This is a genomic window from Phycisphaeraceae bacterium (genome assembly GCA_020851465.1).
Classification (GTDB): Bacteria; Planctomycetota; Phycisphaerae; order Phycisphaerales; family Phycisphaeraceae; genus JADZCR01.
In genome coordinates this window covers 1-349909 of the sequence record JADZCR010000005.1, presented here as the reverse complement: position 1 = coordinate 349909, position 349909 = coordinate 1, and the positions used below count along the sequence as shown (strand labels likewise).

Sequence of the window (349909 nt, the reverse complement as noted above, 5' to 3'; positions counted from 1 at the left end):
TGCCAGTGCGAAGAGCTGAGCATAATCCTGCAGCATACCGAGTCCGTAATGGGCCAACTCGCCAAACACGAGCTTGCCGCCGTTCTTCAGGTTTAGAGAGATGGCATATAGGTAGGGGATGGGGGCATCGGAAGGACCGGCCTCGGTCCCGGAATCGTCCATGTCAGGGTCAAGCGATCCTGACATCCGCAAGTCACAATCACGTCAAGTCTTAGCCGATTTTGCAGCCTGAAAACCCTGACAAAACTGCCATAAATTCCGCCATATCATGGCCTTCATATGCTGTCGGGGTCATTGATTACGCTCGTATTGTTCGGGACTGCTTCATACCACTTCCCTTCCTTCGGCAAATCACGAGCATTGCCGATTTCATCCGCTGATGTTCGTCGATCCGTGCCGATCCGTTTCGGTACTTGCTATGCCGGTTTCTGCATTGCGCCGCATGTCCGTCCGCGAAGGGTGAACCAGTGACGACGTGTGAATTGTCATATCGAAATGCCTTACCAAACAGAAATTGGATGTATGATGTTCGTCGCGACTGGCCTGCCGATCCGCAGGACGTTTTCGGCGAGACGATTGCAAACTTACACACTCCTCAGGAGCGAACCGATGACCGCAACTACTTCTCCTTCCAAGTCGTCAAACACTTTGGCGATCGACGGCGGCCCGAAAGCTGTCACCGGCTTTGAAGCCAAACCGGAGCCCAAGATCGGCGTGGAGGAATTTCTGGCGATCGCCAAACGATTCGGTTTTACGCCGGAAGCTCTCAAACGACTGGCGGCGACGGTCAGTGATGCCGACCTGCTGGGGCAAGGGCCGAACTTCGGCAAATACATCACGTCGTTCCCCTCGCCTTCATCAGGTTCGCAGTACGAAGCGGCGGCGAAGGAATTGTTTGGCTCACCCTTCGCGCTGGGTTTGAGTTCCGGTACGGGCGCTCTGCACGCGGCGATGGTCGCGGCAGGTGCTACTCGCGGCAAAGAAGTCATCGTGCCGGCTCTGGGATTCATGGCCACGGCCGCAGCAGCGGCGATCACCGGTGCGACTCCCGTGTTTTGCGATGTCGATGAATCGCTCCAGATGGATCCGAAGAAAATCGAAGAGTGCATCACCCCCAATACCGTCGCCGTCGCTCCCACCCACCACTGGAGCATGGTTGCTGATCTTGATCCGATCATGGACATCGCACGCCGAAAAGGACTCAAGGTAGTCGAAGATTGTGCGCAGTCCCCCGGAGCGAAATACAAGGGGAAATACGTGGGAACCATCGGTGACCTGGGATGCTTCAGCATCTCGGCTTACAAGATCATCGGCGGCGGCGAAGGCGGCCTGGTGCTGGCCAAGGATTCCAAACTCTTCGATCGCGTTAACCAGCTCGCTGAGTGCGGCGGGCTTTGGAGACCCGACCGTTTCGCTCCGCCTGTCTATGAAGGCGAACTGTTTGTCGGCACCAACTACCGCATGTCCGAGTTCGAAGCGACGGTGGACATCGTGCAACTGCATAAGCTCGGCGGCATCGTCAACCGATTCCGCACGAATTACGAGCGCATCACCAAACAACTGATATCCTGCACCGACATCACACCTCAATTGATTAACGACCGTGCGGGCCTCATCGGATATCGACTCCGATTCTACCCGCAGACGCATGAACTGCGCAAGCGCGTGACTTCGGCACTTCAGGCCGAAGGCGTGCCCGCCTATTCGTTGGGGCCCACGTCAAAGCCGGATTGGCACCTGTCGAGCGAGATGTTCCCGCTGGCCGCATCGCTCGCGCCGCACAGCCGACACGATCGCTGCCCGGTGGGTATGGACCTCTACCGCCGCGAGGTGGCGGTCAACATCGACCAGTGGTGGACGCAGCGGGACTGTGACATGATCGCTACGGCTATGAATAAGGTGTTCACCGCCTGCGCCACGCCGGGACGAGCGTCGCGGTCTTGGTGATCGAATCAACCGGAGTATCAACCGTGACCAACTGGAATTTTTTTGACGCGCGATGCAAAGTCGGGCTGCATTGCAAGCAAACCACCGACGATCTGAGTCCGTACAGCGTCGATCATCTGCTGGCGGACATGGATCATCACGGAGTCGCTGAGGCATTGGTGCTCGACTGCCTCAGCGTTGAAGCGACGCCGAAGGACGGCAATCCGCGCATCCTTGAGGTAGCAGCGCGGAGCCCCCGTCTGCATCCGGCGTGGGTTGCTTTACCGCCGGGCACTAACGAGATGCCCGCGCCGGATGAAATGATCCGCCAGATGCGTCAGCACCGAGTCGCGGCGGTGTACCTGTTACCCAATCAGTACTACCACCCGCTCACCGACTGGTGTGTCGATGACCTGCTGGGACCATTGGCGGAAGCCGGTGTTCCGCTGTTTATCTCGCCTGATGAGATCGGTCCCGGCTGGCTGGCGGCAGATCACTCGGACTGGCCTGCGGTGGTCGCCCTGTGCAAGCGATGGCCGACACTGCCGGTCATCGTCAGTGAGTTCCGCATTCGCCGCACTCAGCGCACGCTCTACCGTGCGATGGAAGCCTGCCCAAATCTGCATCTGGAACTGAGCTGCTACTGGCTGCATCACGGCATCGAGTACCTGACGAAACGCTTTGGCAGCGAACGGTTGCTGTTTGGGTCCAACTGGCCTCATCTGGGCCAGCCTGCCACACTCGCAACCGTAGCCTGCGCGGAGATCGACGACCAGGCCAAGCGTCAGATCGCCGGCGACAATCTCCGTCGTCTGATCCGCTGGTGCAAGCCTGAACATCCGAAAGTTGAGCCTAAGCCGCCTGTTGACGAGTTGGTCGCGTGGGGGCGCACAGGACACCGGCCCGAAAGCATCCATATCCACGATAACCACGGGCATCTGGGTGACAGCTCTGCGCACTATCACGTACCTGATGGACACGTTGATGACATGGTCCGCGAGATGGATCGGCTGGGCGTGGAGCAAGTTTGCGTCTTCAGTTTGTCGGGTGTTTTCTCTGACGAGATTTACGGCAACAATCAGGTGATCGCGGCCATCCGCCGCCACCCGACTCGTTTTGTCGGCTTCACCATGCTTAATCCGCATCGTGGTCCTGAAGCGATGCGCCGTGAATTGGAACGCTGCGCCGAACTGGGTATGCGCGGCGTCAAGCTGATTCCCTCCTACCAGGGCTACCCGGAAGAAGGGCCTAACATCGATGTCGCCTGCCAGTGGGCACACGAGCAGCGGCAAATCATCCTCAACCATTACTGGGGCGGCGCAGCACAGATGGAGCGACTCGTGCGCACCTATCCTGACGCCTGCTTTTTTACCGGTCACACAACGACGGCCTATGCCCAGGTCATGAAGAAATATGACAACCTCTATGTCTGCACCTGTCCGGTGCATCCGCCGCGATGTGTGGAAGAGGTTGTCGCGGCAATCGGTGCGGATCGATTCATGTTCGGCTCCGACTTGACGGACCTGCCCATTGCCTGGGGGCTGGGACCGATACTCTTTGCTCGCATCAGTGAAAAGGAAAAACGTCTGATCCTCGGCGGAAATCTCCGACGTGTGCTGGAACGCTACAGTCTCAATCCGAGCGGAGCCACAGCATGAGGATGATCGCGGGGCTGACCGCGAAGCATTGGGATCACCCCGCGGCTGAAGGGGCTGGCGAGCCAATCCTGCGTCTGGAGATTCCCGGATCGACAGAGTTCGCTCCTGACTGGGTGCTGCTGCAACCCGGCTCAAACTCAGATACCTGGGCGGTATTTCTCCACGGTCACGGATCGGGCGGAGATCAACTCTACACCCGTGAGGATATTCGCAGGCAATGGCTGCCGGCATTGCGACAAGCCGGTGTGGGTATTCTCTCGCCGAATCTGGGCGGCAACGCTTGGATGGGACCGTCGGCTGCCACCCAATTACATCAACTACTGAACTTTCTGCGACAGACCCACGGTGCGAGCAAGATCGTGCTCGTGGGCGGCTCAATGGGCGGCACCAGCGCGCTGATTTTTGCCTGTCTTTTTCCGCAAGAGGTTGCGGGAGTGCTGACCCTCTGCCCCGCAACGGATTTATCCAGCTATTGGCACTGGTGCCAGGCTCATGCCGACAAACTTCCCGTTTTAGAACAAATCCATCAAGCTATTACCGCTGCGTATGGCGGCACACCGGTAACCCATCCAGCCGTGTACCACGCGCACAGTGCTCTGGAAAATGCTGATCGCCTGACGATGCCCATTGCCATCTCGCATGGTGACGCCGATCAGATTATTCCCGTCGAGCAATCCCGCCGTCTGATCGGTCGCCTGCAGGCCCATCCCGCGCTGAGGTATCAGGAAATTCCGGGTGGCGGCCACGACGATCCGTTGATAACTTTCCCTGTCGCTCTCCAGTGGTTATTGCAATCGCTCCGCTGAATATTGGAATCAAGCAATGAAAATCAACCAGTCCTTTTGTTATCCCCTCTTCAAGACCGCGGAAATGAGTCTGGATGAGCTTTGCCGTCAAGGTGCTCGGATCGGATTTGCCGGCATCGAGTTGTGGTTTCGAGATGCCGATTTCGATGAACTTTGTGCCGCTGCCTCCGCCCACGGCCTGGCCGTGGCAAGCATGTGCGGTCACCAATCGCTCAAAGACGGACTCAACCGGCGCGATCAACATGACCGCATTGAAGCGGAACTGCGAGAATCAATTGCGGCGGCGGTAAGTCGAAAAATTCCCAACCTGATTTGTTTCAGCGGTAATCGCAACCCCGGTCAGTCTGAGGAAGAGGCACTTGAAACCTGTGCGGCTGGTCTGCGACGTGTTGCGCCGGAGGCGGAGCGGTGCGGCATCAATCTCAATGTCGAACTGCTCAACTCCAAGGTGGACCACAAGGGCTACCAATGCGATCACACCGCCTGGGGTGTGGAGATGTGCAATCGTGTGAAGAGTCCGCGAGTCAAACTTCTCTACGACATCTATCACATGCAGATCATGGAGGGCGACGTGATCCGCACGATCCGTCAGCACGCAGCCCACATCGGCCACTATCACACCGCAGGCAATCCGGGCCGCAATGACCTCGATCAGGATCAGGAGTTGAACTATCCCGCCATCTGCCGCGCGATCGCAGCCAGCGGATATACCGGGTTCGTCGCCCATGAGTTTACTCCCAAGGGTGATCGAATGGCTGCGCTTGCCGAAGCATTCAAGATCTGCTCGGTCACTGCATAAACCCTCGCCCGTGACTATTTAGCACAGCGGCTTGTCGCGGTGTGTTTCTCACCGTCGCGTCAGCGCTCGGTATTTAATTCGGTGCGGCTGATCAGCCTCCACCCCCATGCGACGTTTGCGGTCGGCCTCATAGGCGGTGAAATTGCCCTCAAACCATTTCACCTGCGAATCTCCCTCGAACGCCAGAATGTGTGTCGCCAATCGATCGAGAAACCAACGATCGTGCGAGATGATCACCGCGCAGCCGGCGAAGTTTTCCAGAGCATCTTCGAGAGCTCGCATGGTGTTGACATCCAGATCGTTTGTCGGCTCATCGAGCAAAAGCACATTCGCGCCTGCTTTGAGCATCCGCGCCAGGTGAACCCTGCCGCGCTGTCCACCTGAGAGCGTGCCGACGGTCTGCTGTTGATCCGAGCCGGTAAAGGAAAATCTCGCAGCATAAGCACGCGCGTTCATATCAATTTTGCCGAGCTTAAAAACCTCCTGTCCATCCGAGATCGCCGACCACACGGGCAGATCATCGCGCAGCACCTGACGCGATTGATCGACGTAAGCCAGCTTCACGGTCTCTGAGATGCGGATAGAGCCGGAGTCCGGCGTCTCACTGCCTGTGAGCATTCGGAAAAGTGTTGTCTTTCCCGCGCCGTTGGGGCCGATGATGCCGACGATGCCGTTGGGGGGAAGTGAAAACGTGAGATTTTCAAACAGCAGGCGATCGCCGAACGATTTGCTGACGCCCTGGGCGTCGATCACGAGTCGTCCCAGCGGCGGTCCGGGAGGAATGTAGATTTCCACTTCCGCAGCGCGGGACTCCTGCTGGTCCGCCACCATTTTTTCGTAGGAATCGAGCCGGGCCTTACTCTTGCTCTGGCGTGCCTGCGGGCTGCGGCGAACCCATTCCAGTTCGCGCTTGAGCGCTTTCTGGCGATTCGATTCCTGTTTCTCCTCGACAGCCAGCCTTGCGCTTTTCTGCTCCAGCCAGGAGGTGTAATTCCCTTTCCACGGAATGCCCTGACCGCGATCAAGCTCCAGAATCCAGCCCGCTACATTGTCGAGGAAATACCGATCGTGGGTGACCGCGATCACCGTGCCCGCGTATCGCTGGAGATGCTGCTCCAGCCATGCGACCGACTCTGCATCGAGGTGATTGGTAGGCTCATCGAGCAGGAGGATGTCGGGCTTTTCAATCAGCAGGCGACACAGTGCCACTCGGCGTCGTTCACCGCCTGACAGCGTTTTGATCTTCGTCTCACCTGACGGACAACGCAGCGCATCCATGGCATGCTCAAGCTGCGAGTCGAGCGTCCATGCGTCGATCTGGTCTATTTTTTCCTGCAACTCTCCCTGGCGATGGAGGAGCTTGTTCATTTTCTCGTCGGTCATCGACTCGCCAAGCTGGTCGGATACCTTGTTAAACTCCTCAATCAGGTCGAGTGTTTTCTGCGCACCTTGACGGACGACTTCCATCACGGTTGCGTCATCGTCGAGTTTCGGTTCCTGCGGCAGAAAACCAACCGTGAATCCCGGCGAAATCTGCACCTGCCCCTCGAAGTTTTTATCGAGGCCGGCGAGGATGCGCAACAACGAAGACTTCCCCGCGCCGTTCAGTCCCAGCACGCCGATCTTCGCGCCGTAGAAATAGGAAAGGTAGATGTCCTTGAGGACTTCTTTTTTTTCGTAACGCTTGGACACGCCGATCATCGAATAGATGATCCGTGTGGAGGTTTCGGGAGTATTGGCCATGGTCAATCAGCAGCTTTCGAGATAAGGCGAAAGCTGGATTATGCCCGATCAGTTCGGGATTTTCCCGCTGCCCTGCAACCGTCGCAGTGTTTCCTCGAGCAACTCGCCGCCGCCCGGAGCCAGCGGTGCGGGCCAGTGATATTCATAAAAGCTATCGAACTCATATCCGCCCTCCTTACTCATGCGCGAGACGGTCAGATAGAGTTGCGTACCGTTCGTGTAACCCAAGGGGAATGTGATTCCTCGATCATAAACCTTGAGAGTGATCAGTCCCAACTCGGCGACGGCTTCGCCTTCAAGTCCGATCAGCCGAACACCTTTGGCGATCTGTACGGCGTGCAGACCGACCGGCACCGATTGGGGCAGTTTTCCAAAGCGATCCAGCCGCGCAATCATCTCCGTCGCCCATGCGGTAGCGATTGGGGTCTTATATTTGCCGTTACCAGTCTGCTCGACCAACAAGTCTTCACGTGACGGCAATGGTGCCATCGGCCAATGCATCTCCTCGTAATGCCAGCGGATTTCCGGTTCCTGTCTGGTTAATCCGCCACGCGCCAACGCGATGATTTCATCGGCGATTTCTTTTCCAGCGGCTTCGACATCTTCCCACTTGCCGTGACGCCAACGTGTTTCACCGTCAGCGACCTGGCGCGGTTTGGTATCGCCGGCGGCACCCTGGAGGAAGATTGCGCCTTGAGTATTGAAATGTTCGTTGAGCAATCGCTGCGCGACGCCGGGGAAATCAGCGGAGTATTCCGGCTCATACCAAATCGACGGATGGCAGGAGACGGAAAACATCACGCTGACGACGGACCCGTTGCGCTCCTTCAATATCGTTACGGGCAACGCATCGCAGATCCGACCCGCAAAGTAAGGGCGCCACTGGATTTCGCCCTTTGCATCCAGGTGACGCCGACTGACAGGCACCTTCGTATGCGTCATGCCGGAGTGGATTTCCACCTCGCGCAAGTTACCGGCTGCATTCGTCGCGGCGTCAATCAACGCCCGCTCAACCTGTTCGATATACAGCGGGTCGGCTGGGCCGCCGTAAGCCCAGCGGGTAAGGCGCGGCCCCGCGTGGTTATGCGAAACATTCAGCATAATCTGCGACGGTGCCAATGAAAGCCGTCGGCCGATCGCTCCCTTGAACCGATCGATATCACTCCGCTCAAAGAACAACAGATCACAACCGATGATCAAAACATCTTTGCCCTCGTGTGTCAGATACAGCGCACGGACGTAAAGGTCGTCGTGCACGCTGACCGCTGGGATTTTGAGGCTTAGACCTTCTAACATGCCGCCCAGCGGCGGATTGACACAGACACGAGCAAATCCAGCTTTCATATGGTTTCCTTGGTTTATGGTTAATCCGGAAAATTAAAATTGACCTGTTTGGATGGGAAATACTCTCCCGACAAGATCAGACACGGTTTGGCAAAGTCGCTTCCTTCACACTCACTTGATCAAGCCCCAGACGCGGTAAAGGCGGCGAGCCGTAGGCGTTGTCATACACTCGTGTGTTGCCTTCTGTCATGACGACAATCCAATCCAGAGGCGACTCCAGATTGACGGTTTTGAGCGGCTGGCCGCATGCACCGGAAGCATCAACCGTCAATGCTTTTTCATGACGGAACCAGTTGTGGTGAACTTCCGCTGTCTTCTGCGGTACTCCGCGCACGCAGAGTGCCATCGAATGATGCTGAAACGTGTTGTGATGCACAAACACTTTTTCGCCGGCAATGTCCGTGCCGTCTTGTCGATCACTCCCTCCGTGGACATCGAACTGATGGTCCTGACGATAAGGCTTGCCGTCGAGTACGTTAGGCTCGCTGTCGGGAAGCACGACATTGTGGCAGGCTTCGTAGCCGGAGCCGGGTCTTCCGGCGGACGCGATATGGTGTTTGTTGTCGCGGAAGACATTGCGCTGAATTAATGCCTGGCCGTTTTGGATGGTAATTCCATAGCCAAGCCCCATCCGCCGGTTGTGGTGAATATAGTTGTGGTGGAAATGGTGGCCGACTCCACCCTGAGGCATGATGCCAGCACAACTCGCACCGCTGATATCACAATTGTCCACTTCAAGGTTGTCATGCTTCGAGGAAATGATGACGGAGTTCGGCAGCTTGTAATAGATTTGGTCACGAGTTTCGGTTTTGTTTGCATCGAGAGGTGCGACGAAAGCGCGATAGTGAAACGCCAGTCGTCGATGGGGGTCGGGACCACGGAGCCGCAAGCCGGTGATGCGAACATCGGGGCCGAGGGCTTCGATCATCGGTTTGGTTTGCAAGGCATCACTGTAAATCAATCCGCCGTTTGACCGCTGGTGGCCACGACTACTCGCCAGCGTCACTCCCGCAGGTACATGAATCGCAAACGATGGATCGAGATAGACGTACTCGGTGATGTCGAGTGCTGCATCACGATCGACGAATACCACATCACCCGATTTTGCCAGAGCGAGAGCTGCGACCAGTTCATCTACGGTCTTGACTGTGACGTTTCCGGAACTGATCGTGCGTTTGTAGCCACTGCCGCCACCGAGCGGGCCTGTCTCGTCCGGCTTGGCTCCATAAATCTCGCCATCCGCTTCGATCCACGTAGAACCGATCTGACAAGGAACCGCGCGACCGGGTCCGGCAAGACTGGCTGCACTACGCTCGGAGGCTAGCGGCTGGAGGGTGTCGATAAAATCCGCCACGTCAAACACAAGTCCGAATTCGACTGACACCCGCCAGAGACCGATCTCTTTGCACAACTCACGGCGGGCGGTTTCTTTGTTTTCGACTGCTGTCACTGCTTGGCGCAGGGCTGAACAGATGTACCCGCGTCGATTCATCTCCAGCATGCCGCCTTGTGACATGAGCAGGCACCAGTCAATGTTAAACCCTGCGTAAATCAGATGATTGACCCCTGCTTCCCGGCAGAGTGCATCGAGCTGATCACTGGTCGCAGCGATGCCTTCCTGGCCGACAGGCTGAGCCTCCGTCAAAAATCGCGAGTGAGGAGAAGCACGGTTGATGTCAGCTATATTGTGTTTGCCCGGAAAGGAGCGATCTCGCCGAAATGCGGCGATCGCATCTGCTGTCGCATCGCGCGATATACGACGTGTCCAGTTTTCGATCCAGCCTGTCAATGCCACCGCACGCTGGTAACCGGGAAGATGTTGATAGTAGTTACCCCCATCAACGACATGAATGAGAGGCAACCCAGCGCTGCGCACCGCAGTGAAAAGATCGGGCATCACCTGACGACAAACTTTGTATGTGCGAGGGATCTCTTCACAGGCGCGAAACCAGCCGGCATTCTCTGCTTGGGTTCCGCAATCGGTCGCGTGCATGAGAACCAGCGCGGTGTGTGCCGGCGATATCTCGACTTGATCTGACTTCCACCCGCCATAGGCTTCGGCAGGGATATCGCGCGTGTGGTCAGCGTCGAACTGTTCGTAGTAATGAGCCCGGATTTTCATGGAACGTCGTTTTCTGGTGTCATCTCAGGTGCGTGAGTTTTACCAGCACCTGAAGCCGGACATTTATACCGTAATTATGTTCATTTGTGGCGGAATGCGATCTCGATGAGCAAAAACTATTTTGGAACAGGAGAATGGACAAGAAGAGTAAGAATCGACAACCGCTGCTTAGGCACTGGCTGTGACGGCAAGATTTACATGCTGCCAGAAACGGCTGAGACTTTACAAAATCTCCAGTAACCCCTTGCTTGGAACGCACCTCAGTTTTTACGTTTTATCGCTTCCATATCACGACCACCTTGACTTTGATTTCAATAAAACATCTATGGTTTTATCTAGATTCACAAGATTGCCTTTATTACCAGCCATCATCCGAACCTGCATTAACAACACAAAATAATTTTTCATCTTCACATAATAAACCGGCATAGTGGAGTAAAAATATCCTCAATTTTGTATTTGATCGTAAAATTTACATATGTATCTATTATCAAAATTTTTGCGTCTGTTTTAAATAGGCCTATTCGGGGTGCTTATTAAATAAAATCGCACAAAATCCAGTTTTTAAATCTCTCGACTGCATAACTTGCTGCATCACGATTCGTGGGCTATATCTTTCGCCGGGAGAGAAGGCATCTGCCGCTCGGCAGATCTCATCCTTTCGGTATTTCTGACTTTTTCAGAATTGGAGAAAGAAAATGGGTTCCTGGAAACTGGGGGTTGCAATCGTTTTGTCGAGTCTGGGTCTGGGAAGCGTTGCCCAGGCGGTGCCGCTGAATCTGACCCAAGGCACACCGGACATCACATCCAGCTTTATCACCACAACCTACATCGCTGGCGGCGGATCTGGGAACTTTACCAGCTCAGGTTTTACCGCAGCGATCGACTTTGACGGCATCGCCCCGCCGGATGTGTCGTTTATCGGCGGCAGCTGGGACATCGTCGCGACGATCGACGCAGCGGGCAATGCCTCAGGCGGCACGCTCAATGTCACAGGTGATGACGGCTCCGGTATGCAGACCCTGTTGACCGGAACGCTTTCAGCGTTTGGATTCGGCAGCTCGACCGATCCGCTCGAATTTATTTTCGATGTCACCGGCGGGACACAGGCTGCCAACTTCGGCGCTCAGGCGGGTGTCATCCTCACGGCTGGCGCCAGCAGCAACTACGCTGGAGCTTTCGGCCAGAGCTTTTCAAACACGGGTATGGACGGAAGCAGTGATACCTTCGGCATCCCCGGTAACCCCGTTCCTGAACCGCTGACCGCCACCATGGGTGCGATCGCTTTGGCAGGTGCTGGTTTGGCGGCAGTTCGTCGTCGTTCTTGCTGAGAGATGGTTTGAACATATCGATCGGCTGTGGTCCACGAATGACTCAGCCGTTCAATCGGAATCCAAAATGACCTGAGGCCTTCTGACGGAGGCCTCAGGTCTTTGCCGAGATTGCTCGTTCATCGGCAGTAGTTGCCTCATGTCGTAACTGCCGCGGACAACAGCCGGGTCTGAATAACGGGACAACCGGCACAACCGGGTATTGGAAATGAATTTCGTGAGTGTTATGGAGTCACAACCTTGCCGTCCTCAGGAGACGGTGTATTTCAAGTGAACGATCAGGCATGGGTGCCCCTGTCGCACCCTTATCGGCCTAGTGATTTTTTATAGGCCCAAGGAGATAACATGAAAAGCCGCAGCTTCCGCAGTCTTTTATCCGCAGTCCCGTCTTTCTACGGCATGACCAAGCTCGCTCCGCGTGTCTCGCCAGGCTCGCTGTTCGAAGCCCTTGAAGAACGAAAGATGCTCACACTGCTGGGACTGGTTCCTGCACAACCGCTGATCTCATACAACTCCACGGGTGTGACAACCTATACGGCGGGATCGGATTCTTTCGATGTCACCGCCACCCCGTTGCTTTTTCTGAATGGTGCCCCTCCTAAGACGGTGGACCCCGTTCGTGACTTCCAACTTCACTTCACGGTGGACAATGCTGGTAACTTCGCTGGCGGGGTCGCAGGTGACGACTTCATCCTCGAAGGCAACATTAACACGGACGGCGTGCCCGGCTACGAATACACCGGTACTCTCCTTACCGCGGAAGTGACCGCATTCGGCTGGGTCAACGGCGGCACAAGCGACAGCTACGACGTACGTCTCCAAGTCACTGGCGGCGCACTGGCCCCTCTCTATGCCGGCAGCGACCTGGGTATCACGATCCTGAGCGAACACTCCAATTTCAACGGTGATTTCACTGTCGATTTCACTGGCGGTGCTAAAGGCAACATCGGCGCAGTCCCGACCGTCTTCGATCCCAGACCCGCCATCAACGTCATCAAATACACCAATGGCACCAATAACGATAATCCGACCACGCCGGGCGTACCCAATGGCCCGATCGTACCCGTCGGCAGCGTCGTTACCTGGGATTACACCGTAACCAATCCGGGCAACGAACCGATCGCAATCGACAAGCTCACCGGTCTGTCTGATGACAACGGCACGCCGGGTAACACCAGTGATGATTTCTATGCCACCTACGTCAGCGGTGATATCAACAACAACGGTGAACTTGACCTCACAGAGTCATGGTCATTCACCGCCAGCGGCATCGCAGTTGCCGGTCAATATGAGAACTACGGAACCGTAACCGGTACCAGCACTATTTCCAACACGCCGCTGACCGCCAGCAACGTGGATCACTACTTTGCTGTCGATCCGAAGATCAACATCGTCAAGCTCACCAACGGCACTGACAACGACAGCCCCACCGGGCCTTACGTGCAGGTCGGCTCGGTCGTCACCTGGACCTACAACGTCACCAACCCCGGCGACGAGGCCATCAAGAATGTCGTCGTCACCGACAACATCCCCGGCGTCACCCCGACTTATGTGAGCGGTGACACCAACCTGGATAACCAACTTGATCTGACCGAGACCTGGGTTTACACCGCCAGCGGTGTTGCCGTCGCCGGTCAGTACGCCAACATCGGCACCGTCAATGGTAACGGTGCTGTCAGCAATATCGCTGTCACCGATGACAACCCCGACCATTACTTCGGCGTCACTCCTGGTATTGACCTTGAGAAGTTCACGAACGGCGTGGACGCGACCTCGCACGCCAATGCACCGCTGATTGCACCCGGCGCAACCGTCACCTGGACCTATCAGGTCACCAACACGGGCGGGCTGGCCTTCACACAGTCGCAAGTGGTCATCGTGGATGATGCGGGCACCCCTGGGAACACCAGCGACGACTTCAGCACCACCTCCGGCGATATCACTCTCATCACCGCGACCGACGTGGGCAGTGACGGCATCCTCTCGGCCGGCGAAGTGTGGACATACACTGCCAGCGGTGTAGCACAGAACCTCGGCGGCCCTGTTGGTTCAACGATCACCATCGACATGAGCGGCAGCAGTTCGCTCGACGGCACGGATGGAAACATCCGCACCTTCAGCGCCGGCGGCGTGTCGGTCAAAGCCAGTGCATGGTCGCGTGAAAAGGGTTCGGGCGATAACTGGTCCGCGGCTTACCTCGGTTCATACGGCGGCGGTTTGGGCGTCACCGACAGCGGTGAGGGCAGCGGCGGCAGCAACTCTCACACCGTTGACAATGTCGGCCGTGATAACTACGTGCTCTTTGAGTTTGATCAGTCAGTCGTTGTGGACAGTGCCTTCCTCGGCTATGTGGTGGGTGACAGCGACCTCCGCGTCTGGATCGGCAACGCGACCGACCCTTACAACAATCACCTTTCACTTAACGATGCTACGCTGGCTGGTCTTGGATTCACCGAACTCAACTTGGCGTCCAACGGCAACACCCGGACGGCTGACTTCAACTCAGGCAATCTGGCGGGTAACGTGCTGGTGATCGCTGCGTCGCCTGATGACACCACGCCGGACGACTACTTCAAGATCGATCAACTCGACCTGCGGAAGACCGACCAGGTCTGCTACGAAAACTACGCGGTCGTCACCGTGCCGGGGGCGACGGATAACGACAACAGCTTCTACTGCAACCCTGATGTTCCGCCGCCCCAGACGGGCAAGATCACCGGCTACAAATATCAGGACACCACCGGTAACGGTCTATCTTCCGACGACACAGGGCTTGGCGGCGTCAAGATCAAGCTCTACAACGATGTGAACAACGACGGCAAGCTTACCTCGGCGGACGGCGCGGCGATCGCTTCTACCTACACCGCCAACGGCACGGGCTACTATGAGTTCACCGGCTTGGCTGACGGCAACTACCTCGTAGAGGAAGTGGTGCCTGATGGCTGGGTCCGTACCGGACCGGCACTGGTTGACTATGTTGCGGCCCAGGTGGTCAACGGCAGCATCGATAACACTGACAATAACTTCGCCAACTACGACACCAACGACTGCACCTGCAACCTGAGCTGTGTTTACTACGTCATCAACGGCTGCAGGACGGTTTACGACCTCACGGGAAATGTCACCGAGGGTGACACGGTCACCGTGTACTTCAACCTCGATTCCACCGAAACACTCTCGCTGGTCAGCTACACAGCCCCCAGCCCGAACTTCGTCGCCAGCGAGGCCAGCCAGCAGGTCGTGTTCGACTTTGATACGAAGACCTTTGGCCCCGGCAAGCACTCGCTTACGGTTGAAGTCCCCTGCTCTTACTTCCAGATTGACTTCGTCTGCGGCCCGGTGATTGATAAGTTCGGCCCAGCGGGCAGCAACATCTTCTACACGCCTCAAGGCCGCCTCATCGACGCGGACAACGGCGGGTCACTCGCAGGTTGTGGGTTCGGCAGCATCGCAGGCAGTGTCTATTACGACAAGGACAACGACGGCGTCAAGGAGTCAGGCGAAACGGGTATCGGCGGGGTCAAGGTTGTCCTCACAGGCACCAACGACCAGGGCCAGTCCGTCAACCTCATCCGTTACACCAACAGCAACGGCGACTATAAGTTCACCGGTCTCCGTGCAGGCAACTACAAGCTCACCGAAACCCAGCCCGATGATTACCTCGACGGCAAGGAAAAGGCCGGCAGCAAGGGCGGCAACATCAGTGTCAACGATATGATTTCCAGCATCGTGCTGGCTTCTGGAAACAACGCCACGGGTTACAACTTCGGCGAGATCAAGGCTTCGAGCCTCTGCGGATACGTTTACAACGACAAAGACAACGATGGCGTCAAAGATTGCAATGAAGACGGTATCTCCGGCGTCAAGATCACGCTCACCGGCACCGACGACAGGGGTCAGAGCGTCTCGGTGACGACCTATACCGACTCCTGCGGCAAGTACAGCTTCGCCAATCTCCGCCCCGGCACTTACAAGCTCACCGAAACCCAGCCCTCCGGCTGGAACGACGGTAAAGACCGTAAAGGCAACCTCGGCGGTAGCGTGTACAACGACTACATCTCGTCCATCAAACTGGGTATCGACAAGGACGGCTACAACTACAACTTCGGAGAACGCAGCAAGTACCGCTCCTGGTGCTAAACAACCAACCCCATCCTCCTCGCCCCCTGCGAGGAGACACCATCAAAGCCGTGCGCGAAAGCGCACGGCTTTTTTTCTCCCTTGAGATAGTCGGCGCAGCAACTGCTGCTTTCGATGGAAATGGGAAATACCGCTTGATCTGATAGGTAAACTTAGCCAGGCTCCGTCGGCCTTCGTTACTATGCTTGTTCCCTCACCCCTGAGAAATTTTTATGTTACCGGTCTATTTCGACGCCTTTACCCGTTTCGGTCCTCAACCTCGGCAGCACTCTGCTATCCGCTGGACGCTTGAGCACCTTGTGGAAGAACTGAAGTTCTGTTCGATCTCCGGTGCGTTAGTCACTCATTGTGCGCAATGGCATTACGATGCAATGTTGGAAAATCGACGGCTACTCGACCGCATTCGAGGGCATGATTTTCTTTTTCCAATCTGGTGTGCCTTTCCGCACTGGACGGGTGAAATGCCTGAACCGGCGGACCTGCTCAAAGAGATGTCTGACCGCAACGTCCGCGCGGTGATGCTGAACACGGGCACAAATGGTTGGAGCATCATCAGCCGAACCAGCCGGCCGTTGCTTGATGCGCTTGAAAAACATCGCGTCATGACGATCCTTGACGCCAACGAATCAGATCTGGACAAACTCGAGCAGGTCTGTATTGAACATCCGGAGCTTCCCGTTGTATTACGACACGCCAAGTGGGCGCAGTGTCATTCGGTGGTGCCGCTCCTGCTTAACTACAAAAATTTCCATATCACGCTCGACCACTTCCAGGTGAATCTTGCCCCCGAATGGCTGGTTGCACGCGGTTGCGAGAACCAGTTGCTCTACGCCAGCAACGCGACGTATATGTCGGCTGGCGCACATCGGCTGTACGTGGATTACGCTGATATTTCACCGGCGGCCAAAGCAAAAATTGCCGGCGGTAACCTGACGCGCCTGCTTAAAGGTCTCAAGCCGCCACGCGAGGTCATCAATCACAATGAGGATGAAATCATGGCCGAGGCTCGACAGGGCAAGCCTCTGTCAACGCTCGTGATTGATATGCACGCTCATATGCTTGATGAAGGTCTGCAAGGCGCGGGTGCCGCTTACACGATGTGGGATGGCGGTCCCCGCGGAGTTCGTAATCTGGCGCGACGGATGGGGATCAATCGCATGGGCATCATGAGCTGGAACGGCACCGTCGGCGCCCAGGCTCAGGAGGGAAATCAGTGCGTCACCACAGCGCTTGATGCTTATCCTGATTTCTACTGGGGCTTGGGAACATTCGATGTGATGCACCTGTCTGCTCAACAGATGAGAGCGCAGATGGAGACACTTTATGCGGATAACCGCTATCTGGGGCTGAAGCCCTACCCAAGCTACGGCATCCCGTACAACGATCCACGCTATGACGTGTGGTGGCAGTTTGGAAATGAGCGTCATCTTTACGCCGGATTACACCCCGTGAACTGGTACAGCCCGGGCGAATTTGACGGTATCTGTCCCAAGTGGCCTAACCTTACCGTCGTCGCATTCCACAGCGGTGGAGACTACAGCATCGCTGATACCACAATCGAGCTTGCCAGGAAATATCAGAACTTCATGCTGGAGATCACGCTGACGCCTTCGTGGGGCGGGATCATCGAATACCTCGCCGCAGGTGCCGGTGTGGACCGGGTGATGTATGGTTCCGATCTCCCCATGCGCGATCCGCGCCAGCAGTTGGGATGGGTGGTTTATTCCAGGCTTAATCTTGAGGACAAAAAGAAAGTCCTCGGCGGAAACGCCCAGCGTTTATTGGAGAAAGTGCAGAGCCACCAAGCATAGAATGGTTCGTAGCCTTTCTTGTGCTGTTCTACTGTTCGCAAAATCGGGGAAATCAAAATGCGAAACGCCATCGTTATCAGCGTCCTGTCCTTACTTTTGCTGGGATGTAATCGGGGCCTTCAATACAAGCCTGAGGCGCCTATCCCGCAAGCGCGAATATCGGCTGACTACTCACTGCTCAAGGATCAAGTCCAGGTGCAGGTGGATACCGACGGCTACCACCTCCAGAGCGCGGAAATAATCACGCCCGAGGGCACCGCTATTCGGCCTGTGAATATCTACCACCCGCCCGTCAAAGGCGGAAAAAGTACTGGGATCGGCGTCGGTGTCGGCAGCGGCGGACTCGGTACCGGAGTCAGTGTTGGTGCCAGCACGGGATCATCTCATGTTGAAGGATTGAGTACCGCGACCTTTGATTCCAAGGAGATCGGCAGTCCGCCGTGGCACTTGCGTGTCAAACTCGTCAGTTTGCCCGCGGTGGACATCACCTTACCGGCTCGGTAATCAATACTGTAGATCAACTGTCATCTTCGTACTCCGCTCATTGTTGAATTGCATGAAATTGAGTTGATCTCTGCCTGCACCCCTGCTGGTCTGCTCGGTTGATAGCTGACTTTGGGCTGATCTTTCGTTAAATCGTAAGATTGCCGTGGAAACTATCACGAGTTGCAAGCGTCTTTTCCCGATGACAAGCAATAGGACAAACGTCCCGCTGCAGGGGAGAATGCTATCCCAGTGCTTCCAATTCAACATGGAGACTTTATGACCCGTGCCTCCTCTGAAACTGCTCACTCTGATGATGCGGCACAGGCACAGCGACTAGTCGCCGCGTACGAAAAAATTTCGACGGAGCTGAGCAAGGTCATTGTCGGACAAAAAGAGGTCATTGAGCAGGTCATGATTGCCATACTCGCCCGAGGACACTGCCTTCTTGAAGGAGTGCCGGGCCTTGCCAAGACTCTGCTGGTTCGCTCGCTAGCGGAGGGAATGGCTCTCTCCTTCCACCGAGTTCAATTTACACCCGACCTGATGCCAGCCGACATCACTGGAACGGAGATCATCCAGGAAGACTCTGCGACCGGGAAGCGCCAGCTTATTTTTCAACAAGGTCCGATCTTCGCTCAGATGATTCTTGCAGACGAGATCAATCGCACACCGCCTAAAACACAGGCTGCTCTGCTCGAAGCCATGCAGGAGCACTCAGTGACCATCGGCGGAAAGACGCACGCACTGCCCGAACCATTCTTTGTGCTTGCAACGCAAAACCCCATCGAGCAGGAAGGAACCTACCCGCTTCCCGAAGCGCAGCGGGATCGGTTCATTCTCCACATCAAAGTGGACTATCCCGATCGTGCAGCAGAGCGGGAGATCATCCAACGGACCACGGGTGCCCAGCAATCAATGATTTCACAGGCTTTGACCAGTGAAGATATTCTGGCCTGCCAGCAGATCGTTCGACGGGTGCCCGTTCCTGAGCACGTGATGGATTTTGTGCTCGATGTGGTGCGCAAAAGCCGTCCCAAAGAAGAGGAAGCCCTGCCGTTTGTCAAAACACTGGTGGATTGGGGGCCAGGTCCGCGAGCATCGCAACAACTGATACTGGCGGGCAAGGTACGTGCGCTTCTGCGAGGACGGTTCCATGTCAGTATCGAGGACGTGGAAGCCATGGCTCATCCCGTACTCCGACATCGCATCATTCCGAACTTCAACGCTGAGGCGGAAGGGCTGACCGTTGATTCGCTGATCGACCGCATCCTCGAAGCCATCCCTCGCGGCACCCCCGCCAGAGTGATGTAAGTTCTGGATCATCGAACAATCCACGACAATCATCACTAAGGATGACAGCGGATGGCGGCTGACGCCCGCGGTACTTCGATACAACCGAACTCAATTTTTTGTAACGATTATGGCTCAGATCACCGACTACCTCCGGCCGCGCGATCTTCAAAAGATCGCCAATCTCTCCGTGCTGGCTAAGCAGGTGGTTGAGGGTTTTTTTTCAGGTCTCCATCGCTCGCCGCATAAAGGTTTCAGCGTCGAGTTTCGCCAACATCGTCCTTATGTGGCAGGCGACGAGATTCGTCATCTGGATTGGAAAGTTTTCGGCAAAACCGACCGCTTTTTTATCCGCGAATATGAGGAAGAAACCAACCTTCGAGCGACGATCGTCCTTGATGCCAGCGCGTCAATGGGATTTCGAAACGTCGCTGGATATTCCAAATATCACTATGCCGTGCGACTCGCGGCATCGCTGGCGTATCTCCTCTTTCAGCAGCAGGACGCGGTCGGCCTCGTGACTTTCGATGCAAAAGTAAGGCGGTACATACCACCTCGCGCCCGTCCGGCCCACCTGCGGACCCTTCTCGACGAATTAGAAAAAAGTCAGCCGGCAGGTGAAACCGAACTTAGTAAGGTGCTGACCAGCCTTGCACCCAATCTGCATCGACGAAGTTTGCTCATCCTGATCTCCGATTGCTTCACTTCTACCGCAGAATTGCTTCGCGCGTTGGCTCGCTTTCGTCACGGCAGGCACGATGTGATCGTTTTTCAACTCTGGGACCGTGCGGAGATTGAGTTTGATTATTCGGGGTGGACGAAATTTGAGTCGATTGAACGACCCGGCGAACAGCAACTGCTTGATCCAGCTTTGGTGCGCGATACCTACATCAAAAACCTGACGCAATTCCGTGAAGAACTACGTCAAGGATGTGCGCGGGAGAAAATTGATCTCGTGCCGTTAATTACAGACCAGCCGTACGCTGATGCACTGGCGAAATATCTGTCTTTGCGGGCGAGGCGGGCATGACCTTTCTTAACCTTGCCCTGTTGGTAGGTATTGCGGCAGCAGCGCTGCCGTTGTTGATCCATCTGTTCAGCAAGAGCCGACCCAAGGTCATCGCATGGGCGGCGATGCACCTGCTCATTCCCGCAGCTCAGGCCAGCCGACGACGACTTCGATTTGAGAACCTGCTGCTCCTGCTGGTCCGAGTGCTGATTCCCGTTCTTCTGGCTCTCGCGTTGGCGCGTCCCGTCCTCACTGGCGCACACGCGCCATCGGGTGATACGCCCACTGCGATGGTGATTCTTTTCGACAACAGCTATTCCATGCAGGCCATCGATTCCGGTGTGACGCGACAGCAGCGAGCCACGCAGGCTGTGGCAGCTATTCTCAGCCGCCTCCCGGCTGGATCAGAGGCTTCCGTCGTACTCATGAGCGGCGGAGTACGCACCCTTGGAAGTGAGGGTCGTCTGGACTTCCTGAAGCTAAATCAGCAACTCGATTCCGTGCCTTGTGACGGCAGCGGAACGGACACGAGTCGAGCGTTGGGATTAGCAGCAACGATATTGAAAAAAACGTCGCTGGCACAACGCTCACTCGTGATCGTGAGTGATTTCCAGCCTGGAAACTGGAGCGACTCTGATGCTCCTGCCCGCGAGACAGCGTGGGAACAGATCGCTGCACTTCCAGTGAAACCCATCATCACCTGGGTCAACGTAGGCGCAACAGAAGCCGACAATGTATCAGTTGATGCTGTTACGGTATCACCCGCGCGAAACGTGGTTAACCGGCCTGTCGTCATTCGTGTCGCCGCCAGTAATGTCGGGGGGACTTCGCATTCCGACCTGCATGTGTATCTCCGTGTGGATGGACGCGAGCGTGGACAGGCTCGCCTTTCATTGCCAGCCGGTCAGAGCGGTCAAGCGATATTCACGCACACGTTTGAACAGCCCGGCCCGCACCTGATCGAAGCTTCCACTGATGACGACGCACTCGCGGTTGACAATACCGCTTTCTATTCAACAGAAGTCATCGATCAGATTCCGGTTCTGTTGGTCAATGGTGAGCCAAGTCGGGAGCCGCTGCGAGGTGAAACTGATTTTCTCTCACTGGCTCTGCGACCCTTGGCAAACAGCGACTCCATGTTTCAACCGCGCGTCGTTGAGACACCCGGCCTGACGCCTCGCGCTCTCGACGGCATCAAGACCGTCGTTCTCGCTAACGTACGACAACTCAGCGACACACAGATCGAAATGCTGGGTCGATTCGTTCGTGCGGGAGGCGGGCTTATTATCTTTCCGGGCAACCGCATACAGGCATCGTGGTACAACGATCGCTTGTTTGAGAATGGTCAAGGTCTGCTGCCTGCCAGATTGGGCCGCCTCACTGCAAACAGCCAGCGAGCTACACGAATCGCAGCACAGAGGTTCGATCATCCAGCACTGACGCTGTTCAACGATCCGCGAAACGGCAACCTTACGGATGCGGATATTCGTAGTTGGTTTGCGCTGGAAATATCACCGCCTGAAAGCGAGCAGGTTGCTGCAAAAGTCATTGCTCGTTTGGAGAATGGAGATCCGTTTCTGGTCGAACGCCATTTTGGTCGTGGACAGGTAATTCTGGCTGCTACCGCATGTGATGCTGACTGGAGTTCTTTGCCGCTCAATTCAAGTTACGTCATGCTGATGCGCGAGATCATTGCATCAATAAGCATCGCACAACCGCAACGAAACGTCGCTACAGGTACACCGCTTATTCTTCATTTGGATTCAATGACAGCAGATTCAAAGATAGTCGTGTCCGATCCGACGGGACAAAAACATGAAATCATCGCCGATCAGTCCGACGGCCTGATCTCAGCTAAATACGCAGATACTTCCAGACCCGGAATCTACACCTTCATCGTTGGTTCAAACTCCATTCCCTATGTCGTTTCAGCCAATAGGAACGAATCCCGTCTCGCGGCAATGGAGTCATCAAAACTCGCGTCATTAGCAAAGTCCGCAGGCGCGACAGTGATCTCGTCAGGCGATGAGTATTCAACACTCGATCAGACGCGCCGGTTTGGCCGCGAAATCTGGCGACCCATTTTTATTGCTGTCGTAGCGATGCTCTTTGTCGAGCTGTTTCTCCAACAATGGATCACCAGGAAACGCCCGGCATGAGTCTGCAATTCCAAGGGGAACTTGGCTTTTCCACGGGGCTACTGCTGGCTTTGCTGCTGGGCATGCTGGCTGCTGCCATTTATTTTCGCGAGGTACGCGGACGACGAGACCGCGTTAGTCGGCTGCTGCCCATTCTCCGCGGTCTGGCGGTTACCTGGCTGCTATTAGCGCTCATTGGTCCGGTCCTGCGCTCAGAGGAGACCATTCCGCTATCGAGTCGAATTCTCGTTTTCGTTGATGCCTCACAGAGCATGAAAACTCTTGATCCGCAGATCAATCCAGATCGCAAAAAGGCGATTGCAAGTGTCCTGGGACTGATACGAACAGACGATCTTGATGAAATGTCACGTTGGCGACGAGGCGAGATCGCGCTGACTCGACGTGACAATGGCCTGCTCGCGCAACTGCTGCGGGATAAAAAAGACGAGATCGACGTTTTCGCGCTCCACAATGAAGATTCTCCCCGTGTCTGGTCGAGCCAGCCAACTCCCAGCTTCGATCGTCCGTTTTCCGCGGAGCCGAATGCTCCATCAACCGATCTTGTTACACCCATTGAAAAAGCCTTGGGGCAACCAGGATCCGGCGAGCCGCCGATTGCTGCGATTCTGTTTTCAGACGGCCAGCACAACCATGGCCCAGGACCGACAACACTGGTGCAATTACTGACACGACGAAAATTACCGCTATTTACTGTTGCTATGGGGGACACATCACCGCCACCCGATCTGGCGGTCGTTTCAACCGATGCGCCGGAAATAGTCTTTATCGGCGACCGGTTGATCGGCCATATCGTCCTGAAAGATCAAATGTCCGCCGGTACACCATTCACACTAAGCCTTTCCATCCCGTCCCAAGCAGGCGGCACGCCTTTTCTCGTGTGGCAAAAAAAATTGATTACCGAGGGCAGCGGTGAGAGGAAGATCGACTTTGATTTTCCCATCCGTGCGGCGGGACAACATGAAATCGATCGTCTGTCATCGCAGGGCATTGAAGTCGGCAATCTTCCACTGCAACTTGAAGCTGTTACCAGCAGCCTGCCGGGCGAACGCACCGCGGTTAATAACCGGGCGAGTCTGCGTGTCCGCATCATTAAAAACAAACGCAAGGTCCTCATTCTTGACGGCCGCCCGCGTTGGGAAACACGATTTCTCCGGGATCTTTTTGAACGCGATCAACAATGGGAGGTCAATCTGTGCATGCTCGGCACGCCGTTGCTGCCTACCGGGCCATTGCCGCGAGGTTCGACTCCGGGCACGTTTCCCAAAGATCGTGATACGCTGCTTACCTATGACCTCGTCGTACTTGGTGAGATACCTGCCAACGCATTCCAGGCACATGATCTTGAATCATTGCGGGATTTTGTCGGAGATCGAGGCGGCGGCCTGATTATCATTGACGGTCCACGTGGCCATCTCGCTCCATATATCAATTCGCCGCTGAGTGTCGTGTTTCCCATCAAGCGAGTCAGCAAGACCAACGGTATGTTGCGAGAACTGCGGCTTACCTCGCTGGGTGAAAACCAATCCGCATTTCACCTGCTGCCCGACAAGAGTGACAACGCGCAACTCTGGTCGAACCTATCTCCGCCGCATTGGGCCGCCGGAGTAACCGCGCAACCGGGAAGCGAAACGCTGCTTGAGGGGATGGTTGGGAACAACGTGGTGCCGTTGATCGTGACATGGCGTTTCGGTGCGGGTCGTGTCTGGTATCACGCATTCGAAGAGACCTGGCGGTGGCGTTATAACGTCGCGGATCTCTATCACCAACGATTTTGGAATCAGGTGGCAGCACACGTCATGGACCAACCATTCGCCATGCGAGATCGATTCGTCTCGCTCGATGTCGGCGGATTGGTGTATGAACAAGGTGACTCAGCCCGGATACGTGCGAAGATCGTTGATTCACAAGGACATTCCGTCGCGCAGCCTGAAGCTCTGGCTGTGATCTATCGAAATGGCCAGCGTATCGGAACTACCCCACTGAGTGCCGACGATAAGACTGGCATACTTTCGGGTGTTACCCCACCTCTGGATGCAGGCTCCTATGAAGTAGGCGTCGAAGTCAAGGGGTTGCCTGCTTCGGAAATGAAGGTTCGTGTGGGCTTTTCCGTACACGGAGGCATGCCCTCTGTGGAAATGTCGAACCTCGCATGCAATGAAGTTCTGCTGAGGCAGCTCGCAGAAAGCACGAATGGCCAACTCGTCCATGAGGAGGATTTGAGCAAATTACCGCCAATGATCGGGAACCTCGCCCGCACTCGCGTGGTCGAACACCATATGGCTTTATGGCGTGGTTGGAGCTGGTTTGTGCCGTTTCTGGTGTTATTGTCAATTGAGTGGATGCTGAGGAAAAAGCTGGGAATGATCTAACCTAATTCAACCCTGCTATACCAGCAGAAGCCCTCCGCGATTCCGGGCGCATGTGACCGATTACATACATAATGCCTACTGCCGATCTCCATCCTGTAACCGATCAGCTTCTTACTGCTTTTGCACGGCGGTGGCGGTTGCTGATTGTGTTCCGAGCGGTAATGAAAACAGTCGCAGTTGTGCTCACAGGAATGTTGGGGGTGGCATTACTTGATCGACTGATCGTGATGCCGGACTGGGTTCGTATCGGATTATCGGTTGTCATTTATGCTGCGGGAATCCTTATCCTGGTTCACGGCTTATCTCCGCTTGTGCGCTATCGCGGGCTGAAAGGAATATCGCGTCTGTTCGCATCAGCTCAACCGTGGTTGGGGGATGATGTCATTTCCGTTGTGAACCTCTCCAGCAGCAATGGTGATTCACAATGGGACTCACCAATATTTCGTGAGTTAACGCAAGATCGTGTTGCGAAAAAACTCGCTCATATAAAAGTCGCCGCATTGCTGCCCTCAAAATTTGTACGCAGCTCCTTTCTTGTTGCATTAGTTCTGGCTGTCCTTGCCGCCGCGCTCTGCCTTGTTCCAGGCTTTTTCTTCCGTATCTCGTTGGCGCGGGCTTTTCTTCCTCTAACCAATCTTGAACGTGTCACGAGCAACTCCATCGCACTTCTCCTGCCGAGCAATCCTGGCGCACCGATTCCGCAGAATGATCCGGTTGAAGTCGAAGTTCACATCAGTGGTCCTAAAGTGGATGACGTCGAGCTTTTGTACAAGGCAGGAAAATCGGCCAGCAGCAAGATGGCAATGCAGCAAGATGCCGTGACAGGGAATTATCGTGCGAGCTTGCCCGTTGGTCGCGACTCGGTGACGTTTCGTGTCAGTGCAGGCGATGCGGTTTCCCGTGAGTTCAAACTCAATGCCCAGCCTCGCCCGGAGATTGTCAGATTTGATAAGACCTACGAGTTTCCCAGCTATACCCGTCAACCCGCGCTTCAAATCAGTCAGGAACATGGCGACGTGTCTGCGATCGAAGGCACAATCGTCTTGCTAAAGATGACTGCCGACCAACCTGTATCGCAAGCCATTGCACATATCTACCGGGATGATCGAACTGAGGACGTACCGCTGGTAACGGATACGAAAGATCCCCGCCAGCTGGAAGGCAGGATTCAGGTATTAGCGAATGGTCGTTATGACGTGCAACTCACATCACGCGATACTGGATTCGAAAATAAGTTTCGTGCCCAATACGAAATCATTGCGCAACCCGACCTGCGTCCCACTGTTCAAATTAATGAGCCTGTGGGCATGGTGAGTGTCGCATCTGATGCGATTGTTTCGATCCAAGGTCTCGCTCAGGATGATGTGGGGCTAGCCAGCATTTCGCTTACCCGCGTAGATCAGCAAAGTTCGGACGCCGTATCGCTTCTATGGAAGGATCAGGGTGGCCCACCAACCAAACAGCATGCCATTGCCACCCGTGTCAACATTGCTGAGTTGAAACTCAAACCAGGTGATGAGATATCACTGCGACTCGATGCCACCGACCTCAAGGGAAGTGTCGGCCAGTCTGAGCCGCTGGTTATTCACGTCGTTGATTCGGCAATGGCGGACCTTGAGAATGAAACAACCCCGCTCAGTGAATCATTAAGTGAACTCGCCGCAGCAGTAAGTCAGCAAGAAACGAGCATTCGAGAACTGGCAAAGATCGCGGAAAACGAGCAATTATTTTCCAAGGATGCCGTTGAGATCAATTCGAACCAGACCAATCTCGATCAGAAAATCGAGTCTGTTCTAAATGAGCTACGCAATGAGGCGGATAACCACGACTTGCTGACAGCCGATGGGCGTGCAGCCGCCAGAGATGCTGATGACATACGAGCGATGATCGGACAACCTGCGGAGCAAGCACGTGATGCAGTCCAGAAAGGAACTGCCGCCAAAGAGCCAAGCGACAGACAGGCAAAGCTAAACGAAGCGGCAATTCAGCAGAGTCAGCTTGCGGAAGCACTGCGAAAAGCAGCCGAACATTATCGACAGGCCGCGGAGGGTAACCCTGATTTGACCCGCCCCTTATTGCGTGCTGCTGAACAGCCTCTGGGAGTCAAGGCGCCGCTGGATTCCATGTATGGCCAGGTCGAAAAGCTGGCAGCAATGTCACAGATGCCTGCCGATGAACTCCAACAAGCACTCGAAGCGGAACTCGGCACAAATACTGTCATGCGGGATGAGTTAACCAAGCTCACAAGCGACGCAGCATCGGAAGCACAGCGAAAGCTGGAGCAGTCCACAGCCGAGGAAAAAGCGTTAGGTGAAGCGTTGGGAAGCAGTACGCCGCCCGCTTCAACCGATGCGCAAAACAGGCAGCAGGCGATAAACGAAACCGCTCAAAGCGCAGGAGAGGATCTCGCCCGCGCTGCAGCCAACGCTGAAAAACTGGCTGCGAAAGATCCCGCGATGAAAGAAGCCGCATCAGCACTCAAAGCCGCAGCTTCTAATTCCGACACCATTGGCAATAACGAATTGGCAGCGGCAATAAAAGCTGTGCAGCATCAGTCAGGCTCACAAGCCCTGCCGAGCGTGACAAAAGCGGAGGCGGCATTGCGCGCTCAAGCCGATCTTGCTGGTAATGCTGCCGCAACAGCCAAAGCAGCCGCTTCTAAATCCAATCAAAGCCTCTCAAAGAATGTCGGTGCGGAAGGGAAGTCACCCATCAGTGCTGCGGCACAACCGGCCAGTGATGCGTCAAAATGGATGGCGGCTGCGCTCGATCAAGCAAACCGCCCTGGCGTGCCTTCCGAGAGCACAGCGGCATCAACGAGTGATTCCGCGCAGCCCGGCTCATCCAATGGCGCATCATCGGAATCATCTTCCTCGCCGTCTCCCCAATCTGTAGCTGGCAACTCGCCATCAAGTGTCGCTTCCGCCACCAGTGGGACCATGAGCGGAGCCGCGGGAACGCCGGACCAGCCCAGCGCAGCGGCGGCTATGCAGGCCGCCTTCGAAGCACAGGCCCAGGCGATGCGCGACGACCGGATGGTCACATCTTTCGGAACCGGCGTTGCCAATAAAAGTGCTTCCTCCAACGGCAACCGAGGCGGCAACTCAAGCTCCGGTGATCTGCTGAATAACAGTGATGGCCTGCCCGATGCTGCCAGATCGACGCACAACACGTGGGGCAAGCTCACGCAAAAGCAAGCACGCGATTTGGCTGCGACACAACGTGATCAGGTTTCGCCGGAGTACCGCGCGGAGGTGGACGCCTACTTCCGAGCCATCGCGGAACGGGCCAACTCAGGGGGCCCTCAATGAAGCATCGGCCCACTCTCTTTGTTTTGGCTGCTCTCGCATGGGCATCGCTCGCGGGATTGAGCGTTTCCGGCGCGGAGCAGGTTCCGTTACCGACCTCACAGACTCAAGCAAACGTCGCAATTACTCGCGGCATCAACTATCTCCTCTCCATTCAATTACCCAACGGTGCCATTACTGACTCGCCTAAAAATAATTCCACGGCTTTTACATCGCTTTCGATTATGGCCATGCTCTCGGTGGGCCACCTGCCGACGGACCAGACGCGCGAGGGTGAAGCTTTACGCAAGGCATTAGCGCTGGTTCTTGATCCTAGTCGTCAAGACAAGTCGGGTTACTTTGGCAAGGCTGACAAATCTGGAATGGAGGGCCACGGCATTACCACGCTCATGCTCACGGAAGTGCTGGGCATGGGTGTCAACGATGATCAAGACGAACTCATCCGTACCCGCTGTCAAAAGGCGATCGATCTGATCCTGCGGTCACAACAACATCCCAAGAAAGATCCGAGTTTTCGCGGAGGTTGGCGGAACACGCCGACTGCCAAGGATGCTGACCTTTCCATCACGATCTGGCAGGTCATGGCTCTGCGCTCGGCGAAAAATGCCGGTTTTGATGTTCCCAAAGAAGCGATTGACGATGCCGTAGCGTACATCAAGCGGTCGTTTGTACGCCGCAGCCGCGGTAATAAAGAGGCGGCATGTTTCACTTATCAACCAAAGGTGGAGCGAGGGGCTTTCGCAATGACCGCCGCGGGAATCGTCGCACTGTCGCTCTGCGGGGAGCAGGACAGTATCGAAGTCCGTGACGCGACGAAGTGGCTCACCACGGCCCCGGTTGACCCCACCGCGTGGTACTACCACGGCACGTACTACTTTGCCCAAGCGATGACTCAGCGCGATGGCAACATGGAGGCACAAGGTCGGCAGCGCGTCGAAGACTTACTGCTGACCAGGCAATCGCCTGATGGTTTCTGGGATCACACGTCCACGGATAATGAGTACGCCACCGTCGGCATCGGCGGCCGCGTCCATTGCACGTCACTGGCAGTCATGAGCTTGGGTGTGCGCTATCACTTTTTACCTGTCTATCAGCGATAACGTTGCTCTCAGCAAGCTTGCCCTGCGCGGGATTGGGACCTGATGTTGATGGAAAAAGACCAGGCATGGCCATGCCTGGTCTTTGGAGTTTTCTCTACTGGCGCAATAACGAGTACGAATCGCTCACTTCGCGTCCAGAGCCACGGTCACCGTCTTGATCTCGGTATAGTTGTCCAGGGCTTTCTCTCCCAGTTCTCGACCCATGCCGGACATCTTAAACCCGCCGAACGGTGCCGCCGCGTCAAACACGTCATAACAATTCACCCATACCGTCCCCGCCCGAACCTTGTTGGCGATCGCATGAGCCTTACTGATATCGCGCGTCCATACCGCTGCTGCCAAGCCGTAGAATGTCGCATTGGCTCGCTTAACGACCTCATTGACGTCCCTGAATTTCAGCACACTCAACACCGGGCCGAATATTTCGTCGGTGCTGATCTTCATATCATCTTTCACATCACCGAAGACCGTGGGTTGGATAAAGAATCCCTTCTCACCGACACGTTGTCCGCCACTGAGAAGCTTAGCTCCGCCCTTCTGTCCTTCGCTGATGTAGCTCATGATCTTGTCGAATTGGGCTTTGTCCACTTGCGGCCCCTGATCGGTCTTGGGGTCAAAGGGATCACCGACTTTGCGACTCTTGGTCTTAGCAATCAGTTTGTCCACGAACGTATCGTGAACGCTTTCCTCTACAAAGAGTCGTGAGCCCGCACAGCAGCATTGGCCTTGATTGAAAAACAGTCCGAAGTACGCGCCCTCAACCGCAGCGTCGAGATCGGCATCGGCAAAGACGACGTTTGGACTCTTACCACCCAGCTCGAAGGTGCAGCGCTTCATAGTCTCAGCTGCATTGCGCATGATGATCTGCGCCGTGCGGTGCTCGCCGGTGAAGGCGATCTTGTCCACGCCGCCATGCTTTACCAGTGCTTCTCCCGCCGATTGCGGACCAAACCCGGGTACTACGTTAATGACACCCGCGGGAAATCCCGCCTCCATCGCCAGCTCTCCGAGGCGCAGGGCAGTCAGCGGCGTCTGCTCAGCAGGTTTGAGGACTATCGTGCAACCAGCCGCGAGAGCAGGCCCCCATTTCCACGCGACCATGAGCATCGGGAAATTCCAGGGAATGATCTGGCCCGCGACACCGACAGGCTCCTTGCGCGTATAGCAGAAATAGTTACCTCGGATCGGAATGGTCTGCCCGTGCATCTTGTCCGCCCAGCCAGCGTAGTAACGGAAGCAATCGATCACGAGAGGCAAATCGGCAGCGCGGGAATCTTTCAGTGGTTTGCCGTTATCGAGAGATTCGAGGGCGGCTAGCTCGTCGAAATTCTGCTCACAGAGGTCCGCAAGCTTGTTAAGGAGTTTGCCGCGATCACGGGCATCCATCCGTGACCATGGACCGTCCTCGAAGGCTTTGCGGGCAGCCCTAACCGCCAGGTCGATGTCTTTTTCACCACCCAATGCAACGTCAGCGATTTTTTCTTCCGTTGCAGGATTGATCGTCTCGAATGTCTCACCACTGACGCTATCGCGCCATTTGCCATCGATGAGCATCCTGGTCTGACGAACCTGAACCGGATGACGAGAAGCCACGCGCGGGGTTGATACAGCAGTCATTTTGGGCCTCCTCTTGAGAAAGTGTGTTGACACAGGTGCAGGTTCCGGCTATCGCCCCGGAAGGAAGCACCTTGGATTCTAGCGATAAAGGCAGCACGACTGAAAGAGCTTTTCAAATTGAATAATCAATTATTCATCCCGCAGGCTCATCAACTAAATGCCTTAACACTTCGTGGAATGAAGCCCTAAGTTCCTACTACCGTCAATTTGACGAGATGCGCAATCCCACTACAGGCAGATGACCGGTAATCCCCTGCTATAAAGCCCTTGAGCCATGAGGATCAAGAGGTTAAGACAGATCCGAGGGAGACCATCATTACTCGTGGTTTCGTTCCAAATAAGCTCGATAAAGCAAAATATGCCTGTCTTTTACGATTTTTACTTGTACGAATCCTTCAAGGTCACCGCTTGTAATGGGGAACAGATCAATTCGGCTTGAGGATGGATTCCTAGACCCGTCTCGCAGGCCAATCAGGGTGAGAACGACGTGGCAGACGATTTTGATCAAATTGAAGAGCAACTCCGCCGGATCGATGAATCCGCCTCAGACAGCCCGCAATCGGGTGACGATGCTGCGGGTGGCAACATTGTGAATGATGTATCTCTGTCCCGCTTGGCTGATGCGCTTTGCCGTGCAACCGCATCGGGAACACACCTCACGCCGGAACAACTTCTGGCCGAAGTTCGTGATCGGCAACAGGCGTTGGATCAGGGCACCCAGTGGCAGCCCTCTGAACACCTTGCTGCCTGCCTGCTTTGTTTTGATGCTTTTGAGGCTCTCATCGGTGAGAAATCGGAAGTCACACCAGCGACTATCGATCGTTATTCCGCACTTCTCAAGCCGGTTGACGACCTTCAGGACATCATCGCACTGATCCGACCCCCACAACCAGCCAGTCACGCTTCGCGCTTCCGTCGCTGGGGGTTGGGTGTCGGTATCGCTGCGCTGCTCATCATGGGTGTTATGCTCGGCTTGCGGATGTATCACGCGCCGACTTCGGCCTACCTGCACACCGGCCAGATGGTGTTTAAGGATGGCACTACCGTCCCGGATACCGAACCGATTCCAGCTCGCCGAGTCGTGATAGCCCGCGAGCCTGTCGCAACTTTTTTTAGTGATGGCTCACGTCTTCAGGTTGAAAAAGATGCGCAGTTTTCCATATCCGAGTCCTTCTCCGGCGACACTTCCATCCAACTTGAACGTGGCGTCGTCGAAGCACACGTAGCCAAGCAGGAACCCGGTCACCGTTTCTCCGTCATCACTCCGTTGGGCGAAGTAATCGTGGTCGGGACACGATTCAGCGTTGAGTCCAGAAGCGAACAGGTCGTTACCTATCAAACCGGCGATGGTCTGCCTACTGAGCGGCCCGTCAGTCGTGAGGAAAAAGTAACAGCGGTGACGGTAAAAGTCTTCGAAGGCGTAGTGAAGGTGCGCAACCGTCATAAGCAGGAGGTCCGTCTGCCTGCGGGCGGGACCGCGGTGATCCGCGAGGGCCAGGCCATCATTGATGTCACGGGAGCCGTAGCTCCATGATCTCAAAATGCTCGAGTGCCCACAGATTTTCGATATGGGTGGGTGCTGCGATATTTCTGTGGCTTAGTTTAGGTTTGTCGGCTGAGGTTCACGCTGCGGATCCTGAAGAGTCGCAGTACAACGTAGCGGCTGCCTTGGTCAACGCCGGTCAGTGGCAGGCTGCTATTAAGAAAATCGAAGAGCGTGAAAAGCTCGATCTCTCCGACACCATGAGAGCAAAATATCTCTACGCCAAAGCTCAAGCGTATGAAGTAGGAGAAAAGGCAACCGAGTCACGCGGCACATATGAACAACTGCTCGAAAAATATCCCTCCTCCGCTGAGGCTGCACCAACACGCATCGCCCTGATTTATCTGGATTACGCGGCAGGTCGGATTGACGCAGTGATCGAGAGATACGGCAAAGTTACCACAGCTCAACTCTCCGCAGATGACAAGAAAAATCTTCCGCTGATGTACGCCGAGTGTCTGTACGCAAAAAAGCCGGACAAGGCCGCTCTTGATGCGTACCACGCCGCCATCGCAGCGGGGGCCGACGCATCAACTCTCACCGCTAAACTCTTTGATCTCTACGTCCGTCTCGGCATGCACAGCGAACTTCTGGCTATCTCCGCCAAACCCATCGCCAGTATCAAAGATGATCTCCTCCTGTTGGTGCGAAGTGAATCATTGCTTGCATTGAACCGCTATGGGGAAGCGGAAACTGAAGCAGCGAAAGTTCCCGCCAACAGCGTCTACGCGCCGCGAGCATCATTCGTCATTGCCCAGGCGCGTATCAAGCAAAATAAATTGAAGGAAGCAGTTGATCCGCTCCAGGCCGCCATATCCGGAATGAAAAATCCGTCCGCACCGCCAGCCGCGTATCTGGCTCTCGCGGAATGTCTGCTGGAAAGCGGTCGGGGTAATGAGGTCAAAAAGGTGCTCGACGCTGCAGCCAAAGCAGTAGCTGACGCCCCGGAAGATCAACAGGTAAAACTACGTGGACAGATTGACATCCTGCTCATTCGCGCTGCCTCGACTGACGCCAGCGGGGTAAAAAATCGCAAAGCGCTCATCGATGCCATCACTGCCGCACGCCAGACCGCTCCCAAGGATCAGCTTTCCAAGCTGCTCTACATGAGACTCTTCGCCCTGTCAGAGGAAGGTGATCACAAGGCTGTGCTGGCAACGATGAAGGATGATTACCCCATCCTGGAGTCCGGAGAGGAATACGGACCCGCAACGCTTATCTATGTCGCATCGCTCCGCAAAATCGGCCGAGGAAAAGAAGCTACTAAACTTCTCGAAGACTTCATTATCCAAAAGCCCGATAGTTCCGAAGCATTGCGCATCAAACTCGAATTAGCCAACGATATTCTCGAACAGGGTGATAACGTAAAAGCCAAGGCCGAATTTGATGCCATCTCAGCTGCCGCAGGAGCACAGGACAAACTCGGTAAATCAGCATTCGATGAATTGCAGTTCAACCGCGGAGTGCTAGCGCAGAAACTGAACGAGCACGCAACTGCGGTCACTCTATTCACCACACTGCTTGCCGGTGCGCCTAATGAAGACATCACTCGAGCGACGCTGCCTTTACTGGGGCAGTCCTACGCACTCCAAAAGGATTACACCAATGCCGCTGCAACGTGGAAGAGATCACTATCGCTTCCGAATCTTAAAACAGGTGATGAAGCTGATCTGCGCGATCGGTTAGCGCGAGTTTTATTTGCGATGAATCAATATGCAGAGGCATCTTCGGAGTTTGCCGCTGAAGCCAAACTCCTCAATGGAGAAACGAAGTTAACCAGAGAAAGTCTCGAACTCTGGGCGCGATCGCTATATAGCCAACAGAAATATGCGGAGGCAGCCTCGATGTATGCCGAGCTTGCCGACAATTACCGCGATACTCCTGGCTATGCCTACGAAGCAGCGGTGGCTTACGAACGTGATAAAAAGTTTTCTGACGCCGAAAAGTGGTTCACTCGTGCTGCAACACAGAAGAGCAAGTTGCCCGAACCCTACGCGTCCCAGGTGGATGCACAACTCGCAGCACTGCGACTTTCCAGCGGTACCGGCGACATGGGTTTGGCTGACTGGCTCAGCCGCATTGGATCTGCCAAAGATGATGCAGATTTTGAGGCTGCAGCAGGTTCTCTGAGAAAAATCGCCGCTGCGGGAAAGATCGATGCTGCTGGCCGTGATCGTTTAACGAAACTCCTGGAGTCAGTACCTGCGGACAAGGCTTCTCGCTACACACTGGGTGCTCTTGTTCTCCAATCACTACACGAAGCCGGCCAGCTTCGTGATGCGAGTCAGCTTGCAACCAAACTTGCTGATGATTTCGCAGCTAACGAAAAAAAGCTCGATCCCAAAGCCTCAGGTGCTGCACTCGCTCCAGCAGTGATCTATTTCGTAAAAGCTGAATGCGCCCGCGCCTCGGGAGACTACGCCGACGCACTGGCTGACTATGAAACCGTACTCGCTGCTTATCCCTACAACGAATGGCCCGATGCGGCGGCGTGTGGTGCGGCTGAGTGTTACGCGACACTAGGTGACACCGCAACCGCGTTAGCCAAGTTCAAAGAGGTCGCTGGAGCACCGGCAACAAATCCGCCCTCACCGGCCAGTGAGAAGTGGCGAGCTATCGCTAAACGTCGCATTGAAGAAATCGAAAAGAAATAGCGTCAGTCACCGACGCAGCCATGATCGAGAACTCCTGACGAGTTGAAAGGAAAGCCGTGGATCACATCAAATTTCTCGTTGACATGTTTCAAAAAGGCGGTCTATTCATGTGGCCGCTTCTGGTGGTCGCCATCGTCTCTGTCATTCTGATTATTGAGCGATTCATCTTCCTGCGTGAAAACAAGGTTGATTGGGATCGATTCCAATTCGAGTTGCGATCCGCGCTCAAGGAAGACAGCCTGGAAAAAGCGGTAGTCCTCGCCGCGAAGACCAAGGGTGTCATTGGCCGGGTGATGCAGGAGTGTCTGCTCCGTGTGCAGGCGGGACAAACGGATATTGAAGATGCGACGGAGAAGGAAATCCTCAACGAAATGACCTCCATGGAGCGATCTCGCGGCTGGATCGCCACCATGATCCAGATTGCTCCGCTGCTGGGTCTCATCGGTACGGTGCAGGGCATGATCGTGTGCTTCATGACCATCGAGCAAACAGCCGATACCAGCCCGAAACTTCTGGCGAACGGCATCTACACTGCGCTAATTACGACATTCGCCGGCCTGTTTATCGCAATACCCGTCAGCGTCGCGCAGGAACACATCCGTAAGGAGACCAACAAGGTTCTGCATTTTCTCGACCTCTACCTTGTCGAGGTTCGGGAATGGATCGACAAGAAGAAGTCTTCCGGACAGCCTGTCCTGCCGACGATGACACACACGCCGTCGCGCGGTGCTATCCCCGCTGTGTCGAACCCCGTGGAACCTCTTGTCGGAGCTGCGCGATGAGATCGCTCCGACATAAACGACATGAACTGGTGGATAATCGATCAATCGACATGACGCCGATGATCGATGTCGTATTCCAGCTCATTCTTTTTTTCATGCTCACGTCAGCTCTGGTGAAACCTAACCAGATTGAGCTGAACCTCCCGGAATCCACGAGCGGAGTGAAATCACAGGAACAGCCGCAGCCGCTGGTGGTGAGCTACTTCATGAAGGACGGCAAGCCCGAATTGCGCCTGAACGAGAACTTAGTACCGTCGCTCGATCGACTCGGTGCATCCATGCTTGAAATCGCCGACCCGAAGAACGCCCCACAGGTATCGCTGAGGATCGAAAAGACGCTGCCTGTCCAGGATTTCGCCGCCGTCGTGGATGCGGTACGGGATGCAGGGTTCGTGCGTTTCGGCTGGGATGTTGTCGCCAAAAACTCCGCGCCCTTGAAGTAGTTCTCTGTTTCAGGAATCGCATCCTCGTGTGAACTGGCTAAGCCCTCATGTTTCGCAATAAGAAACGAACTTCGCTCCCGTTTCCCGCCGCTCCGCAAGTCGATCCACTTGCCGCGGTCTCTGATCACCATCAGAAGGTCAAACTTGTGGGCAAGGTTGCAGGCGTTCAGTCCTGTGAACTGCTCACCGAGGGCACTGAAATCATTGTTGGGTCGGCGATCACCTGTGATCTTGTCGTGCTTGATCCACTCGCACCGCGGAAAGCCTTCCGACTGATCCATACCAAGGACCATGCAGGTGGATATGAGAAATGTGACGAGAGTTGGATCATTGAGCCTGCGGCAGGATCACGTGTCTATCTCAATCACACGCTCGCTCGACGCGAACCTATTCGCTTCGGCGATACCATTTCGCTGGGTTGCCATCATTTTGTATTTTCTACAGCAGAGGCTGGCGCACGCGACTGCAAGGGCAATGTACGTGTTGACGACCTGTGCAGAGATTTGATTCGTGGGGGCACCATCCCCACCGGTTATCTCAACGCCAGCCCAAACTGGCGCGACCGCATCCGCACCAGACGTGCTGGAGTGTTCGGTGCTGTTATCGCGGCGCTCCTCCTGGCGTGCTTTTTCCTGTTTCGTAATTCGAACGATATTTTTGAGTCCATCCAGCCGCCGCTTGAAGTCACCATCAATAATCAAGTCTTGATCCCAGCCGGAGAATCAATGACTTCGCTGGCGAAGGTACAGAGAAAAAGTTTTAACACTCCAGAAAACCCTCAGCCCAGCGATCTTCAACCCACCGAAACTCCAAAAATCGAAGAATTGACTGCTGACACAATCCGAAATGCTTCAACACCCGCGCTGCCGCCTCCGCCATCCGAGCTTGACCGAACCGTGGAAGATGCGGGACCGATGTTGCGCGCGGTGGCGAACATCGAAATAAATGACACCCCTGTGGTTCTCAAGCAGGAGCGTCAAAAGCTCGGACAAACATCGCCGATCCAAAGAAAATACACACGGGAGCAGGCTGAACAGATCAAGCAAGTCGCAGACATGGGTGTCGTCCGGGCGAGTGTCACACGCGCCGACATGGCCAGTACCGCATCGACGAAATACGCCAATCAACTCTCACGCCAACCGCATGAAAAACCCACTCTCGATCTATCCGCGCAGCGGGCTGATGTTCTCGCTGCGCTCCAGCCAACCAAGACCGAATTTACGGACTACAAGGGACAGCGAATTCCCATAGCCCGCATTCCTTCAAAACTTGAGACTCTGGCTGTCACCGGCAGCGAGCCTAAGCGAGGCATTGAAGTCGATGGCAGTGTCACCACCGAGGAATCTGCGATCAGTTTCAAGACCGGCCGTTTCCGTATCCACGGACCGGGCACTCCGCCTGAAGCCAACCCTGCGACATATTGCTACGTAAGCAAAACGCAGGTGAGTGGCAAAGACTACCTTTACGTCGCCTTCGTTAACTCCGATCCAAACCTTGCGCAGCTCATCACCACCCGTGTAACAGGCTCCGCCCAGCTGTGTAACGATGACTCCATCGAAATTTTTATCGATATTGACGGCAACCGAACGGACTACCACCAACTCATCGTCAACGCGAAGGGGGAGTACTTCGCTACCGCCTGTCCCAACGGAGATCTGGGAATTAACGGCGAAGGTTCGCCATGGAATGCCAGCCCCATCATCAAAACCACTATCAATCGTGATGCAGCACAGTGGGTTTGCGAAGTACTCATTCCGTACGATGCCTTCCCAAGCGTACCTGCTAAAGGCACCAAAATTCCTGTCAACTTCTGTCGTAACTTCCGTGGGCAGGCATCGAATAATCCCAATTACCTTCAGAACTGGTTTTCCGTGTGGGAAGGTACTTCCCAGAACTACCACCATCCACGACTATTCGGGCTGCTCGAGTGGCCGTAAGAAATCCACGAGATAGGGTTACCACTTCACCCGCACAGACTCACTTTGATCGCGCTCCCTCGCAGAGAACTTTCACCAAACCTTCGATATCAGACTGCCCGGCTTCCAGCGAAACTTGCAGTCCTGATTGACGAATGGTTTCGCTTGTTACAGGTCCGATTGACACAAGGCGAACTTTTTCGAGTAGTGCTCGCTCAGAGCCAAGTATCTCAATCAAATTCCTGACTGAAGAAGAACTGGTAAACGTAATCCAATTCACTTCTGCTCTTCTCAGTGCTTCCAGCACTTTCACCGGCAAACCATCTGCACACTTCGTGTGATAGACAGCCAGATCCGTGACCTTCGCACCTTTGTTTTCCAATAATCTTGGCAATTCCGACCGCGCAATGTCCGCCCGCAGGAGCAGACATTTTTTCCCCTGCACATTTTCTCTCGTCAGCATCTCATCAACGAGAGATTCGGCAACATAGCGTGCCGGTGTCAGATCGGCACGGATGCCGAGCCTCGTCCGCAGATCATCAGCCGTTGCGCTGCCTATTGCCGCAATCTTCACACCAGCGAGGTGACGTGCATCCAATTTCAATTCCGTCAACCGGTCTCCCAGCGCAGCAACGCCATTGACACTCGTAAGGATCAACCAGTCATAATCACGAACACCTCGAATAACCTCATTGATGATTTCTGAATCTTTTTGGCTCACCTCTACGATTTCGATGGTCGGTGCTTCAAGCACCAACGCCCCCTGCTCGATTAACATTTTCTTCAGTACGGAAGCACGCTGCCGCGTACGAGTTATCAAAATGCGCTGACCAAACAACGGCCGACGAATGAAGGAATCCAGACCAGGAGCTTCAAGTCCTGCGACCGCCCCGACAACAACAATCGCCGGAGCACCAAGTCCAGACTCTTCGACTAATCGAGCGGCATTGATAAGTGTCGTGCGCAGACTGCGCTGCTGTGGTGTGGTACCCCATTGCACTACAGCAACTGGCGTTTCCTCGGCCAGCCCACAACTTTTCAACTCATTCACAATGTCCGCCAAACGTCCGATCCCCATGTAAAAACATGCTGTACCTCCGGATCGGATCAGAGAGACCACTGCTGCGTAATCAATCGACGAAACACCCTTGGCAGGATCTTCATGACCAGCAATCAATGTCACAGTGCTTGCCTGTCCGCGATACGTCACAGGGATACCAGCCGTCATCGGTGCAGCAATTCCAGAGGTAACACCGGGTACAACCTCAGCACCGATCCCGTGCCGCGCCAGGTACATCATTTCTTCCGCGCCACGTCCAAATAAGTAGGGATCCCCCCCTTTCAACCGGATGACCAGTTTCCCCTCTTTGGCCTTCTGAACAAGCAACTCGTTGATCTGATCCTGGGTGAGCTTGCAATCGCCTGCCCGTTTACCGGCATCGATCAATTCGGCGTGATTTGGTGCTTCGTCCAATAAAACCGGGTTCGCCAGAGCATCAAACACGACTACATCGGCCAGGCGAAGCAATTCCATGCCGCGCACGGTGATGTAGCCGGGATCCCCCGGTCCCGCCCCCACTAAAGCGACGCGGCCGCGTGACGATCCGGAGGCCGGTTTAAGTGGCGAATGCGATCTGTTGGATGTAGGTAATTCGGGCAAGCTGGTTAATCCGTGTTCCTTTCTCGCCGATGTCGGATGAGTGAGGGAAAAGTCAGGAGCCAAACATGGCCGCTGCAATTTTAAAACTCGTTGACACTTCCGCCCCGCCGTCAAAACCTCGCGATACCTATCGCTTCGAGCAGCGTCGTGCCCAGCGATATTCGGTAACAGGCCGAGCCACTGCGGTCAGCCAAGCGGACCCTGCGGACGGCACACTCCAGCGAATCCGCTCCCTGCAATTGGTCAACATGTCTGACTGCGGAATCGGTGCCGTATGTCAGGATGCGCTGCCACTGGACTCTACCATTGTCGTCTTTGTCCCGCCTCACGGCCCGGAACGCGGCATGGATTATTACGGTCGCGTTGCACGCTGCACGAAGAAAGACTACGGCCACGAGATCGGCATTCACTTTGAACCAAAGTCTGCTGCGTAAATCTGATCCATTGTTTCGTACTTCAGCAATAGACGACTGCCGCCTGATACAGCAGCAACTGCTGTTGCGAAACTTCGTAGTTATCGCCTCTCTATTTTGATATCTGCTTTGATATCTGCTGAATCTCCTTCGCCAGATGCTCATAGCTTTGATCCAAGGCCTGAGGAATCACGCGAATCTGGCCAACCGTCTCCATGAAGTTCACATCACCTGCCCAGCGAGGCACTACGTGGACATGCAGGTGACCGGGAACACCCGCACCGGCGGCACGGCCGATGTTGATGCCGACATTGATACCCTGCGGATTGATGGTTGATCTTAGAAGCTCCTCCGCCAGTGCCACCAGCTCAAAAAGGCTATTGCGCTGCACGGAATCAAGATCGGCCAGGTCCCCGATGTGATCTATCGGCGCTATCAGAAGATGGCCATTGGTGTAAGGATAGCGATTGAGGATGATCACACCTCGCGCGTCACGCAGCAGAACGAGTCGATTTTTCGCTTCAGGCGATCCAGCTTCCGCGACCGCAGCGTCGCAGAGAAAACAACGTGGCGGATCGATGGCTGTTGGTGGCTTAACTGCCGGGTCAAGCGAACGGAGATAATCAAGACGCCACGGTGCCCAGAGGTTCTGGTGAGACATGTTTAGATTGTCGAATGTTCCAGGACGATTGTCGATGTGGTATCACTGAGTAATCCTTCCGTTGCCATACGGGACACATATGAAAACCGTTCTGCTATTATGCTCGCTTTCCAAAAAAGGACGGAGTTTATGGCTCGCAAGGCTCTCATTGTTTGGGGCGGCTGGGATGGGCATACGCCGAAAGAATCGGCAGATGTTTTTGTACCGCTATTACGGGAAAAGGGATTCGAGGTCGAGGTCTCCAATACGCTTGATAGCTACGCTGACAAAACCTTGATGGAGTCACTAAGCCTCATTGTTCCGATCTGGACCATGGGTCAGATCAAACCCGAACAAGAGCAAGGCCTCAGTGCGGCTGTTGCTAACGGAGTGGGACTTGCGGGATTTCACGGCGGCATGTGCGACTCATTCCGCATGAATACCGGTTACCAATGGATGACCGGTGGGCAATGGGTTGCTCACCCGGGAAACCTCTATCCGCGCTACACAGTTAAACTCACTGATAAGAGCCACGAAATCACGCGAGGTCTCAAAGACTTCGATCTTACCAATACTGAGCGCTACTACCTCCACGTCGATCCAGCAAACAACGTACTGGGCACCATCACCTTCGAGGAAAGCGGTGTGGTCATGCCTTATATCTGGACCAAAACATGGGGTAAAGGAAACGTGTTCTACGCAGCATGGGGACATACGTACAAGGACTTCGATGTCCCCGAAGCACGAGACATTGTGCTGCGAGGAATGTTGTGGGCGGCAAAGAAGTGAGAAAGATACTTACGCGAGTCGAGCTGAATTGATTTCATTGCTCTGATGCTCGTGTATAACCACGGCCTTCAGCATCCACGCTTTCTTCCACTCAAATAACCGTACCGATATCCCTCGGCTCAACTGGTGTCACGCTATCGCGAGCTGTGCACTTGCCCATCTCGGCAGCGACTTCTTCTCTGCTCGTCTCATCCTGCAGCTCGATCTGGAAATGCAACAATGCGTCCCAATCGAGAGTGCGGGGCTATGGGTACCCACGATCGTGAACCCGCTCAACGCCCGGGACATTCTCAATTTGGGAATCAACCGCGCGGTCGTCACCTTTGTACCGTTGTGAGGCCGACTCGCAGATCAGTTAACGGTCCACCTGTCCCATCACAATGTCGATTGATCCAATGATTGCAGGCACGTCAGCGAGCAGGACATTCCGAGCGACTTCGCCTGTGACCGCAAGGTTACAGAATGTCGCAGCACGAGCCTTACAGCGATACGGCACGGGTCCACCCTGACTCTCAAGGAAAAAGCCCAGTACGCCGCGGGGATTTTCGGTCTCGACATACACCTCACCCAAAGGCGGCTTGAACGCACGGGGCATCTTGACACGATATCGCCCATCGCCCGTGTCACTCGCAGGTGGAATCATTTTGATCGCCTGCCTGATGATCTTCGCACTCTCATACATTTCCTTCATGCGGACCATGTAGCGATCCCAGCAATCGCCTAGAGTGCCTAGCTCACCGTCACCGACGATGACCTTGAAATCGATCTCTGGGTAAAGCGAATATGGATTATCTCGACGAAGATCGTAAGGAATACCGCTGCCGCGAATGACGGGGCCGGTCAGTGCATATTTGACGCAGAGTTCTTTACTGATGACGCCGACGTTGGCGGTTCGTTTGATAAAAATTTTGTTCCATGTGAGCAGATCGTTGTATTCCTTGATCTTGGGTTCAAAGTAGTCAAGGAATTCAGAAACCTTTTCCAGGTATCCAGCGGGCAGGTCGTGGATTGAACCGCCAATCGTGAGGAAGTTATAGGTCAAGCGTGCGCCGCAGACCTGTTCAAAAAGATCGAGGATGTATTCGCGTTCGCGGAAAGCATAGAGAAACGGAGTAAACGCCCCGATATCTAGCCCGTAAGTGCCGAACGATACAAGGTGAGACGCGATACGGTTAAGCTCGCAGATGATGATGCGGATACATTCGGCGCGGCGTGGTAACTCAACTCCTGCGATTTTTTCCGCGGCGCGACAGAACGCCCAGTTTTCGTTCATCGCCGCCAGGTAGTCCATACGGTCGGTGTACGGAATGTACTGGTAGTAGGCGACGTTTTCGCCGATCTTCTCCGCACTACGGTGCAGATAACCGACGTGTGGGATTGCTTCGAGAACCATCTCACCGTCAGTACGGAGCACAACGCGCAACACACCGTGAGTAGAAGGGTGCTGCGGCCCCATGTTGACGAGCATTTCCTCAGTCTGAACGTCTTCCTGCTCAACATCAGAGACCGTCGTCGTCCTGCCATTGCCGGGGACACCTGCTGGTGACTCTGGCTTCTGTAAAACAAAGGACTGGGTGAAGGTCTGATCGCGTGTATCGGTTGCGGCCATAGGTTGGGTATTGTAGGAAAGGTAATCAAAGAGGGAAAACCGGCTGTACCGTTAAGGAATTACCGCGCTCTTTCCAAGCTGCTTATGCAAATGTTCCCTTGATTTACGATCACAGTACCCTGCCGACAACGGGACAAATTCCAGGGTTCAACCTTAACCTACTTCGATCTCCAGCACCTCAAGTGCTGCTTCTACATGGTTACGATCACCGTCGAGATTCAGAATCGCTGGTGTCGTCATTGCTGTCAGTGCACGTCGCACCGACGCCAGTCGCGGCCAATCGGGATCAACACGTAATCCCAATCTCTTTCGTTCGTGGGCGATCTGGCTACAAAGTTTGCGACCGCCTAAACGGTGTCTCCGTGCCCAGAAGAGATGTTCGAAATAGATCGCGTCCTCGATCCAATGTCCGATATGGGTGATCGCAAAATCCAGCAGTACGGCTGGTCCACCCGGTGCTGGATGCCGCGTCATCGCATTAGCCAAGTGTAAATCACCATGGCACCAGTGATCGATTGGACGATCGTTCCAGATTTTGATCCATTCTTTGAGCTTACGATGTGTCTTTTTGAGAGCGGTCTTCCATCGCTGTTCGTGGGCGACATCATGTTCCTTGATGATGTTCTCTCTCGCTTCGTGGAAAATCTTTTCCCAATCGCGTTGCGGTAAATCCCCTGAGAGAGGAACTTCTCCGGCTGCGACATAGAACCGGCCCGCAGCTTCGATAAGCAGATCAAATTCCTTACCACCCCATGCCGGCCCCAAGGGACCATGCGGCAGACGTTCCATCACAACCCATGCCATGTCATAGCCGTTGAGGGCCTCTCCGTGCGCGTATAGCTTGGGTACGAGGTTGTCAGCAGACTGAAGTCGCTCAAGCCACTGTCGCTCACCCGGTGGGACCGGCAGTTTCACCACGGCTGGCTGGGCGGAATTATCTTCATCAAGATACGAGGCGTAACCCGTCAGAGCCCCGCCACGTTGCCAATCGGTACGAAACCAGGAAACGCTTGAAAGCCGTCCGCCGCAGGCTCGTCGTAAAACAGGTTCCAGGCTGGCACCGAAGGGCGAATCTGCCGATGTGTCTGCTCCGGGCATCGCAGCAGGCTGTCTGCGTCCCGGACGCGCGTTTTCGTCCGATGCTTCGGTTGTCTCCAATCCCGCCAAGCGGTGCCCTTTCCGCCGTGTCTCCTCCGGATTCAACGCTATCCTCGCGATGTAACGGAGGCAAGATATTTTTGTTTTTTGTGGCCGGTTACCTATTTTCCTGCGATACGACGCGATACAAACGTACTTTTTTCAATGGATTCGGGGGATTCCTGGAATACTCAGGTGATATCGACCTGATGCCCCTCCTACCTACTTGATTTCAGGGCACCATAACTGGAACACTCTCTTTTTTGCCATTAGCTCGATTCATTCAAGCGGCGCCTTGGCAGCGGAATTCTTTCTCAGGTAAAACTCGTGTTTTATCAGAGGAGTCCTCATGCGCGATCAACGCCTCAACAAACTGGCCCAGGTTCTCGTTGAATACTCCACCGGAGTGAAGGCAGGACAAATCGTCCGTATCAGCGGCGACCCTGTCGGTCTGCCTCTTATGGAGGCTATTTATGAACGATGCCTGGAGGTGGGGGCACATCCTTTTCTGAAGGTTTCTCCAGAATCCATCAGTGAGTTTTTCTTCGAGCACGCCACCGAAGATCAACTCAAGTATGTCAGTCCCCTCGCACTCCATGAAGTGGAGACCATCGATGTGTCGATCGGTCTATGGGCTGAGACAAATACCAAAGGGTTATCGCGTGTCGATCCTAAACGTCAAGGAATCAATTCTGCGGCACGCAAGCCTATCTTCAAGATCTTCATGGACCGGGCAGCAAAAAAGGCGGACGAACCCGGCAAACTCTATTGGTGCGGCACACTATATCCCACCCTCGCCAGTGCGCAGGATGCTGAGATGAGCCTGAGACAATACGAGGACTTTGTCTTCAACGCGGGACATCTCGACAAGCCTGACCCCGTCGGTGAGTGGAAAAAAATCCATGCTTCACAGGAAAAACTCCGTGAGTTTCTCCAGGGGAAAAAAGTCATCCGTTTCCAAACAGCACGTGGTACCGATCTAACAGTCAACGTTGAAGGATCGACTTGGATCAACTGTGCTGGCCATGAAAACTTCCCTGATGGTGAAGTCTTCACCGGCCCCAATCTCCATGCGGCGGATGGAGGAGTCAACGGCATCGTGTGTTACAGCTTTCCCGCTGTACACCACGGCCGCGAAGTGCATGACATCGAGTTGACCTTTGAACGCGGTCGGGTCGTTAACGCCAAGGCCAGTAAAAACGAAGATTTTCTGATCCAGATGCTCGATCAAGATGCCGGTGCTCGAAATCTTGGTGAAATTGCCATTGGCACCAATTACAACATCACCGAGTACTCAAAGAACACACTCTTCGATGAAAAGATCGGTGGGACCTTTCATGCAGCGGTGGGTGCAGGTTATCCCGAGAGCGGCAACACCAATGAAAGTGGTCTGCACTGGGACATGGTGTGTGATCTGCGCTCCCCTGCTGGCGGCGGGACCATTACGGTGGATGGGCAGGTAATCTCTCGAGATGGGAAGTTTCTGTTTCCAGGCTGGCCTGGAAACCTATAAAAGCTGCACTCGTCTGCAAAACGAAAACGGGTGCCCTGTTCAAAGGCACCCGCTTCCGTGCGTGAGTTGATTGTTGGTAATCCAGCTGGGATCAGTGCGTTTCGTAACCTTCGCTGCCGTGCGAGCGATCCTGCTCAAGCATCTTGCGAAGATACGAGTTTTCGCGACGAGTCGCCTCGAGATCGAATACCAGGTATTTAATCGATAGCCGGAGATAGTCCAGACTTTCCTGAAGGTCGTTCACGGTCTTGCGAAGCTTCTCATGACGGGCCTGAGTCGTTTCAGCCAATGCGGTAAGCTTTTCGCGCTCCGCCTTCGGCAGGGTCGAAATCTCACCCATCAGTTCCGCCAACTTGTTCTGGAAAGTCGTCTCATCCATGGTTCTGAAGCTCCCCCTTCAACAACGAAGGTACGAGTCTATCACAACCTCCCTGCCAGACCGCCAACTGGATGAACGCTATTTTTTAAGATTCTGTAATCAGCGTCTATAACTACACTTATCGCGGGGAAAGTCGGTGAATTGGCATCATGCCGATTCTGCAAGGACAGGCTGGATGTAGATTTTCCGCAACATGCCTGTTAATTCCACGACACGCGATTAAATCTTAAGTGTCTTATTTTTATATGGTTATGGATTGTTCTCTTGCGACGACAGCGCCAGCGCATCCCAGGACATGTCGATGGAGCGAAACCTCGTCGATGAGGTGTTGAACTATCCAAATAGAGAAAATGGAGAAGATGCAATACGTGAACTTCGACCTGCTGGCGACTTAGAAAATATGGAGCCGCACTCTGGCTGCTCTTTTCGAGGAATCGTCTTCTTAGGGCAGCGGTTTCAGCCAGCGAGCCGCTGTTCCGTGGTCCCGGTGCTGACCACGCAGTTCCGTCCCGCACGTTTGGCGAGTTCGACACGGGCCGTAGCAAGCTCAAAGAGGCTCTTGCCACCCGATCCATCCTCTGGGCACATCGCGACACCGATGCTGGCGGTGATCGGAAATGTCGATCCATCCGGCAGGGACACACCACAGGTGGCTACGACTTGCCGTAATCGCTCAGCCATTGACCCCACTTGCTCTCGGCCAGTATCGCGCACGAGCACTGCGAATGTCGGCCCATTGAGCCTGGTGACGAGACAGTCACGCCGCGTGCTTTGAAGGAGTTTGGTCGCGATGGTAGCCAGCAACGCATCGGCTGCTGCATGCTCAATCATCGTGTTGATCTTGCGGAAGTGGTCGAGGTTGAAAATCGCCAATGCCCATGCGCTGCCTGGACGATTGATGAGTTTGCGCATTTCCAACTCAAGAAATCTGCCTGTGGGCAAACCGGTGACCACATCACTCATCTCAACCGCTCGCATCTGCTCACGGACATGAGCTATTTCGAGGCGGGCGGCTACGACGGGGCCGAGTGCTTCGAGGAGATAGATGTGGTGTTTTTCCAGACGCTCGCCACCACGTCGCGCGATCCAGAGCACGCCCTGCGCATCAGTACTCGCTCGGAGAGGTCCACCAGCCAAGCACGTCAGGCCAGCTTGGGCGAAAACCTTACCCCATGCTGCGCCCCGCGGGAACTCCGGCCAAAATGAAACATCCTGGTTTGACAAAATCTGCGGCATGAGCTGCCGCTCAACAGCCTGCACCAGCGCGCGATTGGGCTCGAGTAGATAAGCTCCTGATCCTCGATGGAGTATCTGAAGACTTCGTGACTCTGAGTCCTGATGCCGTAACGCCAATCCGAGGGCTTCAACGCCGAAAATTTCGAAAAGCTGCGATGCTGCCCTCTCCAAAAGTGTCTTGGGATCCGACACGTCGCTGAGCTGTGGCCCAAGTTTTTTGAGAGCTTGTAATTGGCTGGATTGCTGCTCCAGCAACCGCTGGCTCTGTTCCTGCGAGGTGATTTCCTGGACCACCCAGAGGCGGCCGATTCCTTTGCCCGATGCGTCATGCACCGGCACGCCCTGGAATAAAAAGGTACCCACACGTGCCTCGAATCGTTCCTGTGCGGGACGATTGTCATCTGCATCTATCTGACGCAAGCGATTGACAAAAAGGTCTTGTTTTACAATTCCTAACTCCCGCCAGAAGTTTTCCGGGTCATACGGCCGACCGATCAATTCGCTTGACTGCCGCTTGAGCAGAACTGCCAGTTGCTGGTTATGAGCTGCGATCCTTCCCTCCTCGTTGACCAGAAGGATGGCGGCAGAAATATGGTCGATCACCAGATTCAACAGGTGGCTCTTATCCGCAAGCTGTCTCTGGAGTTTCTTGGATTCACTCACGTCTAGAAAAGAGAGGTGCACCGACTGGAGTACGCCATCCGCATTCCGCACACCGGCACACTCGACAAGAACGTCAATCGTTCTGGCTCCCACGACGATGCGCAGATCACATCGGGCAGCTTGATCGAGTTCAAGTCGATCAATGGTCTGACGCAACAGGCCGCGGTCATCCGCACGGAGAAAGTCAAGAATGCCTCGACCGATCAGTTCGCGTTCCGTGGCGGTCTGAAAGAGCGAAGCTGCGCGGTAATTTGCTTCGAGTATTTTCCCGTTTCCATCCAGACTGACCATCGCAGCTGGGGCAAACTGGTAGAGATTTTGAAATGCCTGTTCGCGATTGCGGAGTTGCTCCGCGGTGTTATCGATCCGCGTCAGCATGCCGCCGATCGACTCCGCTAAACGAGAAAACTCGTCGCGCCGACCACTGGCGAGCCGGTAAAACGGCTCGGCTCCCGCGCTGCTGCTGACCAGTTGCATCACCTTTGACAATGGTTCGGTCACCAACCGCCTCAGAAAGAGCAACCCCAGCAGCAGAGTGACCGAGAGCAGCAGTGCCTGACTCCACATTTTGGTCATGACGTTTGAGCGAACATTTGCCCGTTCGGATGGGCCGTCCACAAGCAACTCCAGCGTGACGACACCCCCACCCGCCTTGAATGGCGCGGAGACACGAGTCAAACGATTAAGGTCGATCTCGTTCCCCCGTGCCACGCCATGAGCCGGAAAGATCCAGACTGCGGCATTGTTCTTGAGCAGGTCCGGCCAGTTACCCACCTCAACAGCCGTCATCTGCGGTCCGGTCAGCCGGATTGCACGAACAGCACGATCGTTGGTAAACACATCCAGCGCGTCTTTAATCTCTTCATTGCTTTTGAGCTCACCCAGAAGATCTTTGAAGATGCTCTGGATATTGCGCACACTCATTCCGACACGTTGAGTCACGTCCATCTGGAGCATGGCCTCGGCATTGCGCAATTCGAGCAGGCACAGGCCGACAGAGATAGCCACGCCGCCTAGCACCAGCCCAAAGACGAGCCGAAATACCACAGATCGCATCAGATTATGCGGGGACATGCCTCCTCCACCGGCGAGTCGAGCGAAACGCCGTTGAAGTATTCATCGTCGGTTTATAGCGGTCGGTTAAGAAGGGGTAACCCACATACACCGATTTCTCGGACGGCCGAAAACCCAATCACGCTTACGCGAGCTTGCGATAGACCCAAGCAATTTCCGAACTTCTCCGCCATCACAAGCGAGAAGATGAATCTTGAGCATGATTAATCACCGGCGTGAAGGTTGAGCCGCAAATCACGCCCACACCACCATTCCACTCCCCCTGACTACCTTTCCAATGACATGCACCGTCTCGCCGAGCTTTTCAAATTGTTCTTTTACCGATTCAGCAAATGCCGGCCTGACGATCACCACGTAACCGATACCCATATTGAATACGTCCCACATTTCCTTCTCTTCCACGTTGCCATGTTTCTGAAGGAATCGGAACACGGGCGGCACCTGCCAGGTTGAACGGTCGATTTTTGCATTGATTTTCGGATTAAGTGTGCGCGGGACGTTACCTGGAATGCCGCTGCCAGTGATATTCGCCATGGAGGTGACAACCTGCTTCACCTTGTACCGACGGAGCACGTTAACCACTGCGTGTGCGTAAATCCGAGTCGGAGTCAGCAACACACGACCAAGGGTCTGATGCGGGTCGAGGTCTGGATAAACCTGATCTAAATCAAGGTCCGCCTCCTTCACGATTGCACGCACTAGGCTGTAGCCATTGGAGTGAACTCCGCTGGATTTGAGACCAAGTATCACATCTCCGGGTGATGCCTCGGATCCATCAATGATGCGGTTGAGTTCACCAACACCCACAGCAAAGCCAGCCATGTCAAACTCACCCGGAGCGTACACGTCAGGCATTTCAGCGGTTTCTCCACCCAATAACGCACAACCAGCCAGCACGCAGCCGTCCGCGACACCCCGCACCATTTGCGCAGCCAGCTCAGGTTCTTTTTTGTTCAGCGCGATGTAGTCGAGAAAAAAGAGTGGTTCCGCACCTTGCACGATCAAGTCATTGACACTCATCGCCACGAGGTCTTGGCCGACGGTATCGTAAATCTTCATTTGCGAGGCGAGCTTGACTTTCGTGCCTACGCCATCGGTACAGGCAACGAGGACGGGATCCTTGAAGTTTCGTTTGAAGAGTTTTTCGTTGTAGTCCAGTCGAAAGAGGCCGGCAAAGCCGCCAAACGCACCGACAACACGCGGACCGAATGTCCGTCGAATGTGGTGTTCCATCAACTCCACAGCGCGATCCGCAGCCTGCAGGTCCACGCCGCTGCCAGCATATGTCATCGGGGTCTTGGCCATGGCGAGGAGTTTAGCGGAAGAAAAAGATCTAGGGGAAACGCAGAGATTGAAGGGGGCAAGATCCGAGGTCCATATCGTTAACGGACCCGGTAATCACAACGGATTTCGCTGTTATTCACTACAAATAACCACATTTCCTGTCTATACTTTGACGATTAATCGCTTGGCAATCGGTCTCGATCACTAAGTCGGGCGGATGCTTGAAGTTGTTTTTTGCTCGGATGAACTGCCATGACCACTCACGTGACAACAGATCAGATCCAGCAATTATTTTCCCGCCACCGTTTACGGTGTACGCGGCAGCGGCGAGCACTGTACGAAGCACTGATCTCCACTCGATCACATCCGACGGCTGACCAGCTATTTCAGAAAGTCGCCCATAGTGAGCAGGACATCAGCCTTGCCACCGTTTACAACACTCTTGAGGCGTTTTGTCGTGCGGGTTTGGCGCAAAAACTTCTCGGTCGTGGTGGCTCAACACGATACGATGCCGCCACGCATAACCACCTCCACTTGCGCGACGCTCAATCTGACACCGTCACTGATGTTCCCGATTCAATCGGTGAACGCATTCTGAAAAATATCCCCCAGCACATACTGACCGATCTCGAAAAAGAGCTGGGCTTCAGAATCACGCAGCTTCAGATCGAGCTGGTTGGACAATTCGCAGACACAAAAGATGCCGCGAATCTCGCCGTGAATCGAACTATGGAAGCATCGTCAAGCTGAGCCTACATTCCCGTCAAGACCACCGTCAGTTGCGATCGAGAATTCCTGATCAATCACGAAATTCACTGAGCGTATTCACTACGACAATTCCGCCAATCTATTCACACGTGCATCCTTCTCGTGTAAACAATCCACTCCACCACCAGCACTGCCAGTGCTGCCCAGACGAACCACGGCCAGACTTCACGACGCGCCATCGTTGAGGCAGCTTCACCCTGAACCGTCTTACCTCCGATATCGAGTTTATCCACGGTGCGGATGTCACTTTCTGCTGCGTCAGTGAGGTTTACCGGGAGTTTGTCCCACGGCTTTTCTATTGGGTTTTCAGCTGTGTAAAGCCCCACTCGTTCAAAAATTGGTAATACAGCACGGCTATCACTAACCGATGCACGCAGCTTGAGCGGACCCGAATAAACCACAGATCGTTGGCCACCTGGCACCGGCACAATCGCGACCTCGCCGACCTGGTAGCTCAAACCAGTTTCAATCTGTCCCCCGAGCCCCAGCCAAGGCACCACATTGCTGATAAATACCGGGAAGCTCACCTGCATCGGCCAGTTCGTATGGATCAAATTAAAGGCGGTAACAACGTGGTGTACGCCATCGGCGTTAATTTCAGCCATAACCGGGCCACTCTGAACCATTGCAAGAACTTCCGCGGTATCAGGCAAGGAAAGTCGACCGGCGTCAGCAAGCACCAGATCATCCAAGGCAACGTATCGCAGCAGCGGATGATCCTTTTCCCAGCTCAAGATGTGTTGTGTCGGCGGGTCGCTATCACGGGGCGGCAGCAGCTTAAGACCCGGAATTGGAGGCACACTACCCAGATAGAGGCTGTCCACCTTGGGTACTTCCTTGGGAGCGTAGTGGTCGAATACCAAGGCATCGAAGCCTTCTACCTCCGTTGAACCTTCCCAGCTTCCACGCCGCAGGGCAGATGGGTTTTGAGCTTCGAAGTCGGCTGGTCGCATCATCCGCAGTGACTTGACTCCCTGCACGCGAATCGCTCGCTCTAGAAATCGGTTTCCCTCCGACACCATCAGGACACGCAACCGTTTCGGCGGCGCGACCGTTAACCTCGCGACATTATCTGCAAGCAGTTGATCACTATGGTCGTGTGAAATCTCAACCAGTGCCGAACCGGCAAGATCAAAATCAAACTGCATGGATTGACTGCCGGGTTCACCCGCAGCTACTTTGCTGTCGCCACCTGCTGTCAGTGCGGGAACGCTGGTATTACTGACTCGCACAACCTTGTCATCAACGCGCAGCGTCACCTGAATCGGAACGTTACTTGTTGTGTAATTTGCAAACCGGGCAAAGACATGAACCAGTTCGGGTCGTTTGAGATCGCGTCGTGCGGCAAGAGAAACAATGCCGAGATTGTTCACGCCATGCACAGCCTCAGCCGTACCGCCGATCGGTGTGTACCGAATATCCGCTCCAGCAAGTTTGAGCTTGTCGAGGTCAGACAGCCGGCCATCGCTGAGAATGTACACAGCCAGTGGTTGCTCGCTGGCTGCGACACTCTCAGCAGCGTCGCGTCGAATCAATTGCAAAGCAGGCTCTATATGACTGGATTCATCAGATGGCTGAAGCGCGTTGATTGCATTACGCAGCAGAGATGGATCGTTGGTGAAGGGTTGTACAATCTGCGCCCGCCGGCCAAAGGCAATCACCATTGCCCCACCATTTTCTGAAGAACCCGATGAGGCCATACCATCCACAAGCTCAAGCGCAAGGCGCTTCGCCTCCGCGAAACGTGTGGGAGAGATATCAGTCGCATTCATCGAAGCAGAACGATCAATCAGGATTACCATTCGCTGGCCGGGCTTGGCAGACTGATCAAAAGTCGGTCGCGCAAAAGCAACGAGTAACGCAAGAAGAATGAGTAATTGCAGCAGCAGGAGCAAGCTTTTCCTGAGCCGTTGAAACGGCGCATTGACCTGCATGTCCTGGATGGCTTTTTTCCAAAGTAAAGTCGAGCTTACAGCTACGCGCTTCCTCCTGAGCTTGAGGAAATACAACGCCACCAGCAGCGGAATGAATATCGCAGCAGCAAACAGTGCAGCGGGTAGGGAAAGAAAACCCATTTCATCGTCCAGGAAGTCTGGGTGAAGAACATCGTAACGGAGCCTAACGCCACACGCGCAAAGCGGTCTCCTCTTCTACGAAAATCGTTTACATGTTGTTTTGATAACGTGTTGTACGCCGTATCCTGGGAATAAGCTGGGCGCACCATTCTTCAACGGGATAAAAATCATGACAACAACCGCTACTAATCTCATCTTTCGTCCAAGCAAGACCCGCAGACTTGTTTCCGCGTGGATGGTCAAGGAACACGCGGAGGGGGCGATCCAGACCGTCAGTGAATATCACGATATCTTTGATCAGGTCATTTTCATGTGCGGCGGTGTTGCGGGTGATGGCTCGCTACCGCGTGACTGGTCAACCGACCAGCGACGCGAGCTGGCAAAAAAACTTCACGGCATGGGTGTATCCACACTCAATGACTACGGCGGTTCCTGGAAAAACTGCGGTGACCGCCTGCTTAAAGACATGACCATTGCTGATCGCTGGATCGATCGCATGGTCGAAGAATGCGATGCTGTCGGAACTGATGGCGTGGATATCGACTTTGAACACTGGCCGGGTGAGGGAAGGTACGTTTTTAACGAGTTTATTCGCCGGCTCTCTGTGGCTCTGCATGCGCGAAATAAAATGCTGAGCATCTGCCTCTACGCACTTTCACCGGAAGCACGTCGCGAGACTGGAATCGGATTCTGGGATGCGGCCACACTTGCTCAACATGCCGACCATCTGAGGCCCATGGCATACGACATGTATTGCCCGCCGTCACCATACATTGGGCCTACATCTACCGCACCGTGGGCACGCGACTGCATGACCCATATGGTGACTCATGTACCCAGACACAAGCTCATCATGGGCCTGCCGACCTATTCCGTAGATTGGGACATGACTGATCCGAGTCAGTCTCGCCAGGTGTACGATGCCCCATGGATCGCGGAGCGAGAAAAGGAAAGCATCATCGGCCGAGGATGGTGTTACTACTGGGATGTCAACTTAATTCGTTACACGGACAAAAACGGCCACCCGCATGTAATGTGGGTGAGTGACGCCAAGAGTACCAAGAGCCACCTGGTAACAGTTGACTCCATGGATCTGGGAGGCGTCTGTTTCTGGTGTCTGATTAACGAAGATAAGGAAATCTGGAAGTGCGTCCGCGAGCACTTTAAGCGGTGGTGAAATCGGTTGGATACGTCACGCTGCTGTTAGTGAGTGATTACATCATTTACTCAAACACCACCATGACATGCCCGCGGTCATGGGTCACCTTTACCGAAACACGACCAGCTTCATAGGTAAACGCCATCTCCTTGCCTTCGGGTGCCAGATACACGCGCTGCGGCATTTGGGGCAGCTTCAGCGATATCGGCACGCCGATGATTGGCGTGGGATCCTCAACAATATCCCGATTTTGTGTCCTTCTCTGTGGTGCAAAGCTCAGCAGGTGAACAATGTGGCGTGAGCCTTGTCTGAGCACTGAAGCCTCCAGAAAACTCGGCCCGCCGACACGTAATAACGGATCCGGCAGTAACCGATCTATCGCCTGTGCAATAAGGTGACGGTACGGGAGGTTTCCATGAGATGCGTAAGCGGTAAAAATCGGATAGGCGATTGTGATGACTCGGTCCTTTTGCACCGCAATCGAGTAACGCGACATCTTGTCGTATGGGGTCTGCGCGTGTGAGCTGAAATGACGCCAATTTCGCTCAAAGTATGGCTCGACGACACGACCAAGCGACTCCGATCCACGAAGAGGAGTAAGCCGCAGACCTTGCTCATACATGACATGATCCGCCTCGGCAATTCCTTTCTGGATCGCTCGATCGAATCTTAAATATGTGGTTGTGTACGGTGACACACCGGAACATGCCACACCCAACTCCGACATGATCGGCTTACCGGCTTCATCGAGTGCAGCATGACCAGTGACGAGTAATGATCCACCTGCCTTGAGATGTGCCTTTAACTTCTTCGTCAGAGCTGCATCCACCTTCACTGATTCGGGCACAATAATCAGGTCGTATCCCGTCAGTGATCCGGTTGGAGGTAGAAAATCAAATTGATGCTTCAACTGTTGCAATGCACGAACGACACCTTCAATTCCACCACCAGGACGCACCTGAAAACCATCTTCCGGCACAAAGATGACGCCGATATCCGCACACGGTTTGGCATCACTGCACCAAGGCTCACATGCTTCGACATGCGAGTACACACGTCCGATCAGTTCATACGCTGCCTTGTCAAGGATGCCTCGCGGATGCAGTTGATCACCCACGCTGCACTGCGAGCCTTGGCTGAGCATCTGCGTGCACTCGTACAGGAGTGCTGCGTCGGTCTTCAGCCCGCCGAAGTCCGCCCATCCTTTGTGGAACCTCGCGGTCATACCGAGCGTCGGCAGACCGAAATTTCGTGCGAAGCGCACATTGATCGGAAAATACATGTAACCCCATCCGCCGCTGGGTAGCGCTTCAATTTCCACATGGCGCAGATATTTCGCTTCCTCAACGAGATTTGAGAGCGACCGGCTGTTAAAAACTACAGGGATTTTCTTCCCCTTGTGTTGATCTTCAATCAACTTCTTATATCTGGCCATATAGCCCAGCGCAACGTGGTGGGCATATTTTTTGCGGTCAACCGCTTCATCGGGATTCAGTCCCAGCTTGAGCATGCCATCCGTCGCATAACGCGAGACGCTTTCCTGATCCCAGCACATATCGAGGAACATTCCATCCACCGGCTTGAACTTTTTGCAGACCTCGACAATCTGATCCGCCAGGTAATCAGCATATGGACTCGACATATCGAGAATATGCCATCCTCCGAATGAGTTGGATTGAGTCGGCCCCCCGCCGACGAGCCGACCGTCGGCTGCGACAGCACGCCAGCCGGGTTGAGTATTCGCGGCATATTCATCGCACTGAACACTGATGTATATCGGCGCACGAATCCCCACGGAGTGCAGCGCTTCGATCTGCTCACCCAGCAGATCAAGCCCGTGTCTGAGTCCGGGATGTCGAGCGGGGCTTTTTGTGTCGTAATAAAGGTGGCCATGATGACACTTGGCAAACAGCGTCATGCTATTCACGTGTGCCTCTTTGGCGCATTGTGCAAACTCCGTCGCATCAAAATCACAACCAACATCAGGGATCGCTGGGCCGGTATGAAAGTCGAGATGAATCTGACGAAATCGTATGGACATCTTGGATTCCTGAATATGTCTGATTCTGTGCAAGTGCCAATATTAAAATCAGCAAGCTATGGAGGGCATTTGAATGATCGGCTGGTTATCTGCTTTCGACACTGCTGGATATTTCATACTTGAGGGTATTCACTAAAGCAGTGTATTGATCTTTTCTAAAAGCCACCGAGCAAATTCGTCCTTGCTCATTCTTCCACCTGCATCACGGCTGCCGTCACAGGCGAGCCAGACGGGTGAGATGGAATGGGCATTCATGGTCTCAAGCGGATTGGCGACGATTGCATCTACACCTTTGCGTTTCATTTTTTCAATCGCACGGGCTTCAAGATTCGCAGGTTCTTCAAGTGCAAACGAAATCACGCGCTGATGAACTCGCTTTGATGCGGCCATCAGTGCCACGATATCAGGTGTTGGCTGGAGTTCGATCGTCAACGTGCCGGCCGTCGTGCGAGGAAGTTTGCCTTCATGAACGATTAACGGTCGATAGTCGGCGACGGCAGCAGCCATTACGAGCACATCATGATCACGCCAGTGCGCTTCAAGCAGTTGCTTTAATTCTGCAGACGTTTCAAAGCGGTGAACTTTCACTTGCGGACCAAGCGCCGGAGTCGCAGGACCAGGCCCCAATAACAACATCACCTCGTGACCTGCCTCGCTCGCAGATTTGGTGAGCGAAATACCAACACGCCCACTCGATCGGTTCGAAATGAACCGTACCGCATCGATGGGTTCGCGGGTTGGTCCGGCTGTAATCAGCAACCGCATACAAGGCCCCATGATGATCAGGTGCACGACAGCTGGAAAATCAAATATCCCTGATCAAGGCGAAAACGTAGAACGTAGATCAGATCCCAATTTTGACCACAGATTACGACTTCCGTTCACAACCTAACTTCCATTCGAGAGCACTTGGACCAATTGTGACAAGCGTCATCGGCGGCGGTGGGTTTTCCAGAACGAACTTGTTGACGTCCGCCAATTTCACTGCATCCACACGCTTTGATAATTCATCCAGTGACCGTGGCCGGCCAAAAAGGTACTGATCAAACGCAATCGCATGCGCGCGGGAATGGGTCGATTCTCCCTGCATGACCAAACGGGATTTCATGCCGACGATGGCACGGGTGAATTCGTCTTCCTTGATGCCGTCCGCCAATCTGCGTATCTCGCCCGTCAGGACATCGAGTGTTTCCTGTGCCCGCGGCGCAGTGGTTCCCGCATAGCTGAACACGGAACCGCGCGTCTTCCCAGCCGTATAGGACGCATAGACCGAGTAACAGAGTCCCCTCTTCTCACGCACCTCGGTGAATAGACGACCACTCATACCGCCGCTGAGAACCGCTATTGCGGCACGCTGATAAATACTGTTCTCTGCGGTTTCCGGCAGTGCGTCATACGCCAAGCCGATATGTACTTGCGTGGTATCTGCGGTCTGATGGGTGTAACCGCGTGCTCCGCGTGATGGAGTATCGTATGGTTCGATGCTGCCCTTCCAGCCAGCGGTAAGATCTCCAACCTGATCCTTTAATTCATTCCAGTCAAACTTACCGGCAAAGCCGAGAATGGATCCGCTCGGCACAAAGGCTGTCTTTGCGTATGAACACACATCACCAATGGATACTTTTTCAATATCCTCTCGTTTTCCAAGAGGTGAACGACCGAAAGGTTCGCCGTAGTGGCGATGCCGCAGTTCAATGAATACTTTTTGTTGTGGTTCATCATCAAGCGCATCGAGTGACTGCAACGCCAGATCTCGACTGGGTTCGAGTGCCGACTCGGCAAGCATCGGACGAAGGACCATATCAAAGAGCAGCGGTAATGCTCGACTAGCCTGAGAGCCAATCATCGTGGCGGAGATGTTGAGGTGATGCGTCTCAACGCTGGTGCCTCGATTGATACCCAGATAGTCAAGGGCATCGTTGTGGGCGCGGGCATCAAGGTCACCTGCGCCGCGGTTAATCATCTCCGCCAGCAAAGGCGCGACGCCTTGTCGCTCCTGAGGCTCGCGGGATAACCCCGCTGGAGTCAACAGTGACATCGCCAGCGACTGCGCACCCGGTACCGGCTCAGCGAGGAGCCATAGCCCATTATCGAAGCGATGCATAAATATCGAAGTCATGGCGGGATTGTAGCGGCACACCGGTTGGATCAAAGCACACAGCTCGCTCCGTGTCCTTCTCCTTACAAACCCGTAAAATCATAATGTGACAACAACCGGATCTGCATTCATCAACCGAACTCAGTATCTCGCTGCGCGGGAGGCTTGCCGTACACAGGCAGCGGACTTGTTTTTTGCAACACACTTTCTGCCCTCCAAAGACCGTGCAGCAATCATGGTTATCCGTGCGGTTTTGCGGCAACTCGTAGAAATTGTGGATCCGCATGCCAAAGAGCACGGGAAGCCTTGTACAAATGAGGAACCCGACAACCACTGCACAAAACGACTGGCGATGGGTGAGACGGCAACAGGAGGATGCGAGAGCTGTGGCGGAGAATCCCCCGAACGCCGGAGAGCCGTCTGCGCAGCGGTCCTAGATTTTCTCTATTCGGGTCAGGTGAGCGGCAAACCGGAACTGGACGGATTTAGCACCATCGCTGCGGAATACGATCTGCCTCGTGAATACTTTGATCGCATTGTCAATGGTCTCTCATCCTTTCTCGAGACGCGCCGCTTTGCAACATGGAATCGACTACGACTGTCCATTACTCCGTTTGCGGAGTCTGAAGCTGCGCTGGCATTTTTGGTTCTTCGCGCTAAACCCGAACCTCTGACGGGTACGGAAGCAGCGCAACTGTCAGCGTGGGCGACGGCATTGCACTTTGCTGCGAGGTTGCCTTATACGTCAACCTATTGGAAGCAAGGCCGACTTATTCTTCCTCTCGAAGATCTGATTCGACACAATCTCACGGAGTCGGATCTCGATGCTCTCTTCACGCCGCAGGAACAGTCAAACCTCTCGAAGGTGCAGCTTGATAACGGACAGCTCGCGCAGTGCTGGTCCTCACTGATGAAGCAACAATGCGAACGAATCCGAACCCTTTACCACGGCGGTACGGGCTGGCTCAAGTCGCTCCCGCCTTCGGGCAACAGGGCAGCGGCGATCTTCGGCGACAGCATCTTCGCACAACTCGAACGATTTGAATTATCAAACTTTGATCCAACAGTAACCTTGTGTACATCACACCGCGTGTCGCTTTGGTCGAGACTGGCGCGGATTCCAACCGCAATGAGGCTCAAGCGCCGTAACAGCAAAAAGTAACCCGATTGACGCTCGATCATCAGAGACTATCGGTTCAAGTTAAATCGGCCCAATTCGGAAGCATTGGCGATCAGGTATTTTTCTATATTAAATAGCCCATAATCACGGGGGTAAACGCCGGATGTGTTAACCTCGTGAATTACCAAGAGCCTTCCTGCATGGAACCATCCTCTACCTCTCCATCGAAGACGCGAACCAGCGACCGACATCTCTGGCAAATCCGCTGGGTACGTGATCTCCTGATTATCGCAGTCGTCTTCTTGGTGCTTGATGTGGGCTATCACGCACGAGCGATTACGGTGCCAGCTCTCATGGGGCTTGCCCTTGCGTATGCTTTCAATCCGCTCATCACCTGGGTCCATCGTCGGGCCCGCATTCCACGACCAATTACCGCAGGGATCATTCTCATCATCTTGTTGGGAGCAATCACCGCACTGTTGGCCTATCTGGGCCCGCTGCTGGTGGATCAGATTGCAAGACTTTTCAGCAAGTTCGACATCTACGTTGCCAGTGCGAGTCAACACATCGGACATTGGATTGAAGAATTACAGCGACGGGCACAGGAAATGACCGGCGGGGTAGCACATACGCAGCCCGCTTCCACCCTGTCCGATGCTTTCGAGGTTGCGGCAACTCAAGCAACGCAGCCCGCACCGCAGCCCACGGTTACAACGATGCCAGCAGCTCTCCCCTTCCAGTGGCCACAGATTATGGGAGTGCTTTCCAAATCACTGAACCTCGGTATCAGCCTCATCATTTCGACGTTTGGTCTGATGACATACCTTCTGATCGCGGTAGTGCTTGTATTGTTTTCGTTTTTTATGTTCAGTTGGCAGTTCGAAGGTATCGTGCAGTGGTTCAAACAATTCATCCCCGCTTCTAATCGTGAGCGTACTCTCGATATTCTCACCAAGATGGATAAGTCTGTGTCAGGATTTATTCGTGGAAGGCTTCTCCAATCGCTCATACTCGGAACCGTGCTTACCATCGGTTGGGCGATCGCCGGCGTGCCGTTCTGGCTTTTGCTGGGCATTATCGCCATGGTCCTGAATCTGATTCCATACGCAGCTGCAGTGACCTGGCCGACCGCGATCTTACTGACGTGGGTGGACCGTATCAGCGGCGGCCAACCATTCAGCATCTGGCTAGTGGTGATCTGGCCGACTGTCGTTTATGTCGCTGCGCAATCTCTAGACGGCTGGGTCATCGAACCCATGGTACAGGGCAAGGCAACGAACCTGCATCCGCTCTCAATCCTGTTAGCGGTTTTGATTGGCGGTACTCTCGGCGGAATTTTCGGCATGATGCTGGCAATTCCGACTGCTGCATGCATCAAAATACTGATGCAGGAAATCGTGGTTCCAAGCATTAAATCGTGGGCGGCTGCTCATTAATCCGCGACAGAACTGCGACGACAGATCCGCGAATTCACAAAACGTCAAATTTCTTGAAGTCGTGGACCACGCTGCCGACAATATCGTTGGATTGTCAGCAATATCAGTTTGGAAAGTCACTCATGCCTCCTCGTATATCACGATTGGCCGCTGTGATCTGGCTGCTTGTGTCAGGGGGGTACGTGCAATCGATTTTTGCGGAAACCCCTCCTCCGACCACACAGCCAGCGGAAGAGATCCGCGGTGTGCGTAGCGGTCCATCGGATCAGCGACCCATTGTGCGACGACTCGCTGACCGCATCGATCAAGTAAAAATCGAAGCGCCCGCAAAAGAAGCTTTCATCTGGTGGTCACACACGACAGGAATACCGCTTGTCGTTAACTGGAATGGACTAGAGGAGCAAGGCATCGATACCAATGCTCTGATCAACCTCGATCTTCACAACGTACCTGCTGGACAAGTTCTCGGCTTGCTCATGACGCAGACATCCTCTGACCTTCCGCTGATCTTCGAGGCCAGTTCGTCCTATATCGAAATCATGACACGAGACGATGCAAACAAACAGCTTGTGATGCGATCCTACGACATCAGAGATCTGCTGCACGCGCCTGGAGAAATCAGCGCCCCTGATTTCAATATCAGCAAAGCATTTGAGAGTGGTTCCTCACGCGACCGTAGCGGTGGAAGCGACAACGATCGCAGCCTATTCGATGACAACAGCGGTACCTCCTCATCCGCGCAACGCTTGATCGACAAGACTCCTGAGCAACGAGGCGACGAGATCGCTCAGATCATTCGCGATACGATCGAGCCTGATGTATGGAGGGACAACGGCGGTTCGGCTTCCATCCGATATTTTCAGGGAAAATTGCTGATAAATGCTCCGCTCTACGTACATTCCCAAATCGGATTGAGTGCTGACAACGATCAGGCCATTGGCGTCAATCCGCGCCGCTACCTCCGCGATACTGATACCGCCGCCACCCGACCTACCGGGGCGTCACGCGGGATTTCATCCGTCGATAATAGCAAAGCCTCAGCAATTTCCGGACAGGAAAGCAGGTAAACCGCACAACGATTATCGCTTTCTCATTCGTAACCGCGCTGCCAGCACGATGTGCCGGAGTTTTTCGAGCGGAAGAGAATCAAGATACTCATCGGTAAAGTCCACACGCAGTTCTTCCAGACTGCGCAGTTCTGCTTTACACCTCTCACGATCGAGTGATGAGATGCGAGTCACAAGATGGTCAAGTGATGTATCGATACCCATGTTAGCGCACGAAGTGATTCAAAACGAGTTGCTGTTACACGTACAGATCAACCATGCGACCAATCTGCTCAGATATCGGTGGAAGCGGCTGAATGCGATAAATCGTCTCGACCGGATAGGGCGGCGGAGATTCCTCGCGAAGTTGCGGTAATCCGACGGGCAGCTGCGTGTCGTAAGGAAATGGTGCGGGACACCAATCTCGGAAATGGCCGCTATTTTCACACGCGAATAACGGTGAGGGAACGATACCACAGCGGTGTGCTGCCGAGATATGGGAAGACGCGGCAGAGGTCCCGCGCGGCGATCCAACAAATCTCAGCCTGCCGAATTCGTTGCGGCGGATCAGTGTAATCGTGAGATTGGCGTGCGGGTCAACGCGCATCACTCGGATTGATGCTATTTGCGGGCCACAATCACCCCTCCTTGATTGGAATTGCTATCCTCTTAATATTTCTGAGTTTAGCAGTCACGCGATGAGGACCGATGACTTCCGTAGGCGCGGGATGGTGACGCCACGCGACAGTGACGTAGCCGATATTCGACCCCGCCATTACGATCACACGGCCATGCGTGTGGATGATTTAGATTATGAGCTTCCTCCCGGACGGATCGCAACTGAGCCGGCGGAACCGCGCGATGCTGCGAGGTTGATGGTTGTCGATCGCAAGCGTCAGCGGATTGAGCACCACTACGTGCGTGACTTGCTTGGGGTGCCCGGCAGTCCACAGCCTGGTGATTTGATGGTGTTTAATCAGACGCGCGTACTGCCCGCATACTTCACAGCTATACGAGCCGCAACGGGGGGCAAGGTTTCGGGGCTATACCTTGCTGAGAGTGACGGCCTATGGCGCATCATGCTCGAATCTAGAGGTACTTTACAGCCAGGCGAACTGATCACGCTCGATGATGAAACCTCGCTGGAACTTGTTAATCGCGTGGACGGCGGCGAATGGCGCGCACGACTGCGCAGCCCACAAGACACCGTTGCAACCTTGCAGCGCGTAGGTGTCACACCTTTGCCTCCCTACATTCGACAGGAACGTCGCGCCAAAGGGGAGAAGGAAATACGTCCCGACGATGCGACGCGATATAACACGGTTTTCGCACGTGATGCAGGGTCGGTTGCAGCTCCAACAGCCGGCCTGCATTTCACCCCATCGCTGCTCAAAGCGATCGATGCTGCTGGTGTGCGTCGCGCCAGCATTACACTTCACGTCGGCCTGGGTACTTTTTCTCCGGTTCGTACGGAAAACCTTGAAGACCATGCGATCCACCGTGAATGGATCGATATATCAAGTGAGACAATCGCACTACTCCAGGAAACCCGCGCAGCCGGGGGGCGGATTATTCCCGTTGGTACGACAACGGTGCGCGCTCTGGAAAGTTTGCCCTCAAACTGGGAATCACTTAAAGGCTATACAGCGGAAACCGACCTGTTCATCACCCCCGGCCTTAGCGAGAGTGGCCCTGGAGCTTTCGCCTTCCGCTTCACAGATGCTCTGATGACAAATTTCCACCTGCCGCGATCTACGTTACTTGCACTGGTCGCAGCATTGCCGAATGTGGGTGTGGACCGTCTAAAGCTCTGGTACCACACCGCAGTTGCGGAGGGTTATCGCTTCTATTCCTATGGCGATGCCATGCTCATCATTTGATCGGAGTCGGTGCAGGTAATAGCTCGTCTTGCCGAATCGGTAGCTCCAACCGCTTCTGATTAACCGCCTGACTCAGATCGTATGGACCGACCGATAGCCGGCGCAGCGACGCAAGGTGTCCACCAGTACCTAGTGCTCTGCCGATGTCACGAGCTAGACTGCGAATGTAGGTTCCCTTCCCGCAAGTCACACGGATGCGAGCAGTCGGCCAAGCGTAGTCAAGCAGATCAATCGCCGCGATGTTCACCATACGCGGAGTTAATGCCACCGATTCACCCCGGCGGGCCAGTTTGTATGCGCGTTGTCCGTTGATATGTACCGCACTGAATGCCGGCGGTGTCTGCGCTATCTGCCCTACGAACTTAACCAGGACTTTGCACAGGTCTTCCCGGCTCGGTGTAATTACTACCGTAACCTCCTCGCGCTCACCTTCCCGATCATCGGTGGCAGTAAAAGCGGAAAGATCCACATCAGCTTCGTAAACCTTGGTCATGCCCATGAGTGACTCGACGCAGCGGGTGGCTTTACCGATGCAGACAATGACCACCCCGGTCGCCAACGGGTCGAGTGTGCCTGCGTGGCCGACCCGTTTCATCGACACCGCTCGACGTACGTGACGAATCACGTCCATCGAACTCCAACCCAGAGGCTTATCGACAACGAGCAAGCCGTTGAGCGGCTCGGCGGGTTTGTGGGAATCAGTCAAAATCGCGTTCCTTTACTTCGCCAGACGGATCAATAGGATAGTCCATCCGTTTCTTTCACCTGGAGAGGTGTCCGAGCGGCTGAAGGAACACGACTGGAAATCGTGTAACGGGGCAACCTGTTCGAGGGTTCGAATCCCTCCCTCTCCGTTGTGAAAAAACCCCGGTAATTACCGGGGTTTTTCTTTGGTCAATCCCACCACAGTCAGCCTGCTGTAAAGCCTACCCTCCTGATCGCAACAGGTTAATGCGGAATCCAACAGGAAGACTCCCCTTCCTGGAGCATGAGGCATTTATCGCTGTCTGCGGCGGTTCAAAGCAAGCGTGCCGATCATCAAAAGCGTGAAACTCGTCGGCTCGGGCAGTGGGAGCAACACCAATCCGCGGAAATCGGTGTACGAATAGAGAGTGCCATCAACGATCTGTGGCTCCACGGGGGTAGAAATAAAATAGCTGGCACCAAAGGGGCTGCTGATCGGAGCGTTGTAACCGCCAGTGTCGATGAGTCGGAAGATGCCCCGATCGGTTGAGGCGAAAAGCGTCACGACGCCATCGACAACACTCGCATCGAGAGCGTTGATTTCATCATTGCTCAGCGACAAGCTGCTTACGACGCGCCAGTCCTCGCGATGGTCGTCAGGGTAGGTATTGCTCGTGGGATTCACCAGTGCCCATTTCTGATAGTCCTTTTTTCCACCCGTTGTGTATGCGGTATCAAAGCCGGGCACGGATGGATCCAGATCGAGGAGGAGGATATCACTCTTGGGGTAGAGCTTTCCGGAGGAACCGCCGGAGGTCAGGTTGCCTCCAAAATCGGTGTTGGAGCCTTCTTTGTTAATTAGCTCCGGGACAAGCGGGATCGGGGTATCAGCACCCGGCGTGGGTAATGGGACCGACGTGGCGTAGGCTCCCCGGTTACCAAATGAATGCTGTGATGCAGTGATCGCGTACAGTTGGCCATCCACGATGCGCGTGTTGCGCAAGCTATCCGGCTCCAAAGCTCCGCCAATTGTTTGTGTCTGGCTGATGTTGATCGAATCATTCGACCCCAGAGTCGGTACGTAGCGCAGGCCGCCTGTAGTCGTTGCGATTTCAGTCAGGCCATCGAGATAATCACCTGAACCTGCCGTCCAAAACCGCGTGCCGTCATCCGAGGCAACAGCGGTAATATTCGTGTGGTCATAGGCATCGTTGAGCGCGGTCGTCGTGTCCACATTCCATAAAGAATCAACGCGACCAATCACGCGGCTGACGGACGCAGCAGACTCGAGTGCTGGATCGTTAGTGCCGCTATTAATTGAGTCCGGGGTGTAGGTTGCACCATCGATCGATCGGTAACCGCCAAACAGGATGTACTGACCATTCGAGGAAAGATTAAGGTGACCGTCGTGGGCATCGTTACGCCCGCCGAGAGTCAGTGCCCCCGCGCCGGTGCTGGGGATCGCATGGGATGCAACCAACGCACCCGTCGATGCGTTGTATTCATCCAGAAAGAGCGGTTCCGAACCGAGCGTCAGTGCGCTGGCACCATCTCCAACACGGAGTACGACGAGGTTTCCAGGCGCAAATGCGCCGTTCGCCGCCCCACTGGTAACCGCGATACCTGCCGCGAGCGTCATCATTCTCCACTTAGTCTTTCGCATGTGCGTTGACCTCCAAAAAATCATCCTTGACGGCAGGGATGAGTCAAACCCGATCTGAAGCCGTCATTCAGATCGATGGCGCACCGGGATTCCACACCAGGCGGCCGGGTTGGTTGTAATCCGACGGTGCATTGGGAGCGCCGAGGATTTCGCTGCGTTGGAAAAAGTTGACGTGGTTGTCGAGAAACAGCAGGAAGCCGCCGCCTTCGTGTCGAGTAGTGAACTCCTTCCAGCTCACCTGCGCCTGCCCCACATCGGAGTTGAAGTATGGTTTATATTCGTCAGGCCTCATCAGTTTTTCGATCAGCACTACCGTGGCGGTCGGCTGCGGAAACATCGTGATCGGCATGAGCACGCGATCATTAATGTGACGATCCTCGACGCCTTGATCGAGCTGCGTGTTGTATCCGTATGACCAGAATGTCTTGCGTCGAACGGGAATCGTCCCCGTGACATCGCAGCCCCAGAGCATGAAGTAGCCGTCTGTCACAAGGTCGCCTGTCCCCGATACGCCACCGGGAGGATCGGAGCAGGGACAGACAAAAAGTCCTGAGTTGCGCCAGTTAGGCAGGCGGGTCGTGCCAGCAATGTCGGCAAGCTGCTGCTCGTTATAGCTGAGCTGGCCCGCGTAAGTCGGGGCGACGTTGAACCACTGCATCGAGTCTTCCCAAGGCCCAACGTGACGGATCGGTCGATCGCCTTCCGCATAGCAGTCCCACGGCAGGATTCCTTTCGAATCGTTTGTGTAAATCTGGAAACTGGTACCCATCGTCCGCATGTTGTTCATACACGGGATGCGCTTGGCAATTCGGCGTGCCTTTCCGACAACCGGCAGGAGAATCGAGATCAAAAGCACCACGATCGAAATGACGACCAGCAACTCAATGAGCGTAAACCCACGCCGAGTTCGTCGCACACCGTTTGAGATGCACAACTCTTTGGCTCGACAAGCGAAGCCACCACCCTGCGACACAATCGCAAGGTTCGGTAGATGACTCTGATAATTGAAAGTGATAATCACTCTCATGAGATTCGGGCCCGAAGCGTTCGGTCGTCGGAATTACGGTCTCCCGACAACAACATCCTTTTTAAAGTCACCCATTCCCCAAGCGTTTATAACGGTTCAATACGGGCGGGAATAACAAGAACCCACTGCGAACGATCTATGATTTAGACTATTCACATTGCAAACTCAACGCAAATCCGTGCACTTCCAACCCTTCTCGGCGTGTACCCCTGCTGGATGGCAGGTTTCAGCATCGACCCAAGCCGGTCCGCTTGCTTCGCGGACTTCGCAGTTCAATGCGACGCTAAAGGAATTCCCGGAACAGGAACCGCGGGGTGCCTACCTCGTGCCAGTCGCACTGACCTTCCAGCTGCAGGTGGTTGACCGTAACCAAAGGCAGTGCTGCGGTCGAGACAGCACCGGGTAAAACTCCTTGAAACTCACGAGGCTCCCGCATGGAACAGACATGGAATTCAGCCATCGTGTCACGATCAGGCTGCTTGCACCGCCTAAGTGGGTCATCGATTCAGGGTGACGTGGTGCGGATCGGCTGCTTTCCGCGATTTCGCTGCGATGCTATCCTCATCTCCACATGAGCGCAACCATTGCCCTGCGCCGACTCACCAAGAACTACGGCAAGACCGTCGCCGTCGATCAAATCGACCTCGACATACCGGCCGGCTCGCTCTTTTTTCTCCTCGGCCCCAGCGGCTGCGGTAAGACCACCTTGCTCCGCATGCTTGCGGGATTCATCGAGCCGACAGCCGGCTCAATCACTTTCGACGGTAAAGATGTCACCCATCTGCCTGCCAATAAGCGCCAATGCGGCATGGTGTTTCAAAGCTATGCACTTTGGCCGCACATGACGGTGAAACAGAACGTCGCTTTCGGATTGACGGTGCGCAAAGTCCCTGCTGCCGAGGCGGAACGACGAATTGAAGCTGCGCTTAAAAACGTGCAGATGGAGAGCTACGCGCAGCGTAAACCCAATGAGCTTTCGGGAGGACAGCAACAGCGCGTCGCACTGGCGCGGGCGATGGTAATCGAGCCGGCACTGCTGCTGCTCGATGAACCGCTGTCCAATCTTGACGCCAAGCTACGTATCGAGATGCGCTCAACGATCCGAAATATCTGCAAGGCTGCGAATATCACAGGCGTTTACGTGACACACGATCAGAAAGAAGCCTTGTCGATGGCTGACCGCATGGCGGTGCTCCGCGCGGGAAAGGTCATCCAGGTCGGCGAACCACGAACGCTTTATGACAGGCCGGCTAATCGTTTCGTGGCTGACTTCCTTGGTGAGACCAATTTCCTCAGCGCGGTAATTCTTGGACGCGAAGGCGATGAGGTGCTGCTCGAATCTCCGGCTGGAAAATTGCGATCCCGCGCCTATCCGAAAGACCTTCCGCAGGGCGGCGGAGTGACCGTGTCTATTCGGCCTGAGGCTCTTCGCATCTGCAATGGAACTGGCAGCACGACAGGAAGCAGCAACGTCCTCGTCACCAAGCGGGTTGAATCCACCTATCTTGGCGAGGTGGCACAACATCAACTCGCCATAGGCGACCAGACACGGCTCAAGGTATTCGAGCTCAACCCTCGCGCAGCAAGTGATACCGACAGAACGATCCGTGTCGAAGTATCCCCAGAGGATGTTGTGATACTTCAGGATTGATCAATAAGCAGGAAACCAAGTAGTTACCCGTTAGGTAGGGGCTTTCTCTTCCGGTTACTGCTCGATTTGCAGCGTCCCAAAATCATCACACGCAAGAAATTCGTAGCGGCGGCTGGATTTGACCCAATGATCCAGACCGATAAACTCTTCATTTTGCAACCGTAAAGCGAGATTACACAGCAGGATTTTGACGTTCCGCATTCTCGTCAATGTGGTAGTTCGATTATTTTGCCCGCTACCACTTCCTTTTCGAGATTTCGGTGATAGGTTTATCCACCGGTTCACGTGAGAACCGATGCTGCTCGTGATGGTGCAGCCGTGCTTCGCAGAGATCAGATGGGGAGAAATCAAGTGCAACGTAACGGTTTTCGAGCGCAATGTTGCGCCCGGCGGGGATTCACCCTCGTCGAGTTGCTGGTGGTTGTATCAATCATTGCCAGCCTTGTGGCACTCCTGCTGCCCGCGCTGGCAAGCGGTCGTGCAGTGGCTCGACGCACCAAGTGTGCTGTCAATGAACGCTCAATCGGTCAAGCGACTTTCGCGTATGCCAGCGAGCGGGGTTACATGAACCCCCTCACTAAAGGTACGGATGGCTTGCCGATGGCTTCCACTCCGATTCTCTGGTGGGGACAGGCTGCTGCGGTGACCTATCCGGGATTCAGCTATTTTCATTACGGCACACTAATCGGTTCGAACTTCATTAATGCTACGTCGTTCATCTGCCCCGACAGCAGCATGTGGACAACAAGCCCAAACAACATGGGCGGAGTTATCTACAGCTATGATCCGAAAAACGCTGGTCTCACCAATCACGTATTCATCGGAACGTATATTCCGCGAGCTATCGGGGCACAGGCACCGGTGCGTCTGGATGAAGTCGGCTCCAATTTATTAGGCGACATCACCACCCGAAAAGCCCTGCTCATCGACATCAACCAGCCGAATTCGTCCGCTCAGAATCATCGTGCAGGCGTGAACGTGCTTTACCAGGATAGTTCCGTGAAGTTCGTCGCCAATCCGCGACCAACGTATGGGATCACTCCCTCGTCCGGTTCACAATGGTCGGAATTGGATCGCGGACTGCTTCAATAAACGGCACTTTCACTACACTCGTCGTTGAAATTAAAAGACCCGCGAGCCTGAGCTCACGGGTCTTTTTCATTGATGAATCAAATAACCCTGCCTACCACCCGCAGTGTCATTCCTTCGTCTCTTCGACCGCGGTCGGATCGACCTCGCCGAGGAGTTGCGCCACGAGACGGCTTTCGCCGACGGTGGTCTTGATCTGATCCGGCGTTTCGGCACCGGCGGCCTCCGCCAATGCTGCTGCATCCTGCAGGTCTTCCTCACGCGACGGAGCTTCCTGCGCTACCGGCTCAGCCAGCTTGACGACCTTGAGGTTGGTGTAGGGTTTGAAGCCAGTACCGACCGGAATGAGGTGCCCAAGCAGCACGTTTTCTTTGAGGCCAACCAGGTTATCTGTCCGTGCTGCCAGCGCAGCTTCGGTGAGAACCTTGGTTGTTTCCTGGAAGCTCGCACCGGATAGGAACGACTCGCTCTGGAGCGAAGCCTTGGTAATACCCAGGAGCAATGTCTTGGCTGTCGCGGGTCGTGCTTTGGTGGCCTTGGCCCCCTGCTTGTCGTCGGCCTCGGCCTTGGCGTTTGCCTCGCGGACCTCCTGTTTGGTCACCAGCGAGCCGACAGCCAAACCCGTGTCGCCGGAGTCCTTGATCCGCACCATCTCGCCAACCTGTTCGTTAGCTTCGCGGAAACGGAACTTGTCCACGACTTCGTTGGGCAGGAGCTTTGAGTCACCCGGATTTTCCAGACGCACCTTACGAAGCATCTGGGCCAGGATAATCTCGATATGCTTGTCGTTGATCGGCACACCCTGAGCGCGATACACGTTCTGCACCTCATCAAGCAGGTAGCTGAACAATGCTTCCTCACCCTTGATGCGCAGAATATCGTGCGGCACGAGCGGACCATCGATCAACGGATCACCAGCCGTCACAAAATCACCTGTGTGAACGAGCAGGTGACGATCCTGCGGAACGTGGTGCTCCTTCTCAAGCCCGCCTTCACCTTCGGCGGCAGAGCGTACGATGATCGTCATCTTTCCGCGACGACGATCGCTGCGCAGCTCGACGGTGCCGGAGATCTCCGCCATCACAGCTGCATCCTTGGGCTTACGAGCTTCGAAAATCTCGGTGACGCGAGGCAGACCACCGACGATATCGCTCGATCCCTTGGCTTCACGAGGCTGTCGAGCAAGCATATGTCCTGCCTCGATGATCTGGCCCTCGGTCACTTCGATACGAGCCTTGGCAGGCAGGTAGTGGAAGTCGAGGATCTTGCCGTCGGCACCCTCAATCACGATTCGAGGATGCATCTCGCCTTTATGTTCGATGACAACCAGTGACTCTTTCGGCCCGCTCGTGGCCTTCTTGCCCTTGCCGCCGGCCGCTTCCTTCTCAGGGCGTACCGTCTCACCTAGTTTGATGTCCTCAAACTTCACCGTACCGCCCTTTTCGGCGAGGATCGGAGTTCGGTGCGGGTCCCACTTCACCATGACCTGATTTTTCTTCACTTCCTGACCAGGCTTGACGGTGATGTAGGCACCGTACTGGAGTTTGTATTTCTCCAGTTCGCGGCCTTTGGGATCATGAATGGAAATTTCACCGTTGCGCTTCAGGGCGACGAGCACGTCGTTGCCGTCTTCATCCTTGACCGGCACTTCGTTGGCGTCGCGGATCTGCACCGTACCGCCATGCGTCGCTCGGTATTCGGTTTCGACCAGGGTTCGTTGTCCGATACCGCCCGTGTGGAAGGTACGCATCGTCAACTGCGTGCCCGGCTCACCGATCGACTGGGCACCGATGATGCCAACCGCCAAGCCCTCTTCGACGAGCTTGCCGGTGGACATATCCTGACCATAGCAGGTCGCACAGATACCACGGCGGGATTCACAGGTCAGCGGTGAACGGACCATCACCGAGTCGATACCCAGAGCCTCGATCTTCGCAGCGGAAATATCGTCGATGAGTGCGTTTTCTTCGACGATAAGCTCATCGGTGATCGGGTTACGGATGGTCTCACGAGCTGACCGTCCAACGATCGAATCGCGGAGCGGAACGTCGATCTCTTCACCCTTATAAATCGCTCGCTTGGTGATGCCGTTCTTGGTCTCGCAATCCACTTCGTAGATGAAGACGTTCTGAGCGACATCAGCGAGCTTACGCGTGAGATAGCCAGAGTCGGCAGTCTTGAGAGCCGTATCAGCCAGACCCTTGCGGGCACCGTGTGTCGAGCTGAAATATTCGAGCACGTTCATGCCTTCGCGGGCGTTGGCACGGATCGGCGTCTCGATGATTTCACCGCTGGGCTTGCTCATGAGGCCACGCATACCGGCAAGCTGCTGAATCTGGCTGACGTTACCTCGAGCACCCGAGTCGCTCATCAGCCACACGGGGTTCATGTAGAACTGGCCCTGCTTGGAATCCACTGGCACCGGCAGGCCGTTGTGGTCACGACGGTCGGTCTTAAGCTCGCGGAGCAGTTCCTTGGTCACTTCTTCACGGCAGTGAGTCCAGAGGTCGAGCAACTGGTTGTACCGCTCACGTTCAGTAAGCGCACCGGCGTGGAATGCGTTCTCCACGCGATTTACCTTCTTCTGCGTGTCGTCGATGATTTCCTGTTTACGCGCGGGGATTCGCAGGTCGGTGATGCCGAAGGACAGACCAGCGACGGTGGATCGCTTGAAGCCGATTTCCTTCAGGTTATCGAGCAGTTCAATCGTCGCGGGTCGTCCTGCTCGCTCGTACGTGTCGTCGATCACGCGGGCGCAACCCTTCTTACCGAGCACGCAGTTATAGTAAGGCAGGCCGTGGACAACCATCTCGTTGAACATCAGCCGACCGATCGTCGTGACGATGCGGCGTGAGGCGGGCATCGGCTTGGGATCACCCTTAGGCTCGCTGACGATGTCGATGTACTGGCCTTCAGGCAATCGCACGACGATCGAGTCGTGAATGCCGACTGTCTTGAGATCGTAAGCCAGCAGTGCTTCGGTCGGATCCTTGAACTCCTTGATCTTTCGCAGAGCTTTCCTCTGGTCGGCAGAAAGTGTTTTAGGCGGATTGGTCAACAGCCCAAGCGTCTCCTCGGGCAGCGGTTCAGGCAGCGAGGTGATGTAATAGACACCCAGCACGATGTCCTGTGAAGGCGAAATAATCGGATTGCCGTTCGCAGGACTGAAGATGTTGTTGGGGCTGAGGATCAAAATATGCGCTTCCGCCTGCGCCTCTACGGACAAGGGCAGGTGAACCGCCATCTGGTCACCGTCGAAGTCCGCGTTGAAGCCCGTACACACCAGCGGGTGAATCTTGATCGCGTTGCCTTCCACCAGCACCGGCTCGAACGCCTGGATACCCATACGGTGCAGAGTCGGTGCGCGGTTGAGCATGACCGGATGCTGATAGATCACTTCTTCCAGGATGTCCCACACTTCAGGGTCACGCCGCTCGAGCATCTTCTTGGCGGACTTGATTGTGTCCACCAGGCCATGCTCTTTGAGCTTGCGGATAATGAACGGCTGGAAGAGTTCCAGTGCGATCTTCTTAGGCAGGCCGCACTGATTGAGTTTCAACTCAGGTCCGACGACGATGACCGAACGCGCTGAATAATCGACGCGCTTACCCAGCAGGTTTTCGCGGAAGCGGCCCTGCTTGCCTTTGATCATGTCCGTCAGCGACTTGAGCGGACGGTTCGAAGAACCCAGTACCGGACGACGGCATCGACCGTTATCAAACAGAGCATCAACCGACTGCTGAAGCATTCGCTTTTCGTTACGAATGATGACCTCGGGCGCATTGAGGTCCATCAGCTTCTTGAGCCGGTTGTTGCGGTTGATGATCCGGCGGTAAAGATCGTTGAGATCGCTGGTCGCAAAATTTCCCGACTCCAGCAGAACCAGCGGCCGCAGATCGGGCGGGATCACCGGCACCACATCCATGACCATCCACTCCGGCTTGTTTTCCGAGTGGCGAATCTGCTCAACGATCTTAAGCCGCTTGGAGAGATCCTTGATCTTCTGTTTGGACCGTGTGTTTCGGAGATCTTCGCGGAGCTGTTCGTTGAGCTTGTCGAGGTCGAGGCGCAGCAGCAGATCCTTTGCCGCATCCGCACCCATGCTGGCGCGGAACGAGGAGCCGTGCTTTTCCACTGCCTGACGATGCTCTTCTTCGGTCAATACCTGCTTCTCAGTCAGCGGGGTGTCACCCGGATCGATGACGACGTAATCCTGAAAGTAGATCACCTTTTCAAGGTCGCTGGTCTTCATGCCCAGAAGATTTCCCATATGGCTGGGAATGGCTTTGAAGAACCAGATATGAACCACTGGCGCAGCGAGATTGATGTGTCCCATCCGTTTACGACGGACACGGCTGTGCGTAACCTTCACGCCGCAGCGATCACAGATGATGCCCTTGAACTTCGTACCTTTGTACTTGCCGCAGGCGCACTCATAGTCGCGCTCCGGGCCGAAGATGCGCTCGCAGAAAAGGCCGTCCTTTTCCGGGCGATAGGTGCGGTAGTTGATCGTCTCGGGTTTCTTGACCTCGCCGAACGACCACGAACGAATGTCGTTGGGACTGGCCAGAGTGATTTTCACCGAGCCGTAATCATTGACGCGATCGTAAACTTGCTCTGCCATCTTTTGACCTCTCACGCAGTGGTGGAGAATTATTTCTTTACCGTAAACGTCAGATCGAAGAAGCCATCTCTTTGCCTGCCGAAAACCTCGGAAATCCAAGCTTGATTCAGCGGAATCACACGGCTTGAGACGCGCGATGATTAAAGGCTGGCGTGTCCAAACTCACTAGATCCGTACGCAGCAACCCAAATCACCGTTGCCTGTCTATCCGCGATACTTCGCGCATCCTCAAAGGATGTTGCTGCCCTCCAATGGTGCTTTTTCCAGGGTAATGTTCAGTCCCAAGCCCTTGATCTCGTTGCAAAGCACATCGAAAGCGACCGGCATACCCGCTTCCAGCGTGTTGGTGCCTTTGACCATCGACTCGTAAATCTTGGTCCGGCCTTCCACGTCATCGCTCTTGACCGTCAGCAGTTCTTGAAGCACGTACGCGGCACCGTACGCTTCAAGACCCCACACCTCCATCTCACCAAACCGCTGACCGCCTGTGCGAGCCTTACCACCCAGCGGCTGCTGAGTGATCAGTGAGTATGGACCCGTCGCGCGGGCGTGAATCTTGTCATCCACCAGATGGTGGAGTTTCAGAAGGTACATGTAACCAACCGTTGTCTTCTGATCGAACGGTTCACCTGTGCGGCCATCGTAAAGCTGAATCTTGCCGCCCGGCGGCATCTTCGCCAGAATTTCGTGCGGCTCAGGAGACTTGTTCTGCTCCGCCAATTCAACGGTACGTTTGTCCACATAATCATTAGCCTCGGCAATGGCGGCATGAATCTCAGCCTCCGTCGCACCGTCGAATACCGGAGTGATCGCCTGGAAGCCCAGCACGCCGCACGCCCAACCCAGATGCGTTTCAAGGATCTGGCCGACGTTCATACGTGAAGGCACGCCCAGCGGATTGAGCAGAACATCCACGGCTGTACCGTCCTCAAGGAACGGCATTTCTTCCTCCGGCACGATACGGGCAATAACACCCTTGTTGCCGTGACGACCGGCCATCTTGTCACCGACCGACAAATGTCGCTTGGTGGCCAGATAGACCTTGACCATTTCAAGCACGCCTGATGGCAGTTCGTCGCCGCGCTTCATGTGTGACAGACGACGCTCGCGTTCCTTCTTGACCGCATCGATGCGAGGCCAGAACTGACCGTAAATCTGCTCGGCCTGCTGACGTGCGGCCTTGGATCCCTTGACCCAGTCAAGGCTGAAGCCGTCCACCTGCTCCACCACGACTTCCGTGATGTCGCTGGCACCGACTTTCTGCTTGGTGCCGGGGTCAACCATCGGTGTGCCGGTAACCTCGTTGATCTGATCCACCATCTGGCGGAAGAGGTCCGCGCGGCGTTTGTCCATCTCGGCCTCATAGTCACGCATCTCGCGCTTGAGAGCCTTCTTCTGGTCCTCGTTAAGGTGCATGCGACGGCTGAACCGCTTGGCCGCGATCACGATGCCTTCCGTACCCGCGGGTACTTCGAGCGAGTCGTTCTTCACGTCTTCGCCAGCTCTGCCGAAGATCGCGTGCAGCAGTTTCTCTTCGGGTGACAGTTCGCTCTTGGATTTGGGGCTTACCTTACCCACGAGGATGTCGCCGGGCTTGACGAACGCACCGATGCGAATCACGCCCATGTCATCCAACATGCTCAGCGTCTTTTCGCTGACGTTGGGGATATCACGGGTGAATTCCTCGCGACCAAGTTTCGTCTCACGGATCTCCACATCGAACTCTTCGATGTGGATCGAGGTGAATACGTCACCCTTCACAAGACGCTCGTTGATGACAATCGCGTCTTCGAAGTTGTAGCCATCAAACGTATTGAACGCGACGAGCACGTTCTTACCCAGTGCCAGTTCACCCTGATAAGTTGCGGCACCGTCGGCGATGATCTGGTTGCGCTTGACCTTCTGGCCGAGCTTTACGATTGGCTTTTGATTGAGGCATGTACGCTCGTTAAGGCCGACAAATTTCCGCAGTTCGTATTCGTCGGCGTTGTCAACAATGATCCGTGTCGCATCGACGAAGGTCACGGTCCCCGCATTTCGTGCGCGAACCAGCATGCCTGAGTACTTGGGGATTTCCTTTTCGAGACCGGTACCCACACACGGAGGTTCCGTCTTCACCAGGGGAACAGCCTGCCGCTGCATGTTCGATCCCATCAGTGCACGGTTTGCGTCGTCGTGCTCGAGGAACGGAATCAGGGCTGCTGACACACCCACGATCTGCTTGGGGCTGATATCGATGTACTGGATCGTCGTGCTGTCCACCTGCGCCAGATCGCCGTCCACGCGAGCCAGCACGTTGCCCTTCTTGAGCTTGCCGTCAGGCTCGATCGCATCGGTCGGGCCAAGAGTGATCTTCATCTCCTCGTCGGCACGAAGGTAGGCGACATCGCTGGTGCTGGTTTTATGATTTTTAACAATGCGGTACGGCGTCAAAAGGAAGCCGTACTCATCAATCTTCGAGTAAATCCCCAGCGAAGCGATAAGGCCGATATTCGTGCCTTCAGGCGTTTCGATCGGGCAGATACGGCCATAGTGCGAGATGTGTACGTCGCGCACCTCAAACCCGGCACGCTTGCGGTTGAGCCCGCCGGGACCTAATGCCGAGAGCCGCCGCTCATGCGTCAACTGCGACAGCGGATTCGTCTGATCGACGACCTGAGACAGTTCACCGCGACCGAAGAAGTGATCGACCGATGAGCTGATGCTCTTGGAGTTGATCAGGTCTGCAATCTTCGCCAACTCGTCAGGGTCTTTGACGCTCATCCGCTCCTGAACGGTGCGGCGGAGCTTGAGGAAACCCTTACGCATCTCCTCTACCGCAAGCTCGTCGAGCGTACGGAGACGGCGATTCCCCAGATGGTCAATGTCATCAACGTGGGCTTTGTTTCGGTTGGAACGCAGATCGAGGATGTAGCGAATGACCTGGAGGAAATCCTCAGCGGTCAAAGCCATCTTGTCCTCAGGCGTGCGGAGGTCAAACTTCCGGTTGATACGGAAGCGGCCGACCTTACCCAGCCGGTAACGGTTCACGTCAAAGAACTTCTCAGCGAAAAGCTGTCGCGCTTTTTCGACTTGCGGCGGATTTCCCGGGCGCAGACGTGCATAGAGGTGCAGAAGCGCAGCTTCGTGCTCGCTGACCTTCACATTCAACTCGTGGGCGCGTTCATCAGCGATCGTGTTGAGGATCAGTTCGTCGGTCACATCGACGATGACTTCAACAGTTTTGAGATTCGATGCGAGAATCTTCTCGATTGCCTCGCCGATGACAGCACCTGATCGGACAAGCTCCTCACCCGTCTCCTTGTCGATGATCGCGCTGGCCGCGAAGTGCTCAGGCTTGAGCTTAGCCACTTCGATCTTCTGCACGTCGTAGAACGCGCGGATGATTTTTTCCGTGGTCGAGTAGTTCTCGTCAATAGCGCGGAGGAACGTCGTCGAAGGGATTTTGGTGGACTGATCGATGCGCATCTGGAGGACATCCTTCTTGGATACCTCCAGTTCAATCCATGAACCGCGTTCGGGAATGATGCGAGCCGAATGCAACGGCCGGTCGGCCTCAGCGGACGCGATTGAAAAGTCCACACCAGGCGAGCGGTGCAGCTGATTGACGATGACGCGCTCAGCACCATTGATGATGAACTCGCCGCCACCCATCAGGATGGGGATTTCACCCAGATAGATCTCCTCCTGGGGAACCTCAGCTACGTCCTTGCGCTCGAGCTTGACGCCGATGCGGAACGGCCGGCCAAAGGTCAGCCGCAGTTGTCGGCACTCGTCGGGCGTATAACGCGGCTCGTCAAGTTTGTAGTAGAGATACTCAAGCTTCATATTCCCGTCGTAGGAAACAATCGGGAATACTTCACGCAGAAGGGATTCGAGTCCCATCTGCGTATCTCGCTTGTCGTGTTCGGAATCCAGCTGGAGAAACCGCTCATAGGCGGCCTGCTGAACTTCCACAAGGTTAGGTACTGATAGCGCGTCGCCGCGCTTCGAGTAGTCGCGCACCGTCTTCAACAGCATCGATCACCTCGATCTGGTAGGCGTAAAGTGTGTAATTCCAACGCGTTGTATGATCACCTGCCCGGCTGCCCACGTCGCAAGTCGTGTAGTATAGTCAAATAACACTCAAACCACAAGTCACATTTTCAAGAATTTTAAAGTTTTCCACATCAACCCTCTCCTCTGTGGATTTCACATAACCAAGGGAGTTGCTCGACCCTCCAGCTGACTCATCTGCATTACCACGGCACGAGGTTCAGGGATCAGATATGCCAAGGCCCGCATCCACGGGTGGCAAGATCAGGTCGTATTCTGAAAACTCCCCTCTGGCGAAAAGCATTGGCTGTTCGCACTACGCTCCCAGCGAGTAGGTCTCGCCTGAGCTGAATAGTGCTTCCAGGTCGCCCAGCCCCTTGGCCTTGACCGCATCTTCGACCTGCTTGGCCAGCAAGTCCTCATAGCATGCGTGGCTGTTGCTGTAAAAGACCCCCATCGGCTCCGGGAACTCAGGGTGGCTCATCCGGGAAAGCATGAATGCCAGACTCTCGTCCGTCTCGTCGTGGAAAAGAAGGTCATCTTCCTTGACGCCGTTTTCGCCCAGCTTCACGATTTCCGGTTTGTGGTCGTGAACACGGATACCCTTGTCACGAGCTTTACCGAAGATCAGAGGCTTGCCGTGTTCCAGCCGGATAGTGTGTTCTTCCTTGGTGTCTTTGTCGGTGGCGTACTCAAAAGCTTTGTGGTTAAAAATATTGCAGTCCTGATAAATCTCAATGAATGCAGCACCTTTGTGCTTGGCGGCTCGCTCGAGGACAGTGCCAAGATCCTTGTCCACGTCGATCGCCCGCGCAACGAAACTCGCTTCTGCCGCCAACGCCATCGACATGGGAGAGATCGGCATTTCGATCGAACCCATCGGGCTCGACTTGGTCTTCTTGCCCTCTTCGCTGGTCGGGGAGTACTGACCTTTGGTCAGGCCATAGATGCGGTTGTTAAAAAGCAGAATCTTGCAATTGATGTTGCGTCGAAGAAAGTGGAGCAGGTGGTTACCGCCGATGGATAGTCCGTCGCCGTCACCTGTGACGATCCAGACATCAAGCTCCGGGTTAGCGATTTTGACACCGCTGGCGATAGCCGGTGCTCTGCCGTGGATCGAGTGGAAACCGTAGGTGTTCATGTAATACGGAAACCGGCTGGAGCAGCCGATACCCGAGACAAACACCGTGTTCTCCCTGGTATTACCCGATTTGGCCATCACCTTTCGGACCTGGTTGAGAATCGCATAGTCACCGCAACCGGGACACCAGCGCACATCCTGGTCAGAGGCGAAATCTTTTGCTGTCAAAACGGGAAGTTCTGTTGACTTAGCCATGGTATTTCTCGGTTTTGAGGGTTCGTCGCACCGCTTCCTTCACAGGAATTTCAGACCCCCGACTTTTACCCTGCCGCTTCTTCTGCAGCACTGATCTGATGACGACGAGGCGACTGAAATTCAGCGTCACCCCACCGGCCATCAAGCATTTGTGTGATCGCTTGTTCAATCTCCTCCACGAGGAACGGCTTGCCTTGCACTTTGTTGAGGCCGCGGGCATCCACGAGATATTTGCCTCGGATAAGCAGTCGAAGCTGGCCGGTGTTCAATTCGGGAATAAGCACTTTCTTAAACCGACGCAGCACCTCGCCGAGGTTTTTGGGCATCGGATTCAGCCATCGCAGATGAGCAGCCGAAACACTCATGCCTTTTTTCCGGCAGGCTTCGACCGCAGTGACAATTGATCCGTAGGTACCGCCCCAGCCGAGGACGAGCAGTTCACCGGTGTGGTCGCCATGCGGCTCGATCGTCGGAATGTGGTCAGCAACTTTTTCTACTTTTTCACGACGAAGATCGGTCATCCGCTGGTGGTTGGATGCGTCGTAGCTCACGTTGCCTGTGATGTCCTGCTTTTCAAGCCCACCGATACGGTGTTCGAGCCCCTTCATCCCGGGCACCGCCCACGGACGTGCGAGGTTTTCGTCACGGGAATACGCCTGGAATTTCGCAGGGTCACTCGGATGGCGCACCTCGATCTGTTCAAAGCTGTGCGCATCAGGTATGCGCCATGGCTCGGCACCGTTGGCGATGTAGCCATCGCTGAGGATGATGACGGGAACCATATGCCGTATCGCCACGCGAACGGCTTCGATAGTGGTATCAAAGCAATCGGCTGGCGATTGCGGCGCGACGACCACCAGAGGCGAATCGCCGTTTCGACCAAAGATCGCCTGGAGAAGGTCGGACTGTTCGGTTTTAGTAGGCAGGCCGGTCGAGGGACCGCCGCGTTGGACGTTGACTATGATCAGCGGCAACTCAGTCATGATCGCCAGGTTGATCGCTTCGCTCTTAAGAGCCAATCCAGGGCCGGAGGTTCCGGTCACACCCAGTTGACCGCCGAAAGAGACGCCAATCGCGGCACAGACCGCAGCAATTTCGTCCTCAGCCTGCATCGTCTTGACACCGAAGTTCCGCATCGACGCGAGGCTGTGCAGAATGTCACTGGCGGGTGTGATCGGGTAGCTGCAATAAATAAGGTCTTTTTTCGCGAGTTTGCTGGCGGTGACCAGTCCCATCGCAATCGCTTCGTTGCCCGTGATCTTGCGGTATCTACCCGGAGTGATCGGGGCTTTGGCTACGGTGTAGCGTACCGGGAAGATTTCCGCCGTTTCGCCGAAGTAATAGCCCGCCCGTAGCGCGGTGACGTTTGCTGAAGCAACCTGCGGCAGCTTCTTTTTCTTACCAAAGTAGTCTTCGAGATAGCCGATCGTGGTGTCGAGCGGCCGATCATAGAGCCAGTAAACCAGTCCCAGTGCGAACATATTCTTGCAGCGTTCGACGTCTTTCGCCCCCATACCCGTCGAGGCCAATGCCTCGGCGTTGAGCCTGGTGATCGGCACACGATAAAGCTTGTAGCCGTGGATGAACTTCTCGTCATCCAGCGGGTTGTAGCCTTCCGGATAGCCAGCTTTTTTCAGATTGACCTTGTCGAACTCCGTGTCGTTGACCACGACGATTCCACCCACCTCAACGTCGTCGATATGGGCCTTGAATGCAGCGGGGTTCATCGCGATCAATGCGTGAACCGTGTCGCCGGGTGTATGAATCTGGGTTGCGGCGAAGTTGATCTGGAATCCTGAAACACCAGCAACCGTACCTGCTGGAGCACGGATTTCCGCGGGGAAGTCGGGTAACGTCGCGATGTCGTTTCCGAGGATCGCAGACGTATCGGTAAATTGTGTCCCCGCCAACTGCATGCCGTCGCCTGAGTCACCGGCGAAACGGACCACAGCCGAATTGACGCCCTTAATTTGCTTCTTTTCACGCGGTTGTTGTGTGCCGGCAGTCATACCGCTTTCTGCTCCTGGTCAAAAAACCAAAGGTAGGAAGGTGTGTGGGGCCGAGTATTCTAGACGAAACCGGCGGGATTGCCAGTCGTCGTCCCCATCCCCTGCATATCGGCGAAAATTCGCCCCAAAATCTACCGCCTCCCTTCCTAATCACGTCTGCAAACGCGGATATCGTAGTTTTCTCGATCTTGCTCGATCTTTATCTAGGATTTCCTGGATGACTTTGCAGGTTTGATAGAATTAAGTTGCGTTTTAGGCCGTATTTCATGGTGTTTTCGGGATCGTACCCCCATGGAAGAGCCACCCAATGGGTGAAGCACGCAAGGAAGCGTTAAAGCTCAGTTTTGACGGCTCAGTCCGGCTGCTGTTCCACGGCGCGACGGTCGGCAGCGACGGCGGCCTGCTGGCCTACCGGAACCTCGATGACGCCTTGGCGTTGACCGCGCTGGCCGGTACGGCGCTGAACGACTGGCGCAGGGGCACCAACATCCGCCACTCGATGACGGCACTGCTGCGGCAGTCGATCTACAGTCGTCTGGCGGGTTACGACGACCTCAACGACGCCGACCGCCTTTGCGTCGATCCGGTGATGCGGCAGGTAGTCGGGGGCCGGGCAGGCCTAAGAAGCGGAGAACCAGGGATGCCCGTCCCCAATATCAGTTATGTCCCGTTTGTCTGCCCCCATACTGCAATACAAAAGGCCATATCGTCATGCTCGAAAAATTCATCATCAGCCGTGACGACAGCATCTATGAAGCTTGGCCCGATGTGGCCCTGACAAAGTCCAGCAGGCTTGTCTGCGTGTTTGCTGAGTGCACGCACCATGGCAACCGCGACTACACACGCATCATGGTGGCTGACTCATCCGACCGTGGCCGCACATGGAGCCCGAAGCGCGCCATCACCGAGCCGCTTCGCTGGACCGAGGATAAGCAGGTGTGGTGGAACTGCCCACGGATCACCACCCTGCCCGATGGCCGCCAAGTCGTGGTTATCGATCGGTTGCAAGGTGCCAGCGAAGCGCGTGGCGAACAAAGTAACTGGCTCTACTTCAGCGAAGATGAGGGCCAGACATGGTGTGAGCCTGTCGCCACACCGGTCGTGGGCATCGTGCCCGACCAACTGATCGTCCTCAAGCATGGCGCTCACAAAAACCGCTGGCTGCTGGCGGCTCATCATAGACGTCAGGCCGATGGGCAGGATCGCTGGGAAGAACGTGTCTGGTCCAGCGATGACCAGGGCAAGACCTGGCAGGGGCCGCACTTGGTCGCCCACGACCCGGCGTTGAAACTCTGCGAAGGAAGCATCGCCGAACTGCCTGGTGGCGAACTGGTGTGCTTCCTTCGCGAAAACAGCATGGCCGGCCTCGACGCATTCAAAACCATCAGTCGCGACGGCGGTCAAACATGGGGCCCTCTCTGCCACTTTCCCCTGCCCGGATGCCACCGCCCTGTTGCGCAGGTGCTGCAATCAGGCAACGTGCTAATCACTTTCCGTCTGTGCCAGGGCGGTAAAGGTTGGACCGGCTGGTGGACGCAGAACTTCATGGCTGCTTTGACGGACGTCAACTCCTGCCTGGCTGAAGAACGTAACCAGACCCACACACGCATCATGCCGATAGACTTCGACCGCAGCCCCGCTTCCGACACCGGATACTCAGGCTTCGTGCAGTTTGAGGATGGCGAGATTTATGTGGTGAATTACATCGTGGACGACGCACCCAACGGCCACATCCGGGGGTATAGCTTTAGGGAATGCGATATGAGACTGCGTTCATCCCAGATTTCCTGAATGACCTTGCAGGTTTGATGGAACCAAGTTGCGATTGAGGCCGTATTTCATGGTGTTTTTCGCATCGCAACCCAAATAAGCGCCGTTCGTGCTACAAACGAACTACGGACGCTCTAAAGCTTGGTTTTGACGGCTCAGTCCGGCTGGAGTTCCACGGCGCGACGGTCGGCAGCGACGGCGGCCTACTGGTCTACCGGAACCTCGATGACGTCTTGGCACTGACGTCGCTGGCTGGCGCAATGCTGAGCGACTGGCGCAGGGGTACCAACATCCGCCACTCGATGACGGCGCTGCTGCGGCAGTCGATCTACAGTCGTCTGGCGGGTTACGACGACCTCAACGACACCGACCACCTTTGCGTCGATCCGGTGATGCGGCAGGTAGTCGGGGGGCTGGGCCTGAGGCAGATCGATCTGTGCCTTGACGAACCGGATCTGAGCATCGCAACGTGCCGACCAGCTCTCCATTAACCGCACGACAAACATTTGAAGCCATCGGGGCATAGCCATCGCAGCCTCACTTTCCGAGGCTGCAACCCGAGCATTGGCATCAAATCCTCAGTCATGTGCAGGTCGGCATTCTTCCGTGTTTTTTGGCTTTCCGGGTGGCCTTGCCAGCGCAGACTCCGCGACGGCATCCTACAATTCCGCCTCTCCCGCCGTTCCTGAGGCTAAACCTTGATTCGTTACGCTTTTTTACTATCCCTGACCGCTCTTTCCGCCTTCGTAACCGGCTGTGAAGACGACAATATCCGCGTGGAAGTCGTGCCCAAGTCACCGACGACCACGCAAGCCCCGGATACAGCCAATACAGCCGCTAACTCCAGCGAGCCACGCATCGAATGGCAAGTTCCAACCGGATGGACAGCCCAGCCTGCCAGTGGGATGCGCTATGCGGCCTTCACCATTCCCGGAACCACGCCCAACACCCCGGCCGAGCTGACCGTTTTTCAATTTCCTACCAGTTCCGCCTCCGATTCGGGAAGGGATGCGGCGAACATCCTGGCTAACGTCAACCGCTGGCGGGGGCAACTTCACCTGAGCCCGACGACGGATGCTGACCTTGAACGTGAAGGGGTGATGTTCCAATCCGTGAATGCCGTCGGCCTGTCCATCGATCTCCAGGGGCGGATGGGTGAGTCTGAAACATCTGCCACTCCTCCTTCCCATCGCATGCTAGGCGCGATCATTCCGCGTCCTGGCCGCGTATGGTTTTTCAAGCTCACCGGCCCACTCGACGTGATTACCAGCCAGAAAGAAAGTTTTGACGCATTTCTCCGCTCGATCAAAATCATTGAGCCTGGAGAGACTGCGTCAACCGCTCCGCCGCCCGCGGTGCCCAGTTCTATACCGACATGGACCACACCGACTGGCTGGGTCCGTGAAGATTCCTCTACACCGCCCCGGATTGCCACATTTCACACTGGTGATGGTGACGATCGCGTGGAAATAGCCGTTACTGCCTTCCCCGGCGGAGTCGGTAAGCCTCTCGATAACTTCAACCGCTGGCGGCAGCAAGTCGGTCTCGATCCCGTCACTCAAATCCCTGAAGGCGTCGTTCAATCCTTCTTCGTTGGTGAAAACGCGGGCCTGCTCATTTACATCGTCGGTGCGGAGGATCAACCTGCCACCATGCAGGCGATGGGGGTCAGCCTGGTAGCGCACGACAATGTGACCTGGGTATTCAAAATGACCGGCAGTCGTACCGCATTACAACGAGAAAAATCCAGATTTGAAGCCTTGGTGCAATCAACGAAGTTTTAAGCTGACCATGAACTACAAAACGGAATCGTGACAGGTACCGCCACCAGAATGAAATCCGACCTACGTTCCATCGCATCGCTTCGCCTCACCGTGCCGCTCCTGTCGGCCGCGATGCTACTGGTCTATTTCGGCACCATCGCACAAAGCGGGCAGGATATCCTTGCCGTTCAACGCGACTATTTCCGCTGCTTCGTCATCTGGTCCAGCGGGATGACGCTCTTTCCCGGATACCGGATCAACTTTCCGGTGAAAATCCCCGTACCGGGAGGTTATGTCATCGGCGGGTTGATGCTGATCAATCTTCTTGCAGCCCATGCGGTGCGATTCAAGCTTTCGTGGAAGCGAGTCGGCATCATCGCCATACATCTGGGCATCATTCTCATCCTGCTGGGCGAACTCTTTACCGGAATGTTCGCCGTTGAAATGCAGATGGCTATTCAAGAAGGGCAAACCAACAGTGTGGCTCAAGATGTCCGCCATCCTGAACTGATCGTCATTGATACCTCTAATCCGCTTCACGACACGCTTATCGCCGTGCCGCAATCCCGGCTGCTGCCTGGCAAAGTAATCACAGACAGTCGGCTGCCCTTTGAAATTCGCGTTGAACGCTACTATCGAAATTCCCGACTCGTGGGTCCGATGGAGAAAGTTCCACCCACGGTGGTTCACGCGACGGCCGGCCAGCACGCAAACCGGCTTATTGCGGAACTCCCCGATGAGCTAAGCCTCGAAAAAGTGAACTTCCCCTCCGCTTACCTGCGCCTGAGCCGTGGTGATCAGGATCTAGGGCTCTGGCTCGTGTCGATTCACCTCACGGAGCAGACGATCAAAGTTGGTGATAAGACCTACCGGATTGGTCTGGACTTCCGACGATATCAAAAACCCTACTCGCTGACTCTCGTGGATTTCGAGCACGACAAATATCCCGGCAGCAATATCGCCCGACAATACGCCAGCAGGGTCATACTCCGTGATCCTCAGCGAAACGAACGTCGTGAAGCGGAAATCTACATGAATCATCCGCTGCGATATCGAGGTGAGACGTTCTATCAGGCTGGCGCGCCAATGGCGGATACAACGGTGCTTCAGATCGTGGATAACCCCGCGGCCATTCTGCCTTACATCGCGTGCATCCTGGTCGGCGGCGGAATGATCCTGCACTTTGTACCGAATCTTGTGACGTTTTTACGGAGGAGACAGGCGTAGCCTATTTTTTACCTCATGAAACGCCTCATACCCATCCTCGCCGCAGTTTCAGCGTTGATTTTTATCATCGTTGTATCGCGGCCCCGCGCCGAAAAGTCGCTTTACGATCTGGGAGCATTTGGTCGGATTCCCGTATTGCATAACGGCCGGGTCAAGCCGATCGAAACGGTTGCGCGGACGACGCTCCACCGCATCAGTTCGAACCAAAGTACTGCCGTCAACAAAAAGCCGATGTCCGCGACGCGGTGGTTACTCGATACGATCACTCGCCCGGAAATTGCCGACGACTATCCGGTCATCCGCATCGATCATCCTGAGCTAAAGACGCTCATCGGTACGCAAGACGATGAGGAAAAATATTTTTCGATCCACACGGTGACGAAGGGTGGCGAGAAACTCCAGCATCAATACGAACGAGCGCGATCCGTTGAATCCTCACGCCGCAGCCAATATCAGAATCTGGTGATGACTCTGAGCCAGAAGATACTCACGTACCGCTCGCTGTCAGAGCTTACCGCCTTTGTGCCTGTGTACTCGAAGGTGGAAGCTGAGCGTATCGGCGAGGCTGGGCCTAAGGCCATGTCGATGGAAGCGCAGCAGAATGACGAGGCGGTCCGGTCATTCTTCACGATTTTGCGGGCCTATCACGATCAGAAACCCAGTGAGTTCAACGCCGCCGTCGCCGCTCACCTGGCGCAAGTTGAAAAGCAGTCACCACAACTGGCTTCACTCGCCGCCCTCGAATCCTATTTCCGTCTGGCGCAGCCGTTCCTATACACAATTGTTCTTTATGTCGTGGTGTTCCTGCTCGCAGCATTTTCCTGGCTGTTCCCGGCAAACAACGCGGACGGCCAACATCAAGCCCGAAACTCAAAAGGAGACGCACTACGTCGCGCTGCGATGGCGGTGCTCGGTGTCGCATTCCTTGCCCACACCGGGGCCATGGGACTGCGGGTTTACCTGCACGGTCATCCGCCGATCACCAATCTCTATGCGTCATCCCTCTTTGTCGGGTTTGGTGCCGTCCTCCTGGCGATCGTTCTCGAATGGATCTACCGCAACGGCGTCGGCAGCGCGACGGCGGGACTCGTCGGCATGGTCACGTTAATCATCGCTCATAACCTGTCCGACGGTGATGATCTCGAAGCAGTCATCGCTGTCCTCGACACCAATCTCTGGCTGTCAACGCATGTGGTGGTCGTCAGCCTCGGCTACGCATCCAGTTTTCTCGCGGGAGCATTGGGCATCGTCTATCTCATCGGCGGAGTCTTCACCTCGGCATTGACCAAAGAGAACAGCAAATCTCTGTCTCGAATGATCTATGGCATCGTCTGCTTCGCCATGCTCGCCAGTTTCGTCGGGACGGTCCTGGGCGGCATCTGGGCGGACCAGTCATGGGGACGATTCTGGGGTTGGGATCCCAAGGAAAACGGCGCGCTGCTGGTCGTCCTGATGAATGCGCTGATCCTCCATGCCCGATGGGGAGGCATGGTTCGACAACGCGGCATCGCAGCACTGGCGGTCATCGGCAATATCGTCACCGCGTGGAGCTGGTTCGGAGTCAATATGCTCGGCGTCGGCCTGCATTCCTATGGTTTTATGGAAAGGGCTTTGCCGTGGCTCGTGACGTTTGTGGTCAGTCAGCTAGTCATCGCAAGCCTGGGATTGCTCCCATTGCGGTATTGGAGGAGCACCATCGCAAGCGTTACGAGTGAGGCACATCCAGCCAAACCCTCACGAAGCGTTATCGCTTCGCCGGTATAGTCCGCAATTAGCAGTTGTCTGACTCCTCGTTGAAAGAATCACACGCTCGATCATTCTTCGTTATTTGTCACACCATGAGCCGTCTGTCTCGTTCCTTTTTTCGCCGTGATCCTGTCAGCGTCGCCAGATCCCTGCTCGGCCAACGGCTCGTGCGGATCGATCACGGTCGGCGGCTGGCGGGCCTCATCGTCGAGACGGAGGCGTATCTGGGTATTCCCGATCGTGCGGCGCACACCTTTGGCGGTCGCCGCACAGCACGAGTAGCCTCGATGTGGAAGGATGGCGGGACTGCGTACGTTTACTTCACCTACGGCATGCACTACTGCATGAATGTCGTCGCGGGCAATGTTGGAGAACCAGTAGCAGTGCTGCTGCGAGCTCTTGAACCTGTGGACGGCCTGGACATCATGAGCATCAACCGCGGCGGGCCGGATCGTACTGCTACGCTTTGCTCAGGCCCTGCCAGACTCTGCTCAGCTCTCAACATCACACGCGAGCAAGACGGTCTGGACCTTGCCACCAGTCACGCGCTTTTCATCGAGCGCGTGCGGCGCAGTGAATACCCTCCTGAGCAAATCGTCACGACCGCGAGGGTCGGAGTAAGCTACGCTCAGGAATGGGCTCATAAACCATTGCGGTTTTACCTGAAAAATAATCCATACGTGAGCCGTAAATAGTCAGCCGTCATCTCAAATATTCGGCGGCTGGGCATTAAAGCGGATCGATACGACATGAACGCAATTCCCTGGTCGCAACATCCCTTCAGCCCACTTTCATTCAAGGTGGGGCTGTGTGCGTGGCGGATTACGATGCTGCCCGCCTGTGCCAACTACATCAACGTACGTCCTAGTCTGATTGTGGCAACGCCCGAAGATGATGATGAGACACTTCGCGCAGCTGCGCCATTTCTCAAGAGCCTGCCCATCATGGTCGGATTCCACGAGCCTCCGTTTTCACGCAGCGTCCGCGGCCTTGTGGAGAAAAAGCTCGCTGCGCTGGGACGGCAGCGCATCGACGTGCTGACCATGTGGATTGATCTTACGGTTGATCTCAAAGGTGGCGGGATGCTGCAAGCCATGAGAGCGCTGCGCGATGAAGGTCTGATCGGCGAGATCGGTCTGGCGCACGGCGATGCCCGTGAGATCGAATGGATCGCTCAACGTACCGGCGCGCGACTGCTTGTTCTGCCCTACTCATTGGGCGATCAGACAGCGCGGTTTCGTGCAATCGATACTGCTCATGAATACGGAATGGCGTGTCTCGCAGTCGGTTCAATCAATGAGGTGACGAAACCAATTCCTCACGACACTGCTTCATTGCGCTTCGCGCTGGCAGAACATTCACGAGCTTTGCCTCTATTGAGTGAGCCGCTGCCGGACGATATCACCGCTTTGAATGCTGAGCAGGTCGAAGACGCATGGCGATCTTATCGAGAAACACATGCAGAGCCTGCACCGCTGGCTCGCAGCACCCCGCCGGAAACTGCCGGTTAAATCCAGAACCCATGTGTTTATTCAAACGACGTGATTCGACTTTTGCGGCCATGCGTGCAAACCCGCACTTTCGCCACTCCCGCTGCGCGGGTAAGCTTGTGGCGGTGGTTTAGCTTCTCTTTTTCGGACCAGTCATGAGTCAGACCGACCCGACCCGCAAGGACGTTCATGCGTCTCAGATCGATGCCGAAGTCGAGCGCGAGCTCGCCGAGGCCCTGGGTGGCAAGAGCGTCGAACAACTGATGGATGAATCCTCCAAACCCGCACTCTCCGAAAGCTCTGATGCTTTGGATCGTGAGGGTGGACATGCCGGCGACGGCGCTACGCCCAAAGGCGATGCGCAGCGTTTTGAGATGGAGATCAAACGCGGCAGAATCACGTCGATCAGCGGTGATGACGTATTCATCGAGTTGGCGGGGATCGACGGGAAAAATCAGGGGGTTGTATCCCTTCAACAGTTCGAGCGGCCGCCGCGCCTCGGCTCAATCATGGACTTTGTCGTTCAACGCTACGACGAAGCCGAGGGTCTCGTCCACCTGTCCCGTGAAGGCGCGGTAACCCGCGCGACCTGGGACACCCTGCACAAGGGTGCTGTCGTCGAGGCACGTGTAGTCTCGACCAACAAGGGTGGTCTGGAACTGGAGATGGTCGGCAGTATTCGTGCGTTTATGCCTGCCAGCCAGGTCGATTTGCATCACACCAACGATCTCGAACAGTACGTCGGCCAGAAGGTCCATGCTGTCGTCCAGGAGATTGACCGCAAGGGCAAGAAAGTTGTCCTCAGTCGGCGCACCCATCTGGAACAGGATCGCGCACAAAAGCGAAAAAAACTCTGGCAGGAACTCGAGACGGGACAGACACGCGAAGGAACCGTGACCAGTCTCATGGATTACGGAGTTTTTGTGGATATCGGCGGAGTGGACGGACTCGTCCACATCAGCGATATGTCCTACAAACATGTCGCCAAACCCACCGACTTGGTGAAAGTCGGCGACAAGGTCAGCGTCAAAGTCCTGAAGCTCGACCGCGAGAAAGAACGCATCAGCCTCGGCCTCAAGCAAGTTGCGCCTGATCCGTGGGATGGCATCAGCGAACGTATCAAGACCGGGGAACACGTCAGCGGACGTGTGATGCGCACAGCAGACTTCGGCGCGTTCATCGAAATCGAGCCGGGCGTCGAAGGCCTGCTGCCCGCCAGTGAGACGTCATGGAAGCGCAACGCCAAACCGTCCGACATGGTTAAGGAAGGTGACGTGCTCCGCCTCGTGGTACTCCAGGTCGATCCAGCAAAGCGCCGAATTTCCCTGAGCCTCAAACAATCCCAAGGCGATCCGTGGGTCGGTGCGGAGCGGAAATTCGCCAAGCACGCACTCGTTGACGCAACAGTACTTAGCACGACCGACTTCGGTGCGTTCGTAGAACTTGAGCCAGGCGTCGAGGGTCTCGTACATATTTCGGAATTGACAGACAAACGGGTCGGCGCGGTGACGGATATCCTGCAAAAAGGCCAGAAGCATCAATTCCGCGTGCTGGATGTGGATGAGGAGAATCGCCGCATTCGTCTCTCGCTCAAGGCAGTGAAGGAACCGCCGCCTGCCGAGACGAATTCAGCCGCGCCTGCTGCAAAACCAAACGCAGCAACGGGCAAACCGTCCAAGAAGCAGATCGATAGGCCAGGTAAGGGAGGTCTCGGCAGTTCCGGTGCGCTGGGACAGGGATTGGGTAGTTTGAGGTTGTAGCGGCTCGGATCGGGCTCTCGACGCTGTTCCTCGCGTGTGTGTGTATCGCGTTTCATGCTTCGTATCTCACTAAAATTTCCCCGTGCCTGAAACGCTTGACATCGCCATTGTTGGTGCCGGTGCAGCCGGACTCATGGCTGCGGCCTTTGCGGGACGACAGCAGCACCAGTCAAAATCATCTCTCCGTATCGCGGCATTTGATGGGGCGAGAAAGGTCGGCGCGAAAATTCTGGTCTCGGGCGGAGGTCGTTGCAATATCACACACGACGTAGTGCTTCCCGAAGATTTCGCTGGCGGTAATCGCAACCAGATTGCAAAAGTGCTCCGCACCTTCACCGTTGATGAAGTCATTGCTTTTTTCGATCGTTATGGCGTTACGCTCAAGCGAGAGGAAACCGGCAAGCTCTTTCCCACCACTGACAGTGCGCAGACGGTTCTCGATGCGTTGCTCTCAGCGGTGGCCGATGCTGGCGCGGAGATTCGGACAGAAACTCGTGTCGAAGCTATCGGCAAAGTGAACGATTTATTTGCGCTTCACACTGCGAAGGGTGACGTTACCGCGAGGAGCGTCATCCTCGCCACCGGTGGAAAGAGCCTGCCGAACACCGGCAGCGATGGCCATGGCTACCAACTGGCGCGTTCACTGGGGCATCGGATCACCCGCACCACTCCCGCTCTGGTTCCACTCGTCCTGCCCGACCGTCACTGGCTCACCGGGCTCAGCGGCATCAGTGTCACGGTTGAGCTTATTTTGCAAAGTGCCACCGGAAAAATCCTGCACCGACAGCAAGGTGACATGCTCTTGACTCATTTCGGATTGAGTGGGCCGGCCATCATGGACATCAGCCGCCACTGGATCGCAGCCCACGAAAGTGATCCACAATCGCGACTCAGTGCCAATCTGCTGCCCGGTCAATCTTTCGAGGAAGTTGAACAGAAATTTATAGCCGCTGCCGCTGCCGCTGCACGAGCTAAGACCAACACCGCGGCGTTTCTCCGCCAATGGTTCCCCGAACGGCTTGCCGATGCATTGTGCGTCGCAGTCGGCACTAAATCGTCCACCGAGCTTGGTCAGCTCCCGCGCGAACAGCGTCGCGCCCTCATTCATCAACTCACCGCCCTGCCATTGCCGGTGGTGCGAGATCGGGGCTATCTGTTTGCCGAGGTTACCGCTGGCGGAGTGCCGCTGGCGGAAGTCAACGTGAACACGATGGCTTCCCGTGTATGTCCGAGTCTTTTTCTTTGTGGTGAGATTTTGGATGTAGATGGTCGGATCGGCGGTTACAACTTCCAATGGGCGTGGAATACAGGCCGACTGGCGGGAATACATGCTGCACTGAGCCTGAATCACGAATGATTCGATTTGCCTGACTACGAATGTGTTGCGCCAATCAGAAGCTCCAACCAACCCGCGAGAAGCGACCATCTATTTCTGTTTTAGTCATTGAATCGCCGCAAGGTTGAACTTGCTCTTTCATCCCCGCCGCTCGAAACTCTCACTTGCGTGTACCGACAGCTTCCAAACCAGCTCACGGTGCTTCGGCTTCTTCTGGCCGGCGTCTTTTTCGTCGTGCTGAATCTCTATCGCTACCGCGATACCAATGACCGAAGCTGGGTTCTGATCTTCTGTTTCTGTCTCTTCCTCGTGGCGGTCATGACCGATGTGCTCGATGGCTACCTCGCACGCAGGTGGAAGGTCGAGAGTACTTTCGGCAGGATAATGGACCCCTTCGTGGACAAGGTGCTCATCATCGGAGCCTTCATCTACCTCGCCGGTCCGCGCTTCGTGGATACACATGCGGGCAACATAAAAGGTGTCTTCAGTGTCGTACCCGACAACATGATTACCGGCGTTTATCCCTGGATGGTCGCACTCATCCTCGCGCGTGAACTGCTGGTCACCAGTGTGCGAGGTGAACTCGAAAGCATGGGAGTGCAGTTTGCCGCCAATGTTTTCGGCAAACTAAAAATGTTCCTCCAATCGGCCACCATTGCAACGATCCTCATGATCATCTGGCTCGATCCCTGGCAGGATGGCCACGGCTGGATGCTCTGGCTGCGCGATATTGTGGTTTACACAACGGTGATTGCTACCGTACTCAGTGGCGTGCCGTATATCACCGGTGCGGCAAAGGCGTTGAAAGTAAAAAGGTCTTAACCCATGCCGAAACCAGGCTACATTGCCTTTGATCTGGGAGCTGAATCCGGCCGTGCGATGCTCGCGGTTTTATCCAATGACCGCCTCGAACTTACCGAGGCGCATCGCTTTCTCAATACCCCGCAACGGCTGCCCTCCGGTCTGCACTGGAACCTCACCGAGCTTTGGGCCAATCTCGTCGAAGGTCTCCGTAAATGCGGCAAGCTTGCGAAAGAGAAAAAAATCAAACTCGTTTCACTGGGTGTGGATACGTGGGGGGTGGACTATGGCTTGATCGGAGCCAGTGGCGAATTGCTCGGCATTCCGTTCGCCTATCGAGACACACGCAACGGGCCCGCGATGGCGGCAACGGTGAAAAAACTGAGTGAGAAATCGATCTATCAAGCGACCGGCATCCAGTTCATGCCCTTTAACACACTTTTCCAGCTCGTAGCTGCAAAAAAGAGCGAACCGGGTCTGCTGGAGCTGGCCAATCAGGGCGGCCGTCTGCTTTTTATGCCCGACCTGCTGCATTATTTTTTCAGCGGCAAACCGCACGTTGAAGCCACCATCGCATCCACCTCGCAGATGATCGACCCGCGCAGCGGACGATGGGCGACGGGTCTGCTTAAAAGTCTCGGTCTGCCGACTCGCGCACTGGGAAAGATCGTGCCAGCCGGTACACGGATTGGAAAACTCCGCGCAGAGATCGCAGCCAACGCAGAAGTCGGCCTGCTCGACGTGATCGTGCCCGGTTCACACGACACCGCCAGCGCGGTAGCCGCGGTACCCGTCGATGAATCGCAAAGCAAAAACTGGGCGTATCTTTCCAGCGGCACCTGGTCGCTTATGGGTGTTGAAATTGATCGGCCTAAGCTCAATGAAGCAGCGCGTCAGGCTGGCTTCACCCATGAGCGTGGCGTGGGCGGGAAGATCCGCTTTCTCAAAAATATCGCGGGACTGTGGCTTGTGCAGGAATGTCGGCGTGACTTCGCGCGGCGAGGGCAGGAGTTTTCCTATCAACAGCTCACTGATCTGGCTGCCAAGGCTGAACCCTTCCGCACTCTGGTCGATCCGGGCTACGCGCCATTTGCCTCGCCGGGCGATATGCCTGCAAAGATCGCACAATTTGCAAAACAGACCGGCCAAAAACTGCCGACAACACCCGGCCAATACGTCCGCGCCTGTCTGGAAAGTCTCGCGCTGACTTATCGACGCACACTCGATCGGATCGAAAGTGTGATTGAAAAAAAGATTGACGTGTTGCATATCGTTGGTGGCGGCGGACAAAACACACTGCTGAATCAAATGACTGCCGATGCAATCAACCGGCGAGTTATTGTCGGCCCCTACGAGGCAACGGCAGTCGGAAACGCCCTGACACAGGCAATCGGAGCAGGCCAAGTCCGTAACCTGGTTCACCTTCGTGCGATTGTTCGCAAGTCATTTAAGCCGGTCACTTATGAACCGCGCAACAGCACTGCGTTTAATCAGGCGGGGGAACGATTTGCCGCATACATTCGGTGATTGGCTCGACGGCATAACTGAACCGGCAGCATGACTACGCCAGTTTTTTTCTCGCGGTGGTGCCTGCTTTCGAGTTCATCACTTCGTAGCCGTCCGCCTGTAATTCCTTACGCAGGCGATCCGCGGTTGCAAAATCCTTTGCTGCGCGAGCCGCATCGATCGCAGCACACTTTGCCGCAGCACCGCCATCGTCGCCGGTTACCGTGGACGGATTGAGGACATTTAATACGCTGTCAAGTTTCCGTAACGCAGCCAGTGACTCAGCAGGTTGTGAATGACTTTCGCTCAGCCATTTGAACACTGCTCCCAGCGCACCGCTCATATTCAAGTCATCGGCCAGATACTCCTTGAATTGCGTCACGATGGGTTGTTCCTCGACCGACAGGTCCACGCTCCCGGATGACCCAGCGGAAGCTGCTCGTTCAAAATTGGCAGCCGCATCACGAAGTCGCCGCACCGCGCTGGCGGAATCTTCCAGACCCTTGGTCGTAAAGTTCATGTTGGATCGGTAGTGAGCTTTGAGCAGTTCAAAGCGAATGACTGCGGGATCGACGCCTTTGGATAGAAGGTCGCGCACGGTGAAAAAGTTGCCCTTGCTCTTGGACATCTTTTCGCCTTCGACCAGCAGAAACCGTGTGTGCATCCAGTAGTTCGCAAACCGCGGGCGTCCAGTCGCGCCGCAGCTCTGCGCGATTTCGCATTCGTGGTGAGGGAAAATATTGTCCTCACCACCCGTATGAATATCGATTGTTTCCCGCTCCAACAGTGTCATCGCCATCGCGGAACACTCAATGTGCCAGCCGGGATATCCAACACCCCAGGGACTCTCCCATTTCATGATGTGGGTGGAGTCTGTCTTCCAGAGAAGGAAATCCGCTGGATGGCGCTTTTGAGCCTGATGTTCTGCCTGGACTCGTCCACCCGCACCGCCGCGCAGCCGGTCGAGTGTGTTGCCGCTGAGCCGACCGTACTCAGGAAAACTTTCGACGCTGTAATAAACTGCTCCGTCGGCTGAGACATACGCATAGCCGTTCTCAACCAGTTGCAGGATCAGTTTCATCATTCGGCCGACATACTCGGTTGCTCGCGGCATGTTTTTCGGAATGCCACGTTCATCACGCGGATCATCCACGATTTTCAGACCGAGCTTTTTGGCGTCGTCAAGAAAAGCATCGATGTAAAACCGTGCGACTTCGTACGGATCATCGGGATTGACGATGTTTGCTGCGTGTGCCACGCCTTGCTTTTTTGCTGCTTTGAGCCGATTCGCAGCAAGCTGCATCTTGTCTTCACCGCCTCCGTCAGCAAGCTGATCGTCGGTCATATGGCCGACATCGGTGAGATTCATCACCTGACGGACATCAAACCCTGAAAGCTCCAGGAACCGTCGTAAAACATCGGCAAAAACAAACGCGCGAAAGTTACCAATGTGAGCGAAGTCGTAAACCGTCGGTCCGCAGTTGTACATCGTGACTAGCGGCGGCTCGCTCGGCGTGAACTCCTCCATCTGGTGCGTGAGCGTGTTGTAAAAACGGATCGGCATGAGGGGGGAAGTTTAGCAGAGGCTGCGCTATGCGGTCATGCGTCAATCAATTATCAGATAACTGGAAATCACAACGCCGAACCCACGCCCGGAGCCGTCAATGATCCGCGGCCTATGACTCCTGCGTTGCCTCCAGGGATTCATCCGGTGTCTTTTCCGGTTCCAGTTTCTCCACACGAACCCGTTCAATCCGCGTGCGCTTGGCATCGGTAACCGTGAAGCGGAGGTTGGCGTGGTTGAAAGTCTCACCCACCGCTGGGATGTGGCCTAGTGTTGAAAAAACGAACCCCCCTACCGTGTCGTAGTCAGCACCATCGGGTACAGCAAGATCCAACGCACTGCTCAGGTCGTCAATATGGACCCGACCATCCACCTCGGCGGTGCGTTCATCGATCCATTGGATTTTCGGCTCACTCGGAGCGGTGTGCTCATGCTCGTCCTGAATCTCCCCGACAATTTCCTCAATGATGTCTTCAATGGTCACGAGGCCGGCCGTTCCGCCGTATTCATCTAGAACAATGGCCATGTGGAGCTTGCGTGACTTGAACTCCGCCAGCAGTTCACGAACGGATTTTGTTGCCGGAACAAGCAGCGGTGTCCGAACAATTTTGCGAAGGTTAAATGCCTGCGGGTTGGTCACGTACTGAATCACATCCTTGGCGAAAAGGATGCCGATGATGTTATCGATGGTTTTTTCATAAACAGGTATGCGGCTGTGGCCGTCGCGCAAAATCGCCTCACTGACATCGGCAAGTGTGGCATTGATCGGAATAGCCTGCACCTCCGTGCGCGGCGTCATGATCTCATCCGCGGTAGTCACCGGCAGATCAAACGCAGCGGTAATGATCTGCTTCTGCACCGAATCGACTTCACCTTCTTCGGAGTGTTCCTCGACAACTGACATCACTTCAGCACTGACTGCATTTTCTTCCGGTGGGTTTGCATCGGCGCGCGACACTTTGCGCACCAATGGGTCCACAATCTCCAGCAGGCGGACAAACGGGGTAAATATCCGCAGGCCTACCTCCAGCGGACGAGCCGAGCGAGATAACAGCTTTTCCGGCAGGTGCAGGGACATGCTCGTCGGCACCGCGACTCCCAACAGCGAGATCACCAGCGTCGTGATGACAAAAGCTGCGAGGTATTTGATCCAATCGTCCCAGAAAAATTCCTGATCGATCAGGTGGAGCACCGCCAGCAGAGTGATGATGTTGAAGACCGTACGGAGCGTGCCGGTCATGAGCAGAAGCTTGTCGGTTTTTTCGGTAAGCAGGTCGAAATGTGACGACTGGCCGCGGGATTCCAATTCCTCGGTTAGTCGAATACGACTGAAACTACGAAGCGCGAGATGGAGGGCTGAGACGTAACCGCTCAGCAGAGCTGCCAACACCGCGATCCAAAGGGATGGGTCGCTCACGAAGTATCTCGTCCCCGGGCCGCTCTAGTGATCAGGCCCGCCAGCCGGGGCTGACAAGCTGTCAAAACCGGCAAATGATAGCCGATATAGCGCGGAGGGGTTCAGAAAGACTTGGAATGTTTTTTGGATACACCAACACCAGTTTTCCTGCGTTTTTGAAAATCATCCGTAAATAACGATCCTATCCCAGCTTGTGTTAACAAAAAATCCTCTTGTTGATGCATTGCTCGATAACCCGACGGCGTGTGGTCGTCGTATCCAATCAGATGCAGGAGGCCATGCAAGGCATAAAGAAGGACTTCCAATCGCACAGCTCTGCGACGGACCTTGGCTTCCCGGGCCGCGACATCAAGACAGACAACAACATCACCCTCGATATGACTTCTTGGAAATTGAGTACTGGGTCTGGCCGGTCCTTTTCCAAAACCTCCGCGCAGATCAAAGGTAAGCACATCCGTCGTACCCGGAACATTGGAATATCGAAGATGTAGTTCCGCCATCCTGGCATCATTAACCACCACGACGGTCAAAGACCCTGATTTCACCCCTGCGAGAAGCGCAAGCTTTCTAAGTTGAGCAGGAAGCCAACGAGTCAGCGGTGGATGCGGGCCAGGAGTGTCTTGTTGGAGTTGGATGCGCAACTTCGGGTTGGCACGTTTTGGGGGCAAGTATCGCTCTACTCAAGCAATTTCGTACAGCAACGTGTGAGGAAAATTAAATGGCAAGGTATCGCGTAAAGCTGTCGGCACTGAACTAGTCCGTTCACACAAGTTGAATCATTGATCAAGCGTGCGGCAATTTGCAGTTCCGCTTTTTGACCAGCGTCACACAATTGCCCTTGGAATTAAACGAGACGTCGGTCATATACGCCCGCATGAGCATGACACCTCGGCCGTGCGGTCGTTCGAGATTCTCATCGAGAGTTGGGTCGGGCACAGCAGCGGGGTTAAATCCGGGGCCGTCATCAGCGACTGAAACCACTACCTCGTCGTCAGACACCGAGTATTCGACATGGACTTTTTTTGACGAATCGCCTTTGTTGCCGTGATTAACCGCATTACTCAATGCTTCGTCCAATGCCAGACGAATGGCGAAGCGCGCATGGTCACTAAAGCCTTGCGCCGCCGCATCGGCGATGATCTGTTGCTGTACCTTCAGCACGTCGGTCAACGTACTGGGTACGGATAATTTCTTTGTCTTCGGCTTCGCCATCAAGCCAGCCTCCCGCTAGTCGCTCGACGGCGTTATTTGAAACTCTTGGCGGCCTTATCCGCGGTGTCGTGGATCTGAAAAAGTTTATTCAGCTTGGTAATCACAAACACCTCGTATATCTGCGGATCGATGTCGGACAGTCTCAACTGGCCGCCCTTCTGACGGATCTTGTTATTGACGGTGATCAGCGTACCCAACGCAGCCGAGGAAAGATGTTCAACATTGGCGAAGCTGATAAGAATCCTCGGATTAGAGGTCTGGTCAATGATCTGGGCAATTTCCTCGCCGATCTGCTGAATATACGCCTCCTCGAGGATGTTTCGGTCGAGGAATCCAATGCGAATCATCTCTTGCTCTCGGATGATTGAGAGCCGTGAATCTTTTGCCATCGCGCGGTCTCCGGGGAGTCTGCCCCGGTATGAAAAGACCGGGAGAGCTCCGAGTGTCGGCAGGGCCTCGTGTCGCGTTGAACTGTAAATTTCTACACGGAGAGTGTCAAGAAACGGAACTCCAAAAATCGTGGCAACCAACTACTCGGAACACCTCCGTCATGCCCCCATTAAGACGCGAAAACCCCCTGATTTTCAGGGCTAATTAGCTCAACAAAGATCCCCGAATCGCCAAGTCATCTCCTCAATGTCTCAATGATGCCAGTGTATTTTTCGTGAAATTCAGGTATAATATTTGTCCGCTTGTTCGCGGATCAATCACGTTTTTCTAAACCCAAGGCGCAACCTTCGGGGGAGCAAACTATGCAGATGTCCATTCACAAAGCCGCAAAGACAGGAAATATGGACCAAGTCAAGGCCCACATCAATGCCGGCCGTGATGTGAACGAGCGGAATATCTACGGCAAAACCCCGCTGGGTGTTGCACTGCAATTCAGCCAGAAAGAGATCGCTAAGTTTTTGAAGGAACACGGCGGCAAGGAATAGCAGGTTCGCCTATTCCCATCCTTTACCGTTCTTCTTCGTTCCGCACAACGCCACCTTCAGGCCCAGCGCATTGGCCAGAGCTGCTTTAGCGAGCAGAGCTTTATCGGCATCCTCTGCAGAGTTCGCGTATGCCACCTGAATGTGGTTGCTCTTGTGCCGTGCCATCATCTGATCGCGGGTTACGCCATAAGTCACCGCATGCATGATCGGCCACTGCGGAGTCGTCGCGTCCCAGCGGCGCTGCGTCTCCTCCGCGGGAAGGCTCACTACCCCGGCGCGTCCCAGGTCCATCCGCAACTCGCCCTTCTCGACATACACTCGGCTCCAGACAATCTCGCCGGGCTTTGAGATTCCCTTGAGTGTGCCGCCTCCGAGTCTGAAATACATATTCGGCTGCCGCTCGCTGCTGGCACCCTTCCAGCCTCCTTCGAAATGGGCGGGAGGTGCGCTGCCGGAGATCAGAAACACCCAGACGTAATCGCTCACCGTCTTGCTCTGGTCCCAGTCGCCCCACCGGAGATCATGCAGGGTGTTTTCGACGGGTTGGTTCATGGCTTTGTGGACACGATAGGTCAGCAGACCATCAAGCCCTGCACACTCATCCACTTCGTTGAAATGAGGCAGCGGTTCATTTTCATAAAGCACACGTCGGCCGTCGCGACTGCGAACAGGCGGCCGCTCTGAATTGTTGAGTGTCCCTTCGACCAGATCACTTGCAGGTAACAGATCCTTAAGCCCCTGCTGATATTGAATACCAATCGTGTGGCAACCAAAGTCGTCCGCGATGCGCAGAGCGGCCACATACATTTTGCACTGCTGGAGAATCTGCGCGTCGGTTAAATCGTTGTTTTCATTCGGCCCTGTGATGAACTTCATCCCGCGTTGTTCCATCCATTGCCGTACCCCTCTGGCCTGGTCATCCGAGACTTGAAGCGTTTCGGCATAGAGTGCGCTTTGCGAAAGACGTTCTTTGAACACGCCGGTTAAATGCAGCAACTCGTCGGGAATGATCGCGTTGAACATCCCCATGCAGCCTTCGTCGAAAACACCCATGATGGCCTTGTCACGGCGGAGTTGTACCGCCAATGCCTCAGCAAGACGTCGCTCTGAACTGCCGACCTTCACATGCTTGAACGAGGTCACATGGCTGGTGTCATGCTTGACCTTGCCGTTGCGCAACCAGTGAAGCAGCTTGTCGCGAAAGCTGATCTCGCTGAAGTCTTCACTCCAGAGTGTGGAGTATTTCACACCCGCTTTTGTGAGTGAACCATTGAGGTTCAGCATGCCGACAAGTCCCGGCCAAGTACCTGACCAGTTAGCGACAGTAAGGATCGGCCCTTTATGCGTCGTCAGCCCATGCAGGACGTGGTGCGAATATTGCCACACAGCCTCAGCCACGATGAGAGGCGCATGAGGATCAATGGAGCGGAAAACTTCCATGCCTTCTTTTTGTGAACCAATGAAGCCATGCTTCTGGTCCTCTTTGTAGGGATGCGCCCGCACGAGGAAGTAACCCGATGCTTCGACGGCTTGAGTCAGAGCCTCCTCCATTGCTTTCTGAGCCGGCCAGCATTTCTGATTGGCGGAGAGGCGTAGATCTCCGTTAGCGATGAGTTGAACCCGCTTCTTGCCAAGCTTGTTGGTCTGAGGTGAGGGGGGTAGGTGATATGCGGACATATAGAAAACTCCCTGTTAGAGGTTGAGCATGATACCGCAGGAAACACCCACAATCGGATTATTTAATTCCCAACAATCGGATCCGTAGTAGTGTCCTTCGATCTCATCAAATGCCACGCGCTATAATCCACCCGCATGGAGCGCGGCGAACGGCTCAAATCTCTCCTCGACAAGGCTCGGAAACTTCCCAAAGTCCCTGGTGTTTACCTGATGAAGGACGACCGCGGTAGGGTCGTTTACGTTGGTAAGGCTGGCTGTCTTCCCGATCGTGTATCGAGCTATTTCGTGCCTTCCGCTGAGCTGGGTGGAAAAAAACAAAGTCTGCTCGACTTTGTCCATGACTTCGATCACATCGAATGCGAAGGTGAGTGGGAAGCCCTCCTCATGGAGAATCGGCTCATCAAAGACATCCACCCGCGTTTCAACGCACAACTCGTGGATGACAAAACCTATCCGTACCTGATCATCACGATCAAGGATGACTTCCCCGGAGTTTTTATCTCGCGCCAACCGAATGCGCCGGAGTTCAAGGGTGCCAAGGTACTTGGGCCGTTCACAAGCGTGTACGCGCTGAAAGAGTCGATCGCGCTGCTTCAGCGCGTTTTCAAATTTCGCACCTGCCATCTGGAAATCCGCGCAGATGACGACAAGCGACGCTTTTTTCGCCCCTGCCTGCTATATCCGATCAAGCAATGCACCGCTCCCTGCGGGGCACGAATCAGCCAATCGGAGTACGCTCGTGATATCGCACGCTTTGTGCGGTTTCTCGAATCAAAACGATCGGTCATGCAAAGGGAAATGCAGGACGAGATGGAGTCTGCCGCAAAAGCCCTGGATTTCGAACGTGCTGCGGTCTTGCGCGATCAACTCAAGGCTCTGGAAAAACTCGATCACCGCGGATCACAGAAAGATCGGTGGCAGCCTGAAGCTGAAGCATTCCGAATCGAACCGCGCAAGGGGTTGGAATCTCTGCGCAAAGCACTGGGAATGACTGAACCGATCCGCCTGATTGAGTGCATCGACATCGCTCATCTTCAAGGAGGTGAGACGGTGGGATCAAAGGTGACGTTTATCGACGGCAGGCCGTTCAAAAACGAGTACCGCCGATACCGCATCCAGAGTGTTCCAGGCGGAAATGATGATTACATGGCCATCCGCGAAGTCGTAAGCCGACGCTACCGTGAAGCCGGCGAAGGCGGCGAGCTTTACCCGGACCTCATCATCATTGACGGCGGACTGGGGCAACTCCACGCGGCCCTCGAAGCGTTCGATCAGCTCAACGTAAAACCGCCGATGGTCATCTCACTGGCCAAGAAGGAAGAAATCATCTACACGCAGGCACGAAGTGAACCAATTCGCCTGAGTCGAACGCATCTCGGTTTGCGGATCTGTCAGGCGATCCGTGACGAGTCCCATCGATTTGCACAGCATTACCACCACATCCTGCGACGAAAAAAAACTCTGGGTCAGGAACCCCGCCCCGCTGGAAAGAAGAAACGAGTTCATCCACCAACGATGCTCGAACCTCCACACGGCCAAGATGACAGAGGATGAAATAGAGTCGCACCTCTTGTCGGCGAGTCTGCGACCGCATCACAAAAAGTCGAACATGGATGCGAGATCTCTTGACAGCACCTCGGCGATTACCCCTCAGAGAGCGTCATGATCTTCGGGGGCACCCATACCCATTTGCCGCCTTCTATGACTAAGCGAATTCGCTCGCGTTTGCCATCGAGCCCCAGAACCATATAAGCAGCGTCGGTGCTCTGGGCTTCGATTTTCATAGTCGGCTTTTTGCCGTGAAACGCTAATTCCCACAGCCTCGCAAAATATTCCTTAGGCGATATCTCGGTGAGCTTTCCGATCTTCGCACCGCCGAGCTGATTGATAACGATACGTTGCTGTTCCTCGGTAGCACCTCGCATGGCTTCGAGGTCCTGCCTGATCTGTCGCTGTGTCGCAGAGTCGAGCATGTCGTAGAGGTCAGCGATGCGGTTTTCATTTATCGCCGCATACCAACGGGACTGAAACTGATCCAACGATTCGTTGCCACCCTTGCCGCATGCGAATAGTGCTGCTCCCATCAGCACAATCGTGATGAGTTGTACGGTGAACCGTATGATTTTTTTCCGGTCTCTCGGCATGACGTCAGGAGGCTCCGCTTTAACCTGCGGGGGATTCTTCCTTGATTCGTCTATATTACTCACCGCATGCACGCGACCGACAGCCTGCTTAAGGCCAGCCGTGTCTTGCTCATCCGCCCTTCTGCTCTGGGTGATGTGAGCCGAACCGTCCCCGCGCTCGCCGCATTGCGCAAGGCACTGCCTTCCGCTTCCATCGACTGGCTCATCCAGGATTCTTTACTCGACGCAGTGCGTCATCATCCTGCACTTACGGATACCGTTGCGTTCCCACGCGACCGTTTTCGAGAAACCCGGAAGAATCCTCGCATCGCAACCGAGGCTATGAAATGGTCGATCGGGCTGGCGCACAAACACTATGACGTGGCGATCGACCTGCAAGGGTTGTTCCGCTCCGGCTTGTTCACCATGTTTACCTTCGCGTCTCAGCGCATCGGGTACGCCAACGCTCGAGAACTCGGCTGGCTCGGCTACAACCGTCGGCATCAAGTGGATCCCAAGCTCCATGCGGTGGATCGTATGCTCGCGCTGCTGGCGGCGGAGGGTATCGATGTTTCCACCCCGGACATGCGACTGTATCTCGGTTCAGGTGACGAAGAATGGCTCGAAAACCTGCGCGAGCAACACAACATCACCGGCCGTTACTTCACGATTGCCCCCACTGCAAGGTGGCACAGCAAATGCTGGCCGATCGAACGCTATATCGAGATAACCAGACGCCTGCTCAAGTCAGGACGTGCCGGCGATCGTGGTTTGGTCCTGGCTTCGCCGCGAGAACGGCAGTTAGTGCAACCTCTGCTTGATACGTTTGGCGGGGAAAAGGGGCCGCTATTTCTACCGCCAACGACCGTCGGTCAAATGATGGCGGTCCTCAGCCAGACTAGCCTGCTGGTATGCAATGATTCCGCACCTCTGCATATCGCGGTCGGTTTCGATCGACCGATCGCAACTGTTTTCGGGCCTACCGATCCCGCGCAAGTCGGACCCTATCGGCGGATGGAGTGCGTGGTCAGGCCGGAAAGTGTTGAACAAGCGGGAATCCCCGCAGCGTTCCAACGTAACCGCGAGGATCAATCCCTGATCGCGCAGGTATCACCCGATGCAGTGTGGAATATCGTCGAGTCACAACTAACGTAGGGTAGGTGCCAACCCCTCAGTATCGGATTTCATAAGTGGCCGAATTCACATCCAGCCACCCTTCGCGTGTATCCTGTCCGGTGATGTTTGCATATGGACGATCCGTATGCAGTCATTCCGAACCATTTCTGAAAGCTAATACCACATCACAGGAAACATCATGAACACAGCATCCAGCGCACCCACGCATAAGTCATGGACTCGCTTCCTTCCACACGCAGCTCGGATTTTGATGGGGCTTGGATTTATCGTCTTTGGGCTCAATGGGTTTCTGAACTTTCTCCCACCCCCGCCGAATCTTCCGGAACCTGTCGCCAACTTCATGAAAGCGATGATAGAGACGCGCTATATGTTCCCCTTGATTGCGGGAACACAATTGGTGGTTGGAATTTTGCTGGTAATAAATCTGTTTGTTCCGCTTGCGTTGGTGCTGATCGCACCGGTGATAGTCAACATCATCGCTTTCCATCTTTTTCTTGACCCCGCCGGCATCGTTCCGGGGTTAATTGTTCTCCTACTGGAGATCTTCCTTGTCTGGGCATATCGAGACTATTTCCGATCGCTGTTTACGCTGCGCACAAAACCGTGAGCAACATCGAGGACGTTTAGTGCGGAATTGAGTTCATCGCCATGATGGGCAGCACGATGATGCTGAGTAGTTATTTTCCCAACCGGATGGCTCTGCCTCTGGACTGATTTGCGGCCAAAGCGGTAGATCACGAGTACCTCGGGGACGTGACACGAATTGACCGCACAGCCCGATAATTTCTGGACAAGGCCATTTGGCATCGTCGGTTCATGACGGTTAAACTCCCCGACTTCAAGCCCTACCGGAGCCGGCGGTTGATTGACATGCCCTCTTTGCTTTCGAGCCATCCGGCTGTGCCGGCCTACCGCCGCTCGATCACTGGTTATGTCCTGTTCACCTTATGGGTGATGGTACTGGTGACATTTGCGCCAAGCGTGATGGCACAAGGCGTTGATGTCCGCGACCGACCGGTGGACGACATCCGCATCGAAGGCCTCAAACAGGTTCCTGAAACGCTGGTACGCAATCAGATCCGCGTCGCCAAAGGCGATCCCTATGACCCCGATGTGGTTAACGAGGACATCATCCGCATTACCAGCCTTGGACGATTCAACAGCGTCCAGGCCCGTGTCGAGGCGCAGCCTGATGGCACCGTGATCCTGACCTATGTCCTGGGTGAGCAAGCTCTGCTGAGCGACGTACAAGTTGTCGGCAATAAAAAGAAAAAAGACGGAGAACTGCTGGCGCTGGTGCTACTCCGAGCAGGCGATCCCATCGACCCGTTTCTCATTGATCGTGGTGCTACGGAAATCAGACGAGCTTACGAAAAATCCGGCTACTTTGTCACCGATGTCACGGTCGATCAGGAAGCACTAAACGAGTCGGGGATTCTCCTCTACCGCATCCGTGAGGGTCCCAAACCCAAAATCCGTGGCATTCGATTTGAGAACAACACGGCCTTCAGTGACGGCCAACTCCAAAGCAAGATCAAGTCGAATACCTACGTGTTCATCTTTCGCAAAGGTGAACTGAGCCGTGAGCAGCTCGATTCGGACGCGGCCAGGGTTCGTGACTTTTATCACGAACGTGGTTACCTGGACGCCCAGGTCGGCAGACGAATCGACCTCGCCCCGGACCAGCGCAGCGCGGTGGTTGTCTTTTTCGTTCAGGAAGGGCAGCGATACACGGTCTCTTCCATCAAGGTTGCTGGCAACAATATCTTCACCTCTGAGCAGATCCTTGAAACGATGGCTCTCAAGCAGGGCGACATCTTTTCCGCGGATCTGTTAACCAAAACCGAAGAAAGCCTCGGCGAGCTTTACGGGAAACTGGGCTTCATTGAGGCCCGCGTCGAAGTCAAACGACTCTTCCACGAAACCGAACCCAAGGTGGATGTCATCGTCAACCTTGATGAAGGCGTCCCTTACACCGTGGGCAAGATGTCCGTCAGCGGCAACGATCTGACCAAGGACAAAGTAATCCTGCGTCAGGTGCGTGGAATGAAGCCCGGCAGACGGTTTGACGGAACCGGTATCAAAATTACCGAGCAACGCCTCACCGAGTCTTCGCTTTTCTCCAAGGGAACAGTAACGGTTCTCGGCCAACCAGTCCGAACACCCAAAGCCACGACTTCGCCCGAAGAAACCTCGAAGATCCTGACCGATGAAGCAATGATCAATCGCATCGGTCAACCCGTCGGTTCGCCGGAACGTGATGTATTGGTGACTGTCGAGGAAAAGAATACGGGCAGCCTCAGCTTCGGTGCGGGGATCAGCTCCGACTCAGGCGTGCTGGGAGCGATTGACCTCGTGCAGAGGAATTTTGATATTGCAGACTTCCCTGATTCACCGGGCGAGTTTTTCTCCGGCAAAGCATTTCGCGGTGCTGGTCAATACTTTGGAATCTCCCTCCAGCCGGGTAATGAAACCAGCCGGTATTCAGTCAACTTCCGTGAACCCTACCTGCTTGATTCGAGTCTGTTCCTTGATACGAGCCTTTTCTTTTTCACTCGCAGTCGATCTCAGTACGATGAGGAGCGGTTTGGCGGGGCTGTCGGACTAGGCCAGCGGTTTGGTGACGTGTGGTCCGCTTCCATTCGAGCACGCGGGGAGCATGTAAACATCGAAAATATTGAAACCGACGCGCCGGTTGATGTTTTTGCTGTCGAGGGCAAAAACCTCATTACCTCACTGGGTTTCTACGTTGCCCGTAACACCACCGACAACGCGATATTCCCCACACGCGGAAGTAAATGGGAAGCGGGTATCAGCCGAACTGGCGCATTGGGTGGTGACTTCGACTTTACGGGAATTACGACGGAATTTCGTAAGTTCTGGACGGTGGATGAAGACTTTTTTGGTCGCCGCACTGTCTTTAGCTCGCGTACTGAAATCGGATACATTCTTGAAGACGCCGACGAGGTGCCGGTGTTTGAGCGATTCTATGCCGGCGGCCATCGCAGCCTTCGAGGCTTCGATTTCCGCGGCGTCAGCCCTAGAGGTATCCGCAACGATACGCTGACCCTGGGTGATGATCCCATCGGCGGCGAGTTCCTTTTCATCCAGAGCTTTGAATACAACTTTCCTGTTTACGAAGACGTCATCCGTGCAGTATTCTTTACTGATACCGGCACTGTGGATACCGACTTCAACTTCAGTAAATACCGCGTATCCATCGGTACCGGTATTCGAATCAAAATCCCGTTCCTTGGCCAGGCACCTTTCGCGCTGGACGTAGCGTATCCGCTCATAAAAGAGAAGGAAGACGATATTCAGTACTTCAGCTTCGATCTGGCGGTGCCGTTCTGAGATCACATAGATTTGGGAGGCATCTGGTCACACGTAGCAAACGAGTAAACTCAAAAAACTGTGTCAGCATAAGTGATTTGTGTTACCTGCCTTTGCTCGACTGCCCTCGTCGTGTTAAAACGGACTCGTATCAACCGCATCAAACTCTCCGGAGATTAACCATGACTAAGCATCGCATCTGGGTTTTCGCGTCGGCGTTCGGTGTGCTCGCGGCAGGAGCATTTGTGGGTTCGCAAGCCGCTGAAGCATTGAAAGCACGTCCGACGGCTGTGGCTGTCGTGGACATGGAGAAGATTTTGTCTGACCTCACCGAAAAGGTTCAGATCGAGGCCGACCTCAAGACACGCCAGCAGAAGTATCAGCAGGAGCGGATGGATAAACAAAAAAAACTCGAACAACTCAAAGGAGACCTTGAGGTACTCGGCCAGAACACCGCGAAATACAAAGAGGCTCAGGAATCTCTCGAACGGGAAGCCTTTGAGTTTCAGGCTTGGGACCAGTGGCAAAATGCCGCGCTGGCTCGCGAATATCGCCTGCAAGGCCAGGCGTTACAAAACAAAGTTGCGGCGGCGGTAGGCAAGCTGGCCGAGACTGACAACTACGACGTTGTGCTTCCAAAGCAGCAGAATGTTCGCATACCTGCTGGAAACGGCCAAGTCTATGATCAGGGGATTCGGGTGGCCTTGTGGTCGAAAGCTGACCTTGATATCACCGCCCGTGTCATCACGATCATGAACAACGAATACGTCAACAAGAAGTGATTAGTACCGCGGCATTGTTGTCCCTAGTCCAACGCAATCATCCGATACGCCCATGTCACTGACGGCCAAAGAGATCGCGGCTCATGTCGGCGGTGAGCTTATCGGCCGGCCTGATGTGGAAATCACCGGCGTGGAGAGGCTTGATGCTGCCACTCCCAGTCAGATCACCTTTATCCGTGATGCGAAGCATGCGCCAGCGTGGCCAACAAGCCGTGCGGGAGCTGCGCTGATCGGCCAGGATGTGCAGATTGATGCAGGGCAGCGTGCAGCTATCCGCGTAACCGATGCTGACCTGGCTATTGCGATTGTTCTGGAGCTTTTCGCACCGGAAATTATTCGTCCGGTAGGTATTCACCCCAGTGCGGTCATTGAACCTTCAGCGATCATTGAGGCTGACGTCGCCATCGGACCGCACTGTTACGTGGGTGAACATGTAAAAATCGGCGCGAAAACGGTCTTACATCCCAACGTCACGGTTCTTGCCCATGCTGTGATCGGCACCGCTAGTGAACTCTACCCCGGTGTAGTCATCGGTCAGCGATGCACAATTGGCGATCGCGTCATCTTTCACCCAAATGTTGTGATTGGTGCGGACGGATTCGGCTACCGTCCTGCTCTTGACAAGCGCAGCATCGTCAAGATTCCTCAGATCGGGACCGTGGTCATCGGTAACGATGTGGAAATCGGGGCGGCGACCTGCGTGGACCGTGCGAAATTTTCTCAAACTGTGATCGGTGACGGATCGAAAATCGACAATCTATGTCAAATTGCTCACAACTGCGTCATCGGTCGCATGGTCATCATCGCTGGCAATACCAGCCTGGCGGGCAGTGTCGTTGTAGGCGATGGCGTGGTGATCGGCGGATGCGTGGTCGTCCGTGAGCATGTCAAAATCGGAGCTGGGGCAAAAATCGCCGGTGCAGCCGCTGTCATGGAAGACGTTGCCCAAGGCCAGACCGTTGCAGGCTATCCAGCACGGGAGCATCGTGAAGCGTTGCGGGAATATGCCGCCATGCGGAAGCTGCCGGAATTGATTAAGTTAATGCGGCAGAAATAGGTCTCAGACTCCAGAACACGCATCAAGAATGCTTCTGTCTGGACCCTGTGTATCTGCGCTCAGCCCCCTATGGAACTCCAGAACACCATCGCCAAGTCAACTTCTCTCTCAGGGCGCGGCCTCTTTACCGGCACGCCCGCGACGGTCACCTTCCGCCCAGCGCCGGTGAATCATGGCGTCATTTTCATCCGTACCGATCTGGGTAATACGCCCGTGCCGGCATTGGTGAATTACGTGCTCAAACGCGCTCGCCGCACCACCCTCCGTAACGCGGCCGCCTCCATAGAAACCTGCGAACACTGCCTCAGTGCTGTTGCAGGTCTGGGGATCGACAACCTCATCATCGAAATCAGCGGCCCTGAACTACCGGGAATGGATGGATCATCCCTTCCCTACTTCAACGCATTGAAAGAAGCCGGCCTTGTCATCAGTGATGTGCCACGGAAGTATTTTGTCGTCACCGAGCCAATTATTGTTCAACATGACGACGCGATGGTTGCCGCCGTGCCGTCTGACCAGCCACGTATGCAAGCTATGTACGACCTGAATTACGGCGACCATCCCGTGATCGGACGGCAACTGGCTGTTTTTGACTTTAATAAAGGCAATTACGAGAAAGACATCGCCCCTGCACGAACCTTCGTACTCGAATCCGAAGCAACGGCACTGCGCGAGGCAGGACTCGGCACGCACCTGACCGCAATGGACGTGCTAGTCATCGATAGCCACGGGCCTATCGGCGGCAATTCGTTTCGTTTCTCCAACGAGCCTGCTCGCCACAAGGTGCTCGACCTGATCGGCGATCTCTCGCTTCTGGGAGCACCTATCCAGGGAAGGATCATCGCCCATAAATCAGGACACTGGCTCAATCAGGCTTTAGTCCGCCGGATGATTCGGCAATATCGCGGTCGTGATCGACATGAGCTGGCTCTGCATCGTGAGGTGCTTGATGTTCGCAAACTGATCAAGATTTTGCCCCACCGCTACCCAATGCTGCTGGTAGATCGCGTGGTGGAGATTGATGATGATCGCCGCGTGCTGGGAATCAAGAACGTAACGATTAACGAGCCATTCTTTCAGGGCCATTACCCCGGCACGCCGATCATGCCGGGAGTGCTTATCGTAGAAGCGATGGCACAACTCTCGGGTGTGTTGATGGCGCGGCATGCAGACTATGCGGGCAAGCTTGCCGTGCTGCTCTCGCTCGATCGTGTGAAGCTGCGCCGTCCGGTGACACCAGGCGATCAACTTATGCTTGAGGCCGAGGCCGTGAGAATTCGCAGCCGGACGGCTCATATGCGTTGTCGTGCCTATGTGGCCGAAGAATTAGCCGCGGAAGCAGAAGTGAAATTTATTGTGGTGGACCAGGAAGAGACATGAAAGGGGTAGCCGACCACCCATGATTGATAACGATGGTGACTCAATAGCATCACAATCAAAACCCATCGATCATCGACAAACGGCCACCGACCATCGCGAATGCCCACGATCCATCCATCATCTGTCATCGAAGCTGGCGCAAAGCTCGCCGCCGATGTTGTCGTCGGCCCGCTTTGCTACGTCGGAGCCAATGTCTGTATCGGCGAAGGTACTCGGCTGGTGAGCCATGTTTCGGTACTTGGTTGTACGACCATTGGTGCGGGGAACGTCATCTGGCCACAAGCTGTACTTGGTGCAGATCCTCAGGATCTCAAATTTCGCGGAGAGGATGCGCAGCTCATCATCGGTGACCGCAACCAGATTCGTGAACTGGTCACGATGCACCTTGGCACACAAAACGGCGGCGGTGTTACGCGAGTCGGTAGTCAAAACCTCATCATGGCTGGTGCCCACATCGCTCATGACTGTGAAATCGGAAGCCATGTGCTGATCGCCAATAACGTGGGGCTATCCGGTCACGTCCGTGTCGAAGACCACGCCAACATCGCAGGCGTCACCGGGGTACACCATTTCGTGACGGTCGGGCAATACTCCTACACCGGAGGTATGTCACGGGTCGTGCATGATGTGCCGCCATTCATGCTTGTCGAAGGTGATCCAGCGGCGGTACGCCAACCCAATTTCATAGGCATGGAGCGTCATGGATTCACACCGCAATCCATCGACGCAATCAGGGACTGCTTCCGACGGGTTTACCGGCAGAATCGCCGCCTGGGTGAAGGTGAAAGCGATTCCCGCGGGAGCATTGAGGAAAGACTTGCTGCTCTACGCAGACAATACGGAAGTTATGAATGCGTCAACATTTTCGTCGATGCTGTTGAACGCAGTACGGCAGGCGTTTTTGGCAGGTATCTCGAGGGCAAGCGTCGCGATGATCGACGCAAAGGCGCATCCAGCACACGATAGGATCTAGTATCACCATTATTGCGACCCGTGACGTTATGTGGATCACCAGCGATGATGTATTTGAACACCGCTTTGGAGTGGTGTGATTTTTTTCGTGGTACTTGGATTCTCTCGTTATTAATAGTGTTGCGGAGAGTCAACGACTGGGAGATTTCGCCGCATGATTGACGTCATGATTATCACCTACAACGAGGCGATTAATCTGCCGCATTGTCTCTCCGCATTGCAGGGATGGACAAATAAAATATTTGTTGTTGACAGTGATTCGACGGACGGAACTCAGGACATTGCCCGTTCATATGGTGCAGAAGTCATTCATCACAATTGGCCCGGTTATGCCAAGCAAAAAAACTGGGGTTTAGCCAATCTACCGCTTACCTCTCCGTGGACCTTCATCATCGATGCGGATGAAGTCATCACGAATCGCTTACGCACGCAGATCACCCAGATCACATCCAAGCCTGTTGACTCCGTAGTGGAAAATGGATTTTTCATCAACAGACTAACGTACTTTCTTAACAAGCCAATCCATCACTGCGGCTACTTTCCCAGTTGGAATCTTCGGCTTTTCAAGCGAGGGCTTGGTGTTTATGAAGATCGTGAGGTACATGAACATATTATCATTGATAATCCGTTGGGATATATCTCTGAGCCTATGTTGCATAACGATCGCCGTGGATTAGAACACTTTATTGCAAAGCATAATCGCTATTCCACACTGGAAGCGAGGTCGATTTATCGCGACATTGTGACTCATTCAGATATTTCCCTGACGCCGAATATCTCTGCACAAACAAGACGTAATCGATGGATGAAACGCCATCTGATCCCTCATATTCCGGGGACCCCGCTATGGCGTTTTTTTTATATGTACGTGCTTCGAATGGGAATACTTGACGGCCGAGCCGGCTATGAGTTCTGTAAGTTCATCAGTATGTATGATTATATGGTGTCGGTGAAGCTCAAGGCTCTCAAGCGAGGTGTAACCTCTCCCTCTGCTCAAGTCCCAACGCACTCATCATTAGCTCAACCGGAAGGAAGCCCTCCGCGCACAGAACCCCTGCAGGCTCCTCAGCCTTTACCTCAAATCAAGCAGACTCCATCGCCGGAGTCGGTTTCGGTTGACTCGGATCCGAGTCGCCCCATGCCTCGTGATTCACGTGCCGATGCGATGGTCCATCTGACGCAGCCTGATCGCCCGCCTGTCGGCCAGTGGCCTTCGCGGGGCAGCGTTCCGGTATCTGTTCTCATCCCGGTAAAAAACGAAGAACGCAACATTGTCGAATGTCTGCGACACGTCATGTGGGCCAGCGAGATTGTTGTGGTGGATAGTCACTCCACCGATCTGACGGTACCGCTGGCACAGTCCATGGGGGCTGACGTGTACTGCTTCACCTATAGTTCCAATGGTTGGCCGAAGAAAAAGAACTGGGCTCTGGATACGGTACGCTGGAAAAATGAATGGGTACTGATCCTCGACGCTGACGAAATCATGATGCCAAAGCTGGCGGAAGAGATACGTCGCGTGGTCGTCAATCAGCCCTCTGAAAACAGACGCAAGGATGGATGTGGGGACGGCTATTGGCTGAATCGACGGTTCATGTTCATGGGAACCTGGATCAAAGGATGTGGATACTATCCCAGCTATAACATACGTTTATTCCGGCACCGCGTTGGACGATATGAGCGGATTGGTGCGCTTGGTGATACTAGTTCAGGAGATAACGAAGTACACGAACATATTGTCCTGACAACAGGCCAAGCTGGATATCTTGAAGGAGATTTCCTTCATTACGCCTATCCTAATCTGGCTACCTGGATTGATAAACACAATCGGTATTCCAATTGGGAAGCCTATGTTATGGGTGAGGATCGTCTGGGTTCCGTACAGGCTTCGATTTTAGGCGGCCCCATCGAGCGACGACGATGGATCAAAAAGGTCGTGCGACACCTTCCATTCCGACCAACCCTTCGTTTTCTTTACAGTTATATTCTCAAACGTGGATTTCTGGATGGATATTCCGGCTATGTAATGTCTCGACTGATGGGATGGTATGAGTTCATTTCCATTGCGAAATATCACGAAATGAAAAAATGCGATTCGCGAACTCCTAATCTACCTTCCACCCAAATGAGCGTAACAACCTCTGTAAAACCCGATGCAGGAAAGTAAATTAAACCTGAGAGGACTTTTCTCTGAATTTCTTGATCACTGAAAGATTTAGAACGCAATCGCTAATCACAAGACGTCGAAGGCGTCTGCCTGATTGCGCCAGCCTCCCAACCATTTTTTATCAATCAACGAACCGCCACTCTTTTAAGCGTTAACTCCAAACAGACTCCCTGTTGGATAGCATCGTCAGCATGTCATTAAGGAAGGTGTTCGTGTAAAAAATATCTTTCCCGAGCAATCAGCCTGTTATCCTATTGACTCAGTTCATTGCCCTTTTGGGATCCGGGGCTTTCCATCCATGTCAAATGAAACCGCAAATCAATCAGGTGTACGTGTGCCAGAGTTCGGCCACAGACGCAATTTCCGTTCACACACTGTTTCTTACCTGCAGCAACCTATTGATAAGTTTCTGCCCGCAGCTACTCCTGGCCTTCGGGTTTTGGACATCGGTTGCGGCAATGGATTCTGGGCGGGAGAAATGGTGTCAAGAGGATTTAGCGTCGTTGGCATCGATCCTTCCAATGAAGGGATCACTATTGCCCGCGAGGCGTACCCCTCAGCTCGATTCGAGGTGATGGAAGCGTCGTCTGACCCACTGCCTCAGTTAGGAGAATCTCCGTTTGACGTCGTGATGAGTATGGAAGTCATCGAGCATGTTTATCTGCCTCGAATTTGGGCGTCTGCGTGTTACCAGGCACTGAAACCAGGCGGCCGATTGATTTGCTCAACGCCTTACCACGGCTACCTGAAAAATCTCGTTCTGAGTCTGGGGAACCTGTGGGACCGCCACGCATCGCCTCTCTGGGATGGAGGTCACATCAAACTCTGGAGCCGGCAAACACTCGGTTATCTGCTCAAGGAAGCCGGTTTTGTCAATCTTCAGTTTGCCGGTGCCGGTCGCTATCCGTATCTATGGAAATCAATGGTGTTCGCGGCTGACCGTCCGCGCTGACTTGCCTTAGTGTCATGAGCGTAACCGTATTGTCCAGATCACTAGCGAATGTTAAATAGTTGTAATATTTGTTTTACTAATGATTTACACGTCTCTTCCTCCGATCCGCCAGAGAAATGATCGCTTGGTTTAGATGGGTTGTGCCTACAAGCACGGCTGCAGAGAAATCGCATTGGGACGCTTTGCCATAATTCTCGGCAGTTGTTACGATATGTGGCTCAAAATCAATGACGGACGAACGATCAAGCGTTTCTCGCAGGTCTACACGATTTGCGAGATCAGGAAAGAATTGAGCAATGACGATTTCCGCAGAAAAGAAGCAAAGCATCATTCACAACTACCGCCGTGGCGAGACCGATTCGGGATCGCCTGAAGTTCAGGTCGCCCTCCTGACAGAGCGGATCACCAGTCTCACCGAGCACCTGCGTGACCACAAGCACGACTACGCATCGCGACGCGGGTTGTTGATCATGGTGAGCAAGCGCAACCGCCTGCTCCAGTACCTCGCTGAGGCCGACCGCCCGAAGTATCAGGAACTGATCGGCCGTCTGGGCCTGCGTAAGTAATCGTCAGGCCGCCTCTGGCCCCATATGGGGAAGAAGCGGATGGCAGTGGGCTCGGCGCACCGGCGACACGTAAGGTGCGTTAAGCCTTCTGTCTTCTGCTTCCAATGTTGAGGCGGCCATGCGGGGTAAACCCGCGTCTTTCACATGGAGCGCACCGCTCCTGTTCTTCTCCCACCGCACACATAAAGGAAATGCAGAATGGCAGTCACACGCGTAGAGATGGAGCTGGGCGGACGCACGCTGAGCATCGAGACGGGCAAACTGGCAAAACAGGCTGACGGTGCAGTCGTCGTTCAATACGGCGAAACGGTTGTACTTGGCACGGTCGTTCGTGCTGCTCCACGAGAGGGCATCGACTTCTTCCCGCTCACAGTCGATTACCGTGAGCGGCTCAGCGCAGCAGGAAAGTTCCCCGGTGGATTCCGCAAACGTGAAGGGTCTCCAAACCAGAAGGAGACTTTGACCATGCGGAACATCGACCGACCGATTCGGCCGCTGTTCCCCAAGGGATTCTTCGACGAAGTGCAAATCCAATGCTGGGTGCTGGCTGCGGATGGTCAGAATGAGCCTGATGTCCTCGCCGGTATCGCAGCGTCCGCCGCACTGGCGGTGAGCACTCTGCCCTTTGAGGGGCCGGTTGGCAATGTCCGTGTCGGTCGCGTGGATGGCAAGTTCGTCATCATGCCTACCGCCGCACAGAATGAATATTCCGATCTCGACATGCTGCTCTGCGGCCACAAAGATGGCCTCAACATGATCGAAGTCGGTGCGCATGAATTAGCTGAAGATATTGTCGCCTCCGCTATTGAGTTCGGTTATGGCTACATCAAGCAAATCGTCGGGAAAATTGATGAACTCGCTGCCAAGGCGGGTAAGGCTAAAGTCTGTGATCTTCAGCTTCCTGCTGCTGACGTTGTCTCAATCGTCAACGCGAAACTGACCGGACCGCTCAAAGCCGCCAAAACATCCGGCGGTCTCAAGCTCGAACGCTACGAAGCCGTTGACAAAGCCAAAAAGGTATTCCTCGAAACTGAGTTTCCCAAGCCCGGTGACTCTGCCAGTGTCGCGGAGATCAAGCGTTACGAGCAGCGAGTCAAGGACGCCAAGCTCGCGATCGCTGATCTCGAAGAAAAAATTACCCGCGAGGTCATTCTCTCCGGCACGCGCACTGATGGCCGTAAATTCGACGAGCTACGTAAAATTACCTGCGAAGTCGGCGTCCTGCCGCGAGTCCATGGCTCGGCACTCTTTACTCGCGGCGAAACACAGGCACTGGTCACGCTCACACTCGGTACGAAGAAAGACGAACAGATCGTGGACGGCCTGGGTGATGAATATGCGGAGAAGTTTTATCTCCACTACAACTTCCCGCCATTCTCTGTGGGTGAAGCCAAGCGTATTACAGGACCAGGTCGGCGAGAGATTGGCCATGGCATGCTCGCCCAGCGAGCACTGCAACCGATCCTCCCTCCCGTCGATGTATTCCCCTATACCGTACGGCTTGTTAGCGACATCCTTGAATCCAACGGTTCATCATCGATGGCATCGGCGTGCGGCGGAACACTCGCCCTGATGGATGCTGGCGTCCCCATTGGTGCCGCCGTTGCCGGCATCTCCATCGGGTTAATCAGTGAGGGCGGTCGCGAAGTTTTTCTCACCGACATTCAAGGCGAAGAAGATCACTTCGGCGATATGGACTTCAAAGTCACAGGCACGCGAGACGGTATCACTGCCATCCAGCTCGACCTGAAAATTAGAGGTCTGAGCATCGATCAGATCCGAAAAACATTCGAACTCGCCAGAACAAACCGCCTTCAGATCATCGACATGATTGAGGATGCCATCCCTCAACCGCGCGAGACCATCAGCAAGTACGCTCCGCGCATTCTCAGCACACATATTCATCCCGAAAAAATCGGAAAACTCATCGGCCCAGGCGGCAAGACCATCCGCGCCATTCAGGAAGCGACTGGTGCCATCATCGAGGTTGAAGAAGACGGCACAGTCTTTATCTCCGGTGTCGGCGAAGGTAAAGCTGAGCGTGCGCTTGAAGAGGTGGAAAAACTTTGTGCCGAGGTAAAAGTCGGCCAGATTTATTCCGGTCGCGTAAGCTCTATCAAAGATTTCGGTGCCTTCGTGGAAGTGATCCCCGGACAGGATGGCCTATGCCATATTTCTGAGCTGGCAGACGGATTTGTCGAACGAGTTGGCGACGTCGTGAAGCTCGGTGATGTGATCCGCGTAAAAGTGATCCTCATCGACGACCAGGGCCGCGTAAAGCTATCTCGCAAATCGGCAATCAAAGAAGAAGGCGAGAAAAAGCAGTAATCGTCCGACAGCCTAGTTCCGCCGCCAACTACTCTGGGTATAAAATTTCCGAGGTCGCAGGGCTTGTTTTCCCTTGACGATCCAAAGTGCAAAACGCAACTGTCAATCTTTATTGACAGCAGATGTACTTCACGAACATCTCGCTGGTACCCCAATGAATCCCCGCCCCAGGGATTATGGTGTAAGTGTCTTACCCGACAACTCATCACGCCCCCTCCCTCAGAGCTATCCAACGACTCGATTCAAAGTGTTATCACTTCTTCTTTTTAGAAACACGGTTTGATACATAATTTGTCCAAATATGGAATTCTGACTACTGCCTGATTTACTCTCACTCAGCCTGCGACTGATCTACCAACCAAGCTGCGGTGAAGACCTCAATGGTTGGCAACGACGCAAACATTTTGGGATTGAAATCAAGATATCAATATCTATTTAATAGGTTGGATCAAACCATTCATTCTCGCTTAATTTGCGAAGAAATGCCGTTTTATTGTTGATGTGATAGTTGCGGTGGAAGCTGGGTAAGTTTAGAATTAATATAACGCTCCCAAGCATTTCGAGGAGCGTTAGGGGAATTTTGTTTTTTCACGGAATCCGCTTTGTCGGCTGCATGCTGGCTTGCGGTGACAAGTAGGTTTCATCCGACCCATTCGGATTCGATTGCTGTGAATGACAAAAGCAATCCGAAAGGGATAGGTGTCGTGAATCCGGGAGATCGGGGCTGTCTATTCATCTCTTACAGTTTACAGGAGCACGTCCATGGCGACGCGCGGAAATGTGAAATGGTTTGACCCCAAAAAGGGGTTCGGATTTATCGTAGGGCCGGAGGGACAGGATGTTTTCGTCCACTACAGCCAGATCATGGGGGACGGCTTCAGGTCACTCAAGGACGGCGAACCTGTCGAATATGAGCTGATTCAAGGTGAAAAAGGTTGGCAGGCTCGCACGGTTACTCGGCTGGAATCGAATCCACAATACAAACCGGCGAGCGATCCTTCTCATCCGAACTGATTTCCGGCTGGTGGAATAAATCGGATTTTATTTCTGCCCCAACGTACTCCGTACCGCAAGTCTTGCAGACGACTTTCGCACTCGTCTTCTCGCAGTGTTATCAATTGAAAACGGGGGAAAGCAGCTTTATTTTCCATCCCCCTTCGAAAATCCGCCAGGACTCTTGAAACATAATCCTGACAGAACGTGAAAACTTACATCATGTTGCCTTTGGGTGTAATGCGTTTCTTTTTCTTATGTAAGGTAAGACTGTAAGCACGTCCGCATCACGCATCCGTGATGTCCGGTTATCCTTTTGTCGTATGTACTTCTGGTTTGGCTTAGGAATCGGAGTTTTAATTGCCGTGCCGCTGGTCGCCTGGGCATCGAGGCGTACCGAGCAGCGTGTGCGTCGGTTGGAGCGTCGTGCGCAGGCGGCGGAGCGTCTGGCAGAACTAGGCACGCTCACGGGTGGTCTGGCGCACGAGATTAAAAACCCTTTATCAACCGTCAATCTGAATGTTCAGCTTCTCAAGGAAGATCTCCGAGATGCAGCAGCCGAATTGCCGGCGGGCAGCGTAGGAAGCGAACGACTCGATCGCGCACAACGCAGGATCGAATCACTCACCCGTGAAACACAACGGCTGCGTGTCATTCTTGAAGACTTTCTCCGCTTTGCCGGCCAAGTCAAGCTCGATCTCCATCCAACCAACATCAATGTTCTGGTTGAAGAGCTGGTTGATTTCTTTGCTCCGCAAGCTCAGGCAGCCAAGATACAGCTTCGGACCCAACTGGCTGCCAATCCGCCCATCGCTCCTGCTGATGCCGGCCTGCTCAAGCAGGCAATGCTCAATCTCATCATTAATGCTACACAGGCAATGGACGAGGCCAGAAATAAGAATATCGCACATGGCGGGTGCAACGAGCTGATCATTCGTACCGATCGCAAAAAAACGGGCGGGCAGGATGAATTACAAATCCATGTAACTGACTGTGGTCCAGGAATTCCCGCGGAAAGGCTGGAGAAAATATTTCAGCCCTACTATTCAAGCAAGAAGACTGGTACCGGTCTCGGCCTGCCAACGACACGGCGAATTATCGAAGAACATGGCGGCACGGTGAGCGTACACTCAGAAGTGGGTAAGGGAACAGACTTTTTTATCACGCTGCCGGCAAAATGAGAAAAATTCAGTCCTTAAACGGGTGTCAAAATCGTTAGGCTCACGGTGCGTTCCTGTTGTGCCTGAGTATTTGGATCAGCCATCCCTCCCGATTTAGGCTCAAACTCACTGAGATCCATCGCCAGTAGTTGTTCCGCTCGTCGTGTAGCAGATTCCATTTTCGGATATCGAACTTCACGGAAGCCAGTCACCGGCTCAGGTACGCTCAATACCGCTAACCACTGCTGATATTGCCGCGGATCCTGAAGACCGACATCACTACCTGCGGTCATTCTGGCTATCAGACCTTCATACCAATCACGGAATGCTTTCTCCTTCGCGTGCCACTTGGGTAGAAGCGTGCGAAGGAATCGCATGTTACTGATCATTCGAAGCTGCCAGTCACGGCTCTTCCATTCGAAGCGAATCTTCGTACCGAAGATTTCAAACTCCGGCCGATTGTGATGCTTGTAGATGATCTTGTCCCCGTTGGCGGGGTTGACGTTATACCGGCGGCGATCACGCTTGTATTTTTCAGGATTAGTCAGCAGCGCACCGACGTACACCTCATCCTTGATAAGCATGACTTTTGCAAGATTCCAAACTACAGCTCGAGTGATTCGGTAGTTGTGCTTCTCATCATCGCAGCGGAACACTTTTACAAGTTGCTCGCAATACCGTCTCGCATAATCCATTCCACCCCAGATCAGACAGTCGTAGGCACGGATAATGACATCGCGCACAAGTGAATCATCAAGATGCAGACCGCGCGTTGCACGGAAGGTCTGTTTCATGAGAATTCGCCATTGCTTGGCGATCCGCTTGCCGCGCCTGCCCGTGCCGAATGTCACACGGAGGCTGTTACCTTTGCGACGGAAAGCCTTACGCGCTGATTCGATCTCGTGTGTGGGTTCGACGACAAACAGATCCGGCCGAACGACAATCTTTCGCCCAATATTGAATGCCCGCAGGTTACGATCGGATTCACTGCGAACCACAGCACGAATCGCCGATTCAATCGCATCGAGCCTCAGCGGTAGAAAACCCTTCTGATAAGCGATGCCGAGCATCATGATGTTGGCATAAAGCTTTGAATCGAGTACGCGCTCACAGAGATCGCCAACATTGAACCCGAAATAATGGGTCGCGTTTGTGTGGTCTTTGATTATTTTTTCCAGTGACTCAACGGTGAAATCGCTCTTGCCCATCAATGTGGTGATGGTTGGCGTCTTGGCAGTGTTCACAACCGCAGCGGTACGGTCACGTGAAGCGACACGATACGGGTGTTTCGGATCGATGCCACGAGTCGCCTCGAGCATATCAACGCCAAGGATGAGATCTGCCTTACCGTATGGGATGATCGGTGTAGTCAGGGTCTCCGCGCGGTCGCCGCCACTCTGCGGCGCACGTGAGTACACGAGTTGCGAGAATACGCCACCGTTTCGGATTGCCAGTCCCTTTTTGTCTAGGAACTGGACGTGGTACCCCATTTCGTGACCGGCAGTCACCAGCAAAGCGGTGCAAAGTCCAATCCCCATCCCGCCGACACCCGCAAGGTAACAGCGCCATGTATCCTGATCGGCGTGGATCGGTCGTGGAGGGTCAGGAATATCCGTCAAATCAACGTGTTCATCTGGATTTCGAGGTGACTGCTTGCGCAGGATCGTTACTTCCTCAAAGCTCGGACACGCATTGATCCTCTGGCATGCGCCATCATTCACACACCATGAAAAATCCGTCTGAATCTTCGGGCCATAGTCCGTATCACTGATTTTTAATCCCGGACAGCCGGTCTGCGTCGTACATTCCAGACAGAACTCGCAAACTTCCGTCGAAACGTTCATGTGCGACTTTTTTGACAGGTAGCCGCGCTCACGCAATTCCTTGCGCTCTTCGGATCGAACTCGACGGTGGAACGTAATACCGCATTCCTTGTCAGCAATGACAACCTTCACGCCGTCGGCGAGGATGGTCTGCTCCAGCAGCTTGCGATAGCGATTCCGATCGGCTGGGTCTATGCGTACAACGCGTACATCCTTCGTAAGCTCCTTCGGGATCATCGCGCTGACAATGCGTTCAATGTCCTGAGCAAACGTCGTCCGACCCATCAGATCGAGATCCATACCCGCGTTACCCTGATGGCCGGTCATCGCGGTCGTCTTGTTGTCCAGAATGATGTATGTAATATCCTGCCCGGACTTGATGGAGTGACTGATCGCCACCTGGCCGGAGTGGAAGAACGTACCGTCACCCATGAAAACGATCTGCTTGTTGTCGATGAACGGATCAACACCACTGCCAGTCGCTCCCCCTAGCCCCATGCCCGAATAGTTATGCATGAGCGGCTTATTAGGCTCGAACATCAGCATCGTGTAGCAGCCGGTGTCGCCATGCGCCACCATGTCCACCGGTCTTCGCTTGTGTCGCTCCATCATGTACTGCGGATCGAGCAGATCGCGGCGAAGCTCGAGCAGTACGTTGGTGGAATCACGATGTGGGCAGCCCGGGCAAAACGTCGGAGAACGGTCAGGGATATTGAGCTCAAATCCTCCGGTTGATTGCAGCCGATCCATTTCCGAGGTCAGTCGGCCATTGGTTAATTCGATCGGCAGAGATGGATGATTGCGCACAAGCGGTACTAGCCGTTCTATCAGCAGCGATGGATTAAGCCCGCGGGTCGAAGGTATGCCCTTGAGCGGCCTGGGGAACTGCTTGCCGTAAACTTCGGTATTCAGTTCCCCCGACTGTTTGAGCGGGTTAAGAATTTCGATGACCTGTCGCTCTACGAAGCTCCTGCGCTCCTCAATTACAAAGACTTGCCGACATTGTCGTGCAAACTCAGTAACGATAACTTCATCGACGGGATAGCTCATCCCCAGCTTAAGAATCGGTATCCGGCCTGCCAGCCCGATCTCTGCCAATGCATGTGCGAGATAGGCGTAAGCACACCCGTAGGCGATGAAGCCGATGGGTACAACTTCGTCTTTCACGGGGCGGTGGAGGATGCGGTTGATTCCAAGCTGTCGTGCGGCAACCTTTACGGCATTCAACCGCTCGTCAAGCACGAGTTCACGCTGCCAGCTCCGCGGCGGCAACAAGACGGTGCGTTCGAGATTCGGTTCGATGTCTTTTGTGTAGCTAAGGGTTCGTTTCTGCTTTTCGTTGATGATTGGATAGTGGTTTGGTCGGCACTCGACCGTTCCGCCACCATCGGCCGTCGTAACAAGCATCGAATAACCGATAAAAATCTTCCCCGCTTTTCCAAGCTTGAACGCCAGGTCAACCCAGTCCTTGACCTCTTGCGGCGAGCAAGGCTCGATCATCGGCATGCGGACATGTTCAGCAAGGAAACGCGAATCAGCCGGCACCTGAGTCGAGTCAGACCACGGATCGTCGCCACAGATGATCAGACCCCCAGAATCATCAGTACTGCCGGCAAGCACACCCAACGCCAGCGCATCACTGGCGACATGCAGACCAACGGATTTGAAAGCGGTAATCGCTCTGCATCCGGCCATCTGCGCGCCGTTGACCATGGCGACAGAGATCGCTTCGTTGTTCGCCAGCTTGGCGACTATGCCGTGTTCATCAAGGAGAGGAGCAATTGCTTCGAGCGCATCAAAGACGCCGGCTACAGGCGAACCCGGATAACCGGTAAAAAGGTGAACCCCACCTTCCACCTCGAGGGCACCCTTCACGAGCAATTCATTCCCCGTGAAGATTTCGAGCCCTGCCTCTTTCACGAAGCGCGGGTCATACTTCATGTAAATAACTGTCCTAAAGGAAGTAAGCCTCGCCCGAAGCCCTGAACGCAACGAAGGAATGCAACAACCGCATTCGCCAAAACTCCAAAGCTGACCGTGCCTCTAACAAAATACACAGCGGCTTCGAAGTCTTTGAATCAGGTCCGTTTACTGTTTCCCTGATCCATCACGCCTGATTATAGAAGTAACGCGGAGGTGATGCCAAACTTATTTTGGGTTAAATACCGGTACACAAAACCATGGCTCATGTTGTGATCACAAGGTGCTTACCTTGACTTTTAGCGTCAAAGAACAGCTCGTATCACTCAGTTCGTACACTCATATATCTCACGGGTACAGCAATCGCTGCCCGACGATAAACCACCGATAGTAGTCGTGGCCGCCAATGAACCCAACAGCACCTGTGAGATTGTCCCACACGACAGCACCATCAAGGAGCAGGTAATTCGCCCCTTCCGCCCAAAGCGGCGAGCCTACGGAACCCTTAGGATGATTGCTCTGGCTATCAAAGCCGGGGTAATCGTAGTAAACGCCAGGATTGGTGGGTGTCCAGCTTCGGTCGAAGGCTAATACAGTCTTACTGCTGCGACGAAACTTATCGATGTTTGGAATTGGGGAACGATTTTGAAAGCTCGGCGTGAAGTTCCAGTAGGTGATGGTCCAGCCGTAGTAGCTGTAAGCAGGTGAGCCCCAGTCGATCGGCCAAATCGGCGGGGAGCTATGAGGGCGGTCTCCTCTTCCAAAAAAGTGGTAGTAATCGGTCGCAAACCAGCCGCCATTCTGGTAGGCACGGCCATACCAGGCGTTGCGCGGATGCTTGCGTGAAGCGCATTGCGTAAGCTCCCACGCAAAACCATAGGATGGCATCCATTTCCAGTTCTGTTCAGGCACTCCGCTAAAGTCCACGCGATCGGTAAACAGATCGTTACAACCCCATGCTGTAACCCCCGGGAAATCGCCTACATTGTCTGATGCGTAAGTACGTATGGCCAAGTACCACTGATGAAGCTGCGCCCCACACCGGATGCGATATCCCGATTCTTTCGCACGTTCGAGTACGGGCAACAGCAGAGCGAGCAACAAGGCAATGATTGAAATGACAACTAACAGCTCTATAAGCGTAAATGCTCGCAATTGACGAGACGTTTGGGTTCGGTTTATTACGTAACGCATAAACCTTTCCACAAAATTTTGCCTACAGAGCAAAACTTAACGAGAGGCAATACAAATACTTTATTACCAGCATATCCTCCAACTATCCGAAATAAAAGAGTTTCTTGAAATTAACCCTTCACCGCATCCTCAAACAAGTGTTCCATTTCCGCGGCAGCTCTGATGCGCTGTTGACGCAAAATAAACTCCGCCTCTGCATCTTTAATATCCTGCTCATGAAGTTGCTTGAGTTTATTCACCATATTGCGAACCTGCATTGATTCCAAAGCATAAGGCTCAAGTGACTCAATTCTGGTCGAGCGATCGGTTGTCGGAGCCGTGACAATGGCCCAGCGGGCTTCAGCAATGTCTCGAGTAACAATCAAAGATTTGGCTTCAGGCAAATGAGACGCGCCGTCGAACTGAGTGATTTTTTCATCAATGCCCTGACAGATCTTGAGAAAGGAAATACGTGCGTCCCTTTGTGCAAGTTGGGCTTGCGTCAGTGTTGTATCGGTGGTCTTTACCAGTTCGATCAGTTCAGCACTGACAGCTTTGTTCCGATCTATCGCTTGATTTCGTAGATCTGCCAGTTGCTGAGCTTCCGCCTCGCGCTGGTCGGCCTGCGCAGCCTCACGCTCCAGTTGTGCCACACGAACTTGCGTCTCTTCGATTTCTTTCCGAATGGCAGCAGAGTCACGCAAGGTTGGATTCGCCGAAGAGTCCGCAAGCCCTGATGCTGTCAGGGCAATATGACTAATCACAGCGATTGCGACCCAAGTCAGATATTTTTTCATTGGATACCTCTTCAAAGAAAGGAACGCTCAGGATTTTACGCTGACTCATGCCTGCCTGCATTGCCAAGCTCCGCATGAGCGGAGCGGTTTCATACAATTTACAACCCGACTCAGGACTAAAGCAATTTCTTCCTCATCGCGCATCATTATCGCAGGATTCGGCCTGCTCACGCCTCTAGGTAACTCTGCGTGGGAAACCTTCGCTGCACTGTTGGCGGGCCGGACAATCGCCGACCGCTGTGCCCGGTTGCCTCTGGATACCGCCCCGGTTGATCTCGTGCGTGCTGTTGGTTGCATTGGTATCGGCCAGCACGTGGCTGGGGACCCTGCCATCGATCTGGCGGAACGGGCAGCACGCGAGGCACTTTTTATGGCTGGTCGAACAACCGGTGGCCGTGCCGATAAACCAATCAATACCATTATCGGTGCGAGCAAAGGAGCGGTTGCTGCGATGTCTGCCGCTGCGAGGAAAACCGCCTCACAGCAGTCGGATCCCTTGAGATGGCGGTATGGCTCGATACCTCAGGATGTGGTCAAAGCCGTTACTCTCGGACCACATGGATACCTCGCGGAACACCTCCGTCATCGACTCGGATTAGGCAATGTCCTCTGTACCGTAGCAGCGTGCGCGTCGAGCCTGACAGCCTTGCATCAGGCTCGACGAATGCTGCAACGTGATCTTGACGGCCCGCGTGAAATGCTGGTGGTCACCAGCGAAGCAGCACTTCTGCCCACCTTTATTCACAGCTATAACCGATTAGGCGTGTTGCCACCACTGAATGCTGAACAGTTTCGAGGTTCTCCACTCGATAAAAGCCGTGGTGGATTCATGCTTGCGGAATTGGCAGCTGCTGTTGTTCTCCGACGAGCCGATAGTACTGAATATGCAGATTACGAATCGTTGTCAGGTGAAATTGAACTCACAGACACCGCGATCGCTGCGGAAGCCTTTGATCTGATCCGTACCGATCCGCGGATGCCGGCTCTGGAGCATGTAACCCGATCACTTTTCTCAAGAGGCCTACCGGATCTCATCCATCCGCACGCTACTGGGACATTTGAACACGATCCTGCTGAATTGGGGGTTTATGTCCGTGCAGGGGCGACCAACGCTGATATCTATGCAGCCAAAGGAGCAATCGGCCACGGCTTAGGTGCAGCAGGGCTTGTATCTTTGGTCATCGCGTGTCTTTGTGCAAAGACTAATCAGCGACCGCCTATGCCTTGGCTCACCAGACCAATGGAGTCGCCAATCAAACTAAGCGTTGAATCGACTAACGCAGGTTCGATCCAGCGACAAGCGATTTTTGCTGCAGGATTTGGTGGACATGTCGCCGGAGCAGTCGTGGAAAAGATTCATCACACAACATCAACTGTACGCAAGCCACAGCTATAACTCGCCTCGCTTCAAAAACACATCGTGCATTAACCAGTCTTCCGCATCATGATCGTCGCATCGTGTCCAGCTCGGAAATAATCTTGGCGAAACGCAACAGCCCAGGTCTTCAGCATCGCCCAATCAAGTAACTGAATCGTATTAAGCCGACGGGCGTAGTCGTCCTGGAGTGGAGCTTCCTTGCCGCAGCAATCAGAGAGGAAATTAAACAACAGTGTCTCCCCTGCCGCAGCCCATGCAGTTTCGAGCAGGTCAAAAACCTGCGGGTCAGACATGGTGTTAAGAGTTCCAGAAATACATATCACGTCGGCCTTGACTGCACCAAGCAACTCTGGATGTGTGATGAAGTCGCCGCACTTGAACTCGCAGTTGGGAAATCCTCTCCCAGCAGCGAAAGCCACTACTTCGCAAAGCGCATCGATGCCGATGTATCGCTTAAACGAAATATTCCGTTCTATCAGGAACGCTGCAAAGTCGCCTCTGCTGCATCCCGCGTCCAGAATGCGCTTACCCGCAAGAAAACTCATCTGTGTAAAAACATCGAATCGCAGGCGCTGACTTTCAGGGCTGGCCCAAAGTGTTACTCCAAATGTCGAGCCAATCCGACTAGCTGAGCGTCGATAAGGCTCAAGATAACTATCGTGGGATGAGTCTGGACAAGACATAGATTCATTATGCGGAAAGATCCCCGGATGGACGAATTCCACCTTGATCTCAGACACCTGCCTATGAACATTGAAATTCATCTGTTGACGTCCGTCAGTATCTGGTGTGTCAAAATGACAAGAACACGACCACAACCATCATCAGATGAGTTTTATCATTTCCTGTTGCCCGTTATCCTTCCGACATGACGACGACCGTCCCGCCCTGGCTCTCACGTCTCCGTAAACGATTCATTGTCTTTGATGGACCTGACGGCAGCGGTAAAAGCACGCAGTTCCAGCGATTTTCCAAGTTTGTCCAAAATGCGGGTATTGAAGTCTGTGAGGTACGTGAACCCGGCGGCACACACATCGGTGAGCAAATCCGCCGCGTACTCCTGGACCCAGCCAACAAAGAAGAAGTGGACCTCCGCTGCGAAATGCTGCTCTTTATGGCAAGCCGGGCTCAACTTGTCGCCCAACGTATCCGCCCGGCTCGTAATGCTGGACAGATGGTGCTGGCTGATCGGTTTATCAGTTCAACACTAGCCTATCAAGGCAGCGCAGGCGGTTTGCCTATTTCTGACATCCTGGAGACCGGCCGAATCGCGCTGGGTGACTGCTGGCCGGATCTAACCGTCGTGTTCGACGTAGATGAAGAAACGGCACTGGCTCGCATGAACCCTCTTCTCCGCCAACGTGAATTCGATACCGCCCATGATCGCATGGAACTTAAAGGCGCAGACTTTCACCGCACCGTCCGACAAGGCTATCTCGACCAAGCGAAAAATGATTCTTCTCGATATCTGGTTGTGGACGCCCGAGGTGATGCGGACTCGGTCTATGCGCTACTGCTCAAGGGAATCGAATCCAAAATGAAATGAGCATTGGATCATTACCCACGGCAAACTGATAGGGTGCTAGTTGTCGATTCAACCGTATTATCCAGTGACGAGTCGAAATATCTGATCCAAACATTTGGAATCAATTTAAGACTTACCTTCGATCACCGTGTTACGCTCTCTGTAAATCAAAAACCTTCACCACAAAGGCTGTCCTTATAGAAAGGACCGTTTCATGCACACACTGCGAACCGTCGTTGCCGCGGTACTTATTTTCGGGATCCAAAGTTTTGCAGGCGCGGTAACCGTAGGCGATCGACCGCAATATCAGTTCAAGTCCACTACCGGCCAAACCATCACGGATGAAAACATGCGTGGCCGCATGGTACTCATTGACTTCTGGGCAACGTGGTGCGGTCCCTGCATGAACGAGGCCGAGCACATGGTTCAGATTCATAGAAAATATGGACCGTTGGGTTTGCAGATTATTGGAGTAAGTCTCGACACCAATGCTGGCAAGATGAGTAGCGTTGTTAAAGAAAAAGGGTTCACTTGGCCTCAGATATATGAAGGAAAAGCGTGGGATAATCCGCTCCTTCCATCGTGGGGTATCAAGGGAATCCCAGCAACCTTTCTCATCTCACCCGATGGTGAACTCATTTGGAGCGGGCATCCTGCAAATATCGATGTCCCTCTCGCCGAAGCACTCAAAAAGTACGGCTCCAAACTCAAGAAACGCAATGCAGGTGACAGCCTGCGCGAAACTATTGGCGAGGCACTCACTGCTGTCACTAAACGAAACGACTATGCGGAGGCGTTATCGCTTATACAGGACTTCCCCGATGCCGCGATAAAAAACCGAGAAGCAGCAGAAGATGCAGCAGCTCTGGTGGCGGCCTACCGCTTTCCACGCGATGAAGAAGCAAAGCTCGCTGCGACCGAGGCCCTTTCCACTAACGAAGCGGGTGCCAAAGTCATCGCAGGTTTCGAGGCAACCATCCTGGCCAATAATGCCTTCGGCCCCACGACACAACCCGCAACGGTAAAGCCGGCAACCACATCACCGGATGACTTAGTATCTAAAGATAAAACAGACACCGACACAGAAGCTGCTTCCATCCCCGTCGAATCCACCAATACCAGCCGAAATGCTGCTGCTATTTCGCGCGCCATGTTTAACAGTGCTGATAGACGAAAAACTGCGGGGGATCATGTTGCCGCCTATCGTCAATTTAAGGCTACTGCTGCACAGTTTCCTGCGACACCTTCAGGTAGAAAAGCCGTGCTTCGAGTCAATGCTTACGAACGAGACAAGCGATTCATTGATGCCTACCGAGCAGCAGCAGGAGAGAAAGAAGCGATCGAGATCATGAACACTGCCGCCAGTTATGAGAAGGCTGGCAAGCACGAACAGGCGATACCTCTCTACCAGGAAATTATCGAGAAGTACCCCGAAACTGCGACGGCTTTAAAAGCTCGTAAAGCTCTTGAGAAAAAATAAGGTCTATCTGTACAGCACCTCTCCCTCACACTTCGGTCGAAGGATGTCTGCGGATTTACGGATTTCAACTTGATCAAGTGGTTACAGGCACATTCACGCGGATGGCACTTTATCACTACCGATTTACTGCAAAGACGCGGTTATTCACGTTATCCAATCGTATCGAGCGCGAGTAGTGATTCACCGAAATCTCTTCGGACAGTGACGTAGGAACATTAACGATCAGCTCAGCCCAGTCTCGCGCATTATGTGCGATAAAGGCATGTCGCAAATAACCAATCGGATTATCACCCCAGTTACGACCATCCGATGGTGACTCCAGCCACAGGATCGGTCCCGTATCCGTCTGATAGAAGTGATCCACTTCGCTGAAATTGGCAACTTTAATTGGATACTCCAGCGTCACGTGACTGCTATCAGAAGCACTGTACTCCGTCGTACTCACAAGCGTTTCGCCTCCTAGACCCGCGGAAACAATCTCATCAGGAGTGATGAGTTCACGTGCGCCAATTGTGTGTATGTGAATCTTCATGCTGTCGAACGCATCCTGATTTCGTCCAACCTGTCGCTCCGGCTGATCACCAAGTGTCGGCGGATAGAGCTTCACGCCCTTGTTGTTACGGTCCCAGCTTTTTACAACCATGAAGTGTTCGTCCGATACGATCATGCACATATCCGCATTGGGATTGTGCCAGATACTACTTTTCACATTGACCTGTTCGGACTTACATGATGAACCAAGTAGATATTCGACCGTCCTGCCCGTGGCAGCAAACCTGATTCGGCATCTGGCTTCCACCGGCATGCGGGCGTTATTAACGGAAAACGGCGGAATTTGTGAGACGGTAATGGGCTGTTTCTTACGTATATCCACACGAAATATGAAATAGGAACGGGAAAAATCACATACGAGAGTTGGCATATAAAGTCCTTACTCTTCAGTCTGGATAATAAAGTTTCGTCGAATCACACTGAAAGCCTCTGATACAAGGTGATTGCCCTCCTCACCTGACCTCCAGCATCTGAACTTAAAAGACTAGAACTTCATTCATTTCATTCGAGCACAAACTTCCGCCGTAAAAACAGATCCTCAAGCCGAACACGTAATCCCGGAGCTTTTGCCGGATCATCAAGTCTCTCTGCAATTGCCACCAGGAGGTGAACGAGGCCGTGGTAATCCGCGAGGCTGATACTTTCTGCATCAATTCTGCCCGTCACCTCGTTCATGTTGTGATAATTTCCCAAAGCCAGACAAATGCACGACGCGGTGTAGCCATATGTCTGGTAAACCGATGCCTCGCATGTGCCACCCGGCATGAGTTTGCGTTGCCACTTAAAGGTGGGTTCCTGAGTCGCCAGATCCATCGCAATCTTGCCGATGCGGTAAGTCAAGTCAGGATCAAAAGTACTCGTGTAATCACCGACACGAACAATTGGCCCAGCACCGATGGGTGAATCCGGGTAGCTTCTGGAGTTTTCCAAGGCAACGACTCTTGCCCCTTTCGGAATTGTTTTGGACTTACATGCTGCGATCGCACCTATAAATCCAATCTCCTCTGCTCGTGTCAACAGGACGCGGACATCGGGCTGTTTGTTGATGCCTTTCCCTTTTGCGCCAGCAATAGGTTTCTTTGCAAGGATTGCGTCAAATGCGCTCAGCGCAGCCGCAACACCCGCCAAATCATCACACGCGGGAACAAATATTCGATCGCCCTCCTGCCGTATCTTCACATCCCAGGTAACGACATCTCCTGGGCGTGTGGTGACATCCTGCTTAAACACAATGCGCAGTCGCTTGGCCCCTTCACTCGCAGCCTTGCTGTGTGCGGTCTGATTCTCAAATGCTTCAACCTTTCCGTGCTGAGGGTGAAGATTGGGGGGGTGCAGAGATACTGAAGAACCAACGAAATAGTTGTCATTAACACCACCACGAAAATCCGCCAGCACTCGACGTGCGTCCAGTACTTTGACAACTACAAAGGCTGGATGATCCATATGGGCCGTAAAAAAAATCGGACGCGATGATCTGGCACCGACCCGCGTCAGGACGATATTTCCATGACGATCCGCTTTGATTTGGACATTCCGTCTTGCCTGCGCCCATCGCTGAACCCACTCGATCACGCGGTCTTCCCGGCCGGATGCAGTCGGCAGAGTAGTTAATTCAAATAACCACTCTCGATGAACCTGATCAATAACCAGCGGCAAGTCCGCATGGCTGATGGTGGGATCGCTCATCGGTTGTCCTTGCTGGAATGAGAGGAGTTACCGGAAAATCGCATTGACAGTCAACTTATCCTACGCAATCCACTGATCTGCCTCGTTTCATTCACCTTGGCTCTGAATGATCACATTCTGCCGTGTATCGTATCTCACATGACGGATCGATCACCCGCGGTTGAAATCGATGACCTTCATGTTGTGCGAGGCGATACGCCTATCCTGCGCGGTATTACCTGCCGAATTCCCGCCGGCACCTGCACAGCCATCCTTGGACCTAACGGCTGCGGTAAGACCACTCTCATGCGCACGCTCACCGGGCAGATGTTCATCACCTCCGGAACCGTGCGCGTTCTGGGCGAAACGATCGGTCAAACCGATGTCCGCGCACTTCGTAAACGTATTGGTGTAGTAAACCCTTCGGCAGGGAACAGCCATATCGCCAATAGTGGGGCTGTTCTGGATGCTGATCTCACCGCACATGATGTCGTCCTCACTGGATTTTTTGGAACAATTGGACTTTACGACCAGCCGTCTCCTGAGCAGAACCACCAAGCAGATCAACGGCTAAACCAAGTTGGACTGTCGCATCGACGAAACCTGAAATTCGCCCTGCTCTCCACCGGGGAGCAGCGGCGCTGCATGATCGCTCGGGCGTTAGCGCATATGCCGGAACTGCTCATCCTCGATGAGCCGACTGCAGGAATGGACCTTGCTGGTCGCGAACAGGTGCTAGCCGCCATTGAGATGATTCTTGCACAGCCGAACGCACCTGCGGTACTCATGATTACCCACCATGTCGAGGAACTTTCTCCTCGTACGCAGCAGGTGCTGCTCATGCGCAGCGGTCAAGTGCTCATGTCAGGCAAACCAACGGATGTCATCACTCCTGAATCACTGACCGCAACCTTCGGATGCAAGGTGTTTGTAAAAAAGATTCATGGTCGATATTGGCTGGAGGTTCTGCCTGAGGCCTGGCTGGATCTAGTTCGTTCACACTCTTGTTCTAGCGTGTAACCAAAGAAGCCGGCAGCACGGGCGGTGATGGTGTTGAGCATCCCCTGCATCCAGCTCCAGAGCGTCCCAAGTTACGCGGCTCCAGGCTCCGCAGCCTCTACTTGATCTTGCTGAACGCACCATCGAAGGCGGCCTCGTTTACCACATGCTCAATCGCGCCAACGGCCGAGCCGCTCTCTTCCACAAGCCCGCTGACATCGCCATCCCCTTTTCTTCCTCCAAAATGTGCGGGCAGTGCGAAGCGGTCAGTTCCCCGACTTGCGCCGATTGCAGTCCTTGCAGAGCATCTGGCAGTTCTTCGCATCGGTCTTGCCGCCCTCGTGCCAGGGCTTGATGTGGTCGCCTTCCATGTCGTCAATATCAAACTTCTTGCCGCATTTCTTGCACTTGCCCTTCTGCTTCTCGTACGCCTCGCGCTTCATGTTGGGCGAGAACGCGCGGATGTTCAGGTGCCTTTCATCGCCATCGAGAACGTAGGGATAGATGCCGGATTTCTTTTCCACGTCCTCATCCATCATCAACTTAGCGATCCGCTTCTCCAGTTTGTCCGTATCAAACTCCTCGTCCTTGAACTGGTTATAGAGCGGCCCCCAGCCCACCCCCTTCATCTCCTTGCGATATTCGGGGAACGTCGCCTTCACCCACGCGATCACCCGCTGAAAGTACTGCCACAGCGGCGTGGCATTCTTGTCGTGCTGATGCTTCGACATGTACTCTTCAATGGTCTTCCCCCCCGTACCCGCGTGCCACTCGATCGCCGTCTCCAGATATTCCTGCCGGATCGGGCTGCCCCGGACGTAATCGCTCGCCAAGCCGTACGCGGCACAACCCGTCTTGCTGAAATACCGCTTGGCATCGGCGGTCCACGGCCCGGCGTACACCGCGTTGCGCAGTTCCTGGTCGGTGTGCTCCTCGCCTGCGATGTTGATGGTGCGGAACCAGTCCAGTTTCTCGCTGTCGCTGCCGGAGCAGAAATACACCATGCACTCGTAATCGAGAATCTGGTTCTGCTGATCGTCCTGGAGATTGTGGAACGCCAAGCCGTCGATGGAATAATCGCCGTTGACGTACTGGCAGATGGAGAGCGTGCGCTGCTGGCCGTCGATGACTTCGTAGCGGCCGTCATCGAGCACCGCCCAGTACATGACGTTGAGGGGAAAGTCCTTGCGCACGGAGTCGATGACGGCGTTGCGCTGCTTGTCCTTGTAGATGAACTCGCGCTGATACGGCGGACGGATATCGAGTTTGCCGCCGTAGGCGACGACGCCCTGTTCGGCGTTGTCGGCGAAGCCGTCGGTTAGTTCCCTTACCGTGATTTCTTTGAGTACGATCTTCATCAGTTCTTCCGCCTGACAATAATTCTTGAATACGGGCAACGTGATTTGCCGTTTTCGGTTATTGCAATGTCCGTTCGACCACGATGGTTCTTCGTGACGCCTATTTCTTTGCCTAGATCGCCAAACGGTATGCCTATCAGTTCAAATTGGTCGGGGTTGTAATTGTCTAGGAGCCCATCGGGAACACCCATTAAGCCATCATAATCGGAAGGTATTTGACTGGTCTTGCTGACATCGATTGCATCGAGATTGTCGTAGCGGGGGTATTTGGCAGCGCTGTATTTCTCATACAGCGTTATCTCCTCATGCCGCTTGTCGATGTCGAGATTCGTGTACCAAAATGTTCTCGCCGTCTCAAAAATGGAGCCGTCTGGTTTACTGAAAAATCTCGTGCAGTTGTAACCAAGCCATAACCGATTCTCCTTAATCAGCTTAAAAATCTCGCTGTAGTGACGAGCGTTTACACTTCCGATGATTACAAACTTCTTCTTGTACTTCACCAACTGCTCGACGTACTCGCGGAACAGTGAGAACGGCGGGTTGGTGACGACGATGTCGGCCTGCTTGAGCAGGGCGATGCACTCATCGCTGCGGAAGTCGCCGTCACCTTTGAGCCTGGTGATACCGATTTCGTCTGCGCCGGGGATACGGTCGCCGTTCTTATCACCTTCGTATTCGAGATAGATTCCCCGCTCGCCGGTGTTTTGGCTGAACAGATCGGCGTCGCAGTTCTTGTAGCAGGTCGTGATCAGCTTTTTCAGCTTCAGCTTCTCGAAGTTGTGCGAGAAGTAGTGGAAGAAATTGCTGACCTTGGGATCATCGCAGTTGCACAGGACGGTTTTGCCCTTGAAGTGCTTCGTGTAGTGCTTGAGTTCTTTTTCGATGTCGGAGAGTTGGGTGTAGAACTCGTCCTGCCTGGCGGTCTTGGCGGCGTGGAGCGAGCGGTTGAGGGGCTTGCGCGGGTTTCCGTCGGATTTCAACGCATCCCACCCGGAATCCACGACATCCCCGGAAGCCTCGGTATCTGCGGAAGCCCCGTTAGCTTGGGCTTTTTTCGCCATGTCGCGGAGCGTAAACCATGGCACTGAGACTGGCAACCGGCTCCGCCTCGGCAATGGGCGGCTGAGGCTGCGGCTTTGCGGCGAAGATAAGGGGGCCGGAGTCATTATTTCATCATGCTGACATCGCGCTAGCCTGCTGCTCATGCCCCGCAGCGCCTGCGTCAATGGCATCGAGAGCTTCTGGGGCTACGCCAAGCGGAGGCTCATCAAGTTCCACGGCGTGCCTCCCATACGTTCTACCTGCACCTGAAGGAATGCGAGTTCCGATTCAACCACCGCCGTGATAACCTCTGCCGGGTGCTCCTCAAACTTCTCCGAATAAACCCGCTCTCAGCTTCCTAAGCTTCTTATATAACCTCAATACGACATTGCTTTAGCTTGATTTTGGCTTTTGATCCTTGAAAATACTCGGAGATTTTTAATTTTTCAGGCCGATATTGTTCTCAAGGCGGATTGGATTTATGGATTTCAATTTCCGCCTTAATCCCTTCCGCCAAACAGACGATCGCGTTCAGGATGCTCGACGGAAAATGATCGACGAGACCTCTGCCTTCCTGACCTGGGCATTGGCTGAGGAGCGTAACCTGCCCTCAATTCCTCGGCGACGTGTGGACGACGGTGGTTTTACCGAGATTTTACTCCGACCCGGTGGTCGGGCTTTGGTAACAAAGTGGTGGAGTCGCATACTCGAAACGCTCGATAATGGGCGGGGGTGACCTGCAAAGCGGGCAGCTTTCCGGGTGTCCTATTAGGATTCATTCATGCTTGCTAAAGCGGGGATCAGCTCAACCTACCGGTGGCGTCTGGCAGTGATCGCGGCGTTATGCCTTGGATGGGCGGCATGGTCAGCCTATGACGGTTTCGTGAAATATCCAGAACATAACCGCAAGGTGGATGAGTTCAACAAAGTTGCTGAGCAGTTCCCAGACGATACCGACCAACGTAAAGTCGAGTGGGAAAAGATCGCCGAAGCCAATCATTGGAATACCGAAGACCCCGGACACAAAAAAAGCACTACAGATCTTAATTTTCAATACGGGATGCTCGCGCTGACGCTACCCATAGGACTTTTTTTCCTGTTCAACTATCTCACAAGCTTCAAACGCTGGATCGGGATGGATGCGCAAGGCTTACTTTCGAACAGCGGTCAGCGTGTGGACTTTTCCTCTATAACCCGCCTCGACAAGCGACTATGGAAGCGTAAGGGTATTGCCAGCGTTTACTACAAAGGCGCAAGCGGTCCAGAAAAACGGTTCAAACTTGACGACTGGATTTATGAGACACAACCAACTCTGGTCATACTCAAGCATGTCGAGTCCGTATTAAAACCCGATCAGATTGAAGGCGGCCCTCCCGAACCGACAACTTCCGAACCGTCGCAACCAACAAATTAAGTTGAGGAATCGCGTGGTCGCCACCGCCATCTCAGCCAAAGTGCGTTGATCACGACACTGACCGAACTCAACGCCATCGCTCCTGCTGCCAGCATCGGGTGCAACCAACCGGCAACCGCGATGGGAATGAGAATCACGTTGTATAGGAATGCCCAGAACAAGCCGGCATAAATCCGCTTCATGGTTGCACGGCTAAGTAAGATCGCTCGCGGCACCATGGCTGGATCACCACCGACAAGCACAACATGGCCGGCGTCCAATGCAATATCGGATGGAGCATGTACCTCGGTCAAAACACTCTCCGTTTGTCCATCTGCCTGAAATGACGACGGCAGATCAACACTTTTCTTGTCTTTCTCTAATCGCTCCGCTCTGTTATGTAGCGGTTTATTGGAGGCAGATAAAATCCGGCTGCCCATCGCCATCCCTATATCCGCTGCCGCCAGCGCTGGTGCATCATTGATTCCATCGCCAACCATCGCAACCACCGCCCCGCGTTGACGGAGTGATTCGATTTTTTCGTGTTTCTGAGTAGGAAGTGCGCCAGCCAGAACGTCATCAATGCCGAGTTTCGTCGCAACAGCCTGCGCAGTTACCGCGTGATCACCCGTCAGCATGGTTACCCGCAGGTTCAGGCGGTGAAGTTCGGCAACAGCGGCCTGTGCCGACGGTTTGATTTCGTCTGTCAGCGCGATAATGCCGATCGGTTGGTCACCGATTGAGACAACCACAGCCGTCCGTCCTGCGCGCCGCTGTGTCTCAACTTCCGGTGACTTGGCCAAGGCCCCTTCAGCACGGTGAACCCTTACCGTCTGACCATCGACCACTGCTTCGACACCAAAACCAACGGTGCTCTGAAAGTCGGATGCATTCGGAATCGATTCATTGGTTTGTCGAGCGTATTCCACGATCGCCCGCCCCAACGGATGTTCGCTTCCTCTTTCCACCGCCGCAGCCAATGCAACAATCTGTTTTGCTCCTCTATTAGCTCCGGGTAACGCCACCACGTCCACTACTCCCGGCCGCCCTTCCGTCAGCGTCCCGGTTTTGTCAAAAACGACATGCGTCAGCTTTCCCGCCCGCGCCAGTGCAGCGGCATCCTTGATCAATATCCCTTCTCGTGCGCCAAGTCCTGTTCCCACCATGATGGCGGTCGGCGTCGCTAATCCCAGCGCACATGGACATGCAACGATGAGTACCGCGACAGTATTCGTCATCGCGGTGATCCACCGATCATCACCTCGCCCCAACAACCCCCAACCCAATAATGTCGCAATCGCAATCAAGAGAACGACAGGGACAAAAACTCCAGCGACCGCATCCGCGATCCGCTGAACACCAGCTTTCGATGCCTGCGCCTGCTTGACCAGTGTGATCACACGAGCAAGCAGCATCCCCTCACCAGTCTGCGTGGCCGTGAATCGAAATGCACCGGACTGATTGAGCGTACCGCCGATCACTTCATCACCCGGCCCGACCTCTACCGGCATCGATTCGCCGGTTACCATTGATTGGTCGATCGCAGAGCGTCCTTCAATGATCGCGCCATCAACGGGTATCTTCTGTCCAGGACGTACGAGGACAATATCACCAGGACGTACTGCATCGATCGGAACGCTGACTTCCTGATCGCCGCGGATAATGGTCGCTGTTGTGGGCTGGATTTCCATGAGGCCGCGGATCGCTGATGCTGCACTTGCCCTTGCGCGATGTTCCAGCAATTTCCCAACACTGATAAGCACGAGAATGACAACGGCCGTATCGAAATAAACACGGTGTCCGCCTTCCAGCGTGACCACCGCGGAATAGATGAACGCCACAGATGTCCCCAGCGCAACAAGTGTGTCCATATCAGCGCGGAAGTGTCTCGCGGACTTGAAGGCTCCCTTGAAAAAGGGCCATCCGAGATAAATCTGAATGGGAGTAGCAAGAAGAAGCTGCGGCCACGCTGCCCACATCGCATCGTGAAAGAACATTCCCAGAACAACAACGGGGATCGTAAGCACAGCTCCGACGATCAGACGGATCACCTCGCCCCTCATTTCTTGGCGCGACTTACGCTCTTCGTCTGCGCGAGATTGACTCGGTGGTGATTCAGTCGCTGCTGGTGAGGAGCCTATATCCTCCTCGTCCTTCTCACCTCCATCACCTTCCGGCAGGGCTTCATAGCCAGCTTGCTCGACTGCTTGAATCAGTGCAGGGACGTTTGCTTGAGCAGGATCATGGGTTACGGTGGCCTCCTCTGTCGCAAGGTTTACCGACGCCTGCTTCACGCCACGGACCGCGGTGAGGCTCTTTTGCACATGGTTAACACATGAGCCGCATCTCATTCCACGTATTTTGAGTGTTGTCGTTGTCATTACGTCTCTCCTTGGAGCAATTCTAGCCGGTCGTCCATCTCTCCAGCATTACAGAGTGATCCAGAACATTAAGAACAAATCCTTAGAATACGGATATGCAAACCGAAGCAATTACCGTCCGAGCATTTCAACAACATATTCGCGACCGCTATTACAAAACGGATGCTGCACGAGGTACGCCCGGCACCTTCATGTGGCTTATTGAAGAGGTAGGTGAGCTGGCAACCGCGCTAAACACGACGGGAAATGAACGTGACGAAGCCAATATCGAGGAAGAATTCGCTGACATCATCGCATGGCTCTGCACACTCGCGAACATCAATAACGTTGATCTCGAGACAGCTCTGCGAAACAAATACTTAACAGGTAATGGGCCAGAGGGACACAAATAACCACGAATTCTAATTTCACGATAGAACACCATCACACGCAGAGACTGCGCGACGGCATACTTTTCCCAGGATTTTTTACATGACCACACGAAACCTCAATCCGTACCTTTTTTTCGATCAACTCGGTCAAAATCACAAGCCCAAGTACACCTTCAAGGGCAAGACGAAGGCTCAGTTTTCGGCTTGGCAAAAAACTGTCCTGCCGCGTGTCCTAGCAACGCTGGGAGAGGATCCCCCACAAGTGGACCCGAAGCCGGAGCTTATTGCCCAGTGGAACGAAGATGGTTTGATCAAGCAGCGATGGGTGTTGGATGTGCAACCCGGTCTGGCTGCGACTCTACTTCTTTACCGGCCGGAAAACCTCACAACGGGTGAAAAACGACCTGCGATCATGGTTTGCCATGGCCACGGACACCTCGGCAAAGATGGCCCAATGGGTAACAGCTATGCTCCGGATGGTCGTTGTAACAGTACCTTTATCAATCGTGCGTACGGGTTGCAGTTGGCCAAGGCTGGGTTCGTCACCTATGCCATCGACTGGCTTGGCTTTGGGGAACGCAACGCAAAGGCCAAACCCCACTATTCCGAACAGGTTTTTGGTCGTGACCCGTGCAACATCTACTATCTCAATACGACCATTCTCAATACAACTGTGTTGGCGATGAACCTCCATGATGCTCGTGTAGCTACAGACTTTGTGTGCAAACAGAAGTTTGTGGATACAACGAACCTGGGAGTGATGGGCGGGTCGCTGGGTGGGACGATGACCACGTGGGTCGCCCTGACGGATAAGCGCATGAAGGCGAGCGACATCATCTGCTATCAGGGGCCCTTCTATGAAATCGCGTACCGCACTTACAACGTCTGCGGTTCACAGCTCACACCGGGTTTATTTTCACTCGTGGATGTAGCTGACCTCCAGGGTTTACTCGCACCCCGACCGATGTTGATGGAGATCGGCATTCATGATTCGTGTTTCGTTGCTGATCATACGATCCCGGAGTACCGCAGACTGGAACAGATTTACGCTGCTGCGGGAGCGAAAGATCGCATCGAATTAGACCTTTTCCTTGGGGAACATGGCTGGGGTGGAAATAAGTCAAAACCATTCTTCCGAAAATATCTTCACGCGAAATGGCACTGATGCTCGCTCGTAACGAAAGATGCGCTGACAATAAACCAAGCAACCAGGCTTACGGTCTCTGACTCGACTTTTTTCTTGCTCCCCAAAGTCCGCGTTTGTCGTGTTTTGCCTGCTCTTCGATCCGTGCATAGCGATCGATTTGGCTGTGAGGCCAGCGGCTATCAGCATGTGCTAATCCCGCGGAGAGAAGTTCCTCATTCAACACACGACCATCCGGAAGCTTAACGTACGCCAACAATCGACCATAGCGGTCACGGATACGATGCGATTCGAGGATGAGGGTTACATGACTGCCTTCAGCAAGTGAACGTGTTAGGTTTGCAGCTTCAAGAGCGAAGGGTTCCCGAGGTTGTGGGAAGCCAGGATGATCCATCTCCGGCGCATCAACTCCCCAGAAACGGACTCGCGTCGTCGGCTTATCGCCGTCACCGGCAGCAACATCAAGCGTATCGCCATCCACGACGTGCGCGACAAGAAATGATTGATGGTCATACCTCCCCATGTCACCGGTCTTGAGAAGCAAACCGTTGCGGTCGGCGAGAATCAATCCCACCAGTGCCAGCAAGACCAGTAGAGATACAAGAATGGTGACTGGTCTGCGCAAACGAAGGTAGCGATCAAAAGAAATGGAGCCTAGCCAAAACCATCGTGATGATGTGCTGCCACGACGGCTCACGCTCACTGCCCCACGGCTGCGGTCATGTGGGCGACACGGTATTGATTCAATATCGCGGCAATCAGGATAACACCCGCAGCTAGATGAATGTTAATCATCAGCGCAACACGAGGATTCTTAATCATGCCAATCGATCGTGCTCCGACGACGGCAAACATCATCACTGCCAGCAGTACTTTCGTGCCGATTAAAGCATTCCCCAGCGGCCCCATATCTTTGTAAACCGGAGCCCAATGCATCCATGCGAAAACTCCACTGATCGTCAATCCGGCGATACAAACCCACAACACACGGAGAAACCGACCATGCACCAGCTTAAGAAGCGAATCACGGAAACCGTCATCGAGCAGTCGAACTGCTGGTGAGAGACAGAGCATGCAGAACATGATGCCGCCGACCGCGGTTATGGCCGAGACAATGTGGATGTAACGCATGATGATAATGAGTGTCGGGTTATCCATACGAGTAGATTACCAATGCGCAGCGGGTATGTCTGGTGCCTACAACCGATTTATCCCAAAGCCGTCAAATCCAATACCGATTAAGAAATCGAAGCTGACGGACGATGGTTCATCGGTACAGAGCTAAACTGCCTTACAATCCGTCGCGTGAGCAGTCGTGATTACAACCTTGCTCTTGAAACCACCACGCGGTCTGGTTCCATCACCCTTGGTCGCGGCGACCTGCCGATCGCAACTGTTGATCTGCCACCACAACGACGGCACAGTGTGGATCTGATGCCGGAAATTGATCGGTTGTGCAAATTGCACAACATAGGACCAAAGCAATTTTCAGAAATCTATGTATCCGTCGGGCCGGGATCATTCACCGGTTTACGCATCGGTATCGCAACTGCGAAAACTTTGGCGCATGTCCTGAAGCTTAATATCGTGGCGGTACCAACACTGGATGTGATTGCGCAAAATGCACCCGTCGATTTACCCTTCGAGGCGATAATCGCCGTCTGCATCACACTTAAGGCCGACACTGTTTACGGCGGACTTTTCAAAAAGGTCGACGACCGGTGGATGTCTTATCGCCCGCCGGAATTGATTGCCGTAGATGGATTACTCGCCAACATTCAACAGCACTTGTGGATACTGGGGTATCCACTTCCGGACTCATTGACTCAACATAAAAGTATCACTGTATTACCGACGCATCTTGCATCACCACGAAGTGAAATTGTGTGGAGACTCGGACGTCGCGCAGCCTGTAACGGTGATTTCGTCCAACCTCTTTCGCTCACTCCGTTGTATGTCCGCGAACCTGAAGCGGAAGAACTGTGGAAAAAACGGCATCCATGATTGCGGCCAACCAACTCTTTACTCGTTCTATCCCGAAAATTTCTACTCGAAAAGTTTTAGCGGGCTTACACTGGTAAACTCTGCTTGTGGCTGAAATATCCCCATCCGTACCGCCTGAGATCATCGTCTGGGAAGGAAGATCCTCTCAGGTATTGAATATTGGAATCTATGCCGTCTGTGGATTTCTGACTATTGCTGTCCTGGGGGTGATCGTCCAATTTCCAGCCGCGCGATCTCTTGGCTGGGTTGGATTTTTCGTGCCTGCTGTCATCGCCCTATACGCCTGGCTCAAAGTTCGGTCGATTCAATACACACTCACCGATCAACGCCTCAAAATAAGTTCAGGCATTCTCAATAAGCGAATTGACTCTCTTGAACTTTATCGCGTGCGTGACATCACAATGGTAAAGCCGTTTCTGCTCCGGTTGGTGCAACGAGGCCATGTCGTAATGAATACGTCTGATCAGACAACTCCTGTCATCAAGATCCGAGCTATCGCAGAATCTGAATATGTATCGGATCTGGTTCGTGCCAACGTTGAGCTGCAACGCCAACGACGTCGCGTCGCAGAGATTGCGGTACAGGAATGAAATGAGCGGTTCCGGCTGATGATCTTTGATTACTGAGTAAAGTTACAGCTAATCGCCGAACGACCAATCACAATCCCGATTACTTCTTATCATTCCTCGCCACGGATAACCCTGATCAACGTTACGCTAACACCATGCTTCCCAAAGTAGTCATCATCGGCCGACCCAACGTCGGTAAGTCCAGCCTGCTCAATCTCCTCGCGGGGAAGCTGGTCAGTATTGTTGATCCAACAGCTGGAGTCACGCGCGACCGCATCAGCCATATCGTCGAATTACCGCCGGAAAGCAGAGGAAAGGCTTCTCGTCATATCGAATTAATAGATACCGGCGGATATGGCATCAAGGATTCGATGGACCTCACTGCGGATGTCGAACGACAAATCGCTCTTGGCCTGGCCGAAGCTAACCTGATCCTTTTTGTGACTGATACACAAACCGGCGTGACTCCTCTCGATCGAGAAGTAGCCAAACTCCTCCGCACGAGTCAGGGATCGGGAAAAGCGAAAAAAGTGCAGATTATTCAAGTCTCCAACAAGGTGGATGGTCCCTCGCACGAGGCCTCTGCATATGAAGCCAGCGAATTAGGCTTCGGTGATCCGATACCGATCTCAGCTCTCAACGGCTACAACAAACTCGAATTACTAGACATCATTCGAGCGGCTATTGATTGGGAAAATCTCGGTCCAGATCTCGCTCCGCCGGAAGCGGGCATGTTGCTGGCAATCGTGGGCAAGAGAAATGCTGGAAAGAGCACACTGGTTAACGCTCTGGCAGGCGAACCTCGTGTCATCGTCAGCGAAAAGGAAGGCACAACCCGTGACTCAGTGGATGTACGCTTCGAGATAAATGGGAAGGTGTTTACCGCTATCGATACCGCAGGTGTACGCAAAGTCAAAAGCCTGGCAGGTGATATTGAATACTACTCACATCATCGAGCATTACGTTCCGTCCGTAGGGCGGATGTGGTCATTTTCATGATTGATGCCACCGTTCCAGTAAGCCAGGTCGATCATCAGCTTGGCAATGAAATCCAGAAGCACTTCAAGCCAACGGTGGTAGTGGTGAACAAGTGGGACCTTGCGGAACAGAATCACACGCAGGAAGAATACATCAAGTATCTCGACAAAGAACTCAAGGGGCTGGACTATGCTCCGGTCGCATTTATCAGTGCCAACAAGAGTGAGGGGTTGCGTGAGCTGATTGCGGTAGCACAGAACCTTTTCGACCAGGCTGGCCACCGGGTGAGTACGTCACAACTCAACGCTGTAATGGAGGAACTTCTTAAGGCCAAGACTCCGGTATCCGGCATTGGCCGTCGTCCGAAGATTTATTACACAACTCAACTGGCGGTACACCCACCAACCATCGGATTATTCGTAAACGATCCGTCGATGTTCGACATCAATTATCAGCGATTCCTCATCAACCGGTTCCGAGAGACACTGCCGTTCGCGGAAGTACCGATCAAGCTGATCATCCGCGGCAAGCAAAAAGGCCAGGGCGAGAAAAAGGAATAACGGCCAATCACGAAGATTGACCGCCTATTCGATAAAGTTGCCTTATCATCCGGTGTGGTTAATACTGACCTGCTGCGTCACCAAGCTCTTTCTTCAGAAGAGACGGCACGTCGATCTCAATACCATTCGTGACGCCGGGAGCTCCACTCCTACCAGCTTTGAGGCTTTGCTCCGCAGCTTCAAGCACAACAGTGGTCCAGAACCCAAGCTCCACAGAACTCATCATCTCATCGTGTTCTTTTGTTCCCAGTTTTCCCTGATGGTTACGTAATATTTTCTGGTAGAGCCGTCCGGGGCGGCTCATGCCGTAACCAGTGACGGTGCCGTCACTCTCAAAATTTCTGAATAACGGGTTTCGTTCAAGAATTCCGTCTTTTCCCAACTCGTGGTAACCAGGCGTATCAATACCCAGATCGAGCATTCCCTCTGAACAGATCAATCGCGATGATTGCACTGTCAGTGCGTGGGCTGCGTTGGGCAGGTGCCAGCCGGTAATAATGTGGGCCACGCCGCCGTTCTCGAACGTCACCTCTGTGTCCACCATGTCGTAACCCTGCACCGCAATCGGCGAGAGTGCAGGCAACTTGTGAGCAAAACCTGTTGCACGAACCTTTACAGGCTTGAGATTCACGATACGGATATGCACGTCCGCCATGTGGACGGTGAGGAAGGAAATGGGCGAATTCTTGGCAGCAAAATCGGCTGATGCAAAAAAACGCGGATTGTGATTCGGGTCAGCAACCAGAAGCTTATCGAGCATGTACCAGACAGCGAGCTGAAATTGGCCGTACTGTCCGCTCTGATAACGCGTCATCGCTTCTTTGAATCGTGGGTCGTCACGCTTGTGAAAATCAATACCGAGTAATTTTCCAACCTGCCTGGCCTTGGAGATCATATTGTGGGCACCCTTGATGGTGTCGGCGGTTGGCTTGGGCACCACCACGTCAAGGCCGGCTTCAAGTGCAAAAATAGTCGGCTTTTCATGCAGGCTGTCCGGGGTATTAACCTGCACCGCATCGAGTTTCACTTTCCTAATCATTTCCTCGTAACTGGTGAAGCGACGGTCCTTGGGAATGTTGTATTTGTCGCAAAATTCGTGCAATCCCTTCTCAAAGGGATCTGCTGCTGCTTCGATGGATAACAGATGTGAGTACTCGCTGTTGAAAAAGAGGTACTGATAAATCTCTCGTACCACGCTTCCGGTACCAATGATGCCAAGCTTAATTTTGTCCATGGATAAAACCTTGTTTGATCAGGAATATCGAAACGAAGCAGAATTGTAGTGAAATCAGATTATCAGTGGCCAATCGTCGCATTTGATATCAACGATGGTTACTGCCTCTCTGCGTCGATACGCCCATTTTCCGTATCATTTTTCACTATGACCACCATTACAGCCAGTGATCGGTTTTCGGTTCTGCCTTACCTCCACCGTCGAATGACTTCGCATGGCCGAAGAATGGGCTTTAATTGCAAGTCTCGCACAGCGTTTGCCAGTTGGAAGCGCAACCTCATCACCCGGTTGAAGGAAATTACCGGCTTCAACACGATGTTGAAGTCGTCACTTCAACCCAGGATCACCGAAACAGTAACTCTCAAAGGCTACAAACGGGAAAGAATCGAAATTCAGGTCGAACCAGGCATCATCATGACGCTCTATGCACTCGTGCCAACGAGTCACTCGGCTGGAAAAGGCCCCTACCCCGTAATGCTCTGTCCGCATGGACACGCCAGCGGTGGAAAGTATTCACCTGCCGGGCGATCGGATATCCCACAGATTCGCAAGCAGATCAAGGAATACAACTACGACTATGGCGTTCAATTCTGCAAAGCTGGATTCATCGCTCTCTGCCCGGACGCACGCGGTTTCGGAGAGCGTGTCGAGCCAAGTGTTCATCGCTGGCTCAACAAAGACCTTCTCACACACTCATGCCTGTTTATCAATCAGATGGCCTATCCACTCGGTCAGACGGTAACGGGTATGTGGGCATGGGATCTCCACCGATTGATCGACTACGCCGAGACTCGCCCTGACTGCGACACTTCCCGTCTAGGATGCGCGGGGCTTTCCGGCGGCGGACTACAAACCCTCTGGGCAACCGCATTGGATGATCGCAACCGGATCAAAGCAGCAGTCGTGTCAGGATACTTCTATGGTTACAGAGAATCCTTACTCGATAAACATCACCATTGTTCCTGCAACTATGTGCCGCATCTGTATGAGCTGGCAGATATGGGTGATCTCGGAGCCCTGATCGCACCGAGGCCGTTGCTGATTGAAACCGGCGATGCGGATCCCCTTAACGGTGAGAGCGGTGTATCCAACGTGAAATCACAGGTAAGGATCACTCGTTCCGCCTACAGATTGTTTCGTGCGGAAAAACAACTTATCCATGATATTTTTCACGGAGGTCATCAATGGCACGGCAAGATTGCCGTCCCATGGATTTCCGAAAAATTAAGTGCAACCACACCTGCGTGATTTCAGAATCTCTCAATCTCTGCATACCGCAGACCTAGCGTAAAAGCCAAGACCAGAGGTAATTGGTTACGATATTTTTCCCATGACAGAAACTCCTGAAATGCTTCCCACCTCCGGCGATCCTGTCCAGGATCGACGAAAAAAACTCGCTCGATTGCGCGAGGAGTTGCATGTTGATCCTTACGGCCAGCGTGTTGAAGGATTGATCACACTCGCCGAAGCGCGAGCGATGTACAACGCTGATGCTGACGCCGCACATAAAACTAATGCCGCCAATGATCAGCGTGCAATCGTTAAAGTCGCTGGCAGAATCGTACTCCATCGTGATATCGGCAAGCTGATTTTTATCACCGTCCGTGATGCTACCGGCGATCTTCAACTCGGAGTATCAAAAAAATCCGTTGACGAAACATCATTCAATGTCGCCAAAATCGCGGATCTCGGCGATATCGTGGTCGCAGAAGGGAAAATCGGATCAACAAAAACCGGGGAAATCACCCTCTGGGTGGAAGGCCATTCGTCACTTAAAGATTCCAGCTCAAATCTGCAGATCGCATCGGGAAACGAAGGTACAACTTCATCCCTGAAAGCTGAACCGAACACTTCACCTCTCCCCCCTTTTTCTATCGCGGCTAAAGCCCTCGCTCCACCGCCGGAAAAATGGCATGGGCTCACCGACCCCGAATTGCGTTATCGCCAGCGTTACGTGGATCTCTGGGCAAACCCGGATGTCATGCGGACGATGATGCTCCGCACCCAGATCGTCGAAGCCGTTCGTCAATTTCTGCGCAGCCGTGGATACGTTGAAGTTGAAACTCCGATGATGCAACCACTTGCCGGCGGTGCAGCGGCGAGGCCTTTCAAGACTCATCACCTTGCGCTCGATATTCCGCTCTACCTTCGAATCGCACCTGAGCTATACCTCAAAAGACTACTTGTTGGTGGATTCGGTAAGGTTTTTGAGATCAACCGAAACTTTAGAAATGAAGGTATCAGTCCCCGCCACAATCCTGAATTCACCATGCTCGAAGCCTACGAAGCCTTCGGTTCGTGGGAATCCATGGCGGAGATGGTTGAAGCGATGATCTGTACCGTAGCTGAAAAAGTGATCGGCACTTTAAAAATCGAGCACAAGAACTCTGAAGGTACGGTGACGCGCACGATTAACCTTATGCGACCGTGGCGTCGAGTACGCATGGCCGATATTGTGGCTGAACGTACCGGATGGAAATTTGACCAAACACCGTTAACTCCCTCACAAATCGACAGCCTGAGATCAGCAAATCCTGGTAAAGACCTGAAACTCACGGGCATTCCTGCGGAGCAACTCGTGGAGGTTTACGAAAAACTCGTAGAACCCACGCTGATCGATCCAACCTTCGTCACGCACGTCCCCAGCATCGTTATCCCGCTTGCCCGAGAAAACCGGCAAGATCCCTTCTTTGCTGACGTGTATGAGCTGGCGATTAACGGCGTCGAAATCAGCCCCGGATATTCCGAGCTCAATGATCCGGACCTTCAGGAAAAGCATTTCCGTCATCAAGTAGGTGACCGCGAGGAACAGCAGCAAGTGGACGAAGATTTTCTTCAGGCACTCCGCGTTGGCATGCCCCCGGCTGGCGGCATGGGGTTGGGTATCGATCGCCTGGTCATGATGCTCACCGGAGCGGAATCCATTCGCGATGTCATCTTGTTCCCCCTGATGCGGCCACAAGCAAATACCTAGTTGGTTATATGGCCGTCATGATGCGAAGTTGGTCAAGGATCATTCACGAAATAAAGGGACGAATGATTGGCAAGAGAACGAATTGAAAGTTTTCGATAGTCTGTTCCTGACTCGTAATTTAATTTTCTTCGTAACCGCTGTTCGTGTGATGTAATGATTGATTGATCCGACCAATGGCAAGCTTGGATTCACGCTCCTGAAAACACTCGGCGACATCATCTTCAGTGCCATCTGGGCCTTGGCAATTGCCATAGGTGATATCGTGCGTGTGCTCATCAAGACGGTGCTGCTGCTGCTGCTTGTCTTACTCGCCCTACCGTTAATTGCAGTTCCGCTGTTTATTGCTGCGCCGGTGATTCTAGTCGTGCTGATCGCGTCGCTGCCCTCTGTCGGAGTTTACCGATTTTCCTTATTGCGCAAGTATCTCCGCACTCGACTGCCTCCGCTTTTTGCGGGGGTCGCTGTCGCGCTATGCAGTGCGATGGTCATCATTGTCATCAGCATCATGGGTGGATTCCTCGTCATGATGCAGGATGCAGCCAGACGGCTGACCAGTGACGTCATCATTGAATCTGACCTTAACGGATTTCCTCATTATCAGGAATTGATCGACGGCCTGTCGCGATTACCCGATGTTGCCGCAGCTACACCGCTAATCCGTTCGTACGGTCTGGTTAACTTGGAAGGTGAGATCCACACCGTAGAAGTACTGGGAGTTGATCCCCTGGGTATGGATGCGGTGACAGGTTTCGGTTCGACACTCTATTGGACAAAGGATCGTGTCCTCAAAAACTTTGACGCCCTACCTAAAGAATCCCTCCCCAGGGAACCTGCACAAATCGCACAAATGAGGGCGAGATTCGAGAGTCTCGACCCTCAGGGTAATGGCATGAACTTCCGCTTGCCGCCACCGCTCGACGAATTTCCGGGGATTATTCCGGGTATTGCTCTTAGTCAAAACAACCGGCGCGACGCCAAGGGTCAGTACAATTTTTTTAACAGCGATACCTGGCCACGGACCCAAGCCACACTCACCGTGATGCCGATCACGCGAACCGGCCAACCACTTCAGTCATCGGTTCGTAAATTTGTTGTCGTCAACGAGTTCAAAAGTGGTCTGGCGGAGATTGACAGCAATCGCGTGTATGTCAGCTTCGAGCAACTTCAGCAAATGCTCAAGATGGGCGAAGCTAAGAGCGCAGATCCAGAAACCGGTCTGCCCACGGGTGAGACCATTCCCGCGCGAGCCCATGAAATCATGATTCATGGCAAGAAAGGTGTAAACCTGCAGAAACTCCGCGATGCGGTGAGCGAATACACCCACGGATTCGTCAAGGCACGGGAAGATATGCCCACAGTGTGGGTATTAACGTGGAAGCAGCGGCATGCAACCTTTCTTGGTGCTGTCGAGAAGGAAAAATTCCTCGTCACGATCCTGTTCGCAATTATCAGTGTCGTTGCTGTGGTCATGATTGCCGTTATTTTCTATACGATCATTCTGGAAAAAACGAAAGACATCGGCGTGCTCCGAGCACTCGGTGCATCTCGCAACGGTATAGCGTCCATTTTCCTCGGTTATGGATTGGCTATTGGCATCGTGGGTTCGCTATTGGGTTTTGCGCTGTCATCGGCTGTCGTGCTCAATATCAACCTTATCCAGGACAAACTCGCAGCGTGGTTCGGCGTGGTGATCTGGAATCCGGAGGTTTACTATTTCGACGCGATCCCCAGTAACCTCGATCCTGTTGAAGTAACGGTCATACTTGTCTCGGCCATGCTAAGCAGCGTCGTCGGGGCACTGGTACCAGCCTATCTCGCCAGCAGACTCGATCCAGTGGAGGCACTGAGATACGAATGAACTGGTATCCGTTAATTACACATAACCTGAGAATGAGAAATGTGCAGAAAATACTCCATGGGCATATTTCGCTGTCTCTTTCTCCGAAGCGAGACACAACAGCAATGTTATTCTCTGCTTCTGATCCTTCATGGGAATTGATGATCAAAAATCTTCGCAGCTGTGATGAGAATGGAGGTTGTGAGTGAGCTCAACTCCGTTTCTCCAGGCACAAGGTCTGCATAAGTACTACCGCAGCGGCACGGAAAACCTCCATGTATTGCGCGGAGTGGATCTGGACGTAAATCGCGGCGAGTGGCTCGCAGTACTCGGTGCATCCGGCTCAGGTAAAAGTACCCTGCTGCATCTGCTTGGCGGTCTTGATCGACCCGGCAGTGGTACCGTGCGATTCGAGGGTATGAACGTTTTCGAGCAGTCATCTGCTGAGGTGGATCGTTATCGCAATCTCAAGATAGGGTTCGTATTTCAGTTCTATCACCTGTTACCTGAGTTGACCGCCATTGAAAACCTTCTGCTCGCTCCGATGATTACCACTGGCGGCGCAGTATGGCCGGGAATGCGAGGTAAGCTGCGCGGCAGGGCTATCCAACTTCTGGAACGCATGGGGTTGTCGAATCGGATGGATCATCGGCCGGCGAAGCTCTCCGGCGGTGAACGACAACGTGTCGCAATCGCGCGATCACTGATGAATCAGCCAGCCGTACTCCTCGCCGACGAACCAACCGGAAACCTTGACACGGAAACCGGCAAACAAATCCTTGAAGTATTTCGTGAAACACATGCGACGGGACAGACGATCGTCATGGTGACACACGACCCGAAAGTTGCTGATGCCGCTGACCGTCGTGTGGTGCTCGAAGCGGGAAAACTTGTAAATAACGGCACGTGACTTCGACACTTACCGCTGCGACAAAACTTATCTCGATCTTGTTCAACTAACTATCGAGATACTGAATACACAACACCATGGGTTTACTCTCGTGATGGTCAAGGCAGCGAAGAAGCGAACACCACTCCGTCTCGCTATACGCCTTGCGTTTTATACGGGTGTAATCGGCCTTACAGGTATTTTGCTCCACCTTGGTGTCATCATTTACACCGGCTGCAATGACGATACGCGACCTCGTGACGTTGGAGTCGTGCTCGGAAATTACGTCAGCCCGGAAGGTGTAGTTGGGAGCGTGGTAAAAGGGCGGCTGGATCGAGCGATCGAACTTTACAATGCGGAGGCTTTCCATCACATCATCGTCAGCGGTTCTACCGCGCCGGGTGGCTACAACGAGGCTCGGGGCATGCGCGAATACCTTATTGCTCACGGTATTCCTCAAGACGTCATCATTGCCGACCCCAACGGAATCAACACTTACTTCACCGCGCGCAACACCCGCGAGATACTGCGGCAGCACAATTGGACTTCTGCGATAGCAATTTCACAGTATTACCACATCCTCCGCTGCCGACTCGCATTCCGCCGTATGGGTATTTCAGATGTCGGCTCCGCCCACGCGCCCGAAGGACGTGAAATGCGCGAGCCTTTCATTTTGTGTCGTGAATTTGTAGCGTTTTACTGGTATTTGATTCGCGAGTATCCCGATGTAACGGACCAGCTGTCGGGTTTACCAGTTTCACGGTAATCGTTGAGTTTGCGGGTGATTTATCGATAGTTTCCAAAGTTACGGCAGGGGTAAAGCCTCGCTTTGCAAGCGGTCGCAGGCTCACTAATCTGTTGTGCCATGCGCATTCTCCTTACCACAACCAGTTATCAGGACACTCCCGGCCGGCATCATGATTTGCTGGCTAAATCTGGCCACGAGATCGTACGTGCTCGAGGACCGCTACCCGAAAAAGAGATGCTTCGACTCGTCTCGGCTGATGGCGGCTTTGATGGTTTTCTTCATGGCGATGATGAAATCACGCGGGCTGTCCTACAGGCAGCACTGCCACGACTCAAAGCTATCTCGAAATATGGCATCGGTCTGGACAGTGTTGATGTAAAAGCTGCAACGGAACTCAAGGTTCCCGTTCTCTTCACGCCCGGCGTCAACCATACGACCGTGGCAGAGCATACGTTTGGTCTCATCATTATGTTGGCCAAGCATCTTCGTTCCCACACCAATGTCGTCAAAAAGGGCGAATGGAAACGGACGACCGGAATCGAATTAGCAGGCAAGACGCTCGGCATCATCGGGTTGGGAAGGATCGGTAAGGAGGTGGCCAAGCGAGCTCGTGCTTTTGATATGCAGGTCATCGCTTATGACGTTTATTGGGATGAGCCTTTCGCCTTTCAACACGGCATCTTCCGAGCGCAAAGTGCTGATGATGTCGTCAAACAAGCCGACATCATCAGTCTCCATATGAATCTCACGCCTGAAAACCGTGAGTACATCAATGCTGCCCGAATCGACACAATGAAGAAAGGTTCGATCATCGTGAACTGTGCCCGCGGCGGACTGGTGAATGAGGCTGATATCGCTGCAGCGTGCAAGGCTGGCAAACTATACGGCTACGGCACAGATGTGCTGGAGCATGAACCGATCAAAGTACCGCATCCGTTCCAAGATATAGACAACATTATCGTGACTCCGCACATCGCCAGTCGAACCTTTGAAAGCGTGGAACGGCAAGCATTGATGAGCACGGAAAACCTCTTACGCGTACTCAAGGGTGAAAAACCGCTGGCACAAGCGAACTCGCTATAAAAAATTCTGATCGCTGAAGGTGCTAGAGAACACTGAATATGCCCAACGAATTGACTGATGCGCAGTGGAGGGTTATCGCAGCCGAAATATTTGCGGGCAGAATGATCTCTGCAATCAACCTCTACCGTTCACCCACGGGCTTGGACCTGAAAGACTCCGAGGACGCGATCGAAAGATACGAGGTTGAACTTCATAACCAGTTTCCTGATACAGCGCCAGCCGCGGCAGACCCGTCTGTTACGTCCTTTTCCCAACGCATGAGTCCGCCAACCGCGGTCAACTCAGATTCAACTCACTACAGGAGCCGCCCGTGATACTTGTCTGCTTCAGCCGTTGTTCAACGTGAGCACCACGCTTTTCCCCGCGGCAGACCCGTCAGGCCATGCGACGCGGATCTCAGTAACATTCTCCGTCTCAATCCAGCGGCAGTCCGGGCCTACGAACCGGCGCGATAGGCGGATCCTTATATCGCCGACGGCGTGCTCAGGACTGGCGACGGCCAATTGCACTCCGGAGCCCGTTCCTCGTAATTGCACAGCACATGGCCGATCGACGCCGATGATCAGTTCCGGCAGCATTTCAACTGCACCCGCTTGGTAGAACGCGGCTTGCGCCAGCCCCAGCGATCCGTGTTGCACAGCCTGCACGGTCGTCGAGTTACTGACTACGCGAACCGGCGGTGCGGCGACGAATGCGACCGTCCTCTCAGGAGATAGGTCAGGGAGGATTACATACGCATAGTGCTCGTCGCACGGTCTCGTCCCGTGATCGATGCCGAGGCTGAATACGTCCATTTCGACGCGCTTGGGCGAAAGCTGCCCGTTGATGCGCCGCCAGTTGCCGGCCTGCGGCGCGTTGTGCAACTGGACCATAGCAGGCTCGAGAAACGCATAGCCGATGCCGTCATGATGCACCCACGTCGGGGCGTCCAGCACGTGATCACCAGACTCAACTGTGCGCCGTCTCGCGTGATTGCCCGCCAGCACGGGACCGCGGAGCAGGCACTGGTTGACGGAGGTATGTACCGGCCACTTCCTAGGGCAGGTGATTCCCGCGCCGAGGCAGATAACCTGGTCCTCGAGGAAGAACCACGCCTTGCGGCAGGTCAGGTCGTCGCCATCACGCAGGAAGTCGAACGCTGCCAGCCCATCGCGCCCGTCGGAAACGCCACCGGCGAAGGCACGCGTGCCGCGTTTGCGGAGCACTGTGTCGATGCGAAGCCGCTGTCGCCGCTGCAATACTGTCGTGCCTGGCACCTTGCGCCAGTCCCACACGCCGAATATGCGGTCGTACTCGTACCCACCGCGCATGAGACACATGGCGCCGTCAGACATGTGGTGGTTTTGCGCCCCTTCGCTATTGCTGGGAGAGTCCGTATTGCACAAGCGATTCGAGAACATCTTGACGGAGGCGAAGAATCCTGGGCGGACATGCGTCATATAGTCCGACCGCCAGAAGCAGCGATTCCCTGACAGTTGAGCCGGGCGGTCGTCGGGTCCGGCAGTTAGGCGCGCGAGGAACCCTTCAAGCAAGGCCTGATCCCTGGCATCGAGAGATCCGAGCTTTAGCATGGCCCGGCAGCCCGTGTGGAGCACGCCTGCGTCCTGACCGGGGCGAACGACGAGCCGCCCGAGCGTGAGATAGTCGTAGGTGGCCCCGCGCACGATCCACTGTTGATGCTCAAGCAGGTAATCGCGGATCACGCGGACCGTTTCAGATGGAAATGCGTAGGCCGTACCTTCAAGCACCCATGCCAGCCTCGGCGCATCCACCGCAAAGTAGTAGCCATAGCCGCCTGAATAGAGCGTGTTGTCGTGTTGCTGAAAACTCCAGTCGGCTTGGATGCCTTCTCCCCACGACGGTCGGACGACGATCTCGTGGAGCATTTTGTCCACCGCCCGGCGGACGCGATCGCGACTCTGCTCGAGGCAACCCAGCACCAGCATCACGTCGGCCGTCCAAAGCTGATTCTGCGCCGTACCAGCCAGGTCCATACCCCAGGGTGTTCTCGCGTCGGCGCGGGCCAAAACTCTGAAGCCTCCCTGCATTTGCTTGGCCGAAAGCTCGCTCTCCATCAGCAGCAGGATCTTGGCCATCCACCGCGGTACGCCGATCATCAGGAACCACCAGCTCTTGTGCTGGAAATCGCGATGAAACCAGTAATCGAGGCCGCGGAGAATGCTCGTGCGCAGCCCCGGATCGTCCTTGAGCGGCGAATCGTCGCGCCGCCAGGCCTCCGCCATCATCAACAGCCAGCACAGGTGTGTCTGGGGCGAAACCGTCCAGAACTGAGCATCAGCATCGCGCTGGCTGTCGTATGTAATGCCGAGAAAAGCCCCCTCGTTGCGCTGCGTCGCGATCAACCGGCGCACGCGCGCTATATCCGGCGGGCTGGACAGGTACCGCAGGTCCTTCTCCTGAATGCCTACACCTTTGTACCAGCCGCACTCGGTGATGTATTCAGCCTTCTCGTAGAGTGCCAGATGGCGTAAACGCTGTTTGATCGTGTCGAACTCATTCGCAATGCTCATGGTGTTGTGATGTTCGTAGATAATAGCCCAGCTCGCAACGGTCGCGGGGTGACAGCGTTTGGTCCCGAGATGACAGACCGATCGCGCCCGAATGCTCATGCACAGTGATGTAACCGGGTGTAGCAGTCATTTCGGTGATGAGAAGAGAAGACGAAGTCGGTCAATGCGGTAAAGAATCGCTCGGAACAATTGACTGGGCACGGCGACCTTCGCCAGTTGGAACACCACCAGCCGGGAATGATGAGTGACTTTCGTGCCGATTTTGATCCGCTTGTCCCGCAGTGACGTGAGCGTCCAATGCTTCACCCTTAGGGTTAGCCTTCCATACCTAGGGCGGTGTTCGGCAAACACCATGATTTACGCCTCAAACGTGTGTTGGTTTCATCAGTATTGAAAAGCCATCCAGGAAATCCGCGACGACCCGAAAAGGCTGTGGAGCAGCTGTCCTGATGTTGACCGTCAGAACGATTATCATTTTGTTTCTTGCTGGATTGATTCAAATTACTTGATGGAGCTTTGCCATGGCAGACTTTTCCAACGCCACCGCAGATATCGGCCTCATCGGTCTTGCGGTAATGGGTCAGAACCTCGTCCTGAATATGGCTGATCACGGCTTCAAGGTTGCCGTATTTAATCGTACGGTTGAGACGATGGAGAAATTTGTCGTAGAGAACCCTGATACTCCGGGTGGACTGGTTCCCTGTCGTAGCGAGGAAGAACTGGTTAAGGCGATTAAGACGCCACGAAAAATAGTGATCCTGGTCAAAGCTGGCAAACCGGTTGATATGGTGATCGACGGTCTTCTGCCACACCTCGATAAAGGCGACATCATCATCGATGGCGGTAATTCACTTTGGACCGACACAATTCGCCGCGAAAGAGAACTGGCAGCACGTGGATTTAATTTTGTCGGTTCCGGTGTTTCAGGTGGTGAGGAGGGAGCACGATTCGGCCCATCGCTGATGCCGGGAGGATCGCCTGATGCGTGGAAGTCCCTCAAGCCAGTCTGGGAGGCGATTGCAGCCAAGGTGGATAAGAAAACCGGTAACCCGATCGAGGGTGCCGCGCCAGGTCGTCCGGTCAAGGGCGGCGTACCATGTACCGCTCATATTGGCCCTGATGGCGCTGGCCACTATGTAAAAATGATTCATAACGGCATTGAGTACGGCGACATGCAGATGATCTGCGAAGCCTACTTCCTGCTGAAAAACCTGCTCGGATTGAAACCCGATGAACTCTCGAAAATCTTTACCGAGTGGAACGAAGGCGATCTTGCCTCGTTCCTTATCGAGATCACGGCTGATATTCTCCAGCAACGCGATCCAATGAAACCGAAGAGGTTTCTGGTCGATGCAGTCCTCGACACCGCCGGCCAAAAAGGCACTGGTAAATGGACCAGTACAAACGCTCTCGATATGGGAGTACCCGCAGCAACCATCGCCGAAGCAGTCTTCGCACGATGTCTCAGCGCTGTAAAAGATCAGCGAGTCGCCGCAAGCCGAAAACTCAAGGGACCGGCAGGCAAGTCCAAGCACAAAGGTAAAAAGAGTGCCTTGATCGAGGCGGTTCGTGATGCGCTTTATTGCTCAAAGATCTGCTCATATGCGCAAGGCTTCCAGCTAATGGCAGAGGCTCAAAAGGAATATAAGTGGAAGCTCAATTTTGGCGAGATCGCGATGATCTGGCGAGGCGGTTGCATCATCCGCGCAAGGTTTCTTCAGAAGATCAAGGAAGCCTACGACCGCGATCCCGAGCTGATCAATCTTCTGCTTGATCCGTACTTCAAGAAGAAAGTCGAGAAAGCGCAGGCAAACTGGCGTAAGGTTGTGGCCCTGGCAGCTGAGGCTGGTGTTGCATGCCCAGCGTTCATGTCGGCCCTGTCCTACTTCGACGGATATCGCAGCGCGGTACTTCCGGCAAACCTGCTCCAGGCGCAGCGTGACTACTTCGGCGCCCACACGTATGAGCGCGTGGATCAACCGCGTGGAACTTTCTTTCACATTGATTGGCCGGACCCGAAGCGACCTCAGATTACAATTGCAAAGTAGTAATATCGCTGCCGGTTCGTTAGCAATAAGTAAACGGCATGAGAATATTTCGCCGGCCACCCCAGGCAACCAAGATTCGAACGGTGCAGAGTGTCTGTACGTTGATCACCTGTTCCGTTTCTACAGATTGAAGTTTTCACCCTTTACGAGTGAGTTGACTGCGAGAATGCTCGATGGCTCGTGTTGCAACTGATTGTTCAAGCTCATCTGCAACATCCCGATCTTACAAGTTGCGAACATCATGCTCGACCGCAGCGACCTCATTTGGCAATCTGCAACCGACCGGATCGTGCTTTCACCATCTGCTGGTGGCCGAATTATTTCCTGGGTAGCCGATGACGTTGAGCGGGTCATGCATCCAATTGGCCTCGAAGGCGGCATCCTTCGTGTGCTCTTCGCAGAGGAGCAATATCCGGGGACCAGTTACGTTTCGCCGCATCTCGTGCTCGCACGAGCCAGCGATCCTCACGGGTTCCGCATCCACCTTCGCCACTTCTGGAATGCTCCCAATGCCTTCCTTCGGCTCGCTGGTTGGCCTGACAAAGCCAACCTCCTGCATCTTGATGGTCTGTTGCTTGACAAAATCGTGACCTTCCAAGCATCCACACGTCACCTGACCTGTGAACTTACCATCACCAATCTTCAGAACGAGACTAAGTTTTTTACTCCGTGGCTTCATAACAGTTTTTCAGTTTTTCCTAGTCAGATGTTCGTGACATTCGACGGCAAGCGAGTGAGGTATCGCGATACGGATATTTATTGGGGCAGCCACGTTATTCAACCCGGCAAAACCATGCGGATGGTGCATGGCGACGCGGAGGGAAAGTCGTTTTTTGTGACCGGCGGCCCTAGTGATTCAATGGCTGGTATGTGCGGCTATCTGCCCATTCCCGGAGATTTTCTTCAATCAACTGCTGAGCTTCGCTTTCGCACGGTGACCTTGCGTCCAGCCGAGCGATGGCGAGCAACCACATCGCTGGTATTAACCAACGACTGGAAAGCCTGGAGGAATAAGCCGGAGCTCACAGCAGAAATTACGCCGGCAGGTGACGTGGCCTGGAACGAACAGGATTTGCTGCCTTTGCTTGATGATTGGGCTTTACCGGAAGAAACACATCGTGGGTTTATGGTGCTGTCTTATTTGGATAAGCCACCGTTTTCTTCGACAAAACGCTATGCCGCCGGGAACCAGTTTGCGGGATTTCATAAACACGGTGAGAACGCTGTCTCTCATGTTGTTCTATACCCACTTGCTGAAGGGTTACAGCTACGAACCGAGTTGCGAGGTAGTGAAGAATGGTCCTTGTATGACTCCTCACGTCATGGATCTGATCGCCATCATTCCAAACAGCAGACCGTACCCCAAAATAACCACCCTGTTGTTTCGCACTCCACGACGGGTGAGAGAAACGCTATCCGTCTCATACGGGGTCAGCTCACACACCTAGAACTCCACGGCCCTATCGATCTGGCACATGAGCACAAAATTGAAGTCTTGCTTTCAGATGATCGAGGAAATGCCCTTCCGCTGCGCATTGCCGATGACGCGAGCGTCGAACCTGCCCATCCCCACGCGGTCAAGATGCTTCACACCTACCTTGAGGAACGCTGGCAACAACGCACAACCCGTATTAATACCCTGAATGTAGAACAATTTCTTTCCTGGCAACGCACTCTTCGTGCCAGGCATTGGAAATGGATGGAAGACAACACGACGGGCAAGTGCGAACCCCAAATGCGATTAGTTGAGCGACAGGAAGGACCGACTTGTTTCCGTGAAAAATGGCTCGTACAAACCGAACCGGGATTGTGGATGCCAGGATATCTCGTGCGTCCCAAAGGGCCTGCTCCCGCAAAGATGCCTCTCCTTTTCTGGCTTCACGGAAGCGGACCCGGAAAACAGATGTTTACGGGAGATGAGGATCCATCCATCCCACGTACACAATTAAGTAATGAGTTAGAGTTTCAACCTTATCTTCTGGCTGAGGCTCTACGTTGTCTGGTTTGGGTGCCCGACTGTCGTGGTTGCGGTGAACAGGGCGAAACAAACCCCGGTATTTACCGTCTGCGTCTTGAAGCCCTGGGATTGTCTTACACCGCACTCCGGATGATCGACTTGCCTCGAACGCTTGATGCTCTGGCAAGACGGCACGATGTGGATATGTCACGTATTGGCTCACTGGGTTGCTCAGGAGGCGGATGGAGCTCGTTGTATTTTGCAGCGGTGGACGAGCGCGTGTCAGCAGCAATCGTCAGCAGCACAAATATCTATCTTCCCAGTGATCCACCCGAAGGTTACTTCAAGCATATGTTCGCCTCTGCAACAACAACACTCCGGCCGGATGCGACGATCCCCTGCTCAAGTGCTCATACGGGAGCTTTGGTCGCACCCCGCCCCATGTGGATAATGGATGGCCGGAATGACTCAGGGATAGCACCTGAAAATCGCCCTGCGTGGTGGACTCAGTCACAAACTGCTCGCGATGAAATTCGTCACGGTTATCGCCTGCTGGGGGCTGACGATCACTACGAAGATACGTGGTTTGATGGTGGGCATTGCGCTGGTATCACCACCGCAAACGTCATTGCGTACTTCAAGAAGTGGTTTAAGCTGAGTTAATTTTTCACTTCACAAATATCCAATATCCATATCACTAATTGGGAAAGATCGTTATGAAAATCCGCTCTCTCCGACAAGTCACCGATGACTCAAATCACAACGCTTTCACCGGCGCCCGCTTTTTCAAGGGTTCGCTATACGTGTCCTACCGCCAAGGTGATGCACATGTCTGTAATGAAGGAAAGATCGTGGTTCTGCGCAGCCGAAATGAAGGAGTAAGTTTCGACAACGCTGCAGTCATCCGTGGACGCTTCGATACTCGTGATGCGCATCTATATCAGAAAGAGGACAAACGGTTATTCGTCTGCGGCTTTGAAGCCAACACCACCCAACCTGGCGTATATCACGCTGGTTGCGCGTACACCGATAATGGACTTGAGTGGTCACCGTGGATGCGATACAGCGGAACCGGCAACTACATCATGTGGCGTCCTGAATATTTCAAGGGTACGCACTACTGTTCAGGTTACCGCGAGATCATCCCCGGAAAATCAAGCGAAATCGCGTGGTTTACGAGTAAAGATGGTTTGAAATGGAAGAAGCAGCGGGTTCTCCATGCCGGTACCGATCAGCCGAACGAATGCAACATGGATTTTGCAGCCGATGGCGCAGTCACCATGATTGTTAGGCGGGAACATCGCAGCCATAAGCCGATGATCATGCGTTCATTGCCGCCGTACAAGACATGGGACAAACTGGAAATTGATGTACCTCTCGCCGGTCCCGCACTGTGGCTGACAGGTAACGATATCTGGTTTTCGGGACGATGGTTCATCACGCCTTCTGCAGCCCATGTCGCGATATTTAAACTCGAAGGCGACAAACCCGAAATGAAAATTGTTCTGCCCTCAGGCCCCGGGTTTGATCTGTCGTATATGGGGGTTGCAAAGCATCCACATAACCGACGACGCGTTGCCCTCTCTTATTACTCAGGGCACAACGCTCTAAAGGATCCGTCACTTGATCAGTGGTCACATCCACAGATTTATCTCGCGGATGTAATTTTTGATGTGCCCTATATTTCTCAATGGAAAGTATCGGAGGTATTGAAACTGCCAGGCAGCCTTGCGTCTGCAGTTCCGCCCGATCCATCTAAGAGTAAAATCAAATGGCATCAAATTACCAGCGATCAATCACAGGAATGTGGTTTTGCTGATGCCAGTCACATCATATTTGGAAAAAAAGGCATCGCGTATTTCGTTACGGATATCGAGGTGGGACCAGTGGAAGATGGGTTCCTGCACTTTGGTTATGACGCGCCGGTGCGAATCTGGCTTAACGGCAAGGATATCCATACAGGACACGGCAAGAATCCTGCGATAGCGGACCAAATCTCGTTATCTGTCAAGTTTCGTCATGGACGTAACCGTATCGCCATCGCAATGGATACGAGCAGCGGCACTGCGTGTGGAGTGTTCGGAAGATTTGAAGCGAAAGGTTGAGCGAACTTTTCCTGCAAAGTTCGTTCGTGCCATGAAAACAATCCGTAGCGGACTGCTGGCGGTTACCTCACAACCACTTTTCCGGCAGCTAACGTGATCGGCTTACCTTTCAGTCTGCCACGCCATGGCGATTCACGAAGATTCATTAAAAGATACGTGGTTTTACCGCCTTTGACCCAAGCGGTACACCGAATATCCGTCAGGTCTCCTTCGAGATTGATTAAACGCGGCAAAAGATGTACCGCTGCGTCAATGTCATGCTGTGGCAGCCAGCCCAAGTCGAGCGGTTTGATAGCACTCTCAGTTTGCTGGATCGTCGGTAGAGTTCGGCCTGCGAAGAATACTTCCACTCCGGCGCGTTGTGCAGCCCGAAGTTTGGCTATTGTTTTTTCGTGCAGAATCGAACACGAAGGCACGACAAGGTGCGAATATCGAGAATAGCCAATAACGATTTCGCCGCGTGAAACCTCGGCATCCCATAGCACGATCTCATCAATGATCTGCGTGCCAACCTGCCGGTCGAGGCATCCGGCCAGCAGTGCATTAAAATCGGACCGCATGCCGGTAGGCTCTGTCTGCCAATCCACATCCTGCATCCACCAACTCCGCACATTCCAAAGCAAAGCAACCGGCGCAACCTGAGTCGCGTCACGAACGTAAGGCTGAATGGCAGCAACCTCCCGGTGAATCTTCACCATAGCCGGCCAATGCGGACTGAACGGCCCAAAGTCAGGCGGCGCATCGTATTCGCGCAATCCCTCGATTGAGTTTTGGCAATAGTGAATCACTGGCGAGGTCAACCCCATCATTGTCTGCCAAAGCAGCACCTTTCCGCTTTGCTTCATGTCTGGGTGCAGGCCGGACGCGCCAAGCGACTCACTCATCACACCCGAAAGCTTGTGCTGTGATGCTGCGGAGACCGCGCTGACGATGCCGACGTTGATCAACGTATGATTGTGGTCCCCCACAGCGGGAATAATTAGGTCGATCCCCGCCAAACCAAAATGTCGCCAGTAGTAGTGGAGATTCCCGGTGTATCCGCTCTGCTCGACGGGGTCGTCCTCAGGGCTGATATGGCCTGTGAGTACGAGATTGTTCCGATTACACCAATCGGCTATTGGTTTCAGCCATGACTTCTCAAAGCGTTCCGTGCACCACTGTCGGTATTGAAGGCGGGTGAGTACAGCCTGATCGTCGGACGAGTTGTTAAAGAGCAGTTCGAGCCGAGGACGGAGGTCATAACCGAACTGCCGCTCAAAGTCCTCGAACATGCCCATCGTCCAAGGTTTATGGGCATACCACTTAGGCTCGTCAGTGAAAATGGCTGGCACTTCTTTACCCAGCATGTCCCCCAATACTTCTTTGTATTTCTGATGGGTGAGTTGGATAAAATATTTCGTCGCCTCTGGATTCAGACTGTCGGGAAGTCCACCATAAATCGCGCCCCGTCCGCACGGACGGGCAACGAATGCGACCAATTTCGTATCTGGCGGCAGAGTCGGACTTGCCGCGGCAGGCTTGGGTACCGGGCCAAAGCTTACGGCATATTCAGGGGTCTCTGCCCATGATCGCGGATGCGAGTAGAGCGGTGTGGCGGGGTAATAAAATCGGCTGTCCCACTTATCGAGGATTTTCCAGTTTCGCCGAACTGTACCAACTCGTTCGGTCCAGTCCGTAGTCTCTCCGGTTTTAGTATTGACCAAGCCGCACCAGAGCAGGTTTCCGGTCGGGAAGTAGAAAAGGTTATCGCCTTTGGACTCCGCAGGATTGAACTCGAAGCGTTCGATAGCACGCGCCTCAAATTCAGGCCGCTCAATAAACACACGGCCGCCGCATGCGCCACTGGGATATGGATCTTCATCGTAAAGCCATACCTGAAGACCAAGCTTGGCGCATCGTTCTGTGGTTTTACGGATTAGGTCAAACCAGTCTGCACCGCCATATGGCACACGCAGGCCGCAGCGTGGATGGAGGCAGACAGCGGCAGCATCACTCTTAGCAAAAGCGTGCATCATCTTGTTCATCACTTCGTCGGTGCAGTCGTCATTGAGCACCCAGAAATGAATCAAGCCGGGTTTGTGAAAAAGACGCCGTTCCGCACGTACAGGGCGGTGAGAAGAATGACGCGTTGGCGTAGCCAAGATAAATACTCCGAAATTATTTATGGCCGATTATTAATTAGATAGTAAGTGTAACAGTTGTAAGCAACTGTAAGACTCGCTCTTCACCCAAAGCTTGTACGTTTGCTGCTGATTCGCCGCAGGTTTAGCATGACTTCCCCCATCTTTAAGGAATCCTGGCATGCAGCGATACCTGATCGTACTGGTTTGCCTTACATCAATCGTGTCGGGTTGCCATCGCAATGAGCCTGCACGCTCATCCGTTACAGAGGGGGATTTGCAAAATACGAATGTGGCAGCCAAGACTCCACCCGCAGAATGGTGGTTGTCTGATACGTCGAACAGCGCCCCTGATCTCAAGCATGTACTCAGCGACAATAACGCATGGACGCTGGATAACACAACCTACGATCTGCACACCGACCCGGCGGCCAATCAAACTCACACTTTCATTTCCACGCGACCAGGGAAAACACTCACAATCACTGGTCGCACACACTACCCCGCAGGTATCCAAGTACGTGCATTGGTTCGCATGCGCACCGGTAATGCCCCCAGTTGCTTCGCTACGCTTTCCGTCGCCAATCGTAAAACCTCAGACGGCCAGGACGCCTCACTGTCACTAATGCTGTCACGCGTTGCCAAAGACAACGGCATTTCATGCTCGGTTTCACAGGCTCCGAATCCATTTTTCAATCTCAAGGCTATGGTCGAGGCAAGTGACTGGCCGGAGCTCCAACTCGCCCAGAAACTTAGCTACCAGCTGAGGGCTTACCCTCAATTAAATCCCGGATGGGAGGAGGAGTTTCGTGTTCGCGTTGAAGAGGCAATGAGCTTTCTACCAGACGCCGATCAGAAATGGCTCGATTTGCGTGTCGAGTTAAATCAAAGCCTCGTAAAATTCTGGGTTGATGATCGACTTGTTGCGTGGAAGCGAGAGGAGGGTCTGGACCCCGAAGGAACTGTGAATCTCACTCTCTCGGGTGGTGTCGAATTAGCATCACTTCGCATCGAGTCAACGCAGGCGACTCCAGGATTCCAGCCGATCCGTCTTGGCGGTTATGTGAATGCTTCAAATCTCGGCTCCGCGCGAGTCGCCCCCACTTCACTCCCACCTGCTGATCAAGTCGTTAACGTCGAGGGGGTTCCATTTACATTCCCAGGCATGACACCTGAGGGGTTTGACCATATCGATGTCGGCCAAAGCTATCTGCGACAAGCCAATGTACCGGGCTATCTGCCAGCAATGTATGGAAACCTCGTGCGATGGCGTGGAGCCGCCGAACGCGATCCGGGACGCATCCAAATCCGCATTCCTAACGGGCAATTTGACACGCTATATCTCATTGCAGCCAGCGATGATGATAAAGATGAAATACCACTTGTGACTGCGATGTTTTACAGACCCGGCGCAGGCTATCCGGTCTGCTACGAGGCAACTGTTCCCCGAGCAATGGATTCGCATGTCGGCGACCATACTCTCCCCGTCAAACTCACCAATGGAAAAGACGCAAAACTCTGGCTGATCAAAATCCCGCTCGATCCGGGTCAGCTCTCCTCATTTGCTGACATGGATCACATCGAAATCGAACTCACCAAGAAGGTTTACCCCTACCGCTCATATCCTGACCCCATCAATTACAGTTACCATCAAGGCGGCCGACCGTCCTCAGTGCATGTCTATGCTGCGACGCTTGGCCGAGTACCCGTCGGTTTCGAATGGAATCCGGGCACATTTGGTCATGTCTGGACAGCACCGGCAGACGCGGCATATACCGCATCGATTACCAATCACACCAATGCAGCGCAGGTCGGCAAACTTGTTGTCCTCACTCGAAGCTATGACGGCACCGAAGAAACACACCAGGAAAAAGACATCACCTTAGTACCGCGTGATCCTGCTAAACCGGCGACATCGCAGAATTTCGCCGTAGCTGTACCTGTGAAACTTTTCGGGTATCACGATATTACCGCGACTCTAACGCTCGGCGGTCGCACCTGGACGGAGAAACGATCATTCGTCAAGCTTGCGCCAGATACCCGCAGCGTTACATGGACTAAGGGTAAGGGGGCCATGTTTGGCTATTGGAGCTACCACGGCGGCCACCATACACCAAAGAGCGAACACCACACACGGCTGATGACCATTGCCGGTGCTCGAGCTGCAGAGCATCCGCCAACACCTGTCACCGACCTCATGCTCAAGCACTGGGGTCACATCCAGAGCACTGCCTATTACGTTTCACCTCAACCTTGGGCTGCTGATGATGTCCATAAGCCCGAAGACATCGCAAAGTTTCATCAGGAAATCGAGAAAGCCTTTGTAACATGGGAGAAAGATCTACTCGATCAATTCAAGCCCGATGTTGTAAATTACTTTACGGAATCACATATCAGTCCTCGTCTCACTGCAGGAACATGGCCGGAGTATTTCGGAGACCCGCCGTTCGTTTACACGGATGAGGAAAAGAAACGAACACGAATGCTGTTTGAAACAGCTCGCATTGCCAGCGAATACCTCCGAAAAGCGCATCCTGACCGCGATCTGCTGATTGGCTGGGGTGATCCGGGCATGTCAATACCGCTGCTCCGTGCAGGTTTCCCTAAAAATCTCATCGATGGAGCAAGTCTCGACGTACCAAATTTTGAACGACTTCCAGAAATGCAACTCAAGGATAACGCGGTCCACCGTCTCTACATGCTTGTTCAGGAGTTTAAAAAGTACGGCATGGAGAAACCGCGACTCCAAGTCTGTGAGGGAGCATTCGTCCCAACCGAACCTGGAGCTGTGTCATACCGTGAGCAGATGGACATCTATACAAGATGGAATCTGATCGACATGGCGTACGGCGTGGATCGCTTTTACGCGGGCTGGTTTGCCTTCGACTGCGGCAATTATTACGGAAGTGAACACTACGGCGGGTGCGGTATCCAGCGGCGCATTCCCTATTGCGATCCCAAGCCTGCATACGCATCGTTTGCCACAATGACCGACAGACTCAATGAGGCAAACTTTGATGGCTGGATACCCACAGGATCATTGAGTACCTATTGTCTGCGATTCAAACACGAAACCCGTGGGTATGTGTACACGCTATGGACTCTCCGTGGCAAACGACCCGCAACACTTGTATTCGGTGGGAAGCTGCCAAAAAGTATTGTGGATTCAATGAATAACCCAGTTCCGCAGGGAACGTCGAATCGTTCATCGAATGAAGTCGTTATCACAACCGATCCATCGGTGATTTATGTCACTACCGACGCCACTTCGCCACTTAAAGAAATAAGGCTCGGTGATCCTGACAACTCTGATGCTCAACCCGGCCGTCTCACATTTGGCACACCCAACAACTCCCGTGAACCTGCAGCAAAACCAGCACAGATTACGCAAATTGCAGACATGGGCGACGGATCGTGGAAGTTTACGAACGAGCGAGACGTGCTTTACGAGAACAACCACTGGGGCTTTTATCCCGCAGCAGGAAATTTCTCTGCTTCGGTGGTCAACGATAGTAACAAAGGAAAAGTCCTCGCCTCTAAGCTCGAAAAGCAGGAGCGGACCCGCGAGCTAATGCCCTGGTACAACGTGCTCCGGCCGAGAAAGCCGATCGTAATCAACGGCGCACCGGACCGACTTGGGCTTTGGGTTAAAGGCGACAGTAGTTGGGGCAGGACTATCTATGTACTCCGTGACGCCAAGGGTGAACGATGGATCAACATCGGTGCGAAGGACGACTACAACTGCGACGATACCCATTCATGGAGCGCTTTTAATTTCGATGGGTGGCGTTATCTCCGTTTCGAACTTCCCGGCCACGAGGGCTATGACAATTACCGTAAGTTTGGCACAACCTGGTGGCGAAGTGGAGCACCGCTGGGTGTCGGTACGTCCGGAATCGAAGGCGAAGAACTGGTAAGGATTCCTATCGAATCGGGTGACCACATTGTGGATCTGCCACTCTCGCTTGAAGCAATCATCGTCGAGCAACGGACGCACATTTTGTATGTCAATGACGTACAGCCGGTAAAATCAGACACGGTTCTTCTGGGCAAGATCTTCGCAGAATATGACGAGATAACTGATACGACTAAGGATTCGCTGCGTATTAGCAAACTGCGCATGCCCGCGCCCAAAGAAGCTCTTAATCTGCCCAATCCTATTGCTGAGGCCTCATCAACCGGCACGCTTCCTGGAGTGAAACTGCTCAGACTCACCGCGCCGGAACACCAGTACGACGGAACACGAATGCATATACATTTTGAACCATCTGAGGTAAATGACGGAAACGATCCAGCAAAGACAAAATACTTTGTCTGGGTCGGCGGACATTCCGACGGGCGAGGGTCTGTCAATATCACCCCTAATGGCGTCAAAAGCGGGGATCTGATCTACGGATTACGTCCGGGAGTAAAACTGTATTACTGGATCATCTACAGCAGCGGCAGCAATACTTCCAAACCGAGTAACATGCTTGAGGTGGTTACGATTGATAATTTCAAAGAGAAATAGCAGTCAGCCACTCACGCTAGCAGGTAAAACAGGTCTTTCTTCTGAGGACTACGCTCAAAAGGGCTGCTGTTCTTTATAGGTTGATCGCGTTGACTACAACTTCATGAACTAATGCATTGGTAGCGACCACGCCACGATTCGCCCGCAGTTCTTTACCTTGCGTAAAGTCAAGCGGATTACCGTCGATGTCAGTAACCCGACCACCTGCTTCTTCGACTGCGATCATCCCTGCTGCATGATCCCAGATTTTTTCACAGTAGTCTGCACGAGTCGGTAAACGCAGATAAATCTCAGCCTGACCAGCCGCAAGTGCTGCGTATTTTGCCTGGCTATCCATCCGCAGTGGTTTACTTGAAATGCCTAATCGCTGCGCAATCTGTGACGAGGCATCCTGATCCGAGTGACCGGATTCCACGGACTCACAAAACCGAGACGTTGTTACATCTTCCGTCCTGCTGACCTTGATTTGTTTACTTTTCTTCTTTTCATCCCAGAGTGAGAGCAGACGCGTACCCTGTCCGCGTTGTACTACCAGCAACACTCCTTCAACGTCTCCTTGCTTCAGGTTAGGGCACGCCAATGCTCCGAGCACCACCTTGCCCTTCTCAAGCAATGCAAGAGCTACCGCATATTGTTCCCCTCGCAGGAATCCTTTCGTGCCATCGATCGGATCAAGAGTCCAAAACCGTGGCTCGTGGCCGTCACCCGTGGCACCGTGCTCAATCCAAGTAAGAACTTCCTCATCAGTTGCTCCACCAAACACTTTTCGTACTTCATCACAAACCACTCCACGGAGTAATGTCCGTGTCGTTTCACGAAGCTCGCCGGTACCTTCTTCCGCAACGACCGTGTCGTCTGGAAATGCCTTCATCAACATCGAACACACCACAGCCTGCGATGCGAAGTCAGCAACTGTCACCGGGCTCTTATCCTTCTTGGAAAGTGCCTCAACAGTCGCCAATCGCTGCTGCACACTCCGGCAGACCTGCGACGCATGTCGGACTGCATCAATCGCAACTTGTATCTCACGATCAAGATTCAACTTCATCACTCCATTATCAAACTGATCTCACGAGCAAGTTTGCCTCGCTATCAATAAGCAGGAAAAACGCGGCCAAGCATTTTGGAAGATATTTCCAGCCTATCACGTGACCACGCTCGCACTGACGATTTTGCGATAAGCCGGCCCGCCATATCCCAATCTTCCCTCAGGAAAGTCACTGATGGGTAACCTCTTTTCAGCAAGCTCCGGCAGAGACTTAACCCGCCCTTGCAGGTAATCATCCAGGCGTAATTTGGTTGAATGCAACCGACCCTCCAGACCAGACCACCTTAGATCCTGTACCTCATAGCCGTTAGGTTTATAAAGCTCAAACCACATAGCGCGATATGCTTCATGTGCTTGTTTCACGCGACGAAGCACTTCGGGTAATACATGACGACTCAGTCGAATCAAAACTTTTCGATTCTTCTTGGTGTATGCCTCTCGAAGACGGACACCTAAATCAGCTTTGAGCTCCAAAACACGAGATAGCCTGTAGACGAACTCCAGCAGGTGTTTTTCACATTGGCCCGCTTTACGTGCATCGACAATATTTGCAGTGACTTTTTGGTATTCCTCGGTCAGAGGCAGATCCTCAATATGGCCGTCATAAATGCCCACCATCGGATCATTCCATAGCAGGTAGTTGCCGGGGTTGTGGCCAAAGAAATTGATACCCCGTATATCCAACTTATCTTTCACATACTCTGGCATGTTGATGCCGAGATGTTTCGCCCACTCTCTCATCGTGGGGGATAAGGTGGGTGGCGAATCAATTTGCTCGCCAACGAGCAGTGCATCCAAATCCCACCCACACGTTCCGCGGAACTGCCGCGTCAGATCCACATTGCTAACCGTATCTCGATAGCCGTGTTCGGCGAAGTGCTGCAGAGCAGGAAGAGCGGACAACATGTTGCACGCCCCACCATCATCCCCCCACAACGTGGTGAAGGCCTCTCGAATACCGCGTCCTTTGGCGGCAATCATGCCTGCATCAGTATCCAGCAGTGCGTGTGAGGTATGAGTCCACCAGACATTGTCGGTCCAAAGGCCAGGAGCAAAAATAGGCTCCTTTCCCATCGCTCGATGGACGTCAATCTTGTCCTCATAATATTTGGGGTAACACTGGTAGTAGTTCCAAAATACGAGCTGGACTTCGCGGGGTAGTTTCGCAGCCACTTCCGGAGGAATGCTCCCGCCGTGCTCCTCGGCAATGGTGAAAAACATATCACTCCAGATCATCGGCTGGAGCCCAACGCCGGTTGCTATCTCCACCACACGAGCCAGATGGTCCGTCATCAAATCGAAGTTCGTCTTACCTGCTGCAGGCTTATTTCGGCCTAGTCCAAGTTTTGCCTCGTCCATCCCAAGGTGAATTCGTTTCGAGCGATATGGGGCACTGGCGGCCCGAATCAGTTTTTCGATCAACTTGTACGTTTTAGGCTCGCCAATCCACAGCACATCAGGCGATCCAGTCACTTCACCATATTGCTTCCACCATCGCAGAGGTTGCGCCAGATGTGCGAGCGTCTGAATACACGGAATCATCTCGATACCCAGTCTCGCTGCGTAGTCATCAAGCTCACGCAGTTCTTTCTGGGTGTATCGACCGCGAAGGTATCCGATGTGCGGCTCGTCAGGGACCTCATAAGTGTCCTCTGTGTAGAGCATGAACAGATTCATACCCATCAATGCCATGCGTGATAAAAAGTATTTGACCGTGGCAAGCAATGGCACTGCATTACGGGAACAGTCCATCATCAGGCCAAGCGTATCAAGCCGTGGTTTTTCCTCATAGCTCGGGGGGATCTCACGCGTTTCCACAAAGCCACGTAAAGCAGATAAAGCGCGAAGGACTTGCGGAATGGTCTTGCCACTGATGCGGATCTGTGTTGAGCAGACCTCGAAACGCGGGCCGTCACCGGCAAGTTCCAAGGAAAGAGTCGCGGATTTTCCTTTTGTAGTGGAAACAGGGAATCCGGACTTGGCAATCTCTGCGATAGCTGCCCGTAAAGGCGCAGCAGTCCTCTGAGGATCGTACGAAAGCTTCATGTGTTCTATTCCAAAAGTAGGAGACGGGAATATGACATGATCAGGCACAACAGGCAACCATATATCTAATCCGGGAAACGCGATCTGACAGGAAAAGTGGCCGCATCACGGTAGGAGCTGAATAGCGACCTTACATAATTCCCATTCGATGTCAGAGACACTGCGTGACTCTAAGAGTTACGGCGCCCCGCCACCTGCAAGATTATTGAATCGTGTCGTCGCACTCTGGAAATGTAATTTCACCGTACCCGTCGGTCCGTTACGCTGCTTGGCGATTATCAACTCTGCAATATTATCATCCACGTGTCCCTCTTCTTTGCGGCGATAATAGTCTTCGCGATGAAGCATCATCACCACATCCGCATCCTGCTCGATCGAACCTGACTCTCGCAAGTCGCTCATGATCGGGCGATGACCTTCACGATTCGCAGTTTGACGGTTCAACTGGCTGAGACATACCACAGGAACTTTTATCTCTCGCGCCAAGGCTTTGATCCCGCGCGAAATTGTGGACACTTCCTGCTCCCGCGAATCGGTACGAGAACCAGCGGACATAAGTTGGAGGTAATCGATAAAAATCGCCTGAATATGATGCCGCTGTGCAAGTCTTCGTGCTTTAGCGCGTAACCCCAGCAGGGTCAACCCTGGCGTATCGTCGATAAAAATCGGCGCATCACTGAGTTGGCCACAGGCATCCTGTAGTACTGCCCAGTCGTCCGCACGGATCATGTTCCGCCGCAGCCGTTGCGAATCGACGCCGCTGCGTGAACAAAGAAGTCGTTGAGCCAATTGCTGTTTGCTCATCTCCAAAGAAAAAATGGCAACAGGCTGTTTACTGGTCACCCCGATATGTTCAGCAATATTAAGAGCGAGTGCCGTTTTACCCATGCTTGGCCGCGCTGCGAGGATAAGCAACTCACCGCTTTGCAAGCCGCTGAGCATCTCGTCAAGCTCAATAAATCCTGTCGCCAGTCCTGAAATCGCACGCCCATCATGCGTTTCGAGGCGGGTGTAAGTCTCCTGAATCAGTGAGTGCAGATCACTGGCATCCGTCGTTGATTTCGTCTCAGTAAGATCAAAGATTTGTTGCTCCGCACGGTCCAGCAAGTCATCCACCGGATCGCTGCTCGTGTACGCTTCAAACAGAACATTTCCTGCAGCCTCAATCAGTTTCCGCAGAATAGATTTCTCACGCACGAGTCTGGCGTAATACGCCGCACTTGTAGCGGAAGGTACAGACTCAAAAAGCTCTACGAGATACTTGATTCCTCCAACATTTTCCAACTCACCGCGATCTTTGAGCATCTGCTGAAGATGCACAGCATCAATCGGCTGGTTTTTGTCGTAAAGGTCAACGAGTACCTGGTAGATCGCAGCGTGTGACGGCTTATAGAAGTCTTCCTTGCCTTTGAGGATCTGAACCACTTCACCAATAACCAAGCCATCAAGGATCATCGATCCCAGCAGAGCCATCTCCGCTTCAATTGCATGCGGCGGAAGCTTATCGAAAAGCTTGCCTAATTCGACGCGATTGGTGTCAAAAGATCGGCGGAGTGGAACAGTGGACATAGTGCCTCATCATTCGCCGCTGCAAGTTAATTTGCAACTGCAAAATCACGCCGTGGACAAGATGTCGCATGACCCTCCCCCACGATCGTAACCCTCGACCACACCGAATCGAATAAAAAGTCGTGTGCCACGGTTACTCACCGGTATCTCAATCCGAACAGAAACCACAACGCTTTACGTCAACTATGACTGCCGATACTTTTCGATTGTCGCCATATTCAGTGTCACGCCGAGGCCTGGAGATTGTGGAACATCTACGTATCCATTCACTACAGGGAATCTCTCCCTGGTGGTCTCCTGACGAAGCGGGCCCTCTTCAACACAATATTCGAGTATTACGCCGTTTTGAATTGCCGCCATAAAATGGATACTCGCTGCGACACTGATCCCCGTTTTATATGCATGATTGCATACCCCTCGCCCCAATCCTCGCGCGATATCGGCGATTCGCATGGCGGCGGTCAATCCACCGCAACGCGCAACATCCGGTTGGACAATATCAATGCCGCCTTCGCGCATTAACCGTTCAAAAAAAGGAGGATTTGATTCGCCTTCACCTGCCGCGATCCGTGTCGGTGAACTTTCGCTGAGTTTTCCATAACCTGAGTAATCGTCAGCCAGAAGAGGTTCTTCAATCCAGAACGGATTGAATTGCCGCAGCATCTGCTCTCGCAGGACGGCTGTTTTCCAGTTCCACGCACAACCGACATCAATCATGAAATCACGGTCCGGTCCAAGCGCTGATCGTGCAGCGGCGGCATGCTGTTCATCAAGCCTGGCGTCAGTACCAAATGGCCCCCAGCCGAACTTCACCGCTGTGAACCCTGCATTCGCCCATCGTTTACCGATCGCGTGTGTTTCTTCCGGTGTGCTACCAAAGAGGATCGACGCATAGGCGCGGAGCTTTTGTTGATACGCCCCACCAAGCAGACGATAGACCGGCTGGCCGGTGACCTTGCCGAGTATATCCCATAAGGCAATGTCCACGCCGGAGATCGCGTGGATCGCCGGACCAAATCGTCCGTAATAGATCGAGGCGCGATACATCTTGTCCCATAGCCGGTGTATATCACGAGGATCTTCACCCACCAGCACATTGGCCAGACCGTTGGCGATGGCGTGACTCATGGGTGCTTCAATAACCGCCTTGGCGACCGTCGGCGCGGAATCCACCTCGCCGATTCCGGTAATGCCTGCATCCGTATGTACAAGCACTACAAGGTCGTCCTGCGTACCGTCACAGTCTGTGGTGACCACCGGCAGACGGAGATAAATAGCTTCAACTTTTGTAATTTTCATGATGCGACAGATTAACAAATAAGGAGATATGTGAAGACACCTGCGTTCTTCGTATTCTTTTCGCTCTTCATCCCAGTAGGCCGCGTTCACGCAAGTACTTCAAGATCAACGTATCAAATGGCACGGACGTATCACTGAACAGGTATGCAATGTCCCGCCGTACGCACATATTTCGCACGTGGTTACAGTAGGCTTGGAGATTGACTTTGTAACGCTTGAGAAGCTCGGAACTCATTGATACCTCAGCCTCGTCACCGTCCTCAATATCAAATAGCCGAACATCACCAACAACTCCCCCTTTGGCGGGGTCTATTTCCTGCGGCGATAGAAGCTGAATCACATAACCGTCGTAACGGTCACCTGCGAGATAGCGCAGCGCAGTTGCTAAATCACCCTTATCGAAAAAGTCACTGACCAGAACAACAATCCCCTTCTGCATCTGTGTAAGAGCAAAGCGTTTTGTGGCAGCGGCGAGGTTGCCTGGGCGATCACTGGGTACCTGCATCATCAGAAAATCAAGCATCTGAGGGATCGGTCTGCGCCCTCGCAGATTGGGTAGGTGGCCAACCACGCCTTCTGCGAAAGCAAAAAGGTGCACCCGGTTGTAGTTCACTAAGCCAATGTATCCCAAGGCTGCCACGAGCCGTTTTTGATAGTCAAGTTTTCCAGGATCGCCAAAATCCATCGACCGCGACATATCAAAGAGAATGGATAGCGAAAGATCTTCCTCCTCCATGAAAAGCCGCAGGAAGAGCTTGTCGAGCCGGGCGTACAGATTCCAATCAATACGGCGTAGATCATCGCCAATGACATAGTTTCGATAGTCAGCAAATTCGACAGATTGTCCCCGTCTTTTGCTACGTCGTTCGCCCTTGAGTTTTCCCAGAAGAACCTTGCGGGACAGCACATCCAAGCGGTCAAGCCGATGCATAAAGACGGGATCAAGCAGGGTTGAAGAAGATAGCCGTGTCACAAGTCTGATGCCCAAAACATTTTGTTACCTTCGCAAGGCTTCGGCCAAGATCGGATCCATCGATACTGTCTACTGCATCATTCGACAGGCTCACTTCGCCAACGCTTCCACTTTCAGATGGTCCACGATGTCATTGAGGATCATGTCCGTCGTCATGCCTTCCGCCTGTCCTTCGAAGTTCAGCAAAATACGATGCCGCATCGCGGGAAGGATGACTTTTTTGATGTCATCCACACTGACGTGAGTACGACCTTCAAGCAATGCCTGAACCTTGCTGCCGAGGACCAGCGATTGAGCTGCACGAGGCGATGCCCCGAAGCGAAGAAACTGCTTTGCGAGGCTCGACGCTAATTCCCCATCCGGATGCGTTGCCATCACGCAACGTACCGCGTAATCCTGCACATGTGGAGCAATGATGACGCGACGGACAATCTGCTGGAATCGCAGGATCGTCGGGCCGTCGAGTACGGGATCAATACGCGGGGACTCGCCTCCTGTTGTTCGGTTCAAAATCGTGTGCATCTCTTCGCGCGAAGCGTAACCAACGGAAAGCTTGTAAAAAAATCGATCAAGCTGCGCCTCCGGGAGCGGATAGGTACCCTCCTGCTCGATCGGATTTTGTGTAGCCATGACGAAAAATGGCTGCTCCATAAGGTGCGTCTTGCCGCCAACCGTCACGCTTTTTTCCTGCATAGCCTCGAGCATTGCGCTTTGAGTTTTAGGTGTGGCTCGGTTGATTTCATCGGCAAGCACAATTTGCGCGAAGATAGGGCCGGGTTGGAAGCGGAATTCACGCCCGGTCGTTCGGCCGTCGGCCGCCTGAGTTTCGAGCACAATCGTGGTACCCGTAATATCCGCGGGCATGAGATCAGGCGTAAACTGCACACGGCTGAATTTAAGCGACAGAGCCTGACTCAGGCTGCGAATTAAAAGCGTCTTGCCCAGACCGGGTACACCTTCAAGCAGCGCGTGTCCGCCAACAAACAGGCAGGTCAGTACTCCGTCGATGATCTCCTGCTGGCCGACGATAACTTTCGCAATCTGTTGTTTCACGCCAGCGTAGGCTTTCTGAAACTCTGCTGCCTGTGCCAGAACCTCGGCGTCTTCAATGTTGAGGTTGTTAGCCATAAATTGATCTCCTACGACTCGTGATGAGTGGTTAATCCTCTCTGCGATCGTCAATGTTCTTTTGCGCGCGACGTTTGGCGTCAAGCAACCTGCTGGTTGTCACAGGAGTATCTTTTACACCCTTTTGAGGAGCAGTAGGCGGAGCACCCGACTCACTGACTTGCGCGCCACCCACCGCCTGTGCAAAGTTTTCCAGAGCCGCTTTATTTCCAGATGCTTCAAATTTACGCCCACTGGCCACAGTCGGAGTGGAATCTTCAGGCCGCGCCAATGGTTGACCGGCCAACTGGTCATTGACCACTCTGGCTCGTACTTTGAGGGCGTCGAGCGTGCCTGGGGCTTCGTTACTGCGAGTTGATCCTGCGCCCGCCACCGCGCCGAGCCAACGCTTAAATATTGTCCATATGGTGCCGAAATTCCATGCAATACGACGGCAGGCTACATCTAGTAAAAAGACGATAAATAACCAAAAAAGCAACATACGCCACACCGGGCGGATGGATCGTGTCGGCTCAACTTGCGTGCGGTCAAAAAGTGATCCGGGTGTCGGTTTGGAGGGATCTAGCACCCTGCCGCCGGTGATCTGTGCAACCTGTTCAAGCAAGGCGCGGTTGGAGCGGAAGTTTCGTAATTCCATACCTCCGGGCCGGCTCGCTCCGCCGAAGATCGCCCGTCGTTCCCCGCGAGCGTTTTGAGCAAAGAGAGTGACAATGTAGTTACCCTCATTGATAGCGGGTACTGACGCCTCATAGATACCCGGCCCGATTTGATTCAGTACCACCGTTTTCACCGACCCGTCCGGCAGAAGAATGGAGCCGGACACGTTGAGAAACCCGCCGAAACCTTCATTTTCATCTTCATCAGAACTGCCGGTATCAAGTCGCAGATAGAGCGTGTTGTTACGAATACTCGAAATCATGTCGAATTGACGCGAGTCGGACGGCCGAGCGATCATTCTTATCGTGCGTAACCAGAAGTCGGCATAACCGCTCCACTCAAGCCACGAAGTCGCCCAGTGGTTAGTGGCGTCGGATGTAAATGCAGCAGTGCGACCAAGCCCGACCTGCCAGTGGGCAAACAGAGGCTCGCCTTCAGTGCCGACCATCGGCATAAATACACGCCGATCCTGCTTTGGCCCCGTAAGCACAAGCCCTTTAAGCTCCGGCGTAGAGTTAATCCCCGCCATGACCGGTGAACCCGTCGCAATCAACCGCGGACGAAACGGAATTTCCTTAATCAAGTTTTTGCGAACCGAACGTGCTTCCTTAATAAAAACCTGTGGCAATCGTTTAGGGTCCACAATCGGGTGATATTGCCCCTTCCCCATTTGCGCCAGACGGGAAAGGAGAGCGTTATCCACATCTGAACCGACACCGATCGTCGATAACGTGATCCCTTTCTCCCGCATCTTGCGGGTTAAACCTGCGTAGTCACCATCGGGACTTTGACCATCTGTCAGAAGAATGATGTGCTTGGCTGCGGCGTCCTGAGCTTTGAGCGGTGCCAAAGCATCGTATGCATCAACCAGTGCTGGAAAAATATTTGTGCCTCCCATTGGCTGAATGCTGCGCACCAACTTTGCCGTTTCTAATGGTTTCGTGTTCTTTGAAAGAGGCACGATCCATTCATTGCCGTCAGAAAACGCCAATACGCCGATCAGGTCCTGTGGAAAAAGCGTTGCCAATGCGAGTACGGCAGCTTCGTTGGCTACGACTTGCTTCGAAGTAGTTCCATCCGCAGGTGACATCATTGATCCAGAGCGATCAATCACGATAACCAGAGCACCTGACGGCACCACCGTCTGACTGGGAATGCGGCACTCCACTGGCAGGATTTTGTCTATCGGGGTATTGGTCCACCCGCCGGCACCAAAACTATCCGGCCCGCCAATCATCAAAAATCCTCCACCCATATCGCCGACATAGCGCGTCAGCATTCTCTGCTGCGCGGACATGATGAGATCCTGCGGAACATTCTGAAAAATCACAGCGTCGTAGCGTTGCAGATCCGCGAGGTTCACCGGCAACTCACCGGGCTGGATCAGATCGAGCTTGATATTGTGCGACTGAAGCATCCGGGGTAATGATTCGCCGGAACCAGTTCCAAGCGTGTCCACAAAGAGTACTTTCCCCTGACCATGCACAAGCGTGAAAGCCTCGGCCTGATTATTCGATGCTATTTGATCTGTGGATTTTTCCGCTGGCTCAAAGATGGCTTGGAAGCGATTCGCTCCGCTATAGGACATAGGTAATTCAACCAACCTTACACATGTAAATCGTCCGGAAGTCAACGGAGCAGTGGAGCCTCTCTCAACAGAACCGCTCTCCGTTTCTGGCGCCCAGTCTTGAACGTGGATTGTTGAGCCATTACCGGGTGCTGCGCCGTTGAGATCAAGCGGGTAGCCATCGTGTTTGAGATAAAGCTGACCGTTTACCGGGTTGGTCGCACGGAGTACAACGCGCAAGGCCACTGTCTGTCCTTCACGCGCCTCAGCAGGCACATAAATGCCGTCAACCATGACTTCATTCGTAACTTCATAGTCAAGCGGCAGCACATCAATCGGAATACCCAGCGACTTCGCCTCATATGCAGCCGCCAGCAACTCGCCAGCCGCGCTCACGGCCCCCCTGTCCCGGTTAGTTGAGCTGCTGACCGTAGGATTACCGTCACTGATGAAGATAATTCGTTTTGCACTATCAGGCGGCTGAGTCGCAATGGACATACGGATACCCTCTGCCGCATCTGTGCCGTCCCTCATCTGGGTTACCGCAGTCGCAGGGGAGTCCATCATGAACGAAGGTTTTGCGCGTACACTTGCCTCACCCTTGAAGATCACTTCTCCATAGAGATCGTCGGTGCGTTTCCCCTGTGCAGCGGTTTTGAGGTATCGCCGCGCCCACTCATCGGGTGTTAATTCTGTTGTGGATGTATTTCCTTCGCTTGACGGCAGAGGCGGCGGCTTGAAATATCGCATCACTGAATCAGAAACGTCCATTGCTGAGACGACGGTGAGATCCGTATGCCAACGGACAAACTGCAGACCCGCAAGCATGAGAATGATGATCGTCAGTACCGATATACGCAGACCGATCGCGATCCAACGCCGTAGAGGATCGAGTGTTTTAAGGCTATAAACCCCTAGCCAGACCATCGGTACGCCAAGCAGCAGCAACCACAGCAGCTCGGGATGATCAAAGCGAAAGAGCATTGTGTGTCAGAGTATGGCGGATGATTCAGAATTTATCTCACTTTTCATCCGGCGTCGTCGGTAACTGATCGAAATACTCTTTGATCGGTTCGTGATATTTTCGAGGCACACGATCATCCGTGACCGCTTTTTCCGCATCCTGCTTCGCCTCGGTGACTGCTTGACTGTATGTAACTTTTGACTCCCCCTTGCCGACCTCTCCCTCCGACATCCAGGACGCTATCACCCGGCCATCCTGCGGATTCATATCACTGGTTGCATCAGATTGGTAACCAGCAAGTTTCTGTTCCGTACCGATCGCTGGCCCCCCTTTGCCGGCACCTGCTTTCGAGCCACCCTGGCCATGTGTGGGCATTGGGTTGGCTCCCTCGTTCGGCTTGCCTGCCAGAGACTGTATCGCCTTCTGTGCGGCCGATTGTGCCGCCCGGGCATCTTTGGCTTGGTTAGAAGCCTGACCCATTTCTGATAATCGATCACAAGCCGACTTGCACTCACCTTCCGTGGAATTAGCGGCTTCATTGAGATCGGGAGTATCCGCAGAATTTTTTGGAACCTGCGTTTCGCTGGGCTTTCCAACGGTAGAGGACGACGTCGGCTGAGACGCGGGATTATTACCGCCTTTGCACATCGACTCACTCATCTTTTGAAGTGGTTGTGATAGAGAGCGAGTAGCCTGCGCTGTCTTTTCAGACGCTTTTGCTTCATTGGCCTTCTGTGCAGCACGTTGTGCGGTCTGCTGAGCCTGAGACGATCTATTTCCCTGATTTTGGAGAGCCTCTTTGATTTGCTCCTGGGGCATTCCCTGCTTTTTGAGTTGATCGATCTGGTCCTTGCTCAGGCCGGCATTTCGAAGGGCCTGCTCAGCCTGTTCTTGAGCTTTTTCCTGTTGTGCCTCCGATTCCTGTGCCGATTCTTCAAGTTGCCTGGCGATGTTCTCAAGTTGTTTGCCGGCAGTTTGCTTTTCAGAGTCACTCAACTTGCCCGATTGCGCCGCTTTGGTGAGTTCCTGAAGTTCATTCTGTGCCTGTTCATAATCACCACGCCGTAATGCGTCGGCAAACTTATCCGCTGGGCCGTCCATCTGCGGATCGGTACGACTCAAAGCATTCTGCATTGCTTTGGCTTCTTGCTCTTTCCGTTCAGCCGTCTCACCAAGCTTTTCTTCCACTGTTGAGAGCTTTGCCGCAGCATTTTTTCGCATTTCCGGATCACGCAAATCTTTTGGGGACAGCTCAGTCAACGTAGCGATTGATTCCTGGTCCGACTTGTCCTTATTCAATAACGGCTCTGTCTCCTTCAATTTTTCGACCGCGTTGACTACCTGGGCTACATCCTCCTGCGATTGCTTAGCTACAGCCTGCTGAGCAAGCCGCTCTGATCGTTGGGAGCCAATACCCAGTAAATCCATCGTCGGTATCAGGACAAACAATAGAACGAACACCCCAACAGCAACCGGTACCCAGCTCCAGATACGTGTCAAGCGGATGCGAAACGCTTTCCCAAGGTAGAGCTTACTTGCAGTTGCTCGCGCCTCCTCGATCGCACGACGCGCAAAGGGATCGTTTGATACAGTCTCCGCGTAAAGTGACGTGGCCAGTCGATCCTTCAGACCTAACCGGTCGTCGATCAGAGTCGCTACTTCCAGCGTGCTTGGTTGGCGCGACCATGCAATCAATGGTGCAGCCAGCAAAGCTGAACCAGCGATCACCGCATAAATCCACCCCCCCACTGATATGGAGCAAAGCCGTCCCGTAACCATCACGGCTGCTGCGAGCGTAGTCGCCATCAGCGTGGCCCAGCCCAAAGCCTGAAGGCAAGTCTGCATAAACATCCGTCGGCGGGCGGCCGTAATCGAACGATGAATGGGATTTTCTGTGCTCATGCTGGCCTCGCCGGAAGATCAGGTCGGACGGTGTGTCAGGCCACAAACAATATATACGTCATCTATCGTCAGGCAGATGCCGTCATTAGTCCATCAATTTGACGTTGACGTAGCTTGAAAAGTTCATCAAATCATACAAATGGGATCCTGCACGGACCACTTTTCTGTAATGTCTGGATGGAAAGCTGATGACACGAGGTAAGACCGTTAGAATGCTCTGGAGGAGACCCGTATGACTACAGCCTCGCCCGATCATTCCAACCCTGATGAAGATGATTTTCTTGCCGACGTCGAAGAGGAATCCGACGAGCAACCGAGTGAGGAAAATGTCGAGGAACCGGCTGAGTTCGACTTTTCCGCCATCTCTGCTCCGTCGTCCTCCCGTCCGCGAGCTGTTGTCCCAGCCAAGCCCAAGACATCTATCAAGGAGATCGCTGTACCGCTGTTATTCACTGTCGGCGTCATTCTTCTGATACCAGCGGTTTGGGGCACACTCGTGCTAGCGGGTTCCATCGAATCAAAAAGAGAAGGTGCCAAAGGAATGGCAGCAGCGATGCTCGTGTGCTATCCCGTCGCACTCTGCCTCATTGGGGGTGGAATCCTCTTTTTACGCCAAGTAATGAAGGAAAAGGCACGCCACGCCAGCGTGATCAGCAAAGAATAATACCGTGGCATCTGGGCTTCGGACGACGAACTGTGATTGAGTAGCCTTCCCGAAAATTTCACTGCAAACGACGTGTACGAAACCACCAGATTGATCTCACAAAATCTGATGAACAGTTTTGTGCAATCTCGCCAAGCTACCCAGTAAAGGTATCACTTCTGCCAAGGGCAGCATCGTCGCCCCATCTGAAAGTGCTTTGGTTGGCTCAGGATGCGTCTCGATGAATAAAGCCTGTACGCCAGCCGCTACAGCACAGCGCGCAAGCGTGAGAGCACGTTCCGGTCGGCCTCCGGAAGTCTTGCTTTCTCCAGGCTTCTGCGTTGAGTGCGTCACGTCAAAGCACACCGGCCAACCCATCTCCATCATGTCAGCCAAACCCACAAAATCATTCACCAGACGATGGTACCCAAAGAAGGTGCCCCGTTCGGTCAGAATAATCCCGCCCTCTTTAGAGGCACTCCGAACCCGGCCCGCTTTCGTCGCGCTCGCTTCTTCCAGTTTCGTCACCACGTTCACCATTTCAGATGGAGAAAGAAACTGCCCTTTTTTTACATTGACCGCCCGACCCGTCTTCCCCGCAGCCACCAGTAAATCCGTCTGCCGACATAGAAACGCCGGAATCTGGAGTAAATCGATCACCTCCGCCGCAAGGACTGCTTGCGCAGATTCGTGAATATCCGTTGTCACAGGTACACCGAGTTTTGTCTTCACTTTTTCAAGCAAGCGCAACCCCGCATTGATACCCGGGCCGCGAACGCTTTTAATCGACGTACGATTCGCTTTATCAAAACTGGCTTTGAAGATGTATCCCAATCCCAGCTCGATGCAGCGATCTCGTAATGCCTCACCAATTTTCAAACACAGATCAAGTGACTCCGCGGTACACGGCCCCGCGATGATGGCAAGCGGCGATTGAGGGCCGATGTTCACAGAGCCAACTCGTGTTGTCTTCATGCCTTTTACCGTTGCCATATCAATAACCCGCCCCAGTGGTCGGTTTAGATCCTTGAATAATCGCTACGCTGGCTGAGCATCCGAGCCGGTCCGCGCCGGCGTCGATCATTTTTTTAGCATCATCAAAAGTCCTGATGCCACCCGATGCCTTCACATACAGTCCGCCGGAATGTTTTTTCAGGAGCTTGACTGCTTCGGTTGTCGCACCGCCTGCACTATGGAAGCCGGTTGAGGTCTTCACAAAATCACACCCGCTTTCACGAGCCGCTGTGCAGCCAGCCGCGATTCTCGCTTCTCCCTCAACTACGTCCACCCCGTGCATCAGAGCGGCGGTCTCAAGAATCACCTTGATAATGATCTTTGGATTCACAGTGCGAGTAGCACGCACAATCTCCATGAACTCAGCCTTGGCGGCAATGATGTCTTTTTTCAAGAGGTACGGCAGGTGTGCAACAAAGTCGATCTCCTCCGCACCCTCCTTTGCCGCACTGGTGGCTTCAATGGCCTTGATCGTAGCCTTATTCGCACCTAACGGAAATCCCACGACGACACAGGTCTTTACTCCACTGCCACGCAATTCTTTAGCGACGTCTGCTGCGAATATGCCGTTGATGCAACAGGAGGCGAACCCGTGCTCTGTCGCTTCGGCGACGAGCTTATGTACCTCTGACCGGGTGGCTTCCGCTTTGAGGATGGTGTGATCAATCCGACCAGCTAGATTCATATTGCTCTCCGTTTCGGTTCCGCCGCGGTATTAAGGCCAGCAAAGAAAATCGTGACTACTTCGCGGTAACGTTCCGGCTCAATTTTCATCAAATCCAGATGCGCTCCATTTTCAAACTCTACGAGTTGGCCGCGACCTTCGGCTACTGCCTCGACTATCTGCCGTGCTGCGATCATTGGCGAAATAGGATCCATTGCCCCATGCAACAGCATAAGCGGGCAATGCAATTGAGCCGCATGGCGAGCGCGATCGAATGCTCGATCCGACGAATATCGCAAGACCAGCCACAGACCGACGAGGTGATAAAACGGCCATAGCGGCCAACGGTTGATGTGATAATATCCGGCAACCGGCTGCATGCCGCGACGATAGGCCGACTCACCAATAACTCCCGCAATGTTATCCGGATTGCGGGCGGCAGCAGCAATGGAAATACCCGCACCCATCGATAACCCAACGAGAACTACTAGCCGGTTCGTTTCGGAAACATGGGCTACCAATTCAAGAAGATCGCCCACTTCAGTTGTTCCCAGCCGACTCGCAGCCGCGGATGACTCCCCCTGCCCGCGAAGGTCGTAAGCCACAATGCTTGAAGCAAAGTCCGCAAACTGCTCGACCCACGGCAGAACACCGTAACGCCCATCACCCCAGCCGTGAGTGATGATTACAACGGGGCCATCCTCCTTTTTACCCTTGATCTTCCAAACAGGCGTTCGTTCGCCATCCGCAAAGGAAAATATTTCCTCATCATGCTCAAGTCCCAGTTCCGCAGGGCTGGTGGCCCATCCGCGTCCGATCGCCACGGCATAGGTCAACCGGCGCGGATGCGTCATGAGATAGACCGTTGCCGCCGAAATACTGATAACTAACAATCCAGCAGCCACGAGAAAAAGGATGAACAGGCCGGCCATCACGAGAGTTTAGTGGCTCGTGGTACGCTGATGAAATCAGAGCGTGGAGTACGAGTCATCGAAAACCATCTCAATTATCAGAGTCTGCTTAATGAGGCGTATGAAGAAGCACTGCAGGGACTGCGCGAAGGCGGCCTGCCCATCGGTTCGATCTTGGCAGACTCAACAGGTCGGATTGTCGCTCGTGGTCACAATCTGCGCGTGCAGACTGGCGATCCAACCGCCCATGCTGAGGTCACTTGTATCCGCAATGCGGGAAGACGACGTGACTGGACAACACTCACACTCGTGAGCACGCTTTCACCATGCATCATGTGTACCGGCACAAGCCTGCTTTACCGCATACCGCGCGTGGTGATCGGTGAAAGCGAAAACTTCCTTGGAGCAGAAGATTTGTTCGTTAAGCACAAAGTCGAGGTAATCAGGCTCAATGATCCTCGATGCATCGCTCTGATGCATGAGTTCATTAAATCGCGGCCGGACTTATGGAATGAAGATATCGGGATTTAGTACTGATCCGCTGAAGGCAGAAGCTCAAACAGTACGAGTAACCACGTCACTCAATGATGCAATCTGATTCCGCGTTATGGAATCTTTCGCACTTGATTAAATCTCCGGCCCGATGATTTTTACTCCCTCTTCTTCAGCAATTTCCGACAAGCCACGGTCGCTCTCATTGACACCGACCTCCGCTGCCTCCACTGCAGTCTCTTTCAGCGGCGGCAGACTCGGTAATGTATTTAGCCGGTCGATCAAATGACGCAATCGAGCCAGCGATCGACGGTTAAACGCCAACGATAAACACGCCATTTCAGGAAATTTCGACTCCGGCTCAAATCGAGATGTCATGCTGGCGGTAATCGTGCCTCCGGTAAGTATGTCGGCAAACTTCGTATTCAGATCATCAAGCTCCTCCGGCGTTGGCGCGTGCTTGATCCGCAGGATGAGATCGTCACGGACATAACGCAGCGACTGATAGTTGCTGTAAAACTGCGTGATGTGCTTCACCGCATCGGCTGCATCGTTGGTGATGTGGTAGAGAGAAGTATCTTCCGGCGAGATCATTCCGTTGCCCAGCAGTTCCTTCCTTACGAAGCGGTCCCATTCCTTCCAGTAGCTGCCGCCCGCATGTTCGATCATTACGATCGGTAACGGATCAGCTCGTCCCGTCTGAACCAGAGTAAGTACTTCAAACCCTTCGTCGTGAGTTCCAAAGCCACCCGGGAAAAGCGCGATCGCGTGCGTTTCCTTCACGAAAATCAACTTACGCGAAAAAAAGTAGCGAAAGTGGATGAGCTTATCGTCGCCGGCAATCGCCTTATTGGTGCTCTGCTCAAAAGGCAGCTTGATCGCAACACCAAACGAGTGCGCCTGACCAGCACCGACGTTGCCCGCTTGCATAATGCCCGGCCCAGCACCGGTGATCACCATGAAACCCGCCTCCGCACAGAGTCGGGCCATATGTTCCGCGAGAACGTAATCGGGATGTTCAGGTTTGGTCCGCGCGGAGCCAAACATGCTCACCTTGCGCCGATGTCGATATCCCTTAAATGTCTTGAAGGCATAGCGCAGTTCCTTGAACGCACGGAGCATGAGCCGCATCTCCCCTCGGCCGGGATCGTCGGCGGACAGCTTAACGACAGCCTGAATCAGCTCCGCGGCTATTTCACGGTCAGCGGTGCCTTCCACCTGGCTGAGCAATTCCAGACATCGTTGTATTACCGCTTGGTCGTTGGCTTTCATCGCAACCGGATTTATCGGCATATCTGACCCCGGGGAGTAGTCCGGAGGATTTCGCTTACGCGTTCAAAACCTTTCCTGCCGCAGCAACCGCACTTCCCGCCGCAATGGTTGCACCGGAAGACCGCAGCTCACTTTCAATAGCTGCGAGGCCTGCCAGCGTATCTCCCGCATCCACATAACCCATATGGGAGATGCGGAAAATCTTGCCCTCCCATGCCGCACCTCGACCAGACTGCCCGCCGGCGATGTGTACGCCATGGTTGTCGCGGACTGCCGCACGGAATTTCTTGTCGTCCACACCATCCGGATAAAACGCTCCCGTCACTGAGTCGGAAGGCGAAGAGCTGCAAAGCTTCAATCCCATCGCAAGAAACGCCGCACGTCCTGCCGCGGCGAGTCTATTCGCACGAGTCCAAACATTTTCTAAACCCTCCGCTTCGATCATCTCCAGAGCCACACGCTGCCCGCGAATCAGGCTCACCGGCGGAGTAAACGGCACATCATTTTTCTGCCAGCTCTTAAGCCACCGTCGCAGATCAAGGTTGTAGTAACCCTGCGGTTTGACCTCTTCGAGCCGTTTGAGTGCCCGCTCGCCAAGCCCGACAAACCCAAGACCCGGCGGGAGCATTAAAGCTTTTTGTGACCCGGTTACGAGACAATCAATACCCCACGCATCCATTTCAACGGGTATTGAGCCGACCGACGTGATGCCGTCCACAAGGAGAAGCGCATCCGTTTTCGAAACAACTGCCGCGATCGCCTTGATGGCGCATGCGGTAGCTGTTGATGTTTCGCTGTGGCAAAGGGCGACAGCACTCACGCCTGGATTTGCTTTGATCGTGTCCTCAATCTGAGCTGCTGTGACAGCACTGCCCCATGCAACGTTGAGTTTGATGACCTCGAGGCCGAGCGTCTTCGCATATGAATCGTAAATGTCCTGCCATCGTTCTCCGAACTTTCCGCTGGCGACGGCAATCACTTTCGATCCCGGCCTCGCCAGTGATATCTGTGCCGCTTCAAAAGCCGTGGTTCCCGATCCCGCAATGCTCAGCACAGGGCCTTTCGTGCGGTAGAGTTTTTGCAATCGTTCCGAAAGATCCTTAAAGATCGCTTGGAATTGCTTCGTGCGGTGATGGATGATCGGTTGAGCCATTTCCAGCAGTACCGCTTCAGGTACAGAGGTCGGGCCGGGAGTGAGCAGGCGTTGCTTGAAAGATAGTTTGGCAGGCATGGACTTCACCTTGAATAAAGGGAAATAATGCAGTTCCGAACCGCGCATGTTAAGAATTGACCGCTGGTCCGCAAACCACGCACGAAGATTGCATCTGCCGCAACCCTTATGAGCAGCAAGACCATTCAGTAAATCCAGCGCGTTAACTTTTAGAAGCGATTACGGGCTTTTCGTCCGATTAAACGCTCCCTTGCATGTTCGGCTTCGTTGTAGCACCGCAGTCATCGGAATGATTGCGTCCTAACGCATCCGACTAGCGGAAGACTTGCTGCAGTAATCGGCGTGAAGCCTCGACGATTAGCTCACCTGTTTGTTCTGGCAGCTTGGCGGTACGTGACGGCCAGACGCTGTACCCTCCCCGTGCAAATGCCTCGCGTGTTGGAACATAACCACAGTAGCCGTCGGTCAGTTCCGCAACCATCGTGACCCGCGCAGGTGAACCCTTTTTAATTTCATGTCCGAGTCTGCAATAAAGCTCCGCGGGATTAGTGCAGATCGCCGCATCGCCGATGCGCAGAACATTCAACCGTACCTCAGCTTCGCGTGTAGCCAATACGCTGTTCCAAAGGGCACGCTCCGCGAGGTAATAATCCCTCGCTCCCGCCCATTGAACCTGTTTTTCGGGAGAAAAGTCCGCAGGCCAGGGTCGAATCGGAATCCGCAATGTCTCACTGGCGATGCGTAGTACCGGATCACGCATCGACGTGACAAACGGTGCGGCATTTTCCCAGATTACTCGCAAGACTTCTCCGCCAAGGTATGCACCGCTCTTGCGGGCTCCTTCTTCACCGCGCCACGGCTGGATGGCCAGCGGGTTATTCTCCATGATTGAAGGCGCAGTATCGCCTGCCGCCCCCGTGAGATAGACGATTCCCGCAGCATGGCCGAGGTTGCCGAGGTTTGTTCGAACGAACCGCCTCATCTCTCCGGGGAAGTCGGCAGAATAAAACGACTCTCCCTCCAAGCAGTTCGGATGACTTGCAAACCCGGTAATGATGGTTTTGACGACCCCATTTTTTCGTCTTGCGATGATGACGGGGACCGTGCCGTCCCGCGGGCCTTCGATCCCTGAGAAATCCTTGTTCCAACTCCCGTAATACATATCGCACCGACCGTCGGGATGCAGCCCACGACGATTCCAACCCATCTGCTCAATGAACCCTTCGCCGGAAAAAAGATCGGTCTCTTCAAGGTCAGCGATCGCTGCGGCGACGGCGCGCACGATCGCGGGCTGCAGTTCGGCCATGTAGGACTCGCTCATTTTGCCGGGGAGATAGTCGAGCGTGCACGGAGCAACGTGCGTATGAGTCGAGTGCAGGATCACATGAGCGGAGGGAATGCCATGCGTTTGCTCACAAACCTTCTGAACCTGACGAACAAATTCATCCGGAAGCATTCCCACATCAACAGACACAATAGCCAGCGTCGTTTCACCTTGACGAAACACCACCGCATTGGCTGTCAGTGCATCGCGCGTATAGCCAGCTTTACGCACATGAAGTTGCCCCATCAGATCAAGAGACTCAGTGGGCGTGATATCTGCGGTAGCGGAGCCGGTCAGCATGGCTGGTTCCTAAAACTTAAGTGTCAGCAAAACATCACACTGCAAGATCATCAAGATTTTCGAATACTTTTCTTACCCCCGCAGCCATCGCATCGACCTGTGCATTGGCGTTGGGGGGACGGTGACCGTTGACCGCTAACCAGATACATGTGTCGATGCACTGCTGCGCCACGGGGTACTGAGACAGGTCGTAACTGATATCCGGTCGCGCGAACCCGCAAGTCCAGGGGCAACCATGTCCGTAACCATTCTTCGCCTGGAATACGGTGTGCGCGGGAAGCATCCATCGCGCAGCGCCCATCGGTACGCCTTCTGCCTTCAGCGCATTAACTACCGCAGTTTGTAAAGCTGGCAACGGCACGCCGCGTTTTGCTGCGTAGGCGGGATCGGGACGGGCAACGTAGGCGTATCCGTTGGTTTCCTGATCTTTCGTACTAAACGGCCTAGTCAGGTTTGGAGTGCCCTCCATCGCACGATCAAGTCGTCGCCAGTTGGCACGAGCTTCATCATTGGTACGGGTCAGCTTTCGAAGCTGGCTACGGGCAAACGCCGCGGGCAGATCGCTCGTGCGGTACATCCAGCCCATGCCGTAGGCATGAAAATCTCGTTTGGCTTCGGGAGCACGCATCTCGCCAAAGTTCATCAGTGCCCTTCCCTTTACGTGCATGTCCTCGTCTTCGGTAACAAATAGTCCCCCCTCACCACCGCAGAAGTTTTTGTTTTGATTCAGGCTGAATGCACTGCAATGGCCGAACGTGCCGACCTTTCGCCCTTTGAAAAGTGAGCCATGTGCCTGGCACGCATCCTCGACAACGAAAAGCCCCTTGCGTTTCGCGATATCCATGATCGCGTCCATATCGCAGGGTACGCCCCAGTAGTGGACGGGGAGTATGGCCTTGGTTTTGGGTGAAATTGCTTTTTCAATTCTCGACGGATCGATGAGCATCGTCTTCCACTCGACATCTACGAAGATGGGAATCGCATTGTGGTGGAGGATGCAGGTCGCGCTGGAAGTCCATGACAGCGAAGTGGTGATGACTTCATCACCCGCGCCGACGCCGCACGCAGCAAGCCCCATGTGCAGGGCTGCGGTACCGGAATTGGTTACCGCGCAGTATTTGTTGCCGTTCCACGCGGCAAACTCATCCTGCAAAGCGACACAGTTTGGCCCCCATGCATGATTATTCTGCCGCAGTGAAGCGAGCACCATCGCTTCGTCATCCTGATCGACACGCGGCCAGACCTCGAACTTCACGTCATCAGGTACAGCCTTGGGGCCGCCATTGATTGCGAGTTTGGACGTGGAAACAGTTGTAGCCATATTTTCCTCGGTATGTTCTGGGTTTCGGGTCTGGCGTCAGGCAACAGTTACAGTTTGATCAAGGTAAACATCTTGAATCGCGTTGAGAAGAGCGATGCCCTCTTTCATGGGACGCTGAAATGCCTTGCGTCCGGAGATAAGCCCCATGCCGCCTGCTCGTTTGTTGATTACCGCAGTGCGTACAGCCTCTGCCAGATCGCTCTCTCCTTTGCTTTCGCCTCCAGAGTTGATCAGTGGCGCACGGCCATTGAATCCATTGACAACCTGGTAGCGAGTCAACTCGATGGGATGGTCGTCAGGCGTGAGCTTGGTGTAAACGTCCTTATGTGTCTTGCCGAATTTCAGCGCGTTGTAACCGCCATTGTTAGTCGGTAATTTCTGCTTGATGATGTCTGCCTGAATCGTCACCCCAAGATGATTCGCCTGACCTGTGAGGTCGGCAGCAGTGTGAAAATCCTTGTCAGCCGTCTTGAATGCCGGGTTGCGAAGATAGCACCACAACACCGTCACGAGGCCAAGCTCGTGAGCCCGTGCAAATGCAGCGGATACCTCTTGAATCTGCCGACCGGATTCCTCGCTGCCAAAGTAGATGGTCGCACCTACCGCCACTGCACCTAGCTGGTAAGCCTGCTCAACGCTGGCAAACATGATCTGGTCGTATTTATTGGGATAAGTAAGAAACTCATTGTGATTGAGCTTCACAAGGAAGGGAATCTTGTGCGCATATTTTCGCGCGACCGCACCGCAGACGCCAAGAGTCGAGGCGACGGCGTTACATCCGCCTTCAATAGCCAGCTTCACGATGTTTTCAGGGTCAAAGTAGAGCGGATTCGGCGCAAAACTCGCTCCCGCTGAATGCTCCACTCCCTGATCAACCGGCAGAATTGAAACGTAACCTGTGCCGGCAAGACGGCCGTGACCAAGCAGTGCCTGAAAGTTGCGCAATACCTGCGGGCTGCGATCGCTCACGGAAAGGACACGATCCACAAAATCCGGGCCGGGCAAATGAAGCTTGTCACGAGCAAAGCCGCGTGCCTTATACGAAAGCAGCGCATCGGCATCATTCCCCAGTAGATCACGAATATTCGGCATGGAAACCTCCGATCTTCACGGACATCATATCCACCCTTATTCGCAACTCTGGGTTGGAAACTCTAAACTACGGTGTTTTAGCCATCAGAATCCTCGGAATCCCTGCCTGTGTCGTCTGCCGGTTTCTCACATAAATCCCTCGAATCGTTCTTCGCTGGTGCGCAGACGACCAACTGGGGTCTCATCAAGTGGATGGTCAGGCTTGGCTTGTCATTCCCGCGCCGTTGTCTGACGCTCCTGTGTATCCACCTCGTAATGCTCGGACTGACGCTCGGCGGGCTTTCGCTGGTCGGAACCGCCATCGACCTCATTAAATATGTCGTAGGGGACGGTCCTCGGCCGACGCTTCCGCTCCATCTGCCGTTTCCAGAGGCAGGTCTTGCTGCTCCCATGAAAGCGCTGATCTTCCTTGGTGTCGGCATTGTGCTGCTGGCATTGGTTCGGATGGGGCTACGCTACGGCACTGCGGTTGCGACATCACAGTTGATCAACACCATCATGATCAAGCTGCGAACAGCGGTTTATGACAAACTTCAGAGACTCTCCTTTCGTTTCTTTGACGCCAATGAGACTGGTTCAATCATTAACCGCGCCACCAGCGATGTAGCGGGGATCGCCTCATTCGCCGAGTGGGCGATCATCCAAATCATCGTCCTGCTTATCACGCTGGTGGCGTACTTCCTGTTCATGCTCCAAATGCATCCGACGCTCACACTCGTCGGGTTGGCAACCTCTCCACTGCTCATGGTCGCGTCAATCTGGTATTCGCACTCCGTCCGGCCGGCCCTGGAGCATAAGAGCAAACTCTACGATCGTGTCATTCTCACGCTCTCCGAAAACGTACTGGGGCAACACGTCGTCAAAGGTTTCGCTCTCGAGGATGCGGAAATTGCAAAATTTCACGCTGCCAATGACGCTTTCCGCGTGCAGCAGCGATGGCTGTTCAAACGCAGTTCGCTTTACAGCTCGACGGTATGGCTTCTGACACAGGTGAATCTTGTAGTCGTGCTGCTCTATGGCGGCTTTCTCGTTATTGCAGATCATGGCAACCCGTCGGCCTCGTTCACCGTTGGTTCACTGATCGTTTTTGCCGCCCTGCTTCAACAGTTTTCCTCCCAGGTCGAAGCAATCGCCAATGTGGCTAACACGCTCCAAGCCAGCCTGACCTCGGCTGGGCGTGTTTACGAAGTGCTGCACGCGCCTCTGGAGATTTCCAGCGCACCTGACGCCATTTCCATCAGCCGGTTGCGCGGAGACGTCGAGTTTGATCGCGTTTCGTTTGGCTATTTTCCCAGCGAGCCGGTGCTCACAGATCTGTCTTTCAAGGTACAGGCCGGACAGTGTGTGGCGATCCTTGGAGCGACGGGAACGGGCAAGAGCACGCTGTTATCGCTAATCCCCCGCTTTTACGACCCCACTGGCGGCCGACTGCTCATCGACGGCATCGACGTACGAAAGATCAAACTCGAAGACCTGCGAAGAAACATCGGCCTGGTTTTTCAGGAGAGTTTTCTTTTCAGTAACACGATTGCGAATAATATCGCTTTCGGTCAGCCCAATGCATCGCGTGAGCAGGTGATTAAGGCAGCACAAATCGCCGCAGCCCATGACTTCATCATGGAATTGCCTAAAGGTTACGACACAGTCATCGGTGAACAGGGCATGACACTCTCCGGCGGGCAGCGACAGCGGCTTGCGATCGCCAGAGCCATCCTTCTTGAACCGGCGATTCTGATCCTCGACGACGCCACAGCCGCGATCGACCCTGAGACCGAACACGAAATTCTTCTGGCTATGGACAACGCAATGAAGGGACGCACGACATTCGTCGTAGCCCACAGGCTCAGCACGCTGAACCGAGCGGATTTCGTCATCGTGCTCGATCGCGGGCGGATCGTCGAAGCTGGCACGCAGGATGAGCTGATGAAACGCGGCGGACGGTACATGGAAGTTGCAAAGGTTCAGGTGGGAGACGCTGAAAGCCGGGACATCATGAAAGCACGGCTGTGGTACGAGGGGCAAATCCCGTCGCTGCTCGATGATGTGAGGGCGATTGAATGACTGCGATGAGCGGAAAACCCGTGGCCACCCTCACGCAGGTCCAGCACGAGGACGAAGCGAAGGCCCGCCCGCTGGAACTGCGGCTTTTCCGCCGAATGTTCCGCTATACCGGCCCATATCGCAGCACCCTTATCGGCCTGATTGTCTTCTGCATCACGCGAGCCTTTCAAGGCCCGTTGATCATGTGGATGCTGTCGGAGGTGATCAATGGTCCCATTTACCGCGGTGATTACGCTGGACTGTATCGAGGTGTCGCAATCTACACAGCACTCGTGCTCTGGACCTATGTCACTTTTTATTTCCGCATGTATCTGGCGTTGAAACTGGGCGAAGGGCTCGTCCATGATCTGCGTAACGATATCTTCGAGCATCTCCAGAACCTGACGATGAATTTCTTTCACAAGACACGCATCGGTCGAATCATCAGCCGCATTACTTCTGATTCCGAAGCTGTCCGTGCCGGACTCCAGGACGCGGTTTTCATCAGTATTGTCAACCTCGGCACATCGCTGGTTGCCGGGATCATCATGGTGATCTATGACCGCTGGCTGGCACTGATCGTGCTCTGCTTCGCACCGTTCTACTTTTTCCTCTACAACTATTTCAAGCATCTGTTGAGTTCCGCACATCGCGCAGCACAGGAGAGCATGAGCCGTGTAACCGCAGTACTGGCGGAGTCGGTGGTCGGAGTGCGGGTAACTCAGGGCTTTGTACGACAAGACCTCAACGCCCAGATGTTCGGTGAACTGGTTACCGACCACGCAGGCTACAACATCAATGTCAGCCGAATGTCCGGCGTATTCTCGCCTTCGATCGAGATGCTCAATCAGATTGTGATTGCTGCCATTTTCGTCGCCGGCGGATACTTCGTACTGCATAAATATGCAGGCACTGACCCGGCTCACCTCATCCTGTTCTACTTCCTCGCCAGCAGCGTGCTGAATCCAGTGGCAGTGATTGGGAATCAATACAACACCGCGGTACAGGCGATGGCGGGCGCAGAGCGGGTTTTCGGGCTGCTCGACCGCAAACCCGATTTCGTGGATGAGTCAGGTGCGCAACCTTTACCGGCAATTACGGGGAAAGTTGAGTTCCGAAAGCTCACCTTCGCATACGAACCGGGCAAGCCAGTGCTGCATAATGTGAGCTTCATTGCTGAGCCGGGGCAGACCGTGGCTCTCGTGGGTCACACCGGCAGCGGCAAAAGCTCCATCATCAACCTGATCTCCAAGTTCTACCTTCCTACACAGGGAGAGGTTCTGATCGATGGAACAGAAATCCGAAAAATCAGGGCGGACACTCTGCATCGTCAAATGGGGATCGTTCTCCAGAACAACTTCCTCTTTTCCGGCACGGTGATGGAAAACATCCGGGTTGGCCGATTAGGCGCAACAGATGAAGATGTGATTGCCGCGGCAAAACAACTCGACACGCTGGATTTGATCGCAGCTCTACCAATGGGCTTCCAAACACAGGTCGGCGAACGAGGCGGATCACTGTCGATGGGGCAGCGACAGCTCATCTGTTTCACCCGTGCTATGGTCGCCAACCCGCGTATCATCATTCTTGATGAAGCCACCAGCGCTATCGACACCATGACCGAGGTTCGCATCCAGCAATCGCTGGCGATCCTGCTGCGCGGACGAACCAGTTTTGTGGTCGCCCATCGCTTGAGCACGATCCGTCACGCAGACGTGGTACTGGTGCTCGATCACGGCCGAATTGTCGAACGCGGTACGCACAACGATCTTCTGGCGACCGGCGGCATCTATGCGAACCTCTACCAGCAATTTATTCGATCCGCTCAGGGCCGCTGATCGTCGATGTGCAACGTGATATACCTCATGATGAGATCATCAATCGAAGTACCGTCAGCGAATACCAGACGATTCAACCGATCATCATGAATTGACTACAATTCTCACCCAATCTTTTACGCAGGAGCGGGAACATGGCGGAGTCAGAAAAAGCAACGACACAGGCGAGTGATTGGACAGATCTTTGCCCACTGGCTGACGTGCCGCAGGTGGGTGGAGGAAAATTTGTTGCCTGTAAAAATCGTGCGTTGGCAGTTTTTCGTCAGGGCGAGGAGATCAAGGTCATCGATGACACCTGCCCGCACGCAGGCGGCAGCCTAGCCAGCGGCTTCATTCGTGATGGAGTTGTTCATTGTCCCTGGCATGGGTGGCCGTTCCGACTCGCTGACGGAGTATGCCCGGACAATCCCAACATCAAGGTGGCGTCATACGAGGCACGTATTGAAGGCGATAAAGTACAGGCGAAACTCTGACGTTGCGGTACATGCAGACCCATCGTCGCTGTCACGCTCGAATAAACTCATAACACGTTAACGGCGAATACCGGTTGCCTGCGTCGTCCAGTCATATGTCGGCAACAGCCGGCCGTCTTTCATCTTTAACCCATCCAGATTACAGGGCGACATACCGGATTGACTCGTCGCACGGGTACTGATTGATTCGATTCCTGACTCCTCGACCAACATAACCTCGTCATTCTCAGAGATACCGTTACTGTTGCAATCAGCCCAAAGAGCCAGTCCTGTTAATTCATCGCCAGCAAGTCTTCCGTCGCGATTGTCATCCAAAGCATCCAGCGCGGCATATCCATTAGGCCAGAACATCCAGAAAGTTACTGATCCAAATAGCTGTTTGCCGGATGTCACTTCACCTCGCTGCATTGGATCCCAGATCAGCAGGCAGGTATCGGGTTTAATCCACGACCACCACTGGCTACGGCTGGTGCCATCAAGATCGAATTTCACAAGAGTACGGGAGTCGATCATCGCTTCGAGCGATTTTCTTTCGCTCAACGACAGCACGATGGGAGTCACTATGTTTTGCGGAAGGGCTTCCAATGTTTTCATGTCTTCGCGTATGAGAGCTACCCACTTTCGCTCCGTCTCACGTTCACCGCGGGCCTCAACCAGACGAAGATATGCCTGCCCAGCTTCATAGCTCACCAGACTCGACAGGCCGGCAATGGGCAGCTCATCCAGATTACTGTCCTTCTTGATTGAGAGTTTGTAAGCATTGAGGTAACCCTCGATCGCGCGTGCGGTCCATTCCTGCGTTGTCTCCACGTGAGCTTTCTTGCTGTTTACCGGCAATGGAACTTCAGACGCAAAGGCTGCACCCTCTTCCCACACGCTGGCTATGCCAAGCTGGATCAAAGCATCGTCAGGGTTAAGTGCCTTTGCTTTCTCAAAATTTTCAATCGCTGCGGTCAGGTGTTCCAGGGCTTTCGCTTTTTCTTCACCCTCCGCAGGTTGGGAAGCGGCAGATGGATTGGCCTGAAAACGCGATAGTTGCGGCAACTCACTCTTTTCCTTTCCATCTGCTGGTTCGTAGGATCGGAGTGTCTCGGTCGCCAATGAAAATGCGAGGTAATGCACGCGTCCAAGCGTGTAGTATCCGCGTGGATCATTGGGATTTTCCGTGACGTAAGAAGAAATATTCCGCACCAGTCGATCAACCGGGGCTTCAGGCGGGATGGCGAATTTCGCGTGAACGGATGATGTGAAACCCAGGACGGCTACGACGATCAAGGTGAAGGTTCGCATGGCAAAATCGTATCGGGAACACGGTTGCCTTGCGTGTGATTTGTTGTCTGCTTCGATAACCGCGTGTTGTTACACACGCGCCTTGAGCCATCTTCTCGCCCCCGTTTCCCTATAATTCCGCCATGCCGATATCGTCACCGTCGCCGCGTGTGACCTTGCGCACACTCCGCCAGTGGGTAAAGCAAGGCCAACCTTTTCCGATGCTCACTTGTTACGACGCCACGACTGCATCGTGGTTATGGCGTGGTGGTGTACGGACCTTGCTGGTCGGCGACACAGCAGCTCAGTTCATCCTTGGCCATGACTCGACCCTGCCGGCCACGATGCCCTTCATGCTTGAAATCACCGCAGCCGTGCGACGCGGCGCGCCGGATGCTTTTGTCATGGCCGACATGCCCTTCGGTAGTTATCAATGCGGAGAGGACGACGCAATACGAAATGCGATGAGATTCGTGGTCGAGGGCAGAGCCGACGTAGTAAAACTTGAGGTCGATGCCAGCTTCGCGCCGCTTGTGAGACGACTGTCGTCTTCAGGCGTACCCGTAGTGGCACACATCGGATCGAGACCGCAGCAGGTACGGGTCAAAGGCGGCTATGTCCACGCTGGCAGGACGCGCGCTGAAGCGGACGAGATAGTGCGTACCGCGACCCTGCTGGTTGAGGCTGGTGCGTCGATGCTATTGATCGAAGCCACACCCTCCGAAGTTTCAAGCGAAATTGTGAATCGACTCCAAGATCGGAATACCGGTCCCGATGCCGGTAAAAACGCAGTACCGGTTATTGGTTGCGGTGCGGGGGCAGCATGTCATGGGCACGTCATCGTTCTGCATGACCTGCTCGGCCTCTCCTCCTGGCAGCCACCTTTTGCGGCACCGATGGGTGCGGTCGGAACAAATATTGAGGAAGCCGCCTCAAAATGGGTAAAACTCGTGGAGTCCAGACGGTACCTGACCGATACGCACCCTTATAAGTTGGACGGATAACCTGTTCGGTAGAAAAACTTCCCTCGGTACTTTCGGAGTTGGCACGAACACGCAACTCGTCAGTGCGTACTAAAAAATGCGATCAAAAAGGAGTGGCAAAGTTCACTCCCGCATGCCGACAAAGAAGGTAGGCATTGCTCAATGCAGCAATATCCGCCGGGTTGATGCGTTTCAATACGCGAACCCGCATCAAGCCCGACGCGTATGATTTGAATCGTTTAACCCAACCCGCCAGTTCTCCAGCAACAGGAATATCTATATGAGTCGCATCCGGTGGTATGGCCCTACTGTGATTTTGATCCTGACCATTCTGATTGTGATGGTCATGGGACCGAGTATCGTGCAGAAGATCGCGTGGGCCCAGGAATCGGCAAAAGTACAGTTTGTACGCGATCAGGCAGCGGCTGACCCCGCACTGGCGAAACTCAGCGATGCCTTCCGTAATGTCGCAAAAATTGTCGAGCCGAGTGTGGTGGCGATTCAGGTTTCCGCAAAGGCAAGCCCTCGTCGTATCACGGAAGATGATGCGATGCGTCGCTTCTTCGGTCCTCGTGGTTGGCCGCAGAGCCCGTTCGATCTCCCCCAGGATGATGGCGAGGATCAGAGCCCGCAACAGGAACCGGGTACACAGGACTACAACCGCTACAACGTACCCCGCGCCTACGCCAACGGATCCGGCTGGGTATATGACGAAGCTGGGCACATCATCACCAACCGTCACGTCGTTAACGGTGCGGATGTGATTACCGTGCGCTTCAACGATGGCTCTGAGCGCACCGCCAAGCTTGTAGGCGAAGACGACAAGACTGATATCGCAGTCATCAAAGTGGATGGTGCCCGGCTTATCCCGGCGCAACTCGCCAAGGAGCCTGTTGAACAGGGCGACATCGTGTTCGCCTTCGGGTCGCCGTTCCGCTTCGAGTTTTCCATGAGCCAAGGCATCGTTTCCGCCAAAGGTCGCCAGCTTCATATCGTGGCTGACGGCCGTGGTTATGAAAACTTCATCCAGACCGATGCCGCAATTAACCCCGGCAACTCCGGCGGGCCGCTGACCAACATTCAGGGTGACGTCGTCGGTATGAACACCGCTATTGCCAGCCGCACGGGTGCCAACAATGGCCTGGGCTTTGCGATCCCGATTGAAATGGTCGCACCGGTCGTTGATCAGATCATTAAGACGGGCAAAGTGACACGCGGATATTTGGGTATCTACATCGATGATCTGGATCCCAAAATGGCTGAGAGCTTCGGGTTCAAGGACCACGGCGTGTTGGTGAATAGTCTGATCGACGGCGGTCCGGCTGAGAAGGCAGGCATCAAGTCTGGCGACATCATCACCAAAATCGACGGCAAAGATGTCCGAGCTGCTGAAGAGCTGCGCCGTCGTGTTTCAAATTATGAACCCGGCAGGAAGGTGGATATCGAACTCTTCCGCGCAGGCAAAACTCAGCGGATGCAGGCTGTGGTGGCCGAACTTCCCGCCAGCGTCCAGCGGGCGAGTACCGATTCCGCTGATCGAGGCGGAGAGGCGAAACCCAGCGACAAGGTGATGGATTACCTCCGCCGCGCTGGAATTGAAAACGTAACCGACTTCACCGCGGAATTAGCGCAACGGCGCAAAGTAGAACTTACGCCGGGCGTTCTGGTAACGCAGGTTCGGCCTGGCTCGGATGCTGCGGACAAGGGGATTCGTCCCGGATCGGTGATCGTGGAAGTCATGGACACCCGCATCAAAACCGTGGACGAACTCACCACCGCGCTGACCAGCCTCGACATGTCCAAGCCTGTTCGGCTCAGTGTGTCGGAAGGCGGCGTGAAGCGATTCGTGCTGCTGGAAGTTCCGCAGTAAAGCAAAACTTCGCTCTGAACATAGCAAAGCCGCGAGTATGCTGTACATGCTCGCGGTTTTGCTTTTCAATGAAGCTATACTCCCGCCATGATCGCCAGCTCGTCGAACCAATCCGCGCCTCTGCTGGATGTCCGAGATCTGCGCACTCATTTTCCCGTCAAGCGAGGCTTGCTCCGACGAACCGTCGGCTTTGTTCGTGCTGTCGATGGCGTCAGTTTCACCGTCAAGCCGCGTGAAACGCTGGGCCTGGTGGGAGAATCGGGATGCGGCAAATCAACCGTCGGCCGGACAATTCTCCGACTGATTCCGGCGACATCAGGCTCCGTTCGATTTGACCAGCTTGATGTTTTCGCAGCTGATCGTGCCGAACTCAAAGCTCTGCGCCGCCAGATGCAGATCGTGTTTCAGGATCCGGTTGGTTCACTCAATCCGCGGATGACCATTGGTCGCATCCTCGGCGAACCGATTGCCGTCCACCGCATCGCACGCGGCAGTGAACTCGATGACCGCGTCGCCACCCTTCTGACCAAGGTCGGCCTGTCCCCCGATTATGCCTCGCGCTACCCACACGAATTTTCCGGCGGTCAGCGACAGCGTATCGGTATTGCGAGGGCACTGTCACTCCAGCCTCGCTTCATCGTCTGCGATGAACCAGTCAGCGCACTCGATGTTTCGATTCAATCACAGATTCTTAACCTCCTGTCGCAGTTACAGGATGAGTTTGGCCTGTCATACCTCTTCATTGCGCACAATCTCGCCGTCGTTGAGCACTTCTGTGATCGAGTTGCTGTGATGTACCTGGGCAAGATTGTCGAACTGGCCGACCGGCACACTCTGTACCACGACCCGCGACATCCTTACACCAAGGCTCTGCTCAGTGCTGCACCGCATCCTGAACCTGTGCGAGCCCGAAAACGGATCGTCCTGCCTGGTGAAGTACCCTCTCCGGTGAATCCTCCCAGCGGCTGTACGTTTCATCCTCGCTGTCCGTTGACACGTGAAAAAGCAATCTCCGCTGCTGCGGATGCGGTGGAAATTCGAGTGCAGGGGCAAAGTGTGCGGGTTATGAAAAAATGTGTCTCTGAGGTGCCGGCGCTTGATGCGATTGGCGAAGACGCATCGCACTGCGCTGCCTGCTGGTACGCACAGGAGCAGACATGAGTTTTGCAATCGGGCTGTAATAACATCTCACCAAGCCCGGCCCCGGACTCCCGCCCCTTTCGCTTCATTTGCTCCCAAACCCAATTCCCGGTACTATTCTTGATCCGCCCAAAGGCTGGTTCGTCAGCCTTAATAATGGGCGACATTCGCACCCGGAGCATTCGATCGTGGTCACATTGCGACTCAAGCGGTTCGGTCGGCGTCACCTGCCCTACTACCGGCTTAATGCCATCGACAGCCGTCGGCCGCGTGATGGTAAACCCATTGAGGAACTGGGTGTGTATGACCCGCTCCAGAAGGATCAGACCAAGGCCGTCCAATTCAAAACTGATCGCGTGAAATACTGGCTCGGCGTCGGAGCGCAGCCCAGCGAAACCGTGACCAGCCTGCTTCGTAAAGCGGGTTTTGAAGTCAAAAGCACCAAGAACAAGGTTCCGACCAAGGCCGCGAAGTAGTCCGTCAAAAATATTCATCGCATGACCAGCCGCTTGCGGCTTAGCGCGCCAAAGCCGCTATGCCGCAAGCGGCTTTGTTTTGAGGGACGGCTTCCACCCATGCGAATCGACATCCTCACCCTCTTTCCTGAGATGTTCGTCAGTGTGCTCAGCACGAGCATTCTCAAGCGTGCCGCCGATCCGAGTCTCTACGTCGAAGACGATGAGGATACTTTCCCTGATCCGCCGCCAGTCCGCGCTCCGGTGAATTATCACCTGACCAATATCCGTGATTTCTCAACGGATAAACATAAGAAAGTGGACAAGGCTCCGTTTGGTGGCGGGCCGGGCATGGTGATGCAATGTCAACCGCTCTGGGATGCGGTGACGACTGTCGAGTCGCAGGATGCCGCGCCCGCCACTCGCGTGCTGATGTCTCCGCAAGGGCGACCGCTCACCCAACCACTGGTGGAGGAACTCGCACACAAACCACGATTGCTCATCATCGCCGGCCATTATGAAGGCATTGATGAACGGGTAATCGAAAAACTCGCACCGCTTGAAGTGAGTATTGGCGACTACGTACTCAGCGGAGGTGAATTGCCGGCCATGGTGCTCATCGATGCTGTGGTTCGCTTAATCCCAGGTGTGCTGGGTGATGACGAGTCTGTTCAGCACGAAAGTTTTTCCGCAGCAGTGGGTCGCGGCCTCGACTATCCGCACTACACCAAGCCGCGCGAATGGATGGGGATGCAGGCACCGGAAGTTCTGCTCAGCGGCGACCATGCAAAAATCGAAGCATGGCGAAAAGAACAGGCTGCTCTGCGAACACGCCAGCGCAGACCCGATCTCCTGCCGTAGGGACGATCCCGTAACTCTATTTTCAAGATGCGGATATTTGTTACCGAATGGTAACGACGCACGGTTTACTTCGATCGCACAGCCATGTAATCGCAGAGAACTCGCAACGGCTCAGCCTTTTCGCCAAAACTCCGCAAAGCGTCGTGGGCCTCGGTACGAAGCCGTGCAATCTCAGCACGACTTTTTTCGATTCCGATGAGTCCGGGGTATGTCAGTTTGCCCTTATCTGCATCTTTATTTGCGGCTTTGCCAAGGTGTTCCGTGGTCTGTGTGACATCGAGCAGATCATCCACCACCTGAAACATCAGTCCGATCGCCTCAGCGTGACGTGTGATGTCGGAAAGCTGATCCGTAGTTGCCCCGCCGCACAGAGCACCCATGCGGCATGAACCGCGAATCAAAGCCCCGGTCTTATTGCGATGGATCGTACGCAGGCGATCCATCGACGCGACCGACGAGTCAAAGTCGGGAAGCGTGTCATAAACCTGGCCGGCGATCATGTCATTGGTGCATTCCGCCAACTCCCGCGCCACATCACCGGCAAGCCGGCCGGACAGACGAGTGGCGACTAACTCAAACGCCAGTCCCATCATGGCGTCACCGGCGAGTATCGCCATTGCTTCATTGGTTTGTTTGTGCAGCGTCGGCCGTCCACGGCGCAGATCGTCGTCGTCCATGGCGGGCAGATCGTCGTGAACGAGACTGAAGCAATGAATTAACTCGATCGCAGCGGCGGGTGCCAACGCATCCTGCGCCTGCCCTCCCACTGCTTCGCACGCGCGGATAACCAGAATCGGCCGCAACCTTTTACCGGGACCGAAAAATGAATAGCGGATCGCCTCTCGGAGATTGCGCGGCAGTGAGCGGCGGTCAATGAAGTCGGATGCATACGCCTCAACCAAAGCAGCGGGCTGGGTTATCGAGGCAAGATCAAATTGAGCGGTGGTTTCAGCCATGAGGGGAAAATTATAAGCAGATCATTCATTTATCGTGAACAACTGCTGACATCCGTGTTCGTGCAATGAACAGGCGATGACAACGCCTGGCCCGTAAGGGCGACTCAGCGCTGGATCACCCGTACATTCCGCCTTCCATCATCGCGTGAACCCGAAAACAACGAGAACACACTGCGCAGCATCGCCCGCGCCAGCATGACAGCCAAAAATAACGCAAACACTACAACCGCTACGGCCATCGCAACCAGCACCAACGCAATAGCAGGCACCAGCAGGATCGCAAGAGCTACCGCAATCGCCAGTTTCGCCGGAAACGAAAGCGGTTTAGCAGCTCGTACTGCGGCATCTCCCCACTGCAATGGTCCTTGGATGAAAACACGCACCATGCACACATGATAGGCGGTTGTCGATGGCTTCCAACGCCTTGACTACAAGATTTACCGATCGTGCGGCTCTGCTGGTTTGATTCGTGTTTCCTCCGACAACAGACCATTAAGTGGAACTGATCGGCGGTCGATACATGCATGGAGATCGTTCTCACCTGATCGAGGAGGCAGAGCAAGATGAGCCAGGCCGCAACAAATAATCGTCTGAACTCCGCCGCACCTCGCAGTGCTGGGGCTGTGCCTCCGCGCGTGACGGGGACTCCCGCGGCGAACACCGCTGACCCGGTGGTCCAGACCGCGGTGAAAGAAATTAGTCACATCGCGACACTGCCTGAGGTCACACTCAAGATCATCAAGCTGGTCGAAGACCCTGACTCCACCGCTCAAGATCTCAACAAAATCATCACCAACGATCCGGCCCTGGGTGCCCGTATTCTCAAGGTCGTGAACTCCGCGTTCTACGGCCTGCCGGGACAGATCGGCTCGATCAATCGGGCGATCGTTCTTCTGGGTCTGAATGCCGTCAAAAATATCGCCATTGCTGCCAGCCTCGCCAAATTGTTTCGTGGCGGCCAGATCTGCCCGAACTTCAACGCCCGCGATCTATGGAACCATTCCATCGCTGTCGGCACCGGCACGCGGCTGCTGGCGGAAAAGGTCGGCCTGGGCTTGCCTGATGAAGCTTTTCTCGCCGGCCTGATTCACGACCTGGGCATCATGGTGGAGATGCAGGCCCGCCGGCAGAAGTTCGTCGAGGCGATTGAGAAACTCGATACCACACCCGGCCTGACACTTCGCGCAGCGGAAACCGCAACGCTCGGTGCCACGCACGAACAGTTCGGCGCAGCACTCTGCAAAGCGTGGAAGTTCCCGCTTTCGTTCTCTTACGTCACCGGTTTCCATCATCATCCGATGGATGTGATTGAAAGCAGCAGAACACTCACCGGCCTGGTGCACGTGGCGGACATCGTTGCTGCCAAGCTGGCTCTTGGGTTTACCCGAACGGTAGAAACGGACCAAATCCCAACGGATTTGCTGGCTGCTCTTAATCTCACAACAACGCATGTCGAAGAAATGTCTAAGGCGCTACCCAGCGCAGTAAAGGATGCTGCCACCCTGTTATCCGATTCGGTCTGAGTATTTCAGACCGGTTTGGCGGGGTGAAGCCGGGCTAACCTCCGGCCGGATCACACAGGCGTCTCTCTTTTCCCTCCGGGCGATGGTACGCAAGTATCGTCGCCTTTTTCTTTTCCGCCGCTGATCGCACCACTGATCGAACAACCCCGACCGATGCGGAGCTACGACATTGAGGTAAGCGAGTGATCGCGCCTTCGGCGATCCAACCTACACTATTGCTATGGCGGTCATGCCTGCGAAACCTGAGCTTCTCGCCCCAGCGGGCGATGAAGAAGCAATGCGCGCCGCCGTCGCCAACGGAGCCGATGCCGTCTATTTCGGGTTGAGTGCGTTTAATGCTCGGCATCGAGCGACAAACTTCGCTGCGGACCAGTTACCGCAGGTTATGGAATACCTGCACAACCATAATGTCCGCGGATATGTCACCTTCAACACGCTGATTTTTTCGGATGAACTGCCTGAAGCTGTGCGATTGATCACGTCCATCGCCGAAGCCGGCGTGGATGCGGTGATCGTTCAAGACCTGGGTCTGGCACGGTTGATCCGCGCACTGGCTCCGACACTGCCGATCCACGGTTCGACGCAGATGACGCTCACCGAGCCGCGCGGCATCGATTTCGTCCAACGTCTGGGCGTCGATCGGGTCATCCTCGCACGAGAGCTTTCCGCCACCGAGATCGGCCGCATCGTGCGCGAAGCAAATTTGCCGGTCGAAGTCTTCATCCACGGTGCGCTCTGCGTGTCATACAGCGGGCAATGTCTGACCAGCGAGTCAATCGGCGGGCGGAGTGCCAATCGCGGCCAGTGCGCCCAGGCCTGCCGACTTCCATACGACCTGATCGTCGATGGCCGCATGAAAGACCTTGGCGATAAGGCATATCTGTTAAGCCCGCTCGATCTGGCGGCATACGACCTTGTTGCTGACCTGGCCAATCTGGGCGTGTGCAGTTTCAAAATTGAGGGGCGGCTCAAAAGCGCACATTACGTCGCTGTAACAACCCAGACGTATCGATCCGCTCTGGATGCTGCGATTACCCGGCAGGATTTCCACCTCTCCGCACAGCGGAAGCTCGATCTGCAACAAAGCTACTCACGCGGGTTTTCACACGGGTTTCTTGACGGAGTCAACCATCAGGAACTGGTACCCGCCCGCTTCCCCAAAAGTCGTGGCGTGAATATTGGAACCGTGATCGAACGAACCGATCGCGGAGTGATTATCGAAATCACAAACAACGCCTTGCGGGCAACACACGATAAGAGCGCATATCTCGCATCCGCCTCGACAGCTTCACGCCATCCTCCCGCTTCCATAACCCCCCTTAAGCCGGGCGACGGGATCGTCTTCGACCAGGGGCATCCTGAGCAGGACGAACAAGGCGGACGGGTGTTTGAAGTCAGGTCACGCGGCAAAGATCAAATCGAGATAGTGCTCGGACACGGAGATGCCAATCTCGCGGGTATTGAGCTGGGCAGCCTGGTCTGGAAAACCGACGATCCTGCATTGAAAAGGCGGCTCGAACAAAGTTACTCGCGCGAAAATGTCGCCCACCGAGTTCGGTTGACGATTGCCGTTGACGCCCCAACTGGTGGAGCACTTCGCATCATTGCTCAAGGCGACGACCTTCGTGCAACAGCGACGTGGGATGGTCCATTGCAAAAAGCGCAGAAACATCCCGTGACCACCGAGATGATCCGGGAACAGTTTGGTCGATTGGGAGATACGCCGTTTGAGCTGGGGCAGGTCGAATTGTCCAGCGATGGCGCAATGGTTCCTAAAAGTGTGCTCAACGATTTACGACGGCAGATAGTGGATGAACTGCTGCGAATGCGCACGAACCGTGCGCGACATGATGTCGTATCCGCTGACGCACTGGATCGCCTGCGATCCGCCGCCCTCTCCGCTTGCGTAAGCAAGATCACGAATAAACAACAGAAAGCCCCGCACGCATCCAACGATACTGCCGTGTCGCATCGTAGCGCGGACTCCATTTCCAATCCTGAACTGGTGGAGGATACGCAGCAATCTTCAGCCGCTCTCTACGTTCTGGCTCGCACGTTGGAGCAGTTTGAAGCAGCACTATCGTGGCGGCCTCCGGATGGTCTTGCACGACCGGCCATGATTTATTGTGAGCTTGAAGATATCCGCCGCTACAAGGAACTCGTTCCTCACGCTCATGAAGCAGGCATACCCATTGGTCTGGCAACCACACGCATTCAGAAGCCGGGAGAGGAAGGGTTGTTACAACAGATCGGTCGATGCAATCCGGATGCGGTACTGGTGCGGAATCTGGCGGGCCTTTCATATTTTCATGACCACTTCGCCCATCTGCCGCTGGTGGTGGACTATTCGCTGAACATCGCCAATGAACTCACCGCCGCGATCATCACCGAGGCGGGGGCTGTGCGCATGGTGCCAAGCTACGATCTCAACTGGTCTCAGATGGCAGCAATGTTTTCACGGTTTTCCTCTGCGCGTTTCGAGGCTGTCATCCACCAGCACATGCCTATGTTTCATATGGAACACTGCGTCTTTTCACATACGCTCTCAAACGGCACGGATCATCGCACCTGCGGCAGGCCGTGTGATGCACACAGGGTTGACCTGCGTGATCGAGTCGGGCTGGCGCACCCACTGGTAGCGGATGTGGGTTGCCGCAACACCGTGTACAACGGCCAGGCGCAGAGTGCTGCCGACTACGTTCCCCAAATGCGTGAACTGGGGTTGAGGCATTTCCGCATTGAACTGCTGCGTGATAATGAAACCGAAACAAAAATGCTGCTGGATCAGTACTCGCAACTCATCGCAGGCAGAGCCAGACCTGCACAAGCGAGGCGACAACTCCGCGTGTTGAGCCAGCTCGGAGTTTCCGCGGGAACTTTGAAGTTTTAGGGCGACTTACCGATCTCTGAGGCTAAAATTGAGCATGGCACCAGTGCCCTCCTACGACATCCGCGAGTATCGCCAGGAAGACCCGCTCCCCGCATGGGCGAATGCCCTTCTGGGAAGCGAAGTGAGCGACCTGTGGAAGGATGCAATGAGCATCACGCGGATTATCGCTGCAATGACGGATACTGGCGATGTAGGCGGAGCGATTCTGCTGCTGATTGAAGACGATGCGCAAAACTCTCGTCAAACGACGGAAGGGCGACCCGCACAAAAAGTTGCATCGATCCGCCAACTGATCGTTAAAGCCGAACATCGTGGCCGAGGGCTGGCCGGGCGTCTGATTCGCCGTGCTCAGGCTGTAGCCGCACAGGAAAAATGTCTGCGCATCCGCAGCACAGCTGGATGGGGTTGTCCGGATCATCTGACGATGTACGATCGGCTGCGCTTTGTGCGCGCTTCATCCGCGGATCGACCTTACCTGGTGACAAGAAGTCTGGCTGACGCTGAGCTGTGACCCCACCTGGCTGCTGCGATAGTTGCTTGGAGAATTACACCTCTTTACCGATAATTCCCACATGCCTATTGATAAAGACCTTGATCTGAGCCGTGAAACGTGGCGTTTGTTCCGCATCATCTCGGAGTTTGTCGAAGGCTTTGAAGTCCTCGAAGAAGTCGGCCCCGCGGTGACTGTCTTCGGTTCGGCACGCAACCATCCGGGGGAGCTTTACTACGAGAAGGCCGTCGAATGCGGCAAGCTGCTAGTCGAAAATCATTTTGCGGTAATCACCGGCGGCGGGCCGGGCATTATGGAGGCGGCGAACAAGGGAGCCTTTGAAGCCAAGGGACATTCCATCGGATGCAACATCACGCTTCCGATGGAACAAAGGCCCAATCCCTACCTGACTCACAGTTTGACGTTTCGTTACTTTTTCGTCCGTAAAGTCATGTTCGTGAAATACGCCACGGCTTTTATCTGCTTCCCCGGAGGTTACGGCACGCTCGACGAATTTTTCGAGTCGCTTACCTTGATCCAGACTCTGAAGATCGAGCCGTTCCCCGTCATCTGTGTCGGCCACGACTACTGGGACGGTCTGCTCGACTGGATCAAGGGCACCCTGCTCAATAAGTTCAATACCATCTCATCCAAAGACCTGGCGATCTTCTCCGTGGTGGACAGCGCGGAGGAAGCGGTCGAACTCGTGAGCAAGTGTTACAGCAGCCAGTGCTGGCTCGGCCCACCGGTACCCGCGATGTCACCCAAGGCAGCCGCCAAAACTGCCGAGGGCACACGCACAGGTGTCTCGCCCAAACATCCCGCGCGAAATAACGGCGACGGCCCGGTCTCACGGGCTCCGCGTGTCGTTCGGCGGTCATCGCCGTGAAACCCTGATCCATCCTGCGACCCTCGCGTTTTCAATTGACGTGAAGGAGTTAATCGAGCCTTCCACGGCTACTGTTGCAGATCGCCTCCGCTAATCTCCGCTGATTCCCTGCACGCTGCGGCATACGACTCGATTACCAACTATTTATCGCTACACTTCCCACCATGAATAAGGTCAAAACAGGCATCATCGGTTGCGGCAACATCAGCGGGAACTATCTCATCAACGCGAAAAAGTTCCCGATCCTTGAGATCACCACTCTGGCGGATCTTGATCTGTCACGTGCCCGCGAACGGGCCAAGGAACACAACATTCCCAAGGCCGTCAGTGTGGACGAGCTGCTTCGTGACTCCGACATCGAGTTGGTTATCAATCTGACGGTTCCTCAGGCACACGGTCCGATCGCGCTGCGGGCCATCGAGGCGGGTAAACACGTCCTCAACGAAAAGCCGTTCGCGGTGACACGGGATGAAGGCCGACAGGTTCTTACCGCTGCGGCGGCGAAAAAGCTCTTGACCGGCGGGGCACCGGATACGTTTCTCGGTGCGGCACATCAGACCGCGCGAAAACTCATCGACGATGGCGCGATCGGTCGGCCCGTGGCCGCGACCGCTTACATGATGTGCCGTGGTCACGAAGGCTGGCACCCCGATCCGGAGTTCTTTTATAAAAATGGCGGCGGCCCCATGTTCGACATGGGCCCCTACTACATCACCGATCTGCTTCAGTTGCTGGGGCCTGCCAAGCGAGTGGCAGCCCTCACCTCGATCGCCATCCCTGAGCGCACCATCGGGAGCGAACCCAAACGAGGGCAGAAGATCAAAGTGGAAACCCCCGACCACCTCGCCGGAACCATCGAGTTTCACAACGGCTGCCTAGCAACGGTGATTATGAGCTTCGCCGTGATCGGAGCGCAATACCCCTCGCCGATCACGATCTTCGGCACCGAGGGTACGCTCGCGGTCCCTGACCCCAACCATTTTGATGGCGTCGTAAAACTCATGAAACTCGGCCAGAAGGAATACACGGAAGTACCTCTGACGCACCGCGCCGGTTACGGCCGCAGCGTCGGCGCAGCCGACCTGGCGTACTCCATTCGCAGCGGCCGCATAGCTCGCGCCAGCGGCGAGCAGGCATATGCCGTACTCGACATCATGCAGGCGTTTATTGATGCCGGCCAAACGGGCAAAGCGGTGGAACTCCAGGCGAAGTATGAACGCCCGAAGGCATTACCGACGGGATTAGCTGAGGGTGAACTGGACCGTTGATTCAACGCTGGCGTCTCATTGGTTAGCAGATGAATTGAGTGCCGTGCGTTAATAAAGGCGTTCCAGCTTTGCTCCGGGGTAGTAGAACGCCAGGATCGCCTGGTACGTGTACCCCTTTTCCGCCATGGCTTGTGCCCCCCACTGCGACATCCCCACGCCGTGACCGTAGCCATGTCCGTCCCAGAATTGCACCCAACTGCCGACCACGCGCACCTGAACATGGCTGCTGCGCAGTTTTTCGGATTCCGAGAGTGACCGCGTACCCGGTGCATCCTGATTACAAGCAAAGCGAAATTGTTCCGGCTTGAGAATATAGTGACGGCCGCTTGTATCGGTGAGTCTGAACTCAGCAGGTCTGCCAATCGCGTTGGTTCGGGATATCTCGATTGCACTCAAGTCGCGCAGCGAAGCGACCGCGTTTCCATTGGCTGCACCCCAAGCCGCGATGCGCCGTGCGGTTTCCGTCCGAAGGCGATTGATCGGCCCCCAGCGATAGTAGGTGGCTGCCGCGTCCCAACCGCCTTGCACTTTACCGCGCAGCGGTGGAATATCAGCGCCGTCGGCAAATGCGATAGCAGCATCCTGACCGGTGCCGCCGGTCGTACTCGAGTAGTACGCGGGAAGAACCAAGCCGTCGTAGGTCAACACCAGACCTCGCGTGTCGCTGACCGCCTCAAGTGCTTTGACGTTGCTGACTGAGCCGGCATAAGCCTGGCTGGCCTGTGTGGATTCGAGGTCGTAATGTCGGGCTGCATTTTTAGCGCAGGAGAAAAGCGCGTAAGACCGGGCAGCAATCGCCTGCGCTCGATAGGCCGTCGGATTCCATTTAGGGAATAGCTCTTTGTCGAGAACACCCGGCAGATAGTCATCGAGCGTCGTATGGTTAATCGCATCAAATCGACCGGTGCCTGTGTCCTGCAGCGCGGTCTGGAGCACGATCTTTTTGGGATACGCAATGCCGTCAATCCGCACACTGGCATAGGAAGCGGATTCGATCTGCAAGGCAGGCAGCGGCCAGGAAACCGTTTGTCCGCCGCGACCGCCTGACGGCGAAATCATCCACGCATCAGCTTGTTTCCAGATCCTCACCTGTGATGGGAAGTCACGCCCCGCACCGCCGAGCGGCCCGATGCGCAGGCCTGAGCCACCATCAACTTCGATGCGACTCGTACCGGTAATCACACGAATGCGAACGATCGGCTCGGTGCGAATCGTCCGAGCGGGTGGCCCCATCGTAGTACCCACTCCACCCGCTGGTTTCTGCTGACAACCAGCCAGCAGAGCGACAGCCAAAATGAGCGCAGCGATAGAAGCCCGATGTAACCATGAGGGTTGGCAAAGCATCTCGTAAACATCGGCGAGCTTGGCGCAATGCCTCAAAAAGACGAGGTTCATCGACCAGATGATGACGGTTGCTCCTGTCGTTCAGCGTGATGCGACTCTCCCAGCCACTTACGATTTTCCAGGACCGCGGTCGGGCTGAAGCTGCTGACGAGGATTCCGTCCTCAGGGGTGGAGCACCAACCCCAAGCCGGCGCTTTGAAAAGCTGCCTCAGCGGCGAATCGACCCAATACACATCCGCTTTCGCGTCGTACTCAACCGTCAAGTCATCTGACTCCGCCTTCTGTGACGAAGGTCCCGGCAACCCTTCGATAACGGGACGCATCAATGCTGCGAACTGCTCCCTTGCTGTCTTTTCCGATGCGCCTTGCCGCAGAGGTGCGTAAACCGTGGCGGTCCCCGGCACAGGAAGCCAGGCGCGGGGATAATCGCTCATGAGCAAAACTGGACGGAACTGCTTGAAAAATGAAGCTAAATCGATGTCGGTTGCGCGGCGATATGCAGCCAGCTCCTCCTCAAAAGCTGAACGCTTTTCCGGCTCAATCGTTCTGCGGATGAATTCGACCGCCCGATCCGCCGCCGCCGACCAATCGATTGGTGCCACCAGGTAAAAGCTGCCTTCCGGCTGGGGAACTCCCCCGTCCGCCGGCCAGGTGTCGCGTGTCAGCAGACGCGAGGTTGTCTTTCCTTCCTGTTGTGTCGTTATCGCCAGCATCAGAAACCGCTGCGACCACCAGCCGTGGAGCATCCATGAATCCGTTTTGTCCAGTTGGAAAAGTTCGAGCAGTGGTGAGAGTCGGCCAGTCTGGAACAACGTCGGCACGGAACGTCGTAAGGATGCGAGATCGATATAAAACTCGATCGGATTATCCGCTGGCCTTGTCGCGGCTGCTGTCATCGTCTCCCGGCGGTGCGACCCAAGTTGGGGAGAATCCTCGCGCTGTTGTGCTTCCTTGAAATAACGATTGAGTGCCCCGGCTCCGACGGCCAAATAAAACCGATCCGACTCCGCGAACCATTCGATTGCCATCCATTGAGGCCAATCCTTTAACCGATACGTCACTCCATGCCGATCCCCTGGAAGCGCAAGCGCGGTCTGGAGACGTTCCTGAGGCTGGCCGTAATGAGAGAGGATCGTCGTCAGCGTTTGCCGCAGCGATGCAAACTGGCCCGGAGCATCAAGGGTGAGGACCGCCTGCACCCGTTCAATATCCACCTTGCCTGGAATCACGCGATTGGCTCGGAAATCCAGCAGCGTCAGAGAGTGAGGGTAGGTACCCATCACGGTGGCGAGCAGTACGCCGTCCGCCACGGGCTGCTCGCTCAGAGGCACGACACCCACCGCGTCGAGCAGTCGGATAAAGCCGCTCATCCACGCGGAGGAGGGATTGAATTTTCGGGGATCAGCCCGGAAATACGCAAGCATCGCCGGGGTTGCCGTATCCGCAGCACGCCCCGTAACCGTCAAAATCAACACCAGCAAAATGGCGGGAAAGCCACGCCTCACACGATCATCATAAGTTCCATAACCAGCTCAGGGGAGCTCTCCGACAGACGCGATTTTCACCCGCAATCGGGGAGGCGACCGATAATTCAGCCATGAAAATCGGAGTTATGGCCGACACGCATGATCGGCTGCCGACTTTCCGCCGGGCGATTACTCTTTACCAGCGGCTGAAGGTCGAAGCGATCTTCCACGCCGGTGATTTCATCGCGCCCTTTGCGGCCAAGCTCATCGCACCGGAGGTACTCACAACGCCGCTGCACTGCGTGTACGGCAACAATGACGGCGAACGCAAGGGCCTCAAGGCGGTGCTACCTGGCATTGTCGAAGGTCCGCTGACCGTCAAACTCGGCGGGCGGACGATCGTCATGCACCACTTCATCGACTGGCTCAAACCCGCCGACTACGCCACCGCCGACGTGATCATCACCGGCCACACGCACGAAGTGGTCAACGCCACCAAAGACGGAAAGCTCTTTTTGAATCCCGGCGAGTGCTGCGGTTGGCTGCATGACAGATGCACCGTGGCTCTGCTCGACCTGGCGACGATGAAGGCTGAGATCATCCAGGTACACGAATAGTCACCTGCAGATGCGATGCTGATGCGAACCCCCGGTTATCATGTTCGGGCATGTCGGAAGCGGTGAACCACACCAGCGAATCCGCCCCGGTCATCCGCGTGCGCAATCTCGTCAAGAGATTTGACGGACGCACCGTGCTCGACGGCATCAACCTCGACGTACAACCCGGAGAGACGCTGGTGGTGATGGGGGGTTCGGGATGCGGAAAAAGCACCCTGCTCCGCCACATGATCGGCTCGCTCCGTCCCGATGAGGGAACCATCGAGTTGCTCGGTCAGGACATCACTACCCTCGATGAGGCACAGATGAACGAGGTCCGAAAAAAATTCGGTATCCTCTTTCAATCCGGTGCACTGTTTAACTCAATGACGCTGCGCCAAAACGTGGCACTGCCTCTGGAAGAACACACCCCGCTCGACCACGGCACGATCGACATCATGGTGAAGATCAAGCTGGAGATGGTCGGCCTGCGCGAGCACGCGGATAAATACCCCGCCCAGATATCCGGCGGCATGAAAAAACGGGCCGGCCTGGCGCGGGCACTGGCACTGGACCCCCGGATCCTTTTTTATGACGAGCCTTCCGCCGGTCTGGACCCCGTAACCAGCGCCGAGATCGACATGCTCATGATGAATCTTTCAAAGACACTGGGCGTCACCAGCGTCGTGGTCACTCATGAAATGGATTCCGCGTTCCGCATCGCCGACCGCATGGCCATGCTGGACAAAGGGCGGATGCTGCTGGTCGAGGACCGCTCTTATTTTGAGCGATTGCGCGATCAGACCGGCGAACTGCCGGATGACGATTCGGCGCTGATCCGCCAATTTCTCCGTGGTGATTGTGAAGGCCCTATCACCCGCCGAAAGCAGAGCACCGGCTACGCAGACGACCTGCTGGGTATAAACGACTATTCCCGCCGGGAACCATCGATCAAGGCGACCCGAACCTGACATCCCCTGGATGGCGAGAAAAGAAAGTGCAAGGCTGATCAACGATGGCACAAGAACGCGAAAACATCTGGGCGGGATTGTTTGTATTGCTGGGAATCGCCTTGGCACTGGTGGTCGTTTTCACCCTTGCCGACTTTGATCAGTTATTCGCCAAGCAGCAGACGATCAAGGTCTCCTATCGTGTGGCCGACGGACTCATGGGGCTGAAGGAAGGTGCCACAGTGACGATCGGGGATCAACCGATCGGCGAAGTCACCGCGATCAAGGACGCTCCCGCCGACGCCGAGGGACGTATCGTCGAGCAGATCGTCTCGTTCACCATTCCTCAGCGGTACAAAATCTTCAAGGACGCGGTGGTGGAACTCAATGCCCCGCCTCTGGGTTCAGGCACAAAGCTCAACATCAAAAGCGTCGGCTCAAAAACCGCTTATGACGGCCTGCCTCTGGAAGGTAAGCAGGCTGGAAGCCCTCTCACACGAAATCTCGCTAGAGATGCGGGTATCGGCGATCGTCAAAGGGAACAAATCGGCCAGATCATCGACAACGTCACGAACATCACCACGGAGCTTCGCGGCAATCTGCCCAAGATCATGAGTTCCATCCAGACAGCACTTGATAAAGCTCAGCCAGTGGTTGAAGGCGCGGGCGGTGCTGTCGCCGACCTTCAGACAGCTTTACGCGATACGAAGGAACTCGTCGCCGAGGTCCGTAAGCGCAGCGAGCAATGGATGGACAACATTGACACGATTACCAACAAAGGCGGCAGCTCGCTCACTCGTGTGGACAAACTGCTCGAAGACAAAGATCCCGACATCCGCAAGGCGGTTGATAACGTCCGCGATATCACGCAGCAAGCCAAAGACAAAACCATGGTCCAGGTCACTGAGTTGCTCGACCGGGCCAATGTATCGGTGGAAAACGTCAAAAAAAGTACCGAGGAGTTACGCGCTTTCGCCACCGGGCAGCGGCCAGTGCTTGAGCGTTTGATGGCAAACCTTCAGCTTTCTTCAGATCAGCTCAAATTGGCGACCGTTGAAATTCGCCGTTCTCCGTGGCGACTGCTTTATACGCCTGAGGAAAAGGAGCTTGAGACGGATAATCTCTACGACGCTGCGCGGTCGTTTGCGCTGGCGGCCGGCACGCTCGATGCTGCGACCCAGAGCCTCCAGGCGGTCGTCCAGAAGAACCCGGAAAACAAAGAAAAAATTGAGAAAATGGTTGAGCATCTCGAAGCTCTCTTCAAGAGGTTCGACGAAGCGGAGACGGAATTCTGGAAACAGCTCAAGCGGTCACCGGGGCCGGGGACGTCCTCCCGGTAGGCTTTATCCCCCAGCAAGGGTTGTTACGAGAGGGTTTGACATTGCCCATGCGCTTGGTCACAATTCCCGCACGGCTCGTGAGTGAAGGAACTATCATGCTCAACATGACCCGCTTCGCCCTCGTCGCACTGCTCGGACTCGTCCTGCTGACGCCGATGGGTGGCTGCAAGAACAACAAGAACCCGGAAAACATCACTGCCAGTGACGTTCGGGATGATCTGAGCCCTGAACTTCAGTCCATCGGTTTCAGCCGCGAACAACGCCGTAACCGCGTGGCTCGTACCGTGGACACCAATCTGCGTCAGACTTGGGACGATATCGACCGCGTGCTCCTGTTGGACCGCCCTCTGCACCTGTCCCGCTACCCAATCCCCTGAAGAGTCTGGTGCTAACCCTCGAATATCTACTAAACCCCGCAAATTGCGGGGTTTTTTATTGAATTGATAGGCATGGAAACACTCCAAACAGGGTATTTTCGTCAAAATAACAGAATTAGACGATCCATTATTTAAGGTTTTGATTTTTCGTGTCGATTTATGTGTCAGGTACACGACTGACCCATTGTGCTTGAGGTAGATGGCTTGGCTGCCCGCCTCACAGCCTGTTGTTAGGAAGTGCCGTATGCCATCGTCAGAGCCCCATTCGTTGCTGGCGGACCTGGCACGTCTCGAAGAAATCCGTGACCCCGCACGCGACGCGGGGCAGCGGCAATTTCAGCGATTCGTCGTCCGTGGGGACGCTGAATTGCACGCCATGGACCGCCATGGCGACGACCAGCCGATCTCGATTCAGATCCGCGATATAGGCCGGGGAGGGATGGGATTCATCTGCCAGCAACCGCTCGACAGTAATTCCACCTGGCGTGCTGCGTTTCTGCATCGAGGGTATGTATTCGGCCAGCAGGCACTGATCGTCCGTCACTGCCGCCAGGTACGGGCTGGTGTGTATCTGGTCGGTTCTCAATTCTGCATTGAGAGCGGGTTGATGTGTCTTCTGGGTGTGGACCCCGACGCGATCCGAGACGGAGACAGCCCCGCAGGCACGATCACGCCGCCCCATTTTTTATCGCCGGGCGAAGTCGCCTGAGCTCTCGTTATCTTCATCCGCCAAACAAAAGGGATCGAGCACCGGGCCGATCAACGAAAGCCCGTACTCGGTCCCTTTCCGTTTTTGACTCAGTGAAAGTAATCCTGCAACGCCCGCACACCCCAGGCCCCTTTTTGCAGAGCCTCGATCGCCTGCACGCCGGCAGCGGCACCCGTCGTGGTCGTAATCATCGGTACATTGAACCGTACCGCGGTCGAGCGGAGTTTTCCCTCATCGGTGGCGATGCCCTTACGGCTGGGGGTATTGATAATCAGCGCGATCTCGTGGTTTTTAATCAGGTCGATGGCGTTTGGCCGCCCCTCGCTGATCTTATTGACCCGCTCCGCTTCGATGCCGTTACTCACAAGATGCTCATGCGTACCCGGCGTGCAGATGATCGAAAAGCCCATCTGTCGAAGTTTCCGCGCCGGGTCGAGAATCGCAGCCTTATCCACCGGCCGCACCGACAAAAATACCTTGCCGGAGGTCGGCAGCACGGTGCCGGCGGCCATCTGACTTTTGGCGAAGGCGATCGGGAAACTCTGGTCGATCCCCATCACCTCGCCGGTCGATCGCATCTCCGGCCCCAGGATTACGTCCACGCCGGGGAACTTGCTGAATGGGAACACCGACTCCTTCACCGAAGTGTGCGTAGGCACCACTTCACCCGTGATTCCCAGCTCGGAAAGTTGCTTGCCGGCCATCACCTTGGCGGCGATCCGCGCCCAGGGCACACCCGTTGCTTTGCTGACAAAAGGCACGGTCCGGCTGGCGCGGGGGTTGACCTCCAGCACGTAGATTTCGTAACCCTTGCCGTTGGCAGCATCGGGACGCTTAATCGCGTACTGGATGTTCATCAGCCCGCGCACTTTCAGCGAGTCAGCCAACTGACGCGAGTGTTCCTTGATCCGTTCGACCGCTTCTCCGGGCAGTGAGTAGGGCGGAATTGCGCAGGCACTGTCGCCGGAATGGATGCCCGCCTCCTCGATGTGCTCCATTACGCCCGCAATGTAGCAGCGGGAGTCACGCTGATCCGGCGAGCCGGTCGTGCGCGGATGCGGATCGCTGGATCGGTGCGGATGGAAGTCACCAATGACATCCACATCGCACTCGATCGCCTCGGAGAGGAACTTGTCGATGAGGATCGGCTGATCGGGCACATCGGACGCACCCATGGCAATGGTCATGTAGTGACGCAACTGCGCGTCGTCATACACCGTTTCCATCGCGCGGCCGCCGAGCACAAAACTCGGACGCACCAGTACCGGATAGCCGATCCGGTTGGCGACCTTCACAGCTTCGTCGAGGCTGTACGCGATGCCGTTTTCAGGCTGCTTGATGTTGAGCTTGGAAAGCAGAGCTGCGAATCGTTTGCGATCCTCGGCAAGATCGATCGAGTCAACACTGGTGCCGATGATCGGCACGCCCGCCATCTCCAGACCATGGGCGAGGTTCAGCGGGGTCTGACCTCCAAACTGCACGATCACGCCGTGAAGCAGACCCGCCTTTTTTGAATCAAGTGGCCCGCCGTTGAGCCGCTCGCAGATGTTGAGCACATCCTCCAGCGTCAGCGGCTCGAAAAAGAGAAGGTCGCTGGTGTCGTAGTCGGTCGAGACGGTCTCCGGGTTCGAGTTGACCATGACAGCCTCAAAGCCCAGCTCCTTGGCTGCAAACGCAGCCTGCACGCAGCAGTAGTCGAACTCGATCCCCTGACCGATGCGGTTAGGCCCGCCGCCAAGGATGATGATTTTTTTCTTCGCCGAGACGCGAATTTCATCATCGGCTGCGCTGCCGGGATTTTCGCTGTCGATCTCATCCATGTAACAGACGGGCGAGGCGACCTCTACTTTTTGCCCCGCGAGGCTGACCTTCCGCACCGGTGCTTCGTACGTGGAGTAGTAGTACGGGGTCGCAGCTTCAAATTCCGCAGCACAGGTATCCACGAGTTTGTAAACCGGGTTGATCCCCAGCTTTTGTCGATGCCGACGGACCCGGAGTATGTTTTCCGCATTGATCTTGCCCAGATACAGCGACACCAGCTGCGCGTCTGAGTAACCGAGCTGCTTGGCTTCAAACAACGTGCGGGCGGGCACATCCTCAAGTTTGCCGAACGTCGTCAACACATTTTCGAAATCGACGAGCTGCTTCATCTGATCGAGGAACCACGGATCGATCTTTGTCAGTTCGTGAACCTGCGCAATCGTCCAGCCCATCTTGAACGCATAGCGGATGTAATAAAGCCTGCCCTGTGAGGGCACGATCAGTTTTCGCTTGAGCTTGTCGTCGGGGATCGGCCACTCACGGTCAGGCGCACCCGGCGTCGGAGTGCCGGATTCACCGCGTTTGGCGTAAAGCCAGTCATCCTGTCCATCAAGCCCGAATCCGAACCGTTTCACCTCCATCGAGCGGATGCCCTTCTGGAGTGATTCTTTAAAAGTCCGGCCGATGCTCATCGCCTCGCCCACGCTTTTCATCTGTGTGGTCAGCGTTTCGTCGGCTTCGGGGAACTTCTCAAACGTCCAGCGGGGAATCTTGGTGACAACGTAGTCGATCGTCGGCTCGAAGCAGGCCACCGTCTTTTTTGTGATGTCGTTGGGCAGTTCCCACATCGTGTAGCCGACCGCGAGCTTGGCTGCGATCTTGGCAATGGGAAAGCCCGTCGCCTTTGACGCCAGGGCACTGCTTCGAGAGACGCGCGGGTTCATCTCGACAACGACCATATCGCCCTTGAGCGGGTCAATGGCGAACTGGATGTTGCAACCACCCGTCTCGACACCGACCGCCCGGATGATCGCCATCGATGCGTCACGCATCCGCTGATATTCCTTGTCGGTCAGCGTCTGAGCCGGCGCCACGGTGATCGAATCGCCGGTGTGAACTCCCATGGGGTCGATGTTTTCGATGGAGCAGATGATCACGACGTTGTCATCGTGATCGCGCATGACTTCGAGCTCGTATTCCTTCCATCCGATGACGGACTGGTCGATCTGCACTTCACGAGTCATCGAGGCGTCGAGGCCGCGCCGGACGATGTCCTCGAACTCCTCCCGGTTGTAAGCGATGCCGCCACCCGTCCCGCCGAGCGTGAACGCCGGCCGGATGATCGCGGGCAGGCCGGTGTTTTCCACGACCTGCCATGCTTCGTCCATGGAATGCGCGATGCCCGCCTTGGGCATCACCAGTCCGATCGACTCGACAATGGACTTGAACTCCCGTCGATCCTCGGCGCGATAGATCACTTCGCGGTTCGCGCCGATCATCTCCACGCCATGCCTGGTCAGCACGCCGTCATCGAAGAGTTTGCAGGCACAGTTCAGCGCGGTCTGCCCGCCGAGCGTCGGCAGCAGCGCGTCGATGTGATATTTCCCGCCCTTTTCTTTTTCAATGATTTTCGTGACGGCTTCGGGAGTGATCGGCTCGATATAGGTGCGGTCAGCCGTCTCCGGGTCAGTCATGATCGTCGCAGGGTTTGAGTTGATCAGGACGACCTGATACCCCTCCTCACGCAGTGCCTTGCAGGCCTGCGTCCCGGAGTAGTCGAACTCACAACCCTGGCCGATGACGATCGGACCAGAGCCGATGATAAGAATGGTCTTGAGGTCAGTGCGTTTGGGCATGTTATTTTCAGCAGGCGAGTCGTGGGATGGCCCGTACCCGCGAGGGTGAATTTGGAACCGGTCCAAATTGGGCGAATGGTAAGCGAAATCACCCGACCTCGCTTGCGGAATTGCGGCACTGCCCCCGCCTGCGACTCAACCCGTCGGTCAACCTAGCGCGAATCCTCGGCGATCCTCCGAAAATAGGCGGCGGCTGCGTCTCGATAAGGCCAGGGAACCCCTGTCATATCGCCTCCTGCCTGACCCGTCGCCTTCACCGCTCCGGGGTCCAGCCATTCCATTCGGCGACCCGTCGCACTTCGTGCCGGATCGACGGGATTACTCGCATCCGAAGCTCCATCAGTGCTGCCTGTCTGACCCTCACCGTCGCCTCGCCCGGTTCCTTTACCTTGTCCCGCGCGTCGTGACGCTTCCGCCAGTTCGTGCGCCTTTTGCTGAAGTTCCCGACCCGCCCGTGAAAGGGATTCCTGACCGCTTTCGTCGTTCCCCTTGCCGGACTCCAGCGAATCGGCGGCAGACCGAGCAGAAATCGCGGATCGCTCCGCAGCTTGGCGTAATGCTTCCAAGGCTGCTCGCATTGCCTCCGCCTCTGATGAACCGGCGGATATCATGGCCTGCTTTGCTCCAGCCTCGCGTGCTATACGTGCGGATAGCTCAGCGATCAACGCTGCTTTCTTCGCCGCCTGTGATGGCGCGTTCGTATCGCGAAGCTCGGATCGTGCCGCCAATGCCACCGCAGCCGCTCCGACAACCTCCGCTCGTGCTGCCAGATCATTCCTTTCGTCCATCGCACCAGCGATCGCCACCGCTTGTGGTTCCACCTTGAACAGGTATCGTCGGCTGCGTCCCCTCGGCGTAGCGATGTAAAACTCCCGCGTCTGCCCCGCACGCTCGATGTGCAGCGAGAATCGGCCATCCCCTGCACGCGACATCGGCTGGCGGATCGGCTTTGCTCCCACCCATACAACGTCGGCGTCCGCCGGCAGATCGTCACCGCTGACCTGCACGGACAACTCGGCGCGTTCTTCCGATTGCGGTGTCTGAGGAGATGTCGCCACTTCAAATTTCAAGGTTGTAAACGGCGGGTGATCGCTCCAGGGTTCGAGAAAGCGAGAAATACCCGCGTGAAAAAGACCGGGCCGCCATGCTGCGAGCAAGCCAACCACCAGCAGCGTCGCAAGAAGTATCCGTGCAGCCCGCAGAAGCGGTCGGCGATCAACCAGTCGCTCCTTCAGCAGTGTCTGCGCTGTCGTTTCCCCCAACCCGCCAGCGAGCTGCGATAGCTCAACACTGCCAAATGACGGATGAGCCGCGGAAAGTTCGATGGCGTTGACCAGACGGTTGTGCTGGATACCAGCGAGCGACTCGATCCGTCGGGCGGTGCGGCGAGGCTCAAGCCGTTCAGCCAGCGTCCGAATCACCGCATGCGCCAGAATAACTCCAGCCACCGCGATAAGAGCGATATCCCACGCAGCAAGTCGCGGCGCTGCCAGCGGCCAGCACGCATCAAAAAGCAGCAATCCGGTTGTGATCACTACCAACGCTGTCAACGCATTGAGCAGCCCAGCGATGAACACAACCGCCTGCGTCCGTCGGGAGACACGAGCCAGAAGCCTCGCCAGTTTTCCGCTCGTCATGACCATCCCATCCACCTCCGTCCCAGCCACTCACCCCCCAGCATTACCGATAGCAGGAGCAGAGCATCCCAGCGATTCCACGCAGGCTCCATTTGGGTCGTCGTTTCCACACGCGGCTGCGCATCGATCAGTTGGGCGGGAACCTCGTCGATCTTCGAGGCGTCGAGCACCAGCCCGCCGGTGCGTTGCGCCAACTGACGCAGCAATTCCGAATCAGCAGACGTATTCAACTTCTCACGGTCATCGTCCACAGCCCGGAATCGCCGCACGATCGCGGCCTCGTGCCACGGCGAGGCATCCAATTCGATGCGATATTCACCTTCGACGCGGGGAGTGAATGTGCTGTTCCATCGCGTATCGCTATCACCCCGGCTCACGGTCAATGCAATGCGATCTCCCTGTTCATTCAACACGCTGACACGAGGTGAAAAACCAGCATCAGGCAGCCACCGCGCAGAAACCTCCACCGCCAGCGGCCGGCCCGGCGTGACGGTTCGTGATTCGAGTTCCAGAGTAATCGCGCTGCCGGGTTCAAATCCGTCACCCAGTGCCAGCCAGCGGACCAGATTGGCCCAGAGCACGTCGTAGAGTTCATCCATGTTCGCTTCGGGAGCAGCCTGCATACGCCATCGCCAAAGATCACGTGTCAGCGATGCAACCGATCGACCACGCCCGACGTTCATGACAGCCATCGCCGGCTCACCGTTGCGAGTTTCCATGAGCGAATAAGCTGCGGGCTTGAGGCTTTTCACCTTTTCGATTGTCAGCGTCGGCATCCGCGAAAGTGCTGGTTCCGCCGCGTCACGAGGCAGGAGACCCGCAAAAAGCGCAGGCGCATCACGAGATAAATGGATAGTCGTATTTTCCGATGTGTTACTGCTGCGAATCACCGGATCGAGTACCGACCATGCGGACGGCATTGTCCCCAGTAACACGACATGCCCCCCTGCTGCGACGTAATCGACCATCGCAGCCAGTCCGCTCGAATTGACGATGCGTTCGGGCGTACCGCCGACGATGATGACATCGAATAGCGCAAGCTCCTGCGGTGTGGTCGGGACGGCACTGACATCACTGCGCGTCGCAATCACTTCCACACGGCCAGCCGTCAGGGCAGCCGCACTGATAAGCTCGATCCGTTCATCCCTGCGCAACGCCTGCGCGATGAACTTCGTGTTCCAATCCGGCTCACCGGCAAGAATCAGCACCTTGATCCGCTTAGACAAAACCTCGTAAAACACATGCTGCGGCTGCGGTGTGATTTCGGCTGGTAATCCCTCAAGTGAAATCTTCACGCGGCGTTCACCCGGTGTCTGGGTTCGCAAAGGGACCGTGACCGGAACCATCACGCCGGCAGCAAGGTGGATCGGAACACGATCGACCTGACCGTCCGCCTCGGCTGCCACCGTTATGTCCCGCTCTCTGGCAGACCAGACACTGACCTGCAACTGGCCGGGTTGATTGAGCAGAAAAGTCGGGCGGTCAATTTTCGCACCTAGCCACACGTTGTCGGTCAAGGTCGCACCACCGAGAGGCATGGTATGGATGCGCAGTCCGCTGGCTGTTGCAGACTCGATCACGGGGTCAATGGGTCGCCCGCTCGTATCCCGTCCATCGCTGATGACGAGAATCGCAGACCCCGCGGGACTGCCGGCCAACTTATCCACCTGATCGCGAACGATATCGAGCAACAGCGTATCCGTCGGTCGGCCACCTGCCCGCTTTGACGGGTCCAGCGGTGTGATAGCCGTGTCAAAACCATCGAGCGATGTATCAAACAATCGCGCGATGGCTGGAGAATCGACCACTTGAAAAGCACGGTCAAACGCCACTTCCTCGCGCGACTTGTCCTTCACATCACGCACATGCATCGAGCCTGACACATCGACGAGCACCGCCAGTCGCGGCCGCTCATTACCTCCCGCAACAGCAGTCTGCCGAGTGGGACCAGCCAGAATGATCGCGAGGATGACGATGCTCACCAGACGCAACGCAACCAGCACCAGCCGCATCATCCTGCGACCCATGGAAACGCTGCGCTTCGCGTACTCCATGACAGCCAGAGCTGACAGGATCAGCACCAGCAGCACGATTGCCCAGGGCGGCAGCACCGGATGCCAGACAACAGCCAGGTTGTCGATCGCTCCGAGCATCACGATTTCCAGAATGCCACGATTATCATTTCCAGGGACAGCATCACGATTGCTGCAATCACAAACTGCGGCCACAACTCATCCACCTGCGGTTTGATCGAGGGGATAGACGCCGTCGTCCTGTTCAATTTTGTGGAGCCGTCAAACAGTGCCTGTGCCGCATCGGGTTTGATCCGTCGCAGGTCGCTCTCACGCGGGTCGATGTTGGCCGCTGCCCAGGCCAGAGTTTCGTCACCGCGTTTGAGGCGGTAGAAGCCGACCGTATCCGTTCGTGGTACGGCAACAATCTGCGACTGCACCGGATTCGTCGAACCGTCTGGGGAAACGATGGTCATCCGCCCCGCAGCGGCCACGTTTACCCATTTCCTAGTGAACTCCAGCCGCTCACCGACCATAACCTCCCGCAACGCATCATCCGCAGGCGCAAGGTAATCACAAAGCTCGTGCAGCAACACGACCAGACTGCCGTGCTGCGCCAGATTGCTCACACGCGGATCGACGCCAAAGTTACACACAACCAGTCGCCCCCGACCCGCAGCTTTCGTCAGGACTGCCGGCGTATCGTCATCAAAAGAGAGGATCACATCACCCAGTGATTTGGGTAATGGAAATGTCGCGGTAAACCGTGCTGTCGTCAGGGCAGCAGCCAGCATCCGGGACATTGGGTTGGTATGCGGCTCCATGCTGTCGCTGATGATGCGCCACGGCTCGCTCCGCGTTCTGATTTCCGAATCGAATAAGGCGGGCTTTCGTTCCGTGGGCAGTGCTTCGTTAATTGCTTGTAACGCGGTGATGGAATTGCGGTCGTCCGCAAAAACCAGCAGACCTCCGCCATTAACCACCTGCCCGGCGAGCAGTCGGGCTGCCGCTGCGCTCACATTGCGCACACCCGCGACGAGCACTACGTCGGCCTGATTCATTGCGGACAGTGTTAACTCACTCGGGCGCGACGTTGTCACCTTTGCGCCGATCTCATTCGATGGTGCAAGTGCGCGTGAGATGAAATACACGCTTTGCGGTGAAACCAGAGCCTCATCCGTCACGAGCAGCACACGCGGCTGAGTCCTGGGTTGAATCACCCGATAAGCTGCATTATCCACGGCAAAGATTGGATCATCCACACTGAAGCGAACAAGATGCTCTCGATCTTCAAGGGCTGGCGCATCAAACTGCACAGCGCTTGAGGACCACGGCATGACCTCCACCTCACGACGCCCCAGCGATGATCCATCAAGTGTCACGCCGACCGCTGCGAGGCGGGACTCGGCTGAATAATTCGTGATGGTGCAACTGAGTTGAACGCGCTGACCGGGATGCGGCCTGGCGGGATATATGCCCGTTGAGGTAATCGCCAGATTCGACATCTCCGCCAGGCTCGGATCGATCACGCTGACCGGCATGTTTATTCCCGCGACATTTTGCCGTGATACCTCCGCCCATTGAGTCGCCTGCAAATCGGACAGCACGACGAGTCGCGGCGTACCGGGCGCCTGTTCCGCCTGCTGAGCAGCCAATCCGAGTGCTGCGACAAGATCGCCGCGTGCATCGCTGGACTTCACTTCGTGGATCGCGTTGATCGCCGACGTCGGCTGGGCAGACGCATGCGGCAGGAGCAGATGTGGAACCGGGGCGGTCACGATGACGTTGATGGAATCGATTCCAGGCCGTAGTTGACCCGCCAGGCGTGCTGCATTTACGCGGAGAGTTTCCAGCACAGCCACTCCCTCTACGCGCTGTGCGCTCGAAGCGCTGTTGTCGAGCACGACGAGCAGCGTCACTCCCTGACGCCACGCCATCAGATCGGGCGGGCTCGACCAGACGGGACGGGCAAATGCCGCCGCCAGGAAAGCGAGAGCCAGACAGCGCAGCACCAGCAACACCCACCGACGGATGCGCAGGAGCCGCGTCTGTCCGCGCAGCGAATCCTCCAGCATTCGGATCGTCGGAAATGTCAACACGATCCGTGTCCGACGGCTGAAAAGATGTACCGCGACCGGCAGCACCAGCGCAACCAGCCCCGTGAGCATCAGGGGTGACAAAAACGTGAGTGACATCGACATCATCGTGCGTGACCAGGCAAGGCACCATGAAGGAACCTGCGGAGTAGTTCGGGATACGGGTCGGCTGTCGAGGCGAGAAAATAGTCGATGCCTCGCCTCGCGCATCCGGTCGCCCAATAGTCCAGAAACGCGCGGTAGCGCTCGGCATAGCGTGCACGAACCTGCGCGGGATTGACCGTCAGCCGCTCAGCAGACTCGCTGTCAACGAAAACTGCATCTTCAATCGACGGAAGATTCCATTCATCCGGATGCAGAAGATGGAACACCGCTACACGTCCCCCGCCCTGCTGGTATCGAGCTAACTGCGGAAAAAGCTGCTCGGTCGCATCGAGCAGATCGCTGAGCACCACGAGCAGAGCACGACGCGGCAGACGAGGGATCAACGAGCGAATCGCGGCGGTCAGGTCCGCAGCACCCGCAGGTGTTGTGCTTTCAAGGGTGTTCAAGACGGCATGGAGATGTTGAGGCGTCGCGCCGAATCCTGCGTTGCCACGCAGGCCATCCTGCGCCAGACTGACCAGAACTCGATCCCCCTGCCGGGTTGCCAGAAACGCCATCGCTGCTGCGCACCGTGCGCTGAAGTCGTACTTGGAATTTCCTTCACGAGGCGGATAGCCGGAATATCCCATCGACGCCGACGCATCGACGAGCATCGCAAGGGAGAGGTCGGTCTGCTGCTCAAAGAGCTTGAGAAAAAGTCGGTCCGTGCGTGCGTAGGTTTTCCAGTCCACGTCGTCAGGCGGGTCGCCCGGCTGATAGGCGCGGTAGTCCGCAAACTCGACACCCCGACCGTGGTGCTGCGAAGCGTGGCGACCGGCAAAACGACCGACAACCGGACGGCGTGTCGTCGGCGACAACCGGCCAAGCATCGCAAGCTCCGCGGGATTGAGGTACCTGCTTTTTCCGGTTGATTCCATGGCTCATCAACTCTCGGAAACCAAATTGCTTCGATATCCCTTTCAGAGGACGGCTGATTGACGGCTCATCAGCGTCCTGTAAACCCACCCGCGAGACATCATCACATCGCCTGATGCGCAGATACGCGGCAGGCAAGTTATTTCTCGTAGTCCGACTGCTTCACCGATTTCAGAATATTTTCGACGATCGATGCCGGCGTCATACCTTCACCCAATGCCTGATAATTCGGCAGCACGCGATGCCGCAGCACCAGCGGGGCAGCCTCGCGGATGTGGTCGCAGGAAACGGCTGGCAGGCCGTCCAATGCCGCCAACGCCTTGCCGAGCATCACCATGTGCTGTCCGGCGCGCGGGCCGGCCCCCCATTGCACGTATTGTCCGGCTATTGCACCGGCACCTTCACCGCTGGGGCGCGTGGCACGCGCCACGGCCACCGCATAAGTAACCACATGCGGCGAGACTGGCACGCGCTGCACGAGATCCTGAAATGCCAGCACCTCCTGTCGTGAGAAAATCGCGTCGAGATGAAACTGCTGCCCGCTCGTTGTGGATGAGACAATGCGCTCTTCCTCACTGTTGCTCGGATAGTCGAGCCAGAGGCTCGCCATGAAACGGTCAAGCTGAGCCTCCGGCAGCGGATAGGTGCCTTCCTGCTCGATGGGATTCTGCGTGGCGCAGACGATGAACGGCCGCTCAAGCGGATAGCTCCGTCCCATGCTGGTAACGGTCAGCTCCTGCATTGCCTCAAGCAGCGCGGATTGCGTCCGAGGCGGCGTGCGGTTGATCTCATCCGCGAGGACGAGGTTGGCAAAGATCGGCCCGGGCACGAAGCGCATGGCGCGTGATGCACCGCCCGCTTCCGTCCGATCTTCGTGCAGCAGTTCCATGCCGATGATGTCACTGGGCATCATGTCGGGCGTGAACTGAATGCGCTTGAACGTCCACCCCAATGCTGAGGCGAGCGTGCGCACCAGCAGCGTTTTAGCCAGACCGGGCACGCCGATGATCAGCACGTGACCTTGCGCAAGCACGGCAGCAAGCAAGGCACGAACCGCGGCATCCTGACCGATGACGATGGTTCCGATCTGCGTTCGGAGTTTTGCGGATCCGTCAGCGACTCGGCGGAGAAGCGCAGCATCTGGGGTGGGTTCAGACACGGGGGGACTCCCAATCGGTGGAATTGATTATTGCAGGAATGACCGGACGATTCGCGGGGTATCGCCCAGCCCACGGATTCCCGAAATTATTTTTCCGTGAGAACCACCTGCCCGACAAAACCATCAGGCGGCGGCTCCTTGAGATACTTCTCACACAAGCTGCGATAAAGCTCCGAAAGCGGTGAAGGTCCGGTGAAATCGTCCAGCTCACTGATGGCTGCAAGACATTCCTCAAAACGCGACCGCTGGAATGCGTCCACCATCGCTCGTGTTTTGGTGACCAGCGTGCGTTGCTGCTCTGTCGCTTCATTGCGATAGGCAAGCGGTTCATAGGTCATGACGCCTTCCGTCTTGCCGACGACGACGAGTCTGCCGATCGGTCGCAGCAGAAACTCCTCTCCGACGAGTTCAGCGGTGCGCTGACTGATGAGGGTGAGTGTTCCCGTGGCCTTGTTGGCTCCTTCCAGTCGCGAGCCTAGATTCACGTTATCACCCAGCACCGTGTAGTCGATGCGATCCTTGGTTCCCGCGGCACCGACGATCATCGATCCGGTACTCACACCCGCGCGCATCTTGAGCGTGGGCAGTCCGCGCTCGACGAGCGTCTGGTTAAAACCTGGCAGCGCCTGCTGCATCTTGAGCACCGTGGTCACCGCAGCCTGTGCGTGATCCTCTCGGGAACGCGGTGCGCCATAAAACACCATGATGCCGTCGCCGAGAAACTTGATGATCGGCTCTTTCTGCTCAGCCATTACCGGAACCATCAGCGTGAAATACTCGTTGAGGATTTCAACGGTCTTGGCTTGGAGTTGTTCGGAAAGCGTGGTGAATCCCGCCAGATCGGTGAAGGCGACCGTCACTTCCCGAACCTGCGGGCGGACAGCATCAGGATTTTCCAGCGCGTGATCGACCAGGGCCGGATCAACGTAGTTCTGGAAGATCCGCTTCATCCGGCGGCGTTCGGCAATCGAGGCGGCGAAACGGTAAAGCGTCGTACCCGACCACACCGTTGCAACCGCCACGAGCGGACCTGATGCGTTGACCAGCAGGTTGCCGTAATCGAAAAGCACGATGGCATTGACGAACAGATACCCCACGCCCAGCAGGAACGACGCGAGCGTGGCAAGCCCCGGCGAGAGCCGAGCCACCGCCGCAGTCACCGCCAGACCCAGCACCAGCGTGATGGCGAGGGTCGTCCAGCCCGACGCGCGCCACCAGACCTCGCCGGTCATGATCGCGTTGAAAATCACGCCGTGAACCACCGGGCCGGGACACTTGGCGTGCAGACTGGTGGGGACGAAATCCGCTGCGGCCCCCGTCGCCGTCCAGCCAACGAGAACCGAACGCCCGTGAACCTGGTTGCGCAACCGCGTGCGTTCCTGAGTCAACTGGTCCTTGAGTGCCCGTACCTCGCCCGGCAGACGCTTGATGAGCTGCAGCGCGGAGAAAAACTTGATTTCATCATTGCGTGCTTCGTGCTTGTTGCGCAGGTCCTCGACTGTTCGTTCGATCTCCGGCGTCTTTCGCAGCGGGTCTCTGGCTGCCGCCTCTGCATCTTCCAACGCCTTGCGCGCCTCACGCTCCTGCCTGACCAGTTCCTCGTACTTGACCCCTTCGTAAATCTGAAAATAGCCGTTGGTTTCGAGGTATTGTCTCGCCCACTCCATGATTGGGAGCCGTGAATCAGGATCGTCGTACCGACCCTGGAGGCCGCGCAGCTTGAGCAGTTGAGGCTCGGCGTCAGCACCCAGCGTCGTCAGCAAAGATTCCAGCGCAATATCCGCGCTGCGGTTGTTGGTGATGATTCGTTCACTCAACTCGTGGGCCTGCCAGACCTGAAGAAGCGGCCAGTGCTGGCGGTAGTCACGATGATTCGGATCGTACATCGTCTGCCAGTCAGGCGTGCCGAACCACGGGATATCGAGGATGAATCCCACATCCTTGTCGATCGCGTTGAAGTGTCGCCGCCGCATCGGAATTACGATGTCAGCACGTCCCTTGACGGGAATGGTGATGCGGTCCTGATCGAACCGGATATCGGCAGGTGAGACATTGAGCTGCGCACAGGCCAGCGCCAGGCCGAACTGCGGAAAGAGAAACCCGCGGTGCTCCGCCCAGAGCGGGATGCTCCGCACCACGCCGTCATCATCAGCCTGGTAATAAACAAAACCCGTCATGCTGGCGGCGCGTGCCAGCACGACCGTCGGTGCGACGGCGAGATTGCCGGGAAGAAAGAGGGGCAGGCCGTCCGGTACGCTGCGGGAAAAACGCCGCAAAGACAACAGCGACTGAACCCGGTCATATTCGCCGCGGAGCAGACGAATCTGAGGCGATCCGGTCAACTGCGGATCGGTGCGGGGCAACAGCAGCGCGCGAAGCTCCTCTATCGAGGCAGGCTTTCGAGAAAGCAGATCAAGGACACGGTTGAACATCGCCAACCGGCGCATCTGGATGTAACGGTCCTGATCCTCCTGCACATTGCCGCGTTCCTGCCCGTGGATCTGGGCGAGCTTGCGGTCCACTTCGTCATAGGTCAGTTCGAGATCGGCTGAGGACTCGGCAAGCATTGCCGCGGCACGCGGACTGGGGTTGACCTGCAGATCAAAGGAGAGAGGCACGAGCGTCGGCTGCATCCTGCGTACCGAGTCGGCGAAAATGTCATCGTTGGCGATGGTGTCGAACACGCCCTTGACGCCGCCGTTTTCCGCCGGTTCGGTCGTGCCTTGGCGAGGTTCGTAGTCCGCCGCCTGCGGCTCAGGAAAGACGATATCGAGGCCGACCGCTTTGGCACCAGCCAGTCGAAGCTCATCGACGACATACGCCAGACGTGCGCGAGGCCAGGGCCAGGTACCCATCGCTTCAAGCGTCAGATCGTCGATATCCAGATGGATGAGTTTGTCGGTCGGAGGAGGTGTGAAAAACTGACACGTCGCGACGCGGCGGTCGTAGATCCAGTTTTCCAGTGCGTTGAGCCAGCCGGCGCGCACCGCCACGACGACACCCAGCGTCAGCAGGATGCCCAGCACCGTGGTGCGGAGAAGGAGGTTGCGTTCGCTTGTGGTCATGCGCAACGAAAAACGGATTGACAACAGAAGAGATTATCGGCGGGAAAGCAAAAGTGGTCGCACGAAGCGACGTGCGGACGCCGGATGCGCCGCCGTTTCCGCCGGTTGCGAAAGACGGGAAATCAGTGACCAGCCGTAACCGTGATCGGTGTGTAGGTGTAGTTACCTGCCTGACTGAGGACTGTGGTGAAGACCGGCTGAATGCGTGTGCCGTCGAGGAAGCCCTCAATGCGGACGGTGTTGGGGCCGCTGGTGGAGAAGACGCGGGTACCGACCTGATAGGTGCCGCTGGGGTGCTCCTCCAGCCAGTTAATCTGCTCGATGCCGTTGGCAGACGTCACATCACGAACGATCGCCCCACCGCTTGGTGAGTTGGTGCTAGGTCCGCCCTGATGTGCAATAGGTACGCCGCCAGGCGGATAGACCGCCGTGGCATATCCGGTGGGATCGACGACAAACATGTCGAGGTCGCCCGGACCGGTCCAGGAGACGAAGAAGTTCAGGTGCCCGACTTCCGGCGCTGGTGGTTCGCCGCCGCCGTGCATATCACCGATCGGACTACCCGAACGATCGAGACCCTGGAGATTCGAGCCTAAGCCGAGATTCCGCTGGTCGAAAGTCCCTGAGACAAAAGTATCGACGAGCAATGACTCGGTGCTATCGCGGCCCTGCCAGCTACCCGAATCAGCACTGCTGTCCAGCTCGGTCTGCGCAGCGTTGCCTTTGTCGTCATTTATCTGCGTGTATTGCTTACCGCCGAACCTCTGTTTCTTCTTCCCCTTGCCGTACGTCCCGGTACCTGTGAGGCTGCGAGCGATCGGAGGGAATGGCAGAGAATCTTCGAGGCTTACCTTGGTGCCGCGAATGGCCAGCGTGGCACTGGGACTGCGGATCGTTGACTGGTGATCGAGGCCGGCTGCTTCGATGTCATAGCGAGTCCGGCCGTACTTCATGCCCAGATCGGTTTTAACCATCGTCGAACTGCGGATCGCCTGAATCACCTTCACCGTTCCCAGACGGTCGAGAGTAATGACCTGATCGGGCGGGATGACAAAGCGCACCGCGGATCGCGGGCCGGTGCGGAACTCCGCGCCTTCATCCAGACGCATGCCCAGCTCCGCTTTTTTCCACGGCTGATCCTCCGCGGTGCGGACCTGCACGAGTCCCTCGATGCCCGTAATGGTGATCTCGACTTTTTCGATCTGTGCCTGATCTGCCGGCACGGTCGCCGGAGCCGCGGCGAAAGTCGCACCGTGTGTCAAGAGTACGCACAACAGCAAACCTGCGACGAATTGGATGGTTTTGGTCATCATTGGATTTATGCTCTGTTTCAACCCCTAGAATCGAGATGAACGACAACCGCATTATAGGCGCGCTCCTCACAAAAAGCGAATAAAAATTGATTTGAAACGTAAAAAAGTCCGCAGCACTGTGTAAGCGAGCATCCGCAAGATGCCGCTTGTAACCTTCGCCGTCATTGCTGCTTACGACGCGGGTTGCGTGGCAGCATCGGATTCCGTCGGGGCAGCCGGCTCCGTGGACTGTGGAGGTGTGGCTTCGCTGCCCTTTTTAGGCGGATGCTTGGCTTTTTCGGCTTGCTCAGCTTCACCGGGAAGGAACGCGGCGGGTGAGCGGGCGGGATTGACTCGTTGATAGTCCTCGACCCGGCCCATGATGCCGACGAACTCGCTCCCCGCGAATGTCTGTTGCGGACTGCTGGGCGGGTAGAGATTCATGTACATCAACTCGCGCGTCGCATAACGCGGTGTCGACCCCAGCAGGTGCATCGTCACGCCGCCTTTGATCTCCAGTGCCCGCACCAGCGCTACCGCAAGCACGCCGCGACTGATCGACTCATTAGCGGGACGGTCAAATCCTTTGGGGAGCATTCGCCGTTCTTTGAGCAGGCTCACCCGGCCGTCGTAGCTGTCAGCCGGATCTTCACGATCGGTGTAGAGCAGTAGTGCGTGAAACGCTTCATCGTTGCTCGTCACCGGACGCTCAGCCAGCGCATGCCAGAACTCGATTTGCGAATCCGGGTCGTTCCCCGCGAGCTTGTCGGTCAGCGGTTCACCCACTTTCGCCTGCTTGCAGCCGACTACGAGCAGCAGTATCGAACTCAAAAGGCAAAGGGCTTGCAGTGACAGCCCTGACTGCAGAAGCGATTTTGTCTTATGTGATTTCATCATCGCATGACTTCCAGAAAAGCTCACTCATTCATCGCTCTCGACCCAACCGCGGTGAAGATCGCCATCCCCTCGCTGCGGCTCAGAACGAGAACGTCACACCCGTGTAGAAAAAGTGACGCACATCGTGATCGGTCGTGATGGCGTCACCGGGGAAAAATGCACCGTACCGGAGTGCCAGCGACAGATCGCTGGTGATCTCCCAGTTCACGAAGAGGTCCGGCTCAAAGCCGAGATAGCTGTCGTCCTCGGTGGCTTCGTCAATCGGCGCACTGGAGTTGAACTTGTTGAAGACGAGAAAATCGATGCCAACCTGCATGCGACGGAAAAGTTTCGCCTGCGGCAGCGGGAAAGTGGAAGCACCGACACGGGTGATGATGATGTTCGACACGGGCGGCGCAAACGCCAGACCGGTATTGAGCAGGCCGAAGGAATTGAATGCGTGATCGGTTGAGCCGGGCTGATTTCCGCCGAATGTTGAGTCGGTAACCAGCCGGTCTGTGTCGCCGGTGGCGATGATCAGCTCACCGCTGAGGCGCGAGTGGTTTTGATCGGTGAAAAGGTAGTCGAGTCGGAAATCCGCGCCGAAGGCTGAGATCGGATCAGTGGTTTGCGTGACCTGGCTGAAGGTGCTGTCGAAGCTGTTGGAAAGAGTCTCGCCGCCCTGATAAGCCATTTCCACGCCGTAGAGGAGCTGATCGGTCAAGGCTCCGTTGGAACCAAAACCGATGTAGAAACTGTCGTAGCGAAAGCGAGTGGAAACCGCGCCGGTGACGAGCACCTCATCATCGTTGTTGTCATCCTGCACCAGGCCGTAAATGAATGGGCGATGCTTGGGAGTGACCTGCCAGGAGAGCATTCCGCCGTAAAAGCCGCGATGGGTGTCGTCATCAAATCCCGGCCGTGACGGGTCGATATCGGTGTTGCTGTCACGTGTGACAGACGCCAGCGCGGTCAGGGTGATCGTGTCATAGCTGAAGTTGAGCAGTGCGCCATCGAGCGTATCGCTGAGTACCAGACCATTGGCCCAGTGGACGAGCTGCCTGCCGCCGTCGAGGGTGAAATTCCCTTTGATATTTTCGCCGTTGTAAGCCTGCATCGCCCGGCGGAGATCGAAGTGGTAGGTCGCGCGATCGAGCGTGGGTTCCACCCAATCGTCGCCGTTACTGTCGAAAGCGTCACCGGAGTTGAAATCGCGGTAGGTGGTTCGGACGCGAACGAAAAAATCATGCACGTTATCGAAGTTCACCCGTGCGTATCCGTTGAGATCGTACTGGCGGAGAATGTGGGTGTTCTGGAGATTGTCATCGGTCGCCAGAAAGCTGAAGGTCGCATAGCCGCCGTAATCAATCAGTGCCCGTTGCTCCGCGGGGATATCCGGCGAAACGCGGAAACGGGTATCGCGCTGAACCTGTTCCAGGGTTCGCTCGAAGCGTTCCAGCTCGCTCTGCGCCAACACCGCTGAGGAGCAAGTCAATAACACGATCAAAGCAAACAACCAGCGGTCAAACATTCGGATAATCCCCAAAAAGAAAGGCGAAGCCATTGTAGTGGGACAAGTGCTCGTCGCAAGACACAAGCTTCGTCATTCGACGCTTACGCACGCTATCGCCGCATGGTGCCGCTTTCCGATAAGCTATTTTCGCTTAAACCGGAATGGAGTTTTCCTTTGACCAAGCTCGCAACAGTCGCGGCATTCGGTTTTCCGGACTTTAACCCGCCGACGCTGCTACCCCTTTATCGACGAATGGGCTGTCGCACCAGTCAGTTTTATCGAAACACCCGGAATCCTCCCGCCGTCGCCGACGCCCGCCGCATGGCGGAGGACGCCGGCCTGCCGATCGACTCGATTCATGGCGTATTCGGCCCCGAATACGATCCCTCGTGCCCCGATGAAAGAATCCGTCGCGACGCGGTGGAAACCTACATCCGTGAAGGGGAGCTGACACGCCAACTAGGCGGCTCCATGGTTGTCGTCCATCCCGCGCCATCTGCTGCCCAGTTGTCTGACATCACCCCCGCCGTTCGTGCTGCACGCATCGCCCCGTTTCAGAAAACACTCGCCGATCTGGCGCGCGAGGGGGATCGCCTTGGCGTCATTTATCTCTTTGAAAATATTCCCCCGAAATTCCTTTTCGGCAACGATCCCGTGCAACTCGCTCAACTCATCCGACAGATGAATCATCCGTGCATCCGCATGTGCTACGACACCGGCCACGCACACATGTCATGCTTGGATGGTCCATCCAATGCTGTCGCTGTGCTGGACGAAGTTAGAGATGTTGTGAGTTATCTCCACGTCCACGACAACGATGGGCGCGCGGATTCACATCAGGTTCCCGGTCTGGGTACGCTGGATTGGAACGCGCTCTCGCTGGTCTTGAGCAAGATGCCGCCTGCAACCGTATCAATGCTCGAATTATTCGAGCCTGAGTCCTCGCTCAAAAACCATCTCAACGCAGGGTTGCCACAAAAACTGCGCGGATGGATGGCGCTGGGCTGAACCGTCCGCACACTGCACCCGTTTGCGCGCCGTTTCAGACGGTCGCCTGCATCTGCGCCCACTGCTTGCGGCCGACCTCTTTCACCCGCGAGTCATCCCACTTTTCCAGATAGCTGTAGTTCGGATGGGCCCCCGGCAGCGCGGGACGGATCGGATCGTTGTGCTTGGTGTTGTAGCAGCAGATCAGGCTCCAGCGGGGATCATCGCTCTTGTTCTGATCGCTCCGGTGCAACAGGTTGGCATGGAAAAACAAAGCGGTACCCGGCAGCATTTCGCAATAGACCAACTCATGCCTCTTCATCGCAGCCTCTACACGCTCGAGTTCAGCACCGGTCTGTCCGCCCGCAGCACCGTGAGTAATGCGTCCGATCAGATGGCTGCCCTTGAGCACCTGGAGGCAGCCATTGCCCTTGTACGCACGATCCACCGCGATGTAGCAACTCGCCATATCGGGATAGAGGCAGTAATTGAACTTCTCCCAGTAGCCGTAATCCTGATGCCACTCCCACGCCCCGCCGACACGCGGCTCCTTCACCATCATCTTGTGATGGAAGTGATAAACCTCGTCACCGAGCAGAGCTTCCATGTTGTCAACGAGACGGCGGCTGCGAACGATCGCAGAATAGATCGTGTCCGACAGGTCATTCCGAAGCGCGAGTTTGCTGTGTCCGCCCTGTGCGTCCGCCATCGCACGTGTCTCTTTCGCCAACTCATGGTCTGCCTTGCCGATCTTCAGGAGCAGTTCCATCTCCTCAGCGTCGAACAGGTCAGGCACCATGAGGTAGCCGTCTTTTTGGAATTGCTGGATCTGGGCCGGTGTCACTTTGAACGTCATGAGTTTGGTTCCTTGAAAAACGACCCCTGATTATATCACGGTTTTCTCTGAAGTTCGGGCATGGAAACGCGGCGGAGTGGCGTGATGTGCGGCTCAGCGAACCATCGAAACACCGGCCATAAATCGTTTTGGCAACATCTAGACTTAGCTGACGTTTGCGCGCACAATGTTCCGCTTTCCCGTCGGATGCTGATACATCCGGCACTCATACCTTCTTCCAGGATTCTTTCACTGTGGCTAAGAAACCCTCCAAATCCATCATCAAGGTCGGAGTCATTGGTATCGGTCGCGGTCAGTCATACGCTGCCGGTGCCGGTGAAAACGTCGGCATGAAGCTCGTCGCCCTCTGTGATATCTGGGAGGAGCGACTCAATGCGGCGGGTAAGAAATACGGCGTCGCGACGTACACGGACTACGATAAGTTTCTCGAACACGACATGGATGCCGTCGTGCTGGCGAACTATTTTCACCAGCACGCACCTTTCGCCATTAAAGCACTCAAGGCAGGCAAGCACGTGATGAGCGAAACATCCGCCAACGCCACCCTCGCCGATGGCGTCGCGCTGTGTCGTGCCGTCGAAAAAAGCGGCAAGATCTACATGTTCGCAGAGAACTACCCGTTCACCTGTTTCAACCAGGAACTGCGGCGCGTCTATAAAACCGGAGAGATCGGCCGGGTACTTTACGCTGAAGGTGAATACAACCACCCCATGGACTCCAGGGCTCGCCTGCATATCGCACCGGGTCAGAAGCACTGGCGAAACTACCTGCCCTCGACTTACTACTGCACCCATGCCCTGGCACCGCTCATGTACATCACCGAATCAACTCCGACTTCGGTGATCGGCTTGTCGGTCGCGGCCCCCGAGTGCAACAAGGACTGCGCCCGATTGGCAGATCCGACCTCCGTGATTCTCACACAAAACGACGACGGCTCGGTCTTTCGTATCTTCGGTCTGCTTACACCGGGACACAGCAACTGGTATCGCGTTCACGGCAGCAAAGGTGCGATGGAAATCGAACGAGGAGTGGGATACTTCGGTACGGGCCGAATTCGCGTGTGGCATGAAGATTGGGACCGTGTGGAGGGCAAGATTCCTGCCGAACGCTGCTACGCCCCCGACTGGCCGGAACTTGGCGACCTGGCGCGACGGGCGGGCCACGGCGGCGGCGACTTCTGGGTTAACTATCACTTCGCCAACGCCATCCGATCCGGTCGGCCGCACTTCCTTGACGTGTACCGCGGCGTGACCATGTCCTCCGTCGGTATCCTCGCCTGGCGCAGCGCGCTGGCAAAGGGCGACCGTATGGAACTGCCCGACTTCCGCAGCGAATCAAGCCGTAAAAAATTCGCCAACGATCACTGGTCACCCTGGCCCGATGGCACCGGCGACGGCAAGGCGCCGCCGAGCATCCTCGGTCGCCCCAAGCTCGATTCCCGACGTCTCGCTCTGGCGCGCAAAGAGTGGAAGGCGATGGGGTACAAGGGTGCCGACTTCTAAGCAGGTTTCTCGGTAAACGCCGACCCGCCACGCTAACTGCAGGCTGACTGGAGCCGAACGCGGTCAGTTATTTCGTGTCTGCTCAGCCTTGCACTGCTGGTACGTTAACGTGTTGATGTTCGGGTTTTCCCAGTCGCGTGTGCCGTCCGCCTTCGCGGGATGGAAAGGCGGATTTTTAAACCACTCGCGGAAATCGTCACTGAACAGAGAGTCGTGGATCGTCGCACGCTTGCGATAAGGCAGATAGCTGCCCAGATGCCACAGGCTATTACGATAAAGCATGTAGTCGCCGGCAAAAAGATGTGCCTGGTACGCGCCGGGCATGCTTAAGGTGTAGTCACGAACGGCGGCTTCGGCATCCTCGATGTTCAACCCGCCAAAGTCCGGCTGTTGGATCGGCCGGTCAGGGAATCGACGAATCTCAGCAGTCGTATCACGACGCAGATGGCTGCCCGGCACGACCCAGGTACAGGAGTCGTCATACAGCGCGCAGTTCACCTGATTGAACATCCGAATGTCCAGCAACCGCTTGTCCCACTCCGCCAGTCGCAGGCCTCTGGCGTTATCGCGCCAGTCACGATGCCAATTCGTACACCAGGGCCGCGTGGCCGGCTCGTACAGGACGCCGCACACCTCGCGCGTCGCGTCAACGTCCACCTTTTTGCCGAAACCCGCTTCAAAGAGCGTATTGAGCGCATCAACCAAAGCCGGCAGATGGTGGAAATCCACAAACGGCTTGAAATCGATTTCGGGGTAATTGACGATCGGCTGGAGTCGCTGCGCGCTTTCACCGGATCGCTTGCGCGCGATCAGGCGTCCCTTGTCGGTTTCCCGACGAAGATCGGTCAGCAAAGAGGTTGGCACGATGGAACGAAAAATCGTGAACCCTTTTTCGTAATAATCCTTGTGATGTTGGTCAGTGAATTGAAAAGACATAATAAAATTCCTCAGCACTTACGGCCGCGTGATTCACAGCAGAAATTGTTACCGCAAATTATGAAAGTTACCACATCGATCCAGTTTGAATGCAGTGCGAGTAAAACCTCATAACACATAAACTCATCCGGTGATCTGACGCCAGAGGTCTGACTTGACCAGCAGCAGCGCGGTGAGGACAGCCAGGATCAGCAGCACCGCCACGCCTGCCAGGGCCAGCCAGAGTCCCATCCGGCTTTCCTCCGGTTCGGCATCTTCCACCCTTACTTCCGGTGCAACGAATGTCTGCTGCGCTCGGGCGTCTTTTTCCGTCTCCAGCACCATGGAAAAATCGACACTGGTGGTCGGTTTGGCCTTGGCCTTACCGCCGGGAACATCGATCTGTCCGCCGCATTTGGGGCAGGGCACCGTCACACCCGCTGCATGATCGGGTGCTCTGAACTTCGAGGCACAGATCGGACATTGAATCAGGATCGGCATGTCATCAGTCGTCTGTCGCTTGTAACGCGGCAAGCTGATCGAGAAACGCTTGCGGAATCGTGCCGGCTTTCGTGATCGGTACGTCCCACGTGACCACGCCTTCGTGGTCGTTGATGTGTCGAGTGTATCCTGCCGCCATCGCATCGGGAAACCGCGGACGACCCTCACCGCACCACGTTGCGCCCAGGTAACTGAGCACGTGCAACTGAGCGCGATGCTCACCGCGCATGATCCAGCGTTGCGGCAGCGATACCCCCGCAGGCAGCGTGTCGGCAATCTCGCCTGCCGTGTAATCTTCGTGCTCGCTGTGACAGACGAGCGGCACACCGACCCCCGGATTGAACGCCACGATCGACTGAGGGTTGCCCGCTTTCATCGCGGCGGCGAAGCTGGCGAAATTCGGCTCATCGTCATGACGGTACATCTCGTCGGCGAAGTAGCAGCCGTCGATCCACCAGCCGTGGACATGCCTGCCCCAGCGTAACGACCACTCGCGGATCACTGCCTCCCAGTGACGCTGGAAATTCACCAGGCGTTTGCCAGTGCGCCCGCCTCGCCAGTTAGGCCAGCCGTCTTGAAAGCCCCATTCCCACTCCAGTTTCTTACACGCTTGCGGGTCCGTCGCGGGTGCCCCGCTGGGCAGATACACCATCAGGCGAATCCCGTGCGGTTCCAGCGACTCGTACAGGTCTTTCACCAGGTCACGTTTCGAGCACTTGCTCGGCGTGATGCCGGTGAGACGGTCATACGTATGGTTGGGTGCCAGGTAATGTCCGGAGTTCTGACCGATCGTGATGAAAAAGTAAGGTGCTCGCACCGCCACTAGCTGACGAGTCAGCGCATCCACATCGAAGGCATCGATCTGCGCGTTCCAGGCCTGAGCGGTTAATTCTTTCCCGCCGTCGCTGCTGGGCGGAGAGCCAAGATAATGGCAGAACACACCCCATTTTGCATCACGGAACCATGCTGTATCAGCCATGGACATTTCCTTAACACCAGCATAACGCGCCGCCTTGCTCGTGGGACAAGGTCATGTGACTCGGAGTACCCGACCGCGTACACTGGCGGATTCCTCAATCCCGGAATATTCCATGCCAATCGAAAAACACAAAGTAGTCTCTCTCGAATACACCCTCACAGGGCCTAAGGGTAAGGTGATCGACAGCTCCAACGGCCGGGGACCGCTGACTTATCTTCACGGCGTCGGCGGACTTATCCCCGGACTCGAACGCGAATTGGAAGGCAAAAATCCCGGCGACACCTTCAACGTCACCATCGCTCCCGAAGACGCCTACGGCCAGCGCGATCCCAACATGGTGCAGCAAGTGCCGCGATCCAACTTTCCGCAGAAAGTCATTCAGGTCGGCCAGCAGTTCCGCGCACAGACGCCGAACGGACAACTGCGCATCCTCACGATCGTCGGGTTCCAGGACGACAAGGTGACGGTCGATGCCAACCATGCGCTGGCGGGCCTAGCTCTGACTTTTGATGTGAAAGTCGTCGATGTTCGAGATGCGACCGAGGAAGAAATCACGCACGGACACGTCCACGGCCCCGGCGGACATCATCATTGATCCCTGTCACGCTGGACAAATGCGCTGGCGGTGATTGATGCGATCGAGTTGATGAGCGGGTGTCTGTTTTGCCAGCGGGTTTTCGCATTTGATCGGCGGTCAGGCTATAAAATATGGGCAGGTAAACCAGCCGCTCGGCTGGTCGATCGGGGATTCCATTACAAGGAGACAGCCGTGAAACACCGCGCAGCGTTTATCGCAGCAGTCGTGATCGCATCGATGGTCAGCATGGGTTGCTCGAGCTACAAGGAATCATCAGGTGATCCGGATGCTGCGGCAGCCCATGAGGCAGGCATGAATGCCCGCGTTCAGGAGACGATCACCGCCTTTCGTACCGCAGACCCCAGCCTGAGTGGTTTTTTCGATAACGCATATGGCTATGCGGTCTTCCCGAAAATCGCCAAAGGCGGTGCAGGGCTTGGCGGCGCACACGGCGAAGGACTGGTGTATGAACGCGGAGCCGTCATCGGTAACACGTCCATGAGTCAGGCCACCATCGGCCTCCAACTCGGCGGGCAGACACTCCGTGAGATCATTTTTTTCCAGAACGCACAGAAGCTCGATGACTTTAAGAACGGCAAAGTCGAGTTGAGCGCACAGGCTTCGGCGGTCGCAGCCAGGGACGGCGCAGCGGGCAGCACCGACTACACGGAAGGCGTGGCGGTATTCGTCCTGCCGATCAAAGGCTTGATGGGTGAAGCCTCCGTGGGTGGACAGAAATTCGAGTATTCACCGATCAGCCGGTGAGATAACCAACTCCATCCCCCGCTGCAGTCTCGCAAGCAGGCGGCATGCGCTAAACAAGAGCATGCCTCGCTCGTGATCGATTTTGTGCGTTGTCGTAAACGTCTGGATTCTGGGCAGCGACCGTTGTACGCAACGTATGGGTACTAAAGAACAACCCCAGCCGCGAGGCTGGGGTTGTTTGGTATTGAGCTTGTAATGGACAAGGGAGCGAATCCCGCACACAGATGCGGAGCTCCCGATGGGCTTAATAGTCCATGTCGTCCATTCCGCCGCCGGCCGGAGCACCGGCACCTTTCTTCTTCTCCTTGATTTCCGACACCACAGCGTCGGTTGTCAGGAGCAGGCCGGAGATGCTGGCAGCATTCTGCAAGGCGACGCGCTCGACCTTGGTCGGAACGATGACACCCTGCTTGATCATGTCGCCGTATTCACCGGTCAGAGCATTGAACCCATAGGTGTTGTCTTTGCTCTGTTCGACGTTCTGGGCAACGACCGAACCATCGTGGCCGGCGTTGGCGGCAATCTGCTTGATGGGAGCCGTAAGAGCGCGGCGGATAATGTCAGCGCCGACCTTCTCGTCACCATGAAGCGATTCGCCGTTGATGAGCTTGTCGAGAGCCTTGCGAGCGCGGAGCACCGCGACGCCGCCGCCGGGCAGAATCCCCTCTTCGACAGCAGCGCGACAGGCGTGCATGGCGTCCTCGACGCGAGCCTTTTTCTCTTTCATTTCCGACTCGGTGGCTGCGCCGACGTTGATCTGCGCGACACCGCCTGCGAGTTTGGCGAGACGCTCCTGGAGCTTCTCACGGTCGTAATCGCTGGTGGTGCGGTCGATCTCATTCTTGATGGCGGCGATGCGACCTTTGATCGCATCGGTCTTACCCACGCCTTCAATGATCGTGGTGTTTTCTTTGTCCACGATGATCTTCTTGGCACGGCCCAGATCGGACAGCTCGAGCTTCTCGATGTCGATCGCCAGTTCTTCCATCAGCGCACGACCGCCGGTGAGGACGGCAATGTCCTCGAGCATGGCCTTGCGGCGATCACCGAAGCCGGGAGCCTTAACCGCCGCGACCTTGAGCACACCGCGAAGCTTGTTGACCACGAGGGTCGCCAGGGCTTCGCCTTCGATGTCCTCAGCGATGACGAGAATGGCGCGGCCGGACTCAGCGACCTTGCCCAGCAGCGGGATCAGATCCTTGGCGCTGGAGAATTTCTTCTCGTGGATGAGCACGTAAGCGTCTTCGAGAACCGACTCCATCTTGGCAGCGTCGGTGACGAAGTGCGGGCTGAGATAGCCCTTGTCGAACTTCATGCCTTCGAGCAGATCAACCGTAGTCTCAAGGCTCTTGCCCTCTTCGACGGTGATGACGCCATCTTTACCAACCTTATCCATCGCTTCGGCGATGATCTTGCCGATGGATGCGTCGTTGTTGGCGGCACAGGTGCCCACCTGGGCGATTTCGTTGTTGGACGAAACCTTCTTGCTCATCTTGGCGAGTTCGGCGACGACCGTTTCGACCGCCTTGTCGAGGCCACGCTTGATTTGATTGGGATTTGCACCGGCGGTGATGTTCTTGAGGCCCTCGCTGTAGATGGCCTCGGCATACACGGTGGCGGTGGTGGTGCCGTCGCCTGCGTCCTTGGACGCTTTGGATGCGACTTCACGGACCATCTGGGCACCGATGTTTTCGAGTGCGTCATCAAGCTCGATTTCCTTGGCGACAGTTACGCCGTCCTTGGTGACGGTGGGTGAGCCGAAGGATTTTTCGAGGATGACCACCCGACCGGACGGGCCGAGGGTGACTTTCACCGCGCGGGCGAGCTTGGCGACGCCGCGGCGGATTGCCTCGCGTGCGTCGGCGTCGAACTTGATCGTCTTAGCAGCCATGTTCTGTAATCTCCTGGTTAAGTTACTAGTTGAATTCGATGCAGGGAAAAGGGTGTTTTCGCGTTTACTCAGTCGATGATGCCGAGCACTTCATCTTCGGAGAGGACGAGCATCTCTTCGCCCTCGACCTTCAGCTCCGTGCCGCCCCACTTGCCGATGATGACGCGGTCGCCCTTTTTGACCTGAAAGGGGGCGCGCTTGCCGTTCTCAAGCAGCTTGCCGTCACCGACAGCGACGACGGTCGCTTCCTGTGGTTTTTCTTTGGCGGTTTCCGGGAGGAACAGGCCGGACTTGGTCTTGGTCTGCGCTTCGGCGCGCTTTACAAGGATCTTCTCTCCGAGGGGGCGAACTTTCATGGCGTCTCCTTCTTGGTCTCTTTGGCCATTCGTTTCTTTGGCCGGGGTTAACGGAACGATTCAATCCACTCAGCGTGACACTCACGCATGGTTATCCGATTCGTTGTGATCTAGTTCGCCGGGCCGGAGTAAGGCGGCGGCCAGGCTCCTTGATAATGCCGATCCAGCAGACGACGGAACACGCCCAGAAGCTGCTCAATCTCGACCGGCTTGTGTAGAACGCTGAACGCGCCCAATCGCAGAGCTTCGCGGAGCACGCGCTCCGCCTCCTGATGGTGTGCAGGCGGATGGATCACGACCATCGCCGGATGGTTCGGCAGTCGATGAAACAACTCAAGCAACCGAAGGCCCGCAGCCTCACGCGCGCCGGATCGGGCACCGGGACCCGCACCAGCCGGGGCGGTCGGCCCGGCCAGAGGTGTCGCCAGATCGATGATTGCCGCATGAAACACCAGTTGACCGGCAATCGAAATCGCCTCCTCACCCGAACGAGCTACATACGCAGTGATACCCTGCGGTTCGAGCAGCCGGGGAAGCTGGAAAATCCAGTGTTCCGCAGCTTGTGGCCGATCTTCGGTCAATAACACATTAAACCGGGATCGGCTGTCGGAATGGGGGCGTACCTTGACCACGCCCTACTTCGGCAAAGCCAGTGCCCCTATGGCGACACACAGACGACAATAAAAATTGACTTAATTTATTTTAATTTAATAGTTTATAGAAATTACATGACGGAGTTACGCCGGTTGGATGTCAAAATCATCTGCCACGCCCGCCTCGATCGTGTGCCGAGGTGTCGTATTGGCAGGAAAAATTCATTGTGATTCCGAAAGCTTCAATTAGGATTTAGATGCTGCCCAATCACGGAGATTTGGATTTCAGAAAAACGGTTGTATGGTTGGAGTTCGGACTCTGGATCAGAATCGTCCGGTCGTTAGCTGCGGCGGCAAGGTTTGGCTGAAATCAGGAGCAACGAATGCTTCGACGACTCCCCGCATGGATCGCCTTTTTCGCCGCACCCCTGACCTCAGCGGGACTCCTCTCCGCTGCGGTCGTTGACATGGGGCCGGGTGACAGTCTCGCCATTGACCAGCCCCGTGCCACGGTTCAACTGGCGCATCCACCCACGACGCCGACCGACTACTTCCCCGCCATCGACTATGGCTTCACCATGATTCTCGACACCGGCGCCAGCGGCTACCTGCTCGCGGCCGGCGCGCACAACGACATTCTCGGCGGCACGACACTCGTTTATCCGATCGCTGGTCAATATCTCGAACAAGGCGTCGGCGGATACCAGCCGGTCGATGTGACCGAGGGAATGGATGCCAACATTTCAGCCTTCCTCGGTGCGTCAGGACTTTTTGATGGCGGGGCTGTACCCGGAAACGTCTCCGCGCTGATCCGACCTAATATCCAGGCCGTCGCTGCACCCGCACTCGATTTGGGTTCGTTCGACGGCATCGCCGGCATGCCCGCGATGAACGACACAGGAGTCGTCGTGGCGCTCTCATCCATGACCGGCAGTGGAACCGTGGACACCGGCCTCGGCTCTGAACCGCTCGACAGCTTCGACTACATCCACGTCGGCTTCACCGATAACGTCGCCGCTCAACTCGCCAGTCATGCGGGGGCGACCATCGACACCTTCAACTTCACCAAATTCCATGTCGATCCGACTACCGGACAGGTCGGTAACGGCCCGCTGCCCACCACCGAAGACCTGCCCGTGCTTGGCGGCGTCGGCGCGGGTGTGGGGGCCAACTTCACGCAAGGCAACTTCCTCTTCGACACCGGCGCGCAGCTCACCATGATCTCTCGTGACATGGCAATTTCGCTGGGTATCGATCCTGATGACCCGAATCACGAAACGATGACCGTCGGCGGCGTAGGCGGTGAAGCCGATGTGCCTCTGGTCACCGTCGATAAACTCACCCTCGACACCGCTGCCGGTGACCGGCTTGAGTTTCACAACATCGCCGTCGGCATCATCGACATCCCCGGCCTGCCCGTGGATGGGATTCTTGGCTTCAATCTCTTCACGACCGGCTATTTCCCCATGATCCTCGAAGCGCTCGGCACCGACGTGCCCGGCGTGAACCCCGGCGATAAAGGCGCGTTCCTCGAAATGGTTCTCGACTTCATTGATGAAACCAACGACGGCAACGACGACCCGTGGCAGCTACACCTCGTGCGCAATCCCAACTATGTACCCGTCGAGGTCGCGATCGACGATCTGAACGATTTCGACTCACTGGGTCTGGTGGCGATGCCGCTCTCACAGGACATGCAGGATCTCATGGCGGTGCTCGGATTCACCGGAAGCACCATGGGTGAACTGGACACTTTCCTGGCCGACCTGCTTGGCCCGGACTACGACGGACTGGGCATCGATCTGGGATTTGAAATGGGAACCGGACTGGAAAATCAGGCACTCTTTGCCTGGCCGGGATTCGCTCTTACCCAGATCCCTGAGCCGACCACGGGCGTGTTGCTGGCGGCGGCAGCGGGTGTCATGGCATTCTCACGCCGTCGTCACTCACGCTGAGTCTTTCCACTCTTTCAACGTCTCGATCACCACATCGAGCATCCGATGCAGAGACTCCTCGCGCATCGCGGGAATCGGCATCAACACCAACACGTCACCCAGCGGACGGATAATCAACCCTCGCGGACGCATCGCAGCGCAGACCGCTGCGCCGACACGCCGCGTTGAGTCGAACGGCTCGCGCGTTCGGCGGTCCTTCGCAAGCTCGATACCCACCATCAGCCCGCGCTGCCTCACGTCCACCACGTGCGGAAACCTCGACTCATCTCGCAGTTCGTTGAGCCGCTCGGTGAGAATCGCGGTGCTACGGACGATGCGATCGAGAAGTCGGGTTGAGTCGAACAGTCGCAATGAAGCCAGCGCCGCGGCGCATCCCAATGCGTTACCTGTGTACGTGTGACCGTGGAAAAATGTCCGTCTCTCTGAAAGTTCGCCGGTGAAAACCTGCTCGATCGCGTCCGTCGTCAGCGTTGCTGCCAGCGGTAGATAACCGCCGGTGATCCCTTTGGCGACGCAGAGGATGTCGGGTGTCACGCCATCGTGTTCGCAGGCGAACATTTTTCCGGTGCGTCCCAGGCCGGTGGCGACCTCGTCGGCGATCAGCAGCACGTCATGCGCGGAGCATAACTCGCGGATGTATCTCACGAATCCCTTGGGTTGCGGAAGCATTCCCGCTGCACCCTGCATCACCGGTTCGAGAACCACCGCAGCGATGCGCTCGTGATGCTGCCGGATGTGTGCTTCCAATTGCGCGAGACATTCACCGCCCTCGACAGCCAGGAATTCTTCACTCGGCCAGCGGCCGCCGGAGACGGGATGCTGTCGCCGCGCGCCCCGCAGCACGTCGGGAGCAGCGGAAAAATCAGCTTCAAACACCATCGAGCGGAACGGCCGGTGAAACGCATCGCTGAAGCCCACCGCCATTGATCCGGTCGTGTCGCCGTGATACGCATTGGTCAGTGCGACGAAGCGGTTTTTCCGCGGGCGGCCAAGGTGAAACCAGTAGCCGACAGCCATCTTCAACGCCGCCTCGACCGCCGTCGCTCCCGCGTCGGAGTAGAACACCTTGTTGAGTTTCCGTCCATCAAACGACGGCGACCGCTTGACCAATTCCGCTGCCAGCTCGATGCTAGGCACCCCCGCCAGCCCCAGTAACGTCGAGTGGGCGACCTTATCCAATTGATCGCGGATGGCCTGGTCGATCTCCGGGACGCGGTGGCCGTGAACATTGCACCAGAGGCTCGAGACGCCATCGATGTACCGCCTGCCGTCGGTGTCGATGAGAAACTCACCCTCGGCACGCTCGATCACCAGAGGTGCGCCCAGCGGACCCGCGGCATCGCGCCACTGGCGCATCGGGGTAAACGGATGCCAGACGTGCAGGCTGTCAAGCTCGATGAGTCGGCGGGTGTCGGCCATATCGATTATCCTACTCGCGCGGTCAGGCAACATGCCCCAGCTCTCCGTTGTCATTCCGGTTTACAACGAAGCCGACACGATCGATCAGATCGTAGCCGCGGTCCGCGCGGTGCCCATCGACAAGGAAGTCATCATTGTCGATGACTGCTCCACCGACAGCACGGCGCACCGGCTCAAGGAGCTTAAGGAACTGCCCGACGTGCGTGTGTTCTATCACGAGGAAAACCAGGGCAAGGGTGCGGCTCTGCGCACCGGCTTTGCGGCTGCGACCGGCCAGATCGTGCTCATCCAGGATGCCGATCTCGAATACGACCCGCAGGAATATCCGAAACTGCTCAAACCCATTCTCGACGGCAAGGCTGATGTCGTCTTCGGGTCGCGTTTCGCCGGCGGCGAGTCGCATCGCGTGCTCTACTTCTGGCATTCGATCGGCAACCGTTTCCTCACGCTCATGTCAAACATGATGACCGACCTCAACCTCACCGACATGGAGACCTGTTACAAGGTTTTCCGTCACGAGGTCATTAAAAAAATCACGATCGAGGAAAATCGATTCGGATTCGAGCCGGAGATCACCGCCAAGGTCGCCAAGATGAACTGCCGCATTTACGAGGTCGGCGTGTCATACTCCGGCCGTACTTTCGCCGAGGGTAAAAAGATTGGTTGGAAGGACGGCTTGCGCGCGGTCTGGTGCATCCTGAAGTACAACCTGTTCCGACGCGGAACATCGTGAGCCTTCCGTGCTCCCCAATGTGCGGCGGGAACGGGAACGAGATGCGACTCTTTCCATCGCCTCGTTACGGTTTTATACTCAGGCTGAACCACACATTTTTTCTGGGAAGGTTTGGCCATGCCCAGCTACACCACTACGGATATTCGCAACATTGCCCTTGTGGGTCACGGCGGCGCGGGAAAAACGACGCTCGCCGAGGCCCTCCTTCTGAAGTCCGGTGCCATTCACGCGCCGGGCAGCGTCGAGCGCGGCACGACGGTCACCGACCATAGCGACGAAGAAAAAACACACGGCCACAGCATCTTCACTTCCATCGCCCACTGCGACTTCCAGGGCAAACACATCAACCTCATCGACACGCCGGGCTATCCCGACTTTATCGGGCAGGCGTTTCTGGCGTTGCCGGCGATCGAGACGGTCGCGGTGGTAATCAACGCCACTGCTGGTGTCGAACCTAACGCGCGCCGTGTCATGGAGCGCGCCGGTGCGCGAAAGCTCTGCCGAATGATCGTCGTCAACAAGATTGATGCGGAGAATCTCGACTTCGCCGAGTTGATCGAGCAGATCCAGAGCGCGTTCGGCAAAGAGTGCATCCCCATCAACCTGCCCACCGCGGACGGTAAAGGCGTGGTCGATTGTTTTTTCCGTGCTGACGGGTCAACGCCGACCGCGCTGGGATCGTCTTCCGAGGCGCATCAGCGCATCGTCGAGCAGGTCGTCGAAGTGGATGAAAAGCTGATGGAGCTTTATCTCGAACAGGGCGATGTGAAGCCCGACCAGCTTCACGAGCCGTTCGAGAAGGCGCTGCGTGAGGGACACCTGATTCCCGTCTGCTTTACCAGCGCGACGCGCGACGTAGGCGTTCAGGAGTTGTTGGAGATCATCGTCAAACTCGCGCCCAATCCGCTGGAGGGAAACCCGCGGCCATTTATCCGCGGCGATGATGTGCTCCACGAACTGCACGCTGAGCCTGACCCGAAGAAGCATGTGATCGCACACGTCTTTCAGGTCACGATCGATCCGTTCGTCGGCAAGCTCGCGGCGTTTCGCGTGCATCAGGGCACGGTGACAATGCAGACACAGCTTTACGTCGGTGACCCCCGAGCCGGCGAAAGCAAAAAACCCTTCAAGGTCGGCCACCTCTTCAAGTTTCAGGGAAAACAGCACGCCGAGGTGGACGCGGCGATACCCGGCGACATTGCTGCCGTCGCCAAGGTGGATGACATCCACCGCGGCGCTGTCCTGCACGACAGCCATGATGAGGATCACATCCGCTACCTTCACAAGGCCTACCCCGAACCGATGTACGGGCTGGCCGTGACCGCCAGGAGTCGCGGCGATGAGCAGAAAATCGGCGATGCCTTGCACAAGCTGCTCGAAGAAGACCCCACGCTCCGGGTTGTGCGCGACAATTCAACGCACGAGACCATCATTTACGGCATGGGAGAAATGCACCTGCGCATCATCCTTGAGCGACTCAAAAAACGCTTCCATGTCGAAGTGGACACCAAGCCGCCCAAGATCGCCTACCGCGAGACGATCACCGCCAAGGCGGAAGGTCACCACCGGCATAAAAAGCAGACCGGCGGCGCGGGACAGTTTGGTGAGGTTTATCTGCGCGTCGAACCGCTGGCACGAGGCAGCGGATTTCAATATGTGGACGACACCTTCGGCGGTTCGATCCCCAGACAATTCATCCCCGCGATTGAAAAAGGCGTCCGACAGGTGATCGAAACCGGCGCGATCGCCGGCTATCCGCTCCAGGACGTGCGCGTCAGCGTTTACGACGGCAAGTATCACGATGTGGACTCCAAAGAAATCGCGTTCATCACGGCTGGACGGCGGGCATTCATTGATGCGGTGCAGAAAGCTCGGCCGGTGGTGCTCGAACCCTGCGTCAATATCGAGGTCACCGTTCCCAGCCGTTACATGGGTGACATCACCGGCGACCTGTCAGGAAAGCGCGGACGAATCCAGGGCACCGACATGCTCGGCGGCGATATGGCGGTGGTGAAGGCGATGGTGCCTTTGAGTGAAGTGACCAACTATCAGAACCAACTCAAAAGCGTCACCGGCGGTCAGGGCAGCTTTTCCATGGAGCTGAGCCATTACGATCCTGTCCCGCCGCAGATTCAGCAGCAGATCGTCTCCGCTTACAAACCTAAAGCGGAGGAAGATTGAGAGGCACTTCGTGTCGCTGTCAGGTCAACGCTTGATCTGCGGTTCCATCGGGGTGAGTCGATTTCCGGCTGCCAGGATCAGCACCCACTGACGATCAACCATGCCGGAATCAGACATACCAACCAGCGGATCGGGGATTGAAATAGCTCCGGGAATATGCGTGCCGCCGGCCGCTTTGCAGTTTTCTTTTGCGCGCAGCTCAGGACCTGGCGGCCAGAATGTGAACAAGCTCGAAACCAAGGCACAGCTCCGCGTGTCGCTGCGGGTGATCGAAAATCGCATCGGCGCACCGGCGACGGCGCGGCTGCTCGCGCTGGCTGGACCTTCGCATTTCTCGACGGACGGCGATCTGTTGATTACCTCTGAGGAGACGCGCTCGCAACGAATGAACAAGGACGCCTGTCTGAAGCGGTTGCGCTCGCTGCTGGTGTCTGCGATACGTGTGCCGCGAACGCGCCGCGCGACTCGACCGACGCGCAGCTCGCGTGAGAGGAGGCTCAAGCAGAAAAGTTGCCGCGCGACAACGAAGCGATCACGATCATCTCCGCGCGACGACGATTGAACGCGAGTCGAGCGCGGTGTATCAAGATCGCGGAAGCTGATAATGCTCAAGTTGAATCGCGTTTGATGCCGATAAAGATTTTTGAACAGAGATCAGATTTTTATTGACTCTGTTTTTGGTTTCGTCTTTAATTGGTTCAAGCTCCGAGGTTGCCCGAAAGGATCAAAGCCATGGCCAAGAAAGCAAAGAAGAAAGCTGCGAAGAAGAAAGTCAAGAAGAAAGCCCGTAAGTAAGTCAATCAGTGATCGAGTGTCGTGTCGCGTGAAAACGTGACGAACGTTTGAATCGTACACCGCGTTCCGCCGCTCCGAATCAGGCGGTCCGCAAAACTTCAAACCGAAAAGCGACCTCGGAGCAGATCACATGGGCGTTCCCTCACGGGAACGCCTTTTTATTTGGTTACTTTTTCAGATCAGACAGACGAGTATGCGGATCATGTATCCGCTGTGAATTTCACAGACCAGCGACCTGGAAAAATCGCTCCGCAGCGCGATCTTTGAATGACACGCTTTCAAATTCGGCGCACACGCGATCTATTGCTGCACGCTGTGTCCGGCGGGCGTCCTGGTTTTTCAGCAGACGGTCCACCTCATCAACCACTACGCGCACATTCCCGAAGTGCGGCACAAGCTCGCGTACCGCACCGCGTTCACCGAGACCTTCGAGAATGAGATTCGGCAGCGAGAAGGTGCGCGTACGCACAATCCACCGCCCCGCCAAGTGCCACGATATTCTCGAAATGTTGTAGAGCACCACCATCGGCTTGCGATGCATGGCCACCTCCAGCGTCGCTGTACCTGACACCACCAGCACCACATCCGCCCATTCCAGAATCTCCGGCGTGCGGCCAAAAACAATCTCCATACCCGACGGCAGGGACAGATCAGGTGAAACAATCCGGCCATCTGACCAACGCAGCGCTGGCGGCGGCGAAGTCAACGTATGACTCACCAACCACTCACCGGCTGGTTGATCCACAGCCGCGACACAACCGGCGAGCGCCTCGTTCTTAGCCGTGAGGAGCTGGTAGGCCTTGAGCATCGTCGGCCAGTTCTTGCGCCACTCGCCGGATCGTGACCCCGGAAGCAACGCCAGCTTTAGTCGGCCGTCCCGCAACCGAGGTGCAGCGGATGAACGTGCGACGGAATCAAACATGGGATGGCCGACGAATGTCGCCGGCACATTACGGGTGCGAAACCATTTTTCCTCGAAGGGCAGCAGACATAACACGTGATCGGTGAGGCGGCGGAGCTTGTTGATGCGCCAGGTCGCCCACGCCCACACCTGCGGCGCAGCCAAGTGCACGATCTTAGCCTCGCGCTGAATCTGCCTGACGAGCTTACAGATCGACCAGTTCGCTGCGGGGCTATCCGTCGGCACGTGGGCAGCGATCGGGTGCTCATGCAGCCAGACCTTTAATCGCTTGAGTCGGGCACGATGTTCCCGCACCTTGCTGATCGCACCGGCGAGCATGACGGCATGCTCAGTGGTCGTCTCGATCAACTCTGCACCGGCGGCAGCCATCCTCGGCCCACCCAGCGCATAAACCTTCATCTGCGGACGACGGGCCTTGATCTGCGCGATCAATCCTGCCGCCAGCGCATCGCCGCTAGGCTCAAAGGCTGTGAAGAGGACAGCATCCGGGCGGGCCATAGGGAAAGTTTACAGGATGAGCCGTACTCCACTTTCCGGGCGTCACCGATTGTTCGCCTCTCGCGGCCAAAATCGTTAACATTTTTTCCTTTCACCCCCAACCCCAGGAAATCATCCCGTGCCACACTTCAAGAAAGCCAGCGATATCAAGGTCGGCGTCATCGGTTACGGCGGCGCATTCAACATGGGCAAGCATCACCTGCTCCAGATGCAGCAGGCGGGCATGACTCCCCGCGCGGTCAGCGAGATCGACGAAAGCCGCCTGGCGGTGGCGACGAAAGATTTTCCCGGCATCCAGACGTTCACCTCGGTGGATGAGATGCTTAAGAAATCCGACGTGAATCTCGTCGTGATTATCACGCCGCACAACACCCACGCGAAGCTGGCGATCCAGTGCCTCAAGGCCGGCCGCCATGTCGTCTGTGAAAAGCCGTTTGCCATCACGACCAAGGAATGCGACGACATGATCGCCGCCGCCAAGGCCGCCAAGGTCGTACTTTCGACCTACCACAACCGCCACTGGGACGGCTGCGTATTGGCAGCGATGCAGGCGATCCACAAGGAAGGCGCGATCGGTGAGGTAATCCGCATCGAGGCGGCAATGGGCGGCTATGCAAAACCCGGCGACTGGTGGCGGTCCAGCAAGTCGATCTCCGGCGGCGTGATGTATGACTGGGGTGTTCACCTGCTGGAGTATTCGCTCCAGATCATCGATTCAAAGATCGATGAAGTCATGGGGGTCGCCAAGCAAGGCTACTGGGCAAACCAGACCAAATGGAAAGCTGACACCAACGAAGACGAAGGCTTCGCCCTCGTGCGTTTCACCAACGCCAAGTGGCTGACGCTGCGCATTTCGTCGATCGACTCCAGACCGCACGACAAGATTCTTGAGATCACCGGAACCAAGGGCACATACTCATTCGATCACAGCACGTGGGAGATCGTGCGCATCGACAACGGCAAAACGACCGTGACAAAGGGTGCCAACCCACCCAGTCAGACGGAGAAGTACTACCAGAACGTGGCTGACCATCTTTCCAAGGGCACCAAGCTCATCATCACCCCTGAATGGGCACGCCGTCCGATTCACATTCTGAATCTGGCGGACCAGAGCGTGAAATCAGGCAAGGCGATTAAAGCTCGGTACCGCTGAGGCGACCTGTACCGCTTGAGCCCCTGTAAAACAAGGGGAAAACACGTCAAATCGAATGACGAGTTTGACAATCGTTATTCGTTGGTTAATATACGACTCAAATAGTCAACATTAACAGGGTCGGCTCTCTCGCGGGTCACAACAGATGGGCAAGACGTTTCGCCGCTGGTTATCGCTGTCGGTGCTGGGTGTCGCAATTTGGTTGCTCCCTGCGCCTTTGTCGGCTCAGACCGTGCTGCTCAACGCCTCTTACGATCCGACACGCGAGCTTTTTCAGCAGTTCAACGCCGCCTTTGCCGCCAAGTGGAAAGCCGAAGGTCACGGTGAACTGGAAATCGAGCAGTCACACGGCGGGTCGGGCAAGCAGGCGCGTTTCGTCCTCGAAGGGCTTGAGGCTGACGTCGTATCACTGGCGCTGGCTTATGACATCGATGCGATAGCCGACCGAAAACTCATCGCTGCCGACTGGCAAAGCCGTCTGCCTGACAACTCCGCGCCCTACACCTCCACGATCGTGTTCCTCGTCCGTAAGGGGAACCCAAAAGGAATTAAGGATTGGGACGACCTGGCTAAGCCAGGCATCAAGGTGATCACACCCAATCCGCGGACCTCTGGCGGCGCACGGTGGAATTATCTGGCTGCATGGGGTTATGCGATCCGAAAATACAGCCCTGCCAATCTCACCCAACCATCCGGTGCGGGTGATGATGCACAACCTTCTTCCGCCAACACGTCGGACGATCACGCTGCCCTGGAAGAAAAAGCGAAAGAGTTCGTGACTGCGATCTATCGAAATGTGCCCGTACTCGATTCGGGTGCTCGCGGCTCAACGACGACTTTCGCACAGCGCGGTTTGGGTGATGTGCTCATCACTTGGGAAAACGAGGCTTATCTGGCGATCCGCGAGTTTGGCTCGGACAAGCTGGAGGTGGTCAATCCGTCGATCAGCATTCTCGCCGAGCCGCCGGTGACCGTAGTGGATAAGGTCGTCAATCGGCGAGGTACGCGGGCGGCGGCTGAGGCGTACTTGAAATACCTTTACAGCAGGGAAGGTCAGGAAATCGCTGCCCGAAATTATTACCGGCCTCGTGATGCGGAGGTCGCCCAAAAGTACGCGGATCGATTTCCCCGGATCGAGCTGTTCACCATTGACGAAATGTTCGGCGGATGGCGCAAGGCGCAGGCGGTCCACTTTGCCAACAAGGGAATCTACGACCAGATCTCGCGCTCAAAAAAGTGAGAAAATACATCCGCTCCCGTTTGAGGTGACGGCTTGAAAGATGAAAAAGCCGCAATGGATCAGGTTTCGCTTTCGCAGCCGGGAGACAGCCATACGCGAAACCTTCTCCTCGCCTCTCCCATGAATAAATGAGATAGAAGCCGCCCGTCGGTAATCGTGAACCTCACCATGAGCCTTCGACTCAAACATTACAGCGTGCTGCCCGGCTTCGGACTAACGCTGGGGTTCACGATTTTTTACCTGAGCATGGTCGTGCTCATACCGCTTTCAGCACTTTTCTTCAGTGCGTCAGGCACCAGTTGGGCGCAGTTCTGGGAAACCATCAGCGACGAACGGGCAGTCGCCTCGTACAAGCTCACGTTCTCCACCGCATTGATCGGTGCGGTGCTCAACGCGATCTTCGGCTTCATCGTGGCGTGGTCGCTGGTGCGGTATCGGTTTCCCGGAAAAAAGATTCTCGATGCGTTCGTCGATCTGCCTTTCGCCCTGCCCACCGCGGTATCAGGCATCGCGCTGACGCAGATTTATGCGCCGACCGGATGGATCGGCAGGTGGCTCGACAAAGCGGGCATCCAGTCGGCCTACTCTCCGCTGGGTGTCACGATTGCGATGACGTTCATCGGCCTGCCGTTCGTCGTCCGCACGCTTCAACCGGCACTCGAAGATTTCGAGGTGGAGATTGAGGAGGCGTCAGCGAGTTTGGGAGCAAATCGCTGGCAGACATTTGCGCGGGTGATCCTGCCGACGATTCTCCCTGCCCTGCTGACGGGATTTGCGCTGGCGTTCGCACGGGCACTGGGTGAATACGGCTCGATCGTTTTCATTTCCGGAAACATGCCGATGGAAACGGAGATCACTTCGGTCCTGATCCTCGCACGGCTGGAAGACTACGACTATGCCGGAGCTGCGGCATTGGCGGTGGTGATGCTCGTCGCCTCATTCCTGCTGCTGCTGCTCATCAACCTGATCCAGTGGTGGACGAGCCGCCGCTACCGAGGTAACTGATGGCCGGTCCCGCGACATCACGATTGGCACACCGCACCGGCGTGAGCAAACGCATGGTCAGCGAGCCTGCATGGGTACGATGGACCCTGCTGCTGGTCAGTGCCGCTTTTCTGCTGCTCTTTCTTTTCGTGCCGCTGGCGGCAGTCTTCACTGAAGCACTTCGCAAGGGACTGGGAGCCTATTTCGAGGCGATCCGACAACCTGACGCTTGGGATGCCATCAAACTCACACTCCTGACTGCCGCCATCGCTGTACCGATCAATCTCGTCTTCGGGCTGGCAGCTTCGTGGGCGATCGCCAAGTTCAACTTCCTGGGAAAAAATCTGCTCATCACCCTGATCGACCTGCCCTTCGCTGTTTCGCCTGTGATTTCCGGCCTCATCTTCGTGTTGCTCTTTGGTCTTCAGGGCTGGTTCGGTTGGTGGCTCGATGATCCAAGCTATCCCACCCATCTCTCATGGCTGGGATTTTCTCACCGCTGGTGGCCGCTGACGGCCGAGTGGATTTCACTGGGGTGGAGCCCGCTGCGGATCATCTTCGCCGTGCCCGGCATCGTACTGGCGACGATCTTCGTGACTTTCCCATTCGTCGCGCGGGAAGTCATCCCGCTCATGCAGGAACAGGGCACCGAGGAGGAACAAGCCGCACTGGTTCTCGGTGCAAGCGGTTGGCAGACCTTCCGGCGCGTCACGCTGCCAAACGTCAAATGGGCCCTGCTCTACGGCGTGATCCTCTGCAACGCGAGGGCAATGGGCGAGTTCGGGGCCGTGTCAGTGGTCTCGGGACACATCCGCGGCAAGACCAACACCATACCCCTGCACGTCGAGATTCTCTACAACGAATACAACTTCGTCGCGGCCTTTGCCGTCGCTTCATTGCTTGCGCTGCTCGCACTGGTCACGCTGGGGCTTAAGACTCTCGTCGAGTGGACCGTTCATCGACAAGCGGAACAAGACCTCGATCCCCCGGAATCGCTGGATGCCTCGACATCTGCGACCACAGCAAGAGCGACTCCCGCCCGCATTGCCAATCCACCTGATCCGAACTCGCAAGAGGAGCTGGGCCTGTGAGCATCACGGTTCAACACATCACGAAAACCTTCGGTAACTTCCGCGCACTCGATGATGTTTCCGTGGAAGTACCCAGCGGCGAGCTGGTCGCCCTGCTGGGGCCATCGGGTTCCGGCAAGACCACGCTTCTGCGTGTCATCGCTGGACTGGAGACACCCGATCCGGGTGAAGGTGAAATCCGATTCCACGATGAAAACGTCGTGGCGGCTGACATCGGGGCACGCCGCGTGGGTTTTGTCTTTCAACACTACGCGCTATTCCGTCACATGACGGTGTTTGAAAACGTGGCGTTCGGTCTGCGAGTGCGGCCGCGCAAGACACGACCCTCACGGGCGGCGATTCGTGATCGGGTTCACGAATTACTCAAGCTCGTTCAACTGGAAGGACTTGCCGGCCGATACCCGTCGCAACTCTCAGGCGGTCAGCGTCAGCGCGTCGCGCTGGCGCGTGCGCTGGCGGTCGAGCCCAAGGTTCTTCTGCTCGATGAACCTTTCGGCGCACTGGATGCAAAAGTGCGACAGGAACTGCGCCGCTGGCTCCGGCGACTGCATGATGAAATCCACATCACCAGCGTATTCGTCACGCACGATCAGGAAGAAGCCTTGGAGGTCGCCGACAAAATCGTGCTGATGAACAAGGGACACATCGAGCAGGCCGGCACACCGGAGGAAGTGTTCCACAGGCCGGCGACGGAATTCGTGATCAATTTCCTGGGCAACGTAAATCTGTTCCACGCGCGGGTAGTCGACGGTAAGGCGATTTTCGACGGCAAGCCGACGGATGGTACAAGAGCTGCGGATGCGCGAGCGCAGCGAATTTTTGTTCGTCCGCATGACTTCGACATCTTGCACCAGCCGGATGGGCGACCGGCTTTCAAGGCCCGCGTGGACCGCATCAATTCTGCCGGTCCGCATGTCAAAGTGGAGCTTACCAGCGTACAAGGCGAGTACGTTCAGGTGGCCTTGCCGCATGAACGCTATCAGGCCCTCAAGCTCCAGACCGGCGTGGATGTGTTTGTCAGTGCTCGTGATTACAAGGTCTTCGGCGAGGACTACTCGATCTAGCTCATCACGTCCACGTTATTCCCTTTCTGCCTTGACCGGATGCGCTTCGGTATCATTCAGCCATGTCAACCTCCAGCATTCTCGTTCTCGCGGAGCGATCGGATCGATGGTTCAACTCGCCGCAGGCACTGGCGGAATTACTCCACCTTGAGGGCATCAACGATCTTCAGACGGCGTGGCTCGATGAACTGACACCGGCCATGCTCGCGGATCGCTCCCTGATTCTTCTTGGTCCAGCCGACCCGGAACCGACCAGAGCAGCGATGCTCCTGGAGTTCGTCGCTGGCGGCGGCGGACTGGTGGCGGTCATGCCCGGCGAGGCGTTGGCAGCGCAGATGGGCATTCCCATGCGCTTTGAAGGACGCCTGCACGCACGAGTGGGCGCACAGGGTGCAGCTTTCCCTGATAGCGGCCTGCCCACACGAGGCTGGTCTGCGTTTTACTCCCCCGCGCCGGAGACTGAGGTCACGCACCGGACTCCGCTGCTCGAAGCAGACGGCAAGCCTGCCGATGCGTCGGCCATTCTCACGCTCCGCCGAGGCAAGGGCTGCATCGTCGCGCTGGCGTATGACCTGCTGACCACCGTTTACACCCTGAGGCAAGGTGACCCGATGCTGGCTGGAGTACGGAACACCGGCATCGCGCGGATGCGGCCGGCTGATCTGTTCGCCGGCATCTGGAATCCACAGGATGCAGCCTTTCCCGGCGCAGACCTGCACTGCCGCCTCTTGCGTGAACTCGTTCACCGCGCCTGGCCGGGTGACACTGTTTTACCGTGGCTCTGGTATTACCCCAATAACGTGCCGACGATGGTTGTCTTCACCTCGGATGACGACTACTCAACACGCGAACAGTTTGAAGCACTGATCTCGGCTGTGGATGAACACAACGCGGGAATCACGTTCTATCTGGTGCGTGATGCGGGAAAAAGCGACAGTGCCATGGATCCGAAGTGGTTCGAGGAGCTTGCCTCGCGCGGCTACGACTTTTCTATTCACCCCGACCTGCCGCCACCGACCGGATCGACCTGGGACGCGAAGCTGGGAAGCCATGTCGAGCAATTCCGTCGTCGCTATGGCCGTGCGCCGTCCGGCTCAATCCGAAATCATTGCATCGCCTGGACCAGCTATCTTGAAGGTCCGCGCATCGAAGCCCGGCATGGCTTCACCTGGGACTGCAACTACTACTCCCTGCCGCCACGAGCATCGCGATACATGACCGCGTCAGGGCTTCCTCTGCCTTTTGCGTCGCCGCAAGGCGAAGTGCTGCCGGTCACACAACTGGCGTCGCAATTCTCCGACGAGACCACGCTCAATGCCGGATTCAGTGCCAAATTTTCCCTCAACCTCACCGTGGATGCGGGGATCAAATTGGTCACGGAGACACTGGCGGAAAACATTCACCGCTACCACAGCATGCTCTGCTTCAATTCGCATCCGGTTTCGTTTGCCACTTACAGCAGCCCGATGTGGGTGCCGGTGCTTCGCTACGCGAGAGAGCACGGCGTGCCGGTCTGGAACGTGGCGCGATTCAGGAAGTTCTGGGAGAAACGTCGTGCAACCGTACTGCGTCCGGTCAAACGGGGCGCAAGGGAAGTCCGCACCGATGCGGAGCTGGGCGTGAGGTGGCCTGAATAGCCACGATCACACCGCACGGAAATCCGGTAATTCAAGCAACGCACCGCCCCGCCGAGCCGATTCGGCAGCGAGGATCGCCGGTGCTGTGATCTCTGCTGTCAGCACCGCATCCACGGGTGGTGTCGTGTCATTCGCAATGGCGCGCAGGAATGTATCGACCGGCTTGAAGTCCGCACCGCCGTGGCCGGATTTGGATTCTTCCTCTGTCGCGTCCACGGGTGTCGTTGAAAACTCACACGGCTCGTAAGTTTCTCCGCCAATTTTCCACTGCCGGGATTGATCGTCGGGATAGCGAGGCGAGGTCACACTTCCTTTGGTTCCGCGCAGCTCGTACCAGTGTGAATGCAGCGGGCCGCGTTTGACGTGGGGCATGGAAAAACCCGCCCCGACCAAGAGGAGATTGTCATTTTCCGTGTGCATCAGCGCGTACTCGAGATCGCGCAGCTTGTTGGGCTCATCAGGATAGGAATAACTTCCCGGCCGGGTACCCATGCAGGAAACGCGACGGACCCGTGTGCCGAGCATCTTCAACATGGGGCTGAGCGTATGCGGCAGGTAAAGGATCGGATCGCCGAATACTTTTTGCCGCCACGTCGCCTCGAAGTCGCTGTTCGCGGGTTTCGTCACCTGGCGGTGGAACTGGCCTGTTTTCGGATCGACCCAGTAGTTCCAGTCCCGTTCATAGTGAACATATTCACCCTGCGCCAGGCATACGTGGCCAAGCTCACCGCGTTCGACCATGCACCGCCACACATCGACGAATCCCCAATAGCGGGTCTGTTCCATAAGCTGATACTTGCACCGTGTCTTGTTCACGGTTCGGATCAGACGCCAGCACTCGTCGATGGTGAATGCAGCGGGCACTTCCGTACAGGCGTGCCTGCCGGTCTCCATCGCACGACACGCCAGGTCAACCTGCTTAAGCGGGTCCGATGCGATCAGCAGTGCATCCGTCGGCGAGTCTGCCAGGAATCGATCGAAGTCGTGATAGATCTTTGCATCAGCAAGCCCCAGTTTTCTGGCCGATTCCTCGGTACATGCCGGGAATGGATCCATCAATGCAGTCACCTGTGCGAGCGGATGCTGCTGAAAAAGTGACGCGATATAACTTCCCCGCCGACCACAGCCAACAAGTCCGATACGTATGCGTTTAGCCATGAGTTAAATCCGATCGTTTTGCTGCCGATGCAGCACAGGCCGCGAGTTATCACGCGACATCACGCCGTGGTGCAACGAAACCATTTCAATCATCAGGTGTGGAATTGTAACGATGGAACGACGATCAGCGCTTGATGCGTCCTTGCGCACGGCGGCGTGCATCCTGTAATACGTCACTAAGGTCAGCTTGCGGCGCATCTTCGCGGATGGATGAAGCTTCTGACGCAGGAGACTCGGCTGCGGTTGGCATCCGTGGAACACCGGTTGACGTTGTGGATTCTCGAGACCCGGTTGATGATGAGTCACGTGGTGATTTTTCTGCGCGATCGAGACGCAGCCGCATACCGCGCAGCCGGCCCCATTGCACGGATGACAGCACCCCCGTCCGTCGCTCAAGCACCTCCAGCAGCAAGCAGATAACTGCGGCAATCGCCAGCCACGGCGTCAGAAAGATCAATCGCGGCTGTCGCGGCAGATCGCGCCAGACGTCGGCGACGTTGATGATTTCCTGTCCTCCGGTTGAACGTGCTAAAGATCGCAGAGTAACCAGCCCGCGCCGATTATCCGTCGGGCGATATTCCGGTGAATACGGCAGACACACGGGAGCCATGCTGACCAGCCCCGCGCCTTCGACGTTGACGGTCGAAAGGACGGTTTCGTCGCCATAGAGCGGAATCTGTGCAGTCAGCGAGTCGGCTGAGGTCCAGCGCATCATTACACGCTCGGTAGCGGGTTTTGAACCGGGATGACCGCGCAATGTCGTCACCACAGGCAGACTGGAAATGGGATCCGTTTTGCGCTGCGGGTCCAGATGCAGTTCCAACCGACAAATACCGCCTTCGACATCCTGTGTCAGGAGCATGTGTTCGGGTAGATTTCCCTGCGCTCCGCCAGTCCATCGCGCCAGGCTCGTCAGGAAATCGCCCAGCTCTTTCCAACTGCGTACCGGCCCGGTGAACTCGCCATTGACTTCAAGCGTCAGACACGTCGCGCGGCCAATTCCCGCCTGCCATGCGGCTACGACTGGAGCTTTGTATTCGTCCTGCGTTACGACCGCCAATTGAGCACCATCGCGAAGATAGCAGAGGTTATAGCCACCCACCGGCGGCGGGTCGGTGAATGTCTTACCCGTCAGCGACGAGAGAACGCCCGTCGTGCTCACGCCGGTGACTTCATCGACAAACGTACTGCGAGCAACCACGAATGTGTCCTGAGCAAACAGCCGCGGCAGTTCCTCAGGGTCGTTGGTAAAAAAGATTCGTCCTTCGCCGCGCCGGGCGACATCCTTGAGAAGCTCGGCATCACTGTCCTTCTCCGTACCAAGGCCGATCACGCTGATCGTGATGCCCGCTTTGCGGCAGGCATCAATCAGATCCCGGTACTGACCGGGTTCCTCGGCGTCAGCGGCATCGGCGAAAAGAATGATGTGCCTGGTCTGCGGTTCGGAAGCACTGATCATTTTCGCCGCAGCGGCGAGTGCTTCATAGACGAAAATGCCTCCGCCCTGCGAATCGATCGACAGGACGCGCGACCGCGCAGCCTCTTTGTTATCCATCGTGGAAAGCTCGACGATCGTATGCGGCGCACTGTCCACCGCGATACACCCGAACTGATCCATGGGCGACAGCATGTCAATCACCTGCGCGGTCCCCAGGTCTGCCAGATCCATTTTGGTCCGTCCGCCGCCGACCGGCACCGCCATGCTGCCGGAACGATCCAGTGCTACGACGATCGCCAGCGAATGTTTGCGATGTTCCCGGCGAAGCTCCATCGACACGGGCAGAATCGGATCCAGTGCCGACTTGAAATAACCGCCGGGGCCGAATGACTGACGCCCGCCGGTCATCAGCAGTCCGCCGCCGGCATCACTGACCCAGGCAGCCAGTGTTTTGAGGCCATCGCTGCCGAGTTTGCCGGCGGGGATGTTTTCCACGATCACGCCGGTGAAGTTTGAAAGGTCCGCCAGATCCCAACGCATTTCGGCTGGCTTGCGGATCGTGATGTTCAAGCCGCCGGCGCGGAGCAGCGAGGCATATCCCGCATCCGCCGAGTCACTGATACAGAGCATCGGTCGAGGCCCCTCGACGCCGACGAGCAATCGGGCGGTGTTGTTCTCCGGCACCGGATCGTCCGTCTGGCCGGTGACATTCAGCGAGTACTGAAGCGTGCCCGGCTGTTCGGCAATGTCACGAAAAATAAGACGGCTGATTCCCGCATCAACGTGCCGCTTTCCCTGTGAGATGCTCTGATCGCCGCGACGCAGTTCATAGACGATCTCCTGCGAGACCGGCGAACGTACCCACGCAGTCACCATGAACGCTTCCCGTGGAGCCAGCGAAACCGGCGCATCCAGTCGTGTGATAGCGGTGTCAGAAGCGGATGTCCGCCCCATCTCTCGGAAATCGATGGGAATTCCGCGTGTGGCGGCCAAGGCACCAACGGAAACCGGATCGGTACCGGTCCAGCGTCCGTCACTGAGCACCACGACTCGTCCCGGCGTGCCTGGCTCGATCAGGCTCAGCGCCCTCTCCACCGCTTCACTCAGACGCGAACCATTGACGCCGACATCCTGCGTAAAGTCTGTGAATGGCACGGTCTGGGGTGAGTGCTCAATCCTCACGTGTTCACCGAATGTCACCACGCCGACACGGTCCTCACTGACGCGAGCTTTGGAAATCAGCTCGATCAGTTCTTTTTCCGATGCGGCGTGATTACCCGGCATCGATGCGCTGCGATCCGCCACGACGATGATGGTTCCAGCCCGGCTCGGCAACTTCACCATCAACCCGGTCAAGGCGAGGACGATCAACAACAGCGTCAGGCCGCGCAACACCCGCAGGACAGCGGTGGGCTGCGGCCAGTACCACATCATCACGCCTAGCGGCAACAGCAACAGGAGATAGACGGGCCAGAGTAGTGTCATTCGTGAGCCGCCCTTCCTGATCGACTCAGAAAATAGGCGTGAACAGCCAGACACAACATGGCTGAGACCAGCAGCAGCCAAGTCAGATCGTGATATCCCGGCAACATCCGGCCGCGCGTCTCCCAAGCACCGGCTGCGCTGGTCGCGGCACGACTCAGGTCGGATTCATCGCGATTCATCGGAGCAGCGGAAAAGGCGTACTCGGCTGTGCCGACCCGGACTTGATAGACGCCGGTTTCCTCTGCGCGCATCGTGACACGGCCATCGTCTGCGGCAAAGCGCCGCACTGCCCCGCTGGGAGTCGTCAGTTCGATCTGTTCCACGTCCGAACGCACCGCCAGCCCGACTTCACCGCCGACGTGGACTGTCGCGTCATCCAGTCCCGGAAGTGTTGTGGCACGCCAGTGCACGAGATTCCACCAGAGGATCGGCCACGCGGGTGCCTGAGTAAGCGTGGACAGTTCGCTGCGCAGACTGAGCCAAAGGTCGTGATCACGACCGGCACGCTCCGCGTCGGTCAGCAGCGGCGTGTTGCCGGCGGAGATGATCGGCCAGGCTGTGTTATGCGGCTGAGTGGCGGCAGCGTCGGTAAGCGGGGGCTGGCCGCTCCAGACGATTCCATCGAGAGTCAAACCCCGTGCGACTGGATGTGCGCGGTTGACGACGAACGGCCCGACATACGGCGTGGCTGAGTCACCGACAGGATTTTCAATCATCACCTGCCAGGTTCCACGGACAGGAGCAGCGTAGGCGTCGCTGATCATCACATCCGCACGCGACGGTACGAGGATAGCTTCATCGGTTGATTTAATGGCGAGTTCGACCAGCGGACGGAGCTTCGGATCGGTGATCGCCACCTGAACTCGTACTTTTTTATCAGGAGGCGGAACAAGAACTACTTCGTTATCGAGCGACAGCGCATCATCCGCCAGCCTGCCGCATACCTGAGCGACCCTTGAATCCACCTCCAACACCGCACGACTGGTTGCTCCCGGTGCGATATCCATCTCCACGCGGCTCATTTGCGGGGCGGGACTGCCTTCGCCGACCGCGAATCGTTGCTCGATGATGAGCGAAACCTTGCGCGGATTCTGATCAAGATTCGCAACCTCAAACAAACAGCGGTCGCGCTTGTCGAACCTTGTGCGGGCAGCGGTCACGATCGCCACGTTCGGCTCCCGCGTTCCGAACGCCAGCCAGCGGACGCGGCCATCCTCGATTTGACTCGAAGGCGGCACATCAGTGACGACCAGAATCCGCGCGTCAGGCCCGCCCAACTCCCCCGCCAACGCCAGAGCGCGATCAAGGTCTGCTTTGACCGCATCACATTTCCATTCCTCCCATCGTGACGCGGCTTCAGCGCGTGTCCGTCCCGCATCGACCAGCACGCGAGGTTCCTCGCCAGCGAGAATAATCCGCATCCCACGGGCACTCTCGCGATCGATCTCCCGCTCCACAGCCTGACGCGCGCGATCCCGCACAGTCCGGGCATCCGTGCCGGCCTTCGCCCGCATGGAATAAGAGTTATCCAGCACGATGACCAGCGGTCGAGGGTTAAAACCCCAGAGAATCTGCGGAGCCGTCGCCGCTATCGCGAGGAGAATCAGAGCCGCCATCTCCAGAAAAAAGAGGAGCGGCGTCTGAATACGTTTGACGCGCAGGCCGCCCTCACGGGCTTGATGCTGGTCCATCCAGAGCATCAGACTTGAGACGGGTTGTTGGCGGAAACGGTTGCGCAGCCAATAAATCGCGGCCAGTGTCGGCACCGCGGCAAGGGTGAACAAAGCCAGTGGAAACGTAAGAAAAGGCACGGGAATTCTAAGAAGGCGTTGCGAACTGGAGATTCGCGGTCGGGAGTATCGGGGTTATCTGGCCCGTGGGTCGGACTTCCGGGAGTTAGTTGACCGACAGCACCTGGGCCGCGACGAGCGGCTCAAGACTCCAATCCTTGAGAACATTTTCAGCAATGAGACAAACGAAAATCGCACCGGTCTGACGACAGGCCAGATGCCAATTCTGTTGATGGCGAGTGAAGTTGGCGCGATAGGTTGCCTGGGCAGCGGCATCGACAAATACTTCACGCATCACCTGCGTCTCAGAGTCCACCAGTCGGACATTTCCATGCGCGGGCGGCTCGATATCAGCCGCGGCGAGACACTGCACCACTACACAGGCGGCTGATCCATGCGAAATTTGCGAGAGGGTGACCAGCGGATCGGCGGGGAAAAGCAGATCAGAGATCAGAATGCGCACGCCACGGGGACGCCATCGCGGCGGAGTCCTCATAAGAGAGGACGTAAGGGATCCGCGATGGTCAAAGTCGATCCGATCCCACGACCCAGGGCGCTCCGCACCGTTGGCGACCGCTTCACAGCCGGCTGAAGCGAGCCAGGCGCGATGAGTAAACCCGCCGTTGCCGGCTGCACCGGCGAACATCGCTGCCAGCGAGAGGACGAAGCGTGACTTGGCGGGAGTGACGGCCATGGACCGTGAACCATCCATGAGCAGGTCAACATGCGGGCTGACCTCCTGCCGATAGAGCTTGACGATCAATCGATCGGTGCGGGCGTAGGCGGACCAGTCGATGCGCCGCAGATCGTCACCAGGCTGGTACTCGCGGTGGTCCATGAACTCCAGCGAGCTACCCGCGGCACGACCGAGCTGTGATCCGGCGACCCCCAATGGGGCGGTACGCGGTGCGGCAAGCGCGTAGCGCGCACCGACAAGCTCTCCTTCCGCCAATGATTTTCGGTAGTCCTCGTCCATCCGATCGGTTTCCCGGTTCACGGCGTCGGCGTTACCTGATCCGGCCTGCGGAATTCGCGCATCTGTCGTCTCATCCACGGCAGCGACAGAACCGCAGCTACGATCGCCCAGGGGATCGCCACCCACGCTGCCACATAGAGGTACTCCATAGATCTTTCAAATTTAATGAGCGGTGCCAGGGGATTACCCAGCATGATGAGGTCCTGTTGGTCAAACGGATCGAAGCTGAAGATAAAGGCAATAATGATCGGCACCACTGTGAAGATCGCCATCAATGCGGCGGCGATGACTGGTGTCGTGATTGGCTTGAACCACCGATGGAGCAGATACGAGCGAATGAGGACCGCGGTTAAGGCATAGGCCACCAGATAAAACGCTGTGACCGCGGCGGCCCAGTTTGCTTTCAACACCCATTCGGGGAAACCACCGATTCCACTGGCATTTTTTAGAAATAGACCGAAATACAACGGGAAAGCCAGCAAGGTGAAGGCGGCCAGGATGAGGGTCCAGAGAATGCCGCCAGCCGCACCGCTGAAGAACAGGAACGCCACGGCACGTCCCAGCGCGCTGCGCGGGATTTGCCTCCGCACGCGCATGCCCCATGTATTACGTTCCGCGGTGGCGACGAACAGGTTCAACCCCAAGGGTATGAGACAGATACATGACCAGATCCATATCGGTACCCCCTCCATATCTGAAATGGTGAAATTGATTACTCCTATCACAAGATAGCCCAGCAGCCAGAGAATCGTCATCAGCACACGAACGGGTAAGGCGCGATTAGCTGATACCGGCTTGATGACGGCGATTGCCAGAAACGCCAGGAGCAGGACCACCGCGACAAACCCGCTGAACCACAGTCCCGCGATCAGCAGGAATCCATCTGCGCCGAGCCACGCCCCGACGCCAAAGCGCAGCAGATCATCGCTGAATTCCATCATTGCGATGTAGGCACCCAGTAATCCAAACATCACCACCAGCCCCAGTATCAGCTTGACGATGAGGTTGAGCCCTAAGCAGCCGATCAAGATGGCCAGCATGATCGACGCCATGATCACGCCGCAATCCGCCGCCACGAGGACGACCATCGTGATCAAATCGACACCTCGGAGCAGATAGGTCAGTGTCATGAAAGGCAGACAAGAGCTGTAAATCAGGCCTGCCAGCAGCGTGCTGGACCAGAATTTTCCCCACACGATCGAGCGGGGACGGATCGTGGTGATAAAGAGCAGATCGACATTGGTGTCTGACCGCTCCGCCGAGATGCGAATGCCGGTATAAGCCGGCACAAAAAGCAGGCAGGTCGCCAGTACGATTGCATGAAGCACCATCAACACATCGCGCCCCGCCCAGGGATCGAGCATTCTCTGGGAGCTTGACAGCAGAACCGTACCAACGATCAGCACTGCCAGCAGCAGAAACAGAGACAGCACAATCGTCACAAACCGTGATCGCACCGCTTGCCGCAGTTCCTTGATGACGATCGGATTCAGAGCATCGTCAAACCAATTGATGATCGTGCTGGCACTCATTGCACTTCTCCCTTGGTCACGTCCATGAAGATTTTTTCAAGGTTGTCGCGCTGTTGCCGGAACTCGGCGATACGGAATCCCTGACCAACCAGAGCGTGCAGCAATTCGCCGCATTGCTCGTCGCCGCCGGTCAGATCGACCTCGACGACATTCATGTTGATTGTCGCGGACTCCACACCGGGGATCTGAAGCACCGCCTTGTGCAGCCGGCCGACTTCACCCAGCGGTCGGATGATGATCGTCCGCCGTGATGACTGACCGGTATCGTTCTGCATCAGAATGTCGTGGAGCATTCCCGCGCGGAGCATCCGTCCCTGCTCGATGATGACCGCTCCGTCGCATATTTCCGAAAGCTCGGTCAGGATGTGTGAACTGATGAGAATCGCTTTTCCCCGGCCGGCCAGGATCTTCAGCAGCTCGCGCAACTCGATGCGCGCCCGGGGATCAAGACCAGCCGCAGGCTCGTCCATAATCAACAGCGGAGGATCGTGGATCAGTGCCCGCGCCAGACTCACGCGCTGTTTCATGCCTTTCGACAGTGCCTTGAGCGTCTTGTCACGAATACCGACGAGATTGGTGAACTCCTCGATGCTCTGAACCGTTCGATGTCGCGCTGCGCCGCGCATCGCATAGGCGCGAGCAAAAAAATCGAGGTAGTCGTGAACCGAGATATCACGGTGCGTCGGCAGAAGGTCCGGCATGTATCCGATCAGGTGACGGGCTTTTTCCGGTTCCTGAAGCACGGACATGCCGTCGATGGAGCAGTCGCCATCACTCGGCTCGTCGAGTGTCGCGAGGATGCGCATGGTCGTGGTCTTACCCGATCCATTCGGCCCTACAAAGCCGAAAATCTGTCCGGAGGTGAAGCTGAAGCTTACGCCGTCCACCGCCTTTGTGGTGCCAAAATATTTTTTGAGCTGATTGATCTTGACTTCCATGAGCGAAATACCCTGTGAAAGGGAACTCAGTCCTCAAGCACCCCAATGACAGCAGATCGGGAGATATTTTCGGCGGCATCCGGCATAGGCTGCTCCATAAAAGGCGTGCCCTCCAATAGTGCCACATAGGAATTGGGCCGGTGCAACCGTGGTCTCGCCTGCATCGTTGATGAAATCGCGCTGCGCCAATCCTGAGCGATAAGCTCGCTGAGTATTTCCGCTTTCCAGATGCTTTCCTGATCCGGTATTGGTGTCAGCTTCACTCGATCGCCGGCACGAATGTTCGATGCGGAGTATCCCCGGCCGTCTTTGTCGGTCAGGTGCAGTTCAATCAATGTCGCACCCAGGCCGTTAGTCACGAAAAGAGAACCGTCAGGCTCGCGATCCGTCACCAGGCGCTGACGGCACGCTTCTGACTTGCGCACCTTGAAATACGCGGGTACCCGCGCAGAGACCCAGCTGGCTTTGAAATGTTGATCCTGTGATAAATCAATCGTCCGCTGGCTCATACGGGGGTCATCATGCTCGGATTGGAGATCCGCCCAGACTTCGGTTTCCTGTGAAAAATGTAACCCGTCACTCGGTGTGAACGTGGAATAGACCCCCAGGTATCCGTAGGTCGCCGCTTCGTGGCTGCGCTGATCGAGATAGGTCACTGTCTCACAGCGAACCTTGGTGGTCCAACCCTCGGACAAAGCGGCATAGATGAAAATACCAAGCGACGCCACCAGCGAAATTGCCGGAACGGTCCAGAGCAGCCACATGCGGCGTTTCTTGATCGCAAGGACGACAAAGTTAAGCGGCCCGATGACCAACGCGAACAGCACCAGCAGCGCCAATATGCTCCGCGCGGGTATTCCATACTGTTTGATCACTGGAAATACCGAGTGTGACTCCTCAATCGTAAAGTTACACCACATGCTCCGGTTACGTGATTCTGTCGCCTCGCAGACCGACAACCAGTTGGAAATATCGTTTGGCTGCCCTCGAAGTATCAGACCAAAACCATACGGCAAGGATTTATCTGACGATGTCTCCTCCCCAAAGTAAGGCCAGCGACCTGGATCGAGCATCAGCAGCACCCCGCCCGCCAGAACATACCGCCTCACTGCTGTGCGCACTGATTCCGGCATGCGTTCCCACTCTCGGCCGGTCAGTGCAACGGCTGTATAGCTCGTATAGCCCAGCCAGTTTGAGCTCCACTGCGGCACGTCGTCAGGGTTTTGCACGAGTGTGAGCAGCGAAGTCGAACTCATCCGTGACGCCAGCGGTGTCATGATCTCGCGTGACGCCAGCACAATCCCCAGATTTGCTGGGGACCAGTAGTAACTTATCCGATTTCGTCCATGAGATGTGTTGCTGATGGTGATCGGATTTATCTGCTGTTGCCCGTCTATTTGGACATTAACTTGCTCGATACCCAGCGGGAGGAAGGGCTGAAAAAGCGACACGGAGGCGGTCGATTGTGCCGGCACTGCCGTCGTTTTCGACAGCTTTTCAATCATTCCATTGCCGTATCGACCATCAAAGGAGATAGCAATCTCATGCGACTTCGTGGAATGGTTGGTGATCGTCGCGCGATATTCGGCGTAACCATATTCCGTTTCCGCCTTTGGCGGCGCGGCGACTTTAACCGAGATCTCTCCGAACTTGTCAGCTTGCGCCGAAAGGGGAATGACCAGCGCAATTACAACGAACAACCCGTAAAAGACCGGCTGAAATAAACGAGCGGGATTTTTAGGCATAAAACGGGTTCCAACGGTCGCTTCGAGTCGGTTTTTTGCGATTCAACCGCACCGCAGACACCGCGCGCTAACGTGGAGCTGCGGCAAGCTCGACTTCTCCGTGAAGTTGCAGACCCGCCTCGTCAAGCTGTTTGAGAAGACCTTCAACCACAGCCGAAGATGTCACTCGGTCAAAGCGGGCCTGGTAATTGAGAATGATGCGGTGATTCAGCACATGCGGAGCGATGGCGCGCACATCCTCAAATCCCACCGTCGGCCGTCCGGCGATGAGAGCGTACGCGCGGGAGGCCTCTGCCATGGCGATGGCTGCGCGGGGTGAACCGCCATAGGAAACATATTTTGTGACCTGTTCGGTTGCCTCAGCCGTGCCCGGATGCGTTGCCGTCACCAGCCGCGAAATGTATCGAGAGACGGCTCGCGGCAGGAACACACGATCCATGACGGAGAAAAGCCGCTGCAGGTCACCGGGTGTCAGGGCAGCGTGGGTTTCGGGCAGTTCGCCGCGCCTTCGAGTCGAGATGATCTGCTCCAGAACATCTACCCCTACGTCAGTAACGATGAGCTTGAAAAGAAACCGATCCAGTTGCGCTTCGGGCAGCGGATAGGTTCCTTCAAGTTCGATCGGGTTTTGCGAGGCGAGTACGAAAAACGGCTCGGGCAGACGACGTGTCGTCCCCATCAGAGTGACGGACTGTTCCTGCATTGCTTCGAGCAGAGCGGATTGCGTCTTGGGGCTGGCGCGGTTGATTTCATCAGCCAGGAGGATGTTGGTGAAGATCGGGCCGGGTTGAAAGACCAGTTGCCGACTGCCTGCACCACCGCTGCCTGCCGCGGTTTCCTGAAGGATGTGTGTACCCAGGATGTCGCTGGGCATGAGATCGGGGGTGAACTGCACCCGGCTGAAGTTCAGCGACAACATACCGCTGAGCGCCTTGACCAGCGCGGTCTTGCCCACGCCGGGCAACCCTTCGAGAAGAATGTGGCCACGGCTGAGAATTCCTGTGAGCACCAGCCGGTGTAATTCCGGCCGGCCGAGCAGCGCGTGATTGAGCTGGATGAGAATCTGTTGCGCCAGTTTGGCCACAGGCTCGACATCAGCCGGTTGCAGCAGTCCGTTTTCCATCGTTATCCATCCTCATCAAAACGAGTGGTCGAGTGGTAGTTGCGGGCAAATTATCACTTCTTCGCGTCCTTTTCCTCACGCTCGAAGTATTTTTTCACCGCGGCCTGATGTCGCGGCAGGACGGTATGGGTAAATGCTGCACCGCCTCCTGCTGAGGCATCCTTTAACGCTCCGCCGCTTGATCCAGCAGCCTTTTCGTCAACCTTCGGTGCGGCCATGCTGATAGCCGAGAGCTTGGAATCTTTCAATGCGTTGAGTTTCGCCGGGGGAAGTTCCTGCTCCTTGAACTTCACCCCCTCTTCCGATGACGGATCCTTCCATGTCATTTCCGCATCACCGCGACCACGGTCAATGCCGCCCCGACCCGGTTGACGGATGATTACGATTGCCTCATCGATGGGAATACCGGGATTTTGGCTGAGGAATTCGCGCAGCTCCAGCGCAGCATCGGCGGATGATTCGCTTTCGCTGTCAGTTCCAGAACTGCTGTCAGCCGGCCGCAGACGTTGGGCAAGGTCCGCATCAATGAGTCCCAGTGCTTCGAGTTTTTGGGCCATCTCACTGAGCCGCTCACTCGATTGATTCAGCAGATCGCGCACCTCGTCAAGCTGGGCGTCGCTCAATTCACTGTTCTGGATCGCTTCGGCCAACTCAGGGGAGATGTTGCGCAACAGGTCTTCATTTTCCTCGGCTGCGCGCTCCGTGATGTCTTTGAGTTCATCAAACATTTCCTTGAGCGTCTCCGGATTGAGAACCGGATCGCTTTTCTCCAAAGCTTCGGCCAGCAACTGCCCCTCCGCCAGTGAACCGGCTTTCTCCGTGGCTTTTTCAGCGGCTTCTGCGGCAGCGCGCGCCAGCGTGTCCTGCACATGGTCCAGGGCTTCCCAGGTCTTGACGGGATCACGCCCCGAAGCCTCACCCGCAATCTGTTCAAGCTTTTCCTGAAGCGCACGTGCCTGCTGCGTTTCAAGGATTTTGACCTCCGCCAGCGTCTCGATCTGGGTGGTCAACCGAGCAACATCCCGCGATACATCGAGTCGTCGCGAGGTGGTCGATTCGACGAGCCGCTGAGGAATGATGAACCCAACCGCGAGAAAGGCGACACCCGCCAGCATGACAATCGCCGGTCGGCGGGCGTTCCACCGCAAAGATGGCACCGCTAGCGCGGGAAGTCGTCGCTGCCATTCGCCGATCGCGGTTTCATCTGCCGCCATCAGCAGCCCGCCGCAGCTATTGACACGATCCAGCGTCGCCCGCACAGCAAAGGCGCTTGGTCGCCGCCGCCACGCGATCCCTCCTGCCGCCAGCAGCACCGGCAGGATGCCGAGAGCGCCCCAAGCCATCGTCGTTCGAGGCCATCCGCCGGTCGCACGCAGGAGCAGAACCAGAGATCCCCAGAGTAAACACCAGCCACCCACAAGCGTCATCGCCCAACTGCTGAAAATCAGCAGTGTGATTCTCAGCCGGAGGTCCGCGATGGCGGGTTCGTCACGATTCATGGATTGATCGTTGGAAGAACCGATGAATTGCCCCTGTCAGAACGATGAAAGATGAGCCGCATCCTACCTTCTTCAGACGAATATCGCGGCATAAAGTTCACAGGATAACCAGCCCGTCAGCGGTACGCGAGAAAGGAACCTGAAATGCACGGTTAAACAAGCCAACCACCGTAAGCGGTGAGGCTAAATAAGGTTTTAGGCTGCCAGAATCTGATCCAACTTTGCTATTTCCTCAGCGGTGAAATTCATATTGCTGAGGCTGCCTACATTTTCCCTGATCTGTGCCGGCCGACTGGCTCCGATCAGGGCACTGGTCACTCCCGGCAAACGGAGCGTCCAGGCCAATGCCATCTGTGCCAGAGTCTGACCGCGCTCTTTGGCGTGGTCGTTGAGTCGGCGAACTTTTGCGAGCGTCTGCTCCGTGATGTTGCGCGGTTTGAGGAAACCGGTCTTGGAACCAGCGCGGGAGTCTGTCGGAATGCCGCTGAGGTAGCGATCGGTCAACTGCCCCTGCGCCAGCGGACAGAATGCGATGATGCCCAAGCCGTGCTTCTGCGTGTGCGGCATCAGATCGCTCTCGATGCTGCGACTGAGCATGTTGTAGTAAGCCTGATGAATCAGCAGCGGCGCGAACCGATTTTCCTTTACCACACGGATCGCATCGAGTGTCTGAGCACCCGAATAATTACTGATACCCGCATACAGAGCCTTGCCCTGTTTGACGGCCGTATCCAGAGCGCCGAGTGTCTCCTCAAGCGGGGTGTCTGTATCGGGGCGGTGGTGATAAAAAAGATCAACGTACTCCACACCCAACCGCTTGAGCGACTGGTCAAGGCTCGCCAGCAATTGCTTGCGCGAACCCCACTCACCAAACGGCCCCGGCCACATGAGATAACCGGACTTGGTGGAGATAAAAAGCTCATCGCGCGGTAATTCCCGGATGATCCGTCCGGTGCGTAACTCCGCACTGCCCGGCGGCGGACCATAGTTATTCGCCAGGTCGAAATGGTTGATACCCAGATCAAACGCGGTAAAACACAACCGTCTTGCGTTCTCATGAAACTCCGACTCATCCGCAATCCCTGCGACTCCGGGTGCGCCGAAGTTATGCCACATGCCCAGGCTGATCGACGGCAACAGCACACCGGATCGACCACAGCGGCGATAAGTAATTTTGCCGGTCGTGTAAGGCGGCGGGTGCGCAGGATCGCTACCGTGAAAGTTGACGTAGCGATCCGACGCGGGCTGGTAGGGACTGGTCATGAGTCTGTGAATCCCCGGTAAAGTTCGCACGCCGCAAGCGGCGCGATCATCTCGCGTATTCGACCGTGCGCATCTCGCGGAGCACCGTGATGCGGATTTCGCCGGGGAATGTCATCTCCTCGCTGACTCGCTTGGCGATGTCGCGGGCGATCACATTGCAGTTGGCGTCGTCCACACTTTCCGGGTCCACGATCACACGCACCTCACGGCCGGCTTGAATCGCAAACGCCTGTCGCACGCCTTTCATGCTGGTGGCGATCGATTCAAGCTGTTCGAGTCGCTTGATGTATTTCTCCAACGTCTCGCGCCGTGCGCCAGGACGGGCGCCGCTGATCGCATCGGCCGCCATCACGATTGGCGTGTAAGGACTGGTAGAGGGAATGTCATTATGGTGTCCGCCGATGGCGTTGAGCACTTCCTCGCGCTCGCCGTATTTCTTGGCAAACTCCATGCCGATCGCCGGGTGACCGCCTTCGACTTCATGATCCATCGCCTTACCGATATCGTGCAGATAACCGCACCGCCGCGCCAGTTCACCATTGAGACCCAATTCGTCGGCGATCACCTGACAGAGATACGCGACTTCGATCGAGTGACGCAGAATGTTCTGACCGTAGCTGGTCCGGTAGTGCAGACGACCCATCATCTCGCTGATCTTCGGATGCAATCCGGGCAGGTTGACCTCGATCGCAGCGTCTTTGCCGAACTTCACCAGCCGCTGCGCCATGTCTTTGTTGACCTGCTCGGTAATTTCCTCGATGCGGGTCGGATGGATGCGGCCATCCTCAAGTAATTTCTGCAACACCTCGGCCGCCACCGCGCGGCGAACCGGATCGAAACAGGAAACCACGATCACGCCCGGCGTGTCGTCCACAATCACGTCCACGCCGGTCGCCTTCTCAAACGCACGGATGTTGCGGCCCTCACGACCGATCACGCGACCTTTCATGTCGTCGCTGGGAATGGCGACGGCATTGACTGTCGATGTTGCCGTATGCTCAGATGCGTAACGCTGGATCGCCTGGAGCGTGATTTTCAGCGCGTTATCGCGTGCCTCCTCCTCGGCGCGGGCCATGCGTGCCTTGACGATCACATCCGCGTCGTGCTGAACGTCCTGTTCAATGAGGCGTAAAGCCTCACGACGGGCTTCTTCCGGGTTGAGATTCGCAATGCGGAGCAGTACCTGCTTCTGCTCCTGTGTCGCTTTATCGAGGGCTTCTCGCCGCTGGGCGACGAGTTGGTCGATTTCAGCCTCCTTGCCGGCAAGCACCTTATCGCGAGCCTTGATCTTGCTATCCAGATCGTCGAGAAATTTTTCCTTGGTCGTGAGGGTGTCGAGTTTGCGGTCGAGGTTGTCCTCGCGCTTGCTCAGACGCCGCTCGTGTTCCTTCATTTCGTTACGGGCTTGATCTGTTTCTTTTTCAAAGTCCTCTCGTCGTTTCGCCAGTTCGTTACGGAAGTCGAGTTCGAGCTGTTTCTTGAGAATCTCCGCATCATTGCGGGCGGTTTTGAGAAGATTTTCGGATTCAGTTTTAGCGGCTCCCAGTGCTTTGTTGCCGGTGATTTTGAGAATCAGGACGGTAATGATGGCACCGACCACGAGGCCGGCCGCGCCCAATCCCAGGGCCATGGGCGGGATATCCGCCAGAATGAGGAAGGATGGCAAGCAAGACGCCCCTTTCTGCCCGGCCACCGGCAGGGTCACCAAACGGCGACACATCCGCTGACACGAGCGATTAAGGGCACGAAAACGGGCGGGGAAAACGGGCTCGTCAACGAAGGACAAACCCGGTGAGGCGCAAGCCGATCAAAGATGATCTGACCGATGCAGCAATCCAGACGAGCGCAAGTCGCGTGCTGCGCCTTCAGGGCGCACGATCCACGCAGACCATCCGTGGTGCTTTCGAGTCTGTTCCCGGTGGTGCGGGCGGGGTTTCCGCCGGACACGTTGAGGGACTCGATTCACACGACAAGAGAATCGACAAGCGCGTTTTGAGGCCGAGACATTGATGCATCGTCAATCTATCCAGTCGCTCAGGCGACCGTCCAAGGGCTCGAAATCCGGGCCCTACGGTTTGATCGGTCACGGCCACAGGCGGCCATCCGCCCGGCTCGTGCCGGTTGTTCCACGACAGCGAATGTTCCGCGAGATCACGAAGACCTCAGCAGGACGCAGCGTACACCTAACGGTCCCACGTAAACATTTTAACCATGTGTTTCCGGTTTGGTCAATCTGGGCTTAGCGGTCGGGACGCACTGACTGGAAGGGCTGGATTCAGTATGGGCGGGCCGCTTTTTTCGTCAGATATAGCGAAATTAGCGAACTTCAGTTGACGCATGCCGATCCAGACAAATGTCTCGAAAAACACGACGGCTACTCCGCCAACCAGAGGATAAATCCAAAGGTCACGGATGAGGTAATAGTGATGGAATCGTCCCCAATGGTCGGGTAGATAATTCCACAGCCTGCCGTAGGGATAGTGCCAAAGGTGAAATCGAAGGTAAAAGGCAGCCGCGATGACCCATGCGGGGGAGGCATAGCAGATTGCTCGCTCCGCAAGACGCCAAGGCACGCGCCATCTACGACGCCTTGCGATATAGGTGACCCCCAGCGTTTCGATGTAGCTCAACAGGAGAATGGTCAACGTAACCCCTGTACCGTATTCCCACGGCACGGGAGTTCGTTTAGTCGCCCACTTCCAGATGATGCCCCACACCAAACCAATACCAATCGCCACCAGCAGCAGAAATACTCGATCATGCGCATTCGATCCGCCGACACGTAACGATCGAAATGACTTTCGCGGCTGGAAAATAACCTGAAAGATCGTGAAGAAGAATGAGGACAGCGACGCCTGTTTTTGCCACGCAAGTCCCGGACGACGAGCGAAATCTGAATCGGCCACCGGCATGCCGCACTCCGGGCAAACTTGCTCAACCGTAAGACCGCGCAACGGATAACCGCACGACTCACACAGCGAAGCATCATCGGGAAACGATGAAGGCATTGGACCATTTTAGAGACGGTTGAAAAAGTACGGCGGGCAATGGACTCGGGTTGCACTCACTTGACGGGGCGGCACGACTTCGCGAAGTTCATACACCATCGGCATCCCAAACTGCCACGGAGACTCCTGTGCCCTATCGCGCTCGTCCTTACATTCTGCACGAAGCGAGCTACCGCCAGCTCCTCGATCTGAAGCCGAACGTAGCCGTCCTGCCCTGGGGCGCGACTGAAGCACACAACTACCACCTGCCTTATGGCACAGACACCATTGAAGCCACCGCGATGGGTGAACTGGCTGTCGAACGAGCCAACGCTCAAGGCGCACGGTGTGTGCTGCTGCCGACCCTGCCATTTGGAAACAACAATCAGCAACTCACGCAGGTCGCCACGATCACCATGCGCACCGCGACACAAATACAGGTCGTCCGCGATGTGGCGGAAAGCCTGGTCAAACAGGGCATCAACCGGCTGGTGATCCTGAACTTTCACGGCGGAAACGAATTCAAGCAGATCATGCGCGATGTGATGCTCGACGTGCCGATCTTCATCGTGCAGGTGCATGGCTACCTGACCGTGCCGAACCTGTACGAAAAAATGGGTCTTGCTGCGGGAACGCATGCGGATGAATTTGAGACGAGCCTGATCATGCACTTGACCCCGGAATGGGTGGACCTGCCCTCGGCGGACAAGGGTGAAGTCACGCCTTATCAACTCACAAAGATTCTTTCCACACCAGGGCTGAATATTCTGTTCGAGTGGGCAAGCATCGCGCCTTCGTCAGGTGTCGGCGATCCGTCAAATGCGACGCCGGAAAAAGGTCGGCAGATCATGGATTTGCTTGTCAATGCGCTGGTGCCTGCACTGGTTGAGCTTTCGCAGGCAAAGGAAGGCGAGTCGCCGTTTTTCATTCGTCGCTGGAAGTGATGATGACATCCGTCAAGTGATCTGTCGCTTTGTCCAGAGAACTGATTATTCTCGGTGCTTCCACCCGTGCCGCGGCCCAGTCCGCGATTCGTGCCGGCTTTCATCCGTGGTGCATTGATCTGTTTGCTGATCGTGATCTTCAGTCGATCGCGCCGGTTGTGCGCTGTCCGCCTGACCAGTACCCCGCGGGTATGTTGCCTCTCCTCGAATCCGCGCCGCAGGCACCCGTGCTTTGCACCGGAGCGATGGAAAACTACCCGGAGATCATCGACGCCATCGCGCGACATCGCCCTCTCATGGGTTGTTCGGCGGATGTCATCACTGCTGTCCGTGATCCCCATGCGCTGGCGTCACTACCCGCGCTGGAAGGAATCAGGTTTTGCAGTGTGTTCGATGCGACCACCCCGAAACCGCCAGTGAAAAATACTCCGCGAGGACAGCCGGGAGAACCGCAATATCTGCTCAAGCCGCACAAGAGTGCTGGCGGTGTGAACATCAAGCCGTGGTTGCCGACGGAGAGCATCCCCGTGGGGTATTTCGTACAGGAATACGTCCAGGGCAAACCGATGAGCGCGATTTATCATGCAGACAACCGCGGAACAGTTCTGCTGGGCGTGACGGAGCAATTCATCGGTGATGCAGATTTCGGCGGACGCGGATTTCATTACTGCGGCGGTATCGGCCCGCTGCAACTTTCCGCTGACGCCATGACAGCTCTGGACAGGCTGGGCACTCTGCTTACCGAGCACTTCCGATTGCGCGGCATCGTGGGTGTGGACCTGGTGATGGATGTTCAGGGATTGATCCGGCCTGTGGAAATCAATCCCCGCTATACCGCCAGCGTCGAACTACTGGAGCGGGCAACAGGAATGACGGCTCTATCCGATCATCCAAACTCTCCCCCCGCCGACGATACGCACACTCTCTGCGCCAAGGCGATTATCTTTGCGAAGAGCGACTCGGTCATTCCTGATCTCTACAAAATTTTCCCACGAGATACGGTCGCGGATGTTTCGATGCCCGGTGAAAAAGTGCAGGCAGGCAGGCCAATCTGCACACTTTTTGCGGCCGGCGAGACACGATGGGAGTGCGTGACAAAGTTGCGGCAGGAGGCGGCCAAACTCTACACTCAGCTGGAAACACAGTCGTGACGGACGCTGACTCTCCGAAGTCGGCGGCGACCCGGCTGCATCCATGAAGTCGGCTGGGTGTGAAGCATCTTCCGGCTGATGACTGGTTTTGTTGAACATCACTGCACACGCGAATCCATGAGTCCTTCGCCGTCCAACCCGATGATCAGTGAGACGCTGCGCAACGATCTTTCTATTGTGCTGCCCAGCCTCACAGCGCGTGCGCCGCTGGATATCGCGTCGGATATTCTGGACAAGGCTGTCGATCTGCTGAGTCACAGCCGAGCACCTGCTATCGTCGGCCTGAGCAATTTATCCATCGAAGCATTGCGCGAAGTCATCCCGCTAGCGGAGCGGATCAGGGGGCGACTGCTGCCCTTGCCGACCATCGGCAACCGCATCAGCACCACGCAACCCGTAACAGAGTCTGCCACTCTCGGCCACCTCTTTGCCTGCGACATGATCGTCTGGGTCGGCTGCGACGGCGGGAGCGGACCGGTTGCACAACGCATCGCGGAGCGACAACTGCTGGGCGCATTCGTCGATTCATCTCTCGATGTGGTACTGCGGTTGCGTGATGATCTGACACGGAATCCCACAGCAGGCCCCTTCGGTGCCTGCAAGCGTGTCGCGGTGGTTCTAAAGCCCGATTGCGATCCTCGCGTGATAAGTCAATGGCATAAGTTGGCGGCACAGATTCAGAGCCGTACACGGCTGTGTGTCTTCTCCTTGCCGGCCAACTCTATGGGAGGCAATGAACGCGGTGTCATCGAAACGATCACCTGGCAGACCGGCGTTTCACCGATCGGGGGAGGCATCGACTTTTCCGACGGCAACCCTCGATGGTGTCCGCCTGCAGACGTGCTCCTCAAACGCGGCGCGATTGACCTGATTCTGGATACCTCGACCGAAAGTCGCAATCAAACCGATATCTCCCGGACTATCCCCCGGATCGCCATTAACGGTAACGCCATTCCCGGCACGGCGGCGCAAGTCATGCGGTGCGACGGCATCGTGCTCTGGTTGTGCGACGATCCCGCAACGGCGGCACCTGATCCGGCGGTAACTTTTTTCGCAACTCTCATGCGAAGAATCGGAACACGGACATGAGCGATTCTCTCCGCATCACCGGCGGAAAAGTCTATGACCCCGCCAACGGCATCGACGGCGTCATCCGTGATGTTCTCGTGGCGGATGGTCGCGTGGTTTCTTCTCTGCCTCAAAACGCTCTGCCACGCACCATCGACGCGAGGGGAATGGTCATTATGCCCGGCGGGGTGGATATTCATTGCCACATCGCCTCATCCGTCGTCAACCGAGCACGCATGATGCAGGGCGAGGAGCACGCAACCCATGTCCATGCAGCCGAGTGCAGACATGGGTGTGAGTTCCGTGGCGGTTCCGGTGTGCTCACGCCGAGTACGTTTACCACTGGTTATCGCTATGCCGCATTGGGCTACACAACCGCACTCGAAGCAGCGGTGTCACCCAGCGGTGCAAGACAGACCCATCTGGAATTGGCGGATACGCCGAATCTCGATGCGGGCTTTCTCCTGCTGCTGGCGAATCATCAAGCTGTCATCGAAATGCTCGATCGCAACGACAGGACGGGGGTCAGCTCATTGATCGCCCACATGCTGCGTAAAACCGGCGCACATGGCATCAAGGTCGTCAATCCCGGCGGAGTGGCGGACTGGCGACATGATCCGGCACACCTGACGGTCGAGGGGATCGATCAAGCTGTGGCCGGCACCAGAGTGACGCCGCGAAAAATTCTGGAAGCAATGGCTGATGCGGCTGAGGCCCTGAAGCTTCCGCACGCACCGCATGTGCATTGCAATCGGCTCGGACTGCCGGGGAATGTCGCCACGACGCTCGACACACTCCGCGCACTGGACGGCCGGCGCGTACACCTGACCCACCTGCAATTTCATGCGTATGGCAAGACCGCCAAGGGTGATTTCACCAGTGCCGCCGGTGAACTGATGGATTATTTCAACACCCACGCTCACATCAGCGCTGACACCGGCCAGGTGATGTTCGGAGATGCCTTCACGCTGACCGGTGATACACCGCTCGAATACCTCCTCTGGAAACTGACCGGTAAGCGGTACGTCTCGATCGAAAGTGAACTCGAAAGCGGCTGCGGACTCATGCCGATCCGCTATGACGATAAGCATTACCTTCACAGCCTCCAGTGGGCAATCGGCCTGGAACTGATGCTCATGGCCGGCGACCCGTGGCGGATGCTTCTGTCCACCGACCATCCCAACGGCGGGAGCTTTCTCACCTATCCCACGATCATCGCTGCATTGATGAGCAAGGCCCGCCGCGATGAACTCATCGCCAGAGCGCACCCACGCGCGATGCGAAACAGCAAACTCCGCGATCTGACCCGTGAGTATTCGCTAAATGAAATCGCGATCATCACCCGTGCCGGCCCGGCGCGAGTGCTTGGCCTCAAACACAAAGGCCATCTCGCACCCGGCGCGGATGCAGACCTGACCCTCTATCACGACAGACCTGATAACGCACAGACGATGTTTGAATCACCTCGCTACGTCATCAAAGCTGGTCGTGTACTCGTCGAAGACGGTGAGTTGCGAGCGAGCGTCCCAGGCGGAAAGTTCTGTGCTGCTCTGCAACCTGATGAGCGCGGCGCTGCAGAATTAGGTCGCTGGTTTGACCACCACGGAAGTTACAGCGTCAACCAATTCGGCCTGCATGACCACGAGCGGAACGCGATACGCCAAGTGTAAAAAACACTCCGCGTAACCAAAACCGCGGCATCTGCGGTCAGATGTTTCTGCTGACAAAGCCGGCTGATTTATGATTGAGGAATGGAACCGCGAAACGAACCACTGGCTTCACAGCCTTCGGAAGCCCGTGATTTCGCGGAATTGGTACGAAACGCAGTCGCCACTTCACGTGAGTCCGAGGCAAATGTTGATGCCATTGCTGCTCAGCAACCCCCGCCGGGTGTCGAACTCTGCGCCGCTTCGGGTGATGAAACGGGATTTCCCGTTATCCGTATTCATCCCGGCCCCATGCACCCTTCACACTTGATCACGGCTGCTCTGGTAGCCGCACTCGCCGTCGCGGCACTGTCCGCCACGATCGCCACAGCCACGGTATTTCGAGGATCGGTATGGATCGCCTTTGCAGCCGTCCTGGGCTGGTTTGGTTTCGCCATTGCACTTCATCAACTCATCCTGCTGCGCTCAACCGCACTGATTGCCGTGGATGAACGATTCGTCACCGTCACACGGCACGGACTCGGCGGTGTCCAATCCGCCCGTTACGAGCGAAGGACCATCATTTCGGTACACACCGTCATCAGCGGGCTGGCGACGACAGATGAAGCAACGGTCTTTGATCTGGTTTTTCTGCTGCGGCAACCCTCCGAGCCATCACGCCTCGACGCACCGATTTCCCCGCCGATGACGGTGCGCCGAACCGTACTGGATGGCCGGGACAAGGCGCAGCTCGACTGGGTCGCCGCCACGCTACGACAAAAACTCGGCGTAACAGAACCTCCTCCTGCATGGCCCGCACTCCAAGGCATGCCGCGCTGGCCGATGTCAGTGATCCGTAAAATGAAACGACGTCGGTTTGGAGATACGTGACGCCTGATCAGATAGCTTTAATTCACCACATCCGTTCCGCACTGCGATGGCTTTTCTGAAAATATGATTGACCAATACGGCTGAAGGCTGCTTTTTTACACTCGATCAAACGCGCTTTGCGCCAGTTTTTCCGCACCGCAATAGATGCACTTGGTGTGCCGAGGGGACATGGCGCGGTTACACGACTGGCACTTGACGACGGTGCGTGTAACCTTGCCGTCTTCGTTGCCGTCGCGGAGATCTATTTCGAGGACTTTGAGTAACAGCTCCTCCTCGGTGAGCTTGGTCTTTTCGCGCAGGATTTCCCACATCGCCATGTTGACGAGGGCGAGTCTTTCCAGCCGTTCTTCAAGCAATGCCACTGCGGTGGCGGACGCCTGCGAAGCCTGCATCACAGGGCGGCTGGCGGTCGCATCCGCGCGGGCGATGTCTTTGAGTCCGCCAGTGATGATGCTGGAAAACATACGGCTCATGGTTGCGTCTCACTTATGAAAAGCCACACCAATCAGCCTGTTCTGCCGCCTGACCCGTGGTTTGTCAAAGCAATAGTTCTGCGATCTGCACCGCGTTGAGTGCTGCACCCTTGCGCAACTGGTCGCCGCACACGAAAATCGCCAGACCATGATCACCGTGACCATTCAGGCTGATGTCCTGACGGATACGGCCGACATACACGTCATCTTTGTGCGACGCATCAAGCGGCGTAGGGAAGCGATTATTCGCACGATCGTTGATGATCGAAACACCCTTCGATGACCGCAGGATTTCCTCCGCATCTTTTTCTGAAAGCGGCTTTTCAAAGGTAAGGTTGATACTCTCGGCATGGGCACGCATCACGGGCACGCGCACACAGGTTGCACAAATCGGAACGCTTTGTCCCCAGATCTTTCTGGTCTCGTTGACCATCTTCATCTCTTCCTGGTTGTACCCATTCTCATACATATCCGAGTTATGGGAGAAGAGATTGAATGCGTACGGCTGCTTGAAGAACTTCGGCACCGCAGGCTTGCCGGCAAGCACATCACGGGTCTGTTCCTCAAGCTCAGTCATGCCCTGATAGCCCGCGCCGCTGGCAGCCTGATAGGTACTCACAACCATCCGCTTTACTTTTGCGGCCCGGTGGAGCGGCGTAACAGGTACGAGCATGATGATCGTTGAGCAGTTCGGGTTGGCGATGATTCCGCCCTTACCCAGCGAAATACCCTTGACCGATTCGGGATTCACCTCAGGGACGCACAGCGGGACGTTGTCCGTCATGCGAAAAGCTGAAGAATTGTCCACGACGGTCGCCCCGGCCTGTGAAGAGATCGGGCCGAACTTTTTGCTGATCGATCCACCCGCGGAAAAGAGGGCGAGATCCACACCCTTGAAGCTCTCTTCCGTGAGTTCCTCAACCTTGTAGGTTTTACCTTTGAACTCCATCGGCTTGCCGGCACTGCGGGCACTGGCGAGGAGTTTGAGATTACTCATGGGGAAGTTGCGTTGAGCCAGGACGGCAAGGAACTCCTGACCCACCGCGCCGGTGGCGCCAACAACGGCGACGGACGGGGCGCTGCTACGGGGCGTGCTCACGGTAAAACCTTGAAAAAGAGGCGAACCGCCCCACCAGACCGGGTGGGGCGCAGCGCGATATTATACCGTAATCTTTCACCCTCGCGAAGTCCCTGGCACCGGGTCGTCGAGTCAAGCAGGCTTCCGTTCCGCGATTCTTACACATACGTATTAGGTTGGCTCTCCGTTACAATGATTTCTGCGTTGCCTGCATTTTGCTGGAATTTCTGCACCTTCTTTTGAAAAAGGACTCTTTGATGTCAACCACAAGCAAAGTCTCCTGCCAAGGGTGTGGGCGAACGTACCGCTGGCAACCCAATCTTGCGGGTAAGAAGGTCCGCTGCAAATGCAACGCGATGTTTGTAATGCCCAGCTCTGACCCTGCCGCCAAATCCACCGCAACGGATTTAGCTCTCGACGATATGGATCTCAAACTCGATCTCTCCTCCGTAATGGAGTCAGAGAAAAAAGCGAATGTTGATCCAACTTCCGGAACCAGCGAAATCGACAGCGCATACGATCTGGCTGGCTCAGAACCTGCGACGCCGGTCAATAAAACCTCGCCCGGCGTAACGGCTGGGGCGGGGTCGCCTACCAAATGTCCGTCATGCAATGCAAAAGTCGGAACTGGGGCTGTCATCTGTATTGCCTGCGGCTACAACCTCAAGGAAGGCAGAAAACTCTCAACTGAAACAGGCGGAGTCGTCCGCGAAATATCCGCTCCCAGCGGAAAACGTCGATCGGTCGATACCGCACCGCGTGGTGGATTTTTCTTTCGTCTATCGCGCGGCTGGGAGTTTGCCAAAATCAGCTATGGCATCATCTGGGACTTCAAGCAACTCATCGTTTTTCCGATTTTGTCAACTCTTTCCGCGATCTTGATCATTCTCAGCTTCGTGCTACCGCTCTGGGCAACCGGCTCCTATCATCGGTTCACCGAGTTTCTGGACAATGCGGGAAATAACCATGACCCCGTGGTTTATCTCACCGCGTTTGCGTTTTACTACGTCAATTTTTTCATCATTGTCTTTTTCAATACCGCGCTGACAGCTTGCGCGATGAAGGTAACGCAAGGTGAAGTCCCTACGGTGAAGTATGGCCTGTCTGTCGCGGTAAAACGACTGCCCCAGATAGCTGCATGGGCGCTGCTGTCTGCGATTGTTGGCGTGGTCCTAAAGATCATCGAGAACACGCATGAAAAAATTGGAAAGATCGTCGCTGCCCTGCTGGGTTCAGCCTGGACGATCTTGACCTATTTCGTCGTGCCCGTATTGGCGGTGGAAGGCGTAGGCCCCTTCAAGGCACTGAAGTTGTCGATGACCACGCTCAAAGAGACCTGGGGCGAGGGGTTGAGCGGTAATTTCGCTCTTGGTCTGCTGAGCTTCCTGTTTGCTCTGCCGATCTACCTGCTCCTGTTCCTGGGTATCTACCTGAGTGCAAGCAGTGGTAACACTGTGGTGGCTGTCGCGATCATCGGTGTGGCCCTTTTGGTGTTTCTCATTCATGCAGCGGCTGACAGTGCTGCCTCCGGCGTGTTCCGGGCACTTCTGTACAACTACGCAACAGGACGATCAATGCCTGCGGATCTTGATGAAGATTTATTTGCGACGGCATTCGGCAGTCGTTGATGAACGAGATGATGCGTCCGTCCGACGTACCCGTGGAGTTACCCTTTCACCAGACACTACGCAACGATCTGTCTTTGTTCCGCGGGCAGCCTTTTATCTTTTGACCATTTCCAGAATGCTCTCGGGTAACTTCGGTGTCGCTCCGCTCTGGCTCGCGACGTAGGCACCGACATGATTTGCTAATGCAAGCGTGCGCTCCAGCGGCCAACGAAGGATCATTCCTACGAGCAACCCCGCACTGCACGCATCACCTGCGCCAACCGCGTCCGCATCGTTGGCGGGTTGATAGCTGACCTTTTCGCCCTCAAGACGCTGACCAGAGGGTGTGTAGAGAACCGTGCCGAGTTTCCCGCGGGTCAGCGCGACCAGTTTCAGCATTGGATATCGCTTGAAAAGCAGACCGATGGTGTGATCAGAACCCTCAGCACCAACCAGTCCCAGCTCACGCGCGACCACCGGCAACTCATCCGTGTTGAGCTTCACCACCGAAGCTGCTTCACAGCTTCGATGAAGTATTTGCCGATCATAAAAGTTCTGTCGCAGGTTCACGTCGAAGATCCGTACCGCCCGCCGAGCAGTATCGAGAAACCGGTAAATCGCGTGTCGTGCCTGACCGTTACGCTGCGCAAGTGTGCCAAAGCAGACAGCATCGCACTTCTGCGCCAAGTCCTCGGTATCAGGGTCGAAGTTCAACCAATCCCACGCCACCTCGCGTACGATTTCGTATTCCGGCTGGCCTTGATTGTCGAGACCTACATAAACTCGGCCGGTATCACGATCAGGGTCGAATTGCAGAAATGATGTGTTCACTCCACGGCTGGCAAGCTGTTTCACCACTTCCTGACCAAGCTCATCCTGTCCAACCCGGCTGACCACGACACCTTCGCCGCCGCGCTGAGCGGTCAGTTGGTGTGCGTGGACTGCGACATTCAGCGGTGCTCCTCCGAGCACCTGCTTGTCAGGGAAGATATCGAAGAGTGCTTCACCAATGCCGACTATGGAAAAACGGCTAGCCATGGACTGCTAAGGTAAGCGCGTAACGAATCGGATGCCAGTGAATCGGTTTCGGGATCCGAACCTCGATTTTCAATACAGATCCCTCACGCTCACGGAAGCAGCCCTCTATCGCCTAAAATCCTTCACATGCGGACACTTTGCCCCCTGGCTTTCTTAAGCGTGGTCTTTTGCGTTCTGCTCTCTGCTGCGGTTGCAGATGCGCAGGTCAAGATGCCGCAGCTCGCGGTGTACGTGGAAGACTCACAGGCAGCTCAGGATCTGCTCGACCAAGCTAAATCACTCATTGAGCAAAAGCGTATCAGCGAGGCTGCTGCTGTATATCGCAAAGTCATGGAGGAGTATCCGACCAAGCTCGCACGGACGAGTGAGAAAATGTACGCGGATGTTCGACGGCGGGTGTTGACGGACGTTGTCGGTAACCCTGAGTTACTCGAAGCCTATCGCAGGCTTGAAGAACCCGGTGCGCAGCGCGCCCTTGCCGCTGCCTCGCTGCCTGCACCCAATCGTGCTGCGTTAGAGGCCGTCATTGGCAGGTATCTCCCCTGTCCAAGCGGTCTGGAAGCAGGACTTCGCCTGGCCGCACTCTACCTTGAGGCAGCCAACCCTGACGACGCTGCCGGTGTGCTTGATGAACTGGCCTCGCACCCCGACCTCAAATCGCAGCAGTCCCGGTGGGAAATGCTCCAGGCTGCCGTCGGCATTTTTTCCGGCGATCAAGCTCGGTATGAGAAGCACCTCGCCTCACTTCGCAAACTAAATGACACCGTAGCGATCGCTGCGGTTGAACGCTGGTCGAAATCCGTACACCGTCCCGATCGAGATCATGCGATCAATCCTGCGTTGCAACAGGTGGATGCGATCGTCCCTGAAAACCTCCCCACCGCCTTGTGGACCATCAAGCTTCCCGATCCCTTCGGTGAAGGAGTTCGTGAGGCGATCATCCGTAACAACGGCATCAACGATCCTAATGCCTCGCCGGCGATGCACCCTGTACCTGTCGTTCATGGCGAGCGAATTCTCATCAATAACGGTGCAGCTGTGCTGGCGCTCGATCAAAACTCCGGCCGGCTGCTCTGGTCATACACCCGACCGGATACGTCCGGGGCGCAACTCAACCCGCTGATACAAATGACTGGGCCGTTGGCCGATCAGCGATCCGTCCTCATTGATGACGATCGTGTCGTTACCGTCATGGGGTTTGCGGTTCCGGTGAATATGAACTGGCAGGTCCGCAGCAGCGGCACGTCACTGGTCTGCCTGCGGGAGTCTGACGGTCAACCGCTCTGGCGGGTTGAGCCCGGCGACGCTGATCCGGCACTCACTAACGCCTATTTCCATGGAACGCCTCTTGCCGACCACAATCGCGTCCTTGTAATGGCGAGGCGAAACCAGGGATCAGGGTTTCAAGACGCCTATGTCGTCGCGCTCGACTCACAGACAGGGCGACCTATCTGGACCCGCTACCTCTCCAGCGCGATCGCAACCAGTCGAAATTCGTCCAGTCCCCTGTCACAGATGGTGCTCTCAAGCGGCAGGCTCTACATCTCAGATAATCTCGGCTCGGTCAGTTGTCTCGAAAGTCGAAACGGCGCGGTGGTCTGGCTCCACGTCATGCCTGCGCAGGCGACCGAACTGGATATGGCGTTTGGTCGCCCTCGACGAGGCTCCGCATGGAACACGCCTGCACCGCTCCTGGTCGAAGCCGGATTGATCGTAGCGAGTCTCGACGTTAACCGGCCTGCTCAATTACTCAATCCAAATACCGGCGAACTCATTCGAGAGCTTGACGGCGATGCGTGGCTTGGGGCCAACGCTTTTTTCCGCGTGAAACAGGGAATTCTCTGTGTGGGTACGACGGTCTATCTACTCGATGACAGGACCCTTGAAGAAAAATGGAATAACCGCGTTACCGGTGCCGAGCGGAGTGAGAGCTTTCGCGGCCGCGCTGCTGTGACCACCGACCGCATACTGCTTCCGCAGCGAGACCGAATCGTCGTCCTGAATCTCAATGACGGGAAAACCATCGCACAATTCCCCACTGATTCACCTGGCAGCCTGCTGGCCATTGATGGCCAGATCGTTGTCTCCGACAGCGATTCTCTGCAAAACCATCTCGATTGGACCATCGCGCTGGACCGGCTGCGACGAGAGATAAAAAACAACCTCAGTGATCCTGAACCGGGACTGTCACTCGCAGCAGTGGCGATCACCAATAAGCAAGCGGAAGCCGCAACGGAGGGCGCGGACGCGGCACTGGCAGCATTGCGACGCCACCATTCCGGCGTGGATGGCGATGCCCCCCAACTCTCCGATGCACGATTTCAACATGCGTTTGATCAACTGCTCACCTTCGCCATGATGCCGACCGATGCTGCGCTGCGGCAGGCGATGTACGACCGCGTTGGCAGTATCGCCTCGACGCCGCAACAGGAGGTCGCTTATCAGATCGGCGTTGCCGGTTTCCTCGCCGATTCGAGTAAACCTGAAGCAGCGGTCGATCACTACCAGGCGGTTCTCGCCGACACCACCCTCTCGTCACAGCTTTACCATCGCGGATCGGTGACGCGCGAAGCCGGCATGGAAGCGCGTCTTCGTATTGCTGATCTCATCCAAGCCAACGGCATCAAGGTTTACGCCAAGTACGAAGCACAAGCCGCCGATCGGCTGCACGAACTTCAGAACACCGCCGACGCCATACAACTTCTTGAAGTGGCGCGGCAATACCCGCTCTCCGGATCAGCACCGTCCGCGTTGCTCGCGGCGGCCAACGTCCTTGCCGCCGCTGGTGACACGAATAGTGCGATTGTGCAGTTGCGTCGGGTGTACAACTATGGCCCGGAAACCAATGTCTATGCGCAGGCGATTGGAAGGCTCGTTGAAATTTACGAATCAACCGGCCGCACGCGGGAGGCACGTTTCTGGCTTGAGCAGACCCGCCGCCTGAATCCGAAACTCCAGCCCATTCGTGCTGGCACACCGATCGACACCGCAACGTGGCTGGAGGAACTGGCTGCAAAACCATCCCTCGAATCTCCCCTGCCCGTCATTACGACCCCGCTTGCTCAACCTCGTGTCCTCACCGGACGATTGCTCATTCCCACCGCACAACTCGAAGAAACCTGGCCTCGCGATCAAATGCTCATCCAGACCGGAGGCAAACTTGCGCTTTTGGCCGGCCCTCATTTAGCGGTCAAGTGGGAAACCGATGTACCCATCGCTCCGCTCACGCTGATCTCGATGAGCGATGGTCAAGCCATCCTCTGGAACGGTGGAGACGGCCGACTCACCGTAATTGATCTCGCTGCCGGTAAACCGCTCTGGCCGGAAAGGCTCGCTCGACCGTTGCTCGACGAGGTCGGCACGGATGCACAACGACTCGCGCAAGCCAGCGTCGAGGAACGCCGCATTATCGAGTTGGCTAACAACGGCCCGCTGATTATTCCCGGACGAAACGTACCACAGCCGGCGGATGACACTTTTTTCCTGCGCGTCAATGATTCGGTGATATGCCTCGGTGACCGTGCCGGCAGGCTTGTAGGAATTGAACGAGCTACCGGCCGTGTTCTGTGGAAACTGCTCTGCCCCATGAATCAACTCGAAAGTCTGGAGATCAGTGAAGACTCGCTCGTGGTTTCAGGCATCACCGCATCAGGCACTGATGCTGCGGGCGGCTCGGTGATCGTTCTCGATGCGTTAACCGGGGAGCAGCGCGGACCAACGCTGGATGACAAACTCCCCGCCATGTGGGCGGGAATGAGCGCGGAAGGTCTGGTATTGCGAGTAACGATTGGCGAGGTCGTGGCAAACAACGTCAAAGATGCCAACGTCGCGTGGCGACTCAAAAGCCCTGAACCAATGGGGATCGTCGTACCTCGCAGCGGAACGACGGTTCTTTTTATGGCTGAGCCCAGCGGCGGGGTTTCGGCGATCCAAACTGCCACGGGCGCTGTCATCGCGAGGTTGAGCATGGCACAGATTTCGATCTCAGCCCGCAGAGCCAATGGTGATATGCGCATCTGGAGCGACGGATCACTGTGGCATCTGATGACGCGCGGGGCCGCCTTAACGCTGGACAAAAATGGAAAGACACAATGGCGCGACGCTGTGGCGCAACCGCAGAAGCAGTTCCTGCGGCAATTGGTCGGCCAGAATCAAGTGGTGCTGGTCAGCCTGGTCGATGGACCGGCCGGAGCGCTGGCGGCTGCACCGCAGGGTCGCCGCTTTATTCAAGTGGGAAATAACGGACCGGTCCTGATCGAACAACAGAATCCGGCGAATGGCGGACCCGTTCAACCAGCCGGAGAAGCTAATGGCCAGAAGGGTTGGACATACAAGCTGTATTTTCTCAACCGGCAGACAGGAATTATCACTCACGAACAGACCCTTGGACCGTTACGAGACGCTTTGGATCCAGCGCGCTCCGTTTTCCTGGACAATGCCTTGATACTCGGCACACGAACCGCAGTGATAATCTTTTCCGGCGAACAGAAAAAATGAACGAGGGACAAATCTGTTGCGTGAAATGCTACTTAACGTGTCACTGAGCACTTGACCCAGTCAGAGGCATCGCGGGCAAGCCATCTGAAGCATGGATCAGGCGACTTTTTGTGCCGGGGTAGGCGCGTGTGGTTTATCCGACTTTGGGGTAAAAACGCGGACGCAATTACGACCGGACTTTTTAGCAGCGTACACCCCCTGATCCGCAGCTTTCACGAGTTGCTCTGCACGGGTGAAGAACGAGCCATCGTAGGTCGCCACGCCGATGCTTGCGGTGATGGAGAGAGTTTGTCCGTCGTCAGACTGGACCGTTTGAGATTGGATGAGCTTGCGAACCGTTTCGGCGAACTTGGCAGCGGTAAGTCGATCGGTCTTGGGCAAGACAACAGCGAACTCCTCGCCGCCATACCGGGCCACCAGTGCCGTCTTGGGCGCAGACTTCTTGAGGACACCTGCAAGCTCAATGAGCACACGGTCTCCGGTCTGATGCCCATAGGTGTCGTTGAACTTCTTGAAATGATCCGTATCGAGGAAGAGCACGCTCAGCGGCCCCGCGCCGGTGCGGACCTCAGCAAAACGATCAGCCATGAAGTCCGCAAACAGACGGCGATTGGCGGCGCCTGTGAGCGAATCGGTTGTGGCCTGCTCCACCAGTTGCTTATTCTGCTGCTCCAACTGCGAGGTCTGCTGCGCTGTCTGGAGGCTGATCTGCAACAGGGCTTCCGTCGCACGGGCTAAAATCTGGTCGGGATTGACCAGCTCACCCGTAGGCAGATCAAACAGCCGACGCATCTCGACTGTGTTTTCATGGATACCCTTGAGCAGTGACTCTGCCATCTCTTTGTTGAGATTGAACCACTGCTGCGCCAACTGGTGGTAGCCCTCAAGAGCGGGGCCGGGGTTGGAACTGGTGAAAACATCCGCCAGGCGACCGCCTAACACAACGCAACGGATCAGCGGCAGAAGTTCTTCCGGCGCACCAGTCGGATCCTCGTGATAACGAATCGGCTGAACCAGCAGCGGCGGAAGATTCCATGTCTCCGCCAAGGCAGCGCCAATCTCCGCGTGATCAGTCTGGAGCTTGAGTTGCTCAGCTTCACGAAGTTTTCGGTGCTCCAGACCAACCTGCTTCAAGATGGCGGCGTAGTCACTGCCCAGGGTCTGGTTCATGGCGAGCATGCCCAGATCCTGAAGCAACCCGCCGAGGAATGCCTCCTCCTGCTGAACGAGGTTGATATGTTTCGCCAGGGAACGGGCAGCAACTGCGGAGTAGAGACTGCGCTTCCAGAAGTCCACGTGATCAAACTCATCTCCGCCGGACTCGCGGAGGTTTGGGACCAGGCTGAAACCCAGTGCCAGCGTCTTGACACTATTGAGTCCCAGAATGACCAGCGCATGACTGATGGTGCTGATCGAATGAGCCTGACCGTAAAAGGATGAGTTGACTGTTTTCAGAATCTTCGAAGAAAGGGCAGGATCGTGTGAGATCGTGTGCGCGATCTGCTTGATATTCACGTCTTTTTGTTGAACCAGATCGATCACCTCAATGGCGATCGTTGGAAGGCTCGGAAGCCTGGGGGACTTGAGTACACGTTCCAGCAAAGCCTGATTCATCGACGAACACCCCTTCCGAAATCCACCGGCTTACTCTGAAACGACATCCATCATCAGGCGGAACGATGTGCCGTTTGAAATTGACGCTAGTGTTTCATCGACTCGGACCCTACAGCACTTGAACCTTCAACACGTTGATTTTTTGACCGATTCCAGAAATCAGGACGTCTTCCGTCCGAGAAAATCTGCGGTCTTTATAGTCTGTCGCGGGTGGAATCGTTGAAGTGTCACGGATAGGAGGCATCCTGCCTTGAAACTGCTGCGATCCCGGTGATAAAAGAACCCCACCGTTTCCGGTGAGGTTCCTTGAAATCTCGAAAAAAGTGTTGGCGAATTACGTACTCTCCGCGGCAGCCTTCACCGGCTCGGCATCCTTATCCTTGCCGGGTTCTCCACCCGTTGCGGAGAGCTTGAGAGCTTCAGCACCGTCTTCACGGGTGACGTGAATGGCCTGGCCCTCGCGGAACTCACCACGCAGGATCGATTCGCTCAACGGATCTTCCACGTGCTGCTCAATCGCGCGACGCAGCGGTCGAGCACCAAAGTCAGGGTTGTAGCCCTTCTCAATCAGGAAGTCCTTGGCTTTCTCATCAAGCTCCAGCGTCATGCCGCGGTCCTTCAGACGGCCGCGAACTTTCTTAAGCTCGTACTCGACAATACCCACAAGGTCGTTGCGATTCAGCGGTCGGAATACGATCACGTCATCCAGACGGTTGATGAACTCCGGACGGAAGTAACGCTCAATTTCGCTATTGAGCGTCTTCTTCATCTTCTGATAATCCGCCTCTTCGGAAGGCTTGGTGAAACCGAAGCCGCCTTTGTTTTTGATGAGGTCCGCACCGATATTGCTGGTCATAATGAGCACGACGTTACGGAAGTCCACATGCCTGCCGAACGAATCGGTGAGCTGCCCCTCTTCCATGATCTGAAGCAGCATGTTGAACACATCAGGGTGTGCTTTTTCAATCTCATCGAGGAGCACCACGCTGTATGGCCGACGACGGATCCGCTCGGTGAGTTGTCCGCCCTCTTCGTAACCGACGTAGCCGGGAGGCGCACCGATGAGACGGCTGACGTTGTGCTTCTCCATGTATTCGCTCATGTCGATGCGAATCAGGGCTTCCTCGTCACCGAACATGAACTCCGCAAGACTCTTGGAGAGCAACGTCTTACCCACACCGGAAGGCCCGATGAAAATGAACGATCCCATCGGCCGCCTTGGATCCTTCAAACCCGAACGCGCCCGGCGAATCGCCTTGGAGATCGACTTGACCGCCTCTTCCTGGCTGACCACGCGCTTATGCAGCTCATCTTCGAGCTTGAGCAGACGCTCGGTCTCCTTCTTTTCCAGCCGGGTGAGCGGAATACCGGTCATCTTGCTGACAACTTCCGCGACGACTTCCTCGTCAACCACGCCGTCCACTTCCTTCGCCCGGTTGCGCCAATCCAATTGGATCTGTTCTTTTTTACGACGAAGGTTTTCCGCTTCATCGCGGAGCTGGGCGGCCCGTTCGTAGTCGGCAGCTCTGACCGCTTCGTCTTTTTCGATCGACAACCGCTCGATCTGCTCCTCAAGCTCAGCCATATTCGGCGGCTTGCTCATGCTCTTGAGCCGGATGCGGGCACCGCCTTCGTCGATCACGTCAATCGACTTGTCCGGCTGCACGCGCGAGGAGATGTACCGCTCCGACAACTCGACCGCGGAGCGGATCGCACCGTCTGTGATCTGCACGCGATGGTGAGCTTCGTAACGATCGCGCAAACCCTTGAGAATGGCGATCGTGTCTTCCTTGTTCGGCGGTTCGACCACGATGGTCTGGAACCGGCGTTCCAGCGCGCCGTCCTTTTCAATGTACTTGCGATACTCGTCAAGGGTCGTCGCGCCGATGCACTGGATTTCACCGCGGGAAAGAGCGGGCTTGAGAACATTGGATGCGTCGATCGCACCCTCAGCCCCACCAGCACCGACAAGCGTGTGCAGTTCATCGATGAAAAGCAATACGTTCTTGGCGCGGCGGACTTCGTTCATGACCGCCTTGATGCGCTCCTCAAACTGGCCGCGATATTTAGTTCCCGCAACCATCATCGCCAGGTCAAGCACGACGATGCGACGATCCGCGAGGATCTCCGGTACATCCTTGCTGACGATTTTCTGAGCCAGCCCCTCGACAATGGCCGTCTTGCCGACACCGGCTTCACCCAGCAACACGGGATTGTTCTTGGTACGACGGCAAAGGATCTGAATCAGCCGTTCGATTTCATTCGCGCGGCCGATCACCGGGTCGAGCGTACCTTCCTCCGCCAATTGCGTCAGGTCACGGCCAAAGCTGTCGAGGGCCGGAGTCTTGCTCTTGGAGGCTTTGGGATTTCCACCTTCGCCGGGAGAAGCGGGCGTCCCGCCTTTGGCGGCAGACTCTTCCGAATCCGCCCCGGCTCCGAGGAGGTTGAGCACTTCCTCGCGGACCTCTTCGAGCTTCAATCCCAGATTCATGAGCACCTGGGCCGCCACACCTTCATGTTCGCGCAGCAAACCTAACAACAGGTGTTCCGTACCGACATAGTTATGGTTGAGATTACGCGCTTCTTCGATGGCGTACTCAATGACCTTCTTAGCGCGCGGGGTCTGCGGGAGCTTGCCCATGGTGACCATGTCGGGACCGCTCTTGACGAGTTTCTCAACTTCAAGGCGAACTTTGCGGAGGTCCACTTCGAGGTTCTTGAGAACATTAGCACCAACACCGGAGCCTTCTTTAACGAGACCGAGCAGGATGTGTTCGGTACCGATGTACTCATGGTTGAAGCGTTGGGCTTCCTGATTGGCCAAGGCCATCACTTTTCGGGCGCGATCTGTAAACCGCTCAAACATGGTATTGCCTCTTTCTTTCCCGCTGCCGGGCACAGTAAACCGGAGAATCGGTCTCTGCTGTCCCAGTGAACGACACCACATTGTAGCGCCGCCGTCAAATGACGCAGCCGATAAAACCCAACCAATGCAAACCGCAAGCCAACTCTATATCGGTTGGTTTGGCATCTGGCTGTTATTTGACGGAATCAAGCTGTCAAAAGTTACATCTGAACACTCGAACTGCCGAAACGGCGCATCGCATAACTCTCCGTCGCTGGTCAACCGCCGATATCAGGATTTCTAATAGAGATCAGAGGTTGGCGTCGTCATCAATACGTGAAGTCGCAAGAGTTACATTGAAATTTTCACAAATTTAGTTTCATCAGCCCCAATCGACAGCGGCATCCACGGTGAACCAAGATCCATCTCAGCTAAAAAGTTCCATCTGCCCGCCCGGGTTTGGCCGCCGAAATGCAGCATGGTTCAAGGGCTGATGTGGTTGATCGAGACCGTATCGCTTGCGAAACATCCGGAACATGCTCCCGATCTGGTCCGCGATTGGTCCTTCACCTTTCATGCGCACACCGGGAGTCGCATCGTAAAGTTTGCCGCGGCGAGCACCACGAATCAGACCTTCGACGTGTCCCGCCCGGTCGGGAAAGCAGCGATGAAGCCACTCGATAAAAAGGGCCTTGACCTGCCATGGCAGTCGGAGCAATGTATAACCCGCATGGGTCGCGCCGGCGTCCTTCGCCGCTTCGAGAATGTTGGGTATCTCACGATCCGTCAACGCGGGAATGATCGGTGCGACCATCACCGTCACCGGCACACCGATCCGGGAGAGTTCGCGCACCGCATGCAACCGATCAGCAGGAGAGCTGGCCCGTGGCTCCATCTTCGCCGCGAGTTTCGAGTCCAGTGTCGTAATGCTGACCGCTGCTCGATACGCATTGAAACCGGCCAGCTCTTCGATCAAATCAAGATCACGAAGGATGAGCCGGCTTTTCGTTACTGTCGATACCGGCTGTCGACACCTGGTCATCACTTCCAGACATCGTCGAGTGATTCGCAATTTGGCTTCGACCGGCTGATACGCATCGGTTACGACTGACATCACAAGCGGGTCGCCCTTCCATTTTCGATCCGCCAATTCCTTCTCCAGTATTTCCGGCGCATCGGGCTTGCAGAGAATCCGGGTTTCGAAATCAATACCAACGGAAAACCCCAGGTACTCATGGTACGGCCGTGCAAAACAATAAATACATCCGTGCTCGCAACCGCGATACGGATTAACCGTCCACTCAAATCCCACGTCCGGGCTGACTTTGGGATCTACGTGATTGATGATTGATTTGGTCGTGTCGTACAGAACTTGTGTGACCAACTGCTGTCCAGCATGATGCGGATCTTGCGTGACGATCTCGTCCAGATGCTCACCAAGCACATGCAGGCGCACCGTCTCGAACCGATTGCCGGGATTGAGAGCGGCACCGCGGCCGCGGACCGGTCCAGTGGGTAATGCGTCACGATATTCGCCGACCTCTTGCCTGCCCTCCGGATTGTCGTACCACTTCTTCGCCATTACCAAACATTAACCAAACATTCGTCGATTTGCCAGCAAATCTTCGTCAGGTTTTCATGCAAAACAAATGAGATGGATTTCCCGCCAGTAAGTGCAGGATTGCGCACTGGACCCGTGGCTGTAAAGTCGATACCAGCTCACGTCATCAACGAGCTGTTATCCGCCTTTTTTCTGTTCCTTCGCCCACGAATCGCGAAGTGTCACCGTGCGATTGAATACGGGCTTTCCGGGGCTTGAATCCTGTGTATCCACACAGAAATAGGCGATCCTCTCGAATTGATACCGCTCACCGGGTTTGGCATCCGCCAGGCTGCGCTCGCCCTTGGCTGTAACAATTTCAAGAGATTTGGCGTTGACATTTGAGCGCCAATCCGCACCGGCGGGCAGGCCCGTCAAATCGTTGGGGTCTTCTCGGACAAAGAGCTGTTCGTATAGCCGTGCCTCTACATCTACCGCATGCCTGGCACTGACCCAGTGGATCGTGGATTTCACTTTTCGTCCGTCAGGAGCGTTGCCGCCTCGAGTCGCAGGATCGTAAGTGCAATGCACCTCCGTCACCTGGCCGGAGGCATCCTTCACCACGCTCACGCACCGGATCAGGTACGCGTAGCGAAGGCGAATCTCATTGCCGGGAAATAAACGATAAAACTTCGGCGGAGGAACCTCCTCGAAGTCTTCTCGTTCAATGTAGATCTCCCGGCCAAACGGAACCTTCCGGGTACCGGCAGATACATCCTCCGGGTTATTGACCGCTTCCAACTCCTCATCCTGACCTTGAGGGTAATTATCGATCACGACCTTCAAGGGCTTCATCACGGCCATGGCACGAAGAGCGTGCTTGTTGAGATCATCGCGCAGGCAGTGCTCCAGAAGCGCGATCTCCACCATATTTTCACGCTTGGCGACACCAATCCTCTGACAGAATTCCTTCAGCGCATCGGCTGTAAAGCCGCGCCTCCTCAGACCACCCAGCGTCGGCATACGGGGATCGTCCCAGCCGCTAACCACGCCATTCTGCACCAGAGTGAGCAGATTGCGCTTGCTCATCATCATGTACTGGATGTTGAGTCGGGCGAACTCATATTGTCGCGGCCTGTAAGTCGCGTTGGGGGACTTGGCACCCAGGGCGATCAGGGTGTCGAGAAACCAGTCGTAGAGCGGTCGATGTTCTTCGTAACCGGTATCACAAAGTGAGTGTGTGACACCTTCAATCCAGTCGGATTGGCCGTGAGCCCAGTCGTACATGGGATAGATCGACCACTTGCGGCCAGTGCGGGGGTGCTCCGCTCTCAGGATGCGATACATCACTGGATCACGCATGGTGATATTGGGCGAGGCCATATCGATCTTCGCCCTCAGCGTGCGCGTACCTTCGGGGAACTCCCCCACTTTCATGCGAGCGAAAAGATCAAGGTTTTCTTCCACGCTGCGATCACGGAATGGGCCGTTCTGTCCGGGCTGAGTCAGCGTGCCGCGTGTTCGCGTCATGTCTTCAGGAGACAGATCGCAGATGTACGCCTTTCCGTTTTTGATCAACAGCACCGCCCAGTCGTATAGCTGATCGAAGTAGTCCGATGCGTGATACTCATGATCACCCCAGGAAAAACCTAACCAGCGCACATCGTTCTTGATGCCGTCGATGTATTCCTGCTCCTCCTTCGCCGGGTTGGTGTCATCCATTCGGAGATGGCAGCGACCGCCATATTTCAATGCTGTGCCAAAGTCGAGGCACAGAGCCTTGGCGTGCCCGATATGCAGGTAGCCGTTGGGTTCCGGAGGAAAACGAGTGATGATGTGACCGGGTTTGACACGGCCTGCCTGAATGTCCGCTTCGATCACTTCATGGATGAAATTACCCGCAGCCTGAGGTGCGGGAGATGGCGGAGGATTGGATTTAAGCGTCGTCATGCCAAGCAATCCCTGTCAAAACGGAGATTGTAGCCGCGAAATTCCACGGCGCGCGGAACCATCAATGCGCGATACACATCGGAGAATTTCCCCGGTTGCAGAATCCGATGATTAACCCGGATTCGCGCTGAACCGCCACTCATTCACAATCATTTGCATCGCTCACGGATATCCTGAAGATATCCAGCTGCAATAATCGCTGAGACATCAGTCCTACCTCTTATCCCGGAATCCACTCATGGCCAAGATCGTTATCGCCGGCGTCGCACATCCACACATTTTCGGTATGACCGAATCCGCCAAGCAGGCCAAAAGTCACGAGGTTGTCGGCGTGTTCGACACCGACCCTGCGTTGCGCAAGGAAGCGGCCAAACAAATGGGAATTCCCGAATTGGAGTCGCTCAAAAGCGCCTTGGCACTCAAGCCATCGCTGGTGATCACTGCCGCCGTTCCCGGCGAACGTGCCGCACTGACCGAACAGTGTCTCGCCGCCGGAGTGGCTGTGCTCGTGGATAAGCCTCTGGTGTTCTCACACGCCGGCCTTGAGCGCATCATTGCTGCAGTCCGACAACACAAAAAACCTGTGATCACCTATTACCCATACCGGGGCTATCCGGATGTACGCGCCGCCAAAACTCTGCTTGACAGCGGTGCCATTGGCAAACTCGTCCGTGTAATGGCTTGCGGGCCGCACAAGCTTAATCCCTCAATACGACCAGCCTGGCACTGGACCGCGGCGGGTAACGGCGGCGCGATCCTCGACATCGGATCACACCACGCCGATCTCTGCTGCTTTTTTGCCGGCGAGTCTCCGTCATGGGTTTCCGCCATTCATGGCAATTTTGACCAACCGACACACAAAGAGTTTCAGGACTTTGCGCAGGCACAGTTCCGCTTCCCCAGCGGCACATTCGGACACTTTGAAGTGGATTGGCTCAATCCAACCTCAATGAAAACCTTCGGCGACAGCCGAATCTGGCTCCAGGGCACCAAAGGTAAAATCGAGATCCGTCACGGTGATGAGCCAAGTGCGTTGTATTGGAACGACAAAGTATCCGGTGCGGCACTTGACCAAGCCGGCCTGCCAAATGTCGATCAATGGACGACGCAGCTGATCGAAAATATGGCTGGCGGCGGTACGGGCTTGATCCCTCAGGATGAAATCTGGCGTGCCTCGCGGGCGACACTGTGGGCCTTTGAATCAGCTCAAGCAGGCGGTAAGCCCGTCTCTCCTGGAAGGTAATAACGCCTCATCCGTCAAGGCTGCATTCCTCCGTCGCCCGAAACAAATCGGTGGCCTCTCCGCAGACCGTAAATTTATTTCGGCGTGCGATATCGCCATCTCTGAACTACGTTACAATTCCTCCACTTAAATAGACGACGACCTCACGACCACGGAATCCTGCATGTTCAACTTACTGCCCAAGGACACTATTTTTTTTGATTTATTTGAGAAGATTGCTGCACACGGCGTATCCGCATCGAATTACCTCCAACGCCTTGTGAAGGAATTTCCCGCCATTGACGGTCCGCTTCAGGTCATCCGCAACGAAGAACACGCCGCGGATGAGCTGTCACATCAGGCACTCGATCGGCTGGATCGCACGTTCATCACACCCTTTGATCGTGAGGATATTCACGAACTGGTCGGCGGACTCGACGACATCATCGACGAGATCGATGCTCTGGCGAAACGGATCAAGCTCTACCACGTCAAGTCCATCGAGGTTGAGTTTATCCGACAGATCGACATCCTCGTGCAGTCAACGGTCAACCTGCACGAAGCGGTTCTCCTGCTTCGCAAAAGCAGAAAATTCTCCGACCTCAAACTCAAGCTCATCGAAATCCACCGACTCGAGAGCGTAGGTGACGACAACAATCACGCAGCAGTTTCACGGCTTTACGAGGGTAACACGCCGCCACTTGAAGTCATGAAGTGGAAGGAGTTTTACGACCGCATCGAAAAAGCCATCGATAAATGCGAGGACGTGGGAAACACACTGGAACGGATCGTTCTAAAGAATGGATGAGCCAGAACCACCAATGGCGGGGATTCATGGATCGAATGACTACTTGAAATCCGCACCTGCGCCGTCCTCACCACGACTTCCCAGACCTGTGACCCTCATTAAAAGTCTGCACCCTAACCGCTGAGTCCCGAACACTCACCCCATGCTTTCTCTACTTGCTCAAACTTCCGCTCCAGCCGCCCCCGTCGCGGTCGGCGCTACGCTCTACCTGATTTTTTTTATCATCTTTATCGCGCTGGTTTTCGACTTCCTTAATGGATTTCACGATGCGGCAAACTCCATCGCGACCGTAGTCTCAACGCGCGTCCTGACGCCTACACAGGCGGTCACATGGGCGGCTTTCTTTAATTTCGTCGCGGCATTCGCCTTCGGCACCGGCGTAGCCAAGACAATCGGCAAGGGTCTGGTTGATATCAGTCAAGTCGATATCTACGTCATCTTCGCAGGCCTGCTGGGCGCGATCATCTGGAACATCATCACCTGGCTGCTCGCACTGCCAACGAGTTCCTCACATGCTTTAATCAGCGGTTACGCCGGGGCCGCCATCGCCAAGGCGGGTGTCTCGGCGATCATACCCAGCGGGTGGGTTCCGGTACTGCTCTACATCATCCTCTCACCGACAATCGGCTTCCTGCTGGGCGTTGTGATGATGGTGGCGGTTTCATGGATTTTCCGTCGATCCACTCCCAACGGAGTGGACAGCCTCTTCCGCAGACTTCAGTTGTGTTCGGCAGGTATTTACAGCCTCGCGCACGGAACCAACGACGCCCAGAAAACCATGGGCATCATCGTCGCCTTGCTCGTTGCCGGCGGACGCGAATCATGGACCCGCTGGGGGCACGTTCATTGGGAGCATGTCGGCTTCCATGTTGGAAGCTGGCATGTAAACCTCGGATTTATGCCCAGCCATGAGTACGGCCTGCCGATCATCCTCGCTTGTCATGCCGCGATCGCGCTGGGCACAATGTTCGGCGGATGGCGCATCGTTAAAACGATGGGTTCAGGAATCACACGGCTACAACCCGTCGGCGGCTTCTGTGCCGAAACGGCTGCGGCGGTGACGATCATCGGGGCCACCGTCAGTCACGTACCGATCTCAACCACACATGCGATCACCGGTGCCATCCTTGGCGTCGGCACCACCAAGGGCGTTCGCAGCGTCCGCTGGATCTGGGGGCAGCGCATCGTCGTGGCGTGGATCCTGACGCTTCCCTGCTCCGCCTTCATCGCTGCGGTGGCGTACTTGTTAATACACGGACTGGTCCAACCGTTCTTCCAATAGCCGTCCGCACACTTCAACTCATCGATTCCAACAAAGTCGCCATCTCCTCGCGGGCGTGGCTATCACCTACCTTGGTCGCGACTTCCATACCGACGCGCAGGATCTGACAGGCTGCGTCATCGTCACCCTTTTCCGAAAGCATCTTTGCCTTTTGGAAAAAGGCGTAGCAATAGTGCGGGTCGATTTCGAGCGTCTTATCCAGCCACGTGATCGCGTCGGCAAAACGCTGCACCTTGGCGTGCTCAAGTGCAATGCCATAAGTGAGAAAAGCGTCCTTGGGATCAGCGTGATGGAGCTTCTGGAGTTGATCGAGACGAGACATCGTTGCTTTTCTTCCTTTATCCGCGCCGCTTGATCGGAGCGAGACTACCATTGAACGTAAATCAAGATTAACTCAACAGGCCAAATCGGGTGTTGAGATCATTCAGCATTTTTCTTTATCACAATCATGTGTCGTGTACGAGCGATCTTGACGGCATGTCATGCGCGACTCCAAACACCGTCGTCCGATTCGCTTTATTTACGAAATCTTCTGATTTTTCTGACGTTGGCAAAGGCGGCGGTTGAAGTAAAAAAAGTAGCCGAGCATCGCTGCTCCGACGATCACTGACACCACGAGCATGATGTAGTACGGACCGCGAGCGCCATCGGTCTCAATCTTCAAGCGATGAATTGCAAAATATCCAAAGCCTATGGCGAAGGCGACAAAGGCCAGGATCAACACGCGGTGAAAGTTGTATAAGGCCATGAGTCACTCCGTCGAAACATCTTAGGCGGAGCGATGCTGATAAAAAACACCCATCCATAAATAGCTGGGTGTTTGATGTCGTAGCGGTCGAGTGTCGGTCAGTAGGTTCGGGACTGCGCGGAGTCGTTGGCGCGGAAGTCCCCGATGGACGGGTCGAAGTACCACGCACTGGAACCCGCAGCACCGTTTCCTATATCGCGGGTTGAGGTCCAGGGATTCAACGGCATCTGCTGAATGTACGGGCCGTGCGGGTACCCTGCGGTTCCCGGAGCAGCGGTATCGCCTGCGGTATTAGACGCCTGCGTCATCTGGGCCACAAAATCCGCCACTGTCGGGTAATTCCCGTTGTGCTGCTGCTGGTAAAGAATCAACTGCGTGCGGATACGATGCAGGTCCATTTTGAGCGTGTTTTCGCGGCTGCTGTCAGTCGCGCTGGTGAACTGAGGAATGACGATCGAAGCAAGCACACCGAGAATCACAACAACAATCAAAATCTCAATGAGTGTGAAGCCGCGTTTGGAAGACTTGGTATGTGCCATTGAGTTCCCCTCTCACGAGAAACATGATCCAGCAGACAACATGCGGGCTGTCCGTCTGGCTTTTATCGGCAATCGACGGCGCAACTTGAGGTAACCTTGGCAAGAACACGCTCCATGTTCTCTTTCAAGTCGTTTTGCCGCGAAAAATGCAGTGGTTGCAGTGGGCTGTGGCTGTTTATGACGACTGGGTAATCATTCTCGGAACTGATCCGACTTCAAGTCTCTTTCCATCAACAATTGCTAGGAGCGAACCGGGGAGAGCCACCTTCAATAACGGGGGTTATCATGCTGCCATGCTTGAAGCAGGGATGCTCAAACGCTGGCGGATGCGAACGGGGGCGGAGAGTCCGAACCCTGCGGCGAGTATCGAGACAGGTCAAAAAAATGATGCCGTGCGGAACCTCGCCCAATCCCTGCGTGTACATCCGCTGATCGTCCAACTGCTGCTTCTTCGAGGGATCAAAACCGCTGAACAAGCTGTTCCATTCCTTGCTCCGAAACTGACGCAACTCCACGACCCCGCCCAGATTCCCGGCCTGGATCGAGCCGCCTGCCGTATCGCACAGGCGGTGCGAGACGGTCAGCGCATCGTGATCTACGGCGACTATGACGTAGATGGCATTACCGCCAGCTCGATCCTCTGGCACACACTCCACACCGTCGGCGCTGCGGTCACGACCTACGTGCCGCATCGTGTTGAAGAAGGCTACGGGATCCACGCCGACGCCATCCGACAAATCGTCGAAAGCGAATCCCGCCCTCTCATCATTTCCGTGGATTGCGGCATCACTGCCGTTGAGCCGGCACGAGTCGCCCGCGAATTGGGTGTGGATCTGATCATCACCGATCATCATGAGTTCCACGTTGATCACCTGCCCGATGCCTATGCGCTGGTGCATCCCCGGCTGCCGGGCTCGGAATATCCCTTCCCCCACCTCTGCGGCGCGGGGGTTGCATTCAAACTCGCATGGCAGTTCTGCAAGGTTTACTGCAACAGCGAAAAAGTACCGGAGCACCTCCGTGAACTGCTGGTTGATCTGCTCAGCCTGGCTGCGTTAGGCACCATCACCGACGTGGTGCCACTCGTGGGTGAAAATCGCGTCATCACAACTTTTGGTCTGGGACAGATCAAGCACACACGCTTCGTCGGCCTCAACGCGCTGATCGACGCCTCCCGTTTGCGGGAGGAAAAAATCGATGCCTATCACGTAGGCTTCGGGCTTGGACCGCGTTTGAACGCATGCGGTCGAATGGGGCACGCCAGACAGGCGGTCCACATGCTGACCGCGGCAGGCCAGGACGAGGCGATATCCATTGCCAAGTTTCTGACGCAGGAAAACGACCGTCGCCGCGCCACCGAGCGCGTGATTTTTCAGGAAGCAAAGGAGATGGTCATCGCGCAGGGATTTGACCATGCTGATTGCCGCGCCATCGTGCTGGGAAAAGAGGGCTGGCACCCCGGTGTAGTCGGTATCGTTGCCAGCCGGCTTGTCGAGACTTTCAGCAGGCCGGTCGTGCTCCTGAGCTATCCGGGCGGCGACGACGGCGAAGCGCACGGATCGGCACGCAGCGTCAACGGTATTTCCATTCACGAGGCTTTTTCTCACTGCGCCACACATCTTTCGACCTATGGCGGCCACGCGATGGCTGCCGGGCTGCGCCTCGCGGTCAATCGCGTCGAGGAATTTCGTAAAAGTCTGGTGGCCTACGTCAACAATCGCCTCGATACGAGCGACTTGATCGCCGTTCTCGAGATCGACGCCGAGTGCGAACTCGAAGACATCACCCTCGATCTTGTCACTCAGTTAAACAAACTGGCACCGTTTGGCGCATCGAATCCCAGCCCGGTACTTTGTGCTCGTGGCGTCATACTCGAACAAAACGCCTATCGCATGGGGGCTAACGGCAGTCACCTGAGCCTGATGCTGCGGCAAGATTCCCGAGTCGTGCGCGCTGTCGCGTGGAATCAAGGCGAACTTGCGCCGCGACTTCCCGCCGGCGTGAAGATCGATATCGCATTCGAGCCGAAAATTTCTCAATGGCAGGGAGTCAGCAAATCCGAATTGCACATCAAAGACCTGCGAATTGTCCCCAGACAGTGACAGCTGTCGCTTATTCCCCGTCGTCACTCACGGGTTCAAACTTCATAATCCGCCCGCCAAGCGAAACGACATAAACCTCGCCGTCGCGGTCTTCACCGAAACTTGCGATCGCAGGCACCTCACCGAGATACGCAGGGCTCACCTCTCGTCCAGCTTCCGCATCCGCAGCATTAAGTGCCCAGATCAGCCCTGATCCGAAATCCCCATAGATGTACTGTCCTGAAAGCGCCGGAATCTTTTTGCCTCGATACACATATCCGCCAGTAATGCTGATGGCTTCACGGTGATGATGCTCGACCACCGGCTCGACCAGTTTCAACCCGGCGGGTTTTACTCCCGACGGCACGTTATAGTCGTGCATCCCTTCGCGAATGCGCCAGCCGTAGTTGCCGCCGCGCCTGATGATGTCTATCTCCTCCCACAAGTTTTGCCCTACGTCGCCGGCCCAAAGCGTGCCGTTTTTTCGATCAAAGGAAAAACGCCACACATTGCGCAAACCGTAAGCGTAGATTTCCGGGGTTGCGCCATCGGGAAACGGGTTGTCCTTTGGAATTGTGTATTTCTTCGTACCATCGCTTGACGGGTGATCGATGTCGATGCGGAGAATTTTTCCCAGCATCGTGTCGAGCTTCTGTCCGTTGTTATGAGGATCACCGCCTGAGCCGCCGTCTCCGAGGGAAAGGTAGAGAAATCCATCCGGGCCAAACGCTGTCATTCCGCCGTTGTGGTTAGCCCAGGGCTGCCGGACCTCCAGCAAAATTTCTTCGCTGGCGGGATCGATGGTTTCATTTTTCGGATCCATTTTGAATCGAGAGATGACATTACGCCGCGGCATATCGTGGGCCGTGTAGTGCAGCACCACCTGATGGTTTTCCTTGAACTTCGGGTGAAATGCGAAGCCCAGTAATCCTTCCTCGCCGCCGGCTCGTACCTTGTCGCGAAAGTCGATGGCGACATGGGATTCCGTCACATCGGGCCTGTTTTCAAACCAGAGAATCCGCCCGCCTTGCTCAACTACGAAAATCCGATCCGTCCCATCAGGCGGGTAGGTCAGAAATAGCGGCCCATGAAGCCGCAGCTTCGGGAAAGCATTGATGACGTGAACCGGCGACTTCGCCGCAATGACACTCGGAACAGCTAGCAAAAGCTGCAACAGCATCATCGCGGCCACGGTGACTGATTTGGATTTCATGACGGGATTGTAGGGCAAGGTCCTATGTGAGCGGTTTACCCTTGACGAGTTGATCCAGAGTCACCGCTTGAAAAAACTCCGGATTGAATCTCGTGCGCCTCGACCCGGGCGTCACCTGACGTGCCAGCTTTTTCAGTCGCCAATGCACACCCATGCGCTTCCTGGGATCAGACGGCACAGCGGCAGATCCCGACCACTCCGCAACATAATCGCTCTGTTGCGGCGTCCGCATCAATGACCTGGAAACATCCACCCGACGAGCCTGTACCATCAGGTAAGTCGGAAACGCATTGGTCAGCGTGACACGCTTCTTCACAACAGCGGGATCGCGCACCGCCATCCACGACGCATCCGGGGCATACTCAACGACGTACATCCGCTCCACTGCAAAGCCAGCTTCCGCGGAGAATACTCGATAAAAAAGCTCCGGGCTAAACTGATAAAAACCGTGGCCAAACAGGTTGTTCGCCGGCGTGATACCCAGGAAATGCCCCCCCGGCGCAATCATCGTCATGCAATTACGTATCGCCTGCGGGAAGTTGAAAACGTGTTCCAGTGAACCGCCGTCGATCACCACGGAGTACTGATCGTGATGTTCGTGCGCGATCGGCTGGTTCATGTCATGAACAACAGAGGCCCCCTCATACGACGATGCATCAACCGAGGTGACACTTTCAGCTCCGATCAGCTTGAGCAAAGGCTCTGAGTAACCCTGTTCCGCAGTCAGCAGAGTCTTAGCATCCGGGGTCTTGGTAATACCAAAACGTCGCAGCCGGTCATTGAGATGAGTGGCTGTGATGTGCAGGCTCTGCCTGCCGATCATCGCAGTGCGTGCGAATCGCACACCTGCAGCGCGAGCGGCAAGCAGAAACGTGATGCCGTTGATATCGAACCCCATGCGGCACGTCCCGTGACGGCCGCATGATACAACAGGCGGACAGTTCCACGATCAGTCCACTGCAACCCTCACCGCGACGAGGTTCCCATCCGCACGCCTGCTGCAAGGTTTACGCAGCCGCGGTGTAGTTGAAGTTAGCCATCAGTTGCGTGAAGTTCAGAGCCGGAGGCTGATTCGTTCCCCAGGGGTTGTAAAGCGAGAAGGTTTTTGTGGTCGAGTCGTAGCCGGTGATGATGTAGGCGTGGTTGGCGATGACGCCATTGGTTGTACCTGATGACTTCGAGCCGGCGGTGATCATCTTGCCGGAGGAGAGCATCGTAGTCAGGGCACTTTCGGTGCTGAACATCTGAGTCGAGGAAGGCCTGTTGAGCATCTGGGTGTAAACCGTTCCCATCCAGCCGCCGGAAATGCCTTGATACGAGTTGGTCCCGTCCTGACCGAGCCACTTCATCTCGTTGGCTTGGGCGTAGGCTTTTTCGATGAGCGGCACCCAAAGCTCGTTACCCGCGTTGGTGTAAGCCGCCCCCATGTTGGCAAAAATGAGGCGACCGCCGCTATCCACAGGCAGGTAGCGGTCCACCGTCACGAAATCCGCCACGCTGTTGTTGTAAAAGCGAATGGTGTAGGTTTGATCGCCGTTGTCGATGATCATGTTCTGGATCGATGACGGCGAGTTCAGCGCGATCGAACCCATCGTAGCCAGCAGGTAGCAGTCTCCGACGGTTCCCTGACGGATGTCGGTATAAGCGATGCCATTTTGAAAGAGTGACCCGGCCACGTACTGATAGGTGTAGGTCGCACCGCCGGGTGATTTAGCGACCGGATGATCAGCACCGAGGAACCACTTATCGACGAGTTTGCCGAGCTGCCCCGCGCTGCTCCCCGACGCCAGATTTCCCAGAGACGAGCCGAGGTAGGTCGCATTCGCGACCGAGCCATTGACGATCTTGCCGGCAAGAACTTTCACGTAGTCAGCCATGCCGAAAGTCGAAGCACTCGCCACGATCTTGCGCAGGTCCGCCAACTCGTTGGCGTCCACGACGCCGTCATCGCTGCCCGCGGTGGCGAGGATGTTAATCATGTCGCCGCGATTGAAGGAGCCATCGGTAAACAGGCTGCGGGCGACCGTCACGATGCCGCTATCAAAGAGATTGCTGCTGAACCAATCCGTGCCAGGCTCAGGTGCAGGAGTCGGAGTTGGAGTCGGGGTCGGCGTGGGTTCTGGAGCTGGTGTCGGGGCAGGAGCCGGCGCGGTTAGCGAAAGGCTCAGCGCATAACCGGTATTCGAACCGCTGTTGTACACCCGCACGTAATAGGTGCCCGCAGTCAGCGACTTCTGCATCGTCTCCGTGCCCGTACCCGTCAGTGCGCTTGATGCCAGAACTTCACCCGGGTCGGCCACGCCGTTACCGTTGGCGTCAGCGATGAACTGGAGATCAGCATTGGAGCTTAGACCCGAAAGGTTGATCGTGGCGTTCATCGCCGAGGTGACGGAAAACTTGAAGAAATCGTCATGGTCCGATGTGTTGAGTGCTTCGCTGAGCGTGTAGCCGCTGCTGATCGTGCCCAGGTTGCGGGCGTCAGCAAGGGTATTGCCAGCGGTATCCGTTGGACCGTCAACCTTGCTGAGCGTGAGTTTGTAGGTTCCTTTGCCTTTACCCGATACGTCACCCAGACCGGTGATGGCTGAATAGCCTGTGTTACCTGATGCGGAGACCGCGACGTAGTACCGTCCTCCGGTCGAGAAGGTATAGGTCAGGTATGAATCTTTACCGGCAGCTTCACCTGGAGCAGCTGCGTTGTCATTAAACGCGATCTGTTCACCCAGTGAATTGAAAAGCCGCAAGTACGAATCAATGGTGCCGGACCTGCGATCGACATCCATCGAGATCGTCTGTCCAGTGGATACGTCAAATGAAATCATGTCCACATCGGTGGTGGCATCCATGGTGCCTGAAATAACCCGTGTGGTGGACATGACGCCCGCAACGACCGCTTCACGGATCTGGTCATTGGCGTCGATCGGCGTTGCCGCCATCATTACGCGCGGCTCAAGCGGTTCCAACTCGCTCCCGGCGACTGGCGCGAACGCATTCAGCAGCCGGCGCGTGGATGGCCGTTTCATTACACCCACGCGCGGCCACTGGGATTGATTTTCATAGCTCATCCAGCTTCGTAGTGATTCGTTCACGCGAATACCCTTTCAGCCCTCGACCGGTATCTCTCCGGCCCTGACCCGGAACGCGCCACAGGCACGCGAGCGAAAGGATTCAATTCGTGTGCAACTTCTGCAATGCAGATAACCCTGCAAAGTTTGGAACTTGAGCGAAACTTTTCCGGCTCGCCGGTGTGTAACGGTTATGCCGCCAGCCGATCCAGCCGCAATCCTGTTACTTTCCCAAACACGGACAGAAATGAATGATGAGCTACTGAGCAGCCGGCTTCGTCGTCGGCTCATCCACCGGCGTCAATCGAAGCGTGACTTTCGTTCCGACCGGCGGAATCTTTTCAGTGCGCGTGCCCCAGGTGGAATTATCATCATCGTTGGTCATCGTCGTATCACGCGAGAGCAGGTCGTCACCAAAATTCACCAGCGAAACCACCGTGCCATTAAGGTCCGCGTAATAAACTTTTTCGCCTTCGACCTCGCCGATCGCTGAGCCGGCAAAGAGCCAGATGTTGCCCTTCATCGGCTCATGAGTGTTCTGATTGATAATCCATTCATTGGCGGGCACCTCGACCCGCTTTCCGCTCTCCTCATAAAGAATGGTGATACGAACTTTCGGGCCATGCGGCGGAGACCACTTGGCCTCATCACCTTCAAGCCAACTGCGCATCGGGGAGCCGGCCTCAAGACCCAGCATCAGCAGCGCAACATGGATGTGGCTGGGACGGGCTGGCACCGTGAGAATGGACTCGTGTTCTCGTGATTTGGGTGAACAGGCCAGCAGTTCGAGCCATTTCGCCTCGCGAAGCACGACCGTCGCCTCAAGATCTATCGTGCGATGCTGTCGATCAATGCTGATGTGCGGTAAGCCCTGTGCCGGCAGGGTCGCGGGAGTCGTTGCGGGCGATGTCGCGGCAGGCGGCGGAGCAGCAGGCGACTGCCCCCACAACAACAGCACACACCAACCCATCAGGCCGGCAACGCCACAAACACCGAAACGCCAGCTTTGAAACAAAGTTCTCATTGACTCAATCTTAGATCATGTCTGACGGGTTTAGCACACGTGATTGCTAGAATCTCGATGAGTTTCTCTGGATGCTGCCTGCATTCTCGATCAACGCATCCGTCTTCTCCAGCATAAACTTTTCGGGCATGACTACTCCAACCATCCGTATCGGATTTATCGGTGCCGGCAGCATCGCCCGGGCGCGTCACCTGCCTAACCTGCAAAAACTCGCGGGCGTGAAAATCGTCGCTGTCAGCAATCGTGGTCGCGCCAGCGCTCAGGCTGTCGCCAGAGATTTTGGTATCCCCAGGGTTATTGATGATTGGCGCGAGCTTCTCAAGCAGTCTGACCTCGATGCCGTATTCATCGGTACCTGGCCGTACACGCATTGTGAGATGTCCATCGCCGCACTAGAAGCAGGCAAGCACGTTTTCTGTCAGGCGCGGATGGCTATGAACCTCGCGGAAGCAAGAGCGATGCTCGCCGCCGCCAAAGCACACCCAACCCTTGTAAGTCAGATTTGCCCGCCGCCGTCACGCATGCCATTCGAGCCGTTTGTGCGCAACCTGCTTTCACGCGGCGAAATGGGTGACATCTACTCCGTTGAGCTTCTGAGCCACAGCGGAGCGAATCTCCAGACCGATGCCGTCCATTGGCGGGAACTCCGCGAATTCAGCGGAAATCAAGTCATGGCTGTGGGCATCTACGCCGAGACGCTCAACGCCTGGGTGGGGCCATACGAACGGCTCACCGCCTGCACAGCCACACCTGTCGCCATCAAACACTCCGCCGGCCAGAGTGTGTCCATTGATGTCCCTCAAGTCGTGACGATCTGCGGGCAACTCGAAAATGGCGCGGTCGCGGTTGAGCATCATCTTGGCCTCGCATCCGACAGGACGACACTGGGTGACTCACTCACCATCTGGGGGCGTCAAGGCACGCTCAGGTACACGTTCGGCCAGACCATCGAATGGGCAGCCGCAGGCCAACCTCTCAAACCTGTGATTGTGCCCGACTCGCTCCAACGCGGTTGGCGGGTCGAAGAAGATTTCATCGCCAGTATCCACAGCTCACAATCAGGCGGGACATCCCGCATCGGGATGAATCCCGACTTTTCCGAGGGTTTGGCGTATATGAAAAAAGTCGAAGCTGTCCACGTCTCAGCATCAACCGGTCGCGAAGCTAAGCTTGCATCACTGTGACCTCTCCCTCGTCATCCTCTGAACCAGCGCCTCTCCACCCGGAGCGATTGACCTGGGCGGCTCTGCTGGGCCGTTGGGTGGACTTTGCGCGATCGTCACTCGCATTACCGGAAGACGAATCAGGAGAACGACTGCGCCGCAGTGTGCCGGACATCATCATGCTTCAGGCGGTATGGTTCGCGCTGGCAAACCTGCAGGAACTTGACGCCTCCGAGCGCGCACTGGGGCTGGACCGCGCAGCGGTGTTGATCGAAAAACATACAAAAACATTGGAAGCGGTCTGGCGTGGCTCGGAGTTACCCGAGGCATTGCGCGACGTGATGCGCGAAGCTCGCGAGGAACTTTCCAAAGCTACCGGGTAACGCCCCGTCGCTGCAACGATTATTTCGCTGTCAGCCTTCACTCGCTTCCGGTCGGAATCACCACATGGGCAGCCCTCGCCAAACGAAACCCAAAACAGCGCGTGCTGGCAGGGAAAAGCATCTCATGCGGTGGGCGATCAAAGGGCACAGTGTGATTGATCGCACCTGGTACCGTCACGAGCGCGGCTTGCCGCGGAGAACGTCGGCGGGCGGAGTGGTCGTCCGGCTGCGCGGAACTTGCATCGAGGTAGCCTTGGCGCGAGAAGGCGACTTCCCTCAATACATTTTGCCCAAAGGCGGCGTCGATCCAGGTGAAACGATCGAACAGGCTGCCCAGCGTGAGATAGCTGAAGAAGCCGGACTCACACAGCTCACCCGTCTGGGCAAACTCGGCACGCGATCACGGCTGACGTTTACGAAACGCAAGTGGGTAACCGTCCACTACTACCTCTACACGACCACCGCTCAGGCACAGCAACCCACGGACATCAAACATTTCCACAAAGCGAAATGGTTTCCGCTGAGCCGGCTCCCGGAGATGCTCTGGCCGGAACAGCGCGAGATGCTTGAATCGATGCGTCCCGTGATCACGGAACGGTTGCGGAAGTACCGGTCAAACGCACAACTTTGAGCAGCCTGCGCATCTTTGCTGCATCTTGTCGTAAAGAAGCCCATCAAACCGTGACCTGCTGAGGCAGCAATGCAAATCAGGATTGATCTGCCTGCGTGATTGCGATCACGGTCTGCAGCACACGATTGGCGTTCCCGTTATCGATTGCCTCGGCTGCGAGTTGTATCCCTGACGCCAGGTCGCGCGCCAGATCGGCGACGACCAGCGCAGCAGCGGCGTTAAGCAACACCACATCACGGGCCGGCCCAGCTTGCCCGGTGATGACGTGGAGAAGCATCTCCGCACTTTTCTGCGGGCTGTCCACGATTAAATCCGACAACTCCGCGCGGTAAAGCATGAGTTGTTCCGGTTCAATCTCATAGGTTTCGATCACGCCGCCACGCAGGTGGCTGATCCTGGTCGGGCCTGTGGTCATCAACTCACCGGCTGTTCCACCCGATCGACCGCCAGCCGCGGGAAGCGTGCTGTTGACGACCATCGCGTGCTCGGCACCGAGGCGATTGAGCACGCCGGCAATTTTTTCCGTCAGGTCAGCACGGGGCACGCCCATGACCTGCGCGGTTGCGCGGGCGGGATTGGTCAGCGGGCCGAGCAGATTGAAGATGGTTCGGAAACCCAATTCCTGCCTTACGGGACCGGCGAACTTCATAGCCGGGTGATGGGCCGGGGCGAAACAAAAGCAAAAGCCCGATTCATCGAGACATCGCGTCAGGGTCTGCGGTGATACCGCAAGCTTCACACCCAGCACCTCCAACACCTGACTGGAACCGGACACGCTGGTCACCGAGCGGTTGCCATGTTTGGCGACCACGATGTTATGCGGTCGGCCCGCACCGGCTGCCACCAACGCAGCAGCCGTTGAAATGTTGAACGTCTTTGATTCCGTTCCGCCTGCGCCGCAGGTGTCGATAACCTTCACACCTTCCGGCACCTGAACCTCGGTGACCTTCGAGCGCATGACGGTGGCTGCGCCAACGAGTTCATCGAGCGTCGCCCCGCCGTGTGCTTCGATCAGCGCGAGCACCGCACTGATCTGAACCGGGGTGGCCCGGCCGGTCATTATTTTTTCAAACGCATCCTGAGCCTGAGCCGTACTGAGCGGTCGGCCGGACGCGAGCTGGGCAAGGTGTTCTTTCATGCGAAGAAGGTCTGGGATTCAGGAATGTGAGTCTCGAATAAGGCCCGTTTGATTTTGCAGAAACGTCCGGCTGCGCGGGTTATTTACACCATCTCAGTCACCAGCCAGAGAGCAGCGGCGGCCAGAATCATAAATGCGATGATCTGGCCGGTGAGAAACAACGCTTGACGGGGAAGCTGCGAAAGATCATCGAGCTTGATCGCCTTGTACACGACGGAGATCGCCAGCACGAGCGGGGGAAGCAGCAGCATCCAGTACGTGTCGAGCGGCAGCGGCTCAAAGAACGGACGCCACGCCAGCGTGATGAACTCCATCATGCGGCACCTCCCGGCATGGCGGAGGCATCGTGCCGCACGCGGCCAGGTTCACGGTAGAGAACATCAATGACCGCCAGCAGGTTAAGCAGTCCCGCAAGTGCCGTGTAAAGAATGCCCTGTTCGTCCACACGACCGTAGCTAGGCTCATACGACGGGTTGAGCTTCGGGTGCGGCGGCTGGAGAGGCAAAGTCCCGCGTCCCTGTTCGGGAAGATAAACCGGCTCTACTCGTGGCAGCGAATGACTGCGCCACGGTGCGTCAGCCGCACGCCGCATCCGTCCCTCCACCACACCCGCGACCACAGAAGGAGCCATCAGCGATTGGCCGACGGACCATGCAGGATGTTCAACCCAGTCGAAAACGCCGATGCCGCCGATGATGAAGCCGGCAATCCAGAGTACGCCGATGGTTGCGGCAAGAATGCCCGCTCGCTGTTTCTCCCCCAGGAGCAGATGACCCAGACCGGGAAAGAGCCAGGCGGCGACGGCTGCGGTAAAGTTCCAGCGTGACACGCCGGATATCGGGGAACTCAAATGAATCTCCAGTTCAGTTTGTCGGCTTCATTGGCCGCAAGGCACCCCGGGATTTTCAAAATGGAAACGAAATCCATTGACAAACCCCGATCCGTCGATAGTGTAACCGCCAGTTTAAAGCCGTCACCCTTGAGGAACTTACGCATCATCGCTCCGCCAAATGTTCAATGGGGTGCTTCTTTGGGAGGTTCTGTCATGTTTGAGCTTATCGATCCGGTGGTTGAAATCACGCTTGGGACGCCAACGTCCGATACCTCTGGCCTTGCGGCCTCGTCGGAATGGGAACGGCCCTGGGACTTCGTCATGGCTGAGGACGAAGACCTTGAGGACGACGACTTTTTTGACGATGAAGATGACGACGAGGAGTTCGAAGACGAAGAAGACGACGATTTCCTCGAAGACGACGAGGAAGATGACGACGACGACTTCTTCGACGATGACGACGACGAAGAAGACGACGACGACACGGAATAACGGCCCGCGCTCCCCACGGACGCTGGCTGTGGGGAGAAATACATGGATTCGCCTAAAGTTTCGACCGACCAGCCCAATACGTCTGATCCGCAGCGCCGCATACCAGGTCCGGACCGCCGCCAGTCGGTCGTCGATCTGCGTCCGCCCGGCACAGGGCTGGAGCGCCGTCGCGGGCCGGGGCGTCGCCGAACCGACTTCATGAAAGCAGCTGAAGAGGGTGAGATGACCAACGAACAGTTTCTGTTCGTCCGCGCCATCGATGCCTACAAGCGCGTCAACCAGAAGCCCTATCCGACGTGGACGGAAGTACTCGAAGTCATCCGCAAGCTCGGCTACCGCAAGACGGCGAAGATGGGCCTCGATCTGGCGGGCTGTGAGGACTGGACCGAAGCCGCCGACGCCCCCGCCTTCGCTCCTAAAAGTAAGTTCAACGGCCCATCGCTGGCGGGAATCCGCGACGAGTAACGCTCAGCCTCCACTTGCCTGAGTCGCATTCCATCCCTTTTACGCCAGCACCCGCGGCTCCAAAGCCCCCGCACATGGAACCGAGGGACACTGTCATTTTTTGAGGGTCTGTTGGTACGTACTCCGGTCGTTGACCTCCGACCGTTCGGGCACGACACTGCGTTGATGCAGGGATCCCCGCCTTACAAAATCGCAGTGCTCTGTTATCTCTTCGACCACCAAGGCCGCGTCTTGCTGCTTCACCGACGCAAACCACCTAATCGTGATCTTTATTCCCCGATCGGCGGCAAACTGGATCAAGCTGTGGGTGAAAGTCCCACCGCCTGCGCTGCTAGAGAAATCGCTGAGGAGACCGGCGTCGAGGTCCAGCCAGCCGATCTTCACCTGACCGGTATCGTCTCCGAGTCAGGCTACGATCAAACGCACTGGCTGATGTTTCTTTACGAGGTCAACCGACCAGTACACGTCGAACGCACCACCTTCGATGAAGGTCGCCTCGAATGGCACTCACCCGCAGCCATAGGGACACTCCCCATACCACCCACGGATCGCTCGGTCATCTGGCCGCTCTTCTGGCGCTACCGCGGACGGTTTTTTGCCGTCCACATCCACTGCGATGGAGGTGAGCTTCGCTGGCGGCTGGAACAACCCGTCCTTGATGCCGGCACCTTGGCAACAAATCTCCCGCTGGTTTAGAGCCTTCCCGCTGAACCACAACTGAGCTGATGACCCAGATGGTCACCCGTTGGCGGAGAGGGGAATACCAGACTTAGCATGCCAATCTGCGACTATGACAGTCGCAGCATAGCGTTGGATGGGTCACGCACTCTGCTCGATGAGAGATCATGGCTGACAGCAGTACTAGCCAAGCAAATTCATAGCACCTCGGCGGCTGGGGTTGGGGGATGATGACGCCGCGGCTCGCAATAATCAGCGTGCCGTCAGCCGGGACTTGATGCCGCCACATTATTCTCGAATTGAAATACAAAATTTTGTGATTTCAAGGTTGATTTATGCCGGTCCATGACTAGAGTTATCTCGGATGTAAATCGTTTCAACGTGTATTTTCACCCCGGTTCTGTCTCAACGAAAGAGTTCAAGAAACATCATGTTCGGAGACCTCGCTTCGAGGATTCTTGGCGTCGCATCGCCTTGGGATCCTGACCCTCACCGTTTCATCGCTTCCGCCCGCGAACAAGTACCTTTTGATGGATTGGTACTTGCAGTTTTCAGCGGCAGAAATCCTCAGCCGGACGAAGTGCTTGCGCATTCCGGGATCTCGCATGAAATCGTCAACCAGTGGTGCCGCGCCGGGCTGGAGTCGCTGGGATTATTCCGCCAGGCGTGCAGAAGTGGAATCGCCCTCGCGTCGGAAGCTCAGGGTGCTGCCGACATGGGCATCTCAGCCGATGGCGACGTGATGCTCCACGTATTGCCGGAGTCATTGGTGGATCAAAGCTGGTGGTTTCTGCTGCTGACGAACAATCACCGGCCGTTTACGCTGCTCGAACAGCGAATCGCCAGCTTGCTGCTGCGTCACTGGCAGGTGGGTTTCAACCAGGTGCAGAAGCCGTTAACCGGTCGATTGCTCATTGGTCACGACAACCGTCTCATCCACGCGGACCCGTGGACCCAGCTCATGCTGCTGGAGCACCCTGAGGTATTGGGTCAGTTGACCGACACGCTTCACAAGGTCGTGGAACAGCGATGGGAAAAAATCACTGATCACCTGATCTATGACTTTGCGGTCGAACTGGCAGCTCGTCCGTTCTGGGTGCGCTTCCACCGCGACAGCACGACGAATATTCCGTTGAGTCAGCATTGGTTCCTCGAATTGCATCCACTCGAAAAAGGCGAGTTGCCGTTGATCAACAACGTGGATGACGTGCGCATCGCGCGGGCATTGGGATACATCCACCAGAACTTCAACCATGCGCCGGACCTGTCAACCATCGCCGAGGCGGTGCAGGTAAGCCCGTTCCATTTCCACCGGTTGTTCAGCCGCAGCGTGGGGATCAGCCCCAAGCACTACCTTCAGGCAAAACAGCTTCAATACGCCAAGTGGCTGTTGCGCGGCTCACGCGAGCCGGTAAGCTCCATCGCCGCTAAAGCCGGCTTCGCCAGCCACGGCCACTTTTCCTCGACATTCCAGAAAGTCGTGGGGATGAGCCCGACGCAATATCGGGATAAACACACTTGAGATGCCGGGTTGTCGGGACATCCGTTAAGGGTGTTCTGTCAGACAATCGCGCTCCGGGCTTCCCTGATCCGCGTCATTCGTCTCGAGGTGTCTGAGCTATCGCGGTTCGACCCAGATGCTCGCTGGCTCCGTCGGGCAGGAACGTTCGCAGACACCGCAACCGACGCAACCCTCGCGCACTTCCACAATGCCTTGTGATGTCAGGCTCAGGGCCGACTCGCCCACCGGGCAGGATGTCACACACAGTCGGCAGTCCTCGCGCTGACCGGATTCTCCGCGCAGGCATCGGGTCATATCGACCACCGCCACACCCATTTCAATCTGAGAGACGGACTCCACCAGTTTCAGGGCACCGGTCGGGCAGGCCTTCATGCAGCTCAAGTCCGAGCAGATCACGCAGGGCGACTCGCGAGCGATGATGTGCGGCAAGCCGCCGGCACGCGCCGGCACCAGATCGATACACTGCGCGGGGCAAACTCGGACGCAATCTCCGCAACGGCTGCATGTCTGGGCGAATGCCTCCTCCGGCAAGGCTCCCGGCGGACGGAGAAAGCGGATGTGCTGCACGGGCGGCGCGTGCGCCGATGCCGCCTGGGATGGTTCCGACTGCTTTGGCGCGGGAGGCGGGGGTGAGACCGCTCGCTGAATGGCTTCCCGGATACCGCGTGTCCGGTCTTCGGCTGCATCAAAGCCACGCAGGAAGATTTGACGAAAAAAAGACCGCCGATCGGTCGATGATCTAGGGGGGACATTGTTGGGATCGGCAGCCACAGCTTGTCTCCACAGACGGAACATCCTTATCGTATGCTTTGACGGGCCGGTTCGGACCATCCGATAAAGAACATTTACGAAAGATCAGCAGGAAGGATTGATCGATGCGACGAATGACCCTGGGAATGATTGTGCTGGCGGCCTTTGTGGGGCTGACGGGTTGTAGTGCCAGTCGAAACGAACACTCGTTCAAGAGCGAACCGCACCTGCCGACGACGCTCCAACTCACCGACGCCCTCAGCGGGAACGTGATCTGGGCGATGAACATTCCCGTGGGTGACCGGCTCACGGTGGACTTTGACCGACCCAATGATGTCGAGTTCATCAAGAACGCACACGAGCCGCCTTCTCTGATGAAATGGAAGCTCTACCACATCGCTACCGGCTGGCAGAGTCACCCCTACAAGACAGGCGAGATCGACCTGAACTCGCGCGTGGTGATGAAGGTGAGTTACCGCCCCACCCCGGAATACCCGCCGGGCTACAAGGTGGCAGGCGTGCCGGAGTCAGAGATCGCCAGCGTGACGCAGGACACGACCCCGCCGGCCAAAGCCGAGATTCCCAAGCATGACACGCTGAATCCCAACCAGCAGGGAGAAAACATCTCCCCCGCTGTCGCTGACGTACCAACGACCGCCGCGACTGGTGAAGCAGCGCCAGTGGCGGAACCCACTGACAATGCCGCTACTCCTGCCGCCGAAAAACCGACGTCTGCGACGGAGACAACTCCGGGCGTCATTGAGACTACCCCCTCAACCACGACGCCTCCGCCCGCTGATACGGTGGCGCCTGCTGCACCAGAGCCGGCCCAACCCGCGCCGCCAGCCGATCCGAAACTGGACCTGTGAACATGAAGCTCCTGCCCCTGCTGATCCTCATAGCCATGACGCCATCTGTAATGGCGGGGCCGCGCGAAGGATTAAAGCCTGTCGATCAGACTGTGGCTGACCTTGATCCGCTGGCGCGAAGTTACCGACAGATGGAAGCGGGATTACGCTACGAAGGTGAACACAACAGCCGCCTGTACACGACCATCTCAGGCGATCAATACAGTGCCTTTGCCATGAGCGGCGCGCTGGGTACGCCGGTGAAACAACAGTATTACCGGATCGGCAAGGGTTTCATCGCCCGCGTGGACCGCATCAACTACCTGATGTACGCTCGCGATGGTGAGCTGTCGATGAATGTCACGCCACGCGAGGACGGGCAATACATCGAGATGATCGGCCCCAACACGGTCTTTGAGCTTCAGCCGCTCCAGACCAACCCTGCGCCTGCGCCGCAGCTCTACGATGCCCGAATCAACGCCCGGATCGAGCCTCGCCGCGTCGAGCTGCGCAGACTCGACAACCGCATCAGCCAATGATCGCTGCTATCCAGCGTTTCGCCCTACCACCATGTTGTCGATGAGTCGCACGGAGCCGAGTCTGCCCGCGACCAGTACCACCACACCGCCGGTCAGCGCGGGATTGATCGAGTCAAGCGGCGCCAGAGTCTGCGGGTGGCGCACCACCGCGTAATCAGGCGTGACCTGATGCGACTCGATGATTTGTTTCATGGCTGACTCGATGTTGGCTGGTTCCGTCTCACCGTCTGATTCGATAAGCAACCGCGCTGCCTGGAGGGCCTTGTAAAGTGCCCCCGCGTGTCGTCGCTGCTCGGGATCGAGGTACACATTCCGGCTCGACAGAGCCAGGCCGTCGCTTTCACGCACCGTGGCGAGTTCCGCGATCGTCACCGGCATGTTCAGGTCATCAACCATCGCCTGAATCACGCGAACCTGCTGGTAATCCTTCTGCCCGAAACACGCGACATCCGGTTGGATGATGTTGAACAATTTGGCGACCACCCGGCAGACGCCGGCAAAGTGAGTCGGCCTGACCGCGCCTTCGAGGATCGACGCCAACTGCGGAATGTTCACTTCGCTGGTGAGTTGATTGGCCGGGTACATTTCCAGAGGATCGGGGTGGAAGACACCCGAAACCCCTGCGGTTTCACATGCGGCGAGGTCCGCTTCGATAGGCCGGGGGTATTTCGCAAAGTCCTCATGCGGCGCAAACTGCGTCGGATTTACAAAAATGCTCACAACCACATGATCCGCGAGCCTGCGGGCCGACTCCATCAGCGACACATGTCCGCGGTGAAGCGCACCCATCGTTGGCACAAACGCAACACGTCCCGCAAGATCACGGCGGAGCTTTCGCGCATCAAGAACGGTACGGGCGACCCACATGCTGCGGGAGTGTACGCGATTGATACAGGCTCGGAAATGCGGCACCGACCCGCGTGGTCGCTTTGCTGCCCGTTCGCATCCGTCAAGACACGATCTAAAATCCACGCATGACCGTAAACGCAGCCCGGTGGACAACGCGGCGATTGCTCGCCTGGACGGCTGAGCATCTCGAAAAAAAAGGCGTGGATTCACCGCGTCTTTCCGCGGAGATGCTGCTGGCTCACGTGCTGGGGGTCGCGAGGATCAAGCTCTACATGGATGCCGACCGGCCCGCCAGTGAACTGGAACGGGCCGCGTACCGCGATTTGGTCGAGCGGGCTGCGAAGCACGAGCCGGTCGATTACCTCGTCGGTAACGCCCCCTTTTTTTCGATGATGCTCAAAGTCAGCCCCGCGGTGCTCATCCCCCGACCCAGCACGGAAACTCTCGTTGAACACGTGATTCAACATTGCCGCCGCACTCCGGGGTTTCACGCGCCGCTCATCGCTGACATCGGCACCGGATCGGGAGCCATCGCCATCGCACTGGCGAAACACATTCCCAACAGCCGAGTGATCGCCATCGACATTTCAGAAGACGCACTGGCGATCGCAAAGGAAAATGCCCGGTCGCAGGGAGTGGCGGTTCGAATCGACTTTCACTCTGGAAATCTGCTGGAGCCGCTCACCAGTCAGCGCGTGCGGTATCTCGTGAGCAATCCGCCCTACATCAGCGATGCCGAGTGGGAGGAAGTCCTGCCGAATGTGAAGGACTACGAGCCGGTGACCGCGTTGCGTGGCGGCACGGACGGGCTGCAATTCATCCGTGCTATCCTCGAACAAGCTCATCGCGTCATGGATACGCCTGCCCAGATCGCCATCGAAATCGCCGCTTCACAGAAAAATGCCGCCTTGGAACTGGCGCGAGTCTCGCCGCGACTGTCTAATCCGCAAGTGCTCGCGGATCACGAGGGGTTGCCCAGAGTACTGGTCGCAGACGCTGTGTAACGCAAAATTGCGCAGCGATCAACGCTACGGACTGCCTGAACCGCGAGTTAAAAATCGAAAGGTGAGGCGATTAACGCATAACCCACGTTTCGCCGTGAGGCACTACCGCCTGTTCCTGCAACCGACCGCCTGTACCGGGCAGGTTGTAGCTGGCCATCAGGGTCTTGACGACGGTAACGTTATCGCCGGTGAGCGGGTGTTTGATAACTTCCGTCTCACCATCGATGCCGGAGATGAAAATGCTCATTTCATCAATGTCATGATCGAAAGCTGGCCAGATCGCGACGCTCTCACGGGCGTTGTCCTCACCCTGAAGGAGACGACCGACGACGCGCACCGGACTCTCGAGGAGCTTGTTACCCAAACTCTGCTTGATTGCGTCAAACACGCCGGCAGGGACATTCTTTCCCGCGACAGCGATATCGCCTTGATCGGTGGACATGACGATCTCAGGGATGAACAGCCGATCCTCGCCGGTGTTGTTCTCGACCTTGTAGGTGATGTACCAGAACCACTTGACGCCATCGATGGTCTTGACCGCGATCACGGCGGGCTTGCTGTAAGTAAAGTCGAACTGCCACGACTCCGGTGCGGATGATGGCTCAGGAAAACCATACGCCCTCGGTGTCATCGGCAGCGTCATCACGGCTGCGACCGTCAGGGCAAGCACAACGGACATCATCAGCAAAGTTTTCTTAGGCATGGAAAGTTTTCCGGGGCAGGCAGGTGTAATACTTTGCCAAGCGAGATCTTGCGGCTATCGTGAGCCATTGTACGCGCGGCATGAGGACGGTCAAAACGCCGTTTCAAGCCCCGCCTCGCCAACACCCCACCCATGTCCACGATTCAGGACAAGTTTCCCCCCGCTGGTATGGACGACCCATCGGTTGTGGTCCGACGTGCCAGCCTCGAACAACGCCGCGTCGCGCTGTCGCTGTTGATCCTGGGAATGGCCCGGCCGAGTCACGCCGCCGTCGATCAATTCCTCGACTACACCCAGAAGCAGCGGATGTCACTCGAAGACCTCTGGCTCGCTTTGGAACACGACCAACCCGTTGCTGCCGGCCTGCTCGTTCCCTCGCCGGGGCGGACAGCCATCCTTTTCATTTCGCCGACCATCGTCACCGACGGCATGGTGGAGTCACGCCTCGCCCAGACGATCTGCCAATCACAGAATCCCCAGCGAGTGCGACTCGTGCAGGCGATTCTCGATCCGGGACAGGACGCCGAATCCAAAGCCTTACGGGCAGCCGGTTTCCGAAATCTCGCAACTCTCATCTACATGCAGCGGGTGACGGAACGTAGTGAGATCAAGCCAAATTTCGCTCCGGCATTTGAGCTTTGTACCTGGTCCGGCACGAATCGCGCCCTGTTTGAGCACGCCATCGAGCGAAGCTACGAAAACACGCTCGACTGCCCCGGACTACTGGGTTTGCGTCAGATCAGCGATGTCCTGGACGGCCACATGTCCAGCGGACGATTTACGCCTGATTTATGGTCCGTGATCCATCGAGACGGAAAACCGGCTGGTGTCATGCTCATCAACCTCGCTGCGACGCACCAAGGTGCGGAACTGGTTTATCTGGGTCTCAGCCCTGAAGCGAGAAACAAGGGATTAGCGCGAAAGCTGCTGGAATATGGCTTATCGCTGGCGCACCGACACGGGGCGTCGAGCCTCACGCTCGCAGTGGACGATCAAAACACGCCGGCACTCAAGCTCTACCAATCGATGCGTTTCCATGCGTATGCTCGCAAACACGCGATGATCTTTCCGATTCCGTGATCCGCTCCAATCACTCCAATGTCATCGCTGACAAAACTTTTCACGTTCGACGCGATTTTTTTTGATCGTCGAGCGTCGCAGCTTCAGTTTTCTTACGTGAAATATGCTGTTGCGCAACAGCATCAAAAAGTTATCGGCGCTTATCCACAAATTTTCCCAACATCGCGCAGAGTGAGGTGGATAAAAAAATCTTTCGTCTTCAACTTCTGATTTTTCCATCCACTTCTGTGCGAAGGAGGTGTTTTGATGATTTTCTCCCATTGCCGCGGCGCTCGAACGTCTTTATCTTTGCCTTCGTGATCATGGACGGTCGCCTCGCGGGCACCGGCCGCGAGCCGAGGACGACACCTGAAACTCGTGTCGGAGCTTGGCTGGCGTTCGGAGGCAAGGGCGGGACTGGGGACGGAACCATTTCCATCAGAGCGCGGCGAGCGCTGTAAAACCAATCTGGCGGTTACTGATCGATCAGGTCCGTCTTCCGCCGGTACCTTCCCAGAGGAGGAGAGATCGTGACTACGACCTCTTCAGATGTATCCCTCTGCCCGCCTTCGGCCATCCGCAACACCACAGAACACCTCTGTGAGCGCATCGCTCAACGCCTTTCCAGTGCGATCGGCCAACGACGTTACAGCATGTGGTTCGACCGCACCGCCAGGATCGGCCTGAGCGATGATGAGCACCGCCTCGAGGTCGCGGTGCCCAACAAGTTTGTCGCCGACTGGATCGGGCGAAACTTCGAAGGCGACCTTCGCCACGCCGCTCATCAGGAGCTTGGACGCGATATCGACGTTCGCATCGAGGTCATGCCCGCACTTTTTGCCGATTTTCGTCAGCCTGCGGCTGCCACACCGCCCGATACGGCTGCACTGACGGAAATCACCCAGCCCACACGTGTGCGTCCGCCGTTCACCACGGCTGCGCCCCTGCCTACACCCAATGCCGCCTTCCGCCACCGCCTCGAAACTTTCATCGTCGGTCCGAGCAATGAGCTGGCCTTCGCCGCCGCCCAGCGTCTGCTCGATGACGATCACTCCTCGCACCCGCTCTTTCTTCACGGCGGTTGCGGTCTGGGTAAGACCCATCTGCTTCAGGGGGTCTGCTGCCGCCTGCTCGATCGCAACCCGCAGGCCAAGGTGCTTTACACCACTGGGGAACAGTTCACCAACGAGTTTCTTGCCGCCATGCGTGCCAACAAGCTCGAAGCGTTCCGCAGGAAAATACGCCAGCTCGATCTGCTGGCGGTGGATGATGTCCATTTCCTCGCCAACAAAGCTGCAACACAGCAGGAGTTTCTGCACAGCTTCGACGCCATCGAGATGGGCGGGGCGCGGGTCATGCTCGCCAGCGACAGCCATCCCAAGTTGATCCGCCAGTTCAGCGATGCCCTCGTCAACCGGTGCGTTCGCGGCATGGTGGTGGAGATCAAGCCTCCTGACACGACAACCCGTGCCCGCATCGTCCGGGCGCTGGTGCAGCGACGGGGGCTGTGCCTCCTCGAAACCGTCATTGATGTGCTCGCCAGCCGATGCGTAGGCTCCGTGCGCGAGATCGAGGGCACTCTCGCCAAACTCCACGCCCTGGCGAGCCTCGCCCAGCAGCGTGAGGGCGGAGTAGCGGAGCCTATCGGTCACACCATCGTGAATCACCTCTTTGACGCTGATCTCCAGACGCCGCGACGAATCATTCGCTTTGATAACGTCCTGGGTGTCGTCGCGCAGGAAACAGGAGTCAGCAAGGCACAGATTCTGGCCAACGGGCGACAGGCTTCCGCGGTCCTTGCGCGATCACTGGTGATCTATCTCACCCGTCAGATGACGACCATGAGCTACCCGGAAATCGCTTCTGCCATGGGCCGAAAAAATCACTCCACGGTCATCACCGCTGCGCAGCGCGTGGAAAAACAGGTATCCGAGGGCGTGCGTGTCACGGTGCCGGCAACCATGGAGCAGGCAGAACTGTCCGACTTGGTGCAACGTCTCCGTCACGCGGTGATGCGGGCGTAACAGCAGACGCCTCGCCGTGGTACGAATCCTCCGCGCACCGTCTGATGACGAACGAAAATACGGTCGAGTATCCCGCGAGGATGGCTTGCGATATTCTTTCGCGCATGAGTGATAACAAACCTCCAACGGACAAACGCAAAATCCTCATCCAGTTCGACAGCGATCGGCACGCCAGCGTGTTCGACCGTGTGGTTGCGATTGATGCCGGAGCGGATGAGGTTTTTTCCTATGGCGGCGTCACCCTGGCGCAACTCCCCGGCCTTGTCCACGGTGCTATCTTCACACGCGGCGTACCCGACCTGAAACGAACCGCCATCTTTATCGGCGGGGCGAGCGTCGAGACAGGTGAACAACTGCTCGCGCGGACGGTGGAGACCTTCTTCGGCCCGCTGCGCGTTTCCGTGATGATGGACGCCAACGGTTCCAACACGACGGCTGCAGGTGCTGTCATCTCCGCGCGGAAACACCTCGACCTTTCCAATACCTCCGCCCTGGTACTGGGCACCGGCCCGGTCGGCATCCGTGCTGCAAGGCTACTGGCTCGTGAGAAATCCACGGTGTATCTAAGCAGCCGCAACATCCAACGGGCGCGGCAGGCAGCAGACGCGATCCATCAACAGGTCGGCGGGGCGAATCTTATCGCCTGCTCGCCTGAACAGCCGGATTCATTTGCCCAGGCTCTCGCAGCGGCGGAGTTGCTCATTGCAGCGGGACCAGCTGGGGTGCGGATGATGGACAAAGCCACGCAGACCGGCATGAAGAAACTCCGGCTCGCCATTGATCTCAATGCCGTTCCGCCGCTGGGGCTTGAAGGCATCGACATGACGGACAAAGCCAAAGATCGCAATGGCGTCTTCGCATTTGGGGCGTTAGGCGTGGGTGGAACCAAAATGAAAATCCACCGCGCCTCTATCGCCAGGCTGTTCGAGTCCAACGATCAGGTTCTCGACGCCGAAGCGATCTACGAAATCGCCAAAGGAATCTGATCTCGCTCCGATTGGAGTACCCGCCTGTGAAATGACAGCGAGTTACTTATCCGGCGGCAGCGCGTGCGCACCGACACTTTTGGCCGGGCTTTCTGCTGACACATTCAGGTCACCGCTTTTCGCATTGACAAACAGCGGGTCTTTGCCGATGACGCCGTTGGTCTCCGTCGTCGGCAAGGTCGGTGCGCTCATCCCCGGCGCGGTATCGCAGTACCACCAGTTATCAGAAAACTTGAACGTCTCTGGTGCAGTGAGCTTGCCGACGTTGACTGTCGAGTTGAGGCTGTCCGAGGTTACCACCAGATTGTGATGGAAATTGCCGTTACGACAGGTGATGAAATCTTCGCCGCGAGATTCCTGGAGGATTCGCATCACCCACCTGCCGGGGTGATAGAACGTGTTGTACCGCACCTCCGCGCCGTCAACGCCCACGAACGCCAGCGGCGCTTCGGAGCCGATGAACGTGCAGCCTTCGACCGTCATGTTCCTGGCTTCAAACATCTTCTCCTCGTTGGGCGGCATACGAAAAGCGGAATCCGAAGTGCGTCCACCGAGGTTCAACGCCCGCAGTCCCGCCGTTTCAAACCGGCAACGGCGAAAGGTGATGTTCTGACTCCCTCCCTTGGCTTGCGGCCCGGTGGCGGTTTTCCCGGTCGGATCGGTGAACTTGCAGTTTTCAATCAGGCCGTCCCGGCATCCAACCATGTCGATGGCGGACCCATCCTTACCCCATCCATCGATCGTGCAATCTCGAACCAGAAACCGGTGAACTCCTGAGAGTTTGATTCCATCGTGATTGCCTTTACGCAGATTGCTGCGCACCTCGATGCCTGTAATCACGATGTCCACTGAAGGCTTGTCGTGGTTCGCACCGTCGTCGATATTCAGCGCGTTGTCGCGTGGATTGACGAAAACCAGATTACGCAACTCGACATGCGATGCGTTGGAGAGCTTGAAGCATTCACGGCCGCCCTCAAACACCGGCTTGCGCCCGGGATCCTGCGCCGCGATGATCACGGGCACGCCTTCCGCACCGGTGACGCCTTTGATCCAGACTTCCGGTTCGTAGTTTCCGGGAGCGACGAGGATTACCGTGCCCGGCGTAGCGCGGCTGGCGGCCAGTTTCAAGCTACCGCTGTTACGGACCACCACAGGTGGTCGTCGCTGAAGCGGGCGCGATTCCGCCAAAGCAAAATCCCCCAGAACACAGGCCAGAACCCATGCCAAGACGACGATAGTTCGTGACATAAAACATTCCTGTGGTTTGGCGGTCGGCTGCGGAGACTAATACAACCAGATGCTTAGTCGAATTTTCCCAGCACGATTTCCTCCACGCCACGGCCGGCGGGAATCATCGGGTACACGTGCTCATGCTTTTCCACCAGCGCCTCCATCACCGCTGGCCCGTCGTAGCTGAGGAACTCATCCATCACCCGCGGCAGGTCGGCAATCTTTGTGCAGCGATATCCCTTGCAGTTCAGTGCGTCGGTCAACTTCACGAAGTCCGGGTTGTGCATCTCGGTGTGGCTGTAACGCTCCTGATAAAACAGGTCCTGCCACTGCTTGACCATGCCCTGAAAGTCATTGTTGAGGATAATGGTCTTGGCGTTGATCTTGTATTCCGCCGCCGTCGCCATCTCCATGCAGGTCATGCAGAAGCTGCCGTCGCCGTCGATATTGACGACGGTCTTGCCCGGCTGCGCCAGCTTTACCCCGATGGAAGCCGGCACGCCATAGCCCATCGTGCCCAGTCCGCCGCTGGTGATCATCTGCCTTGGCTGGCTGAATTTGTAGAACTGCGCCGCCCACATCTGATGCTGACCCACGCCGGTGGTCAGAATCGCTTCACCCTTGGTCTGACGGTACAGCTCCTCGATGATGGCCTGCGGCTTCATGTGGAACTCGCGCTCGTCGGGCTTGTAGCGGAACGGATGTTTGGTCTTCCACTCATTCACCTGCGCGTGCCACTCAGAGCGATCGCGTGACTCGATCATGGGCAGGACCAGCTCAAGGTTTTTCCGCGCATCACCTTCGACGCCGATGGTCACAGGCACCGCCTTGTTGATCTGTTCAGGCGAAATATCAAAGTGAATGAACCCGCCGCGGCCTTCACGCTCCGCCGCCCGCGCCGCGGGAGCGAACAGTTTCACGTTGCCGGTCACGCGATCGTCAAACCGCGCACCGACCGCGATGATGCAATCCGCGTGGTGCATCGCCCAGTTCGCATATGCCGAGCCGTGCATCCCCAGCATGTCCAGTGACAGCGGCGACCTCTGGTCAAAGGCACCTAATCCCTGGAGCGTTGTCGTCACAGGGATGCGACCTTTTTCCGCCACCTTGCGCAACACTTCGGTCGCGCCGGACAGGATCGTGCCCTGGCCAACGTAAAGCACCGGACGTTTGGCGCGATTGATCATCTCCGCAGCTCGCTCGATCTCCGCTGAGGTTCCCAGCTCACGCACGTGATAGCCCGGCAGATTCACCTCGGCGCACACGGATTCCTTGAGCACCGCCGCGGTCACGTCCTTGGGTAAGTCCACCAGCACCGGCCCCGGACGACCAGTGGTCGCTACGTGAAAGGCTTCGTTGATCCGGCGAGGCAGCTCGCGCACATCCTTAACAAGCACATTCCACTTGGTACACGGCCGAGTGATGCCGGTCACGTCGGCTTCCTGGAAGGCATCTGTGCCGATCGCGGTTGTGGACACCTGGCCGGAAAACACGATCAGGGGCGTGCCGTCCATCAGCGCGTCCTGGAGCGGCGTGACGGTGTTGGTAGCACCAGGGCCGGATGTCACCAGCACGATGCCCGGCTTGCCGCTGGCGCGGGCGTAGCCTTCCGCCATGTGACCCGATCCCTGCTCGTGACGATTGAGGATGAAGTTGAACTGCTTGGATTTGAAAATTGCATCGAACACAGGAAGGATCGCACCGCCTGGATAACCGAACATGTGTTTGACGCCATGTTCGACCATCAATTCGTGAAAGATCTGCGCGCCGGTCATACCGACGTACTTTTCGGTGGCTTTACCGTTAGAGGAGGTTGAAATCTCAGCGGTGCGGAGAATGGGGCTTTTCTTGGGGGCCATGGTTTTGGAGCTTTCGATTAAATCTTTGATCACGGTGCGTCACGAAAGACGAACCGGGTAAGGCAGCAATGAAAATCGTACACGGATCAACGAACGGAGTGATGAGTCGGGGTAGGCGGCGAGCCTATGTGACAGGCGAAACTGGTGCGGGTCTTCCGCTCAGCTAACGACGACCGCGACGCGGAGGAAAACGTTCCCGTGCCGTACAAGTCCGAGGCTCTGGCTGGTCGGGAGTTTCGTGGCCATAAGAGTCGCAATTATAGCGAGACAGAGGTCTGAAGTCAAGAAATTCGGCGCAAAAAATAGGCCGTCGAACTTGGTCGTCCGCCGGCCTGATCCCCCGCACTTTCCCCCGTTTTCCCTCTTTCGCCGGAACCCCACCCTCATCCCGGCCACCACTGGATCACTAAAAATCTCCCCGCCTGTTCCATCCGTCCACGTTGTCGTGGATTATCCTCCTGTTTTCTCCTCGCCTCATTGCCGCTCCGCCAATGCAACACGTTCGATTGAATGCGCCGCCTCTGCCGGGCATTCCAGCTTTCTGACAGATCGCGTGTGGCCGCTTTTTTCAGGGCAGCGTCCTGCCTCAACGCACAACCGAAAGGAACTCCGTTTACATTTCGGCACTCCAATTTCAGCAGGGCAACAGGTCTTGCTGTGACAAGTGAATTAGAACCGATATTCGATCGCGGCATCGTCAGGAAAAAGCTGCGATTGACCTAAGGGTTTTGCTGAATCGGCGAGTCGCAGAACTCTGCTTGCCGTTGCGGGTTTGCGGGTGTGATCCTAGTCTGAGGCTGCGAAACTGGATCAGCTGATACATCCAGCCCTGCGTGGAGAGTCCGATGTCCCGCCTCACTGTAATCGTCACGGAAACACTCGACCCCAAGCCGGCCCGCTGGCTCGAAGAGCGCGTCAACCTCGTGTGGTGCCCGCACAGAGAAACCGAAAAACTACGCGGACTGCTCGCACAGGCGGAGGGGCTGGTGGTGCGCACTTACACGCTGGTAAATGACGAGCTACTCGATCAGGCGCCTCATCTCAAGGTCGTCGGCCGCGCGGGTGTCGGGCTGGATAACATCGACCTGCCCGCCTGTCGGAAACGCGGAGTGCGCGTCGTGTACACGCCGGACGCCAACACGCAGGCTGTCGTGGAGTACGTTTTTGCGCTGATGCTCGACGCTCTCCGACCACGCTACACGCTGCCGGGCTTTGTGGAAGATGCCGAGTTTCACCGCCTGCGGAAAGAGCAGGTCGGCGTGCAACTAACCGAGCTGACTCTGGGCATCCTGGGGTTTGGCAGAATCGGCAAGCGGGTTGGCCAGGTAGCTCACGCCATCGGCATGAAAATTCTGGCGAACGACTTACTACCCGAAGACGAGCTGCGCGCAACGGTGGGCTATCCCTTTGAACTGGCAGACAAAGCTCGGCTGTATCAGCAAAGCGATATTCTCACAATTCACGTCGATGGCCGCCCGGAAAACCGCAGGTTGATCGACTCATCCGTGCTCGCGCAACTCAAGCCCGGCTGCATGCTGATCAACGCAGCACGCGGCATGTTGATCGACAACGCTGCCGTCGCCTCGTGGGTAAAGCAAAACGCCCAAAACGGCGCACGAGTGATTCTCGACGTGCATGAGCCTGAGCCGCCCCCGCGTGATTATCCGTTTCACAGCCTGAGCAATGTGCGCTTGCTGCCGCATCTGGCGTCACGCACCGGCCCTGCATTGGAAAACATGAGCTGGGTCGTGCGAGACATCGTAGCGGTGCTGGAGGGGAGAGAACCCGAATTCCCCGCGTGAGCGTAACGATTCCCTGAATCACAACGGATTACGCACCGCATCGATCCGTGCGAACCCTCATCGTGAGATCAACCATTGCGCCACAGCTTCCGCACCGTCCGCGGGTTGCTTTTGACGCATCAGTGTGATCATTCGTGATCGCTGCGATTCATTGCGCATCAATGCGAGGAGCGGACCGGTCAGTTGCCGAGCGTTGGCGGGCGCATCGATGAGATCATTGAAGAGCAACGCCCCGCCGGGTGTCACCAGCGGCAGTGCGTTTAACCGCTGATGCTGATCCTTGTGGTAGGGGTACGGCAGAAAAACCGTCGGCGTGGCATTAGCCCAAGCCTCCGCAACACTACCCGCACCGCTTCGGCTGATCGCCACCGTCGCCGCACGCCAGGCGTGGCCCATCGCATCGCAGAATGCTTCGACCTTTGCGGGGATCTCCGCCTTGGCGTAAGCGGAGCGCAATTCCTCCACCTGCGATGAACCCGCCAGATGCAGTACCTGCCAGCCTCCTGTGCGGAGAGCCTGTCGCACGGAAGCCTGCCCGGCCAATTCGATCATCAGACGGTTGATCGACTGTGCCCCCTGACTGGCACCGGTAACCAGCAGCGTGTCGCGCTGAGGATCAAGCCCCAGAGCCGCACGCGACTCGGCATGACTTTCAGGCCCGACAGCCGATCGACGCAGAGGCAGGCCGATGATCTCCGCCCCCGGCCAAGCATCCTGGGGATAGACGGAGAAAATCTGTGTCGCTCGTCGGGCCATAAGACGATTGGCAAGTCCGGGGACAGCATCGAGATTGACCAGCGCGACAGGTATTCCCGCTCGACGTGCCGCCGCGATTGCCGGTGCGGAAACAAATCCACCCATCGCCACGACTGCGGAGACATTCATGTCGGCGATCATCGCGCGAACCTGCGAGACACTCCTGCTGTACGCGCTGCACAATCCCGGCCACTGCCACGGTTTTTTTGACAACGGTTGCGCGGGTAGCGGCGAGTAGGTATGCGATGTCTTGGCGAGGATATGCGCATCGAGCGGTCTCTTTGACACCAGAAAGTGTGAACGCAGCGGCGCGGCATGCTCTTCCAGTCGCTCGGCGATGGCGAGGCTGGGGAAAATATGCCCGCCCGTTCCGCCGCCGGCGAAAAGAATCGTCCGCGTCTGTGTCATCGATCTCAACCGTTCTTCAAAACCCAATGAAACACGCTACCGCGATGCGGTCGGACGGCAATCCCTGAAAAATCGGATGCTCCCTCACCTCGCCTCTCACAGATACACGAGAGAGAAGCACAAGCCATTCACTCCGCGGTCATCATTTCCGTCAACGGCAGCGGCTCCTCTTCGCTCGTCTGCTCCCTGGCGGGCAAGCTGGGTGTCGCTTCCGAGCGTTCCAGCTCGTTGGCGTTGTCCAGTGCGGCGACCAGGCCGATGGCGAACGCCGTCACAATCCAGCCTGTTCCTCCTGAAGAGATCAACGGCAGCGCGATGCCTTTGGTCGGCACGACGACGGTCACGACAGCAATGTTGATCAACGCCTGTATGCCGACCGTCAAAAGCACGCCCAGACCTACGAGCCGGCCGAAGGTGTCTTTCGACTCTCGCACGATCGACAGGCCGATCCACAAGAGCACCAGATAAAGCACGATGACCAGAGCAGCGCCGGCCACGCCCATTTCCTCGCAGATGATCGCGAAGATAAAGTCGGTCGTGTCTTCCGGCAGATAACCGAATTTCTGGATGCCGTTACCCAATCCGCGTCCCCACAGCCCGCCCTGCACGATTGCGAGCATGGATTGGATCGGGTGGTAGCCGCTCCCCTGCGGATCGGCCCAGGGATTGAGGAAAGCCGTAAGTCGCGCCAGCCGGTACGGACTGTGCGCGATGGCCAGATAGACACCCAAAGCCGCCGGAGGCATGGTGAGGGCGAGCTGCCACAACCGCGCCCCGCCGCCGATCAGCAGACAAACCGCGACGACGCCGATCAGCGCCGCCGTACCAAGATCTTCGATCACGATCAGACCGCAGGCAGCGGCGATGAGCAGCATCGCCGGCACCAGTCCATGCCAGAATCGATGCATGACTCCGCGCCGTCGCGCACACCACCAGGCGATCGCCAGCACCATCACCCACTTTGTCAGTTCGCTCGGTTGAAATGAAATCAGCGGATTGCTCGGCGGGCCGACATAAAGCCAACGGGTCGATCCGTTGACCGACTTACCGACACCCGGAACAAAGGTCAGGCCGACAAGCAGCAGAGAAATTGCGACCGTCCAGAGCAGCGGATTACCCAGGCCATGCACGCGGTAAAGCTCACGGACGTTAATCCGGCTGGCGAACATCATGGCGACGATGGCGACGAACGCATAGATGGCATTTCGGTTGAGCAGAAGCGAAAACGGGTTGATGTGCGAGTCCACAGTCATACCCGCTGAAGGCACCATGACTACTCCGATGCCCAGCAGTGCCACGACCGTCAACTGAAGGATTTGAGAATAGCGGAGCATGGAGGCAGTTATCGGCCGAGCGAGCAAAGGGAGTGCAAAATGTCACGCGATTGCCTCACCGGAGGCTATCAGCAGGCGAAAAGCACCACGGAAAGGCCGAAATAAATCGGACCCTGCTCGAAGTGACGACACTTCCAGATATTGTGCGACTACCTCACGCCTTGGCGGGTTCAGCAGGCTTGGCTGCATCCACAGCCGCCGATGCTGCCGGCGTCTCAGGGGCCTCGGCTGCTCCCAGACCACGGCGGCGGTCACGCAGGCGACGGCTCTTACCCACGCGGTCGCGCAGGTAGTACAGCTTGGATCGACGGACATGGCCGTGACGGATCACTTCGATCCGGGCCACTCTCGGCGAATGGATGGGCAGCGTACGCTCCACACCTTCGTTGGCGACGATGCGGCGGATCGTCACCGTCTGATTCATGCCCTCACCCTGAATCTTGAGCACCACGCCGTTGAACACCTGAATACGTTCCTTGGCACCTTCGACGATCCGCAGGTGGGCATCAACCGTGTCACCTACGCTGAGCTTGGGAGCATCGGTTTTGAGTTGCGACTTTTCGACGGCTTGTACGATCAGGTTCATGGCAGGCCTCTCATCCGGGCGACAAAGCACCCATTCCAAGGTCAGACTCAATGGCGAGCCACACAAGATAACGGGGAATACGACAATTGCCAAGTCCCCGGACGCCTGCATCCTGTGTGCTGGATAACCGAGAAATCCCCGTTACCCCTGCGTAAGCCTCTCCTTAACCAGACGATGCGGCTGAAAATCCAGCCCCGGAGAGCAACGCCCGCTACGTTGACGCGCTACACTACAGCCATGCGAACAGCCGCGCACACCCTTCGCACACTCGTACTACTGGCACTATTGGCGGTGGTGGCTGCCTGTACCGACGCCGGCGACGCCAAGGCTGCAACCGCCACCACTCAACCTTCTGGGGATTCCAACATGGTCCGTGTTCACGTTTTCAACCGGGAAGGCAAGCTTGTCGGTCCTGTCGACTCACCCAAAGTCATCAAGACCGACGCTCAGTGGAATGAGCAACTCGGCAGCGAAACCTACCTCATCGTCCGCAACAAGGGTACCGAGGCCCCCTTCTGCGGAAACCTGCTCGACAACCACAAGGAAGGCGTTTATGCCTGTGTCGCATGCGGATTGCCGCTCTTTTCCTCGAAAGCCAAGTTTCAGTCCGGCACCGGTTGGCCGAGCTTTTTCCAACCTATTGCACCGGGTAACGTGACCGAGTCGCGTGATACCAGTCACGACATGGTCCGTACGGAATCACTCTGCGCCCGCTGCGGTGCGCACCTGGGTCACGTCTTTGACGACGGTCCGCGGCCGACCGGATTGCGCTTCTGCATGAACTCCGCGTCGCTTCGCTTTGTTGACGAAAAGGACCTCAAAACGCTCGCCGACCCGATTCTCGATGCGACTGGCACCGCCATCGGGGCGACCACGCAGCCAACGACCCAACCCTCCGCGCGGAGTCAGAGCCAGGCTGTTTTTGCGGGCGGTTGTTTCTGGTGCACCGAGGCGGCTTTCGAGCAGGTCAAGGGAGTCTCCGACGTGGAGAGCGGCTACGCGGGCGGCTCACAGGAAACCGCGAATTATGAGGCGGTCTCACGCGGCAATACCGGCCACGCTGAAGCCATCCGCATCACCTATGACCCGCAGGTCATCAGCTACGACGAATTGCTGGAGATCTTCTTCGAAGCTCATGACCCAACCACCCGAAACCGTCAGGGAAACGATATCGGCACGCAGTACCGCTCCGCGATTTTCTATGCTGATGAATACCAAAAACAGGCGGCGGAAAAGGCGATCCGCGAAGGCAATAAGCAGCGCAAGCCCAGCCGACAGATCGTGACAACGGTCGAGCCGCTCACTGCTTTTTATCCTGCGGAGACGTATCACCAGGATTACGCGCGGAGAAACCCTGACCAGCCGTACATTGAATACACCTCCAAGCCGCACGTGGAGGCGATCAAGGAAAAATTCCCGGATAAGACGAAGTAATCCAAATACCCATTCCTCCGAAAGGGATGCGATCGGGTGTCTCTGTTCATTTGGGTTCCACTTGCGACAGCGAGCGGACTAGAATGGCTTGAACGAGCAAATTTGTTGGGAAATCTTTATAATTCCCACGGTTTTACGTTTGTTGATCAGGTATCAGGATTAATCCTCCATGAATCAGCACGAAAAGGCTCCGACTCCTCCCGCCATTGCCGGTGCATCAGGCACGACGGGAACCTCGGTTCAAGCCCCCCTGCTTCCATCGATCAACTCACCAGCCGACCTCAAGAAGCTCGCGATTGACCAGCTTCCCCAACTGGCCGGCGAGATGCGTCAAGCGATCTGCGATCAGGTTTCCAAAACCGGCGGTCACCTGGCGCCGAACCTCGGCGTCGTCGAGCTGACCATTGCGCTCCATTACGTTTTTGATTTCGCTCACGACCGGCTGCTTTTCGACGTCGGCCACCAGTGTTATCCCCACAAACTCATCACCGGGCGGCAAAGCCTTTTGCCGAAGCTGCGCCAACGCGACGGTATGGCGGGGTTCCCCGAACCGCGCGAGTCGCCCTACGACCTTTTTTCCGTCGGCCACGCAGGTACCGCGATCTCGACGGCTGTCGGCATGGCGCGCGGTGACCTGCTCAAGGGCGAAGGCAGCGGCCCGAATGCCCGCAAGTGCGTCTCCCTCATCGGTGACGCTTCGATCGTCAACGGCGTCGCGCTCGAAGGACTCAACAACGCAGGCACGCTCAATCGCCAATTCCTCGTCATCCTTAACGACAACGGCATGTCCATCGCCAAGCCTCAGGGAGCGATGGCGCAGTATTTCGACCGCGTTCGAGTCAATGCCCACTACGGCGACCTCAAAAAACGCGCCCACGAAGTTCTCAAACACATTCCCGGCGGGTCCACGCTCGAAGACCTCTACCACCGCGCCGGCGAGATGATGAAAGCACTCATCACCTCCGGGCACATGTTTGAACAGTTCGGCCTGCTCTGCGTCGGACCCATCGACGGCCACGACTTCCCCACTCTCATCGACATGCTCAACGAGGTGAAGGACTTTGATCGCCCTGTTTTGCTGCATTGCAAGACGATCAAAGGGAAGGGCTTCGATTATTCGTCGGGCGATCCGACCAAGTTCCACTCACCCAGTCCGTTTGTCGTCGAGGGTTGCCGCGTCGAGATGAAAAAGTCCGGCCGCTCCTTCACCACGGCCTACGCCGACGCCATGATCGACCTGATGAAGAAGGACGAGAAGATCTACGCGGTGACGGCTGCGATGCCCGATGGCACCGGCCTGAACAAGATCATGCCGCTGTTTCCCGATCGCAGTCTGGACACGGGCATCTGCGAGAGCCACGCGATGGATATGTGCGCCGGGCTTGCCAAGACGGGGATCAAGCCGTTTTTCGCGGTCTATTCGACCTTTGTCCAGCGTGCGCTGGATCAGGTTTTCCAGGAAATCTCGCTCCAGGGCCTGCCGGTACGCATCTGTCTGGACCGTGCGGGATTCGTCGGTGACGACGGAGCGGTGCATCATGGGTTCATGGATATTTCGATGTTCGCTCCGCTGCCGGGCGTGGCGATGCTCGCGGCAAGCGATGAGCCGAATCTGCGTGCGGGGCTGGAGTTCATGAGGCAGTATGACGCCGGTGCCAGTGTCATCCGTTACCCGCGCGACAATGTCGCAGCCGAACCGCTCCAGACAACCGTCGAACCATACGAGCTGGGTAAGGGCGTGTTCCTCAAGCGCACCGCCGGTGCCGTCAATCCGCTGGCGACATCATCCGGCAGCAAAAAGCCGGATATCGCGATTCTCGCCTACGGAACCGAAGTGTACGAAGCGCTGGCTGCGATGAAGCTTCTCGAAGCGCAGGGCTACGATATCGCGCTTTACGATGCTCGCTTTGCCAAACCTGTGGACATTCAACTCATCAAGGCACTGATCGAGCGCGGCATCCCGGTCCTGACCGTGGAAGATCACTCGATCCGCGGCGGTCTGGGCGCGTGCGTGCTCGAAGCGTGCGCTGACCAGAGCATCCCGACGGATTTGATCTATCGCCACGGCATGCCGGAAAAATGGATCTACCAGGCCAGCCGGAGAAAGCAGCTCGAAGAAACGGGGCTCGATGGAGCGGGTATCGCCCGGAAGGTGCGCCAGATACTCGACGACCGCGGTCACCCAGGCCGCATGCCGGAAATCCACGTGACCGTAGGCAACAGCGTGCAGGTAGAGCGGTAAGCCGCCGCGCTAATCCTCGATCCTGTCGCAATCGGCTCCTCTCCGAGCCGGACAACATCCCATCGTTGTGCAGGCAATCTGTGAAGTAACATCGCGGGTGTTGTGACGTTTTACCATCCTCGCTCTTGGATATACTGCCCTCTCTATGTTTCCCGACCCCATCACACCGCGCTCTTACCCCGAACTGCTGGCTAAACCGGATTACGACCCGTTCAAGGTCATGCCCGGCAATCTTCCGCCGGCACCGCGTATCTTCACCACCGCGGCGCAGCTTCAGCGGGCAAGGCAGAGACTTGATGCGGGTAACCCCATCGACACCGAATGTTTCAAACAACTGATCTCGCTCTGCAAGATCGACGAGCCGCTGCCTGCGCTCAAGCTGGCGACCGGTCCGATCGAATGGGGACTCGGAACACTGACGCCTCCGTTGAAACTGGCGTTTTACAACGCGCTGGCGTTCAAGCTCGGAGCGGCAAATCGCCATCGTGATCGAGCGCTGGAAGCGATGCGGCTGGCGGCACACGCTGCTGTGCGGAAAAACGACTGGTCCGGCGACGAACATCACGAGGCCGGAAACGCCGCCCGTGCTTACGACCTGCTCGTATCAGATGGCTTGTCTCCGGCGGATGACAACCTCTTCCGCAGCATGCTCAGGGCTCTCATGAGTGCCATGGAGTGCGCTACTCACCGGATGTGCAACAACCACAACTCCATGCAGATGACCGGCCGTCTCCCGCTGGCTGTGGCACTGGAAGATATCCCAAGCATCCACGACACACTCTACGGCCACCAACACAACGGACAGTGGCGCTACGGCCTGATCCACTGCCTGCGCCATGACTTCCTCGCTGACGGCACGCAGTGGGAGGGTGCGGCGGGCTACCACATGCTCGTGCTCATGATGGTCTGTGAATGTTTCACCATCATGGAGCATCTGGGCGTCGATCTCTGGCATCGCCAATGGCCCTCACTCATGCAGAACGATAGCCAGGACGAGCATCGCGGCTGGGGACCCAAAGGTGCGCGGCCGCTCCTCGCCGCCTTCGATGCGATGCTGTACATGACCTTTCCTAATGGCGACTATTCGCTTCTGCACGATCAGATTCTGGGCAACATCCGCGGCACCGGAGTCTGGGGGCCGATATTCAATCAGGCTTATGAAAAGTTCCGTCTGCCGCGACACGCCTGGGTGTTGCGGCAGATCAACCGTGGCTGTGCCGCCACCGCCAACGGCCCTCTGCCGCGCTGGTTCATGGAAAACAGAGGAGCGACGGATTTTGTCCGCATCGAGGCACGCGACTATCCCGAAGGTGAATATCCACTGACAGAGGACCGACAGTTCTCGCTCACCGGGCGCCATGTTTCCGGTTGCTCGCTGTTACCCGAATACGGGCTGACGATTCTCCGTAGCGATGTGCTGGATCTCAAAGCACCATCGGCTTCGCTCTATTGGGGGCCGCATTCGGCGGGGCACCGTTCACCCGCCGCCTTGCACTTGGAAATCCATGCTTTCGATCAGCGCATTTCCAATGCACCGCACGTTTTCAAGGACGGCTACGGCGATCCGCGACATCTGACGTGGAACCGCTCCACCATCGCACACAACACCGTCACTGTCGATCAGTACCCGATGTTTCCCTATGACTTTGAATCTGAATCGCTCTGGGAGTGCGACCGCTGGCGCGACACTCTCTCTGACGGCAAACTTGAGCAGTTCCAGCCCGAAGGCGATTTCAAGGTCGCTCGTGCCAGCAACGACAATGTGTACGCCGGCGTCCTGCTCGACCGAACGGTGGTCGTCACCCGCGGATTCGTCATGGACCTCTTCCGCGTCACAGCGGATCGACCGCGCCTGCTCGACTGGGCTATCCACCTGCATGGTGAGTTTTCCCGCGCTGGTGAGCCGGTGGATCTGGGACAAAATCGCGGCTACCGCCACATGACCGATGCACGTGTCCACCCCCGACAGAACGGCAGCGACTGGACCTTGCTGCCGTTCCAGCTCGGCGACACGCGCGTTCATGGCGATCTCTGGCTGGGCGGCGCATCAGAGGCGCAACTGATCACTGCACAGGATGAGCCAGTGGACGGTCGATCTCCCATCGGAGACAGCAGGCCGCCACAAGCGCGGACGGCAGTGATCGTCCGTCGTCACGCGGCGACGGCGTTGTTCGTTTCCATCTGGGGACTCGATCCTCATCAAGCCACACCCAGAGGCGGACACGTTTCCGGTAAGGCGGACGCTGATGTAACGGTCCAGCTCGGCAAGGACCAACGCTGGATTTTCCCGCTTAAGGGCAACGTGAGACGAGAACCGTCGCAGACCTGACACAGTTTTGTCAGATCCGCTGACTCAATACGATCCCGACCGGGTTGGCGGTGTTATTTGAAATCGCGGTTGGTGTCACGGGTGCTGCGCTGCGCATTCGATGGTGCGTTTACCCGCCGATCCGCCCGAGCAGCATCAGGACGGATCGGCGTTGCTCGAAAGCCCAGAGAACAAGGCATTTCAAGCGTCAAACAAAACGGAGAGGGCGGGATTCGAACCCGCGTTAAGGGTTAATAACCCCTAAAACGGTTTAGCAAACCGTCGCCTTCAGCCTCTCGGCCACCTCTCCAGCACGGGGTTGCGTAAGCGTAACCCATCGGCGGACTAGTTTCCAATCCATCATGTTTTTCTTTCCTTATTTTGGAGACGAAATTCTCCAACCCCCACGCAACAACACCATCGAGAGGTTTCGCAGCGTGGATGGGTTTCGGTTATGAAGCCGAAAGTTGCAAGACGGAAATATCAGCCTTTCGTGAATACGTGCCGAACACCGGGCGACTATCATTACCGCGGTTACAACCACCAACCTACACAGGAATCCCCATGAATCTGTTCCTTCGGATGCGCCGTGCAGCAGTGTGTGCGATCGTCAGCTTGTTCCTCGTGATGAGTCTGGCCGGCACGCTCCGCGCTGCGGAAGCTGCTGGTCCGACGATTACGCCGGAGGCCAAGGCTGTCATCGAGCAGGTACGCGATGCGTATCTGAAGCTCCATACACTCGAAGCCTCAGGAACGATGACGATCGACATGGACGTAGCGGGCAAGGTACAGGCCGACAAGATGAACTTCACTTCCTTTTTCGCTGCACCGCAGAAGTTCGTCCACACAGCGGAGGGAGGCATCACGCTCGGCTCCACGGGTGAGGAGCTATACCTGTTTGCCGCGGGAGATAAGGTTTACGCAAAACTTCCCGCCATCAAGGATCGCACCGCCGGCAACGATCTGCCGGAGCCGCTTGGCTCGATGTTGTCCCGCCAGAATCCATCGCTCGTCCTCGCGATTTCGCCGGATGCAGGTGCGGAACTGCTCGACTCGATGGTCAATGTCGAAAAGGCTCCGGACGCGGTGATCGACGGCGTGGCTTATACGACACTCAAAGGCGTCAGCGACGCCGGCGTGTTGACCGAGGTGGCGATCGACTCAAAGACCCACCTGCTCCGCCGCGTATCGCTCGACCTGAAGAAGTCCGTTGAGGAGAAAGGTGCTCCGAACGTAAAGAAGGCCAACGTCGTATTCGACTATCCGCACACCACGGTTGATCCGACGCTTAAAGCAGACCAGTTTGCCTGGACCGCGCCTGCCGATGCACGGGAGATTTCTGTCGGCGATCGCTCAGCCCTGGAGGGCAAGGATGCACCGGACTTTGAGTTGCCGTCGCTCGACGGTCAGCCGGTGAAGCTTTCCGCGCTCAAGGGCAGCGTGGTGGTCCTGGACTTCTGGGCGACCTGGTGCCCGCCCTGCCGCCAGTCGCTGCCGCATCTGGATGAGTTGAACGAAAAGATGAAAGACAAAGGAGTGAAGGTCTTTGCGGTCAATTCTCAGGAAGAAGGGGACACCGTTAGCAAGTTTGTAAAGGACACGAAGCTGACTACCACGGTGCTGCTCGATGAAAAAGGCATCACCAGCGAGCCGTACAACCTTCAGGCGATCCCGCAGACGGTCGTCATCGGCAAGGATGGGAAAGTCGTGAAGGTGTTCACCGGCTTTAACCCGAACTCGTCACCACAGCAGCTCTTGCGCGCGGTGAACAAAGCGCTCGAAGCCAAGTGATTTGTCCCGCGCCCGCGTCGTCATGATCGAGATGTACCATCACTGAATACCGGTCGGTGGCAGCAACGAACGGCTGCCGTCCTGCTGTGCATTCTCTTTATGATCTCTGCCGTATGAAGCCCGCCACCGAGTCCGCCCCCGCCCCGTCATCTGCGCACGAATCCGATCCGGATCGGCATTACATCCTCGCAGCCTTGATGCTGGTCATGTCGCTCGCTTCACTTGAGCAAACGGTGACGAGCACCGCGATGCCCACGATCATCGGAGAACTGCAGGGGCTGGAGCATTACGCGTGGGTAGCGTCGATCTATCTGCTGGCGTCGATCATCACCATGCCGCTCTATGGACGACTAACCGACAAACTTGGCCGCAAGCGGGTGATCCTGTTCACGATCGTGTTATTCACGGCCGGTTCGGTGCTGGCGTCGTTCTCCCGGAACATGCACGAGCTGATTCTGTACCGCGGCATCCAGGGGCTGGGCGCGGGCGGAATCATGCCTGTCGTACTGACGATCCTGGCAGACATCTACTCGCTGGAGGAGCGTGCGCGTGTGCAGGGTTTCTTCAGCGCGGTGTGGGGCATCGCTGCACTGACCGGCCCGCCGCTGGGAGCGTTTCTGGTTAAGACGCTCGGATGGCGTTCGATTTTTTACGTGAACTTTCCCTTCGCCATGCTGGGTATCGCGGTGCTGTCGTGGAAGTACGTGGATCGCAGCCCGCGTCACGCGGTGGACCTGAACCTCCCCGGAATCATCTCGCTGGCGGTCGCGTGTACCGCGCTGCTTGCGGTGCTCTCAGGCATGGGGCCTGGCGGGTGGCCGGTGCCGCTGCTGGTGACGTGCGCGGTCGTGGCGGTCATCGCGTTTACCTATTTCCTGCTGCATGAGCGGCGTGCCCGTCAACCGATCCTCCCGCCGGAGATCATCTTCAACCGCGCGATCGGTCCCTCGCTGATGGGGATGTTTCTGCTTGGATTATGCGTCATGAGTGTGGACACCTACGTGCCGCTTTACGTCCAGGGTGCGCGGGGCGGCGGGCCGGGCTCGGCTGCGGGGGTCGTCACGCCGGTCATCCTGACCTGGGCGATCAGCAACTTTGCGATCGCGCCGTTTTTTGTCAGCTGGGGTTTTCGTAAGACCGCCCTCATCGGCGCGACACTGGTGCTCACGGGGCTTACCGGCGTGCTCATCTGCACCCTCGTCGAAGCGCCGCAAGTGGTTTTATCCGGCATCCTGGCGGTGGTCGGATTGGGATTCGGCCCCTGTTCGCTTGCGTACCTGCTCTCAGCGCAAGATGCTGCGCCCCTCAAGCAGCGCGGCAGCGTCACCGGCAGTGCTTCCTTTTTCCGCTCCATGGGCGGCGCACTGGGAGTCGGCCTGCTCGGAGCACTGATCAACATCCTCATGCTGCCTGAGATCAAGCATCTTCATGAACTGGGATTCACTCCCGGTGATGCGCTCGATCCGTCACGGCACACGAGCCTTCCTCCGGAACTCCTGCACAAGATTCAGCACGCGATCGGTCACGCACTGCTCTGGGTTTTCATCACCATGGCGGCGCTGGCGTTCATTCAGGTTTTCATTTCGATGGTCATGCCACGCAAGTACGCGACGCACAAACCATCAGCCTCGGACGCATTCGAGGCGGCTGGCTGACAGAAACGCCCCCGCTACGCACAATCGCTGTATGTGATGACTACTCAACACCCGAACAAACCGTCATAATGGTCTGATCTTACAGAAATTATGTCGATTTTTAGCTTGAAGCGGCAGACGCGATGACTTCTCGTGAGTTTGCAAGGATCAACTTGCTGTCTTACGAAAGATGATTGCAAATTTCGTTTAAATTTTTTGGTATTGAGGGTTTCGTGGTACAGTATGTTTCACGTTCGCATATTGGCTGACATAGAGTTTCGTGGTTTGTTTGTCAGGTGTTTGACGTCAAAAAAGAGAGGGAGCAGAGAATGTTTCATACAACAAATCGCATTGGTCTGGTTCGCTTGATCGCTGCTTTGGCTGTGGTAACAGGCACGACTGCATTACAGGCTGCGGTTCTCTTCGATGAACAATTCAACG

Annotated in this window: 265 protein-coding genes, 2 tRNA genes and 1 pseudogene; 144 read left to right on the top strand and 124 right to left on the bottom strand. The window is 55.8% G+C overall.

Annotated features, from left to right (window positions below; all coding sequences use genetic code 11):
* Nucleotides 1-609: 609 nt before the first annotated feature.
* From IT444_06470 to IT444_06455, 4 genes are read left to right on the top strand one after another with little or no spacing between them, the layout of a single operon-like run.
* Entirely contained in the window at nt 610-1947 is a 1338-nt protein-coding gene (locus IT444_06470; protein MCC7192413.1) for an aminotransferase class V-fold PLP-dependent enzyme, read from the top strand.
* Between the two features lie 23 nt (nt 1948-1970).
* Nucleotides 1971-3584: an amidohydrolase family protein gene (locus IT444_06465; GenBank protein MCC7192412.1), complete on the top strand. Its 1614-nt coding sequence runs from the start codon at nt 1971-1973 to the stop codon at nt 3582-3584.
* A complete protein-coding gene (locus IT444_06460; GenBank protein ID MCC7192411.1) occupies nt 3581-4390 on the top strand; it encodes an alpha/beta fold hydrolase in 810 nt (269 codons plus the stop codon). Before IT444_06465 ends, IT444_06460 begins: the two co-directional genes overlap by 4 nt.
* A 16-nt stretch (nt 4391-4406) precedes the next feature.
* Nucleotides 4407-5189, top strand: coding sequence for a TIM barrel protein (locus IT444_06455; GenBank protein ID MCC7192410.1), 783 nt, complete (start codon nt 4407-4409; stop codon nt 5187-5189).
* Nucleotides 5190-5237: 48 nt separating this feature from the next.
* On the opposite strand, the gene ettA is transcribed toward IT444_06455, so the two are convergent.
* From ettA to IT444_06440, 3 genes are all read right to left on the bottom strand, one after another.
* Nucleotides 5238-6932 (bottom strand): energy-dependent translational throttle protein EttA, encoded by a 1695-nt coding sequence (gene ettA, locus IT444_06450; GenBank protein ID MCC7192409.1) that lies wholly within the window; start codon nt 6930-6932, stop codon nt 5238-5240.
* A 48-nt stretch (nt 6933-6980) separates the two neighbouring features.
* Nucleotides 6981-8276: a hypothetical protein gene (locus IT444_06445; GenBank protein MCC7192408.1), complete on the bottom strand. Its 1296-nt coding sequence runs from the start codon at nt 8274-8276 to the stop codon at nt 6981-6983.
* 76 nt (nt 8277-8352) lie between these two features.
* On the bottom strand, nt 8353-10398 hold the full coding sequence (locus tag IT444_06440; GenBank protein MCC7192407.1) for a hypothetical protein: 2046 nt from the start codon (nt 10396-10398) through the stop codon (nt 8353-8355).
* Nucleotides 10399-11096: 698 nt separating this feature from the next.
* On the opposite strand from IT444_06440, the gene IT444_06435 reads away from it, so the two are divergent.
* The 10 genes from IT444_06435 (at nt 11097) to IT444_06390 (ending at nt 29401) form a co-directional block, all read left to right on the top strand.
* A complete protein-coding gene (locus tag IT444_06435) occupies nt 11097-11729 on the top strand; it encodes a hypothetical protein (protein ID MCC7192406.1) in 633 nt (210 codons plus the stop codon).
* A 345-nt stretch (nt 11730-12074) separates the two neighbouring features.
* Nucleotides 12075-15869, top strand: a complete 3795-nt coding sequence (locus IT444_06430; GenBank protein ID MCC7192405.1) for a hypothetical protein — start codon at nt 12075-12077, stop codon at nt 15867-15869.
* A gap of 461 nt (nt 15870-16330) precedes the next feature.
* The gene (locus IT444_06425) at nt 16331-17680 is read left to right on the top strand and encodes an amidohydrolase family protein (protein MCC7192404.1); all 1350 of its coding nucleotides are present in this window, start codon (nt 16331-16333) and stop codon (nt 17678-17680) included.
* Between the two features lie 57 nt (nt 17681-17737).
* The gene (locus tag IT444_06420) at nt 17738-18184 is read left to right on the top strand and encodes a hypothetical protein (GenBank protein MCC7192403.1); all 447 of its coding nucleotides are present in this window, start codon (nt 17738-17740) and stop codon (nt 18182-18184) included.
* 258 nt (nt 18185-18442) lie between these two features.
* Nucleotides 18443-19477, top strand: a complete 1035-nt coding sequence (locus IT444_06415; protein ID MCC7192402.1) for a MoxR family ATPase — start codon at nt 18443-18445, stop codon at nt 19475-19477.
* A gap of 109 nt (nt 19478-19586) precedes the next feature.
* A complete protein-coding gene (locus tag IT444_06410; protein ID MCC7192401.1) occupies nt 19587-20486 on the top strand; it encodes a DUF58 domain-containing protein in 900 nt (299 codons plus the stop codon).
* Nucleotides 20483-22624 carry a VWA domain-containing protein gene (locus IT444_06405; protein MCC7192400.1) on the top strand — a complete coding sequence of 714 codons (2142 nt, stop codon included), beginning with the start codon at nt 20483-20485 and terminating at the stop codon, nt 22622-22624. Before IT444_06410 ends, IT444_06405 begins: the two co-directional genes overlap by 4 nt.
* On the top strand, nt 22621-24993 hold the full coding sequence (locus IT444_06400) for a hypothetical protein (protein MCC7192399.1): 2373 nt from the start codon (nt 22621-22623) through the stop codon (nt 24991-24993). The genes IT444_06405 and IT444_06400 overlap by 4 nt, the downstream gene beginning before the upstream one ends.
* A 161-nt stretch (nt 24994-25154) precedes the next feature.
* Nucleotides 25155-28304 carry a hypothetical protein gene (locus IT444_06395; GenBank protein ID MCC7192398.1) on the top strand — a complete coding sequence of 1050 codons (3150 nt, stop codon included), beginning with the start codon at nt 25155-25157 and terminating at the stop codon, nt 28302-28304.
* On the top strand, nt 28301-29401 hold the full coding sequence (locus IT444_06390) for a terpene cyclase/mutase family protein (protein MCC7192397.1): 1101 nt from the start codon (nt 28301-28303) through the stop codon (nt 29399-29401). The genes IT444_06395 and IT444_06390 overlap by 4 nt, the downstream gene beginning before the upstream one ends.
* A gap of 123 nt (nt 29402-29524) precedes the next feature.
* On the opposite strand, the gene IT444_06385 is transcribed toward IT444_06390, so the two are convergent.
* Nucleotides 29525-31018: an aldehyde dehydrogenase family protein gene (locus tag IT444_06385; protein MCC7192396.1), complete on the bottom strand. Its 1494-nt coding sequence runs from the start codon at nt 31016-31018 to the stop codon at nt 29525-29527.
* A gap of 487 nt (nt 31019-31505) precedes the next feature.
* Here IT444_06385 and IT444_06380 point away from each other — a divergent pair, with 487 nt between their 5' ends.
* From IT444_06380 to IT444_06360, 5 genes are read left to right on the top strand one after another with little or no spacing between them, the layout of a single operon-like run.
* Entirely contained in the window at nt 31506-32552 is a 1047-nt protein-coding gene (locus IT444_06380; GenBank protein MCC7192395.1) for a FecR domain-containing protein, read from the top strand.
* Nucleotides 32549-35215, top strand: a complete 2667-nt coding sequence (locus IT444_06375; GenBank protein MCC7192394.1) for a tetratricopeptide repeat protein — start codon at nt 32549-32551, stop codon at nt 35213-35215. Before IT444_06380 ends, IT444_06375 begins: the two co-directional genes overlap by 4 nt.
* Before the next feature lie 56 nt (nt 35216-35271).
* Nucleotides 35272-35997 (top strand): MotA/TolQ/ExbB proton channel family protein, encoded by a 726-nt coding sequence (locus IT444_06370; protein MCC7192393.1) that lies wholly within the window; start codon nt 35272-35274, stop codon nt 35995-35997.
* Nucleotides 35994-36440 carry a biopolymer transporter ExbD gene (locus IT444_06365; protein MCC7192392.1) on the top strand — a complete coding sequence of 149 codons (447 nt, stop codon included), beginning with the start codon at nt 35994-35996 and terminating at the stop codon, nt 36438-36440. Before IT444_06370 ends, IT444_06365 begins: the two co-directional genes overlap by 4 nt.
* 47 nt (nt 36441-36487) lie before the next feature.
* Nucleotides 36488-38377: a hypothetical protein gene (locus IT444_06360; GenBank protein MCC7192391.1), complete on the top strand. Its 1890-nt coding sequence runs from the start codon at nt 36488-36490 to the stop codon at nt 38375-38377.
* Nucleotides 38378-38417: 40 nt separating this feature from the next.
* Here IT444_06360 and cobA read toward each other — a convergent pair whose 3' ends face one another.
* Nucleotides 38418-40016 (bottom strand): uroporphyrinogen-III C-methyltransferase, encoded by a 1599-nt coding sequence (gene cobA, locus IT444_06355; GenBank protein MCC7192390.1) that lies wholly within the window; start codon nt 40014-40016, stop codon nt 38418-38420.
* 65 nt (nt 40017-40081) lie between these two features.
* Here cobA and IT444_06350 point away from each other — a divergent pair, with 65 nt between their 5' ends.
* On the top strand, nt 40082-40450 hold the full coding sequence (locus IT444_06350) for a PilZ domain-containing protein (protein ID MCC7192389.1): 369 nt from the start codon (nt 40082-40084) through the stop codon (nt 40448-40450).
* 91 nt (nt 40451-40541) lie between these two features.
* Here IT444_06350 and IT444_06345 read toward each other — a convergent pair whose 3' ends face one another.
* Nucleotides 40542-41090 (bottom strand): HIT domain-containing protein, encoded by a 549-nt coding sequence (locus tag IT444_06345; protein ID MCC7192388.1) that lies wholly within the window; start codon nt 41088-41090, stop codon nt 40542-40544.
* 129 nt (nt 41091-41219) lie between these two features.
* Here IT444_06345 and IT444_06340 point away from each other — a divergent pair, with 129 nt between their 5' ends.
* Nucleotides 41220-41858, top strand: a complete 639-nt coding sequence (locus IT444_06340; protein ID MCC7192387.1) for a ThuA domain-containing protein — start codon at nt 41220-41222, stop codon at nt 41856-41858.
* A gap of 355 nt (nt 41859-42213) precedes the next feature.
* Here the strand turns inward: IT444_06340 and IT444_06335 are convergent, their stop codons facing one another.
* Together IT444_06335 and IT444_06330 are read right to left on the bottom strand one after the other, a co-directional pair.
* A complete protein-coding gene (locus IT444_06335; GenBank protein MCC7192386.1) occupies nt 42214-43467 on the bottom strand; it encodes an NADH-quinone oxidoreductase subunit D in 1254 nt (417 codons plus the stop codon).
* Between the two features lie 153 nt (nt 43468-43620).
* Nucleotides 43621-44565 (bottom strand): aminoglycoside phosphotransferase family protein, encoded by a 945-nt coding sequence (locus IT444_06330; GenBank protein MCC7192385.1) that lies wholly within the window; start codon nt 44563-44565, stop codon nt 43621-43623.
* Nucleotides 44566-44953: 388 nt separating this feature from the next.
* Here IT444_06330 and IT444_06325 point away from each other — a divergent pair, with 388 nt between their 5' ends.
* Nucleotides 44954-46117: an aminopeptidase gene (locus IT444_06325; GenBank protein ID MCC7192384.1), complete on the top strand. Its 1164-nt coding sequence runs from the start codon at nt 44954-44956 to the stop codon at nt 46115-46117.
* Between the two features lie 91 nt (nt 46118-46208).
* Here IT444_06325 and IT444_06320 read toward each other — a convergent pair whose 3' ends face one another.
* The 3 genes from IT444_06320 to IT444_06310 form a co-directional block, all read right to left on the bottom strand.
* Nucleotides 46209-46496 carry a hypothetical protein gene (locus IT444_06320; GenBank protein MCC7192383.1) on the bottom strand — a complete coding sequence of 96 codons (288 nt, stop codon included), beginning with the start codon at nt 46494-46496 and terminating at the stop codon, nt 46209-46211.
* A gap of 456 nt (nt 46497-46952) precedes the next feature.
* On the bottom strand, nt 46953-49469 hold the full coding sequence (locus IT444_06315; protein MCC7192382.1) for a diguanylate cyclase: 2517 nt from the start codon (nt 49467-49469) through the stop codon (nt 46953-46955).
* Between the two features lie 234 nt (nt 49470-49703).
* Nucleotides 49704-50774: a phosphoribosylformylglycinamidine cyclo-ligase gene (locus IT444_06310; protein MCC7192381.1), complete on the bottom strand. Its 1071-nt coding sequence runs from the start codon at nt 50772-50774 to the stop codon at nt 49704-49706.
* 231 nt (nt 50775-51005) lie between these two features.
* Here IT444_06310 and IT444_06305 point away from each other — a divergent pair, with 231 nt between their 5' ends.
* On the top strand, nt 51006-51503 hold the full coding sequence (locus IT444_06305; protein MCC7192380.1) for a transcriptional repressor: 498 nt from the start codon (nt 51006-51008) through the stop codon (nt 51501-51503).
* 101 nt (nt 51504-51604) lie between these two features.
* On the opposite strand, the gene IT444_06300 is transcribed toward IT444_06305, so the two are convergent.
* Nucleotides 51605-53596, bottom strand: coding sequence for a VWA domain-containing protein (locus IT444_06300; GenBank protein MCC7192379.1), 1992 nt, complete (start codon nt 53594-53596; stop codon nt 51605-51607).
* A 169-nt stretch (nt 53597-53765) separates the two neighbouring features.
* On the opposite strand from IT444_06300, the gene IT444_06295 reads away from it, so the two are divergent.
* Nucleotides 53766-54773, top strand: a complete 1008-nt coding sequence (locus IT444_06295) for a hypothetical protein (protein ID MCC7192378.1) — start codon at nt 53766-53768, stop codon at nt 54771-54773.
* 46 nt (nt 54774-54819) lie between these two features.
* Here IT444_06295 and IT444_06290 read toward each other — a convergent pair whose 3' ends face one another.
* From IT444_06290 to IT444_06280, 3 genes are all read right to left on the bottom strand, one after another.
* A complete protein-coding gene (locus tag IT444_06290; protein ID MCC7192377.1) occupies nt 54820-56796 on the bottom strand; it encodes an alpha-L-fucosidase in 1977 nt (658 codons plus the stop codon).
* A gap of 132 nt (nt 56797-56928) precedes the next feature.
* Nucleotides 56929-57561, bottom strand: coding sequence for a phosphopantothenoylcysteine decarboxylase (locus IT444_06285; GenBank protein MCC7192376.1), 633 nt, complete (start codon nt 57559-57561; stop codon nt 56929-56931).
* A 103-nt stretch (nt 57562-57664) separates the two neighbouring features.
* Nucleotides 57665-58915 (bottom strand): insulinase family protein, encoded by a 1251-nt coding sequence (locus IT444_06280; protein ID MCC7192375.1) that lies wholly within the window; start codon nt 58913-58915, stop codon nt 57665-57667.
* 85 nt (nt 58916-59000) lie between these two features.
* Between IT444_06280 and IT444_06275 the strand changes: the two genes are divergently transcribed.
* The 3 genes from IT444_06275 (at nt 59001) to IT444_06265 (ending at nt 62517) form a co-directional block, all read left to right on the top strand.
* On the top strand, nt 59001-60056 hold the full coding sequence (locus IT444_06275) for a squalene/phytoene synthase family protein (GenBank protein ID MCC7192374.1): 1056 nt from the start codon (nt 59001-59003) through the stop codon (nt 60054-60056).
* 158 nt (nt 60057-60214) lie between these two features.
* Complete coding sequence (locus tag IT444_06270) at nt 60215-61450, top strand: AI-2E family transporter (GenBank protein MCC7192373.1); 1236 nt, start codon at nt 60215-60217, stop codon at nt 61448-61450.
* Between the two features lie 182 nt (nt 61451-61632).
* Nucleotides 61633-62517, top strand: coding sequence for a hypothetical protein (locus tag IT444_06265; protein MCC7192372.1), 885 nt, complete (start codon nt 61633-61635; stop codon nt 62515-62517).
* 12 nt (nt 62518-62529) lie between these two features.
* On the opposite strand, the gene IT444_06260 is transcribed toward IT444_06265, so the two are convergent.
* Nucleotides 62530-62721: a hypothetical protein gene (locus IT444_06260; GenBank protein ID MCC7192371.1), complete on the bottom strand. Its 192-nt coding sequence runs from the start codon at nt 62719-62721 to the stop codon at nt 62530-62532.
* Between the two features lie 503 nt (nt 62722-63224).
* Here IT444_06260 and queA point away from each other — a divergent pair.
* Entirely contained in the window at nt 63225-64376 is a 1152-nt protein-coding gene (gene queA, locus IT444_06255; GenBank protein ID MCC7192370.1) for a tRNA preQ1(34) S-adenosylmethionine ribosyltransferase-isomerase QueA, read from the top strand.
* Here queA and truB read toward each other — a convergent pair.
* Complete coding sequence (truB, locus tag IT444_06250) at nt 64369-65082, bottom strand: tRNA pseudouridine(55) synthase TruB (protein ID MCC7192369.1); 714 nt, start codon at nt 65080-65082, stop codon at nt 64369-64371. The genes queA and truB overlap by 8 nt on opposite strands.
* 61 nt (nt 65083-65143) lie before the next feature.
* Here truB and IT444_06245 point away from each other — a divergent pair.
* Nucleotides 65144-65230, top strand: a tRNA-Ser gene (locus tag IT444_06245).
* Between the two features lie 143 nt (nt 65231-65373).
* Here the strand turns inward: IT444_06245 and IT444_06240 are convergent.
* Nucleotides 65374-66723, bottom strand: a complete 1350-nt coding sequence (locus IT444_06240; GenBank protein ID MCC7192368.1) for a hypothetical protein — start codon at nt 66721-66723, stop codon at nt 65374-65376.
* A 67-nt stretch (nt 66724-66790) separates the two neighbouring features.
* A complete protein-coding gene (locus IT444_06235) occupies nt 66791-67750 on the bottom strand; it encodes a type II secretion system protein (protein MCC7192367.1) in 960 nt (319 codons plus the stop codon).
* 571 nt (nt 67751-68321) lie between these two features.
* On the opposite strand from IT444_06235, the gene IT444_06230 reads away from it, so the two are divergent.
* Together IT444_06230 and IT444_06225 are read left to right on the top strand one after the other, a co-directional pair.
* Nucleotides 68322-69401 (top strand): ABC transporter ATP-binding protein, encoded by a 1080-nt coding sequence (locus IT444_06230; GenBank protein MCC7192366.1) that lies wholly within the window; start codon nt 68322-68324, stop codon nt 69399-69401.
* Between the two features lie 336 nt (nt 69402-69737).
* Nucleotides 69738-70493: a prepilin-type N-terminal cleavage/methylation domain-containing protein gene (locus tag IT444_06225; GenBank protein ID MCC7192365.1), complete on the top strand. Its 756-nt coding sequence runs from the start codon at nt 69738-69740 to the stop codon at nt 70491-70493.
* Between the two features lie 106 nt (nt 70494-70599).
* Here the strand turns inward: IT444_06225 and rpoC are convergent, their stop codons facing one another.
* From rpoC to IT444_06205, 4 genes are all read right to left on the bottom strand, one after another.
* On the bottom strand, nt 70600-75114 hold the full coding sequence (rpoC, locus tag IT444_06220; GenBank protein MCC7192364.1) for a DNA-directed RNA polymerase subunit beta': 4515 nt from the start codon (nt 75112-75114) through the stop codon (nt 70600-70602).
* A 228-nt stretch (nt 75115-75342) separates the two neighbouring features.
* On the bottom strand, nt 75343-79134 hold the full coding sequence (gene rpoB, locus IT444_06215) for a DNA-directed RNA polymerase subunit beta (GenBank protein ID MCC7192363.1): 3792 nt from the start codon (nt 79132-79134) through the stop codon (nt 75343-75345).
* Nucleotides 79135-79465: 331 nt separating this feature from the next.
* Nucleotides 79466-80485, bottom strand: coding sequence for a 2-oxoacid:ferredoxin oxidoreductase subunit beta (locus IT444_06210; protein ID MCC7192362.1), 1020 nt, complete (start codon nt 80483-80485; stop codon nt 79466-79468).
* A 65-nt stretch (nt 80486-80550) separates the two neighbouring features.
* Nucleotides 80551-82494 carry a 2-oxoacid:acceptor oxidoreductase subunit alpha gene (locus IT444_06205; GenBank protein MCC7192361.1) on the bottom strand — a complete coding sequence of 648 codons (1944 nt, stop codon included), beginning with the start codon at nt 82492-82494 and terminating at the stop codon, nt 80551-80553.
* Between the two features lie 307 nt (nt 82495-82801).
* Between IT444_06205 and IT444_06200 the strand changes: the two genes are divergently transcribed.
* The 12 genes from IT444_06200 to IT444_06145 all read left to right on the top strand — a co-directional run bounded on the left by IT444_06200 (nt 82802) and on the right by IT444_06145 (nt 95914).
* Nucleotides 82802-83272 (top strand): transposase, encoded by a 471-nt coding sequence (locus tag IT444_06200; GenBank protein MCC7192360.1) that lies wholly within the window; start codon nt 82802-82804, stop codon nt 83270-83272.
* Nucleotides 83206-84285 (top strand): exo-alpha-sialidase, encoded by a 1080-nt coding sequence (locus IT444_06195; GenBank protein ID MCC7192359.1) that lies wholly within the window; start codon nt 83206-83208, stop codon nt 84283-84285. Before IT444_06200 ends, IT444_06195 begins: the two co-directional genes overlap by 67 nt.
* 44 nt (nt 84286-84329) lie before the next feature.
* The gene (locus IT444_06190; protein ID MCC7192358.1) at nt 84330-84755 is read left to right on the top strand and encodes a transposase; all 426 of its coding nucleotides are present in this window, start codon (nt 84330-84332) and stop codon (nt 84753-84755) included.
* Between the two features lie 207 nt (nt 84756-84962).
* A complete protein-coding gene (locus IT444_06185) occupies nt 84963-86048 on the top strand; it encodes a hypothetical protein (GenBank protein ID MCC7192357.1) in 1086 nt (361 codons plus the stop codon).
* A 48-nt stretch (nt 86049-86096) separates the two neighbouring features.
* On the top strand, nt 86097-87254 hold the full coding sequence (locus tag IT444_06180) for a cytochrome c biogenesis protein ResB (protein ID MCC7192356.1): 1158 nt from the start codon (nt 86097-86099) through the stop codon (nt 87252-87254).
* Nucleotides 87255-87269: 15 nt separating this feature from the next.
* Nucleotides 87270-89018 (top strand): cytochrome c biogenesis protein CcsA, encoded by a 1749-nt coding sequence (ccsA, locus tag IT444_06175; GenBank protein MCC7192355.1) that lies wholly within the window; start codon nt 87270-87272, stop codon nt 89016-89018.
* Nucleotides 89019-89092: 74 nt separating this feature from the next.
* Nucleotides 89093-89695 (top strand): DNA-3-methyladenine glycosylase, encoded by a 603-nt coding sequence (locus IT444_06170; GenBank protein ID MCC7192354.1) that lies wholly within the window; start codon nt 89093-89095, stop codon nt 89693-89695.
* Nucleotides 89696-89749: 54 nt separating this feature from the next.
* Nucleotides 89750-90511 (top strand): hypothetical protein, encoded by a 762-nt coding sequence (locus IT444_06165; protein MCC7192353.1) that lies wholly within the window; start codon nt 89750-89752, stop codon nt 90509-90511.
* Nucleotides 90512-90645: 134 nt separating this feature from the next.
* Complete coding sequence (locus IT444_06160) at nt 90646-92250, top strand: S1 RNA-binding domain-containing protein (protein MCC7192352.1); 1605 nt, start codon at nt 90646-90648, stop codon at nt 92248-92250.
* 82 nt (nt 92251-92332) lie between these two features.
* Entirely contained in the window at nt 92333-93607 is a 1275-nt protein-coding gene (locus IT444_06155) for an NAD(P)/FAD-dependent oxidoreductase (GenBank protein ID MCC7192351.1), read from the top strand.
* Nucleotides 93608-93754: 147 nt separating this feature from the next.
* Nucleotides 93755-94408, top strand: a complete 654-nt coding sequence (locus IT444_06150; GenBank protein MCC7192350.1) for a CDP-alcohol phosphatidyltransferase family protein — start codon at nt 93755-93757, stop codon at nt 94406-94408.
* 3 nt (nt 94409-94411) lie between these two features.
* A complete protein-coding gene (locus IT444_06145) occupies nt 94412-95914 on the top strand; it encodes a rhamnulokinase (GenBank protein ID MCC7192349.1) in 1503 nt (500 codons plus the stop codon).
* Nucleotides 95915-95948: 34 nt separating this feature from the next.
* On the opposite strand, the gene IT444_06140 is transcribed toward IT444_06145, so the two are convergent.
* The 5 genes from IT444_06140 to IT444_06120 form a co-directional block, all read right to left on the bottom strand.
* Nucleotides 95949-97457 carry a cysteine--tRNA ligase gene (locus IT444_06140; protein MCC7192348.1) on the bottom strand — a complete coding sequence of 503 codons (1509 nt, stop codon included), beginning with the start codon at nt 97455-97457 and terminating at the stop codon, nt 95949-95951.
* A gap of 112 nt (nt 97458-97569) precedes the next feature.
* Complete coding sequence (locus IT444_06135) at nt 97570-98874, bottom strand: HlyC/CorC family transporter (GenBank protein MCC7192347.1); 1305 nt, start codon at nt 98872-98874, stop codon at nt 97570-97572.
* A 101-nt stretch (nt 98875-98975) separates the two neighbouring features.
* Complete coding sequence (gene ybeY / locus IT444_06130) at nt 98976-99542, bottom strand: rRNA maturation RNase YbeY (GenBank protein MCC7192346.1); 567 nt, start codon at nt 99540-99542, stop codon at nt 98976-98978.
* 115 nt (nt 99543-99657) lie between these two features.
* Nucleotides 99658-100086: an ATP-binding protein gene (locus IT444_06125; protein ID MCC7192345.1), complete on the bottom strand. Its 429-nt coding sequence runs from the start codon at nt 100084-100086 to the stop codon at nt 99658-99660.
* A 32-nt stretch (nt 100087-100118) separates the two neighbouring features.
* On the bottom strand, nt 100119-100475 hold the full coding sequence (locus tag IT444_06120; GenBank protein MCC7192344.1) for an STAS domain-containing protein: 357 nt from the start codon (nt 100473-100475) through the stop codon (nt 100119-100121).
* Between the two features lie 363 nt (nt 100476-100838).
* On the opposite strand from IT444_06120, the gene IT444_06115 reads away from it, so the two are divergent.
* Entirely contained in the window at nt 100839-101021 is a 183-nt protein-coding gene (locus IT444_06115) for an ankyrin repeat domain-containing protein (GenBank protein MCC7192343.1), read from the top strand.
* 9 nt (nt 101022-101030) lie between these two features.
* Here the strand turns inward: IT444_06115 and IT444_06110 are convergent, their stop codons facing one another.
* Entirely contained in the window at nt 101031-102698 is a 1668-nt protein-coding gene (locus tag IT444_06110; GenBank protein ID MCC7192342.1) for a fucose isomerase, read from the bottom strand.
* Between the two features lie 135 nt (nt 102699-102833).
* Between IT444_06110 and IT444_06105 the strand changes: the two genes are divergently transcribed.
* Nucleotides 102834-104252 (top strand): excinuclease ABC subunit UvrC, encoded by a 1419-nt coding sequence (locus tag IT444_06105; GenBank protein ID MCC7192341.1) that lies wholly within the window; start codon nt 102834-102836, stop codon nt 104250-104252.
* 89 nt (nt 104253-104341) lie between these two features.
* Here IT444_06105 and IT444_06100 read toward each other — a convergent pair whose 3' ends face one another.
* Complete coding sequence (locus tag IT444_06100; GenBank protein ID MCC7192340.1) at nt 104342-104842, bottom strand: hypothetical protein; 501 nt, start codon at nt 104840-104842, stop codon at nt 104342-104344.
* Between the two features lie 66 nt (nt 104843-104908).
* Between IT444_06100 and IT444_06095 the strand changes: the two genes are divergently transcribed.
* From IT444_06095 to IT444_06035, 13 genes are all read left to right on the top strand, one after another.
* The gene (locus IT444_06095) at nt 104909-105976 is read left to right on the top strand and encodes a glycosyltransferase family 9 protein (GenBank protein MCC7192339.1); all 1068 of its coding nucleotides are present in this window, start codon (nt 104909-104911) and stop codon (nt 105974-105976) included.
* Between the two features lie 160 nt (nt 105977-106136).
* On the top strand, nt 106137-106565 hold the full coding sequence (locus IT444_06090) for a DoxX family membrane protein (GenBank protein MCC7192338.1): 429 nt from the start codon (nt 106137-106139) through the stop codon (nt 106563-106565).
* 209 nt (nt 106566-106774) lie between these two features.
* Entirely contained in the window at nt 106775-109312 is a 2538-nt protein-coding gene (locus IT444_06085; GenBank protein ID MCC7192337.1) for a BamA/TamA family outer membrane protein, read from the top strand.
* Between the two features lie 161 nt (nt 109313-109473).
* Complete coding sequence (locus IT444_06080; protein MCC7192336.1) at nt 109474-110073, top strand: OmpH family outer membrane protein; 600 nt, start codon at nt 109474-109476, stop codon at nt 110071-110073.
* Between the two features lie 52 nt (nt 110074-110125).
* Nucleotides 110126-111130 (top strand): UDP-3-O-(3-hydroxymyristoyl)glucosamine N-acyltransferase, encoded by a 1005-nt coding sequence (gene lpxD / locus IT444_06075; GenBank protein MCC7192335.1) that lies wholly within the window; start codon nt 110126-110128, stop codon nt 111128-111130.
* 69 nt (nt 111131-111199) lie between these two features.
* Entirely contained in the window at nt 111200-112510 is a 1311-nt protein-coding gene (lpxC, locus tag IT444_06070) for a UDP-3-O-[3-hydroxymyristoyl] N-acetylglucosamine deacetylase (GenBank protein ID MCC7192334.1), read from the top strand.
* Nucleotides 112511-112609: 99 nt separating this feature from the next.
* Entirely contained in the window at nt 112610-113476 is an 867-nt protein-coding gene (gene lpxA, locus IT444_06065) for an acyl-ACP--UDP-N-acetylglucosamine O-acyltransferase (protein MCC7192333.1), read from the top strand.
* A 172-nt stretch (nt 113477-113648) separates the two neighbouring features.
* Nucleotides 113649-115649, top strand: coding sequence for a glycosyltransferase (locus IT444_06060; GenBank protein MCC7192332.1), 2001 nt, complete (start codon nt 113649-113651; stop codon nt 115647-115649).
* Nucleotides 115650-115983: 334 nt separating this feature from the next.
* Nucleotides 115984-116601, top strand: coding sequence for a class I SAM-dependent methyltransferase (locus IT444_06055; protein ID MCC7192331.1), 618 nt, complete (start codon nt 115984-115986; stop codon nt 116599-116601).
* Between the two features lie 296 nt (nt 116602-116897).
* Nucleotides 116898-117167, top strand: coding sequence for a 30S ribosomal protein S15 (gene rpsO / locus IT444_06050; protein ID MCC7192330.1), 270 nt, complete (start codon nt 116898-116900; stop codon nt 117165-117167).
* 198 nt (nt 117168-117365) lie between these two features.
* On the top strand, nt 117366-119495 hold the full coding sequence (gene pnp / locus IT444_06045) for a polyribonucleotide nucleotidyltransferase (GenBank protein ID MCC7192329.1): 2130 nt from the start codon (nt 117366-117368) through the stop codon (nt 119493-119495).
* Between the two features lie 762 nt (nt 119496-120257).
* Nucleotides 120258-120509: a cold shock domain-containing protein gene (locus IT444_06040; protein ID MCC7192328.1), complete on the top strand. Its 252-nt coding sequence runs from the start codon at nt 120258-120260 to the stop codon at nt 120507-120509.
* Between the two features lie 302 nt (nt 120510-120811).
* Entirely contained in the window at nt 120812-121669 is an 858-nt protein-coding gene (locus tag IT444_06035) for a hypothetical protein (protein ID MCC7192327.1), read from the top strand.
* Between the two features lie 14 nt (nt 121670-121683).
* Here IT444_06035 and IT444_06030 read toward each other — a convergent pair whose 3' ends face one another.
* The 3 genes from IT444_06030 to IT444_06020 all read right to left on the bottom strand — a co-directional run bounded on the left by IT444_06030 (nt 121684) and on the right by IT444_06020 (nt 127361).
* Nucleotides 121684-125412 carry a 2-oxoacid:acceptor oxidoreductase family protein gene (locus tag IT444_06030; GenBank protein ID MCC7192326.1) on the bottom strand — a complete coding sequence of 1243 codons (3729 nt, stop codon included), beginning with the start codon at nt 125410-125412 and terminating at the stop codon, nt 121684-121686.
* Nucleotides 125413-125739: 327 nt separating this feature from the next.
* On the bottom strand, nt 125740-126585 hold the full coding sequence (locus IT444_06025) for a type II secretion system protein (GenBank protein ID MCC7192325.1): 846 nt from the start codon (nt 126583-126585) through the stop codon (nt 125740-125742).
* A gap of 110 nt (nt 126586-126695) precedes the next feature.
* Nucleotides 126696-127361 (bottom strand): hypothetical protein, encoded by a 666-nt coding sequence (locus IT444_06020; GenBank protein ID MCC7192324.1) that lies wholly within the window; start codon nt 127359-127361, stop codon nt 126696-126698.
* Nucleotides 127362-127572: 211 nt separating this feature from the next.
* On the opposite strand from IT444_06020, the gene IT444_06015 reads away from it, so the two are divergent.
* Complete coding sequence (locus IT444_06015; protein ID MCC7192323.1) at nt 127573-128757, top strand: hypothetical protein; 1185 nt, start codon at nt 127573-127575, stop codon at nt 128755-128757.
* A 29-nt stretch (nt 128758-128786) separates the two neighbouring features.
* Here IT444_06015 and IT444_06010 read toward each other — a convergent pair whose 3' ends face one another.
* The gene (locus IT444_06010; GenBank protein ID MCC7192322.1) at nt 128787-129503 is read right to left on the bottom strand and encodes a methyltransferase domain-containing protein; all 717 of its coding nucleotides are present in this window, start codon (nt 129501-129503) and stop codon (nt 128787-128789) included.
* Nucleotides 129504-129607: 104 nt separating this feature from the next.
* On the opposite strand from IT444_06010, the gene tmk reads away from it, so the two are divergent.
* Together tmk and IT444_06000 are read left to right on the top strand one after the other, a co-directional pair.
* Complete coding sequence (gene tmk / locus IT444_06005; GenBank protein ID MCC7192321.1) at nt 129608-130285, top strand: dTMP kinase; 678 nt, start codon at nt 129608-129610, stop codon at nt 130283-130285.
* A 193-nt stretch (nt 130286-130478) separates the two neighbouring features.
* On the top strand, nt 130479-131744 hold the full coding sequence (locus tag IT444_06000; protein ID MCC7192320.1) for a redoxin domain-containing protein: 1266 nt from the start codon (nt 130479-130481) through the stop codon (nt 131742-131744).
* A 115-nt stretch (nt 131745-131859) separates the two neighbouring features.
* On the opposite strand, the gene IT444_05995 is transcribed toward IT444_06000, so the two are convergent.
* Both IT444_05995 and IT444_05990 read right to left on the bottom strand, forming a co-directional pair.
* Complete coding sequence (locus tag IT444_05995) at nt 131860-132666, bottom strand: hypothetical protein (protein MCC7192319.1); 807 nt, start codon at nt 132664-132666, stop codon at nt 131860-131862.
* A gap of 131 nt (nt 132667-132797) precedes the next feature.
* Nucleotides 132798-133982, bottom strand: coding sequence for a hypothetical protein (locus tag IT444_05990; GenBank protein ID MCC7192318.1), 1185 nt, complete (start codon nt 133980-133982; stop codon nt 132798-132800).
* A gap of 138 nt (nt 133983-134120) precedes the next feature.
* Here IT444_05990 and IT444_05985 point away from each other — a divergent pair, with 138 nt between their 5' ends.
* Nucleotides 134121-134981 (top strand): ATP-binding cassette domain-containing protein, encoded by an 861-nt coding sequence (locus IT444_05985; protein ID MCC7192317.1) that lies wholly within the window; start codon nt 134121-134123, stop codon nt 134979-134981.
* A 245-nt stretch (nt 134982-135226) separates the two neighbouring features.
* Here IT444_05985 and IT444_05980 read toward each other — a convergent pair whose 3' ends face one another.
* Together IT444_05980 and IT444_05975 are read right to left on the bottom strand one after the other, a co-directional pair.
* Nucleotides 135227-136318 (bottom strand): DUF262 domain-containing protein, encoded by a 1092-nt coding sequence (locus IT444_05980; GenBank protein MCC7192316.1) that lies wholly within the window; start codon nt 136316-136318, stop codon nt 135227-135229.
* On the bottom strand, nt 136318-137379 hold the full coding sequence (locus tag IT444_05975; GenBank protein MCC7192315.1) for an adenine-specific methyltransferase EcoRI family protein: 1062 nt from the start codon (nt 137377-137379) through the stop codon (nt 136318-136320). The genes IT444_05980 and IT444_05975 overlap by 1 nt, the downstream gene beginning before the upstream one ends.
* A 160-nt stretch (nt 137380-137539) precedes the next feature.
* Between IT444_05975 and IT444_05970 the strand changes: the two are divergent.
* A pseudogene (locus IT444_05970) lies at nt 137540-137721 on the top strand (IS1595 family transposase).
* A gap of 419 nt (nt 137722-138140) precedes the next feature.
* Complete coding sequence (locus tag IT444_05965; protein ID MCC7192314.1) at nt 138141-138773, top strand: hypothetical protein; 633 nt, start codon at nt 138141-138143, stop codon at nt 138771-138773.
* On the opposite strand, the gene cadA is transcribed toward IT444_05965, so the two are convergent.
* Entirely contained in the window at nt 138770-141133 is a 2364-nt protein-coding gene (cadA, locus tag IT444_05960) for a cadmium-translocating P-type ATPase (GenBank protein ID MCC7192313.1), read from the bottom strand. The genes IT444_05965 and cadA overlap by 4 nt on opposite strands.
* A gap of 95 nt (nt 141134-141228) precedes the next feature.
* On the opposite strand from cadA, the gene IT444_05955 reads away from it, so the two are divergent.
* Complete coding sequence (locus IT444_05955) at nt 141229-141525, top strand: hypothetical protein (GenBank protein MCC7192312.1); 297 nt, start codon at nt 141229-141231, stop codon at nt 141523-141525.
* A 79-nt stretch (nt 141526-141604) separates the two neighbouring features.
* Nucleotides 141605-142669, top strand: a complete 1065-nt coding sequence (locus tag IT444_05950; GenBank protein ID MCC7192311.1) for a prolyl oligopeptidase family serine peptidase — start codon at nt 141605-141607, stop codon at nt 142667-142669.
* Between the two features lie 49 nt (nt 142670-142718).
* Here IT444_05950 and IT444_05945 read toward each other — a convergent pair whose 3' ends face one another.
* Together IT444_05945 and IT444_05940 are read right to left on the bottom strand one after the other, a co-directional pair.
* The gene (locus tag IT444_05945; protein ID MCC7192310.1) at nt 142719-143273 is read right to left on the bottom strand and encodes a thermonuclease family protein; all 555 of its coding nucleotides are present in this window, start codon (nt 143271-143273) and stop codon (nt 142719-142721) included.
* 74 nt (nt 143274-143347) lie between these two features.
* A complete protein-coding gene (locus IT444_05940; protein ID MCC7192309.1) occupies nt 143348-143806 on the bottom strand; it encodes a hypothetical protein in 459 nt (152 codons plus the stop codon).
* A gap of 147 nt (nt 143807-143953) precedes the next feature.
* Here IT444_05940 and tsaB point away from each other — a divergent pair, with 147 nt between their 5' ends.
* From tsaB to der, 3 genes are all read left to right on the top strand, one after another.
* The gene (tsaB, locus tag IT444_05935) at nt 143954-144652 is read left to right on the top strand and encodes a tRNA (adenosine(37)-N6)-threonylcarbamoyltransferase complex dimerization subunit type 1 TsaB (protein ID MCC7192308.1); all 699 of its coding nucleotides are present in this window, start codon (nt 143954-143956) and stop codon (nt 144650-144652) included.
* A gap of 86 nt (nt 144653-144738) precedes the next feature.
* On the top strand, nt 144739-145242 hold the full coding sequence (locus IT444_05930; protein ID MCC7192307.1) for a PH domain-containing protein: 504 nt from the start codon (nt 144739-144741) through the stop codon (nt 145240-145242).
* Between the two features lie 134 nt (nt 145243-145376).
* Entirely contained in the window at nt 145377-146759 is a 1383-nt protein-coding gene (gene der, locus IT444_05925) for a ribosome biogenesis GTPase Der (protein MCC7192306.1), read from the top strand.
* A 58-nt stretch (nt 146760-146817) separates the two neighbouring features.
* Here der and IT444_05920 read toward each other — a convergent pair whose 3' ends face one another.
* On the bottom strand, nt 146818-147993 hold the full coding sequence (locus IT444_05920) for a Gfo/Idh/MocA family oxidoreductase (GenBank protein MCC7192305.1): 1176 nt from the start codon (nt 147991-147993) through the stop codon (nt 146818-146820).
* 147 nt (nt 147994-148140) lie between these two features.
* On the opposite strand from IT444_05920, the gene IT444_05915 reads away from it, so the two are divergent.
* The 6 genes from IT444_05915 to IT444_05890 all read left to right on the top strand — a co-directional run bounded on the left by IT444_05915 (nt 148141) and on the right by IT444_05890 (nt 155524).
* Nucleotides 148141-149241, top strand: a complete 1101-nt coding sequence (locus IT444_05915) for a hypothetical protein (protein MCC7192304.1) — start codon at nt 148141-148143, stop codon at nt 149239-149241.
* Nucleotides 149242-149323: 82 nt separating this feature from the next.
* On the top strand, nt 149324-150967 hold the full coding sequence (gene lysS / locus IT444_05910) for a lysine--tRNA ligase (GenBank protein MCC7192303.1): 1644 nt from the start codon (nt 149324-149326) through the stop codon (nt 150965-150967).
* Nucleotides 150968-151124: 157 nt separating this feature from the next.
* Nucleotides 151125-152825 (top strand): FtsX-like permease family protein, encoded by a 1701-nt coding sequence (locus tag IT444_05905; GenBank protein MCC7192302.1) that lies wholly within the window; start codon nt 151125-151127, stop codon nt 152823-152825.
* Between the two features lie 184 nt (nt 152826-153009).
* A complete protein-coding gene (locus IT444_05900) occupies nt 153010-153714 on the top strand; it encodes an ABC transporter ATP-binding protein (GenBank protein MCC7192301.1) in 705 nt (234 codons plus the stop codon).
* 94 nt (nt 153715-153808) lie between these two features.
* Complete coding sequence (locus IT444_05895; protein MCC7192300.1) at nt 153809-154459, top strand: YdcF family protein; 651 nt, start codon at nt 153809-153811, stop codon at nt 154457-154459.
* 99 nt (nt 154460-154558) lie between these two features.
* A complete protein-coding gene (locus tag IT444_05890; GenBank protein MCC7192299.1) occupies nt 154559-155524 on the top strand; it encodes a phosphoglycerate dehydrogenase in 966 nt (321 codons plus the stop codon).
* A 326-nt stretch (nt 155525-155850) separates the two neighbouring features.
* Here the strand turns inward: IT444_05890 and IT444_05885 are convergent, their stop codons facing one another.
* Nucleotides 155851-158055 (bottom strand): hypothetical protein, encoded by a 2205-nt coding sequence (locus IT444_05885; protein ID MCC7192298.1) that lies wholly within the window; start codon nt 158053-158055, stop codon nt 155851-155853.
* A 126-nt stretch (nt 158056-158181) separates the two neighbouring features.
* Nucleotides 158182-158361, bottom strand: a complete 180-nt coding sequence (locus IT444_05880; GenBank protein ID MCC7192297.1) for a transposase — start codon at nt 158359-158361, stop codon at nt 158182-158184.
* Between the two features lie 215 nt (nt 158362-158576).
* On the opposite strand from IT444_05880, the gene gndA reads away from it, so the two are divergent.
* The gene (gndA, locus tag IT444_05875) at nt 158577-160103 is read left to right on the top strand and encodes an NADP-dependent phosphogluconate dehydrogenase (protein MCC7192296.1); all 1527 of its coding nucleotides are present in this window, start codon (nt 158577-158579) and stop codon (nt 160101-160103) included.
* A gap of 295 nt (nt 160104-160398) precedes the next feature.
* Here gndA and IT444_05870 read toward each other — a convergent pair whose 3' ends face one another.
* Entirely contained in the window at nt 160399-160701 is a 303-nt protein-coding gene (locus IT444_05870; GenBank protein ID MCC7192295.1) for a hypothetical protein, read from the bottom strand.
* Here IT444_05870 and IT444_05865 point away from each other — a divergent pair.
* On the top strand, nt 160690-162723 hold the full coding sequence (locus tag IT444_05865) for a hypothetical protein (protein MCC7192294.1): 2034 nt from the start codon (nt 160690-160692) through the stop codon (nt 162721-162723). The two genes, IT444_05870 and IT444_05865, sit on opposite strands and share 12 nt — an antisense overlap.
* Before the next feature lie 53 nt (nt 162724-162776).
* Nucleotides 162777-164165: an exo-alpha-sialidase gene (locus IT444_05860; protein MCC7192293.1), complete on the top strand. Its 1389-nt coding sequence runs from the start codon at nt 162777-162779 to the stop codon at nt 164163-164165.
* Between the two features lie 62 nt (nt 164166-164227).
* On the opposite strand, the gene IT444_05855 is transcribed toward IT444_05860, so the two are convergent.
* Nucleotides 164228-166306: a hypothetical protein gene (locus IT444_05855; protein MCC7192292.1), complete on the bottom strand. Its 2079-nt coding sequence runs from the start codon at nt 166304-166306 to the stop codon at nt 164228-164230.
* A 160-nt stretch (nt 166307-166466) separates the two neighbouring features.
* Here IT444_05855 and IT444_05850 point away from each other — a divergent pair, with 160 nt between their 5' ends.
* Nucleotides 166467-170795 carry a hypothetical protein gene (locus tag IT444_05850; GenBank protein MCC7192291.1) on the top strand — a complete coding sequence of 1443 codons (4329 nt, stop codon included), beginning with the start codon at nt 166467-166469 and terminating at the stop codon, nt 170793-170795.
* A 73-nt stretch (nt 170796-170868) separates the two neighbouring features.
* On the opposite strand, the gene IT444_05845 is transcribed toward IT444_05850, so the two are convergent.
* The 8 genes from IT444_05845 to IT444_05810 form a co-directional block, all read right to left on the bottom strand.
* The gene (locus tag IT444_05845) at nt 170869-171843 is read right to left on the bottom strand and encodes a 3'(2'),5'-bisphosphate nucleotidase (protein MCC7192290.1); all 975 of its coding nucleotides are present in this window, start codon (nt 171841-171843) and stop codon (nt 170869-170871) included.
* 96 nt (nt 171844-171939) lie between these two features.
* Nucleotides 171940-173889: a beta-N-acetylhexosaminidase gene (locus IT444_05840; protein ID MCC7192289.1), complete on the bottom strand. Its 1950-nt coding sequence runs from the start codon at nt 173887-173889 to the stop codon at nt 171940-171942.
* Nucleotides 173890-174066: 177 nt separating this feature from the next.
* Nucleotides 174067-175458 (bottom strand): replicative DNA helicase, encoded by a 1392-nt coding sequence (dnaB, locus tag IT444_05835; protein MCC7192288.1) that lies wholly within the window; start codon nt 175456-175458, stop codon nt 174067-174069.
* A gap of 183 nt (nt 175459-175641) precedes the next feature.
* Complete coding sequence (locus IT444_05830) at nt 175642-176757, bottom strand: mandelate racemase/muconate lactonizing enzyme family protein (protein ID MCC7192287.1); 1116 nt, start codon at nt 176755-176757, stop codon at nt 175642-175644.
* Between the two features lie 67 nt (nt 176758-176824).
* On the bottom strand, nt 176825-177745 hold the full coding sequence (locus IT444_05825; GenBank protein ID MCC7192286.1) for a DUF58 domain-containing protein: 921 nt from the start codon (nt 177743-177745) through the stop codon (nt 176825-176827).
* Nucleotides 177746-177820: 75 nt separating this feature from the next.
* Nucleotides 177821-178858 carry a MoxR family ATPase gene (locus IT444_05820; protein ID MCC7192285.1) on the bottom strand — a complete coding sequence of 346 codons (1038 nt, stop codon included), beginning with the start codon at nt 178856-178858 and terminating at the stop codon, nt 177821-177823.
* A 31-nt stretch (nt 178859-178889) separates the two neighbouring features.
* A complete protein-coding gene (locus IT444_05815) occupies nt 178890-182066 on the bottom strand; it encodes a VWA domain-containing protein (protein ID MCC7192284.1) in 3177 nt (1058 codons plus the stop codon).
* A gap of 37 nt (nt 182067-182103) precedes the next feature.
* On the bottom strand, nt 182104-183891 hold the full coding sequence (locus tag IT444_05810) for a hypothetical protein (GenBank protein ID MCC7192283.1): 1788 nt from the start codon (nt 183889-183891) through the stop codon (nt 182104-182106).
* Between the two features lie 289 nt (nt 183892-184180).
* Between IT444_05810 and IT444_05805 the strand changes: the two genes are divergently transcribed.
* A complete protein-coding gene (locus IT444_05805) occupies nt 184181-184612 on the top strand; it encodes a hypothetical protein (GenBank protein MCC7192282.1) in 432 nt (143 codons plus the stop codon).
* Between the two features lie 96 nt (nt 184613-184708).
* Here the strand turns inward: IT444_05805 and kdsA are convergent, their stop codons facing one another.
* Genes kdsA through IT444_05790 form a run of 3 tightly spaced genes read right to left on the bottom strand, consistent with a single transcriptional unit; the run spans nt 184709 to nt 187201 of the window.
* Complete coding sequence (kdsA, locus tag IT444_05800) at nt 184709-185566, bottom strand: 3-deoxy-8-phosphooctulonate synthase (protein MCC7192281.1); 858 nt, start codon at nt 185564-185566, stop codon at nt 184709-184711.
* 19 nt (nt 185567-185585) lie between these two features.
* Nucleotides 185586-186290 (bottom strand): deoxyribose-phosphate aldolase, encoded by a 705-nt coding sequence (gene deoC, locus IT444_05795; GenBank protein ID MCC7192280.1) that lies wholly within the window; start codon nt 186288-186290, stop codon nt 185586-185588.
* The gene (locus IT444_05790) at nt 186287-187201 is read right to left on the bottom strand and encodes an alpha/beta fold hydrolase (protein ID MCC7192279.1); all 915 of its coding nucleotides are present in this window, start codon (nt 187199-187201) and stop codon (nt 186287-186289) included. Before IT444_05790 ends, deoC begins: the two co-directional genes overlap by 4 nt.
* Before the next feature lie 30 nt (nt 187202-187231).
* Between IT444_05790 and IT444_05785 the strand changes: the two genes are divergently transcribed.
* On the top strand, nt 187232-187711 hold the full coding sequence (locus IT444_05785; GenBank protein MCC7192278.1) for a nucleoside deaminase: 480 nt from the start codon (nt 187232-187234) through the stop codon (nt 187709-187711).
* Between the two features lie 96 nt (nt 187712-187807).
* On the opposite strand, the gene IT444_05780 is transcribed toward IT444_05785, so the two are convergent.
* The 5 genes from IT444_05780 to IT444_05760 form a co-directional block, all read right to left on the bottom strand.
* On the bottom strand, nt 187808-188965 hold the full coding sequence (locus IT444_05780) for an LOG family protein (GenBank protein ID MCC7192277.1): 1158 nt from the start codon (nt 188963-188965) through the stop codon (nt 187808-187810).
* Between the two features lie 34 nt (nt 188966-188999).
* Nucleotides 189000-190175, bottom strand: a complete 1176-nt coding sequence (locus tag IT444_05775) for an alanine--glyoxylate aminotransferase family protein (protein ID MCC7192276.1) — start codon at nt 190173-190175, stop codon at nt 189000-189002.
* 253 nt (nt 190176-190428) lie between these two features.
* Nucleotides 190429-191739 carry a hypothetical protein gene (locus IT444_05770; protein MCC7192275.1) on the bottom strand — a complete coding sequence of 437 codons (1311 nt, stop codon included), beginning with the start codon at nt 191737-191739 and terminating at the stop codon, nt 190429-190431.
* A gap of 34 nt (nt 191740-191773) precedes the next feature.
* A complete protein-coding gene (locus IT444_05765) occupies nt 191774-193060 on the bottom strand; it encodes a DegT/DnrJ/EryC1/StrS family aminotransferase (GenBank protein ID MCC7192274.1) in 1287 nt (428 codons plus the stop codon).
* A gap of 36 nt (nt 193061-193096) precedes the next feature.
* Nucleotides 193097-194152: a class I fructose-bisphosphate aldolase gene (locus IT444_05760; protein ID MCC7192273.1), complete on the bottom strand. Its 1056-nt coding sequence runs from the start codon at nt 194150-194152 to the stop codon at nt 193097-193099.
* Between the two features lie 108 nt (nt 194153-194260).
* Here IT444_05760 and IT444_05755 point away from each other — a divergent pair, with 108 nt between their 5' ends.
* From IT444_05755 to IT444_05745, 3 genes are all read left to right on the top strand, one after another.
* Nucleotides 194261-196213, top strand: coding sequence for an ABC transporter ATP-binding protein (locus tag IT444_05755; protein MCC7192272.1), 1953 nt, complete (start codon nt 194261-194263; stop codon nt 196211-196213).
* A gap of 20 nt (nt 196214-196233) precedes the next feature.
* Nucleotides 196234-198030 (top strand): ABC transporter ATP-binding protein, encoded by a 1797-nt coding sequence (locus tag IT444_05750; GenBank protein ID MCC7192271.1) that lies wholly within the window; start codon nt 196234-196236, stop codon nt 198028-198030.
* 134 nt (nt 198031-198164) lie between these two features.
* Nucleotides 198165-198503, top strand: a complete 339-nt coding sequence (locus IT444_05745) for a Rieske (2Fe-2S) protein (GenBank protein MCC7192270.1) — start codon at nt 198165-198167, stop codon at nt 198501-198503.
* A 57-nt stretch (nt 198504-198560) separates the two neighbouring features.
* Here IT444_05745 and IT444_05740 read toward each other — a convergent pair whose 3' ends face one another.
* Nucleotides 198561-199793: a hypothetical protein gene (locus IT444_05740; GenBank protein MCC7192269.1), complete on the bottom strand. Its 1233-nt coding sequence runs from the start codon at nt 199791-199793 to the stop codon at nt 198561-198563.
* Nucleotides 199794-199915: 122 nt separating this feature from the next.
* On the opposite strand from IT444_05740, the gene panB reads away from it, so the two are divergent.
* The 5 genes from panB (at nt 199916) to trmD (ending at nt 205081) form a co-directional block, all read left to right on the top strand.
* A complete protein-coding gene (panB, locus tag IT444_05735) occupies nt 199916-200776 on the top strand; it encodes a 3-methyl-2-oxobutanoate hydroxymethyltransferase (protein MCC7192268.1) in 861 nt (286 codons plus the stop codon).
* Nucleotides 200777-201035: 259 nt separating this feature from the next.
* Nucleotides 201036-202625, top strand: coding sequence for a trypsin-like peptidase domain-containing protein (locus IT444_05730; GenBank protein ID MCC7192267.1), 1590 nt, complete (start codon nt 201036-201038; stop codon nt 202623-202625).
* An 87-nt stretch (nt 202626-202712) separates the two neighbouring features.
* Nucleotides 202713-203786 carry an ATP-binding cassette domain-containing protein gene (locus tag IT444_05725; GenBank protein MCC7192266.1) on the top strand — a complete coding sequence of 358 codons (1074 nt, stop codon included), beginning with the start codon at nt 202713-202715 and terminating at the stop codon, nt 203784-203786.
* 164 nt (nt 203787-203950) lie between these two features.
* Nucleotides 203951-204241 carry a 30S ribosomal protein S16 gene (gene rpsP / locus IT444_05720; GenBank protein MCC7192265.1) on the top strand — a complete coding sequence of 97 codons (291 nt, stop codon included), beginning with the start codon at nt 203951-203953 and terminating at the stop codon, nt 204239-204241.
* A 21-nt stretch (nt 204242-204262) separates the two neighbouring features.
* The gene (gene trmD / locus IT444_05715) at nt 204263-205081 is read left to right on the top strand and encodes a tRNA (guanosine(37)-N1)-methyltransferase TrmD (protein ID MCC7192264.1); all 819 of its coding nucleotides are present in this window, start codon (nt 204263-204265) and stop codon (nt 205079-205081) included.
* A 65-nt stretch (nt 205082-205146) separates the two neighbouring features.
* On the opposite strand, the gene IT444_05710 is transcribed toward trmD, so the two are convergent.
* Both IT444_05710 and IT444_05705 read right to left on the bottom strand, forming a co-directional pair.
* Nucleotides 205147-206037 carry a polyprenyl synthetase family protein gene (locus IT444_05710; GenBank protein ID MCC7192263.1) on the bottom strand — a complete coding sequence of 297 codons (891 nt, stop codon included), beginning with the start codon at nt 206035-206037 and terminating at the stop codon, nt 205147-205149.
* A gap of 104 nt (nt 206038-206141) precedes the next feature.
* Nucleotides 206142-206423 carry a hypothetical protein gene (locus tag IT444_05705; protein ID MCC7192262.1) on the bottom strand — a complete coding sequence of 94 codons (282 nt, stop codon included), beginning with the start codon at nt 206421-206423 and terminating at the stop codon, nt 206142-206144.
* A gap of 177 nt (nt 206424-206600) precedes the next feature.
* Between IT444_05705 and IT444_05700 the strand changes: the two genes are divergently transcribed.
* The 5 genes from IT444_05700 to IT444_05680 all read left to right on the top strand — a co-directional run bounded on the left by IT444_05700 (nt 206601) and on the right by IT444_05680 (nt 213097).
* Nucleotides 206601-207560: an HDOD domain-containing protein gene (locus tag IT444_05700; protein ID MCC7192261.1), complete on the top strand. Its 960-nt coding sequence runs from the start codon at nt 206601-206603 to the stop codon at nt 207558-207560.
* A 220-nt stretch (nt 207561-207780) separates the two neighbouring features.
* Complete coding sequence (locus IT444_05695) at nt 207781-210450, top strand: U32 family peptidase (protein MCC7192260.1); 2670 nt, start codon at nt 207781-207783, stop codon at nt 210448-210450.
* 34 nt (nt 210451-210484) lie between these two features.
* Nucleotides 210485-210961, top strand: coding sequence for a GNAT family N-acetyltransferase (locus IT444_05690; GenBank protein MCC7192259.1), 477 nt, complete (start codon nt 210485-210487; stop codon nt 210959-210961).
* A gap of 61 nt (nt 210962-211022) precedes the next feature.
* Nucleotides 211023-211829 (top strand): TIGR00730 family Rossman fold protein, encoded by an 807-nt coding sequence (locus IT444_05685; protein ID MCC7192258.1) that lies wholly within the window; start codon nt 211023-211025, stop codon nt 211827-211829.
* A gap of 164 nt (nt 211830-211993) precedes the next feature.
* Complete coding sequence (locus IT444_05680; protein MCC7192257.1) at nt 211994-213097, top strand: Gfo/Idh/MocA family oxidoreductase; 1104 nt, start codon at nt 211994-211996, stop codon at nt 213095-213097.
* A gap of 48 nt (nt 213098-213145) precedes the next feature.
* Here IT444_05680 and IT444_05675 read toward each other — a convergent pair whose 3' ends face one another.
* Both IT444_05675 and IT444_05670 read right to left on the bottom strand, forming a co-directional pair.
* Entirely contained in the window at nt 213146-214492 is a 1347-nt protein-coding gene (locus tag IT444_05675; protein ID MCC7192256.1) for a SpoIID/LytB domain-containing protein, read from the bottom strand.
* The gene (locus IT444_05670) at nt 214489-215946 is read right to left on the bottom strand and encodes a hypothetical protein (protein MCC7192255.1); all 1458 of its coding nucleotides are present in this window, start codon (nt 215944-215946) and stop codon (nt 214489-214491) included. The genes IT444_05675 and IT444_05670 overlap by 4 nt, the downstream gene beginning before the upstream one ends.
* A 92-nt stretch (nt 215947-216038) precedes the next feature.
* On the opposite strand from IT444_05670, the gene IT444_05665 reads away from it, so the two are divergent.
* The 5 genes from IT444_05665 (at nt 216039) to IT444_05645 (ending at nt 219879) form a co-directional block, all read left to right on the top strand.
* Nucleotides 216039-216524 (top strand): metallophosphoesterase, encoded by a 486-nt coding sequence (locus tag IT444_05665; protein MCC7192254.1) that lies wholly within the window; start codon nt 216039-216041, stop codon nt 216522-216524.
* A 50-nt stretch (nt 216525-216574) separates the two neighbouring features.
* Nucleotides 216575-217474 (top strand): ABC transporter ATP-binding protein, encoded by a 900-nt coding sequence (locus IT444_05660; protein ID MCC7192253.1) that lies wholly within the window; start codon nt 216575-216577, stop codon nt 217472-217474.
* A gap of 44 nt (nt 217475-217518) precedes the next feature.
* Nucleotides 217519-218793, top strand: coding sequence for a hypothetical protein (locus IT444_05655; protein ID MCC7192252.1), 1275 nt, complete (start codon nt 217519-217521; stop codon nt 218791-218793).
* Between the two features lie 95 nt (nt 218794-218888).
* Entirely contained in the window at nt 218889-219170 is a 282-nt protein-coding gene (locus tag IT444_05650; GenBank protein MCC7192251.1) for a hypothetical protein, read from the top strand.
* A gap of 244 nt (nt 219171-219414) precedes the next feature.
* Nucleotides 219415-219879 (top strand): hypothetical protein, encoded by a 465-nt coding sequence (locus tag IT444_05645; GenBank protein ID MCC7192250.1) that lies wholly within the window; start codon nt 219415-219417, stop codon nt 219877-219879.
* An 89-nt stretch (nt 219880-219968) separates the two neighbouring features.
* On the opposite strand, the gene carB is transcribed toward IT444_05645, so the two are convergent.
* From carB to IT444_05595, 10 genes are all read right to left on the bottom strand, one after another.
* On the bottom strand, nt 219969-223496 hold the full coding sequence (carB, locus tag IT444_05640; GenBank protein MCC7192249.1) for a carbamoyl-phosphate synthase large subunit: 3528 nt from the start codon (nt 223494-223496) through the stop codon (nt 219969-219971).
* 152 nt (nt 223497-223648) lie between these two features.
* A complete protein-coding gene (locus IT444_05635) occupies nt 223649-225133 on the bottom strand; it encodes a hypothetical protein (protein ID MCC7192248.1) in 1485 nt (494 codons plus the stop codon).
* Nucleotides 225130-227361, bottom strand: coding sequence for a hypothetical protein (locus IT444_05630; protein ID MCC7192247.1), 2232 nt, complete (start codon nt 227359-227361; stop codon nt 225130-225132). Before IT444_05630 ends, IT444_05635 begins: the two co-directional genes overlap by 4 nt.
* Nucleotides 227286-229340: a BatA domain-containing protein gene (locus IT444_05625; GenBank protein MCC7192246.1), complete on the bottom strand. Its 2055-nt coding sequence runs from the start codon at nt 229338-229340 to the stop codon at nt 227286-227288. Before IT444_05625 ends, IT444_05630 begins: the two co-directional genes overlap by 76 nt.
* A 5-nt stretch (nt 229341-229345) precedes the next feature.
* Nucleotides 229346-230263, bottom strand: coding sequence for a DUF58 domain-containing protein (locus IT444_05620; GenBank protein ID MCC7192245.1), 918 nt, complete (start codon nt 230261-230263; stop codon nt 229346-229348).
* Between the two features lie 137 nt (nt 230264-230400).
* Nucleotides 230401-231420, bottom strand: coding sequence for an AAA family ATPase (locus IT444_05615; protein MCC7192244.1), 1020 nt, complete (start codon nt 231418-231420; stop codon nt 230401-230403).
* 86 nt (nt 231421-231506) lie between these two features.
* Entirely contained in the window at nt 231507-234485 is a 2979-nt protein-coding gene (locus IT444_05610) for a CHASE2 domain-containing protein (protein ID MCC7192243.1), read from the bottom strand.
* A 122-nt stretch (nt 234486-234607) separates the two neighbouring features.
* On the bottom strand, nt 234608-235798 hold the full coding sequence (locus tag IT444_05605; protein ID MCC7192242.1) for a hypothetical protein: 1191 nt from the start codon (nt 235796-235798) through the stop codon (nt 234608-234610).
* 171 nt (nt 235799-235969) lie between these two features.
* Nucleotides 235970-236608 carry a hypothetical protein gene (locus IT444_05600; protein ID MCC7192241.1) on the bottom strand — a complete coding sequence of 213 codons (639 nt, stop codon included), beginning with the start codon at nt 236606-236608 and terminating at the stop codon, nt 235970-235972.
* A 145-nt stretch (nt 236609-236753) separates the two neighbouring features.
* Nucleotides 236754-238184, bottom strand: a complete 1431-nt coding sequence (locus IT444_05595; GenBank protein ID MCC7192240.1) for an alginate export family protein — start codon at nt 238182-238184, stop codon at nt 236754-236756.
* A gap of 156 nt (nt 238185-238340) precedes the next feature.
* Between IT444_05595 and IT444_05590 the strand changes: the two genes are divergently transcribed.
* On the top strand, nt 238341-239174 hold the full coding sequence (locus tag IT444_05590; protein ID MCC7192239.1) for a sugar phosphate isomerase/epimerase: 834 nt from the start codon (nt 238341-238343) through the stop codon (nt 239172-239174).
* 34 nt (nt 239175-239208) lie between these two features.
* Here IT444_05590 and IT444_05585 read toward each other — a convergent pair whose 3' ends face one another.
* On the bottom strand, nt 239209-240009 hold the full coding sequence (locus IT444_05585; GenBank protein MCC7192238.1) for a phytanoyl-CoA dioxygenase family protein: 801 nt from the start codon (nt 240007-240009) through the stop codon (nt 239209-239211).
* Nucleotides 240010-240242: 233 nt separating this feature from the next.
* Here IT444_05585 and IT444_05580 point away from each other — a divergent pair, with 233 nt between their 5' ends.
* The gene (locus IT444_05580) at nt 240243-241511 is read left to right on the top strand and encodes a Gfo/Idh/MocA family oxidoreductase (GenBank protein MCC7192237.1); all 1269 of its coding nucleotides are present in this window, start codon (nt 240243-240245) and stop codon (nt 241509-241511) included.
* 63 nt (nt 241512-241574) lie between these two features.
* On the opposite strand, the gene IT444_05575 is transcribed toward IT444_05580, so the two are convergent.
* From IT444_05575 to IT444_05565, 3 genes are all read right to left on the bottom strand, one after another.
* The gene (locus IT444_05575) at nt 241575-242447 is read right to left on the bottom strand and encodes a hypothetical protein (GenBank protein ID MCC7192236.1); all 873 of its coding nucleotides are present in this window, start codon (nt 242445-242447) and stop codon (nt 241575-241577) included.
* Nucleotides 242448-242570: 123 nt separating this feature from the next.
* A complete protein-coding gene (locus tag IT444_05570) occupies nt 242571-242927 on the bottom strand; it encodes a hypothetical protein (protein ID MCC7192235.1) in 357 nt (118 codons plus the stop codon).
* A 4-nt stretch (nt 242928-242931) separates the two neighbouring features.
* Nucleotides 242932-243906 (bottom strand): hypothetical protein, encoded by a 975-nt coding sequence (locus tag IT444_05565; protein ID MCC7192234.1) that lies wholly within the window; start codon nt 243904-243906, stop codon nt 242932-242934.
* Nucleotides 243907-244018: 112 nt separating this feature from the next.
* On the opposite strand from IT444_05565, the gene IT444_05560 reads away from it, so the two are divergent.
* Both IT444_05560 and IT444_05555 read left to right on the top strand, forming a co-directional pair.
* Entirely contained in the window at nt 244019-244501 is a 483-nt protein-coding gene (locus IT444_05560; GenBank protein MCC7192233.1) for a peptidylprolyl isomerase, read from the top strand.
* Nucleotides 244502-244675: 174 nt separating this feature from the next.
* A complete protein-coding gene (locus IT444_05555) occupies nt 244676-245248 on the top strand; it encodes a hypothetical protein (GenBank protein ID MCC7192232.1) in 573 nt (190 codons plus the stop codon).
* Between the two features lie 244 nt (nt 245249-245492).
* Here the strand turns inward: IT444_05555 and groL are convergent, their stop codons facing one another.
* The 3 genes from groL to IT444_05540 form a co-directional block, all read right to left on the bottom strand.
* The gene (groL, locus tag IT444_05550; protein ID MCC7192231.1) at nt 245493-247139 is read right to left on the bottom strand and encodes a chaperonin GroEL; all 1647 of its coding nucleotides are present in this window, start codon (nt 247137-247139) and stop codon (nt 245493-245495) included.
* Nucleotides 247140-247207: 68 nt separating this feature from the next.
* On the bottom strand, nt 247208-247495 hold the full coding sequence (locus tag IT444_05545; protein ID MCC7192230.1) for a co-chaperone GroES: 288 nt from the start codon (nt 247493-247495) through the stop codon (nt 247208-247210).
* A 110-nt stretch (nt 247496-247605) separates the two neighbouring features.
* Nucleotides 247606-248076: a hypothetical protein gene (locus IT444_05540; GenBank protein MCC7192229.1), complete on the bottom strand. Its 471-nt coding sequence runs from the start codon at nt 248074-248076 to the stop codon at nt 247606-247608.
* Between the two features lie 395 nt (nt 248077-248471).
* On the opposite strand from IT444_05540, the gene IT444_05535 reads away from it, so the two are divergent.
* Nucleotides 248472-250043 (top strand): clan AA aspartic protease, encoded by a 1572-nt coding sequence (locus IT444_05535; protein ID MCC7192228.1) that lies wholly within the window; start codon nt 248472-248474, stop codon nt 250041-250043.
* On the opposite strand, the gene bioA is transcribed toward IT444_05535, so the two are convergent.
* Complete coding sequence (gene bioA, locus IT444_05530) at nt 250035-251462, bottom strand: adenosylmethionine--8-amino-7-oxononanoate transaminase (protein MCC7192227.1); 1428 nt, start codon at nt 251460-251462, stop codon at nt 250035-250037. The two genes, IT444_05535 and bioA, sit on opposite strands and share 9 nt — an antisense overlap.
* Nucleotides 251463-251493: 31 nt before the next feature.
* On the opposite strand from bioA, the gene IT444_05525 reads away from it, so the two are divergent.
* The 3 genes from IT444_05525 to arfB all read left to right on the top strand — a co-directional run bounded on the left by IT444_05525 (nt 251494) and on the right by arfB (nt 254938).
* Nucleotides 251494-252195, top strand: a complete 702-nt coding sequence (locus IT444_05525) for a glycosyltransferase family 2 protein (GenBank protein ID MCC7192226.1) — start codon at nt 251494-251496, stop codon at nt 252193-252195.
* 117 nt (nt 252196-252312) lie between these two features.
* The gene (locus IT444_05520) at nt 252313-254376 is read left to right on the top strand and encodes an elongation factor G (protein ID MCC7192225.1); all 2064 of its coding nucleotides are present in this window, start codon (nt 252313-252315) and stop codon (nt 254374-254376) included.
* Nucleotides 254377-254476: 100 nt separating this feature from the next.
* Nucleotides 254477-254938: an aminoacyl-tRNA hydrolase gene (arfB, locus tag IT444_05515; protein ID MCC7192224.1), complete on the top strand. Its 462-nt coding sequence runs from the start codon at nt 254477-254479 to the stop codon at nt 254936-254938.
* A gap of 453 nt (nt 254939-255391) precedes the next feature.
* Here the strand turns inward: arfB and IT444_05510 are convergent, their stop codons facing one another.
* Nucleotides 255392-256591 (bottom strand): hypothetical protein, encoded by a 1200-nt coding sequence (locus IT444_05510; GenBank protein ID MCC7192223.1) that lies wholly within the window; start codon nt 256589-256591, stop codon nt 255392-255394.
* A gap of 118 nt (nt 256592-256709) precedes the next feature.
* On the opposite strand from IT444_05510, the gene IT444_05505 reads away from it, so the two are divergent.
* The 6 genes from IT444_05505 to IT444_05480 all read left to right on the top strand — a co-directional run bounded on the left by IT444_05505 (nt 256710) and on the right by IT444_05480 (nt 263760).
* Nucleotides 256710-257744, top strand: coding sequence for a Gfo/Idh/MocA family oxidoreductase (locus IT444_05505; protein MCC7192222.1), 1035 nt, complete (start codon nt 256710-256712; stop codon nt 257742-257744).
* A 145-nt stretch (nt 257745-257889) separates the two neighbouring features.
* Nucleotides 257890-258984, top strand: coding sequence for a sulfate ABC transporter substrate-binding protein (locus tag IT444_05500; protein MCC7192221.1), 1095 nt, complete (start codon nt 257890-257892; stop codon nt 258982-258984).
* A 168-nt stretch (nt 258985-259152) separates the two neighbouring features.
* Nucleotides 259153-259989: a sulfate ABC transporter permease subunit CysT gene (gene cysT / locus IT444_05495; GenBank protein ID MCC7192220.1), complete on the top strand. Its 837-nt coding sequence runs from the start codon at nt 259153-259155 to the stop codon at nt 259987-259989.
* Entirely contained in the window at nt 259989-261059 is a 1071-nt protein-coding gene (locus IT444_05490; protein ID MCC7192219.1) for a sulfate ABC transporter permease, read from the top strand. Before cysT ends, IT444_05490 begins: the two co-directional genes overlap by 1 nt.
* A complete protein-coding gene (locus IT444_05485; GenBank protein ID MCC7192218.1) occupies nt 261056-262123 on the top strand; it encodes a sulfate ABC transporter ATP-binding protein in 1068 nt (355 codons plus the stop codon). The genes IT444_05490 and IT444_05485 overlap by 4 nt, the downstream gene beginning before the upstream one ends.
* A 62-nt stretch (nt 262124-262185) precedes the next feature.
* On the top strand, nt 262186-263760 hold the full coding sequence (locus IT444_05480; protein MCC7192217.1) for a hypothetical protein: 1575 nt from the start codon (nt 262186-262188) through the stop codon (nt 263758-263760).
* A gap of 6 nt (nt 263761-263766) precedes the next feature.
* Here IT444_05480 and IT444_05475 read toward each other — a convergent pair whose 3' ends face one another.
* The 11 genes from IT444_05475 to rny all read right to left on the bottom strand — a co-directional run bounded on the left by IT444_05475 (nt 263767) and on the right by rny (nt 280373).
* Entirely contained in the window at nt 263767-264918 is a 1152-nt protein-coding gene (locus IT444_05475) for a Gfo/Idh/MocA family oxidoreductase (protein ID MCC7192216.1), read from the bottom strand.
* Nucleotides 264919-265042: 124 nt separating this feature from the next.
* Nucleotides 265043-267841, bottom strand: coding sequence for a VWA domain-containing protein (locus tag IT444_05470; protein MCC7192215.1), 2799 nt, complete (start codon nt 267839-267841; stop codon nt 265043-265045).
* Nucleotides 267838-269652: a BatA and WFA domain-containing protein gene (locus IT444_05465; protein MCC7192214.1), complete on the bottom strand. Its 1815-nt coding sequence runs from the start codon at nt 269650-269652 to the stop codon at nt 267838-267840. Before IT444_05465 ends, IT444_05470 begins: the two co-directional genes overlap by 4 nt.
* 85 nt (nt 269653-269737) lie before the next feature.
* Complete coding sequence (locus tag IT444_05460) at nt 269738-270607, bottom strand: DUF58 domain-containing protein (GenBank protein ID MCC7192213.1); 870 nt, start codon at nt 270605-270607, stop codon at nt 269738-269740.
* 17 nt (nt 270608-270624) lie between these two features.
* Nucleotides 270625-272139: a hypothetical protein gene (locus tag IT444_05455; protein ID MCC7192212.1), complete on the bottom strand. Its 1515-nt coding sequence runs from the start codon at nt 272137-272139 to the stop codon at nt 270625-270627.
* Nucleotides 272136-273077 (bottom strand): ABC transporter ATP-binding protein, encoded by a 942-nt coding sequence (locus tag IT444_05450; GenBank protein ID MCC7192211.1) that lies wholly within the window; start codon nt 273075-273077, stop codon nt 272136-272138. Before IT444_05450 ends, IT444_05455 begins: the two co-directional genes overlap by 4 nt.
* A 26-nt stretch (nt 273078-273103) precedes the next feature.
* Nucleotides 273104-274822: a hypothetical protein gene (locus IT444_05445; GenBank protein ID MCC7192210.1), complete on the bottom strand. Its 1719-nt coding sequence runs from the start codon at nt 274820-274822 to the stop codon at nt 273104-273106.
* 67 nt (nt 274823-274889) lie between these two features.
* Complete coding sequence (locus tag IT444_05440) at nt 274890-275945, bottom strand: AAA family ATPase (protein ID MCC7192209.1); 1056 nt, start codon at nt 275943-275945, stop codon at nt 274890-274892.
* A gap of 53 nt (nt 275946-275998) precedes the next feature.
* Entirely contained in the window at nt 275999-277444 is a 1446-nt protein-coding gene (locus tag IT444_05435; GenBank protein MCC7192208.1) for a hypothetical protein, read from the bottom strand.
* A 195-nt stretch (nt 277445-277639) separates the two neighbouring features.
* On the bottom strand, nt 277640-278707 hold the full coding sequence (locus IT444_05430) for an aldo/keto reductase (protein MCC7192207.1): 1068 nt from the start codon (nt 278705-278707) through the stop codon (nt 277640-277642).
* Nucleotides 278708-278753: 46 nt separating this feature from the next.
* Nucleotides 278754-280373, bottom strand: a complete 1620-nt coding sequence (rny, locus tag IT444_05425) for a ribonuclease Y (protein ID MCC7192206.1) — start codon at nt 280371-280373, stop codon at nt 278754-278756.
* 125 nt (nt 280374-280498) lie between these two features.
* Between rny and IT444_05420 the strand changes: the two genes are divergently transcribed.
* Nucleotides 280499-280717, top strand: a complete 219-nt coding sequence (locus tag IT444_05420) for a hypothetical protein (protein ID MCC7192205.1) — start codon at nt 280499-280501, stop codon at nt 280715-280717.
* Nucleotides 280718-280935: 218 nt separating this feature from the next.
* On the opposite strand, the gene IT444_05415 is transcribed toward IT444_05420, so the two are convergent.
* On the bottom strand, nt 280936-281715 hold the full coding sequence (locus IT444_05415) for a hypothetical protein (protein ID MCC7192204.1): 780 nt from the start codon (nt 281713-281715) through the stop codon (nt 280936-280938).
* 128 nt (nt 281716-281843) lie between these two features.
* On the opposite strand from IT444_05415, the gene IT444_05410 reads away from it, so the two are divergent.
* From IT444_05410 to IT444_05390, 5 genes are all read left to right on the top strand, one after another.
* Nucleotides 281844-282638 carry a creatininase family protein gene (locus IT444_05410; GenBank protein ID MCC7192203.1) on the top strand — a complete coding sequence of 265 codons (795 nt, stop codon included), beginning with the start codon at nt 281844-281846 and terminating at the stop codon, nt 282636-282638.
* A 29-nt stretch (nt 282639-282667) separates the two neighbouring features.
* The gene (locus tag IT444_05405) at nt 282668-283789 is read left to right on the top strand and encodes an ATP-grasp domain-containing protein (protein MCC7192202.1); all 1122 of its coding nucleotides are present in this window, start codon (nt 282668-282670) and stop codon (nt 283787-283789) included.
* 117 nt (nt 283790-283906) lie between these two features.
* The gene (locus IT444_05400; protein MCC7192201.1) at nt 283907-284878 is read left to right on the top strand and encodes a hypothetical protein; all 972 of its coding nucleotides are present in this window, start codon (nt 283907-283909) and stop codon (nt 284876-284878) included.
* The gene (locus IT444_05395; GenBank protein ID MCC7192200.1) at nt 284875-286527 is read left to right on the top strand and encodes a formylmethanofuran dehydrogenase subunit A; all 1653 of its coding nucleotides are present in this window, start codon (nt 284875-284877) and stop codon (nt 286525-286527) included. The genes IT444_05400 and IT444_05395 overlap by 4 nt, the downstream gene beginning before the upstream one ends.
* A gap of 81 nt (nt 286528-286608) precedes the next feature.
* Nucleotides 286609-287394 (top strand): hypothetical protein, encoded by a 786-nt coding sequence (locus IT444_05390; protein ID MCC7192199.1) that lies wholly within the window; start codon nt 286609-286611, stop codon nt 287392-287394.
* A 95-nt stretch (nt 287395-287489) separates the two neighbouring features.
* Here IT444_05390 and IT444_05385 read toward each other — a convergent pair whose 3' ends face one another.
* Both IT444_05385 and IT444_05380 read right to left on the bottom strand, forming a co-directional pair.
* Complete coding sequence (locus IT444_05385; protein ID MCC7192198.1) at nt 287490-287867, bottom strand: hypothetical protein; 378 nt, start codon at nt 287865-287867, stop codon at nt 287490-287492.
* Nucleotides 287868-287931: 64 nt separating this feature from the next.
* Nucleotides 287932-288966, bottom strand: a complete 1035-nt coding sequence (locus tag IT444_05380) for an aspartate-semialdehyde dehydrogenase (GenBank protein ID MCC7192197.1) — start codon at nt 288964-288966, stop codon at nt 287932-287934.
* A gap of 236 nt (nt 288967-289202) precedes the next feature.
* Here IT444_05380 and IT444_05375 point away from each other — a divergent pair, with 236 nt between their 5' ends.
* Nucleotides 289203-290573 carry a zinc ribbon domain-containing protein gene (locus IT444_05375; protein ID MCC7192196.1) on the top strand — a complete coding sequence of 457 codons (1371 nt, stop codon included), beginning with the start codon at nt 289203-289205 and terminating at the stop codon, nt 290571-290573.
* Nucleotides 290574-290666: 93 nt separating this feature from the next.
* On the opposite strand, the gene IT444_05370 is transcribed toward IT444_05375, so the two are convergent.
* The gene (locus tag IT444_05370; GenBank protein ID MCC7192195.1) at nt 290667-291590 is read right to left on the bottom strand and encodes a carbohydrate kinase; all 924 of its coding nucleotides are present in this window, start codon (nt 291588-291590) and stop codon (nt 290667-290669) included.
* A 126-nt stretch (nt 291591-291716) separates the two neighbouring features.
* On the opposite strand from IT444_05370, the gene IT444_05365 reads away from it, so the two are divergent.
* Nucleotides 291717-296087: a PQQ-binding-like beta-propeller repeat protein gene (locus IT444_05365; GenBank protein MCC7192194.1), complete on the top strand. Its 4371-nt coding sequence runs from the start codon at nt 291717-291719 to the stop codon at nt 296085-296087.
* Nucleotides 296088-296183: 96 nt separating this feature from the next.
* Here the strand turns inward: IT444_05365 and IT444_05360 are convergent, their stop codons facing one another.
* From IT444_05360 to IT444_05345, 4 genes are all read right to left on the bottom strand, one after another.
* Entirely contained in the window at nt 296184-297701 is a 1518-nt protein-coding gene (locus IT444_05360) for a GGDEF domain-containing protein (protein ID MCC7192193.1), read from the bottom strand.
* Nucleotides 297702-298035: 334 nt separating this feature from the next.
* Nucleotides 298036-300567, bottom strand: a complete 2532-nt coding sequence (locus IT444_05355) for an ATP-dependent Clp protease ATP-binding subunit (protein MCC7192192.1) — start codon at nt 300565-300567, stop codon at nt 298036-298038.
* Between the two features lie 406 nt (nt 300568-300973).
* Entirely contained in the window at nt 300974-302128 is a 1155-nt protein-coding gene (locus IT444_05350) for a PA0069 family radical SAM protein (GenBank protein MCC7192191.1), read from the bottom strand.
* Nucleotides 302129-302284: 156 nt separating this feature from the next.
* Entirely contained in the window at nt 302285-304036 is a 1752-nt protein-coding gene (locus IT444_05345) for a glutamine--tRNA ligase/YqeY domain fusion protein (protein ID MCC7192190.1), read from the bottom strand.
* A 238-nt stretch (nt 304037-304274) separates the two neighbouring features.
* On the opposite strand from IT444_05345, the gene IT444_05340 reads away from it, so the two are divergent.
* From IT444_05340 to IT444_05330, 3 genes are all read left to right on the top strand, one after another.
* Complete coding sequence (locus tag IT444_05340; GenBank protein ID MCC7192189.1) at nt 304275-305279, top strand: Gfo/Idh/MocA family oxidoreductase; 1005 nt, start codon at nt 304275-304277, stop codon at nt 305277-305279.
* A 163-nt stretch (nt 305280-305442) separates the two neighbouring features.
* Nucleotides 305443-306066, top strand: coding sequence for a DUF47 domain-containing protein (locus IT444_05335; GenBank protein MCC7192188.1), 624 nt, complete (start codon nt 305443-305445; stop codon nt 306064-306066).
* A 142-nt stretch (nt 306067-306208) separates the two neighbouring features.
* Nucleotides 306209-307348, top strand: coding sequence for an inorganic phosphate transporter (locus IT444_05330; protein MCC7192187.1), 1140 nt, complete (start codon nt 306209-306211; stop codon nt 307346-307348).
* Between the two features lie 13 nt (nt 307349-307361).
* Here the strand turns inward: IT444_05330 and IT444_05325 are convergent, their stop codons facing one another.
* From IT444_05325 to IT444_05315, 3 genes are all read right to left on the bottom strand, one after another.
* Entirely contained in the window at nt 307362-307670 is a 309-nt protein-coding gene (locus IT444_05325; GenBank protein MCC7192186.1) for a hypothetical protein, read from the bottom strand.
* A 198-nt stretch (nt 307671-307868) separates the two neighbouring features.
* On the bottom strand, nt 307869-308096 hold the full coding sequence (locus IT444_05320; protein ID MCC7192185.1) for a hypothetical protein: 228 nt from the start codon (nt 308094-308096) through the stop codon (nt 307869-307871).
* A gap of 98 nt (nt 308097-308194) precedes the next feature.
* Nucleotides 308195-308635, bottom strand: coding sequence for a prepilin-type N-terminal cleavage/methylation domain-containing protein (locus tag IT444_05315; GenBank protein ID MCC7192184.1), 441 nt, complete (start codon nt 308633-308635; stop codon nt 308195-308197).
* A gap of 293 nt (nt 308636-308928) precedes the next feature.
* On the opposite strand from IT444_05315, the gene recJ reads away from it, so the two are divergent.
* Nucleotides 308929-310737, top strand: a complete 1809-nt coding sequence (gene recJ, locus IT444_05310; protein ID MCC7192183.1) for a single-stranded-DNA-specific exonuclease RecJ — start codon at nt 308929-308931, stop codon at nt 310735-310737.
* A 10-nt stretch (nt 310738-310747) separates the two neighbouring features.
* Here recJ and IT444_05305 read toward each other — a convergent pair whose 3' ends face one another.
* The 4 genes from IT444_05305 to IT444_05290 all read right to left on the bottom strand — a co-directional run bounded on the left by IT444_05305 (nt 310748) and on the right by IT444_05290 (nt 316018).
* Complete coding sequence (locus IT444_05305) at nt 310748-311929, bottom strand: PQQ-dependent sugar dehydrogenase (GenBank protein MCC7192182.1); 1182 nt, start codon at nt 311927-311929, stop codon at nt 310748-310750.
* 22 nt (nt 311930-311951) lie between these two features.
* On the bottom strand, nt 311952-312827 hold the full coding sequence (locus tag IT444_05300; GenBank protein MCC7192181.1) for a hypothetical protein: 876 nt from the start codon (nt 312825-312827) through the stop codon (nt 311952-311954).
* A gap of 109 nt (nt 312828-312936) precedes the next feature.
* Nucleotides 312937-315018, bottom strand: coding sequence for a pre-peptidase C-terminal domain-containing protein (locus tag IT444_05295; GenBank protein MCC7192180.1), 2082 nt, complete (start codon nt 315016-315018; stop codon nt 312937-312939).
* Between the two features lie 235 nt (nt 315019-315253).
* On the bottom strand, nt 315254-316018 hold the full coding sequence (locus IT444_05290; protein MCC7192179.1) for a hypothetical protein: 765 nt from the start codon (nt 316016-316018) through the stop codon (nt 315254-315256).
* Nucleotides 316019-316146: 128 nt separating this feature from the next.
* Here IT444_05290 and IT444_05285 point away from each other — a divergent pair, with 128 nt between their 5' ends.
* The 3 genes from IT444_05285 (at nt 316147) to IT444_05275 (ending at nt 318195) form a co-directional block, all read left to right on the top strand.
* Nucleotides 316147-317202 (top strand): Gfo/Idh/MocA family oxidoreductase, encoded by a 1056-nt coding sequence (locus IT444_05285; GenBank protein MCC7192178.1) that lies wholly within the window; start codon nt 316147-316149, stop codon nt 317200-317202.
* Nucleotides 317199-317564, top strand: coding sequence for a hypothetical protein (locus IT444_05280; protein ID MCC7192177.1), 366 nt, complete (start codon nt 317199-317201; stop codon nt 317562-317564). Before IT444_05285 ends, IT444_05280 begins: the two co-directional genes overlap by 4 nt.
* 64 nt (nt 317565-317628) lie before the next feature.
* Nucleotides 317629-318195: an NUDIX domain-containing protein gene (locus tag IT444_05275; GenBank protein MCC7192176.1), complete on the top strand. Its 567-nt coding sequence runs from the start codon at nt 317629-317631 to the stop codon at nt 318193-318195.
* 76 nt (nt 318196-318271) lie between these two features.
* Here IT444_05275 and trpD read toward each other — a convergent pair whose 3' ends face one another.
* The 3 genes from trpD to IT444_05260 form a co-directional block, all read right to left on the bottom strand.
* Nucleotides 318272-319333 (bottom strand): anthranilate phosphoribosyltransferase, encoded by a 1062-nt coding sequence (gene trpD, locus IT444_05270; protein MCC7192175.1) that lies wholly within the window; start codon nt 319331-319333, stop codon nt 318272-318274.
* 83 nt (nt 319334-319416) lie between these two features.
* Nucleotides 319417-319650: a hypothetical protein gene (locus IT444_05265; GenBank protein MCC7192174.1), complete on the bottom strand. Its 234-nt coding sequence runs from the start codon at nt 319648-319650 to the stop codon at nt 319417-319419.
* Entirely contained in the window at nt 319647-320183 is a 537-nt protein-coding gene (locus IT444_05260) for a hypothetical protein (protein MCC7192173.1), read from the bottom strand. Before IT444_05260 ends, IT444_05265 begins: the two co-directional genes overlap by 4 nt.
* A gap of 195 nt (nt 320184-320378) precedes the next feature.
* On the opposite strand from IT444_05260, the gene IT444_05255 reads away from it, so the two are divergent.
* The 4 genes from IT444_05255 (at nt 320379) to IT444_05240 (ending at nt 323322) form a co-directional block, all read left to right on the top strand.
* The gene (locus tag IT444_05255; GenBank protein MCC7192172.1) at nt 320379-320657 is read left to right on the top strand and encodes a hypothetical protein; all 279 of its coding nucleotides are present in this window, start codon (nt 320379-320381) and stop codon (nt 320655-320657) included.
* A gap of 42 nt (nt 320658-320699) precedes the next feature.
* The gene (locus IT444_05250; protein ID MCC7192171.1) at nt 320700-321122 is read left to right on the top strand and encodes a hypothetical protein; all 423 of its coding nucleotides are present in this window, start codon (nt 320700-320702) and stop codon (nt 321120-321122) included.
* 165 nt (nt 321123-321287) lie between these two features.
* Nucleotides 321288-321818, top strand: a complete 531-nt coding sequence (locus IT444_05245; GenBank protein MCC7192170.1) for an NUDIX domain-containing protein — start codon at nt 321288-321290, stop codon at nt 321816-321818.
* A 412-nt stretch (nt 321819-322230) separates the two neighbouring features.
* Entirely contained in the window at nt 322231-323322 is a 1092-nt protein-coding gene (locus IT444_05240; GenBank protein ID MCC7192169.1) for a helix-turn-helix transcriptional regulator, read from the top strand.
* A 96-nt stretch (nt 323323-323418) separates the two neighbouring features.
* Here the strand turns inward: IT444_05240 and IT444_05235 are convergent, their stop codons facing one another.
* A complete protein-coding gene (locus IT444_05235) occupies nt 323419-324117 on the bottom strand; it encodes a 4Fe-4S dicluster domain-containing protein (GenBank protein MCC7192168.1) in 699 nt (232 codons plus the stop codon).
* 80 nt (nt 324118-324197) lie between these two features.
* On the opposite strand from IT444_05235, the gene IT444_05230 reads away from it, so the two are divergent.
* Nucleotides 324198-324941 (top strand): hypothetical protein, encoded by a 744-nt coding sequence (locus tag IT444_05230; protein ID MCC7192167.1) that lies wholly within the window; start codon nt 324198-324200, stop codon nt 324939-324941.
* Nucleotides 324938-325459 (top strand): hypothetical protein, encoded by a 522-nt coding sequence (locus IT444_05225; protein ID MCC7192166.1) that lies wholly within the window; start codon nt 324938-324940, stop codon nt 325457-325459. The genes IT444_05230 and IT444_05225 overlap by 4 nt, the downstream gene beginning before the upstream one ends.
* A 6-nt stretch (nt 325460-325465) precedes the next feature.
* Here the strand turns inward: IT444_05225 and IT444_05220 are convergent, their stop codons facing one another.
* Nucleotides 325466-326326 (bottom strand): pantoate--beta-alanine ligase, encoded by an 861-nt coding sequence (locus IT444_05220; GenBank protein ID MCC7192165.1) that lies wholly within the window; start codon nt 326324-326326, stop codon nt 325466-325468.
* Nucleotides 326327-326433: 107 nt separating this feature from the next.
* Between IT444_05220 and prmC the strand changes: the two genes are divergently transcribed.
* Nucleotides 326434-327312 (top strand): peptide chain release factor N(5)-glutamine methyltransferase, encoded by an 879-nt coding sequence (gene prmC, locus IT444_05215; GenBank protein ID MCC7192164.1) that lies wholly within the window; start codon nt 326434-326436, stop codon nt 327310-327312.
* A gap of 70 nt (nt 327313-327382) precedes the next feature.
* On the opposite strand, the gene IT444_05210 is transcribed toward prmC, so the two are convergent.
* Nucleotides 327383-328015, bottom strand: a complete 633-nt coding sequence (locus IT444_05210) for a hypothetical protein (protein MCC7192163.1) — start codon at nt 328013-328015, stop codon at nt 327383-327385.
* Between the two features lie 132 nt (nt 328016-328147).
* On the opposite strand from IT444_05210, the gene IT444_05205 reads away from it, so the two are divergent.
* From IT444_05205 to IT444_05195, 3 genes are all read left to right on the top strand, one after another.
* Nucleotides 328148-329095 (top strand): GNAT family N-acetyltransferase, encoded by a 948-nt coding sequence (locus IT444_05205; GenBank protein MCC7192162.1) that lies wholly within the window; start codon nt 328148-328150, stop codon nt 329093-329095.
* Between the two features lie 509 nt (nt 329096-329604).
* Entirely contained in the window at nt 329605-331098 is a 1494-nt protein-coding gene (locus IT444_05200; protein MCC7192161.1) for an ATP-binding protein, read from the top strand.
* 104 nt (nt 331099-331202) lie between these two features.
* Entirely contained in the window at nt 331203-332084 is an 882-nt protein-coding gene (locus IT444_05195; GenBank protein MCC7192160.1) for a hypothetical protein, read from the top strand.
* Between the two features lie 42 nt (nt 332085-332126).
* Here IT444_05195 and IT444_05190 read toward each other — a convergent pair whose 3' ends face one another.
* Together IT444_05190 and ilvB are read right to left on the bottom strand one after the other, a co-directional pair.
* On the bottom strand, nt 332127-333332 hold the full coding sequence (locus IT444_05190; protein MCC7192159.1) for a right-handed parallel beta-helix repeat-containing protein: 1206 nt from the start codon (nt 333330-333332) through the stop codon (nt 332127-332129).
* Nucleotides 333333-333385: 53 nt separating this feature from the next.
* Entirely contained in the window at nt 333386-335173 is a 1788-nt protein-coding gene (gene ilvB, locus IT444_05185; protein MCC7192158.1) for a biosynthetic-type acetolactate synthase large subunit, read from the bottom strand.
* Between the two features lie 845 nt (nt 335174-336018).
* On the opposite strand from ilvB, the gene IT444_05180 reads away from it, so the two are divergent.
* Nucleotides 336019-336975 carry a hypothetical protein gene (locus tag IT444_05180; protein MCC7192157.1) on the top strand — a complete coding sequence of 319 codons (957 nt, stop codon included), beginning with the start codon at nt 336019-336021 and terminating at the stop codon, nt 336973-336975.
* Between the two features lie 57 nt (nt 336976-337032).
* On the opposite strand, the gene IT444_05175 is transcribed toward IT444_05180, so the two are convergent.
* The 3 genes from IT444_05175 to rplS all read right to left on the bottom strand — a co-directional run bounded on the left by IT444_05175 (nt 337033) and on the right by rplS (nt 340059).
* Complete coding sequence (locus IT444_05175; GenBank protein ID MCC7192156.1) at nt 337033-338139, bottom strand: glycosyltransferase; 1107 nt, start codon at nt 338137-338139, stop codon at nt 337033-337035.
* Between the two features lie 128 nt (nt 338140-338267).
* Nucleotides 338268-339473, bottom strand: coding sequence for a cell division protein FtsW (locus tag IT444_05170; protein MCC7192155.1), 1206 nt, complete (start codon nt 339471-339473; stop codon nt 338268-338270).
* A 154-nt stretch (nt 339474-339627) separates the two neighbouring features.
* Entirely contained in the window at nt 339628-340059 is a 432-nt protein-coding gene (gene rplS, locus IT444_05165) for a 50S ribosomal protein L19 (GenBank protein MCC7192154.1), read from the bottom strand.
* Nucleotides 340060-340296: 237 nt separating this feature from the next.
* Here rplS and IT444_05160 point away from each other — a divergent pair, with 237 nt between their 5' ends.
* From IT444_05160 to IT444_05150, 3 genes are all read left to right on the top strand, one after another.
* Nucleotides 340297-341493, top strand: a complete 1197-nt coding sequence (locus IT444_05160; protein MCC7192153.1) for a bifunctional methionine sulfoxide reductase B/A protein — start codon at nt 340297-340299, stop codon at nt 341491-341493.
* Nucleotides 341494-341662: 169 nt separating this feature from the next.
* A complete protein-coding gene (locus tag IT444_05155) occupies nt 341663-343735 on the top strand; it encodes a 1-deoxy-D-xylulose-5-phosphate synthase (protein MCC7192152.1) in 2073 nt (690 codons plus the stop codon).
* Nucleotides 343736-343880: 145 nt separating this feature from the next.
* Nucleotides 343881-346064, top strand: coding sequence for a heparinase II/III family protein (locus IT444_05150; GenBank protein MCC7192151.1), 2184 nt, complete (start codon nt 343881-343883; stop codon nt 346062-346064).
* A 197-nt stretch (nt 346065-346261) separates the two neighbouring features.
* Here the strand turns inward: IT444_05150 and IT444_05145 are convergent.
* Nucleotides 346262-346353, bottom strand: a tRNA-Ser gene (locus IT444_05145).
* Nucleotides 346354-346607: 254 nt separating this feature from the next.
* Here IT444_05145 and IT444_05140 point away from each other — a divergent pair.
* Nucleotides 346608-347834 (top strand): redoxin family protein, encoded by a 1227-nt coding sequence (locus IT444_05140; GenBank protein MCC7192150.1) that lies wholly within the window; start codon nt 346608-346610, stop codon nt 347832-347834.
* A 113-nt stretch (nt 347835-347947) separates the two neighbouring features.
* Entirely contained in the window at nt 347948-349489 is a 1542-nt protein-coding gene (locus IT444_05135; protein MCC7192149.1) for an MFS transporter, read from the top strand.
* Nucleotides 349490-349909 lie beyond the last annotated feature (420 nt).

Coding starts and splice junctions, on each gene's coding strand:
- IT444_06470 (MCC7192413.1), top strand. CDS start 610: ATGACCGCAACTACTTCTCCTTCCAAGTCGTCAAACACTTTGGCGATC.
- IT444_06460 (MCC7192411.1), top strand. CDS start 3,581: ATGAGGATGATCGCGGGGCTGACCGCGAAGCATTGGGATCACCCCGCG.
- IT444_06455 (MCC7192410.1), top strand. CDS start 4,407: ATGAAAATCAACCAGTCCTTTTGTTATCCCCTCTTCAAGACCGCGGAA.
- ettA (MCC7192409.1), bottom strand. CDS start 6,932: ATGGCCAATACTCCCGAAACCTCCACACGGATCATCTATTCGATGATC.
- IT444_06445 (MCC7192408.1), bottom strand. CDS start 8,276: ATGAAAGCTGGATTTGCTCGTGTCTGTGTCAATCCGCCGCTGGGCGGC.
- IT444_06440 (MCC7192407.1), bottom strand. CDS start 10,398: ATGAAAATCCGGGCTCATTACTACGAACAGTTCGACGCTGACCACACG.
- IT444_06435 (MCC7192406.1), top strand. CDS start 11,097: ATGGGTTCCTGGAAACTGGGGGTTGCAATCGTTTTGTCGAGTCTGGGT.
- IT444_06430 (MCC7192405.1), top strand. CDS start 12,075: ATGAAAAGCCGCAGCTTCCGCAGTCTTTTATCCGCAGTCCCGTCTTTC.
- IT444_06425 (MCC7192404.1), top strand. CDS start 16,331: ATGCCTGAACCGGCGGACCTGCTCAAAGAGATGTCTGACCGCAACGTC.
- IT444_06420 (MCC7192403.1), top strand. CDS start 17,738: ATGCGAAACGCCATCGTTATCAGCGTCCTGTCCTTACTTTTGCTGGGA.
- IT444_06415 (MCC7192402.1), top strand. CDS start 18,443: ATGACCCGTGCCTCCTCTGAAACTGCTCACTCTGATGATGCGGCACAG.
- IT444_06410 (MCC7192401.1), top strand. CDS start 19,587: ATGGCTCAGATCACCGACTACCTCCGGCCGCGCGATCTTCAAAAGATC.
- IT444_06405 (MCC7192400.1), top strand. CDS start 20,483: ATGACCTTTCTTAACCTTGCCCTGTTGGTAGGTATTGCGGCAGCAGCG.
- IT444_06400 (MCC7192399.1), top strand. CDS start 22,621: ATGAGTCTGCAATTCCAAGGGGAACTTGGCTTTTCCACGGGGCTACTG.
- IT444_06395 (MCC7192398.1), top strand. CDS start 25,155: ATGAAAACAGTCGCAGTTGTGCTCACAGGAATGTTGGGGGTGGCATTA.
- IT444_06390 (MCC7192397.1), top strand. CDS start 28,301: ATGAAGCATCGGCCCACTCTCTTTGTTTTGGCTGCTCTCGCATGGGCA.
- IT444_06385 (MCC7192396.1), bottom strand. CDS start 31,018: ATGACTGCTGTATCAACCCCGCGCGTGGCTTCTCGTCATCCGGTTCAG.
- IT444_06375 (MCC7192394.1), top strand. CDS start 32,549: ATGATCTCAAAATGCTCGAGTGCCCACAGATTTTCGATATGGGTGGGT.
- IT444_06365 (MCC7192392.1), top strand. CDS start 35,994: ATGAGATCGCTCCGACATAAACGACATGAACTGGTGGATAATCGATCA.
- IT444_06360 (MCC7192391.1), top strand. CDS start 36,488: ATGTTTCGCAATAAGAAACGAACTTCGCTCCCGTTTCCCGCCGCTCCG.
- IT444_06350 (MCC7192389.1), top strand. CDS start 40,082: ATGGCCGCTGCAATTTTAAAACTCGTTGACACTTCCGCCCCGCCGTCA.
- IT444_06345 (MCC7192388.1), bottom strand. CDS start 41,090: ATGTCTCACCAGAACCTCTGGGCACCGTGGCGTCTTGATTATCTCCGT.
- IT444_06340 (MCC7192387.1), top strand. CDS start 41,220: ATGGCTCGCAAGGCTCTCATTGTTTGGGGCGGCTGGGATGGGCATACG.
- IT444_06335 (MCC7192386.1), bottom strand. CDS start 43,467: ATGGCCGCAACCGATACACGCGATCAGACCTTCACCCAGTCCTTTGTT.
- IT444_06330 (MCC7192385.1), bottom strand. CDS start 44,565: ATGCCCGGAGCAGACACATCGGCAGATTCGCCCTTCGGTGCCAGCCTG.
- IT444_06325 (MCC7192384.1), top strand. CDS start 44,954: ATGCGCGATCAACGCCTCAACAAACTGGCCCAGGTTCTCGTTGAATAC.
- IT444_06320 (MCC7192383.1), bottom strand. CDS start 46,496: ATGGATGAGACGACTTTCCAGAACAAGTTGGCGGAACTGATGGGTGAG.
- IT444_06315 (MCC7192382.1), bottom strand. CDS start 49,469: ATGTCCCCGCATAATCTGATGCGATCTGTGGTATTTCGGCTCGTCTTT.
- IT444_06310 (MCC7192381.1), bottom strand. CDS start 50,774: ATGGCCAAGACCCCGATGACATATGCTGGCAGCGGCGTGGACCTGCAG.
- IT444_06305 (MCC7192380.1), top strand. CDS start 51,006: ATGACCACTCACGTGACAACAGATCAGATCCAGCAATTATTTTCCCGC.
- IT444_06300 (MCC7192379.1), bottom strand. CDS start 53,596: ATGGGTTTTCTTTCCCTACCCGCTGCACTGTTTGCTGCTGCGATATTC.
- IT444_06295 (MCC7192378.1), top strand. CDS start 53,766: ATGACAACAACCGCTACTAATCTCATCTTTCGTCCAAGCAAGACCCGC.
- IT444_06290 (MCC7192377.1), bottom strand. CDS start 56,796: ATGTCCATACGATTTCGTCAGATTCATCTCGACTTTCATACCGGCCCA.
- IT444_06285 (MCC7192376.1), bottom strand. CDS start 57,561: ATGCGGTTGCTGATTACAGCCGGACCAACCCGCGAACCCATCGATGCG.
- IT444_06280 (MCC7192375.1), bottom strand. CDS start 58,915: ATGACTTCGATATTTATGCATCGCTTCGATAATGGGCTATGGCTCCTC.
- IT444_06270 (MCC7192373.1), top strand. CDS start 60,215: ATGGAACCATCCTCTACCTCTCCATCGAAGACGCGAACCAGCGACCGA.
- IT444_06260 (MCC7192371.1), bottom strand. CDS start 62,721: ATGGGTATCGATACATCACTTGACCATCTTGTGACTCGCATCTCATCA.
- queA (MCC7192370.1), top strand. CDS start 63,225: ATGGTGACGCCACGCGACAGTGACGTAGCCGATATTCGACCCCGCCAT.
- IT444_06240 (MCC7192368.1), bottom strand. CDS start 66,723: ATGCGAAAGACTAAGTGGAGAATGATGACGCTCGCGGCAGGTATCGCG.
- IT444_06235 (MCC7192367.1), bottom strand. CDS start 67,750: ATGAGAGTGATTATCACTTTCAATTATCAGAGTCATCTACCGAACCTT.
- IT444_06230 (MCC7192366.1), top strand. CDS start 68,322: ATGAGCGCAACCATTGCCCTGCGCCGACTCACCAAGAACTACGGCAAG.
- IT444_06225 (MCC7192365.1), top strand. CDS start 69,738: ATGGGGAGAAATCAAGTGCAACGTAACGGTTTTCGAGCGCAATGTTGC.
- rpoC (MCC7192364.1), bottom strand. CDS start 75,114: ATGGCAGAGCAAGTTTACGATCGCGTCAATGATTACGGCTCGGTGAAA.
- rpoB (MCC7192363.1), bottom strand. CDS start 79,134: ATGCTGTTGAAGACGGTGCGCGACTACTCGAAGCGCGGCGACGCGCTA.
- IT444_06210 (MCC7192362.1), bottom strand. CDS start 80,485: ATGGCTAAGTCAACAGAACTTCCCGTTTTGACAGCAAAAGATTTCGCC.
- IT444_06205 (MCC7192361.1), bottom strand. CDS start 82,494: ATGACTGCCGGCACACAACAACCGCGTGAAAAGAAGCAAATTAAGGGC.
- IT444_06200 (MCC7192360.1), top strand. CDS start 82,802: ATGGGTGAAGCACGCAAGGAAGCGTTAAAGCTCAGTTTTGACGGCTCA.
- IT444_06195 (MCC7192359.1), top strand. CDS start 83,206: ATGCTCGAAAAATTCATCATCAGCCGTGACGACAGCATCTATGAAGCT.
- IT444_06180 (MCC7192356.1), top strand. CDS start 86,097: ATGAAATCCGACCTACGTTCCATCGCATCGCTTCGCCTCACCGTGCCG.
- ccsA (MCC7192355.1), top strand. CDS start 87,270: ATGAAACGCCTCATACCCATCCTCGCCGCAGTTTCAGCGTTGATTTTT.
- IT444_06170 (MCC7192354.1), top strand. CDS start 89,093: ATGAGCCGTCTGTCTCGTTCCTTTTTTCGCCGTGATCCTGTCAGCGTC.
- IT444_06165 (MCC7192353.1), top strand. CDS start 89,750: ATGAACGCAATTCCCTGGTCGCAACATCCCTTCAGCCCACTTTCATTC.
- IT444_06160 (MCC7192352.1), top strand. CDS start 90,646: ATGAGTCAGACCGACCCGACCCGCAAGGACGTTCATGCGTCTCAGATC.
- IT444_06145 (MCC7192349.1), top strand. CDS start 94,412: ATGCCGAAACCAGGCTACATTGCCTTTGATCTGGGAGCTGAATCCGGC.
- IT444_06140 (MCC7192348.1), bottom strand. CDS start 97,457: ATGCCGATCCGTTTTTACAACACGCTCACGCACCAGATGGAGGAGTTC.
- IT444_06125 (MCC7192345.1), bottom strand. CDS start 100,086: ATGGCGAAGCCGAAGACAAAGAAATTATCCGTACCCAGTACGTTGACC.
- IT444_06120 (MCC7192344.1), bottom strand. CDS start 100,475: ATGGCAAAAGATTCACGGCTCTCAATCATCCGAGAGCAAGAGATGATT.
- IT444_06115 (MCC7192343.1), top strand. CDS start 100,839: ATGCAGATGTCCATTCACAAAGCCGCAAAGACAGGAAATATGGACCAA.
- IT444_06110 (MCC7192342.1), bottom strand. CDS start 102,698: ATGTCCGCATATCACCTACCCCCCTCACCTCAGACCAACAAGCTTGGC.
- IT444_06105 (MCC7192341.1), top strand. CDS start 102,834: ATGGAGCGCGGCGAACGGCTCAAATCTCTCCTCGACAAGGCTCGGAAA.
- IT444_06100 (MCC7192340.1), bottom strand. CDS start 104,842: ATGCCGAGAGACCGGAAAAAAATCATACGGTTCACCGTACAACTCATC.
- IT444_06095 (MCC7192339.1), top strand. CDS start 104,909: ATGCACGCGACCGACAGCCTGCTTAAGGCCAGCCGTGTCTTGCTCATC.
- IT444_06090 (MCC7192338.1), top strand. CDS start 106,137: ATGAACACAGCATCCAGCGCACCCACGCATAAGTCATGGACTCGCTTC.
- IT444_06085 (MCC7192337.1), top strand. CDS start 106,775: ATGACGGTTAAACTCCCCGACTTCAAGCCCTACCGGAGCCGGCGGTTG.
- IT444_06080 (MCC7192336.1), top strand. CDS start 109,474: ATGACTAAGCATCGCATCTGGGTTTTCGCGTCGGCGTTCGGTGTGCTC.
- lpxD (MCC7192335.1), top strand. CDS start 110,126: ATGTCACTGACGGCCAAAGAGATCGCGGCTCATGTCGGCGGTGAGCTT.
- lpxC (MCC7192334.1), top strand. CDS start 111,200: ATGGAACTCCAGAACACCATCGCCAAGTCAACTTCTCTCTCAGGGCGC.
- lpxA (MCC7192333.1), top strand. CDS start 112,610: ATGCCCACGATCCATCCATCATCTGTCATCGAAGCTGGCGCAAAGCTC.
- IT444_06060 (MCC7192332.1), top strand. CDS start 113,649: ATGATTATCACCTACAACGAGGCGATTAATCTGCCGCATTGTCTCTCC.
- rpsO (MCC7192330.1), top strand. CDS start 116,898: ATGACGATTTCCGCAGAAAAGAAGCAAAGCATCATTCACAACTACCGC.
- pnp (MCC7192329.1), top strand. CDS start 117,366: ATGGCAGTCACACGCGTAGAGATGGAGCTGGGCGGACGCACGCTGAGC.
- IT444_06040 (MCC7192328.1), top strand. CDS start 120,258: ATGGCGACGCGCGGAAATGTGAAATGGTTTGACCCCAAAAAGGGGTTC.
- IT444_06035 (MCC7192327.1), top strand. CDS start 120,812: ATGTACTTCTGGTTTGGCTTAGGAATCGGAGTTTTAATTGCCGTGCCG.
- IT444_06030 (MCC7192326.1), bottom strand. CDS start 125,412: ATGAAGTATGACCCGCGCTTCGTGAAAGAGGCAGGGCTCGAAATCTTC.
- IT444_06025 (MCC7192325.1), bottom strand. CDS start 126,585: ATGCGTTACGTAATAAACCGAACCCAAACGTCTCGTCAATTGCGAGCA.
- IT444_06020 (MCC7192324.1), bottom strand. CDS start 127,361: ATGAAAAAATATCTGACTTGGGTCGCAATCGCTGTGATTAGTCATATT.
- IT444_06010 (MCC7192322.1), bottom strand. CDS start 129,503: ATGAATTTCAATGTTCATAGGCAGGTGTCTGAGATCAAGGTGGAATTC.
- tmk (MCC7192321.1), top strand. CDS start 129,608: ATGACGACGACCGTCCCGCCCTGGCTCTCACGTCTCCGTAAACGATTC.
- IT444_06000 (MCC7192320.1), top strand. CDS start 130,479: ATGCACACACTGCGAACCGTCGTTGCCGCGGTACTTATTTTCGGGATC.
- IT444_05995 (MCC7192319.1), bottom strand. CDS start 132,666: ATGCCAACTCTCGTATGTGATTTTTCCCGTTCCTATTTCATATTTCGT.
- IT444_05990 (MCC7192318.1), bottom strand. CDS start 133,982: ATGAGCGATCCCACCATCAGCCATGCGGACTTGCCGCTGGTTATTGAT.
- IT444_05985 (MCC7192317.1), top strand. CDS start 134,121: ATGACGGATCGATCACCCGCGGTTGAAATCGATGACCTTCATGTTGTG.
- IT444_05980 (MCC7192316.1), bottom strand. CDS start 136,318: ATGAAGATCGTACTCAAAGAAATCACGGTAAGGGAACTAACCGACGGC.
- IT444_05975 (MCC7192315.1), bottom strand. CDS start 137,379: ATGGCGAAAAAAGCCCAAGCTAACGGGGCTTCCGCAGATACCGAGGCT.
- IT444_05965 (MCC7192314.1), top strand. CDS start 138,141: ATGCTTGCTAAAGCGGGGATCAGCTCAACCTACCGGTGGCGTCTGGCA.
- cadA (MCC7192313.1), bottom strand. CDS start 141,133: ATGACAACGACAACACTCAAAATACGTGGAATGAGATGCGGCTCATGT.
- IT444_05955 (MCC7192312.1), top strand. CDS start 141,229: ATGCAAACCGAAGCAATTACCGTCCGAGCATTTCAACAACATATTCGC.
- IT444_05950 (MCC7192311.1), top strand. CDS start 141,605: ATGACCACACGAAACCTCAATCCGTACCTTTTTTTCGATCAACTCGGT.
- IT444_05940 (MCC7192309.1), bottom strand. CDS start 143,806: ATGGATAACCCGACACTCATTATCATCATGCGTTACATCCACATTGTC.
- der (MCC7192306.1), top strand. CDS start 145,377: ATGCTTCCCAAAGTAGTCATCATCGGCCGACCCAACGTCGGTAAGTCC.
- IT444_05920 (MCC7192305.1), bottom strand. CDS start 147,993: ATGGACAAAATTAAGCTTGGCATCATTGGTACCGGAAGCGTGGTACGA.
- IT444_05915 (MCC7192304.1), top strand. CDS start 148,141: ATGACCACCATTACAGCCAGTGATCGGTTTTCGGTTCTGCCTTACCTC.
- lysS (MCC7192303.1), top strand. CDS start 149,324: ATGACAGAAACTCCTGAAATGCTTCCCACCTCCGGCGATCCTGTCCAG.
- IT444_05895 (MCC7192300.1), top strand. CDS start 153,809: ATGGTCAAGGCAGCGAAGAAGCGAACACCACTCCGTCTCGCTATACGC.
- IT444_05890 (MCC7192299.1), top strand. CDS start 154,559: ATGCGCATTCTCCTTACCACAACCAGTTATCAGGACACTCCCGGCCGG.
- IT444_05885 (MCC7192298.1), bottom strand. CDS start 158,055: ATGAGCATTGCGAATGAGTTCGACACGATCAAACAGCGTTTACGCCAT.
- gndA (MCC7192296.1), top strand. CDS start 158,577: ATGGCAGACTTTTCCAACGCCACCGCAGATATCGGCCTCATCGGTCTT.
- IT444_05860 (MCC7192293.1), top strand. CDS start 162,777: ATGAAAATCCGCTCTCTCCGACAAGTCACCGATGACTCAAATCACAAC.
- IT444_05850 (MCC7192291.1), top strand. CDS start 166,467: ATGCAGCGATACCTGATCGTACTGGTTTGCCTTACATCAATCGTGTCG.
- IT444_05845 (MCC7192290.1), bottom strand. CDS start 171,843: ATGAAGTTGAATCTTGATCGTGAGATACAAGTTGCGATTGATGCAGTC.
- IT444_05840 (MCC7192289.1), bottom strand. CDS start 173,889: ATGAAGCTTTCGTACGATCCTCAGAGGACTGCTGCGCCTTTACGGGCA.
- dnaB (MCC7192288.1), bottom strand. CDS start 175,458: ATGTCCACTGTTCCACTCCGCCGATCTTTTGACACCAATCGCGTCGAA.
- IT444_05830 (MCC7192287.1), bottom strand. CDS start 176,757: ATGAAAATTACAAAAGTTGAAGCTATTTATCTCCGTCTGCCGGTGGTC.
- IT444_05820 (MCC7192285.1), bottom strand. CDS start 178,858: ATGGCTAACAACCTCAACATTGAAGACGCCGAGGTTCTGGCACAGGCA.
- IT444_05815 (MCC7192284.1), bottom strand. CDS start 182,066: ATGCTCTTTCGCTTTGATCATCCCGAGCTGCTGTGGTTGCTGCTGCTT.
- IT444_05810 (MCC7192283.1), bottom strand. CDS start 183,891: ATGCAGACTTGCCTTCAGGCTTTGGGCTGGGCCACGCTGATGGCGACT.
- IT444_05805 (MCC7192282.1), top strand. CDS start 184,181: ATGACTACAGCCTCGCCCGATCATTCCAACCCTGATGAAGATGATTTT.
- kdsA (MCC7192281.1), bottom strand. CDS start 185,566: ATGAAGACAACACGAGTTGGCTCTGTGAACATCGGCCCTCAATCGCCG.
- deoC (MCC7192280.1), bottom strand. CDS start 186,290: ATGAATCTAGCTGGTCGGATTGATCACACCATCCTCAAAGCGGAAGCC.
- IT444_05790 (MCC7192279.1), bottom strand. CDS start 187,201: ATGGCCGGCCTGTTCATCCTTTTTCTCGTGGCTGCTGGATTGTTAGTT.
- IT444_05785 (MCC7192278.1), top strand. CDS start 187,232: ATGAAATCAGAGCGTGGAGTACGAGTCATCGAAAACCATCTCAATTAT.
- IT444_05780 (MCC7192277.1), bottom strand. CDS start 188,965: ATGCCGATAAATCCGGTTGCGATGAAAGCCAACGACCAAGCGGTAATA.
- IT444_05775 (MCC7192276.1), bottom strand. CDS start 190,175: ATGCCTGCCAAACTATCTTTCAAGCAACGCCTGCTCACTCCCGGCCCG.
- IT444_05770 (MCC7192275.1), bottom strand. CDS start 191,739: ATGCTGACCGGCTCCGCTACCGCAGATATCACGCCCACTGAGTCTCTT.
- IT444_05765 (MCC7192274.1), bottom strand. CDS start 193,060: ATGGCTACAACTGTTTCCACGTCCAAACTCGCAATCAATGGCGGCCCC.
- IT444_05760 (MCC7192273.1), bottom strand. CDS start 194,152: ATGCCGAATATTCGTGATCTACTGGGGAATGATGCCGATGCGCTGCTT.
- IT444_05745 (MCC7192270.1), top strand. CDS start 198,165: ATGGCGGAGTCAGAAAAAGCAACGACACAGGCGAGTGATTGGACAGAT.
- IT444_05740 (MCC7192269.1), bottom strand. CDS start 199,793: ATGCGAACCTTCACCTTGATCGTCGTAGCCGTCCTGGGTTTCACATCA.
- panB (MCC7192268.1), top strand. CDS start 199,916: ATGCCGATATCGTCACCGTCGCCGCGTGTGACCTTGCGCACACTCCGC.
- IT444_05730 (MCC7192267.1), top strand. CDS start 201,036: ATGAGTCGCATCCGGTGGTATGGCCCTACTGTGATTTTGATCCTGACC.
- IT444_05725 (MCC7192266.1), top strand. CDS start 202,713: ATGATCGCCAGCTCGTCGAACCAATCCGCGCCTCTGCTGGATGTCCGA.
- trmD (MCC7192264.1), top strand. CDS start 204,263: ATGACCAGCCGCTTGCGGCTTAGCGCGCCAAAGCCGCTATGCCGCAAG.
- IT444_05710 (MCC7192263.1), bottom strand. CDS start 206,037: ATGGCTGAAACCACCGCTCAATTTGATCTTGCCTCGATAACCCAGCCC.
- IT444_05705 (MCC7192262.1), bottom strand. CDS start 206,423: ATGGTGCGTGTTTTCATCCAAGGACCATTGCAGTGGGGAGATGCCGCA.
- IT444_05700 (MCC7192261.1), top strand. CDS start 206,601: ATGAGCCAGGCCGCAACAAATAATCGTCTGAACTCCGCCGCACCTCGC.
- IT444_05695 (MCC7192260.1), top strand. CDS start 207,781: ATGGCGGTCATGCCTGCGAAACCTGAGCTTCTCGCCCCAGCGGGCGAT.
- IT444_05690 (MCC7192259.1), top strand. CDS start 210,485: ATGGCACCAGTGCCCTCCTACGACATCCGCGAGTATCGCCAGGAAGAC.
- IT444_05685 (MCC7192258.1), top strand. CDS start 211,023: ATGCCTATTGATAAAGACCTTGATCTGAGCCGTGAAACGTGGCGTTTG.
- IT444_05680 (MCC7192257.1), top strand. CDS start 211,994: ATGAATAAGGTCAAAACAGGCATCATCGGTTGCGGCAACATCAGCGGG.
- IT444_05675 (MCC7192256.1), bottom strand. CDS start 214,492: ATGAACCTCGTCTTTTTGAGGCATTGCGCCAAGCTCGCCGATGTTTAC.
- IT444_05665 (MCC7192254.1), top strand. CDS start 216,039: ATGAAAATCGGAGTTATGGCCGACACGCATGATCGGCTGCCGACTTTC.
- IT444_05660 (MCC7192253.1), top strand. CDS start 216,575: ATGTCGGAAGCGGTGAACCACACCAGCGAATCCGCCCCGGTCATCCGC.
- IT444_05655 (MCC7192252.1), top strand. CDS start 217,519: ATGGCACAAGAACGCGAAAACATCTGGGCGGGATTGTTTGTATTGCTG.
- IT444_05650 (MCC7192251.1), top strand. CDS start 218,889: ATGCTCAACATGACCCGCTTCGCCCTCGTCGCACTGCTCGGACTCGTC.
- IT444_05645 (MCC7192250.1), top strand. CDS start 219,415: ATGCCATCGTCAGAGCCCCATTCGTTGCTGGCGGACCTGGCACGTCTC.
- carB (MCC7192249.1), bottom strand. CDS start 223,496: ATGCCCAAACGCACTGACCTCAAGACCATTCTTATCATCGGCTCTGGT.
- IT444_05635 (MCC7192248.1), bottom strand. CDS start 225,133: ATGACGAGCGGAAAACTGGCGAGGCTTCTGGCTCGTGTCTCCCGACGG.
- IT444_05625 (MCC7192246.1), bottom strand. CDS start 229,340: ATGTCACTCACGTTTTTGTCACCCCTGATGCTCACGGGGCTGGTTGCG.
- IT444_05620 (MCC7192245.1), bottom strand. CDS start 230,263: ATGGAATCAACCGGAAAAAGCAGGTACCTCAATCCCGCGGAGCTTGCG.
- IT444_05610 (MCC7192243.1), bottom strand. CDS start 234,485: ATGACCACAAGCGAACGCAACCTCCTTCTCCGCACCACGGTGCTGGGC.
- IT444_05605 (MCC7192242.1), bottom strand. CDS start 235,798: ATGATGACCAAAACCATCCAATTCGTCGCAGGTTTGCTGTTGTGCGTA.
- IT444_05595 (MCC7192240.1), bottom strand. CDS start 238,184: ATGTTTGACCGCTGGTTGTTTGCTTTGATCGTGTTATTGACTTGCTCC.
- IT444_05585 (MCC7192238.1), bottom strand. CDS start 240,009: ATGACGTTCAAAGTGACACCGGCCCAGATCCAGCAATTCCAAAAAGAC.
- IT444_05575 (MCC7192236.1), bottom strand. CDS start 242,447: ATGTCTTTTCAATTCACTGACCAACATCACAAGGATTATTACGAAAAA.
- IT444_05570 (MCC7192235.1), bottom strand. CDS start 242,927: ATGCCGATCCTGATTCAATGTCCGATCTGTGCCTCGAAGTTCAGAGCA.
- IT444_05565 (MCC7192234.1), bottom strand. CDS start 243,906: ATGGCTGATACAGCATGGTTCCGTGATGCAAAATGGGGTGTGTTCTGC.
- IT444_05560 (MCC7192233.1), top strand. CDS start 244,019: ATGCCAATCGAAAAACACAAAGTAGTCTCTCTCGAATACACCCTCACA.
- groL (MCC7192231.1), bottom strand. CDS start 247,139: ATGGCTGCTAAGACGATCAAGTTCGACGCCGACGCACGCGAGGCAATC.
- IT444_05545 (MCC7192230.1), bottom strand. CDS start 247,495: ATGAAAGTTCGCCCCCTCGGAGAGAAGATCCTTGTAAAGCGCGCCGAA.
- IT444_05535 (MCC7192228.1), top strand. CDS start 248,472: ATGCTTCGACGACTCCCCGCATGGATCGCCTTTTTCGCCGCACCCCTG.
- bioA (MCC7192227.1), bottom strand. CDS start 251,462: ATGGCCGACACCCGCCGACTCATCGAGCTTGACAGCCTGCACGTCTGG.
- IT444_05525 (MCC7192226.1), top strand. CDS start 251,494: ATGCCCCAGCTCTCCGTTGTCATTCCGGTTTACAACGAAGCCGACACG.
- IT444_05520 (MCC7192225.1), top strand. CDS start 252,313: ATGCCCAGCTACACCACTACGGATATTCGCAACATTGCCCTTGTGGGT.
- arfB (MCC7192224.1), top strand. CDS start 254,477: ATGCCGGAATCAGACATACCAACCAGCGGATCGGGGATTGAAATAGCT.
- IT444_05510 (MCC7192223.1), bottom strand. CDS start 256,591: ATGGCCCGCCCGGATGCTGTCCTCTTCACAGCCTTTGAGCCTAGCGGC.
- IT444_05500 (MCC7192221.1), top strand. CDS start 257,890: ATGGGCAAGACGTTTCGCCGCTGGTTATCGCTGTCGGTGCTGGGTGTC.
- cysT (MCC7192220.1), top strand. CDS start 259,153: ATGAGCCTTCGACTCAAACATTACAGCGTGCTGCCCGGCTTCGGACTA.
- IT444_05490 (MCC7192219.1), top strand. CDS start 259,989: ATGGCCGGTCCCGCGACATCACGATTGGCACACCGCACCGGCGTGAGC.
- IT444_05480 (MCC7192217.1), top strand. CDS start 262,186: ATGTCAACCTCCAGCATTCTCGTTCTCGCGGAGCGATCGGATCGATGG.
- IT444_05475 (MCC7192216.1), bottom strand. CDS start 264,918: ATGGCTAAACGCATACGTATCGGACTTGTTGGCTGTGGTCGGCGGGGA.
- IT444_05470 (MCC7192215.1), bottom strand. CDS start 267,841: ATGACACTACTCTGGCCCGTCTATCTCCTGTTGCTGTTGCCGCTAGGC.
- IT444_05460 (MCC7192213.1), bottom strand. CDS start 270,607: ATGGACGAGGACTACCGAAAATCATTGGCGGAAGGAGAGCTTGTCGGT.
- IT444_05455 (MCC7192212.1), bottom strand. CDS start 272,139: ATGAGTGCCAGCACGATCATCAATTGGTTTGACGATGCTCTGAATCCG.
- IT444_05450 (MCC7192211.1), bottom strand. CDS start 273,077: ATGGAAGTCAAGATCAATCAGCTCAAAAAATATTTTGGCACCACAAAG.
- IT444_05445 (MCC7192210.1), bottom strand. CDS start 274,822: ATGCCTAAAAATCCCGCTCGTTTATTTCAGCCGGTCTTTTACGGGTTG.
- IT444_05440 (MCC7192209.1), bottom strand. CDS start 275,945: ATGGAAAACGGACTGCTGCAACCGGCTGATGTCGAGCCTGTGGCCAAA.
- IT444_05435 (MCC7192208.1), bottom strand. CDS start 277,444: ATGAATCGTGACGAACCCGCCATCGCGGACCTCCGGCTGAGAATCACA.
- IT444_05430 (MCC7192207.1), bottom strand. CDS start 278,707: ATGACCAGTCCCTACCAGCCCGCGTCGGATCGCTACGTCAACTTTCAC.
- IT444_05415 (MCC7192204.1), bottom strand. CDS start 281,715: ATGCCTTCATCGTTTCCCGATGATGCTTCGCTGTGTGAGTCGTGCGGT.
- IT444_05400 (MCC7192201.1), top strand. CDS start 283,907: ATGAGTCCTTCGCCGTCCAACCCGATGATCAGTGAGACGCTGCGCAAC.
- IT444_05395 (MCC7192200.1), top strand. CDS start 284,875: ATGAGCGATTCTCTCCGCATCACCGGCGGAAAAGTCTATGACCCCGCC.
- IT444_05390 (MCC7192199.1), top strand. CDS start 286,609: ATGGAACCGCGAAACGAACCACTGGCTTCACAGCCTTCGGAAGCCCGT.
- IT444_05385 (MCC7192198.1), bottom strand. CDS start 287,867: ATGAGCCGTATGTTTTCCAGCATCATCACTGGCGGACTCAAAGACATC.
- IT444_05375 (MCC7192196.1), top strand. CDS start 289,203: ATGTCAACCACAAGCAAAGTCTCCTGCCAAGGGTGTGGGCGAACGTAC.
- IT444_05370 (MCC7192195.1), bottom strand. CDS start 291,590: ATGGCTAGCCGTTTTTCCATAGTCGGCATTGGTGAAGCACTCTTCGAT.
- IT444_05365 (MCC7192194.1), top strand. CDS start 291,717: ATGCGGACACTTTGCCCCCTGGCTTTCTTAAGCGTGGTCTTTTGCGTT.
- IT444_05360 (MCC7192193.1), bottom strand. CDS start 297,701: ATGAATCAGGCTTTGCTGGAACGTGTACTCAAGTCCCCCAGGCTTCCG.
- IT444_05355 (MCC7192192.1), bottom strand. CDS start 300,567: ATGTTTGAGCGGTTTACAGATCGCGCCCGAAAAGTGATGGCCTTGGCC.
- IT444_05350 (MCC7192191.1), bottom strand. CDS start 302,128: ATGGCGAAGAAGTGGTACGACAATCCGGAGGGCAGGCAAGAGGTCGGC.
- IT444_05345 (MCC7192190.1), bottom strand. CDS start 304,036: ATGACGACGCTTAAATCCAATCCTCCGCCATCTCCCGCACCTCAGGCT.
- IT444_05340 (MCC7192189.1), top strand. CDS start 304,275: ATGGCCAAGATCGTTATCGCCGGCGTCGCACATCCACACATTTTCGGT.
- IT444_05335 (MCC7192188.1), top strand. CDS start 305,443: ATGTTCAACTTACTGCCCAAGGACACTATTTTTTTTGATTTATTTGAG.
- IT444_05330 (MCC7192187.1), top strand. CDS start 306,209: ATGCTTTCTCTACTTGCTCAAACTTCCGCTCCAGCCGCCCCCGTCGCG.
- IT444_05325 (MCC7192186.1), bottom strand. CDS start 307,670: ATGTCTCGTCTCGATCAACTCCAGAAGCTCCATCACGCTGATCCCAAG.
- IT444_05320 (MCC7192185.1), bottom strand. CDS start 308,096: ATGGCCTTATACAACTTTCACCGCGTGTTGATCCTGGCCTTTGTCGCC.
- IT444_05315 (MCC7192184.1), bottom strand. CDS start 308,635: ATGGCACATACCAAGTCTTCCAAACGCGGCTTCACACTCATTGAGATT.
- recJ (MCC7192183.1), top strand. CDS start 308,929: ATGCTTGAAGCAGGGATGCTCAAACGCTGGCGGATGCGAACGGGGGCG.
- IT444_05305 (MCC7192182.1), bottom strand. CDS start 311,929: ATGAAATCCAAATCAGTCACCGTGGCCGCGATGATGCTGTTGCAGCTT.
- IT444_05300 (MCC7192181.1), bottom strand. CDS start 312,827: ATGGGGTTCGATATCAACGGCATCACGTTTCTGCTTGCCGCTCGCGCT.
- IT444_05290 (MCC7192179.1), bottom strand. CDS start 316,018: ATGAGAACTTTGTTTCAAAGCTGGCGTTTCGGTGTTTGTGGCGTTGCC.
- IT444_05285 (MCC7192178.1), top strand. CDS start 316,147: ATGACTACTCCAACCATCCGTATCGGATTTATCGGTGCCGGCAGCATC.
- IT444_05275 (MCC7192176.1), top strand. CDS start 317,629: ATGGGCAGCCCTCGCCAAACGAAACCCAAAACAGCGCGTGCTGGCAGG.
- trpD (MCC7192175.1), bottom strand. CDS start 319,333: ATGAAAGAACACCTTGCCCAGCTCGCGTCCGGCCGACCGCTCAGTACG.
- IT444_05265 (MCC7192174.1), bottom strand. CDS start 319,650: ATGATGGAGTTCATCACGCTGGCGTGGCGTCCGTTCTTTGAGCCGCTG.
- IT444_05255 (MCC7192172.1), top strand. CDS start 320,379: ATGTTTGAGCTTATCGATCCGGTGGTTGAAATCACGCTTGGGACGCCA.
- IT444_05250 (MCC7192171.1), top strand. CDS start 320,700: ATGGATTCGCCTAAAGTTTCGACCGACCAGCCCAATACGTCTGATCCG.
- IT444_05245 (MCC7192170.1), top strand. CDS start 321,288: ATGCAGGGATCCCCGCCTTACAAAATCGCAGTGCTCTGTTATCTCTTC.
- IT444_05240 (MCC7192169.1), top strand. CDS start 322,231: ATGTTCGGAGACCTCGCTTCGAGGATTCTTGGCGTCGCATCGCCTTGG.
- IT444_05235 (MCC7192168.1), bottom strand. CDS start 324,117: ATGTTCCGTCTGTGGAGACAAGCTGTGGCTGCCGATCCCAACAATGTC.
- IT444_05230 (MCC7192167.1), top strand. CDS start 324,198: ATGCGACGAATGACCCTGGGAATGATTGTGCTGGCGGCCTTTGTGGGG.
- IT444_05220 (MCC7192165.1), bottom strand. CDS start 326,326: ATGTGGGTCGCCCGTACCGTTCTTGATGCGCGAAAGCTCCGCCGTGAT.
- prmC (MCC7192164.1), top strand. CDS start 326,434: ATGACCGTAAACGCAGCCCGGTGGACAACGCGGCGATTGCTCGCCTGG.
- IT444_05210 (MCC7192163.1), bottom strand. CDS start 328,015: ATGCCTAAGAAAACTTTGCTGATGATGTCCGTTGTGCTTGCCCTGACG.
- IT444_05205 (MCC7192162.1), top strand. CDS start 328,148: ATGTCCACGATTCAGGACAAGTTTCCCCCCGCTGGTATGGACGACCCA.
- IT444_05195 (MCC7192160.1), top strand. CDS start 331,203: ATGAGTGATAACAAACCTCCAACGGACAAACGCAAAATCCTCATCCAG.
- IT444_05190 (MCC7192159.1), bottom strand. CDS start 333,332: ATGTCACGAACTATCGTCGTCTTGGCATGGGTTCTGGCCTGTGTTCTG.
- ilvB (MCC7192158.1), bottom strand. CDS start 335,173: ATGGCCCCCAAGAAAAGCCCCATTCTCCGCACCGCTGAGATTTCAACC.
- IT444_05180 (MCC7192157.1), top strand. CDS start 336,019: ATGTCCCGCCTCACTGTAATCGTCACGGAAACACTCGACCCCAAGCCG.
- IT444_05175 (MCC7192156.1), bottom strand. CDS start 338,139: ATGACACAGACGCGGACGATTCTTTTCGCCGGCGGCGGAACGGGCGGG.
- IT444_05170 (MCC7192155.1), bottom strand. CDS start 339,473: ATGCTCCGCTATTCTCAAATCCTTCAGTTGACGGTCGTGGCACTGCTG.
- rplS (MCC7192154.1), bottom strand. CDS start 340,059: ATGAACCTGATCGTACAAGCCGTCGAAAAGTCGCAACTCAAAACCGAT.
- IT444_05160 (MCC7192153.1), top strand. CDS start 340,297: ATGCGAACAGCCGCGCACACCCTTCGCACACTCGTACTACTGGCACTA.
- IT444_05155 (MCC7192152.1), top strand. CDS start 341,663: ATGAATCAGCACGAAAAGGCTCCGACTCCTCCCGCCATTGCCGGTGCA.
- IT444_05150 (MCC7192151.1), top strand. CDS start 343,881: ATGTTTCCCGACCCCATCACACCGCGCTCTTACCCCGAACTGCTGGCT.
- IT444_05140 (MCC7192150.1), top strand. CDS start 346,608: ATGAATCTGTTCCTTCGGATGCGCCGTGCAGCAGTGTGTGCGATCGTC.
- IT444_05135 (MCC7192149.1), top strand. CDS start 347,948: ATGAAGCCCGCCACCGAGTCCGCCCCCGCCCCGTCATCTGCGCACGAA.